367 protein-coding genes, 6 tRNA genes, 2 pseudogenes and 1 riboswitch (1 of these 376 running past the window's edge) are annotated in these 461,373 nt (G+C 55.9%); of the genes and pseudogenes, 181 read left to right on the top strand and 194 right to left on the bottom strand.

Annotated features, from left to right (window positions below; translation table 11 throughout):
• Window positions 1-633 carry the 3' portion of a hypothetical protein gene (locus RBB82_RS21030; RefSeq protein ID WP_433972692.1) on the top strand. Its footprint begins 498 nt before the window's first position, so the window shows 633 of its 1,131 coding nt (coding positions 499-1,131); its start codon lies off the left edge, out of view; its stop codon occupies window positions 631-633.
• Here RBB82_RS21030 and RBB82_RS21035 read toward each other — a convergent pair.
• A complete protein-coding gene (locus RBB82_RS21035; protein ID WP_433972693.1) occupies window positions 620-1,066 on the bottom strand; it encodes a recombinase family protein in 447 nt (148 codons plus the stop codon). The two genes, RBB82_RS21030 and RBB82_RS21035, sit on opposite strands and share 14 nt — an antisense overlap.
• A 314-nt stretch (window positions 1,067-1,380) precedes the next feature.
• Between RBB82_RS21035 and RBB82_RS21040 the strand changes: the two genes are divergently transcribed.
• Window positions 1,381-2,211 (top strand): hypothetical protein, encoded by an 831-nt coding sequence (locus tag RBB82_RS21040; protein WP_433972694.1) that lies wholly within the window; start codon window positions 1,381-1,383, stop codon window positions 2,209-2,211.
• A 22-nt stretch (window positions 2,212-2,233) separates the two neighbouring features.
• Here RBB82_RS21040 and RBB82_RS21045 read toward each other — a convergent pair whose 3' ends face one another.
• The 4 genes from RBB82_RS21045 to RBB82_RS21060 form a co-directional block, all read right to left on the bottom strand.
• On the bottom strand, window positions 2,234-2,524 hold the full coding sequence (locus tag RBB82_RS21045; RefSeq protein ID WP_433972695.1) for a hypothetical protein: 291 nt from the start codon (window positions 2,522-2,524) through the stop codon (window positions 2,234-2,236).
• A gap of 299 nt (window positions 2,525-2,823) precedes the next feature.
• Window positions 2,824-3,537, bottom strand: a complete 714-nt coding sequence (locus RBB82_RS21050; protein ID WP_433972697.1) for a hypothetical protein — start codon at window positions 3,535-3,537, stop codon at window positions 2,824-2,826.
• 284 nt (window positions 3,538-3,821) lie between these two features.
• On the bottom strand, window positions 3,822-6,278 hold the full coding sequence (locus RBB82_RS21055) for a hypothetical protein (protein ID WP_433972698.1): 2,457 nt from the start codon (window positions 6,276-6,278) through the stop codon (window positions 3,822-3,824).
• Window positions 6,279-6,341: 63 nt separating this feature from the next.
• Window positions 6,342-6,713: a hypothetical protein gene (locus RBB82_RS21060; RefSeq protein WP_433972699.1), complete on the bottom strand. Its 372-nt coding sequence runs from the start codon at window positions 6,711-6,713 to the stop codon at window positions 6,342-6,344.
• 216 nt (window positions 6,714-6,929) lie between these two features.
• Here RBB82_RS21060 and RBB82_RS21065 point away from each other — a divergent pair, with 216 nt between their 5' ends.
• Complete coding sequence (locus tag RBB82_RS21065) at window positions 6,930-7,190, top strand: helix-turn-helix domain-containing protein (protein WP_433972700.1); 261 nt, start codon at window positions 6,930-6,932, stop codon at window positions 7,188-7,190.
• Window positions 7,191-8,480: a tyrosine-type recombinase/integrase gene (locus RBB82_RS21070; RefSeq protein WP_433972701.1), complete on the top strand. Its 1,290-nt coding sequence runs from the start codon at window positions 7,191-7,193 to the stop codon at window positions 8,478-8,480.
• A 90-nt stretch (window positions 8,481-8,570) separates the two neighbouring features.
• Here RBB82_RS21070 and RBB82_RS21075 read toward each other — a convergent pair.
• Window positions 8,571-8,647, bottom strand: a tRNA-Met gene (locus tag RBB82_RS21075).
• A 209-nt stretch (window positions 8,648-8,856) separates the two neighbouring features.
• On the opposite strand from RBB82_RS21075, the gene RBB82_RS21080 reads away from it, so the two are divergent.
• Both RBB82_RS21080 and RBB82_RS21085 read left to right on the top strand, forming a co-directional pair.
• Window positions 8,857-10,122 (top strand): BON domain-containing protein, encoded by a 1,266-nt coding sequence (locus RBB82_RS21080; protein ID WP_433972702.1) that lies wholly within the window; start codon window positions 8,857-8,859, stop codon window positions 10,120-10,122.
• Window positions 10,123-10,566: 444 nt separating this feature from the next.
• The gene (locus RBB82_RS21085; RefSeq protein ID WP_433975430.1) at window positions 10,567-10,953 is read left to right on the top strand and encodes a VOC family protein; all 387 of its coding nucleotides are present in this window, start codon (window positions 10,567-10,569) and stop codon (window positions 10,951-10,953) included.
• A 50-nt stretch (window positions 10,954-11,003) separates the two neighbouring features.
• On the opposite strand, the gene RBB82_RS21090 is transcribed toward RBB82_RS21085, so the two are convergent.
• Window positions 11,004-12,164: an IS30 family transposase gene (locus RBB82_RS21090; RefSeq protein WP_433972703.1), complete on the bottom strand. Its 1,161-nt coding sequence runs from the start codon at window positions 12,162-12,164 to the stop codon at window positions 11,004-11,006.
• A gap of 88 nt (window positions 12,165-12,252) precedes the next feature.
• Between RBB82_RS21090 and RBB82_RS21095 the strand changes: the two genes are divergently transcribed.
• The 3 genes from RBB82_RS21095 to greB all read left to right on the top strand — a co-directional run bounded on the left by RBB82_RS21095 (window position 12,253) and on the right by greB (window position 13,976).
• On the top strand, window positions 12,253-12,723 hold the full coding sequence (locus tag RBB82_RS21095) for an ArsR/SmtB family transcription factor (RefSeq protein ID WP_433972704.1): 471 nt from the start codon (window positions 12,253-12,255) through the stop codon (window positions 12,721-12,723).
• The gene (locus RBB82_RS21100; RefSeq protein ID WP_433972705.1) at window positions 12,704-13,213 is read left to right on the top strand and encodes an SRPBCC family protein; all 510 of its coding nucleotides are present in this window, start codon (window positions 12,704-12,706) and stop codon (window positions 13,211-13,213) included. Before RBB82_RS21095 ends, RBB82_RS21100 begins: the two co-directional genes overlap by 20 nt.
• 163 nt (window positions 13,214-13,376) lie before the next feature.
• Complete coding sequence (greB, locus tag RBB82_RS21105) at window positions 13,377-13,976, top strand: transcription elongation factor GreB (RefSeq protein WP_433972706.1); 600 nt, start codon at window positions 13,377-13,379, stop codon at window positions 13,974-13,976.
• A 48-nt stretch (window positions 13,977-14,024) separates the two neighbouring features.
• Here greB and RBB82_RS21110 read toward each other — a convergent pair whose 3' ends face one another.
• Window positions 14,025-16,469 (bottom strand): ABC transporter permease, encoded by a 2,445-nt coding sequence (locus tag RBB82_RS21110; protein WP_433972707.1) that lies wholly within the window; start codon window positions 16,467-16,469, stop codon window positions 14,025-14,027.
• Between the two features lie 360 nt (window positions 16,470-16,829).
• Here RBB82_RS21110 and RBB82_RS21115 point away from each other — a divergent pair, with 360 nt between their 5' ends.
• The 9 genes from RBB82_RS21115 (at window position 16,830) to RBB82_RS21155 (ending at window position 25,958) form a co-directional block, all read left to right on the top strand.
• Window positions 16,830-17,576 (top strand): FkbM family methyltransferase, encoded by a 747-nt coding sequence (locus tag RBB82_RS21115; RefSeq protein WP_433972708.1) that lies wholly within the window; start codon window positions 16,830-16,832, stop codon window positions 17,574-17,576.
• 174 nt (window positions 17,577-17,750) lie between these two features.
• Window positions 17,751-19,730 carry a peptidylprolyl isomerase gene (locus tag RBB82_RS21120; protein ID WP_433972709.1) on the top strand — a complete coding sequence of 660 codons (1,980 nt, stop codon included), beginning with the start codon at window positions 17,751-17,753 and terminating at the stop codon, window positions 19,728-19,730.
• A 66-nt stretch (window positions 19,731-19,796) separates the two neighbouring features.
• Window positions 19,797-19,946, top strand: coding sequence for a hypothetical protein (locus tag RBB82_RS21125; RefSeq protein ID WP_433972710.1), 150 nt, complete (start codon window positions 19,797-19,799; stop codon window positions 19,944-19,946).
• Window positions 19,947-20,073: 127 nt separating this feature from the next.
• On the top strand, window positions 20,074-21,672 hold the full coding sequence (gene malQ, locus RBB82_RS21130; RefSeq protein WP_433972711.1) for a 4-alpha-glucanotransferase: 1,599 nt from the start codon (window positions 20,074-20,076) through the stop codon (window positions 21,670-21,672).
• A 40-nt stretch (window positions 21,673-21,712) separates the two neighbouring features.
• A complete protein-coding gene (locus RBB82_RS21135; RefSeq protein ID WP_183761474.1) occupies window positions 21,713-21,898 on the top strand; it encodes a hypothetical protein in 186 nt (61 codons plus the stop codon).
• Entirely contained in the window at window positions 21,898-22,503 is a 606-nt protein-coding gene (locus tag RBB82_RS21140; protein WP_433972712.1) for a 3-hydroxyacyl-CoA dehydrogenase NAD-binding domain-containing protein, read from the top strand. Before RBB82_RS21135 ends, RBB82_RS21140 begins: the two co-directional genes overlap by 1 nt.
• Window positions 22,504-22,637: 134 nt before the next feature.
• Window positions 22,638-23,894: an ABC transporter permease gene (locus RBB82_RS21145; RefSeq protein WP_433972713.1), complete on the top strand. Its 1,257-nt coding sequence runs from the start codon at window positions 22,638-22,640 to the stop codon at window positions 23,892-23,894.
• Window positions 23,895-23,898: 4 nt separating this feature from the next.
• Window positions 23,899-25,140, top strand: coding sequence for an ABC transporter permease (locus RBB82_RS21150; protein ID WP_433972714.1), 1,242 nt, complete (start codon window positions 23,899-23,901; stop codon window positions 25,138-25,140).
• Window positions 25,141-25,289: 149 nt separating this feature from the next.
• Window positions 25,290-25,958 carry a pentapeptide repeat-containing protein gene (locus RBB82_RS21155; protein WP_433972715.1) on the top strand — a complete coding sequence of 223 codons (669 nt, stop codon included), beginning with the start codon at window positions 25,290-25,292 and terminating at the stop codon, window positions 25,956-25,958.
• On the opposite strand, the gene RBB82_RS21160 is transcribed toward RBB82_RS21155, so the two are convergent.
• Together RBB82_RS21160 and lpxB are read right to left on the bottom strand one after the other, a co-directional pair.
• A complete protein-coding gene (locus tag RBB82_RS21160) occupies window positions 25,959-27,941 on the bottom strand; it encodes a M1 family aminopeptidase (protein ID WP_433972716.1) in 1,983 nt (660 codons plus the stop codon).
• A gap of 45 nt (window positions 27,942-27,986) precedes the next feature.
• Entirely contained in the window at window positions 27,987-29,252 is a 1,266-nt protein-coding gene (gene lpxB, locus RBB82_RS21165; protein WP_433975431.1) for a lipid-A-disaccharide synthase, read from the bottom strand.
• An 18-nt stretch (window positions 29,253-29,270) separates the two neighbouring features.
• Here lpxB and RBB82_RS21170 point away from each other — a divergent pair, with 18 nt between their 5' ends.
• Together RBB82_RS21170 and RBB82_RS21175 are read left to right on the top strand one after the other, a co-directional pair.
• The gene (locus RBB82_RS21170; protein ID WP_433975432.1) at window positions 29,271-29,936 is read left to right on the top strand and encodes a YdeI/OmpD-associated family protein; all 666 of its coding nucleotides are present in this window, start codon (window positions 29,271-29,273) and stop codon (window positions 29,934-29,936) included.
• Entirely contained in the window at window positions 29,933-30,742 is an 810-nt protein-coding gene (locus tag RBB82_RS21175; RefSeq protein ID WP_433972717.1) for an alpha/beta hydrolase, read from the top strand. The genes RBB82_RS21170 and RBB82_RS21175 overlap by 4 nt, the downstream gene beginning before the upstream one ends.
• Here RBB82_RS21175 and RBB82_RS21180 read toward each other — a convergent pair.
• Both RBB82_RS21180 and RBB82_RS21185 read right to left on the bottom strand, forming a co-directional pair.
• Window positions 30,739-32,796, bottom strand: a complete 2,058-nt coding sequence (locus tag RBB82_RS21180) for an ABC transporter ATP-binding protein (protein ID WP_433972718.1) — start codon at window positions 32,794-32,796, stop codon at window positions 30,739-30,741. The genes RBB82_RS21175 and RBB82_RS21180 overlap by 4 nt on opposite strands.
• 57 nt (window positions 32,797-32,853) lie before the next feature.
• Window positions 32,854-33,645 carry a DUF1223 domain-containing protein gene (locus tag RBB82_RS21185; protein WP_433972719.1) on the bottom strand — a complete coding sequence of 264 codons (792 nt, stop codon included), beginning with the start codon at window positions 33,643-33,645 and terminating at the stop codon, window positions 32,854-32,856.
• A gap of 96 nt (window positions 33,646-33,741) precedes the next feature.
• On the opposite strand from RBB82_RS21185, the gene hemW reads away from it, so the two are divergent.
• Both hemW and RBB82_RS21195 read left to right on the top strand, forming a co-directional pair.
• Window positions 33,742-34,995 carry a radical SAM family heme chaperone HemW gene (gene hemW, locus RBB82_RS21190; protein ID WP_433972720.1) on the top strand — a complete coding sequence of 418 codons (1,254 nt, stop codon included), beginning with the start codon at window positions 33,742-33,744 and terminating at the stop codon, window positions 34,993-34,995.
• A 29-nt stretch (window positions 34,996-35,024) separates the two neighbouring features.
• A complete protein-coding gene (locus tag RBB82_RS21195; protein WP_433975433.1) occupies window positions 35,025-36,071 on the top strand; it encodes a threonine aldolase family protein in 1,047 nt (348 codons plus the stop codon).
• A gap of 29 nt (window positions 36,072-36,100) precedes the next feature.
• On the opposite strand, the gene RBB82_RS21200 is transcribed toward RBB82_RS21195, so the two are convergent.
• Window positions 36,101-37,897, bottom strand: a complete 1,797-nt coding sequence (locus RBB82_RS21200; RefSeq protein WP_433972721.1) for an ATP-binding protein — start codon at window positions 37,895-37,897, stop codon at window positions 36,101-36,103.
• A gap of 27 nt (window positions 37,898-37,924) precedes the next feature.
• Window positions 37,925-38,299 (bottom strand): response regulator, encoded by a 375-nt coding sequence (locus RBB82_RS21205; RefSeq protein ID WP_433972722.1) that lies wholly within the window; start codon window positions 38,297-38,299, stop codon window positions 37,925-37,927.
• A 159-nt stretch (window positions 38,300-38,458) separates the two neighbouring features.
• Between RBB82_RS21205 and RBB82_RS21210 the strand changes: the two genes are divergently transcribed.
• From RBB82_RS21210 to phoU, 7 genes are all read left to right on the top strand, one after another.
• The gene (locus RBB82_RS21210) at window positions 38,459-39,163 is read left to right on the top strand and encodes a winged helix-turn-helix domain-containing protein (RefSeq protein ID WP_433972723.1); all 705 of its coding nucleotides are present in this window, start codon (window positions 38,459-38,461) and stop codon (window positions 39,161-39,163) included.
• Between the two features lie 9 nt (window positions 39,164-39,172).
• The gene (locus tag RBB82_RS21215; RefSeq protein ID WP_433972724.1) at window positions 39,173-40,543 is read left to right on the top strand and encodes a sensor histidine kinase; all 1,371 of its coding nucleotides are present in this window, start codon (window positions 39,173-39,175) and stop codon (window positions 40,541-40,543) included.
• A 109-nt stretch (window positions 40,544-40,652) separates the two neighbouring features.
• On the top strand, window positions 40,653-41,660 hold the full coding sequence (gene pstS, locus RBB82_RS21220) for a phosphate ABC transporter substrate-binding protein PstS (protein ID WP_433972725.1): 1,008 nt from the start codon (window positions 40,653-40,655) through the stop codon (window positions 41,658-41,660).
• Window positions 41,661-41,801: 141 nt separating this feature from the next.
• Complete coding sequence (gene pstC, locus RBB82_RS21225; RefSeq protein WP_433975434.1) at window positions 41,802-42,854, top strand: phosphate ABC transporter permease subunit PstC; 1,053 nt, start codon at window positions 41,802-41,804, stop codon at window positions 42,852-42,854.
• A gap of 1 nt (window position 42,855) precedes the next feature.
• A complete protein-coding gene (pstA, locus tag RBB82_RS21230; protein ID WP_433972726.1) occupies window positions 42,856-43,764 on the top strand; it encodes a phosphate ABC transporter permease PstA in 909 nt (302 codons plus the stop codon).
• Window positions 43,764-44,522 (top strand): phosphate ABC transporter ATP-binding protein PstB, encoded by a 759-nt coding sequence (gene pstB / locus RBB82_RS21235; RefSeq protein WP_433972727.1) that lies wholly within the window; start codon window positions 43,764-43,766, stop codon window positions 44,520-44,522. The genes pstA and pstB overlap by 1 nt, the downstream gene beginning before the upstream one ends.
• Window positions 44,522-45,184, top strand: a complete 663-nt coding sequence (gene phoU / locus RBB82_RS21240) for a phosphate signaling complex protein PhoU (protein ID WP_433972728.1) — start codon at window positions 44,522-44,524, stop codon at window positions 45,182-45,184. The genes pstB and phoU overlap by 1 nt, the downstream gene beginning before the upstream one ends.
• Here the strand turns inward: phoU and RBB82_RS21245 are convergent.
• The 3 genes from RBB82_RS21245 to RBB82_RS21255 are packed head-to-tail and all read right to left on the bottom strand — an operon-like array spanning window position 45,181 to window position 52,745.
• On the bottom strand, window positions 45,181-48,825 hold the full coding sequence (locus RBB82_RS21245) for a UvrD-helicase domain-containing protein (protein WP_433972729.1): 3,645 nt from the start codon (window positions 48,823-48,825) through the stop codon (window positions 45,181-45,183). The genes phoU and RBB82_RS21245 overlap by 4 nt on opposite strands.
• The gene (locus RBB82_RS21250; protein WP_433972730.1) at window positions 48,818-51,544 is read right to left on the bottom strand and encodes a PD-(D/E)XK nuclease family protein; all 2,727 of its coding nucleotides are present in this window, start codon (window positions 51,542-51,544) and stop codon (window positions 48,818-48,820) included. The genes RBB82_RS21245 and RBB82_RS21250 overlap by 8 nt, the downstream gene beginning before the upstream one ends.
• 43 nt (window positions 51,545-51,587) lie before the next feature.
• Window positions 51,588-52,745 (bottom strand): MFS transporter, encoded by a 1,158-nt coding sequence (locus RBB82_RS21255; protein WP_433972731.1) that lies wholly within the window; start codon window positions 52,743-52,745, stop codon window positions 51,588-51,590.
• Between the two features lie 60 nt (window positions 52,746-52,805).
• Here RBB82_RS21255 and RBB82_RS21260 point away from each other — a divergent pair, with 60 nt between their 5' ends.
• The 4 genes from RBB82_RS21260 to RBB82_RS21275 all read left to right on the top strand — a co-directional run bounded on the left by RBB82_RS21260 (window position 52,806) and on the right by RBB82_RS21275 (window position 56,615).
• The gene (locus RBB82_RS21260) at window positions 52,806-53,696 is read left to right on the top strand and encodes an SCO family protein (protein ID WP_433972732.1); all 891 of its coding nucleotides are present in this window, start codon (window positions 52,806-52,808) and stop codon (window positions 53,694-53,696) included.
• Window positions 53,697-53,780: 84 nt separating this feature from the next.
• Entirely contained in the window at window positions 53,781-54,125 is a 345-nt protein-coding gene (locus RBB82_RS21265) for a hypothetical protein (RefSeq protein ID WP_433972733.1), read from the top strand.
• Window positions 54,126-54,303: 178 nt separating this feature from the next.
• Entirely contained in the window at window positions 54,304-54,681 is a 378-nt protein-coding gene (locus RBB82_RS21270) for a hypothetical protein (RefSeq protein WP_433972734.1), read from the top strand.
• Window positions 54,682-54,710: 29 nt separating this feature from the next.
• On the top strand, window positions 54,711-56,615 hold the full coding sequence (locus RBB82_RS21275) for an ABC transporter ATP-binding protein (RefSeq protein ID WP_433972735.1): 1,905 nt from the start codon (window positions 54,711-54,713) through the stop codon (window positions 56,613-56,615).
• 20 nt (window positions 56,616-56,635) lie between these two features.
• Here RBB82_RS21275 and RBB82_RS21280 read toward each other — a convergent pair whose 3' ends face one another.
• On the bottom strand, window positions 56,636-57,271 hold the full coding sequence (locus tag RBB82_RS21280; protein WP_433972736.1) for a hypothetical protein: 636 nt from the start codon (window positions 57,269-57,271) through the stop codon (window positions 56,636-56,638).
• A gap of 15 nt (window positions 57,272-57,286) precedes the next feature.
• Complete coding sequence (locus tag RBB82_RS21285; protein ID WP_433972737.1) at window positions 57,287-59,371, bottom strand: S9 family peptidase; 2,085 nt, start codon at window positions 59,369-59,371, stop codon at window positions 57,287-57,289.
• A 132-nt stretch (window positions 59,372-59,503) separates the two neighbouring features.
• Here RBB82_RS21285 and RBB82_RS21290 point away from each other — a divergent pair, with 132 nt between their 5' ends.
• The 3 genes from RBB82_RS21290 to RBB82_RS21300 all read left to right on the top strand — a co-directional run bounded on the left by RBB82_RS21290 (window position 59,504) and on the right by RBB82_RS21300 (window position 61,797).
• A complete protein-coding gene (locus tag RBB82_RS21290; RefSeq protein ID WP_433972738.1) occupies window positions 59,504-60,169 on the top strand; it encodes a DUF4142 domain-containing protein in 666 nt (221 codons plus the stop codon).
• A gap of 129 nt (window positions 60,170-60,298) precedes the next feature.
• Window positions 60,299-61,090, top strand: a complete 792-nt coding sequence (locus tag RBB82_RS21295) for a TPM domain-containing protein (RefSeq protein ID WP_433972739.1) — start codon at window positions 60,299-60,301, stop codon at window positions 61,088-61,090.
• Between the two features lie 122 nt (window positions 61,091-61,212).
• Window positions 61,213-61,797: a LemA family protein gene (locus RBB82_RS21300; protein ID WP_433972740.1), complete on the top strand. Its 585-nt coding sequence runs from the start codon at window positions 61,213-61,215 to the stop codon at window positions 61,795-61,797.
• A 76-nt stretch (window positions 61,798-61,873) separates the two neighbouring features.
• Here the strand turns inward: RBB82_RS21300 and RBB82_RS21305 are convergent, their stop codons facing one another.
• Together RBB82_RS21305 and RBB82_RS21310 are read right to left on the bottom strand one after the other, a co-directional pair.
• Window positions 61,874-62,221: an STAS domain-containing protein gene (locus RBB82_RS21305; protein ID WP_158945525.1), complete on the bottom strand. Its 348-nt coding sequence runs from the start codon at window positions 62,219-62,221 to the stop codon at window positions 61,874-61,876.
• Window positions 62,222-62,234: 13 nt separating this feature from the next.
• Complete coding sequence (locus RBB82_RS21310) at window positions 62,235-62,675, bottom strand: ATP-binding protein (RefSeq protein ID WP_260738962.1); 441 nt, start codon at window positions 62,673-62,675, stop codon at window positions 62,235-62,237.
• A gap of 248 nt (window positions 62,676-62,923) precedes the next feature.
• Between RBB82_RS21310 and RBB82_RS21315 the strand changes: the two genes are divergently transcribed.
• The 5 genes from RBB82_RS21315 (at window position 62,924) to RBB82_RS21335 (ending at window position 69,276) form a co-directional block, all read left to right on the top strand.
• Complete coding sequence (locus tag RBB82_RS21315; RefSeq protein WP_433972741.1) at window positions 62,924-64,201, top strand: magnesium transporter MgtE N-terminal domain-containing protein; 1,278 nt, start codon at window positions 62,924-62,926, stop codon at window positions 64,199-64,201.
• A 58-nt stretch (window positions 64,202-64,259) separates the two neighbouring features.
• Window positions 64,260-65,345 (top strand): CgeB family protein, encoded by a 1,086-nt coding sequence (locus RBB82_RS21320; protein ID WP_433972742.1) that lies wholly within the window; start codon window positions 64,260-64,262, stop codon window positions 65,343-65,345.
• Window positions 65,342-66,883, top strand: a complete 1,542-nt coding sequence (locus RBB82_RS21325) for a GMC oxidoreductase (protein ID WP_433972743.1) — start codon at window positions 65,342-65,344, stop codon at window positions 66,881-66,883. Before RBB82_RS21320 ends, RBB82_RS21325 begins: the two co-directional genes overlap by 4 nt.
• A 29-nt stretch (window positions 66,884-66,912) precedes the next feature.
• On the top strand, window positions 66,913-67,917 hold the full coding sequence (locus RBB82_RS21330) for an aldo/keto reductase (protein ID WP_433972744.1): 1,005 nt from the start codon (window positions 66,913-66,915) through the stop codon (window positions 67,915-67,917).
• A 108-nt stretch (window positions 67,918-68,025) separates the two neighbouring features.
• Window positions 68,026-69,276, top strand: a complete 1,251-nt coding sequence (locus tag RBB82_RS21335) for an Nramp family divalent metal transporter (protein ID WP_433972745.1) — start codon at window positions 68,026-68,028, stop codon at window positions 69,274-69,276.
• Between the two features lie 37 nt (window positions 69,277-69,313).
• On the opposite strand, the gene RBB82_RS21340 is transcribed toward RBB82_RS21335, so the two are convergent.
• The 5 genes from RBB82_RS21340 to RBB82_RS21360 form a co-directional block, all read right to left on the bottom strand.
• A complete protein-coding gene (locus RBB82_RS21340; protein WP_433972746.1) occupies window positions 69,314-69,790 on the bottom strand; it encodes a (deoxy)nucleoside triphosphate pyrophosphohydrolase in 477 nt (158 codons plus the stop codon).
• Between the two features lie 48 nt (window positions 69,791-69,838).
• Complete coding sequence (locus tag RBB82_RS21345; RefSeq protein ID WP_433972747.1) at window positions 69,839-70,564, bottom strand: HAD family hydrolase; 726 nt, start codon at window positions 70,562-70,564, stop codon at window positions 69,839-69,841.
• A gap of 161 nt (window positions 70,565-70,725) precedes the next feature.
• Window positions 70,726-71,361 carry an outer membrane lipoprotein chaperone LolA gene (gene lolA, locus RBB82_RS21350; RefSeq protein WP_433972748.1) on the bottom strand — a complete coding sequence of 212 codons (636 nt, stop codon included), beginning with the start codon at window positions 71,359-71,361 and terminating at the stop codon, window positions 70,726-70,728.
• A complete protein-coding gene (locus tag RBB82_RS21355) occupies window positions 71,361-71,891 on the bottom strand; it encodes a type II secretion system protein (protein ID WP_433972749.1) in 531 nt (176 codons plus the stop codon). The genes lolA and RBB82_RS21355 overlap by 1 nt, the downstream gene beginning before the upstream one ends.
• A 53-nt stretch (window positions 71,892-71,944) precedes the next feature.
• Window positions 71,945-73,261, bottom strand: coding sequence for a M16 family metallopeptidase (locus tag RBB82_RS21360; protein ID WP_433972750.1), 1,317 nt, complete (start codon window positions 73,259-73,261; stop codon window positions 71,945-71,947).
• Window positions 73,262-73,455: 194 nt separating this feature from the next.
• On the opposite strand from RBB82_RS21360, the gene rlmN reads away from it, so the two are divergent.
• Window positions 73,456-74,562 (top strand): 23S rRNA (adenine(2503)-C(2))-methyltransferase RlmN, encoded by a 1,107-nt coding sequence (rlmN, locus tag RBB82_RS21365; RefSeq protein ID WP_433975435.1) that lies wholly within the window; start codon window positions 73,456-73,458, stop codon window positions 74,560-74,562.
• On the opposite strand, the gene RBB82_RS21370 is transcribed toward rlmN, so the two are convergent.
• The 5 genes from RBB82_RS21370 to RBB82_RS21390 all read right to left on the bottom strand — a co-directional run bounded on the left by RBB82_RS21370 (window position 74,495) and on the right by RBB82_RS21390 (window position 78,960).
• Window positions 74,495-75,085 (bottom strand): GNAT family N-acetyltransferase, encoded by a 591-nt coding sequence (locus tag RBB82_RS21370; protein ID WP_433972751.1) that lies wholly within the window; start codon window positions 75,083-75,085, stop codon window positions 74,495-74,497. The genes rlmN and RBB82_RS21370 overlap by 68 nt on opposite strands.
• Complete coding sequence (locus tag RBB82_RS21375; protein ID WP_433972752.1) at window positions 75,082-76,191, bottom strand: gluconeogenesis factor YvcK family protein; 1,110 nt, start codon at window positions 76,189-76,191, stop codon at window positions 75,082-75,084. Before RBB82_RS21375 ends, RBB82_RS21370 begins: the two co-directional genes overlap by 4 nt.
• A 61-nt stretch (window positions 76,192-76,252) precedes the next feature.
• On the bottom strand, window positions 76,253-76,813 hold the full coding sequence (locus tag RBB82_RS21380) for a tetratricopeptide repeat protein (protein WP_433972753.1): 561 nt from the start codon (window positions 76,811-76,813) through the stop codon (window positions 76,253-76,255).
• 148 nt (window positions 76,814-76,961) lie between these two features.
• Window positions 76,962-77,675, bottom strand: a complete 714-nt coding sequence (locus tag RBB82_RS21385) for a DUF4254 domain-containing protein (protein WP_433972754.1) — start codon at window positions 77,673-77,675, stop codon at window positions 76,962-76,964.
• Complete coding sequence (locus RBB82_RS21390) at window positions 77,665-78,960, bottom strand: GlcNAc-transferase family protein (protein ID WP_433972755.1); 1,296 nt, start codon at window positions 78,958-78,960, stop codon at window positions 77,665-77,667. Before RBB82_RS21390 ends, RBB82_RS21385 begins: the two co-directional genes overlap by 11 nt.
• Before the next feature lie 77 nt (window positions 78,961-79,037).
• Between RBB82_RS21390 and RBB82_RS21395 the strand changes: the two genes are divergently transcribed.
• The 13 genes from RBB82_RS21395 (at window position 79,038) to RBB82_RS21455 (ending at window position 95,148) form a co-directional block, all read left to right on the top strand.
• On the top strand, window positions 79,038-80,105 hold the full coding sequence (locus tag RBB82_RS21395; RefSeq protein ID WP_433972756.1) for a glycosyltransferase family 9 protein: 1,068 nt from the start codon (window positions 79,038-79,040) through the stop codon (window positions 80,103-80,105).
• A 61-nt stretch (window positions 80,106-80,166) separates the two neighbouring features.
• The gene (hldE, locus tag RBB82_RS21400) at window positions 80,167-81,675 is read left to right on the top strand and encodes a bifunctional D-glycero-beta-D-manno-heptose-7-phosphate kinase/D-glycero-beta-D-manno-heptose 1-phosphate adenylyltransferase HldE (RefSeq protein ID WP_433972757.1); all 1,509 of its coding nucleotides are present in this window, start codon (window positions 80,167-80,169) and stop codon (window positions 81,673-81,675) included.
• Complete coding sequence (gene rfaD, locus RBB82_RS21405; protein WP_433972758.1) at window positions 81,672-82,652, top strand: ADP-glyceromanno-heptose 6-epimerase; 981 nt, start codon at window positions 81,672-81,674, stop codon at window positions 82,650-82,652. The genes hldE and rfaD overlap by 4 nt, the downstream gene beginning before the upstream one ends.
• Before the next feature lie 87 nt (window positions 82,653-82,739).
• Entirely contained in the window at window positions 82,740-83,951 is a 1,212-nt protein-coding gene (locus RBB82_RS21410) for an ATP-grasp domain-containing protein (RefSeq protein WP_433972759.1), read from the top strand.
• Window positions 83,952-84,363: 412 nt separating this feature from the next.
• The gene (locus RBB82_RS21415) at window positions 84,364-85,140 is read left to right on the top strand and encodes a hypothetical protein (RefSeq protein WP_433972760.1); all 777 of its coding nucleotides are present in this window, start codon (window positions 84,364-84,366) and stop codon (window positions 85,138-85,140) included.
• A 299-nt stretch (window positions 85,141-85,439) separates the two neighbouring features.
• Window positions 85,440-86,543, top strand: coding sequence for a tyrosine-type recombinase/integrase (locus RBB82_RS21420; RefSeq protein WP_433972761.1), 1,104 nt, complete (start codon window positions 85,440-85,442; stop codon window positions 86,541-86,543).
• Between the two features lie 867 nt (window positions 86,544-87,410).
• Window positions 87,411-88,436, top strand: coding sequence for an RNA polymerase sigma factor (locus tag RBB82_RS21425; RefSeq protein ID WP_433972762.1), 1,026 nt, complete (start codon window positions 87,411-87,413; stop codon window positions 88,434-88,436).
• A gap of 795 nt (window positions 88,437-89,231) precedes the next feature.
• Window positions 89,232-89,657, top strand: a complete 426-nt coding sequence (locus tag RBB82_RS21430) for a hypothetical protein (RefSeq protein ID WP_433972763.1) — start codon at window positions 89,232-89,234, stop codon at window positions 89,655-89,657.
• A 544-nt stretch (window positions 89,658-90,201) separates the two neighbouring features.
• Complete coding sequence (locus RBB82_RS21435) at window positions 90,202-90,609, top strand: hypothetical protein (RefSeq protein WP_433972764.1); 408 nt, start codon at window positions 90,202-90,204, stop codon at window positions 90,607-90,609.
• Window positions 90,610-91,141: 532 nt separating this feature from the next.
• Complete coding sequence (locus tag RBB82_RS21440; protein WP_433972765.1) at window positions 91,142-91,564, top strand: hypothetical protein; 423 nt, start codon at window positions 91,142-91,144, stop codon at window positions 91,562-91,564.
• 294 nt (window positions 91,565-91,858) lie between these two features.
• Window positions 91,859-93,193, top strand: a complete 1,335-nt coding sequence (locus RBB82_RS21445) for a phage portal protein (RefSeq protein WP_433972766.1) — start codon at window positions 91,859-91,861, stop codon at window positions 93,191-93,193.
• The gene (locus tag RBB82_RS21450; RefSeq protein WP_433972767.1) at window positions 93,186-93,863 is read left to right on the top strand and encodes an HK97 family phage prohead protease; all 678 of its coding nucleotides are present in this window, start codon (window positions 93,186-93,188) and stop codon (window positions 93,861-93,863) included. The genes RBB82_RS21445 and RBB82_RS21450 overlap by 8 nt, the downstream gene beginning before the upstream one ends.
• Before the next feature lie 79 nt (window positions 93,864-93,942).
• On the top strand, window positions 93,943-95,148 hold the full coding sequence (locus RBB82_RS21455; RefSeq protein ID WP_433972768.1) for a phage major capsid protein: 1,206 nt from the start codon (window positions 93,943-93,945) through the stop codon (window positions 95,146-95,148).
• Between the two features lie 96 nt (window positions 95,149-95,244).
• Here the strand turns inward: RBB82_RS21455 and RBB82_RS21460 are convergent, their stop codons facing one another.
• From RBB82_RS21460 to RBB82_RS21480, 5 genes are all read right to left on the bottom strand, one after another.
• Entirely contained in the window at window positions 95,245-96,102 is an 858-nt protein-coding gene (locus tag RBB82_RS21460; RefSeq protein ID WP_433972769.1) for a hypothetical protein, read from the bottom strand.
• 107 nt (window positions 96,103-96,209) lie between these two features.
• Window positions 96,210-96,446, bottom strand: a complete 237-nt coding sequence (locus RBB82_RS21465; protein ID WP_433972770.1) for a hypothetical protein — start codon at window positions 96,444-96,446, stop codon at window positions 96,210-96,212.
• 48 nt (window positions 96,447-96,494) lie between these two features.
• The gene (locus RBB82_RS21470; protein WP_433972771.1) at window positions 96,495-96,725 is read right to left on the bottom strand and encodes a hypothetical protein; all 231 of its coding nucleotides are present in this window, start codon (window positions 96,723-96,725) and stop codon (window positions 96,495-96,497) included.
• 793 nt (window positions 96,726-97,518) lie between these two features.
• Window positions 97,519-98,139 (bottom strand): PEP-CTERM sorting domain-containing protein, encoded by a 621-nt coding sequence (locus RBB82_RS21475; RefSeq protein ID WP_433972772.1) that lies wholly within the window; start codon window positions 98,137-98,139, stop codon window positions 97,519-97,521.
• 56 nt (window positions 98,140-98,195) lie between these two features.
• Window positions 98,196-98,918, bottom strand: coding sequence for an SOS response-associated peptidase (locus RBB82_RS21480; protein ID WP_433972773.1), 723 nt, complete (start codon window positions 98,916-98,918; stop codon window positions 98,196-98,198).
• 125 nt (window positions 98,919-99,043) lie between these two features.
• On the opposite strand from RBB82_RS21480, the gene RBB82_RS21485 reads away from it, so the two are divergent.
• Both RBB82_RS21485 and RBB82_RS21490 read left to right on the top strand, forming a co-directional pair.
• Window positions 99,044-99,628 carry a PEP-CTERM sorting domain-containing protein gene (locus tag RBB82_RS21485; RefSeq protein ID WP_433972774.1) on the top strand — a complete coding sequence of 195 codons (585 nt, stop codon included), beginning with the start codon at window positions 99,044-99,046 and terminating at the stop codon, window positions 99,626-99,628.
• A gap of 1,016 nt (window positions 99,629-100,644) precedes the next feature.
• Window positions 100,645-101,793, top strand: a complete 1,149-nt coding sequence (locus RBB82_RS21490) for a hypothetical protein (protein ID WP_433972775.1) — start codon at window positions 100,645-100,647, stop codon at window positions 101,791-101,793.
• 125 nt (window positions 101,794-101,918) lie between these two features.
• On the opposite strand, the gene RBB82_RS21495 is transcribed toward RBB82_RS21490, so the two are convergent.
• Window positions 101,919-101,994, bottom strand: a tRNA-Lys gene (locus RBB82_RS21495).
• Between the two features lie 439 nt (window positions 101,995-102,433).
• On the opposite strand from RBB82_RS21495, the gene RBB82_RS21500 reads away from it, so the two are divergent.
• The 4 genes from RBB82_RS21500 (at window position 102,434) to RBB82_RS21515 (ending at window position 113,666) form a co-directional block, all read left to right on the top strand.
• On the top strand, window positions 102,434-104,776 hold the full coding sequence (locus RBB82_RS21500; RefSeq protein ID WP_433972776.1) for a cellulose synthase operon protein YhjQ/BcsQ: 2,343 nt from the start codon (window positions 102,434-102,436) through the stop codon (window positions 104,774-104,776).
• A complete protein-coding gene (gene bcsA, locus RBB82_RS21505) occupies window positions 104,773-109,401 on the top strand; it encodes a UDP-forming cellulose synthase catalytic subunit (protein ID WP_433972777.1) in 4,629 nt (1,542 codons plus the stop codon). Before RBB82_RS21500 ends, bcsA begins: the two co-directional genes overlap by 4 nt.
• A gap of 173 nt (window positions 109,402-109,574) precedes the next feature.
• Window positions 109,575-111,557, top strand: a complete 1,983-nt coding sequence (locus tag RBB82_RS21510) for a DUF3857 domain-containing transglutaminase family protein (protein ID WP_433972778.1) — start codon at window positions 109,575-109,577, stop codon at window positions 111,555-111,557.
• Between the two features lie 183 nt (window positions 111,558-111,740).
• Entirely contained in the window at window positions 111,741-113,666 is a 1,926-nt protein-coding gene (locus tag RBB82_RS21515) for a DUF3857 domain-containing protein (RefSeq protein WP_433972779.1), read from the top strand.
• A gap of 32 nt (window positions 113,667-113,698) precedes the next feature.
• Here the strand turns inward: RBB82_RS21515 and RBB82_RS21520 are convergent, their stop codons facing one another.
• The gene (locus RBB82_RS21520) at window positions 113,699-115,300 is read right to left on the bottom strand and encodes a hypothetical protein (RefSeq protein WP_433972780.1); all 1,602 of its coding nucleotides are present in this window, start codon (window positions 115,298-115,300) and stop codon (window positions 113,699-113,701) included.
• Between the two features lie 317 nt (window positions 115,301-115,617).
• Between RBB82_RS21520 and RBB82_RS21525 the strand changes: the two genes are divergently transcribed.
• The 3 genes from RBB82_RS21525 (at window position 115,618) to RBB82_RS21535 (ending at window position 119,221) form a co-directional block, all read left to right on the top strand.
• Window positions 115,618-115,866 (top strand): hypothetical protein, encoded by a 249-nt coding sequence (locus RBB82_RS21525; RefSeq protein ID WP_433972781.1) that lies wholly within the window; start codon window positions 115,618-115,620, stop codon window positions 115,864-115,866.
• A 146-nt stretch (window positions 115,867-116,012) separates the two neighbouring features.
• Window positions 116,013-117,041 carry a lysylphosphatidylglycerol synthase transmembrane domain-containing protein gene (locus RBB82_RS21530; RefSeq protein WP_433972782.1) on the top strand — a complete coding sequence of 343 codons (1,029 nt, stop codon included), beginning with the start codon at window positions 116,013-116,015 and terminating at the stop codon, window positions 117,039-117,041.
• A 158-nt stretch (window positions 117,042-117,199) separates the two neighbouring features.
• On the top strand, window positions 117,200-119,221 hold the full coding sequence (locus RBB82_RS21535) for an arginine--tRNA ligase (protein WP_433972783.1): 2,022 nt from the start codon (window positions 117,200-117,202) through the stop codon (window positions 119,219-119,221).
• Between the two features lie 305 nt (window positions 119,222-119,526).
• Here the strand turns inward: RBB82_RS21535 and RBB82_RS21540 are convergent, their stop codons facing one another.
• Both RBB82_RS21540 and smpB read right to left on the bottom strand, forming a co-directional pair.
• Window positions 119,527-121,083 carry a leucyl aminopeptidase gene (locus RBB82_RS21540; RefSeq protein WP_433972784.1) on the bottom strand — a complete coding sequence of 519 codons (1,557 nt, stop codon included), beginning with the start codon at window positions 121,081-121,083 and terminating at the stop codon, window positions 119,527-119,529.
• Between the two features lie 59 nt (window positions 121,084-121,142).
• Window positions 121,143-121,682 carry an SsrA-binding protein SmpB gene (gene smpB / locus RBB82_RS21545; RefSeq protein ID WP_433972785.1) on the bottom strand — a complete coding sequence of 180 codons (540 nt, stop codon included), beginning with the start codon at window positions 121,680-121,682 and terminating at the stop codon, window positions 121,143-121,145.
• A gap of 200 nt (window positions 121,683-121,882) precedes the next feature.
• Here smpB and RBB82_RS21550 point away from each other — a divergent pair, with 200 nt between their 5' ends.
• The 6 genes from RBB82_RS21550 to RBB82_RS21575 all read left to right on the top strand — a co-directional run bounded on the left by RBB82_RS21550 (window position 121,883) and on the right by RBB82_RS21575 (window position 128,936).
• The gene (locus RBB82_RS21550) at window positions 121,883-124,483 is read left to right on the top strand and encodes a cohesin domain-containing protein (protein WP_433972786.1); all 2,601 of its coding nucleotides are present in this window, start codon (window positions 121,883-121,885) and stop codon (window positions 124,481-124,483) included.
• Complete coding sequence (locus RBB82_RS21555; protein ID WP_433972787.1) at window positions 124,480-124,989, top strand: type II secretion system protein; 510 nt, start codon at window positions 124,480-124,482, stop codon at window positions 124,987-124,989. Before RBB82_RS21550 ends, RBB82_RS21555 begins: the two co-directional genes overlap by 4 nt.
• Entirely contained in the window at window positions 124,983-125,561 is a 579-nt protein-coding gene (locus RBB82_RS21560) for a type II secretion system protein (RefSeq protein WP_433972788.1), read from the top strand. Before RBB82_RS21555 ends, RBB82_RS21560 begins: the two co-directional genes overlap by 7 nt.
• Window positions 125,562-126,209: a leucine-rich repeat domain-containing protein gene (locus tag RBB82_RS21565; protein ID WP_433972789.1), complete on the top strand. Its 648-nt coding sequence runs from the start codon at window positions 125,562-125,564 to the stop codon at window positions 126,207-126,209.
• Window positions 126,210-126,311: 102 nt separating this feature from the next.
• On the top strand, window positions 126,312-127,562 hold the full coding sequence (locus RBB82_RS21570) for a M48 family metallopeptidase (protein ID WP_433972790.1): 1,251 nt from the start codon (window positions 126,312-126,314) through the stop codon (window positions 127,560-127,562).
• A gap of 393 nt (window positions 127,563-127,955) precedes the next feature.
• Window positions 127,956-128,936, top strand: coding sequence for an SPFH domain-containing protein (locus RBB82_RS21575; protein ID WP_433972791.1), 981 nt, complete (start codon window positions 127,956-127,958; stop codon window positions 128,934-128,936).
• A 309-nt stretch (window positions 128,937-129,245) separates the two neighbouring features.
• On the opposite strand, the gene RBB82_RS21580 is transcribed toward RBB82_RS21575, so the two are convergent.
• Window positions 129,246-129,554 carry a hypothetical protein gene (locus tag RBB82_RS21580; RefSeq protein WP_433972792.1) on the bottom strand — a complete coding sequence of 103 codons (309 nt, stop codon included), beginning with the start codon at window positions 129,552-129,554 and terminating at the stop codon, window positions 129,246-129,248.
• 629 nt (window positions 129,555-130,183) lie between these two features.
• On the opposite strand from RBB82_RS21580, the gene queF reads away from it, so the two are divergent.
• From queF to RBB82_RS21605, 5 genes are all read left to right on the top strand, one after another.
• A complete protein-coding gene (queF, locus tag RBB82_RS21585) occupies window positions 130,184-130,615 on the top strand; it encodes a preQ(1) synthase (RefSeq protein ID WP_433972793.1) in 432 nt (143 codons plus the stop codon).
• A gap of 227 nt (window positions 130,616-130,842) precedes the next feature.
• Window positions 130,843-132,111, top strand: coding sequence for a spinster family MFS transporter (locus RBB82_RS21590; RefSeq protein ID WP_433972794.1), 1,269 nt, complete (start codon window positions 130,843-130,845; stop codon window positions 132,109-132,111).
• A gap of 122 nt (window positions 132,112-132,233) precedes the next feature.
• Complete coding sequence (locus RBB82_RS21595) at window positions 132,234-133,424, top strand: glycosyltransferase (RefSeq protein ID WP_433972795.1); 1,191 nt, start codon at window positions 132,234-132,236, stop codon at window positions 133,422-133,424.
• 296 nt (window positions 133,425-133,720) lie between these two features.
• Window positions 133,721-134,779: a catalase family peroxidase gene (locus RBB82_RS21600; RefSeq protein WP_433972796.1), complete on the top strand. Its 1,059-nt coding sequence runs from the start codon at window positions 133,721-133,723 to the stop codon at window positions 134,777-134,779.
• Window positions 134,776-135,348, top strand: coding sequence for a cytochrome b (locus RBB82_RS21605; RefSeq protein WP_433972797.1), 573 nt, complete (start codon window positions 134,776-134,778; stop codon window positions 135,346-135,348). The genes RBB82_RS21600 and RBB82_RS21605 overlap by 4 nt, the downstream gene beginning before the upstream one ends.
• 381 nt (window positions 135,349-135,729) lie before the next feature.
• Here the strand turns inward: RBB82_RS21605 and ispG are convergent, their stop codons facing one another.
• Window positions 135,730-136,962: a flavodoxin-dependent (E)-4-hydroxy-3-methylbut-2-enyl-diphosphate synthase gene (gene ispG / locus RBB82_RS21610; RefSeq protein WP_433972798.1), complete on the bottom strand. Its 1,233-nt coding sequence runs from the start codon at window positions 136,960-136,962 to the stop codon at window positions 135,730-135,732.
• Window positions 136,963-137,027: 65 nt separating this feature from the next.
• Here ispG and RBB82_RS21615 point away from each other — a divergent pair.
• A tRNA-Arg gene (locus RBB82_RS21615) sits at window positions 137,028-137,104 on the top strand.
• 182 nt (window positions 137,105-137,286) lie between these two features.
• Here RBB82_RS21615 and RBB82_RS21620 read toward each other — a convergent pair.
• Both RBB82_RS21620 and RBB82_RS21625 read right to left on the bottom strand, forming a co-directional pair.
• Window positions 137,287-137,613, bottom strand: coding sequence for a hypothetical protein (locus tag RBB82_RS21620; RefSeq protein WP_433972799.1), 327 nt, complete (start codon window positions 137,611-137,613; stop codon window positions 137,287-137,289).
• Between the two features lie 466 nt (window positions 137,614-138,079).
• Window positions 138,080-141,796 (bottom strand): carboxypeptidase regulatory-like domain-containing protein, encoded by a 3,717-nt coding sequence (locus RBB82_RS21625; RefSeq protein ID WP_433972800.1) that lies wholly within the window; start codon window positions 141,794-141,796, stop codon window positions 138,080-138,082.
• 731 nt (window positions 141,797-142,527) lie between these two features.
• Between RBB82_RS21625 and RBB82_RS21630 the strand changes: the two genes are divergently transcribed.
• Window positions 142,528-144,525 (top strand): prolyl oligopeptidase family serine peptidase, encoded by a 1,998-nt coding sequence (locus RBB82_RS21630; RefSeq protein ID WP_433972801.1) that lies wholly within the window; start codon window positions 142,528-142,530, stop codon window positions 144,523-144,525.
• A 57-nt stretch (window positions 144,526-144,582) separates the two neighbouring features.
• Here the strand turns inward: RBB82_RS21630 and RBB82_RS21635 are convergent, their stop codons facing one another.
• From RBB82_RS21635 to RBB82_RS21645, 3 genes are all read right to left on the bottom strand, one after another.
• Window positions 144,583-146,013: a M20/M25/M40 family metallo-hydrolase gene (locus tag RBB82_RS21635; protein WP_433972802.1), complete on the bottom strand. Its 1,431-nt coding sequence runs from the start codon at window positions 146,011-146,013 to the stop codon at window positions 144,583-144,585.
• Window positions 146,014-146,560: 547 nt separating this feature from the next.
• A complete protein-coding gene (locus RBB82_RS21640; RefSeq protein ID WP_433972803.1) occupies window positions 146,561-146,782 on the bottom strand; it encodes a tyrosine-type recombinase/integrase in 222 nt (73 codons plus the stop codon).
• Between the two features lie 200 nt (window positions 146,783-146,982).
• A complete protein-coding gene (locus tag RBB82_RS21645; protein ID WP_433972804.1) occupies window positions 146,983-147,690 on the bottom strand; it encodes a hypothetical protein in 708 nt (235 codons plus the stop codon).
• Window positions 147,691-148,657: 967 nt separating this feature from the next.
• Here RBB82_RS21645 and RBB82_RS21650 point away from each other — a divergent pair.
• Window positions 148,658-151,660, top strand: coding sequence for a hypothetical protein (locus tag RBB82_RS21650; protein ID WP_433972805.1), 3,003 nt, complete (start codon window positions 148,658-148,660; stop codon window positions 151,658-151,660).
• 7 nt (window positions 151,661-151,667) lie between these two features.
• Window positions 151,668-152,750, top strand: a complete 1,083-nt coding sequence (locus RBB82_RS21655) for a VWA domain-containing protein (RefSeq protein WP_433972807.1) — start codon at window positions 151,668-151,670, stop codon at window positions 152,748-152,750.
• 237 nt (window positions 152,751-152,987) lie between these two features.
• On the opposite strand, the gene RBB82_RS21660 is transcribed toward RBB82_RS21655, so the two are convergent.
• From RBB82_RS21660 to RBB82_RS21670, 3 genes are all read right to left on the bottom strand, one after another.
• Window positions 152,988-153,075 (bottom strand) — tRNA-Ser (locus RBB82_RS21660).
• Window positions 153,076-153,146: 71 nt separating this feature from the next.
• Complete coding sequence (locus RBB82_RS21665; protein ID WP_433972808.1) at window positions 153,147-154,916, bottom strand: carboxypeptidase regulatory-like domain-containing protein; 1,770 nt, start codon at window positions 154,914-154,916, stop codon at window positions 153,147-153,149.
• On the bottom strand, window positions 154,913-156,457 hold the full coding sequence (locus tag RBB82_RS21670) for a carboxypeptidase-like regulatory domain-containing protein (RefSeq protein ID WP_433972809.1): 1,545 nt from the start codon (window positions 156,455-156,457) through the stop codon (window positions 154,913-154,915). Before RBB82_RS21670 ends, RBB82_RS21665 begins: the two co-directional genes overlap by 4 nt.
• 837 nt (window positions 156,458-157,294) lie before the next feature.
• Here RBB82_RS21670 and RBB82_RS21675 point away from each other — a divergent pair.
• From RBB82_RS21675 to RBB82_RS21685, 3 genes are all read left to right on the top strand, one after another.
• Complete coding sequence (locus RBB82_RS21675) at window positions 157,295-157,651, top strand: hypothetical protein (protein ID WP_433972810.1); 357 nt, start codon at window positions 157,295-157,297, stop codon at window positions 157,649-157,651.
• Window positions 157,652-157,716: 65 nt separating this feature from the next.
• Entirely contained in the window at window positions 157,717-158,388 is a 672-nt protein-coding gene (locus RBB82_RS21680) for a hypothetical protein (protein WP_433972811.1), read from the top strand.
• Between the two features lie 497 nt (window positions 158,389-158,885).
• On the top strand, window positions 158,886-160,127 hold the full coding sequence (locus RBB82_RS21685) for a VWA domain-containing protein (protein ID WP_433975436.1): 1,242 nt from the start codon (window positions 158,886-158,888) through the stop codon (window positions 160,125-160,127).
• A 733-nt stretch (window positions 160,128-160,860) separates the two neighbouring features.
• Here RBB82_RS21685 and RBB82_RS21690 read toward each other — a convergent pair.
• A complete protein-coding gene (locus RBB82_RS21690; RefSeq protein ID WP_433972812.1) occupies window positions 160,861-162,948 on the bottom strand; it encodes a sigma 54-interacting transcriptional regulator in 2,088 nt (695 codons plus the stop codon).
• A 374-nt stretch (window positions 162,949-163,322) separates the two neighbouring features.
• Between RBB82_RS21690 and RBB82_RS21695 the strand changes: the two genes are divergently transcribed.
• The 3 genes from RBB82_RS21695 to RBB82_RS21705 all read left to right on the top strand — a co-directional run bounded on the left by RBB82_RS21695 (window position 163,323) and on the right by RBB82_RS21705 (window position 170,224).
• Window positions 163,323-164,609 (top strand): radical SAM protein, encoded by a 1,287-nt coding sequence (locus RBB82_RS21695; protein WP_433972813.1) that lies wholly within the window; start codon window positions 163,323-163,325, stop codon window positions 164,607-164,609.
• 65 nt (window positions 164,610-164,674) lie between these two features.
• Window positions 164,675-166,462 (top strand): hypothetical protein, encoded by a 1,788-nt coding sequence (locus tag RBB82_RS21700; RefSeq protein ID WP_433972814.1) that lies wholly within the window; start codon window positions 164,675-164,677, stop codon window positions 166,460-166,462.
• A 57-nt stretch (window positions 166,463-166,519) separates the two neighbouring features.
• Window positions 166,520-170,224: a BadF/BadG/BcrA/BcrD ATPase family protein gene (locus RBB82_RS21705; protein ID WP_433972815.1), complete on the top strand. Its 3,705-nt coding sequence runs from the start codon at window positions 166,520-166,522 to the stop codon at window positions 170,222-170,224.
• Between the two features lie 1,131 nt (window positions 170,225-171,355).
• Here RBB82_RS21705 and RBB82_RS21710 read toward each other — a convergent pair.
• Window positions 171,356-171,976, bottom strand: coding sequence for a hypothetical protein (locus RBB82_RS21710; RefSeq protein WP_433972816.1), 621 nt, complete (start codon window positions 171,974-171,976; stop codon window positions 171,356-171,358).
• A 347-nt stretch (window positions 171,977-172,323) separates the two neighbouring features.
• On the opposite strand from RBB82_RS21710, the gene RBB82_RS21715 reads away from it, so the two are divergent.
• The 5 genes from RBB82_RS21715 to RBB82_RS21735 all read left to right on the top strand — a co-directional run bounded on the left by RBB82_RS21715 (window position 172,324) and on the right by RBB82_RS21735 (window position 179,514).
• The gene (locus tag RBB82_RS21715; protein ID WP_433972817.1) at window positions 172,324-173,688 is read left to right on the top strand and encodes a metallophosphoesterase; all 1,365 of its coding nucleotides are present in this window, start codon (window positions 172,324-172,326) and stop codon (window positions 173,686-173,688) included.
• 10 nt (window positions 173,689-173,698) lie between these two features.
• Window positions 173,699-174,808 (top strand): GTPase-associated system all-helical protein GASH, encoded by a 1,110-nt coding sequence (locus RBB82_RS21720; RefSeq protein WP_433972818.1) that lies wholly within the window; start codon window positions 173,699-173,701, stop codon window positions 174,806-174,808.
• A 127-nt stretch (window positions 174,809-174,935) separates the two neighbouring features.
• Window positions 174,936-175,844: a TRAFAC clade GTPase domain-containing protein gene (locus RBB82_RS21725; protein ID WP_433972819.1), complete on the top strand. Its 909-nt coding sequence runs from the start codon at window positions 174,936-174,938 to the stop codon at window positions 175,842-175,844.
• The gene (locus tag RBB82_RS21730; RefSeq protein ID WP_433972820.1) at window positions 175,841-176,773 is read left to right on the top strand and encodes a hypothetical protein; all 933 of its coding nucleotides are present in this window, start codon (window positions 175,841-175,843) and stop codon (window positions 176,771-176,773) included. Before RBB82_RS21725 ends, RBB82_RS21730 begins: the two co-directional genes overlap by 4 nt.
• Window positions 176,770-179,514, top strand: a complete 2,745-nt coding sequence (locus tag RBB82_RS21735; protein ID WP_433972821.1) for a hypothetical protein — start codon at window positions 176,770-176,772, stop codon at window positions 179,512-179,514. The genes RBB82_RS21730 and RBB82_RS21735 overlap by 4 nt, the downstream gene beginning before the upstream one ends.
• 408 nt (window positions 179,515-179,922) lie before the next feature.
• Here the strand turns inward: RBB82_RS21735 and RBB82_RS21740 are convergent, their stop codons facing one another.
• The 5 genes from RBB82_RS21740 to RBB82_RS21760 form a co-directional block, all read right to left on the bottom strand.
• Complete coding sequence (locus tag RBB82_RS21740) at window positions 179,923-180,261, bottom strand: hypothetical protein (RefSeq protein ID WP_433972822.1); 339 nt, start codon at window positions 180,259-180,261, stop codon at window positions 179,923-179,925.
• Window positions 180,262-180,439: 178 nt separating this feature from the next.
• Entirely contained in the window at window positions 180,440-181,402 is a 963-nt protein-coding gene (locus RBB82_RS21745) for a site-specific integrase (protein WP_433972823.1), read from the bottom strand.
• Between the two features lie 529 nt (window positions 181,403-181,931).
• A complete protein-coding gene (locus RBB82_RS21750; RefSeq protein WP_433972824.1) occupies window positions 181,932-184,949 on the bottom strand; it encodes an Ig-like domain repeat protein in 3,018 nt (1,005 codons plus the stop codon).
• A 667-nt stretch (window positions 184,950-185,616) separates the two neighbouring features.
• A complete protein-coding gene (locus RBB82_RS21755; RefSeq protein WP_433972825.1) occupies window positions 185,617-188,823 on the bottom strand; it encodes a carboxypeptidase regulatory-like domain-containing protein in 3,207 nt (1,068 codons plus the stop codon).
• Window positions 188,820-191,858 carry a sigma-70 family RNA polymerase sigma factor gene (locus RBB82_RS21760; protein ID WP_433972826.1) on the bottom strand — a complete coding sequence of 1,013 codons (3,039 nt, stop codon included), beginning with the start codon at window positions 191,856-191,858 and terminating at the stop codon, window positions 188,820-188,822. The genes RBB82_RS21755 and RBB82_RS21760 overlap by 4 nt, the downstream gene beginning before the upstream one ends.
• A gap of 290 nt (window positions 191,859-192,148) precedes the next feature.
• Between RBB82_RS21760 and RBB82_RS21765 the strand changes: the two genes are divergently transcribed.
• Together RBB82_RS21765 and RBB82_RS21770 are read left to right on the top strand one after the other, a co-directional pair.
• The gene (locus RBB82_RS21765) at window positions 192,149-192,934 is read left to right on the top strand and encodes an outer membrane protein (protein ID WP_433972827.1); all 786 of its coding nucleotides are present in this window, start codon (window positions 192,149-192,151) and stop codon (window positions 192,932-192,934) included.
• Window positions 192,935-194,091: 1,157 nt separating this feature from the next.
• Complete coding sequence (locus RBB82_RS21770) at window positions 194,092-194,286, top strand: hypothetical protein (RefSeq protein ID WP_433972828.1); 195 nt, start codon at window positions 194,092-194,094, stop codon at window positions 194,284-194,286.
• A gap of 149 nt (window positions 194,287-194,435) precedes the next feature.
• Here the strand turns inward: RBB82_RS21770 and RBB82_RS21775 are convergent, their stop codons facing one another.
• The 3 genes from RBB82_RS21775 to RBB82_RS21785 all read right to left on the bottom strand — a co-directional run bounded on the left by RBB82_RS21775 (window position 194,436) and on the right by RBB82_RS21785 (window position 198,797).
• Window positions 194,436-194,978 (bottom strand): hypothetical protein, encoded by a 543-nt coding sequence (locus tag RBB82_RS21775; RefSeq protein ID WP_433972829.1) that lies wholly within the window; start codon window positions 194,976-194,978, stop codon window positions 194,436-194,438.
• An 852-nt stretch (window positions 194,979-195,830) separates the two neighbouring features.
• Complete coding sequence (locus RBB82_RS21780) at window positions 195,831-196,820, bottom strand: AAA family ATPase (protein WP_433972830.1); 990 nt, start codon at window positions 196,818-196,820, stop codon at window positions 195,831-195,833.
• A gap of 3 nt (window positions 196,821-196,823) precedes the next feature.
• Window positions 196,824-198,797 (bottom strand): hypothetical protein, encoded by a 1,974-nt coding sequence (locus RBB82_RS21785; protein WP_433972831.1) that lies wholly within the window; start codon window positions 198,795-198,797, stop codon window positions 196,824-196,826.
• Window positions 198,798-199,247: 450 nt separating this feature from the next.
• Here RBB82_RS21785 and RBB82_RS21790 point away from each other — a divergent pair, with 450 nt between their 5' ends.
• The 4 genes and pseudogenes from RBB82_RS21790 to RBB82_RS21805 all read left to right on the top strand — a co-directional run bounded on the left by RBB82_RS21790 (window position 199,248) and on the right by RBB82_RS21805 (window position 203,615).
• Complete coding sequence (locus tag RBB82_RS21790; RefSeq protein WP_433972832.1) at window positions 199,248-199,610, top strand: helix-turn-helix transcriptional regulator; 363 nt, start codon at window positions 199,248-199,250, stop codon at window positions 199,608-199,610.
• A 241-nt stretch (window positions 199,611-199,851) separates the two neighbouring features.
• Window positions 199,852-201,201 (top strand): ISNCY family transposase, encoded by a 1,350-nt coding sequence (locus RBB82_RS21795; protein ID WP_433975354.1) that lies wholly within the window; start codon window positions 199,852-199,854, stop codon window positions 201,199-201,201.
• A 371-nt stretch (window positions 201,202-201,572) separates the two neighbouring features.
• Window positions 201,573-202,554: pseudogene (locus RBB82_RS21800) on the top strand (ISNCY family transposase); the annotation flags it as partial.
• A gap of 641 nt (window positions 202,555-203,195) precedes the next feature.
• A complete protein-coding gene (locus RBB82_RS21805) occupies window positions 203,196-203,615 on the top strand; it encodes a hypothetical protein (protein ID WP_433972833.1) in 420 nt (139 codons plus the stop codon).
• A gap of 91 nt (window positions 203,616-203,706) precedes the next feature.
• On the opposite strand, the gene RBB82_RS21810 is transcribed toward RBB82_RS21805, so the two are convergent.
• Window positions 203,707-204,867, bottom strand: coding sequence for an IS30 family transposase (locus RBB82_RS21810; RefSeq protein WP_433972834.1), 1,161 nt, complete (start codon window positions 204,865-204,867; stop codon window positions 203,707-203,709).
• A gap of 713 nt (window positions 204,868-205,580) precedes the next feature.
• On the opposite strand from RBB82_RS21810, the pseudogene RBB82_RS21815 reads away from it, so the two are divergent.
• A pseudogene (locus RBB82_RS21815) lies at window positions 205,581-206,834 on the top strand (ISNCY family transposase); the annotation flags it as partial.
• Here RBB82_RS21815 and RBB82_RS21820 read toward each other — a convergent pair.
• From RBB82_RS21820 to RBB82_RS21845, 6 genes are all read right to left on the bottom strand, one after another.
• On the bottom strand, window positions 206,809-207,012 hold the full coding sequence (locus RBB82_RS21820; protein ID WP_433975470.1) for a hypothetical protein: 204 nt from the start codon (window positions 207,010-207,012) through the stop codon (window positions 206,809-206,811). The pseudogene RBB82_RS21815 and the gene RBB82_RS21820 sit on opposite strands and share 26 nt — an antisense overlap.
• 654 nt (window positions 207,013-207,666) lie before the next feature.
• Window positions 207,667-208,770 (bottom strand): IS110 family transposase, encoded by a 1,104-nt coding sequence (locus RBB82_RS21825; protein WP_433971894.1) that lies wholly within the window; start codon window positions 208,768-208,770, stop codon window positions 207,667-207,669.
• Window positions 208,771-209,192: 422 nt separating this feature from the next.
• Window positions 209,193-210,320, bottom strand: a complete 1,128-nt coding sequence (locus tag RBB82_RS21830; protein WP_433972835.1) for an IS110 family transposase — start codon at window positions 210,318-210,320, stop codon at window positions 209,193-209,195.
• Window positions 210,321-210,634: 314 nt separating this feature from the next.
• Window positions 210,635-211,249 (bottom strand): FtsX-like permease family protein, encoded by a 615-nt coding sequence (locus RBB82_RS21835; RefSeq protein WP_433972836.1) that lies wholly within the window; start codon window positions 211,247-211,249, stop codon window positions 210,635-210,637.
• A 1-nt stretch (window position 211,250) separates the two neighbouring features.
• A complete protein-coding gene (locus RBB82_RS21840; RefSeq protein ID WP_433972837.1) occupies window positions 211,251-213,269 on the bottom strand; it encodes an ABC transporter permease in 2,019 nt (672 codons plus the stop codon).
• A complete protein-coding gene (locus RBB82_RS21845) occupies window positions 213,266-213,613 on the bottom strand; it encodes a PadR family transcriptional regulator (RefSeq protein WP_433972838.1) in 348 nt (115 codons plus the stop codon). Before RBB82_RS21845 ends, RBB82_RS21840 begins: the two co-directional genes overlap by 4 nt.
• An 865-nt stretch (window positions 213,614-214,478) precedes the next feature.
• Between RBB82_RS21845 and RBB82_RS21850 the strand changes: the two genes are divergently transcribed.
• Window positions 214,479-215,672 carry a sigma-54 interaction domain-containing protein gene (locus tag RBB82_RS21850; protein WP_433972839.1) on the top strand — a complete coding sequence of 398 codons (1,194 nt, stop codon included), beginning with the start codon at window positions 214,479-214,481 and terminating at the stop codon, window positions 215,670-215,672.
• On the opposite strand, the gene RBB82_RS21855 is transcribed toward RBB82_RS21850, so the two are convergent.
• The 26 genes from RBB82_RS21855 to thiD all read right to left on the bottom strand — a co-directional run bounded on the left by RBB82_RS21855 (window position 215,673) and on the right by thiD (window position 246,957).
• Entirely contained in the window at window positions 215,673-216,905 is a 1,233-nt protein-coding gene (locus RBB82_RS21855; RefSeq protein WP_433972840.1) for a hypothetical protein, read from the bottom strand.
• Window positions 216,906-216,908: 3 nt separating this feature from the next.
• Window positions 216,909-221,165, bottom strand: a complete 4,257-nt coding sequence (locus RBB82_RS21860) for an eCIS core domain-containing protein (RefSeq protein ID WP_433972841.1) — start codon at window positions 221,163-221,165, stop codon at window positions 216,909-216,911.
• Between the two features lie 33 nt (window positions 221,166-221,198).
• Window positions 221,199-222,458 carry a hypothetical protein gene (locus RBB82_RS21865; protein WP_433972842.1) on the bottom strand — a complete coding sequence of 420 codons (1,260 nt, stop codon included), beginning with the start codon at window positions 222,456-222,458 and terminating at the stop codon, window positions 221,199-221,201.
• 20 nt (window positions 222,459-222,478) lie between these two features.
• Entirely contained in the window at window positions 222,479-223,246 is a 768-nt protein-coding gene (locus tag RBB82_RS21870) for a hypothetical protein (protein ID WP_433972843.1), read from the bottom strand.
• Between the two features lie 27 nt (window positions 223,247-223,273).
• Window positions 223,274-225,421, bottom strand: coding sequence for a phage tail protein (locus tag RBB82_RS21875; protein WP_433972844.1), 2,148 nt, complete (start codon window positions 225,419-225,421; stop codon window positions 223,274-223,276).
• A 2-nt stretch (window positions 225,422-225,423) separates the two neighbouring features.
• A complete protein-coding gene (locus tag RBB82_RS21880; RefSeq protein ID WP_433972845.1) occupies window positions 225,424-226,425 on the bottom strand; it encodes a hypothetical protein in 1,002 nt (333 codons plus the stop codon).
• 10 nt (window positions 226,426-226,435) lie between these two features.
• Complete coding sequence (locus RBB82_RS21885) at window positions 226,436-227,383, bottom strand: hypothetical protein (protein ID WP_433972846.1); 948 nt, start codon at window positions 227,381-227,383, stop codon at window positions 226,436-226,438.
• Entirely contained in the window at window positions 227,380-229,608 is a 2,229-nt protein-coding gene (locus RBB82_RS21890) for a putative baseplate assembly protein (protein WP_433972847.1), read from the bottom strand. Before RBB82_RS21890 ends, RBB82_RS21885 begins: the two co-directional genes overlap by 4 nt.
• 11 nt (window positions 229,609-229,619) lie before the next feature.
• Window positions 229,620-231,212, bottom strand: a complete 1,593-nt coding sequence (locus RBB82_RS21895; RefSeq protein WP_433972848.1) for an eCIS core domain-containing protein — start codon at window positions 231,210-231,212, stop codon at window positions 229,620-229,622.
• A complete protein-coding gene (locus RBB82_RS21900; protein WP_433972849.1) occupies window positions 231,209-234,310 on the bottom strand; it encodes a baseplate J/gp47 family protein in 3,102 nt (1,033 codons plus the stop codon). Before RBB82_RS21900 ends, RBB82_RS21895 begins: the two co-directional genes overlap by 4 nt.
• On the bottom strand, window positions 234,307-234,723 hold the full coding sequence (locus RBB82_RS21905; RefSeq protein ID WP_433972850.1) for a GPW/gp25 family protein: 417 nt from the start codon (window positions 234,721-234,723) through the stop codon (window positions 234,307-234,309). Before RBB82_RS21905 ends, RBB82_RS21900 begins: the two co-directional genes overlap by 4 nt.
• 1 nt (window position 234,724) lies before the next feature.
• Window positions 234,725-235,021 (bottom strand): PAAR domain-containing protein, encoded by a 297-nt coding sequence (locus RBB82_RS21910; RefSeq protein ID WP_433972851.1) that lies wholly within the window; start codon window positions 235,019-235,021, stop codon window positions 234,725-234,727.
• A 24-nt stretch (window positions 235,022-235,045) separates the two neighbouring features.
• Window positions 235,046-235,726, bottom strand: coding sequence for a phage baseplate assembly protein V (locus RBB82_RS21915; RefSeq protein ID WP_433972852.1), 681 nt, complete (start codon window positions 235,724-235,726; stop codon window positions 235,046-235,048).
• A gap of 9 nt (window positions 235,727-235,735) precedes the next feature.
• A complete protein-coding gene (locus RBB82_RS21920; RefSeq protein ID WP_433972853.1) occupies window positions 235,736-236,947 on the bottom strand; it encodes a phage late control D family protein in 1,212 nt (403 codons plus the stop codon).
• A gap of 2 nt (window positions 236,948-236,949) precedes the next feature.
• On the bottom strand, window positions 236,950-237,603 hold the full coding sequence (locus RBB82_RS21925) for a LysM peptidoglycan-binding domain-containing protein (protein ID WP_433972854.1): 654 nt from the start codon (window positions 237,601-237,603) through the stop codon (window positions 236,950-236,952).
• A gap of 11 nt (window positions 237,604-237,614) precedes the next feature.
• Window positions 237,615-238,304, bottom strand: coding sequence for a hypothetical protein (locus tag RBB82_RS21930; RefSeq protein ID WP_433972855.1), 690 nt, complete (start codon window positions 238,302-238,304; stop codon window positions 237,615-237,617).
• Window positions 238,305-238,435: 131 nt separating this feature from the next.
• Window positions 238,436-238,630, bottom strand: coding sequence for a DUF6760 family protein (locus RBB82_RS21935; protein ID WP_433975437.1), 195 nt, complete (start codon window positions 238,628-238,630; stop codon window positions 238,436-238,438).
• Window positions 238,588-238,965: a hypothetical protein gene (locus tag RBB82_RS21940; protein WP_433972856.1), complete on the bottom strand. Its 378-nt coding sequence runs from the start codon at window positions 238,963-238,965 to the stop codon at window positions 238,588-238,590. The genes RBB82_RS21935 and RBB82_RS21940 overlap by 43 nt, the downstream gene beginning before the upstream one ends.
• Before the next feature lie 2 nt (window positions 238,966-238,967).
• Window positions 238,968-239,399, bottom strand: coding sequence for a phage tail protein (locus tag RBB82_RS21945; RefSeq protein WP_433972857.1), 432 nt, complete (start codon window positions 239,397-239,399; stop codon window positions 238,968-238,970).
• Between the two features lie 36 nt (window positions 239,400-239,435).
• The gene (locus tag RBB82_RS21950; RefSeq protein WP_433972858.1) at window positions 239,436-241,376 is read right to left on the bottom strand and encodes a phage tail sheath family protein; all 1,941 of its coding nucleotides are present in this window, start codon (window positions 241,374-241,376) and stop codon (window positions 239,436-239,438) included.
• A gap of 37 nt (window positions 241,377-241,413) precedes the next feature.
• Window positions 241,414-242,238 carry a Pvc16 family protein gene (locus RBB82_RS21955; RefSeq protein WP_433972859.1) on the bottom strand — a complete coding sequence of 275 codons (825 nt, stop codon included), beginning with the start codon at window positions 242,236-242,238 and terminating at the stop codon, window positions 241,414-241,416.
• Window positions 242,239-242,244: 6 nt separating this feature from the next.
• Complete coding sequence (locus RBB82_RS21960; protein ID WP_433972860.1) at window positions 242,245-244,413, bottom strand: ATP-binding protein; 2,169 nt, start codon at window positions 244,411-244,413, stop codon at window positions 242,245-242,247.
• A 51-nt stretch (window positions 244,414-244,464) separates the two neighbouring features.
• On the bottom strand, window positions 244,465-244,692 hold the full coding sequence (locus tag RBB82_RS21965; protein WP_433972861.1) for a DUF3467 domain-containing protein: 228 nt from the start codon (window positions 244,690-244,692) through the stop codon (window positions 244,465-244,467).
• Between the two features lie 448 nt (window positions 244,693-245,140).
• Entirely contained in the window at window positions 245,141-245,359 is a 219-nt protein-coding gene (gene thiS, locus RBB82_RS21970) for a sulfur carrier protein ThiS (RefSeq protein ID WP_433972862.1), read from the bottom strand.
• Window positions 245,360-245,429: 70 nt separating this feature from the next.
• Complete coding sequence (locus RBB82_RS21975; protein WP_433972863.1) at window positions 245,430-245,786, bottom strand: hypothetical protein; 357 nt, start codon at window positions 245,784-245,786, stop codon at window positions 245,430-245,432.
• A 367-nt stretch (window positions 245,787-246,153) separates the two neighbouring features.
• Complete coding sequence (thiD, locus tag RBB82_RS21980; protein WP_433972864.1) at window positions 246,154-246,957, bottom strand: bifunctional hydroxymethylpyrimidine kinase/phosphomethylpyrimidine kinase; 804 nt, start codon at window positions 246,955-246,957, stop codon at window positions 246,154-246,156.
• A 145-nt stretch (window positions 246,958-247,102) separates the two neighbouring features.
• On the opposite strand from thiD, the gene RBB82_RS21985 reads away from it, so the two are divergent.
• Together RBB82_RS21985 and RBB82_RS21990 are read left to right on the top strand one after the other, a co-directional pair.
• The gene (locus RBB82_RS21985; protein WP_433972865.1) at window positions 247,103-247,384 is read left to right on the top strand and encodes a hypothetical protein; all 282 of its coding nucleotides are present in this window, start codon (window positions 247,103-247,105) and stop codon (window positions 247,382-247,384) included.
• A gap of 192 nt (window positions 247,385-247,576) precedes the next feature.
• Window positions 247,577-249,919, top strand: coding sequence for a choice-of-anchor D domain-containing protein (locus RBB82_RS21990; protein ID WP_433972866.1), 2,343 nt, complete (start codon window positions 247,577-247,579; stop codon window positions 249,917-249,919).
• A 266-nt stretch (window positions 249,920-250,185) separates the two neighbouring features.
• Here RBB82_RS21990 and RBB82_RS21995 read toward each other — a convergent pair whose 3' ends face one another.
• Window positions 250,186-250,998 (bottom strand): hypothetical protein, encoded by an 813-nt coding sequence (locus RBB82_RS21995; protein WP_433972867.1) that lies wholly within the window; start codon window positions 250,996-250,998, stop codon window positions 250,186-250,188.
• Window positions 250,999-251,301: 303 nt separating this feature from the next.
• Between RBB82_RS21995 and RBB82_RS22000 the strand changes: the two genes are divergently transcribed.
• On the top strand, window positions 251,302-251,664 hold the full coding sequence (locus RBB82_RS22000) for a hypothetical protein (protein ID WP_433972868.1): 363 nt from the start codon (window positions 251,302-251,304) through the stop codon (window positions 251,662-251,664).
• A 110-nt stretch (window positions 251,665-251,774) separates the two neighbouring features.
• Here RBB82_RS22000 and RBB82_RS22005 read toward each other — a convergent pair whose 3' ends face one another.
• On the bottom strand, window positions 251,775-252,287 hold the full coding sequence (locus RBB82_RS22005) for a DUF1003 domain-containing protein (RefSeq protein WP_433972869.1): 513 nt from the start codon (window positions 252,285-252,287) through the stop codon (window positions 251,775-251,777).
• 120 nt (window positions 252,288-252,407) lie between these two features.
• On the opposite strand from RBB82_RS22005, the gene RBB82_RS22010 reads away from it, so the two are divergent.
• Together RBB82_RS22010 and pyrF are read left to right on the top strand one after the other, a co-directional pair.
• On the top strand, window positions 252,408-253,046 hold the full coding sequence (locus RBB82_RS22010; protein WP_433972870.1) for a nuclear transport factor 2 family protein: 639 nt from the start codon (window positions 252,408-252,410) through the stop codon (window positions 253,044-253,046).
• An 82-nt stretch (window positions 253,047-253,128) separates the two neighbouring features.
• Window positions 253,129-253,869, top strand: a complete 741-nt coding sequence (gene pyrF, locus RBB82_RS22015) for an orotidine-5'-phosphate decarboxylase (RefSeq protein ID WP_433972871.1) — start codon at window positions 253,129-253,131, stop codon at window positions 253,867-253,869.
• Window positions 253,870-254,051: 182 nt separating this feature from the next.
• Here the strand turns inward: pyrF and RBB82_RS22020 are convergent, their stop codons facing one another.
• The 5 genes from RBB82_RS22020 to RBB82_RS22040 all read right to left on the bottom strand — a co-directional run bounded on the left by RBB82_RS22020 (window position 254,052) and on the right by RBB82_RS22040 (window position 258,756).
• A complete protein-coding gene (locus tag RBB82_RS22020) occupies window positions 254,052-254,960 on the bottom strand; it encodes a dimethylarginine dimethylaminohydrolase family protein (protein WP_433972872.1) in 909 nt (302 codons plus the stop codon).
• A gap of 204 nt (window positions 254,961-255,164) precedes the next feature.
• A complete protein-coding gene (locus RBB82_RS22025; protein ID WP_433972873.1) occupies window positions 255,165-255,344 on the bottom strand; it encodes a hypothetical protein in 180 nt (59 codons plus the stop codon).
• 214 nt (window positions 255,345-255,558) lie between these two features.
• Window positions 255,559-256,671, bottom strand: a complete 1,113-nt coding sequence (locus tag RBB82_RS22030) for a hypothetical protein (RefSeq protein WP_433972874.1) — start codon at window positions 256,669-256,671, stop codon at window positions 255,559-255,561.
• 160 nt (window positions 256,672-256,831) lie between these two features.
• On the bottom strand, window positions 256,832-257,866 hold the full coding sequence (locus RBB82_RS22035) for a lysostaphin resistance A-like protein (RefSeq protein ID WP_433972875.1): 1,035 nt from the start codon (window positions 257,864-257,866) through the stop codon (window positions 256,832-256,834).
• Window positions 257,867-257,898: 32 nt separating this feature from the next.
• Window positions 257,899-258,756: an acetyl-CoA carboxylase carboxyltransferase subunit alpha gene (locus tag RBB82_RS22040; RefSeq protein WP_433972876.1), complete on the bottom strand. Its 858-nt coding sequence runs from the start codon at window positions 258,754-258,756 to the stop codon at window positions 257,899-257,901.
• A 178-nt stretch (window positions 258,757-258,934) separates the two neighbouring features.
• On the opposite strand from RBB82_RS22040, the gene def reads away from it, so the two are divergent.
• Entirely contained in the window at window positions 258,935-259,522 is a 588-nt protein-coding gene (def, locus tag RBB82_RS22045) for a peptide deformylase (protein WP_433972877.1), read from the top strand.
• A 62-nt stretch (window positions 259,523-259,584) separates the two neighbouring features.
• Here def and dnaE read toward each other — a convergent pair whose 3' ends face one another.
• Window positions 259,585-263,112: a DNA polymerase III subunit alpha gene (gene dnaE, locus RBB82_RS22050; protein ID WP_433972878.1), complete on the bottom strand. Its 3,528-nt coding sequence runs from the start codon at window positions 263,110-263,112 to the stop codon at window positions 259,585-259,587.
• A 71-nt stretch (window positions 263,113-263,183) separates the two neighbouring features.
• On the opposite strand from dnaE, the gene RBB82_RS22055 reads away from it, so the two are divergent.
• Entirely contained in the window at window positions 263,184-263,558 is a 375-nt protein-coding gene (locus RBB82_RS22055; RefSeq protein ID WP_433972879.1) for a hypothetical protein, read from the top strand.
• Window positions 263,559-263,594: 36 nt separating this feature from the next.
• On the opposite strand, the gene RBB82_RS22060 is transcribed toward RBB82_RS22055, so the two are convergent.
• A complete protein-coding gene (locus RBB82_RS22060; RefSeq protein WP_433972880.1) occupies window positions 263,595-264,206 on the bottom strand; it encodes a YdcF family protein in 612 nt (203 codons plus the stop codon).
• Window positions 264,207-264,219: 13 nt separating this feature from the next.
• Window positions 264,220-265,260: a M20/M25/M40 family metallo-hydrolase gene (locus RBB82_RS22065; protein ID WP_433975438.1), complete on the bottom strand. Its 1,041-nt coding sequence runs from the start codon at window positions 265,258-265,260 to the stop codon at window positions 264,220-264,222.
• A gap of 67 nt (window positions 265,261-265,327) precedes the next feature.
• Here RBB82_RS22065 and RBB82_RS22070 point away from each other — a divergent pair, with 67 nt between their 5' ends.
• Window positions 265,328-266,014, top strand: coding sequence for an alpha/beta hydrolase (locus RBB82_RS22070; RefSeq protein WP_433972881.1), 687 nt, complete (start codon window positions 265,328-265,330; stop codon window positions 266,012-266,014).
• A 1-nt stretch (window position 266,015) separates the two neighbouring features.
• Here RBB82_RS22070 and RBB82_RS22075 read toward each other — a convergent pair whose 3' ends face one another.
• Entirely contained in the window at window positions 266,016-266,990 is a 975-nt protein-coding gene (locus tag RBB82_RS22075; RefSeq protein WP_433972882.1) for an alpha/beta fold hydrolase, read from the bottom strand.
• 339 nt (window positions 266,991-267,329) lie between these two features.
• Between RBB82_RS22075 and RBB82_RS22080 the strand changes: the two genes are divergently transcribed.
• The 3 genes from RBB82_RS22080 to RBB82_RS22090 all read left to right on the top strand — a co-directional run bounded on the left by RBB82_RS22080 (window position 267,330) and on the right by RBB82_RS22090 (window position 273,281).
• The gene (locus tag RBB82_RS22080) at window positions 267,330-270,302 is read left to right on the top strand and encodes an ATP-binding protein (protein ID WP_433975439.1); all 2,973 of its coding nucleotides are present in this window, start codon (window positions 267,330-267,332) and stop codon (window positions 270,300-270,302) included.
• Window positions 270,295-271,740 carry a sigma-54-dependent transcriptional regulator gene (locus RBB82_RS22085; RefSeq protein WP_433972883.1) on the top strand — a complete coding sequence of 482 codons (1,446 nt, stop codon included), beginning with the start codon at window positions 270,295-270,297 and terminating at the stop codon, window positions 271,738-271,740. Before RBB82_RS22080 ends, RBB82_RS22085 begins: the two co-directional genes overlap by 8 nt.
• 392 nt (window positions 271,741-272,132) lie before the next feature.
• Window positions 272,133-273,281, top strand: a complete 1,149-nt coding sequence (locus tag RBB82_RS22090; RefSeq protein WP_433972884.1) for an acyltransferase family protein — start codon at window positions 272,133-272,135, stop codon at window positions 273,279-273,281.
• Window positions 273,282-274,049: 768 nt separating this feature from the next.
• Here RBB82_RS22090 and RBB82_RS22095 read toward each other — a convergent pair.
• From RBB82_RS22095 to recN, 8 genes are all read right to left on the bottom strand, one after another.
• Complete coding sequence (locus RBB82_RS22095; protein WP_433972885.1) at window positions 274,050-275,165, bottom strand: zinc-dependent dehydrogenase; 1,116 nt, start codon at window positions 275,163-275,165, stop codon at window positions 274,050-274,052.
• The gene (locus tag RBB82_RS22100) at window positions 275,165-275,845 is read right to left on the bottom strand and encodes a phosphorylase (protein ID WP_433972886.1); all 681 of its coding nucleotides are present in this window, start codon (window positions 275,843-275,845) and stop codon (window positions 275,165-275,167) included. The genes RBB82_RS22095 and RBB82_RS22100 overlap by 1 nt, the downstream gene beginning before the upstream one ends.
• Window positions 275,842-276,852 carry a hopanoid-associated sugar epimerase gene (hpnA, locus tag RBB82_RS22105; RefSeq protein WP_433972887.1) on the bottom strand — a complete coding sequence of 337 codons (1,011 nt, stop codon included), beginning with the start codon at window positions 276,850-276,852 and terminating at the stop codon, window positions 275,842-275,844. The genes RBB82_RS22100 and hpnA overlap by 4 nt, the downstream gene beginning before the upstream one ends.
• An 84-nt stretch (window positions 276,853-276,936) precedes the next feature.
• Window positions 276,937-277,383: a hypothetical protein gene (locus tag RBB82_RS22110; RefSeq protein ID WP_433972888.1), complete on the bottom strand. Its 447-nt coding sequence runs from the start codon at window positions 277,381-277,383 to the stop codon at window positions 276,937-276,939.
• Window positions 277,384-277,387: 4 nt separating this feature from the next.
• A complete protein-coding gene (gene hpnH, locus RBB82_RS22115) occupies window positions 277,388-278,527 on the bottom strand; it encodes an adenosyl-hopene transferase HpnH (protein ID WP_433972889.1) in 1,140 nt (379 codons plus the stop codon).
• Between the two features lie 34 nt (window positions 278,528-278,561).
• On the bottom strand, window positions 278,562-280,586 hold the full coding sequence (gene shc / locus RBB82_RS22120) for a squalene--hopene cyclase (protein WP_433972890.1): 2,025 nt from the start codon (window positions 280,584-280,586) through the stop codon (window positions 278,562-278,564).
• Between the two features lie 29 nt (window positions 280,587-280,615).
• Window positions 280,616-281,629: a 4-hydroxy-3-methylbut-2-enyl diphosphate reductase gene (locus RBB82_RS22125; RefSeq protein WP_433972891.1), complete on the bottom strand. Its 1,014-nt coding sequence runs from the start codon at window positions 281,627-281,629 to the stop codon at window positions 280,616-280,618.
• Window positions 281,630-282,023: 394 nt separating this feature from the next.
• Window positions 282,024-283,718: a DNA repair protein RecN gene (gene recN / locus RBB82_RS22130; protein ID WP_433972892.1), complete on the bottom strand. Its 1,695-nt coding sequence runs from the start codon at window positions 283,716-283,718 to the stop codon at window positions 282,024-282,026.
• 144 nt (window positions 283,719-283,862) lie between these two features.
• Here recN and RBB82_RS22135 point away from each other — a divergent pair, with 144 nt between their 5' ends.
• The 6 genes from RBB82_RS22135 (at window position 283,863) to RBB82_RS22160 (ending at window position 289,348) form a co-directional block, all read left to right on the top strand.
• Window positions 283,863-284,642, top strand: coding sequence for a MotA/TolQ/ExbB proton channel family protein (locus tag RBB82_RS22135; protein ID WP_433972893.1), 780 nt, complete (start codon window positions 283,863-283,865; stop codon window positions 284,640-284,642).
• Window positions 284,643-284,644: 2 nt separating this feature from the next.
• The gene (locus RBB82_RS22140; RefSeq protein WP_433972894.1) at window positions 284,645-285,058 is read left to right on the top strand and encodes an ExbD/TolR family protein; all 414 of its coding nucleotides are present in this window, start codon (window positions 284,645-284,647) and stop codon (window positions 285,056-285,058) included.
• Window positions 284,997-285,869, top strand: coding sequence for a TonB family protein (locus tag RBB82_RS22145; RefSeq protein ID WP_433972895.1), 873 nt, complete (start codon window positions 284,997-284,999; stop codon window positions 285,867-285,869). The genes RBB82_RS22140 and RBB82_RS22145 overlap by 62 nt, the downstream gene beginning before the upstream one ends.
• Before the next feature lie 161 nt (window positions 285,870-286,030).
• Window positions 286,031-287,341: a Tol-Pal system beta propeller repeat protein TolB gene (gene tolB, locus RBB82_RS22150; RefSeq protein WP_433972896.1), complete on the top strand. Its 1,311-nt coding sequence runs from the start codon at window positions 286,031-286,033 to the stop codon at window positions 287,339-287,341.
• Window positions 287,342-287,425: 84 nt separating this feature from the next.
• Complete coding sequence (locus RBB82_RS22155; RefSeq protein ID WP_433975440.1) at window positions 287,426-288,184, top strand: OmpA family protein; 759 nt, start codon at window positions 287,426-287,428, stop codon at window positions 288,182-288,184.
• Window positions 288,185-288,358: 174 nt separating this feature from the next.
• Complete coding sequence (locus RBB82_RS22160; protein WP_433972897.1) at window positions 288,359-289,348, top strand: tetratricopeptide repeat protein; 990 nt, start codon at window positions 288,359-288,361, stop codon at window positions 289,346-289,348.
• Window positions 289,349-289,354: 6 nt separating this feature from the next.
• Here the strand turns inward: RBB82_RS22160 and RBB82_RS22165 are convergent, their stop codons facing one another.
• On the bottom strand, window positions 289,355-290,413 hold the full coding sequence (locus tag RBB82_RS22165) for a dihydrodipicolinate synthase family protein (protein WP_433972898.1): 1,059 nt from the start codon (window positions 290,411-290,413) through the stop codon (window positions 289,355-289,357).
• Between the two features lie 132 nt (window positions 290,414-290,545).
• Here RBB82_RS22165 and RBB82_RS22170 point away from each other — a divergent pair, with 132 nt between their 5' ends.
• Window positions 290,546-291,028 (top strand): hypothetical protein, encoded by a 483-nt coding sequence (locus RBB82_RS22170; protein ID WP_433972899.1) that lies wholly within the window; start codon window positions 290,546-290,548, stop codon window positions 291,026-291,028.
• 13 nt (window positions 291,029-291,041) lie between these two features.
• On the opposite strand, the gene carB is transcribed toward RBB82_RS22170, so the two are convergent.
• From carB to RBB82_RS22185, 3 genes are all read right to left on the bottom strand, one after another.
• Complete coding sequence (carB, locus tag RBB82_RS22175) at window positions 291,042-294,353, bottom strand: carbamoyl-phosphate synthase large subunit (RefSeq protein WP_433972900.1); 3,312 nt, start codon at window positions 294,351-294,353, stop codon at window positions 291,042-291,044.
• A gap of 68 nt (window positions 294,354-294,421) precedes the next feature.
• The gene (carA, locus tag RBB82_RS22180) at window positions 294,422-295,561 is read right to left on the bottom strand and encodes a glutamine-hydrolyzing carbamoyl-phosphate synthase small subunit (RefSeq protein ID WP_433972901.1); all 1,140 of its coding nucleotides are present in this window, start codon (window positions 295,559-295,561) and stop codon (window positions 294,422-294,424) included.
• Window positions 295,562-295,953: 392 nt separating this feature from the next.
• A complete protein-coding gene (locus tag RBB82_RS22185; protein WP_433972902.1) occupies window positions 295,954-296,265 on the bottom strand; it encodes a Rieske (2Fe-2S) protein in 312 nt (103 codons plus the stop codon).
• 89 nt (window positions 296,266-296,354) lie between these two features.
• Here RBB82_RS22185 and RBB82_RS22190 point away from each other — a divergent pair, with 89 nt between their 5' ends.
• Together RBB82_RS22190 and RBB82_RS22195 are read left to right on the top strand one after the other, a co-directional pair.
• Window positions 296,355-297,284, top strand: a complete 930-nt coding sequence (locus RBB82_RS22190) for an alpha/beta hydrolase (RefSeq protein ID WP_433972903.1) — start codon at window positions 296,355-296,357, stop codon at window positions 297,282-297,284.
• Between the two features lie 52 nt (window positions 297,285-297,336).
• Complete coding sequence (locus RBB82_RS22195) at window positions 297,337-297,735, top strand: DoxX family protein (RefSeq protein ID WP_433972904.1); 399 nt, start codon at window positions 297,337-297,339, stop codon at window positions 297,733-297,735.
• Between the two features lie 282 nt (window positions 297,736-298,017).
• On the opposite strand, the gene RBB82_RS22200 is transcribed toward RBB82_RS22195, so the two are convergent.
• The 4 genes from RBB82_RS22200 to RBB82_RS22215 form a co-directional block, all read right to left on the bottom strand.
• Window positions 298,018-299,331 (bottom strand): DUF1501 domain-containing protein, encoded by a 1,314-nt coding sequence (locus RBB82_RS22200; protein WP_433972905.1) that lies wholly within the window; start codon window positions 299,329-299,331, stop codon window positions 298,018-298,020.
• An 84-nt stretch (window positions 299,332-299,415) separates the two neighbouring features.
• Complete coding sequence (locus RBB82_RS22205; protein WP_433972906.1) at window positions 299,416-301,623, bottom strand: DUF1800 domain-containing protein; 2,208 nt, start codon at window positions 301,621-301,623, stop codon at window positions 299,416-299,418.
• 173 nt (window positions 301,624-301,796) lie between these two features.
• Complete coding sequence (locus RBB82_RS22210) at window positions 301,797-303,983, bottom strand: alpha-ketoacid dehydrogenase subunit alpha/beta (RefSeq protein WP_433972907.1); 2,187 nt, start codon at window positions 303,981-303,983, stop codon at window positions 301,797-301,799.
• A gap of 180 nt (window positions 303,984-304,163) precedes the next feature.
• Window positions 304,164-306,473, bottom strand: a complete 2,310-nt coding sequence (locus tag RBB82_RS22215) for a sodium-translocating pyrophosphatase (RefSeq protein ID WP_433972908.1) — start codon at window positions 306,471-306,473, stop codon at window positions 304,164-304,166.
• Window positions 306,474-306,690: 217 nt separating this feature from the next.
• Between RBB82_RS22215 and RBB82_RS22220 the strand changes: the two genes are divergently transcribed.
• Window positions 306,691-308,376 carry a S8 family peptidase gene (locus tag RBB82_RS22220; protein ID WP_433972909.1) on the top strand — a complete coding sequence of 562 codons (1,686 nt, stop codon included), beginning with the start codon at window positions 306,691-306,693 and terminating at the stop codon, window positions 308,374-308,376.
• A gap of 12 nt (window positions 308,377-308,388) precedes the next feature.
• Here RBB82_RS22220 and RBB82_RS22225 read toward each other — a convergent pair whose 3' ends face one another.
• The gene (locus tag RBB82_RS22225) at window positions 308,389-308,754 is read right to left on the bottom strand and encodes a hypothetical protein (protein ID WP_433972910.1); all 366 of its coding nucleotides are present in this window, start codon (window positions 308,752-308,754) and stop codon (window positions 308,389-308,391) included.
• 114 nt (window positions 308,755-308,868) lie between these two features.
• On the opposite strand from RBB82_RS22225, the gene RBB82_RS22230 reads away from it, so the two are divergent.
• Window positions 308,869-309,798 (top strand): mechanosensitive ion channel family protein, encoded by a 930-nt coding sequence (locus RBB82_RS22230; protein ID WP_433972911.1) that lies wholly within the window; start codon window positions 308,869-308,871, stop codon window positions 309,796-309,798.
• A gap of 317 nt (window positions 309,799-310,115) precedes the next feature.
• On the opposite strand, the gene RBB82_RS22235 is transcribed toward RBB82_RS22230, so the two are convergent.
• The 4 genes from RBB82_RS22235 to RBB82_RS22250 form a co-directional block, all read right to left on the bottom strand.
• The gene (locus RBB82_RS22235; protein ID WP_433972912.1) at window positions 310,116-311,324 is read right to left on the bottom strand and encodes an aminotransferase class V-fold PLP-dependent enzyme; all 1,209 of its coding nucleotides are present in this window, start codon (window positions 311,322-311,324) and stop codon (window positions 310,116-310,118) included.
• Window positions 311,321-312,175, bottom strand: coding sequence for a tryptophan 2,3-dioxygenase (locus RBB82_RS22240; protein ID WP_433972913.1), 855 nt, complete (start codon window positions 312,173-312,175; stop codon window positions 311,321-311,323). The genes RBB82_RS22235 and RBB82_RS22240 overlap by 4 nt, the downstream gene beginning before the upstream one ends.
• An 81-nt stretch (window positions 312,176-312,256) precedes the next feature.
• Window positions 312,257-314,446, bottom strand: coding sequence for a thioredoxin domain-containing protein (locus tag RBB82_RS22245; RefSeq protein ID WP_433972914.1), 2,190 nt, complete (start codon window positions 314,444-314,446; stop codon window positions 312,257-312,259).
• Between the two features lie 210 nt (window positions 314,447-314,656).
• A complete protein-coding gene (locus RBB82_RS22250; RefSeq protein ID WP_433972915.1) occupies window positions 314,657-316,771 on the bottom strand; it encodes a TolC family protein in 2,115 nt (704 codons plus the stop codon).
• 529 nt (window positions 316,772-317,300) lie between these two features.
• Here RBB82_RS22250 and RBB82_RS22255 point away from each other — a divergent pair.
• The 4 genes from RBB82_RS22255 to RBB82_RS22270 all read left to right on the top strand — a co-directional run bounded on the left by RBB82_RS22255 (window position 317,301) and on the right by RBB82_RS22270 (window position 321,291).
• The gene (locus RBB82_RS22255) at window positions 317,301-318,167 is read left to right on the top strand and encodes a tRNA pseudouridine synthase A (RefSeq protein WP_433972916.1); all 867 of its coding nucleotides are present in this window, start codon (window positions 317,301-317,303) and stop codon (window positions 318,165-318,167) included.
• Entirely contained in the window at window positions 318,167-319,582 is a 1,416-nt protein-coding gene (locus RBB82_RS22260) for a M20/M25/M40 family metallo-hydrolase (RefSeq protein WP_433972917.1), read from the top strand. The genes RBB82_RS22255 and RBB82_RS22260 overlap by 1 nt, the downstream gene beginning before the upstream one ends.
• A 64-nt stretch (window positions 319,583-319,646) precedes the next feature.
• Window positions 319,647-320,066, top strand: a complete 420-nt coding sequence (locus RBB82_RS22265) for an OsmC family protein (RefSeq protein WP_433972918.1) — start codon at window positions 319,647-319,649, stop codon at window positions 320,064-320,066.
• A gap of 58 nt (window positions 320,067-320,124) precedes the next feature.
• Complete coding sequence (locus RBB82_RS22270) at window positions 320,125-321,291, top strand: alpha/beta hydrolase (RefSeq protein WP_433972919.1); 1,167 nt, start codon at window positions 320,125-320,127, stop codon at window positions 321,289-321,291.
• Window positions 321,292-321,370: 79 nt separating this feature from the next.
• Here RBB82_RS22270 and RBB82_RS22275 read toward each other — a convergent pair whose 3' ends face one another.
• Together RBB82_RS22275 and RBB82_RS22280 are read right to left on the bottom strand one after the other, a co-directional pair.
• The gene (locus tag RBB82_RS22275; protein ID WP_433972920.1) at window positions 321,371-321,970 is read right to left on the bottom strand and encodes a hypothetical protein; all 600 of its coding nucleotides are present in this window, start codon (window positions 321,968-321,970) and stop codon (window positions 321,371-321,373) included.
• A gap of 425 nt (window positions 321,971-322,395) precedes the next feature.
• The gene (locus RBB82_RS22280; RefSeq protein WP_433972921.1) at window positions 322,396-322,764 is read right to left on the bottom strand and encodes a hypothetical protein; all 369 of its coding nucleotides are present in this window, start codon (window positions 322,762-322,764) and stop codon (window positions 322,396-322,398) included.
• A gap of 212 nt (window positions 322,765-322,976) precedes the next feature.
• Between RBB82_RS22280 and RBB82_RS22285 the strand changes: the two genes are divergently transcribed.
• From RBB82_RS22285 to RBB82_RS22310, 6 genes are all read left to right on the top strand, one after another.
• Window positions 322,977-323,420 (top strand): helix-turn-helix domain-containing protein, encoded by a 444-nt coding sequence (locus tag RBB82_RS22285; protein WP_433972922.1) that lies wholly within the window; start codon window positions 322,977-322,979, stop codon window positions 323,418-323,420.
• 77 nt (window positions 323,421-323,497) lie between these two features.
• Window positions 323,498-323,941: a VOC family protein gene (locus RBB82_RS22290; RefSeq protein WP_433972923.1), complete on the top strand. Its 444-nt coding sequence runs from the start codon at window positions 323,498-323,500 to the stop codon at window positions 323,939-323,941.
• 570 nt (window positions 323,942-324,511) lie between these two features.
• Window positions 324,512-326,299: an amidohydrolase gene (locus RBB82_RS22295; RefSeq protein WP_433972924.1), complete on the top strand. Its 1,788-nt coding sequence runs from the start codon at window positions 324,512-324,514 to the stop codon at window positions 326,297-326,299.
• Window positions 326,300-327,226 carry a DMT family transporter gene (locus RBB82_RS22300; protein WP_433972925.1) on the top strand — a complete coding sequence of 309 codons (927 nt, stop codon included), beginning with the start codon at window positions 326,300-326,302 and terminating at the stop codon, window positions 327,224-327,226.
• Between the two features lie 163 nt (window positions 327,227-327,389).
• Complete coding sequence (locus RBB82_RS22305; protein WP_433972926.1) at window positions 327,390-329,054, top strand: trypsin-like peptidase domain-containing protein; 1,665 nt, start codon at window positions 327,390-327,392, stop codon at window positions 329,052-329,054.
• Between the two features lie 242 nt (window positions 329,055-329,296).
• Window positions 329,297-329,680 carry a peptidoglycan-binding domain-containing protein gene (locus RBB82_RS22310; protein ID WP_433972927.1) on the top strand — a complete coding sequence of 128 codons (384 nt, stop codon included), beginning with the start codon at window positions 329,297-329,299 and terminating at the stop codon, window positions 329,678-329,680.
• An 86-nt stretch (window positions 329,681-329,766) separates the two neighbouring features.
• On the opposite strand, the gene RBB82_RS22315 is transcribed toward RBB82_RS22310, so the two are convergent.
• From RBB82_RS22315 to RBB82_RS22440, 26 genes are all read right to left on the bottom strand, one after another.
• A complete protein-coding gene (locus RBB82_RS22315) occupies window positions 329,767-330,768 on the bottom strand; it encodes a hypothetical protein (protein WP_433972928.1) in 1,002 nt (333 codons plus the stop codon).
• Window positions 330,756-331,052: a flagellar motor switch protein FliN gene (gene fliN, locus RBB82_RS22320; RefSeq protein WP_433972929.1), complete on the bottom strand. Its 297-nt coding sequence runs from the start codon at window positions 331,050-331,052 to the stop codon at window positions 330,756-330,758. The genes RBB82_RS22315 and fliN overlap by 13 nt, the downstream gene beginning before the upstream one ends.
• A 27-nt stretch (window positions 331,053-331,079) precedes the next feature.
• Window positions 331,080-332,090, bottom strand: a complete 1,011-nt coding sequence (locus RBB82_RS22325; protein ID WP_433972930.1) for a flagellar motor switch protein FliM — start codon at window positions 332,088-332,090, stop codon at window positions 331,080-331,082.
• Between the two features lie 52 nt (window positions 332,091-332,142).
• Complete coding sequence (locus RBB82_RS22330) at window positions 332,143-333,078, bottom strand: sigma-70 family RNA polymerase sigma factor (protein ID WP_433972931.1); 936 nt, start codon at window positions 333,076-333,078, stop codon at window positions 332,143-332,145.
• A gap of 52 nt (window positions 333,079-333,130) precedes the next feature.
• On the bottom strand, window positions 333,131-335,212 hold the full coding sequence (flhA, locus tag RBB82_RS22335; RefSeq protein WP_433975441.1) for a flagellar biosynthesis protein FlhA: 2,082 nt from the start codon (window positions 335,210-335,212) through the stop codon (window positions 333,131-333,133).
• Between the two features lie 35 nt (window positions 335,213-335,247).
• Window positions 335,248-336,438, bottom strand: a complete 1,191-nt coding sequence (locus RBB82_RS22340; RefSeq protein ID WP_433972932.1) for an EscU/YscU/HrcU family type III secretion system export apparatus switch protein — start codon at window positions 336,436-336,438, stop codon at window positions 335,248-335,250.
• Window positions 336,439-336,525: 87 nt separating this feature from the next.
• Entirely contained in the window at window positions 336,526-337,308 is a 783-nt protein-coding gene (locus tag RBB82_RS22345) for a flagellar biosynthetic protein FliR (RefSeq protein ID WP_433972933.1), read from the bottom strand.
• Between the two features lie 7 nt (window positions 337,309-337,315).
• Complete coding sequence (locus RBB82_RS22350) at window positions 337,316-337,585, bottom strand: flagellar biosynthetic protein FliQ (RefSeq protein ID WP_433972934.1); 270 nt, start codon at window positions 337,583-337,585, stop codon at window positions 337,316-337,318.
• Between the two features lie 30 nt (window positions 337,586-337,615).
• Entirely contained in the window at window positions 337,616-338,230 is a 615-nt protein-coding gene (gene fliP, locus RBB82_RS22355; RefSeq protein ID WP_433972935.1) for a flagellar type III secretion system pore protein FliP, read from the bottom strand.
• 287 nt (window positions 338,231-338,517) lie between these two features.
• Window positions 338,518-338,829 carry a flagellar biosynthetic protein FliO gene (locus RBB82_RS22360; RefSeq protein WP_433972936.1) on the bottom strand — a complete coding sequence of 104 codons (312 nt, stop codon included), beginning with the start codon at window positions 338,827-338,829 and terminating at the stop codon, window positions 338,518-338,520.
• Between the two features lie 83 nt (window positions 338,830-338,912).
• Window positions 338,913-339,251 (bottom strand): FliM/FliN family flagellar motor switch protein, encoded by a 339-nt coding sequence (locus RBB82_RS22365; protein ID WP_433972937.1) that lies wholly within the window; start codon window positions 339,249-339,251, stop codon window positions 338,913-338,915.
• 47 nt (window positions 339,252-339,298) lie between these two features.
• Window positions 339,299-339,631: a flagellar basal body-associated FliL family protein gene (locus RBB82_RS22370; protein WP_433972938.1), complete on the bottom strand. Its 333-nt coding sequence runs from the start codon at window positions 339,629-339,631 to the stop codon at window positions 339,299-339,301.
• 444 nt (window positions 339,632-340,075) lie between these two features.
• Window positions 340,076-341,512 (bottom strand): flagellar hook protein FlgE, encoded by a 1,437-nt coding sequence (locus tag RBB82_RS22375; protein WP_433972939.1) that lies wholly within the window; start codon window positions 341,510-341,512, stop codon window positions 340,076-340,078.
• A 100-nt stretch (window positions 341,513-341,612) separates the two neighbouring features.
• Window positions 341,613-342,212 carry a flagellar hook capping FlgD N-terminal domain-containing protein gene (locus RBB82_RS22380; protein ID WP_433972940.1) on the bottom strand — a complete coding sequence of 200 codons (600 nt, stop codon included), beginning with the start codon at window positions 342,210-342,212 and terminating at the stop codon, window positions 341,613-341,615.
• Window positions 342,213-342,260: 48 nt separating this feature from the next.
• Entirely contained in the window at window positions 342,261-343,964 is a 1,704-nt protein-coding gene (locus tag RBB82_RS22385; RefSeq protein WP_433972941.1) for a hypothetical protein, read from the bottom strand.
• Window positions 343,965-344,040: 76 nt separating this feature from the next.
• On the bottom strand, window positions 344,041-344,511 hold the full coding sequence (locus tag RBB82_RS22390) for a hypothetical protein (RefSeq protein WP_433972942.1): 471 nt from the start codon (window positions 344,509-344,511) through the stop codon (window positions 344,041-344,043).
• Between the two features lie 2 nt (window positions 344,512-344,513).
• Window positions 344,514-345,854: a FliI/YscN family ATPase gene (locus tag RBB82_RS22395; RefSeq protein WP_433972943.1), complete on the bottom strand. Its 1,341-nt coding sequence runs from the start codon at window positions 345,852-345,854 to the stop codon at window positions 344,514-344,516.
• On the bottom strand, window positions 345,851-346,600 hold the full coding sequence (locus RBB82_RS22400; protein ID WP_433972944.1) for a FliH/SctL family protein: 750 nt from the start codon (window positions 346,598-346,600) through the stop codon (window positions 345,851-345,853). Before RBB82_RS22400 ends, RBB82_RS22395 begins: the two co-directional genes overlap by 4 nt.
• A complete protein-coding gene (fliG, locus tag RBB82_RS22405; RefSeq protein WP_433972945.1) occupies window positions 346,581-347,669 on the bottom strand; it encodes a flagellar motor switch protein FliG in 1,089 nt (362 codons plus the stop codon). The genes RBB82_RS22400 and fliG overlap by 20 nt, the downstream gene beginning before the upstream one ends.
• Complete coding sequence (gene fliF, locus RBB82_RS22410) at window positions 347,669-349,459, bottom strand: flagellar basal-body MS-ring/collar protein FliF (protein ID WP_433972946.1); 1,791 nt, start codon at window positions 349,457-349,459, stop codon at window positions 347,669-347,671. The genes fliG and fliF overlap by 1 nt, the downstream gene beginning before the upstream one ends.
• A 30-nt stretch (window positions 349,460-349,489) precedes the next feature.
• Window positions 349,490-349,825 (bottom strand): flagellar hook-basal body complex protein FliE, encoded by a 336-nt coding sequence (gene fliE / locus RBB82_RS22415; protein WP_433972947.1) that lies wholly within the window; start codon window positions 349,823-349,825, stop codon window positions 349,490-349,492.
• A 48-nt stretch (window positions 349,826-349,873) separates the two neighbouring features.
• Window positions 349,874-350,395 carry a flagellar basal body rod protein FlgC gene (gene flgC / locus RBB82_RS22420; protein ID WP_433972948.1) on the bottom strand — a complete coding sequence of 174 codons (522 nt, stop codon included), beginning with the start codon at window positions 350,393-350,395 and terminating at the stop codon, window positions 349,874-349,876.
• 3 nt (window positions 350,396-350,398) lie between these two features.
• A complete protein-coding gene (gene flgB / locus RBB82_RS22425) occupies window positions 350,399-350,767 on the bottom strand; it encodes a flagellar basal body rod protein FlgB (protein ID WP_433972949.1) in 369 nt (122 codons plus the stop codon).
• A gap of 102 nt (window positions 350,768-350,869) precedes the next feature.
• Complete coding sequence (locus RBB82_RS22430; protein ID WP_433972950.1) at window positions 350,870-352,252, bottom strand: sigma-54 dependent transcriptional regulator; 1,383 nt, start codon at window positions 352,250-352,252, stop codon at window positions 350,870-350,872.
• A complete protein-coding gene (locus tag RBB82_RS22435) occupies window positions 352,249-352,509 on the bottom strand; it encodes a hypothetical protein (RefSeq protein ID WP_433972951.1) in 261 nt (86 codons plus the stop codon). Before RBB82_RS22435 ends, RBB82_RS22430 begins: the two co-directional genes overlap by 4 nt.
• Window positions 352,502-353,245 (bottom strand): response regulator transcription factor, encoded by a 744-nt coding sequence (locus RBB82_RS22440; RefSeq protein WP_433972952.1) that lies wholly within the window; start codon window positions 353,243-353,245, stop codon window positions 352,502-352,504. The genes RBB82_RS22435 and RBB82_RS22440 overlap by 8 nt, the downstream gene beginning before the upstream one ends.
• Window positions 353,246-353,658: 413 nt before the next feature.
• Here RBB82_RS22440 and lexA point away from each other — a divergent pair, with 413 nt between their 5' ends.
• The 5 genes from lexA to lon all read left to right on the top strand — a co-directional run bounded on the left by lexA (window position 353,659) and on the right by lon (window position 360,141).
• Entirely contained in the window at window positions 353,659-354,264 is a 606-nt protein-coding gene (lexA, locus tag RBB82_RS22445; protein ID WP_433972953.1) for a transcriptional repressor LexA, read from the top strand.
• A 192-nt stretch (window positions 354,265-354,456) separates the two neighbouring features.
• On the top strand, window positions 354,457-355,665 hold the full coding sequence (locus RBB82_RS22450; protein ID WP_433972954.1) for an efflux RND transporter periplasmic adaptor subunit: 1,209 nt from the start codon (window positions 354,457-354,459) through the stop codon (window positions 355,663-355,665).
• A 107-nt stretch (window positions 355,666-355,772) separates the two neighbouring features.
• A complete protein-coding gene (locus RBB82_RS22455; RefSeq protein WP_433972955.1) occupies window positions 355,773-356,627 on the top strand; it encodes a DUF4097 family beta strand repeat-containing protein in 855 nt (284 codons plus the stop codon).
• 60 nt (window positions 356,628-356,687) lie between these two features.
• Window positions 356,688-357,395 carry an HAD family hydrolase gene (locus RBB82_RS22460; RefSeq protein WP_433972956.1) on the top strand — a complete coding sequence of 236 codons (708 nt, stop codon included), beginning with the start codon at window positions 356,688-356,690 and terminating at the stop codon, window positions 357,393-357,395.
• Window positions 357,396-357,714: 319 nt separating this feature from the next.
• A complete protein-coding gene (gene lon, locus RBB82_RS22465; protein WP_433972957.1) occupies window positions 357,715-360,141 on the top strand; it encodes an endopeptidase La in 2,427 nt (808 codons plus the stop codon).
• A 77-nt stretch (window positions 360,142-360,218) separates the two neighbouring features.
• On the opposite strand, the gene RBB82_RS22470 is transcribed toward lon, so the two are convergent.
• Window positions 360,219-360,368 (bottom strand): lmo0937 family membrane protein, encoded by a 150-nt coding sequence (locus tag RBB82_RS22470; protein ID WP_020713871.1) that lies wholly within the window; start codon window positions 360,366-360,368, stop codon window positions 360,219-360,221.
• A gap of 531 nt (window positions 360,369-360,899) precedes the next feature.
• Window positions 360,900-361,862, bottom strand: coding sequence for a GNAT family N-acetyltransferase (locus RBB82_RS22475; protein ID WP_433972958.1), 963 nt, complete (start codon window positions 361,860-361,862; stop codon window positions 360,900-360,902).
• A gap of 275 nt (window positions 361,863-362,137) precedes the next feature.
• Here RBB82_RS22475 and RBB82_RS22480 point away from each other — a divergent pair, with 275 nt between their 5' ends.
• Entirely contained in the window at window positions 362,138-363,031 is an 894-nt protein-coding gene (locus tag RBB82_RS22480; RefSeq protein ID WP_433972959.1) for an alpha/beta fold hydrolase, read from the top strand.
• 75 nt (window positions 363,032-363,106) lie between these two features.
• Here RBB82_RS22480 and RBB82_RS22485 read toward each other — a convergent pair whose 3' ends face one another.
• From RBB82_RS22485 to RBB82_RS22495, 3 genes are all read right to left on the bottom strand, one after another.
• Window positions 363,107-363,388 carry a MoaD/ThiS family protein gene (locus RBB82_RS22485; protein WP_433972960.1) on the bottom strand — a complete coding sequence of 94 codons (282 nt, stop codon included), beginning with the start codon at window positions 363,386-363,388 and terminating at the stop codon, window positions 363,107-363,109.
• Window positions 363,388-364,668 carry a threonine synthase gene (thrC, locus tag RBB82_RS22490; protein ID WP_433972961.1) on the bottom strand — a complete coding sequence of 427 codons (1,281 nt, stop codon included), beginning with the start codon at window positions 364,666-364,668 and terminating at the stop codon, window positions 363,388-363,390. Before thrC ends, RBB82_RS22485 begins: the two co-directional genes overlap by 1 nt.
• 123 nt (window positions 364,669-364,791) lie before the next feature.
• Window positions 364,792-364,909, bottom strand: a riboswitch (SAM riboswitch).
• A 131-nt stretch (window positions 364,910-365,040) separates the two neighbouring features.
• Window positions 365,041-366,201: an IS30 family transposase gene (locus RBB82_RS22495; RefSeq protein ID WP_433972703.1), complete on the bottom strand. Its 1,161-nt coding sequence runs from the start codon at window positions 366,199-366,201 to the stop codon at window positions 365,041-365,043.
• Between the two features lie 291 nt (window positions 366,202-366,492).
• Between RBB82_RS22495 and RBB82_RS22500 the strand changes: the two genes are divergently transcribed.
• The 3 genes from RBB82_RS22500 (at window position 366,493) to RBB82_RS22510 (ending at window position 369,203) form a co-directional block, all read left to right on the top strand.
• A complete protein-coding gene (locus RBB82_RS22500; protein WP_433972962.1) occupies window positions 366,493-367,056 on the top strand; it encodes an ECF-type sigma factor in 564 nt (187 codons plus the stop codon).
• A gap of 275 nt (window positions 367,057-367,331) precedes the next feature.
• Complete coding sequence (locus RBB82_RS22505; protein ID WP_433972963.1) at window positions 367,332-368,552, top strand: TIGR03118 family protein; 1,221 nt, start codon at window positions 367,332-367,334, stop codon at window positions 368,550-368,552.
• Window positions 368,553-368,894: 342 nt separating this feature from the next.
• Complete coding sequence (locus tag RBB82_RS22510) at window positions 368,895-369,203, top strand: hypothetical protein (RefSeq protein ID WP_433972964.1); 309 nt, start codon at window positions 368,895-368,897, stop codon at window positions 369,201-369,203.
• 49 nt (window positions 369,204-369,252) lie between these two features.
• On the opposite strand, the gene RBB82_RS22515 is transcribed toward RBB82_RS22510, so the two are convergent.
• Together RBB82_RS22515 and nuoI are read right to left on the bottom strand one after the other, a co-directional pair.
• Window positions 369,253-369,630: a hypothetical protein gene (locus RBB82_RS22515; RefSeq protein WP_433972965.1), complete on the bottom strand. Its 378-nt coding sequence runs from the start codon at window positions 369,628-369,630 to the stop codon at window positions 369,253-369,255.
• A 251-nt stretch (window positions 369,631-369,881) separates the two neighbouring features.
• Window positions 369,882-370,385 (bottom strand): NADH-quinone oxidoreductase subunit NuoI, encoded by a 504-nt coding sequence (gene nuoI, locus RBB82_RS22520; protein WP_433975442.1) that lies wholly within the window; start codon window positions 370,383-370,385, stop codon window positions 369,882-369,884.
• Between the two features lie 39 nt (window positions 370,386-370,424).
• Here nuoI and RBB82_RS22525 point away from each other — a divergent pair, with 39 nt between their 5' ends.
• Entirely contained in the window at window positions 370,425-370,976 is a 552-nt protein-coding gene (locus RBB82_RS22525; RefSeq protein ID WP_433972966.1) for a molybdopterin-dependent oxidoreductase, read from the top strand.
• Window positions 370,977-370,991: 15 nt separating this feature from the next.
• Here RBB82_RS22525 and RBB82_RS22530 read toward each other — a convergent pair whose 3' ends face one another.
• Window positions 370,992-372,581, bottom strand: a complete 1,590-nt coding sequence (locus RBB82_RS22530; RefSeq protein WP_433972967.1) for a UbiD family decarboxylase — start codon at window positions 372,579-372,581, stop codon at window positions 370,992-370,994.
• 270 nt (window positions 372,582-372,851) lie between these two features.
• On the opposite strand from RBB82_RS22530, the gene RBB82_RS22535 reads away from it, so the two are divergent.
• On the top strand, window positions 372,852-373,577 hold the full coding sequence (locus RBB82_RS22535) for an energy transducer TonB (protein ID WP_433972968.1): 726 nt from the start codon (window positions 372,852-372,854) through the stop codon (window positions 373,575-373,577).
• A 26-nt stretch (window positions 373,578-373,603) separates the two neighbouring features.
• Here RBB82_RS22535 and RBB82_RS22540 read toward each other — a convergent pair whose 3' ends face one another.
• From RBB82_RS22540 to RBB82_RS22555, 4 genes are all read right to left on the bottom strand, one after another.
• Window positions 373,604-374,626, bottom strand: a complete 1,023-nt coding sequence (locus RBB82_RS22540) for a VTT domain-containing protein (RefSeq protein WP_433972969.1) — start codon at window positions 374,624-374,626, stop codon at window positions 373,604-373,606.
• A 124-nt stretch (window positions 374,627-374,750) separates the two neighbouring features.
• On the bottom strand, window positions 374,751-375,347 hold the full coding sequence (locus RBB82_RS22545; protein WP_433972970.1) for a Dps family protein: 597 nt from the start codon (window positions 375,345-375,347) through the stop codon (window positions 374,751-374,753).
• A 61-nt stretch (window positions 375,348-375,408) separates the two neighbouring features.
• Window positions 375,409-376,707, bottom strand: a complete 1,299-nt coding sequence (locus RBB82_RS22550; RefSeq protein WP_433972971.1) for an HlyD family secretion protein — start codon at window positions 376,705-376,707, stop codon at window positions 375,409-375,411.
• Between the two features lie 2 nt (window positions 376,708-376,709).
• The gene (locus RBB82_RS22555) at window positions 376,710-378,269 is read right to left on the bottom strand and encodes a TolC family protein (protein ID WP_433972972.1); all 1,560 of its coding nucleotides are present in this window, start codon (window positions 378,267-378,269) and stop codon (window positions 376,710-376,712) included.
• A 151-nt stretch (window positions 378,270-378,420) separates the two neighbouring features.
• On the opposite strand from RBB82_RS22555, the gene xylB reads away from it, so the two are divergent.
• Complete coding sequence (xylB, locus tag RBB82_RS22560) at window positions 378,421-379,893, top strand: xylulokinase (RefSeq protein WP_433972973.1); 1,473 nt, start codon at window positions 378,421-378,423, stop codon at window positions 379,891-379,893.
• 2 nt (window positions 379,894-379,895) lie between these two features.
• Window positions 379,896-380,969, top strand: a complete 1,074-nt coding sequence (locus tag RBB82_RS22565) for an oxidoreductase (protein ID WP_433972975.1) — start codon at window positions 379,896-379,898, stop codon at window positions 380,967-380,969.
• Between the two features lie 20 nt (window positions 380,970-380,989).
• Here RBB82_RS22565 and RBB82_RS22570 read toward each other — a convergent pair whose 3' ends face one another.
• Entirely contained in the window at window positions 380,990-381,679 is a 690-nt protein-coding gene (locus tag RBB82_RS22570; protein WP_433972976.1) for an L-ribulose-5-phosphate 4-epimerase, read from the bottom strand.
• Between the two features lie 122 nt (window positions 381,680-381,801).
• On the opposite strand from RBB82_RS22570, the gene argJ reads away from it, so the two are divergent.
• From argJ to RBB82_RS22590, 4 genes are all read left to right on the top strand, one after another.
• On the top strand, window positions 381,802-383,040 hold the full coding sequence (argJ, locus tag RBB82_RS22575) for a bifunctional glutamate N-acetyltransferase/amino-acid acetyltransferase ArgJ (RefSeq protein WP_433972977.1): 1,239 nt from the start codon (window positions 381,802-381,804) through the stop codon (window positions 383,038-383,040).
• Window positions 383,041-383,232: 192 nt separating this feature from the next.
• Window positions 383,233-385,908: a pyruvate dehydrogenase (acetyl-transferring), homodimeric type gene (gene aceE, locus RBB82_RS22580; RefSeq protein WP_433972978.1), complete on the top strand. Its 2,676-nt coding sequence runs from the start codon at window positions 383,233-383,235 to the stop codon at window positions 385,906-385,908.
• Window positions 385,909-386,028: 120 nt separating this feature from the next.
• On the top strand, window positions 386,029-386,853 hold the full coding sequence (locus RBB82_RS22585) for a thiamine pyrophosphate-dependent enzyme (protein ID WP_433972979.1): 825 nt from the start codon (window positions 386,029-386,031) through the stop codon (window positions 386,851-386,853).
• Between the two features lie 95 nt (window positions 386,854-386,948).
• Entirely contained in the window at window positions 386,949-388,841 is a 1,893-nt protein-coding gene (locus RBB82_RS22590) for a capsule assembly Wzi family protein (RefSeq protein WP_433972980.1), read from the top strand.
• Between the two features lie 10 nt (window positions 388,842-388,851).
• Here the strand turns inward: RBB82_RS22590 and RBB82_RS22595 are convergent, their stop codons facing one another.
• Window positions 388,852-389,796, bottom strand: a complete 945-nt coding sequence (locus RBB82_RS22595) for a UDP-glucuronic acid decarboxylase family protein (RefSeq protein WP_433972981.1) — start codon at window positions 389,794-389,796, stop codon at window positions 388,852-388,854.
• A gap of 113 nt (window positions 389,797-389,909) precedes the next feature.
• Entirely contained in the window at window positions 389,910-391,328 is a 1,419-nt protein-coding gene (locus RBB82_RS22600) for a UDP-glucose dehydrogenase family protein (protein ID WP_433972982.1), read from the bottom strand.
• A 146-nt stretch (window positions 391,329-391,474) separates the two neighbouring features.
• Between RBB82_RS22600 and RBB82_RS22605 the strand changes: the two genes are divergently transcribed.
• The 5 genes from RBB82_RS22605 to RBB82_RS22625 all read left to right on the top strand — a co-directional run bounded on the left by RBB82_RS22605 (window position 391,475) and on the right by RBB82_RS22625 (window position 397,995).
• Window positions 391,475-393,727, top strand: a complete 2,253-nt coding sequence (locus tag RBB82_RS22605) for a GumC family protein (RefSeq protein ID WP_433972983.1) — start codon at window positions 391,475-391,477, stop codon at window positions 393,725-393,727.
• Entirely contained in the window at window positions 393,724-394,812 is a 1,089-nt protein-coding gene (locus RBB82_RS22610; protein WP_433972984.1) for a polysaccharide biosynthesis/export family protein, read from the top strand. The genes RBB82_RS22605 and RBB82_RS22610 overlap by 4 nt, the downstream gene beginning before the upstream one ends.
• A gap of 78 nt (window positions 394,813-394,890) precedes the next feature.
• The gene (locus RBB82_RS22615) at window positions 394,891-396,123 is read left to right on the top strand and encodes a glycosyltransferase family 4 protein (protein ID WP_433972985.1); all 1,233 of its coding nucleotides are present in this window, start codon (window positions 394,891-394,893) and stop codon (window positions 396,121-396,123) included.
• 72 nt (window positions 396,124-396,195) lie between these two features.
• Window positions 396,196-397,371 (top strand): glycosyltransferase, encoded by a 1,176-nt coding sequence (locus RBB82_RS22620; protein WP_433972986.1) that lies wholly within the window; start codon window positions 396,196-396,198, stop codon window positions 397,369-397,371.
• A 12-nt stretch (window positions 397,372-397,383) separates the two neighbouring features.
• Window positions 397,384-397,995, top strand: a complete 612-nt coding sequence (locus RBB82_RS22625; protein WP_433972987.1) for a putative colanic acid biosynthesis acetyltransferase — start codon at window positions 397,384-397,386, stop codon at window positions 397,993-397,995.
• A gap of 79 nt (window positions 397,996-398,074) precedes the next feature.
• Here the strand turns inward: RBB82_RS22625 and RBB82_RS22630 are convergent, their stop codons facing one another.
• Window positions 398,075-398,458: a response regulator gene (locus tag RBB82_RS22630; protein WP_433972988.1), complete on the bottom strand. Its 384-nt coding sequence runs from the start codon at window positions 398,456-398,458 to the stop codon at window positions 398,075-398,077.
• A gap of 166 nt (window positions 398,459-398,624) precedes the next feature.
• On the opposite strand from RBB82_RS22630, the gene RBB82_RS22635 reads away from it, so the two are divergent.
• Window positions 398,625-399,977 carry an ABC transporter ATP-binding protein gene (locus tag RBB82_RS22635; protein ID WP_433972989.1) on the top strand — a complete coding sequence of 451 codons (1,353 nt, stop codon included), beginning with the start codon at window positions 398,625-398,627 and terminating at the stop codon, window positions 399,975-399,977.
• Window positions 399,974-401,752: an ABC transporter permease gene (locus RBB82_RS22640; RefSeq protein WP_433972990.1), complete on the top strand. Its 1,779-nt coding sequence runs from the start codon at window positions 399,974-399,976 to the stop codon at window positions 401,750-401,752. Before RBB82_RS22635 ends, RBB82_RS22640 begins: the two co-directional genes overlap by 4 nt.
• 30 nt (window positions 401,753-401,782) lie before the next feature.
• On the opposite strand, the gene RBB82_RS22645 is transcribed toward RBB82_RS22640, so the two are convergent.
• On the bottom strand, window positions 401,783-402,865 hold the full coding sequence (locus RBB82_RS22645; protein ID WP_433972991.1) for an acyltransferase: 1,083 nt from the start codon (window positions 402,863-402,865) through the stop codon (window positions 401,783-401,785).
• Between the two features lie 87 nt (window positions 402,866-402,952).
• On the bottom strand, window positions 402,953-403,438 hold the full coding sequence (locus RBB82_RS22650; protein ID WP_433972992.1) for an AI-2E family transporter: 486 nt from the start codon (window positions 403,436-403,438) through the stop codon (window positions 402,953-402,955).
• Between the two features lie 143 nt (window positions 403,439-403,581).
• Between RBB82_RS22650 and RBB82_RS22655 the strand changes: the two genes are divergently transcribed.
• The 3 genes from RBB82_RS22655 (at window position 403,582) to RBB82_RS22665 (ending at window position 406,834) form a co-directional block, all read left to right on the top strand.
• Window positions 403,582-404,919, top strand: a complete 1,338-nt coding sequence (locus RBB82_RS22655) for an alpha-amylase domain-containing protein (protein ID WP_433972993.1) — start codon at window positions 403,582-403,584, stop codon at window positions 404,917-404,919.
• A 392-nt stretch (window positions 404,920-405,311) separates the two neighbouring features.
• Window positions 405,312-406,010, top strand: coding sequence for a phosphoribosylformylglycinamidine synthase subunit PurQ (gene purQ, locus RBB82_RS22660; protein ID WP_433972994.1), 699 nt, complete (start codon window positions 405,312-405,314; stop codon window positions 406,008-406,010).
• 32 nt (window positions 406,011-406,042) lie between these two features.
• On the top strand, window positions 406,043-406,834 hold the full coding sequence (locus RBB82_RS22665; RefSeq protein WP_433972995.1) for a tyrosine-protein phosphatase: 792 nt from the start codon (window positions 406,043-406,045) through the stop codon (window positions 406,832-406,834).
• A 39-nt stretch (window positions 406,835-406,873) separates the two neighbouring features.
• On the opposite strand, the gene RBB82_RS22670 is transcribed toward RBB82_RS22665, so the two are convergent.
• A complete protein-coding gene (locus RBB82_RS22670; protein WP_433972996.1) occupies window positions 406,874-407,602 on the bottom strand; it encodes an SDR family NAD(P)-dependent oxidoreductase in 729 nt (242 codons plus the stop codon).
• 16 nt (window positions 407,603-407,618) lie between these two features.
• On the bottom strand, window positions 407,619-408,188 hold the full coding sequence (locus tag RBB82_RS22675) for a hypothetical protein (protein ID WP_433972997.1): 570 nt from the start codon (window positions 408,186-408,188) through the stop codon (window positions 407,619-407,621).
• Between the two features lie 291 nt (window positions 408,189-408,479).
• Between RBB82_RS22675 and RBB82_RS22680 the strand changes: the two genes are divergently transcribed.
• From RBB82_RS22680 to RBB82_RS22690, 3 genes are all read left to right on the top strand, one after another.
• Window positions 408,480-408,779 carry a co-chaperone GroES gene (locus RBB82_RS22680; RefSeq protein WP_020713919.1) on the top strand — a complete coding sequence of 100 codons (300 nt, stop codon included), beginning with the start codon at window positions 408,480-408,482 and terminating at the stop codon, window positions 408,777-408,779.
• Between the two features lie 96 nt (window positions 408,780-408,875).
• Complete coding sequence (gene groL / locus RBB82_RS22685; protein WP_433972998.1) at window positions 408,876-410,549, top strand: chaperonin GroEL; 1,674 nt, start codon at window positions 408,876-408,878, stop codon at window positions 410,547-410,549.
• Window positions 410,550-410,962: 413 nt separating this feature from the next.
• Complete coding sequence (locus RBB82_RS22690; protein ID WP_433972999.1) at window positions 410,963-411,922, top strand: class I SAM-dependent methyltransferase; 960 nt, start codon at window positions 410,963-410,965, stop codon at window positions 411,920-411,922.
• 89 nt (window positions 411,923-412,011) lie between these two features.
• Here the strand turns inward: RBB82_RS22690 and RBB82_RS22695 are convergent, their stop codons facing one another.
• The 5 genes from RBB82_RS22695 to RBB82_RS22715 all read right to left on the bottom strand — a co-directional run bounded on the left by RBB82_RS22695 (window position 412,012) and on the right by RBB82_RS22715 (window position 420,219).
• Window positions 412,012-413,463, bottom strand: coding sequence for a hypothetical protein (locus RBB82_RS22695; RefSeq protein ID WP_433973000.1), 1,452 nt, complete (start codon window positions 413,461-413,463; stop codon window positions 412,012-412,014).
• Window positions 413,464-414,050: 587 nt separating this feature from the next.
• Complete coding sequence (locus RBB82_RS22700) at window positions 414,051-415,232, bottom strand: TIGR03118 family protein (RefSeq protein WP_433973001.1); 1,182 nt, start codon at window positions 415,230-415,232, stop codon at window positions 414,051-414,053.
• A gap of 322 nt (window positions 415,233-415,554) precedes the next feature.
• Window positions 415,555-416,502: a hypothetical protein gene (locus RBB82_RS22705; RefSeq protein ID WP_433973002.1), complete on the bottom strand. Its 948-nt coding sequence runs from the start codon at window positions 416,500-416,502 to the stop codon at window positions 415,555-415,557.
• 93 nt (window positions 416,503-416,595) lie between these two features.
• Window positions 416,596-419,052, bottom strand: coding sequence for a TonB-dependent receptor (locus RBB82_RS22710; protein WP_433973003.1), 2,457 nt, complete (start codon window positions 419,050-419,052; stop codon window positions 416,596-416,598).
• 198 nt (window positions 419,053-419,250) lie between these two features.
• Window positions 419,251-420,219: a quinone oxidoreductase family protein gene (locus RBB82_RS22715; protein ID WP_433973004.1), complete on the bottom strand. Its 969-nt coding sequence runs from the start codon at window positions 420,217-420,219 to the stop codon at window positions 419,251-419,253.
• A gap of 578 nt (window positions 420,220-420,797) precedes the next feature.
• On the opposite strand from RBB82_RS22715, the gene RBB82_RS22720 reads away from it, so the two are divergent.
• Together RBB82_RS22720 and RBB82_RS22725 are read left to right on the top strand one after the other, a co-directional pair.
• Window positions 420,798-421,817, top strand: a complete 1,020-nt coding sequence (locus RBB82_RS22720; RefSeq protein WP_433973005.1) for an ATP-grasp domain-containing protein — start codon at window positions 420,798-420,800, stop codon at window positions 421,815-421,817.
• Window positions 421,817-422,854, top strand: a complete 1,038-nt coding sequence (locus RBB82_RS22725) for an LLM class flavin-dependent oxidoreductase (protein WP_433973006.1) — start codon at window positions 421,817-421,819, stop codon at window positions 422,852-422,854. The genes RBB82_RS22720 and RBB82_RS22725 overlap by 1 nt, the downstream gene beginning before the upstream one ends.
• Before the next feature lie 53 nt (window positions 422,855-422,907).
• Here the strand turns inward: RBB82_RS22725 and RBB82_RS22730 are convergent, their stop codons facing one another.
• From RBB82_RS22730 to RBB82_RS22740, 3 genes are all read right to left on the bottom strand, one after another.
• Window positions 422,908-423,882: a glycosyltransferase family 2 protein gene (locus tag RBB82_RS22730; RefSeq protein ID WP_433973007.1), complete on the bottom strand. Its 975-nt coding sequence runs from the start codon at window positions 423,880-423,882 to the stop codon at window positions 422,908-422,910.
• A gap of 99 nt (window positions 423,883-423,981) precedes the next feature.
• A complete protein-coding gene (locus tag RBB82_RS22735; protein ID WP_433973008.1) occupies window positions 423,982-424,332 on the bottom strand; it encodes an energy transducer TonB in 351 nt (116 codons plus the stop codon).
• A 186-nt stretch (window positions 424,333-424,518) separates the two neighbouring features.
• A tRNA-Val gene (locus tag RBB82_RS22740) sits at window positions 424,519-424,595 on the bottom strand.
• A gap of 185 nt (window positions 424,596-424,780) precedes the next feature.
• Here RBB82_RS22740 and RBB82_RS22745 point away from each other — a divergent pair.
• The 3 genes from RBB82_RS22745 to RBB82_RS22755 are packed head-to-tail and all read left to right on the top strand — an operon-like array spanning window position 424,781 to window position 427,801.
• The gene (locus tag RBB82_RS22745) at window positions 424,781-424,993 is read left to right on the top strand and encodes a heavy-metal-associated domain-containing protein (RefSeq protein WP_433973009.1); all 213 of its coding nucleotides are present in this window, start codon (window positions 424,781-424,783) and stop codon (window positions 424,991-424,993) included.
• A gap of 18 nt (window positions 424,994-425,011) precedes the next feature.
• Window positions 425,012-427,429, top strand: a complete 2,418-nt coding sequence (locus RBB82_RS22750) for a heavy metal translocating P-type ATPase (RefSeq protein WP_433973010.1) — start codon at window positions 425,012-425,014, stop codon at window positions 427,427-427,429.
• A gap of 6 nt (window positions 427,430-427,435) precedes the next feature.
• Window positions 427,436-427,801 carry a metal-sensitive transcriptional regulator gene (locus tag RBB82_RS22755; protein ID WP_433973011.1) on the top strand — a complete coding sequence of 122 codons (366 nt, stop codon included), beginning with the start codon at window positions 427,436-427,438 and terminating at the stop codon, window positions 427,799-427,801.
• Between the two features lie 25 nt (window positions 427,802-427,826).
• Here RBB82_RS22755 and RBB82_RS22760 read toward each other — a convergent pair whose 3' ends face one another.
• The 4 genes from RBB82_RS22760 to RBB82_RS22775 all read right to left on the bottom strand — a co-directional run bounded on the left by RBB82_RS22760 (window position 427,827) and on the right by RBB82_RS22775 (window position 431,350).
• Complete coding sequence (locus RBB82_RS22760; RefSeq protein ID WP_433973012.1) at window positions 427,827-428,978, bottom strand: cellulase family glycosylhydrolase; 1,152 nt, start codon at window positions 428,976-428,978, stop codon at window positions 427,827-427,829.
• 717 nt (window positions 428,979-429,695) lie between these two features.
• Window positions 429,696-429,893, bottom strand: a complete 198-nt coding sequence (locus RBB82_RS22765) for a hypothetical protein (protein WP_433973013.1) — start codon at window positions 429,891-429,893, stop codon at window positions 429,696-429,698.
• A 690-nt stretch (window positions 429,894-430,583) separates the two neighbouring features.
• Complete coding sequence (locus RBB82_RS22770; protein ID WP_433975471.1) at window positions 430,584-431,087, bottom strand: hypothetical protein; 504 nt, start codon at window positions 431,085-431,087, stop codon at window positions 430,584-430,586.
• Window positions 430,976-431,350: an SDR family oxidoreductase gene (locus tag RBB82_RS22775; protein WP_433975443.1), complete on the bottom strand. Its 375-nt coding sequence runs from the start codon at window positions 431,348-431,350 to the stop codon at window positions 430,976-430,978. The genes RBB82_RS22770 and RBB82_RS22775 overlap by 112 nt, the downstream gene beginning before the upstream one ends.
• Before the next feature lie 421 nt (window positions 431,351-431,771).
• On the opposite strand from RBB82_RS22775, the gene RBB82_RS22780 reads away from it, so the two are divergent.
• Window positions 431,772-431,848 (top strand) — tRNA-Asp (locus tag RBB82_RS22780).
• Window positions 431,849-431,926: 78 nt separating this feature from the next.
• On the opposite strand, the gene RBB82_RS22785 is transcribed toward RBB82_RS22780, so the two are convergent.
• A complete protein-coding gene (locus tag RBB82_RS22785; protein ID WP_433973014.1) occupies window positions 431,927-433,117 on the bottom strand; it encodes a tyrosine-type recombinase/integrase in 1,191 nt (396 codons plus the stop codon).
• 81 nt (window positions 433,118-433,198) lie between these two features.
• Complete coding sequence (locus RBB82_RS22790) at window positions 433,199-433,459, bottom strand: helix-turn-helix domain-containing protein (protein WP_433973015.1); 261 nt, start codon at window positions 433,457-433,459, stop codon at window positions 433,199-433,201.
• 294 nt (window positions 433,460-433,753) lie between these two features.
• On the opposite strand from RBB82_RS22790, the gene RBB82_RS22795 reads away from it, so the two are divergent.
• From RBB82_RS22795 to RBB82_RS22810, 4 genes are all read left to right on the top strand, one after another.
• A complete protein-coding gene (locus RBB82_RS22795; protein WP_433973016.1) occupies window positions 433,754-434,422 on the top strand; it encodes a LysR family transcriptional regulator in 669 nt (222 codons plus the stop codon).
• 383 nt (window positions 434,423-434,805) lie between these two features.
• Window positions 434,806-435,168 carry a DUF6908 domain-containing protein gene (locus RBB82_RS22800; RefSeq protein WP_433973017.1) on the top strand — a complete coding sequence of 121 codons (363 nt, stop codon included), beginning with the start codon at window positions 434,806-434,808 and terminating at the stop codon, window positions 435,166-435,168.
• 82 nt (window positions 435,169-435,250) lie between these two features.
• Window positions 435,251-436,849, top strand: a complete 1,599-nt coding sequence (locus RBB82_RS22805) for a ParB/RepB/Spo0J family partition protein (protein ID WP_433973018.1) — start codon at window positions 435,251-435,253, stop codon at window positions 436,847-436,849.
• 310 nt (window positions 436,850-437,159) lie between these two features.
• Entirely contained in the window at window positions 437,160-437,519 is a 360-nt protein-coding gene (locus RBB82_RS22810) for a winged helix-turn-helix transcriptional regulator (RefSeq protein WP_433973019.1), read from the top strand.
• Between the two features lie 67 nt (window positions 437,520-437,586).
• On the opposite strand, the gene RBB82_RS22815 is transcribed toward RBB82_RS22810, so the two are convergent.
• Window positions 437,587-437,985: a hypothetical protein gene (locus tag RBB82_RS22815; protein ID WP_433973020.1), complete on the bottom strand. Its 399-nt coding sequence runs from the start codon at window positions 437,983-437,985 to the stop codon at window positions 437,587-437,589.
• Window positions 437,986-439,831: 1,846 nt separating this feature from the next.
• A complete protein-coding gene (locus tag RBB82_RS22820) occupies window positions 439,832-440,419 on the bottom strand; it encodes a ferritin-like domain-containing protein (protein ID WP_433973022.1) in 588 nt (195 codons plus the stop codon).
• A gap of 470 nt (window positions 440,420-440,889) precedes the next feature.
• Between RBB82_RS22820 and alkB the strand changes: the two genes are divergently transcribed.
• A complete protein-coding gene (gene alkB / locus RBB82_RS22825) occupies window positions 440,890-441,543 on the top strand; it encodes a DNA oxidative demethylase AlkB (RefSeq protein WP_433973023.1) in 654 nt (217 codons plus the stop codon).
• A gap of 311 nt (window positions 441,544-441,854) precedes the next feature.
• On the opposite strand, the gene RBB82_RS22830 is transcribed toward alkB, so the two are convergent.
• Window positions 441,855-442,061: a hypothetical protein gene (locus tag RBB82_RS22830; protein WP_433973024.1), complete on the bottom strand. Its 207-nt coding sequence runs from the start codon at window positions 442,059-442,061 to the stop codon at window positions 441,855-441,857.
• 432 nt (window positions 442,062-442,493) lie between these two features.
• On the opposite strand from RBB82_RS22830, the gene RBB82_RS22835 reads away from it, so the two are divergent.
• Window positions 442,494-442,913, top strand: coding sequence for a pyridoxamine 5'-phosphate oxidase family protein (locus tag RBB82_RS22835; RefSeq protein WP_429634399.1), 420 nt, complete (start codon window positions 442,494-442,496; stop codon window positions 442,911-442,913).
• Between the two features lie 692 nt (window positions 442,914-443,605).
• Here RBB82_RS22835 and RBB82_RS22840 read toward each other — a convergent pair.
• A complete protein-coding gene (locus RBB82_RS22840) occupies window positions 443,606-444,739 on the bottom strand; it encodes a DUF2252 family protein (protein WP_433973025.1) in 1,134 nt (377 codons plus the stop codon).
• Window positions 444,740-445,052: 313 nt separating this feature from the next.
• On the opposite strand from RBB82_RS22840, the gene RBB82_RS22845 reads away from it, so the two are divergent.
• Together RBB82_RS22845 and RBB82_RS22850 are read left to right on the top strand one after the other, a co-directional pair.
• Window positions 445,053-445,433, top strand: coding sequence for a DUF3147 family protein (locus RBB82_RS22845; protein WP_433973026.1), 381 nt, complete (start codon window positions 445,053-445,055; stop codon window positions 445,431-445,433).
• 4 nt (window positions 445,434-445,437) lie between these two features.
• Window positions 445,438-445,857 carry a hypothetical protein gene (locus tag RBB82_RS22850; protein WP_433973027.1) on the top strand — a complete coding sequence of 140 codons (420 nt, stop codon included), beginning with the start codon at window positions 445,438-445,440 and terminating at the stop codon, window positions 445,855-445,857.
• Window positions 445,858-446,623: 766 nt separating this feature from the next.
• On the opposite strand, the gene RBB82_RS22855 is transcribed toward RBB82_RS22850, so the two are convergent.
• The gene (locus RBB82_RS22855; RefSeq protein WP_433973028.1) at window positions 446,624-447,208 is read right to left on the bottom strand and encodes a hypothetical protein; all 585 of its coding nucleotides are present in this window, start codon (window positions 447,206-447,208) and stop codon (window positions 446,624-446,626) included.
• 483 nt (window positions 447,209-447,691) lie between these two features.
• Between RBB82_RS22855 and treZ the strand changes: the two genes are divergently transcribed.
• The 7 genes from treZ (at window position 447,692) to RBB82_RS22890 (ending at window position 458,202) form a co-directional block, all read left to right on the top strand.
• Entirely contained in the window at window positions 447,692-449,563 is a 1,872-nt protein-coding gene (gene treZ, locus RBB82_RS22860; protein ID WP_433973029.1) for a malto-oligosyltrehalose trehalohydrolase, read from the top strand.
• Window positions 449,560-451,743: a glycogen debranching protein GlgX gene (glgX, locus tag RBB82_RS22865; RefSeq protein ID WP_433973030.1), complete on the top strand. Its 2,184-nt coding sequence runs from the start codon at window positions 449,560-449,562 to the stop codon at window positions 451,741-451,743. Before treZ ends, glgX begins: the two co-directional genes overlap by 4 nt.
• 303 nt (window positions 451,744-452,046) lie before the next feature.
• Window positions 452,047-452,829 carry an SDR family NAD(P)-dependent oxidoreductase gene (locus RBB82_RS22870; RefSeq protein ID WP_433973031.1) on the top strand — a complete coding sequence of 261 codons (783 nt, stop codon included), beginning with the start codon at window positions 452,047-452,049 and terminating at the stop codon, window positions 452,827-452,829.
• A gap of 61 nt (window positions 452,830-452,890) precedes the next feature.
• The gene (locus RBB82_RS22875; RefSeq protein ID WP_433973032.1) at window positions 452,891-453,553 is read left to right on the top strand and encodes an SRPBCC family protein; all 663 of its coding nucleotides are present in this window, start codon (window positions 452,891-452,893) and stop codon (window positions 453,551-453,553) included.
• A 43-nt stretch (window positions 453,554-453,596) separates the two neighbouring features.
• Window positions 453,597-454,811, top strand: a complete 1,215-nt coding sequence (locus RBB82_RS22880; protein WP_433973033.1) for a zinc-dependent alcohol dehydrogenase — start codon at window positions 453,597-453,599, stop codon at window positions 454,809-454,811.
• Between the two features lie 500 nt (window positions 454,812-455,311).
• On the top strand, window positions 455,312-457,420 hold the full coding sequence (locus RBB82_RS22885; RefSeq protein WP_433973034.1) for a mechanosensitive ion channel family protein: 2,109 nt from the start codon (window positions 455,312-455,314) through the stop codon (window positions 457,418-457,420).
• A 77-nt stretch (window positions 457,421-457,497) separates the two neighbouring features.
• Window positions 457,498-458,202: a hypothetical protein gene (locus RBB82_RS22890; protein WP_433973035.1), complete on the top strand. Its 705-nt coding sequence runs from the start codon at window positions 457,498-457,500 to the stop codon at window positions 458,200-458,202.
• Between the two features lie 144 nt (window positions 458,203-458,346).
• Here the strand turns inward: RBB82_RS22890 and RBB82_RS22895 are convergent, their stop codons facing one another.
• Together RBB82_RS22895 and RBB82_RS22900 are read right to left on the bottom strand one after the other, a co-directional pair.
• Complete coding sequence (locus RBB82_RS22895) at window positions 458,347-460,140, bottom strand: AI-2E family transporter (protein WP_433975444.1); 1,794 nt, start codon at window positions 460,138-460,140, stop codon at window positions 458,347-458,349.
• A 270-nt stretch (window positions 460,141-460,410) separates the two neighbouring features.
• Window positions 460,411-461,313 (bottom strand): YihY/virulence factor BrkB family protein, encoded by a 903-nt coding sequence (locus RBB82_RS22900; protein ID WP_433975446.1) that lies wholly within the window; start codon window positions 461,311-461,313, stop codon window positions 460,411-460,413.
• Window positions 461,314-461,373: the final 60 nt, after the last annotated feature.

Consider the following 461,373-nt stretch of genomic DNA (forward strand, 5'->3'; position numbering starts at 1 on the left):
ACTGTAACCATTCGAATAAATCCGCTACCGCCGAAGCAAGGGCCTGCCTCCACGCCCGACACGGCTTCACCTTCTCGTCCACCGAAAGGCTCTAAGCCTGTTGAGCCACCTTCCGTTTCTATGCGGTTCTTTTCTCAGGCAGGAGAACCGAGATTCGTGATTATGAACAGCGGGGACGAATCCGCGCTTAGACCGAAATGGACTTTCGGTTTATCTGACTATACGAACGAATACTACCCGCACTACAAAAGCGATCCCGATTCATCTGAACCTTTGCCAATACCTACAAAGGAACAAGATGACTATGTTAAGCCCCATTCCGCCTTGGGCAACTTCGAGGTCTTAAATGATCTGACCCTCGCACAGGTGAGAGATAAAGATCAGCTATTTGGTGTTGCGGTCATCACCTGTATGAATTGCCCCGGAGAAAGTAAAGTTTGGTTCTACTGGCAGGTCGGTTCCGGTGGGTGGTACGCGCCATTATCGCCGATCAGAGGGGTCGCGAAATTCTTCAAACAGCCCAACCTATCTCCGACACAGATTGATGAATTGATAACTAAACTTGTACCTGTGCAATCGCGGATTCCGATTAACGAGGGGACACCGCCACCTCTAGGCATTATGCGACCTTAATTCCAACTGAGCTGTGATAGGCGCGCTTCGCGGTAGTGTCATGCCAACGTCCTCCGCGCAACGATATGATACCCATTCCATTCAGGTCCGCAGCGATCCGCCTCCAGGTCAACCCAGCATCGCTCTTCTTCTTTATCGTCTCGATCACTTCATGCGGAGGCTTGTTCTGGCTTCGTGCGGCCCTCGCCTTTGATAGGGATGCCTTCCAGCGAGGATTGCCGAGCTTCGTGCCTCGTGCCTTGGCTGCGCCGAGGGCGGCTTTGGTGCGTTCGGAGATGGCCTCGCGCTCATGCTCTGCGACGGCAGCGAGGATGTGAATGGTGAGCTTGTTCGCATAGGGCATATCGACTGCCTGAAACTCGACGCCGCTTTCCATCAGGTTCGCAACGAAGGCGACGTTACGGGCCAGACGGTCAAGTTTGGCTATGACCAAGACCGCGCCATGCTTTCGAGCGTGTTCTAGGGCTGCCGCAAGCTAGGGTCTGTTGGCGTGGCCTTGCCGCTCTCTACCTCTTGAAATTCGGCTAGAAGGCTGCCAGACCCTATGAACCTACCCACGGCGGCCTTCTGCGCTTCTAGGCCCAGCCCAGACTCACCCTTACGCTCTGTAGAGACCCTATAATAGGCCACAAACTGCTTCTTTTTCGACATTTTGAGCACCCCTGCGCGCTTTTGTAACGGTGGTTTCAATCAAGCGCAAGGCACTTGCTTTGGTGCAAATTGAAATCAAAGATGGGATGCTGACACATGCGCGTTTCCGACAAGCTGTTGAAGTCCGTTGCCTTCGTAAGTCGAGATGAGGAGAACTTCGACTACAGGGGCAGTGCGTTTGTTGTGTCTGTCCCCTTCGATGAGAAATCAGCGGCTCTTCATCTCGTCACGGCAAAGCATGTGGCTCTGGCTCTCCGCAATGGCGAGGCGGCTCTCGTGATGAACGCGAAGGACGGCAAGCCACGATGGATGAAGAATGGCATGACTGAGTGGTTTTACCATCCGACCGATCCAAGCGTCGATGTCGCCGTGATGCCGATGGCAACTCCTCGCGTAGTGGACTATGACTATCAAGACATCCCGGTAGACCTGTTCGTGACCCCCGAGCGATTGGTGAAATACAACATCGGGATAGGCGACGAAACTGTCAATGTGGGGATGTTCAAACCCTTTCTCGGCGCCACCCGTTTCACCCCGTTGGTGAGAACTGGAACGCTAGCGATGATGCCTGACGGTCGAGTACCGCATCCTGTGTACGGCAGCATCGAAGCCTACCTTGTTGAAGGTCGCTCCGTTGGCGGTCAAAGTGGGTCGCCCGTGTTCGTGCGAGACACCTTTTTCGTGCGTCTTCAAGCACCAGAAGGTGAACCAGTACAAATGTCAGCGTTGGGTGGGTTTCATTTGTTGGGTCTCATGCATGGCCATTGGAAAAGTCCGTCAGATGGAACGGAGGCCACAAGCAATGATTCGAACATGGGAATTTCGCTCGTCGTTCCAGCTCAGAAAATCCTCGAAGTTTTGTTCTCACCTGAACTAACGGCAGAGCGTGAAAAGGCGTTCAAGCGCGGATTCATACCGCCGTGCTGATGACCAGCATTGCATGTAAGTGCTACGAGGTCGTCGTCCTCTCCTCAAGGTTCGCAGAGATCATGGTGGGCTGGTCTAACTCTGGCCTCGCCTGGACGAGCGAAATATGAAGCTCAGGAATAGATCCCATCGACTCTCCGCCCAAGCTCATCGGGTCGAACCCACCGCCTCGTGACGATGCAGGCTCTGTTGCCGCGAGAATGACATTCAAATCCGCAACTGCCCCCTTACAGCTCTGCGGATCGTACTCAGGGCCATCACAGCGGCCCAGGTGGCGTTGCGTCCAAGGCCGACTGCGGCAGAAGCGTCGCATCGGTGCATCTGCTTCTCCATCGCCTTCGGCATGATGCGGAAGACGCGGCTGTAGATGTCGTGAGCAAGTTCGACCGACTCCGCAACGGCGTCACTGATCGAACCACACGCACGTTGACCTGTTTCTCACGCGCTAGGCGCAGCCCCGCGAAGATGCAGGCGCCGAAGCAGATCAAGTTTCGATTCGGGCGAGGAACGTGGGCGTCGGGATCGAACATGAAAATAGAGTAGGCACACACAAGGCGAAAGTCACCGTGGAAGGCGAGAATCTTTGGTAATAGGAGCCGCACAGACTGAAACCTATTTCTTGATGAATTGAAACGGAAACTCGTAGACAGTTCCACCGACAGGTATCGTCAGATGAACTAGATCAGCGTGTTTCTCACGCTCAAAATATACAAAGCCCCGAACGGTCTGCTTTGTGGCGACAGTGTTTGCGCGTAACGAGGTCTGCATAAGGTTGGATTGGAGAGATGCGACCGCCGCGTTTCGTTCCCTGATTCGCTCATTTGCTCTAGCTTGAGCAGCATAGTCTGGGCTAGAAGTTGTCGATGCGCTGTTGCCGGTGTAAGTTCCGCTTCCGTTGTAGGTGCCGTTTGTATACGTCCCATCAGAACTTGTGGTGTTGACGGTTCCAGAATTGTTGATGGTTCCCGATGACGAGGTTTGCGTCGTTGTTTGCTGCCGCGCCATTGCGCCGCCCATGCCGTTGAGGGCGTTTGCCCATGCTGCTCGGTGACCTAAAGACTTAGCGATCTGTTCAGGAGATACTTCTGGGAGAGCTTTTTCCTTGGGCGTGATGACCTCCAATCGCATGTCAGCTGGAAGTACATCCACCGCCACCGGGCTGTTATTCGAGACGCTGACATCTGCCCTCATGTAGCGTTCGCCCATACCCAGCGAAACGATAATCACCACGTCATCGGTCGTGAGAATTTTGAACTTCTGACCGTTGATGAATTGGTGAGTACAACTCGCGCTGTCGTCACAGATAACCACTTTGGGTTGGACCACGCTGTTGCTCTGGGCTGAGGCGATAGACGCACACAAAACGGTCTCGCATAATACAACGACAAGGCAGGAAAATTTCATAAAAGCTCCGCAAGAGAAGGATTGGCCGAATCGGACAATCGTACCACCAGATCCTCTAGGTATCGTGAGCCTAATGGACGCGCTGCGCAAAAGCATTCGGAGTGATGAGCACAGGTCGGCAAAGCTACGAAGAAGGTCGTTGTAAAAATGGAATTGGCCTCTTAAAGATTCCGACGAAAGCAGCAGCGAAACGGAAGACGGCCTAGCTAGTCTTTGCGTCGCAACCTTATGGCCGAGATGTCTTCCTGTAGATATTTGTCGGCAGCGGGCCAGTCAAATGCGAACGCTTTTCCATTCAAAGCTTGATGCTCCTTATCAAGGTACTTTCTGAACCACTCGCCCCGCTGCAAACGCTGGTCTACCTTATCGCAGTCTCGAATCTCTGCTCGAAACTCACGATCAACAATTGGGGTGTCTACCGTCATTGCATCGAGATAAGAGAAGAAGTGCGGCAACTCTCGATAGCTGTAAGCCCCCGCCGTTGTTATTCGGAATGCTATTGAGGGTGCCTCGTTGTATAACGGGCTCGGGTCTAAGAGTCGTGCTGCAACGGCTCTTTTGAGAGCGGCTTCTATCTGCGAGGGGAAAAAGGCCATATCTTGGCAGAATTCGTGAACACGTTTCGCCTCCACGAATCCTTCCTGTTCGAACCTGCCCGTCCGATCTACGAATGCAAGGATATTGGGCAGCAAAAAATGCTCTCGCCCATCCGGTGAAGAGATGTCGAAGACGTTCGCGATGGGGCTTCCTGCTGGATCGTAGTGGTCAAAATCTCCGTAGATAACCGCTCGCATAAATTCATGAATTGGAATGTTGTAGTGACCATGTTCGTCTGCGATGCTGAGAATTTTCTCTGCGTTTACATGTCCACTACCGATAAAAGTAAGCAAGAAATCAAGTGCTCTTCGAGTATTGCCGCCACTCAACTCGTCGATGAATTGAACGAGAGGTCGGCTCCGTTTGAAAGACTCCAGGAGGACTTCGATGTACCTGACCAATGTCGGGGATCTCAGGGAAAAGGTTGGGCCCAAGCTCGCGAAGTTCCCTGTGTTCCGCAGATAGTTCAATACAAAACGTAGGCGCAGATTTATGACCTGATCTACCCTCGGTGGGGATATCGTAAAGACGCGCGGCTGGTATGCAGCTAACGAACCTTTACTACGTGATCTGTTGAAGGTGCTCGGTCTCAATGAGATAAAGACCGTCGCAGGCCATGTTTCTGCCAAACTCTGCCCAATTAGAAAGACGCGATCCTGAAACTCCTCTGGTCTCTGGTCAACGTTGTCGAGGAAGATTACTATCTGTCGCCGACGGGCCTTAGATATGTGGGTAAGGCAAGCCCGAAGATGAGCGGCTCTGTCCTTCATGCTTGTGTCTAAAAACTCAATTTCTTTTTCGGAAAAGGCAGAAGCATCAGTCGATGCGAGTCCTCCCCAAATGCCCTTTTTGAAGCGCGCGAGGTCGCTATGATAGACGCCGCGGACAAATCCATTTTCCTCAATATCGATCTCATGATTTGTTCTCAACTGGAATGCACAGCTCTTCAACACGAACCCTTCTAAATCTTCAGCTAGAGCGGGTTCTTTACCGAAGTCCACGTACAGCGCCAAGGCATTGTCGAAGAGCTCGCTGGCCGATATCGTAATCAAATGTTGGATGAAAATACTTTTGCCAACTCCAACATCTCCCAGCAACACGATGGCGCGTCGCTTGAGACTCGCAGCGAGTACATCGTCTACAAAGGAGTCTGACAATCCACCCTTCGTCGTTACAGCCTCCAAAGAAGGGCCTGCCAATTCTCTTTCGAAGAGAGTTGAGTATCGCGCTTGTAGAATTTGTTTGCTTATGGTGGCATATTGCGAAAGTGCGCCGCTTTGGGCGTAGCAATTTTCTAAAAAATCTTTCTGCAGTTGAGGCGCTCTTACAACGTCTTCAATGAAGAGTTCGCCTAGGATTTTGAGCTGTGTTTGAAACGGGTTTCGGTTTTTGAAGCCAGGATAATTCGCGATGCGTGACGACAGCTTTTCGGGAGGGGGTTGAACACCTTCGCTCCTCAATGTGGAATGCAACTTGTAGGCTTCAACTCCGTCGCGCGAGAGATTATCCCAAAGCAGACGAAATTGAGAAGCCATGTCATTCAACGAATAAAACACAAGACAAGTGCCATCGATCGGAGGTATGCCGTCGGAACGACTGCCCAGAAATGCGATCATCTGATGGCCGTTGGATACAGCTCCAAGCGGGATGCTCCTGTCTTGGCAGTAGTGCATAGCCTGCCGAACCGCGGCGTCAATTCCTTTGTGAGATTCTGTCAGCGTCTTGATTTTGCAGACCGACTTGAACAATCCCACTGGCAATTCAAAGTAAATGCCTTCTCGCTTCGCTTCGATAACGAGACGGCGCGGACTCAGAAACGAATAGTCGGTGTAGGTGCCCTCGAACGTTTCCTCAACGTGGACATCTTCGCGTCTCCAGTTGAGGCAATCAAATATCAATTGGTCGATCAGATGTAACCGCGTATCGGCTTCGTTCCGATTTTGGTCGGCGTCATTTGTTTCCGTCCATGCGACGAGCTTATGCATCTGCGACTGGGCTTGCTCATAGTCCATTGGTATGACGCCTCGAAAAAAAGGTTCAGAAGCGATAGTAATTCCAATTTGCATTGTCTATGTGAGGTACACCTATGTTAGACACGTTTAGGCGTCGCTTTTAGCGCCTAAATAGGGTCAATATGTTATTTGTTTGACTTTCTGCAGTTTTTTCCAGTCCGCCTTCAGCGTGGACAGCGACGGCCGTACATTGAGGGTTTCCATCGGTTGGGAATGCGGTCCGATGTAACGGGAGCAATCCTCGAACAGCGGAGTGATGGCCGCCACAACTGTTTCCAGGCGGGCGAAGTTTATGTTGGGTAACTTCGTCATCAGTTTTCTTTTGCCTTCTCCCGGAGGGCTGTCGCGCGCGAGGGCGCGAAAGTCGGAATTGTGAGCAACGGCACGCATCCGCGTTCGGATGCCTACTCTAATCTGCGCGGCCGGATCAATACGTTGATTCAGTCGGCGGAAGATCTGACGGGCGAGATACCACATAATCAGCGACAAGATGGGGCATTCAAGACACATTACTGGCGAATCTAAGCCACAGTGCCCACCAACGCACCCTGGGTGTCGCTTGCTTCTGCTGGCTCTGGCAGGTTCCTGTGGGCTCCAGCTGGCATCTGCTGGGGTACTGCGATTATCTCCTCCCTAAAAGCCATCCCAGTGATTGAAAGGGCCGTATCGAGGGACTCGAGACGGCTCAACTCGCTGAGGTGGCACATGGAAAAACCCAAGATGAACGGTCACGAACACCAAATCATGTTCGAGCCGCCAGTGGACTCACGCACGGCGTCTGCGGCGATCGGGATCCACTACAAGACCCTCGAACGTCTGGCGAGGAAAGGCCTGGTTCCGGCGATAAAGCTTGGACGTTCCTGGCAATTCAGGCTCTCGATCCTCAGCGATTGGTTCAACGGGCAACTGGAGTCGAACTCCGAAACAAATTCACAGGCAAATAAAAAGAAAGAGAAACCGCCGTAGATGAATGATCCGAAGAAAGTACAAACGGGAAGTCTGCGCCAGGTGGCGCGTGCAAATGGTAAATGGGCTTGGCAGTGGCGATATGTTGATCCGGCAAATGGGCTATACGGATCGAAGTATTTCTCGGGCCAGGAGTTCCCAACCGAGCAGGATATTGAAAAGCATCTGAAGCCGTTTCGGCTGCGGCTGAACTCCGGTCAGACGGAAAGAGTCATAGTAGATCCGACGTTCGGCGACCTCTTGGATGCTTATATTGCAGAGGAAAACCTGATTGAGATCACGAGCCGCAGACCGGGCGATCGGTCCGCCGGCAGGGACGAATTAGCTTTCTCGACGGCAACTTCTTACCTGAGTCTGTCAAATATGCTCCGCGTTCGCTGGGGAACGTTGGGGCTGGATCAATTTAAGCCTCTGGGCTTTCAGAACTGGCTCAAGTCCTTGGACCTCAAACCCAAAACCAAAGGCCACCTGAAGGCATTCGTTCACCGACTCTTCAACAAAGCCAAGCTCTATAGCATGCTGGATTTCCATGAAAACCCAATTGCATTGGTCGAGGTGCGGGGTATATCCAAGCGCTCCCGAAAGCCCGCCGACCTCACCATCGATCAGTTCTTTTTGATTTTGCGGCTGGTTCCGGAAAGCTACCAGGACATGATACTGGTCGACCAGTGCACGGGACTTCGCGCCGGCGAGTTGCTTGCATTGCGATGGGAGGCGGTAAATTTTGAGCGGCTCTGCATGAAGGTAAAGGAGGGAGTAGTCAATGGCCGCATCGGTCCGGTCAAAACTGAATACTCAGAAGACGAACTGCCAATGGATCCAGACTTCGCAACGGTACTCCTTGAGATCAAACGGAAGTCGAACGGGTCCGGTCTGCTGTTCCCGAGTCCCACTACCGGCCTTTCCTACCATGCTTCTCCGATCCAGCAGGACTACATCCGCCGCGCGGGCTGGTGTCTTGTTGCGTGTCCCGATTGTGGTGCTGCTCCCGGAACGGCATGCACCGGAGTGAATCAGAAGCGTGGAAAACGTCATGCCATCCCGGTCCATGACGAACGTCGCCAACTTGCAACCGAGAACAATTTCGGCAGCATTGGATGGCATACCTTTCGGCACACCTACCGGACCCTGCTCAGCGGCGCCGATACCCCGATCGACGTCCAGCAAAAGCTGCTTCGCCACGCTCACATCTCGACCACGCAGCAGTACGGTGGTCCGCCTATGAAGAACCAGCGCCGGGCGAACAGCAGGGTCGTGAGAGAGATCCTTTTCCGTAAATCGGGCGACTGAGCTTCGGACAGGAAGGAACCCGCATAATAGAAACGGGCGCTCAAGGGCGCCCGTTTCGATGGATCGGAAATGGATTGATATTCCCGTAGATGGTTGCGGGGGTAGGATTTGAACCTACGACCTTTGGGTTATGAGCCCAACGAGCTACCGGGCTGCTCCACCCCGCTCTTTGAATATACCGTTACTGACGGCTGAGGTCAATTCACCGAGAGTGATTCAGAATGACCCAACTTGTCTACTCTTCGGGCCCTTAGACGCGTAACTTTTTTAGAAAAAACGGGTCTGCATACATACGATGGATGTGTGGCCCAAATAGGGACGCGCGGGAGGCAGTGAGGATCGTATGTATCAGGGCAAATCCTTTTCGAAGGTTTCGATGGCGACAGTTTTGAGTGCGATGCTGGCTCTGGATGTCAGTGCAGGATTTGCACAGACGAAGCCTGCGCCCGTTCCGGACGCACAGATTGAGGCAAGTGTTTTGAAGGCGTTGGCTGGGGCGCCCGAGTTGGCAGATCAGGCGATCACATCAACGACTGTCTATGGCGTCGTGACGCTGAACGGCACGGTTCGCGATGAGCCGTCGAGGGACTTGGCGGAGCATCTGGTGTCGACTACGGCGGGCGTGCAGAAGGTCATTGACCAGTTGGTGATTGGGGCCGTTCCGGCGGCGAGTAACGATTCGGCGGATGGGGGGACGAATCCGAATCTTCAGTCGGATGGGTCCATAGCTCCGGCTGATGGGCAGAGCCAGCAGCCTCAGACCAGTTCTAATCCAACTGCCGCGCCACTGGGTGGGGCTCCTCAGCAGCAGAGTCAGTATCCTCCCGCTTATGGGAGCCAGCAGCAGCCTAGCGGACAGTATCCGCCTGCGTATGGTGAGCCGTCGCAGGGTGGTCAGTATCCGTCGCCACAGACTGGACAGTATCCGCCGCCTTATGGCGCTCCTCAGCAACCTTATCCGCCGCAATATGGTCAGCAGCGGCCTTATGTTGCCCAGAAGGGCGGGGATGCTGTAGTTGTGCCTGTTGGCTCTACGCTGCGGGTGCGGATCAATCAGGGAATGGATAGTAAGAAGACGGTGGTGGGAACGCCGTTTGATGGCGTTGTTTTGAACGATATCGTTGCAGGGGGTTCGATCGCTATTCCTCGTGGAGCTTCGATTACTGGAACTGTTGTGGAAGCCCATACGGCGGGGGAGCTGAAGGGGAAGGGTGAGTTGAAGCTGCAGCTTACGTCGGTTGCGCTTGGCGGGAAGGTTTATCCGATTGCTACTGACTTCTGGTGGCACCAGGGGGCTGACAAGACCGCGAATACTGTCGGAAATACGGTGGGGTTGGGCGCGGTTGGCGCGCTGATCGGTGCGGTGGCTGGCGGCGGCGTTGGAGCAGCGGTTGGCGCTGGCGTTGGCGGTGTGGCTGGGCTTGGAGTTTCGGCGGCTTCGGGTAAGGGGGAGGCGGTGCTTCCTTCGGAGGCGATTGTAGTATTCCATCTTACTCAGCCTGCAGATGTTACGACGGTGTCTCAAGCTGAGTTGGATCGGCTGGGGGCGGGCGTGCCGGTTGGTGCGGATCCTCAGATGCAGCGGCGGTATCCGCCACCTCCGCCACCGGGGTACTATGGGCCGGTCTATCGTCCTTACTAAGGTTGTTACGTCCTAAAAAGTGAGTGAGCTTTTGTAGATTTTTCCGGAAAAAATTGAGACGCCCGTGAGACCTGTTTTTTGAGGTTTTACGGGCGTTTTTTGTGGGGGTGGGCGAAAATGTGGTGTTAAAACGTGGTGTTTTGATGGTCAATTTGTGGTGGTTTGCATGGTAAACGTGGTCACTAAAAGCGCTGTTTTTGACTGCTGAAAAATACGCCAGGTTTTTCAGATTTATTTTTGAGGTTCGTGCGGTGTTGAGGATTCAAAGACTGCTTGCTTTGGTGCCTCACCGTGGGAGTGCGGTTCGCTTACGCGAATAACCGACCCTTCGCGATAAGGCTACGAAGGATGGGCCACCCGGCAGTTTGTCTTCGGCATTTTTCTCTTCGGTTGTGTCTCTGCTTGAGCTTTTATTCTGTTTGGAGAGCAGGCGAGGTGAAGGCTATGGCTGGAGCGGTGCTGGAAAAGATGTGTCCGTTCTTTATTGTGAGCAGCGTGGATCAGACCATCGCGTTCTATCGTGACAAGCTCGGGTTTGAGCGCTGGCACCAGCAGCCGGAGCGAGAGCCATTCTTTGCTATCGTTGGCCGGGACGGGGCGATGCTTTTCATCAAGTCTGGCGAAGCTGCGCCTATGCCTAATGCGGAGCGCGATCCCGAGATGAGATGGGATGCGTATGTGCCGGTCGATGACCCTGATGCGCTTGCTGCCGAGTTTGTTGACCGCGGGGTTGCGTTCAGCGCGCCGTTGAAGGATACGCACGACGGGCTGCGCGGCTTCGAGGTGGCTGACCCAGATGGGTATGTCTTGTTCTTCGGTCGACCGAGGTAGTCCGCGTTTCAGCAACTTCGATTCTGACGTTTCCCAAAACCCCTGCCAGCTCAACCGGTCGATGCAACACTGGCTTGGAGTTTACTCGCCGGCGTTTGAAAGCCCAAGGTCTCTCGCGGGCGTTGGTTGAGACGCAGCGCGATCTTGTTGAGATGGGCTTGAGTGTGGACGGACAAGTCGGTCTTCTTAGGGAAGTACTGTCTTAGCAGGCCGTTTGTATTTTCATTGGTGCCGCGCTGCCACGGACTCTGTGGATCGCAGAAGTAGACTTTCACGTTCGTGTCCACCGTGAAGCTCTTGTGTTGTGCCATCTCCAACCCTCGGTCCCAGGTCAACGAGCGCCGCAGGGTCGCGGGGAGTTTGAGCACGTGCTTGCTCAGCGCGGCGACGACCGTCGTTGTGTCTTTGCTGGGCACCTTGATGAGCATGACAAAACGCGAGTGCCGTTCCACCAGGGTTGCGATATGAGTATTCTTGCTGCCTGCAAGTAGGTCGCCCTCCCAATGACCGGGAACGGCGCGGTCTTCAACCTCCGCTGGTCTCTCGCTGATAGAGATCGCATCAACGATCTGTCCGCGGGACTGTCCCGCTGCCCGCGCGTGCCGTGAACGACGGATCAGCCGCTTGGACCGGAGATGCTGAACCAGCTCTTTTTTCAGCACTCCGCGGGCCTGGAGGAATAAGCTGCGGTAGATGGTTTCGTGGGACACGCGCATGCTCTCGTTGTTGGGATAGCTTACCTTCAACCATTTCGAAATCTGTTCCGGCGACCAGTCCAGGATCAGTTTACTGGCCACGATCGTCCGCAGTTCTTCGTGGTTCGCAAGAAGACACACCTTGGGTCGCAGAGCCGACTCCCAGGCCTGACGATCGGCTTCACTGGCTCGATAGAGTGGACGGCCACCGTGACGCGCGATCTCCCGACCCACGGTCGACACAGGCCGTTGCAATCCGCTGGCTATCCCACGAATCGACAAGCCGGCTGCGATTCCTCGTGAGATGTCTTCCCGCTCGGCCAGCGTCAGAGTCCGCGGTGAGCGCCGACGAGCGGGAGGAACTATCCCGCCGCGCTGCGTCAACAGGAACCGAATGGAACCATGCCCCTTACCAAAGGCTCGACCAATGTCATGCAACGACTCGCCCGCCTTCCAGCGCCGCCACATCTCGATCCTCTGCCCAGTGGAAAGCCTGTTCCGTTTTCCTTGTGCCATAACCACCACCTTTTGAAATTGAATTCATATCAGATGGTGTTGCACCGACCGGTTGAGACCGCCAGGGCTTTCGGCAAGTTCGACGCTGATGCTTCGGGAAGCTAGTTTTTTAAACCATGAATCCATCTGCGATACGCGGCTCATGGGAAAAAAATCAGGGATCGCAAAATTTGTAGTTGACATCGATTGGACAATTCACTACCGTTTGGTTGTGGATAAATTGGGTACAACATTTGCGGCTTTGTCTGATCCCACGCGCAGGGCGATGATCGAACGGCTCTCTCATGGGCCTGCCTCTGTGCATGGGTTGATGGAGCCGTTTGCACTGTCGCAACAGATGATTTCAAAGCATATTGCCTACCTGGTGCGGGCACGGATTGTGATCAAGACAAAGCGTGGACGGGAGAGCGTATGCACGCTTAGGCCAGAGGCGATTAAGACAGTCAGCGACTGGGCGATCAGCTATCGCCGGTTCTGGGAAGAGAGTTTCGACAAGCTGGATGTGGTGGTAAATCAAATGAAGAAAAAGGAGGTCAGAGATGACACAAAACACGGTTAGCGAAGTTGAGCGGATGGTTATCACGAGAGTTTTTGATGCCCCACGGGAGTTGGTTTGGAAGGCGTGGACAGACCCGAAGTACGTGATGCAGTGGTGGGGACCGAAGGGCTTTACTTCGCCGGTTTGTCAGATGGACTTTCGCGTTGGAGGAAAATTTCTCTGTTGCATGAGAACGCCGGACGGGCAGGAGTTCTGGAATGCTGGGGAATACCACGAGATTGTTCTGCACGAGAAGATCGTTTCGTCCATGTACTTTTCCGACTCGAAGGGAAACAAGGTTGAGCCTGCGGAATTAGGAATAGAACATGAGGCTATAGATGGTGCGTACGACGTGACCCTCTTTGAGGATCTCGGAAACGGCCAGACGAAACTCATCTTCATTGGAAATGAACCCATGGAGAGCGCAAAAGAGAGCGGTCAAGTTGAGGGCTGGAACGAGATACTTGATAAAGTTGCCGCAGTGGTTGCGGGGCTTGCGAAGGCGAAGTAAGAAGCTGAAAGTTTCGGTCATCGTTGCGCGCGAGATAAGGCTAAGGGACGGGAGGCGGCTTCGGTCGGACTTCTCGTCACCTGGCCGAAGTAGATGAGATTATTTGACTGGGTGGACGTGATAGACGCGCACAGCTCAAATCGTGCCAGGAGAGAGCCGCAGAATGCGAAAAGGGTTTACGAGAAGACCGAAGGTGGAGGAGCCCGCGGTAAACCACGACAAAAACTACATCACTCCAGGCGGCCTCGAGCGGTTGAAAGATGAGCGCCACTTTTTGGTGACGAAAGATCGCCCGGCCGTGGTGGAGGTGGTGGCGTGGGCTGCGGGCAATGGCGATCGCAGTGAAAACGCCGACTATCAGTACGGCAAGCGACGACTGCGGCAGATCGATGGACGGATTCGCTTCCTGACGAAGCGAATCGAAGCCGCGGAGGTTGTAGATCCGGAAGCTCCTAGAACGGGGCTGCGCGCGACGAAAGCGTTCTTTGGCGCCACCGTGCGCTATGCGAATGCCGCGGGGGCGGAGCGAGAGGTGAGCATCGTCGGCACGGACGAAGTGAATCTTGATCGCAACCACATCAGTTGGGCTTCCCCTCTTGGGCGCGCATTGATGAGAGCGACAGGCGATGGCGAAGTTGTTCTTCATGCGCCGGGCGGCATTGAAACCCTGACCGTGCTGGAAGTGCGCTACGAACGCATCTCTGTTGAACCGTTCCGCGAACCAGATGAGCATGAAGTCGCGACTAAGGGGCTTGATCGCTGACACTCTATGAGCGAAGGCTATCGGATCCTGGTCGGCCGGCATCTTTTTTTATTCTTCGCGGAGGACGTTGGCTGGGTCGATGTTGAGGGCGCGTCTGACGGGGCCGGCGACGGAGAGCATGCCGGTGAGGAGGAGCGTGGCTGCGACTGCGACGAGGACGAGGGGATCCTGTGCGGTGGCCTGGTAGACGATGGCTGAGAGGAGATGGCTGGTCGCTATGCCGAGCAGCAGGCCGATGACTGATCCGGTGGCGAGCAGGACGAACATGCGGCCGAGTGCGGCTGCGAGGATCTGCTTCGCTTGTGCGCCGAGGGCGACACGGATGCTTAGCTCGCGCAGACGCTTACTGACGGTGTAGGAGGCGAGGCCGAAGGTGCCGGTGATCGAGAGCAGGAGGCCGAAGGCTCCGAAGAGGCCGAGGGAGATGGTAGCAACCTGGGCAGGGAAGAAGCTGAGAGACATTTGATTGGTCCAGGTGCCCGATGCCTGGATGGGAATGGTGGGATCGACGTCGTGGATCAGTTTGCGAATGTCGGCTGTGGTTTGGGCTGTGTCGGGTGCATCGCCCTGGGGGCGGACGATGAGCACTGTATTTGTATCCGCGTTTTGTGAGAGCGGGTAGAAGGTTGCAGGATGCTGATCTTCACTGAGGGACAGGTATTTTCCATCCGCTACTACGCCGACGATCTGGATCTTGTCTCCTCCATGGGTCTTGAAGTAGTGGCCGATAGCGCTGCTGGGGTCGGAGTGGAAGAGCTGGCGGACGAACTCTTGATTCACGACGGCGACGGCTGGAGTGTCTGGAGTGTCGGTGTAGCTTACATCGCGGCCTGCGAGCAGAGGAGTTTCAGCGGCTCCGAAGTATCCGGGGGAGATGTTGAAGTAGTAGGTGGTGAACGCCTTGTTCGAGGACCTGAAGTTGCTCGTCTGTTGCGAGAAGATGTCTCTCGACGAGGGAGTCTCGAGGGGCGTCGAGTCCGCGTAAGCTGCGGCTTTGATTCCGGGGAGCTGCATGACACGCTCGAGTAGCTTGCGCTGAAAAGGTTCGCTGCTCTCGACGGTGTAGCCAGCCTGAACGAGATCGAAGCGCGTCACGACGACGTTGTGCGGATTGAGGCCGATGTTCATCTTAATTGTTCGGGAGAGGCCGCGCAGTGAGACGAAGGCGGCGGTGACGGTAACGCAGCAGAGTGCGATCTGTGCGGCGAGGAGAATGTCCCGGAGGGCCCAGCGGCTTCCTGCTACGGGTTGAGTACCGCCGCCGTTTTTGATTGCGTCATTTGGATCTGTTCTGAAGATCTGGCGCAGGGGCATGATGCCGAAGAGAAGACCGGCGAGGACGGAGATCAGCAGAGCGATCAGGATCAACGATGGCTGCGGCATGACGGAGAACTTGATGGGGTAGTCGGATGGTGGATGCCAGGCGGCGAGGCCAGTGAGAGCTGCCCACGCCAGAGCGCAGGCGCAGATACCACCGAGAATCGAGATGACGAAGGCTTCGACGAGGATCTGGCGGATGACGAGCCAGCGGCTGGAGCCGATGGCCATGCGGATGGCGATCTCGCGGGTGCGATCTGCGGTGCGGGCGGCGAAGAGGCTGCCGAGGTTGACGCAGGCGGCGAGGAGCACGATTCCGGCCAGGCCCATGACGCCTGCGATGAAGGCGCGGGCGGGAGAGCCGAGGAAGTCTCCGATGAGGCCGGGACGAGTCATCCTGAAGCCCAGCCCTTCCTCGTCATTGGGTTTTTCGCGGCGCATGCGGGCGGCGACTGTGTCCAGTTCGGCCTTTGCCTGAGCCAGTGTGACGCCTTCTTTGAGGCGCACGATTGCAAAGATGTTTTTGTTGGTCCAATCGTTGAGCCAGTTGATTCCTTCGAAGGTTGCTTCGTTGGCCATGGGGACGAAGATGTCGGGCTGTAGAAACTTCTCGGTGCCGTAGAAGCTTTTGGGAGTGACGCCGACGATGGTGTAGGGATGTTTGTCGATGCGGACGATCTTGCCGACGACGTCGGGATCTGAGTTGAACTGACTCTTCCAGGCGGGAAAGGAGAGGACTGCAGCGTCGGATGCGCCGGGGTGGTCGTCGTCGGAGGGTTGGAGGAGGCGGCCGAGCAAGGGCTTGATGCCGAAGACCTGGAAGTATTGCCCGCTTACCTCGTACCCCCAGACGGGACGGGTGACGTTGTTGGCTTCGAGGCCGAAGGCCTGGATGTTATCGGCAGCGACGGCGTCGAAGACTGTGCTGTCATCGCTTAGAGCGCGGATCTCGGGACGGGAGAAGACGGGGTAGTAGGGAGTGGCGGTATCGAGCGACCAGACGCGGTCTGGATGGGGGACGTCGAGGGGGCGCAGGATGAGCGATTGCAGGACGCCGAAGACGATGATGTTTGCGGCGATGCCGAGGGCGAGGGTCAGGACCGCGGTGAAGGTGAAGCCTGGAGAGCGGCGCATCTGACGAAGAGCAAATCGCAGGTCCTGCAGCAGGTTGGTCATCGGTGCCCTCGGGGCGGTGCTGTGGCTCGGCGTGTGTTGGTGCAATTTTGTCGCCGAAGTGCTGGTGTTGCAAGTTCTTGAGAAGGAAGTGGCTTGATGGATTAGGGAACGTGCTAGGGGGGAGGGTTGTGTTCGGTTTTATTAATGAGTGTCCGTCAATGGACAGGGAGGGGTGCTCCGTCTGCGGTTTTTTTGATTGATGATTCGCTGCTTTAGAAACTGTAGTGACGCGCCAGTTCCGAAATGAACGCGAGGGTTGGGATTATCTCCTCCGTCTGCTCGTTTTCTTAGTGGGCTCTCCGATAGAGAGCGTTAGGCGGATTGATCGCTTATGCTTTCGAGCCCGCTGGAAGGAGTGTCATGACCCTCAATCGATGGTTGCGCGATAAGGCACGTTTTGCAGTGGATCAGATATTTTGCTCCTCGTCGGCGGATGTGCAGCGTGTTGGGAATGTCCATAGCGGGTGGGTGATCAAGCAAGGTCTCGATCCGTTGGTTATCTACTGCGCGGGTGTTGGCCAGGGGATTTCTTTTGAACTGGAGTTGGCGAAGAGTAGTCGTCGGCCGATTCTGGTGTTCGATCCTTCGCCGCGGGGATTGGCAACTATGGCGGAGGTTGATGGTCGCAATATTGAGTTCTTTCCGGTTGGGCTTGCTGCGGTGACGGGTGCGATTGAGTTTTCACTGACGAGACAGGATGGAGAAGTCTCTCGGGCGGTTTCGGATAATGGCTTCGGGAAGGCGTCTTTTGACTGCTGGGATCTGGCGACTGTGATGAGCAGGAATGGTGATACCGCAATCGATCTTTTGAAGATGGATATTGAAGGGTTCGAGTATGAGATTATCGACCAGTTTCTCGACCAAAGGATTCCGGTGCGGCAGTTGTGTGTGGAGTTTCATCCGTGGCTTGCGCCCGGACGCACTTTTGGGCGGACTTTGAAGACGATTGCGAAGCTGTATCGAGCGGGCTACCGCATTATCTATAAACAGCGGGGCGACCATAGCTTCGTTCTGAAGGAGTCGCGGTTCAGGGAGTTGGTGGAGAATAGGGCGGAGGGTCAGGTTCGGTGGGACGAATCTTTGAGTAACGCGCTCATTCGACGGTGATTGTCGGGGTCTTTGTAGGAAATTCAGAGGGTGGTGATTTATACTTGTCGCTTGCCCTGCAACCGGCGTGGCGCTGGTCGAAAGACCTCCCCGCAAGGTCACGCAAAATCCCGGGCACGCGGCCAAATCCTTAGCGGGAGGCGGTGTCGCGCGAAGTGAAGGTTTTAGTTCAGCATGATTCGTATTCTGCAGCAGGACAATCGCATCACGAAGATCATCTTCGCCGTCATTATTGGGTTCGCAGTGATCACGATGGTGATTACGCTGGTGCCCGGCATCTTTGACAACGCGACGGCCAACGACTCGGCCGTGTTTGCCACAGTGAAACAGCCGGGATACTTTGGGCGCGTCTTCGGGGAGAGCACTCCAATCAAGACGGTCGAAGTGAACCAGCTGGCGAGCAGGCAGTTGCAGCAACAGCATTTTCCTGACGCGCTGCTGCCTTACTTCATTCCGCGCGCGGGTCAGATTCTGGTGCAGCGGGCGATTCTGAAGCATGAAGCGGACAGGATGAATCTGCAGGTGAGCGATGAAGACCTGCGTCGGGAGCTGCAGACGGGGCCGTTCGCGCAGTACCTGTTTCCGAATGGCAATTACATCGGCGATGACGCTTACATGAACTTTGTGCAGAGCGCGTTTCAGACGACACGTGGAGACTTCGAGTCGCAGGTGAAGAGCGACATGGAGCTGAACCGGCTGCAGGCGCTGATTACGGGCGGCGTGACGGTTTCGGATAACGCCGTGCGCGAGGCGTACAAGGTCGATGGGACGAAGGTGAAGTTCGACTATGCCGTGGTTTCGTCGGACGAGGTTCGGAAGACGATCAATCCTTCGGATGCGGAGCTGGCGAGCTTCTTCAAGACGAATGCGGCGAAGTATGCGACGGCGGTTCCGGAGACGCGGAAGATTGAGTATGTCTCGTTCGACACGTCGAATCTGCCGGGAGGCAAGCCGCAGATCTCGGATGCGGATGTGCAGGCTTACTACAACGCGCATCAGGATCAGTATCAGGTGAAGGAGCAGGTGAAGGTTCGGCACATCCTGATTGCAGTGCCTTCGGGTGCGGATGCCAAGACCGACGCTGCAGGTAAGGCGAAGGCTGAGGACATTCTGAAGCAGATCAAGGCTGGCGGGAACTTCGCGGATCTGGCGAGCAAGAACTCGGATGACCCGGGCAGCAAGACCCAGGGCGGCGAGCTGGGATGGCTGGATCGCGGCAAGACGGTGCCAGAGTTCGATAAGGTGGCGTTTACGCTGGCACCGGGGCAGACGTCGGATCTGGTGAAGACGCAGTTTGGATATCACATTCTGCAGGTGGAAGAGAAGAAGACGGCGCACCTGCGGCCGGTGTCCGAGGTGAAGGCGGAGATTGTGCCGTTGCTCGAACAACAGAAGGCCGGGGCGGCGGAGCAGACGTTTGCGTCATCGCTGGCGGCTGATGCGAAGAAGAATGGTCTGGAGAAGGCTGCGGCAGCGAAGGGCTTGCACGCGGTGACGACGGACTTTGTTGCCAAGGACGGCGTGATTCCCGGGCTGGCTGATGGTGCTCCGCTGCTGACGCAGGCTTTCTCGGTAGTGAAGGGCGCGGACCCGGCTCCGGTGGCTACCGGCGATGGGTTTGCCGTGTTCCAGGTGACGGATATCAAGGCGGCGCATGCTCCGGAGTTTGCGGACTACAAGTCGCACATTCTTGAGGATTATCGGGAGCAGCAGGTTCCTCAGTTGCTGAGCGCACAGCTGAACAAGCTGGAGGATCGCGCGAAGGTGCTGAACGACCTGAAGAAGGCTGCGGCGGAGATGAACATTCCACTGAAGTCTAGCGAACTGGTTGGCAAGGATGCTCAGGTGCCGGATCTTGGATCGATGAGTGGTCCGGGAGCGGTGGCCTTCTCGCTGCCTAAGGGTGCGATTTCGGCGCCGCTCAATGTTGGGCGTGCTGGTGTGGTGCTGAGCGTGACCGACAAGCAGGAGCCGACCGCTGACGACATCACGAAGAACCTTGCTGCGACTCGTGAGAAGCTTCTGAACGAGCAGCGGGAGGAGATCTTCCGTGTGTATATCGGTGAGCTGACGACGAAGTACGAGAAGAGCGGAGCGGTGCGGTTCTCGAAGAAGCAGGCTGCGCCGGGTGGGACACCGTTTGGCGGCCAGTAGCTAGTTGAAGCGTGAAGGATGCCCTGGGATTGACTCCCCAGGGCATTTTTCTGCGTTTTGATACGGATGTCGCTCGTCGTGACACTGGCTGCTTCTGGCGACCACTCGTGGGTCGTGCTGGTGGCGCGAGCGTGGGAGACGCTGTCTGGTGGTGCGTTAGGGTCGATTGCGGCGAAGTTGGTGGTTCCTCGGCGGCTTCTTCGCTTTGGCAGATGATTGTGCATTCGGCCTCTGGAGTGCTTGTGCCGATAGAGGAAGCGACGAGGGTTCCTTTCCTCAGGATGAGCGCATCAGCTGTGCTGGATTCTGGCATCATAGGGTGCAGCTACAACGAGGGGGCAGGATGAGTGGGGAAGCAACAAATCAAGAGCGGTTGTCGGGGGTTTTGCTGCATGTTACGTCGTTGCCTTCGTATGGTGGAGTAGGCGACTTCGGTCCGGTGGCGTATGCGTTCGTGGATTTTCTGGCTGAGGCTAAGCAAAGACTGTGGCAGGTGTTGCCGCTGAGCCCGACGGGGTATGGGAGCTCGCCTTATTCGGCGCTGTCGGCGTTTGCGGGGAATCCGGTGCTGATCAGCCTGGAGTGGCTGGTGCGCGATGGGTGGATTGCGGGAGAGAAGATTGCAGGGTTGCCGGGGGCTGAGGGTCCGGCTGATTTTGATGCGGCGTTTCGGCTGAAGCTGCCGCTGATTGAAGAGGCGGCGGAGAACTTTCTGGATCGTGCGCCGGATGATAAGCGGGCGAGATTTCAGAAGTTCTGCGAGACCAATAGCTCGTGGCTGCAGGACTATGCGATTTTCAACGTGTTGCGGCGGACGTATGGGTATGCGAGCTGGCATGAGTGGCCGGCAGAGTTTGCGCGGCGGGAACAGGACGCTTTGGGCAAAGTGCTGAACGAACGCGGGCGGGAGTTGGCGCTCGAACAAGTGATTCAGTTCTTCTTCAATGAACAGTGGTGTACGTTGCGGGGGTATTGTGCGCAGCGGAAGATTCGCATCATGGGGGATGTTGCGATCTTTGTGAACTACGACAGCGCCGATGTATGGACGCATCCGGATATGTTCGAGCTGGATGAAGATCTGAAGCCGATACGAGTTTCGGGTGTGCCGCCGGATTACTTTTCTGCGACGGGGCAGAGGTGGGGGAATCCACTTTATAAGTGGGGGCTGCTGAAGGAGCGGGGATTCGATTGGTGGGTGGCACGGATTCGTCGTGCTCTGACGTTGTACGACATTATTCGGCTGGATCACTTTCGTGGATTTGAGGCCTTCTGGTCGATTCCTGCGGAGGAGGAGACGGCGATCAATGGCCAGTGGGTGAAGGCTCCGGGGCATGAGCTGTTTCAGAGGCTGAAGGATGTGTTTGGTGGGGAGTTGCCGTTTGTGGCGGAGGACCTGGGGCTGATTACGCCTGAGGTGGATGAGCTGCGGGAGCACTTTGGGATGCCGGGGATGAGGATTCTGCAGTTTGGATTTTCGGATCGCGGAGCACATCTTTATCTGCCGCATCGGTATGTTCCGAACTCGGTGGCGTACACGGGAACGCATGACAACAATACGACGCAGGGCTGGTGGCGGGATGACATCAGCGACGCGGAGCGTGCGAACGTTCAGACGTATCTGCAGAGGATCGATCACGATGGAGAGGTTGTGTGGGCGATGATTCGGGCGGCGGCGCGGTCGGTGGCGAATCTGTGTGTGTTTCCGCTGCAGGATGTGCTGCATCTGGGGAGCGAGGCGCGGATGAATACGCCTTCGGCGGGGGCGGGGAACTGGACGTGGCGTTACAGTCCTGATGCGCTGCATGCTGACTTTGCGGTTCAGCTTGCCGATCTGATGGTGATGACCGACCGCGACGGGTGGGAGAAGCCGACGGAGGGCGTCGAAGCGGGTAAACCGGTGGAGGAGGCGTCGAAACGGGCAGAGCTGGGCACAACCGTTTAGACTGGAACAAGTATCTTCAATCTTTCAGGAGCACCAAAGCATGCCTCTCTCTGGCGAAGCAATCCGCACTATGAACTACGTTGATGACATCTCAGTAACGCTGCGCCGCATTCTCGCGGTACTGCCGTCGCTGACAGAGGAGGAGCGCCAGCGCGTGTCCGAGCATATCAAGGGTGCAGAGCCGAGCTATGAGTCAGTGATCACGGCTGTCGCGAGCAAAAAGTAATGGAAGCGGCCGGCGCCCGGACGAGCTTCGAGATCGAGAGGGTTGCGATCATCGGAGCCGGGGTGGCCGGCCGCAGCTTTGCTTTAGCGTGTGCTGCTGCGGGCCTCGATGTGGTACTGGAAGATGTGATGCCGGCGAATCTGCGGCGGGCTGAGGCTGAGTATTCGGATATGAGCGCGAGTGTCGTCTCGGGACACGCGGGAAGTCTGGAGCTGGCGTCGACGGTAGAGGATGCCGTGCGTGAGGCCGATGTTGCGGTGGACTTTGTGCCGGATGAGCTGGAGTCGAAGCTCGAGATCTTCAGCATGATCGATCGTATGGCTCCGCCGAAGACGATTCTGTGTACGCCGAGCTATGCGTTGAGCATTACGGATCTGGCGTCGTGTGTGTATCGGCCGGATCGGTGCGTTGCTGTGCGGGGGAACCTGGTGCGCGGGGGTGACTCTGAGGCGCCTATGGTTCGGATGTTGTATCCCGCTGCGGCGAATGATTCGGTACTCTTGGCGATGGGTCGGTTTTTACGCAGGCTGGGAGTTGATGTGCTGGCGGAGACTGATCCTGATGTTCCGGTGCTGATGAAGAACGCGTCGATTGCTGGTCGGTAGTCCTTTCCCTTCTTGTGTTTCTATCTCGCGTTGTGTGAGCAGGGTTTCGACAGTGTTAATTTCGTCACGGCAGGGAACCGTTTCCCATGACTTTGCGTAGACAACAGCAGAGAGTCTTCGTCCAACCAGAGCCCATGCGCGCACTTATCAATATCTTCGCTCAGGTGTTTCGATCGATCGGTGCTAACAAGCTGCGGTCGTTTCTGACGATGTTCGGCATTGCGTGGGGCGTGGCTTCGTTGCTGTTGCTGATTGGCCTGGGTGAGGGGTTTCGCTCCGGGCAACGCAGGGGATTGGCTGAGCTGGGCACCGACGTGATCATGATGTGGGGTGGAACGATTCCTGTTTTGCCGGAGCAGCATGTGGGGATGCGTCCGTATAAGTTGACGATGAGCGATGCGGCGGCGATTCGGTCGGAGGCGCCCGATGTGCGCGCTCTGACTTCGATCATCAATCGTAGCGATTTGAAGCAGGTGAGCGAGTTTTCAAGCGCTGGCGGACAGGTGATGGGGGTTGAGCTCAACTACCCGGAGATACGGAATCTGCCGATCGCGCAGGGTAGATTCCTCAACGAGCAGGATATTACGCAGCGGAGGCAGGTCGTTGTGCTGGGCCAGAAGATGGAGGGTCTTCTGTTTTCCGGGCACCCTTCGCTGGGGGCTTTTATTACGCTGAATGGGTATCGGTTTCAGGTGATAGGGGTCGCGAAGAAGGTGGGACGCGGAAATAACGATGGGGATAATCAGAAGATCTACATTCCGTTGACGACGATGCAGGAGTTCTTTCCGATCACGGGGGACAACATTCCTGAAGATTCTATTTCGTCGATTCAGTATCAGCCGCTGACGGAGGATTTGAACGAGACGGCGAAGTCTGAAGTGCATAAGATCATCGCGGCGCGGCATGGGTTTGATCCGGCGAGGAAAGAGGGTTTCGAAGAGTGGGACACGATCAAGTCGAATCGTATGGTGGGGATGATCTTTACGGCGATGGACGTGTTTCTGGGTGGAGTGGGGATTGTGACGCTGGCGCTGGGTGCGGTGGGGATCATCAACATCATGCTGGTGACGGTGACGGAGAGGACGAAGGAGATTGGTCTGCGGAAGGCGCTGGGAGCTACCAATCGGAGCATTTTGTTTCAGTTCTTTCTTGAGGGGCTGACGCTTACGGCGTTGAGTGGGTTTATCGGGATTATGGGTGCGGCGGCGCTGATGGCAGCGCTTGGGGCAGCCGTGGGGAATAACGATATGGGGTTCGATCCGCCGCGGCTGGTGCCGTGGTCTGCAGCGATGGCGATGGGGACGCTGACGCTGTGTGGGATTGTGGCTGGTCTGTACCCGGCGCGGCAGGCGGCGATGCTGCAGCCGGTGGAAGCACTGCGAAAGGAATAAGGACATGCTGAGCGACATCCTTGGGCAGGCGATTGAGGCGATGAAGTTCAATCGCCGACGTACGCTGATTACGATTGTGGGTATGGCGTGGGGTATCGCGACGGTGGTGCTGTTGCTGGCCTATGGCGCGGGGTTTGGGCAGGCGTTCGAGAATATCTTTGCGCAGTTTGGCACGAACATGATCGGCGTGTTTCCTGGGCGGACGAGTGAACAGGCGGGTGGATCGAAGGCGGGTGTGCAGGTTCGACTGCAGCAAGAGGATGTAGAGCGGATACAGGAGACGGTGCCGGGAGTGATGCGGGTTTCGCCGACGGTTGATAAGACTGTGCCGGTGCAGAACGATCTGCATAGCTATAACTGGGATGTGACGGGGATCATGCCGGACCTGCAGTCGATACAGAGGATCGACGTGGCTCAGGGACGCCTGCTGACAGAGGCAGATGTGCAGCAGCGAGCGCATGTTGCGGTGATCGGGTCTGAGGCAAAGATGAAATTGTTCTCGGGGCTGTATGCGATTGGGGAGAAGATTCGACTGAATGGCGTGAGCTTCGAGGTTGTGGGCGTGATGACGGCGAAGATGCAGGAGGGCGACGACAGCGATATCAATCGGCAGATCAATGTGCCGTTTACGACGATGGGGGACATTAAAGATACGAAGTATCTCGATGGGATCTGGATGGACTACAAGGGCGACCCGAAGATGGTGGAGACGGCGCTGCGCAAGACGCTCGCGGCAGCGCATGGGTACAGGCCGAGCGATCGGCGCGCTGTGTTTGTGGCGAACATCATGGAGCAGTTGACACAGTTTCGGATCATCTCGCTTGGGTTGCAGGTTTTGCTGTCGTTCATTGGTGCGCTGACGCTGGGGATTGCGGGTATTGGGCTGATGAACATCATGCTGGTCAGCGTGCAGCAGAGGACGCGTGAGATTGGCGTGGAGAAGGCGTTGGGTGCGCGGAAGCGGCATATCCTGATGCAATTTTTGGCGGAGGCGCTGGTGATTTCGGGCGTGGGCGGAGTGGGCGGGATTGCGCTGGCCTACGCGGTGGCAAAGGGCGTGGGGAAGATTACGTTTTACAGTGCGTTGGCTTCGAATGCCGATGCGGGCGATATTCATCTGCTGATTTCGCCAAACAGTGTGCTGGTGGCCACGGTGATTCTGGTGATCGTGGGAACGATCAGCGGGATGATTCCGGCGTTGAAGGCTGCGAGTCTGGATCCGATTGAGGCGCTGCGGTACGAGTAGGGGACTGCGCTTTGGTGCGAAGATCTCGTTGTTCGGTACTGCTCATTCCATTATCAAAGTGATGTGCGGAGTTCGCGAAAGTTGGCTAGCATGAAGACTGTCTATCGGCGGTATGCTGCTGTTGGCCATCTACGATTCGCGGAGGCGCGTTGAAGCAGGCGAAAAGTCCTAAAGAGTTTGTGTTCCATCGTCGAGAGCCTGAGATTCAGCGAGAGATGGTTGCGGCGGCGAATGCTGAGGCTTTGTTTGCACGCGATGTTGTGTCGATCTCCGATAGTTTGATTGAAGGGACGCAGTTGGAGAACCGGACGATTGACTCGCTTTTTATAGAGGATTCGGTGGTCGAACGCGTCAACCTGTCGAACAGTGTCTTTGGTTCGATCAAGCTGGCGGATGTGCGTCTGGTGAATTGCGACCTCGGAAATTTAGAGGCCAGAGCTATGAGCCTGGTGAGAGTTGAATTTATCAACTGCCGGATGACGGGGTTTCGTGCGGGGAAGCTGGAGTGTCAGGATGTCTTGATCTCGGAGGGAGATCAGAGGTACTCGCAGTTTCGGTTTTCACTCTTCAAATCGTCGGAGTTTGAGGCTTGCAACTTTGAAGATGCGGATTTCTATGGAGCGGATCTTTCAGGAGCGCGGTTCCGGCGGTGCAATCTTCGCAACGCAGAGATGAGTAAGAGCACGCTTGTGGATGCGGACCTGCGCGGGTCTGTGGTGGATGGGATGCAGTTGAATGCGGAGGACATCAAGGGCGCGGTGGTTGATGCGTCGCAGGCGATGCTGTTCGCTCCTCTTTTGGGTATACGAATTGCGTAGTTAGTTGTCGTTGCGTTGGCACTTGTAGGGGGCCTGCATGAGTGCGCGCGCCTCGTTGATGGCGCCCTGGGTGTTGTCGTTGGTCTGGACGGCGAGGCGGTACTCGTTTACGGCGCGATCACGCTGACCGGTGCAGTCGAAGATGCGGCCGAGTTCGATGTGACTCCAGACCTCGACCCACCTGGGGTCGCCGTCGCCGCGTTGGGCGTCGCGGAAGGAGTTGGCTGCGGATTGATAATTGCGCTGCATGATGAAGATTTCGCCGATGCGATATGCGGCGAGTGAGCTGTTTTTGTTCGCGTCTAGCGCTTTCTGATACTCGATTAGGGCGGCTGTGAGGTCTCCCTGGGCGACTTGCTGCTGGCCGCGGAGGACCGCGACGCGCACGGCGAGATCGGGTGTGCTCTTCAGGAGCCAGTTCTCGGGATCGATGCTGATGCGACGCGGGCGACCGAAGGTTTCGATGGAGTATTGCGAGTCGGAGCCGGAGACGTCGACGCGGCGAATCTCGGTTTTGCCGTCGGTCTCGATGCGGAGTTCGATCGGCATGCGGAAGAGGTCGAGGTCCTGGGTGATTGCGCCTACGGTGCGGAAGCCTTTGTTGTCGCCGAGGCGGAAGACGGAGTATTTGTCAGCGAATGCGGGGGCACCGGTGCCGTCGAGCCACTGGGCGAAGAAGGCCTGAAGCTCGAGGTTGGATTGAGCCTGAGCGAGGGTTTCGACGTTGGAGGTGTGGATGGATTTGTCGGTGTACTGGGTGATGAGGGTGCGGAGGAACTTGAGGAAGACTTCGTTGCCCATCTCCCAGCGGAGCATGTGGAAGACCATGGCACCTTTTTCGAGGGTCATGGATTGGAACTGAGGGGAGAAGGGGTCGAGGCGGCCTATGGTGGTGAGGGGCTCGGTGTCGTAGGCTAGGGCGCCGGCTGAGATGTCGGTGATGGCGTTCTGGAAGGCGGTTTTGCCGGCGGAGTCTTCGAGGTACATGAGCTCGGTGTAGCGGGACATGCCGTTGGTGATCCATGCGTCGTTCATGGTGGCGGGGGAGACCTGGCTGCCCCACCACTGGTGGGCGAGGGTGTTGGAGAGGAGGCGCTGTTCGTTGCGGGCGGCGATGCGGCCTCCAGCGATGGCGGCGATCTCAGGGGCCCATGCGGCGGAGACGGCGTCGTCGGGGAGCTCGACGAGGTTCATGTGGGTGGATTCGGGCTGGCCGAAGGTGCCGGACATGAAGAGGTACTCGCGCTCGGCCTGGCTGGCGAAGTCGTGGGCATACTCTTTGTGCTTTTCGGTGACGTAGACGCGCATGTTGCCGGCGGTGATGGGTTCGATGAACTTGCCGGCGATGATGGTGCCGGGGAATCCGGGCTTGGACCACTTGAAGGTGTGTTCGGTGCGGTTGCCGGGGAGACTCTTGGCCGCTGCTACTCCGGTACCGGAGCCGACGACGCGGAAGTCGGCGGGGACGCGGATGTGCATCTCGGAGGTGAAGCGGTTGGTGAAGAGGCCGGTCATGGGGAACCAGCGACCGGCGTAGAGGAGGATGCTGATGGGGTCTTCGATGGAGGCGAGCTTGATGCCTTCGACGGGACTGGTCTCGGAGCCTTTCAGGGTTCCTGCGTATTCGAAGTGGAAGGTGGTGCTGGTGCCTTTGGGCAGCGGGGTGACTAGGGTGAAGCGGACTGTGCTGTTGTTGGTGAGTCGTTCGGATTCGAGTGGCTGACCTTTGGCGTCAGTGACTTTGGTGAGTTGGAGGCCGTTATTCAGTTCGAAGGTGGGGGCTGTGAGGTCTTCGAGCGCGGTGAAGGTGACGTCGGCGGTGGCGGTGAGGCGGTTGACGGAGGGGTCGAGGTCAGCGCTGATGACGTAGTTGGTGATTTGGAGCTGAGGCTTTGCCGGGGCGGCCCATACCGTGGCCGTGAAGAGGCAGAACAGGAGCGCGATCAGGGCCGGAGTTCGAGGGATGCGGAAGAGAGCAGACATGCAGGCTAAGTTTCCTCAAAACATCATGGTACAGCGGTCGACTCATTAGACGCTTGCAGTTTCGTTTGGGCCACTTTTGAGGGCTTTTCCGGGCAAAAGCTCTTCGACTGCGTTGCAAACCTGCTGGATGGCGGTCAAATTGGAGGCGGGGCGGAGGATGTGGCGGATTTCTGCGAGGTTGGCGATCATCAGTTCGCGGTCAGGGGTGTTGTCGAGCAGGGGCCGTAGGGCGGAGGCCACTCCGTGGGGAGTGAAGTGGGTTTGGAGGAGTTCGGGCACGATCCGGCGGCCGGCGATGAGGTTGACCATGGCGATGGGAAGGTTTGTCTCTGTGTCGCGTCGGGAGGGTGGCCAGACCTCGGGAGGGTAGTGGACGAGGCGCTTTGCGAGCCGGAAGGTCAGGGTAGAGACGCGATAGACGACGATGAAGGGGTTGCCGATGACGGCTGCCTGGACGGTGGCGGTGCCGCTGGCGACGACGCTGGCACGGGCGTGGTGGAGGGCTTCGCGGGCGTCGGGGACCAGACGGATAGTGCGAGGGTGTTCGGTGAACTTCGTCTGGAGTTCTGTGACCAGGTGCTGGACTTGAGCCGCATCGAGCGTGGTGGCTACTGGAAGCAGGAACTCATAGTGGCTGCTTAAGATTTTGGTGGCGTGGTACATCGTGGGGAGGTTGGCTGTGACCTCCTTCCAGCGGCTTCCGGGGACGAGGGCGATCCACTCTTTGGCTAAGCTGAGGTTGTGGGCGGCGGCGTAGTGTTCGCGGGAGATAGTGGGCAGGGGAAGTTCGGCTAAGGGATGGCCGACGAAGGTGGCGTTGACGTGGCGGGCGCGGTAGAAGCTTTCTTCGAAGGGAAAGATGACCATCATGCGGGTGACGCGCTGCTGAACCCACTGGAGGCGGCGGCGCTTCCAGGCCCAGAGCTGGGGGCTGACGAAGTATATGACCGGGATGTTTAGTTTTTTGAGTTCGCGGGCGAGGCGGAAGTTGACGTCGGGGAAGTCGATGAGGATGGCGACTTCGGGGCGGCGTTTTTGGATGGAGGCGACGAGGCGGCGGTACTTGCTGTAGATGTTGGGCATGTGCCGAATGACTTCGGTGATGCCCATGTGGGCTACGTCTTCGGCGCGGACGATGCGGTCGAGGCCGGCTTCCTCCATCTCTTTGCCGCCGAGGCCGAAGCTGGTGAGGTCAGGGTGGCGGGTGCGGAGTTCGGCGAGGAGCTGGGCGCCGTAGTGGTCGCCGCTGGCTTCGCCGGCAGAGAGAAAGATTCGCGGGTTGGAGGTGGTGGCGATGGAACCAGTGTAGATTCTTCTGGAGGTGCTTGCATGGCAAGTGGGACGAAGCGCTTTCGCGCGGTGCTGGAGCCGGCCAGTAATGGGCTGGGGTGGGTGATTGTGTGGCTGCCGTTCGATGCACAGACGGCGTGGAAGAAGATGGTGCGGCTCAGGGTGAAGGTGGAGGTGGGGGGAGAGGTGTTTCGGACGTCGCTGTTTGCGGATGCGGTTCGGGGTGGGTACTACATTCTGGTGAACAAGAAGATGCAGGCGGCTGCGGGGGCGAAGGTTGGGGCAATGGTGGACTTTGCGGTCGAGCCGGACCTGGAGGAGCGCGAGGCGGTTGTTACGCCTGAGTTCGAGCGGCTGCTGAAGCGGGAGAAGAAGCTGGCGAAGTGGTTTGGAGAACAGAGCGAGTCGATGCAGTATGAGGTGGGAAAGTGGCTGGGGGCGGTGAAGGGAGATGAGGCTCGGGTGCGGCGCGCGGAGCAGATGGCGGAGCGGATGTTGCTGACAATGGAGGGAGAGAAGGTGCTGCCGCCGGTGTTGGAGGTAGCGTTTCAGAGGATGCCTGCTGCGCGTAAGGGGTGGGAGTTGATGACGGTGACGCAGAGGAGGAATGGGTTGCTGGCGATCTTCTACTATCAGAGCCCAGAGGCTCGCGAGAAGCGGGTGAAGAAGCTGGTGGAAGAGTGTTTGAAGGTGGCCGAGAGATGAGAGATCGCGTTCTTTCTGTTGCGCTGGATGTGATCGGCCGGGTGTTTCTTCGAAGAGACCGCGAGAATGGCGAGATGCAACGTTTGCTCGATGCGTTCGTGTTCGAGCAGGAGCGTCTGACGATTCGAAGCGGAAGCAGAGATCTGTCTGCTGTGTATGTTCGAGCGAGCGATGATGCACCGGTGTTTCTGATCTGTCATGGGCTTGGAGAGCAGGTTGAGTACTGGAGTGGCGTCCAGAAGTTGCTGAAGGCGATGGGCATCTCGTCGCTCGTGTTCAACTACTCCGGGTATGGCGCGAGTACAGGAAGAGTGAGCGCGGCGAACTGCGAAGAAGATGCGATTGCAGCTTATGGTGAGTTGAAGGGGCGCGGGCACAGGTCTATTTTTCTGCTCGGTTTTTCTCTTGGCAGCGGCGTGGTTTCGGCAGTTGCGCCGAAGCTCGAGGTTGATGGCGTCGTAATTTGCCAAGGGTATTCCACGCTTCGAGAGGCAGCGCTTGCGTTTGGGTTTCGGCGTTGGATGACGCATGCTATGCCCGAAGTCTGGCATAACGTTCGCCGGGTAAGTGAGGGAACAGCTCCGGTTCTGGTGGTCCACAGCGATGCGGATCTACTATTTCCTGTGAGCATGGCCAAGCGAGTCCATGAGGCTTGTGGGGAGAGAGGGGAGTTGATCATTGCTTCTGGATTTGCGCACGATGGGCCGGTCTACTTGCCTACGGAGGTATATTGGCGACCAATCGTGGAGTGGGCGATGCGGATCACTTCGAGGGTCGTTGCGGAGCAGTTGTCGACGGGAGATTAGTCGGCGCTGATGGGTTGAAGGGGGACGGCGTCGCCTCCGGCACCTAGCTCCTGGTCGCGGTACTGGAGTTGGTAGAGCTTCCAGTAGAGGCCGCGTCCGGTGAGGAGCTGCTGGTGGGTGCCGCGCTCGCGGAGCTGGCCTTTGTGCATGACGAGGATGGTGTCGGCGCGCTGGATGGTGGAGAGGCGATGGGCGATGAGGATGGAGGTGCGCCCGGTAATCATGCGGGAGAGCGCGAGGCGGACGCGGAGTTCGGTGTCGGTGTCGACTGAAGAGGTGGCTTCGTCGAGGATGAGGATGCCGGGATCGTGAGCGAGGGCGCGGGCGAAGCTGATGAGCTGCTTCTGGCCGGTGGAGAGAGTGGCGCCGCGTTCGCGGACGGGCTCTTGAAACTGGAGCGGAAGGCTGCGAATGAAGTCGCCTACGTTGACCTCGTCGGCGGCGCGCTGGAGGCGCTCGTCGGTGATCCACTTGGAGCCGAGGCGGATGTTGTCGGAGATGGTGCCGGTGAAGAGGAATGGATCCTGCAGGACGACGCCAAAGCGCTGGCGGAGTTTCTTTAGGTCTTGCTCGCGGACGTCGACGCCATCGACGAGGATGCTGCCGTGCTGGATGTCGTAGAAGCGCATCATGAGGCCGGTGATCGTGGTTTTGCCAGCGCCGGTGTGACCGACGATAGCTGCTGTTTCGTCCGGGTCTACGGTGAAGGTTACGCCGCGAAGGATCCACTCGATGGGCCGGATACCCGCCATTATGCCGGTCTGGTTGCTGAGTTCTTCGTCGGTTGCGCTGGCGATGGTGTTGCGCTCGAATTCTTCGAGCGATTCGTAGGTGAACCAGACGTTGCGGAATTCGACGCGACCGGAGTTGTCGCCTGCGACGGGCGATGGTGGCGAGACGATGGTGGGTTCGGTGTCGAGGAGCTTGAAGACTCGCTCGCTGGCGGCCATTGCGGCCTGGAGGATGTTGTACTTTTCGCTGAGGTCCTGAATGGGCCGGAAGAAGCGCTGTGCGTATTGGATGAATGCGATGAGGATGCCGACAGTGACGACGCTGCTGGCCTTCGGGAGCGCGTGGAGTATGGGCTGAAGCTCGTGTAGTTGTGTGGCCTGGAGGTAGTGCAGAGCGGAGATGCCGCCGCGCCAGATAATGAGTGCGATGGCTGTTGCGCTGAGGAACTCGACTACGGGGTAGTAGACGGCGTAGGCGAAGATGGCGTCGGTCCAGGCTTGTTTGTTCTCTGCGTTGACGGCGGAGTAGTCGTTGAAGGCGCGGCGCTCGCGGTTGAAGAGCTGCACGATAGACATGCCGGAGACGTACTCTTGCGTGAACGTGTTGATGTGTGCGGTGGCGGCGCGCTGGCGACGGTAGCTGTCGCGGACGTGGCGACGGAAGATCTTTGTGACGTAGAGGATCGCCGGAATAACCGAGAGCGCAAGCAGCGCCAGTGGCCAGCTCATTCGCAGCATGATGAGGACGATGAAGAGGAGAACGAAGATGTCTTCAAAGATGGCGAGGACGCCGGAGGTGAACATCTCGTTGAGAGCGTCGACGTCTGAAGTTACGCGCGTGACCAGCTTGCCTACGGGGTTGTGATCGAAGAACGCGGGCTGCATGCGCTGGAGGTGGCGGAAGATCTGACTGCGGAGATCGAACATGATCTTCTGGCCGGTCCACTGCATCATGTAGGTCTGGAGGAACTCAAGGACGTAGGTGAGGAGCAGGGCGCCGAGGTAGAGACAGCCGATCTGGGTGATGCCCGTCATGGGTTTGGAGCTGATGTGCCGCGCAAGCCAGGAGAGCTTTGCTGGCGGGGTGTCGGTCATGTAGGTGTCGACAGCGACCTTGACCAGGTACGGCCCCATAACGTCACTGGAGGCCTTGAAGAGAATGGTCAGAGCGGATAGGCCCGTCTGGAGCTTGTAGGGCTTGAGATAGGTGAGGAGACGCCGCATAAGGCGGGCGTCATAGGCTTTGCCCGCGACTTCGTCGTCCTGCGAGGGCTTTTTCGCGGACTGTTCCTTAGCGTCTTTCGGTTTCTGTTCGTCTGCCATGGGCTATCTCTATTCTAGATGCTTAAGCAGACGGTCGGATTCGGAAGGTACGCACCGCTAGGGTTTTACGGGCGTTTCAACCGCGCCGATCACCTTTCCCTGGCCACTTTGCTGAGCGAAGACGACGATGCGCATGTCGGCTACCTTCGCGTCTGTGGGGGCGTCAAGGCTGAACGAGAGTGGGGCGGTGTTGAGCTGCTTTAGATTGCCGATGCGTTGGAGGCTGCGTACTACGCCAGCGTGCTGCAGGTGGCGGCCGCCGTTTTCTCCTTTGCGAACGTCCGTTGTGTCTACGGGGTCAACGAGCGCGGCGTAGAGGTCGCCGTTCGGATGAGACTGGGTGGCAGATAAGGTGACCGCAGCGGAGACTTTTCGCGCGTCTACGACTGGCTTCGAGAGGGATAAATTGAGCTTCGCCGTCTCGGCGGCGTGGATGATGGCGCGTTGAGCGTGGGCGACGTCGTTGCCGACGAACTGATCGGTTCCGTCGACGACCATCTGTGGGGTGTAGGCACCGTTGGTGTTGAGGTTGGCACTGTATTGATTCTGGCGCTCGGTGTACTGGTGGGAAGAGAAGCGGTCATGCCAGCCGAGGTTGTCCCAGTAGTCGACGTGCTCGCCGAGGATGATGATGTCGGCGTTCGGGATGGGCTGATCGTGGTCGAGCGTTGCAAGCAGAGCATCCGCAGGTGGGCAACTGGAGCAGCCCTCCGAGGTAAAGAGTTCTACCAGGACCGGGGTGCGGTTTGATGTGGTCTGCGTTGCTGTCTGCGCGTGAAGGAGCTTGACCGTGGAAAGCAACGTGAGGGGGAGAGACAGGGCAATGATTGTGGCGCGAAGTTGCAGCATGGGAGCCTCTAGTGGATTAGAGTCGCTGCCGGCGGTTTCGTTACCTCCTCAGAGGTAAATCCCGTGAAACAATTGGCGTGAGGGTGTTTCGATCTGATGGCTGGACCTGTTGGTGTCTATATTTCGGTTCCTTTCTGCAAGGCAAAGTGTACTTTTTGTAACTTTGCCTCGGGAGTGTTTGGCGGGGAGCGCATGCAACAGTATGTGGAGCGGCTTTGCGTTGAGATTCGTGCGGCGCGAACTGCGGCACAGGGCCTGAATGTTTCTTTGCCTAGAGCGGTGGATACGATTTATTTTGGCGGGGGAACTCCGAGTTTGTTATCGGGGGACCAGTTCGGACAGATTTTTCAACATTTGCGCGGAGAGTTCGACGTGGCTGCGGATGCGGAGATCACGCTGGAGTGTGCGCCGGGACAGTTATCTGACGAGACCCTAGATGAGTTGCTTCGGCAGGGGATGAATCGAATCAGCTTCGGCGTGCAGTCGTTTGTGGACCAGGAGGCTGCAGCGGTTGGACGTTTGCACACGCGGCTGCAGTGTGAAGCGGAGCTTGCTCGTGTGAGAGCTGCGGGGCTGAAGGAGATCAATGTCGATTTGATCGTGGGTTTGCCTCATCAGACGGAGCAGAGTTGGCGGTACTCGGTGGAGCAGGCGATTGCTTGCGAGGCGCCGCACATCAGCGTTTACCTGCTTGAGATTGATGAGGAGTCGCGTCTGGGGCGCGAGATGCTGGAGCAGGGAACTCGTTATAGTGCTGGAGCTGTGCCGACTGAGGATGAGGCCGCGGACTGGTATTCGCAGGCTTGTGTTTTGCTTGATGAGGCGGGTGTGCATCAGTATGAGATTTCGAACTTTGCGCGGCGTGGGCATCGGTCGCGGCACAATCTCAAGTACTGGGAGCGACAGCCTTATGTTGGCTTTGGTCTCGATGCGCACTCAATGTTGCACGCCAACGATGGCGCTGTGCGATTTGCCAACACGAGCGATCTTGATCGATATCTCAATAAAGTGGCTGCTGCGACGCCGTTTCAGCTGGTTGAGTCTGAGTTTAAGTCTGATCAGGGGGTAGCTGTTCCGGAGGTTGATATTGTTGGACGCAATGAGGCGTTTGAAGAGTCGCTTTTTTTAGGGTTGCGGCTGGTTGAAGGTGTTGATCTGAACAAGTTGCGGAGCCAGTTTGGCGATGCGATGGTGAAGGATGCTATGCCCGCTCTTCTTGAAGTTTGCGATGCGGGTTTATTGCGGATGAACGCGGATAGTGTGCGGCTGACGCCGCAAGGACGTCTCGTTTCGAATGAAGTGTTCAGTCGCTTGCTGGTACCTGAGGCGGCATTACAAAATTATTTATGACTAAAGAGACAATGGAGAGAATGAACACAATGATTGACCTGCGCAGCGACACCGTCACTCGACCAACCCCAGCCATGCGTGAGGCGATGGCCTCTGCTGAGGTTGGCGACGATGTCTATAGTGAAGACCCCACGATCAATCGGCTGGAGAAAAACGCCGCTGAAGTCTTTGGGAAACAGGCTTCGATTTTTGTGCCGACCGGCACGATGGGGAATCAGATTGCAATTCGCCTGCACACGCAGCATGGGCAGGAGGTTATCTGCGAGGCGCGCTCGCATGTTCTGGACTGGGAGATGGCGATGATGGCGGCGTTTTCGGGCTGCCTGGCGCGGCCTGTTGCTGCTGATAGGGGCATTCTTACGTGGAACCACATTAAGCCGGCGATTGGCGCGAAGATTTATTACCGTGCTCAGACGGGCATGATCAGCCTGGAGAACTCGCACAATATGGCCGGTGGTACGGTGACGCCGCTGCCGGTGTTTGAAGAGATCTGGGCGGGCGCTCGCGAGGCTGGGCTGCCGGTGCATCTCGATGGGGCGCGGGTTTTTAATGCTGCGACGTCGCTTGGCATTAGCGTGGCGAAGCTGACGAGCGGATTTGACACGGTGATGTTCTGTCTGTCGAAGGGGCTGGGTGCGCCGGTTGGGTCGATGTTAGTTGGGAGCAAGAAGGCGATTGAACAGGCTCGAATTCATCGTAAGGCGCTTGGCGGTGGGATGCGGCAGGCGGGTATTCTCGCGGCTGCGGGACTGATTGCGTTGCATGAGATGCCGAAACGACTGCAAGAAGATCATGCGAATGCGCGTCTCCTGGGGGAGGCCGTTGCGGCAGAGACCAAGGTTGCGGAGATTGATCTTAATTCTGTTGAGACCAACATTGTTCTCTTCCATCTGCGTGGTAAAGACGGGGAGACAGGCGGTGATGCTGCTGCATTCAATGCAGCGTTGAAACAAAAAGGCGTGTTGGCGAGCATGACAGGGCCGCATTCCGTTCGACTCGTGACGCATTACGATGTTGATCGTGCGGCGTGCCAGAAAGCTGCTGCGATCGTAACCGAACAATTGCGTTCTTTGTAGGAGAGTAGAGGCGGCGACTGTCTGTTGGGTTAGTCGCCGCCGGCGTTGATGGTCGGATTTGTTGCCAGAAAGACGCTCAGCACTGTGCCGTGGGACACGCCGGTCTTGCTCGTCAAGGCTATCGCGCCCCCGTGTTTATTGACGATTCCTCGGCTCACCCAAAGTCCAAGCCCGGTTCCGTGTTCACCTTTGGTTGTGTAGAACGGCTGGAAGAGGTGTGGCTGTATATCCTCCGGGATGCCGGGGCCGTTGTCCGCTATTGTCACTGTCGCGCCAGGCTGTTGCTTCTGTCCGATTGCGTCGATGCCGGCACATCGTGGCGAAACACTCACCTTCACGGCGCCACCGGGACCTGCTGCTTCTGCGGCGTTGGTGACGAGGTTGGTGAAGACCTGTCGCAGTTCAGCGGGGAAGGCCGCGACCTCGATCGGCTTTGGCATCTCGGTTGAGACCGTGACTCCGAGGTCGCTCAGACGCCTCTCCATCAGGAGGAGAATCTCTTCCAGCATCTCCTTAAGATCGACGACTACTGGAGCCTTCGACTCACGATACAAACCCAGCATGGCTCGGCTGATCTGCGTCACTCGCGCGAGTTCTTGCTCCGCCATATCCATGAAGTGACTAGATTCTTCCTGTGAAGCGCCGTTGCGCATCAGGTAGAGCAGATTCGAGACAGAATCGAGTGGGTTGTGAATCTCGTGCGCGATGGTTGCAGCGAGGCGCCCGGCTACGGCTAGCTTCTCGTTCGCCATGAGGGCCTCTTGAGTCTTGCGCTCCAGTGTGATGTCGCGAAATACGAGGACGATGCCGGTGGTCTCTCCCTTCTTGTCGTGTATGGGCGCAGCGCTGTCGGAGATGTCCATCTCGGTGCCGTCTTTGCGGAGAAGGATCGCGTGATGGTTGGCCATGCTTACGGTCTTGTCGAGGCGCTTGACCTTGGCGACAGGCGTCTCCATGGGCTCGCGGGTCGTCTCGTTGACGATGCAGAAGACCTCTTCCAGAGGGCGGCCGTCGGCTTCGGTCTGACTCCAACCGGTGAGCTCGCGGGCGACGGGATTCATTAGCCGAACGAGCCCTTCGGCATCGCAGGTGATCACTCCGTCGCCGATCGAGTTCAGTGTGGTCCGCAACTGCTGCTCGGATTGGAAGAGCTCTTCTGCCCGGCGTCCCAATATGTCGAGGGAGCTTTGGTAGGCCTCTGAGACGGCGTGAAGTCGGCTTCGGGTAAACAGACCGATCAGGACACCCATTCCAAGGGCGAGCACGAGAAGCCCGAGCAGCATGGAGCGAACCTGACGGTGCCACCGTGCGATACGCCGGGTGCGGCTGGCTTCGGCCTTCTGAATGATGTCGTTGAGGTCGTGACGAACGGCGTCCATGAGGACTTTGCCGTGAAGGTTGAGATCGACGTCGTTGGTTTGGCCACCGCCGCGAACGGTTGCGATGATGGGAAGGGCAAAGGCATCGCGCCAGGTCTGGTGTTCGTCGCGCAGGTCGGCGATGTCGTGCTTCTGGTCGGCGTCGGCCCCGGCGACCTGATCGAGGTTCTGAATCTCCTGCTGGAGGCGGGATTCAGCGTCGGCGAAGGGCTGCAGAAACCTTGTGTCGCCTGTCGTCTCGTAGCCGCGCAAGCCCGATTCTTCATCGACGATCAGCTTTGAGACCAGAGTCGCCTGCGAGATACGGGCGTCAGAGTCCTGAATGAGATTAACGGTCGCGTTGGATCCGCTGATCTGAACGTAGAGCGCGCCAGCTACGACCAGCAGCGCGACCACGGGCAATAGGAAGACCTGTCTCAGGATGGTTTTAAACTGACTTAGATTCACGGTCCTCTCTCTGTCCTTTGGGTTTGCTCAGGAGGTGCTTACTGGATCCAGCAGGCTGGATAGCTTTTCCAGAAGGATCGGCGCACCTTCTCCTTTAGTCATGTAGAGGTCCACCACGTCGGTTACTTCGGCCGAGAGGCCGATGTAAGCGGACAATAAAAGGATAGGAACCTGCGGCTTGGTCTGGCGCATTTTGACCGCCACCTCGCCGCCATGCATTCCGGGCATCGAGTAGTCGAGGACAACGGCCTCTACCGGCTCGGCGGAGAATACCTCGAGGCCGGCTGGTCCGTCGGAGGCCGTCAGAACACGGTATCCTGCGCGCTCCAGCAGAATCTTCCGAACCTCGAGCCCGATCTGCTCATCGTCGACGCAGAGAACGAGATGGGAGTTTTGTTTCATAGATATCCGACCTGTCTCGGCCTGCAGGATTACTCTAGAGTATACGAACGTACCCTTCATACGGTTTACTGTGGACGTTTCATCGTACGTTAGCAATCCCCCGTCAGTGGTGCGCTAACCTGACGTTAATCAAGTTTTGGATCGACAGAGGTTTACGAATTGAGTCAGACGATTTTTGTGTTGGAAGATGACGCGGATATCTCCCGCCTGGTGCAGTACCATCTGGAGAGCGCGGGGTTTACCGTTCGCCCGTATCTGGCTATAAATCAGATACTTACTGATGCTGAACGGCAGCCACCTGCACTTTTTCTGCTGGATATCATGGTTCCCGGGGGCGATGGACTCGACCTTTGCCGGAGATTGCGGCAGAATCCAACGCTCAGTGTCGTGCCGATTATTTTCCTCACGGCTCGTGCGGCTGAGAATGATCGCGTGCATGGCCTCGAGATGGGCGCCGATGACTACATCACGAAGCCGTTTGCGACGCGAGAGCTGGTGGCTCGAGTCAAAGCAGTCCTGCGACGCTTCGAACGGCCGAGTTCTCCCTCTGTACTGAAGTTTGAGAATGTGGAGATCGATGCCAGCGCCATGCAGCTTCGGGTTAACGGCGAGCTGGTCACAACGACTGCAACGGAGTTTCGGCTTCTGGACTATCTCGCCCGTCATCCCGGTCGGGTTTTCAGCCGCGACCATCTTCTGGATGCTGTGTGGGGTGACGCTCGCTTCGTTACTCCGCGCTCGGTCGATGTCTATGTGCGGCGCATCCGGGAGAAGATTGAAGTCGATGCCGAAACTCCGCGGTATCTTAAGACGATGCGTGGTGCAGGGTATCGTTTTGAGATCCCAAAGGCGGCGCAGGCGTAGGGGACAACCGTGAAACGTGGTCTCTTTCTCTCGTTCTTTATCCGAATAGCAATTGCTCTCGGATTTGTCGCCCTGATGAGGGTGTGGTTCGCTCCGCGAGGCTGGGTGATCGGGACGGTGCTCGTCATCGCCTGGGCCGGCATCAACGCTTACCTGTTGACACTCTCGGTACGCCGTAACATCGATCTCCTGCAGACCTCAACCGTCGCTATCCCCGACCGGAGAATCGGAGCGATCGATCATTCGTATAGTGACTTCGATGGTCTAGCCCGTGCCATCTCAGAGGCTTCCGATCACGTGGGCCGAGCCCTGAACGACGCCTCGGAGAGCAGGCGCGAGTTGGAGGCGATGATCGACAGTATGCAGGACGCCGTGATTGCGGTCGACCCGGCTGGTCGAATCCAGTGGACCAATCAACGGATGCAGAAGCTGATTCCGGGCACCTCTTTCAGTAGCTCGATTCGAATCGGCCACGCTCTCGTCCAGACGATTCGCGATCCTGAGATTCTGGACTGTGTGCGTACGTCGCTTGAGTTGCGCATCATCAGCGAAGGTCGCTCCATGTCGCTTTTGCCCGGACGCATCTTCGAGGTCAACGTCTCTCCGATGCCGGGTGGGGGTGCCGTGGCGGTGTTGCACGATATTACCCGTATCGAGCAGGTGGAACGTACCCAGCGTGACTTTGTTGCTAACGTCTCCCATGAGCTTCGTACCCCACTAACCTCGATTACTGGATATGTTGAGACCCTTCTCGACCATGAGGCGTCGTTGAGTAGAGCGGCGCGTGAATTTTTGACGATTATTCTCAAGAATGCCACTCGCATGAACCGCCTGACGGAGGACCTTCTGGTGATGGCGCGAGTTGAGTCGTCCGAACAAGAGCTGCACCCGGCACCCATCCCTGCCGACGTCCTCGTTCGCGACGCGGTCCTTGCTATGAGTGGCCTTGTTCAGGATGCCGAAGCTGTGCTCGAAATCGGGGAGATCTCGACTGCGGAGGTCTTCGCGGATACGGACGCGATCCTTCAAGTTCTCAGCAACCTCATTGAAAATGGCATCAAGTATGGGCAGGCTCGTAACGAGACTCACTGCAGAGTGGTCGTCAGTTCGCGCGACGTGTCTGATCCGATCGAAGCGGTCGAGTTCAGCGTGCGTGATTTTGGCCCTGGAATTGCTTCTGAGCATCTCGGCAGAATCTTCGAGCGCTTTTACCGGGTGGATAAAGCTCGCTCGCGGGAGTCCGGTGGGACTGGCCTTGGACTTGCGATTGCACGGCATATGGTGCAGACCCACGGCGGGTCGATTCGCGCTGAGAGTGAGCTGAATGCGGGGAGTACTTTCATCTTTACCCTCCCAAAAGCTCAATCAGTGGTCGAATAATGCCGTTTTCACCCCGATGTAACCTCCCCGTAACAATTTCCGCTCACACTCGATATGAGATGTATTGACTGATTGAACGATCGATGCATTCTGATCCTAGGGGGAATTAGTGAAACTGAAAGTTATTGCAGCAGGCGTCCTGGCGCTTGTGACTATCGGAGCCAACGCGCAGAACATCAACGGAGCAGGGGCTACCTTTCCGTACCCCATTTACTCCAAGTGGTTTAGTGAGTACAGCCAGCTGCATTCGAATGTGAAGATTAATTACCAATCCATCGGTTCCGGCGGCGGTATCCGTCAGGTCTCCGAAGGCACGGTGGATTTCGGCGCCAGCGACAGCCCGATGACCAACGAGCAGTTGGCCGCGGCGAAGGTCAAGGTGATGCATATTCCGACCGTGCTGGGCGCGGTGGTTCCGGTTTACAACATCCCGGGAATCAATAAAGATTTGAACTTCTCCGGAGATGTGATCGCTGATATTTATCTAGGCAAGATTACCAAGTGGAGTGATCCACGCATTGCGAAAGACAATCCCGGCGCCAATCTTCCGGATAAGGCCATTCTTCCCGTGTATCGGTCGGATGGAAGCGGCACGACCTTTATCTTTACCGACTTTCTATCGAAGGTTAGCTCAGACTGGAATAGCCGGGTTGGTAAGGGCGCCTCGATTAAGTGGCCCACCGGCATTGGTCAGAAGGGAAATGAAGGCGTCTCCGGAATGGTTCGTCAGTCTCCTTTCTCCTTTGGATACGTTGAATTGATTTACGCCGAGACCAATAAGATGAGCTTCGGTGCTGTGCGCAATGCCTCCGGTAAGTTCCTCAAGGCCTCCACGGCAGGCGTGACAGCTGCTGCCGCTGGCGCTGCCAAGACGATGCCCGCCGACTACCGCGTCTCCATCACAAACGCTCCAGGAGCGGATGCGTACCCGATCTCCAGCTTCACGTGGCTGCTGATTCCGGTTCACTCCGCCGATCCGAACAAGGCAAAGGCACTGGCCGACTTCCTCGGGTGGATGCTCGATCATGGCGAAGCCGAGGCCGCTGCTTTAACCTACGCTCCATTGCCGAAGCAGGTGCAGGACATGGTCCGTAAGAGCATTGCAACCGTCAAGTAGTGCAAATGCCGCACGGATTTATGTCGATTCAACTCCGTGCGGCATATTTCTTGACCTATATTCCGGTTCAAGGTTTCAGGCCCGTTACAATCGACCCTTAGAATCAAACCGTCAGGAAATGAGATTGTGTCTTCTATCCGTATGACTCCCGAGCGAGAATCCAGGTCTCCATCGCCTGCAGCGTCGCCCTTGACGAGCCCTGCTCCGGTCACGGCATCGGACGCAGTTGTGGCAGCGCCATCACCAATTCGAGACTTCCTCAGCAAGCGGGGAAGCGGCCGTCTCGCCGATGACAGCTTCGCCGCCGTCATGCTTGTTTGCGCGTGCAGTATCTTCGCAATCGTCATCTTTATCTTCGGCATCCTGGTCATTCACTCCAAGCTGAGCCTGGTCCAGTTTGGCTGGAAGTTCTTTACCCGGCAGGCGTGGGATCCAGTCTCGGGCGACTTCGGCGCGCTGCCGTTTATCTACGGCACGCTTGCAACCTCGCTGCTCGCTCTTTGTATGGCTGTGCCATTGGCCCTCGGCGTAGCAGTTTTTATCACGGAGCTCTGTCCACGTCCGCTCCGCGCCCCGATCTCGTTTCTCACTGAGTTACTCGCAGCCATTCCTTCGGTCGTCTACGGCCTCTGGGCGGTCTTCGTCCTTGTGCCGCTCATGCGTGATGTCATCGGCCCATTCCTCTACAAGACACTCGGCTGGACGGGCTTCTTTGAAGGATCGAACTTCGGCGTCGGTCTCCTGACAGCGAGCATGATCCTGGCAATCATGATTTTGCCGATCATCTCGTCGCTTACTCGCGACATTATGAATGCGGTGCCAAACAGCCAACGCGAAGCAGTTCTTGCGCTGGGAGCAACGCGCTGGGAGATGATCCGCATCGGCGTTCTACGCAACTCGCGCATTGGAATCGTGGGTGCCGTTATGCTTGGTCTCGGCCGCGCGCTGGGGGAGACGATGGCGGTCACAATGGTGATCGGCAACCACCCCGACATCAGCAAGTCGCTGTTTGCGCCTGGATATACGCTGGCCAGCGTCATCGCAAACGAGTTCTCCGAAGCTACTGGCGATCTCTACCTTAGTGCTCTCATTGAGATTGGGCTCGCGCTCTTCCTGGTCACGATCGTCGTCAATGCCATCGCCCGTTTGATGGTCTGGGCAGTTACGCGCAACGCTCCGGCACGGGTGATCTGACATGAGCACTCAACCTCTCAGCAATCGGCCACCTATGGACTTTCAGACTCGGTCCATGCGCATGAATACAGCCCGGCGCAATGCGACCAACTACTTTATCGCCGGGTTGTCGATCCTCGCGACAATACTCGTCATTCTGCCGCTGCTCGCGATCCTTTTCTACCTCATTTACAAAGGGGCCAGCTCGCTGAACCTCGCCTTTTTCACCCACATCCCAGCGCCGGTGGGCGAGACCGGTGGGGGGATGGCGAATTCGATTGTTGGTTCGGGTATCATTCTCCTCCTCGCAAGCCTGATGGGTGTTCCCATCGGTATCGCTGCGGGTGTTTATCTTGCGGAGTTTGGCCGAGGTAAAGCTTTGGCAACAGCTGTCCGCTTTACCGCCGATGTCTTAAATGGCGTTCCTTCGATCGTCATGGGTATTGCGATCTACTCTCTGATCGTTGTGCAACAGAAGCATTTTTCTGCACTCGCCGGTGGCGTCGCACTTGCGATCATGATGGTGCCCACCATCACCCGCACCACGGAAGAGATGCTGGCCACGGTCCCTCACGCGATCCGCGAAGCTGCTCTCGGCCTCGGCGTTCCCAAGTGGCGTACAGCTATTTCGGTGAGCTTGCGGACCGCCTCGCCGGGAATCATCACGGGCTGCATGCTGGCCTTTGCGCGGGTAGCTGGAGAGACCGCGCCATTGTTGTTTACGGCATTCGGCAACCAGTTCTGGAACTTTAAACTTAGCGAGCCAATCGCTGCGTTGCCGCTACAGATTTACGTTTACGCTATCTCGCCGTATGACGAGTGGCATCGTCTGGCGTGGGCTGGTGCGCTTGTTCTTATCGTTTTAATCATGGTTTCAGTCACGCTCGTTCGGATCTTTGCCAACCGCGGCGTACTCAAGGGAGGAAGCTAGTGGGAGTCGGCATTTTAGTTGAGGATTTGAACGCGTGGTATGGGACGACCCATACGCTGCAGGATATCAACCTACATATCCCGGCTAACCACGCCACTGCGTTGATCGGTCCCTCAGGGTGCGGCAAATCCACCTTCGTCCGATGCCTGAACCGCATGCACGAAACCAATCCCATTGCCCGCGCCACCGGCATGGTGAAGATGGGTGATATTGACATCTACAACGATGCGTCGCCGGTTGAGATTCGTCGCCGGGTCGGCATGGTATTTCAGCGCCCAAATCCTTTTCCGACTATGTCAATTTACGACAATGTTGTGAGTGGACTCAAGCTCAATGGCTTCCGCAATCGCCGTATTTTGGACGAGACCGTCGAGCGTTCGCTTAAGCAGGCTGCGCTGTGGGAAGAGGTCAAAGACGATCTCAAAAAGAAGTCCGGGGCTTCGCTCTCTGGCGGACAACAGCAGCGGATGTGTATCGCACGTGCACTTGCCGTCGACCCCGAGGTTCTTCTCATGGACGAGCCTGCTTCCGCGCTCGATCCCGTCTCTACGTCGAAGATCGAAGACCTCATCTTTCAGTTGAAGTCTCAATACACCATTGTTATCGTGACCCACAACATGCAGCAGGCCGCTCGTGTCGCCGAAAACACGGGCTTCTTCCTGAACGGCAAGATGGTCGAGTTCGATTCCACGCACAAGATCTTCACCAATCCGCGGGATAAGCGAACAGAAGACTACATCACTGGGAGGTTCGGCTGATGCGCGTCAAATTTCACCAGAGCCTCGACGATCTCAAAGAGAAGTTGCTTGTCATGGCCGGCATGGCCGAACAAGCGATTCAACGTTCTATCGAGGCCTACAGCACTCGCGACCTCTCTATTTGCGAACTCGTCTTTCGCGCCGAGCCCTCGATCAACCGGCTGGAGCGCGAGATCGATCAGATGGCGCTCGATCTCCTCGCCATGGAGCAGCCCATGGCTGTCGATCTCCGCTTCATTCTGTCGGTCATCCGCATCAATGCCGATCTTGAGCGCGTTGGAGATCAAGCTGTCAATATTGCGGTTCGTGTTCGCGAGATGGGAGCGTTTGCAAACATCGATCTTCCCGTCGATATTCCCAAACTCGCCTCGCTCTCTTCTGCAATGGTTCGCAAATCGCTACAGGCATTTATCGAAGGAGACGCCGAACTAGCTAACTCCGTCCTGCGTCTCGACGACCAGGTTGACGAGATGAACGATGCTGCATTTTATGCGCTTAGTTCGCTCATCAAAGAGAAGCCCGAATTGACCCCGCAGTCGTTGAACGCGCTCATCATCTCGCGCAACCTCGAGCGTGTAGGCGACCATGCCACCAATATCGCCGAAGACGTGATCTTCTGGGTGCGGGGTGCCGATGTTCGTCACAACAGCACCATAAATTAGTCTGAGAGTAGTGGCGGGCTCAGCTCAGGCTGCCACCAGACTAGTCGGGGTAGGGCGGGATAATAGAGCCCGACGCGCAGCCTGTCCATTGACACACTTTCGCGCATCATTCGCCCATATGCTTCCATCTGGGGAGCATATTTTGTACGCTCTTCGGCGAGAAACTCGTCAACACCACCTTGCCCATGGGTTGATGTCTTGTAGTCGATGATCCAGAGGTAGTCATCGCCGGTCTTCTGCGGCTCAGCGCCAGCGAGGAACATCCGATCCAAGCGCACGCTGCTCCGGTTCTCGTCCCACGATATGAGTGCATACTCGCTGGATGCTCCATTGTGCGGACTCAACACCCATAGTCCATCGGAGTCCATGAGTGTGTTCGTTAATGCTGTTTTGACACGCGTCGTAAGCCGTTCAACGGCGGCAGGTGGAAGTCCGTCTCCGCGCAGCAGAGCAGCAATTCGCGACGACCATCCGGCAACTTCGCGTAATAGCGTATCGATATCGCCGCCGCTGGCTAGGAGTTTTGTCAGGATTTCCATAAAGGCGTGGACAGCGTTGCCAAAGGCACGAGCCTCAAACGAGCCCTCAGGCCTGTCGAAGGGAGTTGCATTCGGTGCTGTCTCTGCATCCCCATACGACAGTTTCGGCGAGGCTGCGAATCTTGCTTCTGTGTTGAAGTTTAGCGACAACCGCTTCAACATTGCGGGCCGCTCGCGGCTGTCGTCGCTAGCTGCGAGGCTGTCGATAAAACCTTCATCCCCCTGTTCGGGAAACAGGGACATCACAAACGTAGTCTTCCGGTCCTCGGATACGGGAGTGATGTTTGCAAAGTGCCTTTCCGCAGCCGGCCAAGCTGTCGCCAGCAGACTCCCATAGGCTCGCTGGACTTCCCCTTTTGAGGTCTCGTCTGGAGTGGCAAATAGATGTAGCTCCTCCCGCGCGCGTGTGCACGCGACGTAAAAAAGGCGTTTCCTCTCGGCTGCATCCCGAGCCTTGTTGATGCCTTTCAGCCAGTCGTTTAGCTCTTTGGAGCCCTCGCCCCGGCTTACAATCGGCGCCAGAACGATCGATGCCGCGCTTGCATCTGCGGAATTGATTTCGTTCCACGTCAGTAACTTTTCGCGATTTCCCTGCGGCTTTTTTTCAAGCCCGGGCACTATCACTACGTCCCACTCAAGCCCCTTCGCTCCGTGGATTGTCATCAGATCCACAGCGCCTGCGGCCGGCCCCGCCTCTGCAAATAGCCTGTCGAGTTGCCTTTTCAGCAGACGAAGATCCAGCAACTCACCCTGTTCTTCCACCTCGTCAAGCAGCTGCAGATACCGTCGAACATTCGCCATCTCGGCTGGTTTCAGATAAACATCGCCTCCCAAAGAACGCCAGGTCCTCTCCACCAATTGTGCGGTCGTCAACCCAGACCGATGGTTTCGAGCCGCCTGCAGAACTGGCCACACGTGCGCCAGCCGGGTGCAACTTTCTTCACTCAACAGGTCTCCACGTTCCACAATCACATCTTCGACGCAACGCTCAGCCCATACCGGATCATCCGCGCCAGCCAGCATGTGAAGATCCGCGAGCCCTAGCCCGCACCACGGAGCATGCAATACAGCAAACCATGCAACGCGATCTGCAGGATGCAGCAATGCCCGCGTCAGTGCGTATAAATCCAACACCTCCTGCCTCTCTCCGAGCCCCTCAATGTCTACCGCACGATAAGGAATCGCGCCCTTGGCAGCGTCGGTCAGCTCTGCAACGATATTGCTCAGCAGCTTGCGGCTCCGCACCAGGACTGCGATCCGCCACGGCTCGCTTCGTCCTTTAGGCAACGGGCGACTGCGCCAATCCTCAATAATTGCCCTGATATTCTGTGCCTCCAGCTTCGTTTCATGGCGGCGTTGCTTCTTCGCTTTTTCTGGCTTATCCCCTGAGGCGAGCAGACGTGCGTGCCATACAAGATTCAGAGACTTGGTCTGCGACACCGGGCGCACAGCCTTCGCCTCGATATATGGCACGTCCTCGGAGTTTGTCACGTTTACCTCTCGGGGAAACAGAAGAGAGAAGTTTTCGTTGAAGTCTTCCACGAGCCCGCGCTGCGAACGGAAGTTCGCAGTCAATTGGAGCCGGCCCACAGGCAAATCACCAAACCGCTCCGTCTGCATGGTTCTCACAAACCGCTCTACCCTGGCCTGGCGAAAAAGGTAGATCGATTGCTTTGGATCACCCACCAAAAACACGGTTTGACTCTGTCCGTCCCAACCCTGTGTGAGAAGTTGAACCAGCTCATACTGGCTGCTGGAGGTGTCCTGCATCTCATCTACGAGCAGATGCTGCAGCTTCATTCCCAGAGCATCGTTGTAGTCATTCACCGCGCCGTCCCGACGGAGAGCGACCTGCGCGAGGAGCCCGGGCTCGGTGAAATCACACTGGCCTTGCGTTGCGAAGACTAACTGCAGCTCCGCAAGCGCGCGACTCAGGACTCGAAACAACGCCTTCGCGACGCCCCATTGCTCGGCTGGGTACTTGATCGGCGGCAGGTTCTTCACCAGCTCGATCGCGTCCAGTACGGCATCGTTACCGCGCAACTCCTCGATTAGATCTCCCAGTCTTGCAGCGTGAATTTTTTCGACTTCGAACTTTAGCCAGTTGCTGCGGAAGCCTGCTCGCCATTTGCCATCCACAGTTGTCATCAGATGAATCAGAGCACGCCAATGGTCAAGATCCTTGGCCGTCTCGCCCGGCGCGGTGTGCACTCCGGCACACATCGCTATAGGGGAAGGATTGCCCTTATGCCCATCTGCATGGCCCATCTCACCTGCAAGCGAAGAAAGTTCCTGCAGGATATCCGGCGGCACGGTCTGCGCTAAACGCGTCAGCCCCGCACACACTGCCTCTTCGAGCGCTCGCTCCAGCTTCGGCAACACTGTTCCGTCAAGGAACTCGTCATCCAACTCCTGCTTCGCCAACGGCACCAATTCGCCCCACTGATTGCGAAGCGGCAGCATTTCCATCAATAGCCTCTCGCAGTCCGCAAGGCTTCCATCACGATGCAACATCAGCGTCCGCAGTGCTTCATCCAATGCAGTATCTGGCCCCCCGAGTTGCATCAGCGTCCGTCGTGCCGCCTCGCGATACATTGGAGCTGCGTCCTCCACTGGCTTTTGCCCGCCACCACTGCCCGACAGCACAGGCAGCGACTGGGCGATCTCCATACAAAGAGAGTCAATGGTGCGGATTCTCAACCTTCGCGGGTGTTCCAATAAATTCCACCCGAATAATTTGTCGCGTTGCAATACCGCTTCGGCTAATGCCCGTGTCTGGCGATCAAACGTTGAATCGCTCTTTGTCGGTTTGTTGTGTGCAGCACTCTCCAACTGGGCAGTCACGCGCTCTCGCATCTCTGCTGTCGCCTTGACCGTGAATGTGATTGCCAGTACTTGTGTGGGGTCTTCGACGCTCTCATCTGCCAGTAGCTTGAGATAACGTTGAATTAGTAGCCCGGTCTTTCCCGACCCAGCTGGGGCTTCTACGATCCACGAATGCCGAACATCGAGCGCGCGTTCCCGATCGTGCCAGTCTGGCGGCCGTTCGTCTTTCGTATCCGGCACATGTTCGAGCTTGGGAACAATGAAGAGATCAGCCAAGGATCACCTCTGCTTCCGAGCTTTCGTCCCCTTCGTCGACATCTTCAAATAGCGACGTGTCCAGACGGCACAATAACCGCTGCCCACAGTGCTGACACGTCTTCGGGTACATCTTCGGACGCACTCGCGCATCGCCGGAGTGGAACTCTTCTGCCAACCCTTCGAGTACGATCCTCCATTGTTCTACCTGTGCTGCCAGAGTCGGAGCCTCTTTGAATTTCGTACTCTTACCAGGAAGAATGTCATCGTTGACAGCGTACCCCTTCATCTCTCGGTCCACACCTACACGCACGATTCCAAATGCCACAGCCTGAAGCTGGTCTGGTTGGGAAAGAATCGCATAGAGCGGTAGCTGCGGAGCGTCCGGCCTTGCCGTAAGCCAATCATTTGGTGACGCAGTACCTGTCTTGTAGTCGATCAGCACCTCGCCCCCTTCGACCTTGTCGACTCGATCCATGCGCACATTCAGCCGCAGCGGACCTACTCGAACATCTTTGAACTCCTTCTCGCTCAGCTGTACCTCGAAGGGCAACTTGCGCTCCAACTCCAGATGCAGCCATCCGGATAGCAATGTGAGCAACCTCGCCTGTTGTACGTCCAGATAGGCGTCATCCCAAGTTGTTGTGCTCGCCTCCAACGTCTTATTCAGTCCTTGAGCGATACACCGCTTCAACACGTCACTTCGTTGTTGTGTTGTCATGGCTCTTAACGCATCCTGGGTTTTCACTTCGTCCCAGAAGATCTCAAGTACTTTGTGCACTACCGTGCCGCTCTCTCTTGCGTCCATTCCCGGCTCGATCGATTCAAGATCAGTCGCCCATAGCCGCTGCTCAGCAAATGCTCGGAAGCCGCATGCCGCCTGGAGCTCTAGAATTCTCGCGCCTCCGCGAATGACTCGGTCTGGCAAGGCATGTATCGGCGCAGTGTCTTCGATCTCCTCGATCGCAGTTAGTGTCGGCGTGGCTTCGGGCTCAAGAATATCGGCGGGCTCAATCTCGGCGAGCCTAAGCTCTGCGAGCGTGGCGGAAGGTCGTTGGCTTCCTTCTGAGGCCATCTTCGCATAACTGAATACGACTGTCTGAGCAGATCCAGCTATTCGCTCTGTCATTCTTCGCGCGAATGCGTCGTCGCGAGCGACATCTGTGCCTGGCATCCCCAACTCCCTTTGCAAGTGCCAGGGCAGCAGGGAATTGCTCATGGCTACAATCGGCCAATTCAGTTCGCCTGCGTGCAAAAACCAGACTGCGTCGAAGATCCCTCCTGCAGCTTCAAGCGGATCCATGATCTGTACTGGGGCATCGCGTGACTCCGGTGCAAACATGGTGTTGCGCGCAATCGCTATTAGCTCCGCAAGTGCGTGGTCCAGATCGATGTTCACACCATCGAAGTCCAGAGTTGCGAGCTCATCAAGCGCACTCTCCCATTTACGGCGTACCTGGAACTCGAAGCTGGTCTCTGATGAATCTGGACCCCATGCTGCGGAGTTCAATAGCTCTCGCATTCGTTCAGCCCACTCCGCGTGCGTCCGCGCGTCAAACCCTCGCAGTCTGTTCACCACCGTGCGGATCGACCGCAACGTTGAGATGAGTAGCGGTAATCTTCCCTTCCACTTTGAGCGTTCGGCCAGAGCAATCAACTCATCCAACGAGATCTCCGGTCGCAGTGTTCGCGCTTTACGCAACCCAAACGCGTCGAACTCTGCTCGAGCTCCTCGTTCGGAGGTCCTCATCGCAAAGTAGCGAGACAGCAATAGGCGGCTTACCCTCTCCAACGGAAGCGGCTCGCTCGTCCACTGCAACAGATCGAAGGCTATCGCGACCATCGGTATCTCCGCGAGTGGCGTTCCGAGCGAAAATTCATACGGCCCTGTCTGACTGCCAGTTCGAATATCCTGCAACTCGGGAGCCAGCACGTCGCGAAACACACGATCGATCTCTCTCCGTTTCAGCTCAAGTCCAGGCACGATGAGAGCTACTCTTCCATCAGGCTGTGCTTCGAGAAATCTGCGCGTCCATCTTGCAGCGACGGAAAACTCCTGCTGTTCATCTTCAACTCCAACTAAATTGTGCCGAGCCACGTCAACAGATAGCTGCAACTCTTCGACCTCTACGCTCGCCGACCTTAAAACTTCCACCAATTTCCTTTGTGCGGGAGTCATTCCGTCGAAGCCCACGAGGATCACACCACTTGGTGGAAGTGCGATCAACTTATTCCTGATCGCATCGTGCAACGTATCTTCCAGCTGTGCCTGGGTTATGAACCCCTCCACCTGGCAGCGCCTTTCAAACATGCGGGCCCACCGTTGAAACGATCGTGTATCTGAGTTGCCGATAGCACCACGTAGTCTCTGCCGTCCGTCGTAGTTACAGATCAGCCGCCACGCCTCGGACGCCACCGTGGCGAGAGAATCGACTGTGCGCAAACTCGCCAGCTCTTCATCCGCTTCGAGAACGGTTCGCCACAAGGCATGTTCCTGCGTTCGGTTCAGCAGCATCTGCGTCGCGTGACCATCCATCACGAGCTCGTGCCATAGTGCTGTCATCCAGGCATCCCAGGCCATGATCATTGGTGGTTGCCAGGTTTTAAATCCTAAGGTGCGATTCCGTCGGTCAAACCCGCGACGGAGAGTACGTGCCGCCCGCTGATTTCCAGTTACTACGATTGCGCCCCGTTCCAGCGCCGCTACAATCTCACCCGGCAGCAACTCCCGACCATCCATACCTCGGTTATACTCTCCCATTCGTTGGAAAACCCGTTACAAATCAGTGAGTAAATTGCTGGCCTTTTGGTGCAAACAGGCTCATCCCCAGAAGCATGACTGCAGCCGCGAAGGGGAGTCCCAGCGCCACTTGCAGTGACCCAGTCTTTGTCGAAACTACACCCATCAGCCACGGCAACGCGGCCGCACCTAAACCGGAGACTGCGAGCACGATGCCTGCCTGACGCGCCGTTGGCCGCTCCGCCATGAGCAACGCAAACGTTGCCGGGAAGAACGGCGACAAACTCAAGCCCAGCAGCACAGCGAAACCCGCAATTGTTACTGCCGAGTGAGCCGTCGCCAGTCCCGCGGTAAATATTGCGGTCAACGCCAAACCACAGCGCTGCACCGTCTTCTCTCCGACCTTCATCATCACCGCTGAAGAACCCGCTCGTCCCAGGGTGAGAGACATCCATAAAAGCAGAGTTGTGTACTCGCTCACTGCCAGCGTTTTGTCACCGTATCGCAGAGCGAACGTCGTAAGCCAGCCGCTCAAACACGTCTCCAGGCCGCCATAGAGTACAAGCAGGCACGCGAAGTACACATACAAGCGCCTACTCAGCCCGGTTTGAGGCTTGGCTTCCAGATCCGTCACGTCCACTTCTTCTGTCGTAGAGGGATCTATGCGCATCTGAATGCTAAACACAACGATTCCGACGGCAAACAGCATTGCAAAACCTGCCAGCACACTCCGCAGTGTGAATCGCGGAAGCAGCCACGCTGCCAGCAGCGCCGACAACATCGCGCCCAAGCTGAAAGAAAAATTAAGCAACGCAAGCGCAGACCCTCGATGTTCTGTAAACCTCCGCCCAGCGAGAATATTGACGGAGGTAATGATCTGTCCCAGACCAAATCCACCTACAAACAACGCAACGCAGCCGACTATCATTGACGGAGCGACAGCAAAGCCGCCAAATCCCAGCGCCCCACCTAACAGACCAATGAGCAGGCTCTGTCGCAGTCTCCGCGACACCGTCACGCCACCCAGGAACGCCCCACAGAACTTTGCCATCATCAGAAGGCCGCTCTGTGAATCTGCCATCGCCCATTGTTTCGCAAGCAGAGGAAGAATCGGCCCTAGCAATGCCGTCCCCAGACCTGCAAGCATCAATCCGTAGTGCATGAGTCCTAACGACGGAGCAGCCGTACTACTTTTCGACAAACCTGACCCCCAGAACGATTCTCGCGTTGCAGCCATTATCATTGACTCAGGAGTACGCCCGTGTCTTGCACTCGTTTATTTCTTCTTGCCTTTGTCGCTTTCCTTGTTGGCTGCCATCATGAAGTTCCGTCTGCTGCCACCAAATCCACCGAGCAGAAGATCTTCACCATCCGCGGCAAAGTAGTCTCCACCGATGCGACGCACGTCACACTCGATGGGGAAGATGTTCCTGGCTTCATGGAAGCGATGATGATGGACTACAAACTCCAGGATCCTAGCGTCGTTGGCGAGCTGCATCCCGGCGACCGCATCGCTGCGAAGGTACTTGCGGACCGCGACAAGGACGGCGACTATACCAACATCCAGCTCAAAGATATCGTCGTCATCGCGCAGGCTCGTCCCGACTACAAGCCGCCGGTTGCCTATCATGTTCCAACGCCGGGTGATCAGGTCCCCGACTTCAAGCTGCTGAACCAGAGCGGCCGCACGATTCATCTTGATCAGTTCAAAGGTAAGGTCGTCCTCATCACCTTCATCTACACTCGCTGTCAGCTTGCTGATTTCTGCCCGCGTATGAGCCACAACTTCGCTGATGTCGACAAAGCGCTCGCCGCCGATCCGGCGCTCTACAAACAGACCCACCTCCTCAGCGTCAGCTTTGATCCGACCTACGACACACCGAAGGTTCTACGCAGTTATGGCGGCGCGTACACGGGGAACTTCACTAACGAGAGATTTGCTCATTGGGACTTTGCCGCGCCATCAGAAAAAGATCTTCCGGCCGTTACCCAGTTCTTCAACGTCGGCGTCACACCCGGAGACAGCAAGTCTCTCACTCACTCTTTGTCGACCGTCCTCGTTGGCAGAGACGGCAAGATCATCGAGTGGTATCCGAACAATGAGTGGAAGCCAGAGGACGTGATCGCAACAATCAGAAAGAACGCCGCTTAGCCGGAACATCATTAAACCAGACAACAATGGGTACGAATCGATCATCTGACCTAAGGTGCGCTATGTGCACGGAGGTTATTTACCATGAAGATCAATCGAATCGGACTCCCCATACTTGCTCTTGCACTCGGAACATCTGGCCTCGCTATGGCCGCGCACACCCCCACCGGGTCATCACCTGCCCAATACGGACAAGGCCAGGGTGGATGGGATGCACCTCCCCAGGAATTTAGAGATATTCAGCGTCAGGGCTATCACGACGGCATCGAAGGTGCACGCAAAGACTATGACAATCATCGCCGGCCAGACGTGAATAATCGCGATGAATATCGTCACCCTCACGTTCCAGCCAGTGCAAGGGACGACTACCGCGAGGGATTCCGCCGTGGATATCAGGCGGGGATGTCACATCTCAGCGTCGGCCACTAATTGGCTCTTCCACTAAATGCCCGGTTTTAAACCGGGCATTTTCACGCCTAAAAGGGTGATGGGCCGTAGTGGAATTTAGTTCGATTGTCTGTTGACACTCCCTCCACCTCACTAGCGGCTTCTGAACTTCGACAATCCGTTATTCTGAGAAGAAGTCACACCAGAGGGTCTTATCGTCATGGCAAAACTTACAATCGGGTTCGGCATCGTACTGGTTCTCCTTGGCATCATCGGCTTTGTCGCAACCGGCAGCGCTCATCCTACGGCTCTGATACCTGCCGTCATCGGCCTCTTCTTTGTCCTCTTCGGTGTCTTGGCCAACACGGAAGACTCCAAGAAGCGCATGCTCTGGATGCACATCTCCGTCACCGTGGCACTTATCACGTTTCTCGGTACCATCCCTGCTGACATCGACACCATTCGCCTCTCTCACGGAGCCTACTTCGCCCACCCGGCCGCAGTCGAAGAGAAGGGCGCTCTATCGCTTCTATGCCTGATCTATGTTCTGTTCTGCGTCCGGTCCTTCATCTCCGCTCGGCGGTCACGGCTGGCCTAGCAGGTCTGCGGCGTAAACTTACTCTAACTATGTCCTCTAACTTTGGAGCATCCAGCTTCGGCGGTATGAAATCCGCAGATCGCCCTACGCGCGGGGTAGGCAAGGCAACGGCGGCCGACCTTACCGCCTCGCGCCCCAAGCCCAAACTGAAGAAGGTCCTGCCGGAGATATGGAAGCTCGTAAAGCCGCGCCGCCTGCTGCTCGCAGGTAGCTTCCTCTTGATGGTCGTCAACAGGCTTTGCAGTTTTGCAGTGCCAGTTTCATCGCGTTATCTCATCAACAACGTGATGTACAAGCATCAGCTTCATCTTTTGCCTTACATTATTGGAGGTGTCGCCACCGCCACCTTTATTCAAGGCATTAGCTCGTTTTCGCTTACCCGGATGTTATCTACTACCGGCCAGCGCCTCATCTCCGACCTTCGCAAGCAGGTGCAAGAGCACATTGGCCGCCTACCAATAGCTTTCTACGACGAGAACCGTACAGGAACTCTGGTTGCCCGCATCATGACGGACGTTGAGGGCGTTCGAAATCTGATTGGAACCGGCCTGCTCGACTTTGTCGGCGGCCTGCTCACTGCCATCATAGCGTTCTGCATCTTGATCCGCATCAGCACGCTGATGACGCTACTCACCTTCTGCATCCTTGTCGTCTTTGGGTTCATCCTGCAGCGTGCGTTCAATACGATTCGCCCAATCTTCCGTGAGCGGTCGAAGATTAATGCGGAGGTTACGGGCCGTCTCACCGAGTCTCTCGGTGGTGTCCGAGTCGTCAAGGGCTACCATGCCGAAGACAGCGAGTCCCGCGTCTTTGCGAACGGTATCAGCCGGCTGCTCGCCAATGTCATCAGCTCCATCACCGCGCAATCGTTGATGACGCTCTCTTCGACGATGGTTCTTGGAGTCGTTGGCTCGCTGGTCATGTACTTAGGTGCTCGGGAGATCGCCGCGCACCGTCTCGACGTCGGCGGCTATGTGGAGTACACCATGCTTCTGGCCTTCATGGTCGCTCCAATCGCCCAACTCGTGAACATCGGAACACAGCTCACCGAGGCGATGGCCGGCCTCGATCGAACGACTGAGATCCTCAACGAACGCGCTGAGGATAACGACCCAGCCCGCACACACGTTATCGGACCTATCCACGGAGAGGTCGCTTTCAAAGAGGTCACCTTCGCGTATGTGCCAGACAAGCCCGTTTTGCACGGTATCAGCTTCGACGCGAAACCTGGCACCGTTACCGCGCTTGTTGGCTCCTCTGGCTCAGGCAAGTCCACTATCATCTCGCTCATCTGTGGCTTTCACGACGCGAATGGGGGCCAGGTGCTGATTGACGGCGTCGATCTGGCCACCATCCGGCTCTCAAGTTATCGTCAGCAACTCGGCGTAGTGCTGCAGGAGACCTTCCTCTTCGACGGCACCATTCGCGAGAACATCCTCTTCAGTCGCCCCCAGGCAACCGAGGCGCAGCTCATGGAGGCTTCCCGCATCGCGCGCGTCGACGAGTTCGCCGAGCGCTTTCCGGAGCAGTACGACACCATCGTGGGCGAACGAGGAGTCAAGCTCTCTGGAGGCCAGCGTCAGCGCATCTCCATCGCACGCGCCATCCTCGCAGATCCACGCATCCTCATCCTCGACGAGGCCACCAGTTCACTCGACTCCGAATCCGAAGCGTTGATTCAGAGCGGCCTCAACTTTCTCATGCAAGGCCGGACGACGTTTGTCATCGCTCATCGGCTCTCCACTATTCGGCGTGCGGATCAGATCCTGGTCATCGAGCAGGGAAGGATCGTTGAACGCGGTAGCCACGAGTCACTGTACAAGCTGCAGGGCCGCTACTACGACCTCTACACACGCCAGCACGGCCTCGAAACCAACCTATTCCTTGCTCCCGGCGAGGGCGACACGATTGAAGACTTGACTGCTAAGGGTTAGCCTTGCAATGGTGTGAATCATTAGCGCGGCGAGACCTCTAAAGTCGTTGTAGGCGGGGATGGAGTCGCTGTCTTAGTCGCCGCTTGTCTTTTCATGACAACCACGCCCGTGATAGTGAGCAACAACAGAATTCCAGCAGTCGGAAAGAAAACGTACCGACTCTTCGGCCACAACGCCGCTGGCAACTTGTTCGAAAACTTATCACCGATCGTCTCCGCAGATCTTTCCGGAAACTCATTATCGATTTGATCCACAAGTTTGGCCGCCCAGCGACGGGATAAGACGGTCGCGCGTACATTGGCAAAGAGCAACATCAAAACCACTCCTTGAATAAGTGGATTCCCAAATGACCCGATTGCGATGCCGCCAATGAAATTGATCAGATACAGAGAGAAGACCAGAACCGCCGCCGCTACGCTTCGTTGACGGACGCCGCATCCACCAAGAAAAAAAACGAGAGTAGTAAAGACGCCAATAATCGGCGTGCCGAGAATGATCATTAAGACTAAGGACATTACTGCAACGATGGTGCAGACCCAGAAACCCTGCTGTCCCAGAAGATCAACATCGTATTGACTTTCAATTGCTGGCCAGAAAAGGCGCTTGAAAATATTGTCAGCCGGTTGCGGTTGAGATGAAAGCCCTAAGGTTTGCATTTCGATGATTTTACTTTAGGACTCGACACCGAGCTGCGTGAGTAGAAACGCGTAGTCAAACGCGATCTCTTTCAGGTAGTCATATCGCCCCGAGGCTCCGCCATGGCCGGCGTCCATGTTGATGTGGAGCAGCAAGGGAGTGTCGTTCTTCTTCAGGGTACGAAGTTTCGCGACGTACTTTGCAGGCTCCCAGTACATCACCTGCGAATCGTTCAGGCTGGTCTTTACCAACATCGCGGGATAGTCTCCGGCCTTGAGATTGTCGTAGGGTGAGTAGGATCGCATGTAGGCAAACGCCTCAGCCTCATTTGGATTTCCCCACTCCTCGTACTCAGCCACGGTAAGCGGAAGACTGGCATCGAGCATGGTGTTCATCACATCCACAAACGGCACATGAGATAGCACCACCTTGAACAGCTCCGGGCGCTCATTCACTACTGTGCCCATCAGCAACCCTCCGGCACTGCCCCCCTCGATGGCAACACGATCCTTCGCGCCATACCCCTTAGCGACAAGCTGCTCGGCTACGGCGATGAAGTCAGTGAATGTGTTGCGTTTCACCATCATCTTGCCAGCATCGTGCCACGAATCTCCCATCTCGCCACCACCACGAATGTGGGCGTAAGCGATCACAACTCCTCGATCCAGCAAGGAAAGACGTGATGGGCTAAATCCGATGGGTAGCGAATAGCCATATGATCCATATCCATACACATACAGCGGGTTTTTTGAGTCATGCTTGAAGTTTTTGCGACGATAAACGACTGAAGCAGGGATCTGTGTTCCATCGGGTGCGTCAATCCAGACCCGTTCTGAGGCATAGCGCTTGGAATCGAACCCGCCTGGGACCTCTTGTTGCTTGAGCAGAGTAGAGACGCCCGTTTCCACGTCATATTCATAAACTGAAGCGGGAGAAACCAGCGAAGTATAGCTGTACCGGAAAACGTGTGTGTCGAACTCCCGGTTCGCATGCGCTCCAGCGGAATAAACCGGCTCGGGAAACGCAATCTCCCGCGACACGCCGAGAACTGCTCCTTCACCGAGCTTCGTTACCGATAAAATCGGTAAACCTAGTCTCCTTTTTGAACTCACACAAAATGAATCGAACACCTCAAAATCTTCAAGTGGTACATTCACATCGAGCGGGATGAACTCCTCCCAGGAACTCCGGTCCGGCGTCATCACACTCGTTGTAACAACTCGGAAGTTTTTCCCAACATCATTCGTACGGATGTAGAACAGTCCGTCGCGATGATCAACGGAATATTCCTGATCATTCACTCGAGGCGCGATCATCTGGAACTGGTCCTCAGGTGAATCTGCGACGAGAAATCGGCATTCACTCGTCGTATGGCTGCCTGCCTCCATTAGCAGATATTTGCCATCTCGAGTCTTCCCTACGCCGAGATTGAAGCGTTCGTCCTTCTCCTCGTAGACGACGACGTCGTTCACGGACACGTCGCCGAGCTGGTGCCGAAAGAGGTGGTCGTGACGTTTCGTCACCCCATCCTCAGTTGTGTAAAAGAGTGTGGCCGAATCTGCGGCCCAAGCTATCGAACCAACGCGCTCGGCAGTATCAGGTAAATCTTTACCGGCCTTCAAGTCGCGTATGTGCAGCGTGTACTGACGAAAGCCGGTGTTGTCGGTGGAGTAAGCCAGCTTGAACCCGTCCGGGCTTACGCTCATGCCGCCGATGGACATGAACGGCTGGCCGACGGCGAGCTGATTTACGTCCAGCATGATCTCTTCAGGCTGCAAGTCATCGAACTTCGGGCCGGTAGCCAGCCTGCGGCAGTGGATGGGATACTGGCTCCCTTCGATGGTTCGCGTGTAGTAAAACCATCCGCGCTGCAGGTAGGGGACGGATTCATCGGTCTCTTTGATATGCGAAAGCATCTCCGTATAGAGCTTGGCTTGCAGCTCCTCTGTCCCGGCCATCACGGACTTTGTGTACGCGTTCTCTGCTTCGAGGTGGGCCAGCAGCTCAAGTGAAGACTTGTCCCGCATCCAGCGGTAGTTGTCATCAAGTGTCTGTCCGTGCAATGTGGTGGGCGTGGGGTCCTGTCGAGCCTGCGGTGGCTTAGTGGTACTTTGCGTCATTAATTTGAAGCTCCATGGACAGGATACAGCGTCTCTCAGCACCGAGAGGCAACCATAACTTTGGCACGTACACCCAATATGCAGCAGAGAAGAGGCGAAACAATTCAATTCGCCAACCGCAGGAGCATTCCCATGAAATTCATTTCAGCGCGCTTGCTGTTTGTCGGTGTCGCGCTTTTATCTCCCACTTTTGGTGTGTCTCAGTCGGATCCGATGCCGCCTTCAGCCACACAGACCCAGCCAAGCCGATCACAACCGTATCCATCTTCGTCCTCCATGCAGGATTCGGCTCCTAACTCTGGAGACGTCGGCCAGGTAATGAAGGACAAGATCTTTCTTCGCAAGGCCGCTCAAGGAGGCATGGCGGAGGTCAAGCTCGGCCAACTCGCAACGCAGAAGGGAAGTAGTGAAGACGTTAAGGCCTTCGGGCAAAAGATGGTAGACGATCATACGAAGCTCAACAACGATATGGCACCCATCGCCGATTCTATGGGGATTCGACTCCCTAAGGATTTGAGCAAAGAGGATCAGGCTGAATACGACAAACTTAACGGCCTCTCCGGCAACGATTTCGACATGGAGTACCTGTCTTGCATGGTGAAGGACCATCACAAAGACCAGCGCGATTTTCGCCAGGAAGCGGTGAGTACCACTGATCCGACCCTGCAGGCTGCGGTTGCAAACGGTGCGAAGGTCATTCATGAACACACTGTGATGGTTGATAAGCTCGCTCGCGAAAAGGGCGTTCCAGTGCCGCAACATGGCGGCAACAAAACGGCTCCTGCGCCGACTTCTTAAATTGTTGTTCTGGTCCAGGTGGTTGAGGGTGCCCGTGGCACCCTCTTTTTTTGGCCGACGGATTATTTTCAAAATCGCCTGCTCAAGATCCGCAATATCATCAACAAGCAGGGCGTAGAATGACCTTCGATGAACTTCATTTCACGCTGGCTAGTTGTCGTCTTCCTTGTCTTCGCGCCGTCGGCGGTCCTGACGGCCGAATCGGTCAGTACGCTTCCGGCACCCACGGGATATGTCAACGACTTCGCTGGCGTTCTATCTCCTACAACGAAAAACAGTCTCGAAAATCTTTGTACCCAGGTCGATCGTCAGGCCCACGGACAGATTGCCGTCGTTACGATCAAAACCATCGATGGCGACGAGTCGATTGAAGATTTCGCAACGGCGCTGGAAGACAAGTGGAAGGTTGGCGCGAAGGGGACCGATCGTGGTGTCCTGATGCTTCTTGTGATGACCCCCAGGCGAGGCCGTATCGAGGTGGGCTACGGTCTTGAAGGCGTTCTAAATGATGCCAAGGTGGGCGATATTGGTCGTTCCATGGTCCCAGCGGCAGCCCAGGGAGATTACAACACGGCGATCCCCCTCGGCGTTCGGCAGATCGCCCAGGCTATCGCTACCGACGCCGGAGTCACCCTTAATCTCGCCCAGCCGGTCCACCAGTATCACCGCGAACAGGCTCCGGTTCAATTGAGTCTTACTGAGGTTGTTCTCGGTGGTGGGGTCATCCTGCTGATCCTCTTCTTCCTCGTCAAGACAGGCAATACCGGCCTGATCTTCTTTCTGCTGGGGAATCTGATGGGCGGTGGAGGGGGTGGCTTTGGAGGAGGCCGTGGCCGCGACAACGACCGCGGTGGTGGTGGCGGCTTCGGCGGGTTCGGAGGCGGCAGCTCCGGTGGCGGAGGGGCCAGTGGCGACTTTTGAGGCGTAATGTAGACCACTTGCAGCAAAGAAGGGCAACAAATTCGGAATCCAGTGATACAGTACAGCCGGAGAAGGCATCTACCAGCAGCATTGAAATCTAGACGAAGGGAAAACGAGGAAACATGAAATCTTTATGGATTGTGCTTGGCGTTGTAGCTCTTCTCATCGTCGTTCTGCTTTTTGTTGGGGGCAGCTACATCGGCGCGAAGAACACGCTGGTGCAGAAGAATGAGGCTGTCAATCAGGCCTTCTCACAGGTCAATGTCGTGCAGCAGCGAAGACTTGACCTCATCCCGAACCTTGTAGCTTCGGTGAAGGGTTACGTCGCCGAAGAATCGACGATCTTGACGAATATCGCCAATGCACGTGCTGGCGTCCTTGCTGCTGGAGGCGACCATGCCAGCAACATCAATGCCAACGCCAAACTGGATGTTGCTCTTGGGCCGTTCTTTCGCCTTCAAGAGCAGTATCCCAATCTGAAGGGCAACGAGCAGTTCATCCGCCTGACCGACGAACTGGCAGGGACGGAAAATCGCATTGCCGTTGAACGTCAGCGTTACAACAAGACGCTTCAGGACTACAACACCTACGTGCAGCAGTTCCCCAACAGCATCTGGGCCAACATGGCAGGCTTTCACTACAGGGACGAGTACTTCAAGGGCAATCCAGAGAACGGTGTGGCGCCGAAGGTAGACTTCTCGAAGTAGGCGAAGCGAACTGGCGTGGCCCAATAGAAAGGCCGTCGCATTTAGCGACGGCCTTTTACGTGGAGAAAAAAGTTGCTTACTTGGTGAAGGAAGAGATTGCGGTTGCTTCGTCATCCTTTACGTCGAAGACAGTGTAGAGCTTAGTGATCTGCAGCAGGTCATGGACCTTCTTGGTCAGATTCAGCAGCTTCAACTCACCGCCGCTATTTTTGACGGTGGTGAAGGCGCTGACCAGCTCTCCGATGCCTGAGCTGTCGATGTAGCTGATGTCGCCCAGGTTAAGCAGAATCTTATTGGAACCCTTCGCTAGCACGTCACGTACGGCGTCGCGAATAGTTACACTGCCCTCGCCTAGGGTAATGCGGCCGCTGAGATCCAGAATGGTAATACCGTCCACCTGGCGAGTTTTTACTTTCATGCTCATGTGTCGTTTCTCCTTAGGTCCCCGACTGCGCGGGTTTTCGATGCTTTATGAGAGTCAGTTCTGTGCCCGGATGTAACTGCCGAAAGTTTACCTCATCCATGAAGGCCCTGATGAGAAAGATACCGCGACCGGAGCCGCGGAGGATGTTTTCTGGGGCCAGGGGGTCAGGAATCTTGTCCGGATCGAGCCCCTGTCCCTGATCTGAGATGCGGATAATCAGGTCATCGGAGGTCGTCTCGAACGAAGCCAAAACATGCTTGTTCGTATCGTACGAATTGCCATGCAAGACCGCGTTGACCGCCGCCTCACGGACCGCCATGGCGATGTGAGGAACGGTGTCCTCGTCGAATCCGGCCCTTTCGGCCCATTGCTCGGCGGTTAGCTCGATCTTATTAACGCTGTCGAGAGACGAGTCCAATGTGTAACTGACGCGCATAGTCGTTGAGTCGGCCAAAGCTGTCCTTGTAATGCTGATATGCCCGTCGTCAACGTCAGACAACAGCGATGATGGCAGTTTGCTTGTGGATTTCTGGAATGTCAAGGTGGCGTGCGTCTTCTTTCCCGGAAGCCTGCTCTTTTTCGACCCTCAAAGTTGATGAAGCTGGATCGTCCGATGCCTATCGGCGGTAAAAGGTGGGCTAACATGCGAGGTAGTAGGTAAAGTTGATTTGAGCACCGCGAGATGCGGTTCTGCGGCCGATTATGACGAAGCATTCTAATCAACGGACAAGCGTCTCTGCCCTCCTTGGGGCAGCGGTCGTGGACGCCAGTGGGAACGCCTTCGGCCATATTCGCGAGTTCGCGGTGTCCCCGTCCGTTGCCCCTGCGCACATTCACGGCATGGTCCTGAAGGGAGCCTCGGCCAAACGCGGCGACCGCCCTTCTTTCGTCCTGATTACCGATCTGCAGCTTACTTCCTCTGGTGCGATGCAGCTCCGCGAGTCTGCCCGGCCCGGCTCCCTCCCGAACGATGACAGCTATCTGCTGCTGGAGCGGGACTTGCTCGACCAGCAGATCATCGATGTCGATGGACACAAGGTGGTCCGCGTCAACGACGTGGACCTGGTCTGGGAGAACTGCCAGGAAGACGGACCCGACCTTTCACTTCGCATCGCTGAGGTAGAAGTGGGCATGCGTGGGGCTGTACGACGTCTTCTGAAGGGATTGCCATCAACCTCAGTCGATCGAATCGCCTGCCGCTTCAGCGCCAGTGTCATTCCATGGGACTTTGTGGACCTGATCGACCGCGACCCGGCTCGTCGAGTCAAATTGAAGATAGAGCAGGATCGCCTTTCGAAGATGCACCCCTCTGATATCGCCGACATCCTCGAGGAGCTGGCGCCTGCGGAACGCCATGCGCTTTTCATCTCACTCGACGAGGAGGTCGCTGCCGAGGCGCTCGAGGAGGTGAAGCCGAAGATGCAGCAGTCGCTCATTGAATCGCTCGATTCGGAGCAGATTGCGGGCATCGTTGAAGAGATGGATCCAGGTGCCGCAGCGGATCTCCTCTCCGAACTCACTGACGAGCGCTCCGAAGCCATCCTGGAAGAGATGGATCCGGAGGAGCGTCAAGAGGTTGAGGACCTGCTCGAATTTTCGGGAGACTCCGCCGCCGGTCGCATGACCACCGAATACGTCGCGCTGCGAGCCAATGCCCTTGTTGATCAGGCTATAACGGCGTTGCGCGACTTCGAAGGCGATATCGAGACCATTACTGACATCTACCTGCTCGACGAAGAGGAGAAGATTACCGCGCTCATTCCGCTGGTGCAGTTACTTCTTGCGAGCGCCGGTACGCCACTAGCTGATCTGCCGAAGGGCCACATCGTTACTTGCAACGTCGATGCGAATGGACGCAAAGTGGCCGAGCTTTTCGATAAATACAACCTGCGTTCGCTACCCGTGGTCGATCACGACAAGCATCTGGCCGGCGTAATCCACGCCGAACAGGTGATAGCCCTTCTTCGGAAGAACCACTAGTGTGAAGCTGTAAGTGCATCGGCGAACAGTAGAAAATACAAAGGAAACGTAGTACCGCATGAAGATTCTGTACGCTACCGGCCTCTCCCCGAACGACACCTCGCTTTATCGCCTTTGGGCATTGGAGCGTCTGGGACATCATGTCATCCCGTTCAACGCCTTCGACTACGAATCTCGCAATCCCTTCATCCGTAAGATCGCTCATCGGCTTGCTGCTGGCCGCGGGGTCGATAACCTAAATCGCGACCTCATAAGAATTGCCAAAGCTGAAAAACCCGATCTTTTGTGGACCGACAAACTCCTCTGGATGCGTCCCAAAACCCTCGACCGCATGCGCGACCTAGGCATTGCCACGGTGAGCTACATGATCGACAACCCCTTCGGCACCCGGCAGGACCCGGGGTGGCGTCTATACATGAAGGGTATCCCCCACTATGACCTTCACGTCGTCCAACGCGACAAAAATATTCTCGACTACCGCGAACGTGGTGCGCGTGACGTCATCAAGATTCAGACGGCGTACGAACCGACTTTGCAATTTCCGCCACCGGAAAGCTGGTCCGATGCCGACTGCAACCGTGAGGTATCTTTCATAGGAACGCCCTACGACGATCGCGCGCAGACCCTCACCCGGTTATGGCGCGAGTGTGGTTTTGCTGTAGTGATCTCCGGCAGTCCGCGACAGTGGAAACGCGCGATGGAGCCAGATGCTTTCAAAGCCATTTTTTCCGGCGGAGAACTCTTCCGCGACGAATATCGCGAAGGTATCTGGAGATCCAAGATCAATCTGAGCTTCATCACTCACTCCAACTGTGACGAATTTGTGCACAAAAGTTTCGAGATAGCCGGGTGTGGCGGCTTCCTAATGGCAGAGCGTTCCGAAGGCCATATGCAGCGTTTCAAGGAGGACGAAGAGGCCGTCTTCTTCTCGTCTTTCGATGAGCTAAGCGAGAAGATTCGCCGCTACCTTCCAGACGAGGCTGCTCGCAGACGCATCGCTGCGGCTGGCTGCCGTCGAGCCGCTCGCGATGGCTATCACAACGATAGGCAGGTGCAGCTCATAGTCGAGCGCGCAGTGTCGATACTTTCAAAATTCGAAAGATCCCGTTCGTCCACGCCGACGGCGCACGCAGGCAGTCGGTGATTCACGATCTTTTACACGATAGCTACCCTACTGGACTCGTTGCTGACATCTGCATCGTCGGCGCAGGCGCGGTTGGCATCACTCTCGCCGTGGAGTCCGCCCGCCAAGGCAGGAAAGTTTTGCTTCTCGAGGGCGGCGGGGCACTTCGCGAAGAATCCTCGCAGCAGATCTACGATAGCGAGATCGTCGGCCTTCCTCATCGAGGCATTCATACCGGAAGGATACGTGTAAAGGGAGGCACAACCGTTCGTTGGGGAGGCCAGATCCTTGAGCTAGACGCTCTCGACTTCACTCCACGGGCAGGCATCGCTGAGAGCGGCTGGCCATTCCCCAAGTCCACACTGACACCGTTCTACGAACGCGCTCTTGCGCTTGAGGGCCTTACCAAAGTCGAACGAAGCGACGCCGCAGTCTGGCGTGACTTAGGCCTACCTTTTACGCAGTTTGACGAACTCGAATCCTATCTCTCACGCTGGTGTCCCGAGCCAAACTTCGCTCGTTTGCACCACAAAACACTCTCTGAACATCCGAACCTTCACCTCTGGCTCCACGCAAGTGCAGTCGAGCTGATGAGCGAGGGAGATGCTGTCACTGGGATACGCTGCCGCACGCTCACAGGTGACGAGCACATCTTTCGTGCTCTTCACTATGTTTTTGCGTTGGGGGGAATTGAAAGCGCACGATTCTTTCTTCAGCCGCGGGACGGAGGCCATCCCTGGAATCGCTCCGGTCTCGTTGGAAAGCACTTTCAGGACCACATCGACTGCAACGCAGCCGGTGTTGAGCCGCTTGATCATGCAGTCTTCCACGACACGTTCGATCCCATCGTTGCCCACGGCTTCAAATACCTACCGAAGCTTCGTCTGTTCCCGCATGAGCAGGCTGCACGGGGCACCCTCAACATCGGCTCGACCATGGCTTTTGAGGACACAGGAAAGGCCAGGGGACAGGCCAAATCGACCATCCGCAACTTGATGCGCGGTCGCTTCAGCGATATCACTCGCGAGAACGTTCGACACACAGCCAAACACCTGCCAATGCTCGCCCACCAGGCATGGCGCTACAAGATGAAGAGCCGCGCCTACAGCCCCCGTGAGGTTCGCATCTTCCTCCGCGTTCACTGTGAGCAAGAGCCAACGTCGTGTAGCAGCATCACATTGACCGACCAGCGGGATGCTCTAGGCTTGTTGCGTGTCCGGTTCGATTGGCGGATATCGGAGAGGGAATTGGAGACCATTCGCCAGTACGTTGTGGTAGCTCAACGAGCGCTCGCAGGAGTTGCGCGCATTGTGCCTAACGAAGACCTGATGTCCGGCAGCTCCGCGTTCCTTGCCCGCTGCGACGACAGCAACCATCACATGGGCGGGATGCGGATGTCCGAGACCGACGCTACCGGAGTTGTCGACACCAATCTTCGTCTTCATGGCATCACAAACACTTACATCTGCAGCTCTGCCGTATTCCCCTGTTCCGGCTTTTCGAACCCGACTCATACTCTTCTTGCCCTCGCCCTTCGACTCAGCGATCACCTCAGTTAGTCTCAACACGGAACATATCTGGAGCGCAGATGGAGCAGATCGTACTCGGAGATACGGGCCGCCTCACCACCAGGCTTGGCTTTGGATGCTCTAGCTTAATGGGAGCAGCCAGCCGCCGTTCCTCGCTCGCTGTTCTGGATTCTGCCTATGATGCCGGCATCCGCCACTTCGATGTTGCCCCCCTGTACGGCTATGGAGAGGCAGAAGGCTGTCTGGGGGAGTTCCTACAGCGTCACCGTGGCGAAATTACTGTCACCACCAAGTACGGCATACCTCCTGCAAAAAGGGCATCTCTTATCTCGGTCGGCCGTCGTGTCGTTGGCCCCGTTGTCAGAGCGTTTCCCGGCCTCAAACAACGGTTGGCGTCCGCCGCGAACGTCGCCACCCGCAACACCGAAAAAGCCAGCTTCACCCCTGAGCAAGCGAAGGCCTCTCTCGACCGCAGCCTTACGACTCTTCGTACCGATCACATCGATGTGTGGCTCCTCCACGAAGCCTCAGCCGCGGATCTACAGGACGACTCGCTCCTTAGCCTGCTTGAAGAAGAAGTAAAAAGAGGAACGATAGGCACGTTCGGCATCGGAAGCGAAGGTTCCAAAGTAGCTGCTCTAGTCGCGGAACATCCTGGCTACTGCCGCACACTGCAGTACGAGTGGTCAGTCCTCAACCCAACAATCGAAGCTACTGCGCCCTCTGCGTCAACGCGGTTCCGCATACACCATCGCGCTCTCACGAACAACTTTCGGGCTCTTCATCGTGCTCTCATCCATAAGAAACAGCTGTGCAAGTCATGGTCTTCATCGATAGACCACGATCTCAGCAACGCCGAAGAACTCGCGCGGCTTATGCTGAAGGCCTCTCTGGTCCTGAATCCCGCCAGTGTCATCCTCTTCTCCTCGAAGAACGCTCAGCACATCCGATCCAATGCAGAAGTGGCGGACGACCGATCTCTTGAGGAACCCGCCAGACAACTCCACAAGCTGATTCAGGCCGACAGTAATCAACTGCTGATGAACATCGCAGGAACAAATTAGGCCGAATACCGCTCGATACGAGTGCTTCCGGCAACGAAAGCAAAAGATGAGTTAGCCTGATAGGGGCGAGCCGACCGAGTTCTCCCATCCAGCACACAAGGATAAGAAATGAGCCCCTGGCGAACCTGGAGAACCCGCCTCATCCTGATCTTTGCCGTGCTCGGCCCTGGCTTCATCACGGCCAATGTCGACAACGACGCCGGTGGCATTCTTACCTACTCGGCTGCCGGGGCGCAGTTCGGCTACACCCTGCTTTGGACGATGATTCCCATCACGATTGCGCTCATCGTCGTGCAGGAGATGTGTGCTCGCATGGGCGTCGTCACTGGCAAAGGCCTCAGCGACCTCATCCGTGAAGAGTTTGGCCTGCGCATCACCTTCGTCATCATGATTCTGCTCATCGCCGTCAACTTTACCAACGTGGTGACGGAGTTCTCGGGAATCGCCGGCAGTATGCAACTCTTCCACATCCCCAAATACGCGAGCGTCCCGGTGTGCGCTTTTATCGTATGGGTGCTGGTCGTAAAGGGTGATTACAAAAGCGTCGAAAAAATCTTTCTCGTAGCCAGCGTCTTCTATATCGCCTACATCATCACCGGTGTGCTCAGCGGCCCGGATTGGCATCTCGCCCTCGTCGAGACGATCAAGCTGCCTCCGCGCAGCGTCTGGTCCGACAAGGACTACGTCTACACCACCGTTGCCGTTATCGGCACCACCATTACGCCCTGGATGCAGTTTTACCTGCAGTCCTCGATTGTCGAGAAGGGAGTCAGCGTCAAGAAGTACAAAACCTCACGCCTCGACGTGATCATAGGCTCGATCTTCACTGATATCGTCGCCTGGTTCATCGTAGTTGCTTGTGCCGCGACACTCTATACCCACGGCATCCGCCACATCACTGATCCGTCTGACGCTGCCGGGGCAATGAAGCCTCTTGCCGGCCAATACGCCTTCATCCTCTTTGCAGCTGGCCTCTTCAACGCATCGCTCTTCGCCGCGTCTATTCTGCCGCTCTCGACGGCGTACACCGCCTGCGAAGGCCTCGGCTTCGAGAGCGGCCTCGACAAGAGTTTTCGCGAAGCCAAGTTCTTCTACTGGCTCTACAGTCTTCTGTTGTTTGCAGGCGCAGCCGTAGTCCTGATCCCTAACTTCCCGCTGGTCAAGTTCAGCATCCTCTCGCAGGTGCTCAACGGTGTGCTCCTGCCGCTTGTCCTGATCTTCATGCTGAAGCTCATCAACAAGCACGAACTGATGGGCAAATACACCAACAACCGCTGGCTGAACGCCATTGCCTGGACGACAGCAATCATCGTCACCGCGCTGTCCCTGATACTGGTCTGGAATACGCTACACGGTTAGCCCACCACAGCTCCGCGCGCGCGGTGCATCCTTTGAGCTAGAGCAGCTTGCCCTCTGACAAATCTCGAATAAGACCCAGGTCTGCTGCCAGAAAGTCATATCCGGGCAACTCTGTCAACGCCGCCCATCGCACGTCGTTGAAGATTCGATTCTCCAACTGCCCGCTAAACTCCCGCACCACGAAAAATTGTAGATCGATTACGCCGCCATTCCTATACTTGTGACGCACTCGCGCCACCCGCCGCCCAATCACAGCGGTTATCCCCAACTCCTCGTTCAACTCCCGAGCCAAGGCGTCCTCGGAGGTCTCTCCGGCCTCGATTTTCCCACCAGGGAACTCCCACTTCAGGCTCATGGGCTGGTCGGGTTTCCGTTGACAGATCAGCACTTCCACCCGGGCGGCGCCACTTTCGTCCATAGCCTCGCGCAGAATCAGCGCAGCAACGACCAACCGAAGGGGCTTTTGCACGACCGGCTCAAAACGTTCGTCGAGTTTGCGAATGGGCTCTCTCACCTGTCCTACAGATTAGACGACGTTGCAGCCCAAAAGCTTCTATTCACTTTACTTAGGGGTTTGTGCCGACGCCGGATAGTAAACCGGCCAGCCCTTTTGCACGCTCCGCTCCGCCAATGCGGGCGTAGGGTTCACTGGAAACGCCTGCCGCGCAATCTCAAGCATCGCCGCATCGTGGACTGAATTTCCAAATACAGCATCAGCTGTAGTTACCCCCTCTCGTGCCAATGCAGCCACTTTGCCGCCGTCTGTGGGGACGTCTCGGATCACATCCGTCACCACTCCGTCTTTCACCAGCACAGAGGCTGCCAGAACTCGCTCTGGCGGAATCCCAAACCGCTTCACACCCTCTTCAATGACCCAGTTATTGGTAGAACTCACTGCCCAGATGTCCACGCCTTTTTTGCGAAGCTCATCCACCAGCTCCTTCATTTCGGGAAAGATGTTGTGCTCAACCTGGCTCGCAAAGAACGTTTTTGCTGCACGCCGCATCTCATCCTCGCGCAGCCGCTGATACATCTGCACCATCTCGCCGCAGATCGCGACTTCGGACACGTCGCCCTTCAAATACCCCCGATACCGCGCATCGATCCAGTCGGTTGCCTCACGCGACACCAGACCGGTCTCGACTGTCCATCGCATAAACCCAGATCCGGCGTCTCCGGACCACAATGTTCCATCGCAATCGAATACAGCCACTGAAGGCGACAACGAGTAGACCGCTGAATGAAACTCCGATGTGCTCAAACGAACCACTGACACAAGATTGTTCACGATGGGGCTCTACTTTTCTGCGGTCTCTCCCGCTAACGACAAAGAAACGCTCAGTTGATGTTGGCTCTGATTCTACTACTCGTCGCCGTCAAAAGACGTAGCTCCGGGTCGCGCAGAATTCGTTAAATTCCCTTGAAAATAAGCTCGCGGGAGTCATCTTGCTAGATCGGCGGCAGCCCCTCTACCACCGATACTCCGGCAGGAGGAATGAACGCAAAGTCTGCATCTTTCACAGGCACATTCTCCTGCATCTGCGAGAACGAAAACTCCGTGACGGCCCCGTCCGTCTCCTCCAACCGCATCTGTTCGATGGCGCCTGCCGCAGTAACGCCGAGCGACAGCGACTTCACCCTCTGCGCCATACCCTTTGGTACGCCCGAGATGCGAAACCCCGTCCCATCTGTCACAACCATGAGGCTATCGAGCTCTTTCTTCAGTTGCGTATGTCCAAGCAGAAAACGGAGTGGCGATCGTAAATCGTCCAACTGCTTCGCCGGCACCCGCGTTGCCTGCGCATCTCCCGGCGTATAAAACCACGCAAACTTCCCGTCCAGCACAAACACCTTGCCAACGGGCGTAGCGTAGCTCCACCGCATCCTTCCGGGCTTTTTCAGCAGGAGCGTCCCTTCCTCCGCCCGGTTCATCCCCATCCCGGAATAGCGTTCCGCGTAATGAGCGCGCAGGGAATTCAGATGGTTGTAGTGATCGTCGACCTTTCGCACCAGGGCGTCGTTATCTTGCGCCCGAGCAACAGACGAACAGCAAACTGAGACGAACAGGGCTACTTTCGCCAGCATTACTGAATCGCAAGGGTGCAGTTGGTTCCACCCGCCGGATCATAACGAATGGTATTGTTTTCGTCCGTGCAGAAGCCGCGGTCGCCTGTCTTCCCAATCGCGTTCGGCACCGCCGTGATCTCATAGGATGTGTACATATCCTGATTGTTCACCGTGACCTTGGTGCAGTTGGTGATCGCGAAGGTATAGCCGGCTTTCTGCCCTGTCGAAAGATCCGGAGTAATGAGTTGAGCCGACTGTGCAGAAGGCGCCCCCGACTTAGGATCTCCACCCAGCGTCGGCAGCGAACACGAGAACCCATTTGCCGGGAACGCCGAGTTGTACTGAAGCTCTGCCTGGCCAATCGTTCGAAGCGACTGGATAGCCGACGTCTCGTTCGCCTGTTTCCGTAGCTTCAAGAGTTGCGGCACAGCCAGCGTCATCAAGATGAGCATTACCGACATTACGATCAGCAGTTCAATCAGGGTGAAGCCTTGTTCTGTCTCTCGCTCCGCGCGCAACCGGTCCAGTGCATTCATGGTCTTCATCATTCCTCAACAATCCGATATCGTTACACCGAACAAAACTCTATCAGCAGATTGACTCAGCAGGCTAAATCTTCTCGTTCGACCTTCATCGTCCCAAGATTTCCCAGCAGCGTCAATGCCATCGTCTCCGGCTTGAAGAGCTCCTGTGCCAACTCCTGCACATCGGCCGTCGTCACCGCTTCAATCTCCTGCATGATCTCGTCAACGCCAAAGAAACGACCGAAGTACATCTGCTGCCGCGCCAGGTTCGCCATCCGGCTACCGGAGCTCTCGAGTCCGATCACCATATTGCTCTTCAGCTGGTCCTTGGCTCGCTTCAACTCCACGTCGCTGACCGTCTCTTCCTTGAGACGCCGCAACTCCTGCAGGGTAAGCTGCAAGACCTTCTGCGTTTTGTCCACCGAGGTGCCAGCGTAGATACATAGCGATCCGGTATCCCGAAAAGGATTCATCTCGGAGTAGATCGAGTAAGCCAAGCCTTGGTCCTCGCGGATGGTCTGAAACAGGCGCGAGCTCATACCGCCGCCGAGCATCGTGTTCAGCATGTACACCACATACCGCCGTGAGTCGTTCACCGGAGGAGCCGGCATACCGAGGCAGAACTGTACCTGCTCGAGCGACTTCTTCCGCTTCAACGTGATGTGTGGCGTCGCTACTGGCGCGGGTATCTTCGGCGCCACACCCGCACCACTGGCGGCCAAGGACCCAAACTCCCGCTCCACCCGGGCAACGAACTCATCATGCTCCAGATTTCCGGCGGCCGAGAAGACCATGTTCTGCGGAGTAAACTGCCCGGCATAGAAGTTCAACAGGGTTTGCTGATCGAAGCTGGAGACCGTCTTCGCAGTCCCCAGGATCGGACGCCCGAGAGCGTCACCCTTCCAGAAGTTTTGCGTCCACACCTCGTGGACCAGGTAGTCGGGGTTGTCCTCGTCCATCTTGATCTCTTCGAGGATGACACCCTTCTCACGGTCAACGTCGTCCGGCGCGAAGGTCGGATGCAACACCAGGTCCGACAGCACATCCATCGCCGGGGGCACATTCTCATCCAGGACCTTGATATTGAAGCAGACCGTCTCCTTCCCGGTAAACGCGTCCAGGTTGCCCCCGATCGTGTCCACTTCACGGGCAATCTGCTGGGCGGATCGCGAGGTAGTGCCCTTGAACACCATGTGCTCGACAAAGTGCGAGATCCCGTTAACCTCGGCTGTCTCATCCCGAGATCCGGATCCGATCCAAGCCCCCATCGAGACACTCCGCACATGAGGCATACTCTCGGTCAGTACCAACAGGCCGTTCGATAAGACAGTCTTTCGGATGTTGCGGGATGCGTTCTTCGTTACGGCTACTTCGTCAATCAGGGTTGCGGACATGATGCTCCTTCAACCTCCATTCTTTCACAAAGAGGCCAAGCGCCGGATTGGCAGCCAAACCTCGGAGTAGACTGGAATAGGCCAGGAAACCGAGGCACCAACCTCCTATGTTGAACGAAACAAACGATCTCGGAGAAACGCTAACCGCGCCGCAGCCACTCTTCGGCGCTGCCCTTTCTGAGCTGGTCCGGCTCATGGAAAGATTCGGTCAACCGGCTTACCGGGCCCGACAAACCTACGAAGCCATGTATAATCAGCGACTTACCTCACTCGACGAGATTACCACCCTTCCTGCTGCTCTTCGCGAGGCACTAAAGGCGGCAGGACACGTTGTTGGTCTTCCCGAGATCGTCCAGACTGCCCGTTCGATCGACGGAACCGAGCGGTATCTGGTTCGCATGGCCGACGGCGAGACCGTCGAGACCGTCTGGATGCCAGGAGGCGACGGTGGCGAGCGAGGCGACGGTACCCAGGCCGCCGAAGAGGAGGAGCACCCAACCCACGACGATGACGACTACAAGCGAGCCACCATCTGCATCTCGAGCCAGGTAGGCTGTGCCGTCAACTGTCAGTTTTGCCTCACCGCTAAGCTCGGCATTCGCCGCAACCTCACCCCGGGCGAGATAGCTGGTCAGGTCGCCGCAGTCCTCAATCGCCAGAACGTGGAGGTCGGGCGCGACAGAATCAACCTCGTCTTCATGGGAATGGGAGAACCCTTCCTCAACTACGCCGGGTTCATGGCCGCCGTAGGCCTCCTGACCGCCGCCATGCGTATCCCCGAGTCTCGGATGACTGTCAGCACCTCGGGCATCCTCCCAGGCATCCTCGACTTCGCCAAAGAGACCGTCCGCCCCAAGCTCGCAGTCAGCCTCAATGCCTCGAACGACGTCGTCCGCGAGTCGATCATGCCGATCACGCGCAAATGGAACATCGCAGCCCTTCTCGATGCCATCGCCACGGTGCCTCTGCGCCCTCGCGAGCGCGTCACCTTCGAATACGTCATGCTCGGCGGCATCAACGACCAGGCGGAACATGCCAGCGAGCTCATCGCTCTGCTGAAAAATATGCAGGCTAAGATTAACCTGATCGTCTGGAACTCCGGCCCTGACATGCCCTTCCACGAGCCCACCCCGCAAGACGTAGCGGCCTTCCAGAAGCGTCTCCGCGACGCTGGCATCCCTGCCTTCATCCGTCGCCCGCGTGGCCGCGATATCTACGCTGCCTGCGGCCAGCTCAAACGGACCCTTGAGCAACCCGCTCCTCTAGTAGCGATCGCACCCACGGCCACTCTTCCCGGATGATCGAAAAATAGACACTATGGCGCGCCGAACCATCAGGCATCACGAGATGGTTTCGCAACGTACCCTCCTCGACCGCCCCGATCTTTCTCATCGCTGCCTGTGATTGCAGATTATCGTGGTGCGTCTTCAGCCCGACCCGGTTCAGTCCCAGCTCGTCGAACGCATAACGAAGCTGCAACAGCTTCGCCTCGGCATTTAGCCCTGCACCGTGGTACTGCGGCGCCAGCCACGTATGTCCGAGTTCAACCGTCCGATGTCTCAAATCGAGATTGAAGAGTCGAGAGCTACCGATGACGCGTTTTCCACTCTTCAGTACAGTCACCCAAGGCAGGGAAGTCCCAGCCGTCTTCTCCCGCAGCGCTGACTCTAGCCAGGCCCGCAGATCATCGCGCGACTTCACCCACACAATCATATAGCGCCAGATTCGATCGTCGTAAGCGACCCCTTCCAACGCAACAAGGTGATCCTCGGTCATAGGCTCGAGTCTCACCCGCACACCGTCCAGTACCGGGGTATCGATCATGTCTGATGGGTTAGCGCCGGTGTTGCTTGTTCAAGCCCCAGCGCCAGCAGCCGCTCTGCAACCAGGTCGTAGTCATGCCGCAGCACATCGCCCTCATGCACAAAGTTGCCCATAATTGGCTCGACGCCCAACGCCCGTATCCGTTCAAGATCAACCTCGATCGGCTGTTGTCCCTCACGTGCGTACTGTTCCAGCCGCTCCGCCGAGATGTGTCCTGTATTGACCAGTGCATAGTCGAAGATCGGAGCGGTGACCCCACCCGCGTGTTGCAGGATCTTCTCAATGTGTTGCGAAGCTGTCAGCCCCAGCGACTCGTTCGCCTGTGTCATCAGGTTGCACACATACACTTTGGTCGCCCGGGAAGCTGCCAGCGCCTCAGGAATGCCGCGTACCAGCAGGTTCGTTATCAGTGACGTATACAACGATCCCGGCCCCAAGGTGATCAGGTCGGCATTCGCGATCGCCTCCAGAGTCTCTGGCAAAGGATCAGCGGTCTCCGGCTCAAGCCGCAGCTCGACGATGCTGTGTTTACTCGCGGTAATGTTGGTTTCGCCCCGTACGAGCGACCCGTCATCCATATCGGCCGCGAGCGTCACATTCGTATTTGTTGCGGGAAAGATCTTTCCCCTCGTGGCCAGAATCTGCGACGACATCTGCACTGCCTGAGCAAAGTCGCCCGTGATATGGGAGAGTGCCGCGACAAAGAGGTTGCCGAAGCTATGGCCCTCCAGGTCGCCATGCTCGAACCGGTACTGAAATAGCTTCGACAGCAGATGTTCGTCTTCCGAAAGCGCGACCATGCAGTTCCGGATGTCCCCCGGCGGCAGCATCTTGAGGTCCTCGCGCAGCCTGCCAGATGATCCACCGTCGTCAGTCACGGTCACTACCGCCGACAGCTCCCGAATCATACATCGAGGCGAAGGACAGGGCGGTGCCAATACTCTCTCCGTCTCTGATGGACGCCCGAGGCGAACCCCTTTTCTACGGTCCGGGCTTGCCACATACCGCTTCAATCCGCGCAGTAGAGTCGACAACCCCGTACCGCCGCCAATGGCAACCACCCGAAGCTCTTTTTCTTTCGGTCCAGATGACTTCGGCAACGACATGCGCAGGTTCTCCTACACAAGCCTAAACGAAGAGGCCGTTGGTTCGGATTGCAGGTCGCAATTAAGCCTCTGGATAGAGCAGCTCCGTGAAGCGCGGATCATCTGCCATGTCCTGAAAGTCCGAGTCCGCCCGCGCCTGTATCCGATTGCGCGGATTCTGCCGGATGGCCTCCGTTAAGTGCTCCAGACAATGGTGCGAATCACCCGTCATGCTTGCCAGCACCGCAAGACCGTAGAAGGCGTAGTCAGCCTTATCGTTCTCCTTCAGGATCTGTTGGAACTGCTCCCTGGCGTCCTCGTAGTGTCCATCATTAAGCAACGAGACGGCATAGTCATAGTGCTCTTCGCAGTTTGAAAAGCTGTTCTTGCCCTTCGTTATCTGCAGCGCACAGGCGTTGCTGTACATGCGAACGCGTTCGCTCAATTCGCCGGCGCCTGCAGCCAGCATCTTGTCGAATGCCGCGTGGGCCTTGTCATATTTGCCTTCCTGCATCAGTCGCAGGGCCGCTTCGTAGTGGGCAACAACCTGCGTTCGGGCAGTATCCACCGGAGGAATGGTTCCAGCCAGCGTGCGCGGAGTGCGCTTCGTTGCGGTTGCAGTTACGGTCTTCGTTTGGGCCATGGTTAATCCTGTCACCTGAGGGCGTCTCTTGAGCTTTTCCATTCTAACGGTAGCTCAATCCTCTGTTTGATGTCGTGTCGGTTTTATACGCAGACCTGGCTGTCAGGTCAACTCCCCACAAGCTTCGTTACGCTTCGCCGGGTTATAGTCAACCATCGCCGCCGTCGGTCTTTCGTCCGTAAACTGCCGGATTCAGCTCTGGATCGTTATACATCTTCAGCTGCCGATAGAGCTTGAATCGCCGCCTTCCCTCCAATACCTCTGTCCAGAGCGCATCCAGACAACTCGCCAGGTCTTGCCGCTGCTCCTCAAGCAGGACCAGACGTTCAGCGTTCTTCCAACGGTGCTGCTCCGTTGCATTTACCCGGTGCGACTCTTCTCGCGTATGGTAAATCTTCAGTGCCAGAATAGAGAGCCGATCGATCATCAATCCGGGCGTCTCAGAGTGTAGAGGCGCTGCAGTATCCTGGTCGAGCCTGTCGATGAGCCACAAATCCATCTTTTCCACCAGGTCGTTGCGCCTCTGATTCAGCGAATCGATCGCCCGCTTCACCCGTACGATCTCCGAATCGGGAACCTCCGGGACACGTGCTTTGTCCTCTTCATGCCATAGATCGAAGTTGGCCCGATGCTGCGCTGTTGCAAGCGCCATCAGCCCATCCGCCGTCGCCTCAATCGCAACTTCATCTTCGACCTCATGCAGAGCCGCTGTCATCTCGTCCTGCATTCGTGTTATCAAAAGAGCATCGAGCATAGGCCCCTCCATCAAAAACTCTGAATCCTCTACTGGCAGCTTCGGCCTTGCGACTTCGAGCGTGGAGGCTTCCTCAGTATGGCCTCCGAGCAGTCTATTAAATCGCATCTTCCATAATGATTGTGTAATCCCCATCCGCGAGCCTGCCTTCAAGCTTCGCCAACCATCCAAGCGACTCGCTCACAGGCCACACAATCCACGACGCTGGGATCGTCCCCGACTCGAACTCGCAGACCAGAACGATCGTGGGTTCGGTCGCAGGCAGTTCGGCTAACTGCTGGCGAGAAATATCCTGACGGTTGATCTCTGTTCCGCCTTCATCTCGAATCCCGAGATACCAAAAAGACGGGTCCTCGGTGGCACCGATCGGTAGCGTCGCGCGCTCCAAAGTAATCCGAACCATCCACGTAAAGATCTCGCCCGTCCAATCCGGAGCAGCCTCCCGGTTTGGTGGCTCCCCGCAGCGAACGGTGTAGTCCTGCACCTTGCGCAGCTTCAACGAGATCCCGGAATAGGCTTCGTACTCCTCAAGACTCCGTTCCGAACCCAATCCATAGCTATCCACAGACTGCCCAGTGATCAGTCTTCGAACCTTGTTCTTGCTGCGCGAATCCAGTTCGTGCCACCGGCGACTAACGCTGTTTGCCTCGATATGATCGCCCCAGTGTTTCGCTGCGGTCGGCTTTCCGTAGTCGTGCCACACGATGGTCTCGTGTGGATGAAAGAGATCATAACCACTTGTAAACGCGCGAAGCGTCATCGCAGCCTCTTCGCCCAGGAAATAAATCTCTGGATCGTACCCAACCTCATCCACAAAACGGCCTTGAGTGAACAAAAAACCAGCGGACAGAAACCGTGCCCTTAGCGGTTTCCTTAAGTTTCGCCAATTGGGAATCGCCGCTGGCTTCATGTGTGGTATTCCTTCATTGGTAAACCCTTGAAAAGCCATTTGCAGCGGCGCGTCAGTCAAGGTCTCCTCACCACCAGGGGTAAATGGCGAGGCGTACGTGCTCAAAATTGGCTTAGGGCTTCCCGTCTGCTTCGCCTCTTCGATCAGCTTTACGTCCCAGTCAGGTGCGAAGCGACAATGCGAGTCCACTTGAAGAAACCACTCTTCACCTCGCCACAGCTTCATTATCTCGGAGCGCGCCCAGCAAGCCCCTTTGCTATCGCGCCAGTCAATCGCCAATATTCGGAAGCATTCGTCCTTACGATAGGGCAAAGTGTCTTCACCGGGACTATGCTGCCAGCAGATCCCAAATCGAAGCCGCTGCGGATGTCGGGCCTTTGCAATACTGTCCTCGACAGTTGGAACAAGCTGCGGATCTCGGTACGCAGCGATCGATACGAAGATCAGGTTGTTCCCCTCGCTTGACACCCGGACCTCACTCACGACAGCCTAACAGGCCTCACCGTCAAACACTTGCCACTTGCCGGGAGTTACTGAACCAAGCAGACTAAAGACAGACAATGGCAACCACAACCAAACGGGTACTGATCTACCGGCTAGGCAGTCTCGGCGACACTCTCATAGCACTTCCAGCTCTTCACCTCGTTGCGCGGGCATTTCCAAACGCTGAGCGCCGCATGCTCACAAACTTTCCCGTCAACGTCAAAGCCCCGCCAGCGGCAGCGATCCTTGAAAACAGCAATCTGGTTCACGGTTACTTTCGCTACTCGGCAGGTACTCGCAGCCCGCGAGAGCTCCTCTCACTTTGGTGGCAGCTCCTACGCTGGCGTCCGCAGGCTCTCGTCTACATCGGAGCCGCTCGCGGCGTCGAATCGGCCCATCGTGACGCCAAATTTTTCCGTCTCTGCGGGATCAGCCGCCTCATTGGCGTTCCCGTCACCGAGGACATGCAGCAGAACCGCCTCGAGGAGTCCGGAAAGTTCCTCGAACCAGAGGGTTCTCGACTTGTCCGCAATCTGGCTGAGTTGGGTGATATCGATCTTGACGCCCCCGCGAGCTGGGATCTCCTTCTGACCGACAAGGAGCACGCTAAAGCGAAAGAAGTTCTGGTTCCAGCAGCTGGCCGACCGATCATCGCCGTCAGCGTAGGCACAAAGGTGCAGTCGAAGGACTGGGGTCGAGACAACTGGAGAGCTCTGCTGAACCAAATCGCCACGCTGTATTCCGAATATGCGCTAGCGCTCTGCGGAGCTGGCGAAGAGAATGAAGCCAGCGAATTCGCCGCTGGCGGCTGGCGCGAGAACTCCTCAAATCCGGTAATCAATCTTTGCGGGCTTCTCACTCCACGCGAGAGCGCCGCGGTCTTCGCTCAGGCTCGCCTCTTTATCGGCCATGACAGTGGCCCAATGCACCTGGCGGCAGCCGTGCAGACCCCGTGTGTCGCCATCTTCGCCGCCCGCAACAAGCCTCGCGTCTGGTTCCCTTATGGCAAACAGCACCATGTTCTCTACCACCAGACGGATTGCTGGGGCTGCGGCCTCGAAACATGCATCGTCGAACGCAAAAAATGCCTTACATCCATCACGGTCGAGGAGGTCGTGGCTCAGGTTCGTAACGTCCTAGGTTGATCGCCGATAAACTCATCTGCATCGAAGATGCGATGATGGTCTCAAGGAGATATTCTCGCGCATGTTGCCGGAACTTCATTCGATTTTGAACCTGCTTGAGGGCGGGTTCAGCCAGCTCAGAGTACTTGTCATCGGCGACATCATGCTCGACCGCTACATTCACGGCGACGTGGAGCGCATCTCACCCGAGGCCCCCGTTCCAGTCATTCGCCACGCCCGACGGTACGAGCGCGCTGGTGGAGCCGCCAATGTTGCCATGAACCTCGCAGGCCTTGGCTGCCAGACCTTCCTCGCTGGCCTATGGGGCACCGACGCCGAACAGGCAGAGCTGGCCGCGATCATAGAACGTGCCGGTATCAATACGGTCGGCGTAGTCTCCAGCTCGCTCCCTACCATCTCGAAGACTCGCATCGTTGGCCGCACGCAGCAGCTCCTCCGGCTCGATATTGAGAGCCGAGACCCCATACCGGCCGTCGACTCTCAACGCCTGCAGGAGCGCGCAACCGAGCTGGTCGAAAAGGTCCACGCCGTCATCCTCTCTGACTACGCCAAGGGGGCAGTCTCTGCGCCACTCTGCGAAGCTGTCATTCGTGCCGCGCGTTCTGCGGGCATCCCCGTCCTGGCGGACCCGAAGACCCCCGATTTCAGCAAGTACACCGGTGCCACCACCGTCTGTCCGAACCTCGGTGAACTCTCGGCGGCAACAGGCATCGCCGCCCATCACACCGATGAGCTCCTCGCCGCCGGACAGGCCCTGGTCGCCGAGCACGACTTCAAATTTCTAACCGTCACCATGAGCGAGAAAGGCATCAGCGTCCTGCGCGCTCCTTCACCAGACAGCCCAGGCATCTACCACTCGCCCGCACGCGCTCGCGAGGTCTTCGATGTCTCAGGCGCAGGAGATACGGTCATTGCGACCCTGGCAGCCTGCCTCGCCGGTGGTCTGAAGGTCGAAACCGCAGTTGAACTCGCCAACCTGGCTGCAGGCATCGTGGTCAGCAAAGTCGGCACCGTCCCGATTGCCGGCCACGAACTGGTAGCTGCTCTGACACCCAGCTCCGGGCTCACCGCAGGCGAAAAGATCCTCGATCTCGAGCGCATCAAACTGCGAGTAGCCGAATGGCGCGCCTCTGGGCAGACCATCGTTTTCACCAATGGGTGTTTCGACCTGCTCCACGTCGGCCACATTACGCTGCTGGAAGATTGCCGCCGCTTCGGTTCAAAGCTGGTGCTCGGCCTCAACGCCGACGCATCGGTCTGCCGCCTCAAAGGCCCTACCCGCCCCATCGTGGCAGAGACGGAGCGTGCCCGCGTCATGGCTGCTCTTGCCGCAGTCGATGCTGTGGTCTTGTTCGAAGAAGACACCCCACTGGAACTGATCCGCGCTCTGAAGCCCAATGTCCTCGTGAAAGGTGGCGACTACAGCATCGAGACAGTCGTCGGCCACGAGGATGTCCTCGCCTCAGGCGGACGCGTCGAGATCGTTCCCACCGTAGAGGGCTTCTCCACCACCAACATCGTAAAAAAACTCACTGCAAACTCTGGGCGAATTGAGGAGATTCAGAAGTGATTATCGTCACCGGCGGCGCGGGCTTCATCGGCAGCAACCTCATCCAGCAGCTGAATCGCGCGGGCGAGCGCAACATCCTGCTGGTCGACAACTTCGCCCCCTCGCCCAACCTCACCGGCCCGAAGTTCCTCAACCTCGTAGGCGCACAGTTCTGCGATTACATGGACAAGCACGAGTTTCGCGCGGCCCTGAAGGCAGGCGACTTCGAAAACACCAGAATTCGCGCCATCCTGCATCAGGGCGCCTGTTCGAACACGCTCGAAGACGACGGCCGCTACATGATGGACAACAACTTCACCTACTCCAAGGAGCTGTTGCACTTCGCGCTCGACCGCAAGATCCCGTTGGTCTATGCCTCGACCGCAGCCGTCTACGGCGCCAGCACCGACTTCGCAGCGCTCCCCAAAAACGAGCGGCCCCTCAACGTCTACGGTTACTCAAAGCTGGTCTTCGACGACTACGTGCGCCGCCTTCTCCCGGAGATGAAGTGCACGGTCGTCGGTCTCCGTTACTTCAACGTCTACGGTCCCCGTGAGCAGCACAAAGGCCGCATGGCAAGCGTTATCCATCACTTTACGCGGCAGCTCAAAGACACCGGAACCATCCGCATGTTCGAGGGCTCGGGCGGCTACTCCGACGGCGAACAGCGCCGCGACTTCGTCTTCGTCAAAGACCTTGCTCGCATCAACATGTTCTTTGCCGGTCTGCTTCCGGATAGCCCCAAGAAACCGATCCACGCCGTAGTCAACGCCGGTACCGGTGAAGCCCGCACATTCAAAGCAGTCGCTGAAGCGCTGATGCAGGTGCACGGTCCCGGCAAGATTGAGTACATACCCTTTCCGGGCGACCTGAAAAATCGCTATCAGCACTACACTCAGGCGGACATCGCCAGTTTGCGGACTTCAGGGTACACCGCGCCGTTCACCTCGTTGGAGGAAGGCGTCAAGCAGACGTTTGCGGAAGAACCAGCCGTTTAACGAATTCTTTCTCAGGTAGCGGGATTAAAAACAATCTCGAACTGTTCGACCAGATACAATTCGTTCCTACCGACCACAGGAGCCAGTGTGACTGATCCGCAACAGAAGCCGACGATCCTCTGCATCAGCACCTACGAGAAGGGGCAGCCTTTCATGAAGGAGGCCGCCAATTTGGGCGTCAACGTCCTTCTACTCACGGTCGACAAGCTGGAACACGCTCCATGGCCACGCGAGTCTCTCACCAAACTATTCACCATGCCGGAGAAACTCACTCCAGAGCAGGTCCTGAACACTGTCACTTACCTCGCCCGTGAAAACAAAATCGACCGCATCGTTGCTCTCGACGAGTTCGACCTCGAGGTGGCAGCGTTGCTCCGCGAGCATATGCGCCTTCCGGGCATGGGCGAATCTCCCACTCGATACTTTCGCGACAAACTTGCAATGCGGGTCCGCGCTCGGCAGAGCGGCGTCCCCGTCCCCGAGTTCACCGGGGTCTTCCACTATGACGAGCTGCGCGTCTTCCTCCGCGATGTCCCGGGCCCATGGCTGCTGAAGCCCCGCACCAACGCCTCAGCTATCGGCATCCGCAAGATCGAGGCTGCGAGCGACCTCTGGCCGGTCTTAGATGAGCTGGGCGATCTCCAGTCACACTACATCCTGGAGCGCTTTGTGCCGGGAGAGATCTTTCACGTTGAGGGCGTTACCTGGAAGGGAAAAACAGTCTTCGGCGCACCCTACAAGTACGGCAAGCCCCCCATGCAGACCATGCATCAGGGCGGTGTCTTCAGTACACGTGCGCTCGACAGGGAATCGAGCGACGCGCGCAGCCTCGGCGAGATCCACAAGCAGGTGATCAGCGCACTCGGCCTCACCTCCGGCGTTACTCACACAGAGTTCATCAAATCCCACGCCGACGGTACCTTCTACTTCCTCGAGACCGCCGCACGTGTTGGGGGCGCCCACATCGCCGACGTCGTCGAGTTTGCCTCTGGAATCAATCCCTGGGTCGAGTGGGCCAGGATCGAGGTCGCGTCACTTCTCGGCATGGAGTACGCCCTGCCAAACATAACCCAGCTCTACGCCGGGAGCATCATCTGTCTGGCCCGGCAGGAACACCCCGACACCAGCCGCTACGACGCGCCGGAGGTCGTCAAACGCCTCGATCGACATCATCATGCAGGTCTTATACTTCGCGCCAATTCAGCCGAACGAATTGAAGACCTGGTAACGCAGTACAGCGACCGATTTCTTCACGAATTTTGCGCCGTCGAGCCGCCCCCGGCCCAGCCCACAGCCTGAGCACCACAACCGAGGATTAAGGTAGCCAACACCAAAGACGGAGCCACAAGCAAAGACGGCCCGAGCTTCACAAGTCAGGCACTTTGTTGTAGCCGCCAATGCCTATGAATTGAGTATAGCGAACAAAAGGCGAATATGAAATGGAGGCACTCCATGAGCGGGTGTCTGCTACCTTATGACCACTACTTTGATGAGGATAGGTAATGGAATGAGCGATAAAGGAGCAGGAGCGCTCCAGAAACTATTAGAAGTCTTTGAAAAAAGACCCCGTGATGACGCTCATTTTGGTTTTGGTGCTAGCGTTCATGGTTTACGAGTACAGCCATAAGCCACCCGTTGTTGGAACACAACAGATCAAATCTACCGGCAATGGAAACACCAACACGAACATACAGTGAAGAGGCTAAGCTAAATGATCTCTAAAGCGCTATTCGTGTTGTTGATGTCAACGACTCCACTACAAGCTCAGCAGAAGATCGACTCGAAAGGAAACGACAACACCAATGTGAATGTTGGCACTATGATCGTTGTGCAAGTAACGAATAACCACACAACGAAGGTTCTGAAAGCAGTTGCTAAGAGTTCACTTGGAGATGCCACGAAATGGCAAGGGCTATTGGTTCCCGCTTCAGACAAGCTTCCTGCAGCTTGTTCAAGCCTTTACGTGATTCCAGCAGAAGATAAGTTCGTCCTAAACGTCAGGGCCGGTGCCAATGAGTTTGAATGCCTCAGTTTGCCTTGCAATATTGTTCGAACGGATAATGTCGAATTTTTGAAAATAGATGGAAAAGTGGGTGCCATCACAGTTGAGGCTAAAGTTCTTGATAAAGACGGAAACATCATCGTCAGCATCGAGAAAAACAAGTTCTACGTCAATCGTAATCGTACCTACCGCTCGCCGGTACGAGACGATGCTTCTTCGCTAAAGGTCTTTGATGAAAAGGGCAATACGGTACTTGATTTGAGATATGCGAATCGCAAGAATCTGCTCGTTCAGGGGTTCTTCCGCGACGGTCCTGACCATCAAATGACCATCTACCCGGACAAACTTACAACCCGCTTTCCTGTTCCGGGAGGGGACTCAAAGGAAGGAACTCTTTCGGGCGTCTGTTCGGTGAGTGAAGGCGGGAGTGCAGGACCAGCTATTCAAACCGCAGACTTCTACTTTGGAGGCGGTCCGCTGAAGTAAGATGTCACGGCTTTCCCGGCAAGGAACGATATCTAAGTTGTTTAGTTTGTTTATGGTGAGAGCGCTGGGGCTCGAACCCAGGACCAACGCCTTAAAAGGGCGATATGATGGCTTCTAGGTCATGCATCACATTTCTACTCATGTGCATCATTGCCCCTATAAACAAAGACTGTTTCACTGTTAACTTACAGGGGAAGCGTAGCAATGAGTTGCAGGAATAACTGACCCAATGTGACCCAATTGTGACCCACTTGGGGTAAACTTCCGGCATGGCTAGGAAACCGAAGGACGTTGAAGGCGTGTATCAACGCAATGGAAAAGGCAGCTGGTACGTGCGCTACTTCGTGAACGGCAAAAAGGTCAGGAAGTCGTTCGGTAATGATCGCTCAGCGGCGATTGCCTACATTGAAAAGACCCGGACCATACTCAGAGATGGACAGGGGATTGTTCCCACATCAGCCAAACAGGTTGTGAGGACTTCGGCGGAGCTTGCATCAGCTTCAGGTGAGGTGACATTGGGCGAGTTGGCAGATGCGCTTCTAAAGCAGATCGTCTCGGACCCTGGGCACTACAAAGATCAGCACAACCCACCTTTGCGGCTAGCAAGGATAAAGAAGGAATTTGGATTGCGACCAGCGGCCAGCATTCGCCCCTCAGAGGTCTCGGATTGGCTCAAAAGTCTCGATGTAGCCAAAGCGACCATGAATCGCTACAGGACGCAATTCTCATCGATTTATACCTACGGCAAAGAAAGGGAATTGGTCACAGTCAATCCTGTCAGAGATGTGAAGTCGTCAAAGGTGGGCAGCGGGATCATCCGCTACATGGACGACGCCGAAGAAGTCAGACTGCGTAAGGTGCTCCAGGCAGACGTGGACAGCTGTCAGACTGAGGGATTGCGGAAGCGATACCAGCACCATCTTTATGAGCTAGACGTTGCCCTGAAGACTGGAATGAGACGGGGTGAAATGTACAGCCTTCTTTGGGATCAGGTTGATTTTCACAGGAAGGAGATCGTTCTAACTCAAACTAAGAATGGCAGCGCCCGAACCGTTCACATGATTGATGACGTGATTGCCGCAATGAAGGGCTTGAGAAAAATCCCAATGGTTCGCAAGTCACGTTCCTCTGAACTGCCAAATCAGGCCCCAGACAATGCAGTCTTCGCTCTTGGTGACAACAAAAAATGGTGGGCATCAGCTACCAGACGCGCAAGGATCAAGAATTTGCGTTGGCATGATTTGAGACACACGTTTTGCTCACGATTAGCACAGGCAGGATTCAGCATAAAAGTGATTCAGGAAGCAGCTGGCCACAAAACCATCCAGATGGCAGCCCGATACATGCACCTAGATAAACGGACTCTGGTGGACGCAATGAAGGTGCTGAATTCACCCAGATAAACCTTGACTTCGGTATCTCCAGACGCTACAGTTGAAATTGTTAAGGATGTCCCCTCAATCGCAGCTCCTGCGACAACGCTTGATCCCTATAAAAAATAGCTTGACTTCGAGTCGGCCTCCATTTATCTTCAATCTATCCCTGAAATAAGGGGATATGGCGTGACGTGTCATAACTGGACGTGGCGTGACAACGCGTGATGTGACATGGCGTAACAAGACAAGGGTACTAAGCAGGTAGAGACTGAAGAGGGGAGCAAAGATATAGAAACCAACTCGGTACGAAGCATATAAGGCCACGCTTCGCCAGCGTGAAGAAGGTGCAGTTATGGCAGTCTCTCCTATGAAAGAGGATTGAGGCTAGAGGATGGTCCACTCACGGACCCAATACACCCCAATACAACAACCGAAGCAAAGAAGGCAGGATGAGCGTGTGTGATGTTGCACAGTGTTCTCTTGTGCAACCGTCCACCATTCACCAATGATTCCCAAGGAAAATCATCAATGCCCGAAGTGTCTTCGTTTTCAGGAGTACTCACTGACCTGTCCGCAGCAGCAGACCTAACCCTCATCCCTAAAATTCTTTACAGCCGTCGTGAGGCCGCTCACGCTATGAGCGTGTCTTGCAGGCTGTTAGATACCTGGATAGCAGCTGGCCGTCTGAAGGTTCGCAGGCTTGGGGGACGTGTTTTGGTGCCAGCAGTTGAACTTGAGAAGTTTGCACAGCGGGACTGTGCCGCTCTCAAACACTGATCTGTGACCTGAGTCACGCCATAACCAACTGATGCCACCTTGCCCCCACTGAGGGCTTAAGGACATCCCTGCCTTAAATCCTGCCGTACCAAACCGCAGTACGAAGAGAGAAATCCAATGCAAGCCACCACACAACAAACATTTCTTCCCACATTCATGCATTACATCTCCGAGCAGGTTGCTAATGAGGTCGCCCGGTCAGAGAGGGATACCAAGAAAACGGCGTTGGCTGCCCCTACCGCCGAGCAGCGTACAAAAACGACTGATGCTACCCGGACCCTAGTAGGGCAGTACCTGAAGGCGCTGAACGATTCCAGACCACACCGTATGGCTAGCGCACATGCAAAGGCCATTACACCTTGGCGTACCTATGGCTTTACTAGTGAAGAGTCTGATCCTGATCCTGATACAGCCAGCCCACTAGATGCAGTCGTTACATCCATTCTTGAGAAGACAAAGGACACTACAGAGCGTACAGACGAGGATGCTGAGATCTCTCTAACAGGCAGTGACCCTCTGCCTATTCCCCGCTATAAGAGATACCAAAGAATCCCTAACAAGAGAAAAATCAATGCTGCCTATTCAGCCTATACACAAGGGCAGAATGGGGATGGTACATCTGACAAGTTGCATGAGGTGATCTCGAACTATGCCTTTGGCGTAGTCAGGCAGAAATTCAATGAGACAAACTATCCAGACGGTGACACTGACGATATTGCACAGGAAGTTCTTATTGATGTTGCCAATGCGCTTAAATCCTTCAAACCCAAGGATGGGAATAATGCAATGTTCTATGCGTGGCTGAATAAATGCGTAAAACATGCCTACTGTAGGGCGTTCAATGAGGCCAAGAAAACATCCCGGATAGAGACTACTTTGATAGTGAATGTCGAGTCAGAGGATGCATCTTTTGAAGCTGAAAATCCTGAAATCTACGCCAAAGAACTCCAGAAACAGTATTACCTTGTCATACCTGAGTTTATTCAGGGGATAGACCGGCAGATATGTAAATGGATGAGAGAGGGTTACGACTACGAAAACATCGCTCGTGTTCTAGAGACTACCGAGCAGAGTGTGCGTAGCCGTATGTTAAAGATCCGAAAGAAGGTCAAAGAGCTAGGACTCAAGAAAGAGTTTGCATAGGTGTGCAGGTGGCACACGTGGTCCCTTTGCAATACGTTGCAGGATGTAACAATCCAGATCAAGATAAAAATAATTTGATTTATTTTGAGGTGGAAGCAACATTCTCCCTAAAAAACGGATTGTTATATAGGGAAGAGAGAATAAGTTATTTCTTCCTACCTCAATCAAGACATTCTTCTCATAGTGCAGAACTCTGAGCAGCCGCCAGAAGCCGAGGATGCTTTGAAACTTGATTGGGAAGCAGAACTGCCAAGCGTCCTAACGGATGTGTTGGTTGTGAGTGCTTGCACAGTGTTCCATGTGCAGGACTAAGGTCTCAAGCTGTAAAGCCGAGCACGCTCTAATAGAGAGCAAAATCGTAGTCGAGAGGCTATGCGGTGTGGTCACAGGAGTCAGTCCTGAATAGACATCGTAAGACCATAGGACAACATCCACAGTGGAGTCTTATCCAAAATCAATCTATAAACCTCTGATACCCAAGTCCAATAGGCATAAAGGGTTACTTAGTTTTTTAAGAACGGTAACCTATACCTCCGTCCAAATATCTAACAACCCTGTTTACTAAGACTCTTAAATATAAACAAACGACATAGAAACATTCCTGTTAACAGAGTGAACCTCTTGGCGAGATTCACCATTTTGCCTAGAAGGTACTCCTGTGTACATCGAACACACGTATGCCTAAACATAGGCAGAACGTACTTACAGAAAATATATTTACCAACCAAGCAACATTCTCCCTAAAAAACGGATTGTTATATAGGGAAGAGAGAATAAACAGAAAGGAGTACCGCAATGAATGAATCCCTATTTGAATATGCGCAGGAGTTGCATGAGCGAGTGGAAGCAGAACAATCTGAAGCTGCAGACGGGGTAGATTTGCTGCTCCTGACTCTGCTGGATACCTGGCTTAGAGACTGTGATTTCGCTGTGGGTTTTATCGAGAACCCCTACACAGACAATGGGCAGAGAATTATATTTCTCAGGCAGACCCTTGGACAGATAGACAAGATTATCGACAAGGTAACAGAACACGCTGTAAGCACGGGACTGGATCTTAGTGAACCTTTGCCTCCTGCCGCCAATGGTCTGATTAGGTTCTTATTCGCAATATCCATGGATGTATTCCAGACAATCAACACCCTAATAACAATAGAGGCAGGAAAACGTAGTGACAGAAACCAAGAGACAGGCCAAGCGCAGACACATTGCAGCGCGTAAAGCACTATCACCTAAAAACATTGTTGATCTATCAATTGCAGAGTGTGCAAAGGCAAAGAGCAGGAATAGAGAACTGAATCTCCGAGCAACATCTTTGCAGACTCGGCCAGAACTCCTAAACAAAGTATTCGTAGTAAACCCGACAACAAAACCAACGAAATAACCAAATAGAGAGAAAACCAAATGTCTGAAGATAGCAGAACACGCACGAAAGAAGAGATTCAAGAACTCGCAAACACCCACCCATTCAAGATCCTCAACCCAGAATACCGTCAAAGACTCACAAGAGATGCAGTAACAGTTTTTAGGGCTATCTGGTTCAAATGCTCATTTGTCCGGTATAACACTGTGACCATGATGGAAGATAAGTTAGCTATGCGATCTCGCACTGTATACGAGCGCCTACCGGACCTATTGCAGGAGATTGAGGATGCAGGATTGATCAGGTTTTCCCGAGAGTATAAAGACACTTTCAAGATTAAGATTCAGCCTGTTTACTACGAAACTCACCCACACATCGACAACCACAAGGACACTTCGATAAATGTATAACGCGCCTTCATCCGCAGAGCAGACAGCGCAGCCCATTACACGCGTAGAACGCGTACAGCGCACAGACAAACCATTTCAGACCGCTGATAAGATTTTGCCACCTGAGATCTGCAACAAACTCACCTATGGCGCGCGTAGATTCTTTGCTGGTCTGTGGAATGTAAGCAACTGGCGTTGCGCCAACCCCTGCTGGATAGATGAAGCACTTGTGGCGAAAAGATCCAGTGTGCTGCCTGAGAATCTAGACCGTGTACGCCAAGAATTGATGGGGTTGAAGTTGATCAAGTTCACACCTGGAGAAGTTGGTCATCGTGGTGGTAAATCACTCTATCTCATCGTAGATCCTGAAGCAGAAGCATTGGCAGAGTGGCAGTCAATCTTTCCTGAACCTGTCGAATAAAGATTAAAGATTCGTTGGATACGGCTTACTCTGCTGTGCGACGTATTACAGCGATACAAACCAGCAGCGTTGAGACGTAGACATAATCTCACCCACGATCTCCGCGCTGGTTTGTTTTATTGAAATTGATATTCATCCGTTACACGTCTGCTCTCTTTGATTGGGTCAAGGTTCTCAGCAGATAAACGGATGATTATCGTGTTGCGTTCTCCGAAGGGACAACACGATTGAGAACTGGTGACTCGACGCGCAACAAGCTCGTCACCAGTTCTCACCTATCTGTATTCAAAAACAAACCATCAAAGATGTAAGTAGTTGATACTGAAAAGGATATGGGCGGCTAAACTCAACACTTCTTTGCTGGGTCGTAGACCGACGCCCAAGGTTCTTTTTCGCCTAAACTGATCAAATTCCATAAATAGACCATCCAAGCTCGAATATTCGGTGGGAATATCTCGAGCTTAGTGTGCGTAACTCATCTTCCATGTGATAGTTAGACGCATTAATTCATTAGAAGGATGCAGTAAATATTATGCCAACACCTAAGAAAACCCTTACACAACTCCAGCTAAGTGGTACGTATCAACAGAATAAACGGCGGTATGAACACCTAACGAAGTCAGTTCCTACCATTCACATTCCGATTGGCAGACCGCCTACGCATTTGCAGCCAGCAGAGAAGGCAGCATGGGTCGAACTTGTACGCATTGCACATCCTGGCTTACTGGCTCGCTCAGACCGGATCGTTGTCGAGATTGCTGCTCGTTTGATTGTCAGGATGCGTCATCCAGATGCAAAGACTGGAGACTACAACGCGCTGCTGACTGTGTTGGGCAAACTGGGAATGACTCCAGCTTCCAGATTGAAGATGAACCTTCCACCAATCGAGGTGCCGACGCCTCAAGTGCAGTCAGAAGAGGATAGGCTGTGGGCAGCACTTGACGAGCTCGATTGATTGAGCCCCTTACGTAACCAAAAAGCAGGCAGAGGCCAGAGGTAAGGAACCTCCGCCCGAATGTGCTTTCGTCCTAAAATTCTGACGCTGGGACCACCACAGTCCCTGCTATCGCTAACTAATTGATGCCAAAAAACCTGTCTGCGTTTTCCAAATAAAAATGGGGCAGCGAAAAACACCGCCCCAATCGGAAGCACTTCTTATGATCGTTTCCCGCTGTATTGGCCGAGATATGACTTTGGACGAGCGGCCTCTCGGTAGAGTTTCAAAACCTGGATTTGCTATCGAATAAACATGCAGGATTCTAGTCAGCCCATCGTGGCGGCCCTGCTCAGAAAGATCAAAACAATGAAACTGATAACACTCAGGCTCCAGCAGCCTGAACAACGGGACATCGGTACCCAACTCAGCCCACCTATGCCGATTGCACAGATTGCGCGGTGGGGCGATTTGTTCGGTGGAGCAGGATCTGATTCTGGTGAGGTTGTCACCCCTGTCAGTGCAATGCAGACAGCAACGGTGAACGCTTGCGTGCGGCTCATCAGCCAATCAATCGCTGCAATGAAGCCGATTTTGTATCAGAAGTCTGGAAACGGTAAGCAGGAGGCTTTCGACAATCCTCTATACGATATTCTCGCCCTCGAATGTAATCCAGACGCAACGGCATTCACTACTTGGGAGAGTTTCGTCGCCAGCATATTGCTAACAGGCAACGGATTTCTTGAAGTCGAAACGAACAAGCAGGGCGCTGTCATCGGGCTATGGTTCCTGCCTCCTGCAAGCGTTCAACCCTACAGGCAGTCAGATGGCAGCATTGTTTACCGATGTTCGGAAGGTTTGGCTCCTGGTCAATTCAGAACGCTTAAGTCCACACAAATTGTCCATGTTCCTGGTCTCAGCTTCAACGGCGTGACTGGTGTCAGCGTTATCGAGCAGGCAAGGAATGTAATCGGCAGTAACTTGGCTATGGACAAGTTCAATGGACGATTCTTTGCCAACAATGCAACTCCAGCAGTCATTCTGACCATGCCCCCTGGAACCAAGATGAAGCCAGAGGACAAAGTGAAGGCTCGTGGCGACTGGGAAACACTTCATAGCGGACCTAACCAACATCGCGTTGGCATCCTAGATGCGGGGTTAGATGTGAAGCAACTTTCCATCTCGAATGCAGATGCTGAGTTTTTGGCAAGTAGAAACTTTACTCGGCAGGAAATATGCGGTCTATTCGGCCTGCTTCCGTCACAGATTGGTGATACAGCACGTGTAGCAGGGGAGACATTTGCTGCACAGCAGTTGACATTCTTAACCGATTGTTTGCGTCCTTGGCTCAATAAAATCGAACAGGAACTCACACGCAAGCTGCTTCCAAGGTCTCAAAACCCTGGAAGAAAGTACACCATTGCACACGATGTATCAGACCGATTGAAGATGGATACCAAGTCTCAAATTGAGGCGTTTGGTACTGCACGACAGTGGGGTTTGATGACAGCCAATGAAGCGCGAACAGGGCTTGGGTTGAACCCTGGTGGCCCTGAGTGTGACGTGTTTTGGGCACCTTTGAACACGGTTGACGCAAAGAAACTGTTGGAGCCAACTATTGCTCCAACTACGGTGACATTGAATGAATAAACGAGAAGTAAGAACGATTCCTGCAAAGGAGTTGCGAATCACCCCGTTGGCAGCAGACGGCACACGGACCATTTCAGGGACAGCAATCGTCTTTGGACAGCGTAGCCAAGACCTCGGCAATTTTGTCGAGATCGTTGCACCCGGTGCCGTTGCCAAGACACTCAGCAGTGGACAGAATGTGCTCTTGCTAAACAATCACAACAGCAGCCAACCAATCGCTTCTACCGCGAGTAGAACGCTGCAATTGACGACCGATCTCAGAGGAGTATCATTCACGGCCAAGTTGGACACTCGTCAGAGCTACGCTAACGATTTGGCCCTGAGTATCGAATCAGGCGTGACTTCTGGCTGCTCTTTCGGATTCATGACCCTGGACGATTCATACGCTGACGACGCTGGCACTCTGGTGAGAACACTGAACCAGATTGACCTGTTCGAGTTGTCCGTCACCGTGTCCCCTGCATATTTACAGACGGCTGTAGACATCAGATCCCGTTGCCCCAAAGAACTCCGAAGCCTTTTAGATGACGATGACGACGATTGCACCTGTGAGAGAGACGAAGCGGGGAACAAGGTCGATCCGAATTGCACCTGCGATGATGATGATTTGGTCAGCGAGTCTGAACGCAGCCGAATGCTGCTTAAGATTGAAATAGCCAAGCGCAAATAACCCACCAAACAACTTTGAAGACAGACGCTCTGTGAAAAGAGTGTGTGTCATCCCCTGCCTATAGAAAAGGAAGTTTCAAATGATTATCAAAGACCTTCAAGAAAAACGTAACAAACTCGTGGCCGATGCGCAGAAGCTGGTTCTCGATAAGGACTTCAACAACGAGAAGCGTGCTCAGGCTGATGCAATGCTTGCTGAATCTGACGTGATCTCTGCTGACATTGCTCGTCTTCAGAAGATCGAAGCTGTAGAGGCAGAACAGCGCAGCAGCAATCGTCCTGCTCGTGGTCCCATTGAGAGCACGGACGCCGCTGTTGAGACCGCTAAACGCGAAATGCGTGACTTCCTTGTGAATGGCAAGACGACTGAAAAGCGTGATCTTGGTGTTGGAGCAGTAGCAGGCAACATCACTGGTGGTTCTCAGTTGGTCGCTCCCGCGTTCTACCCCGTCCTTACGGCTGCGCAGCTTGCGTACGGTGGTCTGGTCAACATTGTTAACCAGCGTCAGACCGATACCGGCGCTTCGATGAAGGTTAGCTTGGTCAATGACACTGCAAATGGTCTTCAGGTTTGGGGTGAGGATACCGCAGCGACTGAGGTTGATCCTTCTCTGTCTACCGCTGCTGCCAGCAATACGACGCTTTATAACACTGGTGTGGTCCTGGTGACCATCGAAGAGTTGCAGGATAGCTTCTTCGATATTGAAGCGTTCCTTCGTGATCTCATGGGACAGCGTCTCTATCGTGGTCTGGCTAAGTTTATCTCTCAGGGTTCGAGCGATGGCTCGTATGTGAGCTATCTGGCTGGCGCGGTGTCTGGTGCAACTTCTGCAAGCCCTACGGCGATTGCCTATGCTGACATCCTTGGTCTCTATGGATCAATTGATCCCGCGTATATTCCCAATTCCACGTTCGTCATGAACTCCACCACTCGCACCTCTCTGTTGGGTGTTGTCGATACGACTGGCCGTCCTCTGTTCCAGCCTGCTCTGTCTGCTCCTGCTGGTGCGGATGCTCTGGGCACGCTGCTTGGTCGTCCCGTGGTCCTGGATCAGTTTGCACCGAGTATTGCTGCCACTCACACGGCTTTGTCCTTTGGTGACTTTGGCGCATATTACACGATGCGAAATGTCACAGGTAACGGTGGTGGTTTCCAGATTGCTCGTGACCCTTACACCTACCTAGTGAGCAAAGGTGCTGTTGCCTTCATCGGATATGGCCGTGGTGGTTCGTTTATCACTGACGCAGGCAGCCATCCTGTGAAGGTTCTGACGCAGCACGCATAAACCACAGCAATCACAATGTAAGCTCCGCACTCTGTTTGTAGGATTGCGGAGCTTTACTTAAGACTATGGGACGCAGAGAAATAAATTGGATGGATTTTAGTTTGCTACAGCAAGTTGAATCCACGTGTAGTTTTCTGAGGCAGATTTAATGCAAAGAAACGGCATATCAGCTTTACCTGCCAGACCTTTCTCCACGTAAAGCGTTCCACGTAGATCATTGGTGCAACCTGGACGAGGAGCTTTTGACACATCTTGAAAGCCGATCTCTGAATAACTAGCTACCGGGCGCGTGCGCCCATCCGCCATTACGGAAGTTAATGCTAGTGGTGATCCTTGAGCGCAAATTGAAAAAGGATATCCGCGTGCCTTCGGTTGATCGCAACCAGTTCGCCCAAAAGTTGTCATTCCTCCGCCTGGTGAGGTGGTCTCTACCGTTTCTGCTCTAAGCGACTTATGTCCCAGATCAATCACGTCAGTTTGCAACCGTGAGAAGTCGGCCTGCAATTTTTCTATTCTTTGATTGACCTCCTTGTACCTCGCTAGATCGGAATTCAGTTGCGTGATACTTCCCTCGATAGGAGGGATCTCTCGCATCGCTATGGAAATTTCAGACTTTGCTTCCTCGATGGATGTGTGGATTTGGCCGGTTCCTTTGGTCACGGAATCCCGAATCTGGCCTTGAGCATCGGCGATGTCTTTCTGAACATCGAAATAACTTTTCCCGAGCAAGAATCCGAAGATTATCACAAGAACTGTACACGCACTACCGAGAAGCTTGACCCAATCAAGTAGCCTCTTTGCTACAACTTCAGTGAGTTCAACCTCTCTTATATTTTTTTCTTGTAACTGCCTAGCTTGGTATCGGGCCAATGCCGAAACTGTGAGAGGTTCTCCACATCGATTGCAATACAACGCGTCGTTTAAGTTGACTGCTGCGCAGCTGGCACAGTTCACGAGCATTCTCCCCTGAACGTACATGGAAAATTCTTGTACCGGAGCAGCGTAACACCGCCACGCTCTCATGGGGCTTGCGCACGATGCAACGTTGCAAAGTTTTTCGCTTACGCCGTTGTGGATTTTGACTGTTTATAAACACCATATCTGGTGACGGCCCGCTCTGCCTGTTCCCAATCAGTGGATATTGCCGTCTTACTCATCTGGAGATAAAGTCCCAGAAAGGTATCGCTGAGATACCATGCTTGTCTTTGGCCGAAAGCATAGACACCAACGTAACGATCTTGCATCGGGTGCCCTGGAATTTCAGCAACACGATAAATGGCGTATTCAAAATCATTCATGTCGTTCACCCCATCTGAATTCCTCTGCTTCGAGGTGAGCAAAGCGTATCACGAGATTTTGGAAGGTTCTTCGTCAATGCGCGAGAAGTACCAGCCAGACGTTTCAAGCAACTCGCCACCTTCGAGACGCACGGAGAAAACACTCAAATTAATAGCATGTTGCCAGTCAGAGTCTGATACTGGTTTAGGAACGCTTTCAATAATTCCCATCAGTTCTCCGCGTACGACCTTCACCCAAACTCGGGCACCTTTCAGGCTGGATACATCTCTATTTTCCATGACGGAAAGCCTATCACGTGGAGTTCAATACGAAGCCCCATGACTCTGTCCATTGAGTCATGGGGCTTCTCTCTGGTTCTAACAATTTTTCCTCCCTTCGTGGCTTTGTTTTGCACGTAAAAGAATGCGTTGTGCATACAACCCAAGCATTCACCCAATTTCGTTGTTTCGCACAACAGCGCCCCATCTCATGGGCATCACAACCATACGAACAATCGATTAGGAGGGAATCCATGAAAGCTTTGAAGAGTTGGTTATTTGGACTTGCTGTAGTCGCTATATCGTTTAGTGCATCTGCATCGCCTGCATCTGCGCAGGTCGTAGTGAGAGTTGGGCAGGATCATCCCCATCACTACCATCACCGATATCATCACCACCATTACCATCACAATTACCGCTAGCAAGAAAAGCCCTGCTGCTCTCAAGTTTTCGAGGACAGCAGGGCGTTTTTGTTGCGAGAGGCGTTGTCTTGTGTGGGAAGATTACTGTTGATTTTTGATATCGTTTTCGAGCAAGTCTGCGTTCTCTAAGAACATCCGCTCAACCGCACTCAGTGCAAACCAAACATCTTTTCGTAATTTGGATTTGCGAACCTGTGGAATTCGAGCGTGGGCCTTATTGGCATCAATCCTGGCAGACTCGGATTTTTGTCTCAAGAGTTCGACTGAAGTGTGCATGGCCGGAACCTCTGAATATGGGACGCTCTATCGAAAATAGATAGCAGAAGAGAATGTAAGACTGCTCCGAAATGAATGCAAGCACTCACTGAACAACGTCCGCACATACTGAAATTCTATTGTTTTCGCACCCTAACGAACCTTCGAGCACCTATACCCACCAAACCTAGAGCACCTGTAGCGAAGAGAGCAAGTGTAGATGGCTCGGGTGTGTTGATGACAACCTCGAAAATGGTTCCGTCGTGGCTTCCATCGACAATCACGGAGTCACCAACACTGTTAACAAATAGCGTGTCTACGGCAGCAAAGCCAAGGAGCGGGTCTCCAGAAGGACCGGAGCCAGGATAAAACTCAAGGACTTCGCGCATGGTGATGCCGGAGAGATCGACTATTTGATATCCATTGTTACAGACCGACCTTACCAGTGAAAACTCTGAAATTGGAGTAAAGGGGCACGGTGTTCCGTTGTCCGCTACAAACGAAGTTGGAAGCGTATCTGATCTTGATATTAGTTTTCCTTGACTGTAGATCTCGAAGCAGCGTTCGTCGCCCTGCCCCACACTACAGTTGTTATTCGTGTCGATTAGAACGTTGCCGAAGTCGTCTATGCCGACTGCCGTGGAATTATCAGACGTTAGTGAGTAAGTTGTATAGGTATTCGCGTAAGCAGCATGACCCACGAGTAATATCGTGAAGCAAACTGCCAAGGCAAGTGGTCTAGCGAACGCTTTGATCATATAGCTCCTCTGGATGCTGCGTTGGGAACCAATGATGATCTGAGGTAACTGGCGTGTCAACTGAATAGTGACCCTGTTGAATCTGCACAGGGCTCACAGGGTTCAGTCAAACTCGCGTCATTGTTCTTAACGTTCCCAACATCCTTCTTCACTTTCCAAGCTGTCATCTCTTCTGCGGGATGAGGTCTCAGGATGTCTGTTGGTGGCTGAGCCGGATCGACAGGACCAAGCCAGCGGCTCCAGTCTGCTTTAGGCACGATCACAGGCATGCGTGTGTGAATTGATTGCATGAGTTCATTGGGGTCAGTCGTTATGATGGAGAACGTCTCCAGCGGGACGCTCTGGTTGGGATCTTTCCAAGCCTCCCATAGTCCTGCGAATGCCATCGGCTCTCGATCTTTTCGCGCAATCGCAAAGGCTTGTTTGTTCTTCCCCTTTTCGTCCAGCTTTTGCCATTCGTAAAACGCATCTGCTGGCACAAGACAGTGACGACGTTTGAACGCCTCACGGAACACTGGAGCAGTTGTCACCGTCTCCGCTCTTGCATTGATAGAAGAGAATCCAACCTTGGAGTCTTTAGCCCAATATGGAACGAGACCCCAACGCATGAGTGTGAGTTCACGTTCTCCCGTCTCACGATTCAATCTGACAACAGGTTGGAAGGTTTGGGGCGCAACGTTGTAATCAGGTGGGAGCTCAAAACCTGGTGGCAATTTGCCAACCTTGAATGCATCGGCAATCCTTTGTTTGTCGGAATGTCTTTCATAGCGTCCGCACATATTTGAACTCCGGTACATCTAACACACGAGAGATTAATCCTACAATCCTGTTGACATGTCGGCGGTTTCGGCCCACACTCTCGCCATATCCCGCGTCCGCGATGGCCAAGTTGAAGGAGTTCACCATGCGCCCATTCCTCGCCACCTTATGCTGCGCTATTGCAGCCATCACACCATTAGTCTCTAGGGCTGACACCCTCACAATCAAAGGCAGCGGTGAATTGATAACTTTTTCCCTGCCCAACCCTGTCAATACCGATCCAGAGTTTTACACAAGCGATAACGGGTTACCACCGCCAAACTTTTCGTTATTTGGCGACGTCTCCCCTAAAATCAACGGCGTCGCAATCGACTCAGATTCAGAATTTTTGTATTTTGGAATCGATGCAATAGTGCTTACGAACATTCCTTGTCTGACACCATTTGACCCTTACAATCCGTGCTTCTTTACTGTGGCGTTCGACGACGGCTCTATCAATGGGATAGGTAATCCTCCCCCGCTTTTCAGTGGACCTAACTCCGATCCTGTACTCAATCTCGGCACCTACTCTGGATACTCTGGGAGCGGTTTTCCACCCCCCGGCTCACCTCTAACCCTTACGATCTCCGCCGATACCTCACCAGTCCCAGAGCCTTCCAGCATAGCTCTCTTTACAGTTGGACTATTGTTTCTAGCTCTTGCAACTAGACATAGGCAACATTTTCGCTAATCAGACCTCATTGCACTCCTCGCACTTTGCAACATGCTTGATGTACGGCAATAGTTCTGGGTCTCTCACGTTACGACCATCTACAGGTGGCACCTTCAGGCCGTCAGGATTGCGCCTGGTGTACTCCTGCCACAGAGCAAGACCAATGGGACAGGCAATGGGTTCTTCTATCTTCGATGGCCATTGAATGATCACATCAATGTCTCCCCATCTTTAAAACTCAAGAACCGTATCACCCTTGACAGCAGACCACGCTTGGCAGCTTCCTCAGCCTCAAGTTCTTTCATCCTTCGGTTATATAGACGCGTCTCTCTTGCCTCATCTCTGGCTCTCAGATGGGCTTCTACGCTGCCTCTGTCGTCTCTGTCACCAAATCCCATTGGCTTGTACTGCTTTGGAGTTTTAATCTTCCGTGGCACGCTCTATCCCCTGCTTATCTTCCGTTGAACTCTCTGTCTGCGACTTCTAAGCTTATCGAATTGCTCTTGACTCAATTCAATCTCAATTGAGCCTGGTCTGCGTTCCTTCAGGGTCTGCTTCACCGACTGGATGTCTTTGAACCGGCAGTTTGCTGATTCCATTAAGGCGATGACCTGCTCGGGTTGAGTGAACTCCCAATGTGTCCCTATCAGGGTGTTGCCTTGAAGGAAGCACACATCCAACTTCATCATCGTTTCTTGGAAGAACATTCGCACGATGGGCATAGATGAACTCACTTGATCGACGCAGTACGACTTTTACCCCAAATGTCCACGGTTGCATACACGGCACCGCAATGAACACACCGTGAGTAATCCACGGTCAGTCGCACAATATCTGCTGGCCGAATCAGCTTTTCGCAAGAAGGGCATTTATCAGAGAGGCTTCTTTCGGTTGGCAGTTGATAGATCCGTTTCATAGGAACAGTGTAGCGAATAAAAAGCGAAAATGCAGCCAGAGATTTTTAGGAGGAAGGGAATGACTCACTCTTAGATACAGGTGTAGGCTTTCCGTACTCTTCAACCAGGAGGTACGCGTTGCGAGAATCTCCTCTGCTCCTCGGATCCGTTGTAGCCATCACGTTGCTTCTCTACTTGCTTGCATATTTTCTTCTTCCTCCGCCGCCTCCCTCTGCAGCAATGGTTTTACTTTTCGCCGGAATTGCGGTTTTTTTTGTCTGGGCTTCACGGTGGGGATACAAGAAATATCGGAGCAAGAAGCCACCGACAATCGCATTGTGTGTCTTATTAATAGTCTTGCTCCCACGCCCCGAAGTTGCCGCTCTGTTCCAAGAGCCCAACTTTGAGAAAAATACTTCGCTCTGTAAATTTATGGATGGTCCTCGTGCAGGAAGAGTTCTCAGCGGTTGGGCCGCTGGGCTTCCGGCGGGCACTCCGTGTATTGATAACTTCGGCAGTTCAGGGGTCATCGTCGTTCCCGGCAACTCCTCTCTCTGGTCGGGACCGCCTCCGATAAATAACCAAGAAGGCATCGCTCCACCGCAACCCGCTTCTCCCGTACGGCCTTTTCCCCCAGCATATTCAGGCGAAAGCAGTATTGGGAATAATTCAAGTCCTCGGCGAGTGACCGGGATGGCTCCTTTAGTTAGGCAATACGCAGAGGAAGATGGATTTGGGCTCTATAGCTATGCGTTATTGAGTCATCGACCACAAGCAACCGAAGTAGCCAGATATCGAGCTTTTATCACCGCGCTAATCGCACTCCCTTCAAAGGATGATCTTAAGAAATTAGCCGCCCAAAGAAACCAAATAAACGTGACATACATACCTATAACGTCGCTCAATCAGGGTTGGGACGATATGCCCACCACGGACCAAGTTGACTGGATACTTAGCCATTATGATTACGCGCGCAGCAGTCTCATGCTTGCCACAATAAAAGGAGTCCGTGTAGGCGTAGGGCCGATAATCATTTCTGTGCTGACCCCGTTGAAGTTAGATCGAGCGGCTTCTACTGTGATTGTGCAGGATTTGAGCACAGCTCAGCCAACGTTGGTAGCAGACTACGTGGCGAAGTTCGCTGTTCAGGCGGCTGAAGAACGCTCTTGGAAGCAAGAGGCGCTTGCGGACTTTTCGTTAGGTCTCCGGAATATCTTAGAAACTGCTGCCATCGGCCTAGGAATGAGTCAACAAGCGATTAAAGGGTGGATTAACTTCATTCATTGATGCGGATCATTCATTGCGAATTAGATCCATATTGAATTGATGGACAGAAGCTATCTGGCTGTGACCCAAAAGTGACCCAGGGTTTAGCCGGTTGGAAGAGAACCACTTGTAAAGTGTTGATTTTATGGTGAGAGCGCTGGGGCTCGAACCCAGGACCAACGCCTTAAAAGGGCGATGCTCTACCAACTGAGCTACGCTCTCAGACCACACTACCAAGTTAGCACATTCGGACTGTTGAATTTTCCTCTCAACCACCGGCAACGCAAGCTGTTGCCGCTCATTCTCATCGTTCTTTGGAGATCTGGCTGAACAAACGACATCTTTTCGCGATACTTTGCTTAAAATTTGCGAGGAGACGGTGTGGGCGTCGGCACGGTGCCTTCTTTGGCAGCGCCCTTCTAGATGTGCCATTTTGGGACGATAGGAGATGCCATTGTGTTGACTACAATTTACGCTTCAATCCCGCATTATCACTGATTTATCACACTTAAGTCGCACGCCGGATTCATTGACTTGAAGAGACGCCCAACGTAGCCTCAGGCTATTGCATGACAACAGGTGCAACCACTTCTTTTGAGCTGGCAGCGAACCGGCGCAGTTCAATAAAAACAATGTGTTAGATGTATAGGAAATACGAACTATGGACTCACGCGGCACGGACAAGATCGCCGACAAGATCGATGATCTTGCGGCAACCGAGACCCCTGAAGATGTTGCCGTCCTTTACTCATGGGCGAACCTTCACGGAGCGAAGTATCGCGACTTTTCCGCTTCACGCAGGGAGTACCGTGCACAGCTAAGACATCGCGCAGCACAGCAGGTTCGTGAACAGGCCTTGCTGGCGCAGGCCGAAGCAGAAGCCGCCGCTGCAGCCGCAGACTCAGCAGCTCGGCATGCATCACTGGCAGCCCGTACTCATCAAGCCGAGGACGCTGACTCATCCATGCGGCGCGCTCTGCGCGAAGCCGAAGACGCAGCCCGTACCGCGGCAGCCGAGCGCGTCGAAGCCGCGCGTCGAGCTGAGATCGCCGCTGTCGCCGAGGCGGCCGCGCGTCGCGAAGAGCGAGAGATAGCGGAGGCGCACGCCTCAGCACAGAGACAGGCAGCGCGCTACGCGGACTCAGAGATACGGCGCAGAGCAGCCACAGGCGCTGAGCACAACTTTGCAACTCCCGGCAAGATCTCCGCCCCATCCACAGTTCCCTCCAACCCTTCTAATCAACCGGCGCTTCCCACAAACGAACCGCCGCATTTTGGACAGACTACGTCTCCAAACGAACCTCGCTGGACTGGAGATCAAGATCGCCGCGAGCATCCTGTATCTCTTTCAGAGCCGATGGAGCGACGCGTCGCGGCACACCAGCCGGCGAATACAAGACGTCCCCGCGGCTATCGTCCTGACGACGCCTCGGGCGTCCGTCAGATCTATCGTGGTCCCGACGATTCGGTTCAAGCCGAGTACACTACATCTGATCCAACACGACAATTTGTTCCAAAGCAGAACCCAGCTACACCTGTACCACTTACATCCCAGGACATGAAAACCACATCCGAACAGATCGTTCCCTTACCACCTACGCCTTCGAATCCGACCGAAGGCAACTCTCCGCCTATGAGGCAACGCCGCACCGATCCTCAGCCCCATGCGGCGTCTTCTCCGTCTCAGGCCGAGACCTCCCCTGCGCAGACCGCAACGAATTTTGGGACGTGGCCTCCCACCTCCGGCGATTATCCCCAACCCGCCACGGATTACGCCCGCGATTCTGTGCGGGAGTCGCCGGCGAACGTGCCGTCGCCGAGGCCACCTGCACCAAGACAATCGGGAATTTCGCGCTCCGTGCCGCTCTCTCCTTCTACTTCGACCCGGCCCGTCTCGCCTTTTTCCCAGGCGCTGGTGCCGTCCGACTCGACACGTGGTCGACGCGCCCAGGATGACTTCGACTATCAGCAGTCCAGCAGCCTGTCCGAATCTCCACGCAGAAACGCTCCGGAGCAAGCACCTGAACCTACACCTGCGGGCCCGGCGTGGCTCTATGCGCCTCCCGTCCCGCCGGTTCAGGCGAAGCCGATCGTCTCGTCGCCACCGCCGGTCCAGTCTTCCGTCGCCGATACCCTTCAGCACTCCCGTGAGCGCGTAGCCGCACGCTGGTTTGCGCTCAAAGGCGTCTTCGAGCAACCCGGCCAGGAGCTACCTGAAGCAGCACCAGTGCGCCAAAAAGAGACCCGCACACCAGTCCTCGCCGTCTTCTCTCTCGCTGGCGGTGTCGGCAAAACCAGTCTCGTCGCAACAGTCGGCCGCGCTCTCTCCTCGATGGGAGAGAAGGTTCTCCTCACGGATACAACCTCCCATGGTCTGTTGCCGTTCTACTTTGGTGCCAGCGAACTCCGGCAGGGAACTGTCCGCACCTTCTCGCCGCCCAGCGGTAGCACCGACGCGCCCATCTATCTCGTCAGCTACGAGGTGGATCAGAAAGCCTCCGACGATGCTGCCCAGGAGCTTCTCGCAGACGAGATCATCAACAACGGCCGTGGCGCACACCGCATCCTGCTCGACCTCACCGTAGGGTCAAGCTGGATCGTCCGCCGCATGTCCCGCATGAACCCTACCATCCTGGTTCCGGTCGCCCCCGACATGAACTCGGTGATCAGCCTCCAGACGGTTGAAAAGTTCTTCAACGGTGTCAACGATGGCGACGGCCACCCGCTTCAACCTTTCTACGTTCTCAACCAGTTTGATACGTCGCTCCCGTTGCACCTCGACGTCCGTGAGGTGATGCGCCGTCAGCTTGGCGACCGATTGTTGCCATTTGTCATTCGCCGAGCCCCCGCTGTCAGCGAAGCCCTCGCCGAGGGCATGACAGTGGTCGACTATGCGCCCGACGCGCCCGTGGCAGAGGACTACCTCAACCTGGCAACATGGCTCCGCACAGTCGCAGCGCCGGCCACAGCCGGCTTCCGTAACGTTCGCTGGAGCGAACGATGATTTGGTCGCACCTATTCTCTCAATTCGAGTCAGGTGATCATCTCTTCTTCAAAGTTCTTCGCTTTATCCTCCTGGGCAGCGGAATCGTCCTCCTGGGCCTCACCGGGATCCTGGAGCTCACCTGGCCGCAACAGATCGTGCTGGGTATCCTCACAATTGCACTCATCATCTGGCTCGATCGCAGCTCGAGTTCCTACCTCGTCACGCTGATCCTCATGCTTGTCTCCATCTTCTCTACCTTTCGCTACGGGTACTGGAGAATCCACACCACTGCCAGATTTCTTTTTGATCCCGGTTCAGTCTGGAGCCTGCTGGACGGCTTTTTTATCGTGCTCCTGCTCCTGGCCGAGACCTACGCCTTCGTCATTCTCCTCCTGGGCTACCTCCAGACCCTTTGGCCTTTGCGCCGCACTCCGGTCCCGTTACCTGAGCGCCCGGAACACTGGCCCGCAATCGATCTCCTCATCCCGACCTACAACGAGCCGCTCAACATCGTGAAATACACCGCGTTTGCCGCGATGAACATCGACTGGCCCGCCGACAAATTAAACGTGTACATCCTCGACGACGGCAAGCGCGAAGAGTTCCGCAGCTTCGCAGAGGAGGCCGGTATCGGCTACATGACGCGCGACGACAATCGTTACGCCAAAGCTGGCAACATCAATCGCGCACTCACCCAGCTCAACTCACCCTATGTCGCTATCTTCGACTGCGACCACGTTCCCACCCGCAGCTTTATGCAGGTCACCATGGGGTGGTTTCTGCGCGACAGCAAGCTGGGCATGCTCCAGACTCCGCACCACTTCTACTCACCCGATCCCTTCGAACGTAATCTGAACCAGTTCCGGCAGATTCCCAACGAAGGCGAGCTGTTCAACGGCATCGTCCAGGACGGAAATGACTTCTGGAACGCCACTTTTTTCTGCGGCTCCTGTGCGGTTCTCAGACGTAGCGCGCTCGATGAGATTGGCGGCATCGCCGTCGAGACCGTAACGGAAGACGCTCACACTTCGCTGCGTATGCAGATGAATGGCTGGAACTCTGCGTACATCAACATCCCGCAGGCAGCAGGTCTCGCGACCGAACGATTAAGTGGACACGTAAAGCAACGCATCCGCTGGGCACGCGGAATGGTCCAGATTCTACGCACAGACAATCCGCTCTTCGCCAAAGGATTAAATCTCGCGCAGCGTCTCTGCTACTTCAACGCAATGACGCACTTTCTCTACGCTCTGCCTCGTCTGATCTTTTTGACTGCACCGCTCATCTATCTCATCTTTCATCGTGTCAACATACCCGGCTATTGGGCTGCCATTCTTGCGTACGCGCTTCCTCATCTGGTTCTCTCAACCATCACGAACTCTCGCATCCAGGGCCAGCACCGCCACTCGTTCTGGAACGAGGTCTACGAAACTGTACTCGCCCCCTACATCTTTTTCCCCACGTTGCTCGCGTTGATCAACCCAAAGTTCGGCAGGTTCGATGTGACCGCGAAAGGCGGTGTAATCCCTCGACGCTTCTTCGACGCACGCATCGCACAGCCGTTCCTCGTAATGATCACGATCAACGTCGTAGGCATGCTCTGCGCCATTCCAAGGCTCTTTCACCTCCCTGGAACCGGAAGAACCTGGCCGCTGAACGTGCCCGCGGGAATGTACCACGGCAGCCACACTGGCACTATCGTGATGAACCTGATCTGGGCCACCTTCAACCTCATCATCCTTATCGTGGCTACATCGGTCGCGTGGGAGAGTCGACAGCGAAGGCAGACAGTGCGCCTTCCGATGACGGTGCCCGCGGACGTTCAGTTGGCCAACGGAAGCATCGTCCATGGCGTCACCGCGGATATGTCCACAGGCGGCGTTAAAGTTCGCATGGAACGGCACTGCACTGCCAGTTCGGGCGATTCCATCAGGCTGAGTCTTCCGGCTCTCGACGGAGACGTCAGCTTGCCAGCCACACTGGTCGGCATAAACGGCAACGTAATTCGTGCTCAATTCGATCCGCTCACCCTGCAGGAAGAAGAGGCGCTCGCCACAGTCCTCTACTCCCGTGCCGATACCTGGCTCGGCTGGGGCGAAACCCGCGAGGCCGATAGACCGCTAACCAGCCTGCGCCGCATCCTGCGACTCGCACTCCATAACTTTGGACAGGCCATAAAAAGTCTGGCGAAATCCAATCATCCTGCTGCCCCAGAAGGAAAGTTGGTCACAAGTATTGCTCCTCTTCTCCTGGTAGTAGCTTTCTTTGGTGGTCGCTCGTCATCAGCGGAGGCCCGCTTCGTGCATGCCGCACAGGCTGCCGAACAAGCGACCAGCCAGACCACCAGTCCCACACCCAGCCCGACAACAGATCAGGCCAAACCCGCACCAGAACCGCCTCCACAGAAGCCTGTATCTTCCTCCACAAACCCTCCCGCAGCGCTGCCAGCCGTCCACAACTGGCCGAAAGCAGCTGCCTCGCCAATAGCCTCTCCGGCCACCGGCGCCTTCGACCATGTGATCGCTCTCTCCGACATCGGGGTACGTGAACCCATCACGATGCGGGGAGTAGATGCCTACAACCAAGCCCACTTTTCGCTGCCTCAAACGGAAGCCGTCAAAACAGCGACGTTGCATCTTCGCTACAGCTTCTCACCCGCGCTGATTCCGTCTCTCAGCCATCTCAAGGTAAGCCTGAACGGCAAACTGTTGGCAACACTTCCCGTCGCGTCGCCACCAGACGAAGCGGTCGGGCATGGTCTTCAACCAGTCGCAAAAAGCATCGACAGCACCAACAACACACTGCGTGAATCGACCATAACCCTGCCTGCCGAGATTCTCGTTCGCAGTAACGAACTCACCTTCGAATTCATTGGCCACTACGCCGCGAAGTGCGAAGATCCGTCCCACTCCACGCTATGGGCTCATGTTGACAACAGCTCGACGATCGAACTCACCGGTACTCTGACTCCTCTGCAAAATAACCTGAAGCTCCTGCCGTCTCCGTTCTACGATTCTCTGGTCGATCTCCATCCGGTAGTTCCCATCGTCTTCCTCAGTCAGCCATCCCCAAAGGCTCTTCAAGCCGCTGGCATCGTGGCATCGTGGTTCGGCATCCTCGCGGACTCGCGCCCCATACAATTTTCCGTGTCCCTGGGGTCGATCCCCGCTGGCAATGCGATCGTTCTCGCCGAAAGTGGCGCAAGCCTCCCTGCATCGCTCCAGATGAACACCCCGTCCGGACCCACGATTGCCATGCGAACGAACCCGTCTGATCCCTACACAAAGGTTCTCGTACTTACCGGAGACTCCTCGGACGATCTCGTGACCGCAGCCATGGCACTCACCTTGCAACGCGACCTCTTCGAAGGCGATCAGATCCGCGTTCCTTCCATCCAATTACCCGCCGCGCGAGAGCCCGACGATGCTCCACGCTGGCTGAGCACCGAGAAGATCACCCGCTTCGGTGACATCGTCCAAACCTCCAGCTTCGAGACGGACAGCTCAAACCCGATCGCCGTTTACATGCGACTCCCGCCCGATCTCTACTACGGCGCGCGTCAGGATCTACCTCTTCACCTCGGCTATCGTTACAACGGAGTTCCACTCTCGAGCGAAAGCTCGTTGCAGGTCTCGATGAACGACTCCTTTGTCGGTTCGACAGTCTTGGCGCAAACGGACAATACATCCACCGTCATCCCGGTGCCCATCTCCGACATGCGCCCCTTCTCAAACTCCATGCTGATGCGGTTCATCTTTCTGATGGCCCAAAAAGCAGAGTGCAACGACGCCGCCTCCACCAGCAATCAGAAGGGCGCCATCCTCAAAGACTCCTACCTCGACATCCAGGGAATTCCCCATTGGGCCGTCCTGCCCAACCTTGAGATCTTCGCCAACGCTGGCTACCCCTTTACGCGCAAAGCCGACCTCGCCGACACCGCCGTCGTAATGCCCGACAACGCCGGCCCCGCAGAGATCGAGGTGTTCCTCACTCTGATGGCACACTTCGGCGCACAAACTGGCTACCCGGTGCTGCGTCTTACTGTCACCGGCGCCGACGGCATGAAGTCCGACAGTCTCCGAGACTACCTCGTGCTGGGAACGGTCGACGATCAGCCCGCGATCGGTCGCCTCAATCCGTCGCTCCCTGTAGGCGTAGACGGCAGCGGTCTCCATATTCAAGACACTCAGGGTTTCTTTGCGCAACTGCAGCACGCATGGTGGAAGGTCCGCAGCTCGGATCGCATCCAGTCCGGCCAACTCGAGACCGCAGGTGGCCTTCCCGACGCCCTCATCGAAGGTATCGAATGGCCTAAGGGGTCCAACCGCTCTGTCGTCGTCGTCGCTCTACGCGACAAAGATGTCATCCCCAACTTTTTATCTGTCTTTCTCAAAACATCTCAGTCCTCCGACGTCTCCCAGTCCGTAAGCGTCCTGCATGGATCCCGCTTCGTCTCGTACCGGATCGGCAACGATGTCTACCGTGTCGGGTCACTCTCGCTCTGGGTCAAGCTGAACATGCTCTTCTCGGAGTATCAGTGGTTGATGGTCATCTCAACCCTGGCCTCCTGCTTCATTCTCGCCGTCATCCTTCGTTCTGTCCTGCGTCGGAAGGCACGAGTCCGATTGCAAGGAAACTACTAGCATGACCCGTTTGGTGTATCGCGCCATAGATTATTCCCTCTTGAAATGCGGCCGCTTCCCACGTATAACTCTCGAACATACACAACCTTCCAATCACACTCTTGCGGTGTCGTAGCAAGGGAACGGGTAACAAAGACCTCATGGCACGACGCACGAAACCGCGAGCAGAGCAATTGCGCAAACTTCCTTTCTTTCTTTCGACCCTGGCTCTTCTCGGCATAACAAGCCTCGCCCCCGTCCGGGCTTTCGCGTCGAAACCCGATAGCGTTCCAGATTGGGTTCGCACCGCCGCGCAGCAAAAAACTCCGGTCTACCCTCCCGAAACAAACGCAGTGGTTCTTCTCGAAGACACCACCTACACCGTTGCTCCGGACGGCAACGCGGTTGAGCACTATAGACGTGTCGTCAAAATCCTCCGCCCTCAGGGCAGGGAAGAAGGCATCGTCGCTGTCCCCTTTGATAAAGACGCTAAGATCCTCTCCATGCACGTCTGGAGTATCGGTCCCGACGGACACGAGTACGCCGTCAAGGACAACGAGATGGTCGAATACGGCTATCCCGGGCAAGGCAACTTTTTCGTGGATCTCAAGGTCAGGGCGGCCAACGCTCCAGGTCGCGACCCCGGCGGCATTGTTGCCTACGAGTACGAGCAACGCAGTCATCCCTACTTAACCGAAAAGACCTGGTTCTTCCAGAGTGACATCCCGCACCTCACCCAAAGCTTCACCCTCGAGCTTCCCCCCGGCTTCACCTACGGCACGGTATGGGCCCACAGCAAAGAGATCCACGCCGCCGACCTCGAGCACCAACGATGGCGCTGGGAGATAAAAGACACCCCGCCCATTGATCTCGACCACGTCACGCTACGCCCTGCGGCCTTCTCGCTCGAGGGCCGAATGACTGTGCACTACGCAGGTCCCAGCATTCCTGCTCCCACCGAAGGCAGCTGGAAGAGCATCGGCGAGTGGTATCAGGCGATCTCAAAAGACCGCCTTGTCGCAACTCCTGAGATAGCCGCAAAAGCAAAAGAACTTGTCGGCGACAAAACAGATTTCTACGATAAGACCGAGGCCATCGCAGAGTTTGTTCAGAGGCAGGTTCGCTACTTTGTCATCGAGATGGGCATAGGCGGCTACCAGCCTCACTACGCCGGCGAAATCTTCCACAATCGCTACGGCGACTGCAAGGACAAGGCGACCCTCCTCACGACCATGCTCTCTACCGTCGGGGTACATGGCGCTCTCGTCATGGTGGACCATCGTCGCGGCGTCATCGATCCCGATGCTCCGTCCATCGTCGGCGACCACATGATCGCCGCCATCGAAATACCCAAGGGTTACAACTCACCAAAACTCCGCAGCGTCGTTACGGCCAAAACCGGGCGCCAATACCTCATCTTCGACCCCACATGGGACAAAACCGCCTTTGGCCAACTGGAGCATAACCTCCAGGGCGGCTACGGAGTCCTGATGGAAGGCGCCGACAGCCAGCTCATCAAGTTTCCTGTGCTCTCTCCCGATCTCAACACCATTCGCCGCACCGCCAGCTTTCAGCTTCAACCCGACGGCGTACTCAAGGGCACCGTCACCGAGAGACGCTTCGGTGACCTCTCCGAAGATCGGCGCAGCCTCTACACCTCTGGCGACTTGAAAGAACAGACTCAGTACCTCGATCGCGTCCTCGGACAGGACTTCACGACCTTCACCGTCTCCGACTTCAAGGTGCAGAACGCTGAGTCTCTGAATAAAGACCTGACCACCTCGTACACCGTGACAGCAGAACGCTTCGGCAAGCCCATGGGGCCTCTGATGATGATTCGCCCCAGAGTAATCGGCAGCGAACACCTCGAAGCCGATCATAAAAAACGTCACGCAGTGCCAGTCAACCTCGACGAGACGATGCAGGAGAGCGACGACTTCGCCATCGAACTGCCTTCAGGCTACGCAGTCGACGAAATCCCTGATCCCATTAAGCTCGACCTCGGCTTTGCCTCCTACGAGAGTTCCAGCAGCGTAAAAGAAAACATCCTCCACTACACCCGCACATACACCGTTCGCGAGGTCACCCTCCCTTCCGACCGATACGACGATGTCCAGAAGCTCGCCGGTGTTATCGCAGCCGACGAGCAAAACAACGCCGTCCTCAAGAAAAAATAAGCAGTGCAGGCAACGCTTCAAATTCCACTATCAGCGACAAGTAAACCATCAAGGACTTCCACCAAAATGAGTCACACCTTCGGCCGTCGTCTCTTTTGTCTCACTCTTTTTTCTGCCTTGTCTCTCATTTCCTCGCCCTTCGCGCGCGCGCAGTGGACCGTTCCCACTCCCGAAGAGCTGTCGATGACCTCGCAGCCTGAGGTGCCCGGCGCCGCAGCCGTCTATCTCTTCCGCGAAGAGACTACCGAAGACAAGCTACACATGTTCAGCATCTACGTGCGGCTCAAAGTCCTTACAGAACGCGGCAAGGAGTACGCCAACGTCGAGGTCAACTACGAACACAACAGCGACGGCTCCTCCACAACGATTGAAGACGTCCAGGGTAGAACCATCCACTCCGATGGAACCATCATCCCCTTCACTGGCAAGCCGTATGACAAGCTGGTCGAGAAGACTCAGGGCATAAAATTCATGGCCAAGGTCTTCACCCTTCCTAACGTTGAGGTTGGTAGCATCATCGAATATCGCTATAAGTTGCGGCTCGGCGACAACTGGTTCAGAGCGCCCAGCTGGTACCTCCAGTCCGAGCTATACACCCGGAAGTCCCATTACCTTTGGAGGCCAACCGACCAACAGCTCGTGACCAGCGACGATCGCGGGCAGCTCACCAACTCAGTCTTCTGGACTCCGATTCTGCCCCCGGGAACCACACTAGTCCAGAGCCGGCTGCCGTCTCAGCTTTATAGCCACGAGGGCCAACTAAGCCTCGAGCTGAACGCCCATGATCTACCTCCTGTCCCACACGAGGAATACATGCCGCCCCTCGGAAGCTTCACCTACCGTGTCCTCTTCTACTACTCTCCCTATCACACGGGCGAAGAGTTCTGGAAGAGTGAAGGAAAACACTGGGCAAAGTTACGCGACAAGTTCATTGGACCCGGCCCGGCCGTCACCGCGGCGGTACGCGATCTCACCATACCGTCCGACAGCCAGGACCAGAAGCTGCGCAAGATCTACGCTGCGGTCATGAAGCTCGAAAACACCAGCTTCACCCGCGAACACTCCAGCGAAGAGGAGAAATCCGAGGGCTTCAAAGAGATCCGCACGACCGACGATATCTGGACCCGCAAGCGTGGCAGCGACGACCAGCTTGCACAACTCTTTGTCGCGATGGCCCGCGCTGCAGGAATGAAGGCCTATCTCGCTGCAATCACCAGCCGCGACCGCAGCATGTTTCTCGCGGCCTATCTCAACCTCTCGCAGCTCGACGACGACATCGCTATCGTCGAGGTAGACGGCAAAGATCAATACTTCGACCCCGGCACCCGATACTGTCCCTACCAGCATCTGGCCTGGAAGCACACTCAAAGCGCCGGCATACGACAGACAGCATCGAGCTCAGACATGGTTCACACTCCCGGAGAGGTCTACACCTACTCGCGCACTCAGCGAACCGCCAATCTCACCATGGACAGAAATGGCGCCGTCACCGGAACTGTAAAGATGACCTACATGGGTTCGCCAGGTCTTTACTGGCGGCAGCGAGCGCTCACCGGCGACGCCGCCAGTCTCGATCGGGAGCTCAGCACTCACGTCGAACGTCTCTTGCCCAATGGCATGGAGGCCAAGGTCAGCTCAATTGAGAAGCTCGAATCCTACGACGAGCCACTCGTGGTGAAGCTAGACGTCAAAGGCCAAATCGGATCCTCCACCGGCAAGCGGCTGCTGATTCCGAGCGACATCTTCGAAGCCAATGAGAAGCCTGCATTCCCACATGAAAAACGTGACGTGTCAGTCTTTTTCAACTTCACTCACATGAATCAGGATGCGATCCGCATCACCTTTCCGCCAACTCTAACCGTTGAGTCGATTCCAGCGCCCGACACAGTCAAATTCCAGAACTTCGCCGTCTACGGTATGAAGATAGAATCGACTCCGACCACAGTCACCATGCGTCGCGACTATTCACTCGGCGAAATCTTCTTCAAAAAGGAAGAGTACCCCGAGTTGCGCACCTTCTTCTCGAAGATGGAAAACAAGGACCAGGAGAGCATCATCCTTACCTCATCTCCCTCTGCCGCCAACCCGGTTCAACCGGCAGGGAACTGATCGCGCTGCCAGCCTTGGTTTGGTGTTGAGGATCAGGGCAGGCGGCAGACCTTCACAGCTTCGTTCGCATACTCGCAGGCAAACCCCGTTGCCGCGTTCCGCGTCAGCACTACCCACGTCACACCCAGGGGACGCAACTCTGCAGATCGTTCGGAGTCCGATTCGCTACTCAGCCTTGTCTGCGCAGCCTGTCCCTCTGACCACGCGCCCGTGAGCCCGGGTTTATTCGCTACCACGCCGCCATCTTTCGAGTAATCCGGTAGTACGCTGCGTTCCGCAATCGCCCGAAAGCCCTGCGCATCCTCCCCAGGCTTCGTGATGTACTCCGCATCCAACGCGAACATTGCGTTCTTCGGCGTGTTCCGGCTGATCCAGACGAACGCCTGTTCCCACGCATTACCACCGCTGTCTTGCGACCTCCACATCAGCGCTCCCGGCAGTTCAAGATGTCGCGAAGCAGGAAACGTCGTTCTGTCAGCGCAGATCATCACCCCCGCCAGCAGCGAAAATGCCGTTAGCCATCGCCAGGTCTGTCGTTGCAGCACACGCTCCGCCAGCCACGCTCCAAGCGTCAGAATCATCACCACATACACCAGCTGAAAAGTCCGCAATGGCTGCAACCTAGCCACCAGATGCGTAGCCATGCCCATCCGCGCGAACAGTATCGCCACAATCACAGCCACGACACCCGCCGTCATCGCCATCCGTGCCAAGCCAACGCGCGCCGCATCGCCGTCCCTACGCCGCCCCAGTGCAACCACCGAAAGAATCGCCAGCGGCGCCACCAGCCCAACCAACTCATACCAGCGCCACTCGCTCAAAAACCAATACGCCCGCGTCAGCGCCACTCGCAGATACTCCGCACTCTCCACTGGAGCTGCCAACTGTAGCCCCGCAGCCATCGCCACAGCACTCAAGCCAAGCCCCACCGTCCCCCATATCCGCACCGCGCGACGCGGAGACAGCAGCACCCCGAGCAGCAGCACCGATCCCATCGCGTACCCACCCATCAACGGATGCGTCGCGGCCGCCACCGCAACAGCCGCGACACACAAAGCGAGACCGTACCACCGCTCTTCGTCGATCCAAAATCGCGGCAACAAAAACTCCAGCACCCCAACCAGAGCAAGCAGCCCACAGGGAGTCGAGACGCTACGCGCAGTCACATATGGATCCATCAGCATCAACGAAGTCCCTGCAATTGGCAGCGTCAGCCACACCGTCAGCAACGCAACCGCGCCAAATCTTGCTTCGCGAGACGCACAGCATCGCGCCGCCAGCAGCCACCCCGCAAACAACGTCATCCAGAAGGTCGCCAGGTACCCCAACAGCAACACCATCTCGACTCCAAAATGTGATTCACGCACCAATCCAGCCACCACTCGCGCAAACAGCGAATACTGCAGGTGCCCGACCACAAACCCCGTGTCATAGGGATACAATCCCGGATCAAGCAGTCGCTTGACCTCCGGCATATAAAGACCGCCGTCTTCGGCATACGGATGGTACCCGTGAATCAGCACCGCAAAGAAAGTCAGCACCGTCACCAGCGCAGCCGCGAAGCTCCGCTCACGCCGGTACTCCTCCCGTTCAAGCCCTTCCGCAAAGATGGGTGACGCTAACGATGTAGCCAAATACCTCTTGCTCCCGCCGCAATATGATTGTCACAATCTGTTTCAAATACTGAAACACATCCGTTCGTCCTATGTCGTGTCGCGGCATCCCGCCATCAGATTTCACTTAACTCAGATCTCAACCGGTAGATGAACCGCCCGCCGCATAGGTCACTCTTACAACGTTAGACGGTAAATCACATCATCCGCCAACTCGCCGTCCAATAGCCAAAGAAAAACCTCAGATCAATAAGAATCCTCTCATCATTCCGATCGCCAGAGTGGCCCTCCCGTTGCTCTTTAGCGGTGCGGTCATCGGTCGTCGAAAGGAACAACACATGCACATTCACGGCAGTCTAAACACTCAGGTCATGTCGCTCGGTGCGACGCAAGCCAGTCAGCAAGCGATGGCAACTCGAAGGGCAGCAGCTGAGGTGCGCCGTCAGTTGACAAGCTTCGCTTCAGACGAAGACGGTGACCTAGTCACCAGCGTCGATACCCGCCAGGAGTCCGATCCCGACCGTAAAAAAGGGCCACAGCCCGACGACGAAGAGTTCCGAAGCATCTACGTCTCCGTATCTGCCTGACGAACGCTGCTGTCGCCGCGAATGCTGGCCCCGATTCAGAAGATCTAGAAGCCCAGAAGATACAATCGAACCTGTATGCTCCGCCTCTCCAGCCAATATCTCCCTTGCGGCACGGTCCATAGTCTCTGGTCGCGCCGAGAACCAGCATGAGCGCCACACCGACGACCTCAAACGGTCGCAATATGCTCAAGACGGTTCCCGGCGTCCTCGTCAGCATCTTCTTCCTCTGGTACACCTTCCGCGGAATCTCCTTCAGCCAGATTCTCGCCCTTCGCATCAGCCATCCCGCGTGGATCCTCGGCATCATCGGCTTCACCGCCGCCGGCTACACCCTGCGCTGCATCCGCTGGACCCAGATGATGCCTCGCGGACGCCAATCCCTCCGCACCCACTTCCTCGTCTGCGCCCGAGTGCTCATGACCTCGCTCGCCGCCAACAACATCCTCCCCCTCCGCATCGGCGACATCATGCGCATCTTCACCTACGCGGACGATCTTGGCACCTCGCCCTCCATCACCCTCAGCACCGTTATCCTCGAAAAGCTCCTCGACATCTTCGTCCTCGTCCTCATGTTTGTCTCTACCGTGGGCACCATCGCCACGCCACGCCTGCGCCTCATCGCGAACGTCTCCCTCGCCATCTCTGCGATCGGCCTGCTGACGCTCCTGGTCGCCGCCCGCAGCTTGCAACCACCTATCCAGCGCCTCTTCACCCGCCTGCCGCCAAACCCCAAACTCGAAAAGGTCGAACACTGGATCACGCTCGCCCTTGACGCAACCGGCCGCCTTGGTGTCACCGGCTCGTTGCTGCTCCTGCTCCAGACAGTCGTCATCTGGACCTGCGAGGGCATGATCTTTCTCTCCGCCATCCGTCTCCTCGGCTTGCCCGTCGACCGCATCGCCGCCTGGCTGGCAGTCTCCTTTGCCAACCTCTCCTACCTCATTCCCAGTTCACCCGGAGCGATCGGTCCGTTCGAACTCGCAGTCAAAACCTCCCTCGTCAACCACGGCGCGTCCATGTCGCAAGCCGCGGTCTTCGGTCTTGCCATACACGCATGGATGCTTATCTCCGTGACAGGCGCAGGCGGAATCATCTTCCTCATCCATCGTTTCCGTATCCAAAACCACAAGCCGCTACTCGAAGAGATCGAACAGCTCCCAGCGCAGATGCCATAGAAACAAGACACTCTCCCAGCCCAGGACAAGATAAAAAGCCACGGAGTGGCCGCCCCACGCGCAGTGGGCCCGTCCGGAAGGACGCAGTTTCAAGCAAGGAAACCCTCTAGTAGACTGAACGAAGTCCCAAAACCCTCCGAACGCGGTGAATCCGAAGCATGTATCGCACAATTCAGCAGACTTTATTGGCTCGTATCCAGGCCATCCTCCTCGCCAAATACGAGGTCACCCTGACAAACCTCGTAGTCGAGCAGCCACCCAGCATCGCTCTCGGCGAACTGGCCCTCCCAGTTGCCTTTGAATTAGCCAAGCGCCTCCGCAAAGCCCCCCGCGTCATCGCAACCGAACTAGCAGCCGAACTCACCGCGGCCCTCCCCACACTGGAAGGTGTCACCAGCGTGGAAGTAGCAGGCGCAGGCTATCTCAACATCCGCCTCAGCCGCACCGCCGCCGTTCGCCGCATCGCCGCCGACCAGCACGCCGACATCGGCGGTCCCGGCTTCCGCCTCGTCGAGCACACCAGCATCAACCCCAACAAAGCCGCGCACATCGGCCATCTCCGCAACGCCATCCTCGGCGACACCTTCCAACGCCTCCTCCGTCCCGACACCTTCAAGACCGGCTACGAAGTCGGCGTACAAAACTACATCGACAACACCGGCGTCCAGGTCGCAGACGTAGTCGTAGGCCTCGTCTATCTCGAAGGCAAAACCCTCACCAGCACTCGCGAACTCCTCACCGAGCTCATCGAGACCAACCAGCGCATCGACTACTACTGTTGGGACCTCTACGCCCGCGTCTCGCAGTGGTACACCGCCGATCCCGAGCATCTCGCCGCCCGCAAGCAGATCCGCCTCGACACCCTCCATGCCCTTGAAGTCGGCAACAACGACACAGCCGAGATAGCTGACCTCATCTCCACCGCCGTCCTGCGCCGCCACCTCCAGACCATGCAGCGCCTCAGAATCGAGTACGACTTCCTCCCCCGCGAGAGCGAGATCCTCGCCCTCCACTTCTGGGACGCCGCACGCGAACTCATGCTCGAAAAAGGTGTCCTCTACCTCGAAACCGCAGGCAAGAACAAAGGCTGCTACGTCATGCGCCGTGCGGGAACCGAAGAGACCATCGTCAAAGAGGGAACTGACCTCCACCTCCCCGACGAAGATGCGAAGGTCATCGTCCGCTCCAACGGCACCGTCACCTACGTCGGCAAAGACATCGCCTACCACCTCTGGAAGTTCGGCCTCCTCCCCGGCAAAGACTTCGGCTATCAAAAATTTCACGAGTATCCAAATCACTGTTGCTGGATCTCCACGACCCATGGCGAAACACCGCACCCCACCTTCGGCAAAGCCGACCACATCTACAACGTCATCGACTCGCGTCAAAACGACCCTCAGAACAACGTGATCGCGGCACTCCGCGGCATGGGTTACACCGAAGCCGCAGACAACTACACCCACTTCAGCTACGAGATGGTGGCCCTCACCCCTCGCTGCGCCATCGACCTCGGCTACGCCATCAGCGACGAAGACCGCACCAAGTCCTACATCGAAGTCAGCGGCCGCAAGGGCTTCGGCGTCAAAGCCGACGACCTCCTCGACCAGCTCATCGCTGCCGCAAAGTCTGAAGTAGACACTCGTCACCCCGAGATAGAAGCCGCCGAACGCCTCACCATCGCAACACAAATCGCCGTCGGCGCGCTTCGCTACTTCATGCTCCGCTTCACCCGCAACACCGTCATCGCCTTCGACTTCAAAGACGCCCTCAGCTTCGAAGGCGAGACCGGCCCCTACGTCCAGTACGCCATCGTCCGCGCCGCCAACATCTTCCGCAAGGCCAACACCACCGAAGCCGAATCCCTCGCAGCCATCGCCACTCTAGACCTGACCACCCTACTCGACACCGAAGAGGGAAGCAGCCTCTGGGAGACCTGGCTACTAGCCTCAAAACTCACTCTCCTGATCGAGCAATGCATCGCCACCGCCGAGCCAGCCTACCTCGCCAAGTACGCCTTCCAGCTAGCCCAGCAGTTCAACAACTTCTACCACCGCCACCACGTCCTCAACGAGACCGACCCCACCCGCAAAACATTACTCTTAGCCACCGCAGCCGTAGCCCAACGCGAGATGACCCGCGCCCTAGGCTACCTAGGCATCGAAGCCCCACCTGTCATGTAACTAAATCTGTCTCATTAGAAATTGGGTTTAGGGTAAGCCGCAAATGCGTTTTTGAACTCAGCGGCTCACCCTCTTAAGTTAAAGCGAAACCCCCTCTGCTAGAGAGCAGTGCTTCAACGGAACCATTTGCAAACAAACCGGGCACGCAATGTTTTCCGGGATTGGAGTGGGGACGAGCACACTCGTGCTATGACCATGCGTACAGTTTGGTTTGATTAGAATCATCGCTTCACCTCTCAAGCCTATGAACGCTTGAGAGCGGAACTCTACCATTTTCGGGAAATGCAGCAAGATATTGTTGTTAACTAGTTTGAATAACTCCGCACCCACTCCAGAATCGACCGCACCGCAACCCCACTCGGCCCATTCGCAATCCACGGCTTACTCTCATCGTTCCACGCACACCCAGCGATATCCAGGTGCAACCACGGAGTCTCTCCCACAAACTCCTTCAAGAACATGGCCGCCGAGATCGCCCCACCCCAGCGATTGGCCCCAGTATTCCTCATATCCGCGATCTGGCTCTTGATCTGCTCTTTGTAGTCGTCCGTGCAAGGCAGCCGCCAGAACTTCTCCCCCGTAATATTCGCAGCGTCCGCAAACTTCTGCCACGTCGCCTCATCATTCGAGAACAGCCCCACATTCAAAGTCCCCAGCGCCACAACACAAGCCCCAGTCAGCGTCGCTGCGTCGATCAGGTGCGTACACCCCAGCGTCTTCGCGTAGTGCAATCCATCCGCAAGCACCAGCCGACCCTCGGCGTCCGTATTCACCACCTCAATCGTCTTACCCGACATCGCCGTAACAACATCGCCCGGCTTGAACGCCTTACCATCCGGCATATTCTCCGCCGAGCACACCACGCCGATCACCTTCACCTTCGGCTTCAGCTGCGCAATGGCCCGCATCGCGCCGATCATCGCGCCCGCGCCCGCCATGTCGTACTTCATCTTCTCCATGCCTTCAGCGCCCTTGATCGAGATCCCACCCGTGTCGAACGTAATCCCTTTCCCCACCAAACCCAGCACCGGAGCGCCCTCAGCAACCGTCTCCCCCTTCTTCAACTGCGGCTCATACGTCATCACAATCAACGCGGGCGGCTCGTTCGATCCCTGCGCCACCGCGGCAAACGCACCCATCTTCAACTCATCGAGCTTTGCGGTCGAGTGCACCTCACACTTGATCCCAACCTCCGCGCACATCGCCGCGGCACGTCTTCCCAACTCCGTCGGTGTCAATACATTTCCCGGCTCATTCACCAGCGACCGCGTAAAATTCTGCGCCGCCGCGACAATCAGCCCAGTATCAAATCCTTCCTGAATCTCTGCCCTGGTCGATTTCTCTGATTCATTCGTAATCACGGAAAGCGTCCGTACCGAACGGTCCTTACGTTCACTTCGATACGTGTCCCAGTCACTCTCTGCAACTTCCGCCCCCTCCACCAGCGCACGCGACAACAGCGTGCATGGCAGAGACTCCAAATGCTCATCCGACAACGCATGATCCTCGGGAAATGCAATCGCTACCTCCCGAATCCCCAGAGGCTTGGCCGCACGCACCGCCGTCCCCGCACCCTTCCGAACCTCATCCACCGTCAGCGTCTCCGACTTGCCCAACCCCACCAGCAGCAGCCGTTCTGCCTTCAGGCCACCCGGACCATGCAGTAGCAGCGTCTCTCCCAGAGTCGCTTTAAACTCACCCGTCGCCAATACCTTCGCCGCTGCGTTTGTCACCGCATCCGAGGTCGTCAACAGAGCAGGCAACGGCTCCGCATCCTTGCCAACAGCAATGTCCACTGCAAAGACTGCCAGCATCGGCGTCTGCGACGCAGCAGCGTCCTGAATAAGTAACTTGGTGTCCATGTATCTATCGTAACTCGACTTGAGTTGAATCAGTGCTAACGAAATGCACGAAAGTAGACCTACCTTCGTTGACTCCGCGCAACCGCCGCCTTCGCCTCGCTATCGGCCTCGCGCTTGCGTTCCGTTGCCCGTTTATCCCACTCCTGCTTGCCCTTCGCCAGCGCCAGTTCGCACTTCACTCGCCCATTCCGGAAATAAAGCCGCGTTGGGATCAGCGTAAATCCCTTCTGCTTCGTCATACCTTCGAGCTTCCGCACCTCGTTCTTGTGCAGTAGCAATTTACGAGTACGCAGAGAATCATGGTTCATCGCATTCCCATGCGAGAACGGACCGATGTGTGCATTCAGCAGAAAGCACTCTCCGTCCTTCAACAGCCCATAGGCGTCCTTTAGATTAGCCTTCCCCTCGCGGATCGACTTCACTTCGGTCCCGCGCAGCGCAACGCCAGCCTCAAACTTGTCGGTCAAAAAATAATTAAAACTAGCAGACCGGTTGAACGCAGCGTCTCTCTTACCGGCTGCCACCGGGTCGCGGTCCTTCTCCTTCACCACCGGCTTCGGTTGGTGGGCCACCGTCGGGTTGGACATAGAACGAGGCATGGAATCTCTTACTTTAACATGTCTGCAACTTTAGAATGACTTGTACTCCTCACCGCCTGCAGAGCTGCGCGTCTAACAGGAAGCCAGTTGCCGGGTCCGGCATCAGTCTGCCCAAGTCCTTTAGCTGCGAGGCGTACTTCAAACGTCCGTGGACCATGCAAGCTTCCTGCCCACTTTTGACGAGGTTCATATTGCACCAAATGCTATACTTACCCGAACGTAGCAGCCTGGCAGACACCGCCGCAACTGGCAGCGTCTTGACTTGCAACAACCTCCCGGCAGGCACGAAATCCGGCCATCGCCATACTCTTCACGGTACAAAGGACATAGACGGAAGCAGCATGGGCCGCGGGTACAAATCAATCAGCACACTATCAATAGTTCTTCGTCGCGCCCTCCTCCTCGTGCTGCTCTGCTGCGCAGCAGCCCTCGGCTCCGCGACAGCGCATGCCCAATCCGCCAGCGCATGGAACAAGCGCGGGCAGGAGGCAGAGGCAAGGCAGAACTACGACGTGGCCATGGATGACTACCACCAGGCCATGCTCAAGAACCCCAGCGACCTGCGCTATAAAACCCGCTTCGAACACACCAGGTTTCTCGCCTCTGTTGGCCACGTCGACCGTGGCCGCGTTCTGCGTCAAAGCGGGGACATAAACGGCGCACTCACCGAGTTTAAACGTGCTCTTCAGATCGATCCCTCGAATCAAACCGCCCAGCAGGAGATCGATCAGCTTCAGCAGGTACTGGACAACCCGCAAGCGAATGCGGCTCCCCAACGAAATGAGCAGGTATCGAGACAGAACGAGACCCTCGACACCATCGGCTCCATCTCCGGCCCTGTGGAACTCAAGCCGGTCTCAAACGACCCCATCACGCTGCACATGGTCGAAGATGTAAAGGTTATCTATCAGGCGATCGGCAAAGCCGCCGGCCTCAACGTCCTCTTCGATCCCGACTACACCTCCAAACGCATTCCGGTCGACCTCACCAACGTCAGCCTCTCGGACGCACTCCGCATCGTCGGCACCATCGCCGGCACCTTTTACAAAGCCGTCACACCCAACACCATCTTCGTCGCACAGAACACCCGCACCAAGCGCACCGATCTCGATGAGCAGGCCGTCCAGACCTTCTACCTGACCAATGCAAGCCAGCAGAACGACGCGAATGAAGTCGTCATCGCCATCCGAAATCTGCTCGACCCAAGTGTCAAGATCTATCTCGTCCCCAGTCAGAACGCCATCGTCATGCGTGCAACCCCGGACCAGTTGCTCCTCGCCCAGAAGCTGCTGAACGACCTCGATCGTGCACGCCCCGAAGTCGTAGTCGATGTCGCGGTCCTTGAAGTCAATAAAAACTTTGAACGAAATCTGGGTATCACGCTCCCGCAGTCGGTCACCATCACCCCGCAGGCAAACCCGAACGCCACGGCGACGAGCACCACCAACACATCGACAACCGGTGGTACCACCACGACAACATCGAACTTCACGCTTAACTCGCTTGCTCATCTCAACGCGAACAACTTTGCCGTAGCCATCACCGGTGGCACCGTCAACGCCCTCCTGACCGACTCAAACACCCGCATCCTGCAGAACCCCAGCATCCGCGCAACAGACGGCCAGCGCGCGACCCTCAAGATCGGTCAGAAGATTCCCATCGCCACCGGCTCCTACAACGCCGGCGTGTCTACCGGCGTCGCCAGCATCGGCGTCCAGACCCAGTTCACCTACATCGACGTTGGCGTCAACATCGACATGACCCCGACAGTCCACTACGACCACGAGGTCACCCTCAAGCTGAAGGTCGAGATATCCTCTGAGGCCAACAGCGTAACGATCTCAGGCGTCACCGAGCCCATCATCGGTCAGCGCGTCGTCGAGCAGACCATTCAACTGATGGACGGCGAACCCAGCCTCCTCTCCGGCATCATCAGTTCAACGGACTCGCTCAACATCAACGGCACTCCGGGTCTCGGGGAACTGCCCATCCTGAAGTACTTCTTCTCCTCGCGCGACAAGATCTCCAACAAAGAGGAGATCGTCTTTCTTCTCATCCCTCACATCGTCCGTGAGTCTGTACTCACCCGCACGAACACGCGTGCCATTGACACCGGCACAGGCCAATCCATTGAGCTGCGTCGCGATCCAAGCGCCGCCGACCGAGGCGCGGATGGTGCCAACCCCCTCTATCCCAAGCCCAGAATCGGACAAGCCACCACCGCCGCCAACGCTGCCTCTGCAATGGTCCAGCAACTCAGCCAGCAGGCACAGCCAGTCCAGCCTCCAGCAAACAGCGCGGCAGCCGCAGCCACCGCTGCGAACGGCGCGATGCAGCAACTCAATCAGCAGGCACAGCCGCCAAGCCCCGCAGCCACCGCAGGTGGTCCGCCAATCAACTTTGCCGTGGCCCCGGCCGACTCCAACCAGTCCGTCGGCAGCACCTTCCAGGTCTCCGTCATGCTCAACAACGGAAAAGACGTCTTCTCTGTTCCTCTCCAGTTGAAGTTCAACTCAGCCGTGCTCCAGCTCGTCAACGTCGACGCAGGTGACTTCCTCGGTCGCGACGGTCAGGCCACCTCCATCGTCCATCGCGACGACGGCAACGGTCTCGTCGCCATCTCCACCAACCGTCCGCCCAATGCAGCCGGCGTCAGTGGTTCAGGCAGTCTCTGCACCTTGACCTTTAAGGCCATCGCGCCGGGTGACTCCACCCTCTCCCTCGTCAAAGTCGGCGCTCTCAACAGCGCGCAGGCCAATCTTCCGGCCGTCGGTTCGCAGGCCGTGGTGCATGTGAAGTGAGCCTCCGTACCAACCCGGGCGCCCCACATCCGAATTCTCGGAAATGGGGAACCCCGGCAGTCAATCGCCAGTCCGGCCTCACTCTGGTCGAACTCATCATCTGCGTCGCGATCGTCGCTGTTCTCGCCTCAGCAGCTATCCCAATCGCCCGTTTTCAGGTCAAACGCGTTAAAGAGCGTGAACTCCGCCGCGATCTATGGGAGATGCGCGACGCCATCGACCGATACAAGGACGCCGCCGACAAGGGGGCCATGATGACCAAAGCCGACAGCTTCAACTACCCGCCCGATCTGCAAACCCTGGTCGACGGCGTCGAAATCCAGGACAAAAAAGTAAAATTTCTTCGCCGCATTCCCGTCGATCCCATGACCAACAGCGCCGAATGGGGCCTCCGCTCCAACCAGGATGACGCCGACTCCGACTCTTTCGGCGGCCAGAACGTCTTCGACGTCCACACCAAGAGCACCGGAACCGCACTCGACGGCACAAAATACTCCACATGGTAGCCACATCTCCAATCCGCGCCGCCCGTTCCCGCTGGACATCCGCCCGCGCCGCCAGGCCCTATTGGTTGTCGCCGTTTTTTTTGTTGTCATCCGACACTGCCAGCTCTCCTTTGTTGTCATCCCGCAGCGCAGCGGAGAGATCTGCTTCTCGCCTTTCTCCGCAGAATCCCCAAAAGCAAGTCAACGTAACACAGCAAGGCTTCACCCTGCTCGAACTTATGATCGTCATGGTGGTCATCGGCCTGCTCGCCGCCATCGCCATCCCCGCCTACACCAGCAACATCCGCAATGCGAAAGAAGCCACCCTCAAAGAGGACCTCCACGTCCTCCGCCAGGCCATCGACTCCTACACCGTCGACAAGCAAAAAGCCCCCCAGACCCTCGACGACCTCGTCCAGGCCGGCTACATCAAAACCATGCCCGTCGACCCCTTCACCCGCCGCACCGACACCTGGCTTCCCGTCCAGGAAGACACCCTCATGAGCCTCGACCAGACCGAATCCGGCATCGACGACGTCCACAGCGGCTCCCAGCTCACCGCCGCCGACGGCACCTCCTACGGCACCTGGTAGATGTCCCAGCTCAATCTCTGGAAGAAGCACCTCGGCTCTGTCCCGGACTCCGTCTGGAGCCGAATCAACCTCGAAGTACTCATCCTCGCCGACAACGATCTCCACGAGATCTCCGAAAACATAGGCAGCCTGAAAAAGCTCCGCACCCTGGATCTCGGCCACAACCACCTCACCCAGCTACCCGACTCTCTCGGCGACCTCGACGGCCTCACCGACTTCCTCTACCTCCACGACAACCGCCTGGCATCCCTCCCATCCTCCCTTGCAAAACTCACTCGCCTCGCCTACCTCAACATCAGCTCCAACGCCTTCGCGCTCTTGCCCGACTGCGTCCCCATGCTCTCCGGATTGTTCGAGCTCAGGGCCACCGACAACCTCCTGACCACCCTCCCCGACTCAATCGGCCACCTCTCGAACCTCCGGGAGCTGCATCTCAGAAACAACCAACTCACCACCCTCCCAGACTCGATCGGCATGCTCCACGACCTCCGCCAGCTCGACCTCCGAGGCAATCCTCTCAAGACCTTGCCGGCATCCATCGCCACCCTTCCTTGGCTCGAAAAACTGGACCTCCGATGGGTGCCAACCATCGACCCTCCCCCGTGGATAGAAAACCTGAAAGCGCGAGGCTGCCTGGTCTACTCCTAGCCGAAACCTCTCTCGCTACTGCTCACGAAAAGGCGCATACTATGGTCTAAGACTCGTCGAGCTGCGTCCGTCAAGCAGGGAAGCGGCCCACCAGGAGACACCATGCGTACCGTCACGCACATCGGCCTAGCCGCATTCCTCACACTCTCCGCCGCCACCTTCGCTCAGACGTCGCCGACCACCCAACCCCAACAGACGACCCCGCAACAGACCCCGCCGCAATCTGATCCGCAGCCCACGACAACAACGACGACCACAACCACCGAGGTCATCTCGAACGTCCCCGCCGAAAAGCCCATCCCTGGCCATCCCACTGCCACTCCCAAAGAGAGCAAGGACGCAGCAAAAGAAGTCAAAGCCGAAAATAAAACTGACGTCCTCCCATCCCCCGGCCAGGACATGAAGACCAACATCAAGCCCGGCAGCGAAGACGACGTCAACGCCGTCGGCACCCGCAACATCGGCGGCCGCGGCGTTGGCAACTGGTACTCCACCGACTGGGAGATCCGCACCGGCAAGCAGTACTCCATGGAGATCGAAAAATCCGCTCACATGGTCAACGACCCCGTCGTCGTCGAGTACGTCAACCGCGTCGGCCAGAACATCGTCAAAAACTCCGACTGCAAAGTCCCCTTCACCATCAAGGTCATCGACTCCGACGAGATCAACGCCATGGCGCTCCCCGGCGGCTTCTTCTACGTCAACTCCGGCCTCATCCTCGCCGCCGACGAAGAGGCCGAGCTCGCCGGCGTAATGGCACATGAGACCGCCCACGTCTGCGCCCACCACGCCGCCCGCCAGATGACCAAGATGAACTACGTGCAGATTGGTTCGATCCCGCTCATCATCTTCACCCAGGGCTCCTGGACCGGCTACGGCATCTACGAGGCCACCCAGCTCGCCATCCCCATGGGCTTCCTCCAGTTCTCCCGCATGGACGAAGCCGAAGCCGACTGGCTTGGCGTCCAGTACATGTACAAGTCCGGCTACGATCCGCAGGCCTTCGTACAGTTCTTCGAAAAACTCGACGCCCTCGAAAAACACAAGCCCGGCACACTCGCGAAGGTCTTCGCCGACCACCCCCAGACCCCCGACCGCATCATGCACTCTGAAGAAGAGATCGCCACCATCCTGCCGGCCCGTCCCGATTACATGGTCACCACCTCTGAGTTCGACGACGTAAAAGCGCGCCTGGCCCGCCTCGAAAACAAGCGCAAGATCAACGACGGCAAGGGCGGCAACAAGCCCACTCTCCGCCGCACCTCCAGCGGCAACGGCAACAACGACCCCAACAACCCGAACAATCCAGCCAGCACCACCGACGACCGCCCAACCTTGGGCCGCCGCAACTAAGCGCTAAAGCCGACCAAAGGGAGGACCGTAGCAAATCGATCCTCCCATAAACGTATAAAAGTCACGAAGTGACCGCCCCACGCGCAGTGGGCCCGTCCGGCAGGACATGATACTACTGATTAGCCCATCTTTATACCGTCTTTACGAAATCAGGCATAGCCTTAGCTTTTGCAGTCGGTTATAAGGGCCTTATAAGTACAAGGCCAGGAAGTGCATGCTGTTTTGGAAGTCGTTGCTCTCTCTGCTCGTCATGCTGCCCCTCTACTGGGGTATGGTGACCGCGTTCCACCTACTCAATTTGCCGAGTGATCGGGCTGTCCTAGGCGGACTGTGCCTGCTGCTTCTCACCGCAGCAGGTGGATTCATTGCGTTCAGAAATATTTGGAGGAAGTCGTGACTCTCTTTGGTGAAGCATTCAACCCCGGTGGTGGCCGCAACATTAACGCCCAAATGCCGGGCGTAACCCGACTCATCAAAACCGGCGCAGCCGTAGTCGGAACACTTATCTTTTGCCTCATCTTCTTCAACTACATCGCCTCCATCACCCGCATCGGCGCAGGCTACGTCGGTGTCGAAGTCGTCCTCAGCGGCTCGCAGCGCGGCCCCGCAGAAATCCCCATCCGCACCGGCTGGGTCTTCTACAGCCCCCTACGCAGCCAGATCATTGAGTTCCCAACCTTTGTCCAGACCGTCAAGTGGACCCACGACCTCAACGAAGGCCACGCCTCCAACGAGGAGATGAGCTTCAACACGAAAGAAGGTATGGAGATCTACTCCGACGTCTCCCTTAGCTACGCCATCGACCCGCGCCGTGTGCCCGACTTCTACGTGAAGTATCGCCTCAGCGACCTCGATCTCTTCACTCACGGCATCCTCCGCGACGTCGTCCGCAACTCACTCAACGAGGTCGCCTCAACCTACAGCGTGGAGCAGATCTATGGAGAACAAAAAGCCGAGTTCCTCACCAAGGTGCAGGCCCTCATTCAGTCGAAGATGGAGCCCGTCGGCGTAGGCATCCAGCAGTTCGGCTTCATCGGTGCGCCTCGCGTCCCGCCCGTCATCGCTGCTGCCATCACCTCGAAGGCCCAGGCCATCCAGGACGCCGAGCGCGCCCGCAACGAACTGGCGAAGACTCAAGCCGAAGCCGCAAAAACAATCGCCGAAGCCGACGGTGAAGCCAAAGCCGCCGTCACCCGCGCCAACGGCGAGGCCGAAGCGAACAAAATTCGCCAGACCTCACTCACGCCGCAGCTTCTCGAACTCCGCAAGATCGAGAACCAGAAAGCCCTCATCGAGCGCTGGAACGGCCAGCTCCCCACCGTTCAAACCGGCAATGGCGGCTTGCTGATGGAACTACCAAAGATGCAACAATAACCCACCAGACAAGAGCCAACCAACAAACGAGGGGGACTGCAAAACAGTCTCCCTTGTTCACTTTGCTCACCGCATCCCTGTCATTTTGTTACACCGCATCCCCTCATTTGCTCCACCGATCCGCCGTCATGTTGCTCCACCATCCGCTGTCATTCTGAGCGCAGCGAAGAACCCCCGCATTTTGTCTTTGCATTTGCCTGTTCTTGCCGTTGCCTGTCCTTTTGTCGTCTTCCGCACCCTGGCGAAGTAGAAGGATAAGCCCGGCGGCGACTAATGCCTGTCGCCGCCAAGGTGATTCAAACGTAACCTTTACGATGACATATTCTGACCAAGGAAGTCCTTGGCTTTGGCCACTTCAGCGTCCCACATCTTCAATTGTTCCGGGGTCAGGAAGTTCACCACACGCTGGCGAATCTGGTCCCGATGGCTGGCGACCTGTTTGGCAATGTCGCCCTTTGTGATGTTTGGATGGTCTTTGAGATAGTCGCCCACCTTGGAGCGGGCATCTGTAAAGGCGTTTTGCAGTTTTTCTTTTTGATCGCTGCTGAGGTGAAGGTTGGTGGCAAATTTGCCTGCTTCAGCGACGACTTGATCACGTTGTTCTTGTGTAAGGTTCATAGCGACCCTCCGGTTGCTGGTTTGAATATTTGAGGGGCCCGACCCAAGACAGGTCAGATGTGTTTCGAATTCATCTGTTGAGGAGTAGTTGACGGACGAACGGCGCTTTCACGACAGCCTTGCCAGCATAGGGATGCTCCGTCGCGCGGCAAAATCTGCTTGATGGTGGGCCGTGAAGTCGCCCGTCTACGGGATTTGGTCAATCGCGGTCGTGTGATCCAAGCCGCTCCTTACGCATGACCTGCGCGAAATAATAATAGAGAAGTACCCTTGCTCGCAACCAGTGAAGGCGTTTATTGACCCGTCCGTAGACATGAAGCCCCCGTCGTTAAGCCAGGGAAAACCAGATGCCTGTCGCCGCGTACCCCGCTATCCGTGGGTGAGAGGTCACGGTAAGTCAGTTTTTTGAGCAAGTTGGCAAAAACCACGTCCGACTTTCAAGGACTCGATCAGGATTGGCAGTCCAGACCGGGCCGATTCACACGGCGAGATGGAGGTGTAGTGGGTGTCGGCGTAATTGTGCATTGTGTTATGCCGCTAGTGGCGAGATAACGTTGCACCCGGGTGGCGGCATATCGTTGCAGCCAGCACCTGCGTCAAAACCCGCGCCAACACGATAAAATAGAACTATGAGCACCGCGATCATCCCCAACCCATACACCACCGGCTACACCGACGATCACGCAAAATCCGGCCTCGACGCTGCGTTCCCCGCGATCGAAACCTGGCCAAATCAGTTCCAGGCCTACGAGATCCTCGTCGACGACCCCGAGTTCACCTCAGTCTGCCCCAAGACCGGCCTCCCCGACTTCGGCCGCCTCACCATCCGCTACATGCCCCGTGGCAAATGCATGGAGCTGAAGTCCCTCAAAGAGTACCTCTTCACCTACCGCAATCTCGGCATCTTCCAGGAGAACATCGTCAACCAGGTCCTCGACGACGTCGTCAAAGCCACCGACCCCATCTGGGCCGTCATCGTAGGCGACTTCCGTCCTCGCGGAGGCATCTCCACCGTCGTCACCGCGACCTACCCCCGCACCGAGACCGCCCCGACAAAATAAATCTCAAAACCGTGGCGTATTTTTAGGCACCACAAAAAGTGGCAGACAAAACACCTCGTCTGCCACACCAAACACCACAACTTCACCACATATTCACCACATAAAAACACCCAAAATCGGCGTATTACCGAACAAAACCGCCACTCCACCACGCCAGAAAAAATCCGCAAAACACACCTGCTATCCTCCCTCAGAGAGCAACCTCAAAAGAGGAAAGAGGGAACCAGATGGCCTCCTCGACCACGCAGAAGCCCGAACCCTCCAGCGCAGCCTCTGTAGCTGGTGCCACCACTGCTCTCGTTCTCCTCACCGCCCTCAACTTCGTCAACTACATCGACCGCTACATCCTCCCCGGCGTTCAGGAGCAAGTCAAAAGCGAGTTCCACGTCACGGACGCGCAGATCGGCGCCCTGGTCTTCTGGTTCATGGTCGCCTACATGGGGATCTCCCCGCTCACAGGCTGGCTCGGCGACCGCTTTCCGCGCAAACCCATGATCGTCGTCACCGCACTGCTCATGAGTGCGTGCAACTTCTTCACCTCCAGCGTCAACTCCTACTCGTCTCTCAATCTTCGTCATGCCGCGCTCGGCATCGGTGAAGCGAGCTTCGGTATCTTCGCACCAGCCATGCTCGCTGACTTCTTCGCCGAAGACCAGCGCAACCGCGTCCTTACCATCTTCAACGTCGCCATCCCCGTCGGAGCTGCCATCGGTGTCACCGGCGGAGGCGTTATCGGAGTGCACTATGGATGGCGTCACGCCTTCGTCCTCTCCGCCATCCCCGGTGCGATCCTCGCTCTCCTCATTCTCTTCTTTCTGCGCGAACCCGAGCGTAGGACAGCGCCCCACGAGAAGGCGCATGTCGATAAAGGCACCGCACTCTCATTGCTCAAAAACAAGGCTTACCTATCAGCCATTCTCGGCTACGCAGCCGTCACCTTCTCCCTCGGAGGGATCTCCAACTGGATGGCCTCCTTCCTCCAACGCGTCACTGGCTACTCGCAGGAAGCAGCAACCTCAGCCATGGGCCCGATCATCGTCATCGGCGGCCTTGGCGGAACCATCGTAGGAGGCATCTGGGCTCAGCGCTGGAAAAAGCGCACCCCAAGGGCCATGTACTACGTTCCTGCATGGAGCGCCGCTCTCGCCGTCACACCTGCGTTGCTCTGCTTCTTCGGCCCGAAGGTCACAACGCTGCCTTCACTTGCCCTCGCCGTCTTCTTCATCTTCCTCGGTACCGGCCCAGTCAACGCCGCCACCCTCAACGCCGTGCCCTCGAATCTCCGTTCCACCGCCATGGCCGGTCAACTGCTCGTCATACATCTTTTTGGTGACATGAGTTCGCCCAGCATCATCGGCTTCATCAGCGATCACTCCAACCTCCGCATCGGCCTCGCTGCCACACTCATCACCATGCTCATCGCCTCAGTCATCTTCTTCATCGGCTCCCGCTACGCCCCGCCGCTTCACGACCAGATCGACACCGTCGCAGCATAAAGATCCATTCGAAGCGTTTTCATCACAAACAACGCAGTCGAGATGAATTTGCATCGAGCATTTTCCGTAACAGCAACAAAGACAACCATCAACCAATTCCTATCCAGTAGCATGGGAGACAGGTGACCCACAGCATCTACACCGTCCTCCAACTATCCGCCTGGTTTATCGCTCTCCTCTGGTTTTGGAAGGCCGTCACCGCCGCGTTCGGACTACGTCGCGTTCCAAATCTCATCGAGCCGAAGTATGACCTGCACCCCGCAGGAAGCCCATCCCTCACCGTCATAGTCCCCGCACGAAACGAATCAGAAAAAGTAGCGGCGTGCCTCCAGTCCCTCCTCGATCAGCAGTACTCCAACATCCAAATCATTGCCGTCAACGACCGCTCCACCGACTCCACCGGCGCCATCATGGATGCTCTCGCCCTTCAGCATCCCGACAAACTTACCTTCCTTCACATCACCGAACTTCCCGCCCGCTGGCTCGGTAAAACTCACGCCATGGCGCTCGCCGCCAACCACGCAATCTCGGTCCATCACGCCGACTATCTCCTCTTCACTGACGCCGACATTCTCTTCGACCCCGACGCCATCCGTCTTGCTCTCGCCCAGGCCGTCGTCACACAGGCCGATCATTACGTCATCCTCCCCACCGCCATCATCAAGAGCGCAGGCGAAGGCATGCTCATCAGCTACCTCCAGATCATGGGACTCTGGGCAGTCCGCACCTGGCGTGTCTCCGACCCCAAAGCCCTCCGCGACGCCGTAGGAGTCGGAGCGTTCAATCTCCTCCGCACTCCCGCTTATCAGCAACTCGGAGGCTTCGAAGCTCTCCGCATGGAGATCGTCGAAGACCTCGCCCTTGGCAGCCGCGTCAAACAACACGGCCTCCGCCAGCGCATCGCTACCGGCCCCGGCCTGGTCCGCGTTCACTGGCACAGCGGCATCTCCGGAATCATCAACGGCTTGATGAAAAATCTCTTCGCCATCTGTCGCTACAACCCCGCGATCGTCCTACTCTCCTGTCTCAGCATCACGGCGTTCTGCGTCGCTCCTACACTCTTCCTCACCGTCTCCCAGACTCGCACCCCGGCAATCCTGACCTTTGCCTCGATCGTCTTTCTCTACGTTCTCTCAAGCCGCCAAAGCCGCGTCTCCCCCATCTACGCGGTGCTCTTTCCCGCCAGTGCCGCTCTCATCGCATACTCCATCCTGCGCTCGACGATCACCACACTGAAACATGGCGGCGTCACCTGGCGAGGCACCTTCTACCCCCTCGCCGACCTCCGAAAACGCACAACCACCTTCCACTAAGCACGTATTGCTAAGCAGACGGCGATCCTTCAGTGCCCCTCATACTGCTTCGCTCCAAACGGATGAAGGCCATCGGCAGAGACGCGCTCCTCTACCGATGGCCTGCTGTTTTTTGGTCGTTCAGAAAAAATCACATGAGGAAGCGTTCTGTCGGCTTGTATTCTTACCTCAGTTCGCGGCCCGGATTACCAGAACCAGACAAGGACGCAAACGTACTCTGTCAAAATAGCATCAGCCTCCGGCAACATAATGATGGTATCGGTTTGAGGCTCCACAACTTCAGAAACGAGGTTTGAATGGCTCCGTCTCCCGCATCACCGAAAGACTTTCGGCTTTGGCCGTTCGTATTGATTGCTGCGGTGGTGGGCATCGCTGCGATTGGTTTTGCATACACGGCTGGATGGCTGACACCGCACCAACTCACGCCCGAAAAGTTGGTAGCAGCGTTAGCGCCTCCGGGTGGCCCGGCATTAGGGCACCGCCGCAATCACGCCAAAGGCATCTGCTTCACAGGAACGTTTGAGGCAAACGGCGAAGGCTCGTCACTCTCCAAAGCACCGGTTTTCGTTCGGGGCCAATATCCGATTGTGGGACGCTTCAACCTTGGCACTCCGAATCCGAATGCTGAGGACGCAATGGTGCGTACGCGCGGCCTCGGCATTCTCATCACCACGCCGGACGGGCAGCAGTGGCGCAGTGCCATGATCAATGCGCCGATCTTTCCCGTTTCGAATCCGCAGGCCTTTTACGACCTCCTGACTGCCTCCGCAAGCAAGGATCCCGATGCGATGAAGAGCTTCATTGGCGCAAATCCAGGGTTCCTTACGTTTCTCCCCTGGGCCAAGAGTGATCAATGGACCGAGAGCTATGCGGAGGAGCCTTACAACAGTCTCAACTCGTTTCTCTTCGTCGATGAGTCCGGCGCGAAGCATCCCGTCCGCTGGTCGTTGATCCCAGCGGCACAACCTGTTTCTATTTCGCCAGCGGATCTGGCCAAGCGCGGTCCCGATTATCTCGAGCAGGAGATCACGCAACGTGTGGCCGCGGACCCTCAGCACTGGAACCTGATGGTCACCGTTGCCAACCCCGGCGACCCAACTGCAGACCCGAACAAGGCCTGGCCTGCTGATCGTCGTACGATCAACGTTGGCACAATGACGGTGCAGCAGATTGAACCAGAGCCCAACGGCCCGTGCCGCGACATCAACTACGACCCGACCGTGCTGCCGGCCGGAATCACTACGTCGGATGACCCATTCCCCGCCGCCCGTTCGGCGGCGTATTCCAGGTCCTACAACAGCCGAACAGCCGAAGAGGCGGACTACCCGCATACCGCGACAGGAGCCAAGCAATGACGACAAGCCGCAAACGCTTCACCGCGCCGCAGCGATTGCTTCACTGGCTGATGGCAATCTGCATTCTGTCCATGCTGTTTATCGGTGTAGGTATGGTCTCGACCGTCTCTACCAAGTACCTGACGCTGGTCCAGATTCATAAACCTCTCGGTATAGCCATCCTGATACTTGTACTCATTCGCCTAACCCTACGCATCATTTACGGCGCACCTAAGCTGCCCGCCGATCTGCCGGAGCCGCTAAGGCTGGCTGCAGTCTCCTCGCAGTACATCTTCTACTTACTGATGATCGGCATGCCTCTGATCGGCTGGGCTATGTTATCCGCTGCCGAATATCCGGTCGTACTCTTTGGAAGCGTGCATCTGCCGTCGATCGTGCCGGTAAGTCCCGGTCTGCATACGCTGCTATGGCGCGCACATCATTACCTGGCCTTCGCCTTTTTCGGAGTGATCCTGGCTCACATCGCCGGCATACTCTTTCATAAGTTGGTCAGAAACGACGGCATCTTCGAAACAATGGCGCCAGTGATCACACGTGAACAGCATGAGCTAATTGATCGAGTGGAATAGCCAGCGAACGAACTGCATCGGAAAAGCAAAATCTGCTACCAGAACATCCGTACCGATCGGTCGCCAATACCTGTCAAGCCCTCGAACCCCATAAGCCGTTTCAAAACAAGGACTTTCGCGTGGCACATTAGTTCCGCCCCAAAAGCTATACTGACATTGAAGGTTAGGAAGATTAAAAGCAGACTAGCCCCGGGAAACTGTCCGGGGCTAATCTGTTGATAACAAGTATTTTAGGCATAAGCCATCTGTAATGAATATTTTGCAGCCGCCACCACCTTGCAAGTTATTCAATACAAACGTGTTCCATCCAAAATACTCCTGAGGGGGGAGGGGGTACCCCGGTGTTGAAAGGCCCGAGGTACCAGTCGGAAGAGACCGCGCTTAGACCTCGACCAAAACCCGTCCATACCGCTTCTCGACATACTCATCGAGGATCACCTGAAACTCCTCGACGATCTTATCGCCCTTCAGAGTGGTGAACAGCTTGCCGTCCACATAAACCGGAGCCTTGGGCTCCTCGAACGTTCCAGGTAGAGAGATTCCGATGTTGGCATGCTTCGACTCGCCCGGTCCATTCACAATGCAACCCATGACGGCCAGCTTCAACTCCTCAACCCCGGGATACTGCTTCTTCCACTCCGGCATTGAAGCCACAAGATAAGCCTGAATCCGCTCCGCCAGCTCCTGGAAGTAGGTCGAAGTCGTACGTCCGCACCCTGGGCAGCTAGTCACCTGCGGCATGAAGCTCCGAATCCCGAGCGACTGCAGAATCTGCTGCCCGCAACGAACCTCCTCCGACCGGTCCCCACCCGGCGTCGGAGTCAAACTCACCCGGATCGTATCCCCGATCCCCGAAAGCAGCAAAGGAGCCAGCCCCGCAGCCGAAGCCACGATGCCCTTCATCCCCATCCCTGCCTCGGTCAACCCAAGATGCAGCGCATAGTCGCAACGCTTTGCCAACTCGGTATAAACATCGATCAAATCGCGAACGCCCGAGACCTTCGCGGACAAGATAATCTGATCCCGCCGCAGCCCATAACGCTCCGCAGCTGCAGCATTATCCAGCGCCGACACCACCATCGCCTCCATCATCACGTCGCGAGCGGGCAGGGGAGTGGCACTCTTCGAATTTTCGTCCATCATCTTCGTCAGCAGCGCCTGATCGAGCGAACCCCAGTTCACGCCGATCCTTACCGGCTTCTGATGCTCTACTGCAACCTCAACCATCGTCCGGAAGTTGTCATCATCCTTCCGTCCGATAGAAACGTTGCCCGGATTGATTCTGTACTTCGCGAGCGCCTTCGCAGTCTCAGGATATTTCTTCAGCAGCAGATGACCGTTGTAGTGAAAGTCACCAATGATCGGGGTAGACCAGCCCTTCTTCGCCAGCTCCTCGACGATTGCCGGAACAGCCTTAGCCGCCTCGTCGTTGTTGACGGTAACCCGAACCATCTCCGAACCCGCACGTGCCAACGCTGCAATCTGTTGCACAGAGCTCTCGACATCGGCCGTATCCGTATTTGTCATCGACTGCACAACAACCGGCGAATCCGACCCAACCCGAACCCCGCCAATATTCACCGTTACCGCACGTCGTCGCTGTATCTCAGGCATAAACTCTCCACCCTCAAGTTTATCACCGCACCAGCAACAACCTACGCGATACACTACCGAAACGTGGCCCGGTAGCTCAGTTGCATAGAGCAGCGCACTCCTAACGCGAAGGTCGGCAGTTGGACTCTGCCCCGGGCCACCACATAATCCCTTTCTACTCCCTTCGCTATTGTTTTACCGCACCGATGCAGGTTGTGGACCCTGCTTCCGAAGCGTCGGATATAAGAAGATGAGTCAGATGACCCTGGGATTCAAAATCAGCGGAGCCTCTGAACGTCGTCAGATATTCCCCTGAGACTGGCAACCGATAGGAGCCCAAAAGCATTAAGGCGCCGATTGTTTGATTCGCAGCCTTATCAAGTCGTCACCGAACCCTAAACCTTTAAGGATCAGCTCCCGCATGAACTTTATTCTCTCTTGTTCGTTGAGTTTCTCAATCCTCTGATCAGCAATTATGGGGTTATTGAAATACGCGTTCGCCCATTTCTTCGCCTCCGCAGGGTCCGGCGCGCCCTCCAGGCCACGGTCGTATATTTCAAAGAGAGCGAGTTGCGCCTTAGGGTCTTCCTGATCTGCACTCTGTCTTAAACGCCTTGTCGCGCACTCAAAGTCAGGTTTCTTTGATCCGATTCCAACAGCGTAGCGACACATCAAGCCAGTATCTGTACGTGCCCGGATGTCACCGAGATCCGCAGCCCGTGAGAGGCACTTGAACGCGTTGTCTTGAAGACGAAATCGAATTGCAGTGTCAGCGACTTTAGTTAGCTGCAACGTGTCATCAGCTACCTTTTCGCAGGAAACAACAGGAATGGTCGCAGTCCAGGGGACTCGCGGTGGTACTAAATCGCCGGGTCACTCATCGAGTCGTCTAGGCCGTCCGTTCGTAACGACACGCCCACTTCCATAACAGCTGGAGGGACCAGCAATCTCGGCGTTGGCAGCCATCCGACCGATTTCGCTAACCGGCACGCCCAAGTGATAGCGCCATTTCCTTGTAATCTCTTCGCCTGTGCCTCGCGCATTGGCTTTTACAACGTAGCGATCCTAGTGCTCCCAATAGAGACATGCCAGGACTCAATGGTCTCGCCCCAGTTGAAGCGGAGGTGATTCTTTTGGGCTAGAAGTCATAACGTAGAGAAAATTGCATACGGCGCGGGGGACCAAGGAGTGTGTTGGAGACGCCCAGGGTTCCACTGGTGAGTTGAGATTGAAGGTTGGTCGGGACGTCGAAACGCATTGTGTTGGTGACGTTGTAGACCTCCCATGCGAACTTGAGTCCACCGTGGTCACCGAACGACCATCGTTTGGCGAGGCCGGAGTCGAGATCAAATACGCCATCACCGCGGAAGTTATTACGTTGACCAACCTCTCCTGGGTAAGGGAGCCTGATGGGCCCGCCGGTGCTGAGTCCGTTATTGATGGCGTTAGGGTCCTTGAAGAATTGGGGATTTCCGTTCTGGTCGAAGTGCCGGCCAGTCTTCACATCTCCCGTGACGATGCCGTAGCCTCCTTGTTGCCAATCTGTAGTCCATCCGGGCTCGCCCAGGGTGAAGGGCAGGGCACTGGTTGTTCGCAGGATTCCGGAGAGCTGCCAGCCACCGATTAAGGCGTTGACGAAGGTGTTGGCGTTACCGAGATAAGAGGCACCCTTGCCGATTGGAAGTTGGTAGACCCAATCGACCGTGAGAAGGTGAGTGGTATCAAAGTCCGAGACGCCACGATTGAGTTCAGGCTTCCATGTATTGATGATACTGCTGTTTCCAAATGCGACACCGTTGGAAAACTCGGAGCTGCGTTCCGAGTCGGAGCCCATATCGATCGAGCGTGAGTAGGTGTAACTGATGTCAGCCTGGAGACCGTGGCTCATGGGATGGCGTAGCGTGATTTGCGCTGCGTTGTAGTAGCTCATGCCTATGGTGGAGAGAGCGTATAGGGATGAAAACTGATTTTGCCAGAAACGCGACTGGTAGCCAGCAGGGCAGCCGTAGACGCAGAAGAAGTCGATATCGGCCAAGGCTGATGTCGCACCCAGATTGCTGCGGTAAGGAGCCCACTCGTTGGTGTAGATGGCCTGAGTTGCGCTCTCTCCGGAATAGTCGATTCCTGCCATGAAGGGAAAGAGATGCTCGAAGTATGGGATTGCGGCAACGGTTGAGCTTGGATCTCCGCCATTCCGGTCGACCGCTTGAGAAAGTTGAGAGCCAGCGGAGTAGTAGTCTCCGCCTCCCTGGGGGTCGACAAAGTCGACTGGCTGGGTGAGATCGAGGCTCTGCAGGAGATGGCGTCCTAGTCTGCCTACGTAAGCGGCTTCAAGGGTGAAGCCACGAGGCAACTCCTGCTGCACGGAGAAGTCAAAAGCCTCCGAATAGGGTGTTTTCAGCTTGCTGTCCAGACCCCACGTGATGGCAAAGTTGCCCTCTTCCGGGGTAAAGGGAAAAGTCTGGGAGGGTGGCGCGGTTCCGTTGCTGAAGGGCAGTGTACGACGATCGATGAAACGTGGCGAGCTTTGAACGCTGTATGTACTTGCCGGGTTCGAGACCGATGACGAGAGGCCGTAGGATCCGTTTTGATCGAAGGTGTTGATGAGGCTTTGGCCGTAGTGGTCGTAGAAGATGCCGGCTCCGGCGCGGATGGAGGTTTTGGGATTTGGCGAATAAGCGACGGCGAAGCGGGGGGCAATATTGTTTTTCGACTTTGGCCACAGTCCAGGCTTGTTGTAGAAGGGACCACTTGGATTGAAGGTCAGATCTGGCTCATAGATCTGTCCTCGAAGAGCGGCACTCTCGCGCTGATTAAACCATGCGTGTGTGTCGACAGTCGGCGCAACCTGCTGCCCCTTGGTCTCCCACGGCGTTTGCAGGATTGTGTGGCGCAGACCAAAGGTGAGGGTGAGGTTCGGCAAAGCATGCCATGAGTCCTGAATGTAGTACTCGTACTCGTTAGCTTTGAAGTGTCTGTCGATGTATGCGCCATCTGCAAGCAGAGTGCCTGAAGTGGCGCTGCTGACGGCGTAGTTATATAGGTTCGTGACCTGAGGGATGGTTCCGACGAGGTTCGCGTACGCCTGAACGTAGGAGGCAGCGAAGCCACCGCTGACGGAATCCAGTCCTAGAGTCGATGGGTCTGGCGGATTACCACCCAGCCACGATGGGTTCGATGTTCCGGAGTTAAAAGAATTGGAATTGGATGAACGATTCTGGTGGATGAGTCGCCAGTTGCCACCGATTTCGATGGTATGTCTTCCCTTGGTCCAAGTGAAGTTATCAATGATGTTGTTGACTGGAACAGAGATGATCGTCGTTCGAGCCTCCGAGGTGGCGGTGTCGAGATAGCGGAAGTCAACATAGTCGCCCGTTCCGACGCCCGAGTTACCGTAGCCCTGCCGGATGTAGCCATATCGCACATCGTTGACGATCAGGGGCGATATGACCCAGGTATCGCCAAAGGTCATGCCCTTGCTGTTGTCGACCAGTTCGAAAGATGGTCCCTGACCCGGGAACTGTTCGACTCCACCGGTGGTGTCCTTCTGGAGGTTTCCGCGAGCAAACAGATGATGTTTGGTCGAGGGAAGGTAGTCGAGACGAACGATGGTGGTGTTGAGTGTCTTGGGATTAGGCGACGAGAAAGAGTAGGATCCGCTGTTGAGACCGTCGCCTTCGTTTAGCCCGTTTGCGGTGGGCATAGAGTTGAAATACGCGAGAGCGTTGGGGTTCGGTCCAGGACCAGGTGCGTAGGCGCTGGTGTTGCAGACCTCGCATCCCGCGTCAAGCGTCGCTACCTGTGCGGGAGTAAGGGATTCTGTTTCGCCGCCCGATCCGATGTATTGCAAAATTCCCTGTTGATACAGGGCGGTCGGCACAGCACGGACCTCCTGAGAGCTTTCAGCTTGGCGTGACCCTTCGTAGTTGGCGAAGAAGAAGAGCTTGTCTTTGAAGATGGGGCCGCCAACGTCACCGCCGAAGATATTGCGGATGAGCTTTGGGGGGCGGTTATCCTCGCCGCTGTTGAGCTGGGCTTGCTTGTTGAAGAAGTCGTTGGCGACGGTGAAGGTGGGCCGGTTATACCAGTAGGCTGCCCCGTGGAATTGGTTGGTTCCTGACTTGGTGACGAGGCTGACCTGTGCGCCGGAGGAGCGCCCGGCGTCTGCGTTGGCGAGACCTGTGGTGACGCGGAACTCCTCTATGGAGTCCTGGGTCTGACGGAGGACGCCGGTAAACGCGAAGCCGTTGACCTGATCGTTGTCGTCCACGCCGTCGAGGGTGATGTTGCCCTGATCGGATCGGCCACCGTTGACGGCGCCGCTACGGCTGTCCTGCATTTGCGGGTTAGATGGCTGCGGAAGAAAGAAGACGCCAGGCTGAAGGCTCAACAGATCTGGGACGTTTCGGGTTTCACTGGGAAGCGCCTGGATAGTGACGTTATCGGTGGAGTTGCCGAGAGATGCGTCCGTCGTGTTAAGTGTCTGGGCTCCGGCGGAGACTTCGACAACCTCAGTGTTTGTAGACAGGGGCAAAGAGAAGTCGATGGTGGCAGGTTGGTTGACGAGCAACTCTGCTATTTTGCTTACCTTGCCAAAGCCGGTGGCCGTGACAGAAATGCTGTATTTTGCAGGGGGAATCTGAACGAAGAGATATTGGCCGCTGGCTTTGGTGGTGGTGGTGAAGCTTTGTCCAGTTGAACTGTCGGTCAGGTGGACGGCGGCCCCGGAGACTAATGCACCGGAAGGATCCTTGATGTCGCCACGAAGAGACGTGGTCGCGTTTTGGGCCCAGGTTGCGACTGTCAAAAAGCAGAAAAAGACCGTGAATATGCCAGTAGATATACGTCTGCGCATGACTGCCTCCGGAAAGCGGTAGGAGCCGGAGCACCCACCGGAAGTAGGAACGTAGCCTTAATGGCGAGGCCGTGAGGATATTTATTTGTTCTTCAGAACGTTACTAATTGGAAAGCGATTGGATGTTCTAGGTTTTATCTCAAAGCCGAGACCGATTGCAATAGCTAAGAAGCTTTTATGTTAGAAAAGTTGACGCGTCGCGGAAAGCACCCAGGTCAGCCGAACTGTATCACGGCCTCATATCAGCAGGGGAACATCCAATACGTGAGAGATTCCCTATCGGGCTCGACCGAAACGGAGACCATCGCGACCCGCCCAGGCGCACCATGGATGCTCATTGCCAAATTTGTAACAGTGGAGTGTACGCACCTGGTCCCGACCAAATCCAACGCCTCGGCCTATTGCAACTCGGTGCCCGCAGCCAACGGAGCGGTTGGCCTCAACTATGTGGCGTTATGAAACACAAGGAGCTAATCTAATTTCTTCCGTTCGAGAAACATCATCAATTGGAGCGTTCACGTCGTTCCCATTGCTGCAATCTATCCCGACATGAGATGTCCGGCTCTCCCAAACTTGAACAGCGTTGCTCAGACAAAGAAAGCCATTCCCATGGCACGTATACTCTTCTAACTCCTATGAAAGCCTCACACATCACACCTCTTTTCGCCTTACTTGCTTTCTCTTTTCCTGGTCGATCACAGACGAAGCCTCTTATTACGCTCGACGAGTTTATGAACGCGACCGAGATACACGATGCGCGCATCTCGCCTGATGGCTCAGCCGTGGTGATCGCAACCGTAGCTCCCGACTGGCAGCAGAATCGTTTCAAAGACGATCTCTGGCTATGGACGCGGTCCAGCGGCACGGTAACCGCATTGACGCACTCTGGACACGATTCGTCTCCAAGATGGTCACCCGATGGCCGCTACATCGCCTTTCAATCCGATCGCCCGGTGACTGGCGTCGAGAAGGAAGAAAACGACAAAGAAAAGGACGAGACCAACCGCATCTGGCTCATTCCCATCAATGGTGGCGAGGCGTTTCCGCTCTATCGAGAGAAGCTCGACGTTCACGCGTTCGCTTGGTCGCCTGACAGTTCCAGCATCAACTTCTCCGCCACCGATCCGCTCCCGAAAGATCAGGAAGACGCTCGGAAGGCAGAATGGAAAGACGTGATCCGCTGGCGCGAGCAGGAGCGCGGCGATGTGCTCCTCGCCTTGCCCATCGACACCGCTATCAATGCGAACGTAAAGACGCCTGAGCCTCACCAGGACAGAAAAGTGCCAGCGGATCGGCCTCAGTATCCTGCGGGCGCGTCCGTCATCACGCACAGCGTCTTCGGGATCGTCGAGATCGTACCCTCCCCTCAAGCGGAACAGATCGCCTTCGAGACCGGTCCTGTCTCGCATCGGCTGGAAGATCCTGCGAAATCAGAACTGTTTCTCGTCTCTGCGAAGGGTGGGGAAGCACGTCAACTCACACACAACCAGGGGCTGGAAGACCATCTGACTTGGACTTCATCAGGCAAAACCATCGACGTGCTGGTGCGCGCTGCCGGAGGATCGATCGAAGGGTCTTACCAGGACGTACAGGGCCGCGTCTATTCGATCGATCTCCAATCGGGACAGGCGACTCGCCTCGGAGGAGACTTCGCGGGGTCGTGGGAAGACCTCGCTGTGACATCCGATGGCAAGGTAATCGCCGCGGGTTTAACTGGCATCGACCAACATCTCTACCGCATTGACGGAGCGAAGTTCGAGAGCATCGCCGCCATGCCAGGTACCTACGCTCAACTCAACTCGTCCCTCCACAACCCGTCGCTGCTATTCACTCATTCAAGCATCACCGAGCCGACACAGGTCTACGTTGCAGCCAGCGTTGCTGAACTCAACGGAGCCAAGCCCGTCACCGCTCTAAATCCTGTCTTCGGCGAGAGATCACGGGTAGAGTGGCGACCCTACCGCTGGAAGTCCTCCGATGGGATCGATGTTGAAGGCGTTCTCATCTATCCGCCCGGAAAGAAGGATGCTCAACACCTGCGCATGCTGACGCTGATCCATGGCGGCCCTGCAGGCGCTGACGGCAACCGCTTCGAAGCGGACTGGTATGACTGGGCGACCCTCGCTGCGGCAAACGGCTGGCTCGTCTTCCGTCCTAACTATCGTGGATCGACTGGATATGGCGACGCTTTTATGTTGGGCATCATGCCACATCTGGTCTCCGCACCCGGACGTGACATCCTCACCGGTGTGGATGCCTTGGTCAAGGACGGCATCGCCGATCCCGATCACCTCACAATCGGCGGTTACAGTTATGGCGGCTACATGACCAACTGGATCATCACGCAGTCCAACCGCTTCAAGGCGGCGGTCACGGGAGCGGGAGCCGTTGAGCACGCAGCCAATTGGGGTAACGACGATCTGACGTGGGACGACGCGTGGTATCTCTCTGGAACCCCTTGGGAGAAGCCTGAGCTCTATCAAAGTGAAGCTGCGCTCTTTCAAATGAACAAAGTCACGACGCCCACTCACATTGTGGGTGGAAATGCTGACGATCGCGTTAGCTACTTTGAACAGGTTCTGTTGGAGCGCGCGCTTTCAAGACTTAACGTGCCGCACGCACTGCTTGTATTTCCCGGTGAAAATCATCCGTTGGACAAGAATCCGTGGCACGGCTACATCAAGGTTCGGGAAGAGCTAAAGTGGCTGGCAAAATATGGTGGCAATTAATTCTCGTCCAGTCACGAACAAAGTGCAGCCGTGATGGACGAGTACTAACCGCCCCCCCTACTGTGAGGTCAGCGCCTTCAAGTACAGATATTCAAACTGGACTCCCGTATAAAAGTCGACGACGCGAATCCGCTCATCGCGTCCATGCGCGCGGTCGTCGTCGCGGTCCACGCCCATGCCCGAGAATCCATAGCTGGGAATACCTGCATTCATTGTGTAGATACTGTCGGAGGCCCCGGTCTCCATCTCAGGGATAACAGGAATACCTGGCCAAACCAACTGCACCGTGGCTTCGAGCGGCCGGAACACCACAGGATTCAAGGGCGGCGGAGCCATAGACTTACGGTCGGAGCCTTTATCGAAGACCTCACCGCCGTCGGTGACATATTGCACCTTCAAGGTTGGGTCCGCGAAGATTCGAATTAACTCCTGACGAATCTCCTCCTGAGAGTGGCCCGGAAATATGCGGCAGTTCACATTGGCTGCAGCGCTCCCGGGCAGAGCATTAGGAGCATGACCCGCGGACATCATAGTCGCAACGCAGGTCGTATGCAGAAGCGAGTTGTAGATCATATCTTTTGAAAGCCTTTGCGCGGCCGCCGGATCAGGCACCGGCCCGGAGACAGCTTTAAGATCGAGAGCCAACTGACCCGTCTCTGTTTTGGAGACACTGGCAAAGTACGCCCGTGTAATCTCGTTCGTTTCAAGTGGAAACGGAGTGTGTTCAAGCCGCCCAAGAGCATCAGACACGTGGTAGATCGCGTTGTCTGGGCGGGGCAGAGAACTGTGTCCACCCGGATTCGTCGCCGTAACGCGAAAATCAGCGTATAGCTTTTCAGTAGCTTCTACCCCCATGCTGATGGCTTTGCCCTTCTCCAATTCAGGCCCTCCAGCGTCTGGATTGATTGCGAATTCTGCGTCGATCAAAGCACGATGATTTTGGAGGAGCCAATCGACGCCGTTTGATTTCCCCCCCTCTTCATCAGCGGTCAGCGCGAGGACGATGTCGCGGTCAGGAACGAAGCCCTCGCGCCGAAGCCTTATAAAACTCTCGACCAGTGCGGCATCGCTGTCCTTCATATCCTGCGTGCCGCGTCCGTAAAAGTAGCCGTCCTTCTCAACGAACTGAAAGGGGTCCGTAGTCCAGTCAGAGCGCTTCGCTTCGACCACATCGATGTGGCCTATCAACAGAACAGGCTTCATGGTCGACCCAGGCTTGCCTCGATAACGGGCCACCATATTTCCCTTCCTGTCATTCGGTCCAAGAACAACAACGTCCGCCTCCGGAAAACCAGCCTCCAGGAGACGCTTCCGCATAGCGTCGGCCGCAACTGTAGTACTGCCGACCGAGTCCGTTGTATTCGTTTCGATGAGCTGCTGGAAGATGTCACGGGCCAGAACTTTGTCAGCCGCAGGCAACAGGTTCGGCTGAGCACAAAGAAAAGACGTAAACAAAACGGGAAGAAGGCAGGAGGCGATCGTTCTCAAGTATCGATCCTTTGCTTAGCGAAGATTGCTGCAGCTCAGGTTTCATATTCGCATGAAAAGCCTCTCTTACCATGAGAAACAAAGTGCATTGCTGTGTAAGCCCATGTGGTAAGGCATGTTTGACGTATAAGACACTGAGTCTCATCGCAACCGCCCGAGATTCCTACAAACGCATTGCACCCGATCCGACTCATTGGCCGGTTGCCTATCAGAAGATCATCGAGATGCAGCGGTCACAGCCCCATTTCAGCGTGGCCGATCTTGGTACGATCAAAGCTCAGACGCTTATCGTGGCAGGAGAGTTCGATTGCATAAAGCCCGAGCACACTGATCAACTGGCAAGGGCTATTCCGGGGGGCGGGAGGAAATCATCAAGGGCGCAACGCATGCGGCACCGCTCCTGCAACCTGATGTCGTCAACCCGCATATTCTGAAGTTTCTTGAGTAGAATCGGGATCGTTCACGCCTTGCCAAATAACGGTTCGTAAAACGATAATATTGAACGATATGCAAGTGATTCTTTGAGTTTTTGTTTCAATAACTTTATCTAAAATGACCGCCTGTTCAGCTCGTCTTGAAAGCATCTTCTAATGGCTCGCGTTTGGATTGCTGATCGAGATGGGCGTACCGGGGCAGTCATCTTGATATCGCGATGACCAGCGAGTTCCTGCACGACTTTGAGGCTCTTACCAGCCTGCACCAAGCTTGAGCAGAAGGTGTGACGATTGTCATGCCAGCGGTACTTCTTCACCTTAGCTTCATTGAGCACAGCAGCTCACCACTTCTTAGGATCGGCGAGCGCAAAACAAACGTCCTTGGTTGGGTGCCTGACCCGGCTCCCCCTCCCGTCGATCTTTACGTCGAAGTCCCATCCTTTTCGGGTCTTGAATCAAGAAATTACTTCCGGCAGCATCGGTATGTATCGCTCCGTCCCACTCTTCGATTCCATTACATGAATTTGCTTGTGCTTCAGGTCCACTCCTGAATCCGTAAGCCCGAACTGTTCTCCCCGCGCATCCCGGTCTGAAGAGAGATAACGAACTCACAAAGGTGCTGCCTCTCCCAATTTGCTTCTTGAGGGCGGCCCTGTTCTTCACACCAGTCGATTCGCCTTTGAATTACCCCGCGGATCGCCTTCTCTTCGTCGGGCTGCAACCAGCGGATTACTCCATTCTTGGGCTTCCGCTGCGACGTTCCCTTCACAGGGTTATCCGTCACCATCTCATCCCTAATGCCTCGCTTGTAAGCGGCACTTAGCATTACACGGTAGCGGTTGACGGATGCATCCGACAACGGTCTCCCTTTTCCCCCTTGCGCGTGACTGTTTGTGAGTCCGTCAAGCCAAGCCTCTGCCTCCCTCGGTTTTAGGCTGGAGGCTGGTTTGTCGCCAAGACCAGCCTTGATTCGATCCAGACGACGCGGAGGATTAACCTGATCTCTGTACTGCGTCGGATGTTCGGCGATGCAAACCTTGAGGTCGTCGCATAGCTCCCCAAGCGTTACGCTCGTGTCCCTATCTGCACGAATAGCCTTCTTTTCTTCCATCGTGAGGAGGGGCTTCTTCGCACTTACCGGAAGCGCCTCAGCTCCCTCTTTGCGTTTGAGGGAGCGAGCATCTTCAGGCCAATTAATGGCTTCTCGCCTGTCCTCCGGCTGAGGTCCGAAGACCTTGCGCACTAGCTTGCCGTTGATCTTGTACCGCGCAGCCTTGCTTCTCGGTCCTCACGCCAATAGACCCCTTGGACATCTTTCGGTTTTGCCCCTCTTGCACGTCCCCCTTAGTCTTGCAAATCCAATCCATAACCATCTTGGGGATACTTCGGGGATACTTTTTGGCGTGATTTCCCGCTACCCGTGCAACAGTTCGCAAGACTAAAGTTATCGCAAATAGCTAGTTAAATGATAGTTAGCTACGCTTAGCGATTCAGCGCGGCGCCGTGCAACAACTCCTTGAACGCACTCCTAACGCGAAGGTCGGCAGTTGGACTCTGCCCCGGGCCACTAAAACTCTAAAACAGAGTTACCCTGGCCTTAAGTTGAAGCGTGCTTCTCCCTCACTGTGGACGTCACAGGTCACTGCGCAAGGGATCGGGTGACCTCCATCAACATTTGCGTCTACGGTGTTACAACGCAAACCATGTCCTACCCTGTCTACAAACGGATTTCAATGCGCTATGCGGTCTGATCCAAATGCCTCTTTTGTAATTTTATGGTTTTTGTGATTTCAACTATGGCAAAACATCGCGAGATGGGAGTAGAGTACGTGGAAATCGATCGACCATAAATAAGTCTTCTGGATTAGGAACGTTAGGAACGACCGGCTGCGGAACTTACTTGCCCGTTGGAGGTGGAACCCAGTCGACACGATCGCAGCTCTTATCCGAGTTTCCGCTGGATTTGCGGTTTCGGCGACCTGCTGGATCGTCAGCTCTATTCCTTGATTGCGTGTTTTCCGTACGGAGACATCTGTCTCCATGGTTGTTGGGGGTGTCCGGCGATGAAGTCCGCATTGCGTAAGCCGTTTGTTCCTGTAGTTGCCTCTTTGTGTCTTCTAACTTGCGCTATTGCAGCCAGCGCAAGTTCTGCGGTCTCATCAGGCGCCGATACGGCGCGAGCAACAAAGCCAGCGCCACCAACGGGAGACATGGTGCTCATCCCTGGGCCGCTGAGATCCTTTCTTCGCATGGCCGGTATCAGCCAGAAGGTCACCCCGGAAGATGTGTTGCCTTTGCTCGCTCGCAATGTGTACCTCCACGGCTACCGGCAAAACTCCCCAACAGAGTTTCTGATCCTGGTTGATCGTTACATCCGTCAGGCGAGAGAACTGCAGATTCTGGCGGGGACGACCAACACAATTCGGGTTGCCGGTTGTGATGACGCTGGCACTCTAGTTCAGATTCTCGGTTACAGGCTGCGGGAAGGATGTGGCCAGAAGAACTTCACGCTGGAAACTGCGAATCCAGAGAGAGCTTTCCTCACCATCGACTCGGGTTTCCCCCTCGTTGAGCTAGAAGAAGCTCTTCAAAAAGGGACACCCTTCAGTTATTCCTATCCCGTCACCCGGGTCCCAGCGTTCTTTCACGAAAGCGATTGGATTGGACTGAGTGCAGGGCCCAGAAGAGGCGACGGAAGCCTTGTAGACGCGCTCTTAAGCGATCCATCCGTAGCTAGACTCTACTGGGCATTTGGCAAAAGTGATAACGAAACCAGAACGACATTGGAAGGATCGCCAGGACTCAGAGCGCTTCTTCCATACGCGAGCGTGCTGGACTTCTACGGAAGTCAGATCTGTATTCACAACGCACATGTGATCGTTCCTGGAGGAGTAGCTGCACAAGCTGAATGGAAGGAATTGGTCGGTGCGAGCCCGGATTCCCCGGGGGACTTTGTTGTTCATTTGCTTGCGAAGGATAGGGGCTGGCTGGCTGCTTACTTCGATGTCTTATCTCGCATCAGCCAGGAACAGCAAAAACATTTCACCGAAACTCCACGTATGAAACAGCTCTATGAGGTGTTTCGCGCGGGCGACTCTGGTACGAATGCGGTGAGAGGTGTATTCCCCAGAGCTCCGCAACTTCTGCTGCTGTTTACTCGCATGCAGTGGGAGTCGAACGGCGAACCCCACGTCCCAGGAGATCTTGCAATTTGGAAGGATATTCTCCTTCAAAAGAGCGATTCCAAAATCGTTCGCGATTGGATCAAACGCGCTAAAAGTTGGAACCGCCCTGAGCAGGTACTCGATGCACTGACTGCCCTTTCCTCGATGGATACCGATGTCGGAGCGCTTCAGATTTATCTCACTTTGAGCGAACTGGATCGCGGGCGTCAACAGGGAAGCAAACTATCTGTCGACACGGTGCGGTTGCTGGCTGACAAGTTTTCCAGGTTCAATAGTTGGTACCTGGTATTTACTGAGTTCCCAGAGGTGAACGATGCTTCCATCGTTCGATTTGTGAACATAGCAGACAATATCGACGGAACCTCTAATCAAACTCTACGTGCGAACGAACTTGGAGCGTTTCAGGCAACCATAGGACTTTGGCAGATACTGGCGCGTCAGGGCGAGATTCCGAGCGCCGAATTGAACAACTCTTGGCAAAAGATGATTGAACCTTTCGCCGCTATCTCTTCGCCTCCCCAACTCTTCGATGGGGTACGCGGTTCGCTGGAAGCGCTCCTGCCTGCGGCCGGCGGTCAGGCACACATCTCACAAGATGAGATCGTCAGCTTGCTTGCAGGTCCTGCTCAAGAGAACTCGGATAGCAGACGAGTACACCTGATATTAACTGGACGAATTAACTCCGTTCTTGAAGATCAACGCTTAGTCTCACTCGATACCCTCTTCGCACTTAGCGATGGACTGAAGGAGATGGAACAGGGAAAGGGCAATGCAGATAGTCTGCTACCGCTTGCGGCAGAGCTTCGCGAGTTCGATATGCCACGCCCCATCTTTACCAACAGCGAGAAGATTAGCTGGGCCCCCCCGAATTACACCGCTCGTCACGCGGAACTGCAGGTTCGAACGGACCTCACGAAGGTCATCAAAACGCCAAGTACGCATGCCCAGCTCGAAGTAGCCCGCGGCCAACTCGCCCCGTTCCTACGGGACACATTGGTCGGTTTGAACTACGCCTACTACGAACCGCCTGGCGCGCAGATGCTTCACCACAATCCCCTTTTTGTCCGCTCGCATGATTTCCTAGGTTTATCAATAGAGGGTTACGATCGGCGATGGAGCACCCCAGTCCTGTTGGGAGCAGGATCACCAGCCGGCGGTGGTGCCTATCTTGTGGGCTCGTTGGCTGACCTGTCTTACGCGCTGGCATCGACAGAGCAGGACTTCATCGCACCGGAGAACGTGCAAGCTCTAATCTGGAAGGACCTCGTTCCGGAGCTTCTAGTAGGCGCTACTCTGCCGCGTTGGTGGAACGTTACACCGAACGAACTTCATGCAGTCGCTCTGTATCAGCGATCAGGGGAGGAGATCTTAACTGCATCCGTAGGAGACGCGCAGCTCAAAGAGAAAGTGACTGTTATTCTCTCTGACCGCATGTCGCCGAAGCGCTTGGAACGAGTAGAAGAGTCTCTGGTTCGTCCGGAAGACGCGGCTGCGCTGCTTCCTCGAATGATGCCGATAGAGACATCGAGCTTGGCCGCCGAGTATCACAAGAGGTTTCCCGACGAAGCCGCCTCGTGGGGACCCGCAAGTCAACAGCTTGCTGACCTCCAGCGCCAGCATTCAGCCGAAGTCAGTTGGGAGCGTATTTCGATCGACTTTGGTGTGCCTCACCCGACGTTAGCTCTGACAAACGCTCGCGAACTGATGAATGTAAAACCATTCCCTTTCTTCGGGTCATATTCCAGCCGCATGTTCGGCGAGTCCTGGGAGTCCAGCAACTTATATTGGGCGCGATTGGCGGACGAGATGGGCTACTCGCCAGTGTCATTGAACAGCCTGATTCCTGAACTGAGCCGACATGCGATCGCCAAAATCTTCGCAACAGAGCCTGAGGATTGGCCTGCGATCCTTCGCGCTGTGCAAGAGACGGGTACGGAGTTTCGTCAGGGCAAAATTGCCGCATTGCCGGCAGGCAACACTACTTCATCTGCGCCAGAGCGGGCAGGGAAAGATGCGATTGCGCAATAGGAGGACTATGACAAAACGACTTCTTTTATTCCTCTGGATAATCTCATTTCCTTTCTATAACATCGGCTCCGGATCCGCTCAGGAAGATGCGTCACGCATTCGAGTAAGCGTGGTCCTTGTGCAACTGAACGTCGCCGTTACCGACGGGAAAGGGAACTACATTAGCGGTCTTAGCCCTGAAGACTTCTCAATCGTTGAAGATAAGATTCCCGAAAAGACAGCCACCTTTGAAGAAGGGAACGAACCACCCCGCAGGTTGATCGACGTTGCTCCCGGAGCTGGTCGAACTCAGCCTCAGAACATCGCAAAGGCATCGGAGCCCAACGATACGGCAGCTACCGGAGATCCAGCGAAGCTTCCTGCCTTGTGGTCTGCTGGTGCCAACGTATTTATTCTCTTCGACACCAGCAACTACATGTACCGCGGGTTCGTATTCGCACAGGATTCCATTGCCGATTTCATTCGCTCTCTCGAGGGTGTTAGCAAGGTGGCTCTCTATTCCTACAGCCGCGACCTGTCACGAGTCTCCACCCTTTCATCCGACAGAACACAGGTTTTGCGTGGTGTCCGCAACACAGTCGCCGGTGATGACGCTGCGCTCTACAACTCGCTCCTGCTAACCGTAAAGGATGCTGCTCAGCTGACAGGAAAGAAGGCGATCGTTGTCTTCTCCAACGGCCCCGACAATGCTAGCTTGGTGCCCCCGGAAGACGTAGCCGAACTTGCCCAATCGACGGGAACAATCATCTACATGATCAGTACACAGCAGGCGGAATCAGAACCGGTCTCAACGGCTGTCTTTGAACGCATGAGTAAGGCGACTGGTGGCAAGGCTTATTTTTCTAAGAGTTGGAGAGATGAAAAACAGGCGTTCAGTTCCATTCGGGATGACCTGGCACACCTCTACACCCTCAGCTACTACCCCCAGCCGAACTCGAATCGGGGGTGGCGCACCATTACCGTGAAACTCGTCGGCAAGAACCTGCAGAAGTACCACGTTCGGACTCGTGACGGATACCGTCTTCTTCAACAGACACAGCCTTCCACAGACAGCATGCCAGCACCTGGAGCGGAATCAGCTTCGCAATGAGACAGAGATAAATACCTCCGCCGTTGTTCATCCGATAAGCCTTTCTTCGGCCTAGCTTTCTTGAACTCCGCTCTCTGTTGGTGCAGTCGCGCCATCAAACAGTTCCGTTTTTCGAAAAGTATCCCTCACGAAGACAAAGCACTCACTCGAGAGTCTGCTTTCACCGTACGTCGTCCGATGTAGAAAGACGTAGACACCCGTTTTATCTGGGGCTTACTTTGATGTTTTAGACGTTAGTGGCGGAGAGACAGGGATTCGAACCCTGGATACCTTGCGGTATACACGCTTTCCAAGCGTGCGCCTTCAGCCACTCGGCCATCTCTCCGCAATTTGCGGCCTTTTTTGAATCTAACACAATCCGAGCTTCTTAGAGCGGCTAACGACCGTTCCCAATCCTCACGGAACCTGCGCATCGACGTTTTGCTTCATGATCGCCGCCGACTTCAGCTCTACTGGCACCCCGTGAGTCAGATATCGTCGCAACGTCGACCGGTCGCCCCAGTTGATCTGCCATCCATGATCGATGGCTATCAAAATGTATTGCCCTGGAATTACGCTTGCAATATCAAAGCTCCCATCTGTATTGGTCTGGTCTTGGCGCAAAAACCTGATTGAATCAGGTTCTTCGATTGTGATTGGGACGAGCAAAACCATGGCACCAATCACTGGCTTTCCCCCAAGCGTCGCGATCCCACTCAGGCTGGCGCGGCCACTGGCAACATGGACTGTCAAAGTTGACTCGCCCGCCGACAGCATCACATATCTTCCCGATGTGTCGGATCCTGTCGCGCTAAGCCCGGTGAGAAAAACATTCGGTCGCCCCTGCAAGACAACTTCGTAACGCCCCGGAGGCACCTCCATCACGCTATCCGTATCTGGATTTCTCTGTCCACGTCGCCCAGTGTTGATGAAGCTCCCAATATCACCTTGGGACGAAAAACTTCCTCGCTGTGTGTCGGTGTCGATCAAGTTGACGCGCAAAGCCCCATTGCGACCTTCTTCAGACCCTGAACTAGCCTCTGCGAGGCCGTCGAAGTGAATCGTGACCCGAGCCATGTCACGAGAGGAAACGCTCAAATCGAGTGTTCGCGCAGAGTTTGCCGTCACCTCTACCACCGTGGAATGGCTTTCCTGGTTTGGCATAGCGAGCCTCACCTGATAGAGTCCCGGCGTCAACCCTCCTATATCAAATTGTCCTTGTCCGTCCTGACGAGTAGTCAAGCTTAGGCCACCCCCGCTGGGATCGACCGGCTGCACCATCGGAAACGCCGGAGTCAGTCGATCCCCGCCAGAGTTAGGCGATCGAGGCGGAGGCGCAATACGCAGGTGGATTGACGGTATCGGAACGAGACGAAAATCCGCCTCGCGCGCATCCCCCGCATGCAACACGATCGTCTCCGCCAGAGCGGCATCGCCAGTACCTGGAAACCACGTCACAGGATAGGCCATATCAAGCGATGGTTCCAAAGCTGTGGCGCCGCCACTGAATTGAGCTCCCTGTTGCAATGCGGCGGCGTACCACGGACGGGCCTGCACTGTCAGACGATAGCCTCCAGGCGACACGTTCGTCAGTTCGTATCTGCCCCGATCATCGGTCTGCGTCGCTGCGCGCGTCCCTCCAAGAGGTTGCGGACCTCCCGGACTCGGTGGCGGCACACTGTGAAGCGCGATCTGCGCGCCCCTTACAGCTTCGCCAGCCTCGTCCAGAACGACGCCGGTGATGACTGCCTCAGGGCTCAAGTTGAAACGTAGATCTAGCGTCGGCGATTCGGAAGTCAACACAACCGACGACGAAAAACCTTGGTGCTCATCGTAATCCTGGGTAACGAAACCTCGAGCGCTCGCCGTCAAACGCCACGAGCCCGCCGAAGGGAGCGTAATCGTGAAGCGGCCTTGTTCATCTGCATCGGCGTTATTGGCCAAGGCAGGGAATTGACGGTTTGCGCCTCTCCCTCGCGTCGATACAGGACTCGCCGTGATGTGGCAGGGAGTTACAGGGCTTTCTCCCACGCTGTTCACCACAACTCCGGTGATCTCATAGCGCACGTTCTTCGTGTTGTGCTTGGTCTCCGGCTTTGTCTGCGCAGAGATCGGCGGCTGTGCAATTCCTCCGCACACACACGCCACTACAAAAAAAGTCAGGCCGCTCAAAGAGTTGCATCTCACGGAACCACCTCCGCGACGGGGACGGCATCCAGATTCAAAGTCGGTTTATCACCAGCACTGATGCTGATGAAATGCACTTGAGCATTGAATGGAGCAATACTCTCTGGGTCTCGGTAATCAGCCGAGTGGCGTTGCTCAAAAGCGACCACCTGGTAACTACCGGGCGGCAGATGCGCAAAACTATAACTGCCTGAAGCACTGCTGCGCGTCGTGTACACGGACTGAACGCTGGCGTTTGTCGGAATCAAATAGATCCAACATGCACTCGGATCACCTTTCAACTTGACCTCACCTTGCAGGCCGCCCATCTCGTTACTCACCACAACGCGAATAGGAGTACCTGCTGCCCCCGGCGCAACAACAAGTTCATCCTGTAGCAGATCGGAGTCGCCATAACTGACGGATTTGACATACCAACCACCGTTGTTGCGTGCGGCTAATCGATAGCTCCCCGGGGGCACTATGAACACGGAGCTCTGGTCTCGGCGACTCGCCAGTCGAACACTCGAGTCGCCGCGATCCGGGTCAGTTTGTTCGCTCTGTAGAGTCAGCCCCATCTGCTGCAGATTTGGAGATGAACTATCCGACGTTGACGCTCCGTCGACAACAAGCTCCACAGGAATCGCCGGGATAGGAAAAAACTGCAACACCACTCCCGAGATATCGTGATCCGGTACTGTCACCGTCGTCTCTGCCTGCTCCGGAGCCTCTGGGTCGCCCATCATGCGAGCAGTCAGGGTGTAGGTTCCCTGAGGCAGTTGAATCTTTATCTCCCCGCTCAACCCACTTATCGTTGGTCCGACCGATAACGCGCTTCCGTTGCTGGAACGCGCCGAGATTCTGGTAAAGCCACGCCCGGACGGAGGCTGTGTGGTTGCCGTAACCGCATGGGTGGGGCTGACAGCAGGCCGAAGTTCAAAATGTTGTTCCTCGCCACTGTGAATTCGAATCATACGGGAAGTATTTGATGAATTTTCGTTCGGAACTGTAGCAGGCAGAACGGCTTCTCCTGTTGTACGATCCTGAGGCGCATATCGAGTCTCCAGTCTGTAGTCCCCAGCCTGCACAGGGATTCGAAAGTTGCCATGCGAATCCGTCTGTGCCTGTCCAGCTGAAATCCACCGATGACCGACGTCGTCATAAACGTTGCGCTGAGCACTAACCGCGATATGCGGCAGGGGAGTACCGTCTGGCGCCGTTAGAGTCCCAGTCAACAAAGCCTCGGGGTACAGACGAACTTCAAGCGGAGACCCGAGTTGAGCCGCGCTCAAGAACAGATTGACCGGCTCGGAAAACTCCGTGCCGGCGTAGTACCCCGGTTTGCTGACCAGGACATTTGCACTGGCCTCCGTATTCTGATCAAACCGAAACTTACCCTCGTGATCCGTCAGAACTGCCCGATCATTGAGACGGACCAGGGCACGAGACACGGGAGCGCCAGTGCTGGCATTGACAACCTGACCCGTAACAGAACTTGGAATAGCCGAGGTCGCTGTCGAAGGGTTCGACCCTAAATTATCGCTCGAGGTAATGCTTCCCATCTGCGCATTCAATGTCGTTAATGAAACAGACCAAAGACAATAAACAACGAGCCGTGAATACGAAGCCCAGATGGGTCGAAGTCTATGAATGATTCGATCTGACAGCACCAACAGGTACCTCGCGGGCAGGCAGAAATAAGACGCCCCCAAACTGGTTTTAGTGAGGTGCAGCGTTCGCCCCTTCGCACAACCGTACGCAATCGTAGCCCATCTGCAGTTCACGATACTTCAATAGACGCGGCAGAAACCTGGATAGCGGCATCTCAGTAGAGAGAGACCCACCAATAGACCGTCCCATTGGATTTAAAGTGTCACATGTAATCGCAAGTTCTGTACCGATACAGGACAGAGACACCCCTGGGGGCTGCCGAATCTCACGCTAGGGTGAACCGACCAGGCAAATGTTCGCACCTTGCCTCGCTAATTTCTGGATACTCAATCCTCCATTGCGTTCCCTTCTGCTTGCCATCAAGAAGAGACTGGTCAAGCATTCCACTGTACCTAAAAAATGTTTTTAAAGATGTTATGTATCAACTTTTTATGCCTTCGTAACATTTGACTGTTATCAAGGCTCTGCGCTGTAGATTCATGTTTTCCCGGATCGACTCCCACGATCCGCGTTCATCGTCAAATCCAGCCGATAGAAGGAGCTTCAGGTCAACACCTCGAACTATTCAGCAGAGTACGGGCGAGCAGCCGGTGGTGTCATTAACACCGTAACCAAGAGCGGCGGTAATCAGCTTCATGGCGAACTTTTTTTCTACGATCGCGACAACAACCTCGGGGGAGCAGTCAATCCATACACCCTGTTGACTATGCCCAATGCCTCCGGCGCCTATGTCACCTCTCCGTATAACCCCAAAGACTGGCGCAAGCAATGGGGCTCTCTCCCCGCATCTTCAAAATCCGCAGGTCCACGAGGCTGATCTTGCCATCGAACAAGACCTCGGCAACAACACCACCTTCGCCGTCACCTATATGGGCTCTTTCGGTCGTGAACTCGACAGCTCCAACGATACAAACGTCAGCTCCGTTGGTAACGGCACCATCTCCTACACGGTGAACAACAACACCACGCAGACGGTAGCTCCCGGCGCCTACGTCACCCTGCCGCACGGAGGGAAGAATCCTCCACTTGCCAACGGCTTCGTCTATTCCACCACGCTCTTCACCGTACAAACCGCCCCAATCTAAACTATGGCGACATCCTCGAGATCGCCAGCAACGTCAACTCCGCATACAACGCTCTGGCCATCCAGTTGAATCACCGCTACAGCAACGGACTATCCATCCTGTCCAACATTACCTGGTCTCATGCGCTTGACTTCAATCCCTACATCGGGACAGGTGTTCCCACCTTCAACGTCTTCGATCCAATAGACCTCCGCAAAGAGCATGACAACAACTCGCTGGACGTTCGTCACCGCTTCGTCTTCGCGGGTATCTATCAGCCGCCGGTCCACGTCGATGGCTGGAAGAAGTATCTGGCCGACGGCTGGAGGATCGCACCAGTCATCCAGATCCAGAATGGCCTGCCATATACGCCAACGGTCAGCGGAGGTACCAGCCTGGGAGAGTTCAAGAGTATCAACGGTGTAGGATCGAGCGCGGATCGAATCGATATTCTGGGCCGGAATCAGGTCACGATGCCGAAGACCGCCAACGTAGATCTGCGCGTGGGAAAGAACTTCTATCTATCCGATAGCCGCTTCGGCAGCTACCGCTTGGAGATCTTTGCCGAGGCATTCAACCTGCTCAACCACCAGAACATCACCAGCGTCTCTCATGGTTTGTACTCCATAAGCAGCGGTACTGCCACCACACCAAATACTCTCAATTGTGTACAGAACTACGGCACCTACCTCAACGCCAACAGCAACAACACCTACAGCCAACGGCAGATGCAGATCTCCGCGCGGCTTCACTTCTAACCCAAGCGAAAATTCCGTAACAAACGTAGCGCCTTCGGGTCGCTACGTTTGTTTCAGGAGGGTCTACGGCCGAGGGCGCGACTCAGCCATGACGAGCTAATAATGTGTAGCTTTTAGATTGATCTCTTTGGAGTTTTACTTGAATAGTTTCGCTGCTTCGCCCGGTTTACAACGTGCCGCGATCGTTTTGGTTGCACTTGGTCTGGGACCTTTCACTCACGCTCAACAAAGCTCGCAATCCCGGTAACTTCCCATGCTCCTGTACCAACGCTCAATGTCACAAGTCGTCTGGTCCTCGTTGATGTCGTAGTAACAGACAAGAATGGCAATCCTGTTACTGATCTGACGAAGGACGACGTCGCAATCTACGAGGATAAAGCGCCTGAGCGCGTGGTGTCCTTCGAGCCGCCATCTTCACATACGCTGCCTGCCGGAAACGCAGTTGTCTCGTTTGATCCTGACGAGCAAAAAGCTTTGGACAGTCGCCTGTAACAATTCTGGTTCTCGACGAGCTCAACACCCATTTTGAGGACTCTTCGTTTGCCGTCCGGTCCGTCAAACAGTATCTCGACGCGCGGCCTGCGCTCCTTACGCAGCCAACCACTCTAATGCTGGTATCGGACAATAAATTTCGTGTCCTGCAGACCTTCACCCGCGATCGCGACCTTCTTTTGAAGGCACTCCACGATCAAGCCGTTCACTACGCATGGAAATTGGAAGGCGATAAGAGCATCGGCTACGGTACGCTCGAACGCCTCGATCAGTCGCTTAACGCGCTAGAGCAGATTGCGCAAGCCACTGCACGCATTCAAGGCCGCAAAAACCTGGTATGGGTTGGGCAAGGCTTCCCCAGTATCGACCCAAGCGAACTTAAAACGAAAGACCAAGATCTCATCAACGGCACCATTCAACACATCACCAATCTCTTGCTCGATACGCGAGTCGCCCTGTACGCTGTGGATCCAACCACGAGTGCCGCGGGCATGGTCGAGATTACCGATCCCACCCAACTCGAGTTCGCGCAGGCTGCGGGCGACTCCTTCGTCACCAATGCAGACCCTTTTGGATCTCAGTTGGACTTCGATAGATTAGGTCCTGTCACCGGCGGCCGCGTGATCCGTGGCATGAACGATATCGATAAGCAGATCGCAAACTTCGTGGACCTCGGTACTAAGTTTTACACCATTGGTTACTCCCCCTCCGATTCGAACAGCGCACCACGCCAGTATCGAAATATCCGAGTTGTCTGTCTTCGTCCCGGGCTGACAGTAACTGCGCGCAACGGATATTACGCAACGCCCCCAGCCAGTCAAAGTTCAAAGGAAGCACTCATCTACGATCTCAACGCGGCTGCGCTTAGCTCCATTCCGCTCACCGCGTTGAAGGTGACCATCGACGCTGCTAAATCGGAGAAGGCTTCAGCAGGTACCTATGTCGTCCATGTGGATGTCTCAACTCTCACCTGGCATCCCACAAACGAAGGTACAAGCACTGCGAAGGTGGCGGTTCTGGTCGTTGGTCTGTCATCGAAAGATAAAATTATCTCTCACACCCTGCAGAGTATGTCCGCCATGACAAAGGGCGCAGCGGATCTTTCGACCTCCAGAAAGAGCGCAGATTTTCTCATTACTAGCCGACTGCCAAGAGGTGCTGACCGCTTGCGCTTTGTCGTACGAGAGATGGACACGGGACGCATGGGCACTGAGGAGATCTCTCTCCGTGAAGCTAGGCAAAATTGACGATCATGTTGACGAAGCGAACCTGAAAGGGAATCGAGACACAGCTATTTGGGAAGGAGTCCGCGACCAAAAGCGCTCACTCTGAACAAAGTTAAGGCGCATTTGCATACTCGCGGCTCCGATGATGCTGTGACAACATGACGAATTGTAAGGTTAGTAGATCAATTTGAATCTGACGATATAACGATCTGAGCTGAAAGTGATTCCAGTAGATGTTTCGTGTATAAGCCCCTAGCTACAAACTTCACGCCATCCCTGATCATCATCAGTAAAACTTGCTCTCCATCTTTATCGATCGAAGTGACCCCATCGACGTCGACGACACAATTCTTGCCAGTCTGACAAATTCGGTTTGAGCGCCAATTTTCGGTCAATTCTTCAATGGAGGATCCAGCCAGACGGCCTTGAAGAATCCATCGTTGCTCTGATGCGTTCTCGGTTACCGTGATTCGTAACATGTTGCTCTTCCTTGCGGTCTGGCCATATCGATGTTTTCTTCACGGAACATACCCGTCAACCTTCCGACAACAAACCCGTGATTTCTCCATTCTGTTTTTGTTTCAACGAGCTTATCAGCGATTGAACAGATTCCCTGCAATTCGCATGCCGAAAATGCAGTCATTTTTTCACGGTAAGCGTAATCCGATAAGCGGAAGATCTGAGAAGTTTACGAGGAAGTATGCCTACAGACTGGCAGTGTGCCAAACCGTTGGCAGGCTAAGTGGTGTTGAGGCTAGGGTCTTGGTGGGCGGGTGATGCCAAGTTTCTGCATCCGAAATTGCAACGTCGGACGCTTCATCCCAAGTTTCGCGGCCGCACCGTTTGGGCCGGCAAATACCCAGTTGGTCTGCTCCAACACCGAGAGAATATGTCTTCTTTCGACCTCTTCGAGAGTCGCGGCGCCATTTGTGTAGCCATTCGTGTCAGGAGATTTAGATTTCAAATCAGCCAATGAAACTTTCAGCACGGGACCCTTCGTTAGGATGACGGCCCGTTCGATAATGTTTTGCAATTCACGAATGTTTCCGGGCCATGAGTAGTTGGACAGAGCGTTCATGGTTTCCGCGGGAATTGTGTCGATCTCCTTCGTCATGTTGCGGGCAAAATGTTGTGCGAAGTGGCGAACAAGAAACGGAATATCTTCTCTTCGCTCTCTGAGCGGAGGAACGAAGATTGGGAATACGTTCAGCCGGTAAAACAGATCAGAGCGGAACTTCTGCTCCTCCACCATTGTGTTCAAATGTCGATTCGTGGCTGCGATGAGTCGAGCATCTGTGCACAGCGTGCGCGAACTGCCTAAGCGTTCATATTCACGTTCCTGCAAAACGCGTAAGAGCTTCGGTTGCAGATCAATAGAAATCTCGCTGATTTCGTCGAGAAATATAGTTCCCTGAGATGCCAATTCGAACCGGCCGATCCGTTGTGCGATAGCCCCTGTAAACGCTCCCTTCTCGTGTCCAAACAACTCGCTCTCAAGCAGGCCGGTAGGAATCGCTGCGCAGTTTAGTTTAACGAACGAATGCCGTCGTCGCAGGCTCAGGTTATGGACAGCTCGAGCAATAAGCTCCTTTCCGCTGCCTGTTTCGCCCTGGATGAGAACAGTAGAATTAGTCGGCGCGACTGCTTCTACTTGGCGCAGTACCTGGCTGAGCGCAGCGCTATTTCCTACGATCTCTTCGAAGTTGAGTTCACTCCGAATCTCATCTTCCAAATAAAGCTTTTCTTGTTTAAGTTGATCCGATAGCTCCGTAATCCGGCGATAAGCAAATGCATTGTCAATTGCGATGGCTACCTGTCCGGCTATCTGTGAGAGAAATTCGACATCGGGCGAGGTAAAAGCATTTTTCTGAAGCCTCACCAAACAGAAAACTCCGAGAGTACTATTGCGCCTGATGAGTGGAAGCAAACAGATGGTCTCCAGCTTGTTTGCTGGGATAGCCCAATTATCAAAGCCAGACCTGCTTAGTTCTTCAAGATCACCGATCCACGGTTTCCCAGAACGAAAGACCTTTCCCGCAAGCGATCGATCGAGTGGGATCGGTACGTCATGACGCAGAATGTCTACTCCACCAGGAAAATCCAACGTGTAGAGTTGAAGTTGATTGTCGGTCGTATCTGGCAAAATAAGCGCTACGCCATCTAAGTGCATGGTTTTGCGAATGCTTGGAGAGATGGATCGAAGAACTTCTCGCGGCTCTAGATTGGACGCAACGCTGTTATTTAAATCGAGGACGAGTTGCAACTTTCTGCGTTCGCTCTCCAGTTGAGCTCGCACGACTTCTGAATGAGAGAAGTTAAGGCAGTCGTCGACTGCCAACGCAACATAGTCTGCAACAAGAGTTAGAAGGTCAACTTCGCTCTTCGGAAATGAGACAGGGCTTCTCCTTGCGAAGCAGAGAACCCCCAGGCGGTGGAGCGCCGTATTAAGAGGAAATGCACAAAGAGACTGGTTCCCCCGCACACGAAAAGACTGGGCGATGCTACGAAACTCAGTTTCATGGAGCAATGAAACAACAATTGGGTGCGGCTGATCAGAAACGATCTGATAGATCTCTGAGCGCCATGTCTCTAGTTCAGAGTCCGCAATGACGGAGCCATCGCGACTGACTACGTTGCATGACAATGCGCCATCGTCGATCAGAACGACGGCAGTCGCATCTGAGTCCACCAGATCGGACAGCAAGGAAGGCAAGAAATTCAGAAGCTGGTTCGGCTCCGAATAAGCCTCCAAGCCACGTAAAGAGCGCAGAAACTCCTCAATCTGCGTGGCTTGCAGACGAATCTCGCCAGAGGGCACACGCTGGGGATGAAAACTTCTCATATTCAGCTGAATGACCTCCTCTTGTTTATGAATGACTCCATAGATGAGTTATCTAGGCTGAAGGTGGCAAAAATTGCACCAACCGAAACACCTCTCATCGAGAATGTCATTCATAATACCGCGCTCGCTTTTGAACTGAGTGCTGCCAACAGCTTGGCAGGCAGACAGTCGGCTGGCATATCGAGGCACTCTTTTTCATTCTAACCAAATTTATTAAGCAAAAAAACTATTCATATCAATTACTTAGAAAGGGTCAGAATGCTGGCGATCTGTGGCTTGTGAGTTGCATATGGCTTTGTCACCGTGGCCAATTTGTTCGTCGAAAATTCGTCGAAATCAGGGTCTTTCAAGTTTTATTTTTGAGGAGGTTCCGGATGCATCTGGAGCAGCGCACTGAAGAACAGCCTAATTTCAGGCTAGACGTCCCGCTGCACGATCTGCTCACAAAACCCGCAGGACCACCTCTCGGTTTGCGACCTGTGGGGGAGCCACAAGTGTTTCCCGCCCCCGTGTTCCCCCAGCACCCCGAACTGATTGGGCCCGTCGATTCTTCTGAGCCGTGGACACCGCCCGAAAAACGGCATTGGACGCCCGGACAGATCTATCACGGAATGCGTGGCTGGCTGTTTCCATACATCCGATCCAGGGTCACCGCCGGCGACTTCCATCCCTTGATCGCATACCTCTTCACCGAATTTAAATGCAATCTCGATTGCCACTACTGCTGGGCCTTCGACAATCAAGTTAAGGGAATGACCGAGGACACGTCCAAGCGATCTGTTGACTGGCTCCATAGTACCGGTTGCCGCGTGCTCGCCTACATGGGCGGCGAGCCGCTACTACGCCCCGATCTCATCCATCGAATCACCTACTACGCCGCCAAAAAAGACTTTTGGATCTACCTGCCGACCAACGCGCGGCTGCTACGCACCGATGTGATCGATAAGCTGGCCGATGCCGGGCTCTCTACGTTTAATATTGCGGTTGATGCCGTCGATTTGAAGCCCGGCCTACCCAAGGCATTGGCGCCGATTCGTAAGCAATTCGACTACTTGATCCGTAAGCAGTATGGATATGGTTATTCCGTCTTCCTCAACATCAATATCTGCCGCAATAACTTGGACGATGTGCGGGAGCTTACGGAGATCGCTCACGAAAACGGCATCGCAACGGACTATCACATTAACGAATCTCCATTGCTTGAGCAGGACGAACACTTCAAGCACGCCGACAATAACGTCACCTACATCACGAAAGACGATTGGCCAGCGGTGGAGGAGACGATTCAATGGCTCACCGAAAAGCAAGACTCCGGTTATCAGATGGTGAACTCGAACGCGCGTCTATGGCAGATGGTGGACTTTATGAAAGGGAATCACTTCCCCTGGAACTGCCGCGCCGGGCAGAACTCCATGATCATTCGCGTCGACGGGACACTCGCTCCTTGCTTCCCGATGTACACCGCAAGTTATGACTGGGGTGTGGTTGGCGATCACAAGTTCGACACAAAGCAACTCGACCATCAGAAAGAAACCTGCCAAACCCACTGTTTTTCCACTCTCAATCACATTCTGGGCTGGTGCTACAACGACCAGCGAGTCATCAAGTATTTCTTCAAGCAACTCTCGCACGGCTTCCAGGGAATGAAGGGGCAGATGTAATCAGCAAAGACTGCTCTCGAGACCTACATCGAACCAATCCGCACAGGTGAGCACAAGGAGACACAATGCCGACTACCGAAGAGATCGTTCAAAAAGACTTCGAAGTGGAAATCCAGGCTCGTATCGATGCTGAAAGGGCACGGCTTCGCGCCGAAGCCGGGCTGGCGCGGATGCGTGAGTTCAAAAAACCGATAGAACGCACCTTCACAGGTCCTGAGCGTGACTACGTAACGATTCTCTTTGGCGGTCTCACATGGAAACACGAGGAGATGATCAAAGCGGTCTTCCACGGTAGTGGCTACCTGTGCGAAAACATCCCCACGCCAGTAGTCGACGACTTCCAGGCTGGAAAAGAGTTTGGGAACAATGGCCAGTGCAATCCGACCTACTTCACTGTGGGAAATCTGGTGCGCCATCTCCAGAAACTCGAACAACAGGGGCAGACGCGACAACAGATCATCGACAACTACGTCTTCTTCACTGCCGGCTCCTGCGGTCCATGCCGCTTCGGCATGTACGAAGCGGAGTATCGATTCGCGCTGCAAAATGCAGGGTTCGACGGTTTTCGTGTTTTACTGTTTCAGCAGACGGACGGCATTAAAGCTGCCAGCGGCGAACCCGGCCTGAAGTTCTCAGTCGATTTTGGTATGGGAATGCTCAACGCTCTCAACCTTGGCGATGTCATCAACGAACTCGTCTATCAGGTACGTCCCTTCGAAGTGAACAAGGGCGAGACTGACCGCGTCATTCGTGAATCGGTGAAAACACTGACTGACACGTTACGTGACCGGAAGCGGTGGCACATCATGGACGCAGCTCCTGCCTGGGCAAAGCCGCACCTCGAAAAGAATAAAAAACTCACAGGAATCAGCTGCACTCTTGGGAAGATCGGTCACAATCTATATGGTAAAGAATATATTGATGCGTTGCACACTTGTCGCGACAGTATCAACGCCATTGAAGTCGATCGATTCAGAGTAAAGCCAGTTATCAAGATCACAGGCGAATTCTGGGCTCAAACAACTGAGGGCGACGGTAACTTCAATATGTTTGCGTTCCTTGAAAAGGAAGGCGCACAAGTACTTGTCGAGCCGATCGCCACTTGGATTGCCTACATGATGTTCGTCGCCAAAGAAGGTGCTAAGGCACGAGCCGACGCCGAAGCTCCTTATCGCGATCCGAAATGGTACGAAGTAAAAAAGCGCGTTGCCAACGATCTCAAGGTGCTGAAAAAGACCAGTGGTTTAAGTGCCGGCAGTGTCATGTGGAACTACTTCTATCACCGCACCATCAAGCATATGGGCGACACGGCGCATCATCTGATTCCACAAAAAGAGCTCTCGCGACTGGCGCACCCTTTCTACCATCAGCTTGCTCGCGGAGGAGAAGGCTACATGGAAGTTGGCAAGAACGTCTACTATACGGTGAATCATCTTTGCCATATGGTGCTGGCGTTGAAGCCGTTCGGTTGCATGCCGTCGACACAATCAGATGGTGTTCAGTCGCGCGTTGTTAATAAATTCAAGGACATGATCTTCCTCCCGATCGAAACCTCCGGCGAGGGGGAAGTAAATGCACACAGTCGCGTGCAAATGGCCCTGGCGGAAGCCAAGTCGAAGGCGCGCGCCGAATTCGACGGAGTGCTACAGAAGACCGGGAGATCCCTTGACGAGTTGCGCGAGTACGTAGACGCGCATCCACACCTGAAGCGAGCGCTCTATAAGGTTCCGCACCACGAAGGTGTCGCTGGAACCGCTGCTCAGTTTGTCTTACATGTAAGCGACCTGATGCAAAAAGACAAGGCGTATCGCCCACGCACAGCAACTCCCACCCCTATTCTGCAAGTTGCATGAAGGAAGCGCCTCGATCTTTCTTGCTAAACATCCCAGTTGATTATTGAGGAGATGGTAATGTCCCAATTCTTGGTTGGTCTGGACGTAGGCTCCACAACTGTTAAAGCTATCGTGGTCGATGCCGCGTCAGACAAAACCATCTGGCAGGACTATCAGCGTCATGAAACACGTCAGCCGGAGAAGGTCCTTGAGTTTCTGCGACGCATGGAAGCAGACACTGGGATCGCCCCTGGAAATACGCGCATCTTCATCACCGGCTCAGGCGGCGGAACGATTGCGGAGATGATCGGTGCAAAGTTTGTACAGGAGGTGCATGCAGTTTCGCTCGCGGTCGAGAAGCTTCATCCCGAGGTGTACTCCGTAATAGAACTCGGAGGACAAGACGCAAAGATCATCGTATTTAAAGACGACGAAGAGACAGGACGTAAAAAAAAGATCCCTTCGATGAACGACAAGTGCGCGGGAGGAACAGGAGCGGTAATCGACAAGATCAACGCGAAGCTCAAAATTCCTGCTGCGGAGCTCTCGAACCAGGGCTACCACAATGTCAAACTGCATAAGGTCGCAGGGAAGTGCGGTGTCTTCGCCGAGACCGACATCAATGGGTTACAAAAGACCGGAACCCCGTCCGATGAGTTGATGGCCTCTCTCTTCGAAGCAATTGTGCTGCAAAACTTAAGCGTGTTGACTCGTGGACATACGCTTCGCCCACACGTTCTCCTACTGGGCGGCCCAAACGGTTTTATCCGCGGTATGCGCGAAGCGTGGCAAGCTAACATCCCACGCATGTGGAAAGAACGCAAGGTCGAAATTCCTGAGGGGACAACCCCTGAGGAACTAATCAAAGTACCTGAAAATGCCCAGTACTTCGCAGCCTTGGGATCCGTCGAGTTTGGCAAAGAAGAAGAGTTGGAAGTCGGCCGCTACTTAGGTACAGAAAAGCTTCTTTACTATATCGACTTCGGGCGCGCTGAGGAGAAGGCAACTTCTGGCGGCAAAGGTCTTGTCGCCGAGGATGCCGAACTTGTCGCCTTCAAGGCGGCTTACACGAAGAAAAAATTTATGCCCGCAGAATTTTATCCAGGACAGGTGATATCTGGTTTCGTCGGAATCGACGGCGGCTCTACCTCGACGAAGGCCGTTGTACTTGGTAAAGATGGAGAGATTCTCTGCAAGACCTACCAACTGTCGAATGGCAACCCAATTCAGGACACCATCGAGATGTTCGAGAAGCTTCGAGAACAAATCGAACCCAAGGGTGCGACGCTCGAGGTGCTAGGTGTCGGCACCACTGGATACGCCAAAGACATTCTTAAGGATGTTCTAAACGCTGACGTTGCGCTCGTTGAGACCGTTGCACATACAGAATCGGCATTGAAGTTCTACGATGATCCGCATGTCATCGTAGATGTCGGGGGGCAGGACATCAAGCTTATCGTCCTGAAGGACGGCCGGGTAAAGGACTTCAAGCTTAACACACAGTGTTCAGCGGGTAATGGATACTTTCTGCAATCGACGGCGGAAGGTTTCGGCAAGAAGGTTGAGGAGTTTGCGGACATCGCCTTCGCAGCCAAATCGATGCCGACCTTCGGCTATGGATGCGCCGTCTTCATGCAGTCAGACATCGTTAACTTCCAACGCCAGGGTTGGAGGTCAGAAGAGATCTTAGCCGGACTCGCCGACGTACTTCCTAAGAACATTTTTCTGTACATCGCGAGCATCCCGAACCTCGCTACCCTCGGATCCCGCTTTGTTCTTCAAGGCGGTACGCAGAATAATCTGGCCGTCGTTAAAGCAGAAGTTGACTTCATCAAGTCGAGCTTCCGCGCCAATGGCAAAGTGCCAGAGATTATCGTGCATGAACACTGTGGCGAATCCGGTGCAATAGGTGCTGCTCAAGAAGCGCTTCGCCTTTGGAACAATGGACGAGAAACCACATTCATTGGCCTCGAGGCGGTCGCAAGAATTCACTATCGAACCACTCGAAACGAAGATACCCGCTGCTACTTCTGTAAGAACAATTGCCTGCGCACCTTCATCGATGTCGACGTAACTGGCGGGGAAAGTACAGAACATACCCATGTTCACGCAACTCCCACAGATCGTCGCGCGACAGCGGAAGAGGTAGCGCATGTCGTTGCGAGCCTCCCGAGCCTCGCACAGATCGAAGCTAACCTTCCTCCAGTCGAGTCACATGGTTCTTGCAGTACTAGTGGCGCGCACAATACTCCTTCCGTCTTCAAGGCTAAAATTGAGCCGTTAGTCCAAATTCAGATCAGTCCCGGATCGAGCAAGGTCGTCGAACTTCCGAAGCCGGTGGAGTTCCAATCGCGCAAAACTAAAGTTCCTTTACGAACCGGAGAGCAGCGACTCATCATTGCGACCTGCGAAAAGGGAACAGTGGAAGATCTGGATGAGATGAAGGACATCAAGGCCGATATTGACAAAATAAAAGCCGTCAACCCAAACTTCGTCGATATTGCCGCCCACGACGTATTCCGTCATCGCGACGTAGAAATCGTCTCCGATTCCGTACCGGCCACAAAAGGTTTGTTCATCTCGAAGGCGACCAAAGAGCGCGCTACGCTGATGGAACATCGGAAAGACTTCCGTGTTGGAATTCCACGTCTCCTCAATACCTACACGTATGCACCGTTCTTTAATGCGTACTTCGCGAGCATTGGGTTGAAGTCGGAAAACATCCTTTACTCCGACTACACAACACCCGAACTTTACCGCGCAGGTGCGAGCCGCGGTGCGATTGATCCTTGCTATCCATCAAAGATCGGCATCGCCCACGTTTACAACCTCCTCGCAACGAAGCACGCCAAAAAGCCGCTCCATGCGATCTGGTTTCCGATGTATGACGTCCTGCATTCGCATCTAGTGAATCTTACGGGCTCCAACGCCTGCCCAACCGTCACCGCAACACCGGAGACAGTCAAAGCCGCGTTTACCAAAGAAAGCGACATCTTTGCCGAAAGTGGTATTAGCTATATGGACCCGATCCTGAACCTTCAGGACGAAAGGCTCTGTGCCGACCAAATGTTTAAGGCATGGGGTCCCATGTTAGGTGTCAGCAGGGAAGAAAATGAGCGAGCCGTTGCCGTTGGTTTCAAGTCTCTGTACGCGTGCGAGGCTGATATTCGCCGCCAGGCGCGTGAAACACTCGATCAGCTCGAACGCGAGGACCGCATCGGCATCGTGATGCTGGGACGCGTCTATCATCACGATCCTGGTCTCAATCACGAGATTATGGAAGAGTTTCAGAAGCTGGGCTATCCTGTTTTCTCGCAAAGCACCTTGCCATTGGACGAAGATTTGCTGGATCGCCTCTTTGGAGAAGAGGTTCGCGCAGGATTGATCACTCATCCGCTGGATATCAGCGATGTTTGGAAGAATCGTTACTCCACCAGCACGAACCACAAAGTCTGGGCTGCCAAGTTCACGGCGCGTCACCCAAATCTCGTCGCGCTTGAGGTATCTAGTTTTAAGTGCGGACACGATGCTCCCATCTACGGAGTAATTGAGGGAATTATCGAACAGTCAGGCACACCCTATTTTTCATTCAAGGACCTTGATGAGAACAAGCCTTCCGGCTCCATCCGCATTCGTGTGGAGACGATCGATTATTTCCTGCGTCGTTACCGCGAAGATATAGTTAAGCGCCGCAGCGTTGAGAAAGATATCGAAAGCCAACTAGCTGCTTTGGAGCAATCGCTTCGAAATCAATCACTGTATACCGGCTCACTTGCGGTGTAGATCGGTAGCCACCATCAAATAACGCAACACTCAAGTGCCAACATGTCCGATAACACATATTATGTATAGTCATGCTGTAGGAGCAAAGCAATAATGTCGTAGCTCTCGTCCATTCAGGTAAAACCAGTCCCTAATTTCAGGTAAAACTGGGACCGGCCTTCTTTGAGACTTTGCACACCCTTTGTAATCGCCAAAGGTGGCAGTATCCGTTGTACTGGATGGCGGAGTAACCTTTGCGCCTTAGTGGCGCATAAACGCTGTATCGGTTGCAGAATTAATTGCATTCAGCAAAGAAACCGTTAGTTACCGCGCTCGGTTGTGGCAATGTCGTTCGTTCTAAGAATTCCTTAGCATTTTCTTCTAAAATGAGTTTGAGGTGTCTGCTGCTTGGGCTTAGCGACTAATTGGAGGACGCCTCCGCAAAGGCTGCTTTAGGCCTCTGCGACCCCTTTTGACGTTTGGTGTAGTGACCCCAAAGAAGAGACAAGACGAAATCAAGCTAAGTAATTGATTAGTGATATACTTACCTTGAGACTGGCATATGAGCAATATGAGAACATTTCGCATAGTAACCGACCCGAAAACACAAAAGGCCGAAACGTATCGCTACTGGCAGAGTCGGTCCATCGCGGAAAGGTTTGCCGCCATTGTCCAGGCCACTGCCGACGCCTACGCTATGGCAGGAAAGAGTTTCGATCCTACGCGTCGAGCTGAAAGAACTTTTACTCGTATCCAACGCTAACGGCGTTGAATATCTTTTTGTAGGAGCCCATGCTGAGCTAAGCGTCTTTTCCCGCAGGAACGTTTGGTATATTGCGTCCACTTGGGCATCGACCATCGACTTTGCCGCTAAGAACAACGTCGGACACGAGATGGCGAATCCATACATCATCCTGTTCATTGCCCAACAGACCAACAAGGATCTCACTATATTCCACAGATAGTGCATAAACCGGATAGGGCTTCGGATACAGGAGGCCCTCGCGAAAGGGCCATCACTGTATTTGCAGCAGGGCAACGGCGTTGCCTGGACAGATGTTATCTCGTGGGATGAGATACTGACCAGCTCGCTGTTACATCTAGTGATTAAAGCTAAGTTCGGTGGCCGAATCCGAATCCAAGGAAATGGCCTCATCTACTACATTTGGCGATTCCCCAATGCATTTGCTGTTCCAGATCCTCCAACAGCCTATTAACGGTATTTGCGGCGGTATTGTGCGGCGGCAATCCAGCTAGCCTGCAGAATGTGGTCCAGTCATTAAGCATGGCAAGAGAGAGTTCATGCAACAGTCGAGCGCCGCATGCGGGATCTGCCGCGGGAAAGCTCACGGAGACCATGCCTTGAGTGATTGCGATCGCTGCGGGTAACGAGCGGATGTTCCGAGCGAAGACCTCCTGCTTCAATGTCCAACTAGCAGGATCAGGCTTTCCTCTTCGGCGGAGTTCTTCCCGCAGGCTGCGGTTTTCAGACTCCACATCATGCAGAGCCTGGAGCACGAGTCGATGGCGTTTCTCCTCTTCGGTGGCCTCTTGTTCGAAGCCCTCCAGCCACTGAATCAGACGCTGCCGGTCCACCTGCCAGCTGCCATTGCGGCTTGCTGAAACCAGAGGCGCCATGAGGCGCAGCGCCGCCCGGCGCTGCAGACCGAAGAGCGACTCGATCTGCGCCCGTTGTAACTCCTCGCAGTCCAGGGTCCGCAGCGCGGTCAGGATCTGCGAAACGCGATGGCGCCAAGTAGAGGAACGGGGCATGGGAGGTCCTATGGATTGAGGAACTTCAAACCACTTCCCTGCTATTTTAGCTCTCCGAATAGCGACACAGTTACGACACACCTGCGGATTTCTGACATCTGAGAATATGACTTTCTCAGATGTCAGCAGACCTTCGTTTTTTGAAAGGGGGAAATAGGTTTGGACAGCCTTCGCACCGTGCTGTCGATGAACGTGCTAACTCTTCTCACAAGGCAATCGCAGTAACGTTGTCGTTGTTCAAAACCGCATGGTAAGGTCTTTGGCGCACCACATCTCCTGTAAATTCTGCATGATATGCTGACGATGATCTATATAAGCTTGTTCACTTTCCACAGGATGTAGACCTGATGGTGCTTCGCTTTCTGCATCTCTCTGATATTCACTTCGGCCAAGAAAAAGATGGCACGTTAATCACGCAGGATTTTGTCCGTGACGAACTTACCAAGGACGTTAAGAAATTGGCGGCCCATAGAGGACCTGCATCGCGCGTTATCGTCACGGGAGACGTGGCATATTCCGGAAAATCTGATGAGTACGATCGAGCGACAGCATGGTTGGAAAAACTCACCGCCGCATGCGGTCTCGGCGACACGCATGTAAGTACCATCCCTGGCAATCATGATTGCGATCTAAGTGCCATTTCAAATCAAGCGAAGATGCTCCAGGCACAGTTTCGTTTGAAGGGGCCGGATCAAGTCAGAGCCGATCTCCACGCAATTTATGAGGATGGCGAGGCCGCAAACCCATTTCTGCCCAAACTGCAGCAATATCGAACTTTTGCTGGTGGCTACGGGTGTGACTTCGAATCACACCGTCGCCCGTTCTGGACGCGGTACTTCGACCTTCCCGGAGGAATTCGGCTTAAGTTCATCGGACTGACCAGCGTTCAGGTCAGCGACAAAGACGACAAGCCAGGCAACATTATTTTAGGCAACGTGCAATATACGATCGCCGAAGAAGATAACGTGGTGAATATCGTTCTTGTTCATCACCCACTCGATTGGTTCATTGATAAAGACGCCGCTCAGGAACACCTTCACAATAATGCTCGGGTCATTATGGTTGGTCATGAGCATACGCTGAATATCCAAAAGATTTCGGATGCCTTTTCCGGTAAAGAATGGCTTGTCATCCATGCCGGCGCTACAAATCCGCCAGACAAGGAATACAGTTATCAATACAACTGGCTGGAGTTCTCGTGTCTAGAGAAGAACAAGCAACCGCATCTCGTCGTTGAGATTTTTCCGCGCACATGGGTGCAACAGAAGGTCCAGTTCGATGCAGACCGGACGCGTCTGGGTGGCGCCGGCGAATCCGTTAAGATCGAGATACCGTGCCCGCATCTGCAGATCATCGCCGAGCCTCAACAAGCAGACGTGGCGCGCTCAGCGACTGAGGAAAGAGCATCACAATCGGTCACGCCGACGGTGCAGGTACAAGGCAGGTCAACCATGAGCAACGACGGCGGCTTCGACCGCCTTAGATATTTCTTCTGGCGATATCTCGACTGGCGACAGCGACTTCAAGTTCTCGTGCAGGTCGACGCTCTTCCTGAGACCGCAGATGAACCGTTGCCTCAAACCATGGAACGTATAGCCTTGGAAGCGGCTGCCAGGGATGGCGCCAAGTTATTTGAATTATGGCAAGCTGTTATGCCTTTAATTCCCGAAGAGAAACGTGGTCCAAATCCTTTTGCACCCAAGAAGAGTTAGGTAGGCTTTCATGCTAGACAAAGGCTTCGAATTTATCCGAGTTGCGGACCTTCAACCAAGCAGTAAAAAAGTAAAGTTGCGCATTAAATCGGCTTCCGATCTTCTCAAATGGCTTGCTGCGGACGAAGCGAAAGGCGAACTTCTCCCCCTCATCCAGGGTGTCATAACCGGTTTCGATAGTGGAGTGTTCAACCAAGATTCTACCGTTGTAATAGCCATCCTTAAATCCATCAAGGACGAGGATACCGCTTTCCCGGTCGACCTCAAAGAGAACGCTCTTGAACTGCGGGCCGTGGCCGCTATTGCTATTGGAGAGTTGCTGGAAAAATTGACAACGGTGCCCTCTAGCAAGCGGGCGCTCTTGGCGGGACTTGCAATATCTGCTGCGGAATTGATTCCAGCATCGACGGAGCAACATGTTAGGTGGATGCAAGATACACTTCGCGCTTCGGCGCGGAAAGGCTTGGCACTGCAGGCTATTCAACGGCGGAAACGCGCGACGCCGTTGCTCGATGAATTTGGTGAATTCGAATTATCCGAAGACGCTGCAACTGATAACTCCGCAGTAACTGAACTACTGCCGGTGCTGAAATCCGCTCTACGGGAGGCGAAGGCGCAGGCCATTGTCGATCGTGAGGAAATTGAGACGCTCTGGTGGATGTTCGGCGCATTTTCCGAAATAGAACAAAAGCCGTTCTCGAAAGTAGAACCTGCTGCTGTCGCGGCCCTTGCTGCGGGTCGTGAATTAGCCCAACGGTCGTTGATACCACCGTCATCAGCTGCGCCTGCGATGATCGAGAGAATGGTGGGATCGGACCGCAAGCCTGAGACATTGGCACCGGCGACCCTGCAGGATATCGCGTCCAAATGGCCTTCGTCGTCGCGAGCGTCTTTTGTTTCCGCACAGGAAAAGGCCAACGCGATCATCTCACGTTGCCCCTCATTGTTTCCAGTCTCCTGGGCGTGCCGGCGACTTCAGGACTCGGGCGATTTCGGCAAAGATTTTGCTTTAACGACAGGCATCACGGCGGATGTTTCTCTTTCCCCCGCTGAGTGGGGGGCGCAAGTATTTCGCGAAGCCATACTCTCGCGGTTCCTAACAGGCGTCGAGGAGAGCTAAGCAAACCGTTATGACAGGCGCCTGCGAAAAAGCTAATTGCACAGTTGCCACCACTGGAACATGTTTGATCTCTAATCCAGATCCGCTGAGTTGTCCTCATTTTCGCTCTGGGAGCACTGCCGTTGAGATGCCTGCGGTGGTTCCACAGGAAGAAACGACGGAAAGTATAAGAGACGATCAAACCGTTCCCATCATTGCTGTCGGGAGAAGATTTCATCAGGGGATCGAACTCGGCGCAGATGACGCCGTTGAGATTATGTGCGCTCGGTACACGCACCTTATCGGCGTTCTGGGTTCGACGGATGCTGGTAAAACCTGCTTGCTTTCGTCGTTGTATCTCATGGCTACTGATGGCATGCTGCCTGCCAGCTATCAGTTTGCCGGGAGCCTTACACTTCAGGCTTTCGAAGATCGGGCTAGGGGGCTGCGAAAATGGGAAAAAGGAGCTTTGCCATCTCAGCTGGTCGACCACACGGTTCTAGCACATCCCCGCCAGCCAAGTCTGCTGCATCTCGCAATTCAGGAGAAGACAACAAATCGGCGTAGGGTCGATCTGTTGTTGACCGATTTGCCAGGGGAGTGGACGGACAATCTGGTTTTGCGCGCTGCCGTCGCACCTTCGTTCGAATTCCTACGCCGAGCGGACGGCATCATCATCGTCGTGGATGGTAAATTGCTCGTATCCGACCGACAATTTGTAGAAGTACAGCGTGTCCGCCAATTCATCGAACGACTTTCGACCAATGTCGGAATCGGTCGTCATGTGCCGTTTGTACTTCTTGTAAGTAAGTCGGATGAGATCGCGATGCAGATGCCGGCCGGTGCGATAGAGCTGAAAGAATATATCGAGAGCCTGGGGTACAGGGCGAGGGTTGTTTCTGCGGCTGCCTTTTCAAGGACACCCAAGGAAGTTAAGAGTGGAACCGGCGTTTTTGAAGCAATCGAGATTTTGATTAACAGTAAATCGATCGCCCAGGACGGTTCAATTCATCCCGCCACATCTCCAGACCGTTCCTTTCAGAGATTCAAATCGTGAGCATTGACATTCAAGCACCTCTTCGATCCGTTCTCCTCATTGGCGTGCCAGACGCTGGCAAGAGCAACTTTGTGTTTCGGCTGTGGCTAATGCTTCATGCCGGCACGGGAATGCTGTCCAGCGACGGCCTGCCTGCCGATCTGGACTATCTCAACGGTGGAGGAAGTCACCTTTTGCAAGGTGAGTTCGCTCCGCGAACATCACGAGAAGTGCATGATCAGACTGAAATTCCCGTCAGAAACACGGCCGCAGGAAGTGATTTTAAGGGAACCCTTGTTGTTCCGGACCTTCCTGGAGAGCAGATCCTGTCAGTGTATCGGAACCGCCAATGGTCTGAAGACTGGGAAAACAAAATCAGGGAAGGCTGCGGCTGCCTTCTGTTGATCAGGGTAGATTCCAAGGAGCTTATCGTTCAGCTCGATTGGATGTCAGCTGCAAGCCACTTCGGCGGCCCAGTGCCGGATACAGCGCCGGAAAAGGACGAGGAAGGAAAAGACAAGCCGCCGACGCAAGTCGTGCTAGTCGATTGGCTCCAATTCTTACGAAAGGCTTTCACGCAAAAGGTTGGAGGAACATATAGGCCCCGGATCGGTATCGTGGTGTCAGCTTGGGACTTGGTACCTGAAGATCAAAAAGGTGATGGACCTGCAAAGTGGGTGGAGGACAATCTTCCGCTCTTGTCACAGTATGTCAGTGCGAACTACGGAGATTTCGATTTTGAATATTTCGGCGTTTCCGTGACCGAAGGCGATTTCGATGCTGATCCTGACTTCAAGGCTGAATACATCCGCCGCGATCCTCGCAAAGCGGGCGAAGTCGTGCATTCGCTTTCTGGTGAGATCGAAACAACGCATGACGTGACGTTGCCGGTGGCTTGGGCTTTGGGGCTTCCAATGACTGCCGCGACCGGGAGCGCTATCCGGCCGTGACTTCAGCTCATGCCCATCAACTCCTTCACGGTTATCGCAGTGGTCATGGGCAGATCGCTGCCAGTATCAAGCTGCCCGGCCGTGATTCAGAACTGATCACACGGTTGAGCGATCTTTCAGGAAGCCTTTCGTCCGGGCTGCAGATAGAGCCATACCTGACTGTGTATCCGCTTCCCAGTCGGCATTTTTTTGCGCTTGCCCGCACATGGCCTGACGTGGAAGCGCCCCGCGCAGGTTGCGTCCTAACACACACGCTGCTCATTCCGACAGAAGTCTGGGCAACGCTGCATGATGTGCGCTCGTTAAACCGCCTTTTTCGCAATCCACACATCAGTCCCGAATATAGCTTCACCGATTCCGTTGACTTACGGGCTCGATCGGGCGACGCCTCACCAAGCGATCTCAGGCTTGATCTTCCGCGCGCGCGATCTTTCGTGTCGCGCTACTTCGGCCAGGGTTTGCGGCCGATCGTGTGGTTCAATGCCAGCGACCCGGAAGAATATCTCTGGAGACTTCTCGAACATCTCTGGCCCAAGTTGCGCAGCTCATTCTCGTCATGTACATTCAGCCTCCAGCAGAGGGTTCTGCACGATCGTCCGTTCGACCTGCTTTTTGCGCCTTCGATCGTGTACGCTCGTTTCACGAAGCTACCCCCCGATCAACTGATCGAACCGACGGCGGAACGAAAGGGTGGCGATGTTGAGCCCTGGTCGGAGTACTGGGCGAAGGCTTTTTTTTCGGCAGATCCCGGCCTTCCTACGAACGAAAGCGAATTGCCGATCTGGTCGGAACTGAGTGAAGACCCCACCGCCGTGCGGAAGTTGTCGCTCGTGCAGGAGCTACGCCTTCGCGCAATGCAATCTCCAACGGCCGGGGTAGGAGCGATGGACGTCGTCGAGTCGCTTGCCCATGACTCTGCGGCGGCCGTGCCTCTCAAGCAGCTCATCGTTAGGGACGCAATCGATGCGACGATCGCGGCGACCTCGGCTGAGGACGCCCTGACATCACTCAAATTGATCGAGGATCGCTTGCATCGAGAGTCCTTCCGGAATATCGCGGCTAATTTTTATCAGCCCCTTAGTCACGCAGCTTCAAAGGTGACTTTACGGGATCCGGAAACGGCGATGAAGCTAAGCGCATCTTGGCTCGTAGATCGACATATAGAAACGAGGAGTGCCTTTGCTGATGGAATTCTCGAAGGTCTAATCAACGCGGCGAATTCATTCCCCTCCCGATTGGAGGGTCTGCGTTTCCATCCTGATATCGCTGTCGAGTTATTGCGGTTACACCCTGATTTTGCTTCAAAATATCTCGAAATTGGTGGAGAAACCGCGCCGCGCGTACTCGCAAGCTGGCTCTCCACAAATATCGATTTGGCAACTCTTAAGCAGGTCCGGCGGTCGCTCATCCCGTCGCTGAAGACTTACGATCCGGAATTGTTCCCTGCTCTTCTCCGCGACGTGTCTGACGTTGAAGCAATAGCAACACTGGACGCCCTTTCCAAAAGCAGCCTTGGTTTCGCTGATCAAAATATGCGACGGGTCGTCGCGGATCGAATCTCTCTGATCCACCCGCAATTGGTACGAACTTGGGGCTCGAAAACACGCCTCTGGTCACCTAGCACGGCGTTCATTGTCGCCTCGGCTTATGGTCACAGCAAACAAGGATTTGAAGAACTTCTTCAGGGGCACGAATTCACGGGCGATCGACAAGCCGAAGTGTTGGCCGCTATGTTGTGTTCTCAAGATTTCGGCGACCCATACTGGCTGCGTGAACTCATGTCGCATGATGCCAGAATTCTAACTACCTTGCTCCTGAACAAAGGTAAAAGCTCCGACGATATAGAGTGCGCTTTGTCGAAAGTGCTCAGCGAAGTTTCCGATCTTTTCCTTGCGAGCTCAGATGAGCTTCTTTCATCGATCTGGGACTTCGAAGGAAGACCAGTTTTCCGACAACTGGCTGATGCTGCCGCCCGTAGCGCCGTTGCTTCATACATAGCTGAAGGCAGGGACACGACTGTAGTCAGGGAAGTCCTCGCTAATCCTATCTCGACGCGATGGCTGGAAAGCATCTCGGCTTCTCAATTAGGGGCTCTTCTCGTACGAAGCTGCAACGGCGGAACGGCCTTTGTCGAAAGAGCCCTGAAATGGATTTCGGAGGCTCCTAACGCCTTATATGCGAGAAGACCCTCAGTCCTGCCTGAGTTGTGCGATGTCTTGTTATCACGCGTCAGGCAATTTGGCCCCCCGGACGCGCAATATCCATTGATTCAAATCGTGCGCAGGGCGGCCGTGTTACCGGGCTTCGAGCTAAAGCAAGTTTTAGCGGCGAAGATGCTCCGATTCTGTTTGGACAACGTGCACCTTTCGCTAAGCGCTCTTGTTGCCGAAACATTTCCGAATGTCTATATGGAAGCGATCAAAGAGAATGACCGTCGACCGTCTTTCTTCGCCAGCCTTTTCGCGGCCTACGACTGGGACAAGGGAAAAGACCTGAGGATCACCCTCATCGACTCCTTCCTTCGATCTGAATGGGCTCCCGGTGATCTCGCCATTGCAGCAAGCAGGGCAGGAATTCTCCGGAAGATTTTCAAACGGCTCTCGCGTAAACAGGGCGGGGATAATTACATTCGGGCCACGCATGCGGACCTAGCCCAACGAAAGAGTTCTGACATTATAACTGTGCGCAATGATTTTGAGCTCTTGATGAAAGACCCGGATTTCTACGAAGAATGGGACTGAATGACGTGTCGACCCTTCAGACGTCCCCCGTTCTATAGAGCAGCGCTTCCCCAGGAAATCATTACCGCTATCCAGAATATCGAGACTTCAACTGATCAATGCTTTGATTCTCTGGCGATTCTGAAGACTCAGGCCAACCTAACAATTTGGTCGTTGCTCAGCATGTCATCGTGGAAAACACCGAAAACGAGTTGAACGGACAGAGCCCTGGCAATCACGATTTCACCGCTCTGATGATCAACGCTTCAAGGGCACAAACAACCGCCATTCATTCGGTAGCGCCCGTTCCTCGTTCAGGAAAAACCGGAAAGCTCTTAAGAAAGAGACCATCAACGACTCTGTCCTTTCCAAATACTCATCTCAGGAAAGTGCTGTGGTTCTTTTCCGCGCAAAATATAGCAACTCGTTTCATTTTGCTTTGAGTTTGCCGATCAGAAAATTCGCTCCAGAGTGCAACATAACCCAATAATGATCATCAAATTCGATTCCTTGGACCATCTGAGCCCCTGTAGGCATTTCAAGCTGACCAGGTGTTGCCCGCGCAATACGATCAGACTTCGCCAGATCAACCCTCACACCTCCAGATTCGTTCCATATACTTATTGCAGAATCGGAAACTACCGACGCTGTACCGACGACAGTGCACGTTTCCATTTGGTTCATGAAGTAATTGGCCTGTACCTTAACCTTTTCTGATTCCCAATTACGAACGTTGTTCAATAATTCCTGTACTCCTACCACCGCCATCCAGATCTCCCTTTATGTCTGTCCTTTGGATAAATCTACCACGCCAACTTTACAGAATATTCGAGCGCATTTTGCCGACTTTTACCCACGGCGGCTAATGACCCTCCATCGTCTTGATCGACGTCTTGAGTTACCTCAAAATCATTACTTTCAGCCGGCTTCCTGACCTCCTGACCTATCACAATCCGAGACTCGCAGCCGCATTCTTGCGCCACATCTCCCCATCCCGAATGTATCGCCGCAACATGGCCAGAGAACGGTGGCCTGTCTGCTTCATGATGGCGAGCTCTGTAGCTCCATTCATCGCAGCCTGGGTAGCCAAGCCGGAACGCAAGCTGTGCCCTGCCAGAGTTGAAGGGTCATATCCCGCCCGCTCTGCGGCCCGCTTAACGATGAGACCGATCGAGTCCTTATGCAGCGATGAGTTCCCTACCCGACCGTGTCTGGATACCTCTCGAAAGAGCGCTCCAGTCTCGATCTCCGCCGTTGAGAGCCACTCACGAAGCGATCGTACCGGACAGGTATCTGGATTCGAACCTCGAGGAATTCCAATCTTGCGCCCTTGTCCCTCCTGGTCTGTTTTCGAATGCCGCAAGGTAATGATCAGCCCGTCTTCCGTGAAGCTGGCATCCTCGACCGCAAGTCGCGCAACCTCCGATCGCCGGAAGCCACCCGCATAACCTACAAGCAGGAGAGCACGATCCCTTATACCGATCAGCCCCGCGGGGAGATGATCGACGATCTTCCGCAGATCTTTCGTTAGAAGCGGCGTTTTGCACTTCTGCGCCGTTCCGATGGTTCTCCGGATCCCCTTCAGCGTCTCACTCACGGCGAGATGACGGGTGGTCGCCGGCGTTTCGAGGCCGGCAGACTGATGGGCCTTGGTGATCGAGGTCAACCGACGGGTGATGGTTCCGGCCGCGCGGCAAGAGGCCAGGTCGGTGATGTAGAGCGCCACGGTGGTCGGCTCTGCCGGTAGCGCGGACATCTGGCGGTTCCCGCACCAGGATTCGAAGTGGGCCCAGTCGGAACGGTAGGCCCTGAGCGTCGCCGGCGCCTTAGCCGCCCGGACAAAATCCTCGACCCGCTGCACCAGCGCTGTCATCTCTGCGGCCAGTGGCAGCACGGCGAGCTCGGACATCGGCACGGACCTCCAGGAAAAGCGGATGAAGCTGCAACCATCTTAACGCTGATCGGAAAGCTCGGGCGGAACTGTAGCATCTGAGAACTTCTGCTCTCAGGACCAAATTTACACGGGCCACATTCTGTTTCGAGTTGCTCTACTGGTCTTCTGGTTTTGGCGGCAACTTTGGAGCCGAGTCGAGAAACCTTTGAAAGTCATCGCATCTCTCCTGTGGCGCTTCCCGCCCCCGCTCTGCCGGTGCAAGTCGAGACCACTGTGCTGCAAGTTCGACTAAAGATGCAAGTTTTCTGTTAGTCAAGAGGAGTGAATTTGATTGTGGTTTGCACTATACGCCTGAATCGTACCCGCTCAATGAGCATTGGTGACAGCCGAGTTCAGCACTTGTACCTCACGCCACAACTTATTTATCCGAACAATTCGGACAACCGTTGCGAGTAGGGCGAGTCACGCATTGAGACAGGTCAATTATTGACCTCATTCTAGAAAGTCCGGGCAAGCTGACGGGGGTGGATGCAGGTTTTACGGGCTATTGAGGTACATGAAGATCCAATTTGAGGCTATGGGCCAAGGCGTTAGTGGGGGCCGCGTCGGAAGCTGTCACTGTAAGCACGTAGTCGCCGGGCGATGTACCGAGGGGCAACCTGCCACTGCAGCCTTGCAGGCTGATGCCGAATGAGGCTATGGCCAACAGCAGCAGAAGACGTTTGCTGCGTTGGTGGAAGCAGTGCGGAGCCTCGATGGAGATACCGCACAGCAGAAAAATGGGCAGGAGCAGACCGGAGAGAACGGCTGCGTTGTGCTCGCGTGATTGTTGGCCGGAAGAGTTGCTGCTGACCTGTTTGCCGTAGCGGAAGACCGAGCTGGTGCTGACGGTCAGTTTCATCGTCTGGGGGCCGCTGGAGAGCGGGTGGGTAGTGGATTGCTCGAAGACGCACTCTGCATAGAGTGGCGCCGGAGAGCATGTGAGATTGACGGCGCGGGGGAATCCGCCGGATGGAGTCACGGTGACGTAAATAACCTGAAAATCGTTGCCGGGAATCGTGAGTGATGTAGTGGAGGCGGTGAGGGCGAAGTCGAATGTGTTGACTACCTCGGAGACGACTGCGGACGTGGTGGGAGCGAAGCTTCCGGACGAGTTGAGCGTCGCAGCTACTTGATGGGTGCCTGCGGTGAGCGTGGTTGTGGTGAAGGACGCGACGCCCGCGACTAGAGGAGCGGTGCCGAGAATTCCCGATTGATCCGAGAAGGTGATAGTGCCGGTGGGTGTTTGATTGGGAGGGTTTGAGACCGTGGTTGCGATCATGGAGACGCTCTGACCCGCAGTCGCTGGGTTTGGTGAGATGCTGAGGCCGATGCTGGTGGGGATGGCGGTGACGACCTCAACGACTGTGTTGGAGACGCTGGTGTTGTAGTCTGAGGAGCCGCTGTAGATTGCTGTGATGGGATGAGTGCCGGTGAGGAGGGCGGAGGTACTGAAGCTGGCTACTCCGTTTGTCCCGATAGGAACAGCGCCCAGCGTATTCGCTCCATCTTTAAAGGTGACAATTCCGTTGAACGGAATTCCAGTTTGCGATCCGGAGACGGTTGCCGTGAGCATCACGGATTGTCCAGGAATCGCGGCATTGGGCGAGGCAGTGAGTGTGGATGTTGTATCTGTTCCAAGCACTGTCTCGACGATTGCGTTCGAGGTGCTTGCGGCGTACTCGGTGCTGCCTCCGTAGATCGCAGTGATGTTGTAGATGCCGGCGTGAAGGGTGCTGACTGTGGCGCGGGCGGTTCCGTTGGAGGCCAGTGGCACGGGTGCCAGTATTGTTCCATTTGCCATGAAGTTCACGTTGCCGGCTGGGGTGGTGAACTCGGAGCTTACGGTTGCGGTCATTGTGATCGCCTGCAGTGGCCGCGCGGGATTTGGGCTGACGGTGCTGAGGACGGTTGTGGTGGGCGGCCCGGTAATGATCTCTGTGACGACGTTGGAGATTGAGTCTTCGAAGTTGAAATCGCCGGAATAAGTTGCAGTGATGGGGTGAGTGCCGACGAAGAGGAAGGATGTGGAGAAGGTGGCTACGCCGCTGGTGTTTAGGGGAGTGGTGCCGAGAACGGTTGTGCCGTCGAGGAACGTGACAACTCCTGTGGGCATGTTGCAGTTGCCGCCTGTGACCGTGGCGGTAAAGGTCACGTTGGATTGGCCGGGCGCGGTTTGAGGAGATCCGGCAAGCGTGATGGGCGGATGGGGATGGACCTCGTACACGCCCATATCAATCGTGCCGCAGACCGTGCGTGCTCTTCCATCCAGATCGGCGGATGGAAGGAGTGGCGCGTTGATATCACCGGCGGCAACGACCGGCGATGTCGGCTGAGTGTGGAAGTCGTCCGAGACATTAAGGACAAGCGGATCGACCGAGAGGTTGGCGGAGCCGAGAGTACAGCCACCCGATTGAAACTGACCAGTGTTGAAGATGTCATTGTGGCTGATGGTGATTGGGGAGGATTGGGCTTCAGGGTCAACACAGGAAAGGCCTGCACCTAGTTCAGGAATATTAGACGGCCCTAGGTTGTTAACGAAAATGTTATTCGCGATAGTTGATTGTGCGAAGGTCAGAAGGAGTTCCTGCCCCGCTCCGTAGATTGTGTTGTCGACCTCCGTGACTGAGGGGTATGGTGCGGCGAATGTCCCCGTCAAGTACACCTGAACTGGAGCACGTCCAGTAAGGCTGACATTTCCGTAGAAAAGGTTCTGTTTCAGCACCAAGTTGCTTACGGGAGGAAGTACATTTTCGCAGAAGCCGGGAGAGAACGTGGCGTGGTTGTTGCGAATGATGTTGTTTTGCAAAACAACCTGAGTGCCGGAGGAAATGGTCACTCCTGCACCGCAGACCCCGCCGGCGGCGGTGTTTTCGTTGAGAATATTGTCCTCGATCGTGTTCCCGAAGACTTGAACAGTCCCGGCCTGATCGATGGCAAGGCCTGTTCCAGACACCTCGCCTCCGTAGCTTGAGTGGCAAAGAACGTCCGTGGGTGTATTGGGGTAGGTATTTTGTTTGATGTCGTTGCCTTGTATGAGCGGGCTTGCGAGATGGACGACATGGACGCCACAACCGATGTTGTTAGTGATGACATTATTTGTGATTTGCGGCGAGGCATTTGAAATGAAGATTCCGCCGGCGCCGAGTCCGGAACTCACGCTGGCGTGACCGTTCTGTATAGTGAAACCGTTCAGGATCGAGGCAGCGGGCTCATTTGTTTCGAAGCTGACGACCGGACCGTCGGTAGAGCCGTTGATTATCGTTGAAGCAACTGAGGCGTCAGAAAAGGCTTCGGCTCCGGTGGTAAGAACGATGGCTTTGCCCTTGAAGTCGATGTTCTCGTTGTAGGTGCCTGGCGAGACGAGAACCGTGTCGTCATTCTGGGCGGCGTTGATTGCTGCCTGGATGGTGGGCTGATCGGCCGGGACATGGATCGTCTGTTGAGCGTCTGCTGACGACAGAAACGCGGCCATGACGCTAAGGATAGGGACAAGATAGATAGTGCGGTGGGACCGGGTCATTGTGAACTCTCTTAGGCGTTGCTACGGCACTGGTGAATCCAACTACAGGCTCCGTGAAAAAGGAAAGTACGATCAATGGAAGCGATACGCCATTCGAACACTGAGACGCGAGGGCTTAGATCGTTGGGCGTGATACCGTTCCACTGCTGGAACTCATAACCCACCCCGAACCCGCCAGCCTACATCGTTCAAGCAAAGTTCGCGGCGGACTATTCTCAAGATGGCGAGGAATGAGAAGAAAGTTGAAGTTCATCCGGAAGGAAGAAAATCTTGAATTTGATTGCGATTATGTCAAGGGTAACCCTCTATAAGGACGTTCATTCATAAAGAGGAGATTCTCCGCCACATCTACCCTACTGAGAACATTTTTCTTACCAATTCCCGACAGTTGGTCACAATATTGATTTCGTTGATTGAGCTTCATTCCGGAGTAGCGGCTCGGAGAACCCCTGCCCATGCGGTCATGTTGCAAAGGCAAGGTTTGCGTTCAGGTACAAAGTAGCGCAGACAATTGCGTCTGCGCCAATTCCGCGCGGCGGAGTCGCATGGGTGCCGGGGGAAGCCTATTGAGGAGCTATTCGCGTTCCGCAAACCGGCACCTCCGGCCTCCGAGACAATGGACCCAGGCAGACGCCCCGCTTGAGGTGCTAATGCCGAGTTTGTTCATCTAGAAGAGAATTTTGACAGAAATTTGAACTGAACGAGGACCGCCTTGCTGGTAAAGAGAGCCGTCCGAGCCGAAGCTCTGGTTTAGCATTTCGGTCGTCTGCCCGAAAAGTGCATGGCTGAGCGATGGATCGATGTATCCGAAGTTGGGGTGATTCAGGACGTTGAACGCATCGACCTGGAACTGAAACGCGACGCGTTCGTAGATCGGCATCTCTCGTCGTAAAGCGAGGTTTGCCTGCACAGCGTTGAAACCGCGCACAAAGTTTCGGGGGGCGTTACCTGGATCAGTACCATCGGGAAGGATGAAGGCCGGATTTGTTGAGGTTGGCCCTCCGTTGAGGATTCGTCCGCCGGGAAATTGTGAGTTGTAGGAGTAAAGCGGACGATTGGGTACCAGGTCTACTCCGTTGTAGTATCTGTCTCCCGTGGCAGGGTCGGAGAATAGGTTTCCGAGAAGTGTCACTGGAAAGGCGGTTCGTGCGATGAGTCTTCCGTCGACAACCCAGCTTCCAAGGACATATTTCATCAAGCGGCTCTTCATGGGCCTGGGGAGTTCCCAGGAGAGCGCCGCCTCGACATTGTGGCGGACATCGAGGTCGGAGTTTCCATAGGTCAATGGATAGAGGGGATCGGTCGATCCGTAGTCCAGGGTGTGCGCCCAGGTGTAGGAAGCCAGCGCTTGAATGCCCGGGGAGATGGATCGCTGGAACTTCATTTGCAGTGCCTGATAGTTGGAGGTTAAGCCGCTCGGAAAGAAAGAGACATCTCCGAAGCTGGGGTTGAGCTGGCTGATATCTTTGCGTTGCTCCTGCAGGAGCCGTTCGCCGTGCGCTCCAACGTAGGAGATGGTGAGTGCCTGGCTTTTGCCGAGAGCTTTCTCCAGGCCGACGTTCCATTGCGTGCTGTAAGGAAGCTGGAGGTGGGAGGGGAATGCAAAGACAAGTGAATGAGCGGAGGCAGGCCCCGGTAAGTTAGAGAGATCGAGCTGCGCAGAGGTGACGGGAACGGGAGCATTTTCGTAGTACGAAGTGGTGGTGAAGCCGACGCCGCTGAAGGCGCCCAGTGCGGGGTGATTGGCGGTGTCGAAGAAGACTCCCGCGCCAGCACGGAGGATCAACTCTCCGCCGGGCTCACTCTTGATCATCCAGGCTGCGCCGAAGCGGGGCGCGAGATTGAACCAGTTGGCGTGCCAAAGTGGAGTCCCTCTGGGTGCGAGGCTGAGCGTGGTGGGAGAATCGATGCTGCCGCGAGTGGTGTATGCGTTTGTTCCGTGGCTTCCATGTGGAGGCGGATCAACCTCCCAACGCAGGCCCATGGATAGAGTGAGCGCACTGGATACGTGCCACTCGTCCTGAGCAAAGGCGGAGAACTCGTTGAGGACTGGGCTTCCCGGGGCGCTTTTGCTGATCACGATGTCGGAGGCGAGGGTAGCAACCACCGACTGTGGGGTGAAAAAATCAGCTTGAACGGACACAGCCGCTGGTGTCAGGGTGGAGGCTATGTGCCGGTTGTCGATGCCGAATTTAAATAGATGGTTCGACTTCTGCAGATTGAAGGTATCTCGAAAGTTCCATTGACGGAGAAGGCTGCTGGTGCTGTTGCTATTCTCTTCGCTGTCGCCAATGCCGGGAATATGAATGAAGACGTCCGCACGGCTCGGGCCAGCTGTCTCGGGGATGCCGAGAGCGTTGTTGAGGCTGTACATATAAGGAAAAGGCGTCGAACTTAGGTCGGTGTACACGCTCGAGCTGTTTTCTGCCACCCCGAATCTAAAATCGTTGCTTTTGGTTGTGGATAGCTGCGAGGTTGCTCCGAGTGTGAAGGTCTGGGTATGAACACGGCTTGTCGTATAGGAGGAGAGCTGCTGCAGTGTCTGGCTAGAGCTCGGGGTATCTCCATATCGAAAAAATAAAGAGAGCCAAGGTGAAACGGTGTGGTCGATTCGAAGGCTTGTGGAATCGACACGTGCGGGGAGTGAACAACAGTAGATTACTAACGGGCTTAGCACGCTGGATCCATTATTAAAGCTAGCGCCAGCGCCGAGGAAATTGAACACCCCATTGTAGAGAGGTGCCGAAGCGTCGCGAATAGCTCTGGATGGCACATAAATAAGATTGGCCGGCGTCGGTTGAGATAGAAGAAGACCTTCGTACGAAGCAAAGATGAACGTCTTGTCGTGCCCATAGAAGCTTCCTGGAAGAACGATAGGAGCTCCGATAGTTCCTCCAAAGTCGTTTTGGCTAAACCTCGGCGGAGGGGGAATGTATGGAGTGAACCCTAAAAAGGAATTGTATTTGGGGAAGAGATAGGCAGCGAACCAATCGGGAGCATCTACCGCATTGTCTCGCCAATAGGTGTAGAGACTTCCATGAACGGCGCTCGTTCCGGAGCGAGTTAGAAACGTGAACTGTCCGCCGGGTGTGCGGCCATACTCTGCGGAGTACGAGGAGCTGAGGACACGAAACTCCTGGAGAGCGTCGATCGATACCAGACTCTGACTTGTCCCGAGGGCCGTCGCCCCTGCGCTCGATCCGGAGGTAGTGATTCTTGAAGAGCCGTTGGTTAAACCTAAGTTGATGTTGGCTGAGACTCCGTCGACAAAGAAGGAATTTGATGATGGACGTTGCCCGTTTACGCTGAAGTCTCCTGGTGTTGCGGTACCTTGAGCGGCCGCCTGCGGGCTTTGCGTCACTACGCCCGGAGTCATGGAGATCAGGTCCTGAAAGCTTCTGCCGTTCAGGGGAATGTTGTTGACGAACTTTCGATCGACGAGGGTGCTGACGGCTGCATCCGTGGTGTTGAGGGTAAGGCCACTGGCATCGACGGTGACAGACTCTGAGACAGAGCCAACCTTCAGGCGGATGAGCAGATTTTTGGTGTCGCCGACGTTCAGAACGATTCCATTGAGCTGCGTTGTGGCGAATCCCTCGCGCTCAATCTGGAGTGTATACGATCCCGGGATGACCCCGGCCAAGATGAATCTGCCATCGCCGCTAGTCTTCGAATCATTCTCCGTTCCAGTCTGTCTGTTGACAAGCTTCACCGCTGATTCTGGAATAGCCGCACCGGACGAGTCCTGCACGGTACCCATGACGTTGGCGGTGCCAACTTGGGCCAAGGCGCGTAGACCAATCAATAAAAATACGAAGCGAAGCCACTTCGTACCGAGTAGGACTCTGTCAATTACTCTAGGCGTATTCTTCACTGCGGCTGCTTAAGTGTCCCTTCTCCATCGTCGCGCTTAGCCGGATCAGCCAGTGCCGACCTTTCCGAATTCTTCAACTTGCTCGCGAAGCGAGTGACTTGCTCCGCCTGCCACAAAGGTATGGCCTTCATGATTGTAGACAGCAGCGAATCCGGATCAGATTGTCCCGCCGCTGTCGGGTTGGCGGTAAATAGCTGACCGATGTCGGAGTTAAGGTCCTGCGTCTGATGCAGAAGCTCCATGGCAGCATTGTTGAATTGCGACGAACTCTCTATCTCAACCAGATGTTCCGTGGGATTCGATGACCTTTCACTGAAGGGAACAATCTCGACTAACTGTCCGTGAAGCGCTCGGAGCTGTCCTTCCAAGTCTGCCGCATGTTTATGAACCATCTCCGTCCATTGCTCCTGGGAAGTTAGGCCGATCGAACTGAATTCGGTTGCGGAAAGGGCGCTACCTAGCCGGTGCAAGGCATACGCATTTTGAAGAGCGCGCTGGGCGTGTTGAAGCGCGTCGCGGGAATACTGTCCAACGGAAGCGTTCAGAGCATTCCCAGAGATACCCTTTGTCTCGAAGTGTTTGCGGAGGGTGGCTTCGATGATCGGCTTTGACAAACCGATATCGTAAACACTCGTATCCTCAGGTGTTCCCGGGCGGCCGAGAGAAGAAGCCTGCTCTCGAAGATCGCGCCCTGAGGTGAGTCGAAGGTCAAGCAGTTGATGGTCCTCCAGCGCTTCCAGGTGCGAGACAATCTCCCGTTTGAGCACGTCTTCTGCAATAGCGCCAGAGACACGAAGTCGCCCTTCCGGTGTCCTCGTCACCTCGATCGGTTCACCGATGTCGGCCTGGAGGCTATTGAGCTGATAGAGAACAGAGATCTGTAACTGCGCCAGCTTCACATCGGATACAGTCCCGGCCGACAGGTCGTCGGGGCCGGAGTGGGGATGGAGGTCTTGAGCGGAATGAGGGTCGATATATCCAGGATCAAAGATCGTATCCGGAACAGCGGAGGACGGCTTCCGTTCAAAGCCGGTCTGTACAAACCGAATCTCGTGTATCTCGGATCCCGCACGAACCCGCAGGATCTGCCGAGTAGGCAAGAGATGGTCATCGAGAACAAGAGTCGCTGATATCACTTGCGGATGGTCCTTTACCGGACCGATGGTCGTTAACTCATAGCCACCGTCGACAGCGGCGAGATGTGGATTTAGACCACCGAACTCCGTGAAGGCAGAGGCAGAGAGATCCTGGTCCCAGAGTCCACTCATCGAAAGGGCACGATGCACATGAGACCTCCCCCTATCTTGCTCTTTGAGACGAGAACGGTGCTCACCGCTCTTGTTTCGCCATTCTGCGGCAAGCAATCGGTGCTGCGAGTCGTAGAAGCGGCGCATATATCTACTGCCATTGCCATCCTTCCACAGATCGATGGCGCCTTTCTGGAGAATCCGCCCGTCCTCCGAGACCTCCTCCACGCTCATAACTTGGTGCTCGGTCTGCCCCTGCAGGCTCGCAGTCTCCATCTTGACTGAACGCTTCAGGATCTCTTCCGCGTCCATCGGCAGTCTTGCATGGCGATATGCCAGGTAACCTATGGAACTGACGAGGATGGTGAGTGCGAGCGCCCAGGTCAGCGCGGAAGATGGAATCAGTGGACGCAGAAGACGATTGAAGGCCAATGATATCCAGGACGTCGTCGGACGTAGTGGCGAATAAGAGAAATCGGTCGAATCGCGGGATATCGGGGTCAACTCCGGAGCGAAGTCTTCGGCCTCTACTTCCACCGCATCGGTCGCCAAAGCTGGATCGAAATAGATGACCTCGCTGTTCAACCCCAAACCGTCGAAGGTAAGACTCAATTCAAGCCAGCGAGAATCGCTGAGGCTTACGTACTGCTTTAACTCACGAGGTCCATCTGGTGGTGGCTCACCCACTGACAGCAGGGCCAAGCGGACGTCCTGTTCGCTAAATACCTCAACGAACCGTTCTCTCTCCGCGGTGTCTACCCGCGCGGAAAGACTGCTGCGTTGCGATTGCACGTCATGAAACGCAATGATCTTTCCGTTGACAGCGATCGATAAGGTGCTGGGACGATGCTCATGGACCCGTTCCCAACGTTTCCTAACCGATTGCAACATGGCCCTCTGACTTTTCACTCCGGGTTCGTGGTTGTTGATGCTTCCCTCCGAAGACGAGCCGACACTGTCCAGGGCTTCGCGTTCCCTCAGTGTTGGCCTGCGGAAATGATCATCGATAATACGGAGGCAACGCTCACAGCTGACGATATGCGAAAGAAGCGAGCAGCCAAGCGGAGTCGGTCTGGAAGAACGGTAGTGTGCGAGTAACGTGTCTTCAGGAAGGCATTCGCTGGTCCGCGCATGCAGAATGGTCTTGCGCAGTTCTTTGAAGAGCTCCTCTGCAGACAGCAGGCTCCATGAGAAGTGGGGAGTGGGCGTGGGATCGACAGCAATTATGCGAAGCTTGCCGGTCTCATCGAGGTGAGATTTGACCTCGGACCGAGCGCTCTTAAGTTTGTTGTAGATTGCGGAGATTGGCAGGCATGCCAGGTCTGCGATCTCTCGACGGGAGTAGCCGTGGAAGAAATGGAGAATGAAATAGCTGGCGCTCTTCGACTGCTCCTTTCGCCATACTGCATAGTTGCAGATGCGCCTTAGGTCATTTTGCGTCTGCAGCGGATCGCCGGATTGATGCGCAGCGATCGCGAAATCAAACGAGTCGAAGTCAGCGATGCTGACGAAACGCAGCGCTTCTCGAGACGAACGAGACAGACTGGAGAGATAGATGTGCCGGAGGCAGGTGTAGAGGTACCCGTCGAGGTTGGAGACTTCTCGGAGGTCCGGCTTCGTGAGGGTGAAATACAGGCAGAGCTCCTGGACGATGTCCTCGGCTTTACCTGCGTCCCCCCGCGTCAATATAGCGCCCCAATGTAGGAGCTGATTATAGCGTGTAACCAGCAGCTGCTCGGTCTGAATCGCCTGTGCGGGTTCGCTTCCCCTGAGTTTGCGTTGCTCCATTTACTCCTAAAGAGGAAAGATCCCTGCCGAATCTACCCTGAGGCTCGAAATTTATTTTAGAACCTCATCCGTTGCCAACCGCTTTGCCTATTTCTGAGAATCACATATTTTTTAATCTCAGCGAAATGGCGGTTTCCACATCTTGATCTCCAGAACCGTTGGCAACCAAAGTGTCACATCGGATTTCAGGGTCGGGTAGGCCACTGAAAAAAAAATGTTGCGGATGTTCAGGGTAGATTCGGCCGAAGACCAGCTCTTTATGGGTGAAGGTCATAAGGAGAAAGTAAACCTTGGCACTGTTGCAGTTGAAACCTCGCCACTCACTATCGGTTCTGATTGCCGCATTCGGCATTGGCATGTTCGGAGTTCCGGAGGGACCGGCGCAAACCGCTAACCCGAATTCCACTGAAAAGAACTTCACGCCAGGTATGGACATTTCGCTTGGCGCCTTCGGCCAGATAACGGGCACGCGCATACCAACAACCACCACCGTAGAAGACTTTGGAGTCAGCGTTATTCAGAAGACGCAAGGGACCTCGCCTTCGGCCGGTGTACTTGGGACCTTCCATCAATCGTTCAAGCCCTGGCTCGGATACAACGTAAACGTCGGATACACTCGCTTCGCCGAAAGCTACTCTTACGGTGCAGCCTTCATCCCCTCGCAAAGTTCAACATTCAAGCCCTTTGCTTCGTTTTCTCAAGGCTCGATCGAAACCAATATGTACGAGCTCACGATTGCTTCTGTGGTCGCAGGGCCTCGGAATAGGCGATTCACCACCTTCGGACAATTCGGCGGGGGCGGCCTCTTCTTTATTCCGACGCAAAGCCACTCGCCAGCGAGCCAGCAGACACGCCCCGCGATGGTCTTCGGCGCTGGAATGAACTACAAGCTCACGAGTCACATCGACGTTCGTGCGGAGTATCGCGGGCTCTTCTATAAGAGCCCTGATTTTGCTTATTATTCTCGTAATTTTCCAATCACGAAGCTATTTACAGTGACCAATATGCCGACGGTAAGTCTCGTGTATCGGTTCGGAGGAGCAAAGAAACCCCGCTATCCGACGAAATCACATTGAGGTCGGACTCTTTTGCCGAACCCTATCACTTCAGTCCTTGAAATGCGCATGGTCACAGTTGTTTCTTTCAACTTCGCGGGACGAGCCCATCGTCCTCGCGACGAGAGGATTTATCCTATGAGAATTGCCCCAAGCATCTATCACCTTTTTCGAAAGCCGATTGCTTTCTTTGCACCGTCCTCACCTTCGATTTCTGAGCAGCAATCGCCGCGCCCGATCTTAATCGGAAGAAAGGAGCTTCAGTCCAACTGGCCGCGATTGCGAATGCGCGTCTTGCATCGCGATCGCTCGAGATGCCGCGGCTGCGACAAGAAAGGAGACGAAGTGACTCTTTGCATTCACCTGATTAGGCCCGATGCCTCCGGGATGGATGCGATTGTGACATTGTGCATAAAATGCAGCGATCTGGCCATCGAGAACGGGCTGGAAAGCGACGTAATTCCACATTTTCTGCGTCACCTCTGGCGCCATCTACATCACCCTGAAAAGACGTTGGGTTTTCCGTCCACCGTATCTGGGCCTATGAAAAGAACGGTCGAGAAGAACGTCGACCCTTCCATTTCTCGGCCGGCATGGAAGGGCGAAACGTGCTCGACTGTACACATAAGTTCAACTTAGACAAAGATCTTCACCCGCGAAATCGGACTGAATAACCCGTCTGTACCGTTCACTCGCTCGTGGGCTCATGGCAAAGCCCGCGCCGATCTGACCTCAGCTTCGCAACGTCGAGTTCGCTCATATCCCGGCTGCAGCTTGGTGTTGTTCGTAACGCCACATTATTAAATACTTGGCGATTGCACAGCACAGAAATCTACATTCAGTTGCTGGCTGGGGTATGCCGAAAGCTCCCCGCATTCTTAGGATATTTACATCATTCCCTGTTAGGACGTCGCAGACAATTTGCCGGGCTAACAAGATCTTAAGAATGGGTGGATGCCGCGAAACAAAAAGGCTAACACCTGAGAACATTCGGTTCTCCGAAGTATGGCCGATGCCGCCCGGCGTACTCCCCCCAGAGCTGCGCGTTTCCTTCGGGTCTTCGTTCACGACCGCGTCAATGGTGCCCGAGCGTAGTAGGAAAGCAACCCGCTGACCCACTTATTTTCTAACCCCTCAGAGATCCCAAGAGCGATAATGGAGGCGGCGGAGATGACATCATGATAGAAGGCGAAAACCCCAAAGTTGCGCCAAGGGAAACCAGATCGGGATCACGCCGCGAGGCGTTGACGGAGATCTTCGCTGCTTTCGATAAAGCTGGTGTTCCGGAGGGCTTCCTCAGCCCCTCTGAAAGAGCGCAGGATCTACGTCAGGAAACGCCAGACCTTTTTCCCGACGATACAACCCACGCCTAATGACAAGTTGGCTATGAAAAGTCTAGGATTTGTTTCGGTTACCTTGCTAACGTCCAGATCAGCTGACGAGAACTAGTACAGAGAATTCGGTCTCATCGAACAAATTCGAATCAATCGCTTTCGAGCCTTTCGCAGCAGAATCGGTATTTTCAGGTCTCAGATGCCAGCTTCCCTTCCAGCACTACCGACTCGGGTTCATTTTTTTGACCTTGGCCTTCCACTCCAGCTCTAAAGAAGCGATCGTTCAGCCTGAGTGACCAAAACCCAAGCCGACCGTTTCGGTCAAAGGTGCCCACCGAGTAGGGTTGGGTGTGGCGTGCCGCTTGGGAAAGATTCTCCAAAAAGTATTTCCCGGAACGAACCATCGCACCGGCTCGGAAGAAGCCTTCAGCAAATACTCCCCGGATTGCTTCAATAAAAAAATGATCCATCAGCCAACGGACTTCGACCGGTGAGCACAAACGCCCGACCCGATACAGACGTACGCCCACGGCTTCCATAGGGATGGCGAAAGTATGGTGTGGAGTGCTCCAATGAGAGCTTCTCGGATGGGAGAAGGAACGCAGATCATTCCACTGTTCCATCGTATAGCGGAAAAGAAGGAGCGCAAATGCTCCAGTTTTAGCCTCCAGCAAAGACTGAGAAACTGGGATGTCCAGTGAGCTGTCCAAACGGCGCACGTAAGCCAGCATGTGCACTCGTATCCCTCGCATCCTCTTTTGGAGATGACGCCGATAGGCTTTGTAAAAGAGAGCCATTCTCTGATCCCTATCAAGATCGGATCCGTCGTCGCTCGGGCGCCCTCCGAAACGTGCAACCAGCAAGGCTTCGTCAACGAGAGTTACCCGGTTCAATTGGATTGCCTTCGGCGCTCGCTTCCCTCCCACCATCTCCAGAAGGGACAAAACCGACGCATCAATGCATGACAACTCCGTTTGCCCGTTGGGCGAGGGACGGGATTCCATTCTCGGCAGATCTGCAACCCATCGATACCAATCGGCAATCTCCCCAATTGCACGGAGGGAACCAAGGGATGGCGGTTCCAGGACCACGGAAGCCTCTACGAACATCCGTTGACAGTGACGGCACCCAAAAGGAATTCGAATGAAACACCTTTCCAAAGTCGTAGGAACTTCTTGCCCGCAGTGCGGACAACCGCGGATAAGCTCCGAGCCATGAACTGGACAATGTGTGATCGTCAGCAACTGAAAAAGTGCAGTGTGATACGCACTTCCTAAACACTCGCTGCAGAACCGCATGCCAAGACAGATTTGACTCGCAAACTCCGTTGTATCCATGACCGCACGGCGCCATTGGATTGAGGACAGTCGCAGAAGTTTCCGTAGCGCTTCTTGCTTCGCGCATCCTTCCGGCATTGGGTTGCCAATTAGCGACAGGGTGGAAACGCCGTTGCTCGATATCTGCAGTGTTTTAATCAAATCAGCACAGCTCGGTCGATTGAGCCACAGGAAGCGCTGCGTGAGACACCACAAAGACTCATAAGGGCGCACGGCTTTGTCAGGCCACGCGAGAACGGGCATCTATTATTTGCCTCTGGCACTGCTTGGTATATAGGAAACGGCCCTCATATGCCTTCTATATGCGGTCTTTTCGACTTCCATGATCAGGTCTCCGTGTGAGAGATCGTTGTCGATCATGTGGGCATCACTGAAATCGCGAAAGATCCCTTCGACAGTTTTGGCAATGTGTTCCATAGGGACCTCAAGCCTAAATCCTGGACGATGTGGGCCCATCTCCAGAAAAATGTTCCAAAGCTCTGTGCTGTAACCCGCTATTCGAAAGCCTCCGTCGAATGCGCGCGGGAAAAAGTGCTTCGTGAAGCTGATATCACTCTTCTCTGGCCATTCCGAATCCGAGTCGTAACCTTCCAAGACAGATCGTAGCTCGGTAGCGTCGCGAATTCCTCGAAAGGGAGCATCACGAACCATAAATCTAGCAATCAAATGGATGTCACCAGCCTGCACAAAGATCTCATGCTGATACGTGAGTTCGTGCGATCCGACCGAGATCACTGTGAGCTGAAACCCGCAATCTTCTAATTCGTTTTGCAGGTTGCAGATTGTCCGGTACTCCGGATCGCGCATATCCTGCGCTTCATCGATCATCAACACGATATGGTTGCTTCCCGCGTTCCTCGCGCGAGTGGCATAAAGTCGTACCAGACGATCCAACAAGATTTTGCGGCTATTACTCTTCGCGTATTTGTGACGACTTGCTTCCAGCAACTCCATGAGAAGCTCGATCTCGGAGTGGCGCTCGTGGCGTTTATGAATTAATCGGAAGAATGGCAATAATCCATGGTACTTTTCAGCCAATCTTGCCTCGACCCAAAACTTTACCGCCCGGCTTTTTCCTAGCCTGGAGACACCGTAAATGTAACCGCCGGTTACGCGACTATCAATCCACTCGCAAATAGTGGCGATAAACTCATCGATCGGGGGTGTATTGAGCGCATATTGGCCGCGCACAATTGGGTGCTGCTGACTTTCCGGCAGATGATAGATGTCATTCATGGTTTATCCATTCACCGTTTTACGTCGGTGAGGTGGTTCAGGCGATCTCTGAAACATTGGGCTGGATAAGATAGACCCGCTATCCTCATTCTTCCCTTTATCCAACCTCGTCGCCGGCATCGTCTCAGTCTGTTCTTGCGTCGGTTCCGTGTGAAATTCCGACAGATGTTGGGTAAACAGCTTCCGAACTTCGAGGTACAAGGGAGGCACGGTCTTGCCTTGGAGAGCCATTTTCTCCAGATGCTCAAGCAGCGCCATGACCGGGTCGCTCTGCTCAACGTAGTTAAGCATCTTTCTGCCTGCCAAGGAGTTGATGGTTTGCCTCATCTCCAACGTGTGCGGCGTTAAGTGCCATGGGGGCGCAGCACGCAAAATCCCCAATTCTGCTCCTCCTGGCGCATAGGCCCGGACTGTGCGCAAATCTCGGCGATTTATCTCAACTGAGAGTTTCTTGCCCAACAAGTTATACGCTTGCCTTAGCACATCGCTTGAGTACTTAACGCCAAAGAGCGTGACAAAAGGCCGGCGCCCAGTATCTGCTCCTCCCCGAACACTCACCGTTCTGTAAAAGCTCAGAATCCGCTCAACTTTGGAGGGATCCGCCTGCCGAGGCCACCTTCCCTCCCTCGCACATAAAGATTCGAGGTACTCGAGTGGTGTACGGTAACCTATTCCCCCGTGTGGGGTGCTGTTGGAATTGGCGATCAGCACATCAACTAAGTCTTCCAGATGTTCAAGTTGGATCGAGTACTTCACCGCCGCCAGCTCTGGATTCTTTCTCCGGGAATCCTTGGGACTACTTCCAGTGGTGTTCGGAAGCCGATGAAATCCAGCTTCTTCAAGAACACCGAAAAATCGCTCTACAAAGGGGCGATCGTTGGGATTGTGGCGCGCCAAGACAATGCTGTTTGCGTCTACAACATCTTTCAGCTTCTCAGCCACTGGACCCGAGAGGTTGGCCATGGCGTTGTCCACGCTAAATTCATCCCAACAAGCGCGAAGGAACCTGGCATTGTGGCTAGACGGGAAGCCTGCCTTCCTCGCGTACTCCATCCCTGGAATTCTCAGTTCACGAGGCTCCCATTTGCTCAGAGAATTTCGGACGGCCTCTAAAATATCTTCTTTGTTGCACTCCTCACGAAGGCTTAAGTGGTAGCCGAGAGTTGCTCGTGAGACAACATCCTTCACGACGACGAGCCACAAGCGATGGATGATTTTTGGTATAAGTTCGCCGAAGATCGAGGGAATCAAGATACAGAAAATCGCGTCGATATGGTGCGCATCGCATTCGACGCGCTCAAACGGCTTTGAAACTGGCCTGGCAGAGCCATCACCTGTCTGCAGCTTCTTCGCAGCATTGGAACCGAACCTTGCGGAGGTGGTCGTCGCGACATTTGCGTGAATAAATTCGCGGACATACTCGGATAGCGCCACATAGGCTAGCCGAGTTGTGTTGAAGGGATATTTCATCCCAGCGTCGAGGTCAAGCTTTCGGCAACGGTCCAAGAAGAGTTTGTGAAGGCTCTTTATGGGAATTCGGCTCTCGTATATTTGCTTTCGCTTGTAACGCTTTAGAAGATGGCCATCAATTAAGTCTTTCAACTCCGGATATGTTCGGAGAAGTTGTGAGAATGCACCCGATCCGCCCGACTTGGTGGTGCAAGGATCCCATTCCGCTACCGCATGCCGTCGATAAGGCATGAGGTGGGTCCAAGGAATAAGTGCGCGAAAACCGAAGATTCGTCCGTCGGGATGAATCTTCATGGCACGCTTGAGCCAGCGGACGGCGCTCTGTCCGGAGACTCCGGCCTTAGATAGAATTTGAGCTTTCGGCGCTTCATTTATAAGAAGCTCTACGGCGAGGCGGCGTGCCTTGTACTGTTTAAGCTTGGCCGGATTCTCGATGGCCCCTTCGTCGACCCCTGGCCACTGCTGAATATCGAGTAGCGCGACATTTATTGTGTCCAAAAGACGCACTATGTTTCCTCCATCGACACAGAGGCAGAATCTGGCATCTAAGGTCGTTTGACAATGTCGTCGGGTTTGATTTCGACGACATTGCACTCTCCGACTTTGTCAAAAGGATCCGAAGGTTGAAGGGCGACCAACCAAACCAAACTTTATCGGCTTCACGGGTTCGGAAATTGACATCTTGTCCTTATAGCGATTAGCAAATGATGCTGGCCGATATCTCAAACCTGACAATATATGTGAAAACGAGAATTCAATCGGACCTAAATTCATTAATGACAAACGGTCGAATAGACGTAAAATACCTAATAGACGTAATATCTGTAACAATCGAATAGTTTGTTTTGGGGGTCGCTGAATCTGAAGTAGCCCTCATTACTCATCAACGTTTTGATTCCTACCAGAGGAATAAAATGTACTATAAACGTTATGCTCCAATTTTGGGAGAATCTTAGCATGAGGACCCCAAAGAGTAAACAAATTCCCGATATCTATGCCGCGGTCGGCTTGAAAATCCGTGAACTCAGAGCGTCGTTTGCAGGTAAAGGCTTAAGTCAAGCAGAGCTTGCTCAGGCCATGGACACCACACCGAACACCATTTCTCGTTGGGAAACAGGGGTTTACAGACCTTCATTATTAGATATCGAATCTATAGCGCGCTTTTTCGGCGTTCCGGTCGAGCGAATGCTGCCTCAGTCAGAGATGCCATCCCAAATCAACCTACTTCTGAGTGCGGCTTCAAATATGGACGATGCGGCGCTCCAAGAGTTAGTCCGGTTTGCTCACTTTCAACTTGCAACGCGGAACATGACGAAATGATCTGAAGGGTCGTCCGGAAGTGTCCGAGTGACGATAACGACACAAAGTTGACTGCAATGTCCTTGTATTCACTTATTCACCTGAAATAATTGCAGGTAAATAAGAGTCAGATATCATTCTGGGCTCCCAAAAAGCTCGGACTTAGCGGAAGCTCAAGCGATGCAGTTTTACCTGAATAGACGGCTCTGCAAAGCCAAAGTGTCGCCGGGTGATCCTTGGAACAAGGATCGTGAGGCGAAGATTGGGCTGGCTACAGATGAGCAAGCAGGAGTTACGACGGGTTGAGGTTTTGACCGAGGTACTTGCTGGCCGGCGGACGACGGAGTCGGCGGCGGGTGTGCTGGGTGTGAGCTTGAGGCAGGCGCAGCGGCTGGCGGCCAGGTATCGAGCTGGTGGTGGTGGAGCGATGATCCATCGGTCTCGGGGTCGGCCCGCGTCCAACCGCTTAGGTCCAGGCGTTCAGGAGTACGTGCTCGGGCTGGTCCGGCAGAACTTCCGCGACTTTGGTCCAACGCTTGCTGCCGAGGCCTTACTCGAGAGGCATGGGGTTACGATCTCGCGTGAGACGCTGCGCAAGTGGATGGTCGCCGAAGGTCTATGGCTGTCGCGCAAGCAGCGCCGAAGCTTTCACCAGCCGCGGCTGAGACGTGAGTCCTATGGCGAGTTGATCCAGATCGACGGCAGCGATCACCGCTGGTTCGAGGACCGCGGCGAGCCCTGCACCCTGCTGGTATTCATCGACGATGCCACGAGCAAGCTGATGCAACTGCGCTTCGTGCCCAGCGAGAGCACGGACTCCTACTTTCAGGCGCTGCAGGGCTACCTCGAAGCCCATGGCTGTCCGGTAGCCTTCTACTCTGACAAACACACCGTCTTCCGCGTCAACAAGCCGGATGCCAGCGGAGGCTCAGGCATGACCCAGTTCGGTCGTGCTTTGGCCGAACTCAACATCGAGATCCTGTGCGCGAACTCCAGTCAGGCCAAGGGACGGGTCGAGCGAGTCAATCGCACTCTCCAGGACCGCCTGGTCAAGGAGCTGCGACTAGCTGGCATCTGCGATATGGCAGCTGGCAACGTCTTCCTGCCGGCGTTCCTGGAGCACTTCAACGAGCGCTTCGCCGTGCCTGCTCAGAAGCCAGAGAACCTGCACCGCTCACTCCATGTCAAGGCAAGTCAACTCACCGATATCCTCTGCCACCGCGAGCAACGTCATGTCGGCCAGCAACTCACTCTTGCCTATGATCGCAAGCAGATCATTCTGGAGCGGAGTGAACTATCGGAGAAGCTGGCCGGTCAGTACGTCGAGATCTTTGACTTCTCCAACAGGCCTTTAGAGGTGCGATGGAAAGGGTACTCGCTTCCCTACCGCGTCTTCAGCAAGGATCAGCGGGTAAGCCATACCGCCGTCGTCGAAAACAAACGCCTTGGCCATGCCCTCGCTGTGGTCAAGGCGCAGCAGGATGTGAAGCATCAACCGAAGATAAAGACCAACAGCGAGAAGCTTGGATATCAGAAGCGAGGCCGACAGCTTTACGGACCCGATTACAAAGCAAAAATCGTGGCGCCCCCCGCGGTGGAAATGACGGTCTGATGGAAAGCATGGAACGATGAAACTGTCCCACGCTTCCCACAGCCCTTGGAAATCGATAGAGTACATCGATTCCCACATTACGCACCGCACGACGACTACGACGCGTTATGATGACAGAACCGCTTTGCAGAAGCAGCGACGTTATCGCTTTGCAGCAACACATGGTTTCGCAAAGTAGAAATGTCCGCTTTCTGCAAAGTTGAACCGTCCATACTTGCCCCTCTGGACAAAGTCCTAGAGGTGCCGATTGGAACAGTTTGTTATGAGCGGAAGCGAATTGCAGCGCATAGAGGTCCTTGCTGAGGTTTTATCTAGGAGGCGCACGGAAGCGTCGGCGGCTACGATCCTGGGTATCGTTGACCAAGCATGACCTGAAGGTTTCGCGAGAGACGCTGCGGAAGTGGATGATGGCCGATGGGCTATGGCTTTCCCGCAGACAGCGCCGACGCTTCCATCAGCCTCGATTGCGTCGCGAGGCATTCGGAGAGCTGATCCAGATCGACGGGAGCGACCATCGCTGGTTTGAGAAGCGAGGTGATGCTTGCACCTTGCTTGTCTTCATCGACGACGCGACCAGTCGGCTGGTGCAGCTTCGATTTGTATTTGAGCGAGAGCACGGACAGCTATCTGACCGCAGTGCACGGCTACGTGCTGGCCTTTGGGTGCCCAGTGGCCTTCTACTCTGACAAGCACGTAGTCTTCCGCGTAAACAAGCCGAACGCCGCCGGCGGTGCGGGCATGACGCAGCTTGGTCGAGCATTGGCGGAGCTAAATATCGAGATTATCTGCGCCAACTCAAGCCAGGCCAAGGGCCGCGTCGAACGCGTGAACCGCACGCTTCAGGATCGCCTCGTCAAAGAACTCAGACTCGCGAACATCTCGGACATGGACGCAGGTAACGCCTTCTTGCCGAGTTTCTTATTGGCCCACAATGAGCGGTTTGCCGTCACCCCTTTCCGCTCCGAAGACATGCACCGGCCCCTCTCCGTCTCAGCGGACAAACTGACCGATATATTGTGCCACCGCGAGCAGCGCTACGTCGGAAGCCAGTTGACCTTGTCTTATGACCGCAAGCGGATCGTCCTGGAGCGAAATTCTGTCACCGAAGGACTGGGGGGAAAGTATGTCGACGTTTACGACTTCCCGGATGGCCGCTTGGAAGTTCGTACCAAGGGTCTCTTGCTTCCCTACCGCGTCTTCAGTAAGGATCAGAGGATCAGTCACACAGCGATCGTCGAGAACAAGCGTCTGGGCCACGCTCTTGCCGTTATCAAGGCAGAGCGAGACTCGTACTTTCCGCCGAAGGTGAAGACCAACAGTCAGAAGGGCGGCTATCAAAAGCGAGTTCGAAAGGTCTATGGGCCGAAACACATCGAAGCAGCCACGCCGATCGCTGACGGTCCCTGCCACAATGAAGTATCCGAAACGGTCGTCGAACAGCACGTCGTACAGCGCGACTATTCGGTACTGCCGGTCGAGGGCGGATGTCAGGTGCCCCCTCATCCTGACCGCGTGTTCGAGAAGCATGAGAGGAAGGTGCCCCTTTCCGAAACGTTCGAAAACAAGCGCCTCGGAAAGGCGCTCGCCGTAGCCAAAGTAATGCAAGATCTCGCACTTCCACCGAAGGTGCACACGAACGGTCGGAAGCTCGGATACCAAAAACGAGGGCGACAGATCTACGGCGCGGACTACATGCCGAAAATCTCTGTGAAATCTGTGAAAGAAGGACCTATACCAAGCCTGGTCGAACAGACCGGCTGAAGACTTGAGCGAGAAATAAGGTGCGGAATACAATGAGTTCCGCCACCCACTACAACGTTATGCCACCACTTGATTGCTTGCCGGGTGGGTGTTCAAACTCTCATCCGCGCCGAAGGCGTGCGCGGGAGATTCGAACTTGGTCAAAACTCCGTTTTAAGGAAACTATGAATTGGCAGAATTGTTGTCGCGGGAGGAGAAGTCTCGCAAGTGCTACGATCCATAGCGAGATGTTAATGCTGAGACTCGCGACACTCCTATTTGTCCTTTCTGTATGTTGTATTGCTTGGGCAGGCGATTGTCCGCCACCTTCACCTGTAAAACTGTACAGCGACGAAGCTTTTGACTTGCAGGTCTTCTTTGATCACACGCTTGCTGTTGCAACCACGTTGCAGCTATATGCCGGAGACAAGCTGGTGCATTCTGCGATTACCGACCAGAATGGTACGGTTTTCTTGGGTCATTTGCCCGATGGCAGGTACCGAGCCGTAATTCCCCGCAAGGGAACGCTCGACGTAGTCGTTCTCCCCCAGAGAAACAACCTTAATGGCCCTTTGATCATGTGGTTCTTGTTCCCAAAATCGAAATACAAATGGGTGGCAGGAAAAAAAGTGGCCGGCAATCCCTGTCCAAACTGGGGCCTGAAAGAAGACTAACGGATGCGACGGAATCGGCCATCCGGGTCGAAATGTCCATATCACTGGCAAACCGAAAATAATCCGTTTGTGCCCGCAAAGTCGGGCGGTCTCAACCGGTCGGTGCAACACTGGCTTGCAGTTTACTCGCCGGCGTTTGAAAGCCCAAGGTCTCTCGCGGGCGTTGGTTGAGACGCAGCGCGATCTTGTTGAGATGGGCTTGAGTGTGGACGGACAAGTCGGTCTTCTTAGGGAAGTACTGTCTTAGCAGGCCGTTTGTATTTTCATTGGTGCCGCGCTGCCACGGACTCTGTGGATCGCAGAAGTAGACTTTCACGTTCGTGTCCACCGTGAAGCTCTTGTGTTGTGCCATCTCCAACCCTCGGTCCCAGGTCAACGAGCGCCGCAGGGTCGCGGGCAGTTTGAGCACGTGCTTGCTCAGCGCGGCGACGACCGTCGTTGTGTCTTTGCTGGGCACCTTGATGAGCATGACAAAACGCGAGTGCCGTTCCACCAGGGTTGCGATATGAGTATTCTTGCTGCCTGCAAGTAGGTCGCCCTCCCAATGACCGGGAACGGCGCGGTCTTCAACCTCCGCTGGTCTCTCGCTGATAGAGATCGCATCAACGATCTGTCCGCGGGACTGTCCCGCTGCCCGCGCGTGCCGTGAACGACGGATCAGCCGCTTGGACCGGAGATGCTGAACCAGCTCTTTTTTCAGCACTCCGCGGGCCTGGAGGAATAAGCTGCGGTAGATGGTTTCGTGGGACACGCGCATGCTCTCGTTGTTGGGATAGCTTACCTTCAACCATTTCGAAATCTGTTCCGGCGACCAGTCCAGGATCAGTTTACTGGCCACGATCGTCCGCAGTTCTTCGTGGTTCGCAAGAAGACACACCTTGGGTCGCAGAGCCGACTCCCAGGCCTGACGATCGGCTTCACTGGCTCGATAGAGTGGACGGCCACCGTGACGCGCGATCTCCCGACCCACGGTCGACACAGGCCGTTGCAATCCGCTGGCTATCCCACGAATCGACAAGCCGGCTGCGATTCCTCGTGAGATGTCTTCCCGCTCGGCCAGCGTCAGAGTCCGCGGTGAGCGCCGACGAGCGGGAGGAACTATCCCGCCGCGCTGCGTCAACAGGAACCGAATGGAACCATGCCCCTTACCAAAGGCTCGACCAATGTCATGCAACGACTCGCCCGCCTTCCAGCGCCGCCACATCTCGATCCTCTGCCCAGTGGAAAGCCTGTTCCGTTTTCCTTGTGCCATAACCACCACCTTTTGAAATTGAATTCATATCAGATGGTGTTGCATCGACCGGTTGAGCTGGCACGGGTTTTGAGCAAGTTCCCAAAAACCAGGTCCGACTTTCGAGGACTCGATCTGGATTGGCAGTCCTGATCACGCCGATTTACGTGGCGAGATGGGAGTGTGTTGGTGGCGGGATAATTGTTCATCGGGTATGCCGCTAGTGGCGGGATAACGTTGGTTCATCCGCGCTTTTGGTGATGGCTGTGTGAGCTTATGTGGGGGGTGAGTTGGTCACGATCGATGAGTTTCGCCCGTTGTCGCCGTAAGAATTGGAGACCATGCACATACTCTAGGAAACAGGTGAATCAACCGCGAACTCGATTCATGTGAAATCGTCGAGTCACTCCCGGCCGCTTGTCAGGCTCCCACTAGTATTCTGGGTTACAAAAGGTTTTTGAGATTGATGTTCAACGATTTTTCCAAAAAAGCAGCGGTGGAAATGACGGTCTGATGGAAAGCGAGGAAAACATAAAGCCGTTTCCCTCTCTTCCCACAGCCCTTGGAAATCGCAAGTGCGGCGATTACCACATTCCCACCGCACTACGACTACTATTGAGTTTGGACATTACTACTTTGTAGCGATGAGGACATTTGAGCTTTGCAGCAACATTACGGTATTAGCGCCGGATAGAAATGTCATGGTTTCGCCCGTTAGAAACGACACTAATGGGATGGGACTGATTTCAATGAGCGAACGGGACGTAAAGAGGCTAAAGGTTCTCGCAGAAGTTCGGGCCGGTAAGCGAACGGTGGTTTTTCGGCGGCAGCGGTGCTGGACCTAGGAGTGCGGCAGACATTCCGCCTCATATCTCGATACGAGGCAGGCGGCGCTGGTGCGCTGATCCACCGGGCTCGTGGCAGAGCTTCAAATCGCCAGTTGAGCGCCGGCATCCGCGAGTACGCGGTCGAGCTCGTGCGAACGAAGTACGCCGACTTCGGCCCTACCCTCGCGACTGAAATTCTTCAGGAGAAGCATTCGATCACCATCGGGCGCGAGACACTCCGGCGATGGTTGATGGCAGACGGCCTCTGGCTTTCGCGCAAACAACGGAAGACTTTTCACCAACCACGATTGAGGCGTGAGCGCTTTCGCGAACTGGTCCAGATTGACGGCAGCGATCACCGATGGTTCGAGGATCGTGGCGAGCCTTGCACCTTGCTCGTGTTCATCGACGACGCGACCAGCCGATTGATGCAGCTTCGGTTCGTGATCAGCGAGAGCACGGACAGCTATCTGACCGCAGTCCACGGCTACGTGCTGGCCTTTGGTTGCACAGTGGCTTTCTACTCTGACAAGCACGTAGTCTTCCGCGTGAACAAGCCGAACGCCGTGGGCGGCTCAGGCATGACCCAGCTTGGTCGAGCATTGGCGGAGCTAAATATCGAGATAATCTGTGCCAACTCAAGTCAGGCGAAGGGTCGTGTGGAGCGAGCGAATCGCACACTACAGGACAGGCTGGTGAAAGAACTGCGACTCGCCAACGTCTGCGACATCAGCGCTGGAAACGCGTTCTTGCCAGCTTTCATGACCCAGTTCAATGAGCGTTTTGCCATCCCTTCTGCCACGTCCTGAAAATCTACACCGCCCTCTATCCTTCTCCGTGGAAAAACTGACCGATATCTTGTGCCACCGCGAGCAGCGCTACGTCGGAAGCCAGTTGACTTTGTCTTATGACCGCAAGCGGATCGTCCTGGAGCGAAATTCTCTTTCCGAAGGTCTTGTGGGCGAGTACGTTGACGTTTACTTTCCAGATGACCGCTTGGAAGTCCGCACGAAGGGCCTCCTGCTTCCCTATTGCGTCTTCAGCAAAGATCAGAGGGTCAGCCACACCGCAATCGTCGAGAACAAGCGCCTCGGCCACGCTCTTGCCGTGATCAAGGCACAGCGAGACGCGTACTTCACGCCGAAGGTGCAGTCAGAAGCTTGGCTATCAAAAACGAGTTCGAAAGGTCTATGGGCCGAACTACATTGAAGCAGCCACGCCGATCGCTGACGGTCCCTGCCGCCGTGAACAGAACACCGTCGGCCCGGAAATAGCCAATGACCGGAACCAGATCGTTCTCGACCGCAATAAAGTATCCGAAACGGTCGTCGAACAGCACTTCACACTGCTCGACTATAAGGTACGGCCGGGTCGAAGGCCGATGTCATGTGCCCCCTCTTCCTGACCGCGTGTTCGAGAAGGATGAGAAGGTCCCCCTTGCCGAAACGTTTGAAAATAGGCGCCTCGGAAAGGCGCTCGCCGTAGCCAAAGTAATGCAAGATCTCGCACTTCCACCGAAGGTGCACACGAACGGTCGGAAGATCGGATACCAAAAACGAGGGCGACAGATCTACGGCCCGGACTACATGCCGAAAATCTCTGTGAAATCTGTGAAAGAAGGACCTCTACCAAGCCTGGTCGGACAGACCGGCTGAAGACTTGAGTGAACAAAGGTCAGCGCATTGGCCTTCCATGAGAAGGCCGGTCGGTGTCAACCCGTTTTTGTGTAGTTGGGGACAAATTCATCTCCTTCCCGGTCTGAACGCGATTCCTTGCACGCCGAGCTGCCGCTTTTGTCGCCACCCTTCCATCCGCACTCTGTTGTGAGCGTTCCATCGCTCGGTGCAAGTTGGGTGTTCTCGATTTAGCCGGTGCTGCCACCTGTTATTGCGACCTTTCACTCGATCTCGCAGACGGAGTGTTGGGCCAGGCCAATGACGCAGTCACCGGAACTCGGCTTATGACGCTAAACCTCCATACATCTGGAACTGAACTATGCAACCGCCGGCAGTGTAGCCCGGCCACTTGATCGTAGCGGCATATAAACATCTCCGCTCACCCATAGTCGATGCAGCAGGACGGCCAGTTTACGGGCGACCGCTATCACTGCGCGTTTCTTCCCGCGTTTGCCTCCGTGCTCAGCCAGCTTCATGCCCCATCGGCGCAGGTCGCTGTCGACTCCCCAGGGGCCGAGAACGTGGTGCGCAGCCTGCACCAGAAGTGTTCGTAGGTAAGGATCGCCCTCTTTGCTGATGTGCATCTGCGGCTCGCTCTGTCCCGAGTTACGCCTTCCAGGTTGGAGACCCACGTAGCAGGCGGCATCCCGGCTCTTGCGAAAACGGTGTGGATCTTCCAGCGTCAGCATATAGGTGAGGGCGATTAGCGTTCCCACTCCCTTGATCTGCTTCAGCCGCTCCGCTTCTGGATACTTATTCCGCGTCATGGACTCAAGCAGGTGGTCGTACTCGCAGATCCGTTCGCTGACCGACTCTATCTCTCTCATCATCGGTTCCAGTGCACTCTTCAACTCCGGACTCAGATCCTGGGCCGCCTTCGGCTTCATCCCGCGTGCGTTGCATCCGCGGAGCCGCTCTCCGTAGGACTTCGTCAGGCCGCGCGCCGCGTTGACCAACATCGTCCGTGCACGCACCAGAGCGGCTCGCGCACGGATCACCGTCAGGTCCGCTTGGGCCTCCGCGCTTCGATGCTTCACTGGACACAACAACTGTGGATCGATCCGTACCAGTCGCGCAAGCGTTCTAGCGTCGATCCGATCATCCTTGCGCCTGCTCTCCCCGATCAGTCGCACGCTGCGAGCGTGCGCCACGATCGCCTCATGACCGAGCTCGCTAAGCAACCGGCTTACCCACGGTGAATGCGTTCCGGTCTCCAGTGCGATACGGCTCCGAGGCATCGCTCCGAAGATCTCTTTTATCGCCTTGGGCGTCGTGTTCACCCTCTGCTCCATCAGGACGTCACCTGCTTCATCGAGCACGCAATAAAAGCTCGATCTGTCGCCCAGATCCAGACCGACGGTCAGGCGTCGGTCCTGCTTGTTGAGTGTCTGCTGCATCATCGTAGTGGTAAGCTTCTTCATCGCCGGTCTCCTTGTCTCCCGCGCTTCAAGCGCGTCGATAACTTGGGAGCTTAACGCATCCCGCTGGAGACCGGCCTTCTCATCCCATCTGATATGGAGTGACCGTGTCAATCTGTGCGATTTATGGGTATTCGTTGTTGTCGTTTTCGTCGTTGTTCGAGGACAGAGCGAGCAGCAGTCGGGGCAGTTTTCAGCGACGATTGATCAGTCTGATATTCGCGGGTCGGAACCGCATAATCTTGATCCGTCGGGAGCTGCCTCTGACTGTTGTCGCGAGTCCGGCTGAGCCTGTCGCATAGGCCAAACGAGGATTCTCCTTCGTGCTTGCCCCATCTGCTGCTGGCTCTGTGCTCGATTTGGACGACGATGTTCACCAGTGGTTCGCTTTCGTTTCTTCTTCTCAGGGAGGTTCTTGTTTCTTCTCAAGCTGCTCTTCGTTGCATAACAGTGGCTTCCGCTTTGGTTCCTATGGCCCAGATGAAGCCCAGCAGTTCGCGGCCCACCGCTGTGACGATCTTCCTCTTATCTTTACCCGCGGCTGCCAGTCTCACGTATCGCTTATGCAGTCGGTGTTGTGCCTTCCATGCAATCTCATTAGCCCCTTCCGACGCGCTCTGCTGTCGTTTCCGCAACCCAGCCCAGATGGCAGGAGGACGTTGATAACTCCATGCCGCTTCGACGACGATCCGTCTGAGGTGAGCGTTGCCCGTCTTCGTGATGCTGCCTCTTCGAGTCCGCTTGCCACTGGAGTTCTCGCTTGGCACAGCGCCGCAGTAGCCCATCAGTTCTCGAGCACCTGGAAAGCGAGAGACCTGGCCCAACTCTGCCGCGATCGTCACCGCCGAAATATGCGCGATGCCGCGCAATGCCTGCAGATCCGTGATGACTTCCTGCAATGCAGGCGATGCCAGCTTCACCGCTTCCACGATAGCCTGCTCAAGTCGCAGAACGCGTTCTCGCATGTGCTCGACCTCATGCAGATAATCGAGTCTTGTTGACTCCTGGGCCGCCTGCGCAAAGCGTATCTGCGAGACCCAGATCAGATGGAGATGGGTCCACGCTCTCACTCCGGACGGCGGACGGTGACCTGAACGCAGTAGAAACTTACCCAGTCGATGACGCGCTCGCAGTTCATCCTGCTTGGCCGCCTCACGAGCACGAACCAAATCACGCAATGCCTCGGAACCCTCGTCAGGAACCCAGACCGCTGTCAGATCGCCAGATCGATAGCTCCGCGCCAGCTTCTCGGCGTCGCGCCGATCGGTCTTCACCCGGTCGCCAGCCTTCACCGGGACCAGCGACGGGGCGATCACCTCGCACTGCACACCCAACTCCGCCAACTGCCAGTAAAGGACATAGCCAGTCGGCCCGGCTTCATAGCAGACCCGCAGCTTCTCCACTGGGCCAAGCTTCTTGATGAGCTTGCGTACCGACTCCATCCGGTTCGGAATGGTGCCAAGACTTCGCACCTCGCCATTTGGTTCGGCGATCGCTGCAGCAATCGTTTCGGCATGGACATCCATGCCCAGAAATCGTAACTTCTCCTTCATGACCGGCTCCTTCCGCTTGTGGCTCTGAGCTGTTCGTCCCTTCGGACGCTCACAGCTTAACCCACGTCAGCGCATCGCGCCGGTCACTCCATGATGACTGTTCTCGACAGTTGAGAGCCTAGCCTTTAACCACATTCCTGGGCTGGCCGACTAATCGTACAGATGTAAGCTCGATCGTGCTGAGTGAGATGGGTCAGTTGAATTGCTAGTTCCAGCATCTCGTCGCGGAATCTGACATCGTGGCGCTGTCTCGTTGTCAGGTTAAGGATGTGAGCGAACCACCGTTTTCGATCCTTCTTGCAATGGTCCTCTATTCACTCCGTTCTCAGCGCTTCCATCGGCTCTCTCTTTCCTGCGCGTATCGCCGGTCCGAGGGTAGCCCCCAGCAGGACCACCAGCAGGACCAGCAGGACTGCAAGGTAAAGCCGCAGATCATCCGGTTGCACCCCGTACAACTGACTGCGTAACAGCCTGTTCGCCACCAGCGAAACCACAGTACCGGTCGCCAGGCCTATCGATGCTGGGACCATCGCCCGCCGCACGAAAAAACGTGTGATGTGAGCCCGTGTCGCTCCGAGTGCCATCCGGACGCCAATCTCCTGCGTGCGCTGCGCAGCAAGATACGAGACGACTCCATAAATTCCAATGCAGGCCAGCAGCAATGCGACCCCAGCAAATGACGCAACTACCACTGCGTTCAGCCGTGGTTGCGCCACAGCGTCGCCTAGTAGCTGATCCATCGTCTCGATCTCGCCTACCGACTGCTGCGGGTCTGACTGGTATACCTGCTCGCGGATCGACTGTGCCACTTGTTCCGGCGGCACCTTCGTCCGCACCAGAAAGTAGCGATGCCAACCGCCATTGGCGTTCGCAGGCCAGTAGACAGCCGGTCCAGGCTCCGCCGCGATCGCTCCTGATACCCCTCGCACATCAGCAACCACCCCCGCGATCTCGTGCGCCTGTCCATCCAGGAGCAGATGATCCGATTGGATTCCCTTTCGGCAGAAACTCCCGCACCAAGGCCTCGTTCACCAGTACCGGTGGCACTGTTGAGACCTGGTCCGCTGCGGAAAACGCTCTCCCTGCTAGCAGTGGTGTCCCGATCGCCACCAGCAGATTCCCGGCGATATTCCGGTTTTCCGCGCTGATTGCCGGTTGATTGGAAACTTGCGGGAGCCAGTCCGTGTCGAAGCTGCCGCGCACATGAAAGTCGGTCATCGGCGGCGAACTGATCTGTCCCGCAGCCTCTACTCCAGGGAGATTTTCAATTCGTTGTTGCACGTCGTTGTAGAAATTGCGTACCGCTTCCGGCCTCGTGTTCCACGGTAGCGCCACCCGAACCGTCAGCAGGTGTTCCGGCTCAAATCCCAGTGGCTGCTTCATCAAGTTCCACAGCGAGTCCGCCAGCAAAGACGCACCCACCAGCAGCACGAGAGACAGACCTACCTGCACCCCTACCAAGACGCTGCGCAACCAGTTGCCCGATGATCCTCCGAGGCGTGTCTCACCCTGCTTGAGCGCCGAATGCAGCTGCACCTTCCGTGTCTTCACCACCGGAACCACTCCGAACACGATTCCAGTTGCCACCGAGATCAGCAGAGCGACCCCAATAACAATCCCGTCCATGTGAATCGTGCCCGGCCGCCCCAGAATTCCCGGCAGGCTGGTAGCGGCGATGCGAGTCAGCACGAATGTCAGGAGGATTCCCGTAACGCCGCCTGCCAACGCAAGGAGCACACTCTCCACAAAAAACTGAAAAGCCACGCGCCGTCCCGAGGCACCCAGCGCCCGCCGCAGAGCGACCTCTCGCTGCCGAGTTGTCGCCCGAGACAAGAGCAGGTTGGCCACATTGATGCAAGCGATCAGCAGCAGCAGCGCCGACGCGATCAGCAAGACCACCAGTGCCGACTGTACCTGACCGTACCGGTCCTCGCGCAGCGTCTCGCTCGTGAACCGCCACGCGCCGTCGCTCGACGGATACTCCCTCCTGAGTTGCTCCCCGATCCGATCCAGATCTGCCTGAGCCTGCGCCAGGGTCACGCCCAACCGCAACCTCCCAAATACATTGGTGTCCCGCAGTCCGTCGCCCCGATCATTGCCCCAGTTATTCGGAGTAAACTGCGCCGCGTGCCACAGGTCCACGCCTCCCGGCGCAGAAAAACCTTGCGGCATCACGCCCACAATTGTCGCCGTCTGCTGATCCAGCTTCACCTGTTCTCCGATTATGTTCGGATCGCCTCCGAAAAGCCGCTGCCATCCGGGATAGCTCAACACCGCGGTTCGCGGGGCATGGGGCACGTCGTCTCTCGCATCGAATACCCGCCCTAGCATCGGCGCTGTGTCGAAGACATCCCAGAATCCTGCATTCGCTCCCGCTCCCTTCACATAGATAGGCAACTTCTTTCCCGTAATGAGGGTGCTCTCGTCGAAGTAAAAGACTGCCAGACTGGAGAAGCTCCGGTTTCGCGCTTCAATGTCATAGAATCGCGGACCCGTCATTAGCCCCCCAGCCGACCGCCCGGTAATCCGTGTGTCGTGAATCGCGACAATTCTCTCCGACTGTGGATAGGGCAAGCTCCTGAGCAGCGTCGAATACACCACCGTAAACATCGTTGTCGCCGCCGCAATGCCCAGTGCCATCGTCATCACTACGACGAGCGTGAACCCCAGCGAACGCCTCATCTGTCGCAGCGAGAATCGCGTATCCTGCGCCAGACATTCCAGCAAGGGCAATCCCTCCTCTGCGTGGTACTGCTCTCGGATCGCCTCCGCGGCGCCAAGCTTCATCCGCGCCTGCCGCCGCGCCTCTTCCTCGCTCATTCCGGCCTGTATATTGGCTTCCGCCTCGCGCGCCACGTAGTCTTCCAACTCTTCACGCAGCCTCTGATCGCCGCGCCGGCCAGTGACAAGATTGCGCAGACGGATCAGGAATCGATTGAGAGTCTTCATGCCAGGTCCTCGGCCTTCACTTCAAAGAAGCGGGCGATGATCGCCGCCGTCTGCTCCCAATCGCGCTTCTCGGTTTCGAGGAGCTTGCGACCCGCGGGTGTCAGCCGGTAGAAGCGGGCACGACGGTTGTTTTCAGAGGGGCCCCACTCCGATGCAACCGCCCGTTCTTGCTCTAGTCTCAAGAGGACTGGATAAAGCGTTCCCTGATTGACAAGAAGGATGTCTCCACTAATCTGCTCGATACGCCGGGCAATGCCATATCCGTGGAGTTCCCCCATGACATCTAGGGTCTTCAGCACCATCAGCGCCAGCGTTCCCCGTTGTACGTCCTTTTTCGGTTTCATAAAATCTAGTGCCGCCACCCTTTACATTTTGGTTACCAACAGGAGCATCTCACAGTCCCATTGGGAAAACAACAGAACCGGTAAAAGGGAATATGGACGATGCGGCGCTCCAGGAGTTAGTCCGATTTGCTCACTTTCAACTTGCAATGCGAAGCATGATCAAATGATTTCGACGTCTTACGTTTGTCGGAGAGTCTGTCTTGAAGTGTCGGAGTGACGAGCGCGACATAGATTTGGCTGCAATGTCCTTGGATACCCTTATTCACCTGAATTAATTGCAGGCAAATAAGGGGCCGATAGGAGTCATGGCCGCCTAATATTTGGACTTAGCGGAAGTTCACGCGACGCGGTTTTACCTGAATAGACGATAGCAAGGGAGCGGAGGCCCCGTCTGCTTCATGATGGCGAGCTCTGTAGCACCATTCAACCTCGTGGGTTCGACCTATCATGGCAACAAATCAGTTGCTTACTGCCTTGCGAACCTTTTAAAACGCCCATCGTCAGGCGCGGCACGTCGAAAATTTGTAAATTATTTGACTTTCCGCCTCCCGGCGTTCATCGTCTTGGTTTATATTCAGGTCTTCAGTCACTCTAACCCTAAGCCATTGGTAGCCATTACTTCGTTCTTCTAGTCTAGGCCCGATTCGCAGATGATCTAGCAGAATTGACCGCAGCCTCGGCGGTAAAGTCTGTCCTGTGCGGAGCCACCATGGAATGTGGAACTTCAAACCCCGCTAAGCGCGTGGTACTCCCCCCGCAACCCGTTTTGTCCTTGCGTCGTCCTGAGTCTACTGATGACCTCCTTTCACTTTTAAACAAGGGATCCAGCAACCAATTTCTATCGCTCGCTGACGTGGGGCTGATCGTGCTCCTCGGTCCTAAGCGTTCGCATTTGGAGGTTCGCGAGCCCGAGCCGGTTGTGTTGGTGCTCAACGCCGACAAGAAACTCACCAAGGCACTTGGAATCGCCCGAAAAGGAGCCGCAGGTCTGACGGGGACCTATAGTGCGGTCCCAGCCGAACGCCTGGCGCGTGACCTGGCTTCGCTCGTGGCTCAGTCGATAGAGGCGCCCCCCAACCAAGATTGTGAATTGATCGACGGTCATCATTTGATCGGCGAAAGTCCAGACATGCTTGAGATCAAGTCCTACATCTCCCGTGTGGCCCCAACGAGCAGCAATGTGCTCATCACCGGAGAGACAGGCACCGGCAAGGAATTGGTCGCCGAATTGGTGCAGAAGAACAGTCCCCGCCGCAACGCGGGATTCGCTTGTTTCAACTGTGCCGCGATCCCCGATAGCCTGCTCGAAAGCGAGCTCTTTGGTTACGGGCGTGGCGCCTTTACCGGAGCCCACTCGGCGTATGACGGCAAGTTGGAGAGCGCTGACGGCGGAACTGTTTTCTTCGATGAGATAGGAGACATGAGTATGCAAGCCCAGGCGAAGGTCTTACGCCTGCTCGAAAACAAAGAGATTCAGCCCCTGGGAGCGAAGCGGCCTCGCAAAGTCGATTTTCGGGTCATCGCGGCCACAAATCAGGATGTCGATTCGCCCGAGAGCGCCACACGCTTCCGCCGCGACCTCTACTTCCGCCTTAACATCGGCCGCATCCATATTCCCCCACTTCGAGAGCGACCGATGGACATCCCGTTGCTGCTCTCACACTTTCTAAACCATTTGAACGCGCAGTTCGGCCGCCAGGTTGAAGGATTCTCCAAGACGGCCTGGGATCACCTGATTGCTTATAAATGGCCGGGAAATATCCGCGAACTGAAGAACGTGATGGAGGCGCTTTTTGTTAACCTGCCGCGGGGTCGAGTCGCTACCCTCGAACTGCCTGAGAGAATGCAGCGCCAGATGTCGTCAGCCGCAATCTTGCCGCCGGACGAACAACTTGAGTTGGTGCGCGCGCTTCGCTCCGCGGATGGAAATAAGAGCAAGGCGGCCCGCCAGTTGCATTGGTCACGTATGACCCTCTATCGGAAAATGGCGAAGTACAGTATGGAGCCGGTCCCCGGCAATAGAAAACCGGCTTCCCCAGAAAACCTTCGGCCGGAGTAGCTATTGCGGCTGGTGCACGGTTGTTGTGGTCTGGCAGTCCGAGCACCAGAACCCGAAGAGAACACCGTTAAATCGCATCCTTCCAAACGGCGTCATGCCGCTGTCGATCGACGCAAGAAAGCGCATAATCTTCTGGCACAACGGACAAATCGGAAACGCGTCGAGGTTAAGGAAGGGCGGGAAACCGCCGACTTGGTGCCGGCCGAAGCCTGCGGCTGACTCTATACCAAAACCTGCCTGCGCGGGATGTAGTTCGAGTTGCAGGGAGAGTTCCCCCGGCACGATGTTGCGGCCTGATCCTTCCTTACCCTTAGAACCGACGAGAACCTTCACACCTCCTGGGACCATCTGCAGCAGGATCGCACTCAGCGTGGAGCAGGCGCATCCAAACCAATAAAAGGACGGATCCAGTGCCCCGCCGGGATGAAAAGGCAATGACGCGGAGCGCAACGTAAGAACGCGGTCCGCAGGTGTCGAACACTTCGGACACAGAGGCGCCTCGCCAGGCACAATCCCTCCCATGGCATGGGGAAACTCTCCTCTGCGACGCACGAAGCCTCGCAGTGCAGGAGCATAGACGCTTGCGGTGGAGCCGTCTGGCATGAGCCCGGCAATTTCAAGCGCGCCTGACCAGGCATATCGATCCTCCTGCGGCACATCTTCCCCTAGCTCAAACAGAGTCCTGGCCGCCCTCAAGGTGTGAAAGCGCCCCATGGATTCAAGCCAGCCGGGCTTGCGGTCCTTCCGGTACTTGGCGGCCAGATCCCTGACCCAATCATCGGGACCACCGGCCAGCATGCTCAGCCGCAATGCCGGATCGTCGATGCGCTCAGAATATGCCCTCATCCGCTCGGGAAAGTACACAGCAGTCTGGTAGATCACGCTGTAGAGTGGTGTTGCGTCCGAGGGATTGGCAAGATACAGGCCGATGATCCGATCGATTAGTTCGGGCGGAAGGAATTCGACCAAGTTGGTCGCGGCACCAATAAACTCCTCATCCATCTCCAGAAACCGCTCGACGATTGCCTTTTTTTCTGAAGCGAAGCCGCTGAGCAGAGCTAGGTAGTTGGCTCCGTAGTCAGCGACGAGCGCATCTCTGGTGGCAAGCAAAGTCTTGATAACCTTCGCCGCACCTAGATCGGGCTGCGTGCCCAGGGCGGCAGAAAGCTGATCGACTTTCTGTTCCACACTCAATGAATCGTTTTCGACAATGGTTTTAATTATGTCGCTCATAGGTCACTTAGCCATCCTCAAGAACTTCTGAAGCAGATCATTCATATCCTTGCTGTAAGGATAGATGCCGCGGCTCACACTACGTTCATACAGATCAATATAGGCGATGACTGTTTCTCTCGTCAGTGTGCCTTCGGCGTAATGCGACGTCAGCTTTACGCCGAAGTCGCGCAGCGACGCCGCGCCAAGATCCTTCGCGTCCGCTGCAATCTGCGCTGGATTATTTCGACTGCCGAACGTTGGGCTGTAGTCCTCGTGGAACTTGGCTCGGTCGACAATCGTCAGTCCCTCGTTGTTGATGCGGGAGATCTCTGCGTTGGTCAGTGCGAACTTCCTGATCTCGTCAGGGCGGAGAGCACGCTTTAGTCTCGCTGCCTCCTGGGCATAGATGCGATCCTGAATATTCTGCACGAGGGCTGCACGAGAAGGAATGTGGTCTCCGGTGAGTTTGTCTCCCCGAACTCCACGTTTCTTCACCGTGGTCTCCGCGTAAGGCGCAACCTCGCCTTCTCGTATCGCCGCCTTCGGATCGACCTTTGGTATTTCTGCTAGAGCATCCCTCAATTTTTTGGGTAGTTTTGCGCATACAGCACCGTCCGAGTGCCGACACCAGTTGCCGTTCGGCTGTTCGAACCACTCATGCTTGCCGATTGTCGCGCGGCGACCGGGTGCCGTGCCCTCAAGCAGATGTGGATTGTCCGCCAGGTACTCAAGCTGAGCCTCGGCATCGTGAGGCGTAAGCGCCTTGTTCTCTACGTCTTTGCTCGCGTCCACGGCTGCGTCGCGCGATGCCTTTGATTCTGTGAGTGGTTCGAGCTCGCGCTCGAGGAGAGACTCGCCTTCGTGGGCCGCGAGCTTCCCTGCCCCTTTCTCGCCAAGCTCCTCCAGTCCTTTCTGGCCAAGACTCGCCGTTTCCTTTTCGAACAACTTGCCGAAACGACCGAACATCCGCTCTGTAAACGATAAGAGCTTGCCGCCAAGCCTGCCGATGGCCTCGCCGACCACCTTAAGCGCGCCGGCGGCGGCCTGTTTCACAAGCTTGAAGAGGCCCTTGGCACCATCGATCAAGTAGCGCGCGAGCTTCCCAAGTAATTTGAAGGCCCGGCCCAGCACCTCCATCGGCCAGTTGATAAACCGTGCAATCGCCATCACCACAGGTCCTGCGGCTACCCACCCCCCGGCGGTTATGAAGTCAAGCAGAAGCTGGAAGACGATCGTTCCACCAAGCCAGCCCAGCTTGCTTCCGACCACATCCTCAGCGACGTCTGACATAAACCATTTTGTGAACGCGCCTGCCAGTTCCCCGCCCTTCGTCTCCATGGCAGCGAGCATCCCGTGCCATGCTTCGCCAAGCTTTTCGGTCAGTGCCTCGAAGGTCGTGCCCCCGCTCGCGCCAAAGTACTCCTTTGAGGCGTCCAGGAAGTTCGTCGTGATCACCGTGACGTCCGGGCCTATCTCGCCGGCGAAGTCCTGCGCCGAGTGCCCGAGCTCCTGCTTGTCTTTCGCATCTAGTGCAACAGGGGCTTGACGGGGCACGATATCGCCGTCGGCCGACGGCGCAGGGCCACCCTGTTCTGCGTCCGGAGCAGCCTTCACAGGAGCGGCCATCGGGATTCCACCACCAGCCGGAGCGGCTATTGCGGCAGTGCTGGTTGCCGCAATAGGTGGTGAGGCGTTCTTCGCGCCGCTTGCACCAGAGTCAGTACTTGAACCGCCGGCGCTATCAGCAGCAGAGCGAGGAACTTCGGAGATCACCTTGGTTCCCGCTCTGGGTAGGCCGATTACATCCGCGGCCAGATTCTCAAAGAAAGTCTCGACGTAGTTCAACCCTTCCAACACAGCCCAGATGGCACGGAACGGATCGGCAATACCATCCCAGATCCCTTCAAGAAACCCCTTGACGAAGCCTATAAGGAAGTCCGGACTCGCACCGCTGACGATCTTCGCAAACTTGTTACTGACAGCCTCCTGCTCCTCGTAAGTAGCCTTGGCCATGCGCTTCAGGAAGCCGACAATGCCCGATTTGAGCAGAGGCCACATCAGGCCAAAGATGATGACGTTCGGGGCCCCCTCAAGGGCCTTGATTACGATTTCCAGAAGAAACTTTAGCAGTGGCTCTTTGATGCAACGGTTTAGTTTGCGCCACGCCCACCCCGCCAGGATGAGCGGGATCATCGCTGGATTCAGGATCGCAACCACGACAGAGGAGAGAACCTCCTTCCATGGAGCAACGTAGTCAGATATCTTCTTGCCGAGGTCCTTGACTGCTGCGACGCCCTGGCGGAAGGCGTCACGGCCCCAGGCAACGAACTTGGCGATCTTTGCCTGAACGGTCTGGAACAACGTACGCACCACTTCAAGCAATGGGAGACTTGTCAGGTTCGACACGAAGCCAAGCACGCTCTCGGCCAGTGAGCCGGCTGTATCTGCAAGCCAGCTAAAGCCCTTCTCCATCGTCGTGTTGAACCCCTGGACGGAATCGACCAATTGCGGCAAGTAGGTATCCTTCATTGCGCGTGCGTTCTTCGCGATGTTCGGATCGTCGCGGTGCTCCCACAGCCACTCCACGGTTGAGACGACCTTCGGCCCTTCCTCGACAATCAGCGAGATCTGTCCCATCGGCGTCAGAATTGACAAGGTCTTTGTGACCTTGCGCAGAGGTGCAGCGATCGGGGCCAGTCCAGCCTTGATCTCCGTCCATGCGGCGGAGGCGTGCTTCTTCACCCAGGCCCAGACGCCCGTTTCGTCGCCGCCCAGGCCCAGCTTTTGCGCCACCCAGTCCCAGGCTGCGCCAGCCTTTTCGCGCACCTTCCGCACCCAGCCGGAAACCGTATCCGAGATCTTCTGGATGCCGGTCCACGCTCCGCCCAGCACGGTCTTCAGCACCTCAAATTGAGGCGCGAGAACCGCGACTTCGAACTTGGTAAAGGCGTCGTCGAGCGCCACCACACCAGCCTTAAGCATCTTCAGTTCCGGACTGTCGAGGAACTTCTGCGCAACCTCCCGGATTTTGCCGAGCATCTCGGCAAAGGCCTTGCACGTCTTCGAGTCTCCGCTAAATGCGCCCTTGATCGAGTTGAAGGTGCGCCCGAACCAGGAGCGCAATCCAGCCACCGGCCCAGAGAGATCGACCGCAGCCAGCAGCGAGGGTAACCAATCTTTTACGAGCCCTTCGACGTGTCTCTTGAAGTAGTGGAAAGGGCCTTCACGGATCAGGCTCGCGAGCTCGGGTGAAACCTCTGCAACCAATGCTGAGGCGGTTTTTTGGATAAGGCTGGGGTTGTCCGCCTCGTCGCGTTGAATAGATTTCGCCGTGGACGCCGGCAGGCCGGGCGGCGCGGGGGCGGCAGGCGGTTGGCCGCCACCGGGGGGCCGTGCAACATCAACCACCGCCTCGGCGGCCGCGATAACTGGGGGAACCACTGCCGGAGCGGTCGCAAGCACGCGATCAGCGGCCAGATCGGCCTCCCGCTCGAGCGGATCATCCGGATGCCCGATGACTACGCTCGCGATCTTTCGCACTACTTTTACGGGTGCCTGCCCTTGGCTCTGCTGAACAGTATGCGCCAGTTCATGGGCAAGCAGTCGACGGCCGTCGCTTCGGGACGGGTTGTACTTTCCGGAGGCGAAGTAGATATCCTGACGTGTCGTGAAGGCGTTCGCGTTGAGCGCCTTGGCCGCTTCCGCCGCAGGCGCGTCAGTGTGAACGCGCACTCCGCTTAGATCGTGCCGCAAGCCGGTCTCCATGTCGTTGCGAGTGCGGTCGTCGAGCGGCTCGCCACGGCTGTTGTCCGGGATCACTTTGTCTTTGATCTCAGGCAGTGGTGCCGCTGCCTGTGGTTGCGCGATACGAACTCCGAGTGTGCTTGTAAATGCTCGGACATCGGTCAACAGCGGGCTTTCGAGGGTTTTGCCGACGGCCGGACTGCGCTGTAACGTTTCGTCCTCGGCGCAGCTCTGGCAGCTGCGCTGGATGTTGCGCGCGGATGGGGTCTCGGCCGATGTGAACTTCGATTCCTCAAATCTCAGGACGCTGGCGTGATTGCCGATGCTTCGCTGCAGGCGCAGTGCCGGGTGCGACAGTCTGGGCATGGCGCTACCCACGGAAGCTGTCGCATGCAAATCCTGCGCATGGTCATGGACATGCTCGCTATCGGCAGTACGGTCCGCATCAAGGACCCCAGCCGCCGACCCCGCGTTCTTCGTCGAGCGAAGAATGCCGCTGGTAGAGTCGGGCGCTTTGACCAAAGCCTTTTCCAAGATGCCGTCCTGTCCAAGTGCATTGGCCTTCGGCTAGCCCTTCTTGTCGGAAACGCCCGCCGGTGTCACAGCTTTGCGCGGGGCTGCAGGAATGGACTTGGGTGCGCCGGCTAGAGAGTTCGACTTCGTGGCCTTCCTTGACCCCTCACCGGAAACGTCCGTCGCGCCTGTGTTGGCTGTTCTGATCTCCGATACCGCTGGTGCTGCGGAAGCAGCAACAATGCCAATGGCATTTTCGAGACTCGCCTCTGAGGCTCCGTCCGCGCTGGTCACGGTAAGCGTTCGCGGACCGACAGCTGCGGTCGCCGCGACACTAAAAATCAGGCTGTACGGATCAGCCATCGTCGCACCCGGTGTGAACGACGCGACCGTCACTCCTACTCCGAGGTCGGCTTTCAGAACAGGTGGCTGAGTCACCCCAGCTGCTGTTTGAATCACCACGGTCGTCGCAACGTTTTGCGCGCCTTGTGAAATCGCCTGCGGGTTCACCGCGGGCGTAGCGCCAGAAATGCTGGCCACCTGCAGTCCGTTCGAATTGCAGCCGAACCAGTAGTTCCCGAACGAGATTACGATGCGCCGACACTTGCAGTTGTCAATCGAAAGAATGGTCCCGTCGGCTCCAACCATAACTTGCGCCAGCACGACCCATGGTTCGGACGGGCACGGTGGGCAGTCAGGCGTGCCAGTTTGGCCTAGCTGGTCGAGACTGGGCGGCGGCGTATCGCCGTCCGGGCATGAACTTAGAACGCCGATTTCGTATCCATCTTGCAGGCGCGAGTACTCACACGTGTTGTCGTTGCAGCCACAACCCATCGGCTGTACACGGACGGGCCGCGAGCGGCATTCCCTGTACTTCACGGCGATGTACAACGGCGTGTTCGCGGTCCGTGGTTGGTAGACGTCGGTGCACCAGGGATCGCTCGCCTGGACGCACGGGTCCCCTGTGACACCGGTCGTAGCGCCAATCCGGACGTCGATCGCCCGACAGCAGTCTAGGATGATCTCATCCCCATACGGTCCGAGCACGTAACCCGATGTGACCGTAACCATCCAGGGTTGGTAAGAGGCGATGTTGTCCGCCGTCACAGAAATCGGCGTAACGCATACCTTGGCCCCGCATACGACGCCCCACCCGTGCATCAGCCGGTTGTGCCTGCGGAACTTATTGCGGAAGTAATCCTGTTCCAATGTCAGGTCGTCAGGCGTAATGATCTGCCGTGGATAATATCTTGGCCGCTCCGCCACCGAGGTGTCGCACAGCGACGTTGCCCCACAAGCACTAGCGTTTGTCATGGTTCGTCTCCTTCAAAACTTCAGCCTTTGCCACCGCGTGCGTAATCCGCCGATGGGGTCTTGTTCAGACACACCAGCAGGTCGAGCAGCAGGTCGTTGGTGTAAACAATCGGGCGGACGGCTATGTTAATGTCATTGGCCGCAATCGTCGCGCCTACTGCTGGAAGGTGAATGTTCGCCAGCGGGATGCAGGGGTCGTCAGGACAAGCTCCACAGGCGCCGGTCACATATTGAGCAAGAGCGGTGTAGTTGATCCGGTTGTTGGAGATTAGGTCCTGGATGCCGCAGTCTGTATTCACGTCGGGCGCCTTGCCGGGCAACATGCGCAGCTCGTAACTCTCGCGGATCGATCCCGGTGAGCAGAGCGCGTTCTGATCGCAGTCGCCGCCCAGCGCAGGTACAGGATCCGACTGGCACTCGTGGTAGCAAAGCGTCAGTTGCACCCAGCTTGCTGGGTCGCACTCCGACGGAGGATTGTCGCCTCCAGGCAAGTTCGGCACTGGCTGAGGCATCGAGGTGACTGGAACGATAGTCTCGCGACCCCACTTGTCGATCGCTACCCCCGCCAACACAACAACACTTTTGCCATCCGGTGCGACTCGCACGTCCAGCCCGCAGACGACCCCGTAGCCTGTGATGAGGCGGTTGAGCAGACGCCGTTTGGCGTTGAAGTAGGTCTGCTCCATCTCAAATTGGGATACGTCGAGCAGTTTGCCGTAAAAGTATCGGTTGCGCACGAAGGTTGCGACGTTACAAAAGCTGGTGCTGCTGGTCTGATTGCTTTCCATAGCGTTTCTCCAATGTCGAATGTCCACTTAACTCACCAGCATGTTGACTCCCAATCGACTCTGACCGTCGATGCGTAAAGGGGGCGGCCCGCCCAGGCCGGTATCGATTCCGAGCTTGAAAGACTCTCCAAGGCGCAGGCTGCGGGAGGCGCCTCCGACAACCGTGTCGATCCCTAGTCGCGCCTGATACCCAACCCGCATCCCAGGTTCCACCACACAAACTTCATAGCTGGTGTGGGCCGGCTTCTGCTCATCGATTACGGATCGCACCAAAGGCAGAGTCGCAGCGTCGTTCAGTTGTCCGCGGTATAGCAGCACGACAAATCGGAATGCGACATCCTCAAACAGTGGTGCGCCGAATTCCGCATCTGTAATTAAATGTGACTGGTCAAGCACCGCAGTGCTGCCAACAACGGCTCCCTGCGCCTCGGCGGAAGCCAGCATGGTCGTGTAGCCCAGGATTGAGTTGTCGGTATCAGTCCAGTTCAGAGACCCGGCGGATGAAGTTTGCGACGCGCAACCGGAAACGCCAGGCGCTGGCAGAGCCCAGAGATTCGCAGTGGTTATCGGCTCCTCGATAACGGCGTCTACCCCGGCAAACTCCTTTAGCGCCGTGCGCAGTCCAGCAGAGGTACCTGTCTGTGCGTACCGAGCGAAAGCGGCAGCGATGTTACTTCGTGTCGTCGCGACGTCCCAATCCTCTTCCGGCGTAAGAGCCAGCCAGCCTGCGAGCCATGAAAGATACCCGGCTGGCGCAGCTTTGGGATCGAACAATGTAGGCATGCTGTCAATTGAGCCTTCGAGATCGTGGTTGAAACTTTGATAAAGAGAAAGCAGACGTTTTAGAAAGTCCTTGCATCCGTCGGGCTTTCGGTAAATCGCCGGAAGGTCTGCGATATAGGAGCGTTGGTCATACTGCACCTGTAACTGGCTTATGGTTGGTGTCGCGTGCCCATCGCCGGAGAACAATGCGCCAATACACAGGTAGCGCGCCGCGGCATCGCCAAGGGTGATGTCCAGCACATCCTCGGGCTTAGCCGCCCATTCAGTGCCAGCGAACGGCATCGCTGCCCCCTGCATAGGAGATGGAACCGCCAGCGGATCGTCCGAGGTAGAGATGAAGAAACGCAGGTGAGCTCCAGACGGCAGCTCGTCGCAGATCGATTGCAGGCGGTACCAATAGGGTTTTGCCAAAGGAGTAGCAATTGGACCGCTCCAGAAAAGCCCCTGCGTCGCATAACCCCCAGCCAGGAGCAGTGAGGTTGGGGCAAGGCTCGCCCCGGTGTGGACAAGAAGATTGCCTTTCCCGTCGAGCGCCAGCGCGGCTACAGGTCCCTCGTAGCCTACTGCTACGCCGTCAAAGCTGTAGCCGCTGGCTACGTCGAACTGTAAGATCTGACGGCGGGCATTATCGCCCACGTACACCTTTGAAGCGTCCGCGACAATACCCATCGGCGCCACCAGAAGCCCATCGCCAAAGTGCACCGGGTGACCTTTATCGTCGAGCAAAGGCTTGCCCGTCGCAGCCACAACGAAGATCGACTTCGAGGGGCCGTCCACAATGTAGATCGTGTCAGTACCGGCCGCGATATCGACCGGGCCAGTCAGTATGTGTGCCGCCTCGAGCGTAATCCAGAACGATGGGTCGAGATCGCCAAATACGCCGAACTTGACAACCCGTTGAGCGCCATAATCAACCACGTAGACTGCTCCCACCTTGTCCTCGGCCAGCGTCCACGGCGTCACCAAACCGGATGTCGCGCCACGGACCTCGACCGTTTGGCCCGTCTCCGCATGCAATAGCAGGATTTCATTGCCATTGCCATCACTCTCCACCACCATCAACGCACGACGCAAGGGCGAATACACAAGGCCACGCGGACCTTGCAATCCCGACCGGCACAGACGGACCTTTCCATTGCATGAATCGATCGCGAGCAACCGGCCATCTTCAAAATCGGTGTAAAAGACAGTGCCGTCGGGGGCGATCGCGATACCCGCCGGCCCATCCGGCACCGGCCGCGCGGCGAGCGCACCGGAGTCTGTCGTCGCCAGAGGGAGTGACCGGAGACGCAACGCTCCGTCCGCGTACAGTTCCAGGCCGTCCCACTGGCTGCCTAACCATTGACCCTGCCGATTCAGATACACGAAATTCTTATCGCTCCCATCTATCATGGCTATGACTCCACTCCCATCCAGACCACGTTCCAGTTGTTCGCACCCAGAATTTTGATCCCCTCCACAGCATTTTCCTGAAAGCTGCTGAGAAAGCCCGGCGGATTGACGACTCCATCTGTTTCGTCAGTCAAGTCAGGAATGAACATCTGCAGATCGAAGCCATCTGCTGTGGGGTTCATAATGTTGACATAACCGTCCAGCACAAATGGATTCTGTACGGCCGCGAAGGTCATCGCTTCCTGACTGGTGAACTCACGATCCCCCACCACGTGCGCGGAGTAGGCCGGGGGCATCTGGAATTGACCGGACGTCGTATCCACATGCGTGCCCAATCCGATCACCATCTGTCCCCCCGTTTGACTATTCATAACGCTCAAGGTCGACCAGCCGCCGGTGGCACCTCCACACTCGATGCGTGGCTGCGTGTGTTGCCGTGCATCCCGCCGCTGGGCGACCGAAAGCGGCTGGTAGAGCTGGCAGTTGCGGACCTCCGCGCGAGCCAGCACAATGCGCATGTTGGATTGCACCTCGACCTTCAACTGCGCGTCGAGCGGCTGCAGGTTTGCGCCCAGCTGGATCCAGCAGAAGTTTGGAGCCTCGCGCAGCGCAACGGCGCCAGCCTGTGAGCAGATGCCTTGCCTGGTTTCCGACTCGACCAGGTCCGCATCGGTGCGATAGGAGACGGTCAGGTCATAGTAGACCGAACCGCCATTGCCATCATTCGCCACTGGAGGCACAGGCTCAACGTGCTGTACGGTGAGCACGATCTCCCGCCCACACGCGTCGAGTGCGTAGCCGGGCTGAATCGTTACCATCCGATCTCCTTTGTTACCGGAGACGCCGTATCCGTTACCTACCCCTGGCTTGTGTAAGCTCTGGTTGTGAAGCCACCGCATCTCGCGGTTGAACGATTCGAGCGTCTGCAAGTCAGAGGCGAAGAGTCGCTCACCGTTGAAGAACTGCTGCCGTTCGAGGAACTGCGTACTGCCGAAAATCGTCATCGTCATACCCCTAACAACATGACTTTCTGGTGTCTGACCTCAGGCACCGATTGCTGCCTTGACGCGATTCGCAGCCAATCCATTCAACAAAAAATGGAAAGGATGTCGTCCGACGCGGCGTACCAACTTCGCTTGCCCGGTTCAGGTCAGCAAGCTGAAGCCGATCCGCCGCGAGGATGCGGAAGAGGAACTGGTTAGGCTGCGGCTGTTCCACATGTGTAATCACCAGGGTGCTTGTTGTGACGTTTTCGATGCCCAGGTCCACTCCGCGCAGTGTCGCAAAGTAGCAGGGGGTCGCTCCAAAACCTCCGGCAGAAGTATCGACTACCGTCTCAATACCGAGCCGTCCCTGCGATGAAAACCAGATCTGCCAGGATGTGTTTCCGGGAATGGTGGAGCCGTTGGCAAGATACGGTCGTTCTTCGGCAGGCGGGATCAGCATCTTGAATGTGCTGTCCCGCCTGGCCAGCGTCTTGCTCTCGTAGTCGATCCTCACGAGTGGGACGCCAGCACGCGGCGTAAAATTCGTGGACGGGACCCAGACGAACTCGAGCGCCCGCCCGTCGACAGAATCATCGCAACCACCCAGGCAAACCTCCGCGTTTTCGCCCCGACTCTGTATATCGGTCGGCTCACTCGCACGCACCACTAAGGTGAGTGACGGACCCAGCGGCTCAATTGGCAGCGGAACGTTCATAGGCCGCGTCAAGATCAACGCTCTGCCATAGCAGTCATGCGCCACACCCGGCTTGAAGGTGAACCCGTCGAGATGAACGGCGCTATACTGCGTGGCCTCGAAGCCGAAGGAAACTCCATACGCATGATGCACGGCGCGATTGTGCCACTGTCGCAGCTGTAAATCGGTTTTTACCTGTTGGTCCAGATCGTACGAACGCAATAGCTGACCCTGCCAATAGCGGATCCGTTCGAAGTCTCTCGCTTGCGGCACGTTGCTCATCGCGTCACCTCGATCGTGTGCTGACCCGCTGCGACCAACCAGGTCGGAGCAACGCAGACGTTCCCGCATTGGGGGTCGCACTGGCAGCCGTTGACTTCGAGAGCCAAGGTCGCAATGTAGTCGACCCCGGCGACGCCGCCGATGACCTGCATAATCTCCGCACGGTAAACATCGCGGCCGAAAGGCCACCCCGTACCACCGAGCCCGCCTGTGAGCGGATCCAGAAACTGATTGATCATGTCGGTTACGCGTTGTTGCACGCCCGCCAGGCTTGATCCGGCCAGCGCGACAATGGTCGCCTGCACCGCCACTTCGATATAGGTCGGTGCCACGACCTTCAGGCGAGAGCCGATGATCCTGCGTGAATTCACGTAGTTGGCCACTGCCTGGAGCAGTTCCGCGCTCGGCACCGGCCTCCGGATTGGGAGGTAAGGCAGTATAACCAGCGTCACCTGCCCAGGCGCCGAGAAGCACGGAAACGACGGGTGATGGTTGGCCCAGCCCTTTACCCGCGCAACATTTCTGCCCGGCGTCTCGAGTGCGAACTGCTCGTAGTCATCAAGTGTGACCGCACGCTGCGGTTCCTCGAAGATCGTCGTGGCACGCACAATGGCGAGGTCGAGCGACTCCGCGCCGGCGCCCCCTGAGGCGGCAACAGGATTGTCAGCGGTTACATTCGCAGCCAACTCGTTGTAATTCGGAAGCAGACATCGATTGTGAGGCGAGTCGAGAAGCGTCCACCTAAGAGCTGCCCGTACGTTCCCGGCCTCCGCCGCGGTGCCCTCCCATGCCGCATAGAACGTCGCCCCGAGCGGCGCCGCCAAGCCATGTTCACCATTGCCGAAAGTAATCGTGCCCGCTGTGGCGTCGAGCGTAAAGTGCCTGTCGGCGCGGCCGGAGGCGTCGAAGTCGGGCCGACTTACCCAACCGTATTGCTCGCCGTTTTCGATGCTGAACACGATGAGGCTGAGAGCGACTATCGGCGCCTGCGGAAGCGTGATCGTGTAGTCAGGTGTGCCATTACTGGTTCCTATCGCAGCGCACTCGAGGACGATGCTCCCTGCACCGGTCGGCGTGGCAGGCGTGAACGCTAGAATTCGAAGCTGCGGCCCGGTTTCAACAAACTGGAGTGCGATGACCTGACCTTGGCCGCCAAGTCGCACATGAATTCCCGCCACATCACCTGGAGGAGTTGGAGGAGAAGCTACTACCCCTGCCGCAATTACAAATGTGGTGTTGCCCACAGGAGTCGTCTGGTAAGCCAGAATCGTGTTGGCGAGCACGGTAGTGACCACCGGCGGAGCGTCATACGCGCCCGCATCGAGCCGCACCCGCAGGTAGCTGAGAGGCATCTTGACCTTGCCGACGATTCCGGGCAATCCAGCTACCGACGGCGTGATCACCACAGTTCCAGTCAGTGTGAAGCTGGCCGTGTCATCGGACACTGCCCCCGTCAGCGAGGCCCAGCCAGACGCCGTCAAAATCTCCCATGTCAGACGAACCCCGGTAAACGTGATTGGCCCTGGTTCGGGCATCGTCGGAACCGACTGACTGGCGCTCTTACACAGGCACGGCAGTGTAACCGGGGCGCAGGCCGACGCTCGCGCCTCCGCTGCCGCCAGGATGCTCCCGCGCTCTTCCGCACCGGACCGCGAACCGTTCAGTTGGAAGTACAGGGTCAGCGATTGTGCCGCCGCCAGAGGCTGGTCAAAGCCCAGATACAGTTCTGTCCCCACCGCCGCCGCGCTGCCGAAGATACCCACGGGAAGGCCGCGGAGGCAGTTGCTGGTTTGGTCTTGGAAGCCGCCGGCGTCCAATACTTGCACTGCCTGCAGACTGCCCGGCGCGATCGTCAACGGGCGCGAGGTCTTGAATGGTGTGACCGTTCCAGAGACGTCCGTGCCGCTGAAGATCGCGCCCGCTGCTAGTGGCATGGACGGACTTCCGGCGGGCAGGGAGAAGCGAAGCGGCATGGACGCAGCCAGCGGAGGCTGCGGTGAAACACCGACTAAAGAAAGAAATTTAAGGCGCGCCCGGTCCGAGATCCGGTTCACTTCGAAGATGTCCATCTCCGTGACGGAAGCAAGCAACTCGATCAGAGTGATCCCAGGATCAGACGCATTCTGGTCCGTCCACTCCGAACCGTAAAGCGGGATCAGCGCGCGACCCTCGTCGACTAAGTCGCTCCACCGCCGGTCGTCGAGATTTGGTAATAAAAGGGGCATTTCGTCTCCAGCTAGACGGACAGCGATCCTTCGTTGAGGGTTGAAACTTCTTTCACAAAATATGCGTAGAGTGGCAGGTCCAGCCGTGTAGCGCCGCCAAAATGCGGCGGCCGATTGTTCTTAATGAGGTAATAGTCCTGCACGATCTGAGCCTGCTGTTCGCGGTTGAAACTCAGAATCCCGTGACCAGCATTCTTGGCTGCCTGCAGGCCGGTTGTGCCCTGGTAGTCATAAGCCGCGGTGCCGCCCAGCTTGATCTGTGCATGGAGTGCTTCGGCGATGTAGATTACGCCCGACCGTTCGTACTGCCACACGTGAGTTAGTTCGTGGATCAAGGTGTCGTCCGAGATATTGCCCCAGCCGCTGATGGTATGGAAGGCGGTGTATTCGCGATGCGAGAAAGCGGGACCAAGGACCGCGTTTTCGTCCACCCTGACCATTTCGAAGTTGATCGAAGCACCGAAGACGCCGCTGGCCCTGCTTAGTTCACCGCCGCTCAACTTCCGGGTATTGAATTTCACAAAATCCATCACTGTCTGGTATGCCTCACCCAGTCCGAGCACTTCGACCAACCGAAGCATGTTGGCGCCCAGCCACTTGAGAAAGCCAGTCCACGTGTCCACGTGCGCCAGCGATTCCCACCAGCTCAATGACCACGGCCGCAGGGTCTTTACGCCTTCCCACAGCCCAACCACGAGCCGCGCCAGCCTCTCTGGCAATCGCCCAATCCAATTGGCGATCCGTTCGAAAACCCCGGTGACTTTGGCCCAGAGTTGTTTGCCTACCCACTGCAGCCCGTTCCATACCGCATCCGCCGCAACGGCGATGCCGTGACCAGCCGCTTTGATTCCCTGCCACACTGCGCCGCCGGCCGCTGCAACCCCGCGCCCGACTGCGTGTGCCGCGCTGGAGATCCCGTGCCCGACCCGCTCGAGCCACGATGGCTTCTGCTCTTTCTTCTTCTCCTCGGAGGAGGTCGTGTCGGCTGCCTTCCGCTGCACGGCCCTCCCGCCTGCCGCCGGCGTCTCTACTTTCCCACTTCCCATGGCGATCGCGTGGCCGGTGCGTTCCGCCTGTGCCTCGAGCTGCGAATTATTTCCCGTAGCTGCCGCTTCACCATGCTTCTGCTGGGCCACGTGCGTCAGTTCATGGGCCAGTAGGGGGTCCCGCTCGTGCGAGCGATATTTTCCAGGCGCAAAGTAGACATCGCGTCCAACCGTAAAGGCCTCTGCGTTTAATGCGCGTGCAGCATCTCCGGCCACCGCATCATCGTGGATGCGCGTGTCGCTGAAATCCTGTCCCAACCGCGACTCCATCGCAAACCGTGTTCCACGGTCGAGTCTCTTGCCGACGGTACTCTTTTCAAGTAAAGGCGTTACGTCGCCGTGGACTTGGTCTCCCCCTGCCCCGGCACGACATTGCGCACACGTACCGCCACACGCGCATTTGCGCTGAAGTCTGCCTACCACGAACTGGTTCCCTTGCTGGCGCTGCATACGCAGGACTGCGGATTGCTCCGGAGACTGCACCGACTGCTGCTCCGGACGTCGAGCTGCGCTTTGTTCCTCCGCTTGCCGCTCCGTCTTTGTATCCGCCGTCTTCATTCGATCGCCACTTTCACGTTGATACGGATCTGCCCGGCCGCTACCGTTTGGCCCGGGCCGATACTCACGACATCAGTCTGTAGAGCACCTTGCTTGTAGAGCGCCAACTCTTCGACGTAATCAAGCCCGGGCACCCGCGCCAGTGCCGTTCCCAGATCGGAGAGATGCACGGTTCGCCCCGGCGGCCAGCCTTCGCCGCGCGGCCCTCCAGCGAGCGGATGCAGAAAAGTTTCAAGGGCCACCTTTACGGCGAGTTCCACGTCGCCAGCCTCCGACGCCACTAGCGGCGCGACGGTAGCGCGCACGTCAATCGGCACATACTCCGGGGCCACGACGGAGATCCGGTTCAGTGCTGTGATCGCCGCGACGGCTCGGTCCTGAATGTAGCGGCGCACCTCATCGCGCAATCCAAATGAAGGCATGGGCTGCGCGTCCAGGCTCTTCGGCAGAATGTGTAACGTGACCCATCCCGGGCGAGGGCGCCCATCAGCATCCTGGGTCGCCAGAGCATGCGCCGCTCCCACCGCTGAAGAGGCCTCGCGCGCCAGCGTCTCATAGTCGAAGGGAGTAAGGGCACGCCCCCGCGTGCGCAACGTAGCCGGGGCTCGTTGCCCGAACTCGACGAGTGTCTCGCCATCACTGCCGCCTTCCGCCTCGCGAATATTCGTGGCGCTCTGCACTCCCGGCACCGCGCCCAGCATCTGCGTAATGGTGCGGATTGCCACGTTTCCAGTCGAACCGCCGCCGGTTCGGAATAACGCCGCCACGACAGCTGAGCCTGCCGGTGGAATGCGGCCGCGAACCCCATCGCCAAAATACAGCCGTCCAATAGCGCGGTCAGGAACATAGTCCCTGCTTGCAGCGTACGAAGTATAGAAGTTTGGCTTAGAGTTCCAGCGGACCCATGCCTCCGAAACTTTCTTGTTGCGGTCTCGTACCAGGCGAAGGTCCCCGTATGTGAAATCGGTCTGTGTCCCCTCCTGGCCGAGCAGCTTCTCGATTGCGTCAACGACCGATAAATCGCCGCCCGCGAGCTCCGCCGCCAGGATGCGCCATTCCACATTGGCGCTGAGTCCCGATAGCTCCTGCACCTCAATCCGCTCCCCCGAGAGCAGCGGGATCTGGTTGACAGACAATACCTGGCTCGCCTGTCCTGAACTTGTACCAAGCGCCGAAGCGGTGACCGTCCGCTGCTGCGATGCCCATACCGCGTTCTGGTAGATGGCGTTGAGCGTCGGCTCACCCGGCGGACCATCCTCCTTGAGCCGCACGCGCAGCCAGAAATACGTTGCGTCAAAGCGTGCAAGCGCTACGCTGTCGTCCTCGCCAATCAACGACACGATACCCGGCAGGCGCAGGTTTTGAGTCTCGTCGGTCGCTGCGACCTCGACCCAGTCGCCGCCGTTCCAATACTCCCACAGCAGCGCCGACCCCGACGTGTCTCCGGGCTGTTCGACAAAATCGAAGTAGAATCCGAGGTCATCGACTGGAAGTTGCTTATCGAAGCCCACGTAAAACGCGGGAGTGATGTCGGACACCGGCTTGAAAATAGCGTAGCCATTGCTCGGCCACTGCGACTCGTCGGTGTGGTCCTCATATTGGAAGTCGTTCCAGGTAACGACATGCTCTGCGAATACTGGGCCGTTCTGCCAGGAATAGCCGAGTCGAAAAGCGGATAGCGCGGGCGGCTGAGTTACCACGTAGGTAAATGTGTTCGTAGAATTTGTAACCGCAACAGTAGCAGAAAATCCATAGCCGCCGCCCACGAGACGCACCCTCACCCAGAACGCGTTCGTGCCGTTCACCTTGTTTTGGACAAAGTCCTTTGGCACGATGAAAAAGACGGAGCCTGTTCCGTTCAGGTCTTCTGGACTCGATGTGCCATCCGGTGGAGTCGTTCGATCTGTCGTGATCGCAAGGGAGAACCAGTCCGTGCCATTCCAATACTCCCATGCCACCTCATGCGACAGCGGTGTTGTTGTGTCGGCGTCTAGCTTGTCCTGGGGGGTATCCGTTCTCACGAAGCCGATCTCGACCGACGCTCCCGGCTTCGCGAAAATTTCGTCGCATGAAAAGTAGAAGGCGATGCCTGGCTGGGGCTGCTGCCCGAAAGGGAAAAACGGCTTCGTCGTATCCAGCTTCGTGCCGTTGCTCAGCGCGTTGTCCGGCAGAAGGCCAGCGCTGGGGACGCTTTCGCTCCAACTCAACGGGCTCTCCATTAGGCTGCTCAGCCGTATGCGACTGACCTCGGGCAGAATGATTGCCGGGTCAGGCGGGAGCGGCTGGTCCAACACACCGCGAACCCAGAAAGCGGTGATCCCGTTCACGGACGTCGTGGCCGCGCTGGCGCAGTCCGTCTCCAGCTGAAATGTCCCACTGCGGCTGAAACCCATCGTGCCATCGAGCCGCGGCTCGGACGCGCCGGCGCATGCCGGGTCCGTACCCTTGAAACCACGCCAAACCTGCCCGTCCCAGTACTGCCACTTCACGCTCAGGGGATCGAGCGAGTTCACAGACAGTTCAAAATGCACCTGCACAGTTACCGAGGAGCTGAGGGAAAGCAGCGTGTCATGCGCAAGGTAAATCATATGCGGCGTTGGCTGCATCGCGAGGTGATCAAAAAGAGTAATCGGCACACCAGATGCGATGGCGGCAGAATGGTCGAGGTAAAGATCCCTCCCCGACCAGAGACTTACCACTTGTACGATCTGCGCCACCGAGATCCCTACCGCCTGCTCCGTCTCAAAGACGATTTGCTGGGAGCTTCCCGGTGGTGGCGGCGCGGCAATCTGAGTCGTCGCGGGCGCATGACTGTTCTGCGCGCCGGGAGTCGGCGAGAAGACGATCGGGGCCCGTGCTGATTGAGCCGGAACAAGACCAATCCCTAACTGGTCGTAAAATGCAAGCCGATTTTTGTCCTTAGCCTGGTTCATGCGCTGGATCACGGTTTGCAGGTAACGTCCAAAGATCCACGTAAGCCCGTTGCCGGCCGACCCTGCCGCAGGCAGCCACTCCGGCACATATCCCGGGCGTCGTGCCAGAATCTCGCTTACGAGGTCTTCGATCGAACGAGTATCGCTAGGGGCAGTTGGAGTCATGCGGCCGAGCCCTCCTGCAGATAGAACGGGTAAACGAGGTTGAACTGCGTGTTGGTAACGCGAACCCGATAGCTCATAGTGATTAGTAGCTGGTTGCGTGTATCGCCGCCCGCAACAACGTCGACCGAAAGCAGGTCGATACGTGGCTCCCACTTCACCATCGACTCAAGCACCCGTGTCTTCACTAGGTTCAACGTGGTCGCGTTCAACGGCTCAAAGACGAAGTCGTTTAGACCGGTGCCGAAGTCCGGTCGCATCACGCGCTCGCCGGGGTCCGTGCCAAGGATGATCCGGATGGCCTCGTCAACATCTGCCTCGTAGCGCGCCATCGTGACGCTGCCATCGTCGTCCACACACGGTGGAAAATGCCAGCCAACTCCGAGAAAGACCTTCGTCTGGTCCGCTGTCCTCATCTCATGCTCCTATCTCCACGGTCGGGCAGCCCATGGCAATCGCATTAGGAGGACCCACCTCCACCACCATGTCTCCCTGCCGCGCAGCCGGCAACCCATTGATCAGCACCGTCAGGCTACCGACCGCTACCACTCCGCCCACATGCGGTACAAGCACGGTCAACAATGGGCATAGATGCGCGTCAGCTGTCGCACGCCAGGCCGGCTGGCCGCCAATCAGTACGTCGATGCTTCCTGGGCCTGGCCCAAGTGGCGTCCCATGGCTGGTCATGTCCCCTAATCGTGCGGCGAAAGTCATATCGTCTCTACCTTTCATTGGCACTCAGTTCAGCTTTATGGGAAGCCCCTGCACGCTGCAGGGGCCAAGGCTGCCGATGGTCACACTCGTATCGGCTTGGAGTTCGATTTCAAGCGCATCCAAAGCAATCTTGCCGGCAGGCGCGCTAAGCGAAATGTTCCCGGTGAGTACCTGCACCGACACGGCCGGCGGTACTGCTGCCAAATCAAGCGTGATGCTCATTGCGCCGCCGGCTGTCGAGAGCGCCATCTTGGTTGGATTGAGCGTTACTTTTTGCTGTGTGCTCGTGGTTATGGTGATCGACTGCAGCGCATCGTCGAACTCCACTGTGTGTCCGAGCCCTCCGACTAGGCCTGTCTTAAGAATCCGCTTGCTGACGAAGTCAGTGGGCACGATCGCCGGCGGTCGATCAACCGTGTTCCACAGCCCGCCGATAACGTAAGCGTCAGTCTCGTCGTTCTCGTCAAAGGCCACCAGCACCTCGTCGCCGACTTGGGGCAGCCACATGAACCCACGTCCCGATCCGCCGCCGACCGACACCATGCGCGCCCAGGGCTGGAAAGAAGGCAGTGACGGAATCCGCACCAGGACCTTGCCCTCAAGCAGCAGGTTTATGTTGTCCATCACCACACCGGGCGCGATCGCGATGCCGCTCCCCTTGATCTTGTCCGCCGCTCCAAGTGCTTCCACCAACGTCCCTGCCATACGGCCTCCTCAGACGCGCTGTCCTTGTAGTCGAACCAGGTTTGCCGGACTCTTCGGCAGCGGGATCGATCCGAACCAGACTTCCTTGCGCGCCTGAAAACTGGTGCGGTAGCCACCACTGTCAAACGCGTGGGTCGCCTGCGTGATTCGGTACAAACCACCAAACTGGTCACCCGCACCTTCGATATTGATGACCCGCGAAGCCTTGATGCGTGGGTCGCCAATCGTGCTGCCCGAGGCGGTCAAACGATTATTCAGCCGCGGCAGAAGCTCGCCCAATATCGATTGCAACGCCGTCGGAAAACCGGTCGGCTTAATCGAGATAGTCTTCGCAGCATTCGCTCCAAGCAGAATGTCGAGACTGCCGATGCCCGGGTAGACCGATAGGTTGATCGTCGCCCGGTCAAAGTCCCAGCCGACTACAACCACAAACTCGGTCTTGATTGCCGCAATCCAGATTCGCGCAGAGATTCCAAAGACGTCACCAACCGTCGTGATCCGCGGCGTAAAGTCCATGAGCGTCTGGCCCCACTTGAGAGTCAAACTCGGCGCGTAGTCCTGAAGAAGGAACTGGAAACGTAATACATATCCTTGTGGCTGCGCCGTGTGGTCGATGTACATCTCCCAGCCGTTCTGTCGCGAGATCGAAGACAGGAAATCAAAATCGCTTTGCGACTCTTGTCGGCGAACCCCCTTCTGCATCAGCCCTGGCACATTGACATACGTCCCGAGCGTCATCAGGATCGACAGCACACCTCCGACAGGATCCGGTACGGGTATCAGCAAATTGGTTCCGCTGACGATCGCGCCGACCACGATGTCGGGCAGAGGAAAATTGTCCATCTTAGGGATCGCAACATAGTACGCACGGTCAGCTTTGCCATGGGTAAGGCGCTGCAGGAAATCCTGCGCGACTACCTTGATGGTGGGCATGCCGCCAGACGGAAATGAAGGCTCAACGCCCGTAATCTCGCCAACAAAGACGCGTTCGAGAGGGTCCGGCGCATAGCCGATGCTGAGTGTGAAACGATTATCAATCTGCAGCAGAGGATGGTCCAGCCACGCAAGATTCGGATTTGCGAATGTGACCTCAACACGGTCAGCACCCTCCATCCCGTCCTGGTAGTTAATACTCACAACCGAGTACTGCAGTGCCGCGGGCAGCGGACTGCCGCTGATTTGGACTTCAAACGCAGGCGCATAGGAAGCGTATCGGGCCATGGTTAGACGACCACCTCACCAGTCGTGGGATCGGCGAACGGCAGCGAAGGAATAAGCAACGACTGCCCCGGCGAAATAGCACGCGGGTTGTCCAGCCCATTGGCTATGGCAATCGGCCGCCAGACTTCTGGATCGTCGTAGTGCAATGCGGCAATGCGGCTCAACGTCTCGCCAAGTTTCACTACATGCGCCTTGCTGAAATCCGCGGTCTGCCGGTTCACCTGCTTCGCTTCTGTATCCGGATCAATAAACTCGTTGAAGGTCACATTCAGCCGCGCGCGCACCGGACGCCCATCGTCCAGAAAGCGTATAAATTTTTGCGAAACTCGCGCCAGCACACAACGAAACTGCAGCGAAGCCCACGAGACGCGGAGCACCGGCGGCGCATGTAGAGTCGAATCAATATCAAGCAGCTTGACGATCTTCTGAGTCTCGTCCCGCACGTCGCGCGGCGGCTCGAGCGTGTCGAGGAAAAGCTCCATTTCGAGCGTGCGCATGTTGCCGTGTACAAACTGCAGCAGCGGGCCCGTGAGACCGGGAATCGCCTGCGCTGCGAAGTTGTTGTCTTTATTCAACGTGTATTCCTCGGGGTTGAAAAAAACATCGAAGAACACACCCGAGTATTCGACCGTGATCCGTGCTTTCGCGAGACCCATGAGTTGATTCCCTATACCTTTCCCAACCGCTCGCGCCAGGCGATGACACGGTTGTCGATTTGCTTGATCACTTGCTCCGCGATGGTGTCGATGTTCAAGGTCGGCGCTCCCTGTTTTGCCCACTCAGCGATGTGCACGCTGTCCCGCGCCTCTGCAGCTCGTCTGCGCGGGGGGATATCGGGCATCTTGCCGGATGTAGAGAACTCCTCAGACTCCGCAGCCGCCCTTATCCGCGTAAGCATGTTAGGACTCCCGAGAACGCGGTCCTCAACGCGAGAGAAGCGCCGCAGTCCTTGCAGGACAGGATGATGAACGCTCTGCCTCGGCGTAGACCCGACGTCAACATCTTCTGTCCTGCCGACCACGAGAGGAGACCGTGAAGTAGTTTCGCCTCGCACAACGTGTGGCCGCACCTGTGTCGCCGCCCATGGTTGCCGAAGCACTGAGGGAGTAACCGTCATCATCGCAACTGGATCCCTTGGCGGCGCACGCCAGGCCTTACTTCTGAATGACTGTCCAGCGAAAGCTCCATTGCACGTTGCCCGCAGACCGGAGACCCAGTTGACGGGGCGCGCAATGTTGACAGTCGTCGCGGCAATGTTGTTTCCCGCGCGGATGTGGGTACTATGGTTGACCGACCAGCGCAGCTCGAACATCTGCAACAACTGCCGCGGCTCCCGCACTCGCTCCAGGGGTCGCATCTGGCGTAGCTCCATACGAGCCCGTCCACTCGGGTTCGGATGGCGTCCCAGGGCCCCTCGCAACGCAGAGGCCCACCGACTCCAGCGACTGCCTGCGGTGGTTTGCCGTTCCCCGGATTGCCATTGCCTGTTCATCGCTCTCGCTCGGTCTCATTCATCCGCTGGTTGATCGACGAAATCTCATCGACCCACCGTCGCCTTTCGCTGTGCTCCATGTTCAGCACCGCATCTGGCGGCCAGTGAAAGTGATATGCCACGAAGGCTACCTCCTGGTACAGCGACGTCAGAGGGTAGCCAGTGATTCCCCCGAGCGGCTCATCTCCAATGCGAAGGCGCTCTCACACTTGGGGCAGATCGCATCGATACGGGCGTTGCCGCTTCGGTTGATACGGTTGTAAAACTCATGCAGGTACGAGAGATCCGCAGTGTAAAGCGACTCGATCACCTTTGGGTTAATCTGCGCTACAGAGCCAAGTTTCGTGATCACTCGCGAAAGCAAAATAATAATCAGATAGGCCTCGTTAGCCTGCACGCGCGGATCTTTCAACGGCATGATCTCATCCGCCGCAGTGGCCAGACGCATCACACCCGATCGGTTGAGAACACCTTCCTCATCTGCGTAGCCAAGAGGCAGCGTAAATTCAAACTCTGTCTGAAACATGCTCAACCTCTTTCCACCCGCTCACAGCTCAAGGTCATCGTTTCAATTGCGACATCGTTGCCCTTTGCGCTGAAACTTGGACTGTCCCACTTGCTCGGCCACGCAGTGAAGAAGTTCCAGCGGACCTTCTCGGTGCCGGTGTCGTCACACATGACTACCGACCCGTTCTTGCGCAAAATCTTTCCCCGCACTGCCGCCAGGTGCCAGTCGTAGAGTTCATGCGAGTCGGTCGACCCCCACTTGAGCGTGATGTCCGGATAGCTGGTCTTACCAGGCAGCTTGCGCACCGTCGCTGTGTCGCCGCCCTCGCGGTACTCGACCACCTCTAGGTGAGAGCCGAGCCCCGCACACTCGGTAAAACCCGCCTGCTGAATACCGTCGATCTCCACGCGAAATCGAAAGCCCTTATACGGATCTACTCTAGGTGTTGCCATGCAATGCCTCCTTGTGCTCTCTCGCTCAGCGCGAAGTTATTCAGTAACAGTCGACCCACCTGGCTGCTGCACTATTTTGAAGACGACGTATTCGGCCGGCGGCACCGTATAGAGCGTGACGGCAATAATCAGTTGGCCTAGAGCGATCACTTGCGGCGTATTCAAGGAGCTGTCAACACTCACAGTGAAACCCTGATCCGCCGACGTACCCTCAAGCGCGCCCGCGCTCCATTGCGTCGTCAGAAAGTCGACAACCATGCGCTTCACGGTTCCCCAGAGTGTCGGGTTGTTCGGCTCGAAGACCGCAAACCGCGTGCCATCGCGCAAGGACGCTTCGACGAAGTTTACAAAGCGGCGGATACTGTTATAGCGCCACTGGGTGTTGTCGGTCGGTGCGATCGTACGCGCCCCCCAGATGCGAATTCCCTGCCCTGGGAACGATCGAATGACGTTTATACCTTGCTCATTGAGCGGCCCCTGCTCATCATCATTAAGCACCGCCGCGAGATCCAGCGCCGAAGTGATAGGTTCATTTGCTGGCGCCTTGAATACCAGCCGCTGGTTATCATTGTTTGCGTACACCCCCGCAACATGGCCCGAAGGCGGCACTATCACCTCACCGCTTCCCAGCGGGTTGCTAATCCCGATCCATGGGTAGTAGAGGGAGGCCATGCCGCGGTCTGAATTCAGATTGCTTCGTTGCGCAAGGATTAGCGCCTGGTCGGCATCCTTGATTGAGTCAAGAATGGCAAATCGATTCACCACCTTCTCGCAATGAGCCACCATATACGACTGGATGTCGTGCGTAGCCGCCGCATTGAAGTTCGCGCCCACCGCATCTGGAATAGCGAGCAACGCGACATCGGGCACGCGCAGCAATGTGTCGATTGCCCTGTGATAGTCGTTCGTCTGAATATTTGCGACGTTGTCAGCGGCGCCGCCTGTCAGCGCGGTGGCGGCGATAACCGCCGGCAGATTATGCGCTGGCGGCGTCGGAGAGGGCGGATCCGCCAGTGCAATCGACACAGCACTCGAGTTTACGATCGTCCCGAAGTAACGGCTATGCCGCGGGTCCATCGACAAGTTGGGAAACGATTCGGTCCCTGCCGGACTGTTCGCGATCGTCAACGTGAATTCAAGCGTTTTGATGTTAATGTCGGGATCGCCTGCCTTGTGGCTATACGTGTTCGTCAACCCAACTGCGAGATTAATCGCACTATTGATGCTGTCCACCATGCGCACCACGCCCTGCTCGCTGGTACCCCCCTGTGATACCGAGACATAGGTTCCCGGCTGTATCCCGGCCACGCTGTCCACACGGATGCGCTGCGTGCCTGCCGTCAGATTTGCGATGCGAATGTCGCCGCCGGTGTAGGTGTTCGTGACTGCCGCTGCAAAAAAGATATTTACGCCGCTAACACTCGTTACTGTCGCGGTATCGGTATTCGCAAGTTGCTCCAGCAACACCGTGTCTCCGGGGTGAAAATTCGCTGCATCGACTGCCGACCCAACCACCGCCGATATGCCAGTTGCGCTGGTTAGGTTGACCTGCTTGCGGGCCGCTTTGGTTGAGGCAACACTCGCATCATCGACCTGAACGGTAATCGTGTTTCCCGCAGTTCCCTCCTTGAAAGCCGTCAGCACCAACACCGGCTTCGGCGTTGTCGCCCGATCCTTCAGTGTGAACGAGGCCTGCACGCCCGTGCCCACGCGCACAAAATACGCCAGCCCGCCACCCTCAGCGAAGAAGCCGTTGACGGCATGTGTGGCATAAACCCGCTGCGGATCCTCTATATAGCTGCCGAACATTGCGGCAAACTGCTGCGGCGTTGTAAGCAGCGTCGGTTGAAAGAGTGGCCCCATCTGGGCCGGACCGATGAAGGCCGTTGTGCTGGTTTCCGCAGGCGCAATCGGCCCTGGCACCTGCTCTTCATCGATATAAACACCGGGCGCTTTGTTGGTTGAGACAAATGCCATACATTCCTCCCTTGCAAAAGCGATCTCTATCAAGCAGCTAAAGCGGTGTAAGGTGAATCTGGTAGTCCTCGGACAGCCCAGGCACCGTAACCGCGATGTTCAGAATCTGGAAGCCCACTGCCACCACTCGCAGCGAATGCACTCCGGGGTGCACACCGGAGAGGACATAACGGCCGTCGTCGTCCGTACCTGTCCGAAGCCCGGCGTCGAGCAGATCCACAAGCGCGCCGGCGATACCGTTGTTCAGGTTGTCGAACACACGTCCGCCGAATTGCAGCCACGCATCCGGTGTCCCGTCGCCGGCCACCGTTCCTGTCGCCGTCGTCACCAGGAAGTCCGCCACATCGTCGTACAGCGGCATGCTGATCGTCACTGTCAACGTCAACGAAGGTCGCAGCGTGTTCCCTAGCGATGCCCAGAACTCGGCTAGATTCTTCAGAGCGTCTGGATGCAGCGCCACCATGGGGAGCGGCGGCTCCTGTCCGACAAGCGTGCCCTGCAGCAGCGCCGCCGGGATTGTTGGGAAGCGGCCCAACGCTTGCAATACCTGGCTCAGCAGTTGCTGCTCCTGCAGCGCTGGATCCGCACCGCCCACAGGCCACGCCGTCGCTAGATAAGAACATGCCAGCCGCATCGGCGGCCTCTGCGTCACTGCTCCGACATCTCCCTTTATGATGGTCAACTCGTTGCTGCGCAGTTCCAGATTCTCGCGAAGATCGTAGAGAAAGAGGTCGACCGCGGTCTGCTGCGGCTTGAACGATTGTTCCGGTCGATCGAAGAGGATGAGCGCATTGCTCAGCGGTGGTGGTAGCCCCGGTTGCGTGAGGATCCTCTTGAGCGTTTTGCTGAGATCTTGGATCATTGCTGGTCATCGCCCCATCTTTCGCAACGGAGTGATAGAGATCGCTTCCGTCTCATCCGGCCACTCGTTTTCCGTCCAGGAGCGGCCCAGTTTCTGGTACTCGCGCCGTGAAGCCTTGAGCAGGTGCGCCATATGAATGCTGCCGCCATCCGCCGCCGCGTAGAACGCTGAAGCACGCGCGATGCTCCTTATATTGCCGCTGGCCAGCCGCACAGAGCGTGCAAGTGCCAGAAAGTCCACGTCGCTCGCTAGCGGCGCTTCCTCCGGGAAAATCACCTTCCACACACGCTGTCGTTCCGACTCTTCGGGGAACGGGAATTCAACCACAGCCTGAATACGCCGCAGGAACGCCTCGTCAATGTGGTGTTTCACATTGGTGGCCAGTATCGTGATGCCCTCGTACTCCTCCATCTTCTGCAGCAGATAACCAATTTCAATGTTCGCGTAGCGGTCATGCGAATCCTTCACCTCGGAGCGCTTGCCGAACAAAGCGTCCGCCTCGTCGAAGAAGAGAATCGCGTTCGAGTCCTCGGCTGCTGTGAATACTCGGTCGAGACTCTTCTCTGTCTCGCCGATGTACTTACTCACGATCTGGGACAGGTCGATCTTGTAAATATCCAGTCTGAGCTCACGTGCGATCACCTCGGCAGCCATGGTCTTGCCGGTTCCCGGTGGTCCCGAAAAAAGAATATTCAGCCCCTTGCCGAGTGAGAGTTTGCGATCGAATCCCCAACGTCCGAAGACGACATCCCGGTGGGTTGCCTGCACACAAATCTCGCGCAGTTGTGCGATCTTGTCATCCGGCAGAACAATGTCGTCCCACGTATAAATCGGACGAATCTTGCGCGCCATCCGCGTCAGAGCGTGGCCGCACTGTGCTCTGGCCGCAGCGCACAGGTCGTCCAGCGTCACACGCAGCGGAGACGCTTGTACATCGTCAGCGCTTTGCCAGCGAGCGATGTCCACAGCCGCATGGACAGCGTCCGCCGTCTGGTCGGCTCCCAACTTGAAGCGACCCGCCAGAAGTGCAACCTCGTGCTCCTCAAGCTTGATGCCTGCGTTTTCCAGGTGGTAATTCCAGCAGTCGAGCACGCATTGCGCATCCCGCGGCGGGAACGGTGCGGTCAGCGTGTCCGTGCCTCCATGCTCGGCTGCGGCCCAGGGCATGGTTCCCGACAGAAGAACGATGTCGCCGCTGCGCGAAAGCAGATCGATCAGCTTTCGGTGCAGACCTGCGCGCTCCTCGCGCCGCAAAGCGTCCAGCCCATCAAGATAAAGCACGTCGCCATACAGCCAGGCTGCCCGGAACACGAGTTCAAATATCTGCCGCAGCGAGCCTGACTCCCCGGCCTGTAGTATGTCCACCACCAGTAAGCGCGAGTTGACTGCAGCAGCAATCGACTCGGCAGCGCGCAGCTTCGCTCCTGCCATCGTCCCTTGGAGGTAGAGCCGAAGCGGCCGTCTATCGGCTCGCGCCCTTACCGCAAGCGCAGATAACCGCGGCAATTCGTCCGCGTCGAATGTCGGCTCTGCGCCACGACGAGGCTCAACCAATCGGCAGCAACCGGCAAGTCGCCGGTCAAGGCCCACCCCTCCGAGTACGTACCCGACAATCTGATCGTCAGCCTTCAGCCAGTGAGCTAGCAGTGGAGGTTCTGTTTGACCCGCCTCCGGCAATACATGCAAAAGCCCGTGCCGCAGCAGCGGCGAGTCTGCTGAAAAACGGGCGCGGAGTTCCGCTTTCATCTCTGATGTCGGGGCAAAAAGGTTTAGAGTCAAGTCCACCATCGGACGCTTGCGCGTGACGTCATCCTGTAGATACCCGTACAACCGCTCATAGCGCAGATCAATCTCCGGGGCGAGCGCCACGAGTAGAGCATTCAAATCAAAGCTGGTCAGTTCAAACTTTTCCGCGAGACGCGCGAGACGCGGCACGTCATCTGCGAGTGCAAAGGCCGGAAGTGCCTCGTCGAAAACGTGAAACCATGGCACGCCCGGTTCCATACTCATCAGGACTACTGCGTCGGCTCTGCTGATTTGCAAACCACGCAGGAACTCTGGTGAACGCCCCTCGCCCCCTGCTTCTTCAAATTGCCGCATCGCTAGATGAAGTACTGCATCCAACCTCCGTAGCGCGCGGAAAATCTCGTCATTTCCTGATTCAGCAGTTTCCATCGCGTCTCCGCTGCCCATCTCGCACATACGATTTGTGCCCGCAACCTTCCACTAGTCCTTCGAAGAAGGGAGGGGGCCCCACTCTTTTTCAAAATGTTGAATGGCCAGGCCGAGCAACTCAAAGAATTGCTTAGCGAAAACAGGGTTCGTAACAATTCTGGTGTGTATAACCACCGGGCCCTCGCTGTCCTCGCAACATTGGCCAAAGCCCAGCACAAACTCGTACTCGTTCTGCCCTATCTCGAAGTGATTGCTATAACGAGCCTCAATCCCCGTCAAGCTAAGCCCCGATTCGAAGCGGCGGAATAATTAGGCGTTCAGACCTCCGCCACCTGCGAAGCTCTTAAGCAGGCTGAGGGCCACTCGCATCTGTAGACATCGAGGGCCGTACATCCTTGGATAAGAAAGGGGTTGCTAAACGCAGAGTGCCGCCATGACGTCGGCCACAGTCTGCATGGTACAAAGTGGTGTTACAGGTCCATCGAGATTAGATCTTCTTTACATCGGCTTAGGGCCTTTAGACTCAGCCTTTGCATGTAAAAAATTTCACTCGCGGCGAGATGTGACACAACTGTAACTCCCGAGCAGTTTGTAGCCGCTCGCACTTCCTGGGATTGATCTCAGAACTCTTCGCCTCATTCACGGCAACACATGACGACGCCTTCATCCATGACCTGAAACAGGCTGCCGCCGAGTGGCAGGAAGCGCGTTGTCTGGACGCGGCACGCTACAATCCGCCACCTACAAAATGAACTACCTCAAGCCGGTCCCCGTTCTTCAGTTCGGTCTCCGTCCAACTCGAACGTGGAACGATCTCTCCGTTGTGCTCCACCGCTACCCGGTCACCCTTCAGCCCCAACTCCCCGACGAGTTGCTCAACGTTGGCAGTTTGCTGCAGCGCGTCAAAGGTGCGAGCCTGACCATTCAAAACCAATGTAAGTGACATACTCCTTCAGCCTAGCAGGCGAAGGGCCCGCTCTGCACTCGAACACGAACTCCGATTCTGAAACCAGCCTTTACTCCAACCAGCGAACAGCGCGCTCAATCAACCGATCCCCTATCTGCCGCCTCTCCGTAGTCTGGTCAGCGAACTCCTCGAAGACCTGTCGACTCAGTCCCATCAAAATGTGAATTGCCTCTTCATCGGCACTGTCGTCGTAACGCAGCATCGTAAATCGGCGAGAGTTCGCAAGATACTCGGTCGCGTGACCTAATAGCAGCAGCGTGCGTCCATGATGGCTCTTCGTGATCCTGTGTATGGTCAGATCTGCGCGCTGCGGAGCCGGATTGCCCGGCGAAAAACTCGGTAGATGCTTAGGCTTCCGTTGAGTGGATGCCGGCTGGAACGAGCCTGGAAGAGCTACTGTGGCCATGAATCTTAAAACCTCCGTCATACCTCCTATCGGCCAAGCCACCTCCGGCATCATTTCGAAATATCATCACAAGACCAAATCGGCTCTACCTTCCCCAGCCGCGTCGACAGTAACCCACAGAAAGAGACAGACCATACGCCAGTTCCCATTCCGGATCTAGAACGCCGCAACGAAACGTGCCTTCTCAGCGCCTTCACCAGGTCCATTTCAGGAAACGAAGATGAAAGATAAAAGATAGAGGCCGTTAAAAAGAAAGCTCGTGAAATTAAAATAGAAGTTCTGCATCGAGATATCAGGAAATTAGGAATCAGAGCGCAACGAAGAAACCCTACGCATTACCTGCAACACACCGCGATCGAGAAGCCACCTACTCCTCCCGCAGTGGCCACAGATGATTCACTGGCCCAATCCCCTTACCCATCGGCTCAGCCGTCCGAATCGCCTCCGCCACATACCGCTTCGCCATCATCGCCGCGCCCAGCCCAGAGTCCCCCAGCACCAGCCTGCTCAGCAGCGCACTCGAAAACGCACATCCAGTCCCATGCGTCGAACGGCTCACAATCTGCTCCCCTGGCAGCCAGTCCATCTCTCCACCAGCTCGCACCAGCAGATCGTCCGGAGGAATCAGATGCCCACCCGTCGCGACCACGTTCAATCCCCTTCCCATCGCCTGCAGATCACGCGCCGCAGTCGGCAGATCTTCCTTCTGCATCACGATCCGCCCCGCCAACGTCCCCAGCTCTTCCAGGTTCGGAGTCACCCAATCCACAATCGGCAGCAGTCGATCGCGCATAGCCCGCACGCCCTCCGCATCCAGCAGGTCCCTGCCCGAGCTCGACCGCAGCACCGGGTCAAGCACCACAGGCACACGCGACCCGCGCGCACGAAGCCCCTCCAGAAACCCCGCCACCACACCAACATTCGCAGCCGTAGCCAGCATCCCGATCTTGATCCCTGCCGCCGGCAGATCGCTCTGCAGACAATCGAGCGTATCCCGCACCAACTCCGTCGGCACCGCTGAACTCGCCCGAACTCCCACCGTCGACTGCACCGTCAAACTCGTAATACACGAAGTCCCAAACAGCCCATGCGCTGCAAACACCATCAGGTCGGCTGTCACCCCAGCTCCTGAAGACGGATCGAACCCGGCAATCGTCAGTACAGTCAGCATCGCTCACACAACACAAGCATCATCATCGCTCTCTCAGAATAACGAACCTCACCCTCGCACGCGAACCGTTCGTCATATCAGCCCCACCAAGCCTGAGATACTCTTGCTGCAAAGTTCCATCCACCAGACAAGGAGTGCGAACCTCATGCCGCACATCGACCCTCTCCTGGCAGTAGGCGTGTCCATATCCACCGCAGCCACCGACGCCGTCTACGTCATGTTCAACGCTGCGGTATCGTCGCGCCGTCGCCTGCCGGCAGCAACGTGGAGCAGCATCTGGTATCTGCTCTCCGCCTTCGCCGTCATCAGCTACACCAAAAACTGGGTCTACGTCTGCTTCGCCGCGGCTGGTTCATGGGTCGGTGCGTATCTCTCAATGACCCTGCTCCGAAAACCAAAAGGTGCAGGCGATTTAAGCACTCCCTGATCTTAAGTTCGCCTCTTCCTGCAACTCCAAATCCAGCCACAACGCAATACCACCAAAGTGAGCAAGCGACGAACCTGCCTGTACAACACATTTTCGTAGACAAATCACTCCAGCGTGAGAAAATCCTCGGTGTTTGGGCTCCCTTTCTGCGTTCGTGCCCTACGACCGACCGCACAAAAACTGGTGATTGCCATGTTGAAGTATGCCCTCCGCCTTCCCTCCCTCACACTCCTTCCGCTCTCCCTTCTGGTCGTCGGCTGCGGCACGCAGCGAAACGCTCCGCAGGTCATCATCCCCCACGGCGTACACGGACTCGTCCATGGCGGTCAACAGCCGGTGACCGGCGCAACCATCCAGCTCTACGCAGTCGGCTCTGCAGCAGAGGGCTCACCGGCAACGCCTCTCCTCTCCCCTGCCCCCACCACCGACGCAACGGGCAGCTTCAACATCACTGGCACCTACACCTGCCCCTCTCCGTCCACGTTCGTATACATCGTCGCGACTGGCGGCAATCCTGGCCTGCCGGCGGGCTCCAACAACGCAGCGCTCTCGCTGATGGCGGCCCTCGGACCCTGCGGCAATCTCTCCGCCAGCACCTACATCTTCATGAACGAGCTCACCACCATCGCCACCGTTTACCCTCTCGCTCCATTCATGACCTCACCCACCGCGATCGGCGCACCTTCTGGCGAAGTTGAAGCCCTCACAGCCGCCTTCAACCAGGCCGCCCAACTGGTCAACACAACCACCGGCACAGCACCCGGCACTGGCGTGCCCGCCGGAACGACCGTCCCAATCGAACAGATCAACACCATCGGCAACATCCTCTCCATCTGCATCAACTCCGCTGGCGGTACCGCAGGCGACAACTCCCCTTGCGGCAATCTCTTCTCGCTCACGACGCCGCAGGGTCTAACCCCAGCAACCGACACCTCCACTGCCCTGCTCCACATCGCAAACGACCCGGCTCTGAACACCACAGCGCTCTACAGCCTCATCCCGCCCCAGGCTCCATTTCAGCCATCGCAGCCGCAGACCCCGCCCGATCTCAGCGTTCGCCTCGCCGTCACCTCAGGCTTCACCGCATCGCCCACCGAGCTGGACTTTGCTCCAACCCGCATCAACTCGACTCAGGTCTTGCAGGTCATCACCTTCACAAACAACACTGGAGCACCCGTCGGTATCGACATCGCAACTATAAACAACTTCGATCTGCCACTCTCAGGTACTAACCCCGGCGACTTCAAGCTCGCAAACTTTCCCCCCGGAACCGACCCCAATCTCCAGCAGTGCTCCACTCCAATCCTGCCAGGCGCAAGCTGCGGCATCGCCTACACCTTCGCTCCAACAGCGCTCGGACCCCGCAGCGCATACCTCGCTCTCAGGAACAGTTCGGCAAATCCCGTCACCTGGATTCTCATGACGGGCACAGGCCTCGAATCGAATGCGGGCCCGGCGCAGCTCAATCCAACATCGCTCGCCTTCACCGCCGCAGGCACCCCACTAACCTCCACCCTGACCAACTCCGGCACCCTGCCGCTCACCATCGACAGCGTCACCATCAGCAACGATCCAACCTCAGGCCAGCCCGCATTCACCCAGACCAACAACTGCGGCAACTCGCTTGCACCACAGGCGACCTGCACCATCACAGTCACCGCACTTGCCACCGCGCAAGCCTACTCCACCGGCAACCTAACGGTAAATGACGACGCGGCACCCCAGGGCTCCGGCCCGCAGGTTCTCAATCTCACCTATTCGAACGGCTTCACCGGCTCCGTGTTGCTCAACTTCGGGGACCGCTCCATCGGAACGCAGGCATCAAGCGGCTTCAGCTTCAATCCAGGCTTCCCGCAAGGCTTTACACTCACTCTCACCGGCCCGGACGCAGCAGACTTCTCGTTCCTGCCCGGCTCGTCGACCCAAACCGGCTCCTGCACCACATCACGGATCAGCCCCATCTGTAGCGGCTTCCTCTACTTCACGCCGTCGGCACTAGGACTTCGCACCGTCACCTTGAATGTGAATGGCACTCCCCGCTACGGTGTCATCGGCACCGGAATACCCACCGGCATACACTTCTCCATGACCCCCAGCTCAATCAACTTCTTCGGCTCAGTCGTCCTTGGACAGACATCGTCACCCGTAGGGATAAACATCGCCAACACCGGCTCAGTCCCGCTTACTCTGAATGCTCCAGTGTTGAGCGGGCTCACTCCCTCCGCGTTCAGCGTCGTATCGAACAACTGCACCACTCTTGCTGTCAATGGAACCTGCTTCATCTCCGTCAGCGCCTCTCCGCAGCAGCCAACTTATCGTTTTGCAACTCTCACCTTGAAGGATTCCACCGGCGTCGCGCAGCAGTCCGTATCGCTCCAGGTGCTAGGCACCTATCCACCACCCGTTGCAACTCCGAACGCTCTCAACTTTCCGTACACGCCATTAGGATCCGTCAGCGCACCTCAGTCATTTACCGTGACCAGCTACAACAACGATCCAATTAACGTCACCGTCGTTGATGGCCCGCTCCTGTAGCCACACTCCCTGCCAGATCTCCGTAGCCTTCGCCCCCACAGCGCAAAACACCGCACCCGCGGACGGCAACAACTCGTACGACGAGATCCTCGTCACCGACTTATTCTCTGGTCAGGCCACCATAGTGAACGTATCGGGAATCAATCAACCACCTGCGTCGCCAGCTCTAAGACACTAACAGAGTTTTGCTAGGTCAACTGGTTGCTTCTTCGATCGTTCTCGACGATCGCGACCTTCCGTAATCCATTCCGAGCCACGACCAACCACTAATGCGCCGGCTTGGCCGTATCTGGCCAACTCGGGCTGGCTAGCTGAATCGTCATCGCAGGACCCTCCGCATACAGAGGACCTCGTTCTCGAGCGAACGTCGTAGCGTCGCCCCCGATAGTCCACACTTGAATGTTAGGTGGCGCCTTCCCGATGATCGGCGCCACCACGCCCGCGACTCCGCCAAGGTCGATCTTGATGTCATAGTGGATCGCCTTCCGCGAAGAGCCGGCGACAACGCATCTCTCCTCACCAACATTGGAGATCACAAGCTTCACCAGCCTCGGCTTCGGTGTGGCCACTACCATAGAGACGGTTGTCACAGGAGCATTCGGTGGCAGGTTCTGGAGCACAACAGGAACCAATCCATTCGCCAGATCCGGTGGAAGATCAAGATGGTCGCTCTTCACCTCGTCCTTCCCATCCTTCCCTGTGATTCGCACCGTGACCTGACCAGTTTGGACGTCAACCATCATATCCATCGGATGCGGAAACGAAGGCCCTTTCTGTACGTGATGGTCGCTGATCAATTGGAGTGTGCGGCGTTGCGTAGAGACCGTCGTCTCATCGTCAATCGATCCATCTTTAAAACGAAAGATCGTTCGCGACGTAACGCGGTTACCCCGCACAGTCTGGACGCTGTCCGCTGAAGCAACCAACTGTCCATCCTCAGAACGCAGTTCAAGGAAGCCATGAATCGTACCTGCGACAGCGCGCACTGTGACTGGATCAGCATGTGCGGTCGGCAATACCCAGACCAGGAGAGGGACAAAAAAACAAATTTGAAGACGTTTCGTGAAGAGAGTGTTCATGTGCCGGGCACCGCCCTGAGTAGAAGTAGATCGGGGATTCGAATCAGGGTCCACCCCACGTCCTGTCCTTGGTGTGATGAGATCGACGGCGAATGAGTTGTGTACCCCATGCTGTCAATAACGCGAAGTTTGCTCCTCATCAGTAAACGAGTAAATGATTGCTGAAATGCGTTTCATCTAGAGCCAAAGTGTTCTTTGCCCATACCAACAGCGGTAATGGTGACAGGGCAACCCAGACCATACATACAGAGTCGTACCTCTCAGGTGAGTAGTTCTACAAATGCTACTCGTCTGGAGGTTCTTATGATTTTTCGCAGAAACACCGTGGCATCTGTAGCGCTTGCATGTGCGCTTTCTTTTAGCGTTGTACCGGCTGGTCTGGCACAAGCTCCTCAAAGCGACGATTCGGCCAGCTGGAGCGCGCCACGCGGCTACGACATGGCCTATCCCGAGAACGGCACTCCTAACATGGTTGCTCGTCAAGGCTATGCTGCAGGCTTCAACCAAGGCCAGGCCGACGTATCGCGAGGCCAATCCTTTAAGCCTACCGAGAACAAAGCCTATGCTCACGCAAAGATCCCGAAGGGGATGGACAAAGATACGTTCAAGACGGAGTTTCGTGAGTCATTCGTGAAGGGCTATACAAACGCATACAAGGGCCAGTAGTGCTTCTACGATGGATCATCGTTCTTTAGGCTTTGTCGAACGCAAAGCTGAAGAAATTCATGGATGGAATTCAAAGCCTAGAACTCCATGTCCAGTGAAGAACCTCTGAACTACTGTTCCGCGTCTTGAAGATTCTTCTGAATACTCCGAGCCATATCGTCGATGGAGGTCTGCTCGCTTAACTGTCTAATTTCGGGCTGGTCTGCTACTTTCCCCAGGCCAGCCTGCTTTGCCAGTTGCCGATTCATTTCAAGCACAGCAGTAATCTCCTTCTCAGCCAGTAGAAGGACCTGCAACATCAGATGGTCGCGTTCATCCGACCTCCTCCCTAAACGAGATTGCCGAATAAGTATGAAACTTGCCAGAAGGATCGCTTCAAGAGCAACAATCGTACTGAGAAGAGAGTACGGTGCAGGATCGAAGTGGTGAGTCTGGGTTATCCGAAGGCTGTTTATCGCGATCCACGCAGCAAAAATCATCAGGTGAATACCGATGAATGCAAGGCTTCCGGCAAAACCGGCGATGTCATCGCTTAATTTTTCAGCTTTAGTTCTCCGCGACTGAAAGTCCTGTTCGTGTCTTGCAATCAGATCGACGTGTTCCTGAACATGGTTTTGAGACATCGCAATTTCCCTCTGCATAAGTTAGCGGCTGAGCGCCTCCTTCCTGGAGAGGCCTGTTCACATTCGATGCACTCTACTCAGTACGAATCAACATGAAGTGAAGAAACATGGAGGCAATAAATGCAGGGTGAATCCACCATCGCTCGGCGCGACTTTCTGACGACTGCACTCACGGCGGCCAGTTCCGCACTAACAATCGGATTGAGCCACACTGACGCCCATGGCCAGGAACCAACTCATCAGTCGTACACAACGACCAAGTCTCCTCTCTCCTTTGACAATCTCTACGACACATCTGTCCTGGCAACAACATTGAAAGGCGAGGCAGCGGATCGGCTCGCTCTTCGCAGGTTGGTAGACGCTTGGGCGCACTGTGCCGACCGCAGGCTGGCTGAAGCTCAGTCGAATCTCTTCGTCCCGAATGGAACAATCTTCAACTACGAAGGAGATCCCAACACGCATCAGCCGCATTCAACCATCAAGGGTCGTGCCGCAATCCGATCCGCCTTGGCAGTGCTCAACACATTCACGGTCACACTACACATGAATGGGCAAAGCGACGCGATCATCGCAGGCGATCATGCAATCGGTGAGACGTACTGCGTCGTTCATCAATTCTCGGAGCAGAACGGTCAGCGCAAGTGCCAGACACTGGGAATCCGTTACTACGATACGTTCCTCCGTCAGGAGAGCCGTTGGTACTTCGCAGAGAGGAAGCTTGTCATCGACTGGTCCGACTCTCGAATCTCCGTCCCATAAATGCTCTGCATGCCCCTTCCGTGATTCCATATCGTTAGCAAAAAATCGGAACGATGAGCCCGACCGGAGCTAAACTTAACTCATGGCCTCTCCTGATAAGTCCCTCGATCCCAGGCAACGCCTCGCGGTAGCTCTGGACTATCCGGACGCAGAAGCTGCCCTCAGGCTTGTCGATAGCCTCGACAACACCTGCCAATGGTTCAAAGTCGGCATGGAGCTCTACTACTCCGCCGGCAACCACTTCGTGCATCTCCTTCGCAATCGTGGCTTCGACGTCTTCCTCGACCTCAAGCTCCACGACATCCCCAACACCGTCGCCGGTGCCGTCCGCTCCGTCACGCAATCAGGAGCGAGCCTTCTCACCATCCACGCCAGCGGCGGCGCGGCCATGATGACCGCAGCAGCAGAAGCCGCCAAGTCTCCCGGCTCCCCTCGCCTCCTCGCCGTCACCGTTCTCACCAGCATGGACGCCAGCGAACTAACCGGCATCGGCATCACCGCCTCCCCTGCCGATCAGGTCCTCCGCCTCGCAAAACTCGCGAAACAATCCGGCATCGACGGCATGGTCTGCTCCGCCGAAGAGGTCGCCGCCGTCCGCGCCGCCACCGGCCCCGAGACCCTCCTCGTCATCCCCGGAATTCGCCCCGCAGGCAGTGCTATCGGAGACCAAAAGCGCATCGCCACCCCCGCCGACGCCATCGCAAGCGGAGCCTCCATGCTGGTTGTCGGACGCCCCATCACCCGCGCCGCAGATCCCGCAGCCGCCACCCAGGCCATCCTCACCGAGATCGAAGAACAGCTCGCCTGCGGCTCAAAAAAATAGTTGGAAATCGTGGCGTATTTTTCGCGCAGAAAAAACGTGGTGCCTGAGCACCACGTTCACCACACATAACACCACAAACTCACCACAAAAACACCACGTTCTGCACCACGGTTTTCGCAAAAACCCCTGCAAAAACGCACTTTCACCACCCCGGAAAAAATCCGCAATCAAGGCCGAAAAATCTAGTACCGGTTCACCAGATCCGAGCCAACCATCATGTCCGAATCACTCAACCGGAGCGCCAGCGACTTCGCCGAACCGCCCCCACGCTGAAACTCACTCAACTCCAGCTCCGTCACCTCAAACCCGCGCTCCGCAAGCCTCTGAGCAAGATTCGTTTCAACAACTCCCATCAAAATATCCTGCCCGACATTGATGACATTGCAGCCAAATTGGGTAGCGTCTAACTCACTCAAAGCAATCCGCTTATCCGACTCATAGGCCGCTTCGATCTTCTCCAGAGAAGCCGCATCGAACGCCCCCGGGAAGTACATCAAATACCCTCCACTCAGCGGCGCAAAGCAAAGATCCAGATGATAAAACCGCGGATCCACAAGGTGCAACGAAGTCACCGGCGTATGCCATGCATCGGCCACATGCCGATGGCTATGCCTGCACGTCCTGACCCCATGCCCAGCCCACAGATGGCCACCATTCGCGTCAAACAGCGCATCCCCTTCACCCTCAAACGAAGTCTCCCGCGGCGTCTCCCACAGCAGAAAACCCGCGTCCTGCAACCACTTTCGCAGATGCTTCTCCTCCGTCTGCCGCTGCGGATGAGCAAAGCTCGAAACCGCCGCCAACCCATGCTGCACCACCGCCGCATGTGCCACAAACACCATATCCGGCGAGCCTTCACGCGCATGAAGCAGACGAACATCCGCAACCCGCTGCAACTGCCGATACAGGTTCTTCCACTGCATAAACGCAGCATCCCGCGACGGTTGGTGAAGATTCCCCGCCATCCAGGGGTTGATGACGTAGTTCACGTCATAGAACTCCGGCGGACACATTAGATATGTGGGGCGATTGAAGTGCGGGAGCGAAGCAAAGCTGAAAGGGGAGGTCGATGCAGAAGCCGTGGTTATCATAAAAACTAAGTTCCTACTTTCCAGCGTAGAGTCTGCCCCTCCCGAACAACGATCGTCAAGTCTTAGTCTGTAAATTATCTGTACAACTTTGGTGCATAATTCGTAACAGAACCCGGATCGTTTCATCCCGCCTGAAACACACGCACATACACGATAAAGAGCCCACAAGGGGCTCTTTATCCTGCATATCCGAACTGAATTAGCTTAGAGCTTCTCGTGAAAATCGCACGCCGAGCAGGAGATGTACACGCCGCCAGGAACATTGCGCTCACGGTCCTTAACGCGCTTGACGATGCGGGTTGGTTTGGAGCACTTCGGGCAATCGGTGCTCTTGTTAGTATCCATGACCTTCTTACGGTCGCCAGTCTTGGCAATCTTCGACATAATCCTTGATCTCCCTCATGCAAAACGTTGTTACGAATCTCGTTACAAATATCTCGGCCCGCGCAGCTGGCGTTTTCATACGCTACCGCCCTCGCGGGCAAGCAGAATAGAAACATCCGTAACTTCTCGTATTGATCTTCCGGGACGGGCCGCGGCGGGAATCGGAGGAGAAGAACTGCGATCGAGGCTCTCTACAAGTCTACACGACTGTGCTCTACAGTGGGTGCATCTGAGCGAGGTTGCTCGGAGGCGGCTGCCCAGTGGAAGTCGGTGTAGGTGTTCCGCTCTTCGTATCGGTCGGGAACTGGACCTTATCGTTTCTTGCACCCGCAGCAGACGCTGCTTCTCCCGGTTTGAGCAACGTAGGCGGCGAACTGCCCTTTTCCGTTCCATCCGGTGCCTTGTCGCCCATGGCAACCTCACGGGTAGGCTCCGGTGTGTTGTAACCGCCCATCTCGTCCTTGTCATGAATCTCGATAGGCTTTCCCAACGCGGCAATCTCGACAATTACTACTCGATCCCCGCTAAACCGCACAAAACGGATGGTTTGTGGAACATGGCCATAAATCCACTCCTCGTAACGCCCTCCGTTCGGATCCCCGCTCGGTTGATCCCTCAGCTTGTTCTCCGGAGCGCCCAGCGCAGCCAGCACCATCCTATGGTTCATTCCGACCAGAACGTCATGCGCCGCAATCGCCTCCTTCAGTATCGGAGGAAGCGTATCAGCATAAGCCTGTTCGCCAGTCTTCACCCCAAAGTCGATCACCGGCTCCAGCAGCGCCTTCACCTCGGGCGCAGAGATCTCCGGCACATGACCTTCAAACAGAAGCGTAATGCGCGACCCACTCGCTCTATCGTCGGTCGTCTGAGCTACGGGGTTGTCATTGATCTGCACGTGACGCAGAAAACGATGCTTCAGATATGGTCCGCCGTTGAGATCCAGAATGATGCGATCCGGTTTGATCTCCATCGCAGTGATAATGACACGATCTCCTACAGCCGCGGCCTCACCCTTCTGGTAGATGATTTTTTTGTACTCGGCCGAGCCCGGTGTCAGCGGGCCATTCGCGCGAAGAACCACGTTCGGACTCACCGGCAACGCACGGTGCGCGAAGCCTTGCTCCGCCTCGAGATTTCGAACCAGTTCCCGACGTCCGCGCTCCGACAGAGGAGTGTCTGCAAGTGGAACATGAGTCGGAGAAAAATCTGTAGCGATATCCGCCGTTGCACTTTTTTCGCCGACCACAAAGACCTGGGCATGAACCGCCGTAAAGGATATGGCCAGCAGGCCCGAAAGCAACGCCGATCTGTAAAGTGTCAGTGCCATGGAAGCACCTCAGATACACACCAGCTTGCGCCTTCTCTTCCCTTTTTTCAAGTGGTTATAGATGAAGCTTTGCAAGTGGCTATAACAAAAATTCGACGATGCCAAAAAACGGCCAGAGATCTGCGCCGGCCCAGAGCGATGTGCGGGAAGTTTCCAGTAACTAAAGTTTTGGCTCCTCGCCCACCGACCGGCTTTGGGGAGTTACCGGCAGTATCTGCACCAGCGAGTTTGCCGACGCGGGCTTCGCCTGCTGCTCCATCGCCACATGGGCTGCCGGAGGCTGCACCTCGGTCGCGTAGCCCCCAGCAACGATCGGTTTATACGTGTAGTCCCACGCATAATCGCTCGTGATGCGCACCAGAACAGCAACTCCAATGAGCAGGACAACTGCTGTAAACACAGCCCCTTCCGGCCCATAGTCCCCCCCAGTCAACCAGAGACGCCCAAACGTGCGAGTCTGCACCACCGACGCAAACTTACTGATTCCGCTCACAGGAAGCCCAAACAGAATTCCTGTGCAGGCGTTCCATGCAAAGTGCAGCCCCCACCCCATCCACAATCCGTGCGTACGCAACCATGCCACCGAAAGGAGCAGACCCGCCAGCATCGTCACCAGCACACTGGTCCAAGTAGCTCCCGAGTTGAACATGTGTCCAAGCCCGAAAAACAGCGAAATCACAATCGTCGCCGCAACCGGACCAACAGCCTCAATTAGGCGGCGAAACGGATAACCTCGGAACGCAACCTCTTCAGCAAGAGCCGCCACCGCCACCGTGACCAAATTCAAAAGCAGAAGCCACACCGCCCGCGGCTGCGTCCACAGATGAACGTACAACGTGCCACCCAATGCCATGGGAAGAACCGCCAACACGGCCATGCCCCAGCCAACTGCCACACCAAGCGTCCACTCCCGCCGCGCTGTCGCTCGCTTCGGAAGACCCAGAACCTCCCTAAGAGAAGAGTGCCGCTTCGCAATCGACTGCAGGATAGAAAACCCTACCGCCAGCAAAAAGAGAAGAAACAGTGCGGCGAGCAACGGCCGCGCTGCGTCGAGCCCAAATCGTTCCGACAGCCCACGAGCAGCCCGTCCAGCCAAAACATCCGAGGCCAGCACCCACGCCACAGATGTTACGAAGAGCGCCACTTGCAAGGTGCGCTCAGAGCGGCCTGAGTATGTCGTATTGAACGCCTGCAACGGTACCTGCTCCAGAGTTTGTTCGAATACCGCTAAGCGGTAGTGTAAAACTGCGCGATGTTGCGAAACTTGTTGTAACGCTGCTCCAGCAAATCCCCAATAGACAGTCCCCGAAGATTGCCAAGGTGGTATTGCAGTCTTTCATCAACCAGAACCATTGCACCGACAGGATCGTTCTGCGTGCCGCCCTTTGGCTCCGGCAGCACCTCGTCGACACAGCCAAGTAGCTTCACATCTCCGGCCGTGTACTTCAGAGCCGCAGCAGCCTGCTGTTTCTTGCTGGCGTCCTTCCACATAATCGACGCGCATCCCTCCGGAGAGATCACCGAATAGATCGCATTTTCGAGCATCAACACACGGTCAGCAACAGCCAGCGCCAGTGCGCCTCCCGAGCCACCCTCGCCCGTAATCGTCGCGATTGTAGGCACACGCAGACGCGACATCTCAAGCAGATTTCTTGCGATCGCCTCGCCTTGTCCCCGCTCTTCTGCTCCGATGCCAGGGTTCGCACCCGCAAGATCGAGGAACGTAAAAACCGGACGGCCAAACTTCTCTGCGATCTTCATCGCCCGCAGAGCCTTGCGATATCCCTCTGGATCAGGGCTGCCAAACTTGCGTGCCACCCTCTCTTTGAGCGTGCGGCCCTTCAGGTTGCCGACCACCAAAACAGGTTCGCCATGGAACAACGCCATTCCACAACTCATCGCCGCGTCGTCGCCAAAGGCACGGTCACCATGAATCTCGCTGAAATCCGTAAATAATGCTTCGATGAAGTCCATCGGGTAGGGGCGCTGTGGATGCCGCGCAAGCTCCGTCTTCGTCCACGCTTCGGGAGTTGGTGCGGCCACTGCCTGAGCGTGCGCTGATCTGCCTGTTTCGTGTTCTGCCATGGTATATGGATACTTCTTTATTCTCTATCGATTGTATGCGATGAACGATGCAACCGCAGGCCTGGACCTTCGTAATAACGATGAACCTGCCGTTCAGCGCACAGCATCAAAACGTCGAATCGTACAGTCTGCTCTACGGTCCGTAAGAAAATGAGCCAATTGAGAGGTAGTTCACAAGGTGCTTCTAAAGATCTGCGAAGTTGGAAATCCCGTCCTTCGAAGAGTAGCGCGGCCACTAACACCAGATGAGATCGTCACGAATCAGATACAGAGCCTGATTGAACTTATGCGGGACACCATGCGCGATGCGCCAGGAGTTGGCCTCGCTGCTCCCCAAATCGGTGAATCACTGCAGATAGCGGTCATCGAAGACAAAGTTGAGTACCACAAAGGACTGACCGAGGCACAGCTGGTGGAGCGAGAACGAAAGCCGATTGACTACCATGTCATCATCAATCCGAAGATCGAGTTTCTCTCCTCACCGGTAGCTCTGTTCTTCGAAGGTTGTCTCAGCATCCCACGACTCATGGCCGAGGTTCCAAGGCCGTTATCTGTTCGAGTGACCTGCCTCAATGAACGGGCCGAACCGCAGACAATCAACGCACTCGGATGGTATGCACGCATCCTTCAGCACGAGATCGATCACTTGAACGGCAGGCTTTATACCGATCTCATGCAACCCGACACTCTCACAACAATCGAAAACTACCAACGTCGTCTGATAAATGCGCCTTCGACTGCACCTGAGAAAAAAGCGAACGAGTAGACAATCTGGGCCTGAACGAAAGGTTCACCCCTAACCATGGCAGGTGAAAACTTTCGCAGGCATCAATCCATGATCCGAACTCCTCCGCGCCCCACCAACTCCTCCACTTGATCGATAAATAGCCGGTCTGCCGCAACCAAACAGTTGTGCGGCTCAAGCACCGCGCAAAACTCTCCCGGCTCCTCCAGATCCAGGAGCAGCTTACCCTTCCCCGGCGCTGCAATCAGCAATGCGTGCAGCTTTTCGAGCAGCGCCGAATCTGGATTGTGCAATGGAACCTTGATCCGCAGCGAATCCGGCAGCTTGATCTTCACATCCTCAAGCGCCTGAATGCTCGAAATGGCAAGCTTCGGTGCAGAGTCCTCTTCCCCGCGCAGCACACCCCGCACCACGACCGGAACATCAATCTTCAGCTTCTCCGCCAGCTTCTCATACGACTGCGGAAACGCAATCAGCTCGATCTTGCCCACCGTATCTTCGAGCGAAGCCTGCGCATACATCTCCCCGGAGCGTTTCGACTTCGCCACCTTCAGCCCCGTGATGACTCCGGCGATTGAGATCTCATTCTGCGGCTCTTCGTTGCGTCCACGTCGAAAGACCTGAGGCTCCGGCTTCATCTCGCAAGCTGTCGCAGTGTCAACGACCTTCATATTCCGCAGCTTCTCGCGATACTTATCCATCGGATGCCCGGACACGAAGAAGCCAAGCACCTCCTTCTCATTCTGCAAACGAGTATGTTCGTCCCACTCCGCAACACTGGGCAGCACGTCTTCGCGATTATTCGCAGAAGTAGATGAGATGTCCGAGTCGAAGATGCCGAACAATCCGTGCTGCCCCGCAGCCTCATCACGCTGAGACTTCTGCGCCCGCTCCATAGCCTTATCCAAAGCTGCACTCAGCTGTGCGCGCCCACCCAGCGCATCCATCGCCCCAGCCTTGATCAGCGACTCCAGCACCCGCTTATTCAGCAGCCGCAGATCAACCTTCTCGCAGAACTCCCACAGACTCGAGAACCCGGTCTTCCCTGCCGCCTGCAACGCCGTACGAGCAACGATGATCGACTCAATCGCATTGTGTCCAACGTTCTTGATCGCCGCCAAGCCAAACCCGATGGCCCCATTGATCGGTGTAAAGTTCGCATCCGACACCTGCACATTCGGTGGCACCACAGAGATATTCATCTCGCGGCACTCCGAGATGTACTTCACAACATTCTCAGGCTTCGAAGTTTCGCTCGTCAGCAGCGCCGCCATAAACTCCACTGGATAGTGGGTCTTCAGCCACGCCGTGTGGTATGCCAACAGCGCATAAGCAGCCGAGTGCGACTTGTTGAAGCCATACTCAGCAAACTTCGCCATAAGGTCGAAGATGTTTCCGGCGATCGCTTTTGGATGTTTATTGTCGGAAGCCCCCTCCATGAATTTGATCTTTTGCTTGGCCATCTCGGCGGCATCTTTTTTACCCATCGCGCGGCGCAGCATGTCGGCCTGACTGAGCGAGAAGCCCGCGAGCCGGTTCGAAATCTGCATCACTTGCTCCTGATAGAGCATTACCCCGAGCGTCTCTTTCAGAATCGGCTCCAGTTCGGGAAGCTCATACTCCACCGCACGCCGTCCCCACTTACGCTCAATAAATTCATCGACCATGCCGCCCTGAATCGGCCCCGGACGATACAGGGCATTCAAAGCCGTAAGGTCCTCCACCGTATTCGGCTTGTATCTCCGCAACACATCGCGCATTCCACCTGACTCGAACTGAAACACACCTGACGTCAGCGCCCGGTGAAACACCTGCTCATATGTCTTCTCATCGTCCAGCGGCACCTTCGCCATATCGATCACTTCGCCGGTCGTCTGCTTGATCAACTTCAACGCATCGTCTATCACCGTAAGCGTCGTCAGCCCGAGGAAGTCCATCTTGAGAAGCCCCATCTTCTCAACCGCCTTCATGTCGTACGCCGTAACGATGTCATCGTTCTTCGCACGCGTCACCGGCACCAACTCGGTTAGCGGCTTTGGAGCAATCACAACACCGGCAGCATGCACCCCAGCGCCACGCACCAAGCCCTCAAGCCGCAGCGCCGCATCAATCAGCTCCTTGATCTTCGGATCTTCATACGCCGTCGCAAGCGTCGGCGAGTCCTTCAACGCCTGATCGATCGTGATCCCAATCGTCGTCGGAATCATCTTCGCAATCCGATCGACCTCGCCATACGGCATATCGAGCGCACGTCCAACGTCCTTGATAGCCGCCTTGGCCGCCATCGTATTGAACGTGATGATCTGCGCCACCTGATCCCGCCCATACTTCCGAGTCACATACTCGATCACCTCGCCCCGGCGATTCATGCAGAAGTCGATATCGATATCCGGCATCGATATGCGTTCCGGATTCAGAAACCGTTCAAACAGCAACTCGTTCTGCAACGGATCAATATCCGTGATCTGCATCACGTAAGCCACCAGCGATCCTGCAGCCGACCCACGCCCCGGCCCCACTGGAATATGTTGCTCACGCGCATACCGGATAAAGTCCCAGGTAATCATGAAATAGCCCGGAAACTTCATCTGTTTGATGATGTTTAGTTCGCGATCCAGACGAGCATGATACTCCGGAATCGTCTTCTTCAGCAGCCCCCTCTCACGCAGATGCGCGACCGCAGTCTCCAGCCGCATCTCCAACCCCTTGCGGCACACCTGCTCGAAGTAGCTCTCCAGCGTCTCGCCCGCCGGAACCTCAAAGTCCGGAAACGGATTATCCACCTTCGTCATCTTCAGGTTACAGCGATCGATAAACTGCATCGTCCGCGTGCACACCTCAGGATTCTGCGAGAAGGTGCGAAGCATCTCCTCCGCGTTCTTGATGTAAAACTCCTGCGTATCGAACTTGAAGCGCTTCGGGTCGTTCATGCTGCCGGCCGTCTGTACGCACAGCAGAATCTCATGCGCCCGCGAATCATCCGCCTCAACATAGTGACTATCATTCGTCGCAATCAGCGGAATATTAAGCTCACGCTCCAACTTGAACAGCGCATCGCAGACACCTTTGTCTGGCTCCAACCCGTGATCCTGAATCTCGAGAAAGAAGTTGCCTTTCCCAAACATTTCCTCGAACCCACCGGCAACGCGCTTCGCCTCATCGAACTTCCCCGCCATCAGGTTCTGATTAACCTCACCGGCCAGACAGCCTGAAAACCCGATTAGCCCCTCCGTATGCTTCGACAGAAACTCTTTGGAGACCCGCGGCTTACGATAAAACCCATGCAGCGAAGCCTCACTCGTCAGACGAACGAGGTTACGATAACCAGCTTCGTTCTCCGCCAGCACCAGAAAATGCTTATACCCACCGCTGAGATCGCGATGGTTCTCTGTCTCCGAAAGATAGAGTTCGCAGCCAAGAATCGGCTTCACGCCCTTTTTCTGCATCGCGTCAAAAAAGTGGACGGCCCCGTAGATATTGCCATGGTCGGTCATAGCCGCAGCTGTCTGGCCGATCTTGCTCAGGTGCCCGGCAAGTTTATCGACATCGCAAGCGCCGTCAAGAAGCGAATAGTCTGTATGAAGATGGAGGTGGGTAAACTCTGCTGCCATACCTCTAGTTTAGTTCCGTGCGAGCAGAGGAAAACGCGTCCCTAACTAGCCGCATCAAAGTTGATGACCACATGGCAGGGATCTTTTTTGTCGACGCAATAGGCCGCTGGTTCCGTCGCAGAAACCGCGACAAGAAGCTGCGCCTGGCCGCACAATGGCCGCTCACCTCCGCTGAAATCAACCACTGGCAGATCCTTCCCGCCGATCAGGAGCATTCCACCACCGGCACCCCTTACCAGATCGAGGCGGGCTTCCACTTCAAGATCAACGGAGAATACTTCGGCGGCTACCTCCGCAGTGTAGCACTCACCCACCACGAAGCTGAAACCAAGACCAACGGCAACCCCACCGTCAACATCCGCTATAACCCCTCAAACCCCAATCAAACCGCAGTCCTCGCCGAAGACGATCCCGGAAATCTCTCCTTCTGCATCGTCTCAGGCTAAGCAAAGCTTGCCTGAAGCACAGCCAGCCCACAAAGATCATCGCGGCAGATATGGGCTCGTCGGAAACCCCAGCACCCTCAGCCTCAAACAATACTCTGCCTCAACACAAAATCGGCTCACCCGCTGCACCGCCGAGTACTCCGGCGGCCACGGCGCAGCCCGAGTCCGCCACCGGAACGAGTAATGCTCCAGGATCAAAGCAGCACGCGGAAGATGGCTCGCCGAGCTGATCACCTCAGCGCTAGTCCAATGCTGCGCCTCCATAATTCGTTCACTGTAGTAGATATTCTGAATCGTATTCTGAGCCTCCCCTTCCACTACAACATCCTCGGCGGGCACTCCCTGCGCGACCGCAAGGTCCCTCATCACACGCGCCTCGACGAACTGATTATGAGCAGCCCCACCAGTCATGATCAGGTGGGAAGCAACACCTGCCTTGAACTCACGAACACCCTCCATCGTTCGCTCACGTTGCTCAGGAGAAGCCGTACCATCCGCATTCGCCGGATTGCCCAGAACAATCAGCGTGTCGAAGTGAGTCAGGTCCGTATTGCTCTTCGGTATGTCGCGATACAAAACAGCAGCGGCAACAATCGTGATCGCGAACAGTGCAAACAGAACAACGAGGAGCCTCTGAAATCCACGCATGCAAAGCCCCAGGTTAGCTGTTTCGAACAAGGTTGGTCGCGAGGTCAACGTAAAGATCAACCGCCTCCAGCAACTCGCGCTTTGCGAGCTTCTCCTGCGGCGTATGAGCGCACAAAATCGAGCCAGGCCCCAGCAAAAACGGCTCGCCCCAAGCCGTCAGCTTCGGAATATCCGTCGTAAACTTCGCAATCATTGTCGGCAGGTTCCCAACCTTCCGCATCCGCACAAACGGCAGATCGAGACTGAAATCAACATCAGCCCGATCCCCTACTGTCTCAGCGATTGCCGCCTTCGTCTCATCCGACGGGCCAACCAAGCGAACCAGAATATGCGCCTCCGCTCTATCTGCGATCACGTTGGGCGCTCGTCCACCTTCAATCAACCCAATGTTCAAAGTAGAAGGCCCAATCTCTGGTTCAACCGGCAGCGGCATCGCGAGCACATCATGCAACGCCTCAACCAGCTTGTCGATCGCGGACTCACCTAACTCCGGATAAGCCGAGTGCGCCATCCGCCCCTTCGCGCGAAGTTCAACTCGCAGCGCACCCTTTGAAGCCAGCGCCAACCGATTATCAGTAGGCTCTCCGTTGATCAAAAACTTCGAGCCCTTCGGCGAGCCGTTGGCAACCGCAGCTCCCGCAGAGTCTCGCTCCTCCCCAACAACAAAGAGCAGCCCCACCTTCACACCACTCTCGCGCAATCGATCCGCCGCAGCTACCTGCGCAGCAATAATCCCCTTCGCATCGCAAGTTCCCCGGCCATACAAAAACTCGTCGTCCTCGCTGCATCCAAAGAACGGCGGCACCGTATCCATATGCGTCGAAAGCACTACATCCGGAGTGATCCCAGCCATCGCCGCATATACATTGAACCGTTCGCCGGTGCCTGCTCCGGGCGTACTTGCACGATCAGGCTGTTCGACCGCCATCCGCTCAACGTCATAACGCTGCGATGCTAAATATTCGTGGAGAAAATGCCCGGCAGGCCCCTCGTGATACGTGGTGGATTCAATATTTACAAGCCGTTTCGTCAGTTCAACCGGGTCGATCGCCATAGCTTTCAGCATACGGCATCGCACATAAACAACTGATAAGCAGAACACCCGATAAACTGAAAATGACATGACACAAACTACCCCATCACAGATCCGATCCATCGACGATCTGCACGGCCCCGCCGGACGACTCGAGGCCCTCCTCAACACCGGCCGCGATGACGCCCCCTACGCTGCCCTCGTCTGCCATCCTCATCCCGCAGGCGGTGGCAGCATGCACAACAAGGTCGTCTATCACGCGATGAAGGCCTTCTCCTCCTTCGGCGTTCCTGTCCTCCGCTTCAACTTCCGCGGTGTTGGTTTGAGCGAAGGCACTCACGACGACGGCCACGGCGAGCAGGACGACGTTCGCGCCGCACTCAACTGGCTGGAGCAAAACCTAAGCCGCCCAATCCTCTTCGCTGGTTTCTCGTTCGGCTCGAACGTCGGCCTGCGCGCCTGCTGCGGCGACGCCCGAGTCAAAGGCCTCATCGGCCTCGGCCTACCCGTTCGCGCAGAGGGCCGCGACTACACCTACAAGTTTTTGCCCGACTGTACCCAACCCAAACTCTTCATCAGCGGCGACCACGACCAATACGGTCCGCGCGACATTCTCGAAGGCGTCTTCGAACGTGCACCCGAGCCAAAACGTCTCGTTTGGATCAACGGTGCTGATCACTTTTTCCAAGGAACGACTGACTCGCCCAAACCAAAGCTGGACCTCATGCAGAACGAGATTCGCTCATGGTTGCGAAACGAATTCAGCTTAGGTTGAGCTAGGCTACGCTGCGTACATCTCTCGACACGCCGGTCTCAGCAGACCTAACTGGAAAAGCCATCCCGTCCCTGTCGCCCTCCTGAGAGAACTTCGCGAACGGCATAGGATTCAGCAGCCACTCTCGCATCGCCTGGTTGCATATCTCCGGCATCTCTTCGAAGGCGATGTGACCGACACCCGGAAGCACCATCAACCGCGACTGAGGCAGCAGTTTTTGCAACTCATGTCCTGACGGCAGCCCGACGGCACGATCCCGATCCCCCCAGATCAGCAGGATCGGCTTCGCTGCAAGTCCCGCAAGCGCAGAACGCAACAGCCCCATATCGACAAACCAGCGCTGAACGATCTGCAGCACATGATCCATCGTGCCAGGAATGTGCAGACCCTCGATATACCCCTCCAGCGCGCCCACAGAGACACGCGACGGGTCGCCATACATCCGGCTTAGCGCCGTCGCCTTCAGCATCCGCGGAAGAGAAGGAATCTGCCGCGCGAACCACATGCCGAACCCTGTCTGATAAAACCTAATCAGTTGATGGCCAAGATCGCAGAACGGATTTGCCGGCGCAAACAGAATCAGACGGCGCACGCGGTCAGGGTGCCGCGAAGCAAACATCATCGCTACTGCACCGCCGTGAGAGTGAGCCGCGAAATCCGCCTGCTCGAGGCCCAAAGCGTCCATGCACGCGGCCAAACGGTCGGCAGTCGCCTCAAGTCCGGCATCAAGCCCAGGCACCCTCTCCGACTCCCCCATATTGAAAAGATCGACGGCATACACCGTCGAATCTTGCGCAAGAAAGTTAATGTTCTGTCGCCAGTTCTTCGCCGATCCCACCAAACCATGCAGCAATATCAGAGGCCGACCCACCCCCGCACGATGGTAGTGGACCTTCACCCCGTCCACCACTACAAAAGCCTCTTCAATAGGACTACTATCGTGTGCTGTCAATGTTCCTGTGTCCTTTTCGATCAATTACGGCCTCGTAAATTGCAACAAGGCATACAGTCTGCTTTGCAGCTTTGAATTGCTCGCAAATTAATATTACAGGACCATAAATAAATCTCGACCGATAGTCACAAAAAATCTACAGATAGTCACAGAAGCTCAAGTATCAATAGCCAAACGTACCACTCTCCTCTTACCGTGAACTGTAGGATTCTCCTATGCGTACCACTATCACATCTCGACTATTACGGAATGAGTTATGATTTTCTGTAGGCATGCCCTATAAATGCCTCGTAAATAGGGCACAGTGGCCACAATCGTTTGGTCATTCATGTGCTTGTGATTGTTCGTAACCTGTACCTTTCGATGAAGGACGCCGCCCAAACCCGCATCTTGGCTATCGTACTCGCTGTGGCGACAGTCGCAGCCTGCGTCCTTGCGGCCATGAACTTCGACCGCGAGAGCGGCTTCGACGTCCCGACCGACGGCATCTGGTGGGTCGAAGCCTCCGGCGGCCTCCGTGCGGAGCGCGTCCCGGCAGCCTCCCCCGGCCACAGAGCCGGCATCCGAACCGGCGACATCCTCGTCAGCATCGACGACCAGCCCACCCCACGCGTCGCCCCACTGGTGCGCGAGATGTTCCGCAGCGGCATCTGGGCCCACTCCAACTACTCGATCCTTCGCCCAGTCCCCCAATCGATAGACCTCAACGGTGCCAGCAAGCTCGACATTCAGGTCATTCTCGAACCGAAAGACCGCTCCATCAACCTGGGCCTCCGATTCATCGCCCTCGTCTACCTCTGCATCGGCATCTACGTCCTCTTCCGACGCTGGACGGCCCCGAAATCCATTCATTTTTACGTCTTCTGCCTGGCCTCCTTCGTCCTCTACAGCTTCCGCTCGACCGGCGAACCCGGCACTCTCGACCAATTCATCCTCTGGGGTAACTTAGCCGCGCAGGCGATTCAACCGGCTCTCTTCCTGCACTTCGCCGTCAGCTTCTCCGATAACTTCGCCTCCGACGAGCGCAACCGCTTCGGCCGCCGCCTCCTCTGTTGCCTGCTCTACCTTCCCGGAGCCTTCCTCATCGGCCTCCAGTTCACGGCCATCCGCTACTGGTCAGCAACTGAGATTCTCCAGCACCGCATCGACCAGATCGCCCTCGGCTATCTCGCTCTCTTCTACGTCATCGCTGCCATCGTCTTCCGCTTCCGCTACCGCTGGGCCGAGTCCGCCCTCGAGCGCCAGCAGCTCAAGTGGCTCACCCGCGGCACTCTCATCGCGGTTACGCCCTTCACGCTGCTCTACGTCATTCCCTACCTCGCAGACTGGTCCATCAACAGTCAGGTAGCAAAGTTAGCCGGACTCTCTCTCGTCGTCCTTCCCCTCACCTTCAGCTGGGCCATCGTCCGCTACCGGCTCATGGATGTCGACCTCATCTTCAAGCGCGGCGTCACCTACACCCTGGCGACCGCCTCACTCGTCGGCGTTTACTTTGGCATCGTCGCATTGACCGGTGAGATCGTGCATACCCGGCTCTCCAGCCTCGGCATCTGGGGACTACTCGCCGCTATCATCATTGCTGGCATCGTCTTCGACCCGCTCAAACGCACCATTCAGGCTCGCGTCGATCGCGTCTTCGATCAAAAGCGCTTCGACTACCGTGAGACCCTCGTCGAGTTCGGCCGCGGTATCAACTCCCAAACCGACCTGCGCGCCCTGCTCGACTCCATCGTCGAACGTCTTCCCCAGACCCTCCTCGTCACTCGCGTCGCCGTCTTTCTCGCCTCCGAGAGCGAAGGCAGCTTCACGCCGCGACACTTCGACCTCGCGGCCTCTCACGGCCTCACCAACCTGCAGGCCGCGGACCTACGCAGCCTCGACGTCCGTTTCCTAGACTTCGACCGCCCCGGCGCCCACAACCACATCTTCCTCGAGAACCCGCAACAGGTTCTCCGCCTTCCCGAAGCCCAACGCCACAGCGCCGGCCGCCTCGATTTGAACTACTACCTGCCCTGCCGCGTCGCCAATCGCGAAGGTGGTGGCACTCGCACCGTCGCCGTCATTGGCCTCGGCCGCACCGACGATGGCGACTTCCTCTCCAGCGAAGACATGGAGCTGCTCGAATCCCTCGCCGGTTACATCGGCATTGCAATCCAAAACGCGCAGCTCTATCGCCGCCTCGAACAGAAGATCACCGAGTTTGAGAGCCTCAAGGAGTTTCACGAGAACATCGTCGAGTCCATCAACATCGGTGTCTTCGCCGTCGACCTCGACGACCGCATCGAAAGCTGGAACACCCAGATGGAGGGCATGTACTCCAAGGGGCGCATCGAGGTCCTTCATCAACCGATCTCCGCTGTCCTGCCGCCAGACTTCGTCTCCCGCTTCAACAGCGTACGCGAAGAGCACGGCACCCACACCCTCTACAAGTTCCGTCTCGTGCTCCCAAACGGATCTGTGCGCATCGCCAACATCGCCATCGCACCGCTGGTCACACGAAACTTCGTCGCCGTCGGCCGCATCATCCTCGTCGACGACATCACCGACCGTATCCAGCTCGAGGCACAGCTCACCCAGGCAGAAAAGCTCTCCTCCATCGGCCTGCTCGCCGCAGGTGTCGCGCACGAGGTCAACACGCCGCTTGCCGTCATCTCCAGCTACACCCAGATGCTCACCAAGCATATGCGTGACGACGAACGTCTCGCTCCAGTCCTGGAAAAGATCACGCAGCAGACCTTCCGAGCCTCAGAGATCGTCAACGGCCTGCTCAACTTCTCGCGTACCAGTGGGACTGAGTTCACCAGCCTCAACCTGAACGAGCTGCTTCACGACACCGTCACCCTGTTGGAGCATCAGTTCAAGACCGCGCAGATCCGTGTCGAAACCAACTTCGAACCCCACCTGGCTCGCATCCACGGCAACCAGGGCAAGCTTCAACAGGTCATCCTCAACCTCATGCTCAACGCGAAGGATGCCATGTTCGGAACTGCCAACGCAACGCTTAAGATCGCAACCTTCAACGGCGCCGGCCGTGTCATCGTCCGCATTCAGGACTCCGGAAACGGCATCGAAAAAGAGCATCTCCACCGCATCTACGATCCCTTCTTCACCACCAAGAGCAAGCCACAGGAAGGCGAGCACAAGGGCACTGGTCTCGGCCTCGCCGTCAGCTACGGCATCATGCAGGAGCACGCAGGAAAGATTCACGTCGAAAGCGAGATCGGTGTAGGTACCGCCTTCCAACTGGAGTTCCCTTCCTCCGGCACACGTCCTACCGCTATCGAGGCGACGAACGGCCACGCCCAGACGGCTGATAGGAAGGCAATACATGTCTGAAACAACTGAGCTCGCCGCCGAGACTCTCCATCTTCAACGCACCGCCCGCATCGTCGGAGATCCTCGCATCCTCATCATCGATGACGAAGACGCCATTCGCGAGTCGCTCGACACGCTCCTCACATTGGAAGGCTTCACCGTCAGCGCAGCGGTAGACGGGCCTTCCGGTCTTGAACTCCTGGCAAAAAACGAATACGATCTGCTCCTCCTCGACCTCGCTCTCCCCGGTGAGAGCGGCCTCGACCTTCTACCTCGCATTGTTGAGATGCAGCCCAACCTTCCCGTCATCATGATCACCGCCTACGGAACGGTCGGCAACGTCGTTGACGCCATCCGTGCCGGTGCAGAAAACTTTGTCCAGAAGCCCTGGGACAATGAGAAACTTCTCGCCGACATTCGTGCCGCCGTCGCGCGTCACCGCGCCGAAGAAGAGGTCGTTCAACTCAAGCGCACCCTTAAGCAGCGCTATAACTTTGAAAATATCGTCGGCAAGAGCGAGCCCATGCTGCGTCTGTTCGACCTCATCGCTCAGGTCGCCCCCAGCCGCTCGACCGTCCTCATCCAGGGCGAAAGCGGCACCGGCAAGGAACTCATCGCCAAGGCCATCCACGCCAACTCCCCGCGCAAGGATCGCCCCTTCGTGCCGGTCAACACCGGCGCCGTCCCATCGGAGCTCCTAGAATCGACCCTCTTCGGCCATGTTAAAGGTGCCTTCACCTCCGCAGTCACCGCAAAAAAAGGTCTCTTCGAGGTCGCCAATGGCGGCACTCTCTTCCTCGACGAGATCGGCACCATGGGCATGGATATGCAGGCCAAGATTCTGCGCGTCCTGCAGGACCGCCGCTTCATGCACCTCGGCGGCGTGCAGGAGATTCAGGTCGACGTCCGCATCATCGCCGCCACCAACGTGAATCTGCAGGCCGCAGTTCGCGAAGGCCGCTTCCGCGAAGACCTCTTCTACCGGCTCAACGTCATCTCGCTCGAACTGCCGCCGCTTCGCTCCCGTCGCGAAGACATCCCTCTTCTCGCCGCCCACTTCCTCAAGTTCTACGCCGACGAAAATGGCACAGAAAACCGTTCCCTCTCGCCCGAAGCCATGCGCATCATGATGGACTACGAGTGGCCCGGCAACGTCCGCGAGCTAGAGAACGCGATGGAGCGAGGCGTCGTTCTCTCAACCTCCCGCACCATCAGTCCAGACCTGCTCCCGGCCCAACTCACGGGCAGCACCTACTCAGCTAGCCTTCTCGATCATCAGCCCAACGCCTCGCTCTTCGACCTCATGGAAGAGATCGAACGCCGCATCATCTCAGACCGTCTGGAACGCTGCCACTGGAACCAGACCGAAGCCGCCGAGTACTTCAAAATTCCCCTCTCTACCCTGAACCAAAAGATCAAGCGTCTAAGCGTCGAAGTCAAAAAGCGAAATCGCGACTAACCCACAAAGTGGGTGCCGTTGCATGTTTTTTGTTGTCATCCCGCAGGGATCTGCTTTTGCAGTTGCCGTTGCATGTTTTTTGTTGTCATCCCGCAGGGATCTGCTTTTGCAGTTGCCGTTGCATGTTTTTTTTTGTCATCCCGTAGGGATCTGCTTTTGCAGTTGCCGTTGCATCTGGCGTTCGGCTCGCGCGCAAGGCACGATCGTTGATCCTTCGGCTTGTCCGACGGAAGATTGATATTGGGGTTTAATGCGGTCTTGCCTGCAATCGCTTCCCTTGCCAACTCCCAAAGCCTATTCGCGAACCCAGACCGTCGGATCTTTAAATAAATCTCATCTATTTGCTGCCATGAAGTAATCTGGCCTTGCTCAGCACTCTGCGATACTCATAAATGAAACTGATCGCAGCACCTGACCGGCTCTTCGGCCTCGACACCCTCCGCGCGTTCGCCATCATCGTCGTCATCCTCTATCACCTGACGATCTTCGGTGAGCTACCCATGTGCATCCTCCCCGTCACTTACTTCGGCTGGATGGGCGTTGACCTCTTCTTCGTCCTCAGCGGATTTCTTATTGGGCAGCAAGCGCTCAAGCCTTACCTGATCGGGCAGCGACTCTCCATTGCAGAGTTTTACCGTCGGCGCGTCTACCGCATATTTCCCGCATATCTTGTAGTTCTCGCGCTCTACTTTCTCATGCCCGGCTGGCGAGAGTCTCCACACCTCGCACCGCTCTGGAAGTTCCTGACCTTCACCATGAACTTCGGCTTCAGCTTTGACCGGCGCGGCTTCTCCAACGCCTGGTCGCTCTGCGTGGAAGAACACTTCTACCTCCTGCTACCGCTGCTGGTAACACTGCTCATGCGTCGCCCTTCGGCACAAAAAACCGTAGCGATGCTGGCCTCCGTCGTCCTCTTCGGCATTGCTCTCCGGGGTTTTCTCATAACACACTATCCCGACGATGTCTGGACGGCAATCTACTACCCCAGCTATACGCGTCTTGATGGCCTCCTTACCGGACTTGCCCTCGCCATCGTCCGCACCTTCCGCCCTTCATGGTGGCATAGCCTTATGCAGCGGGGACACACCCTGTTTCTCACGGGTATCGGCTGCGTCAGTTGTGTCATTTGGATGTTTCGCGATCACGATCTCGGCAACAATACCGGCTCTGCCATGTGGGGCGTCATCCTCGGCTTCCCACTTCTTTCGCTTGGCCTTGGGCTTATCACAGCTTCGAGCGTTAGCAGGAACGGTCTGCTCGCCCGCGCGAAGATTCCAGGCGCAGAAACCATAGCCACCCTAGCCTTCAGCCTCTACCTAACCCATAAGGCTGTCGCGCACATCGTGATGCAACGCTTCCCGCAGATCACTTTGCCGCAGGGTCCAGGGTCATGGCTGCTATACGTAGTTACATGCTTCTCAGCTGCCCTGCTGCTACACATCGCCGTGGAGCGTCCGTTCCTTCGCCTGCGGGACCGCGTAGCACGACACAAATCTCCATACGCGCTCGATGAAGAGATGTGCGAGGAGCCCGCGCTGTAACCACTCGTACAACCATGCCGCTGCAAAAAAGCGATTCCGCGACTAGCCCAAAGTGATGCCGTTGCCATTGCCCTTCCTTTTTCATGACTTTTTGTTGTCATCCCGTAGGGATCTGCTTTCGCCGTTGCCGTTGTTTGTTCTCTTGTCCCCACCCAAAACACCTGTCATCCTGAGCGAAGTTGCTCGCAGCACTTTGCGAGCAACGCAGTCGAAGGATCCCCGTATTTGCCGTTGCCTTTGCTCTTGCATGTTCCTTTTTGTTGTCATCCCGTAGGGATCTGCTTTTGCCTTCGCCGTTGTTTGTTCTCCTGTCCCCACCCAAAACACATGTCATCCGAGCGGAGTTGCTCGCAGCACTTTGCGGGCAACGCAGTCGAAGGATCCCCGTATTTGCCGTTGCTCTTGCTTTTGCATGTTCCTTTTTGTTGTCATCCCGTAGGGATCTGCTTTCGCCTTTGCCGTTTGCATTTAAGCTTTCCTCCAAAAAAACGCTGTCAAGCCCCCAAAACGCAAATACCCGCGCCAATCCAGCACATTCGCGTGGCGTATGAGTTATGCGCTACCAGCTATACTTGATATAGAAAGTCAAAAGCCACGGATCATTCCGTGGCTTTTCTCATTGAGAGAGGAGGAAACGCCCGTAACCCCTTTGCCTGGACGAATTTGGACGCAACCCCTTTAGAATGACGATTTTGCGAAACCGACCATGCCGTAAGCTACTCATACAAAGGAATTTACACGCGGCATATAGGGGGGTACCCCCATCACTCAAGGCTGGATCACAATCTTCATCGAGTCGGCCTGCGGATGCGATGCCAGATCGATCGCCGCAACTACATCCTCCAAGGAGAACCGGTGCGAGATCAGGTTGGTCAGGTCGAAGCCGTCACGATAGCCATCGAACACCATCCGGGTCACCTCGTCCTGGATCGCAACCGACGCACTATACGACCCCATCAGGGTCTTCTCATCCATACACACAGCCGCAGGATCAAAGGGAGCCTCTCCATGTTGTGTCGAAGCAAAGAGCACCACTCGCCCGCCCGGACGAATCGCATCCATCGCAACTTTGATCAGGGCGTCGCTGCCAACCGCCAGCAGAGCCACATCCGCGCCGCGCCCCTCGGTCGCCTGCTTCGCCGCCGCAGCTACATCGCTCCGCGCATCAAGCGGATGATCAAGACCAAACCTCGCTGCAATCGCATGCCGCTCAGCATAGAGATCGCTGGTCAGCACCGTAGCCCCCGTCCTGCGAGCCAGCGCAGCCAGCAAAACCCCAATCGGACCCTGCCCAATCACCAAAACGGTCTCATCAGCCTGCAAACCAAGCAACTGAACAGCCTTGAAACAAGTATTCACCGGCTCCAAAAACGCAGCCTGTTCGAACGGAACATCATCCGGAATCTTCACCAACCCACGCCGCACGATCCAGTCCATCACGCGAATGTACTCAGCAAATCCTCCACCCGAAGGAGCAAAACCAGCCGTGCACCCAACCTTCTTATAGACCTCACATTGCGCAAACGTCTGCTTCCGGCAGTAGTAGCACTCGCCACAAGGAATATGGTGGTACGCCATCACCCGATCCCCCACCGCAAACCCATCCACCCCGTCCCCAACCCGCACAATCGTTCCCGCCATCTCATGCCCAAAGACACGCGGCGCATCATGCGAGCCAGTATGGATCTTCTTCAAATCAGTCCCACAAATCCCGCAGCTATGGATCTTCACCAGCACTTCGCCAGCGCCGATCTCAGGCACAGCAATCGTCTCAACCCGAACATCATTCACACCGCGATACACCGCAGCACGCATGGTCGTTGGAACGTTCTGATCCGTCTTCTGCTGATCCATCAAATGATCCGTCAAAGTATTCGTAGTCATCAGTCTCTCTGCCTATACCAGTTTAGCTGGCTCTCCAGCTCTGCCGTAAGCGCCTCAATCGCGATCTTGCTATTCCCCGCAAGCTGACCAAGCTTCGACCAGAGTCGCGGCCGAACCACCGAATACGCAGCAAACGCTCCTTCACGGAACTGGCCATTCTTCGTAGCGAAACGACCAAGCTCCTGCATCTCGAAGCTCGCATCGTCCGATATGACCTTCACTGCACGAAACGGCAGGTTGTGCCCTTGCGCAATGCGAGCCACCGTCGCCGCTTCCATATCCACAGCACTCGCTGAATACGACGCAAACAACCTCTGCTTCTCTCGCACGCTGGCAATACGAGTAGCACTCACCAACACCTGACGAAACTCCGAGTTACTGAAGCGCTCGCCCGATTGCGTATCAACCACAACGCCAGCGCGAACGATATCCCCAACCCGAACCGCCGGATCGCAGCCGCCCGCCAAACCAACCGACACCAACGCCGTCACCGGCCGAACCGCCATCGCCGCCTCGACAGCCATCGCAGCGCGTTCAGCTCCCATACCAGCATGCGCCACAACCGCATACTCATTGCTGTACACGACAACTCGCCCCGCCAGCGTGTGCTTCTTCCACCCGCGAACCAGGTGCTTCACCTCCCGGGGTAGAGCAGCAATGATTGCCGGATATTCCTTCATGCCATCCGCTTGTCGTACGCCGGTGCATACCCATGCGCAACAAACCATTCAATCGCCGACCGCATTGCATCGTAAATCGGAATCACGCGGAAGCCAAGATCTCGTTCAGCCTTCGCAGAAGAAGCAAACATCATCTTTTTCCCCATCCGTACAGCTTCCACGGTAGCGCGCGGATCCTTCCCTCTGAGCCTACCGGTAAAGTTTTCATCAAAAAAAGCGAACACCATTGCAACTGCATGCGGCACCTTCATCGTCGGAGAAGGTAGACCAGTGATGGCCGACATACGATCCAGGATCTGCTTGAGAGTCAAATTTTCTCCGCCCAAGATATATCTCTCACCGGAAGTTCCGCGTTCGAGCGCGGCCACATGCATTCGCGCGACTTCGTTCACATCAACGAGATTTAGCCCCGTATCGACATAGGCCGGAAAGTTCTTGTTCAGAAAATCGACGATAATCCTTCCCGTCGGAGTTGGCTTTAAATCCCCGGGCCCAATCGGCGTAGTGGGATTCAGAATGATCACGTGCTGCCCGGCTTCGGCGGCGCGAACTGCCTCCAACTCACCCAGAAACTTCGATCGTTTGTAGTGCCCGATCATGTCCTTCAATGAGACTGGGGCCTCCTCGTTCACAATCGTCCCGTCCGTCCTGAAACCCATCGTTGCGACGCTCGATGTATAAACAACACGCGGTACGCCACTCTCGCGAGCTAACTTCAAAAGCTCTCGTGTTCCCGTCACGTTCGCAGCATACATTTGTTCCGGGTCACGCACCCACAATCGATAATCCGCGGCGACATGAACTAAGGCATCGCAGCCTTCTAGCGCTGACCGTAGCTTCATCGGTTCGCGCAGATCCCCAGTCACCATCTCTGCGTTTATTCCGGTAAGCGAGTCCAAGCGACTCGTCTGACGTGTCAGCAATCGAAGGCTTGCACCTTCAGCCGCATAGCACTTGGCCACATGGCCTCCGACGAAGCCTGTCGCTCCGGTAATAAATACGCGCACTTTCGCTCTTTTCCAATCGAACCGACAGTCGGAATATACGGACGCTAAACTACCACCCGGCAAACTTTACGCCCGATAGTGCTCTTAGTCCAATTTCTCCGGTTCAATCTGGATGTTTTGCTCACCGGCTGCCTTCTTCTCCCAGTACTTCTTTACCCAGGCTTCAAAGGTTTTTCCCGCTGCTGTATCCCGGCCGGTAAACGCAAGCGCCGCGATGTCAGAGTATGAGATGCTAACCTTCGCCTGCGCATTGGTGGGAATCACACGAACGAACGAGTCCGCCAACGAAGATCCCTGCCTTCGATCAAAGAGGTAGCCAATAACCTGGGATCCGTCTTTGCGCGTGATCGTAATGTCACCGCGGTAGTCGAAAGCCTTTTCCAGTGCCTCGCGAATCTCTCCATCATTCGCAAGCGCCGGTATCCAGCCCTCGAGCTGTTCCCGATCACGTCCTTCGATGTGTTCAAGTTCGTCAGCGCTTTGGTGACGCAACTGATCGATCTTTAAGTGCTCTTGTTGCTCCGTTGCCATGCGCCTAATCTCCCGAGATCGGTTGCAGTTCTGTTTTGGCCGCACTGGCGGACGCTTGGATCTGGATCAATGGGTTGGTATGCTCCGGGCGCCACTCATTGAGCAACTTCTCCGCACCTGCATCCGGATACAGAGACGAAAACATATACTTCTTCGCCGTGACAAAAAATCCCTTCAATGAGCTGAAGTTGTAGTCCACCGCAGAAGCCTCATGTCCAGAGTGCACCATGCAGTTCGCGCACTGCGGATTGCCGCTCTTCGCGCCATAGTTCTCCCAGTTCGTCGTATCCAATAACTCCTGAAAGGAGTCCGCATACCCATCCTGCAGCAAATAGCAAGGCTTCTGCCAGCCAAAGATGCTAAAAGTCGGCATACCCCACGGTGTGCACTCGAAGTTTTGTTTTCCCATCAGAAACTCTGAAAAGAGTGGATGGGTATTGAAACGCCACTCCTTATTGCGATTGGAAAGAATAGCGCGAAACATTCTGCGGGACTTTGCTTTACCCAGAAAGTGATTTTGGTCTGGAGCCTTGTCATAGGTGTAACCCGGCGACACCATCATGCTCTCTACGCCCGCTGCCATCATCTCGTCGAAGTGAGCCCGTACAGAGTTTGGATCGGCTCCATCAAAGAGAGTCGTGTTTGTGGTGACGCGGAAACCAGCCGCGACTGCTGCGCGCACCCCTTCCATTGCGATATCGTAACCGCCCTCGCGACAAACAGAAAAATCGTGGTGCTCACGTTGGCCGTCGACGTGAACAGAGAACGAAAGATACTTGCTGGGCTTGAACAAGTGCAGCTTCTCTTTCAGCAGCAAGGCATTGGTGCACATATAAACATACTTCTTGCGCGCAACCAGACCGGCAACAATCTCGGGCATCTTCGGATGAAGAAGTGGCTCTCCGCCTGGAATCGATACCATCGGCGTCCCACACTCCTCCACGGCCTTGAAGCAGTCCTCAGGGGAAAGCTCTGACTTCAGGATGTGTGCTGGGTACTGAATCTTTCCGCAGCCAGCGCAAGCCAGATTGCAGCGGAACAGCGGCTCCAGCATCAGCACGAGCGGATACCTCTTTCGGCCCATCAGCTTCTGCTTTAGTACATAAGTTGCAACCGTCCAGGCTTGCGAGACTGGAACTGCCATCAGGTGTCTCCTCCAGATAAATTCTTGATGCGGCTTAGTGCGCCGCCCCGCTCTTCATTGCTCGCTCATAAGTGGTCAACGCCAGCAGCGGGAAGTACTGCTTGTAAAGGTGGTACCCCAGATAAAACACGCGAGGAAAGCCGGTTCCGGTGTAGTAGCTCTCGCCGTTACGTCCCGGTACAAGCTCATCCCAGCTACCGTCTTCATGCTGACGGTCAACCAGCCAGCGAATGCCCTTCGCAACAGAGTCAGAACGGGTATCCCCGGCAGCCAGTAACCCAAGCACAGCCCATGCCGTCTGCGATGGCGTACTCGGTCCAATCCCGCGCTGATTCGGATCGTCGTAGGTACCGCACGTCTCTCCCCATCCACCGTCCGCATTCTGCACCATGCGGATCCACTCCGCCGCCTGCTGCACGGCTGGCTCATGGTTCCAGAAGCCCATCGCCTCCAGACCACGTAGCACCAGGAACGTCCCGTAGAGATAGTTGACGCCCCAGCGCCCAAACCAACTCCCGTCGGGCTCCTGCTCTTTCAGAATGAACTGAATTGCCTTCTCGACGCGAGGATCTTTCCGCGTAACGCCATAGAGCGCCAGCATTTCCAACATCCGCCCAGTGATGTCGACTGTCGGTGGATCAAGCATCGCGTTGTGGTCAGCAAACGGAATGTACTGGAAGATCATTTTGGTGTTATCGCGATCGAAACTCGCCCAGCCACCGTTTTTGCACTGCATCGCCCAAATCCAGTTCAACGCACGCTGGCAGGCGTCATACTGGTATCGCTCTCGTGGATTCTCAACGGAATTAAGCGCAAGGAGAACCTGTCCGGTATCATCAACATCCGGATAAAACTCATTGTTAAACTCGAAGTACCAGCCGCCTGGCTCGACGTTCTTTACCTTCTCCGCCCAATCGCCCTTCTGGCGTACTTCCTTAGATAAAATCCAGTCCGCAGCCTTCAACATGCGCGGATCGTCTCTGCGAACGCCAGCTTCCCCAAGCGCATACATCGCCTGGGCCGTGTCCCACACTGGCGGAAAGCAAGGCTGCATGCGAAACGTCGGTGTCGAATAATCAGCGGTCCCATCAGGACAATCGATACCAAGCTTTTCAAACTCATCGAGCGCGCGAATCAACTGCGGATCGTCCACCGAACGTCCCAGGCAACGGAGAGCCACGATCGAGTTCAACATCGCCGGATAAATAGCACCAAGCCCATCAGACTTTTCAAACCGCTCCAGCATCCAGGCTTCAGCTCGTTTCAATGCAACTTTACGCAATGGCCGAATATGAACCCGCTCCGCCAGATGCGCGATCCGATCACAAGCAAGGAAAAAATTGCGCCAACCCAATGGCTTCTTCTTATCCCAGCGCAGGTGCAGATTTGCGTTCTCGCGGCCACCGACGAAAAGCTCCTCAATACCCTGCTCCGGAAGTAGCTTCTTAAACGGCTTCTTCGCATAGATAATCGAAAGCGGAACGAGAATGCCGCGCGACCACGAAGAAATCTCGTAGATGTTGAAGTAGCACCAGTTTGGAAAGAGGACGATCTCCGGTGGAATCGCAGGGACCGCATCGTAGTCGTATTGACCAAGCGCGCAAAGATAGATCTTCGTAAAGGTGTTGCACTCTACAACGCCACCATGCGCAAGCACCCACTCACGGGCCTTCACCAGCACTGGATGATCTTTCGACCACCCCATCAGCTTCAGAGCAAGATAGGCCTTTACCCCATAGCTAATATTCGACGGCCCACCAGGAAACAACCCCCAGCCTCCATCGTCGTTCTGATGACGCAAAATCTCATTGATCGCACGTTCCATCCGGCCAGGCTCGCCGGTACCCAGCAGCGTGTGCATGAAGATGTAATCAGACTCCAACATGGAATCCGCTTCAAGCTCGCCACACCAATATCCATCGGGATGCTGCTGTCCGAATAGCCAGTCTTTGGCGCGCGAGACACCGTCCGTAATGCGCTCCAGGCCAACATCCATACGACCAAAACGCGGCTGGGCCGGCTGATCGATGCCCTTCGGATTACTTGCAGATATACCCATGAAAAACAAACTCTCTTCTACTATTCTTGTTACCGATTTACTGGCGGAGCGGATGCAATGGCCTGAACAATCTCCGGCGGCAACCCGAAGCGAACATTCTCTGGCATCACTTCAACCTCATCGACCGAACCATAACCCATCGTCTGGAGATACTCGACTACATCCTTCACCAGAACCTCGGGAGCAGAAGCCCCGGCCGTCACAGCAACCGTATCTACTCCATCGAGCCACTCCGGTCGAATAGCATCCGCCGTGTCGATCAGGTACGAATTTGTATCCAGATTCTTCGACACTTCAACGAGACGGTTCGAATTGGAACTATTCGTCGAGCCGACCACTAGCACCAGATCTGCGCCATGCGCCACGTTCTTCACCGCAACTTGCCGATTTTCAGTCGCATAGCAGATGTCCTGCGAGTGCGGTCCAACAATGTTGGGGAACTTGTTCTTGAGGGCTTGAATCATATCCCGAGCCTCATCGAGCGAGAGCGTAGTCTGCGTCAGGTAAGCCACACGGTTCGGATCCGGTACAACGAGGTCGGCAACCTCCTGCACGGTCGACACAACTTGTGTAACGTCCGGCGCCTCACCCTGCGTGCCTTCAATCTCGTCATGATCGCGATGGCCGATCAGCACAAGCGAATAGCCTTGCTTGGCAAACTTAATCGCCTCAACGTGAACCTTTGTTACCAGTGGACACGTCGCGTCAATAACCTTCAGGCCACGCTCTTTGGCTCGCTCCCGCACAGCTGGCGACACGCCATGGGCCGAGTAAATAACCCGTGCACCTTCAGGAACTTCATCCAGTTCGTTAACAAAGATCGCGCCCTTTTTCGCCAGGTCGGTCACGACATAGCTGTTATGCACAATCTCTTTACGAACATAGATCGGAGCGCCAAACGTCTCGAGCGCAATCTGCACAATGTCGATGGCCCGCACAACGCCAGCACAAAAGCCGCGCGGCTTGAGAAGAAGGACTCGCTTAGTTTTCGTTTTGCTGCCGCTTTCGTCTATTGCAGCACGGTCAAGAGTGGTTGTAGTCACGCCTACCAGTATACCGCGTCCAATGCCGATAATAAACCGAATTGAACCATTCTAGGTGCAACCTGGACAGGTCAAAAGCACAATCAAAAACTCAAGAAAACGGAAACTTTTCCAGACAATCTGCATCACCAATGTGCTTTAGCTCCATCTCGTTAGAGTTTCTGACTCGAACAAGCTGTATGACCACAGTCACATTGCAACTTCGTTTCACTCTTCGCAGTCTCGCAATAGGCTGAGCAGTATTTTTGGCCTGCAGGCGGGGTACAGAGACAGCCACTCATGGCACACTTCTTGTTAGCGTCGGTTGACATGTCTGATCCTCCAAGATCTCTTAAATTGCTTCATCCTCCCATCGGATGCAGATCCTGCGCCGCAGGATGTCGAGTCCCCGACGTCACCGGCTACTTTCTAACAAATGTTCGGCGTGCTTAAGACTCGTCTCAGTCAACTTGGCCCCGCTCAACATACGAGCGATCTCCTGCGTTCGTTCTGAATCCTCCATTCGGCGAACCTCCGTTTGCGTGCGCCCTCGTCTCTCGGTCTTTTCAATCAAGAAATGGTGATCACCAAACGCTGCGATCTGTGGAAGATGCGTAATACACAGCACCTGCTGGCCCTTGGACAGAGTCTTCAGCTTCCGGCCTACCGCTTCGGCTGCCCGTCCACCGATCCCAATATCGATCTCGTCAAATACCAGTGTCCGCGGCAGGACAGACTTCTTCTTCCGCCCCGTCGGCCCGGATGCAGCCTCTTCCACGGTCACCTTCAGTGCCAGCATGACCCGCGACATCTCGCCACCCGAAGCGATCTCATGCAACGGCTTCAACGGTTCTCCCGCGTTCGTGGCAATCAAGTATTCAACCTGATCCCAACCATGTGCGGTCCAGCTGGCAGGCAACCTCTCTGCAGTCACGCGAACATCAAAGCGAGTGCTCATCGCCAGATCGTTGATCTGCGCCTCGGCCAACTTCTCCAGTCGCTTTGCTGCCTCAAGACGGATGGCCGTAAGGTGCTCCGCAGCGGCCTGGTAAGCCGCCGCATCCTGCTCCTCTTTTGCCTTCAACTCCACCAAGAGCGCATCTCGATTCTCTGCTTCAGCCAACTGCCTCGCAGCCTCAGTGCCAAAGTCGATTACCTCTTTCAATGTCTGCCCATACTTCCGTTTCAACCGATCGAGCGCAGCCAACCTGTCTTCAATCTCCTCCAGCCTCCCCGGAGCGGCATGAACATTGTCGGCAAAGTCACGAACCTCTGCGTCAACATCTTCAACAATTGCCTTCGCCGCGGCCACCTGTTGCGCCGGCTCCTGAAATCGAGTGTCATACCGTGCCAACTCCTCCAGATGCTTCAAAGCCGCACCCAGCGCAGTCTCCGCAGAGCTCTCTGACTCATACAACAACTCATGCGCACTCATCGCAGCGGTATAAAGCTTCTCCGCATTCCCCAATACACGCTTCTCAGACTCAAGCTGAACGTCTTCGTCCTCCGCTACCAACCCGGCCTGATCAATTTCTTTGCTCTGAAAACGCCACAAATCAGCCATTCGCAGCCGATCCTGCTCAGCAGACTGCAGTTCAATCAACTTGTCCGTAGTCGCTCGCCAGGTAGTAAATGCTGCGGCAACCGTATCAGTGTTCGGCCCACCGAAGCGGTCCAGCAAACTCCGTTGTTGTGCCTGGTCAAACGAGCCCAGCGTCTCCCCCTGCGAATGCACCAGCGCTAGCTCAGGCGCAAGCTGCCGTAACACCCCCACGGTGGCAGGCTGATTGTTCACGAACACACGCCCCTTGCCGCTGATCGCAATCTCTCGCCTCAACAAGATATGGTCCGACTCGGAATCAATCCCATTCGCTTCAAGAATTGCAGCTGCGCCCGGGGTCAGCTCGAAGACACACCCCACAACAGCCTTCTCTTCCCCATGGCGAACAACATCCGCCGACGCCTTACCCCCCAACAACAGCGCGAGCGCATCGATCAAAATCGACTTGCCGGCACCCGTCTCACCTGTCAATAGATTCAGCCCAAGTCCGAACGTTGCGACCGCACGGTCGATCACAGCATAGTTTTCAGCACGCAACTCCAGCAGCATAAGGTCCCCAGGCAAAGACGTATCGCGAGAATAGCAAACCTCGCGGTGAACCATCATAAGTACACAAAACCTGCACCACAACAGATGCTCCCCCGTGATTTCACTCACTCACGATTTACACTAAGGGCTGGTGGATAAATAACTATGCTCTGCACCTTCGCCCTTGCTCTGTACTTACTCCAGGAAGACCCCACAGGCGCACCGCCTATCGCAGCAAATGGAAGCGCTCTCATGGAGATGGTCCACAACAGCGGCCCGGTGGCATTCGCGGTGCTCGTCATACTGCTTCTCGCGAGCGTTTTCTCCTGGACGATCATGCTCTCCAAGTGGTCCAGCTTCAGCAAGGCTCAAACACAGAGCCAGCGCTTCGTCCGCGCATTTCGTAAATCAACCCGACTCAGCGAAATCGCCACCGTCGCCGACCAGTTCAAGCCCAGCCCACTCGTCGCCGTATTCACCGAGATTCACGACGAATATCAGCGACAGAACGGAGGACGCGGCCTTCCTCGCAACCCACTTGCACTCGAGCGTGCCGCCCAGACGGCCTCCAACGAAGCCCTCACCGCGATGGAGAGCCGCATGACCTGGCTCGCCACGATCGCCGCTATCGCTCCGTTTATCGGACTCTTCGGCACCGTGATGGGCATCATCGACGCCTTCCACGGCCTCGGCACTGCGGGGGCAGCAACCCTTCGTGCTGTCGCCCCCGGTATCTCGGGGGCCCTCATCACCACCGCCGCCGGTCTCGTCGTTGCCATCCCTGCAGTCGTCGGCTACAACCAACTCACTGCTCGCCTGCGTGAGTTCGGCGCACGCATGGACGACTTTGGTCGCGAACTTCTCAACGCAATTGAAAACGCAGCCATGCTGACACCACCGCCGCAACAGCAGCAGTCAGAAGAGCTGCGGCGGAGGACGTTCTAACAATGGCTTTCTCCGCAAAGGGACGCACCCAGACGACGCTCGCCGAGATCAACATCACTCCGTTGGTCGACGTCGTTCTTGTGCTTTTACTCATCTTCATGCTGACTGCTCCCGTGCTGCAGTCAGGTGTTGAAGTAGCGATTCCGAAGACTCGTACCGTTAATCAACTCACCGAGGAACGCATGGTCGTCACCATCGACCGCGAGCAAAACGTCTTCCTTCAGGACAAGCCCGTCAACGTCAACGAACTCCCCACGCTGCTCAAAACCAACAGTAAGGCCGATCCTTCTAAACGCATCATCTATCTGCGAGCCGACGAACGTGTGCCATTCGGCGCCTTCGCCTCGGTTATGGATGCCGTTAAGCAGGCCGGCATCACCAATATCAGCATCGTCACCCAGCCGATTCAAAAGTGAGGAGTGCGCCATAGCCACTCAACTCAAACTCGGCGATGACGAATACCACAGCAGCGACAGGTTCGGCACCAACTTCGTTGGCTCACTGTTCCTGCACGGTCTCATCGCTGTCATCATCTTTGGCTGGGCATTTATCTTCCACAGCCGAGGCATGAACTGGGGAGAAAACGCGTCAAACGCGGGAGCAATTCAGGCGACCATGGTCTCGTCACTCCCCCTCCCTCCAACGCAGCGCACGCTCGACACCGGCGTCCTCACTTCAGAAGCACCGAGCCCAGCCCCGGTAGTCACCAAAGAAAAAACTGAGCCGCCGCCAGCTCCGAACGAAGTGGCCATCCCGGAAAAGATAACGAAGCCCATCAAAACTGCTGACAAGCCAACTCCGGCGCCGCCAAAACACATTCAGCCCGTTACACCACCGCCGACCAAGGCCGTCACTGGAGAGACCGCCGGCGTGCGCATCGCTCAATCTACGTTGGAACTCAAAAATGGCACCGCCAGCGTCTCTGTCGCAGATCGTACCTTCGGCGCGCGCTTCGCCTACTACGTCAACATCGTCAACAGCAAGGTCGCGCAGAACTGGTACACCGCGGAGGCCGATCCTCGCACCTCCCTCGGCAAGAGCACGACCATTGTCTTCGATATCAACCGCGAAGGCATACCATCCAATGTCCATGTTGAAAGTCCCAGCGGTTCACCAACGCTTGATCTCTCTGCCACGCGCGCCGTCCAGCGCGTCGATGGTTTCGGTCCGTTACCGCAGGGCGATCACATTACTGTCGAATACACGTTTCACCTTCATCCGCAATAGTTTTTCAACACGAATTCGACTCTGGAGTATTCCTTTGATTACGGCTTTCTACACCCCTCGAATATCCCGCCACTACGTTTTTGCGTCTAACATAGGTAAGAATGCTTAGCCTGAAACGAACGACCCTCATTCGGCACGCTCAGCTCTATTGCCGCGGAGCCTTGCTACTTCTTTTCGTGTGTACTGTCGCACTTCGAGCGCAGGATACTTTCAAGACCGAGACCTCAAGTGGCGTCTCCAACATCCGCATAGCCGTCGCGGACTTCAAGCCTTCATCTGCTGACCCGCTGGCCTCCGGGTTTAAGCACACCTTCGACTCAACGCTCTACGCCGACCTGGCCAACGCAGGTATCTTCGACATCGTCTCCAAGAGCCTGCAGCCACAGTCGACCCCGGGCGCTCCCGCCGAGATTAACGTGCAGCAATGGGCTGCAGCGCCGACCTCCGCCGCGATGGTTGCTTTCGGCAGCTTCGGCGTCCAGGGCAGCAAGATCGTCTGCAATGGCTTCCTCTTCGATGCGAAGAACCTTCAATATCCCCAGATCCTTGCCAAGCAATACACCGAGGACGCGAGCGAAGACTCCGCACGGCAGATAGCCCACCGCTTCGCCGACGAGATTATCTTCCGCCTCAGTGGCGGCAGCCAAGGCATAGCAGAGACCAAAATCTACTACGTCAAGATCGGAGGCGCCGATAAAGAGATCTGGGAGATGGACTACGACGGCGCCAACCAGCACCCTATCACTCACCTCGGCAGCGTCTCGCTCTCTCCGCGAATCTCGCCGGACAACACTCGCTTAGCCTTCTCCTCACTCGGTCGCGACGGCTTTCAGGTGCGCATGTACTCAATGCTGCTCGGCCGTATGGTCAACTTCCCATCCGTTGGAGGCACCAACCTCTCTCCGGCATGGTCTCCCAACGGTAAAGACATCGCCTACTCCTCCTCCCGCAGCGGAGACCCGGAGATCTGGATCTCCGACGCAAATGGCAATGTCTCACGCCGAGTCACCAGCTTCCGTGGCCCAGATGTTTCGCCCGTCTTCAATCCGCGCACAGGCTCGCAGATCGCCTGGATCAGCGGACGCACCGGCCTCCCGCAGCTCTACATCATGGACACTGACGGCTCTGCGGTTCAGCGCATGACCGACGGCGGTTACGCGACGTCTCCCTCATGGTCTCCCAACGGCCAGTTTCTTGCCTTTGCATGGGATCGCAAATATGGCCCTGGCGCACCTGGCGGCCAGGATATCTACGTCATGGAGATCGCCACCAAACGCTGGATTCAGCTCACCCACGACGGCGGCCGCTGCGACTTCCCCTCCTGGTCCCCCGACGGCCGGCACATCGTCTACGCCAACTCCGCCGATGGAAAGGACAGTCACATGAAGGTCTGGACCATGCTCGCAGACGGCACGCAGAAGCGTGCGCTTACCGGCGCTGGTGCCGATATGCCCAACTGGAGTTGGAAGTAAGCAGTTATTCCCTGCGGAACCATCTCGCAGACAACTTTGATTTTTGACTTATTAACGATCGGTAGGAGATTAGTGATGAATGCAATGCAAGTAAAAATTCGCAAGACCATGGTTATGGTCGCGACACTCGTAGCAATCGGTGCAGTAACAGGCTGCCACAAAAAAGCCAGCGGCATAGATCCCAATGCGCTCGGACCGGCTACAGCGCCGCCTGCCGCCGCGCCCACTGCCACAATTACAGCCGATCCGGGAGCTATCGACCTCGGTCAGACTGTTGTTCTCAACTGGCGCACCCAGAACGCTGCTGTAGTCACCATCGACGGTATCGGCGAAGTGAATGCAAACGGCACCCAGACCGTGTCGCCCTCGAACTCGACCAACTTCCACCTCACCGCCAAGGGCGATGGTGGCACAACTGAAGCGAACGTCCGTGTAACTGTCCGCGTACCCGTAGCGCCAACGGCCCCGGCGCCCACTGACACAGACATGGGAACCGAAGCTGCCTTCCACCAGAACGTTCAGGATGTCTTCTTCGACTATGACAGCTTCGATCTACGTCCCGACGCCACTGCAGCGGCCGCCAAGGCAGCCTCTTACCTCACTGCGCACCCTGCTATCAAGGTTGTCATCGGCGGATACTGCGACGATCGCGGTTCTGCTGAGTACAACCTGGCCCTTGGCGAAAACCGCGCCAACGCAGCGCGTACTGCATTGGTCTCAGCAGGTGTCTCTGCAAGCCGCCTTCGCGTCATCAGCTACGGCAAAGAGAAGCAGTTCTGCACCGAGCAGGATGAAAGCTGCTGGCAGCAGAATCGCAGGGCACAGTTCTCCCTCGATCGCTAATCTGATCGTCAACGCGACTAAACTGCAACATGCTTAGCACCTCGGACTTCAGGTGCCCCCTGTCTCTCCATTGAGACAGGGGTTTCTGCTAATCTGACCGCGACTCCCGTTCGGCCCGGGCTTTGTTCGCGAACGGGCCGACTGGGAGACAGAAAGCCGAGCGCACTTTAAACCATGATCCAACCCAAACAATCACTCCGCTCGAAATTCGCTCAAACGTCAATGCGCCTCACCTCCTCTGCGCTGTTAGCCGGTGCTCTCTTGTGCTCCTCTCCGGCATTTGCCGTCAGCAAGGACATGGTGCAGCTCCAAACCCAGATTCAGCAGCTACAGGATGCGGTCGCCCGCCTTCAGCAGTCCAACGACGAGCGCATGGGTGTCATGAAAGATCTCATCCAGCAGAGCGCCGACTCCGTCAATAAGATGGCTATTAGCGTCGAGTCTTTGCAGAAGCAGATGCAGGCTCAGCATGAGGCGCAAAGCACCAAGAGCGATCAGGTCTCCGGCCAGATTCAGTCCTTGAACGACTCCGTTGACGAGATCAAGGCACGCCTCGCAACACTCCAGAAGCTCATGCAGGATGTCCAGGGACAGCAACAGTCCATGAGCGCCAACATGCAGAACGCACCCGCATCGGGTGGGTCGCCCTCACCAGCACCGGCAACCCCTGCTGCAGACACCCCCACAACCGGACCGGCCCCCGTCGTAAGAAAAGGTAAGCCCTCAGCGAATGTGCCGCTCGCAGCAGAACCAGCAGGTCCCGCCGTACCCCCTGCCGACGACCTTTACAAGACAGCTCTTGGCGACTACATGGCCGCCAAGTATGCCCTCGCAGCCTCCGAGTTCTCCGACGTCGTCAAGAACTACCCCGACAACCCGCTCTCCGGAAACTCCTACTACTATCAGGCGGAGGTCGACTATCGTGACGGTCGCTATCAATCCTCCATTAAGTCCTACGACAGCGTTCTTCAGCAATACCCCGACAGTAACAAGGTTCCCGTCTCACACCTTCACAAAGGCATGGCATTAATAGCTCTCAAACAAACCGACGCCGGTGTAAAAGAGTTCCGCACCCTCATCCAACGCTTCCCCAACTCACCCGAGGCCATGCAAGCCCGCAGCAAGCTCAGCGGTATGAGCATCCCAGTCACTCCCAAGCATTAGGCGTCTTCAGTGACGCATCCCCTGCATCAAACCCTCGATCTCAGCCCGTTCCGCCCCGGCCAACGGTAATAACGGAAGACGCGGCCATCCCCCAAAATAACCATTCAAATCGCATCCAAACTTGATGCCTGCCACACCCATATCTCTTTCCACCCTTTTGGCGACATCCGCCAAACGTTCCTGCTTCTCCCTCGCCAATCCCTCATCGCCGTCTTTCCAAGCAGCCAGCACCTCATAGCACGCCTGTGGTGCGGCTGCCGCAAAGCCCGGCATAGCCCCTACCGCCCCCGCTTTTACCCCCTCCAGCATCCCGTCCACACGTCCCGCCAATATCTGAAAGCCAACCACCTTCGTGCGTGTCTTCGCCACGACCTTCGTCGGCGTCACCGCCAGCGCTGCACCACCATCCGTCAACGTAGACGCCGAGATCAGCTCGCCTGCTCCTCGTTGAGCCCGCATTCTTCGGGTTACAGCAGCAAATACAGCCGTGACCGTCACATCACGCTTCACCTCTGCCGTCCCAACCTTTAGCCTCTCCTGTCGCACCAAATCACCCGATCCATCTACGAGCCCAACTATCATCGGATGCCCTGAGAGTTCAACAATCGCCTCGACCGGCAGCAGTGGGCCATCTTGAGGCGCACCACTCCAAAGAATCACCGGCAACGGGGATCGATCGGCGACGGCTTGGAAGTATGTCAACAACTCTTTTACAGATCCTGCGCGAGTGCAAGCTTGAAATATCGAAGGCCGTCTCACCAGCACAGCATCGTAGGCGAACTCGGCCGCCCATCCCGCAAGATCAAGCGTCCCGACCACGCTATCGCGCGACACTCCAGCGATCAGAACCTTCTCGTCCGCAGCCGCTCCAACCACGCTCCGAAGCACCCGTCGGGTCTCCTCCTCCGACAACAGCGTCGACTCGGCGCTGTCGCCCAACGCAACGAGTCCGGCAACTGGAGTTTTGGAATACCGTGCAACGTTGTGTTCCAGCTTCGGTACGTTGAGGCGTCCGTCTGAATAAAACGGCGTAGTCAGTGGCAGATGAAGCCCATCAAGCAGCATCTTTCTATTCTAAAAGCGATTGCCCCGACCAGACGAACCACGCAGTACCAATACGGTTCAACATGACACGAAAGATGTAATTGGAAGGCGTTTCTGGACTCCACGGTTCAAGTAATCTCAACTTTGATACTCATGACCAACGGACGCGATATCTCGCAGGATAAATCTCTTGGCGATCTTGGTCGTGAGGCCATCTCTTTTCTCACGCACACGTTCATCGCCTTCACCCTGCTGGCAGTTGTCATAGGCGTCATGTCCCTCAATCACCCAGACCCGGACTCTCCAGCCCCGAAGTTGCTGGCGACCTTCTTCGCCGGCCTCGTTCCAATGTTTGGCGGTTTTATCCTTGCGCGCATGCAGCACAACAATATCGCGCGCTACACCTGGATCTCCGGCCTGGTTATCTTCTCGATCGTCTGCGTCTGGGTACTCGGTCTTCCCACCGGCAATGGCCTCTGCGAGAACTGCGGCGCTGTCGAAAAGCTCTGGCGCACCTTCTTCAGCTTCGACCACGGCAGCGGACTCATGGGAGGGGACGGCATCCTCGTCGGTGCCTGGATTCCGCTCTCGATGATCGCATATGCCATCGGTGCAAAGTTAGCGCTCGAACCCTAACCGTTTGCATCCACTATTTAAGGCTATTGACAGCTTCGTTCTCCGCAATCCGCTCCGCATGCAATGTCTGCAAGGCAACTACGCTCAACGTACCTTCCTGAAGCGCAGAGATACCCTCTGCAGCTGCCCGCGCCGCAGCTAACGTGGTAATCGTAGGAATACGCGCCATCACAGCAGCGCGTCGAATCGCCTTCTCGTCGAAAAATGTATCTTGTCCCCGCGGAGTATTGACGATCAGCTGAATTCGATCTCCCTTGATCAGGTCGACGACGTTCGGTCGCCCTTCCTTTACCTTATATACGCGCTCCGGCTGCAGCCCAGCCTGTTCCAGCACAATTGCAGTGCCATGCGTTGCCACCAGATGGAATCCCATCTCCACAAACTGACGCGCTAACGAAACCGCGCCTTCCTTGTCGTGGTCGTTGACGCTCAGAAATATCGTCCCTTGCAATGGAAGCACCTGTCCAGCCGCAATCTGCGCCTTGGCGAACGCCTCACCGAAGTTATCCGCGACACCCATCACCTCGCCAGTGGACTTCATCTCCGGTCCAAGCACGGTATCGACTCCCGGAAACTTACCCCATGGAAATACCGGTGATTTCACGAAGTAATGCGAACCGGTATCCAGGTCCGTACCGCTCTCCACCTGTTCTGGCAGTAGCTCCTTCAACTTCCGCCCCACCATAATGCGCGAAGCGATCTTCGCCAGCGGAATCCCCGTCGCCTTCGAAACATAAGGTACAGTACGCGAAGCTCGAGGGTTTACCTCGATCACATACACCGTCCCACGTTGAATAGCGAATTGAATGTTCACCAATCCACGCACACTCAACGCCATCGCCAGCTTACGCGTGTATTCGCGAATCGTACGCAGTACATCGTCACTGAGATCGACCGCCGGCAACACGCAGGAAGAGTCGCCGGAGTGAATACCCGCCTCTTCGATATGCTGCATGATCCCTGCGATCAGTACGTCATCGCCGTCGCACAGCGCATCCACGTCACATTCGACGGCATCTTCTAGAAAGTGGTCGATCAACACCGGCCGCTCCTGCGAGTATTCAATCGCCGTCGACATATACTGCACGATCGACTCATCGTCATAGGCGATCACCATCGCACGTCCGCCCAGCACATACGACGGCCGCACCAGCACCGGATACCCCACGCGATTCGCGCCGGCAACTGCTTCCTCCACGCTGGTCGCCATCGCACCTTCAGGCTGCGGAATCTTAAGCTCTTCGATCAGCTTCCCAAATCGTTTGCGATCCTCCGCAAGATCGATCGACTCCGGCGAGGTTCCAATAATCGGCACACCGGCCTTCTTCAGTGGCAACGAGAGATTTAGCGGAGTCTGCCCACCAAACTGAACAATCATCCCGATCTCTGCGCCCGACGTGGCCTCATGCTCATACACTCCAAGCACATCCTCCAGCGTCAACGGCTCAAAGTACAACCGGTCGCTCGTGTCATAGTCGGTCGACACTGTCTCCGGATTGCAATTGACCATAATGGTCTCGTACCCGTCCTCGCGTAGCGCAAACGCCGCATGGCAGCAGCAGTAATCGAACTCAATGCCCTGCCCAATCCGGTTCGGTCCGCTCCCCAGGATCAAAATCTTCTTCTTTGTCGTCGGGGCCGCCTCATCTTCTTCGTCATAGCAACTGTAAAGATAAGGCGTGTAGCTCTCAAACTCACCCGCGCATGTATCCACCATCTTGTACACCGGCATCACGTTCAGCTTCTTCCGCAGAGCCCGCACCGCCGCAGTACCTTCAGCCCCTTTCAAGCCCCAACTTGCGGCCAATCGCTCATCCGAAATCCCCATCCGCTTCGCAGCACGCAACTGCTCTGCCGTCACCTCAGCCATGGCCAATCCGCCCACAGCCTTGATCTCATCCGTGATCTGCTTCATCTGATATAGAAACCATGGGTCCATCGACGTCATGCGCGCAACCTCACGCACCGTCATCCCCCGCTCAAATGCATAGCGAACATAGTTCAGCCGCTCCGGATGCGGAGTCACCAACCGCTGTGTCAGCCGACGAGGTTCAATGTCATCTGCAGTAGCCTTCTTGCCCGTCTCGAGCGACCGCACCGCCTTCATCATCGCTTCCTTGAAGGTTCTCCCGATCGCCATCACCTCTCCGACCGATTTCATCTGCGGTCCAAGGCTCTCATCCGCACCAGGAAACTTCTCAAACTGCCACTTCGGAATCTTCACGACGACATAATCAATCGTCGGCTCAAAGCAAGCCGGCGTAGCCTTCGTAATGTCGTTTTGAATCTCATCCAGCGTGTAACCCACCGCCAGCCGAGCAGCAATCTTCGCGATCGGAAATCCCGTTGCCTTCGAAGCAAGCGCAGACGACCGCGACACTCGCGGGTTCATCTCAATCACCGTCATCCGCCCGTTCACCGGATTCACCGCGAACTGCACATTGCTCCCACCGGTCTCCACGCCAATCTCACGAATCACTCGAATCGCCGCATCCCGCATTGCCTGGTACTCGCGATCCGTCAACGTCTGCGCCGGCGCCACCGTAATTGAATCGCCAGTATGCACGCCCATCGGGTCGAAGTTTTCAATCGAGCAGATAATGATGACGTTATCGTTCAAATCACGCACCACCTCCAACTCGTACTCCTTCCAACCCAGCACACTCTCTTCCAGCAAGCACTCATGCACCGGCGAAAGATCGAGCCCACGCGACAATATCTCCATCAGCTCTTCGCGATTGTATGCAATTCCGCCACCCGAGCCACCCAAGGTAAATGAAGGCCGAATCACAACAGGGAAACCAATCTTCGCGGCGAACTCCAGCCCATCGCGGATGTTATTGATGAGCGCAGATCGCGGCATATCGAGCCCGATCTTCGTCATCGCATCCTTGAACAGCAGCCGGTCTTCCGCTTTCTTAATAGCCTCAAGCTTTGCGCCAATCAACTCGACGCCCATCTTATCCAGCACACCCGAATCCGCAAGATCCACCGCAAGATTCAGAGCCGTCTGCCCACCTACAGTAGGCAGCACTGCAAACTTACCCTTGCCACCCAGGCCATCCGGGTCAAGCATCTCTTTCTCGACCCGAAGAATCTCCTCGAGATAGTCGGCAGTCAACGGCTCAATATACGTTCGGTCCGCCACCTCTGGATCGGTCATAATCGACGCCGGGTTCGAATTCACCAGCACCACTTCATAACCCTCAGCTTTCAGCGCCTTACAAGCCTGTGTCCCCGAGTAATCGAACTCCGCCGACTGCCCAATCACAATCGGCCCCGAGCCGATCACCAGAATCTTCGCAATGTCATTCCTACGCGGCATATCTCGTCTTCCTTGCTCAATCTCATTTGCGCCGAAAAAATGCGCGACCAAAGCCGCGCTTTTTAGCTTTATTTTTTGAACTCTTCCATCATCTTCCTAAAATCTTTGAAGAGATAATGCGAGTCATGTGGCCCCGGACTAGCCTCCGGATGGTATTGCACACTGAACATCGGGTCGGTCTTATGCTTCAACCCCGCCAGTGTCTGGTCGTTCAAATTCGTATGCGTCTTCTCAACATCGGCCGGCAGCGAATCGGGGTCCACGTTGAAGTTATGGTTCTGAGCCGTAATCTCAACCTTCCCCGTCTGATGATTCATGATCGGGTGGTTGCCACCATGGTGCCCAAACTTCAACTTGTAAGTTTTGCCGCCCAACGCGAGCCCAAAGATCTGATGTCCCAGGCAGATCCCGAAGATCGGCTTCTTCCCCTGCAACTGCTTCACATTCTCAACTGCATACTCCAGCGGCTCCGGATCTCCCGGCCCATTCGAGAAGAACACTCCATCCGGTTCCATCGCCAGCACATCTTGCGCAGAGGTCTTCGCCGGCACCACAGTCACGCGGCAGTTCTCACGCGTCAACATCCGTAGAATATTTTCCTTGATGCCGAAGTCGTATGCCACAACATGCATCTGCTTTTCATCTTCGCCAAGCGCCGCCGTCAACAGTGAATCGCCCGTCTGATTCTTAGGCTCGTTCGCATCCCACTCATAGGCGACCTTCGTGCTCACAACACTCGCGAGATCGGTCCCTTCCATCTTCTTGATCGCCCGCGCCTTTGCCACCAGCGCATCCACGTCGAGATTCTCACCCGAAGCAATCACCCCGCGCATCACACCATTTGCCCGCAGATGTCGCACCACCGCTCGCGTATCGATCTCCGCGATCACCGGCACGCCATAGCGCTCCAGATACTCATCTGCCACCTGCGTCGAACGCCAGTTCGAGCTCATCGGCGAAAACTCGCGCGTCACCAGACCTTCGATGTAAGGCCGTGTAGCCTCCGCATCGCTCGGTGTCGTTCCATAGTTCCCAATATGTGGATTTGTCAGAACCACGATCTGACCCGCGTAAGAAGGATCGGTAAAGATCTCCTGATAGCCGGTCAGTGATGTATTGAAGACCACCTCGCCCGAGCATTCCGCCCGCGCGCCAAAACTCTTACCGCGAAAAACGCGCCCATCTTCTAGCGCCAGTATTGCCTGCATTGCCTCTCCTGTCTGGAGTGGATTTAATAGATTCTATCAGCATTCGCGCTTGAAATCCCGATCAACGGGCAAATCCCTTCGCACGCAAAAAAGGCTCGGCACAATGGCCGAGCCTTCTCTGGAAATTAACTAATCTAGCGGTGGCTGTGGTGATGATGGTGGTGATGGTGGCGGGAACGAGCGCTTGCTGGAATAACCGCACCGGCAAGAACAACGAACGCAATGGCAGCAAGAAACAAGGTACGCAGCTTCATGGTGGAACTCCCTCTTAGTCAGCCGCTCTTTCGAGTGGTCTGGCGATACAAGCAGCCTATCGGCTCATCGTCCGTCATCATCACTTATTTCGTCTGAATTTTAGATGGGTTCCGACGTTGATTCCCCACCCGGCAAAATCATTCGATATCCACCAGAACATCTTGTCCTTCAACACGCAGCGGAAAAACATCCACACGCTCATGCGCCGGATACTCCGCCAAACCCGTCTTCACATTAAATGCCCACGAGTGCCACGGACAGACTACCGCCTCACCCTCCACCCATCCCTGACCCAACGGGCCCTGTCGATGCGGGCAGATATTGTCCAACGCCGATAACACCCCATTCACATTTGCTAAGCACACCTGCACTCCATCGACTTCGGCCTCCATCACCCCTCCCACCGGCGGAGCCTCCGTCAATCCACACAACCTGACCCACTGCGCCACTCAGAATCCTCCCTTATGCCTATCTTAGAGCGTAGCAAACGGCTCGTTGACGCCCCACCAAATGCTAAAGTCGATACAGAAGCTGACTCATGCCCCGCCCGACACCGAAGCCAAACACGCAACCTTCACCCAAAGTTCAGTACGAAGACGTCAGTCCCATGTGGCTGGTGAAGGCCATCGCCGCAACCATCGTCGCAGCTCTCTTCTGCGGTTACCTCACCTTCTGCCTTCTCTTCTACCAGGGCCAGTGGCAACTCGTCCTGCACCCAACTCGCACCTCGTCCGCACCCGCATCTATCGCCGGCATCCCATACGAACTCATCCACTTCGGACTCGACGAATCCGCCACCCCGCAGCTAGCCGGCTGGTGGATTCCTTCCGCACCCGGAGCCCGCTACGCTCACACCACAATCCTCTTCCTCCCTGGATCCGATGGCTCCCTCGCAGACTCCATCCCAACCCTCGCCAGCCTCCACAACATCGGCCTCAACGTCTTCGCCTTCGACTACCGCGGCTACGGCCAGAGCACTCCAACTCGCCCCAGCCAACTCAACATGACTAGCGATGCTGACTCTGCGTTGCGATACCTCACCAAATCGCGCGCCATTCCCGACTCGCAGATCATTCCTTACGGAACAGGAGTCGGCGCCGCCCTGGCGACCGAACTCGCCGCGGATCACACCAGCGTTCCAGGCCTGGTCCTCGACGCCCCCCGCGCCGACCTCCTCCAAATAGCACAGCGCGACCCCCGCTCCCGCCTCATCCCGGTAAGCCTACTCTTCCACGAGCGCTTCCCTCTTGCCGCTCCACTCTCCACCTTAATAACTCCCAAGCTCCTCATCTCCCGCACCACGTCACCAGACGAGAGCTTTCTCCACGCGTCCGACCCTAAACTCACCGTCGAACTCCCTTCTCCCTCCGAGACTCTCTACAGCCAAACCCTCACTCGCTTTCTCGACCAATACCTCCCGCCCGCACCAGTTCCCCAACTCGTACCTACCCCGACACCCACTCGCTAGATCGCGCACCTTTCAAGAGTTCTCCGCGATACTCTGCAATTGGAAGCTCCCTATGACGAAATGGCTTAATAGTCTTCAACCTGTTGGCGCGCTGTTTATGCGTCTCATCCTCGGCTCATCCATGGCATTCCACGGATACCAAAAGGTCGTACCCGCTGGCGCACTTCATCACCACGCACACTACGTCGTCACTCTTGGACTTCCCTACTGGCTCGGATACGTCTCCGCCTTCACAGAATTTCTTGGCGGCATCTTACTGATCGTGGGCCTACTCACCCGCCTCGCCGCAGCTTTGGTTGCGATCAATATGTTGACCGCGTTCGTCACTGTCGGCATCCATCAAGGCTTCGGTATTTACAACTACATCCTCGCCCTCGCAGCTCTGGCCATCATGCTGCTGTTCTATGGCGCAGGAGCATTGGCACTTGACCGAAAGATCGGCTTCGCATAGTTGAACAGGAGGCTCTTCTCATCCAAAAGGATGAGAAGGAGTGAAGGCTCCCGATACTCTGGGAGCCTTACATTGTGGTGGGGAGTTCTCTTGTTGCGGATATTGGAAGCCGAAGCCGTGGGAACTGCAAGCTCGACTGTAATGTGTTACATCCAATAAGACGCGCTTCCAGAAGAAAAGTTGTCCTATTTTTTCCACTTTTACGGATTCCTGAGATATTTACATTCCATAAACAGAAGACTGACAAGGCAGATACATTTGAACGAAACTCATCGCGGAGCGTCAACTGAAATTTAAGAAATCGCGCGAATTCACCTTTGCTCCTGGGAATACCACCTCCAGATTCTTGGCGCCCAAAGTCTTATAAGCAGCCTCACCCAGCACACGTCGAAAGTCGGTCGTCACCGCCAAATCCCTCCCTTCGTTCAACCGGTCATTCTCCAATCCTGGCCACCTTCCATACACCTTCCCACCCTTAACTCGACCGCCCAACACGAACATCACATTCGCATGCCCGTGATCCGTTCCTCCCGTTCCATTCTGTCGAGCCGTTCGCCCAAACTCAGACATCGTCACCAGCGTGACGTTCTCTGCATCGTCTCCCATGTCTCTCCAGAACGCGGCGATCGTATCCGCAAACTCTTTCAACCGTCCCGCGAGTTGGCCGTTCACACCTCCCTGGTTCTGATGCGTATCCCAACCGCCAATATCCGAAAACGCCGCCTCCACCCCAAGATTCGCCTTCATCAACTGTGCAATCTGTTTCAGGCTGTTGCCAAACGGCGTATTCGGATACACCGCTCCCGCCGTCGGCTGATATCGCGCCGGATCTGCAGACTTCAGCATCTTCACCGCTTCAAACGTCTCCTGGCCGGTCCCATGCAACACCGCATCCGAGCTCTCGTCATACATCGCCTGAAACGCATTGCTGATCGGCGAGGTCTGCGGCCCTCTCCCGCCCACCGAAAAATCCGCTAGATTATTGATCGCAACCGCCGGCAGCTTTCCTTGTAATGTCCTCGGAACCTGAGTTCCCAATGCCACCGCACGAAACGCTGAGGGCCTTCCCGGAATCATCTCCGCCTGCAAAGCCCGGTTCAACCAACCGTCCGGAGTAGCTTTAACTCCTGGCGTCCCGCTCTCCATGTAATCCTGCGCATCAAAGTGCGATCGCGTCGTATCAGGCGATCCCGCAGCCTGAACAATAGCCAGATGCCCCTCGTCGTAGAGCGGTTTGAACGCTGTCATCGAAGGGTGCAGTCCAAAAAATCCATTTAGATCCAGAACGTCCTTCTCTTGGATGGCAATCGAAGGCCGCATCGCATAATAATTCTTCTCTTTGTATGGCACCACGAGATTCAACCCATCGACTGCGCCCCGCTGGAACAGAACCACTAGCTTCTTCTTACTCGCCGCCGCAGTCGTCACCTCTGCGAGAACGCTCCGCGACAAAAATGCCGGAATAGTTGAAGTCCCAATTAGAGCTAAAGCTCCACCCTTCATGAATCCGCGCCGTGTCACCCCGCGCCGCTCAATATCACGTCCATGAATGTCACATCCCCAATCGCTGCGGTCTGCCATGGTCTTCGTCGTCATCTTCTGTCTCCCGGTACTCCCAGCGAATACGATTCCCAGCCTGCATGTTCAAACTCGCATATGTGCAGGAAGTTGCCGTTCGATCTAACGCCGTTGAAACTCTGGCGATCCAAGCAGCAGCCCGGCCATTCCTGCAGCCTCCCGGTCGAGTGGAGGCCTCGTTCGCTGCTTTGCCGAGGAGATGTTCAGCACCTGCGCCATCGGCTCAGGCTCGTTCGCCCTGATTCCGAAGCTCTTCTCTGCCTGCTGCTGCGTCATCTGATCTCGAAACTGTGCCAGCACCGTCTCTCTCGTCCGGTCGCTCACTGCCTGTCCTAGCAGCATCGCCTCAAGCTTCTTCTCCTTCTCAGCAACCGAATCTCCGCTCGACGACGCACTCCGCGCCGAACCAGACCCTCCCAGCAACCGCGTCCAATCCGTCTGCACCCCACCGATGCGGTCACTACTCAGCGACACTGCAAAGTTCAGCCTGTTTACCAAATCTCCCGAGTTGACCCACGGCTCCGCCATCCAGCTATAACCATTCGGCGTCTGCATCCCATACAACGGCATGCCCAGCTTTTCAAGCGCCTGGAACAGCGGCACCGCCGTAGTCACCTCAGCCCCACTCGCCCGCACTGCAGACACCACAAACTCCTCAGGCGTCTTCACCTTCGCTCGATACACCTCTGGCGACCAGAACTCGGCCGAATCAAACATCGTTCGAAGCACAGCTCTGATATCGCCGCCGCTGGCACTGAACGACTTTGCCATTCGGTCCACAAGCGCCTGCGGAGGCGTATCGCTCACAAATCTCACCGCAAGCTTCATAGAAATAAACTGTGCCGTCGCCGGGCTGGTGGCAAGCATATGCAGCACTTCCAGCCCCTCAGATTCACCATTCTCGCCAATCTTTTTCCCTAAAACAGTCTTTGTACCAGGCTCATGCCGCCGCTCTTCGAACCGATACACACCAATCCGATTAGGCTGATCTACGGTCCATCCCGTCAGGACCTCAGCCACCTGCGTCACATCCTGCTGCGTATACCCGCGCCCGCAAGCCTTCTGCAACATCTTCACAGGTCGATCCGCGCTCACCTCGCACTGCACTCCCAGCGTATGCAGCTCCATCAACTCACGCGCGTAGTTCTCATTCAACCCGCGATCCTTCACCGCCTGCTTCACCTGCGGATTCTGCACAAACTTCGCAAGCTTCCCGCCATTCCTCGCCGCCATCGAATCCGGCCCGATACTCTGCCAGTTGTCCAGATACATCAGCATCGCCGGACTCTTCGCCGTCGCCACTAGCAGATCTTCAAACTTCCCAAGTGCACGCGGACGAATCACATCACGCTCATAAGCTGGCAGCAAATACAGCTCATTTTGATTCTTCTTGATATACACATTGAAGTGATTCAGCCAGAAGTCGGTCAGCACCGCCTCAAGCTGCCGCTCACTGTAAATATCCCGAAGCATCCGAGTCTCAAGTAACTCTGCGCCAACCATCCTCGCAGAGCCCTGCAGCGCAGCCAGCGTCTCTCTCTGCATCGGGGACAAATCATCCGCTGCCGCAAGAAGCTCACTCCTGCTCAGGCTCTTGCGAAACCGTACCAACTCCTCCGGTGGCATTGCTAGAATCCGCTGCATCCTCTGATCCGGCGGCAGGTTGATCACCTTCACCGCCTCCAGCCCCGAATAAAACTGCTCCTCATGCGCAGCCATCGCCGGCGTCGCCGGGTCCACTCCATCCCCAGGCAACGCCGCGTTCTTTTTCATCTCCACCACACCCTTCGCGGTCGGACCATCAACTCCCGCCGAGGCCATTCCATCCTCGCCCGAACCGTTCTTACCCGCAGCAGCCTGCTCCGCCTCTTTTTTCGCCTTCGCCGCTTTATAAAAAGCAATCTGATCCGCATAGATCGCACGTTCCACAGGATCAGCCGGCAGCGGCTCATCCTTCGCAATCATCTGCCGCAACACCGCGGGGCTGGGATACCGCCGCATCAACTCCGCCTGCTCCATCTGCATCGCTGGAAACATCGCCAGCCGCACATCCAACGCAGAATCGTCGATACTCAATGGGTTCAACTGACGTTCAAACCACTCCTTTTCACCCATCGCATGCAACGCCGCAACATCACCCGGTCGCGCCCCAAACGTGAACCTGTTCACCACATGCAACACGCGTTCATCGCCCTGAATCTTCTGCACAGAAGGCGCTGCATCCTTCTTCGTCGACGCAGCCGCAACCATCGGCTGTTCTACCATCAGCACGCACAAAATACCCGACAACAGCGTCCACATCGAGCTCATCAACATCTCGGCAGATCTTGGTCTGAATTGCATAGCGTTCCTCACTGCACAGGAATGCCAGGCCCCACACAGCCGGACCTGGGCCGCTCAGGACCTCACAAAAACCTGTGCCTGCAAATCAGAAACCCCAGCCTCGCGCAGCAGTTGCGCAAGACTGGTCAATTCCGCCCAAATTAGAACGCTGCAAGCTCCGCCATCGCCCGATACAGATCCTCCGGCTGAGGCAAAATCGCATCCTCCAGCAGCGGTTGATACGCCACGAACGTATCCATCGCCGCCACGCGCCGCACCGGAGCATCCAGGTCATGAAACAGCTCATCCCCGATCCGTGCCGCAATCTCCGCGCCATATCCCCAGCTCAACATGTCCTCATGGGCCACGATGACGCGATTGGTCTTCTTCACGCTCTCTGCAATCGCCTCCCAATCGTACGGAGTCAAACTCCGCAGATCGATCAGCTCCACATCCACGCCCGTCTCACGATGCAGCTTCTGCGCCGCCTGCAATGCCCGCGGTACCACCGCGCCATATGTCAGCACGGTCAGATCCTTACCAGGCCTGACAATCTTCGCCTTCCCAAACGGAATGCAATAGTCCGGCCCCGGATAAGCAGCCCGGCCAAACGTCTCGCGATAAAGCCGTTTATGCTCCAAAAACAACACCGGATCATCGCACCGAATCGCCGTCCGGAGCAATCCCAGCGCATCAAGCGCATTCGACGGCATCACCACCCGCACTCCAGGCGTATGCGTAAAGATGCTCTCGCCCGACTGCGAGTGATAAATAGAACCGCCGGTCAAATAGCCGCCAATCGGCACCCGCATCACCAACGGGCAGTTGAAGTCTCCATTCGACCGCCACCGAACCAGCGACAGCTCATTCCTCATCTGGTGCATCGCCGGCCAGATGTAGTCGAAGAACTGAATCTCCACCACAGGCTTCATCCCGCGCACCGCCATCCCGATCGCGCGGCCTGTGATGTTAGCCTCCGCCAGCGGCGAATTCCAGCAGCGATCACTGCCAAACTCAGTCTGCAACCCTGCAGTCAGCTTGAAAACCCCTCCCTTACCCTTAATCTTCCCCGCCCGCAGTGCGCCATCGCGAGTAGCATCGGCGACATCTTCACCGAACACCACCACCCGCTCATCCCGTCGCATCTCATCCTTCAAGCAGCAGTTGATCAGATCCGCCATCGTACGTTCTGTCGAATCAGCCGTTGGCTGCGGCTCCGTATCAAATCGAGCATCCTGCGAACTCAAGTCCTCCGAGTACACATGCTTCGTAATCGAAGCCACAGTCGGCAACGTGGCCATCACCGCACGATCTGCTGCTCGCTGTACCTCTTCATCCACCTGCCGCTCGAGTTTATTGATCGCATCGGCATCCAGAATCCCCTCACGCAGCAGCCACATCTGCATCCGCGAGATAGGGTCCTTCGCAGCGTCGGCATCCAGTTCCTCCGCCGAACGATAAAGCCTCTCATCATCGCTCAGCGAGTGCGAATAAGGCCGAATCACATGCCCATGCACCAGCGCCGGCCCCTTGCCCGAGCGGCAATATGCCACCGCCTCAACCATCGCGTTATAGCTGGCAATCGGATCGGTTCCATCAATCTCAGAAAAGTGAAAGTTAGGAAAGTTCGCCACCAGTCTGGAGATATTCCCGCCCGGCGTATTCACCTCCACCGGCGTCGAGATCGCATATCCATTATCTTCGACGACATACAACACCGGCAGCTTCCCATTCGAGGCCGTATTCAACGACTCCCAGAACTCACCCTGGCTCGTCGATCCCTCCCCAATCGAGACATAGACCACCTCATCGCCATGAAACGTCACATCCTTGAACTCGCGATAGTCCCCGTCATGCTTCTTCGCAGCCTCAGGATACTTCGTGAAAAATCTCCCCGCCTCCGCACACCCAACCGCATGCAGACACTGAGTAGCCGTCGACGAAGACGGTGAAACGATATTCAACTTCCTGCTCGACCAATGCGAAGGCATCTGCCGCCCGCCACTTGCAATATCGTCAGCCGCTCCCACCGCCTGCAACAACTGCTCTTCAACTGAATTTCCCAACGTCAGACATATCGCCCGATCCCGATAGTAAGGAAAGAACCAATCATATCCAGGCTTCAGCGCCATCCCCGCCGCTACCAGCAGCGCCTCATGCCCTGCGCACGAGATCTGAAAGAAGATCTTCTGCTGGCGCTTCAAAACAATCTCGCGATCGTCGGTGCGCCGCGACAGGTACATCAGCCGATAAAACTCAACCAACTGCTCACGGCTCAGCGTACTATCCGCTGTTTTAACTGCCGTCTTCTTACTCTCCTGCACACCGGATACTGACTGTCTTGCCATGCACCTATCCTTTACGTCGCAATTCGTCGCACCAAACAGACATACCGCAGTTATTAACTCTTCAGACACAGATTGTACTGGGCAGACGCCACACTTGGCCTCCTGCCCCCAGCTTTCCTGCTCTGCAAAACTCGCGAAAAAAGGTAACCCGAAGGCTACCTATCTTCCGCATAAATCGAACTAAACAAACAACGGAGCCAGCACCAACGTGATCGTGGCCAGCAATTTAATCAGCACGTGCAAGCTCGGCCCGGCAGTATCTTTGAACGGATCGCCCACCGTATCACCCACAACGGCCGCCTTATGGGCATCCGACTTCTTTCCGCCATACTGTCCCGTCTCAATAAATTTCTTCGCGTTGTCCCATGCTCCGCCGCCGTTGTTCATCAACATCGCCAGCAGCACACCAGAGATTGTCCCCACCATCAGCAACCCAGCCACCGCCTCCGCTCCAGCGAGATTCACCGGTACTCCGCCAATAGCCGGCACAGGCAGAATCGCCCCTGGGGCATAGACCGTTGCATTCGCCTGGTAGCTCGAACTCAGATGTCGAAAGATCAACCCAACCACCACGGGCAAACCGACCACAAGCACTCCCGGCAGCACCATCTCTTTCAGCGCCGCACCGGTAACGATGTTCACGCATCGCGCATAGTCCGGTTTCGAGGTTCCCAGCATAATCCCAGGATTCTCCTTGAACTGATTCCGAACATCCTGAACTACCATCTGCGCCGTCCGGCCCACTGCCTTGATCGCCATCGAGCTGAACAGATACGTCAGCGTCGCGCCCAGCAGCGCACCGACAAACACCGGCACCTGCGCCAGATTGATATTGGTAAAGCTCCATCCCACCGGCATGTATCCGCCAGCATTTGCAACCTTAGCAGTTACAATCACCTTGATCTCTTCAAGATAAGCCGAGAACAGTAAAAACGCCGCCAGGGAAGCTGAACCGACTGCATACCCCTTCGTCAGCGCCTTCGTCGTATTCCCCGCCGAATCCAGCTTGTCGGTGCGCTCGCGAATCGAATCCGGCTGGTTCGACATCTCGATGATGCCACCAGCATTATCCGTAATCGGCCCGAACGTATCCATCGCCAGAATGTAAGCCGCGCAGCTCAGCATCCCCATCGTGGCGATCGCAGTCCCATAGATGCCCTTTGCGTAGTCGCTAATCCCGGCAACCCCGGCAAGCCCCTGCACGCCAAAGTAGTAGCTCAGCAACAGCGCCGCCGAGATCACCACCACAGGCATCGCCGGCGTCTCCATCCCAACTGCGAGTCCGCTGATGATGTTAGTCGCGGGTCCAGTCACCGAAGCCTCGACAATCGACCGGACCGGCCGGAACTTGGCCTCCGTGTAGTACTCCGTAATCCAAACAAACAAAAACGCCGTAATCAATCCAACCACGCCGCACCCAAGCAGCCACAACGGCCGTACCAGCGGCCCATTCAACATGGTGTAAACCGCCCCGGCAAATCCAGCCAACGCCAACGCGGAGGTTACATAAAATCCCTTATTCAACGCGTGCATAGGATCTTCATCCTCACGCGTGCTCACCACAAACACACCCACAATGCTCGCAATCAAATTAATCGCAAGCACAATCAGCGGGAACAAAATACCCTTCACGCCGAACACCGGATAGAGCGCCGCACCCAGAATCATTGCGCCGACATTCTCCGCCGCTGTCGATTCGAAGATGTCCGCACCACGTCCCGCGCAGTCACCCACGTTATCTCCAACCAGGTCCGCGATAACTGCCGGATTTCGCGGATCGTCCTCAGGAATCCCAGCCTCGACCTTGCCAACCAGGTCCGCCCCCACGTCCGCGGCCTTCGTATAAATTCCGCCCCCAAGCTGAGCAAACAACGCCACCAGCGAAGCGCCGAACCCGAACCCAACCAACTGGTACGGCACAGCCTGCGGATTTTCCAGCCCCCCAAAAAACAGGAACAGCGACCCCACCCCTAGCAGCGACAGCGCCACAACAACCAGCCCCGTCACCGCCCCACCACGCAGCGCCATTTGCAAAGCCTTATTCAAGCTCGTTCGCGCCGCCGAAGCCGTCCTGATATTCGCCCGAATCGAGCAGTACATCCCCGTAAACCCAGCTAAGCCGGAGCATACCGCCCCAACCAGAAAACTCAACACCGTCTTCAGTGCAAACGGCGAAGTCCTCGGCGACATGCGGTATCCAACGAACACCACCACCGCCAAAACCAGCGCAATCGCTCCAATCGTCCTGTACTGCCGCCGCAAAAACGCCTCAGCCCCTTCGCGGATAGCGTTTGAGATCGACTGCATCTCCGCAGTCCCCGTGTCCGACGCAATCACTGCCCGCGCAAGCAACAATGCAGCCACCAGGGCCAGCACACCAACCCCAAGCGCAATCCACAGATACAGCCGGCCGTCGTCATTTCCAACCGAAGCAGGTGGTACAGCAAGCTGCTCCTGTACGGCCAACGCCAAAAAACTCAAACCATGCATGCAACAGTCTCCTTAGAGCGCGGATTTTCAACTAGCTTCACAAAGGCGGCAATTAGAGCACGCGCAATCGAACAGGGTCAATCGGCATGTAACCCGAGGCGATTCAAACAGATTTTGCGCGGTCGACAAGCCAAAGTAATAGCACACAACTGCCCAATCCCTAACGCAAATTCTTCTTCCGCCGATGCATATCTCAGCGCAACAACGAGGTGCATCCGTGTTCTTTCTCCGCAAATCCACCAAGTCAAAGCCGGACATCCACGGTTCCCGCGCCCGCCTACTCCATCCGGGTCATCTGCAATATGTTGCAGCTCTACTCCTCTTACCCACCACATCTGCCATCGCCCAAATCGACACCGCCAGCTTCGTCCCCCACCGCTACGTCGTCCTCTATCGCAACGCGACCATCCCCGGCGATGCAGAAACCCACATCCGCTCCGCAGGCGTCCGGCTCACCCAGCGCAACGAACACCTGGGTATCGCCGTCGTCCAGTCGCCCACCAGCCAGTTGGACGACGCAGCCACCATGCGCCTCCTGGCCTCCCAACCAAACGTAGTCGCCGTTCTCCACGACCGCATCGTTTCCGGCCACCAACTCCGCACCGAATTCGTCACATCGAATACCGAAACCAGCATAGCGGGCCAAACCGCCAACCCAGGCTCTTCCATCGGCAGACTGCCCACCCACGGCCCGACTCACCCCGCCGCTCCATCTCTGCCGCCACCACCGCCCCCTCCACCGCCCTACGACACCTACTACACCAACACCCCGCAGGGCTGGGCCGTTCAGCAGGTAGGTGGCTACGGCAGCAACGTCCCTGGCGGTCCTGCACACGGCCCCTGGGACACCACTATGGGCAAAGGTGTCCGCATCGCCATCCTCGACAGCGGTGTCGACCAAGCCCACCCTGACATCGCCCCCAACCTCGCCCTCAACCTCACCGAAACCGACCAGTCCGCCTACCCCACAACCTGCGACGACGGCACCCCACAAGACCAGCAGGGCCACGGCACCTGGACCGCCTCCCTCGCCGCCGGAGCCATCGGCCCCGGAACCGGCCAGGTCATCGGCGTCGCCCCAGCTGCAACCATCCTCAACATTAAAGTTCTCCAGCGCATGCCCGCCTCCATCACGGGCGATACCAACCCCGCCGACCTCTGCGAAGCTGGGCAAGCCAGCGGCCTCCTCAGTTGGGTCATGCAGGGCATCGAAGACGCCATCACCAACCGTGCCGACATCATCTCCCTCTCCGTCGGCGCCACGGCCGACCTCACCACCGGCGACGGTGCCGGCCTCCTCGCCGCATTCAACCAGATCACCTACGCCGCCACCCAGGCCAACATCGTCGTCATCGCCTCCGCTGGAAACGACGGCTTCGACCTCTCCAACCCCCGCTACGTCGAACTGCCCGCCCAGTCCCGCGGCGTTCTGGCCATCGTCGCCTCAACCAACCCTGCCTGCGCCCAGAACACCGCCGCTGGAGCCACCTGCACTCCAGGTCCGCTATCCCTCGCCTACTACAGCAACTTCGGAGCCCCGCTCAACGCCCTCGCCGCACCCGGAGGCAGCTACCCGGCAGGCGACGACACCAGCGTCAGCGGCTGGGTCCGCGGAGCCTGCAGCTCCGGAATCCCCAACACCATCGACGGCCTTCCCTCAGACTCCTCCCACAGCTTCGGCTGCTTCAACCTCGGCCACACCCAGTACATGCAGGCCATCGGCACCAGCGCCTCAGCTCCTCTGGCAGCCGGAGTCGCCGCTCTCTTGCGCGCTTCCCACCCGGACTGGAGCGCCGCCACCGTCGTCTCCGCCATGCGCAGCTCCGCAATCGCCGCTCCCGGTCTTCCCGCCCGCCTGGTCAACGCCGCCGCAGCCCTTGCCCAGCCACCCCCCCAACAATAGCCCCAGCCTCGACTACCCTTTCATCCGTTCCTTCACGCTATGCGCCAGTTTTTCAATCTCGTCCGCCTTCTTGATCACGTCCACTGACAAAATATTCTGATTCGTCTTATCCACCTGTTGTTTCAGATCCGTAGCCAGCGCCAGCAGCTTATCTGTATCCGCCACCAGGCGCTTCTGCCTGTCTACGCTCCTCGCCTTCTCCTGCAGCTCCGCACGATGAGGGTCAAGCGGCGACTCCGGCTCAACCGGAGCATGTCCACCCATCCCAGGCCGTTGAATCGAATCCTGCATCGGTTGCACAATCTGCCCCCCACTCAGTCCACCGGACGCACCCATCACCAAAACCACCCCCACCATCGCCACTCGAAGTATTCTCATACCATCCCCCGATCCGCCCCACCGCTGCTCTGCGTCTCAACCTGAATTGCATCTAACAAACAGCTGAAGCATTCTGTTCTCACCATTCTTTTCTGAAAGCGAGACGTAGTAATCATGCATCTTCAGGCTATGGCCCCGCAAGACGAGCGCATCCTTCAGGTCATCAAACTTGACTGGCACAACGACATCATCCTTTTCCTGCAAAATAAGCTACCTAAAATCGTCGTCGTCCTCGTCGTTATCTTTGCCCTCCAGCGCGTTGTCCTGCTCTTTGTAAAGAAGATGCGCACGCGCGCCGACCGTCAGGTTGGCAACTTCCACCGGGCAGCCCAGCTTCGCACCATGGCCTCGATTCTCCGCGCCACCTCCATCGGCGTGCTGGGCTTCATCGCCTTCCTTCAGATCCTGAACATCTTCGACATCCCCTACCAGCCCATCCTCGCCTCTGCCGGAATCGTCGGTGTCGGCATCGGCCTTGGCGCTCAGTCCATCTTCAAGGACATGCTCAACGGCATCTTCATCCTCGTCGAAGACCAATACAACGTCGGCGAAGTCGTCGTTCTCGCCGGGCTCAAAGGTACAGTGGAAGACCTCTCACTCCGCCGCACCAGTGTCCGCGACGGCGACGGCACCCTCTACATCATTCCCAACAGCCAGATCGCCACGGTCTCCAACCTCTCCCGCGACTTCTCCGTCGCAACCCTTCAGGTTAGCGTCGACGCCAGCGCCAACCCCGACAAGGTCATCGCGCTCCTGGGCAAAGTAGCCAACGAGGTTCGTCACGACTCCATCTTCAAAGACATCGCCATCGCCGACCCGGTCATCCTTGGCGTCGACAAGATCGAAGGCCGCGCCGTCACCTACCCCGTCCAGATCCGTGTCCGCGCAAACCAGCGCGATGGCGTCCTCCGCGAACTCCGTCGCCGCATCATCATCGCCTTTGAAAAAGACGGCATCCCCCTCGGCAACGACCCCGCCAACATGCTCATCCTCCGCGCCCCCAACCCCACCGCCCCTCCCGCCCAGCAGCCTCTGGTCGGCTGAAGCGTTCCGAGTGCAGCCGACAGCCGAGCCATAACGCATCTGCCGAAGCAGTTGCTTTGGCTATTGCCGTTGCTTTTGTTGTTGCAGTTGCCTGTCCCTTTGTTGTTGCAGCTGCCTGTCCCTTTGTTGTTGCAGCTGCCTGTCCCTTTGTTGTTGTAGTTGCCTGTCCCTTTGTTGTCATCCCGTAGGGATCTGCTGTTGTTTTTTGTCGTTGCTGTTGTCGTTGCTGTTGTTTTGCCGTTACCAGCCCACACGCAAAATCCTGTCAAGCCCTGTTCAATCGTTTTGATTCGCTCCAACCAGAATCAAGTTTTACGTCAGCTTACTACCCTGTGTAAGCATCGAGCTAACGCAGCTGCCACTTCACGCATAGCACTATCCGGCGTGAGGTAGTCAGGCGAGAGCCGGAGAAATCTTCCCCGCGCGTCCGTCGTAATTCCCCCATCTTCAAGCGCCTCAGCAAGCGACACCGCCGAGTCAGTCTCTATCGTCAAAAACGCGCCGTGATCACCGTCTGCACCCTCAGCCTCAATACCAGCGTCCGCAAGATACCGTTTGAGATGCCCCAAACGATCCATAGCGTACTCGCGTATCCGCGCAACGCCTAACTCAAGCGTAAGCTGTTGCCCGGCACGTGCCTGGTAGTACGTCAGAACCGGAGGAGTCGATTCGAGAAACGCATCTCCGCCACTAGCGAACCGCGGCGGATCCGGCCGCTCATAGTTGAAGGGCTGTTCCTTGGCAAACCACCCGATATCAACCGGCTTCAGCCCACTCGAAATCGCATCCGGAGACACATACAAAAAAGCCGCGCCCGGACCGCCCCGAAGATATTTGTAACTCCCACCGATCATAAAGTCGGCGTTCATCCCAGCAACATCGATCGGAAATACCCCGACAGCATGGTAGGCATCCACAAGAAGACGAGCACCAACCCGATGGCATCTCTCCGCAACAGTATCCAGATCGTGCACAATCTGCCCGGTCATAAACATCACCTGGGAGATCACTACAAGATCCACACCATCGCGAATCGTCTCCATCCACTCTGAGAGATCGATACCGCCATCTGCTCCCTGGCAGCTGACGAGTTGAAGTCTGATCCTCCCCACTGCTGCATACTGCTTCAGAATCACATCGACCGAATCAAACTCCCCCATCGTGGAGACGACACGCGGCACGCCGCCAAGCGCATTCAAGACCGTGCGAAGCCCCTGCCCTGCCGATGTCTTCGGAACAATGCAATCGGGCCGAGAAGCACCAATAAGCTTCGCCAGCCGCGAACGATGCGCCCGTTCCTCATCCATCCACCCATCCCAGGCATCTCCGAGCTTACTTTGCCAAAGATGAAAACCCTCGCGAAGATCATCTTCCGTCTGATCCAGCGGCCTTCCCAACGAATGGTTCGCGAGATAGATACCGGGCTTCGCAAATGTCGCTGAAAAAAGCGGAAAGACGTGAAGGCGCAGACGTTCTTCAGTAAGCGCACCCGAGCCCATCGCTGCGACAGCTTCAGTCAGATTCATTCGCGCGGTGCCTCGGTACGCGATGCCAGCAGCTCCGGAAAAAAGGTAAGCTCAAGCGCCTGACGTAAAAACCCTGCACCCGATGATCCACCAGTCCCGTGACGAAAACCGATGATGCGTTCGACCGTCTTGAGATGACGAAACCGCCAAAGCTGGAAGTACTCTTCCACATCCACCAGCTTCTCGCACATCTCATACGCCTCCCAGTGTTGCTTCGGGCTGCGATAGATCTCACGAAATGTCTCTACCAGCGCTTCATTTCTGCTATAAGGTTGCGACCAGTCCCGTTCAAGGCACTCATCCGCAATCTTGTACCCATGCCGCGAGAGATACCTCAGGAACTCATCGTAGAGACTCGGCGACTCAAGCACGCGGCGAAGATCGTCATGGATCGCAGCATCATGCGCAAAGACTTTGATGGTATCGGCGTTTTTATTCCCAAGCAGAAATTCGAGCTTCCGATACTGATACGATTGAAACCCCGACGCACTCCCAAGAACCGATCGAAACTCCATATACTCAGACGGCGTAAGCGTCTCCAGCACAGCCCACTGCTCGAAGAGTTGCATCTGAATAAGCTTCACTCGCGACAGAATCTTGAGCGTCGAAGGAAGTCTGTCGTGCCGTATATTCTCGATCGCAGCCGTAAGCTCGTGAATAACCAGTTTGATCCACAACTCCGAGACCTGATGTTGAACAATGAACAACATCTCGTCGTGATGTTGCGGTTGTGACAGCGGCCGCTGCTGCGCTAGCAGACCATCCAGAGAAAGATAGTCCGCGTAGCTCAACCTCTTCGAAAAGTCGCTTACGATACCAGCTTCAACCGGTCGTTGATTCGTGTTTGTCATCTTCACCTGCATGAAATACTAACGCGCGGTCGTTCTCATCTAGTCTCACCATCTGGTGATCGCCATCAAAGCCGAAGCGCCTTAAAGCGCCTTACTCATCGCCTCAATCAACTCATCCACACTCGAGACCGGCGGTAGACACCCGTTCCCGCTGCAAACCACAGCAAAACTTCCCTCTCCCTTGAGCCCCGGCAGATGCGGCAGTGTCTCCGCGAGCGACGGAGGCAGCGCGCCCAACTGATCCTTCCGCAGCCGAATCACGCTCTTATTCACCGCATAGCGAGCCAACGCAACTGCCTCCAGCCTCCTCGCCGCAGCATCATCCCCAATCACGCAGACCTGCACTGCACGCAGCACCATCCGCTGCAACGCCAGCCCGTAGCTCGCTGCGTACAATCCAAAGTGTTCGACCACCCCGGCAAAGGTCTCTAGCGTCTCCAGCGCCTTCACCGCATAATCCTCGCGCCCGTTCAAAGCCTCCAGCCGCAGCAGCAGCGCCGCTCCCACAGGGTTCCCCGCGGGCGTAGGCGAATCCTGCAGAGGCTTCCTCCGCGTCACCAACGCTCCCAGCCTCACCTCGCCATCCACAGCAGCCTCGGTATCGAAGAAGGCACATCCCATCGGGTCATAAAACTTCACCAGCGCACTCTCCATCAGAGCCATGGCCGCCGAGTAGTACCGCATCTCCCCGGTCATCTCCCACGCATCCAGCGCTGCATGACCCAGAAACACATAGTCATCCAAAATCCCGGCAACGCGCGCGCCAGCTCCACCCTTCTCGCCATACGCCACCACATGCGCCAACCCCACCTTCGGCTCCCAGGCCTCAGCCAGCACCCGGTCCAGCGACTTCAGCGCAAACGCCCGCACCACCGGAATATCCAGCACGCGCCCCGCCTCAAGATAAGCCGAAACCATCATCCCATTCCACCCCACGTAGATCGTCTTATCTACATAAGGAGTAGGACGCTTAAGCCGTGCAGCATACAGCTGCGCCTTGGCCGTAGCCAACCGGTCCTTCGCCACCTCGAACGTAATCCCATTCGCCTTCGCAACCCCCTCCAGCGTGCCCCGCACATGCAAAACATTCTTAGCCGGATTGTGGTGCATATCGCCAATCTCACCAATGTCGTAGTACGCACTCGCCACTGCCAACTCCGGAGCAGTCAAAACTGCGGCAGCTTCCTCAAGGGTCCAGGTAAAGTAATCGCCATCGTCCTCCAGCGAAAAATCCGCATCCTGCGACGCATAAAACCCGCCATGCTCGCGGTCGCTCAGCCACTCATCGATCCACAGAATCATCTCCCGCGCTACTCGCGCCGCATCCGGCTCTACAAACGTCTGGAACGCATGCACATAGTTCTTCAGCAGTTCACTGTTGTCGTACGCCATCTTCTCGAAGTGCGGCACCACCCACTGCTCATCGACCGAATAGCGATGAAACCCACCCGCCAGATGGTCATAGATCCCCCCCTTCGACATCTTCTGCAGCGTCACCATCGCCGCATTCTTCGCCGCCGCACTCACATCCTCCGGCCCCGCGCTCGACACTCTCGACGCCACATCCAGCAATAGATCAATCGCCCCCGAGTGCGGAAACTTCGGCTGTGAACCAAACCCACCCGACCTCGCATCGAACTGCTTCAACGCCGACGCCACTATCTTCGCTACCAACTCCGGCCCCGGATTCCCACTCCGACCCATAAACGATTCGTTGTGTTCAATCGCGGCCATCACGCTTCCAGCCGACTCATTCACCTCGTCCCGACGGTTTTGAAATGCCTCCGCCATCGTCAGCAACACCCGCTGAAAACCGGGCCGTCCATGCTGATCCGCAGGCGGAAAGTACGTCCCGCCAAAGTAGGGTTTTCCATCCGGAGTCAGAAACGCAGTCAACGGCCACCCACCCTGCCCGCTGATAGCCGACACCGCCGCCTGGTACCGCGTATCCACATCGGGCCGCTCATCCCGATCAACCTTCACTGCAACAAAGTGATCATTAATAATCTTCGCCGTAAGCGAATTCTCATACGACTCACGATCCATCACATGGCACCAGTGGCACCACACCGCCCCAATATCCAATAAGATCGGCTTATCCTCAGCCTGCGCCTTTTCAAACGCAGCCGCACCCCACTCCTGCCACTCCACCGGCTGATGCATCGCAGACCGCAGATATGCCGAAGCGGCCTTCGCCAACGAATTCAAATGCCCACCAGCCTGTTCGTGACTTCCCGCCGCTTCATGACTCAATACTGGATCGTTACTCATAGACTTCCAGTCTAGTTCAAATGGATCTTCTCAAGCTTCCAGCTCACGACGTGTTATTCCGCTGCGAAAAAAAGAAACTTGTTCTATCGAATTCAGACCATTCCGTTGGTAGATCCTCGCGTCTCGTTCTTGCAATTCACCAAAAAAGCCACCAAAAAGCAAAAGGGCTCGAGCCGCAGCCCGAACCCTTCAGCAAACATCAATTTATCCCTACTGCGGTGGTGCCGACGGATTTACATCAATCGGCTTCGGAGCCTCAGGCGCTTTAGGGACTGTTAGCCCCGGAATCACGGGTGCCTGCGCTCCGGCAACTCCCTGCGCCGCACTTTCAAGGCTGATCCCATAACGATCCAGCGTGTTCGCCAGGAGTTGGAACAGCGCCGCCCGATCTCTCGCGTACGCAGCAGTCGCCGAGATCAAATTATTCTCATCAACCGCGAGGTTCCTTCCCTGCTGCAGCACCAGAGCAGTCGTAGAAGCCCCAAGCTTGTACTTCTTCTGCTCCGCCTCCAGGCTCTGCGCCCCGAAATCACGAGCCGCCTGTGCAGCTTGCACCTGCGCTCGATCGTTCGTCAACGCATACTGCTGGTTCGTCACCTGAATGCGAATCAGCGTATAAAGCTGCTGCAACCGCATCTGCGACTGCCGGTACTCCATCTGCGATCTCGCCTGATCGGCCTGCGCCGTCCGGTTGCGCAGCGTAATCGTCATGTTCACCCCAACGCCCTTATTAGGTGCGTTGTTGTTGAACGTATTCTGAAAGACGTCACCATAACCCACAGAAGGAAACGTTCCTGGAGGGTACGGCTGGCCTGGAGGAACAGAACCGAAGTTGGATGCATTGGGATTCTGAGCTCCACCCAGCGCGCTACCACCATAGAACGCATACGCGTCAACCACCGGCAGCAAACCGTTCTTGAACGCCTTAATCGTGATCTCGTTATTCTTCATGTTCAATACCGCCTGCTCGATCTGCGGATTGTTCACATACGCTTCCTTCACCAAATCCTCAACGCCCAGATCCTCTTCCGGCAGTCGATCCAGTGCCACACGATCCGTCGGAACAATCGGCGCTGCAGCCAGCTGCGGATCGTTCAGATTCCGTGCAATCGCCTGCTTCATCAGCAGTTGTTGATACTCCAGATTCGTCTTCGATGCGACCAGCGCCTGCTTATCGCTCGCCACCGCGCTATCGGAATTCACCACATCCAGCGGCGCCAGCGTCCCGATCTCCAGCTGTTTGCGATTATCCGACGTCAACTGCGACGACTGCGCCAGCTGCCGCTCCTTCGCCTGCTCGTCTTCGTAGGCGCTCACCAGAGCCCAGTAGATATTCTCTACTTGATTGATGGTATAAAGCACCTGCTGCCGAAATGCCGAGTCGGTAATCCGTCGGTCATTCTTTGCCTGCAGAATAAAACGACCATTCACTCCCCAACCGAACCCCTGCAGCAGGTGCTGCGTAGCGGTCGCTTGAAAACTCGTGGTCAGAGACGGGCTGTAGTTGCTGAAGGGGTTATTCGTCGTAACCCGGTTGTTGTTAAACCCCACCGTCAGTTGTGTGCCCGTCAAAAATCCCTGAGCATAATTAAAGTTGTACGTCGCAGTGTCTGTCGTCAAAGAGTTCAGACCGCCGCTGAACAAGGTATTCAGCTGTGGCGCGCTCTGCGCTTGATACTCCAGCTGCCCACTCAGCACCGGATCCATATTCTCCGGCAACGGGCCGCCGCCATTGGTGCTGACCACGATGCCGCCTACACCGGTACCGCCGCCACCGACGCCAATAGACGTCGCCCCAGGACCTCCACCAGTCGTAATCGTAGTCGTTGTGCCGCCGATCGTGTTCGTCAGAAGACCCGTCGAGACGCCGCGCAGAGAAGAGCCCGCTTTGGCACGCAAGATATCTGTATCTGCAATATCGAGATTGATCCTCGCAATTGCAATGTCGAAGTTATTCGTCAACGACAGCGTCACCGCATCTGCCAGGCTCAGATAAATCTTCCCGTCGCGCAGCAGGGTGCCCAGCTTCGTAACATTTCCCAGATCTTGCGCCGGAACATTAGTCGCCGTGTACGGAGCAATTGGGTTCCAGAAGTGGCTCTTCGGCCTCGTGTAGTCGATGCTCGTATCCCGCAGGAAAAGTGGCTCGGTCGGCGTCGGTGCCGGAGCCTGCGGTATCCCAGGACGACCCGTCGTATCGTTCGTCACCGGCAACGGCTGCGCCGGAGCGGTTGGATTCGTCTGCTGAGCCATTCCCGGCTGCGTCAACATACTCATCAGAAGCAATGCGATGCTCGCCGCCCCCTGCATATCCCTTAATCTCACGATTCGCTCTCCAACTTCCCTCATGCTTCGCCGGCGCAGCCCATTTCGCCTGGGCCTGCAACCGGACTCCTGTGTTCACAGACCTGCCTCAACCCCACTCGACCACGCAGGGCCAGTCGTACAAACCAGATTTTTCAATTCTTACTCAGACGCGCAGTACCTTCCCAACGACTCTTAAAGACACTTCAGGAATACATTCCGATCAGATATCCAAACACCGGAAGACTTCCCCGGATCGTGCCAACCTCTACAACTACACTTATGGAGCGATGTTTAGGCTGAGCACAGATACGCACCCATTGCTTGCTTCGTTCCCAACATCTCCAGTAAAAATTAGCTCCCGCGAACGGTGACGTAAGTATATCAACCTCTTGGCCATCGCCCCCGGCTGCTTCTTCCCTCATCATTTCCATCGAATCGAACAGCAGATAACCTTCGCGATACGTGAGGCTGCGTTCGTATGCATTCACTCTTCTCTCACCTGCAATCGTCCCCGCCCAGCCAACCGTGATACCGTCCAAAGCAGCCCATGCCTCACTGGAAGACCATCCTCACCTACGACGGAACCCCCTACAACGGCTGGCAGATTCAGCCGAACCTGCCGACCATCCAGGGCACACTCGCGCAGGCAATCCACCGTGTCACCGGAGAGTCCGTCCTTCCCCAGGGCTCCGGCCGCACCGATACCGGCGTTCACGCCCTCGGCCAGGTTGCCACCTTTACCCTCACCGTCCCCATCCCCGCCACAAACCTTCACCGCGCCCTCAACCGAGCGCTCCCCTCCAGCATCCGGGTCCTCTCAGTCGAACCCGTCCCCGAAAACTTTCACGCTCGCCACAGCGCCCGCCGCAAAACCTACGAATACCGCATCCTCCCCAACGACCAGATCTGCTCCCCCATGCGCGCCCCCTTTGTCTGGGCCAGCCATATTCCCCTCGATCTCACTCATCTTCAACAAGCCGCCGCCCACATCATCGGCACACACGACTTCACCTCCTTCGCCGCCAGCGACCCCGACCTCACCACCCGGCTCAGAACCCAGTCAGATAAATCTCAACCAATCAAAGAGGTCGTCATCTCGACCGAAGGCGGGGCTTTTCCCGCCGCCGTGGAGAGCCCCCCGCATTTCTTCCCCTCAGCCGACACAGCGATCGTCCCCACCGACAACACACGCACCATCTTCCACTCCGACTGGCACCAGCAAGAAGACATCTTCATCTACCGAGTCACCGGCTCCGGCTTTCTCCACCACATGGTGCGCAACCTCGTCGGCACCTTCGTCGACCCCACCTTCGTCCCCGACGAAATCCCAACCATCCTTGCAGCCCGTAACCGCTCCGCCGCCGGTCCCACCGCCCCTGCGCGCGGCCTCTTTCTCGTCGAGGTCGAATACTGATGCCCGCCACCTCCAACGCGCAGCGTCGTATCTCGCGACTCGCCACCCTCACCGCCGTTCATCGCGCCTTCCACTGGCTGCACCTTCACCAGCCTCAACTCCGCCAGTGGCAACTCGAGATGGTTCGCATCCCCGCACCCACCTTCGAGGAATCCGCCCGCGCATCCTGGTTCCTCGACCGCTTCCACGACCTCGGCCTCACCAACATCCATCTCGACGACGCCGGCAACGCCCTCGCCGAACTCCAACCCGATGCGGCCCGTACTTCACCGCCCGTTCCCTCGTCTGCCGCTTCGATAAATAACGTCATCTCGCCCGAAGCGACGGACAGTCTGACCCGTCGCGCAGTGGAGAGACCCCCGCATTTCGCTCAACCTGCAATTGCCTCGCCAGACAGCAGCCTACTCGGCGAAGCCGGTCCCTGCATCCTCCTCTCAGCACACCTCGACACCGTCTTCCCCGCGGGCACCCACACCGAGCCCACCGAGCAAAACGACACACCTCGCATCTATGCTCCCGGCATCTGCGACAACGGCGCCGGCCTCTCCGCTCTCCTCGCAATCGCCGCTGCCCTCCGTTACGCCAACATCACCCCACCCATCCCCATCCTCTTCGCCGCCAACGTAGGCGAAGAAGGCGAGGGCGACCTCCGCGGCATGCGCCACCTCTTCGAACGCGGCCCCTATCGCACCCGCATCGCCGCCGCCATCGTCCTCGAAGGTGGCGGCAACTCCGCAGTCGTCACCCGCGCCCTCGGCAGCCTGCGCTTCCGCGTCACCATCACCGGCCCCGGCGGCCACTCCTGGGCCGACGCCGGAGCACCCAATCCCATCCTCATCCTCAGCCAGGCCCTCGCCCGCGTCGCCGACCTCAAACTCCCAACCGACCCACTCACCACCATCAACGTAGGCCACATCTCCGGCGGCACCTCCATCAACTCCATCCCCGAGTCAGCCACCGCCCTCCTCGACCTCCGCTCCACCGACCCCACCCAACTCATCTCCACCGCCAACGACCTCCACCGCATCTTCAACGACATCATCACCACACAATCCACCACGAACTCACCATCAAAACTCCACATAGAGACCATAGGAAACCGCCCCGCCGCAGCCCTCCCCGACGACTCCCCCATCCTCCACACCCTCCGCGCCGTCGATCGTCACCTCACCCTCCGCACCGAACCCCGCCTTGGTTCCACCGACGCCAACATCCCTCTATCCCGCGGAATCCAAGCAGTCGCTCTAGGCAGCGGCGGCAACGGCGGCGGCATCCACACCCTCCAGGAGTGGTACGATCCCACCGGCCGCGAAACCGCCCTCCGCCGCATCCTCCTCACCCTTCTGGACACTCTAGACACCGCCACCGCCGCCACCGCCACCGCCGACACCACCCAAGACCACTCCACACCGTAATCAAGACTCCTCAACCACCATCGCCCGGCTTATCCTTCATCGAGGAATCTCTTCGGAGGAAACGTTGAAGATCACCGCGCAGCTTCAAAACAAACCCGGCCACAACGCCGTCAGCCTCACCACCGGGAGCCGCTCCCACTCGATCTCCATCGCTCCAAAACCCGCCGGGCAGGGATCGAATACCAACGGCGGCGAACTACTCTTTCTCGCTCTCGCAACCTGCTACTGCAACGACCTCTACCGCGAAGCCGCAAAACAAAACATCCCCATCGACCAGATTGAAGTAGAAGTCACCGGCGAGTTCGGTGCAGAGGGCGAACCCGCCACAGACATCACCTACAACGCAAAGGTCACCTCGCCCGCACCCGAAGATATAATCCGAAATCTGATGCGCCACACCGACTCCATGGCCGAAATCCACAACACTCTGCGCACCAGCACGTCAGTCACGTTGCAGAACATCGAAGCAGTAACAGCACAATAAAGTTCTCGTCGAGCACGCGAAAACACTCCCATTAACCGCCAGTGTTATAGTCCCCAAAATGAACCGTCAGCGACAGAACCGCTCACTGCAAGCCGACAAACCTTCAAGCCCGCTCCTGACAACAACCCTCCTGCTAAGCCTGACCATCGCGGCCGCCTCCGCAGTCGCTCAAACTGCGCGCCCGACCCCACCCACACGCGACCCTCATACCCAGGGCTACGTCACGGCGCAAGAACTACCCGACGGCACCGTTCCCCCAGCCAACGCAGACGGCAACTTCATCCTCGGCCCCACCCACAACCCCGCACCCGAGATGTCCGCACACGACGCCGTGCCACAAGGAGCCATCTACGAATTCACCATGAGCTCCTCTGACAGCAAACTCTACCCCGGCATCGCACGCGAGCCCAACACCTTCGGCTCTCCCCACCCAGCCGATCCCGCCAAACTCATCGTCACCACCAGCCACCCCGCGCCCTACACCCGCCGCGTGACAGTCTACATCCCCAAACAATACATCGCAGGATCAGTCGCACCATTCATCATCGGCGCAGACGGCCCCGATCGCCCCCTCTTCACAGCATTAGACAACCTCATCGCGCAGCACCACGTCCCCGTAATGATCGCGATCTCCATCAGCAACGGCACCGGCGACGCCCAGGGCAGCGAACGTGGCCTCGAGTACGACACCATGTCCGGCCGCTACGCCGAGTTCGTCGAAACCGAAGTTCTCCCTCGCGTCGAGCAGCAATATCACGTCAAGCTGACCAAAGATCCCAACGGCCGCGCCACCATGGGCGGCAGCTCCGGAGGCTCATGCGCCCTCATCATGGCCTGGTACCACCCTGAGCTCTACCACCGCGTCCTCACCTACTCCGGCACCTACATCAACCAGCAATGGCCCTACGACGCAAAGACCCCTCACGGCGCCTGGGAGTTCCACGAGCACCTCATCGCAGACACTCCAGCCAAGCAGTTGCGGATCTGGATGGAAGTAGGCGACCGCGACCTCTTGAATCCCAACGCAATGCGCGACGACATGCACGACTGGGTCGTAGCCAACGAGCGAATGGCAAAAGTCCTCGCCGACAAGGGCTACCACTACCAGTTCGTCTTCGTCCGCAACGCAGGCCACACCGACCGCGCCGCCAAACAACAAACGCTCCCCGAAGCGTTGGAGTACCTATGGCAGGGCTACCCCACCGCACCAGCAAAATCGAACTGAGTCAGGACGAAAACACGGAAGATACAGACGCAGCCAGTTTGGACAGTCTTCGGAAGAGCCTCCGCTTCGAGGCACCCAGCTACTTGTCGCCCTTTTCACCGTTCTGCCAGTCAATAATGTTTACCAACTTCCAGGGATTGCGGCGGAGGTCCCACTGCAGTTCGCCCTTCTTATTAACGATGAGCTGGGCAGCCGGAAACAGATCGCCACCGCTCTTGTTCTTGTCTTTATCGTTCAGAATGATCCTGCCCGCGGTCAGGCTATAGGCCATAGATTGTGAATTGTTGTAGGCTTCGCCGAAGGCGATTCTGCGGTTCGTGACGAAGCGAATAATCCGGCCAGTGTCCGTGGGAACCGAGTCAATGTACGCAAGCTCATAACCAACCGTCCCCGGTAGTGAGATGCGACCGACCGACTTCATCTTTTCGAGCGCGTCTGCTAGTCCCTGTGACTGGCCCTTTAAAAAGGCTGCTTTCAAAACTTGCCTGTCTTCCGGTGTAGAGTACGCACAGATGGTCACCTTGATGCTGATCGTCCTGCCCAACTGAGTGCTCGTTCCCTGGGACGTAGCGTCGATGACTTCGCACGCCGCAAAACCTCTCGCCGTCCCCGCAATCATGAGTGCAGCCCAAAGAGCTGGCACGAAGGTGATCTTTGCAAGCCTGGACCATTTGCTCATGTCTGGTTTCCTTCTTTTATTCGCGTTTAGAGTTACGTCTTCAACAAGCGGCAACTTCCGCTTCCGAGTATCAGATCCCTGGAGACACCTGTGACTATAGAGGTGCGAAGGTGCTGCCGTGAACTAGGAGATTTACTAGAGTAATCGCTGATTTTCGAAGGTCCACCCATCCAATGCTTGAGCGGCTGCCTGGTCGCTGCCGGAGCACCAATATATGGCAATTACAAATCGACTCTTCGAGCATTACGGCATGGATGGATCTCCAATAGCCGGTAATGATAGATAGCGAACCGTTCTGCAACGTGACTATCGTAGGCGATGTGCCTTCCATCACAGATGCAGACTGGCGGCAGCGTAACCTTAGCGATAAAGGGTACATCCCGATGGCTTCGCGGCCATCGGGACGCGGCCATCGGGACACTGGTTCACTTTGCGTCTGTCTTCTTCGCTGTAAAGGTACCGGAGTAGCCGAGAGGCTTTACGTCGATATCACCACTAAGCTCACCCTTATCATTCCAGGTCCCGGTGTAGGTCAGGGTCAGAGGCTTGCTTTCGTACTCGCCATCATGAATGAAGACGACCTTCTGTCCGTCGATGGTGACGGTGGTGTCTCTCTTCTTGCTGTCGGAGTCCACACAGGAGCCGGTGACTTTATCGCCGGTCTGCGTAAAGGTGCAGGTCTCGTTGATCGGATATCCCTGAACATCACCGGAGATCGTCCAGGCGCCAGGTACAGTGGGTTGTGCGAGAAGGGTCGTCGTCGAAAAGATGAGTAGGGGCAGAATGCGCTTCAATGGAGCTCCTTAGTTTGTGCGCTCCTTAATATACATAACGTCATCGCAGGAAATATTAAGACTCAATATGTCACATCTTGATGAGGCGACGGTAAGTGTTTCCTGATGTGCTCAGGTTCAAGTGGACGTAAAACGGGCTACTCGTACCACTTGATTCCTGAGCGCAATCTCAGGCCTACTCATCAATAACCGAGTTGTACTATCATTTGCTCGTGCCGCAACTTCTTCATGACGACACCTTCCGCCGCCTCTGCAGAGGACGCGATCTACTGGCCACCGAATACCAGTCCCGCGTCCTGCTGGAACAGGCAGCACGCGAAGCTTGCCTCTCAGAGTTTCACTTCCATCGGCTCTTTCGCGCCACCTTTGGTGAAACTCCACACGAGTTTTTAACTCGCCTTCGCATGGATCGTGCCCGCCAGATGCTCGCCAGTGAAAGCAGCGTGACAGACGTCTGCTTCGAGATCGGCTACGGCAGTCTGGGATCGTTCTCCAGCAAGTTCCGCGCACAGTTCGGTCGCAGTCCCGTCGAATTTCAGCGCGAGGTTCGCCGCATCTTCGGATACAGCGCACCATGGCACATCCTGATGGTGCCCACATGCTTTAGCTTCGTCGGCGGAATCGAACATCACCCGATAAAGACCAACATCGAATAGCAAGAATCGAGAAGCACCCCCTGGCTCCGGTTCGCTAAGCTTTTTTTCAAGCACATGATGCCCGAGGAGGAAAGATCATGATTCAGAAAATGTCACACACAACCATTTATGTAACCGATCAGGACCAGGCCAAAGAGTTCTATGTCGACAAGCTGGGCTTTGACGTCAAAACGGACTACTCGGCGCCCAACGGCTTTCGCTGGCTGACGGTCGCACCAAAAGGACAAGGGGAGTTGGAGATTGCCTTGTTGAAGGTTGGTGGCGCCAGCAACTTCGGCAAGGTGAATGATGGAAGTGGCGATGCGAAGGACGTCGACGCCATGGCTGCACTGTTGAAGAAAGGCTGGCTCAGCCCCGGCGCCTTTCAAACCGCCGACTGCCGCAAGACCTGCGAAGAATTGAAGGCCAAAGGCGTAGAGTTCGTCTCGGAACCCAAAGACGAGTTCTACGGCGTATCAGCGGTCATCAAGGATCCATTCGGCAACTGGTTCAGCATGACCCAACCCAAAAATCACAGCTAACGAATCAACAACCGAATCAACAATCGAAGGATCAGCACCCAAAAGATCACACCAAAAAAATCGACGGTCAAGAAACTCTGCAGAAAGAGACGGGGCACCCAACCGCCGGGTGCCCCATATCTCGATTCTGAGATGTGGGCATCGGGCGCAGCCCGACCGCTCTTGCCCATCTCAAACCCCCACCGGCCGCAAATCAATCGCATGACGCGCCCAAGCACGACAGGAAGACCTGTCAACCCCCGTATCATCGAAAACCCGCTCCAGACGCCCATATTCGCGTGGCGTATCAGTTACAGCCCAGCAACTATAATGGAAGTACGGACAAAATAATGTGAGGAGTCAACGCGTTAGTGGAAAACGTGGACCAAACTTCATCGTGATCTTCTTGTGTTAGTTGAGATATCATAGCTAACTTAAACAAACTAAGTATTTTATGCATAAAGCAAATGTAATCAATATTTTGCAGCCACACCCACCTCCTATCTCCCTCTATCGAAAAGACTTCCCTGCAAGATACCCCTGAGGGGGAGGGGGGAGGGGGCATATCCAAAATATTGATACACTCCACTCGTGAAGTCCCTCACTCTAGCCGCAATCGCCCTCCTCACCACCTTCGGCCAGGCGCAGCAGCCCACCGCGGATACCATCTATATTCACGGCAATATCCTCACCGGCACCCACCTCCGCCCCAATGACCCCTCCCCCACCCCAGAAAAGGTCGCCGCCTTGGCGATCGCCGAAGGAAAGATCCTCGCTGCAGGCTCCGACAGCACGATTCTGAAGCTAAAAGGTCCAAAAACGAAGGTTATTGACCTCCACGGCGCCTTCGCGATGCCCGGCTTCAACGACGCCCACACCCACATCGCCAGCGCTGGCCAACAACAGTTATCAATCAACCTGGACGGAGTGAAGTCGCTCGCCGAGATGCAGCAGCGCATCCGCACCTACGCAGCGAAGGCAAAACCCGGCACATGGCTGGTCGGCGGAGGCTGGGACCACACCCTCTGGCCCGGCGCCAAACTCCCCACCCGCGCCGACATCGACCCCATCACCGCCGGCCATCCCTGCATCCTCAGCCGGGTCGACGGCCACATATCCCTCGCAAACTCCGCCGCCCTCGCCGCAGCCAACATCACCGCCAACACCCCTGACCCCGCCGGCGCCAAAATCGACCACGACGCCTCCGGCACCCCCGCCGGCATCCTTCGCGAATCCGCCGCCACCGCCCTGGTCTTCAACAAAATCCCGCCTCCCAGCCTCGAAGAACGCCGCAAAGCCCTCGAAATAGCCATCAATGACGCCCTCGCCCACGGTGTCACCAGCGTCCAGGACAACTCCGACTGGGAAGACTTCCTCGCCCTTGAAGAGCTAGAACACTCTGGCAAACTTCACCTCCGAGTAGCCGAATGGCTAGCCTTCGACCTACCTCTTCCGATCCTCGAACAACGCCGCGCCAGCCACCCCGCAGATGATCCGCTCCTCCACCTCACAATGCTCAAGGGCTTCATGGACGGCTCTCTAGGCTCCCGGACCGCGGCCCTCGACGAACCCTACTCCGACGACCCGAACAACTCCGGCCTACCCCGTTACGACCAATCCAAGCTCACCCAACTTGCCTCTGAGCGCGCCGCCGCAGGCTTCCAGCTTGGCTTCCACGCCATCGGCGACCGCGCCAACGACATGGCGCTCAACGCCTTCGGCGCAGCCGATCAGGTAGCGAATCCCGCACCCAAACCACCCGACCAAGGCCCCAACGCCGACATCGTCACTAACCCACAGCCCGGCGCCCCAACTCCCGCCAGTCTCCGCTTCCGCGTCGAACACGCCCAGGTCCTGCTCCCCCAGGACTTCGACCGCTTCGCCAGCGAAGGCGTCATCGCTTCCATGCAGCCATCCCACCTACTCACCGACATGAAGTGGGCCACCGACCGCCTCGGCCCCGAACGCTCTAAGTACGCCTACGCCTGGCGCTCCTTCCTCGACCATCACGTCACCCTCGCCTTCGGCACTGACTACCCAGTGGAGTCCATCGATCCCTTCCGCGGCCTCTACTCCGCCACTACCCGCCAGAACGAAGCCGGGACCATGACCTTCCAACCACAGGAGAAGATCTCCCTCAACGAAGCCATCTACGCCTATACCCAAGCCCCCGCCTTTGCGGAGTTCCGCGAACACGAAAAAGGCCGACTCGAACCGCGTTACCTCGCCGACATCATCGTCCTCGACCGTGACATAACCACTGCATCACCTCAACAACTCCTGCACACAAAAGTCCTTCGTACTGTTGTCCAAGGGGAAACGGTCTACGTCGTATATTCCAATCAAGCCGCCAAGCCAGCGGTCGGAGCGAGCAACTAGTTGCCTCGTCGACTCAGCCCCACGACCTCGGCTCACCTTCTGCTTCTGGCGGTGGTAGTCGTCTGGGGTGCGACATTCGTCTTGGTAAAAGACGCCCTTCGCGATGTTTCTCCCCTTCTTTTCAACCTTCTCCGAATGTCTCTTGCATTCATCGCCCTGGCAGTTGTGAACCATCGTCAACTCCGACACATCGACCATTACGCGTTGCGGTCCGGTCTCCTTGTTGGAATCTTTCTCGCAGTTGGCTATCAATTCCAGACAGCGGGATTGGCTCGCACTACTGCGGCAAAATCTGCCTTCATCACCGGACTAGTAGTCGTCCTCGTACCTCTCTTCACCGCCGTTCCTGCTCTTCGTTCACCTAATACCCCCGCTCCTCGCTGGACGACCGCCATTGGAGCTATCCTCGCCTTCGTGGGTCTATTCTTCCTCACCACGCCAACCGGAACGTCCTGGCAAACTCTCTTCGTAAGTGTAGGCACAGGAGATATCCTTACACTGGGATGTGCGGTCGCCTTCGCCGCTCACCTCCTATCCCTGGCTCACACGTCTACCAAGGTCCCCGCCGGTCAACTCGCGACTCTTCAGATCGGCGTGGCCGCACTTATCATGGCAACTACTTTACCGATTGGCGGAAGACCATATGTGGTCTACACTCCGCGTCTTCTCGTGGCCCTTGTGGTCACTAGTTTGCTAGCCACTGCAGCGGCGTTTACTATACAAAGCTGGGCTCAACAACATCTTCCTCCCACTCACACTGCGATTTTGCTGACCCTCGAACCGGTCTTCGCCTGCCTTACATCCTTCTTAGTCCTACATGAACGTCTTGGCCGTCGCTCTCTTTCTGGCGCTGCCCTGATTCTTATCGGAATCGGCTTTACTGAGCTCATTCCCTCTGGGCGGTCTGTTTCAACTTACCCAATCTGAGCTAGATGAAGACTTTTGCCCCGATTTTGCGTCTAAATCAGCTGTGATGCTTCCTCTATCCTCGAACGAAGTGACAGCATAAGACAGCGACTATACTTAAGATTCATGCCGCGAACCCAGTCCGGCTTACAGAAGCGCACCACAATGAGGTCAAGACCTACTAATGGATACACCGACGAACACTTCTCCTACTTTGTTTGAGCGCATTCGCAGCCACCGCCTTGCGACGACCTTCTCACTCCTCGCGACACTTTCGGTCGGCATCTTGGCCGGCTCTGTTCTCACCCGGAGCGTTAGTGGCAAAGAGCAATCAGGCATCGATTCTTCCGACGCAAAGCCTCTTGTCATTCCATCACCCGTCTCTCTTTCTAACGGATTCTCCCAGATAGTCAAACAAGTCGGCCCTGCCGTCGTCAATATCAACACCGAAGAGCTGCCTAAACCCTCTACAAACAAGCGTGGCAGACGTGGCACCCAGAGGACTCCACAGCCGAACGATCCAGGTGGCGACGATGACAGCCAGCAATCCCCCGGGGATATGCAAGATTTCTTCAACCGCTTCTTCGGCGGCCAGGGTGGCGATGATGGCGACAGCGGCGCTGCGGGAGAACGCCGCGCTCTTGGGTCGGGTTTCATCGTTGATCCTCGCGGTTACATCATCACCAACAACCATGTCGTTGACAAGGCCGACAAGATCTACGTAAAACTCTCTACCGATCCCGATGGCGGTCCCGGGGACGAAGGCCGTCCGGCTACGGTGATAGGCTTTGATAAAGATACCGATATTGCGGTGATCAAGATCGAGAGTAAGGAGCCTCTACCTACAGTCAAGCTGGGCAACTCTGACGGCGCGCAGGTTGGTGACTGGGTGTTGGCCATTGGCAGCCCTTTTGCGCTCTCTAAGACGGTTACCGCCGGCATCATCTCTGCGAAAAATCGCAGTATTGACGAACCGAGTCCAAATGGCGTCTCCCAAACCCAATTTCAGCGTTTCATCCAGACTGATGCTGCTATCAATCCTGGTAACTCAGGCGGTCCGTTGGTCGACATGGGTGGACAAGTCGTAGGGATGAACACTGCGATCTACACCCAATCCATGGGGTCACAAGGTGTCGGTTTCGCAATGCCTGCCAACATCATCGCGAATGTTTACAACATGCTCATTGGGCCCGAACATAAGGTTGTTCGTGGGTCAATCGGCATTCAGTTCCAAGTTGCGCAGTCTTCTGCGGTCAATCGCGTGTATGGGTTCTCCAACGGCGTGATTGTCGGCGTAGTCACTCCAAATGGTGGCGCAGCCAAGGCCGGAATTCAGGCCGGTGACGTCATCGTTTCCATTGATGGCCGCAATATTAAAGATGGCGACGATCTGGTGAACGATATCTCCGCTCGCCACGTTGGGTCGACTGTGAAACTCGGTTATCTGCGCGAAGGCAAGCAGAACACTGCTAATGTCGTCATCGGAGATCGCGCTAAGACCTACGCTGACATCACGGGCCAACCGGATGATACCTCCACCCCGCAGGAGACAGACGCCGGAGAAGGCAAGCTGGGCATTACCGTCGCCGCGATTCCGCCCTCCATGGCAGCAAAGGTCGGGATCAAGGGCGGTGTCGTTGTCACCAACGTTAGGCCTGGCTCTTTTGCAGATGAGATCGGACTCGGCAAGGGGCAGATCATTACTGCGATCAATCGCCGTCCGGTGACCGAAGAAGCAAGTTACCGTGCCATAGTCTCAACCCTCAAATCCAAAGACGACGTTGTTTTTGTGATTCAGTCTCCCAATCAGAAAAATCTTAACTCCTACGTAGGAGGAACGCTTCCATAGAGCAGTTCTCGGGGAAGAGATGGCTATACTGTCTCTTCCCCGAAAAGCTGTGGCACATCCGATCAAACAATCCACCCCAAAAGACGTATCTCGAATAAGCGACGTTTCAGTTGCCACAATCGGGAATCACGCGATACTCTAACCATATTGTCGATGCTGCAACAACAGTAGTCTTCATACTCAGTTCTAGGTAACTTCTGTCTATGCGGTTTTATAACGCACTTTCAATCTCGGTTCTTATCGTGGCAACGTCCGTGCCGTGTCTCGCATTGACTCATGCCCATCGTGGTCCGACCTCGCCAAAGCTGTATACCAAACATTCCAAATCAGGTTCAAAAACAACGGGCCAGCACGCGATCGATGACACTCGCGCCACGCAGATTCAGGCCTCGCTCATCAAGTCCGGCTATCTCTCAGGAGCAGCCTCTGGCCACTGGGACTCCCAGACCGAATCAGCCATGCAAAAATTTCAAGAAGACAACGGCTGGCAGACTAAACTGATCCCCGACTCCCGTGCGATTATCAAGCTTGGTCTTGGGCCGGCGCACACCTCCAGCACGAGTTCAGCTTCTTCAACTATGGCCTCTCCCGAAACATCCTCTAATTCGAGTTTCATGCAGCGATAGACTGGGAAGGGTTCGGTGTAAAAATAAAACGAAGGCCAGTTGGCCCTCGTTTTGTGTCCCGCAGCTTGCAACTTCCGCTAGGATATCTACCTGATGGAAAAGACATGGTCCATTACATCTTCCCTTGTTCCAGGCAAGCTATCGGTTCTCCCAACGGCTCCACTTTCTAGCCACATTCGGAGCCAATAGTCCTCATGCAATCTAACTAGCTTAGACCTAATTGGCCGCTTTTGCTCTAAGACCGCAGTGATCTTCGCCGCCATTGCGTCCTTATCGTCGACGGTCTCAAGCTTGATGTCTACCCCATCACATGCGAGTAGTTTGCCACGAGCAGTCTCGAACTGAGCCGCATCGACGACTACACTTTCTACTTTCAATCCCGACATCTGCTCCGTTGCAAACGCCGCGGAAGCATCGAGTCGCTCCGAAAATCCGAGATACAAAATTCGAGATCCAGCCGTGCGAAGAGGCAGCATTCCAAGTTTTTGGACGAATATCTTCGGCACAACCAACGCCATTGACTCTGGCGAAAAACCTTCAGTCGTAAGCACCGGGCATCCCCATTGCATGCTTACTCCCCTCATGATCTGCTCAGGCTCCAGACCACATTCGCTTTTTAGCCACTCTCCAATGCGACCGCTTCCGTTCTCTCGTTGGGCCTTAAGCGTTTTTTGAAGTTGCGCCTGCGTAATCCAGCCTTGCGCTAACATCATCAAGCCCAATGGGATCCTATGCCGATGCGGAGACGATATCGCAGACTCGCCGGCATCGCCTAATTCGCGACGCACCGCCGCCCGCACCATGTTCAGCACACAACGGCCACTACATCCCCACTGCCCTTCGAAGATCGGCCTTCGTCGGCTTCTCCAAGGCTTAGTCCAACCACTTGAACACTCTGCGTTCCCACAAAGTCTTCGCTGCTGCATCTGTTCCAGCGATGACGAAAGCCCCAATCCACCCAAACTTGCAACTTGATTCGACGGGCTGTATTCGTCCTCCTGCCAGACAATCCCGTTTGCTGCCCTCAGTGAGATAGCCATACGCGAAGTGACGCTCATATCTGAAGTCTTTTTAGTTAGAAAAGGCATCGTATGCTCTCCAATCTCAGTTGCGGCGTTGCCACCTCGGTGATGCGCAACGCAAAGTTACCGTTGACCACTACAACCTCACCTCGTGCCACAATTCTGTCTCCAACAATCAGATCGACCGGTTCAGATACGTGACGGTCCAGTTCGACTACATCGCCTGGTCCAAGCTCAAGCACCTCGCGCAACGGCATATCCCGCGAACCAAACTGCAGCGTCGCGTCCAGCTCAATGTCGTACAGCAACCCGATTCCTGGGTTCATCTCGGTGGTCTCGTTCAAATTCATAACCTTCTCCATTTACTCCGCTCTTTCTTAATTAACGCTCTTCTGATCGACTGCATTACCTGCAGATAAAGCACCGCGCCGGTAGACGTCATTACTGCTCTCAAGTTGTGCGCCTCGGTGCTCCCCCACTCGCACCGGATACGCTTGCCCAAATCGCAACCCACCGACCCGCAACTCCGATGCCGAATGCTTCGCAAGCGGGAGACGCAATACCGATCCCGGTACTAGGGCCGCTAATTCACTCGCCCGCAGTCGTAGAGTGGGAAACTGCAGCACTGCGCCGAGCTTCGCCTCACCCATCAACTCACGCATTCGCACCTGCGCTTCCTTCGAGCGCCGCTTGGGTCGATCCCCTTCAGAGATCAGCCGACGCAATATCGCGTTCAGCACAACTGCCGGAAGACAGATGTTCATCGCTCCCTGCGCCTCCGGCATTCTCGCTTCAAAGCTTACGCACAACGTCTTTTCACCGGCAGTCAACATTCGTGCCACTGCTGCATCAGACTCCCGTTTCTCAAAGACAAACTCTAATCCCACCGATTGCCAAGCCAAGTTCAACTCCTGAACCATCATTTGTACGACAGAGGTCAGGATTGCATCTTCGATATCGGTCAACTCCCTCGCTGGCCATGGCCGCCCCGCACCTCCCAGCAAAACGTCCACAACGGGCGATGCCAGGGCAAGCTCGAGTTCAAGCAGTCCCACCGCACCCAACGGTTCGAGTCGAATCGAACATATATAAGTCGGCGAAGACAACCGTTCGAGGAACTCGCTAAACGGTAGTTGTTCGCCCGCCACCAGCTTCATCTTGAATGGTGTTCGTAGCCACGCACCCAATGTGTGCATCATGTTGCGCGCGAACAGATCATTCACCGAGCTGATTGCCCGCATCTGATCGTTGCTAATCTGGCCTGCGCGGCTAAAGTCGTATCGTTCCAGCAACGCCTCGCTTGCCAGATCCGGCGGCTGCACTGTAGCACTAGCCCCAGCCGCCGCAAACAATGCGTCAATATCTCCCTGCCCAAGCTGCTTTCCCATACATCCCTTTCTTGCTAAAGATCTCCCGCAAAAATATCCAACTAAAAAACTTCTATCTGACCACGCCCTTACGTTTAGAACCTGATGTCTTCAACGCATCACCGGAATTTCCGCTCCTTAGGCCGGCGAGCGCCACTCTAAGCCGTAGGACAGCTGAAGAATGAATCTGCGAAACCCTCGATTCCACAACACCCAAGGTCAGGCCGATCTCCTTCATGGTCAACTCCTCGTAGTAATACAATGTCAGCACCATTCGCTCTTTCTCTGGGAGTTCGTCGATCGCATCCGCCAATCGTTGTTTCATTTCGCCCTTCAGGCAACGAAACAACGGATCCTCATCAGGTGCGCCTGGGATATAGGCCAGTTCCTCATCCCCCGAGTCCTCTGAGCGTTCCATGTGCAGACTTCCGATCTCAAGTCCCTTCAAATCCCCCAGCAGCAATTGATATTCTGTCAGGGGCAGCTCAAGTTCCTTCGCAATCTCTTGCTCCGACGGTGCACGCCCGACCCGTTGCGTCACTGCTCGGATCGCCTCCTCAACTGCCCTCCCCTTCCGTCGCAGCTCTCTCGGGCTCCAATCCAGCGTTCGCAGCGAGTCAAGAATTGCCCCACGAATTCTGAACTGCGCGTAACTTTTGAACTGTACCTTTTTCTTATGATCAAATTTAGAGAAGGCATCGATTAGCCCAACCACACCAGCCGAAACCAAATCGTCCAGATCCACGTGCTGCGGCAGGCGCTCATGGATCCGCCGCGCAAGGTAACGGACCGTCGGCAGGTGCTCCATAAGCAGCAGGTCCCTATCGGTTGCACTTTGATTTTCTGATCCTGTCAGCCCATCTCCAGCGAATGGCGTAAATATTGCCTCGTTTATCAGTTCCTTCACTCCGCCCAACCCTGTCTCCTGCAATGACCTTCCTTCAGCGAAGATGCTGCTCTTTGAGAGCTTTTGCACTACCTGTATTGGAATCGAACTTCCTGTGCTCATTACTTCCTCCGTTCATCTAACCCTGTCGTCTTGCTGCTGCTTGACACTGACTTCATCCGACTGTGCCAACGCTGCGTACCCGAATCTCTGGAGGAATCTCTCCTGGTGCCAGCACAGTCACCTTCGGCAGAAATGGTTCCAGCCAACGTCGTACGTGATAACGAGCTGGACTCGGACATAGAAGCACGGGGAGTGCCGAGGTAGAGACGCCTCCGGTTAGGCGTTTCACAGATTCCACTAACCGCTTCAAGAAATCAGAACGCATCCCGGCTGACCGCACTCCATCGCCTAGTAATAGACCGGAGCTTTGAGGATCAAAGGTCTGCAGCAGCTCTTTTTCAAGCCCCGGCTCCAGCACCAGCACCTTCAGCCCCCCGTCACCGTCTAGTAACGGATGCACCAACCCTCTTCCCAGCGACTGTCGAACGCTCTCCACAAGGTGCACCACGTTCTTCGACTGTTGCGCTGCTTCCACAAGGATTTCGAGAATCGCTCCAAGGTCTCGAATCGAGACTTGCTCTCTTAAAAGCTGTTGCAACACCCGTTGCACCTCACCGAGAGTCATTAGCTTCGGCACCAACTCCTCAACTAGCTTTGGATAGCTGTCGTTCAGGTTATCCAGTAGACGCTTCACCTCCTGACGTCCCAGCAACTCATGTGCGTGCCTACGAATTAGTTCGCCAAGATGTGTCCCAATCACCGTCGTCTGATCCACAACTGAGTAGCCCGCCGCCAATGCCTGTTCCTCTAATCCTGGTTGGATCCACCGCGCCTGTACCCCAAATGCAGGTTCCTTCGTCTCGACACCGGGGAGAACTCGCGCTTTCGGATCCGGATTTACAGCCAATAACGAGTTTTGTTCGGTTTGCCAGCGAGCAATTTCAACGCTGCGAAGGCTGACAACGTACTCTCGAGGCTTCAACCGCAGGTTGTCCGTAATATGAACCGGGGGGACAATGAAGCCTAACTCGGTCGCAAGATGCCGCCTCAGCGCACGAACTCGGTTGAGCATCTGCCCACCTTGTTTCTCATCCACAAGTGGAATCAGCTGGAATCCTATCTCCAGAGTTAGCTCGTCCATCTTCAGTAGCGAAGCGAGATTTTCACCCTTTGCAGAATCGGAGGCCTTAGCCTTATCACCCTTTACAGAAGCTCCCACTTCTTCTGCCAGAACCAACGCGGCGTCCTTCGAAGCTGGCAGTCGGCGAGCGATCAATCCAACCCCTGCCGCGAGCAGCACAAACGACAGCTTCGGTAATCCTGGAACCAAAGCCAGTCCGAGTAAGACGCCGCACGCAATCCAAAGAGTATTGCGGCTTTTCAGCAGTTGTGTGCCAAGTTCTTCGTCAAGCGACCCCGCCGACGATGCCCGAGTCAATACCATACCTCCGGCAATCGACACCAACAGGCTGGGAATCATCGTGACTAAACCATCACCTACGGTCAAAATCGTATAGGTCTTAACTGCGGTACTTAAATCTGTACCGTGCTGCAGAACTCCAATCAGCAATCCAGCCACTATATTGATTGCAGTAATTAAAATTGTCGCCAGTGAATCCCGTTGATTGAATTTTGCCGCACCATCCATTGCGCCATAGAATTCAGCCTCGCGCGCGATCGCTTGCCGCCGCTTCCTCGCTCCCTGCTCATCTATCAGCCCGGCGTTCATGTCCGCATCGATCGCCATTTGCTTACCCGGCAGCGCATCGAGCGTAAACCGCGCCGTTACCTCAGCTGTACGCACCGCACCGTGACTCACCACCAGAAATTGGATCGCAATCAAAGCAAGAAACAGTACAAGTCCCACCACATAGTTTCCACCGACCACAAACTGCCCGAACGCCTCGATTACTGCTCCAGCAGCGTGCGTGCCTTCTTGCCCATGCAGCAGAATTCTACGACTCGAAGCTAGGTTCAATGACAAACGAAACAACGTTAGTAACAACAGCAACGTAGGAAACACGGAGAAATCTACCGCGCGTCTCACCTGCACGGCCGTCAAGAACACAATCACCGAAGCCGTAATCGAGGCTGCCAGCAGGATATCCAACACCACGCTTGGTACCGGAATGATCATTACGAAGACCATACTGATCGCGGCCACGGGCAGCATCAACGTTTGCAGCTTCGCCATCTGAAAACTGGTCTCTTTCTTCGCAGCTATCTCACTCACATCCCACCTCCAAAATGACGCATCTCAATCATTCCGATTGTTTCTAGATTGCCGCTTCGATTGAACCCTTCCGCGCTTTGCTGGGTTCGTTGTTCCTTCTCTTGTGCATGACGGTCACGACGCACACGCTCCTCGACTTTCTGTCGATAGAGGTAGGCAAGAATTCCGGCAACAACCGCATAGAGCTCAAACGGAATCGATTGACCAGGCTCTACCATCTTGTACAAACTCCGCGCCAGGGGCGGGTTTTCAATGATCGGAACACCAGCCCACCTCGCCTCTTCGCGAATCTCTGCGGCTAGCAGATCGCGGCCCTTGGCCAACACTGTTGGCGCTGACATCGTCTCGAAGCTGAACTCCAGCGCCACTGCATAGTGTGTAGGATTCGTAATTACCACGCTGGCGCGAGACATATCTGCCTTCACCTTGCGTTTGCGCATCGCTCGTTGAATCTGCCGGATCTTCGCCTTGATCTGAGGATTACCCATCGCGTCCCGCATCTCTTCGCGCAACTCCTGCTTACTCATCTTCAACCGCTGATTCCAGCTCCTCCACTCGATTGCGTAATCCAAACCTGACCAGACCAACGTCACCCAGGCTGCATCAAGTGCCAGCCCATACGCAGCCGAGAAAGTCGCCGGTAGTCTCATCAGACTCATCACTGGCATCGGGATTATCAGCGTCTTCAGTGCTCCCCATCCCAACACAACCATTACCGCCGCTGGCACAAGAGACTTCACTAGGCGAGTCGCCGACCGCAAGCTAAATAAGTTGCTAAAATTTGTGACCGGATTCAACTTCGAAAACTTTAGCTCCAGTGCACTAGGATGAATTTGCAGCCCACCGCTCTGTGCGACTCCCGAGAGCAGCGCACCAGCAAAGGCTGCCGCCATCACCAAACCAACTGGGAGCAGCGCAGGTAAAAGAATTTGTCGCACTGCTCCAATAAAAAGTTGTTCACCATTTTGTCCGTTCACGCCGCTAACTCCTGTCGAGGCCGAACGCAGACTCTCGACATACACCTTGCCCCAACTGGACACAAATCCATTCGAGATAGCTCCGATCGTCATGACTCCACCCATCATCGCCATTGCAGACAACAGCTCACGACTGCGAACGCTGTCACCCTTCTCCTTCGCCTTCTTCTTGCGCAGTGGAGTAGCCTGCTCCGTTCCCTTATCGGCCATAGATCTCACCTGTCATAAATACTGCAGCCAGTAATAAGAAGGTGATTTGCAAATTTCTACATACTCGCCATGCAAACGCAGTAACTGTCATGCCCGCACCAGCAGTTTTGCGGCGGCGTCCAACAGCGCCGTGAAATGTCGTTCAATCCAGCCTGGCCATACCGCCAAACTCGCAATCAACACTACATACGACGCCATCGTCTTGAGGGGGATACTCACCACAATCGAGGGCAGCTGTGGAGACAAACGTGCCACCAAGGCAATCGTCACCTCTACCGCCAGCGCAGCAGCCATCACCGGAGCAGCAAGCTGTATCCCGGCCAGAAAAATTCCACTCGCCATCATCGCCATCGCCACACCGGTCTTCGCCTGAATTACCGCTTGTCCTATCGGAACTGAAGAAAAGCTTCGTATCAATGCAGCCAGCAGGCTCCTGTCCAGCCCTGATCCAATGATCACAAGTACACCCAACCAACTCAGCATCTGTCCTAGGACTGCCGTCTCGATCATCGAGTTTGGGTCCAGCAGATTCACGAGCGAAAAGCTGAACTGGAGCCCAAAGAGTGTCCCTGCAAATGTCAGTGCCTCATTCAACAACATCAGGGATAGCCCGAACAGTAACCCGACTCCAAGCTCCCCGAGTAGCGCCCTCCCATCGAGAACTGCCCGTGCCCCCGGAACCGTTGCCACCGCGGGAGCAAGTAAGACTGTCATCGCGAATACGAAGCCAGCCTTGATCCTTGGGGCTATCGCCGACGACGAGAACACTGGAGCGAATACCAAAAGTCCGCTCAGCCGGACCATCACCAAGATTGCTGCAGTGAGGTATTGCGGCCATTCCGTAATCAACCCAGTCACTTCGTGATCCATACTGCCCCTATCCCAGGTACTTGTGAAGGTGAGTAAACATATGTACCGTGAAGCCGACAAGCCGATGCACCATCCAGGGCAGCACTGCAACGGTAACAACGAACACCACGACCAACCGTGGCACTGCCGTCAGCGTCTGCTCCTGAACACTAGTCAAAGTTTGAATCAGGCTGACCACGAGGCTCACCAAACATGCAGTCACAAGCAGCGGCGAACTGAGAAGCATCGCCTCCATCAACAACTTCCGCATAATCTCCACTGTCTGGTCTGGTCCCATCACCACTCCAATTTTCTGAAAATCCCTATCCTAAAAACTTTTGATCAACTGGTCTGCCAACAGACTCCACCCATCGACCATTACGAAGAGCAGAATCTTGAGAGGTGTCGAAATCACCACCGGCGGTAGTTGCATCATGCCAATCGATGTCGTAATACTCGCTACTACCAGATCGACCAGGAGAAACGGGAGAAACAAGATCGCACCGATCTGAAACCCAGCCTTCAACTCGCTCAGTATGTACGCGGGCACCACAACTTGAATTGGTAAATCTTCCCTCTTGTTTGGCCGCGCAGCCATTCCGGCCGACGCAAAAATTGCGAGATCTTTCTCACGGGCATAGTGCAGCATGTATCGCTTCACCGGTTCGACGCCAAGGTCCAGAGCCTGTTCTCCAGTAATCGTTCCGGCGCTATAAGGAGTAAGTGCTGTTCGCTCCACGTCTAAGAGCACCGGTTGCATCAAAAACCAGGTCATCATCAGCGCCAGGCCCATCAAAATCTGATTCGACGGTGCAGTCTGCGTTCCCAGCGCCTGTCGCAGAAAGTGAAACACCACCAGCAACCGCACCATCGGAGTCATTGACAACAAGAGCGCGGGCAGCAAAGTCAGGAACGTAAGGCCGAATACAATCGCCCAAGGCACACTCTTTGTTCCCAATAATTCGGACGCGATCGAACTGTTTTTCGCTCCCGCAGCGTTACCCAAAGGAGCCACGGTTGCCCCCAAATGCGATTTTGCTCCAGATCTGCCTCCGCCTGTCATAGTTGACTCATCTCCTGTAGCAGAGTTTCTTGCTGATCGTTTTACCCAGAACGATTCAGGCGCGATCACCACTGCCTCCATGGTCGTACTCATCGTCTGGGCATGAGCCACGGTCGGATGCATCACCAGTGCACCCAAGACCCACACGAGCCATGCCAATCGAAGCCTTATCTGCACGGCGCATCCAGACCGGTTGCCCGTGTGTCCAGCGACATCTCGGTCGTCAAGCGCACAATAGTCTCTATGCTGTCCACCCCTCCTCCAACTAGAAAACTCTCCCCAGCACAAGTCACCAACATTAGTTGCCTCTTCCCACCAAGCGGCAGCAATTCAACCAATCGCAACTGCCTCTGTGTTGTCTCGCGTTGACCTCGCCAGGCGCTGAGCAACTTCAGAATCCAATCCGCCAACCCATGCACTCCGGACGATGCGGTCAATACCGTTTCGTTTAAACCTGCCGAACCCTGCAAATGCCGCATGCAGCACTCCTCACAATCTTTATTTACCGGATGAAACTCTCGTAATGGTGGCCAGCTCAAGCCTCCGATTTATAAGCGAGCTTCTACCCCAACCTAGTCAATCGGAATGCCATTCGCTGTTCTAAAATCTCAAACTCGCTCCATCCAACCTGAATCTGGCCAATCATCAAGGGCACATCCTCTGTATCTGGCGAGAGGCTCTCAATCACCTGGCCTTCTTTCAGCGAAAGCAGGTGCCGCACTTTGAAGTGATTCAGCCTCACTCCTACTCTTAGCGTCACTCGCAACTGCGCCAACCTCTCCCAAGCTGGATGCTCCTCGATGCGCGGCATCCAAGGCAAAACTGGAGTTATTTTTCCCACATCCAAGCCCGTTGCTTTTCTACCGTCTCCGCTGAGCGTCTCCAACTCAGTCCCCGTCATAGTGCCTCAATTCCCTGCTCATTCCATGAACGAGTCAGACCCGCATGTTAGCGTTGCACTAGAAAATCAGTGAAGAACACATCCATCACCTTCAAATCAGCGTTATGTTCAGCAAATGCCTTTTTTAAGTCCGCCTTCAAATGTTCTTTACCATCAGCAGCGAGCAAACCGTCTGCAGTCTGGCGGCCAAGCACCATTAGCGTGATATCGCGCACAGAGGCCACAGCATCACTCGCGGCCTTGTCTTCCTTGAGTTTTTCTTCTTTCGCTTTGGCGTCCTTTCCTTCTTCAACATCAGCTACACGCAACGTTAAGGCCACGCGCAAGTAGGAGCTGCCTCCAGGATCCGCCAGATTCACTAAGACGGGTTCAAGTGCCATAGCATGGGTTGCACGGGGCCCAACTGCCTCCGTCTTGTGCGCACCTCCCTGAAGTGTCAATCGACCTGTCCGCGCAAGGCAGTATGCGGCGGTGCCAATTCCCAGGGTGGAAATCAGCACACCGACGACTATGGCAATGAATAAAGGGACGATAGGAAACTTGGCGGCATCGGGAGGAGGAGCAGAAGAGACGCTAGGAGGGGCCGCAGCAGAAGTACCAGCGAGAATTGTAGGAGAAGTAGCCATAATGGCATAAGAGAATGCAAGCGGGGGGCCAAGACGCCATCTCCGAATATTAGTGAATCTTCAGGATCGACAGCCGAAGGAGCTGCCGCTAGCCGTTGCCTCATCGCGCGGGGGCTCGCAAAGCAAATGGGGCGGCCAACCGGTGGGATCGATCCACTGATCCCATACCCGTCAAGCCGCCCTGCCAGTTCAAACACACTACCGAATCATTCCAATTACATCCTGCGAGATCGTGTCGAAGGTCGTCACCGTCTTCGAGTTCGCTTCGAACGCTCTCTGCGCAACGATGAGATTGGAAAACTCTGTCGAAATATTGACATTCGACTGCTCCAGCGCGCTATCGTCCACAATACCTCGACCTCCAGTACCGGCCACGCCGGCAACCGCCTGCCCCGAGGCGCCGGTCGTCTGAAAGTTATTTCCTCCTACCGAAACCAATCCCTGTACGTTGGCAACATTCGCCACCGCAACTTGGGCTATCGTTTGAGTATTGCCGTTGCTGAACTGTGCTTGAATCACTCCGCTAGGGTCCACGATGAATCCCGTATAGTTCCCGCTCGGAAAGCCATCATTAGTTTGTGCTCCATTGCTATTCGCAGAGGCCAACTGGCTAATCAGCGAGCTTGTCCCGCCACCATTCAGGTTCCAGTTGAAGCTGAGATTGCTGGCTCCATCCGCTAACCCCGTAAACGAAATCGGACCAGGAACTGTACTCGCCGGACCAAGGTTTGTCCAGACAACCTGATTGGCTCCTCCGTTATCGGTAGTAGTTGACCCTGGTATTGTGCCCCAAACCGGAGCTGCACCTCCGGTAGTGCCGGTACCTGAGATAGAGGTCACCTTCTCCACATTGCCGTTCGAATCAACGACAGTACTTCCGACCGTAACCGCAGTAGAAGTTGGCCAGGTCGGCGCCGTCGGCGGAATGAGATTGCCGGATGTATCAAAGCTTAGAGTGCCAGTGGCATTCGCGGATCCGGCGGCATCGCCAGCGGGCAGTGCCACAGCGTAGCTCCATGTGTTCGTACCGGTCTTGTCATAGGTAATTGTTGCCTGATGGCTCTGACCAAGCGAATCAAAGAGCTTCACCGGCGTCGTAAAGGTTGTGCCTATTGTAGCTCCCGAGTTCAGGTTTGCAGTCACCGAAATATTCTGCGTTGCTTGAGCACCTTCGGTAGCGCCCACCGGAAGCGTGATCGGCTGCGGATTAGTGTTCGTGTTCACCACGCCGGCTGTCGCTGGGTAGCCCAGCACGAACTGACCGTCCTGCGTAGTCAAACTTCCGTTGTTGGCCACGGTGAAGTTACCCGCCCTGGTCAAGGACTGCTGACCGTTCTGCTCCACCAGAAAAAAGCCATTACCATCCAGAGCCATATCGCTTGAATTCCCATTGGCATCCGGCAGAAGCGTTCCCTCACTGAAGTCAGTAGTCGTCGCTCCAACCTTCGTTCCTGACCCCGCCTGAATTGGATCGCCCGATCCGGACTGTCCGATCTGCTGGTAGAACAAATCTTCAAAGGACGTGTTCTGGCCTTTGTACGCGGTAGTGTTGAGGTTTGCCAGATTATTGCCAATCGTGTTCAACGCGGTAGAATCGGCATCCAGTCCCGACAGTGCTATCGAAAAATTTCCCATCGTCGTTCTCCTTGGTCTTTCCTAGTTACAATTCCTTTGTTGACGTCCACCGATAAGTCGACTCAAGCCGGCGGTCTTCGAAGTAAGGGTTAGCCGTCGGCTAATTCGACGCGGAGCCACCCCACATAGCATTCTGATTCGCGGTGGACTGCGCGCTTGATAACGGGTTTACAGCCGCTGCCTCCTTCGCTTTCGCCACAGCATCCGCATTCGATCCAGAGCCGGTTGGAGCAGAACTCGACCCAGAGCCAGATCCGGACCCCGATCCAGAAGACGTGGGCGCCGATGCAACCGTGGAACCGGGGTTGACTGTGAGGTCAATGTCATTCAGCAACGCGACTTGATCTCCAGCTCCCAGCTGCGTGGTCTGATTCAGCTGAATCAACTGCTGGAGGCTGTTTACCTGGGTCAATTGCGTAATGTACTGGTTTGGATCTGTCGGCTGCGTTGGATCCTGGTTTTTCAACTCACTCACCAGCAAGGTAAGAAAGTCGTTCGCCGTAATGTCCGTCGAGTCGCTCGCGGAACTGGCCGCACCGGTGGTGCTAGTGTTTGACGTACCATTGGTCGATGGGGTTGAAGTCTTCGGCGCTGCTTGTGTACCTTGTGCGGCCGCACGTCGTGGAGTTAGTGCAGACGCAACCGATCTTGCCGCTGACGTTCCTGACGCTCCTATTGAATTGAGTTGTGATAAATCCATCGTTCGATCTCCTCTTTCATTTGCCTCTAAAGTCCATCTCTGGCTGCCTCAAGCCCGAATGCTTAGCCAGCTTCCTCCGCCCACATATGTCGCGAGCGGTAACGCTCCATTCTCATCAAATACATTTAAATTCTCATGACTCGCGACTTCGTCAGCTCCATCCAAGAACGTTTCAGTGACGCCTTTATGATCCCTTCTTCCGTCATCACCTCCATATTGCGTCTGTCCACTGCTTCCACTGTCCGTACCCGCTGCGGATCCGCGCGACTCGATCGCTGTCGCATGAACAACTACCGTATTCACCGTTACCTTCTCCGCCTGCAAATAGGCCGTCAATGAAGGTAGCTCGCGATGTAACATCTCCTCTCCGGTCGTGGACGACGCAGACACCGACGCATTTACGGCGCCATTGTCGGTCATCTCCGCACGGACCTTTAACCAACCGTGTGTTCCGTTCTGAATGCCCACCTCGAGGGCTGTTGGCGTGGCGATCAACATCTGTGGCAGATTGTCGTGTGAACCACCAACGCTGCCAGAACTGCCCTGCTCTCCCATCTGGGAGTCTGCAACATGGCCGCCAGTCTCACCAGGCACCCCCAACTTCATCACAGCCGCATCAGCTGACACATGCCCAGGGACCACCATCTCGGATCCGACTGCCCCGTTACCCGCCATCGCATGGGCCGCGGTTACAGCAAAGCCCGACATATTTTCCAGCCGCCAGTCGCTGCCACCATTAGCAGGCGTCCCTGTCGGCAGCAACTTCTCCACTCCAACACCACGCTTCGCAGATTCCGACGCGTCGATCACAGCAGGAGAAACAGTCTCGACGTCGGCTCCGGGCGAGACTTTTCCAGAGATATCTTTTTGAACCAAGTTATCCTTCGTCGGAATTATCTCCGCAAGAAAGCCCTTCCCCACCAGGGAAACACCACCGGAGTTTCCGTCTGGTGTGCTGCTTGGTTCAGCTTTGGGTACGGTACTCGCGGCAACAGCTGGCGTTATGGGAGCCTCAATCGTATGCTTCATACTGAAGTGATCTGAACCTTGCACCACTGTAGTTGCAGCAGGTCCAGCCGTTACTGCAACCGGATGCGGTGCGACCGCGACGCTTTGCATGAGCAGTGGCGCCACTTTGCCTGGCGAACTTTTTGCATTTTTCTCGGTTGAAAGAGTCTCCGATGTTGAAGCGGTCTTCGTCGCTTCCGTCTGAACCAGAATCTCTCCACGTGGTGATACCAGTCGATCCTCAGCATTCACCCGTGACAAGAAAGCATCGTTCTTGAAACTAGATTCTTTCTCATTTTGAGGTACTGAGCTGCCTTCAGGCATCGGCTCCGCATCTACGGAAGACTGAACGTCCTCTATCTCAGAATCCTCAGACATATTCTTAGCATGAGACCTTAGTACTGGCGCTTTGTGCTGGGGGACGATTTTCCCGCTGGCCGGTTCTCCTGCCGTATCGGCGTGTTCTAGCCCCACTCCTGATGCAATCGCCTTTCCCTTAACTTCAGACAACACAGCAAAGGCCTTATTCGCAGTTTTCGCAAGTGTCTCCTCCTTCGAGCTTTGCAATACAGTTGACACATGCCCCGAATGTTCATCCTGAGATATTTTGACAGTGCCGCCTAAACGCTCATCGAGACTCTTTGCGAAGGAAGCACCATCTGCCGCCTCTCGATCGGTGCTAGCTGGACGCACGCTGGTCTGATCCGCTCCGATCTCCATCAGTATTGCCGTGCTTATCATCATTGTTCCTCGCATCTCCAGCAGTGAGTCTGTTTGCACGACGCAGTCCAAATTCTCAATAAAATCCATTAGGAGGTTTTCATCTCCCGTCGTCACGTGTCTTCTCCTTCGCATCTTTCCAGCGACGTCGCGCCAGAAACCGATCATCGGAAGCAGCCTGTGTCTGTCGCCCTTCTTCGATTTTTATCCGTGAGGCAATCTCATCGAACACATGTTGCATCTGCTCTCTCTTCAAACGACTTGCCATATAAAGTTGCCTGGCAGCGTCATCTGACTGCTCGCGCTCCTGACGAACCAGTTCCAGACGCTGCCGTCGCCACCACGTGGTCTCCTGTTGGGTCTCGGAGATCATCCACCCAACACCATCCCCGATCGCCAACGCTTTACGCCCATCGATCCGAACTGACTCCGCAATATGCTGAACTGCAACAATCACCAGCTCGGCCTCTCGAACCTCTGCCGTCGTCCGTTGCAGTTCAGCCGAATGCATTCCTTCGACCGCCTCATACAAACCCACCAGCCGCCGCAACATATTGAGTCGTTGTCGCATCGCTATAACTCCAACGCATTCAGCCGTGCAACACTTTCATGCATCGTCGGGTGCTCGTCGCTGCCCTGTTGAAGGAACTCACGCAGCAAAGGCATCGCTCCCATCGCGCGATCCACGTCTTCATCAGTCCCGGCCTTATATGCGCCGATGCGAATCAGGTCCTCCGATCGCGCATGAGCAGCCAACAATCTTCGCACCGTCATCGCCTGTACGCGATGTTCGGGTTGAATAACCGCAGGCATCAACCGGCTCAGCGAATCGAGTACATTCACCGGCGGATACCATCCGCCGGAAGCCATCGCACGCGACAGGACCACATGCCCATCCAGCAGTGACCGCACAGCATCTACGATGGGATCCTGCTGATCATCGCCTTCCATCAGCACGGTATAGAACGCTGTAATGCTCCCGTTGTGAAAGTTACCTGCCCGCTCTACCAGCTTTGCCAACCGGGAAAAGACTGACGGCGTATACCCTTTGCTCGCAGGAGGCTCACCCGCAGCTAATCCAAGCTCTCGTGCCGCCATCGCGTATCGAGTCAACGAATCCAGAACCAATAAAACATGCTTCCCTTGAGCCGCGTAAAATTCAGCAACCGATGTCGCTGCTGCTGCCGCCTGCATCCTCAGCAATGGGCTCTGGTCAGACGTGGACACCAACACAACCGACCGTTTGCGGCCCTCTTCGCCTAGAGAATCCTCAACAAACTCTCTCACCTCACGTCCACGTTCTCCGACAAGTCCCACTACAGTCAGATCTGCCGCCGTGTTACGTGTCATCATCCCAATCAAAGTACTCTTGCCGACGCCCGAGCCACCGAAGATGCCCACTCGCTGCCCACGCCCCACCGTGAGCAGCGCATCCAACACACGAAGTCCCGTCTGCAATGGCTCTCTGATCGGCTCGCGTTGCATTGGATCTGGGACCGTCCCATCGAGCGACCACATTTGCCCCACTCGCGGCGCAGGCAGGCCATCGAGCGGTGCACCCAAAGCATCAAGAATCCTTCCTTCCATCTCCTTACAGACGGCGATCCTTGGTCTCACACCCATTGCCAGCACGGCATCGCCATAACGGATCCCTTGAGTCTCTTTCAGCGGCATTGCCAGCAAACGCCTGCCACGAAACCCAATCACCTCGGCTAAGTGCCTGAGTCCTTCACTGTCTACGATCTCGCAACATTCCCCAACCGAACACACCGGGCCCTCAGCCTCCACCGTTTGTCCATTGGCCTCTACAACGCGTCCGCTCCAGCGCCACGCGGGGCGGTTCGTCAGCTGCGCCATGTAAGGAGCGAGGCTACTTTCAGCCGTCACAGTCTCTTCCCTAGCCTCACCCTTCATGCCGGCCTCCGTTGCATTAAATCAAAGAACCCGCGTTCAATCTCCTCCAGCTGTGCACTCACACCTAGCTCAATCTTGCCGACATTTGTGTCTAGCACGCACTCGCCCGAGCCTAACCTTTCATCTGCCAGCAACTCGAGCGAGGGGCCGTGATTCTCCACAAACACTTGGCGCCAGGTCTGCAATTCGCTTGTAGGTACTCGCAACACCGCTGTGCTGTCCTCCGCAAGCTTTTCCAGTGCTACCCTCACCACGCCGGTGAGCAACAGTGGGTCAAGCTGCGCCTCACGATGCAACACACGTTTCGCGACCGCCAAGGCCAGTTTCACAACCTCACCCTCGACTTCTGCAAAATACTGCGAACGCTGGTCATGGAACTCCTCGCCGATCTTCAAAACGAGTGCTCGCTCTTTGGCGATTCTCTCCTCTAACTCCGATTCCCACTCGCGACGGGCCTCAGCCTTAGCCTCACTGCGCTCCATCTCTACTCGCGAAGAAGTTTGTTCCGTCTGCGACCGGAACCTCTCCTCGAGTGTCGCCAGTTCCTCTTTTAACAGCAACTCCGGGTTTCTTGATTCACTATCCAACTTGGCATTACCATCTACATTTTCTGGCTGATTCAGCGGATAAAACTCTAACTTCGATACGTCCCTTACATCCACTACCATCAGCCGTGCGGGTGTCTGGCTCGCATCACTAAGATCGGTAGTAACAGCCTCCGCATTCTCAAATTGCGAGATCATCATCGACCTCCATCTTCAAAATCATTTTTCCTTCGCTCTCAAGCTGCCGTGCCAACGCCAATAGCTCTTGCTGTGCCGCACCCACATCCCGCATCCGTACCGGCCCCATCACCTCCATATCCTCCTTTAGCATCTCGACCGCGCGCGAACTCATCGCTTTGAAGAGGTGAGCCTTCACGTTGTCCTTGCCCCCCTTCAACGCCATCGCTAGCACCTTTTTGTCGGCCGCGCTAACAAACTCGCGAATGCTCTCCGCAGGTACGGTCAACAGATCTTCGAACACGAACATCAGCTCTCGTATTCCGATCGCGACCTTGGGTTCGCTTTGTTCAATCTCCTCAAGAATTCCACGGCTATCGCCCTGGTCCAGACGATTCAGCAACTCGGCCACCGCCCTGAAGCCCGAGTATGATTTTCTTCCGCTAGAACCCATCTTCTCCATCCGTTTATGGAGCGTCATTGCCACAGTCTGTGCCATCTCGGGTGAAAACTGTCGCATCTCAGCCAATCGCCGCACCACATCGACTCGCATCGCTCCCTGCAGGTTCATCAGCACCGTTGAAGCACGCTTTGCATCGAGATGTGCTAGAACAAGTGCTACGGTTTGAGAGTGTTCATTCTCCAGAAACTTGCTCAAATGTTGGGCATCCATGTTCTGAAGCATCGCCATGTCACCATTTGTGCGTTCGCGGATTCTCTTCACCTGCAGCAAAAGCTCCTCAGCCCGCGAAGCACCAAAGGCCTCGGTAAGTAACTTCAGCGCGTACTCCGGCCCCCCGCGTACCATGTACTGCTGGGTCTCCAGTAGCCCGTAAAACTCGGTCAGCACCTGTGTCAGCTGCGATGCCGGAACATCTCCGAGCCGTGTAATTTCTTCCGTCACCCGCCGCACATCATTCTCCGATAAGCTTTGAAATAGCTTCTTCGCCAGTTCATCTCCTATCGCTACCATCAGGATCGCGGCTTTTCGCAGCCCTGGAATATCTGCTGGCACAAACCCTGCCTCCGACGGCAACAAGAACGGATTCTGCCGTATCGACTCTGCTTCCGAAAACTGCACTGATGCACCCATTACACCTTCTCCTCAGACGTCCCAATCCATGCTTCGATCAAACGAGTACTCTGGGCAGGCTCCCGTCGAATGTGTTCGGACACCTGATCAAAGATTCCTTGCTGCAGCTGGTAGGTCTTGTTCTTCGACCTTGTGAGGAGCGCGTCACTGCCAGGTTCGCTCTCCGACGGGAACAGCTGTTCGTCACCGGGAGCAAGAACCTCAACATGAGGCGTCCTGGATTCCAATAACATCGGCTCACGCAGTGTCGCTGTCACCTCACGCGCCACTGGCCGCAACACGAACAGCACAAGTAGCACGCCACAGATTCCAATTACCGCTGTGCGCATCAAGCCCGGCTGTGTGTGCAGGAGCCCTAGTATCTGCTCCATCAACCGATCCATCGTTGGGGCTTTCACTTCGGGGGTGTTTGTGCTGAAACTCACGTTCTGCATCACGACCTGATCACCGCGACGCGAATCGTAGCCTACCGCTGCCTGCGCAAGTTCCTCAAGCCTATGCATCTCCTCTGCACTTCGCGGCTTCCATACGACATGCTCGAACTTACCAGTGCCCTCAGTCACGCTACGGTCATTCACGACTACCGCAGCCGAGACGCGTCGCACCCGTCCTGGTCCTTGTTCCTCATGGACCAGGTGTTTTGTAACTCCGTAAGTCCCATTTTCCTGATGCATGCTCTGTCCCAATCCAGTGCCTTGCTGGGGATACACTGGCAAGGCCTGTTTTTGCAACAACGGTGGAGTCCCTGGTGCAGCAGCAGCCTGCGAACCCGCTACAGCACCCTCTGGAGCAGCTCCCGGCGAATTACTTGCCGTCCCTGGAACCCCAGATGGCACCCCGCGCCCTGCCGACACCTGTTCACTTTTTTGCATACTCAGCGTTGCTACTTCAGTCGGGTCATAGACTTCATCAGTCCGTTCTTCACTGCCCTCGTCATAGCTCACATTTACTGTAGCCCGCACATTGTCACGCCCGGCTAGCGGTTCCAGCATAGCTACCAGCTTCGTCGCCATCGCCTCCTCTGCATCAGCTTCCGCAGCATTGCTTGAACGCTGCTTGAAGTTCACCCTCCCATCCGCGTCTACCAGGGTTACCTGGTCGACGCTCAAGTTCTCGACCGATCCCGCGACCAAACTGCGAATCGCGTCGCCTTGCTCTGGGTCGATGGATGATCTCTTCAGCTTTAGCACCACCGAGGCCTTTGCAGTCTTCTCCTCCGCCGCAAACAGCGATGGCTGTGGCAATACCAGATGGACTCGAGCCGATTTCACCACGCCCAGCGTTCCAATCGTGTGCTCGAGTTCTCCCTCCAAAGCCCGCTGATAGTTGACGCGCTCATCAAATTCACTGCCTACCCAGTTTGGCTTGTCAAACAGCTCAAATCCCAATCGACCTGTTTGAGGCATTCCTTTTGCAGCGACCTCCATTCGAGCTTTATCCAACATGTCTGCCGGAACCTGCAGTCCCGCGCCATCGGCTGTCGTCTGGTATGGAATACCGGCTGTAGCAAGCTCCTGCGAGACCTGTTGCACATCCTTTCCGTCAAGTCCACTAAACAGCACGCGCCAATCAGGCCGTCCAGCAAACCAGAGCATCGCAGTGCACACAGCAGCTACAAAAACTGCCGACGCCATCAACCATGTGCGCTTTCCAGCCGGCATCGCCATCAGCCGATCGCGAAATGCCGACGCCATCGCCTTCGCTTTCCCTAACGGTCCATCAGCCGCATTGATGCTGGTCTGCTCCGTCTTTTGAATTCCCGCCTCGCTAACCTGCTCCGTATCTGCCATCTCACCCAGCGTCTCTCTGAACCCAAGTTCTTAGAACTGCATTCCCATCATCTGCTGATATGCGCCCACTGCTTTATTGCGCACTTGCAACGCCAACTCAAACGCCATACTTGCTTTTTGCGACGCGATCAGCGCGTCATGCACCTCGACGCCCGAACCGTTCAGCAACCCAGTCACAGCATCGGATGCCTTTTGATCCAGTGTGCTCGTCTCCTTCACCATCGACTGCAAAACTCCCGCAAACGGAACACTACCCGAGCCCCCCGCATTTGAAGCAGCAACGCCCGCGTCACTTAGGAAGCCATCATCAAGACCTCCAATATTGATCCCACTCATCACCGGCGAAACACCAGCCAATCCGATCACGGCCCCTCCTCTACGTCGTTGAATGTTCTTACGTCATACCGCACCGCTTTACTTCAAAAGATCTAGGGAAGAATTGAACATACCCTTCTCTGCCGTAATTGCCGAGGCATTCATCCCATAGGATCGTGTCGCCCCCATCAGATCCACCATCTCTGTTAGTGGGTTGATATCCGGATACGCCACGAACCCATCGGGCCCGGCATCCGGATGCTGCGGGTCATACCGCTGCAACGGCTTACTAGCATCGGCAATCACACTGGTCACCTCAACTCCACCAGGAGTTGGGCTGGCTACAGTTAGGCCGTTGCTCATCCCGGTTCCCATTCCCCCAGCAAAAACGTTGTTGAATCCAAAGTTCTGGCCAGTACCACTATTGATCTGATTAGTCATGGAATCCTGAAAAGTCCCGCCGCCTTGGGCCTCGAACACTACATGGTGCCGCTGATATGGTCCACCCTCCGGCGTCCGTGTCGTTTCAGCGTTAGCCATATTGGAAGCCACTACCTCGGCCCGTACTCGTTCGGCCTTCAACGCCGAACCACTCACATCCATCACTCCAAAAATATTCATGGCCTACTTCGAATCCATATGAATTGCACTCATCACAGTTGAAAAATCACCCTTCAAGAGCTGTGTCCCAAGCTTGAACTGCATCTGCGCCTTAGCCAGTTGCAGTCCCTCACGATCCATCGACACATTGTTCCCGTCCGGCCTCGCCACCAAACCATCCACATCTTGCACTGCCGCCTGCGACCCTGCCAGACCCTCTGCACCAGCGCTGTCTTTCAACTGCCGTGCAAACTCCTGGTCAAAATCGAACCCTTGCGCCTTGTACCCAGGAGTATCGACGTTAGCCATATTGCTGGCGGTTATTTGCATCTGTTGGCTCGTCAGGTCGAGATACCTACCCAACGCATCGTCCATCCCGGAACTTATCTGCATAGCCTGCACCTCCACGCCTGTACGTATGCAGTCCTGCTACCAAACAAAAGCGCTCTCAAATGAGAGCGCTCTTATCAACTTCTAACTACGTTCTATACGAATCTATCCGCGAGTGGCTCGCCGAAAACGAATCTCCTCTGCATTAATCTCCATTCTGTCTCCAGCCAGGATCGCACCGCGCTCAAGCACATGCATAAGCTCTCGTACGTTCCCTGGCCAGGTGTGCTCGTAGAGCTTCGCCTCTGCTTGCTTCATCAACCGTTTCCGTGGCATCTCCTCACCCATCTGCTCTAAAAAGTGCTCTGCAAGTAAACCCACATCTTCCATCCTCTCCCGCAGCGCAGGAACCTCTACTGGAAATACGGCTAGGCGATGATAGAGGTCCAGCCTGAAGGTCCGTTCTGCTCCAACGCTTGTGGCGAGCTTCTCAAGCGGTTGATGCGTCGCAGCAATAACCCTCACATCCACGCGTATCGTTTCGTTATCGCCAACTCTCTGCAACTCGCCGCACTCCAAAAAGCGAAGCATCTTTGCTTGCAGTGCCATTGGCATCTCGCCAATCTCATCGAGAAACAGCGTTCCTCCATGCGCGGCTTCGATTCGACCAGTTCTCGACTGCACCGCTCCCGTAAACGCGCCACGAGTATGTCCAAACAGTTCGGCCTCAAGAAGAGCTTCAGGAATCGCTGCACAATTCAAGACAGCAAACGGTTTACTCACCCGGCTGCTCAGTCTGTGCAACGCTCGCGCAACCACCTCCTTACCGGTTCCTGTCTCACCTTCAATCAATACAGTCGTCGACCGCGGCGCAACCAGTCGAATCAGCCGGGTCAACTCTCGCATCGGCTCGCTTGTCCCGATCATCTCCGGGAGCAGATTCTCAGGGGGTGCAACGGGACGGACTACCTCATCCCTTCCCAATAAAACTGACAGCGCCTGTCGAGCCGAATCGAAGCGGGCATCTTCATCTCGGCTCCGCACCTCCTTCTGATCAGCATCCCTCCAAGCCGGAACAGTGGCCCGCACAGGCACTCGTACGCTAGCCCCGTTCCCAACACCCCCCTCTGCAGTCGGGACCGAAATCGGAGCGGCTGCCCATGCTACGGTATCCGTCACCGGATTTTGCGCCTCACGTAGCGCGTGTAGCAGTTCATTGCGTCTAGGACTCCGCGCTCCCCCATCCGCACCACCATCCACTCTCAGCAGCTCCATCGCCGGGTACATCATCCGAATCACGCTTGCAAATTCTCCCACTTCAAGGTCAGGCAGCCAGCTATCCACCAGCAATGCCTCAGACCGAGAGTCCTCCAGCTGCGCCATGGCTTCAGCTCCTCCGCCAGCCTCACGAACCTGCCATCGCAATCCCGTCAAGGATGTCCGCAGTCTCTGCCTTAACCCTGAATCTGCGCTCGCGAGCACAACTGTTCGCGTCGCCGCCGCTTCAACCGAATCTGTGCCTGACATTGCATCTCGTCCAATGTTCATCGCTTCACCATCTCCTCTTCTTTCTCCGCCTTCGCCCCTTGCAACATCGCCCGTATGGTACCGACCCTCTGATTCAACCTGCCGCACTCCTGCAATGCCTCACGAATTGCTACCTGCATGGCATTTGGCTCGTCGATCATCTCCCCCAACGCCAACTTGCACTGCAATACGGTCAAAGGCTGACAAAGACTGTGCAGTGCAATATCGAGGCGCTCCACCAAATCTGCTTGTGTCGTCTGTTCCGAAATTCTACGCACCGGCAAAAGCCATGCTTTCTGGACGCACACCAACCCGTGCCACTGTCTTACGTCCGACACTCATCCGATAGCCCTCGCCACGAACGGTCTCGATCACAGAGGCTCCTAATTCACTGTCCGCGCCCGCCACTGCCAGTTTCCTTCGAAGATAGTTGACATAGACGTCTACTACATTGGTGCCAGCATCCGGAGACATCTGCCAAACGTCGCGCAGCAACTCACTCCGGCTGCAGCACTGGCCCCGCCGCATGAGTAAGAACTCGAGCAGGCTAAACTCCTTTACGGTGAGCTCTATTGACTGACCGTTTCGCGTTACCTTCCGTTCCATTCGATTCAGCTCGACGTCGCCGTGCCTCAGCACCGGATCGGCGAACTGTTCGCGACGTCGCAGGAGCGCTCGGCATCGTGCAGTCAGTTCATGAAAGCTAAAGGGTTTGAGCAGGCAATCATCTGCTCCGAGGTTCAGGCATTTAACCCGCTCCTCTACTTGGCTGCGCCCGGTAAGCACGAGCACGGCAGTCTCATCGAACCGCCCATGCATCTCAGCCAACACCTCGGTTCCATCCTTCCGAGGCAAGCTCAGGTCAAGCACGATCAAGTCAGGGCGATGCTCCTCAGCATACCGCAGGCCGGATTCTCCATCTCCAACCCACTCCACCTCATGACCTTCCAGCTTCAAACCCTTTTGAAGAAATAATCCCAACGCAGCATCATCTTCAACAATCAGAACTCGCATTTAATTCTCCCAAGGCGCCACTTCAAGATGTTCAATGTTGCTTCATCAAAACGTTAGTTACGTTACGACTAGACTGCTGTGTAATTACCTTGGTGCATCAAGAGCAGCGTGACAAGTACTTCTTCTCATACTTATGGTCTTGAATTTCAAAACGGGAATAAGTGCTGAACCATGCGAGGTTCGTACTGAGCGAACAATACTCGTCCCAGAAAGATAAAAAGAGAATTCTTTATGAGGCTGGCCAAAGAAGGCGCCAATTGAAGCACACGTGAAAATTCAACAGCACTAAACCTTTTGCGGAATCGCTGAACCATGTTTGTGAAAGTTTTCAGCAAAATTCTGGAAAATCCCGCTGAACGGGATAATGATTAAAACTGATTGCAATTCGCTTTTTATTCGCTACAATCGTCCGCATGGCTATTACGCGGCGGCAAAAAGAGGTCATTGACTTCCTCTCGAGCTTCACACAGAAGAACGGTTACTCTCCGTCTTACGAGGAGATAGCCAGTGGCCTGGGCCTAAGCTCCCTGGCTACTGTTCATAAACACATCACCAATCTGCAGCACAAGGGCTTACTCCTGCGCGCTCACAACCGCAGCCGCTCAATCGACGTACTCCCCGCTCGCAGTGGCAAAAAAACCTTCGAACGCGTCCCGCTTCTGGGTCGTATCGCTGCTGGCAAGCCGGTCGAGGCTATCGAAACAGCAGAAAGTATCTCCCTCTCCGACATTATTGGTAACCGCGAAGTCTTCGCGCTAGAAGTCCGAGGTGATTCTATGCGTGATGAGCATATTGTCTCTGGAGATTATGTTCTGGTCGAACGCACCCGCACCGCACGTGAAGGTGAAATTATCGTCGCGTTGGTTGACGGTTCAGATGCAACGCTCAAACGCTTTTACCGCGAGGGCAGTATGGTGCGTCTTCAGCCTTCCAACACCGAGATGGCAGCCATCTACGCTCCTGCCGCGAACGTCAGCATCCAAGGCAAGGTTTTAGGCGTCCTTCGCAAATATCAATAGCACATATGTTCGCCTCTCCACTCGTCTCCTCCTGCATCCGCTTTCGTCTATTTCTACGTCTAATCAGGCGGGTAGCCTTCATTTTTTTACCCGTACATCAACTATTTCTTTATTTACGGAACCGCGCAGCTCCTTTCCGCGTAATCTCACTTCGGGACGGATCAATCCACACCTATTAATGGGGGCACAATCTTGGCCACGCAGCGTAAAAATAAACGAAAGATCTGGCTCTGGACCGGCCTTACTGTACTCGTCTTAGCCGTTGTTCTAGGTGTGGTTTCAGCAGCTCGCGGAAACACCACCAAATTCGAACCCTCGCAACTAGCCAAGGTCGAACGTGGTGACATCGCGCGCTCGGTCGTCGCCACCGGCAAGGTTCAACCCATCACCAAAGTCGAGGTCAAATCCAAGGCCTCCGGCATTGTCACTCGTCTTGACACTGACATCAATGCCCACGTTCACCAAGGTCAGGTTCTGGCTCAACTCGACCAACAGGAGATTCTCGATCAGGTTGCCGCGCAAAAAGCCATGCTGGCTGCCGCCGAGTCCAACGCACGTGCCGCCGAAGCGTCAATCCAATATGACAAGGTCAACGCCGAAGCGCCCGATCTGCCGATGTACAAACATACCTATGATCGCAATCTGGAGATGTCAAAGGAGGGTGTGGTCTCCCAACAGGCCCTCGACGATGCCCAGCAGAAATATCTCTCCGCAGCTAACACCCGAGACAAAGCCGTATCTCAGATCACGGTCGACGCCTCTAAGCTTCGCCAAGCTCAGGCCCAGGTCGCTCAGAATCAAGCCTCCCTCAAGCAGCTTGAAGAACAGTTGGGCTACACAACAGTCACTTCGCCAATGGACGGTACTATATTGTCCCGCGACGTCGAGATCGGCGACGCCGTCAGTTCTATCCTCGTTCTCGGCTCTACAGCTACTCTTGTCATGACGATCGGCGATACCAACCAGGTATACGTCCAGGGGAAGGTTGATGAATCAGATATCGGCAAGGTTTATATGGGCCAGGCTGCACGCATTAAGGTTGAATCCTTCAAGGACAAAACCTTCCTCGGTAAAGTCACCAAGATCGCCCCTCTTGGCGTCGAAAAAGACAACGTCACTACATTCGAGGTTCGCGTCTCCATTGACAATCCCGGAGGCGAACTCAAAGCCAATATGACCGCGAACGCCGAGATCCTCCTCGAAGAACATAAGAACATCCTGACGGTGCCTGAGCAAGCTGTCCTTTACGACAAGGATCGCAACGCATCAGTCGAAGTCCCGGATCCGAAACAGAAGAACGGCCGACGCAAGATAGACATCAAGACCGGCATCTCCAATGGAACAAAAACTGAAATCCTCGCTGGCCTCAACTCCGGGGACACTGTCATTCTTCAGCAATAACCGCAAGACTGATGGCGCCATTCAGTGCGCAATGCGAGCTACCCAAAATAGTAATTTGCCGGAAGGTACGCAAGTCGCAGCAACAAGAGTCGCTCAAAGGAACTCCCATGAACATCAAAGTTCTCGTCTCCGCCGTTCTCACTCTGACCGCAGTCGCCGCTTTTGCAGCTGACAGCAACTTCACGCGCACTCTCAACACAGGCAGTTCGCCCAACGTCTCTGTCTCAACGGGTTCCGGCAACATCCGTCTCCATCCCGGCTCCGGAGATCAGGTCCAAATTGTCGCGCATGTGCACTCCAGCCACGGATGGATGAGTGGCGGCAGCGATGTCGACGGCCGCATTCAACAGATTGTCAGTAACCCACCTATAGTCCAAAATGGAAACGACATCACCATCGGCGAACATCACAACAACGATCTTTACCGCAATATCACCATCGACTACGAAATCACCCTTCCGCGCTCCTCTGCTATCAACTCCACCACCGGCTCTGGCGACGTGGAAATCCACGACGTGGGCGCTTCTGTCAAAGCCCAAAGTGGTTCCGGGAACGTTCGCGTCAACGGCGTCCAGGGGCCCACTACTCTCGGCACTGGCTCAGGCAACATCGAACTCCAGCAAACCGGTCCTGGCGACGTCAAAGCGGAGACGGGCAGCGGCAATATCCAGCTCCATGGGCTCGCCGGTGCTCTTAAAGCTAGCACGGGCTCGGGCGACATCGAAGCGGAAGGCCAACCTACGAGCGACTGGAAGCTCTCAACCGGCAGCGGCAATGTTCATATTGCGGTAGGCAGCGCCCACTTCAATCTTGATGCTGACACCGGGTCCGGAAACATCAGCGTCGCCCAGCCTATGACCATGCAGGGAAGTCTCAACCGCCATCACGTCAATGCTGTTGTCAACGGCGGCGGTCCCACTCTTCGCATCGGCACTGGCTCCGGCGACATCCAGATCAAATAACCGGCTTTTGAGAGAAAAGGCGATGTTCACGACGCCCGATGCATCGATTACTCTTAAATAATGTCTCCCGCCGCAACTCCTCGCTTAGTCATCTTCGATCTTGACGGCACCCTCATAGATTCCCACGCTGACCTTTGTAATTCGGTTAACGCAACTCTTACCCATCTCGGTAAGCCCGCCCTGCCAGAAGCCGTCATCTCCGGTTACATTGGTGACGGTGCCTCTATGCTTGTCCGCCGCGCCATCGGTGACCCTGAAGGCGATCCTGCCGATGAACAATATGTAACCGAAGCACTAACATTCTTCCTCGGCTATTACCGAATCCACAAACTCGACAATACCTACGTCTATCCTGGCGTCATCGAGTCCCTTGAATCACTACGCGACGCAAACCCTGACATCCTCATGGCGGTCCTCACCAACAAACCCGTCAACCCCTCTCGCGACATTTGCGCGCACTTCGGCCTATCACGCTTTTTCTTCCAAAACTATGGTGGGAATAGCTTCCACACCAAGAAACCCGATCCCCACGGCCTCGAGACTCTCATTGCCGAAGCCAGTACCTTAGCTGGCTACCCTATCGCACCTACAGATACCGTCATGGTCGGTGATACTGACATCGACGTTCTCACCGCACGCAATTGCGGAGTCCGCAGCGTTGGTTGCACCTTCGGACTCAACCCTCAATCTCTGTTAGACGCGCCACCCGATCACTTGGCCCACACCCCCGCCGATTGGTTTCAGATACTCACACTTGGAGAGATTTAATTCAATCCACTCATCGTTTCTCGTGACGGAAAAACCTAGTACTATACGGTTCAACCTTGGAAAACCAGCGTGGTAGTAACTTTCAAATACTCGCGAGAATGGCGTGTCGATTGCAGTATATGCCTCACTTTCCTCGAGACACACCAATTCGGATACCGTAAAGTGTGGTTGCAAACTTTGATCGAAAAAGCAGGTATATTGCCAATTTTCGCATCCAATGAGTCCTGGTAATGCACAGTACTGCCCAAGGAATTACAATCACTGGAAGCCGCGACGCCGGTGCATCATTTTCGGTGTTTTAACGTCTAATTGGAGAGAGATGACAAATCAACCAAAAAAAGCGCTGAGCGGTGATGTTCGTAAGCTCCCAATGATGCCCATTCGTGACATGGTCATCTTTCCTCACATGATGACTCCGTTTGTTGTGGGTCGTGAGTCGAGTGTCCGTGCACTCGAGGAGGCGCTATCAAGCGACCGGAAGATATTTCTCGCAACCCAGCATGATGCTTCTGTGGATGAACCAAACGCAGATGATATTTACGAGACGGGCACGATCGGCAATATCGTCCAAAGCGTCAAGATGCCAGATGGCAACATTAAAGTATTAGTTGAAGGTGTTGAGCGAGCACGGGCGACCGAAGTCAATGACGTTGACGGGTTTTTTGTGGCCACCGTACGCACTGGTCAGACCCAGCTCGAGATAACACCACAAGTAGAGCAGTTGATGCAGCGCGTCCACTCGCTATTTGAGCAATATGTGAAGCTGCAGCAGTCGTTGAACTACGAGACGATGGCGGCAAGCGTCCGCGCGGACGAACCGGCAAAGCTAGCCGATACAATTGCCGCGAATCTACAACTGTCGATCGAAGAGAAGCAGCAGTTGCTGGAGGTTTTCGATCCCGAGGATCGATTGTCCAAGGTTGCCGACGTCCTGGACGTTGCTATAGAGAAGCTAAATATGGATCGGACCATTCAGTCGCGAGTGAAGCGGCAGATGGAGAAGGCTCAAAAGGAGTACTACCTCAACGAGAAGATCAAGGCTATCCAAAAGGAGCTTGGTCGCGGCGAGAAGTCCGAGTTTGACGAGCTGAAGAAGAAGATTGAAGCAGCCGGAATGCCGAAAGACGTCCTGGAAAAGTCGCTGCAGGAGTTGAAGAAGCTTGAGGCGATGCCGCCAATGTCGGCTGAGTCGACAGTATCGCGAAACTACCTCGATTGGCTTCTCGCTGTTCCGTGGAAGAAACGGTCAAAGGAGATTCGTTCAATCGAGCATGCCGAGCAGATTCTGAACGAAGATCACTATGGTTTGGAGAAGATCAAGGAGCGGATTCTCGAGTTTCTCGCTGTTCGTCAGCTGGTCAAGAATCCGAAGGGTTCAATTTTGTGCTTTGTCGGGCCTCCGGGCGTGGGTAAGACGTCATTGGGGATGTCGATCGCTAAGGCTACCGGGCGTAAGTTCGTTAGGATGTCGCTTGGTGGTGTTCGAGACGAGGCTGAGATACGTGGACATCGGCGGACTTATATCGGTGCGCTGCCGGGACAAATTATCCAGTCGATGAAGAAGGCTGGGACCAAGAACCCTGTGTTTATGCTGGATGAGATCGACAAGATGGCTTCGGACTTCCGCGGCGATCCGGCGAGCGCTCTGCTTGAGGTACTCGATCCAGAGCAGAATACGTCGTTCCAGGACCATTATCTGGATGTCGAATACGATCTGTCGCAGGTGCTGTTTGTCGCGACGGCAAATGTGCTGCACACGATCCCGGGACCGCTGCAGGATCGTATGGAGATTCTTCGGCTGCATGGTTATACCGAGGTTGAGAAGCTGGAGATCGCCAAGCAGTACCTTGTGAAGAAACAGCGTGAAGGCACGGGATTGACCGAGGAGCAGATCATCTTCGAGGACGATGCGCTTCGCCAGATCATTCGCGGATACACACGCGAAGCCGGCGTCCGTAATCTGGAGCGCGAGATCGGGAATGTTTGCCGCAAGGTTGCGCGGCGTGTCGTGAAGAACGGTGCGGAACACAAGGAGACGATCACTGGCGGAAACATCAGTGACATTCTCGGCGTAGCTAAGTTCCGCGACTCGCAGGTTCATGAGAAGAGCGAGGTCGGTCTTGTGACCGGTCTGGCCTGGACCGAGATGGGTGGAACAATTTTGCAGACCGAGGTTCAGGTACTCGACGGTAAAGGCAAGATGACGGCCACCGGGCAGCTGGGCGACGTGATGCAGGAGTCGGCTCAGGCTGCGCTCACTTATATTCGGTCGCGTTCGCATCATCTTGGGCTGGCGAAGGACTTTTACAAGAACGTCGACATTCATGTTCACGTGCCGGAGGGAGCGATCCCGAAGGATGGTCCGTCGGCAGGAATTACTCTGGCTACCGGACTCGCGAGCGCGCTTACCAAGATCAAGGTTCGGCGTGACATCGCCATGACCGGCGAGATCACTCTGCGCGGCAAGGTGCTTCCTATCGGTGGGCTGAAAGAGAAGCTGCTTGCAGCGCATCGTGCGGGTATCTTCGAGGCGATTCTGCCCGAGGAGAACCGTAAGGACATGGCCGATCTGCCTGAGTTGCTGAAGAGCAGCATGAAGCTGCACTTCGTCGAGGAGATGGACCAGGTGCTGAAGCTTGCGCTTGAGGGAAATCTGCCCGAGCTGCGGGAAGAGACCCCCGAAGCGCTGACGCCGGTGCTGCCGCCAGCGGGGATCGATATCCCACAGCCTATCTCTCATCAGTAGGTCTTCAAAGCAGAGAATAAAGGCCGAACCCGTTATGGGTTCGGCCTTTGTCGTTATTGTGATTCACCGAGGATTTTCTAGACTGCGCGTCTACCGCCGACGAAATTCATAATGATCGAGATCAAAGCAAAGATGAGCAGCAGGTGAATGAGGAAGCTGCTGACATGCAGAACGAAGAACCCGCCCAGCCAAAGCAATACCAGCACAACTGCCAGAATCAAAAACATGATGACCTACTTTCCTGGGACAAAAATTGGCGCTCGCCAAGCAAATATTTACAAATCATAAGAGCTGTAGCGCGACTAATTCGTTGCTCGGAGCGTACAGATTGCTCAAATCGGACCTTCCGTGCACTGATTACCTACTCTTCTCTCGGCACTCGATGTTCCTTTCCCTGGAGGGGTACCCCCCCCCTATTACCTGCGCGTAAATTCCTTCTTTTTAGACACTTACGACACGAGCTCACTTGCAAATTCGTCATAACAAATGGGTTGCGGTCAAATTCGTCCAATCAAAGGAGTTACGAGCAATAGTTAAACAAACAAGGCCCCGTGTGAGATCACGGGGCCTTTCTTCATGCTGTACTTCCAGTATATCTAGTTCTGGTAATCTCATACGCCACGCGTATGTCTATGCATCGATTGGGGATAGAGTGTTTGGGGGCTTGACAGGTTTTTCGTGGTGACAGCCTGCTGGTTCTGAACAATCGAGAGCTGTGGGATGACGGGAGAGTTCCATGACAAGTCTCATGAGTGCCACTAACGCCAGTCGTCGATCACGTAGGCGTCAGCGCGGTTGAACCCCTCCGAATGAGGACGATGCATCGCAACGCCTTGCATCGCTACCTGATAGCCGCGAGATCGCATACGCCGGTAGGCGTCTTCACGAGCAGAGTTCATGCCTGCCTCTACAGACACTCCACGTGAGGATGCGAACGCCTCACAGGCATCCAGCAATTTGTCGAAACGTTCGCCTGCGCCTGTGCCTCCACGAGCGGCAGCGAACTTGACGTAGCAGGTCTTCGCGCCACCCTCAGATCCAGGTCCGCTCATGCAGACGGCAAAGGCTTCGAGAACACCACGCGTGTAGGTCAATACAACGTCGCCGGTGTGCTGTGCGTGCACGGCCCGTATCTCGGCGGTGAGGTCGAGGCCTTTGTCGATCTTATGGGCTAGTTTGGCGCACGCCTGAATGGCCAGTTCGCGCTGGCTCTTCTTCAAAGACGACAGAAATACCAGCGCATTCGTACGTTTGTCCAGAGGGCTTGGGTTGGCCTCCGGAGTGAACGTCATGATGGCGGTGAGATAGCGCGGCCAATAGCCGAACTTTTGATACAGGCTCACATGCTTGGCGCTCTGCGGAAAGGTGAAGAGACCGGTGTGCCGCACGCCCCATCTGTCGAATGTCGTCATAGTGGATTCGAGAAGCAGCTTGGCCACGCCGCGGTCCCAGTACTCCGGCAGTACGGTCAGAGGCCCAAAGAACGCGAACGAGCCCCACCGTGTGAGGACGTTCGTTCCGATCAGTCGGTTGCCATCGCGTGCCGCGAGCACCTTGACGTTGGGAGACTGCCAGCGTGGTGTCATAAAGTTCCGGTCGCCCATGAAGTCGGGTGGATTGGGCACTCCTAAAAACGTTCCAAAGGCCAGCCGGACGATGCGGTCCGCTTCTTCAACCTCGCTGCGTCTGATGAGAGCAACTTTGATTTGACTTGGTGGCATTCGCTACGCTCCTGTATCAGCCCGCGATTTTATCCGTTGGACCATGGTATGCGCGATAGCCAATTCCATCTCAATGGTGCAAACCACTGGGGGCTCGTTTCTCGAAGATTTCAGCAAAAACTAACATCATGCGACGAAAATCCACCATCGAATGGATGTAAACCAGAAACAGCTTGTTCAATGCGAGTCGGCATGTATCGAGTCGCTTCGGCCTTGATCCCGGTCCCCCATCCACCAATCGGCACCACAAATTTATTTTGAAACGGAGACGCACTATGACTACAGTCAACGCTTCCCCTCGTGAGGTATTTCCAGTTCACTACAAGACTGTTCGGGTAAAGGAGCAGGATGTGTTCTATCGAGAGGCTGGGTCGCAATCCGCTCCTGTCCTCCTCCTGTTGCATGGATTTCCGACCTCATCGAATATGTTTCGTAACCTGATTCCGCGGCTTGCGCCGTCGTTCCGTGTGATTGCGCCTGACTATCCCGGCTTCGGGATGAGCAGCATGCCGGATCACAAGAGCTTTGCTTACACCTTTGAAAATTTGACCAACATTGTAGAGGGATTTGTTACGGCGCTTGGTCTGAGCAAGTACTCCCTGTATGTGATGGACTATGGCGCGCCGATTGGTTATCGCCTTGCGCTGCGGCAGCCGGATCGGGTGCAGGCGCTGGTTGTACAGAATGGCAATGCGTACGACGAGGGTCTGCTCAAGTTCTGGGAACCGATCAAGGCGTACTGGGCCTCTCCGACGCAGGCGAACCGGGAGGCGCTTTATTTTCTCGTCGAGCAGAAGGCGACGCAGTGGCAGTACGAAAATGGTGTCGCCGACAAGACGCTGTTGGACCCGACGACGTGGATCGTGGATCAGGTTGGGTTGGATCGCGCTGGGAATCGGGACATCCAGATGGATCTGTTTCTTTCGTATGGGAGCAACGTGCCGCTGTACCCGGACTTTCAGGCCTTCTTTCGGAAGTACCAACCGCCAACGCTCATCGTCTGGGGCAAGAACGACTTCATCTTTCCACCGGAGGGTGCGGCTCCTTACAGTCGCGATCTAAAAAGCGTGGAGACACACCTGTTGGACACAGGCCACTTTGCGCTGGAGACGCATGGCGAAGAGATTGGGAGCCGGATCGAAGGGTTTCTTACGAAGCAGAAATTTTGATGTGAAGCGGGGTTGATCTTAAATGACGACGCCTCTCGCTACAGACTGCGAGAGGCATCGTTTTGCTCGGTATGACTAGATGCTGCCGCCGGCGATTGATGGGATAAGCATGACTTCGTCGCCGTCCTGGAAGGCGTAGGTTTCCCCGCCGAGGAAGCGGATGTCTTCATCGTTGACGTAGATGTTGATGAAACGGCGGAGCTTGCCCTCTTCATCTTTGATCTGCGTTGAGAGTGCGGGGAAGGTCGTGTCGATGTCGGCGATGAGGCCGGGTAGATTTTGCGCGGCGGAGTTGAATTGCTTGCGGCCATCGGTGTGGCGGGTGAAGGCAGTGGGAAGGGTAACTTTGATCGACATTAGTTTGCTCCTGCTGTGGCCAGTTCGGGCTCTGCGGTGCCGTCGAGCTCGCGGATGTAAGCATCGAAGTCTGCGAGCCGCGGGCGGACGGCGCGTTCCTGCTGGTAGTGGCCGGTGAGTGCGTCGGTTGTCTTGAGGCCGTTGCCGGTGATGCACGTCACGGTGATTTGATCGGGAGATATGCGGCCGTCGGCGTAGAGGCGCGCGGTGACGGCAGTAGTGACGCCGCCGGCGGTTTCGGTGAAGATACCTTCGGTCTCGGCGAGTTCCTGGATGCCGGAGACGATCTCGACATCGGATACGTCTTCTGCCCAACCGCCACTGCTGCGGATCATCTTCGCTGCGGCGGGGCCGTCGGCTGGATTGCCAATGGCGAGGGAGCGGGCGATTGTATTGGGGCGCTGGGGTTCGATGAAGTCGGCGCCGGATTTGACGGCGACCGAGATGGGCGAGCAGCCCGTGGCCTGAGCGCCAAAGAAGCGGACTGGCTTTTCTTCGACGAGGCCGAGGTAGATGAGTTCGTTGAAGGCCTTGCGAATTTTGCGGATGAGCGAGCCGCCGGCCATGGGGACGACGACGTTGTCGGGAAGACGCCAGCCGAGCTGCTCGGCGATCTCGTAGCCGACGGTCTTGGAGCCTTCGGCGTAGTAGGGGCGGAGGTTTACGTTGACGAGGCCCCAGGCGTATTCGTCGGCGATCTGGGTGCAGAGGCGGTTGACGTGGTCGTAGTTGCCGTCGATGCGGATGAGGCGCGCGCCGTAGACCTGAGTGTTGAGGATCTTGGCGGGCTCGAGATCGCCTGGGACGAGGATGGTGGCCTTGAGGCCGAGGCGAGCGGCCTGGGCGGCGACGGAGTTGGCGAGGTTGCCGGTGGAGGAGCATCCGACGATCTCGAAGCCGAACTTCTGCGCGTTGGCGAGGGCGACGGAGACGACTCGGTCCTTGAAGCTGAGGGTTGGGAAGCAGACCGCGTCGTTCTTGATGTAGAGGTTGGTGGCGCCGATGCGCTTGCCGAGGTTTTTTGCGCGAATGAGGGGGGTAAAGCCTACGGGGAGGTCGGGCTGGAAGCCTTCGGGGATGGGGAGGAGAGCGGCGTAACGCCAGATGTTGGCCGGGCCGGCTGCGATGTTTTCCCGGGTGAAGATGCCGCGGGCGGCTTCGAGATCATAGGCGATCTCGAGGGGGGCGAGGCAATCGGGGCATGCGGAGAGCGGTTGGTTGCCAAAACGCTTGCCGCACTCGTTGCACTTCAGCTCGTACCGGCTACAGGAGTAGTTCATGATGCTCTTTCCGAGGGGAAAGGGGCTTGAACTTTGCGCTTGCTCTCTTTTTGGGGGTGCCAGATCGGCCAGGGAAGGTGAAATGCGGGGTGCAAGCTTGGAATTCGGGCTTGCGTGCTCCGAATCTCATGTTCCCTGCGGCCTAAAAGGCTCCCAGGAGAGAGTTGACACCGGTACGTCTTTGTTCTGTCCGGTTGTCGTGGCGTCAAAGGGCTCGTCCCTCAACCACTCTGCATGAAATTCAAATCTGCCGAAGCAGACTGGAATACATCGTTTGTATCACAGGCCAGCCAGGGCCGCAACTTGTGGAGATTTTTGGGTAGTGAGTCAGTTTAATGCGAACTACTGAACTTGCCGAAAAGCTGTGCCAGCTCAACCGGTCGATGCAACACTGGCTTGGAGTTTACTCGCCGGCGTTTGAAAGCCCAAGGTCTCTCGCGGGCGTTGGTTGAGACGCAGCGCGATCTTGTTGAGATGGGCTTGAGTGTGGACGGACAAGTCGGTCTTCTTAGGGAAGTACTGTCTTAGCAGGCCGTTTGTATTTTCATTGGTGCCGCGCTGCCACGGACTCTGTGGATCGCAGAAGTAGACTTTCACGTTCGTGTCCACCGTGAAGCTCTTGTGTTGTGCCATCTCCAACCCTCGGTCCCAGGTCAACGAGCGCCGCAGGGTCGCGGGGAGTTTGAGCACGTGCTTGCTCAGCGCGGCGACGACCGTCGTTGTGTCTTTGCTGGGCACCTTGATGAGCATGACAAAACGCGAGTGCCGTTCCACCAGGGTTGCGATATGAGTATTCTTGCTGCCTGCAAGTAGGTCGCCCTCCCAATGACCGGGAACGGCGCGGTCTTCAACCTCCGCTGGTCTCTCGCTGATAGAGATCGCATCAACGATCTGTCCGCGGGACTGTCCCGCTGCCCGCGCGTGCCGTGAACGACGGATCAGCCGCTTGGACCGGAGATGCTGAACCAGCTCTTTTTTCAGCACTCCGCGGGCCTGGAGGAATAAGCTGCGGTAGATGGTTTCGTGGGACACGCGCATGCTCTCGTTGTTGGGATAGCTTACCTTCAACCATTTCGAAATCTGTTCCGGCGACCAGTCCAGGATCAGTTTACTGGCCACGATCGTCCGCAGTTCTTCGTGGTTCGCAAGAAGACACACCTTGGGTCGCAGAGCCGACTCCCAGGCCTGACGATCGGCTTCACTGGCTCGATAGAGTGGACGGCCACCGTGACGCGCGATCTCCCGACCCACGGTCGACACAGGCCGTTGCAATCCGCTGGCTATCCCACGAATCGACAAGCCGGCTGCGATTCCTCGTGAGATGTCTTCCCGCTCGGCCAGCGTCAGAGTCCGCGGTGAGCGCCGACGAGCGGGAGGAACTATCCCGCCGCGCTGCGTCAACAGGAACCGAATGGAACCATGCCCCTTACCAAAGGCTCGACCAATGTCATGCAACGACTCGCCCGCCTTCCAGCGCCGCCACATCTCGATCCTCTGCCCAGTGGAAAGCCTGTTCCGTTTTCCTTGTGCCATAACCACCACCTTTTGAAATTGAATTCATATCAGATGGTGTTGCACCGACCGGTTGAGACCGCCTGACTTCCCGGGAACTACGGGGATTCCTCACTCCGATCACTTCTCCCCGCGGCAAGTTTAGATACAGTTTCCCAAAACCCGATTTGAGATGGTCCGCCGCTTGATTCTCTTACTATTTTCCAGATCGTTGGAATAAATCCTCCACATCTTGGTTATCGTCTCTGGCCGCGCAAAGATCGCTGCGGTACTCCGATGCGCATACGTGCCATCGTTTCAGGACTTTTATTCGTGCAACTAGTCGAATCTCCACACTTCGTGCTGACGGAATGCTGCTCTCATAAGACTGTCGACATCTGGTTCAACGCTCTGTCCGTCCGGCTATACCGATTAGCGAAATTTCTGGTTGCGAGGCACGCCATCAACGAACTGAGCGAGACAGCTTTGCTGCATGACGCTTACGTGCAGATGGCAAGCCGAACAGCTCCGCCGTTCGTGAATGAGATGCACTTCACGAGATACGTGAGTCGTGTGATGAAGAGTCTGATCGTAGATCACGCTCGTAATCGCAATGCTTTGAAGCGAGGAGGAAGCTTCGAAATCACCCATCTCGTTGACGAAATAGCCTACCCGCCGCCTCACACTAGAGAGATCATCACGATTCGCCATACGTTGATCCAGCTGGCGAAGGCTCAACCCGAACTCGCCGAGTTGGTAGATCTGAAGTTCTTTCACGGGTTTTCATTTGCCGAGATCGCGGTGATGCAGGAAGTCTCGGAGCGCACCGTTCAAAGAAAGTGGGAGAAGGCTCGAATGTATATGCGGTCCTTGATTCAAGAAGATCTGAAGATCTAGGCGCTGGGCCCTGATCATCCCGCTATACGACAGTGCCAGCCAGGCGTACGTGGAAGCCTCGCCTCGGTAGCCGCTGACAGACGATTATTTTTCCGAGGGTGTCGCCTTTCGATTCCTGTTTCCGATATCTCAAGTGCGGCGCTTCAGAGGCAATGAACCTCTCTGAGGATTTCAACGCGGTTCCTCCCGCCCGAGTTGATCCAGGCTCCGGCGCGCAACGCCGGCAGCTGAAGCGCCGCCACCGGCCCGCAGAACAATTCAGCATAAGGAGCTTCATGATGAAATTCTTTCTCAATCTGGTTGCAGGCGCAACGCTTACACTGTCGGTATCGTCCGCTGCCTTCGCACAGCACTACACGCAGGTCAACCTCGACTCAAACGCATCCGGAGGCGCCGAGTCGACCGACCCTCAGCTCGTCGGTGCCTGGGGCCTCGCTCGAAGCTCGGGCAGCACATGGTGGGTGTCTGACGTGACCACGGGACTGGCCACACTTTACGACGGACCGGGAGCGAAACAATCTCTCGTCGTTACGATTCCCAAGTCCGACCCCAACGACAAGAAGCTCCCGACCGGCACTCCCACGGGTATGATCTCCAACAGTAGCCCAACAGACTTTCCTGCCGCTCCCAATAAACCTGCAGCCTTTATTTTCGCGACTCTGGACGGATCCATCGCAGCATGGAACCCAACCGTCGGCCTCGCCTCCGGGGCCAATCCTCCCTCAACCAACGCTGTAACCGTCGCACGGGGCGATCGCGGGTCTGGCTATACCGCCATCACCACCGCGCTCGTCGATGGCAGCCGTTACCTCTATGCCGCGAACTTTCACAGAGGCCGCATCGATGTCTACGACAACACCTTCAAGCCGGTGAGATTGAAGGGCGATAATGATCACCACGATGGCTTCTTAGACAACGACCATCTCTTCGGCGATGACGACAGGCCCTTCACCGATGACCGCCTTCCACGTAACTTTGTGCCATTCAACGTGCAGGTCATCGGCAACGACATCGTCGTCACTTATGCTCTGCACTTTGCCGACAATCCCGTTGAAACTCCAGGTCCCGGTCTGGGTTATGTCGACATCTACTCGTCAAAAGGAAAACTGCTTCGACGTCTCGAGCATGGCGACTGGCTTAACGCACCCTGGGGAGTAACGCTCGCTCCTCTCGACTTCGGGCGCTTCAGCCACAGCCTACTTGTCTCGAACTTTGCCGCCGGTGGGAGCACACAGTCAGCCGGATTCATCTCCGCCTACGATCTCGATACGGGCAAGTTCGAAGGCCTGCTTGAGGACGAGAGCGGCAAGCCACTCTCGATCAACGGCATTTTGAGCATGAGTTTTGCCAACAGTTCGACACCCAACAGCTACGACCCCGACGAGGCCCCCGCAGCGGAACTCTACTTTACCGCAGCCCCCAGAGAGGCGACCGCCGGCCTTTTCGGATACCTGATACCAGTTTCCGAAGAACTCATCCAAGGCAACTCGCAATAAAAGAACAGCGGCGGAGAAACAATGAAAGCTGTGGGCCTCGTGTCCATGGCTCTCGTTGTTTAAGACAACGCCGAACACAACCTCACTTCAAATCAAGTGCTCGCCGTCAAGGGCATGCTTCCCTCTCTGGATGTGAAGTCACGGCTCGCCGCGCGAAGCCAACAGTGAATTACTAGACCTTGTTACCCTGTTTCCGAAAAACGGATCTTCGGCAACTTCGCTTGTCCCGAACTGAAGCTAACCCAATACCGGTTTTTTGACGCGGAAGTTGTATCGACAGGGGGCGGAGGGGTGAGTGTACTGGGCTGGTGTATTGCACGACTTGTTGAGGAGATGACGACCATGAAGAGAGAGCTCGATTTCGCTTTAAATTTTGCGATGAGCGTGTTGTTACTGGCGGGTTCGATTGCGGTGGCACAGAATACGACGACAACTGCGACCAAGAAGAAGCCAAGCGCCGCAGCGAGCACGGCTAGCGCGAGCTCGGCTCAGAGTGGGAATACCGCCTCAACACAAACAACGCAGGCAGACGCGACGAGTCAGGCGAACGGTACCGCGCCAGCGGCTGTGCAGGATCAAGCAACTGCAACGGCTAAGCCCAAGACGATGGTCAGTAAGGATAAGCGGACTATTCCGATTCCTCAGCTTTAGAACGATTTCACCTGATTCTGAATCGGGCTGTCGATATCAGGCCATCGTGTCAGGCGGTCGGGGGGATGATGTCCTGGACGCCCTGTGCAAAGGCTGCGGGGTCGAACTCTGTGCGCAGAATCTCGTCAGGGCAGTCGGTGAGGATAGCGACGCGCCAGTTGCAGACGAAGGCGACCAGTTGCTGATGCTGAGCTGTTTTGATCGCCGAACACATCTTTTCAGCGTGAGGGATGCCGGTTTCCCCTTCGACGTCGATCAGAACAAGGTCGTATTGGCGGGCCCAAAACATGGACAGGCCCTCGTCGTGATTGAGGGTGGAGTCCACGTCGAATCCATGGAGGCGTAAGACCTGGTCGCGGAGGGGGCGTATCGTTTCACGGGTGCAGATATGGAGGATAGCGCGCTTGCTGTCGGTCGGGGTGTCCATTGTTTCTCTAACTTTCGTTGAGCCTGTGCGCGCCCTGCTTTGAAGTCCAGAATGGGCAAGAGACAATGCTGTCTCCCGTGCCATCTGCGGCTGTAGGGGCATCCTTATTTTATCGGAGGTTCGGCTGATTGCAGTGGCAAATCGAAGGTGACAGAGCCTCCCCAAAAATCGCAAAGTACCCGGCAAAGGGACCATGGGGATGCTAATGCTCCGAAGTTTGGGGTAGGTACCGCGCCGATGTACGCAACCGGCTAGGCGAGGATCTCGGCTGTGTCTTTATCGGAACGCACGGCGTCCGGGAGCGCTGGAGTAGGAATGAGCAGGTCTTCCTTCCGCATGACGAGCGATGTCGCGTTGAGGCTGGCAAGCTCGAAGCCGTGGCCGTGGGTGATGGCATCGGTGGGGCAAGCCTCGACGCAGTAGCCGCAGAAGATGCAGCGGTTGTAGTCGATGTTGTAGACCTTGGCGTAGCGCTCTGCGCTTGAGATGCGCTTCTCTTCGGTGTTCTCTGCGGCTTCGATGTAGATGCAGTTCGAGGGGCAGGCGGCAGCACAGAGGAAGCAGGCGACACACTTCTCGAGACCGTTCTCGTCGCGCTGAAGCTGGTGCTTGCCACGGAAGCGCTCCTGAAATATGGCCCCGCGCATGGGACCTTTGCCGTCGGGATAGTTCTCGACTTCGGTCGGCTGGAAGGCCTGCTTCAGCGTGATGCTCATTCCCTTGGCAATGGCTGCGGCGTCGCGGACGATAGACATGCCTTGAGTATACGACGGGTGCGCGGTAGGCTGAAAGTCATGAAACATGCCACCGCTTCCCTTTCGCTCGTGATTGCCATGTCTTTTGTGGGACTGAGCACCGTCCGCTCCTTTGCGCAGGACGCATCAGCAGGGGGAATGACAGAGCATGTTCATGCACCTACTCCGCCTTCGACCAGCCTTACGGTGACGGTGGATGGTAAGGCGGCGACGTTGTCGGTTGCGGAGCTGGCGGCGATGCCGCAGAAGACGGTTACCGTCTACAACGAGCATATGAAGACCGATGAGACGTACACCGGTGTGCCGCTGGGTGATCTGCTGGCGAAGTACGGCTTGCCGGTGGATAAAACGACTCATCGTAAGATGCTGCGGAGCTATATCGTCGCCGAAGGAATGGATAAGTACTGGGTGCTCTATTCGGTTACGGAGGTTGAGGTCTCAGAGCATAACGGCGACGTAATTGTTGCGACCAGCCTGGGGGGTAAGCCGCTTGGCGAGGATGGGCAGTTCAAGCTGGTCGATAGCGAAGACAAGAAGCCACAGCGGTGGGTGCGGAATCTCAGCGCGATCACGGTGAAGAGCGCGGAGTAAGGCTGGGTATTCGAGCTATTCGATACCCAGCTTCTTCCACATTGCATCGACTTTTGTCTTTACGGCAGCGTCCATCGTGAGCATTGGCGGCCAGGGTCGGGTGAAGCCTTCAGCCTCCCACTTGCGTGTGGCGTCGATGCCCATCTTGCTTCCGTAGTTGGGGAGGCGGCTGGCGTGATCGAGTGAGTCCACTGGGCCGAGTGTGAACTGGATGTCGCGCTCGGGGTCGATGTTGTTGGCGGTGCGGAGTGTGACGTCGGCGAGGTCCTGAACGTCGCAGTCTTCGTCGACGACGATGATGCACTTGGTGAACATCGCCTGGCCCATCGCCCAGATGCCGCTCATGATCTTTCTTGCGTGGCCAGCGTAGCTCTTTTTGATGGAGACGATCATGAGATTGTGGAAGACACCTTCGGCTGGGAGGTTGACGTCGACGATCTCGGGCAGGGTGAGCTGCATGAGCGGCAGGAAGATGCGCTCGACGGCCTTGCCCATCCAGGCGTCCTCCATTGGCGGCTTGCCAACGATTGTTGCGGCGTAGATGGGATCTTTGCGGTGCGTGATGCAGGTGATGTGGAAGACAGGATATTCGTCCTGCATGGTGTAGAAGCCGGTGTGGTCGCCGAAGGGGCCTTCGGTGCGGAGTTCGCCGAGTTGAACGTAGCCTTCGAGGATGTACTCGGCGTTGGCGGGGACTTCGAGATCGACGGTCTCGGCTTTGACGAGCTCGACGGGCTTCTGGCGGAGGAAGCCGGAGATGAGATACTCCTCGACGTCTGGCGGTGCGGGGACGATGGCGCTGAAGGTGGTCGCGGGGTCGGTGCCGATGGCTACTGCGATCTCCATGCGGTCTTCGCGAATTTTTGTGAGTGTGGTGGTGTTGAGTGTGTCGAGCGAGGACGCAGCGGCCGTTCCACCGGCGGTGATCGCCATCAGGTCAACGCGTGCTGCGGAGTCGGGCGATGCTTCGCGGAGACGCTCGCGCATGTGTTCCGCGGCGACCTTCTGGCGCTGCCAGTGCATGCCGGTCGTCTTGCCGTCGTAGACCTGCATGCGGTACATGCCGACGTTGCGTTTGCCGGACTTCGGATCGCGTGTGATGACACATGGGAGGGTGATGAATGGGCCGCCGTCCTGCGGCCAGGTCTTGAGGATCGGGAGGTCGAGGAGATTGACCTCTTCACCACGATGAATGACCTGCTTGCATGGGGCATCTTTTGCCGCGACGACCTTCGGGAAGAAGTTGCCGACCTCGGTCAGCATCGGCAACATCTTGAGCTTGTCCATAAAACTGGTTGGCGTCTGAGGCTTGATCAAGGTGCGGATGCGGTCGGCGATGGCGTCGAGCGAGTCGGTCTCGAGGGCGAGCCTCATGCGGCGTTCGCTGCCAAACTGGTTCATCAGAACGCGTGCGCCGGGATGTCCTTTTACATTCTCGAAGAGCAGCGCTGGACCTCCGGCGTTTGGCGTGCCGCGGCCGAGTTTGGCAGTGCGGTCGGCGATCTCAGCCATCTCAAGGTCAGGTGAGACCTCGGCCGTGATGCGCTTTAGTTCGCCGGCTTTCTCCAGTTGCTTAATCCAGTCGCGTAGATCGTTGTAGGCCAATTCCCTCTCCTGCCGCAGTCCATTGCGGGCCGAAGCTCTATGGTAACGGGTTCGGCTGTGCAGCGTTGGTCTCTTCGATCAAGTGCTGGTATTGCAAACGGCATTGCAAACAAAGACGGGCACATTCGCGGTGCAATCAAATCGCAACGAGCTGCGAACTGTCAGTGCGAGTCGTCGCGGGAACATAACGGCGGCGCAGGTGTCTAACGTAGTACGGCCGCATTCCTCGCTAGATGCGCACCTGATATCCGAACGCTGGAGGGTGCTTCTATGTTTGAGGACAGTCTTGTCGAGTCGCGTGTACTACCTATCTCATCGAGTAAACGTTGGACAGCCTTGGCGTCGATCAGCTTGCAGTTCGCGGTTGCTGCGGTGGTGATTGCGCTGCCTCTGTTTCACCCGGAGGCAATGCAATTTCACGAGGATTCGCCTAAGGTTCTGCTGCCCCTGCTGCCGAAGCCACCAGCGCCACCTGTACGTGTGGAGCGAATCACAGAGGCGTCATCAAGCGCTGCGTCATCGTTGCCTCGACCGCTTGCCGTTTCGACGTTGTCTTCAGCGCGGAACCACGCTCTGGACGACGAACCTGCTCTCATTGCAATCGATCGTGGAATGGGGACGTCGTATGGGTTGCCGACGGGACTCGATGTCGGCGATAACGGATCTCATCCAAGTGTAACGGTCGCCACGACACGGACAGCAGATAAGCCGTTCCATGTCTCGTCGGGCGTTTTGGCGGGAATGCTCATCGCTCCGATTCGGCCCGTCTATCCGGCGATTGCAAAGGCTGCGCACGTCGAAGGAACAGTAGTTGTGGAAGCCATCATCTCGCGGTCAGGCACGATTGAAAGCTTGCACGTGATCAGCGGACCTGTGCTGCTACAAACCGCTGCGATCGAGGCGATACGAGCAGCGCGTTACCAACCCTACAGACTGAATGGTGAGGCGACAGACGTCCAGACCACCATTACGGTGAACTTTCGCATGGGAGCCTGATGAAGAGTTCGACAGATACCAGCGAACTACAGTAACGGCACCGCTGAACCAGTGCTCGACGGGAGAATCTCCTGCACGATGGAGGAGGTCGGAGTCTCCGTCACGTAGTCGACGAGCGGAAAACCGGCCTCCTTCCAGCCGTCGAAGCCGCCGCGCAAAGGACGAACCCGGTAGACGCCCATCTTGTGCAGCTGCAGCGCGAGCTTGGCACTGGTCTCCTCGCTGGGGCAGGTGCAGTAGAGAATGACGTCGCGATCGCGAGGGATGATCTCACTGTGCTGTTTGAGTTCGTTGGGGCCGATGCGGAGAGCTCCGGGGAGCACTCTGGGGTCGGGTAGATAGTCGAGCGGATGGCGCAGGTCGACGATGAATGGCGGTGTTTGGCCGCCCTCTTCCGCGGCGTCCAGCATGGCTTTCAGCTCTGTGGGTTCAAGGCGAAGCTCACGCACCTGCTGGAGGAACTTGCGCTGCTTCAAGACACGATAGGCCAGGAAGCCGAGAACCATCAGGACGAAGATCAGGAAAGCGAAGTGTCCGAGCCAGTGGAAGAAGGGGGCGCTCTTCTTCGCCAGGTCGCCGAAGAAGCGGCCGGCGAGGATGAACGTTTCACCCCAGATGAGTGAGCCACCCAGGTCCCACATAAGGAACTTCGCGTAGGGCATTCCGGTCTGCCCGGCGATGGGCGCAGCCACGGTGCTGAGGCCGGGGACGAACTTTGCAAAGAGCAGGGTGACTGGGCCGCGGCGGGTAAAGTACCCCTCGGTCTTGCTAACGCAGGTGGAGGCTTCGAAGGAGAGGCGGCAGAGTAACTTGAGGACACTGTTGCCGTAACGTCGTCCCAGCGAGAACCAGATGGTGTCCGCCACCAGGCAGGCGGCGAGGACGGCCAGAACGACGTAGAAGTGATTCACCCGGTGCGTTGCAGATAGAGTCCCTGCGGTGAGCAGAACCGGAATGCTGGGAATGGGTATGCCGATCTGCTCCACCAGCACCCAGAGGAAGATGAGCAGATACGCGTAATGGATAAAGAATACGAGTGCGATTGGCATAGGAACTCACATAATACAGATGAAAAAAGCGGCTGTTGGATGCGAAGTTGCTTCCCTAAAGATACACAGCCCGGCCGCTTCTTGCGATCAGGCTGTTTCTGAGGGTTGCGCGAAGTGCCTTCCGCTATTTTTCGAGAATTAACGGCATGTCTACCAAGTGCTGGCCAATGAACCAGGACTGGAGTTCATTGGGGCGCAGAATATCGCTGACCGCCAGGTCGTTGGTTCCCTGATCGCCAGCATCATCTGCCTTTTCGGCGATGTCGAGGCAGCTCTGGATGATCAGTTTATGAGCCTCCAGCAGGCGGGAGATCTGAACCGGCACCTCTTCCCTGCCGCGAGGGGGGCGTTGAATACGTGTGATTTCGGCGACATCGCCTCCCATGGCGATGGTGACGCCGCCGAGGAGTTGGATACGTTCCGCAATCGTGTCCACCATCTCAACCTGCTCGTCGAAGTGCTTATCGAAGAGCAGGTGAAGCTGATAGAAGGTCGGACCTGAGACCTGCCAGTGGTGCTTTTTGTACATATCTCGCAACACGATTGAGTCAGCCAGAAGCTGGTTCAGCAGAGCAACCATCTCGGCCCGCACCTTAACGCTCAAAGGGTGCGGCAAATCCTCGACGACGGAGCCGTATTTCTGGATCTCTTTCGCTTGCGCATGCCAGTGCGGCGCTACATTTGCGGTTGAGCTAACTTTTTTGATTGCAACAGCCATCATGCACCTCGATATCTTCTTGTTTCACCAGTCAGATGCAGTAGGACGAGAGCCGGTTTCCCGATTATTTGACCTCAACATCCGGGGTGACCGACATTCCGGGACGTAACGCGTAGTCACCGTTCTCCTGTTGGATATTGGTGAAATCGACACGAACAGGAATACGTTGAACCACCTTAACGTAGTTGCCGGTAGCGTTCTCCGGCGGAAAGAGCGATAGCTTGGAGCCGGTAGCCCCGCCGATCTGGGTAACCTTTCCGTGGAACTTGCGACCGCCAAGGGCATCCACCTTCAAGGTGACCGGTTGTCCGGGTTTCATCTTCGCAAGTTGGGTCTCTTTGAAGTTCGCTGTAACCCACAGATTCGTCAGCGGAATGATTGTCAGAACATCCTGCCCGATACTCAGGTTCACGCCCACCTGCACGTTCTTTTTATTGACGATACCGGTAACGGGCGCGGTGATATGGGTATAGCCGAGATTCAGCTGTGCCTGATCGACCTTGGCCTGTGCCTGCTTGACGTCGGCCATCGCAGAGTTTGCCTTGGCCTGCTGAACGCGAACCTGATCTGGGCCGGTTTTGATGGACTGTGCCGACTGAAAGCGCGACTGGGCGAGCTTTTGGAGGGCTTGCGTGACAGCGGCCTGCTGAGCAATGACCGTCGCTTCTGCCTCTAACACTGCTGCTTGATTGCCGGCATCTGCCGCGACCGCGGCATCAAACTGTTGCTTCGAAATCACATCTTTTTCGACGAGGGGCGTGTACCGCTCGACGTCGAGACGCGATTTGATCGCGTTTGCCTTGGCCTGTGCGACGCGAGCCTCAGCAGCCTGCTCTTGTTTGCGAGCCTGCTCGACCGTTGCAACAGTGCCCTGCACGTCCGAACCTGTGGTGCTGACGGTGGTGTTCACGTTGACGCTGGTGATCGGCACATTCACGGTCGCCTGAATGGCAGCGGCCTGCTTGCTGGCGAGGTCCGCCTCTGCCTGCTCGAGTGCCACCTGGTAGTCGCGAGGATCGATCTCAGCGATCGGGTCACCGATCTTCACTTCCTGATTGTCTTCGACGTACACCTTTACGACCTGGCCGGTGACACGCGAGCTTACCTGATAGAGATCGCCGTCCACCTGGGCGTCATCGGTGTCCTCCGAGAAGGTGGAGCGCCAGTAGAAGATGCCTGCCCCGATGACAAGAAGGATGATGACCGCGATGACGATGAACTTACGGCCAGATTTCTTCTCCGGGGCATCCTCTTCATCTGACTTATATGAATCTGAAGTGTCCTGCTTATTGCCACTGTTCTGCTTGATCTGCACCGTGCCGCTAATCTGCGCGGTCTGCTCGTGTTCGGATTGGTCTGGCAAGTTTACTTTCCTCCAAGATAATCTTTGTAGTTTGACTGCGCGACGCCCAGGGCACGGGCCAATGAGAGCTTGGCAACGTTGTGCTGGTAGAGCGCGCTGATGTACTGATCGTTCGCCTGTTCGGTCTGTGATTGCGCTTGCGACACGGGAAGATTGTCCGACACTCCTGCGTGAAAGCGCTGCTGAGCTTCGCTGAGTGCCTCGTTCGCCAGCTCAACGTTGGAGTGGGTCGACTCAACCAGCTTGGCTGCGGACTGAATGTCGAGCAGGCTGTCACGTACGTCCTGATTGACCTGCTGGACCTGATCGGAGAGCTTCGCCCGGGCTTGCTCATACTGAGCGCCGGCAACCTCTTCTTGCCCTCTTGTCTTGGCTATCTGGAGAACAGGCGCGCTCACTTCGCCGGTGGCGGTAAAGGTTCCGTGGGAGTGGCCGGGGGTGGTACCGATATCGCCGTAGTCACCGGAGAACCTGGCAACGGGAAGCTGGTAGGCCCAGGCTGCTTTCTTCGAAGCCGCCGCCGACTCGACCTGCTCGGAGTATGCCTTCAGGTCTTTGCGTGTCTTCAACGCCTGCTGAAACGCCGTCTCGGGATCGACGTGATCGAGCGCCTGGAATGGGACGAGATCGGTCAGCCGGAACACCTGCTCAAGGGGCAGACCAATGGTGCGCGCCAACGCCAGCTTGTCTTTTTCGAGGCTGTTTTTCGCCGAGATCAATGTCTGCTGCTCGTTCTGATAGTCCACCTGGGCTCGCAGCACGTCGAGCTTCGGACTGGTTCCGGCGTCGTGCGCCGCAACCGCCTGATCCAGCGATACCTTTGAGGTCGCCAGCTCGGCCGTGACGGCCTCAATTCGGGCCGCGTCCGCGATGCAGAGCAGGTAGGCGTTCCCGACCGTCAGGGCAACCAGGTCCCGCGCATCTTCTGCGGTGAACTTGGCCCCCTGGAAGTTGTGCTTCGCGGCAAGATAGTTCTTCAGCGCCGAGACGTTGACCAGATTCTGGGTCAGAAAAGCACGAAAGTCCACCACCTGGAAGGGGCCGATGATGGCCGGAACTCCCGGAAACGAGATTCCGTACGAGGCAAGGTTGACCTGTTGTACCTCGATGCTGGTCGCGGCCCTGACGGTGGGAAGAAGCTCTTGCAACTCTTCGAGGCGCTGGCCGTTGGCGCTCTTCTGTGACGAAGTTTGCAGAATCAGGCCGAGATTCTGACGTAGGCCTCGCTGGATTGCGTCATCAAGCGAAAGGTCAAGCACACCGTCTGTGGCCTTGCCAGTAACTACGCTGCCGTGGAATGAATCCTGTGTCGGCTGGGCACCGTTCTGGCCTGAGGCGTTGTAAAGCTCGTTCTGAGCACCGGCGACCGCGGAGCTGCTCGTCGAGGTGCTGTAACCGCTGGCCGGCGCCTGTGCCGCCGGTGCGCCCTGCGCATGTGCCAGTGCCGGAACAGAGCCTAGAAGCAGGCAAAGTGCAACAGGCCGGAGCGTTGCCCAGGCGCGGTGCGCTGTTTCGCTTTTAATCATAAGGTTAATCGTAACCTGCATCTTGATCTGATTCATGGATTAGTTTTATTTGCACTGCCACAGTCAATAGGTCCCTGCCAAAAGCCATAAACTCTGTCGTATCTATATCCGATGCGTTCGATTGTAAAAAATCTTCAAAAGATGCTTTCGGTAGACTCTCAACTACAGTGGTCCGGGGATTTTGCGAATGTTTCTGGGAATTGATGTCGGAACCGGCGGTACCCGGGCGATCTTGATTGACCGCTCCGGCGGTGTTGTGGCGTCGTCTTCAAGTGAGCATGCTGGAATTCGGTCGGAATATATCGGCTGGGCGGAGCAGGACCCTGAGGATTGGTGGCGAGCGGCGCGTGAGGCAATTGCAGGCGTAATCTCAGCCAGCAAGGTCACGGGCAGCGAGATCGAGGCGGTGGGGTTAACCGGGCAGATGCATGGTTGCGTGATGCTCGACGCCGATGGCGCTGTACTGCGACCGGCTTTAATCTGGTGCGATCAAAGAACCCAGCCTCAGTGCGACTGGCTGACGGAAAAGATTGGTTTCGAGCGGCTGATTGAGCTTACCTGCAATCCCGCACTGCCGAACTTCACGCTCACTAAACTCCTGTGGGTACGGGAACATCAACCGGAGATCTTTGCGACGATCGCTCATGTGTTGTGCCCGAAGGACTATGTTCGCTATCGCATGACAGGCGAGTTCGCCATGGACATGCAGGAGGCCAGCGGGACTCTGCTCCTCGATGTAACCAATCGACGCTGGTCTGTCGAAGTTGCCGAAGCTGCGGGGATTCCGATGGAGTGGCTGCCTCGTCTGTTTGAGGGACCGGAGATCTGTGCGCAGATCAGTGTTGCCGGCGCTGGCGCGACCAGGCTTGCGGCAGGGACGCCCGTGGCAGCTGGTGCTGGAGATCAGGGCGCTGGAGCCGTGGGGATGGGAATTCTGACTCCGGGGTCGGTATCGGCGACGATTGGGACGAGCGGCGTAGTATTCGCCGCGACCGATTCTCCGGTCAAAGACCGGCTGGGACGGCTGCATACGTTCTGCCATGCGGCTCCTGGGCGATGGCATGTGATGGGGGTGACCAATGGCGCGGGGCTGAGCCTGCGATACTTCCGCGACACCTTCGCGCCGGATAGCAGCTATGAGGATCTGACCGCTCGGGCTGCGAATGCTCCTGCAGGGGCGGATGGGTTGCTGTGGGCGCCCTACCTGTTTGGCGAGCGGACACCGCATCTGGATCCAGACGCCCGGGCAGCTTTTGTTGGTATAACGGCGTCGCACTCTCAGGGGCACTTTGTCCGCGCAGTGCTGGAAGGAGTTGCATTGAGTCTGCGGGACACGTTTACGCTCTTTGAAGAGCTGCAGGTGCCGGTCAAGGCGATCCGGCTCGGCGGAGGCGGAGCGAGAGGGCCGTTGTGGCGCCAGATTCAGGCCGATGTCTATGGACATTCGGTTGAGTTGTTGCAGGCAGAGGAAGGTGGTGCGTTCGGTGCGGCGTTACTGGCTGGAACCGGAGTCGGAGCATGGGATAGTGTGGAGGCAGCGTGTGCGGCGACCGTCCGCGTGGCCGAGACGATCGAGCCGAAGAACACTGCTGTCATGAATGAGGCGTACAAACGATACCGCCGGGTCTATCCGGCGCTGCATGAGATTGCGAGGAGCTGAGAATGAGTGCTGAGATTGGCGTTGCGGTAATTGGGTTTGGGCTGGCAGGACAGGTGTTTCACGCTCCTTTTGTCAATGCAGTTCCGGGCCTGAAGCTTGAGGTAATTGTGCAGCGGAAGGGCGATGAGGCGTCGAAGGCTTATCCGGCGGCACGGATTCTGCGGTCGGTGGAAGAGGCGCTGAACGATTCGGCGGTGCGGCTTGTTGTGGTGGGTACGCCGAATGAGACTCACTTTGACCTCGCCAAACAGGCGCTGTTGGCGGGAAAACATGTAGTGATCGACAAACCCTTCGCCTCAACCAGCGACGAAGCCGCTGAGTTAGAAAAGTTGGCGAAGCAGCACGGACTCGTGCTGGCTCCCTTTCACAATCGTCGTTGGGACGGTGATTTTTTGACGGTGAAGAAGCTGCTGACGGAGGATGCGGTGGGACGGCTGGCGACCTTTGAGTCGCACTTTGATCGCTTCCGCCCAGTGCCTCGCGAGAACACATGGAAGGAGACCCAAAGCATCTCAAGCGGGCTGTTGTTTGACTTGGCGCCGCATCTGGTGGACCAGGCGCTGGCGCTGTTTGGTGTGCCGCAGGGCATCTCCGCGAGCGTTCGGATGGATCGCGACCACACCGATATTGAGGACGCCTTCGATATCACGCTCGAGTATCCAAAGCTGCGTGTCTACTGCCGATCGAGCATGCTGGCCTGCGACGCCTCGCCGAGGTTTTTGCTGCATGGGACGAAGGGCAGCTTCAAGAAGTTTGGGCTGGACCCGCAGGAGCCTGCGCTGTTAGCTGGAGCAAAGGTGCCGCGAATGGGTCAGGGAGAGTGGCTCGCCGAATCCGAGAACCACTGGGGCACCTTGACGGTGGCACCAGTACCGACCGACCCCGGAACGTTGACACAGACCAAGGTACGGACCGAGTTCGGCGACTATCGGAACTACTATGCCAACGTTCGCGACGCGATAAACGGTACAGCCGAACTGACTGTAAAGCCCGTTGACGGCTACCGCACCATCAAGCTTCTGGAGATGGCGCGGCAGAGCTCACTTGAAGGACGCACACTGCCGATTCCCTTCTAAAACGGGTCACTATGTTAGCTTCACTGGCCGTAGGTGGCTGCAGCTCCGTGTTTGCGATGGTAGTGTCTGTCCAGAAGGGCCTGTGAGACACCTTCGGAGCTTGCGCGCAGGGTCAAGGTGCGGTAAGCCATACGTGCTACTGCTTCAAGCACGACGGCGTTGTGCGCGGCTTCGTATGGGGTTGGTCCCCAGCAGAACGGGGCGTGGCCTGCAACCAGAACAGCCGGAATAGCCAGTGGATCGAGGCCTTTGAAACGCTCCACGATGGCGAGTCCGGTCTCGTGGACGTATCGGCCGCCGATGGCTTCGTCGGTCAGGACGCTGGTTACGGGAACCGGACCATGAAAGTAGTCGGCATGCGTCGTACCTAGGGCCGGAATGGGTAACCCAGCCTGGGCGAAGCTGGTGGCATACTCCGAATGAGTGTGGACGACCGCGCCGATGGTCGGAAATTCGCGGTAGAGCAGCGTGTGTGTGTCGAGGTCGGAGGAGGGTTTAAGTTTGCCGTCGACGATCTTTCCGTTCAGGTCGGTAACGACCATGTACTCAGGACGCAGCTCCTCGTAGTCCACGCCGGAGGGTTTGATGACAACAAGTCCCTGCTCGCGGTCGATTCCGCTGGCATTGCCGAAGGTGTAGAGGACGAGGCCGCGCTTGACCAGTTCAAGGTTTGCTTCGAGTACTGACGTTCGTAGTTCTTTGAGCAGCATGGCTCCGACCTCCGTTATCGGCAGAAAACGTTTTATGCATCGCTAATGGGCGACGAATGAGTCTAAGGATAGCTGACTGCGGTCTGGTCGGCACATTCGAAAGGATTGATAGAGTAGAGATTATGAAGACTGAACCACCGATGAAGTCGGAAGGGCTGCCGCAAGGTTTTTCGTGGGGCGCGGTCAAAGCAGGAATCAAGGCAAGCGGGAAGACGGATCTAGCCGCAGCGGTTGCAACAAAGGGCGCGAACGGCGCGGCGATGTTTACAAAAAACCAGGTTGTTGCGGCTCCCGTGACGGTGGGCCGGCGACATCTAACCAACACAGGCGGCCGCATAGGTGCCGTCCTGGTGAATGCCGGAAATGCAAACTGCGCTACCGGACAGCCCGGGATCGATGCCTGCGTACAGACGTGTGCGGCGGCGGCGGAGAGCTTCCACTGCATCTTCGACGAGGTCTTCCCTTCATCGACCGGGATCATCGGCGTGCCGTTTCCAACTGAGAAGGTCATCGCTGCCTTACCTGCGCTGGTGGCGGAGATGGGCGACACGCCGGAGCACGCCGAGTTGTTCGCCAAGGCCATCATGACGACCGACACCAGGATGAAGGTCGCACGTGCTGCGATCGACGTCGATGGCGTTGAGGTGCGGATCTTTGGTGCGGCGAAGGGTGCAGGAATGATCCATCCTCAACTTGGTGCGCCGGTTGGTCCGCCACACGCAACGATGCTGGTGTATCTGTTCACCGATATCGCAGCCGAGAGCGCACAACTGCAAGAGGTGCTTGCGCCTGCGGTGGAGAGGAGCTTCAACTCGATCTCGATCGATGGGGACACGTCCACCAACGATACGGTGCTTCTCCTGGCGAGCGGAGCGAGTGGAGTGAAGCTCGATACGCGCACCCAGGAAGCATTTACGAATGCCCTGAAGCTCGTGTGCGGATCGCTGGCGTACCAGATTGTGGATGATGGCGAGGGTGTCGGGCATGTGGTGACACTGCATATCACCGGCGCCCGAACCGAAGCCGAGGCCAAGCAAGTGGCGAAGTCGATTGCGCACTCTCCGCTGTGCAAGACAGCCTGGTCGAGCGCGGATCCAAACTGGGGACGTCTGATGGCCGCGGCTGGATACAGCGGTGTAGCGTTCGATCCGGCACTTGTCACGGTCGCGATTGGTGATCTGCCCGTGTATGAGCTGGGGGTGAGGGCGCCTGCGTTTGATAAGGCTGCGGTGCACGAAGTCATGCTCGGACGGGACTATACGATCAGGCTCGACATGGGGTTAGGAACGGCAGAGTGCAGATTCCTGACCTGCGATCTGACGGAAGAGTACGTGCGAATTAACGCTGATTATTCAAGCTGAGGCAGGGCGTAGGAATGAGGGAGCAAGACGGCTCCACGAAAGACCGGGGCAGGTGCTGCGCCCTGATTCCTCATCCCTCCACCCTACTCTCCAGATGACGTTTTCGCGTAAGCCTTATATCGTTATAAGCGTGGGCATCGGGATGGCCTGAAGGCCGTCCGCAGCGATCTGGACTGGAGTACGAGAAGACTTATGACAACGAAACTGGAAGAAGCCGCCAAACAGGACTTTACTGCAGAGGTCTCCGAGTGGATTGAGGCGTTTGACGACGTCGTCGCTGCGGACTGGGAGCAGGGGTCGGAGTTGCTGGAGGCCCTGCGGCAGCGTGCGCGCGAGGCCGGGGTGCCCACGCCAAGCGAACTGACCACGCCGTACCACAATACGATTCCGAAGCATGATGAGCTGCCCTATCCTGGCGACAGAGCGATGGAGCGGAAGGTCGAGAGCCTGATTCGCTGGAACGCGATGGCGATGGTTCACGGCCAGAACAAGAAAGACGCCGGAATCGGCGGGCACATCTCGACGTATTCCTCGCTGGCAACTTTGTTGGAGGTTGGCTTCAACCACTTCTTTCATGCAAAGTACTCGGCCAATGGTCAGGAGCAGCCGGGAGACTTCGTTTACTTTCAAGGCCATGCTTCCCCCGGTGTCTATGCCCGCGCTTATCTCGAAGGCCGATTCGATGATGACAGGTTGAAGAACTTCCGGCACGAACTGCGTGATACTCCAGGACTTTCGTCGTATCCGCATCCGTGGCTGATGCCGAACTTCTGGAACTTCCCGACGGTGTCGATGGGCATTGGGCCGCTGAATGCGATCTACCAGGCGCGGTTTATGCGGTATCTGGAGAATCGCAAGCTGATCGAGCCGACCGAACGCAAGGTGTGGGCGTTTGTCGGAGATGGTGAGACCGATGAGGTCGATAGCCTCGGCGCGATCTCGGTGGCGGCGCGCGAGAAGCTCGACAACCTGATCTTCGTTGTGAACTGCAACCTGCAGCGTTTGGATGGGCCGGTGCGTGGAAACAAACGCATCATCGATGAGCTTGAGGGCGTCTTCCGCGGTGCGGGCTGGAACGTCATCAAGGTCATATGGGGTTCGGACTGGGATGCGCTGTTTGAACGCGACCATACCGGCTTGCTTCTGCGCCGGATGGAAGAGTGCGTCGACGGCGAGTACCAGAACTTCAAGGCGAAAGGCGGAGCATATCTTCGCGAGCACTTCTTCGGGAAGTATCCCGAGCTTCTTGAGTTGGTGAAAGACATGTCCGATGACGAGCTTGGGTTGCTTCATCGCGGCGGCCATGACCGGACGAAGATCTATAACGCCTATAAGCGGGCGGTTGAGCACAAGGGCGGCCCAACGGTAATTCTTGCCAAGACCGTAAAGGGCCATGGATTGGGCTCGGCACAGGCTCGCAACGCAACCCACTCGGAGAAGAAGCTGGCAGACGATGGCCTGGCTGCGTTCGTGAAGCGGTTCGACATTCCAATCCCCGAAGAGGCAGCGAAGACGGGCACGCCGTATCGGCCCGCACAGGATGCTCCTGAGATCGTCTACATGCAGGAGAGGCGCAAAGAGCTCGGTGGCTATCTGCCAGCACGCGAGGTCCCGAAGAGTGACTTCAAGGCGCCCGCACTCGACTACTTCGGCGAGTGGACAGCAGGGTCGAATAACCGTGCGGTTTCGACCACGATGGGTTTTGTCAGTATTCTGCGTCACCTGATGAAGGATCCCGCGATCGGAAAATTGATCGTGCCGATCGTGCCGGATGAAGGCCGCACGTTTGGCCTGGAGTCGGCGATCCGGCAGGTTGGGATCTACGCACCGGAGGGCCAGAAGTATAGCCCGCACGATGCAGACATGCTGCTCTACTACCGCGAGGATAAGGACGGGCAGATTCTTGAAGAAGGAATTACCGAAGCCGGGGCGATGGCTTCTTTTACAGCGGCAGGCACGTCGTATGTGAACTACAAAGTTCCCGCGATTCCCTTCTACATGTACTACTCGATGTTCGGATTTCAGCGCATCGGCGACATGGTGTGGGCGTTTGCGGACTCGCGCGGCAAGGGCTTCCTGATGGGCGGCACAGCCGGGCGCACGACGATGTTAGGCGAAGGCCTGCAGCATCAGGACGGACACAGCATCGTGCTCGCAAGCACAGTGCCGACATGCATCACCTATGATCCGGCGTACGTGTACGAACTGGCCGTAGTGATTCAGGATGGCATCAAGCGTATGTATGAGAAGGGTGAAGACTGCTTCTACTACATCACCATGTACAACGAGGACTACGCCATGCCTGCGATGCCGGAGGGCTCCGCTGAAGGAATTCTGCGCGGTATGTATAAGCTGAAGCCCGCAGGCGGCGAAGCTGTGGCGCAGTTGTTTGGTAGTGGGCCAATCCTGAATGAGGTGTTGCGCGCGCAGGAGATCCTCGCGTCGAAGTATGGCGTTCATGCTGACGTGTGGAGCGTAACCAGCTACACCGAGCTGCGTCGCGATGCGCTCGCAGTAGAGCGTTGGAACCGGCTGCATCCCGCCGAAAAGGAGAAGGTGCCGTACGTTCTCTCAGCGCTTGGGAGCGCGCCTGGGCCTATCATCGCAACGAGCGATTACATGAAGTCAGTGCCGGATCTGCTGTCCCCATGGCTGCCGTCTCGCCTCGTGACACTCGGTACCGATGGCTTCGGTCGCAGTGACAACCGCGAACATCTGCGGAGGCACTTCGAGGTCAGTGCCGAGGCGATCGTTGGCGCTACATTGTCGAAGCTGGCACGTGACGGCAAGTTCAAGGCAAAGGCTGCGCAAAAAGCAATGGCGGAGCTTGGCCTGGATGTTGAGGCAGCCGATCCTGCAAGAGCTTAGAATCGTTTCAGAAGTTCGCGTTGAGACGAAGAGGGTTCCTTTTGGGACCCTCTCGTTGTGTACATCGAGAATCGAACGGAGGCTGTGTTGAGTGAAGCGGGGCTATACGAGAACCCACTCGTGCCGAATAAAAAGCTGCGACAGATATATGAGGCGATGGTAGAGGCGAGAACGCTGGATGAGCACATCGCAAAGATGCAGAAAGGCTTGAAAGCGCGTCGGAGGCTCGATTCCACTCACGGACAGGAGGCCTGCCGGGTAAGTACAGCGATCGATTTGCAACCAGGCGATCTGGTGAGTGATTCGCATGTCGGGATCGTGATGGACCTTCTCGCTGGAGCAAAACTCGATTCCCTGTTGAAGCGCGTTGAGGCGTTTCATGCAGGAAAGATCGATCGGCACACATTCTCCAAGGACGGTGCATCGAAGCAGCACCTTCCATGGATAGAGGATCCTGTCGATCAGCTCAAAACGGCGATCGGTGCTGCGCTCTCCTTCAAAACGTTGAAGCGAGAAAATGTCGTCGTGGCCTATGCGCGTCGCGATGAGCTGGCAAAGTGGCAGTGGCGGCAGGTTTTGGAGCTTGTCTCGAAGCTGGACGTGCCGATGATCGTCGTGGCTCTCCCCGGAGCTGTGGAGAACGCGCCCGCAACAAACCTGAGCGCTAGGGCACGATCGTGGGGACTGCCTGGCATACCGGTTGATGCAGCCGACGCCGTAGCACTATACCGCGTGGCGCAGGAGTCAATTGGACGAACCCGCATGGGTGGAGGACCTGTCCTCATTGACTGCGTCGCTTATAAAACGAAGGGGGAAAAGGTCGATTTGCCCGGCGACCCTCTCTCGCAAATGAAGGACTTTCTGTTGGGACGCAAGGTTTGTACCGAGGCCTGGCTTCAAAACACAGGAGATAGCCTTCGAAGACGTCTCTCAGTGGCCAGATAGTAAACCCGCAGGTTCACGCATCATTCTGGGGTGAAAGGCAGGGTGTGCGGCGGTTACACTGGTGACGGTACTCTTGAGGAAAGTTTGAGGCATAAGTGCGGATCAGAACCTCCCTTTTTTTCGCGGCCCCGGCTCTATTGGTTGTAGTCTCCACACTCTCTGCGCAGACACAACCGACGCCGGCACCCGAATCCGTACCTGTACCGACTCCCCAACAGACGATACCTTCAGTTCCCCCTCCGACACCGGAGCAGCCACCATCCATTCCAACGTCTCCGACACCGGAGACCGCGGGCAAACCGGTCGTGCCGCCTGCGCAACCTACGCCCCAGGCACCATACACAGCCTACGATGCCTACTCGCCGGATTTGAAACCGCCACCTGATCGCCTGGGCTCGGCCTACATCCCTATGGATAGCTGGGTCTATCAGGCGCTCAATCGCCTCTACGGGATGGGATTCGTCGACACGATGTATCTGAGTATGCGGCCGTACACGCGTCGTAGCACTCTGCATATGTTGCTGAAGTCGCAGGATGAGATTCTCAGCAGCGACAATGAGCAGGCAGTAGACATACTTGCGAAGCTACTGACGTTTCTGAGCACGGAGGTCCCCGACGGCAATGTGCCGCGCGGTTTAGTCTACGGTCTGGACTCCTCCTACACACGGGTGTTGGGAATCGGCGGTCCAGTTCTTGTGGATAGCTACCACCTGGGGCAAACCATCAACAATGACTATGGGCGACCGTACCAGACCGGTTTCAACAGCATTGTAGGAGCTTCAACGGTCAATGAATGGGGACCGTTTTCGCTGTACGTCCGTGGAGAGTATCAGCACGCTCCGTCGGGTTCCGGATACTCTCAAGAGCTGTCGGACGAACTGCGCTTCATCGACGTAAACTTCTACACCGGGCCGGTAAAGACGACTCCCTTGGATCCGATCCTCGAGCAGAACCCGTTCCGCCTGGTAGAGGCATACGCCTCCGTGCACCTGCTCGGCCACGAAATCTCCGGCGGCAAGAGCGATCATTGGTTTGGCCCCGCTGCCGGTAGCGCGATGGCATGGAGCAACAACGCCGAGAACACATACTCGTTTCAAATCGACCGCGTCGAGCCTCTCAATATTAAATTTCTCTCCAAGTTGCTCGGCCCTGTGCGCTACGACTTCTTCGTAGGAAGCTTGAAGGGCCACATGGTTCCCCGGGCTCCGTGGGTCCACTCAACAATGTTCTCGTTTCGTCCGACAGAGAACCTGGAGTTCACCTTCCAGCGAACGGTTATCTGGGGTGGGGCGGGCCACGCTCCAATTACGTTGCACACTTTTCTTCACAGCTTCTTCGATACCAATGACACAGCAGGAGACGAAAAGAACTCCCGCAACGATCCCGGCGCCAGGTTCAGCGACTTCAGCCTTTCGTATCGCCTACCGTTGATGCGTAAGTACATGTCCTTTTATGTAGATTCGATCTCGCATGATGATGTGACGCCGATCAGCGCGCCTCGACGAGCTTCCTACCGAACGGGACTTTATCTCTCCCAGATTCCAAAACTGAATAAGTTCGATCTCAGGGTAGAGGCAGTGTCGACGGATCCAGCCGTCGGGCCAGCTGTAAGGGGACAGTTCGCCTACTGGGAGATCATCCAGATCCAGGGGTACACCAACAACGGCATCATCATGGGCGACTGGATTGGCCGCGAAGCAAAAGGCGGGCAAGCCTTTTTGACCTATCACCTGTCAGGCAACGAGTGGGTTCAGCTCGAATATCTCAACAAGAAGACGCCATTCAATTTCATCCCGGGTGGAACGACGCAGAATCAATTCAAGCTGAACGCGGTAAAACGACTAGGCAAAGAGGTTGAATTGAACGCCTGGTATCAGTACGAGGGCTGGAAAGCACCGATCTACAAATCGGGGCTGCAGAACAACAATGCCTTCGCCGTGCAGCTAACGTGGTATCCAAAGTTGCGAACGTATCCGGAGCAGCGTTAGCCGAGGCTGACTAAACCAGCGAAGCGATACAGCTCCTGAAGTATTCGAGGGAATCTTCCAGGCCCTGCCGTAGCTTGACCTTCGGCTCCCAGCCAAGAAGAGTCCTCGCCTTGGTAATGTCGGGACGGCGTCGCGTCGGGTCGTCCTGTGGCAGAGGCTTGAGAATGATCTCGGACTTGGAGCCGGTTACGGCGAGTATCTCGCGAGCGCATTCCAGTATGGTCCACTCAACGGGATTGCCAATGTTCACAGGTAAATGTTCCTGCGAACGGGATAAGAGCACAATGCCCTCGATGAGGTCGGAGACGTAGCAAAAGCTACGCGTCTGTGAACCGTCGCCATAGATCGTCAGTGGTTCACCCCGCAGCGCCTGCACCATAAGATTGGAGATGACGCGGCCGTCGTTGGCCTGAAGCCGGGGACCATACGTATTAAAGATGCGGACGAGATGAGTGTCCACGCCGTAATAGCGGTGATAGGCCATCACTGTGGCTTCGGAGAACCGCTTGGCTTCGTCGTACACCGAACGTGGACCAATCGGATTGACGTTTCCCCAATAAGACTCTACCTGTGGATGAACTTCGGGATCACCGTAGCACTCGGAGGTGGAGGCATGGAGGTATCCGGCTCCATATTTGCGTGCGACATCCAGAGTGTTGATGGTGCCTGCCGACCCCACCAGCAGCGTCTCGACCCCCAGACGGGTGTAGTCGACTGGGCTTGCAGGCGATGCGAAGTTGAAGACGAAATCCACTTTGCCGACATCGAACGGCTGACAGATGTCCAACTCACGAAGGCTAAAGCGGCTCTCGTTCTTGAGGTGGCTCAGATTGGCGAGGTTGCCAGTGCTCAGGTTGTCGACACCGATGACGGAGTTTCCTTCAGCAAGCAATGAGTCGCATAGATGCGAACCAAGAAAACCTGCGGCTCCTGTGACAAGAATCATTCGAGACATTCCAGATTACCTTTCGTAAGCTGTAGTACCTGTCCTCGGCGGTAGTCCTCAATGTGACAGAAAGACAAGGTGGCACGTGGATGTGAACCACGAAATCGTTATCGAAGCACGTGTTAGCTATGAGCGGATAATGCAGGCGATAAATCTCTTACCGGATACGCTGCAGGTCGGCCGATACTGAGATAGGTAAACCCGTGCTTTACCATCGTGGGTGGATCATACATATTGCGACCATCGATAATAATTGGATACCGAAGAGTCTTGTTGAGTTGGCCAAGATCGAGCGAGGCAAACTCAGCCCAATCCGTCAGGATGAGAAGAGCGTCAGCGTCTTCTGCCGCGGCGTAGGCATCACTCACATAGCGAAGATTTGGACCGGCAGGAAGAACCTCCTCGGTCCGTTTCATCGCAGCAGGATCGTATGCAGTAACCGAGCAGCCCTCTGCCAGAAGCATCTCCACAACTTCGATCGCGGGTGATTCGCGGATATCGTCGGTCTCACCCTTGAACGCCAGGCCGAGAACGCCGATTCGCTTGCCGCGAAGAGTCCACAGGGCAGAGCGCACTTTGTTGAGGAATCGCTTCTTCTGCTGGCTGTTTATCTTTTCGACCTCGGTGAGCAGATTGAAGTCAATACCGAGTTGCTCTGCGACAGAACGAAAGGCCGCTACGTCCTTCGGAAAGCAGGAACCACCGTACCCGATACCGGGACGAAGAAACCGCGGGCCAATGCGGGTGTCGAGGCCCATCCCGCGGGCAACCTGCTCCACGTTCGCGTTGGTCGCTTCGCAGAGATTCGAGACCGCGTTGATGAATGAGATCTTCAACGCAAGAAAGGCGTTGGAGGCATGTTTGATGATCTCCGCACTCTTGGTCGAGGTCATGAGAAGCTCCGGCGGTTCGGACTCATTGCAGATACCGTCGATCGCGTTGGCGCGAGTGTAGTAGTCGCCGCTGGTCAGAGGACGATAGATCCTCTGGAGAACCTCTGCCGCGCGGTCGCTGTCGGCGCCGACCACGATACGGTCAGGGTGAAGGAAGTCGCAGACCGCAGTTCCCTCACGTAGAAATTCGGGATTAGAGACCACATCGAACAGGTGCCGGGCCACGCCGTTGCGCTCCATCGAGCGGGTAACCCACTCATTGGTGTAAACAGGCACTGTACTTTTTTCGACGATGACCTTATAGCTGGTGAGCGAACGGGCAATCTCGCAGGCAACCGCTTCGACGTACGACAGATCTGCATCGCCTGCCTCACTTTGGGGGGTGCCAACAGCGATAAAGATGGCTTCGCACTCGCGAGTGGCCTCGGCGAGATCAGTCATAAAACGAACTTTAGTGTTACGGTATTTCCCCAACAGCTCAGGAAGGAAGTTTTCGTGAATAAGAGAGTCACCTCCCTGTAGGGCGGCAACTTTACGCTCATCATTATCCACACAAATGACATCGTGGCCCATCTCTGCAAAACAAACAGCAGCTACAAGACCCACGTAACCAGATCCAACAACAGCAATCTTAACGTCTTCAGTCATATTTTCCTGCACCCTCCAAGTTCAGAATAGCCGAAGTTTGGACAATAACCGATAGCTTATAGAATCATGTGTACTTCTTGACTCCATACCCCTTTCGTGTCATCTAATCTTTCTTCCTGATCGCGCACTCGGGTAGACTAGGGGCAATGGGTTCTCAAAATACGCAGCCGCCTCTTGTGGGTGTTCCGGAGTCGAACCAGGCAGGGTTCAGCACGACCGTTACAGATACGACATTGTCCGAAGCGCTGATTGTGCTGCGGAAACGTAAGTTGGTCTTGATCATTGCCGTGCTGCTTGGGCTTGTCTATGGAATCTATACGGCAGAATCCCAACCCAAACTCTACGAAGCCTATGGCCGGATTCAGGTAAGGTCCGGATCATCCAACGAATACAGAGTCAACCCCATCCAGGGTGCGGGCGGCGACTACAACTCTAAGATGCTAACCGAGATCGAGATTCTAAAGAGCGATTCCCTGATGTTGAAGGTGTGTCGCGATCTCGATCTGTCCAACAACCCTGACTTTGTCGAGGAGAAGGGACCTCTTCCCCACACCACGTTGGACGATGGCGAGACCAGACAGATCACGGTTCATCGCCTTCAAAGTAATCTGCATGTCACCCTGGTCAATAAGACAGATATCATCCGCATCAGTTACAGCAGCCTGAACCCAAAGCTATCTGCAGACATCGTCAATAAAGTTATCTCGGAATATATTCAGCGCAGCTATCAGACTCGGTTCGCCTCCTCGCAACAGGTCTCCGTCTGGCTCTCCGGCACGCTTCAGGACTTGAAGCAACAGGTGGAGACATCGCAGGAACAGATGATGGACCTGCAACGTCGGCTGGGCATTCTGGGTTTTGATCCCACGCACAATCAGATCAGTGCTTCACTGGATGACCTCGCGAAAGCAGCGGGCGCGGCCAAGCTGGCGCGAATCATAGCCGAAGCACGATACCGCGTCATCAACGGAATGGACCCGAATACGATCGAAGGTTCGATCGAGACAACCCCGGGGACTGCCACCGGAGAGCTCAGTGGACTACGCTCACAGCTTGCTGCTTCCAAAGCGAACTATGCAACGTTGGAGTCATCACTCGGACCAAATCATCCTCAATCGAAGGCTCTGAAGGCTCAGATCGATGAGTACACCAAAGAGATTGATCAGGAGCAGAATCGCCTGATCGTGCAGGCAAAAGAAAACTACGTCATCGCGCGTGCGAACGAAGATCAAACCACTGCCGCTCTCGAGGCGCAGAAGTCAGATGCATACAAACTTCGAGATCAGCTCGTGGAGTACACGCTGCGTGAGCGTGAGTTTGAGGCAAATCGCACCTTGTACGACAGTCTCCAGCAGCGTCTCCGGACTGCGAGCGTACAGTCGGGCCTGGAATCGCTGGAGATCGACGTTGTAGATCAGGCGTTGCCGCCGGCAAAGCCGGTTTTGCGCCCGCAGTCGACAGTCATTCTTACTGCACTTGTCTTCAGTCTGCTGGCGGGCATCGTTGTGGCCTTCCTTTTGGAGAGCCTGGACACCGGACTACGCAGCATCGCGGAGATCGAGAGCATCACCGAGCTTCCGTCACTGGCCATCATTCCGCGGGCACGCCGCTCTTCTGTCGATCAGGCAGCAAGCCTGACCACCGCCCAACGAAATATCGGTATATTGACACAGCCGAAGTCTCAGTTTGCTGAAGCCTTCCGTTCCCTGCGAACCTCGCTGCTGCTATCCAACACCACGCATCCACCCAAGTACATTGTTCTAACCAGTGCCACGCCGTCTGAAGGCAAGACGACAGCGGCAAGCAATCTAGCCGCGATCCTCGCACAGCGAGACACACGTGTCCTGCTGATCGACGGAGACCTTCGCCGACCGAACGTTCACCACCGATTTGGCTTAAACGGCAAGATCGGTCTCACAACTGTGCTCACCGGAGCGACCACGTTGGAGGACACCGTTCAACGCGTCCCTGAGATTCCGAACCTAGACATTCTCCCCAGCGGCCCGGTTCCACCCTTCCCGACAGAGATGTTGAGTTCAGCCGCGATGGACGCCATCCTGAAGCGCTGCGGAGAGATCTACAACTACATTGTCATCGACTCCCCACCAATCCTCTCCGTCACCGACGGTGTCATCCTGGCACGCCAGGCAGACGCTGTGGTGCTCGTGGTGCGTCACGGCAAATCAAGTAAACATGTCGTGCGCAGGGCTCGCGATCTGCTGCTGCGCTCTGGTGCGGCCATCACCGGCATCGTTCTGAACGCGGTCGATCTTAACTCGCCGGAGTACTACGGATACTACGGGTATTCGGGCTACTCCTATGCAAGCGTTGACTCTGATAGCTGGGAGAAGACGCCCGTCGCAGCCGATAAGAACGAGTCCGGGGAGACAGAACGATGAAGCAGAGAAAAAAACATCTCCGGATCGATCTGGCACTGCGAGCTGTGCAGCGTCTTCTCGGCAGCAAAGTGTGGATTGCTTTAGCGATTGTTCTTCTATCAGCCACAGCCTGCCGTGTTGCCAAGGCGCAGTTCAGCGGCCCGGCACTCGGGATCGACACACAGGTCAATCCACCACTCACAATCACGACAGACCCGGCCATCCTGTTTCCGTCAAAGCGAGACATCTACTTAGGCGACGGAGATCTCATCTCGGTTCACCTCTTCGCCAACGCAGACTATGCTCCAACCGTCCGCGTCGGTCTCGATGGCGTGATCCAACTGCCGCTGATTGGAAACGTTCAGGTGCAGGGACTGACGCTCAATCAGGCCCAGGATCTAATCGCGGACAAGCTCAAGGCAGCGGAGATGTTCCGCGATCCTCAAGTGTCGATTCAGATCATGGAGTCGCCAAATCAAGTCTGCACCGTCATTGGTGAGCTTCATGGAGTCGTTCCGATCCTCGGCGAAAGACGCCTGTATGACGTCCTTGCAGCAGTCGGCGGAGGCAGCAGCGGAGGCATCGGGGTCACAACGATCGTGGTCGGAGGCGGCGGCCTTCCCTCTACCGCAAGCCACATCATTACCATCAACCGTTACGGTGCCCCACAACCCATCGTTGTCGATCTCGGAACGGATCCAGCCAAGAGTGCGATGGCAGACATACCAATCTTCCCGCGCGACACAATCGTCGTCCCGCGAGTCGGCGTGGTTTACATGCTCGGAGCGTTCAAGACACAGGGAGCAATCCCGCTGCAACAAAACTCACCGATCACCTTGATGAAGGTAACTGCGCTAGCCGGTGGAAACCTCTTTGAAGGAAGTTCGGGCGATCTTCGGATTATTCGCACTACCGGACTCACTCGGCAGGTGGTACGCGTCGACCTCAAAAGGGTCATCCGCGGCCAGGATCCCGACCCCGTATTGCAGGCAGAAGACATCGTCTTCCTGCCGACGAATCCGATGAAGGCTGCAATCAGTTCGGGCGGAATCTCCACACTGTTGGGCATCGCGTCGATTTTGGTCCTGGCCATCCAAAACCACTAGTTGTGGGAACTATGACCACGAACGCAATCGTCCGGGTTCGCGGCAGCTACGATAAGACAGAGAATACTTCTCTGGGAAATGGGCAATCGCTTGAAAAAGAAGGTCAGGCTGGCGTATCTGGTAAGCCATCCCATTCAATACCAGGCTCCCCTGCTGCGGCGAATCGCCCAAGAGCCTGATATCGATCTGACAGTCTTCTTCGGCTCCGATTTCTCAGTTCGTGGTTACCAGGACAAAGGCTTCGGCGTTGACGTGAAGTGGGACGTGCCCCTCCTCGATGGATATCGCCATAAATTCCTTCCAGTACTCCGTGACAACGGCACGCAGACCGTGACTACGCCCTTGAACTACGGCATCTTCAGAGCTCTTCGCGGAACAGCAACGGAGCGCCCGTTCGACGTGCTGTGGGTGCACGGGTACTCAACGGTGAACGCTCTGCACGCGATCCTGGCGGCAAACGCGCTCGGTATTCCAGTTCTCGTCCGCGCCGAATCCCGGTCTACCAACCAAAAGCAGAACATCATCAAGCGCAGCGCAAAACGCATCTTCTTCAGAGCTCTGAAAGGTTTGATTGATGGCGTGCTTCCCATCGGAACGCTGAATGCAGCCTACTGGCGCCTTTATCTCGGCGACGATCTTCCCCAATTTCTGATGCCGTACGCAGTCGACAATCACTACTTTCAGAGCCGCAGCCAACAGGCCGTGGCCGGCCGCGAGACTCTTCAACGCGAACTGGATCTGAATCCATCCCGCCCAGTAATTCTCTTCGCCTCGAAGCTACAAACGCGCAAGCGTTGTCAGGATCTCCTCGACGCCTATCTCAATCTGTCCTCAGGCGAAGCAGATGCGCTTCACCCCTATCTGGTAATTGTCGGCGACGGAGAAGAACGCTCCAACATGGAGCAGCGTGTGAAACAAAGTGGCTCAAACGGAGTCCGATTCTGCGGCTTTCGCAATCAATCAGAGCTGCCGAGGTTCTTCGATATTGCAACAGTCTTTGTCTTGCCTTCGCTCGACGAGCAGTGGGGCCTGATCGTGAATGAGGTGATGAACTCCGGGCGTGCAGTGATCGTCTCCGACCAAGTCGGATGCCAGCCCGACCTGATCGCCGATGGCGTTGAAGGATGCGTCTTTCCCGCAGGCGATGTCGCAGCACTCACCGAGGCTTTGCGTAGAACAATCACATCGCCCGCGACGGCAAGCGCCATGGGACAGCGTGGACTGGAGAGAATTCAGACGTGGAGCTACGAGGAAGATATACGTGGCCTTCGGCAAGCGATTGCGGCGACGACGCGGGGCCTCCTTGCTTGATCACACGCGTAGTATGTTCTCGCCTCAAGAGCAAATCCGGCTGCTATGCTTAATGGCGGTGATCGTAGGCTGATGCGAATTCTGCACATCATTGGAACCCTGAACCCGGAGGCTGGCGGCCCGACGGAGTCCGTCCGCGTTCTGCTGAGCTATGGCCCAATCGGCTACACCGGCGAGGTCGTTACGCTCGACGATCCGGACGCGCCATACCTCAAAGACTTTGCTTTTCCCGTGCATGCTCTCGGCCCCACGAACACCACTTACGGATTCAACTCGAAGCTGCTTCCCTGGCTGAAAAATAATCGACACCGCTTTGACGGTGTCGTGGTAAACGGTCTTTGGCAGTACTGCGGATATGCCGCCTGGCGAACTCTGGCCGGCAATACGCCCTATGTCGTCTTCACCCACGGCATGCTGGATCCATACTTCAAACACGCCTTCCCGTTGAAACACATCAAAAAGTGGCTCTACTGGGTTCCGTTCGAGTACTGGATTCTGCGTGGCGCCTATCGTGTCCTCTTTACCTCGAAGGCCGAAAAACGGCTGGCCGAGCAGAGCTTCTGGATACATCGTTGGAACGCCTACGTCGTGCCCTACGGCGCCAGTGGACCGACGGGCGACCCCGAGGTTCAGATGCGGGCTTTCTTCGCAAAATGTCCCCAGGCAAAAGGTAAACGGTTCCTGCTCTTTCTCGGGCGCATCCATCGCAAGAAAGGTTGCGATCTTCTCATCGATGCCTTCGCCAAGGTTGCCGCCACTGATCCAGATCTCTATCTCGTCATGGCTGGCCCTGACTCTCAAAACTGGAGCGCGAAGTTGAAGTCCACGGCCGCGAGCGCCGGAATAGAGGATCGAGTCTACTGGCCGGGTATGGTAACAGGCGACGCAAAATGGGGAGCATTCTTCGCGTCGGAGGCGTTCATCCTGCCATCGCACCAGGAAAACTTCGGCATTGCAGTTGCCGAGGCCCTCGCCTGCGGCAAGCCGGTGCTGCTCGCCGACAAGGTAAATATCGCTGAGGAGATCTCGGAAGACGGCGCCGGGCTCATGGAGTTAGACACTCCAGATGGGACGCTCCGTCTGCTGCAGGGATGGATCGGGATGACCATAGCAGAGAGACAGCGCATGGCCGAACTTGCCTACCAGTGCTTCCACCGCCGATACGACATGCGAGAGAATGCGAAGGCAATCATCCGGTTGTTTGGAACCGCCACGATTCTCACCCCCGCCGCAATTGAGTCGGAATAGGGAAAAGCGCCAATGCCAAAGCAGATCCACTACAACGCGGCGGAACATATCTCTGCGGCGACGGCTGCGGACCCTTACCTTCGACCTGCATTCTCCTTTCGCGACCGGCTGCGACGGCTCAACTGGAATATCTGCTGGGCGATCTTCTATAGAACGTCACCGAGACCGTTACATGCATGGCGGTCCTTTCTTTTGCGCCTGTTTGGAGCACAGATGGGGCCGAACTGCCACTTCTATCCCAAATCAAAGGTATGGGCGCCATGGAATCTGGTCTGTGCCGACCAGGTCACTGCAGGGGACGGCGTCGAGATCTACAACCCTGCTCCAATCACGTTGGGTTCGCACGCAATTCTCTCGCAGGAGGCATACCTGTGCGGGGCAACCCATGACTATGACGATCCTGCATTCCCGTTGATCGCCTATGCGATGACTATCGGCCCCTATGCATGGGTGTGTGCGCGGGCTTCCGTAGCGCCCGGCGTCAACGTTGGTGAGGGTGCAGTTCTGGGGCTTGGATCGGTTGCTACACGAACCCTCGAAGCTTGGACCGTGTACGCAGGTGTGCCCGCTGTCAAAGTGAAGGACAGAAAACAGTTCCCCGTCGGCTCCTCGGACAGACAATAGCAAAGCAAAAAACAAAAAGCAGGACAGAACTCCCGTTAGTCCTGCTCTTTTGCGTCCATTCGTTGACTGCGGAGGTAGATTAGCCGCGCAGCTTTGCCAGAAGGTCTGTGGGGTGCACCGGCTTCGCGAGAATCTCAAACTCGTGCCCCTGCGAACGGGCCTTTTCGAGCAGATCGGCAGTAGCTGCCTGCCCGGAAAAGAGAAGAATCTTACACTTCGGCAGCTTGCTTCGGGTGATGATCGCAGCTTCGATCCCGGTCATCCCGGTCATAATCACGTCGCTGATCAGCATATCCGGCTGGAAGCTCTCAAGTAGTTCGATGGCCTTCTCTCCGCTGAACACGGCACGTGCCTCAAAGCCTGCCTGGTTAAGAATAATTGCTAGAGTATTCGCAATCACCTGCTCGTCGTCTGCGACCAGCACTTTGGGCTTGGGTATTGCGGTCGATGTTGGATCTGCCATGCTGAGTATCCCCAAAAGTAGAAGGTTTCAATCTTCAGTTTTTATTAGCGTCCGGAGCCGGTCTTTATGATCCGTCTACACCGTAAATGATACGCTGAGCGCAGAGATGGTTGTCGGACAACCACCACAATTCAAAGGGAACGCCTACTGTACTACAAATTTTCCTATGCAGCCAGCCATCATACGCGCCGAACGTGTCGAGAAATATTATGCGCAACCGAGCGAGAATCGCATTCAGGTCATCTCGCCGACCGACCTCTCCATTGTAAGGGGAGAGATCGTCGCATTGCTTGGGCCATCGGGCTCCGGCAAGTCCACGCTGCTCCGCATGTTGACAGGTTTGTCGACCCCTTCCGCGGGTGAAGTCTACTGGCACGAAAAACCCATCGCCACCGCCGAGGTGAATGTTTCAATTGTGTTTCAAAGCTTCGCGCTCTTCCCGTGGCTGACGGTTTTGGAAAACGTCGAAGCACCCCTGAAAGCCCGAGGCATGGAGCCGGTCGAGCGGCTCAAACGCAGCAAAAAAATCCTCGACACGGTAGGTCTGGACGGCTTTCAGGCCGCCTATCCGAAGGAGCTCTCCGGCGGCATGCGGCAGCGCGTCGGCTTCGCCCGGGCACTCGTCGTAGAGCCCGAAGTCCTCTTCATGGACGAGCCATTTTCCGCACTCGACGTGCTCACGGCGGAGAACCTCCGCAGCGAACTACTCGAGCTCTGGCAGAACAACACCATCCCGACACGCGCAATCTTCATCGTCACGCACAACATCGAAGAGGCCGTTCTCCTCGCCGACCGCATCATCGTGCTCGGCCGCAATCCAGGCCATGTGCGGACCGATTTCAAAGTTTCCCTCGAACATCCGAGAGACCGCAAGACAACCGCATTCACGCAGCTCGTGGACTACATCTACAAGGTGTTGACGCAGCCCGACGCACAGCCGCCAGCGCTCCCCCAGACAGCCACCGGCAAGCCCGTGCGCGACCAGCGTCAGATGCACTACCAGATGCTGCCTCACGCGCGCCCCGGCGGAATCGCAGGCTTGCTGGAGCTCGTGCTGGACCACAACGGCAAGGACGACATCTACCGCCTCGCGGACGATCTTTCCTTCCAGATTGACGACCTTCTCCCAATTGTCGACGCAGCCCAGTTACTTGGCTTTTTGACCGTGACAGAGGGCGACGCAGCCATCACGGCCAGTGGCGCGGAGTACGCCAACTCGGAGATCCTGCGACAAAAGGAGCTGTTCCGAAACGCGGCTGTTGAAAACGTTCTGCTGCTCCGTCAGATCGTCCGCGCTATCGAATCAAAAAGCGACCGCAGCGTCCCCGAGGACTTCTTTCACGACATGCTCGACGAGCAGTTCAGCGAAGACGAGACACTGCGACAGCTTGAGACCGCAATCGGCTGGGGTCGCTATGCCGAGCTCTTCGACTACGATGCATCCCGGCGACGCTTCATCCAATCCGAGAAGCTCCATCACGACGCGAACGCGGGCACCGCCGCGGAGATCGACGCATGATCCATCTCCCCGACCGCTTGAGCCGGTTGCAACCGCGGGAGACCCTCGCCCGAACTCAGGTCCTCGAACGCGGCTGGCCCTTCTTCCTCGATCTCTGCATCGCGGCCATCGGCCTCGCCTGCTTTTACGCCGTCATCCACATCGCCATGTTCTGGGCAGGCCGCCCCGAGCCTGAGATCGTCGTCTCGCTCAGCCCCCGCGCCCTCCCGCACTACGCCTTCTACTCCATCGTGCGCATCGGCCTTGCCTATCTCCTCAGCCTGCTCTTCGCAATCACCTACGGCTACATCGCGGCCTACAACCGCAGCGCAGAAAAGTTCATGATTGCGGTCCTCGACATTCTGCAATCAATCCCGGTCCTCAGCTTCCTTCCGCCCGTCATGCTCGCCATGATCGCGCTCTTCCCCACGCGCCAGCTCGGCGTCGAGATGGGAGCGATCGTCCTCATCTTCACTGGCTCGGTCTGGAACATGGCCTTCAGCTTCTACTCCTCGCTCAAGAGCATCCCGAAAGAGCTGATGGAAGCAACCAGCATCTACTCTTTCTCGCGCTTCCAACGCCTCTTCCAACTCGAGCTGCCCTACGCCGCCATCGGCCTCATCTGGAACTCCATCATGTCCGTCGCCGGCGCCTGGTTCTTCCTCATGGCCTGCGAGATGTTCCACCTCGGCTCGCGTGACTTCCGCCTCCCCGGCCTCGGCTCCTACCTTCAGACCGCAGCCGACGCAGGCAATGGCGCCGCCATCACATGGGGACTCATCACGATGATCCTCATCATCGTCGCCACCGACCAGCTCGTCTGGCGTCCCCTCATCGCCTGGAGCGACAAGTTCAAGTTCGAACAAGTCGAAAGCAGCAAGCGCATCACCTCGCCCATCCTCCATCTCATCACTCAATCGAGCGCCCTCGCCAGCCTCACTCGTCACACCATCACTCCGCTCACCGAGGGCCTCTACCCTCGCCTCGCAAAGCGCCGCCTGGAAAAGCTCCAACAGCTCGCGACCGTCAAACCTCCATCCCGTCTGCGTGTCATTGGCGTTCGCATCGTTGTCCTCGCCATCGTTACCGTTGCCGTAGCGTACGCCTCGTTCCAGGCCATAGCGCTCCTTCATCCTCTGCATGCATCGGAGTACCTCCACATCCTCAAGGGCGCACTCGCCACCTTCCTCCGCGTCAACCTCGCCCTTCTACTCGCGTCTCTCTGGACGATCCCCGTCGGCGTCGCTATCGGCTCGAACCCACGCCTCGCCCGCATCGCGCAACCCCTCGCCCAGATCGCCGCATCGGTCCCCGCCACTGCGCTCTTCCCCGTCCTCCTCCTCGCGCTGGTCAGGATCGGCGGCGGCATGGGCGTTGGCTCCATCGCCCTCATGCTCCTTGGCACGCAGTGGTACATCCTGTTCAACGTCATCGCCGGAGCCATCGCCATCCCCTCCGACCTCAAAGAAGTGGCGACGCTCTTCCGCTTCAGCACCATCCAACGCTGGAAGACCGTCATCCTCCCCGGCATCTTTCCCTTCCTCATCACCGGCCTCGTCACAGCCTCAGGCGGAGCGTGGAACGCCAGCATCATCGCAGAGTACTTCCCCATCAAAGGCCAGATCCTCCAGACCACCGGTCTCGGCGCCATCATCAGCGAAGCCACTGGCGGCGGCCAATTCCCCATCCTCCTGCTCGCCACCATCGTCATGGCCCTCATGGTCGTCACCACCAACCGCCTCGTCTGGCGTCCCCTCTTCCGCCTCGCCGAGACCCGCTACAAACTCGGCGGCTGAAACAGGCCAGACCAGATGCTCGTGAAGACTTTAGCCGACGAGGTACTTGCTCCCTGGCAACAGCGAGAGCAACTTAACCCCAAGATAAGTAATCACGAAGGTGGTGATTGCTATCGCTGGTATGCGTAGAAACGCATTCCCAATCATAGGTGCTATGTGGGAATGAACCGCATTGAGCACAATGATGTGTGCCAGGTACATTCCATAGCTCATGCGCGAAAGATCGTCGATCAAGCGCCATACGACACTATTGCTGTTATTCGCATGAATATTTCGAAAGAGCAGGAATAGTCCCGCGGTCATGATCGCAACGTTCAGCGTCGTAAAGTTCCACGTCAGCTCGAGATTTTTCACCACTTGCTCATAACGTAGCTGATAGATAAATCCTGCAGCGGTAAAAACATAACCCGCAACAACCATGCAGATTGCGAGCCAATCAATACGCGCAGAAGGCGCCATCCAGAACCGCTTGATATAAGCGGCTAATACCGCATAGCCCATGAAGCCCGAGAAGTAGTAGAGGGTCGGCGTCGAGTTCCAATAGCACTCACCCCACACCGCCGCAAAGAAGAGATGAATGAAAGGCAACATCAAGGTCACGCCCCACAGCACAAGGAAGAGTTCCATGCTCTTCCTGCTTGCCGAAACGATCCACGGCGAGAACACAGGCGCGATAAGGTAGATCGCCATCAGCATGTATACAAACCAAAGATGACCGACCTCAGTCCCGTAGTTGACGGGAATCTTCGCGATGTTGAGCAGAGCGGTCCGAAGAGTCGTCGCTCCCTGCGCGTAGTAATAGAACGCGTAGACCGCACACCAGATCACAAACGGAATCAACACGCGGGTAAATCGCTTCCGGAAGAATTTGCGCTCATCGCCAATCGGAAAAAGAAAAAATCCCGTGATCATGACAAAGAGCGGCACACACACGCGCAGCAGCGAGTTCGTCCATCCCACCGCCCACGATCCTGCCGTGTGCAGGACAGTTCCGGTTGCTGATATGTATTCGAACTCACCAGTGTGGATCTGCATGACCATGTAAATGGCGATCACGCGTAGGAGATCGAAGCCGCGATGCCGAGTATGTGCAGGAGAAGCTGAGATAGTCACGATGTAAAACTACCAGAGAGGTCCCTTGCGGCGTTCAATTCAGCGCAGAAGTCAGTAGATGTCTCAGAGAAGCACGGGCGCCGTCGTTCAGACGGGAGGCACAGGCGGCTCAGTCTTACGAAACGCAAACACCACCGCCAGCAGCGGCGGAGCCAGCAACACTCCCCAGAACGGAATAATGATTCCAAGCACAATCGGCCCCAGAAACGCAGCCCACCACGGCACCTTCGTGGTGCGGTGCAACACATAGGGGCCAATCACCAGGCCCTCCAGAATCACGATGAGACCATACAAGCCAAGCACCAGGCCCAAACGCCACTCATCATGTCCGCTGAAGGCCACAGCAAGGACCGGACCAATCAGCGCAATCATTCCCCCAAATGTCGGGATGATCTGCAGCAAACCGCCGAGGATAGCCCAGAACGGCGCCCATGGAACGCGAATCAGCTCAAGTCCAATCAGCCACAGAATCCCGACGATCAGTGCGTCAAGCGTAGCTGCTCGCCACCAACTGATCAGCGCTCCACCAGCGGTCTTTAGATTTGCCGTCGTATTGCTGTTTCGGATGTCCATACCAACCTGACCGTCCTATGCCGCATCTCACCTGCTGAAGCAGAACTATAACTCACCTACCTTCTTCGATGCGGATCGAGCGGCCACGAGCGGCTAAGAACGAAGCCTCGCACGGAACGGTATAGGAATGGAGCACGAACACCATGGCTGTCATGATGCAGGCTTTTTACTGGGATTCGCCCAAGCACGACAAGCAGGAACACAACTGGTGGAACTTTGTAGCAGAGAAAGTAGAGGACCTCAGTAAGGCGGGATTTAACGCACTGTGGCTGCCCCCTGTCTCCAAAGCCTCGAGCGATACCTCCATGGGCTACGACCCGTACGACTACTTTGACCTCGGCGACTTCGATCAGAAAGGCGGAACAAAAACCTACTTCGGTAACCGCGCCGAGTTGGAAGCTCTGATCGCAAAGGCTCATGCAAACGGAATAGGTCTCTATGCAGATATGGTGCTGAACCACAACTCCGGGGCCGACGAAGAAGAGGTCAACCCGCTCGACGGGGAGAAGCGCTGGACCAAATTCAATCCCAAGAGCGGCAAATTCCCCCGTGACTGGAACTGTTTTCATCCGAGCCGCTACGAACAGGTGATGATGGAAGGCGAAAACTTTGCGGGCTTCCCTCATCTTTGTCATCGCAACCCCGTCGTCTACACCGCCATGTTCGACTACGCTCGCTTCCTCATCGAAGAACTCGGCTTCGACGGATTCCGCTTCGACTTCGTCAAAGGTTTTGGCGGATGGATCATCGGTCTGCTGTCGAAGTACCGCTACGTCAAGGATGGAAACGAATTCACACCCTACGTCGTCGGCGAAATGTGGTCGGGCGAAGAAGATATCAACGCGTGGCTCGACAAAGTAAACAAGATGACCGACACGCAGATCGCGGCATTCGACTTTCCGCTGCGATACAAGTTGAAGGACGTCTGCGACAAACCCAACTACGATCTACGCAATCTGACCGACGACGGAGCCGTCGTGATGAAGCGTCCCCTGCACGCCGCCACCTTTGTCGACAATCACGACATGGGCGAAAACGCGATCGTGAACGACAAGATGATGGCCTACTCTTTCATCATGGTGCACGAAGGCTATCCGAGCATCTTCTGGTACGACTACTACAACAACGGCCTGGCCCGCCCGCAAACGCCGAACGGGATCGACGCACTCATTACCGCACACCATAAATATGCCGGTGGCGACTCACAGATCCTTCATGCCGACCCCGATCTCTACATCATGCAGCGCATCGGCTACAAGGATGACAAGGTAGACCAGCCGGGATTGATCTACGTCCTCAACAACCTCGGCGACAAATGGTCTGGTACCTCGGTCAAGACGAAATGGGCCAACCAGAAGTTCGTACCCATCGCCTGGGACGGCCACGACACCGCCCACCCCGACGAACGCACTACCGACGCCGAAGGCAACTCCGAGTTCCCTGCCCCACCGCGCGGCTTCGCCATCTACGCCCCAGCCTGAGTCACTTCGTGATGCGTAGACCGGCTTCGCCACGGGCCTCCCGTTGGTCGGCGAAAAATATCTCATCGCGACCAACGGGAGCGCCAACCGAAGGGGTATACAAGTCACGAAGTGACCGCCCCGCGCGCAGCGGGTACTCCGGAAAACGCGCAGCGGATTGTTTGAAAAATAAAGTTGAAAAAAGTCGCGCATTTTTAGAGCCCGAAAAACGTGGTGCTAAACCACCACGTTCACCATGCAAAGCACCACGAAATGGTCACCAAAAACCATCATTTTTACGTGTGGAAAACGACAACTCCCCTGTAAAACCGCACTGTAGACCACGAACCAACTTTTCTGAGTTTTTGTTGTCGTTTTTCAACCACTGAAGTGCGAATGCTATCCTTAAATCTATGAAATTTGGCGTGCTCGTCTTCCCGGGGTCCAACTGCGACCATGACACCCACCATGTCGTCGAAGAGATCGCACACCAGCCCGCAACCTTCCTCTGGCACGCCTCCGAAGACCTCCAGGGCTGCGACGCAATCCTCGTCCCCGGCGGCTTCGCCTACGGAGATTACCTGAGAACCGGCGCAATCGCCCGTTTCGCCCCAATCATGCAATCAGTAAAGAAGTTCGCCCAGAACGGAGGCCTCGTCATGGGCATCTGCAACGGCTTTCAAATTCTGTGCGAAGCTCATCTGCTCCCCGGCGCGCTCATGCGAAACGCCACCCAGCACTACATCTGCAAGCAGACATTTCTAAAGACAGAGACCACGCATTCCCCTTTTACCCACGGCCTCTCCCGCGGCCAGGTGCTGCAAATGCCCATCGGTCACATGGAAGGCAACTACTTCTGCGACGCCGAAACGCTCGCAACACTGAAGAAGGAAGACCGCATCGCATTCCGCTATGCAACACGCGAAGGCGAAGTGACCGCCGCAGCAAACCCCAATGGCTCGCTCGAAAATATCGCCGGCGTACTCAGTGAAGGACGCAACGTTCTTGGCCTTATGCCGCACCCTGACCGCTCCAGCGAGGCTTTGTTGGGCTCTGCAGACGGTCTGCTGCTCTTCCAGGCAATGGCAGAGTCATTGGCCGCCGCTCGGTAAATGTTGCAGGACCAGTGGTAAGCTAGAACGCGATGATTGACATTCACCATCACCTACTGTGGGGCATGGACGATGGTTCTACCAGCTTAGAGAACTCTATCGCCATGGCGAAGATGGCAGCAGAGGACGGGATAACGCACATCGTGTGTTCCCCTCACGCCAACGGGCGATATGTCTACAACCCGCCACTGGTTGCAGAGAAGATCGCTGAGTTGCAACGGTTGCTGGATCGTGACGCTATCGCAATTAAGCTCGGCCGCGGATGCGACTTTCACATGTCGTTCGAAAACATCCAGGAAGCGAAGATCAATCCTTCAAAGTTCAGCATCAACGGCTTGGGTTATCTGCTCGTAGAGGTTCCCGACTACGGCTTGCCGCGCGGTTTGACCGAGATCTTTTACGAGTTGCAACTTGCGGGTCTAACACCAATCTTGACTCATCCTGAGCGAAATCCTACGTTGCAGAACGATCGATCGCGCGTGAAGGAATGGTTGCAACGTGGTGTGTTGATACAAGTGACTGCAGGCTCGGTGATTGGTCGCATGGGCAAGCATGCCGAAAAGATGGCTCATGATCTGCTTGCTAATCGGTGGGTTCATTTCCTCGCGACCGACGCACACAATACCACCTCGCGCGTACCGAAGATGCGGGAGGCGTTCGAACTTGTCGCGAAAAGATATGGATCTGACTATGCGCATCTGCTGTGCGTATCGAATCCACTCGCAGTGTTCATGGGAAAGCCAATGCCTCCGCAGCTTGAACCCCAGAATCTCTATAAAGATCTGAAGGAAAAGAGCTGGTGGCAAAGAGTGCTGAAGCGGTAACTGCTACTGCAGATTAGGCGTGGATACGCTGGCGCAAAGTTATAAGCCAAGTCCGCCGTCTACAGCCAGAAGTTGACCAGTGATGAAGTGAGGAGCAGTGGCGAAGAAGATCGCGGCTGCGGCAACGTCGTCCGCCGTACCGTTGCGCTGCATGGGTGTCTTGCGCGCGAAGTGCACATAGGCCTCATCCACCTCGCCTTGAACGATCATCCCCGGGGCGATGCAGTTCACGCTGATCTCGGGGGCCCACGCCTTAGCCATTGTCTTGGAAAGCATGTGCAGAGCAGCCTTTGACGTGCAGTAATGAGCGTGGGTGGCCCACGGGTGCAAACCGCCAAGGGAGCCAATGTTGAGGATCCGGCCTTTGGTGGCGCGCAGATGAGGATGCGCAGCCTTAGCCATGAGGAACGGAGCGCGAGTGTTGGTGGTAAACATCGCGTCCCACTGTTCGACGGAGATATCTTCGAGCGCTTCTGACTCGAAAACACCCGCGTTATTAACGAGAAGGTCGATTCGGCCAAGATCGTTTACGACCGCAGAGACCGTTTGCTCAATGTCTTCGGGGTTGCGGAGATCGCAGCGAATAGCAAGGGCGTCGACATCATGAACTGCGAGGGCACGTACAGTCTCTTCAGCTTCAGCCTGTGAAGAGAGGTAGGTGATGGCAACATTAGCTCCGCGTTCAGCGAGAGCCAAGGCTATTTCGCGGCCAATGCGCTTGGCCGCTCCTGTAACGAGCACGGTCTTCCCTTGTAGCAGCTTGTCCATGGTTATCTTCTAAGGTCTACTGCTGTGGCGCGTTTGGAGTAGTAGGAGGCTGCTGCGGGGTTGCGGATGAAGCAGGCGAGGTAGGTGCGGGTTTAGCCGTCGGAGTGGTTGGCCTGATTGGCTCCTGCACACCCGGCTTTCTGGTTGCTGCTTTGCCCTCGTTGTCTACGTAGGAGGAAATCTGTTCTTGCGGGCGAATCATCGCTACAAATATCTCTTTCGATGAGTCGCTGACCAGATATTCTTCGGCATACGTCGCAAAGCCCTGCGCAATAACCTGAACCCGGACCGTGCTTCCAGTCGGAATGACGTCAATCGTGGCCTTGCCATCGGGGTCAGTCTTGACCTCGAGATTTCCCTCTTCTTTGCCGTCCAGAGTCGAGTCAAAGATGACGGCGGCGTTCATTATGGGCTTACCATTGAACTTCTTGACGACCGTGACCTGAACATGTGAGGTGACGGGGGGTGCCTTGTATTTGCGACCGCGCTTTACGGGGGCGTCCTGCGCCTGCATGGGGGCATACAGAACAGGGGCAAATGCGATGCCAAGCAACAAGAGAGACCAGGAGGTGCGACGTGACGACATGGTCACATTCTACGACTTTTGAGAAGAGATTGCGGCTCGCTGTTACCTCGGAATAGTCCGCGCATAAGGCTGCGTGACTTTCACTCATATTTCACACACAAGAGTTGACAGCGACGTATCAGATGACTATCGTTAGCAATCGGAAGGGTCGAGTGCTAACGGGCTAAATTTAGCCTCGGTAAGCCCATTCCACTCTTTATTTGCGGGATTAGCCAGACACGGTGGCTGATGTCGCGCGCTGCAATTCGGACGGCTTTCCGTTCGCCAAATCGTATCGAGGAGATGTAAGCAATGGCTACAACATCATTTACACCACTGCACGACCGTATTCTAGTTCGGCGCATTGAAGAGGGCGAAAGCATTCGTGGCGGAATCATTATCCCGGACTCGGCGAAAGAAAAGCCGCAGCAGGGCGAAGTTATCTCCGTCGGTAAGGGCAAGTCGAACGACGAAGGTAAGGTATTTCCGCTGGATGTTAAGGCTGGCGACAGCATCCTATTTGGCAAGTATTCAGGCACCGAGATCAAAATCGATGGCGAAGAGTTGCTGATCATGCGTGAAGAGGAAGTCCTCGGCATCCTCAAGAAGTAGCACTTCGTGGCGTATCTCGCGGCTTCGCCGCACAATCGGCGCTCGGGCGCCTCACTCAATTTTTGACCGGCATAAGCCGGTGACAGGAGCATCACAATGGCAAAACAGATTCTGCATGGAGAAGATTCGCGTCAGGCTATCCTGCGTGGTGTCAATATTTTGGCCGACGCAGTGAAGGTGACGCTTGGACCAAAGGGCCGCAATGTTGTTATCGAGAAGAAGTTCGGTTCCCCAACGATCACTAAGGACGGCGTAACCGTTGCCAAGGAGATCGAGCTTGCAAACTCGCTCGAGAATATGGGCGCACAGATGGTTCGCGAAGTTGCTTCGAAGACCTCGGATGTCGCCGGTGACGGTACCACTACAGCTACTGTTCTGGCCCAGGCGATCTATCGCGAAGGTGTAAAGACGGTTGCCGCCGGTGCAAACCCGATGGCGTTGAAGCGCGGAATCGACAAGGCTGTCGAGGCCATCATCGGCAAGCGCGATGAAAATGGCGTCTCGGTTGGTGGAGCACTGTCGAAGTTCTCCAAGCCGGTTTCGGGCGACATGATTGCTCAAGTCGGAACCATCTCGGCAAACTCTGATTCGCAGATCGGCACAATCATTGCCGAAGCGATGAAGAAGGTTGGTAAGGATGGCGTCATCACCGTTGAAGAATCTCGCACGATGGAGACGCAGTTGGATGTCGTTGAGGGCATGCAGTTCGACCGCGGCTACCTTTCGCCCTACTTCGTGACCGATGCGGAGCGGATGGAAGTTGCTCTCGAGAACCCCTATATCCTCATCTATGAGAAGAAGATCTCGTCGATGAAGGACCTGCTTCCCCTGCTCGAGCAGATTGCACGTACGGCCAAGCCGCTCATCATCATTGCTGAGGATGTTGATGGTGAGGCGCTCGCTACTCTCGTTGTGAACAAGCTGCGTGGAACCTTGAATGTCGCGGCTGTGAAGGCTCCTGGCTTCGGCGATCGTCGTAAGGCGATGTTGCAGGATATCGCGATTCTGACCGGCGGTAAGGCGATCACGGAAGACCTCGGCATCAAGCTCGAGGGCGTCAAGATCGAAGACCTCGGCACTGCGAAGCGCGTGACGATCGACAAGGATAACACCACTATCGTCGATGGCGGCGGTAAGGATGGCGATGTCGAAGGCCGCGTGAAGGAGATTCGCGCACAGATCGACAAGACCACCTCTGACTACGACCGTGAGAAGCTGCAGGAGCGTTTGGCCAAGCTGGTTGGCGGCGTTGCAGTGATCAAGGTGGGTGCGGCAACTGAGACCGAGATGAAGGAAAAGAAGGCTCGTGTTGAGGATGCGATGCACGCGACACGTGCGGCTGTTGAGGAAGGTATCGTCCCGGGCGGCGGAGTTGCCCTGGTTCGTTGCACCGCTGCAGTTGAGGAAGTGATCAAGAGCCTCGAAGGCGATGAGAAGATCGGTGCTTCGATCATCCGTCGTGCGATTGAAGAGCCTTTGCGCATGATCGTTTCGAATGCTGGCGAAGAAGGTGCCGTTGTGATCGGCAAGATCCACGAATCGAAGGAGCACAACTTCGGCTACAACGCCGGAACTGGCGCCTACGAGGACCTGGTGAAGGCCGGCGTCATTGATCCTACGAAGGTTACGCGTACTGCTCTGCAGAACGCGGCATCGATCGCTGGATTGATGCTGACCACCGAGGCGATGATCTCCGACATTCCCGAGAAGAAGGAATCTGCGGGCGGCGGACATCAGCATGGCGGCGGCGGCATGGACGGCATGTACTAAGAAGCTGTTTTTTGCGGAAAAAAGTTGGGCCCCGGAGCGAGTCAAATCGCTCCGGGGTTTTGCTGTTTTACGGGCATTTTTGAGGGGCGTTTTGGAAAATGTGGGGTGCAGCGGGTGGTTTTTTGGTGGTGAATTTGTGGTGTTTTGTGTGGTGGGTGTGGTGGTTTAACACCACATTTTTGAGCGCGAAAAAATACGCCACCTAAAATGAATTTTCTTGTGGAAATCGGAAGATTTTTCAGAAGTGTGTCAATGAACAGGGAGTGACGGTCTATTCGATCAGACTCGGTCAGAGTTATGGACGAAGATTTCACCTTTGACTGACGAGAGTATGACAAGTAATCGGTTCCTGTTTGATCCCATGGATCTCGGGGAGCGTCTCTCGCTCTACCCAAAAAGCTATGCCGAAGAAGATGCCTGTAAGAACGTTGCTCAAGAAGACGCTGCCGAAGGAAGTTTACGGCGGTCTTCGCGCGGTGAAGCGATCTCCTGCTCGCGCATTTCAGTGGGCGATGGATCAGTGCGGGTTTGTCGTGGCGCGAAAGAGGGACTATTACTCGCCGTTGCCTTCGCGACGGAGATTGAAGGCGACACGTGGGCGATGGGATAAGCCGAATTCCCTGCTGGGCGTTGATTACGATCTGGACGGGATGAAATCTGCGCTGACAGAACTGCTGGCTTTGTACCAGGAGGAGTTTCTCAAGCTGATGCCCTACGACGAGGCATTGCAGCTTGGATTTGGTCCTGGGTATCCGCGAGTGGATGCCATAGTTCTGTATGCGATGCTGCGCTTGAAGAAGCCTGCGCAGTATGTCGAGGTTGGGTCGGGGTTGTCGACCTGGTATGCGAGTCAGGCAGCGGAGAGAAATGCCCGCGACGGCAGGCCAATGAAGATCACCTGCGTTGAACCTTATCCGTTTGCGGCTTTGAAGACGATTGAGGGGATTTGCGTGATCCAGCAGGAGGTGCAGGATGTTGCGCTGGAGCTGTTCACGTCGTTAGGCAAGGATGACGTGTTGTTTATCGACTCCAGCCACATCGTCAGGCTGGATGGGGATGTTCCTTTTTTGTTTCTGGAGGTCCTTCCGGCTTTGCATTCGGGGCCGTTGATCCACATCCATGACATACCGTTTCCATACCATGGGCCTTATCCATCGAAGTACTGGATCTACGATGAGGTGTGGCCGATGTGGTGGAACGAGTCGATGCTGCTGCACGCGCTGCTGTGCGGAAACAGCGAGTTTGATGTAACGCTTTCGACTCCGTTGATTCGGTATCACGATGAGGAGTTTCTGCGGAAGCTGCTGCCGGATTACCAGGGAGTTGAAGAGCAGCCGAATACCTTTTCGTCCATCTGGATAAAGAGGGTCTAGGGAGTGCGCGCCCGAAGGCCAAGGTTGGACATTCGCAGATATAAGCTTCACCGAATCGAAGATGCTGCGGCGATTTCCCAGCTTTCGAACTACGGCGGCGGTTGGGCAAAAGAGGTGGAGTAGATGTTTGCGAAGAGATAGGGAGCGCGCTGCGACAGACCGTGTTGTCTGTATCGGCGATACCAGATGGAGCGCAAACGGCCACTGTCTTTTCGGTCCCACTCTGCCTGCTTGTCGCCCTGGGATTCGATCAGGAAGGTGGGCTGGCAGAGCTGGACCTGTTCCGCTGGGGCGAGGTGGCTCAACTCCGGGGAGGCGAGGCCGCCGCCATCATAGATGCGAAACCTGCCGTCGGCCGCGTAGGCGAGAAGGCCAACGTCTACTTCGGCAAGAACTGTTTCTTTGGGAGATCGGGTGTGGTTTGCGATAAAGTCTGCCGCTGAACGCATGGCCCCTCCGTATTCACTCTCGAAGCTTCGCAAGGATGGGGCCAAAAGGACTTGATTGATCGCGAAAGATGTCGTCCCCTGTAGCACCGCTGCGATAGCTGCGATTGTGAGCAGATGTCGGCTATCGATTCCGCGCATGGAGTCACCGAGGAGTAGCCCAAGAAGTACAGCGGCGCATGGCAGAAACGGAAGCATATATCTTCCCGGTGACTCCAAGCCTGGCGTCTTGAGGTAGTAAAACGCTATTACGCCTAGCAACAGCGTAGCCGGAAGCAGATAGCGCTGCCACATTAGCTTCCCTCTCTGAACAAAGACCCGACTGGCGAGTGCAGCCATGAGGATCGCCGGCCATAGAAAGGATTCACCTGCCAGTTCCGACATCTGCTTCGCAATTACTGAATTCCAGATAACGGGACGAGGAACGGATTTGGCACAGAAGGTCGTCGGCAGAACGGAATGAAAGTAGAGTTGAGCAAATATCGCCCATGGTGCTACGACAACGGCTGCGCCTGCGAGCAAGAGGGCTGCGGAGACGATTTTGTGTCCTGGTTTGGAGTAGAGAGCAGAGATCAGGGGACAGAATGCAGCCGCGAGAAGAAGCTCCGGACGCAGCAGGATGGCCAATCCGACGACAACGCCTGTGCAGAGTGATTTTTCTGGGCTAAGTTGTCGTTTGCGAAGTTGGAACAGGAGAAGTGCTACGGCCAGGAAGGCGATGGAGGCCTCCATTACTGTGCCGTTCCATCGCCATAGATCACAGCTTAGTGCGGCGAATGCCTCTGAGAGGAGGCCTATCTGCTCTGAACCAGCCTCCGATTGAACTGTGAGGTATATCAACAACAGGCCTAAGGTCGAAGCCAGACAGGAGAGCGCCTGCATCGCAGCGATGATGTGCACTGTCACCGATGAGATCAGAACTAGAAGGAGTGTGAAGGCGGGGCTCGACGACAGATTGACTGGAGTGTCGGGGTTGAGACCCCAACCGTGTCCGGAGACCACATTTCGAGCTACCTGAAGGTGGATGTAGGCATCATCTGATCCGATGTTGTGCGGATAGTAGAGCAGCTTGACAAGCGATGGGATTAGAGCCAAGAGAAGCGCTGCAAATCTCCCGTGTGACAACATTTGTTTTTTGAGCCGGCAAATAGTTGTCATGCGAACAAAGGAACAAAAACTAGCATCTACTCTCTTGTTTGAACTTTGACTGAAACGAGGCTTGCAGGCGACTGACGAAGAGCTACTTGTAGATCCTCAGCAAGCATACTGAGGAGCCTGGAGTCTGGTGTCATGGAGTTGTCAGCCGTTTGTCATATCTTGTCGCCGGTGGATTTTGCTTCGCGAGTATTTCGGGGCGAAGGATCTCGTCGTGCCGAAGACGTTTTTCGTCCATCTGGATCACGAAGATTTAGTGCGCTTCGCTCGAGTTATTTGCACGCTTCGGTGAAACCCACTTTTCTTCTGGCAATTTTTTTTACGGTGTCGAGACTGCAAACGCAGATTCCCTTTGGGAATGACAAGAAGGCAACGACAAGAACAACAGCAACGGCAAAAGCAAATGCGGGGGTTCTTCGCTGCGATCAGAATGACAAGCGTTTTTTGGTCGGACTACGAAGCTTGAAGATGCAGGTGGAATGCGTCGACTTCGCATTCCACCTGTGATGTTCTTCGATCGGGTCAGTTTACTGGTCGTTGCCTTCTGTGAGGTCGGCTGCGGCTGGCTTCAGGTAGCCGAAGAGGCCGCCTGTGCCGTGGTTTGGGCCAGCGGTGAAGTAAAGCTCAGCGCCGGGTACGCCGGCTTTGTCGTAGCTGCCGGGGCCTGAACTGTTGGCGGGGCTGATGGCCCAGAGGCCGTTGATGGCGAGGGTCTTGCCCGTGGCATCTTTGAGGAGGCCTTTGAACTGGCCGGTCACGATGTCGTAGATGGCAATGGTTCCGCTAAATTCAGTTGTGCCTCCGCCAGAGAATTGGCCGATGAGGAGGTCATGGCTGGAGCGGCCGAAGTCCAGTGGAGCGAGCGCGACACCCCATGGGGCGTTGAGCCAGTCGCCATGCTCGAGGCGCTGAATGAGGCGGCCTTTGGCGGTGTAGATGTCGACGAAGCCAAGGCCTGGACCGTCTGTTTCAAACGGCTGACCCGGCAGGTGGAGTGCGTAGGTAACGACGACGTTGTTGCCGATGGTCTGGACGTTGAAAGGTACGAAGTTGCGGGGAAGGAAGAAGTCGGTGAAGGCGGGCGATTGGCCGAAGTCGAAGAGGTTGTGGCCGTATTCGTCGCCGAGTTTAACTGGATGGAAGTTGTTGTCGTAGACGTCGACGCGTCCCTTGGTGAAGTTGGCAGCGTAGAGGTAGCGGTTGCCGTTGACGAAGGCGCTGGTGAGTCCGGTGTAGCTGGAGCCGTCGGTTGTCTTGACTGCGATGACGGCGACGGTGGGATTGACGTTGGGATTCCAGCCGGAGATAGTTCCGTCGATGGTGGAGAAGAGGAAGATGGATGAGAAGCCACCGGGAAGGAGGAAGTCGGTGGGGACGCTGTTGAAGATGGTGCCGGTGGGAGTGCCGGTGGGGAAGATCTTATTGTTGGGATCGGCCTTGGGGATGGTGACGACCAAAGCCTGTACCGCACCTGCGCCGTTGTAGAGGGTGCTGACGCCAGTGCCGTTGTCGGAGACCCACCAGGGGCTGCCGGAGCTGCGGGAGAGTCCCCAGGGATTGATGAGGTTGGGGTCGGTGACGGGAGCGACGCCGGAGACGTTGGAGACGAGGTTGACTTGAGTGTAGTTCTGTCCGAAGACGGCGGCTGTCATCGATGTCATCGACAGGATTAACGAGGTGCGTGAGACAAGACGTAAGAAGGTCTTCATAGGAGACTTCTCCTGACTGTGGGGCCTCGCAGGTGGAGCTGACGTTGTAACCAGGGGTGCAGGTTACGGGGTGCGGGATCAAGCTGCAGGCGAGGAGGAACTGCGCTTGTAAATCCTCAGCAAGGGTAGTGAGGAGCGTGCAGTCCTGATGTCATGAAGTTGTCAGTCATTTGTCATATCTTGTCTAAATTTCTAGTTTTTTGATTGCGTCACGATGTGTTTTGCTCGAAGAACTTCGTCGTGAAGATTGGTTTTGTTGATGACAGACGAACGGCGGCATTCCCTTGCGGGACGCCGCCGTTTTGTGGAGTGGTGCGGTGGTTTAGTTTGCGACGATGGTGCCGGGGCGGACCTGGTCGGGGCCGCGGAGTTTCGTCTTCGGGAGATCGGTTCCGAGCCTGAGGCTGACCATCTTCTTGTTGGTGTCGACCGGGAAGGTGGCGACGTAGGTTTCGGATATGGCTTGCTGGAACTGTTTGAGATAGGGGTCCAGCGAGACGGGATTACCCTGGCCCTGATAGTAGGCGACACCACCGGTTCCCTGCGCGAGTTGAGAGAGATAGCTCTGGCCGCTGAAGCTGCCTCGGCCACGGCTGAATCCTGCGTCGCTGAAGAAGATGGAGTAGACGGGGACGCCGGAGCGCTGCGCGTCGGTGACGGCGGCGTCAACGTATGGGCTGTTCTGGTTGAGGATGCTGGTGCTGCCGTTGTAGGGGTCGACTCCGTTGGTGATCATGAGAACGAAGCGCGCCTTGCGGGTGGGCTGCTGGGCCTGCGGTGAGATCTGGCCTTCAGCGATGGATGGCCAGTTTTTTACGAAGTCGGAGAGGCAGAAATATGGGCTGGCGCTGGAGCCGGGGATGCCGGTGGGGAGATGCAGGCTCTTCGCGGCGGCTGCGCGGTCGTCGGTGAAGCCTGTGAGATCGGTGCCAGGAACGACGCGGCCGTTCTGCATGTAGCCTACGAAGACCTCAGTACCGGCGGGAAGGGTGGTGATGAAAGATCGTAGTGCGTTGAGTTCGCGACCAACGCTGGTGCGGAGGCCGTCATCGATGAGGAGAGCAACCTGTGCTCCGTTGGGATGGACGATGGAGAGGTTGGTGAGTGGGGTGAGGCGGTTATCGACCTTGGCAGAGACGTCTTTGGCAGAGAGAGCAGCCGGTGTTTTGGAGTCGAGTGTGATCAGGGCCTGGGTGGGCGTTGCGGTCTCCTGTGCCTGAGTGGTGACAGTGGCGGCGAGGAGGGTTAGAGCAAGAAGATATCGGGTCATTTTGTTTCCCTTCGAAGAATTAGACGGTTCAAAGTGGCTCATCGGTGCGAAAGAGGCAACAACTTACACGGTAGAGACACGGAAGAGACACCGTTAGTTGCCACCGATCCGGATCTTCGCGCCTGCGCGAATGGTGAAGGGCAGGCCGGGGTAGCCGATGGGGCCGATATGTTGCTGACCTAGAAGGTTGTCGAGCTGGGTGAACACGGTGACGCGGCGTGTGGCGTCGAAGAGCATGTTGAAGTCGAGCTTGGCGTAGCCGAAATCCAGATTGCGATTGGGGAGGAGGAGTGTGTTGCCGCCGTTGCGGTCGTTGTTGAGCTGGAAGGTGGAGTCGTCGCTGCGGCTGGCGAGAGCGCCTTTGATGGCGGTGGAGAATTTGTTGGTGACGTACTCCACTGCGAAGAAGCCGGAGCTGGGTGGCCGGCGGAAGGGACGGCTGCCGACGAGGGGTGAGAGCGCTCCGATGGCAATGCCGGGAATGTTGGGGTTGGTTGTTGGAGTGCCGTTCGCGGCGGCTACTGCGTCTGAGCTGAAGGATTGGAGGACTAGTGACGCCAAGTACGTGTAGCCGCCATCGAGGAAGAGATGATTGACGGGGCGGTACTGAACTTCAAGCTCCATGCCCTGGGTGCGATAGGCGAGAGAGTTGAGTGTGGCGGGAGGGATCTCGTCGGCGATGTTGGCTGGGATGCCAAAGTAGTGTTCGAGGCCGTTGGCTCCGATGGATTCGAGTTGACGGTTGAACTGATTGTGGAAGTAGCCGGCTTTGAGGATGACCTTCTGGTTGAGGATGTTTTGATCGACGCCGAAGTCGTAGGTGCGGGAGCGCTCGAAGGTGATGGGCGTGATGTTGTAGGTTGCGATGGCGGATTGATTGCCGGTTTGTTGGAGGCGATCGTAGAGGCTGGTGAACTGATCTGCGACGGATGGTTCCTGCACTCCGGTGGCTACGTTGGCGCGGAGGTTGGTGCCGCGGAACCAGCGCTTGCCGGGGCGGACGGGAGCGTAGGCTAGGCCGATGCGAGGGGTTCCGGCGATGCCGTAGAGGTGGTTCTGCTCGATGGAGCCGCCTGCGAAGTAGAAGAGGCGGTGTTTGACGTCGCCCTGGACCTGAAGGGTGTAGAGGAAGTTTGTGCGTTGGGCGGTCTGGCTGTCGGAGGTTGCGGTGTCGAGGAGACGGCCGCGTTCGTTTTCGTAGTGGAAGCTGAAGAGTGCGGCGATGCGGTGTGGGAAGGTGTAGTTGGTCTGGTAGAGGAGCTCGTCGCGGTTGGAGACGGCGTCGAAGCTGGGTGTAATGAAGGCGGCCTGGCCGGTGGCGGTGTAGCCGTTGGCTCCGCGGAGAGTGACGGTGTCGCCGTAGTAGGTGGTGGTGGGGAGGCCGTCGCTGATGGTAGTTACGGGCTCGCCTGTAGGGGTGAATTGCTCGACTTGTTCGCGCTTGCGAGCGATGCCGTAGCGTACGAGGTTGCGCCAGTTCCCTGCCAGTATGTTTTCTACGGTAATGCCGGAGTAGAGATCCTGGTCGGCGCGTTTGCCGGAGGCGGAGATGCCGTAGATGTCGTGGGCGTCGGGGAGACCAACTGCCGAGTCGATGTTGCGGAGGGTGAAGCGCGCGAGAGTATTTGAGAGGATGCTGTAGCCGATGTTAGCGATGCTGTTAGTGGTGTGGTATTCATCGAGTGGGAGGGCGTTGGAGGTGTTGAAGCGACTGAAGGCGGCCTGATAGTCGAACTTGTTGATGGCGCCGGAGAGGATGGCCTCGTTGCGATAGGTGTGGAAGTTGCCGGCGTCGCCGGTGTAGTTGACGACGGGAGCGAGGAGGCTGCTGCGGGTGGTGGCGAGGTTGACGACGGAGGCCTCGGTGCCGGTGCCGTAGAGGGCGCTGTTGGCGCCGCGATAGAGTTCGGGACCTGTGAGAGCGGTGGTGGAGATGGAGCTGTAGTCGAAGAGACCACCGATGTCTGCGGCAGGGATGCCGTCGATGAGAACTTGATTGGTGGTGGGGCCACCACCGCGGACGTAGAGTGCGATTGGGCCGCCAGCCTGGCCGGTTTGAACGGCGACGTTGCCGGGAGATTGGCGGAGGTCGTTGAGGATTCCGACTTGTGTGTAGAGATCGCCTTCGGGGATGAGTGTGATCGCTGAAGGGATTTGTGGGAGCGGGGTTGGGATGCCGGTGGCGGTGGTGCCGAGCTGCGGGGTGATGGTGGAGTATTCCATGACGATGTCGCGAGCGATGATGTCCGTGACGCCGCCGTAGAAGGGTTTGCCGATGCTGGGGGTGAAGGGCGCGGCGGAGATGAGGAGAACGAAGCGGCCGGGGACGGCGCTGCGGATTTCGTAGGAGCCGTCTTGAAGGGTGAAGGTGAAGGAGGCGACTTTGCGGCCCTGGATGAGTTGGACTCGGGCGTTGCCCAGAGGTATGCCTAGCGGTGTAGTGACAGTACCGTGGACGCTGACCGCCTTGGCCGGGAGTGTGAAGAGGAGGATGGCGGCTGCGAGGGCGAGTAAAGATCGGGTCGCGCGGCGGGCCGCCAGGGTGAGCATATTTCGATTGTAAGTTGCCGGGGGGAAAGAAGCTTAGGTGAAGAGCATGCCGTGATGGACCGGATGATGATCCTCTGACGACGGAAGACTGGCGATGCAGGAAGGACAGCAGATTCCTCCGCTTCGCTGCGGAATGACAACAAAAAAACAGGCAGTAGCGAATGCAAATGCAACTATAACGACGAGTTGTTCTTGTGATCAGGGGATCAGGAGAAGTTTTCCGGTGGTGTTGCGGGATTCGAGGTCGCGGTGGGCTCGCGCGGCTTCGACGAGGGGATAGGTGTGTTCGAGGCGCAGCTTGAGGGTACCGTTCGCTACTCCGTCGAAGACGTCTTTGGCGCGGGTTTCGAGGTCGGCGCGGGTTGCGACGTAATTTTTGAGAGTTGGGCGCGTGATGAAGAGCGAGCCCATGGTGGAGAGACGGATGAGGTCGAAGGGTGGGACGGCTCCGCTGGCGCCTCCGAAGAGAACCAGGAGTCCACGGGGCTCAAGGCATTGAAGCGACTGTTCGAAGGTGGATTTGCCGACGGAGTCATAGACGACTGGTAAGCCTTTGCCCTGCGTTAGTGTTTTTACTTTTGTGAGGAAATCTTCCTGGGTGTAGAGGATGATCTCGTCTGCACCAGCGGCACGTGCCAGTGCGGCTTTCTCTTCCGTCGAGACGGTGGTGAAGACTCGTGCGCCACGCGCTTTAGCCATCTGAATGAGGAGGAGACCAGTGCCGCCTGCGCCGGCGTGGATGAGGACTTCATCGTGGGATTGAATAGGGTAGGTTGAGTGGGCGAGGTAGTGGGCGGTCATGCCCTGGAGGATGGCTGCTGCTGCCTGCTGGAAGCTGACGTGGTCGGGGATGGCGACGAGACGGTCGGCGGGGGCGACAGCCAGTTGGGCGTATGTGCCAGGGACGAGACACCAGGCTACGCGGTCACCGGGTTTGACGGTGGTGACGTCGGGGGCAACGGAGACGACGATGCCGGAGGCCTCCTGGCCGAGGGTGTAGGGGAGTTGCGCGGGGTAGCGGCCTTCACGAAAGTAGGTGTCGATGAAGTTGACGCCGGAGGCTTCGATGCGAATGAGAGCTTCGCCTGGGCCTGGGGTGGGGGTGGGTAGATCGCGGAGGGTGAGGACGTCGGCTGAACCGGTGGTGAGGATCTGGATGGCTTGCATGGCTGGTTGTCAGGTTACAACACTGCGACACTCGACCTATTTGTCCTTAGTCGTCTCCATCTGTATAGCTCGTACATAAGTGGAAGGAGAATAGCGAAAATGATACCGATCCGATTTGGATGCTGGTAAATATCCGCAGTCGAAGTAACTTCGGTTCCACCGGCCAACCTGTACGAGATAGTGTTGCGATGCCAAGGCATGAATACACACCCGAAGAAGCCCAGCAAAAATCCCATTGATCCGAGACATGCATCTTTGAAGATCTTCAATGGTTTGTTCTTTAGAAGCAGAAACGAGACGCATCCGACAACCGCGCCAATCGAAAGCCCGACCAAAATGGATACGATCAGGCCAATAATCGCAAAGATCGGTGAGGTGAACAACACTCGAATATCCTAGCTTATCTTCGTATATCTCAAAGCCGAAAAGGAGTATCCCGCGAAATTTGGCACCAATCGATTGTGAAGCTCTAGGATTGCTTTTTTCATCTAAAATTGAGATATCAGATTCGAGCGGTTGTCGATTGCTGCTCGCGACATGACTTTGTTCCAGTATTTGAAAAGGAATTTGAAGACACTATGCCGAATCATCAGCCATTGCCTATTGCGATTTATTATGAGCAACCGATCTGGTTCAAGCTGTTGTTTGCGGAGTTGGATCGTCGCGGCGCGAACTACGTGAAGCTGGATGCGGTGTCGCATAGCTATGGGCCTGAAGACCACCCGGAGGAGCAGTACGCCGTGGTGCTGAACAAGATGAGCCCCTCGGCATGGAATCGTGGGCATGGGGATCAGATCTTCTACACGCTGGGGTATCTGGAGCATCTTGAGAGCCGTGGGGTTCGCGTGGTGAATGGCGTGAAGGCGTTCCGGAGTGAGTTGTCGAAGGCGGCGCAGCTTTCGATGCTGGAGGCCTTGGGGCTGGGGTATCCGAGGGCACGGGTGATTCACCGTGCGTCGCAGGCGAGTGCTGCGGCGGAGGGGCTGCGCTTCCCTGTTGTAGTAAAGCCGAATATTGGCGGCAGCGGCAGCGGTGTGGTGAAGTTTCAGACGAAGGAGCACCTGGCGGAGGCTTCAGCGAGTGAGAACGGGCTGACGCTGGGGATGGATTCGACAGGACTGGTGCAGGAGTTTGTGCCGGCGCGTGGGTCGTACATCGTTCGCGTTGAGGTGTTGAACGGAAAGTATTTGTACGCGATTAAGATATATATTACGGGCGAGACGTTTGATCTTTGTCCGGCGGATATCTGCAAGACACCGCTCGGAGTTGAGCTGGACCGTGCGGCGTGCCCGATTGACGCGGCTAAGGATGGGCTGGCGGTTGAGGCCTTTGATGCGCCTGCCGAGCTGATTGCAGAGGTGGAGCGGCTGATGGCTGCCGCGGGAATTGAGTTGGGCGGCGTTGAGTTTATGGTGGATGATCGCGATGGCGTAAGGATGTACTACGACATCAATGCGCTCTCGAACTTTGTAGCGGATGGGCAGAAGGTTGTGGGGTTCGATCCGTTTGTGAAGCTGGCGGATTGGCTTGAGGCTGAAGCGAAGATCGTCAACGAACGCAGAGCGGGCGTGCCAGAGCTGGCTGGAGCGGAGCGCTAATGCGATACGGTTTTTGGTTGCCGGTGTTTGGTGGTTGGCTGCGGAACGTCGATGACGAGAAGATGGCGGCGAGCTGGGAGTATGTGCGTGACCTGGCGAAGAAGGCGGAGACGATTGGGTACGATCTGACGCTGATCGCCGAGTTGAATCTGAACGACATCAAAGGTGTGGATGCTCCTTCGCTGGATGCGTGGTCGACCACGGCTGCTTTGGCTGCAGTGACGGAACGGCTTGAGTTGATGGTTGCGGTTCGGCCTACGTTTCATAATCCGGCGCTGTTGGCGAAGCAGGCGGCGACGGTCGATCAGATGTCGCATGGGCGGCTGACGCTGAATGTGGTCTCAAGCTGGTGGAAGGATGAGGCCACAAAGTATGGCGTGCACTTCGATGAGCATGATGACCGTTATGCGCGGACGTCGGAGTGGCTGGATGTTATCGACGGGTGTTGGAAGACGCAGGGGTTTTCTTATAAAGGCAAGTACTACGATGTGCGGGAGAATGTGCTTTCGCCGAAGCCGGTGAGGAAGCCGCGACCGACTTTGTATGCGGGTGGGGAGTCGGAGACGGCGAAGAATCTGATTGCGTCGAAGTGCGACGCCTACCTGATGCATGGTGATGCTCCGGAGGCCGTGGGCAAGAAGATTGCCGATATGCGCGAGCGGCGCGAGAAGCTTGGGCTGGGGCCGATGACATTTGGCGTGGCCGGGTACGCGATTGTGCGGGATTCAGAGGCTGAGGCTTTGCGTGAGGTGGAGCGGATAACCGATGTGAAGCAGTCGGCGCGTGGGTATGCCAACTATGAACAGTGGGTGACGGGCTCGAATCTGCAGACGGAGATTTCGTTGAAGGATTATTCGGTTTCGAATCGTGGTTTGCGATGTGGGTTTGTTGGAACGCCTGAGCAGGTAGCGGAGCGGATGGAAGAGTTCGCTGCGGTTGGAGTGGACCTGGTGCTGTTGCAGTCGAGTCCGCAGGCGGAGGAGATGGAACGATTTGGCGCGCAGGTAATTCGAAGCGGCGCTGGGGCTGCTGTCTAAGATTCTTATGCTGATCTCTTTTTTTGCTGGTTTTTTTTGATGCTTCCGATCAGCTACTGGATGAGACTCTCTTCCGAACGTAGACGTAGGATTCTGTCGACCGCGTAGGGTGCGCGGTGGGACGCGGTGTAGAAGTGGCGTACCTGTAGCTCTCCGAGTAACCCGATGCCCATCATCTGGATTCCAGCAAGGATGAGAATTCCGGCGATGACGAAGATCGGTCCGTGAATGCTCATAATGTGCTGGCCGGTGACGAGTTTGAGGATCAGGAGCCATGCCGCCATGCCGAATCCGGCTACCATGCCGAAGGCGCCGACCGTCCCGAAGAAGTGCAGGGGGCGGGTCATGTAACGGAGCAGGAAGCGGATGGTCAGCAGATCGAAGAAGACGCGAAAGGTGCGGGAGATGCCGTAGTGGCTCTTGCCGTACTCGCGAGCTGGATTCGAGATGGGAACCTCGCAGATCGTAGCTCCGTACCAGGAGGCGAGGGCGGGAATGAAGCGGTGCATCTCGCCGTAGAGCGGTATGTTTTGAATAACTTCGCGACGGTACGCTTTGAAGGTCGTGCCAAAGTCGTGGATGTCTACTCCGCTCAGGGCCGACATGAGCATGTTCGCGGCACGGGAAGGGATGCGGCGCAGGATGAAGTTGTCTCCGCGCTGTGAGCGCCAGCCGCTGACGACGTCGTAGCCCTCTTCGAGCTTTGCCAGAAAGTTGGGGATCTCCTCGGGGTCATGCTGGAGGTCGCCGTCCATCGCGAGGATGAAATCTCCCTGAGCATGGTCGAAGCCGGCTGCAAGGGCGGAGGTCTGGCCAAAGTTGCGGCGAAGCTTGATGACGAGGACACGGCTGTCTACTGCCGCGATCTCCTCGAGTAGCCGGTAGGTGCGGTCACGGGAGCCGTCATCGACGAAGACCAGTTCGAAGGAGTCACCGACCTGCTCCATGACGGCCTTGAGGCGGTCATAGAGAGTGGTTACGTTCTCTTCTTCGTTATGGAAGGGTACGACGATCGAATATTTCGGCACTTTCCAATGATACTCCCGCTGAAGTACTTGTTGGATGATTCAATGCCACATAAAGATTGGGGTCAAGTGAAATTTCTATCGGAAACGTCGCTATGACGGCTAGAAGTGAAGATTCAGCACAAAGTCCATGCTTTGCGGCTTGCCGAGGAATGAACCTGGTACGAACTCAGCCTGTTGAGCTGCTTCTGTCGCGGCGTCGGCCAGCCTTTCGTCACCGAGTTCGACCCTGATATCGCCGACTTTGCCGTCCTCCAGGACATCCAGGATCAGGCGTACCTGGCCATGACCTCCATGACAGGATTTCCCGGCCGTGCAATCCGGCTTTGGAATGCTGATCAACCTTGGAGGCGTAATTGGTGGCCTGCTTTGCGCTTGCAATGACAAAGAAAAGGGAGCTGCAAAACCGAAGATGTACAACGCACAGATCAGGCGCATGGCCAATGTTCTCATGAGCGGGACTTCTGAGCGTGATATTCCACTCAATCCAGGGTGATGCGGACGATAGCCAACTGACGCGGAGGAAAGGGTATAAGCCGGAAGTCCCGATACGAAAGCCCTGTAATACTCTTCGCGAGACTCCTTTTAGTTGTGCCGGAGGAGCATCGTTGTGACTTATCAGGGACTAAAGAATGATTTTGGTGGGCAGTGAGGGACTCGAACCCCCGACATCCTGCTTGTAAGGCAGGCGCTCTAACCAACTGAGCTAACCGCCCATTGTGATTCTGTGGGGCCTAAGACAGTGTATGGGACAGACCCGCTGGATGCAACGTCGGCAAAGTTCGTATCGGAAAGCTTTCCTTTTGATGGGTGGCGTAGAATTATCTTGATACCCCTGGGGGGTATTGTGCATCTATTTGATACTTGGCAGATCTCGGGCCGGGTAAATAGGAGATATGAGATGTACGAGACGTTGACCTTATCGATCGAAGGAATGCACTGTGGCGCCTGTGTTCGCAGGGCGACAGTCGCCTTGCAACGAGTTGCGGGGGTGGACTTGGATTCTGTCGACGTTGGATCAGCAAAGATGAAGTTCGATCCTGAACAAGCGAGCCCTGATGAGATCACGAGCGCTCTCGACCGCATCGGCTTTGCTGCACATGTTAACGAGTAATCTTGGGAGCGGATGTCGATGTCCAGCAATCTGAAAATCGAAGAGACCGTCGCTAACGATACACAGTCCAGAGTGCGAGAGCGCGTAACGATCCCGGTCTCGGGAATGACATGTGCTGCGTGTCAGTCTTTCATCGAGCGAACACTTGCCGATCAAGCGGGAGTGGAGGACGCGGCCGTAAATCTTATGCTGCACAACGCAACGGTGACGTTCGATCCGCAAGCGACGTCGACCGCAGCGTTAGTGGAGATGATTCGACATACCGGTTACGGCGCTGAGATGCCTGTTGAGCATCGTTCGGTGCTCCTGGAGCAGGAACAACATGATGTCGATCAGTTGCGTGAGACGAAGCAACTCCGCCTCAAGGCGACCGTCAGTCTGATCGCTGGATTGTTCGCTATGGTGCTCTCGATGCCGCTGATGAGCGCAGGTGAAGCGGGCGGCATGGAACGCGTGAACGATCCGCTTATGAGTTGGAACATGCGCGTGCTCGATCCAGCTTTGCGAAGAGTGCTGCCATGGATGTATGAGCTGAATGCCGACGTAATTCGTTGGATACTGCTTGCGACAGCGGTATTTGTCGCTGTGTGGGCGGGGCGACGTTTCTATGTGAAGGCCTGGTCGGCACTGCTGCATAAAACAGCGGATATGAACACACTGGTAGCGCTTGGGACAGGAGCGGCGTTTCTCTACTCCACGGCAAGCACAGTGGCACCCGGGTTTTTCTTATCGCATGGCATCGCTCCCGACGTTTATTTTGAAGCAGGGATTTTGATCATTGGATTGGTGCTGACTGGAAATACGCTCGAGAGTCGCGCCAAAGGTCAGACCGCGGATGCTTTGCGCAAGCTGATTCAGTTGCAGCCGAAGACGGCGTCTATTTTGCGAGAGGATGTTGAATATCAACTTCCGCTCGAGTCAATTCAGGATGGGGATGTTGTGCTGGTGCGACCGGGCGAACGAATCGCTACTGATGGAGAGGTGATCTACGGCAAAAGTACTGTGGATGAGTCGATGCTTACAGGCGAATCGTTGCCTGTTGACAAGATCGCGCGAGACCGAGTGATTGGAGGAACGCTTAATCGACGTGGATCGTTGCAGTATCGTGCGACAAGTCTGGGAGCGGGTAGTACGTTGGCGCAGATTGTGAAGCTGCTGAGAGACGCTCAAGGATCTCGCGCCCCTATTCAACGAGTCGCAGATCGCGTCAGTGCGATCTTCGTGCCAATTGTTCTGGGTATTGCGATCGTCACCTTTGGTGCATGGCGAGTTTTTGCGCCGCACGCGGGGGTGATGCAGGCCTTTGCCGCAGCAATCACGGTTTTGGTAATTGCATGTCCGTGTGCGATGGGTCTGGCTGTTCCGACGGCGGTGATGGTTGCAACCGGCCGTGGAGCTGCACTCGGGGTTTTGATCAAGGGTGGGGAAGCTCTGCAACGATTGGAAAAGATCGATACTGTTGTGCTCGACAAGACAGGCACAATCACCGTAGGCCGTCCCCAAGTGACAGATATTCTGTTGACGTCAGACGACGAAGATTCAGCGCTAAGTACAAATGAGAGAGAAGACCGCGTCATTCGAGTTGCGGCTGCTCTTGAACGAGCCAGCGAACATCCTCTCGCTGCCGCTGTCGTTAGCTACGCGCATGAGCGCGGGCTGAGTCTTCCGGAGGCGAAAGAGTTTGAGTCATTCACTGGTCTTGGAGTTGTGGGCACCGTAGAAGGGCAAGCTACGTTGATTGGTAATCGCTCTTTGATGGAGAAATACGACGTTGCTGCGACCTTACTCCAAGTTGCTGCTGAACGAATCACTGAGGATGGCAAAACGGCGTTGTGGGTTGCAATTGACGGAAGATTGCGAGGCATCCTAGCTGTTGCGGACAGGATCAAACCCGGCTCCGTAGAGGCGATTCGCAAGATGCATGCCGAAGGGCTTCGAGTGGTTATGCTGACCGGTGATAGCGAACGTACCGCAAATGCTATTGCCAACAGGGTCGGATTTGACGAGGTCATCGCAGGGGTGCTGCCAGCGGGTAAGGTGGATGCGATCAAGCGGCTGCAGATCGCGAAGCGCGTGGTCGCCATGGTTGGCGATGGAGTGAATGATGCACCTGCATTGGCGCAGGCTGACGTGGGTCTCACGATGGCGAGCGGAGCTGACATCGCTATGGAAGCCGGAGATGTAACTTTGATGCGAAGCGATTTGGCGGGAGTTTCAGCCGCTTTCGCTTTGTCGCGCGGCACGATGCGAGTAATGCGACAGAATCTCTTTTGGGCATTCGTCTATAACGTGGTTGGGATTCCGCTTGCAGCCGGCGCTCTGTATCCAAGTTTTGGTTTATTGCTCAGCCCAGTCGTTGCCAGTGCAGCGATGGCGCTTAGTTCTTTCAGCGTAGTTATGAACAGCCTGCGATTGCGCCGACTGAGGATCGGATGAGGAGACATGGCCACGAAGAAAAGTAACGCAGTAGATGGCGCCGATGAAAGTTCGTGCATCGCGATAGCAGACGAGTCTGGACAGAAGGCTGTCGGCGTTGATGCTGATATCAAGGCATCCAATCTGAGGCGCCTGAGGCGCATCGAGGGTCAGGTTCGTGGTCTTCAACGTATGGTTGAAGGCGACCGCTACTGTGCGGACATTCTTACCCAAGTGTCTTCGGTGCAAGAGGCTCTGCGTTCAGTTGCTCGAGCGTTGATGCGAAATCATCTGACTCACTGCGCCACTCACGCGATTCAAAGCGGATCGGCTGATGAGAAGCAGGCGATGTACGACGAGCTGTTGGAGATGATCTACAAGAATGCACGATAAACTGCCCCTCCACATTCATAGTCATCTATTTGGTGTTGAGTGGAGTTCCGCGGCCGGTGAGTTCGCGTATCAGCATTACTTCATGCTCGCGATAAGGCGTGCCGTCATTGCGAAAGACCTCGTGGAACCAGATCGTTGGTTGTAGAAGTACGTACGGCCTCTGCCATGAGTCCCACGGCAAGTAGGTTTGAGTCTTGCCGGCCACCAAGCCCCAGTTGATTGCGGCAACGTTGTACTTTTTTGCGATTGGAAGGGACCCGTCGAAGGTCGACCCTGCACCTCGCGCCATATACTCCGTGCATATGAGTGGCCGGTGATATACCTGCAGTTCTTTGATTCGTTCGGTGAACTTCTCCGGCCAGTCATAGTTGTGAAAGGAGATCACGTCTGACTCCTCTAACTGAATCCTGGTTGTCGCGCTCTCCTTCGCAGGGTCGGACCAGTTCCCTGTCCATAGGCCGCTGGTCAACGGCTGCGTGGGATGCACGGAACGAGCCCATGCAAATGCCTTCGGAAGAAGTTCGTTGACGCGCTTTACCTTCGCAGGCGCATCTTCCTCCTTGTCTCCTCCGCGATTGTCAGGTTCGTTCCAGATATCCCAACCGAGAATACGATCATCGTTTGCGAAGGCTCCGACCACCCCTACGACGTAGGATCGCAGCTTGGGTTCGTCCGACGGATTGAGCAGACGTTCCTTGCCGGGGCTTTGCACCCAACCTGAGTTATGAATGCCTGGAATCGGTGGGTGCTGTGGCCCGAGATGAGGATTCGTCTCCCAACAGGAGTCGAACAATACCAGCAGCGGACGAATGTGATGTTTCGCGGCGATGCCAAGAAAGGTGTTGAGCCTGTCCTTGAAGCCGGCGGGATCCTGCTCCCATAGTTGGTCCTGAAGAAAGACTCGTGCGGTGTTCATGCCGATCGACTCCGCGAGACCCAACTCACGATCGTTGATCGCAGGATCAAAGGTAGCGGCCTGGAACATCTCAAGTTCATTGATCGCATTCGACGGAATATAGTTTGCGCCGAGGAGCCAGGGCTGCTTCGCGTACCAGTCGTTGGCTTTGGCTTCCGACCACCTGGCGCTGCCATCGTCCGATGCGTTTGCACAGAAAGCAGTGGCTACAGAGAGCACGAACAACATGAAAGGAACTACGAGGATATGTCGATGCTTCATGAACAGAGATCCTTTCGAGAATGAAATGTAGATCCGGTTCGCAGAATTGAAAGACCCGTTCGAACACCCTGTTCCACATATTGTAAATATTTACGTATGGTAGCTTGCCAGGTTTGTGAGTGGCTACGTCTATCTTCTATGCAATCGTGCCGTTGGTGTTCTCCTGCAGATGTGTGAGGTCCGAACGTACAGATACAACTCTGCGGCAAACGTCCAGGCGTTCGGTGAACGTCTGCCGCAGACTGAAAGACTGCGAATTGCTAAAGCAGCACCTTGACAGCAAAGTTGGGTATTGGACGGTTTGCCAGGACCGATTCCGGGAGAGCCGTTGGCGTCGCCGATCATGTCGCTGACCTTGCCGAAGGAGCTTAAGCCGAAGGTTCCTCCGGGTTGCACATCGTTATTTCGGTTGTAGAGATTGAACATCTCGGCACGTAGTTCAGCGTCGCTCTCTCGCCTGGCTTCGTATTCTTGAAGACCGAGAGATCGATGTCTCCATAGCCGGGATCAAAGATCTGATTCCGTCTGAGATTCCCGAATGTCCCCGGAGTTGGTGTTGCGAGCGCCGCAGGATTAATCCATTGAACAGCGCTCGCGACGATAGAATGAATGACTCTCACATTCGGGTTTCCGAGAATATTTGGTCGCTGATATTTCTCACCTATCCGCTATTATCGCTGGAGGTAGTAGTTGCTCCCGTGTTCAAACCCAGTGCGATCACATTGAAGCTGTATTGAAGTCGTGGAAGACCTGGTTGTAGGAGCTGACGCGGAGCAACAACTGGTTGACAAGATTCGTGCTGACGATCCGGTTATATACCACAGAGTAGTTCTGAAAATGGATCGGAGCGGCTTCGTAGAAACTCTTCAGATTCGACCCTACAGGTGCTGTCTGGTTGCCCTGACCAATTGCCAAGAAACTTCTTTTCAGTATCAGCACACAAACCCATAAGGGATAGGTACCAAGACAGCATCGGCGAACTCCTGGACAACTCTTGTGATATCGCTTCGGAAACTTGCGTATGCACGAGGCAACTGCGCGCTCTGCAAATAATCTAGAGTTTGGAAGCGGCTCTGTCATCCCAACCGTTTTCCTATCCTCGCGAACATGGCTGCGCAGTTTGTTAACAACTTCTTTGAAGCGACAGTCGGCCGGATTGCCCGACTGCCACGGTGACCAGCGTTGGTTCAGAAGATGATCTTTCCTGCGAATTGAACGTTGAAAGGCTCCCCTGGACCAATGCCTGGAGCGCTGCTGTTGTTGCGCGTCGAAGTGCTTCGTCCAAAGGTTGATGACGACAGCGTTCCGATACCGGGATTAGCGAGGTTAGTTCGGTTGAAGAGGTTAAACATCTCTGCCCGCAGTTGCAGGCTGATACCTTCGTGGATCGTTAGTATTCTTCACTAGTGCGGCGTCCACAGTTGCAAAACCAGGCCCCCGAACCGAGTTTCGTTGCATGGTGCCGAAGGTTCCCAATGGAGCGACGGCAAATGCCTTGTTGGTGAACCATTGCACATACGGCGAGGCCCCGGCAGCAGCTGGGGTGAACAATTTTCTATTGAGACCTGCAGCCGGATTTCCGATCACGTCAGGACGATCCTGAAACTAGCCCGTTTGGCTTTGATCCGTTGAGGTTCCAAGCTTGACGGCCGCGGGTGTTCCGATGAACGCGCTGATGAATGCGTTGCCTTGCCATCCGGTAGTCAGCCGCTTGGCATGGTCTGTGAACTTCGGCACTTCGTAGACTATGTAGCCGTTGAAGGTATGACGCACGTCGAAGTCCGCATTGCCGTAGTCTCCTCCTAGGTTATGAGAGTTCTGTGGGGCAAAACCTCGCGTACCGGAAATCACGTCGAGCGCATGGCCATAGGTATACGAGCCTTGTGCGGTCAAGCCATGATAGTCGCTGGTGCGCAGCAGGATCTGCGCAGAGTTGTAGTTAGAAGTTGCTTCACTCTCCATCTGGTTGATCGCACTGATCGACTTCGCATTGGCGATCAATGTGTTGTTATAGTATGGTCGCACCGCCTGCAATGTTGCCGTCGTCGTCGATCCGTTGGCAAGACCGCTGCCTGGTTTTGCTTGATTGATATCAGCCAGGTCGAACAACCTCCGCCCCAGTGATCCGACATAACAGTGCGCGAATTAACATAAGCGTTTGTTCCGCCATCCACCGTCAGATTGGCTCCTGTGACGTACGCAGCCTCAGGACTAAACACAAACTCTACGAGAGCGACCACCTCGTCCACAGTTCCATACCGGTTCAGTGCCGTATTGCCTTTTCCGGCGCAACCCAGTCGCCCGCAGCAGGATTGAGATCGGGCCGATAGGACATGGCTGAACATTGTTGATAATATTGCGCGATGAAGCATTACCTGCAGGTCTAAGTGACGCCGCAAGCAAAAACCGGTGCAGTCGGGGGCACCAATTGCATTCAGCACAATCTTGCGAATCTTCTCTTGAGCCACGGCTTAGGACGTCCCCACAGCCAATCTCGTGGCAGCTTCGAAGGGGCGACCTGAGCGTCCAAAGCTTGAAAGCTGAATTGTCAGGACTAGACAGCAAATACTTATTTAATGGCTAAACCATTTAATGCGAAGGTCGTTTACTTTCGCTGTTCTGTGGCAACCAAAACGAATTATCTGGTAGACTCAATCATGTTGATGAGGCAGTCGTTTTGGTGTCCAAAACACCCCAAAATCGACTCCACAGCAGCGAAATAGTAGAAAAGAGCGAAAGCTGTGAAACGCTCGATTCTATGTGACATATAGCCAAATTGTTGAAAAACAATCTGGGGACGTAGCTCAGTTGGTTAGAGCGCTGCCCTGTCACGGCAGAGGTCGCGGGTTCGAGCCCCGTCGTCCCCGCCATCATTCTAAAGCACTTAGATGATGGGTGACCCCAAAAAAGACAGAGGTCGTGGGTTTGATATGGGTGCAATAAGCACCCTATCTAGCTTTTTGAGGGTGTGTTGCGTCCCTCATTTCACCCAGATTGGGAACCATCATCCTTACAACCCTGCTTTGTGCGGCCCGCTTGTTTGAGGTAGTGGCTTGCGTGTACACCTCGAGCGTGATCCTGCTGTTCGCGTGCCGTAAAAGCTCCTGGACCGTCTTCACATCTTCCCCGTTAGCCTTCAGCAATGTGCCGAAGGTATGGCGGAAAGTGTGCCAGCCGATTCGCTTGTGAATGCCGTTCGCTCTCGCTACCGGCCGGATATGACGCTTCATTAGGTTATCGGGCCAGTATGGTTGTTTGCCTCGCATTGTTTCGCTGGCGAAGATATAGTCATCGTCCCCGGGATACCCGCTCTGGCGACGCCAGCGCTGCAGGTCATCCGCCATATAGCTGTCGAGCGGAACCGGCTTTGCTGATGCCTCCGTCTTGCAGTCGCCCACTACCTGATGCCAGATGGAACGGGTCACACTGAGCTCAAGGTTGTCGAAGTCCACATCCTGCCACCGCAGAGCCAGGAGCTCGCTGACGCGAAGCCCAGTCCCTGCGTCCAGCAACGCAAGCGTTCGTTCCCGAACACCAAGCTTGCTGAGCAGGAGTTGAATCTCGGCTAGTTCGAGAACATCAGGAATCCGCTCCCGCTTTGCGCTCTGACGAACGAGCTTGATCGGATTTCGATCCGCCCATTCGTATCGCATCGCGTGAGTGAAAAGTGCGCTCATGAGGTTCCGAATCTTAGCCCGTGTGCCTTTCGCCCGCTTGATGCCGTCCAGCCACTCTTCGACTGCTACGGATTTGACTTGGTCGAGCTTGTGATTCCCCCAACGAGGGAGAATCCAGTTCTCCAAATTGCATTCATAGGCGGATCGCGTCGAGTACGCTTTTCTCCCATTACGATCACCGGCCAGTTCCTTCAACCTGTAATGCGCGAGGAGCATTGCAATTGTGCTCGGCCCGGTTCCTGCCTGCGGGGTTTCTTGGTTAGCATCAATGCGCAATGCTTGAGCTGCCTTGAGAGCTGAGGTTTCATTTGCGAGTGTATCGACTGTCCCGACAATTGCTTTACGGTACCTGCTCTTACCGTCCGTCTCAGTCTCATACCATCTAAAAATCCACACGTCAGGCCCGCTCCGCCGCTTCTCGCGTTGCACGCTTCCTTGTTGATACCGTGTTCGCCTTGACATTTATTTCTCCTGTCCTAGGCGTAACGGATGGCTCCCATTAGGGTAGCGCTACGCCGGGCGGAGGTCGAGAGATTTATCTTTTTAGCTCGCGAGTTGACGATCGATCCACTCTTCAATCTCGGAGGCACGAAAGCGCCAGAGCTTGCCGATGTGAACTCCTCGCACAATTCCCTTCCTCGCCAACTTCTGTAACGTCTTCGGGTGAATCTTCATGATCGAAGCGGCCTCGTCAGAGTCTAGTAACGGCTCTGGTAAGCCACGCGCAACGGACACTGCTTTTTTGTGACCTATGGCACCATCATGTAGTGAGTCGCGATCTGGAAATTGTGGAGGCATCGCCATTCCTCATGGAAGAGATTTCAGCCGCTGCTCAGACAAGAGGAACGGTCGATTGATCCTAAGACTGATCTACACAGACATAACAATCCAATACTTGCTGTCTATAAAGCCCAACTTTTTATCTATGGCTCTCTGCTAGGGGAACCAGCGACCATCAGGCACCTTCAGGTACCTAGTGACGTTCGGGTGCCTTCTTGACGAATCAAGTTCGGCCAAATACATAGAGTGAGAACGAAGTTATCCACAGCCGTTCTTCTGGGCCTGTGGGATCGGCAAAGCCAGCGGAGTATCAAGGCCATGTCAGATTCCCTGGAGTTTCGACTCCTCAAATACATCGTCGCCGTAGCAGAGACATCGAATTTCACTCGGGCAGCGGAACGTCTGTTCCTCGCTCAACCTTCCCTCAGCAAACAGATTCGGGATCTTGAAGATGACATCCAGTTCCCTATCTTCGATCGAAGTCGGGATGGTGTTCGAATTACTCCAGCAGGCGAGATGGTAGTCGCATACGCTCGGGAGAGTCTCAAGGGACGAGATGCGCTGATAGCGATGGCTCGCGCGGTCCATCTCGGAGAAGTGCCACCTTTGCGATTGGGCTTTTCCTCTTTCGTAAACGGAGCCTTACTGGAATCCTTCCGGGAAACATATTGTGGAATGTTTCCGGGGTGCGAAATACAACTGGCGGGTGGAGATCCATCCCAAATTCTCCAACGAATTAACCTGCGCACGTTGGATTGTGCCCTCCTTCCGATGCCCATTGACGGCGAGCTCTTCCAAGTCCAACAAGTTTCGCAATCACCATTGGTGATTTGTATGCGTCGGGATGATGTTCTTTCATCGCAAACCCAACTAGATATTCATGAGATAGCAGGAAGAATCCGAATTTTCGCGACCCTGAACTCCAGCCTCCGGCACACTCCCGTCTCATTGAGATGTTCGATGAGGTTGGCATACGGCTACAGCTAGGCTGTTCTGCTACCAGTCCAGCAGATATTCAGTGGATGGTGAAAGCTAGGTACGGACTTGCACTGATTGACCAGATATTCTGAGCTGATCACAAGGCCAATCGCCGGGGTGAATTGGACAGCAGATACCGCATTCGTACATCACAACCGTGCGGATCACATCGCCCTGCCGTTTATTGAAAAATCACTCGCCCAACGGTGGAGAGGTAGCAAGAGGAAGAAGCGCCCTGACGAAAGTGTCAAGCCGGAACAACTCAAGCTTCTCGCTTAGCCTGCGATAGATAAAAGGTATGGCGTTATAGATAGAAAGTCTTGGACGACTGTTCACTGGGGCCTTAGTTTCCGAGTCATGACGGCGAACATTCAAGCCGTTCGGAGGATCAGATGGCCCTGATTAGCCAATTTAATTCCTCGCTCCTGAGAGGGCGCGGACAACGCACATCTCAACAGAATTTTCTCCACTTCATCCGCGCGGTATCGCCAACGTTAATGGTGTTTGCAATCGCCACTGTTGCACATGCACAGGGGACGATGGACTTCTCAGGGGCCCAGACCCTTATGGGAACCTTCAACTGGCGGAACGACTATGTCGCCGTCGAGCAGTGGAGCCGCAATATCGTCCGGGACTACTACGTTCACCTCGTCGCCCTCCACCAGCAGCACCTTCGCTTTGCCCAGACATGGGACGCCAACCTGCGCATGCAGGGCTTTGCGGAAGCGTTTTCGGACAAGTCGATTCGCGGCTAGTCCGCTTCCTTGGAGCGGATACTGCACGACCGGTCCGCTCTATGTCCTTCACTCGTTCACCGCTCGAAAGGAGCCATGCATCATGGAAACCACCATTTGCAACGCCACCGAGTACCGCAACGTCTCTCTGTCACTTCTCAGTGAGTCCAAAACCAATCCACGCCGCATCTTTGAAGATGCCGCTTTGCAGGAAATGGCCGAAAGCATCCGCACCCACGGCGTTCTCTCGCCCTTGCTCGTGCGGCCGCTGACGGAGAAGGGCTTCGAGATCGTCGCCGGAGCCCGGCGCTATCGCGCCGCGCAGATCGCTGAGGCTGACACCATTCCCGTTCGCATCGTCCAACTCAACGATGCGCAAGCCCTCGAAGCGCAGTTGGTCGAGAATCTGATTCGCGCCGACGTTCACCCGATGAAGGAAGCGCAAGGCTTCAAGGCGCTTCTCGACCTCGACGAACCGACCTACTCTATCGAACAGATCGCGGCGAAGACAGGCAAGCCACCGGCCTTCGTCGCCGCTCGGCTCAAGCTGATGGACCTAGTGCCGGTCGCAGCAGAAGCCTTCTATCGCGACGAAATCGGTGTTGGCCATGCTCTCCTGCTGGCGAAGCTGCCAGCCGATCAGCAGGAACAAGCGCTCTCGGCTTGCTTCCGCGAAGACTGGAGTGGATCGAGCGACCGCAAAGCCAAGCGCATCTTGCTTCCGGTTCGAAGCTTGCAGTTCTGGATCGAGCAGAACATCTTGCTCTTTCTCAAGGATGCGCCCTTCGATAAACGGGATGCGCATTTGGTGGCGATCGCCGGAAGCTGTGTCGATTGCCCCAAACGCACCGGCCACAACAAGCTGCTCTTTGCCGATCTTGGCAAACAGGATGCCTGCACCGATCCGAACTGCTATCAGGCCAAGGTCAGTGCGCATCTCGGAAAGCAGATCGCAGCGAAGCCACAACTGGTACAGATCAGTACCGCGTATGGCAAACGGCCGGAAGGCAGCAAGGTTCTCCCGCGCAACCAGTACACCGCCATCCGGGACGAGAAACCAAAAAACAAAGACGAGGCCAACCGTCCGGAGTTCAAGGTGTGCAAGTACACCTCCGACGCCATCATCACCGACGGTAGCGATGTTGGTACCGTTCACAAAGTGTGTGCCAATCTCGCCTGTTCCGTGCATCACCCCAAGGCCGCAAACAACCGCGAGGAGAAGAACTGGAAGGCCGAACAGGAGAAGCAGCGTAAAGAGCAAGCCATCGCCAACACCACAGCCCTTCGCGTGTTGAAGGCGATTGGCAATGCCGTACCCGTACGATTGTTGAAGCGCGACCTGCTGTTTGTTCTCACGCAGACTTTTCCGCTGGTGAGCGAGGGACAGCTGCAAGCCTTGGCGCGGCAGCACGGCATTCGCAAAGATCGCGAAACCGACATGATCGGGAAGCTGTTTGCTGCCTTCCTCCGTCGTGCCGATGAAGGAACGCTCTCTCGCTTGCTCGTCGAGGTCAGCGTCTTGATTGCGGCGAGACGCAGCAGCAACGGAACCAGTTCTCTACAGGATGCGGCACTGGCTTACAAGATAGATACCGACGGGATCGCCCTCAAGGTGAAGCAGGAGTTTGCGGCCAAGGAGAAAGCGAAAAAGGAGACGAAGACCGTGTCTTCGGGAGGGGGCAAGAGTCGCAAAGCAGCTTGAGGCCTACTGGGGGAGCCGCAAGGCTCCCCAAATTCGTTGTTCTATCGCAGAGCAAGGCGAGACCGCTTTTCCGATACGTCACGACCAAGGTCGTACTGGGCCAGAACTCGACTAGCCCATTAGACCTCGCTAGCGAAATCTTTGGCACTGAGATTGCAGAAGCTATCAGACATCATTGTAAGAGAGTTAATTCGGCTCGCGTTCCGCCAACTCATGGTAATTTCAGTAGGAAGTTGACATGGATCGTTTTCCTTTTTGCCGTCTCTTGAATACCTAATTCTTTGTTACAAATTTCTGCTTTTGGGGCCCTATGCGAGACAAACAAACTGAGTATTCTTGCGCCGCCGCATCCGCAATTGAACTTTTGCAAGGAAAATGGAGAATACAGATTCTTTGCGTCATGAGGAAGGGGCCGGTCCGTCTGGGTCGCCTCGGTCGCATGATTCCGTCAGCCTCTAAAAAAGTTCTGACGGAAAACCTTCGCAAACTTGAATCAGCGGGCCTCATCAGCCGGACCGACTTAGGTGGTCAAATTCGCCACGTCGAATACGATCTAGTCGAGCCGGTCAAATTAGGCACCTATCAGCTTCTCGATTCTCTCGCGCAATGGCAGACCGTATACGAAACAGTGCTACCAACGCAGCATGACAACGGAGGAGAGATACCGTAACTCAATCGTCGATACGCAGTTCGGGCGCTCCAAGTCCATTACTGATGGACATTCCGAACCTCCGACCTTACGTATCGGCCTCGATAACGGTTAGGCTCTTACCGGTCTCTCCCGCCCGAAGAGAATCCGCCGTGACCACCAGCGTGACACCGGGTGTTAGTTCCCCGTTCAATCGATCCCGGAAGTCGTCGGGCATGGTCACTCGTGCACGGTCGGCCGCCGACACTTCCCTGCTACCGGTCAAGGTGCTTGAGACTCTTATCAGAAAGGCCGTTACGGCCACGAGGGGCGAGGTAAGCATAACCTCGTAGTTGTGCACCTTGGGGCGACCGTTGGTTGCGGAATCTGATCGCAGAAAATTATTCTTGGGCGTCTGCCCAGCCCCGGTGCCAGTCCACGGTCTTCCCGTCACTCGGTTTACCAGCTTTGCCTGCTTGGAAACCGGCGTCATACTCCAAAGAGTCATCGTGGACTCCAGACACCTCGTCTGGCTCAGGCAGTTCATTGATTTTATCTATCTCTGACATTTTCCTTCGGATGCTGATTCGCAGTTTCTCGTTGCAGCTATCGTGGCAGGCTTCCGATACTCGGCCAAAAGCACGTCAGAAAGTCGGCTTCTCGTCGGCGACGTGGCTGAGGACTGACAACCGTTTAGGGGACGGCCTGGCGATCTTCAGAGTAATGGACATGAACCAGACGCCCGCGCCCAGCTTCTTTGCGCTAGACCAGGGTTTTCGACGCATCTTTACGGCTAATTTGTCTTTTCGCATTGTCGCGCGAAACTCCCAGTGGAATTCAGAATAAGCGGCATCACCGTCGACGTGAATTGACACGCCATTTGTTTCAAAGAGTTACCAAATAAAGGGTCTAGCTTTGATGAAACCCACAAGACCCAATGAAGCGCAAATCTGCTTAGTAGGACCTTCGTACCATGCGTTAGAATGGCTACCAAATCGAAGTGAGCTGCAGGTATTGACCCGAATGCCACTTCCAACTAGCCAACCCAACCCACCTGGGCCTGCTTTCCTAGCCTAATAAGGCTTCAATGCTTTCCAAGTCCCGTACTGAATTGGAAGCCTATTATTTGGTGTCTGAAGCTGATTATCGTGAGCTCGTGCGCCAGACTCTCGTCCTCGGCCGATGTACCTGTCCCAAAAGTGTCGAGTACACGAGAGTGGTGGATGCGGTTTCGGATCAAAGACGATCGGCGCTTCGCGAATGCAATCGAATATTTGGTCTACTGCAGAGGGTTTTATGAGCGAAATTGTCATAACGTGCGTCGGGTGTGGAAAGACCGAGACCGTGGACGACCGGCCGGAGAGCATCAGAAATAAGAAATGTAAGACGTGCGGTGGCGCAATGATCGTGAAGCGCCATCCTGGAAACTCCTCCAACGCTTAACCAAGCCTCAATATGTACGGAGGGTATGTGGGCAAACCATCGATTGAACCGTTGCTCAAAGAGATACACGATGCTGAGAGGGAGATCGACGCGATTGAATGCAAGATTCAATTTGCCGACCTCAACAAGACCTATCCACACGAATAGGCGGCAATGCGTTCAGAACAAGAGAACCATCGTCAGCAGATTTGCACTGTAAGGCTTCCCTAGACAATCATGTGAAGGCAGAACACGTCGAAGATCCGAGACCATTCGATAATGAGTAATATTCTCAACGCGGACCTCGGTCAACATACCGCTCTCAACGTTTGCGAAGCCTTGCAAACTAGGTCCTGACCGGTCTCGCCACGAACTAACTTCGCGTTCAAGCTTGCTACCTCGAGGCCTTCTTTGTGGCTTTTGTTTTGGCCGCAGCTTCATAGCGTTTGCGAAGTTTGCCCGGCTTTGTCTTTCTCTTTAAGCTCGAAGGCTTCGGTGGTTTCACCTCGACAAAGATCGCTCTTACCGAATTCAGATCGTGCATGTAGTCTTCCAACGGTAGACTGTCAACGATGCTGCGGAGCTCAGCGCTTGCCTGATTTGAAACACGGCCTGCAGTTCTAATTTCGTGGGACAGCTCGCAAAGGACATCTTCATATTGCGCGATGCATCGCATCGTGTGGAGTAGCGTTTCAAGGCGGTGAAGGTGAAAGACTTGCCGTGTAAGTTCTGTTTGAGTCCGCGAGTTGGATGGTGCGAGTCTCTTCTTTTCCATAGCTATTACGTTGGATGCCAATTCAGCGGGTGCAATCGTCGGGAACAACTTCCGATTCAAACGTGTATGTCATCGAGGGCCAGAACAACAGTCGCATTTTTGAGGTCATCACCTAAATGTGAAGAGGTGGCCTCGAGACCACCTCTTTAGATTTGCTTTACCTATTGCGTCTGAGTGTAGGGGCGGCTTTCTTCTCGTCCTCACGACTCTTCCGAGCGGATTCTTTCTCCTTCGAAGTTTTCGGCTTCTTCTCCTCTTCTTCGGGCTGTTTTGCAGACTCTTGCAAAATAGGCTTCGCTGCGGCCAAGATATTCTTCGCTGCATTGAGCTCTTCATTGAGGTTCTGCGTGAGCAGAGATACAACGTCCTTCAGACCCAGCGCCTGAGCCATTGCGATGGTTGCAGTGTATCCCGCAATCTCGTAGTGTTCGGTTCTGAGTGCCGCTCCCACAATGCCGGAGTCAAAGGATGGACCTTCCTCATCCTTTTCCAGCGCATCTGCACCTTCCTCGATGACACCCTCCATTCCGTTGCAGTGCTCGCCGGTCGGCTTTTCTTCAAGAATCTCAAATACCTGTTTCAGCCGTAGGACTTGTCCCTTGGTCTCCTCCAGATGAGCCGTGAAGAGGGTTTTCAGTTGCGGGTTGATTGCACCCTTGGCCAGCTTCGGGAGGGCTTTTACTAACTGATTTTCCGCGCTATACATGTCTCGGAGTTCGTCAACTAAAACGTCGTTTAGTGCCACAGGTGACCTACTTTCTTCGCTTTGAATTTGGATGTCAGAAAGCCGAGTATCCCGTAAAACTACACCGGAGCGGCTCCGTGCTTTCGTAATCTGAGATGCAAAAAAACAGCAAATTGTGACCGTAAGATGTGTTTCTTAGTGAGTCAGACTAATACGTGCTGAAGTAGACGGTAGACTGACGAAGCAACGAACGCTCGATGAAAAGGAAGCAAAACTCTATGTCGCATAGATCACTTAGAAAACCTTTTGTTCGAATCGCACTGACGGCTGTAGCAAGCCTAGTCGGCTTGACTGCCCTATCCGGATGTCTGGTCGCTGGAGTTTCGAGCAATGGAGGCGCGTTTTTATGGCCCGGCGGGTTAGGCCTGGTAGTAATCATTCTCCTTGTGGTTTTCCTCCTGCGGCGCCGCTAGACCAGAGAGCCAATCTGCAACCAGAAAGAGTTGCGATAAAAGGATGACGGAATGAGGATGGCAGCTCCTCTCTTTGAGGATGATTCCAAACATGCATATCCCCGCGACTATCTAGGGCCGGGCACTGCAATTCTGGAAGGGTTCGCCCTTCAGTATGAGGCATTCATCCAAAATGCCTTGTTAGAGATTGCCGGCCAGTCGCCTTTCCGACATATGACGACACCGGGCGGCTTTCGCATGTCCGTTGCCATGACGAACTGCGGCGCTTTGGGTTGGGTTACGGATCGGAAAGGTTACCGATACGACTCTCTCGATCCAGACACGGGATCACCTTGGCCAGCGATGCCCGCATTGTTTTTGAAACTGGCGCAACGCTCGGCTAGTGAAGCTGGATTTCCAGAATTTGTGCCGGAAGGCTGTCTCATCAATCGCTATGAGCCAGGCGCCAAGCTTAGTCTGCATCAGGATAAGGATGAGCTCGATTTCACCGCACCCATTGTCTCGGTCTCTTTCGGTCTCCCTGCGATGTTTCTGTTCGGGGGAGATCAGCGTTCAGATAAGACCGTTCGCATTCCAGTTGTTCATGGTGATGTCCTGGTGTGGGGAGGCCCGGCACGCATGCGTTATCACGGCGTAATGCCGCTAAAAAACGGTGTTCATCCACTCTTTGGCGGACACCGCTATAACTTAACCTTCCGCAAGGCCCGATAGGACGCCCAGATTTACCATAAGATCATGGAACCGAGGCTCGAGGACATGTCGACCTGGACAGACATAACGGGGCATGGGCAGCTGCGTTCCTTTGTGGACAATGAAGGGAATTTCTGGCTTGAGCAGAACGCTTCCAAGCAGACCAAGTGGGCAAACCTCGTGCGCAAAGGGCACGAAGTCGCATGGGAGTTTGCTGGTCGTGGGGCTCATACACTGGCCGCATGCTGATCGACGGTGAAATTTACACGCCATCCGAAGCAACGAAGAAGTTTCTCGCTCCGAGCGATTGAACGCCACGTCAATACCTACGGCTAGACAGCCGAAGGATGAAGTCGACGTGCCGTGCCGAGCCGGAGTAACGCGAGTTGATCGTCGTTCAACTCAACTTCTTCGCAGCATGAAGGGGTCTTAGCGGGACCAAAGCCAATCTGAACCGCCGTTCGAATTGCCTGTTCGACCTCTGGGCTCAGTCCAGCATGACCGACCAGGTTTAGAAACACCTGATCGTCGTCGTACATCGAAATGACCTGCTCTGAAATCCGCCCGGCGCTAGCGCTGACTCGCAGTAGACCCTCATGTGTTTTGCTGAAAGACAGCCGATAGAGCATTCCGAAATGCTAACACCTGTCACGGCTACTCGGCAGCAACCGGGTCCAATGGAAACCAGCATGCACTATCAGTCAAACTGAATTGTTCGGTAGATTATGTCGATTTGGTGAAACGGTGAGTGATTGCTCTCTTGTGGTCCAAACGTTGCTTTCTAAAACCGCATCTACCTTCGTGTTGATGTGCAAACGCATCAATGATTAAAGGCTGGCAGGGGAGCGGGATTTTCGCGATTTCTCTTGCTTGTCTCCGGTGAATGAGAATCGCGCGTAACCGGAGGACCCTGCTCCAGCTTTGCAATGAAACCGAACAACATTTGAGGTGACTTGATGAGTGGAATGTCTATGAAAGATCTAGCAAAAAAGGTAGCTGATATTGACTTCACCATGCTATCCACGCGGGCCGATGACGGCGAAATTGGAGCACGACCGATGAGTAACAACGGTGATGTCGAGTATGACGGAGATTCGTGGTTCTTCACTTGGGAAACGTCGCGAATGGTAGCGGATATTCAGCGCGATCCGCGAGTGGGCCTCTCTTTGCAAGGGAAAGCCGGGATTCTAGGTAAGCCTCCGCTATTTATATCGATTGAAGCGATAGCCGAGCTGGTCCGGGATAAGGCGCTATTCGAGAAGCATTGGAATGCCGACCTGGAACGATGGTTTGAACAAGGCATCGAAACGCCGGGGATTGTACTGATCAAAGCGCATGCGCAGCGCATCAAGTATTGGGACGGTGAGGACGAAGGCGAAGTGAAAGGTTAGCCTCAAGTCGTAATTGTTAGAGCTTGCAAAAGACAGAATGCTCTCACCAAGCGCTGCCAATGGAAGCGCTCTGGTCGACGACTCTCTATTTCGACGCAGTGCCACGATGTCTATAGCGTGCTTCTTGGTCGATGGGGCTGTTCTCTCTCCACTTTTGCAGCGAGGATGTGACGTGCTGGCCGAGATCAACTAGAAAACGCGCGTCAACCACTATAGGACCGAGATGCTCTACAAATGCGGGAACGAGAGTCTCCGCGGATCCTTTGTCGCGCGTACATTTTAACCAAACTGTTTGACCTTTTGCGAGTACACCTCCGCCCAAGAAGTTGTCTGTTGGCCACGTCCCGGCAGGACCATAGGGCACATTGCGTGACGTCACATAAGGGGCTTTGAAGCATTCCGGCCGCACCATTTCTAGTCTCTCCTCTAGAGAAATACACTTTTCTATTTTCCGATAGGCGCAATTTTGAAGGATGTTTCCACGAAGAGAAAGGTTGCCATCCCACTAGCTACATGATGCCGCGAAGAATGGAGAGGTCAATGGGCAACGACCTTGACTGCTATGAGGCTAACAAGTTCCGCTAGATCCTACAAAGTAGGATACGACAGGGCTGTCGCACTCAGTTGGCGAACTCTGCATACTTGGTTTTCGTAGCGAACTGATTCTTGTCCAGCAAATCTTGCGTTCGAACTCAAAACTTTTTATAACGTTTCCAGTCCTTCTCCACGGCTGCGGCCATGTGATTTGCAGAGTCGCGCAGCCAATTCGCTTTCCTTTTACTCAAGTCTTTCAAAACGCGGGTGGCATGTCGCTTCGTCCCCAGATGGACGTTTGCCGCTTCCGCACCCATCGCCTCAAGAATCATTTGCTCGTCACTATGCTTGGGCAGAGTTTGAATATCAATGGGATTTGAGTCCGGCGAAAGGCGACGAATTAGCCAAGATCCTTGAACGACCTGGAAAGGGTCCGGGGAACGTACCGCGGAAGAAATCGCATCTTCGTAGTTGGACTGGCTATGGCCGACCTCGCCCGTCATCCAGACGCAGGCAGACGGCAGCACAGCCTTCGCCTCTCGTGCGACATAACCTCCGCGCCACTCGCCGATCGCCACAAATCTTTGCTGTCCAAGGCTGCCTAGTCCCGCTTGTCTACGTACGACTTTATATTCCATTTGCGGGTCTGGAAGGGTCTTTTCCAGCGCCCGCCTTACATCAGGAGCAAGCTCCTGACGTATAGGCGGCAGTTGATTTAGTTTGTCCCAGAAATCGGTTGGCGGCTTGAAACTGTCTATGCCGAGTTTACCGAGCTTTTGTTCACGTTCCGCGAGAACCAGAGGGCAGCCGCCTGCCCTGAGAGACCGGACATATCCCTCTAAAATAGCGTCGCAGCCTGCCTTCACCTTGATTGACAAACCTTCCGCGTCGATGACGATCTTCATGCTGGCCGCTAGTCGGACCAAGTCATTGGTGTAAGGCAAGCGGAAAGCCTCGTCGAAATCGTCGACTCCCCAACAGAGCCGGCCCTCCACGTCTCGCCAAGTCCCAAAACTGTTCACATGCAGATCGCCGACAGCGAGAACCTCTGGTGCGTCGCACAAATCGGAACAGATCGACGACCATTGTTGAGCCCACCTGTAGAAGGTTCCCCGCAAGAAAAGGAAGGGACTCTCTTTCATCTGTTCATGCTTTGAACGAAGATCCGACGAAATTACCGTCGTACATCTTCGCATCCAATGTTCGTAGCTGGCGGTTGCCTCCCGTATGTTCAACCCACCGGTCTTGGACGTTTTTCCAACCCGTGCCTTACCCATCCGAGTCTTAGTCATTTCCGCCCTGCATTGTAAATAGAATGTGAATCAACGCGTGGGACGCGATTCTTTTCTTTTAAGTTGTTTCGTAGCTCAACGATAGGCGGGGTTCGACCGGTCGAATGTTGATTCCTGGTCGCGAGGAAGGTGGACCGGCAAGGGTCAGAGGGCAGGGCCTCGTTTTGAGGTTCAGACCTGAATTCCCATCTGCGCTCCGAAATGTGGGTGTTTGACAGGCAACCCAATACGAAGGGCCGGCATAAATATCTCACGAAAGGATTAACCAACCCCGTGGCGAGGAGCATTTTCAGTTGCTAGGGAAAGAGCGACCTTGCAATTACTGAGTGGGACGAAGGAGGCGACAGAGGTGATGGACACGATATTGCGATTTTTAATAGGCGGCCTAGTGGTGAGCGTGTTTGCAATCCTTGGCGACATGATAAAACCGGAGTCGCTTGGAGGAGTGTTCGCCGCCGCTCCGACCATTGCGTTTGCGACGCTGTCATTGACGTTGCATAAACACGGTGCCGCGTATATCGCGATAGAGGCTCGGTCTATGGTTGCTGGCGCGATCGCGTTTTTCGTCTATGCGTGTTGTGTGAGCTTTACACTCGTGCGTTGGCGGCCGAAATCGCTGGTGGCCGCCATCACATTGATGCCAGTCTGGTTTGCAACGGCAGCAGCCCTATGGGCGCTCTGGCTGCGGAGATAAGAAGATGCGGCTAAAGCTAAGGTTCGATTCCCTGAAAGAGACCAAACCGACTGAGTATGCTTCACGGTTCCTCTTCGGTGGTTTAGTGACGGTCTTTGCAGGGCTTATCGCGGACCACTACGGGCCGGTGGTGGGCGGCCTATTCCTGGCTTTTCCGGGGATCTTTCCCGCAGGAGTCAGCCTAGTCGAGAAGCATAAAACGCAACGAGAAGCGTTGGCCGGCAAGTTAGGGATCCGTTCCGCACGGGGTGAAGCCGGTGTAGAGGCGGCCGGCGGTTCGGTAGGGGCGGTTGGGTTAGTCGGATTCGCAATGGTACTGTGGCGGGGGCTACCGACCCATACTTTCTCACTGATGCTCTTCATCGCCGCGGGGGCGTGGATCGTGGTGGCCGGACTTTTCTGGTGGGCGCGGGAGAGACTGTAACCCTCGGAAGACCCAACCAGAAATAGTGATCGGGCATGAGTGCCCTAATGAAAATGCAAGGTAATTTCTACGCCTGTCCGACACGGAGCCCCACCCTAGTCCCGTGTCCCGTGATTCGAACGATAAAGATTGATCAAGGCCCGAGGAACCGAAGTGACAAAGCTGACGGTTATTCCTGGCAGATTAACGATGTCATGAGCGAGCGTAGTACTGTCCGCTCCGCCAAGCAATGATCCATGTCGCATCGCATACCAACTGAAAGCTGTTGAAACGGATGCGAGGCAAAACGACACTAACACGCCCGCGCCCACGTGAGGAGTGCGAGCGGCTTGGTGCACCCCGAGTTGAGCCATGACCATCAAAGCCGGTAGCCCAAGACACACAACCGTCGCGGTTGCTAACACTGGCTGGGACCCCCTCAGCCGTTGGGAAACCGCTCCTATCAAACCAGATGCGAAAACCGCGAAGATGGCTTCGACTATCATCGCAGCGGCAGCTCGGTCGGGGCCTGAGCGCAAATTGCTAATGTAGAACGTCACTCCGCGGAGCAGTGCGCTAAGGATCGCTGCCTTCCAACTCCATGGGGGTTTGAGCGTTTTGAAGGGTCTTAGCGTGATGTCTCGGAGAGCACCATAAAGATCATCATGGTGCGGAGAAGGTTCTAACCTAAGAGAAGACATGTCGCGGTGTGATGCTGACCAACCCAAGGAGTGTTGCGTTTGCGTGCTACATGCTTATAAGCGAATCTCACGGGTAGTGCATTTATTCAGCGGCTAAACGTAGGACTGACTTCTTCTATTCTCCATATAGGCCCTCCCTCATACAGCGGTCCCTCTTCCCGAACAAACGCGGGAGGGGTGCCGTTCTGCAGCCAAATGTGATAATCGGGAGGCTCTTTACCGATGATCGGCGCAACAACTCCCGTCAGGCCACCCAACTCAACATGGATGGTGAAGTCCGTGGCTTTCCTCCGCAGCGAGCCTACTGTGAAAGGAAGGCTTCCTGTTGGTTTGATCGAAAGACGGACCACCCGAGGTTTTGAGCCTGGAACAACGTAGGAAATCTTTGTTTCCACAGTGGACGGTAGGATATTTAGAAGCAGATTTGGCGGAAGCCCATTCGAAACGTCTCCAGGCAGATCTAAGTGTTCCTGTGTCAGCTTCCCTTCCTTATCCCGAGAGATGATCTGACCTGACTCCCCGTCGATCAAGAAATCGATAGGTTTCGGAAAGGAAGGGCCACGCTGGATGTGGTGATCGCTGATCAACCTGAAGGTGTTGCTTTGGGTAAAAATCGTAACGTCGTCGTCAATTGAGCCGTCAAGAAAATGGAAGGTAAGACGAGAGGTCACACGGCCACCGTGAACGGTTTGTGTTGACTCTCCAGTGGCGATCAAACGACCATCAAGAGTCTTGAGCGCAAGAAATCCGTGACTGGAGCCCTGTGCATAGCGAACCCTGACAGGTTCCGCACCAGCCAGAACGCTTAATACACACATCAAGCAAAACAGGTAAAGAGAACGGGCGTTTGAAGCGCGCATTGGGTTGGTCCTCGCGTCGGTTTTCGAAACTGTTGGTCTGTTCCCAAGTGAGATGCACTTTTTACCGACCCGTTTTGACACATTCGCTTTTTGGTTCGGACACCTTGACCAGCGTTGTGAGCGGACCATACATCCAAGGACGTCCTGCACTTATTCGCCTGACAGGATCGAACTTGGAGATGCATGCAACGCTTTCCGCGGTTTGTTCAACCAAGTTACTAATAGCTAAAGTTGAGAGATAGAGCGGCCCTATCCCGCATCTCTCGCGTAAAACCAATAGAAGAGGTCGTTGGAATGTCCACTACATCTTCTTACGGACAGATAGATGTTCCGTTTTCTGACAGTTTTCTGACAAGATGCCACGCCATGGAATACGGCGCTGAAGTACAAAGCCACGGCGAGGTTCGATTTCGCATCTGGGCCCCGTCTGCAACGTCGATTTTTCTGAGACTAGAAGGGTTCTCGGAGTACATCCCCCTGAATAGCCTGCCCGGTGGGTGGCACGAAGTCGTCACAAACAAAGCGCGATCAGGTACCAGATATCGCTTCGCGCTCGCGGATGGATCCCTCGTTCCCGACCCCGCCTCACGGTTCCAACCAACCGGCGTACATGGGCCAAGCGAGGTTATCGATCCAACGGAATTTAAATGGAGCGATTCGGCCTGGCACAATAGGCCTTGGTCTGAAGCAGTTGTCTATGAACTGCACGTGGGTACTTTCACCGATGAGGGCACGTTCGTGGCTGCGGTCGCGAAACTCGATCACCTAGTCTCTCTCGGGGTGACGGCTATCGAAATCATGCCCGTGGCGGACTTTCCTGGCAAACGTAACTGGGGTTACGACGGTGTTTTACTCTACGCTCCCGACTCTTCCTATGGCCGCCCGGAAGACTTCAAATGGTTCATCGAACAGGCTCATCTGAGGGGCCTGATGGTGATACTGGACGTGGTTTATAACCACTTCGGGCCCGATGGGAATTTCATTCCGAAATACGCTCCCCAAATCTTCACCAATCGTCATAAGACTCCTTGGGGGGACGCTGTGAATTACGACAACGATGGCAGCGAGTACGTTCGCGAGTTTGTGATTCAGAACGCACTCTACTGGATCGAGGAGTTTCATCTGGACGGACTACGGCTCGATGCCGTACATGCGATTAAGGATGACGGCCCAAAGCACCTTCTCAATGAGCTGGCGGAGCGGGTGCGTGAGGCTGCTTCGCCGCGTCCAGTCCACCTCATTCTTGAGAATGAAGACAACCGGGTGGATCTCTTGCGACGCGGCGAGGGAGGCGAGCCGATCACTTACACGGCGCAGTGGAACGACGATATGCATCACGTTTTACACACCGCCGCTACCCTCGAAACCAATGGCTATTATGGCGATTACGAAGGCGATACGGAGAAGCTGGGACGTGCGCTTGCCGAAGGCTTTGCCTTCCAGGGTGAGATTATGCACGCGAGAAACTCAGCTCGAGGAGCGCCCTCTGCGGAACTGCCCCCCGGAGCCTTCATAGCGTTCATGCAGAATCACGACCAAATTGGTAACCGGGCATTCGGCGAACGCATCAACGCGATCGCTTCGCAGGAGGCCGTTCACGCTATTGCGGCGATCTATCTTCTTCTGCCGCAAACCCCCATGCTATTCATGGGCGAAGAATGGGGTAGTTCTCAGCCGTTTCCGTTCTTCTGTGACTTCGAAGGTGAACTCGGCGAGCTGGTCCGAATCGGACGTCGCGCAGAGTTTGCCAACTTTCCTGAGTTTCAAGATCCGAATCAACGGGAGCGTATCCCAGATCCCCAGGCGATCGAAACGTTTAACGCTGCAAAACTCGATTGGCATCAGATCGAGGAAGAGGTGCACTCGCAGTGGCTCGGTTGGTACACGAAGATCCTCAAAGTACGTAAAGAACTTATCGTTCCGCACATCGCTCAAATGGCCGGCGATGCGGGCATGTATGAGGTGCTTGGTGTTGGAGCCGTCGTAGTGCGTTTTTGGAATAGTAGTGGTGATCGACAGCTGATGCTCGCTGCCAATCTATCCGACAACTCGACAGATGGCTTTCCCGAGGCAAGCGGTAAAACCGTTTGGCAGGAAGGTCCCGAACAATTTGGAAGTCAAATGCGACCATGGTCGATAAGGTGGTCGTTTCAGGAGGACAAATGACAATTCTAGAGGCACCCCAAAAAGAGGAATCGAAGAGCCACTTATATCCCACTCTTCTTCCAGGAAGGCCCTATCCTCTCGGCGCGACGGTTCGCAAGAAGGGCACCAATTTCGCTATTTTTTCCCAAGATGCGACCCGCGTTGAGTTGTGCCTGTTCAACTCCGATGGCGCGCAGACTGCCTGTATTGCTTTGCGTGAACGTACGGCTTACGTGTGGCACGGGCTAGTGCTTGATATCAAGCCCGGACAACTTTACGGCTATCGCATACATGGGCCGTGGGAACCTGACCAAGGCCACCGGTTCAACCCGAATAAATTGCTTGTTGATCCGTATGCGAAAGCTATATCGGGCAATGTCGATTGGAGGGCCCCGATATTTCCCTATGATCTTGCGTCGGGCGACGATGGCAAGATTGATGAACAGGACAGCGCGGCCGGCGTTCCCAGAAGTGTTGTAATCGAGAGTAAGTTCGATTGGGGAGATGATTGCCCTCCGGAGACACCTCTAGCTGACTCTGTCATATATGAAGTCCATGTCAAGGGGTTTAGTGTGCGCAATCCAATGGTTCCTGAGAACCTCCGTGGGACTTACGCGGGCCTGGCGTACGAATCCAGCATCAATTACTTTAGGAAACTCGGTATTACGGCGATAGAACTGCTCCCTGTTCATCATTTTATTGATGAGGGACATCTCGTAGATAAGGGGTTAAGCGATTACTGGGGATATAACACGCTAGGCTATTTCGCCCCTATGTCACGGTATAGCTCTACGGGAGACAGAGGGGGGCAGGTGCGTGAGTTTAAAGAGATGGTGAAGGCTCTTCATGCAGCCGGCATCGAAGTGATCCTAGATGTGGTCTACAACCACACCTGCGAAGGTAATCATATGGGCCCTATGTTGAGCTGGAAGGGCGTCTGCAATGCGACCTACTATCGCATGGTGGAGGGGGACCCGCGGCACTACATGGACTACACCGGGACCGGCAATACCCTCAATGTGCGTAACCCACAAGTGTTAAAGATGCTCATGGATTCGCTGCGTTATTGGGTTACCGAGATGCATGTAGATGGGTTCCGCTTCGATCTCGCCGCCACCCTTGCTCGTGAACTCCACGATGTCAGCCGACTCTCCTCCTTCTTCGACACGATCCATCAGGATCCCACCCTGGCGGATGTAAAGCTGATTGCAGAGCCGTGGGACGTTGGGGACGGCGGCTATCAGGTAGGCCAATTCCCTGTCCTGTGGGCAGAGTGGAACGGGATCTATCGAGACACCATTCGACGTTTTTGGAAAGGCGACGCTGGTCAGCTATCTGACTTTGCTAACCGCTTAACGGGATCGAGTGACCTGTATCAATTTGATGGCCGCAAACCCTACGCCAGCATAAACTTCATTACTGCGCATGATGGATTTACTCTGTGTGACCTCGTCAGTTACAACGAAAAACACAATGAAGCGAATGACGACGACAACAAGGATGGCGCCAACGACAACGAATCCTGGAATATGGGCACTGAAGGACCGACGGACGACCCGCAAATCAACACGCTAAGAGAGCGTCAGATCCGCAACTTCCTTAGCACTTTGATGCTTTCGCAAGGAGTCCCCATGCTCGCTGGAGGCGATGAGGTCGCCCGATCCCAGCGCGGCAACAACAATTGCTATTGCCAGGACAATGAATTGACTTGGTACGACTGGGATTTGGACGATTCTCGCAAGCGTCTCCGTGACTTCACCAGTCAGCTTATCCAGCTTAGGCTCTCTCATCCCAATCTTCACCGTCGTAAATTCTTCCAGGATCGTGAAATTCGCAGGAAGGACGGAAACACAGTAATTCAGGACATTGCCTGGTACAACCCTGACGGCAATCAAGTCGGCGATGAGGTTTGGAATGCAGGATGGAATCGTTCTATCGGTCTGCTCCTAAACGGTCAGACCTTGCAGGTCACGAACGAAGAAGGCAAGCCCGTCATTGACGATAGCTTTCTCATTCTCGTCAACGCTTCTCATGAAGGTGTTGAGTTCACGTTACCGCCGCCGCTGGCCGGTTCCAATTGGAACCAAGTTATTGATACGGAAAACATTGATGAACCCTTTGCTAAAGTGGTACTGGACGATAAGGTCATTGTGGGCGGCAGATCCCTCAAACTACTGTCCGATGAAACACCGAAATCGTAGAGCAGTGCCATTCCGGGAGCGAGTTGCAGCCCGGCCGGCGCTCCGCTTCGCTCTGTCCGCATAGGTGTTCGAACCGAACACTCCACCAAGCGCACTTTTTCGAGGTTGTGTCAGTCGGCAGGCTGAAATATGTGTGAGCTCAACAGTGCCTCGAAGACCAGTACAACCAAGAGAACGGAGGCCCTCTCATATGCAACACAGAGGTTAGGAATCACTTGGCCGAACACCTCACAGCCCCATATCGCTCGCCGTCGCGGACGTTATAGGTCAGGCCCAGTACTTACATAAATAAACGGAGTTGACATGGGAAAACTAGCGTTGGTCACTGGGGCATCAAGCGGAATTGGTTATAACCTGGCAAAGGTCTTTGCAGAAAACGGCTTTGACCTGGTCATCGCTTCAAACGGTGACCGTCTTGAAAAGGCCGACGCCGACTTTAAGGCAATGGGAGTCAACGTACTGGCGGTACAGGCGGATCTCGCGACCTATGAGGGCGTTGATGAGCTCTGGAAGGCTGTCGAGTCCCTCGGACAGCCCCTGGACGCTGCAGCTATAAATGCCGGGGTAGGGGTTGGTGGCCTGTTCGCGGAAACGGATCTTGAGAAAGAGATCAACCTCGTGCGCTTGAACGTTGAGGGAACTCTTCATATTGCAAAACATGTGGTGAAGCATATGGTGGCGCGTGGCGAGGGTAGAATTCTTTTCACCGCTTCGATCACCTCGGAAATGATCGCACCGCGAGAAGCCGCATATGCAGCCTCAAAAGCTTTCGATCTCACGTTTGCGAAGAGTTTGCGAGCCGAGCTCGAAGGCACAGGTGTTACGGTCACTGCGCTTCAGCCCGGACCTGTGGACACTGATTTCTTTCACCGCGCTGGCATGGACAATACACAGGTTGGACAAGAGGGAAAGAAGGACAGTGAACCCTACGACGTCGCGAAGCAGGGATTTGACGCTCTCATGAAGGGCGAAAAGCACGTCTATGCCGCAAGCCTCAAGACCAAAATGCAAGGTGCAGTCGCAAACTTTGTTCCTGATGCGGTGAAGGCCGCCATGCATGAGAAGTCTGCAAAGCCTGTTCACTGAAGTCGCTTTCAGTGCGACAGACAAGCTGCCCAAAGAACAACAGAATGGAATTGGAGGTTTTATGATAACTAGGATTTTGAACAGAGAACTGGGTTCGGATGAAGCGGGTCACCCAATTCCGGCCACCGGGGAGCACTACGTGCCCATGCCCGAAGGTAAAGAGAATGGTCTCGTCACGGGGTCGGCAGTACAGACTATTCAGGGCGACCCAAAGGCTCTCTACGCCTTCTGGCGAGATGTCACTTTCATTCCCAGATGGCAGGAACATGTTGTCTCCGTCACTCCAATCGATTCTCAGAAGAGCCATTGGGTGATGGGTAATCCCGAGGACGAGGATGGGAAACGCATCGAATTCGACTCTCAGATAACTGAAGACATCCCAGGAGAAAAGATCTCGTGGCAATCCATCGGTGGCGATGTGGAGCAGGGCGGAACTGTCACGTTTAGTTCGTCCGCATCAGGACGGGGAACTCTCGTTACCTTGATACAGTCCACTAACGTACCCTTAGGCACAGTTGGAAATGCCATTGCTGGAGTCGCCAAACGGAGCCCAAGACAAACAGTAATCGAAGATCTGCGCCACTTCAAACAGATGGTAGAGACAGGGGAAATTCCGTCTGTGAAGGGACAGCCACATGGCCCTCGCGGCATCAGTGGAGGCATCAAGGAGTGGATGTACGGCGAGACCAATCCAACTCCTCCAGGCAGTAATGACCAAGCCTAAACGGAATCGTAATTGCGCCAATTAGCGCACGACTGGAGATTTTATGAAAGCTGTTTGTTGGATGGGAAAGCAATCAATCGAAGTACACGATGTCGACGATCCGAAGATCATTAACCCACATGATGCAATCATCAAGGTTACACGAACAGCCATTTGCGGAAGTGACCTTCACCTATATGCGGGCTTGATTCCTTCGATGGAGTCCGGCGATATTCTCGGGCACGAGTTCATGGGCATCGTTGAAGAGATCGGGACCGAGGTCAAAAGACTTAAGCCTGGCGATCGAGTCGTCATACCTTTTACGATTGCTTGCGGTAGCTGTTTGTTCTGCAAAAGCGATCTCTGGAGCCTTTGCGATAACACCAACCCTAATGCACATGTAGCAGAGACAATGTACGGCTACTCAGGCTCGGCGTTGTTTGGCTACTCTCACATTTATGGAGGTTACGCCGGCGGCCAAGCGCAGTATGCTCGCGTTCCCTTTGCAGATGTGGGCCCGATCAAGATCGAAAATGATCTTCCCGATGAGAAGGTGCTATTTCTGTCTGACATCTTTCCAACAGGTTACCAAGGAGCAGTAAACGCCAATATAAAGCAGGGTGATACCGTCGCAGTTTGGGGGTGCGGCCCAGTAGGGCTCTTTGCAATTGCGAGCGCATACATGCTAGGCGCAGAAAAGGTGATTGCAATTGATCGCTTCCCGGAACGCCTGAAGTTGGCCAGAGGGTGCGGCGCGACAACCATTGATTATAGTCAGGACAAGGTCTCGATAGTTGAAGCCCTACGAGATCTCAGTGGCGGGATCGGCCCGGATAGCTGTATCGACTGCGTCGGAATAGAAGCCCACTCTCATTCGGCGGGTGGTATTTATGACAAGGTGAAACAGACGCTGAAGCTCGAGACGGACCGGCCGTTCGTGTTGCGGCAGGCTATACAGGCTATCCGCAAGGGCGGTACGCTCTCGATACCGGGTGTCTACGGTGGCGTTCTAGATAAGGTCAATTTCGGGGCCGCGTTCGGCAAAGGAATTCATATGAGTATGGGCCAAACCCATATGCATAAGTTTCTTAAACCTTTGCTGGAACATATTGAGCAGGGTCATATCGATCCGAGCTTTCTTATCTCACATCGCATTGGCATCGAACAAGCTCCAGAGATGTACTTCAAGTGGCAAAAGAAAGAAGATGGCGTGACGAAGATCGTGATCGATCCCTGGAGGGATACCATCGGCGCAGAGACTAGAGCCAGAGTCGCTTAGTTCGCAGTTTTATCTGGAAACAAAGGGCCATCATGAAGGCCCTTTGTTCTATCTGGACTCTACCGCGCTTTATCGCCTCCCTTGTTCTTCTACAGGATGGGCAGTGGCGCGTAAGCGGCTTGTCATGATGTTACACGCGCGGCGAACCCAATCTCCCAGATAAGCGACCTATATAGTTTCAACGATAGTGTGATGATCTGCCCAAGCGTCTTCCAGTCTATGTGCGAGCAGTTCGATAGGAGGGTTTCGCCTCGGCAGGATGACGAGTAAACCTGCAGCAGCAGCACAAAAGCCGACGATCCCCCAAATTACAGTTTTCATCATGTCTCTCCATGTAAGTCGCTCAGTCTTCTGATTGCGTTGTGGTTTGATGCGGACCGAAGGATCTCTGGCTGCTTCAGCCCACAAGGTTAGGCCGGCGCACTGGATCGCTGTGCTCTAAGACTCTGATCTGCGCATCAAAGGAAAGGGAAACTCGAGAGGTTGAAAGAAGAATGGGAATGAAGTCGGGGATGAACCAGAACGAAAAGAGTGAACAGCAAGTGATTGTGCAGCGACAAAGACGTATTCCATCACTCCTGGTATGGGTCGCCCTCGTTCTCCCTAACATAGTCTTCCTGGGCGGCGGCGTAGTGGGCCTAGCACGGGCGCAGGTAAAAAACAGCCCGCAACGGCCTGACAAATCCGATGATTCGCAAGAGCCCAAGCCAGATAAGAATGCGGCAGCGGAAAACAATAAGAAAGTCTCGGCAAGGGGGGTACCTGGCTTTGATTTGCAGTCTAGCCGAACCGACATTCTGTCACATCTTAACGCGGTAATTAGCTTCTACCGCGCCTCACTCATGCCGATTCAGAAGGCCGGGGAGCCAAATGACGCTGTTTACTTCGACCAATCGGTTGAGCTTTCCTCACAGGCTGCAACATACGCGTTTCAGGCAGCTCAGGCCGGAGCGGCGCTCGCGATTGTGCATCAGGATGTGTCTACAGGTGATAGACAGAGACTAGAGAACACCAAGACGAACGTTGAACAGGCGCTGGTGGTGCTAAAAAATCGGGAAGACAGCTTGGATAAGGCGATCGCGGCGGCAAACTCGCGACAAATCAGCTCTCTTCGATTACAGAGAGAGGGGGTCCAGGCAGCCATCGACCTTAATAATTCCATGGACGAGGCGCTGAAGAAGATTGTTGGCATCTCCGACACCAGAGACGGAAGCGGACTTGCGGCGGATGTAGAGCGACTTCAACGATCCATTCCCGAGCTGAACGGCAAGGAGAAGATCGTTGCTCCTCAATTGACTACGTTGGAGTCAGCGCGATCATCGGGCGTCAGCAGCCAGGGCGCGGTTTTGTTTCAATTGCTGGAAACCAAGCACGCGCTTGACGGCTTAATCAGCCAGAACGATAAGGCTCATCAAACGGCGCTTGCTGTCAGAGTACCGATCTCGGCCGTTCTTCGCACTCTTGTTACAAAGGGCCAGCTGTTGACCGAACAGGCGGTTGAGGCTTCGGTCCCGCCTCAAGCAACAACAAAGAAGATGCCGGCAGCTACTCCGACAGAAACTGTTGTTACCCCACCCATGTTGACATCCTCAGCGACCTCTGCAGAGACACTGGGTTCCATCACGAGGGATTTCCAGGCCCTGTCTTCGGCTGCAATCCCGTTGAGCCAAGAACTTATCGTTCTTGAGGAAAGCAGATCAAACCTTACGGCATGGCAGGCAGCCGTGGATCAGGAGTACAAGGGAGTTCTTCACGCGCTTTTGCTTCGCGTAGTAGTGATCGCCATCGCGCTGGGGATCATCTTTGTTGGGGGGGAGGTATGGAGACGCGCAACTAACAAGTACGTCCATGATCCACGAAGGCGACGTCAACTGTTGGTGGTCCGGAGGATTGCAATCGGCTTTCTTTCAGTAATCGTCGTTCTTTTTGGTTTTGTAACTCAATTCAATTCCCTCGCAACATTTGCGGGGTTTATTACAGCCGGCATTGCGGTGGGACTACAAACTGTCCTACTGTCTGTGGCTGCGTACTTCTTTATCGTCGGCAGATACGGAGTCAAAGTAGGCGATCGGATTACCGTCTCATCGGTGACCGGAGATGTAATTGACGTGGGCTTGGTGCGGTTCTACATGATGGAGCTAGCGGGCAGCGGGGTGGAAATGAACCCTACAGGCAGAGTGGCTGTCTTCTCCAACGCGGTGCTATTTCAAGCGGCGACGCCTCTCTACAAGCAGATACCTGGTACTGAGTTCGCCTGGCATGAGCTGATTGTTAAGCTCTCAGCAACGACTAACTACACCAAGGTGTGCGACGCCATTATGAATGAGGTGAAGGCGGTCTATGAAGGCTATCGGCCTAATATCGAGCAGCAACACCGCGATGTTGAGAACTGGATGCAAGCTCCGATTGCCGCTCCGGAGGTGAATTCACGGCTTCAGTTCAGCGGAGGAGCATTTCAATTGTGGGCACGGTTTCCAGTTGAGATCCGAACAGCAGCGAAAACAGATGAGGAATTGACGATACGCCTGATGAGGCTAATGGAACAAAACGACGAGTTCAAGCAGGCGTTTGCTGCGACGCCCGTGATCCAAGCTTCGGTAAAAGGATAGAACCATAGACGAGCGCTAGAGCTTCGCGATTGACCCACCTTGCTATACATCGTTCGGCAATTTTTATTAAGGTCCTTATGAAACTTCGTTCAACCATCATCGCGACGGCGGCCGTCTCTACGTCCCTTGCGCTCCTAAGCTGTGGAGGCGGACCAAACTTCAGCTATCAGAATGTGAGAGTAACCATCACACCTGAAATCAAGTCAATTCCCGTAAACGCAACTCAGATTTTCAACACCAGTACAGTGAACGCTCCGAATGTTCCACTTTGGTCAATAAACGGTAACTATACGAGCGGGCTGGTCACGAGTGGATCGTTTAATTCTTCGACCGAGAATCCCTCTTCCGCGACTTTCACGGCGCCGACAGCGCCCCCAATTTACACCGACGCACAAGTGAGCGCGGGAGCGGTTCAAGGTTCTGTACGCCTCTCTGCTGGCGTCTCAGTAAATCCCAATTCGTCGCCAGACCTGATTGTGACGTCTGAATCCTTCGTAATTATTGGTCCCATTAGCGTCGGCATCTCGCCGCCGATGTCATCTGTGCAACTCACTGGCACCCAGCAGTTCGCTGGGTATGTGGTTGGATCGGTAGACACCGGCCTAAACTGGCAGGTAGACGGTGTCGGCGGCGGATCTTTGTCTGGAATCGTTACACCCACAGGACTCTATACAGCACCTTCGGCTATTCCTGTTCCAGGCAAAATCGTTACGGTCTCCGCAGTTTCCCTGGCAGATCCGACAAAGTCGGCTTCGTCAGTTGTAACTCTGACCCCTCCATAGTTGAGAGTTAACTCCAATTTCCTCAAAGTTTTGCCTGGCAACAACAAGTCTCAGCATTATCAATTCCTTGAGACGCTTTATCCAATGAGCTTTACCTGCCTATTCTGAGACGTGGCTGGAACATTTGGCAAACGACCTGAGCGGTTAGAGAGAGGCTGCTAAACCTTCCTTATCTTCAATAAGCTCGCTACCCTGCACAAGGACAGTTGAGGTGGCTCCGGCGGAGGGCCGTTGAACCTTTTCCCTGACATACTGCAGCACGTCTGGGAGAGTGAGCAGCACTGAATGCCCGTCGAACAGTTTTAGTCGGCGTTGTGTCTTATCTAGATCTCCTGCAAAGTGCCACAGGCAGATGATGATGTTGAGATCAGGAAATTTGGCTCTGAGTTTTTGATATAACGCTCTAGTATGTTCGATTGCAAATGGCGGTAGTGCGGAGATACAGACTACGGTCGGTCGAAGTTCGGCTGTTGTCGAAAGCATCTCACCAATTGGTCCGATAGGAACGCTGTGGCTGCTCAACCCGCTCCTTTCGATGCACTGCGTCAAAAGCAAGCCAACAAGTTCGTCCGCCTCATCTCTTGCTGGAATACAAACAACGCAATTCGCTGAACTGTCTATTAGGCACGGGGTTTCGGCGACGTTGATCACTGAGGTGTCACTCAACTCTTCGATCAATTCACGTGTGCTCTGCATAATAAAACTTAGTGTTGCATCATCCAATTCGTTGCGATGACGGTCCTGTTCGACGAGACTTAGAGCCGGAATTAGAACTTCGCTGTAGAGCTCATCGAGAGACTTGGTCTGAAGATATTGTTCTAAGACAAGTTTGGCCTCGCTTTGATCTGAAGCCAAGAGACGCTGATAGTAAAGATCACCTCGCGATATCTCGGATTCGTCGCCCAAAAGAATCTTAAGGAAGCTGAGACTTGGGATGTACCGTCCCATGACGACCAGGGAGACAGTTAAGGGCGTCGACAGTATTAGACCCGGAAATCCCCATATCAAAGTCCAAAACACAGCTGCGACGAGAATCGCCAAAGCGGAGAGACCAACCTGTGACCCATACAGAAGAGGCTCAACAAAGTTAGCTACGATGAGTTCTAGCGCAACGAAAGAGGCCATGGTGCCCCACGCGTGTCCCCATCCGGGAAACACAGCGAGCGATAGAAGTATTGGAATTGCAGCAGATGCGGGGGCGCCGATGTACGGCATGAAACGAAGAATCGCCGCGAGGAGACCCCACAGCCAAGCTTCAGGTATCCCGATTAGGTACAAACCCACCCCAACGATCAAACCGTAAGCGGCATTTACAGCCGACTGCAAAAACAGATAGCGCTGGATGCGACGTGTTGCCTCGTCGAGAGCCTGAGTCATTACATGCAGCCGACCACCGCTCGACAGATGGATGAATCTATTGCGAAGGTCTTCTTGCCCCATGAGGACAAAAATTGTAAAGACAACAACAAGGCCCGCTGCCCCCATTGAGCCAAGTAGGTTTTCGACATAGGCAATCGTGTTCGACTGAGGTACGACCTCTACTGCCAGTGGCCGTTCGGGCGAGGATCCTGGAGGCGGCTTCTTGGTATGACCTTGCTCTGGGGATTCTGAACCGGCCTTAGCTAAGTCTTTCTCAAGCTCTCCAAAGGTCTCTGACACTTTGCTGAAGTTCGAGTTGCGTAATCCACTTAGCACATGGATCTTCTCTTCCAATATCGTCTTGTAGCCAGGCAGCTGACCAGCCAAATCTGTCAGCTCAACGGATAGCTTCCAGGCGAACCCGAAAGCTAACGTACTCAGACAGAGGGCTATCAGGAGGATTGAAGCCACACGCGGTAACCGGAGTCGACCGAGAGAAGTCATCACCGGCGCCAGAAGCAAGGAAAGTAATAACGCGAGGGCCAGCGGGATAACACGCTGCGGCCGAAGTAGAGCGATGCGACTACGACGACGAAGGTGACAATGCGCAGCAGCCTCGCCGTTTCGGTCAAACTAGATTTCTTATTCATTTGGTCACAGTTTCAGCTCAACAGACTATCTGATCCCAGGTACGTCAAGACGTTCGTATCATAAGGATCCCAAAAACGTATCCAACCGAAGTTGTCGAGTACGCGGATCTATCGGCTAATCTAATTCACGACAAGAGTATATTTGCTTCTCCTGGCGGTAATTCATTGAATCACTGCATCGAAAGATGTAGATGAAGAGCTAACCGCTCAGGGCCCTGCTGCACCTGCAGAAGACTTTGACGTCGCCAAGGGTGGCGACTTCCCTGCCGCCCAAATGGAATAGACGTGAGTGAATTCTGCACCAAAGAAAAATATCTGCGCGGAGTAGTACACCCAGATAACCATTGCGACGAGGGATCCTGCTGCTCCATAGGCCGATCCGGGACTTGCTTTCCCAAGGTAGAGGGCCAGTAACGATTTCCCTAGCGTAAAGAGAAGCCGTGAATGTAGCTCCAAATCTGACATCCTTCCAGTCGACATGCGTATCCGGAAGGTATTTGAGTATGAATCCGAACAGAACTGCGATTCCGACGAATGAAAAGACGAAGTTCAGGCCTTCCATAACCAACGGCGAAATAGGGAGTACGTCGCCGGAAAATTTTGCGACTGCGTCGAATCCAGCACTTGCGATGAGGGAAACGAAGAGCAGGAAGCCTACGCTTAGTACCATTCCGAGAGAAAAGATTCTGCCCTTAATCAGAGACCACACACCAGAGCTCCTCTTAGGAGGTGCCTCCCAGATAGTGTTCAGTGCTGAACGCAGTTCTGCGAACACTCCGGAAGCCCCAAACAGCAGCGTGATCAAGCCGATGACAGTGGCAAAGATGCCAGCAGACTCCTTCTGGCCGCTCGCCAACATGGAGCGAACAGCTTCTCTGCCTTCAGTTCCGGCCATTCCTTGAACTTGACTAAGCAGATGCACTTCAGCACTCGATTTGCTGAAGACAATCGCGGCAGCTGCTACCAGCAGAATAACAAGAGGAGACACCGAAAGGATCGTGTAAAAGGCCAATGCCGCACCGAGACGAGGCGCATCGTCTTCGTTCCAATCCTCAAAACTGCGTTGAACCAACTGCAGCCAAACTCGTGGCTCCATGGTCACATCCAAGAGTGATACTTATTGAACCCACCCACGTGCGGAGGCGTAGACATATGTATGAAG

Origin of the sequence: Tunturiibacter lichenicola, assembly GCF_051013355.1 — a bacterium.
In the GTDB taxonomy this organism is placed as follows: domain Bacteria; phylum Acidobacteriota; class Terriglobia; order Terriglobales; family Acidobacteriaceae; genus Edaphobacter; species Edaphobacter lichenicola_F.

Coding starts and splice junctions, on each gene's coding strand:
- RBB82_RS21040 (WP_433972694.1), top strand. CDS start 1,381: ATGCGCGTTTCCGACAAGCTGTTGAAGTCCGTTGCCTTCGTAAGTCGA.
- RBB82_RS21045 (WP_433972695.1), bottom strand. CDS start 2,524: ATGCGACGCTTCTGCCGCAGTCGGCCTTGGACGCAACGCCACCTGGGC.
- RBB82_RS21055 (WP_433972698.1), bottom strand. CDS start 6,278: ATGCAAATTGGAATTACTATCGCTTCTGAACCTTTTTTTCGAGGCGTC.
- RBB82_RS21065 (WP_433972700.1), top strand. CDS start 6,930: ATGGAAAAACCCAAGATGAACGGTCACGAACACCAAATCATGTTCGAG.
- RBB82_RS21070 (WP_433972701.1), top strand. CDS start 7,191: ATGAATGATCCGAAGAAAGTACAAACGGGAAGTCTGCGCCAGGTGGCG.
- RBB82_RS21080 (WP_433972702.1), top strand. CDS start 8,857: ATGGCGACAGTTTTGAGTGCGATGCTGGCTCTGGATGTCAGTGCAGGA.
- RBB82_RS21085 (WP_433975430.1), top strand. CDS start 10,567: ATGGCTGGAGCGGTGCTGGAAAAGATGTGTCCGTTCTTTATTGTGAGC.
- RBB82_RS21090 (WP_433972703.1), bottom strand. CDS start 12,164: ATGGCACAAGGAAAACGGAACAGGCTTTCCACTGGGCAGAGGATCGAG.
- RBB82_RS21095 (WP_433972704.1), top strand. CDS start 12,253: ATGCTTCGGGAAGCTAGTTTTTTAAACCATGAATCCATCTGCGATACG.
- RBB82_RS21100 (WP_433972705.1), top strand. CDS start 12,704: ATGACACAAAACACGGTTAGCGAAGTTGAGCGGATGGTTATCACGAGA.
- greB (WP_433972706.1), top strand. CDS start 13,377: ATGCGAAAAGGGTTTACGAGAAGACCGAAGGTGGAGGAGCCCGCGGTA.
- RBB82_RS21110 (WP_433972707.1), bottom strand. CDS start 16,469: ATGACCAACCTGCTGCAGGACCTGCGATTTGCTCTTCGTCAGATGCGC.
- RBB82_RS21115 (WP_433972708.1), top strand. CDS start 16,830: ATGACCCTCAATCGATGGTTGCGCGATAAGGCACGTTTTGCAGTGGAT.
- RBB82_RS21120 (WP_433972709.1), top strand. CDS start 17,751: ATGATTCGTATTCTGCAGCAGGACAATCGCATCACGAAGATCATCTTC.
- RBB82_RS21125 (WP_433972710.1), top strand. CDS start 19,797: ATGTCGCTCGTCGTGACACTGGCTGCTTCTGGCGACCACTCGTGGGTC.
- malQ (WP_433972711.1), top strand. CDS start 20,074: ATGAGTGGGGAAGCAACAAATCAAGAGCGGTTGTCGGGGGTTTTGCTG.
- RBB82_RS21135 (WP_183761474.1), top strand. CDS start 21,713: ATGCCTCTCTCTGGCGAAGCAATCCGCACTATGAACTACGTTGATGAC.
- RBB82_RS21140 (WP_433972712.1), top strand. CDS start 21,898: ATGGAAGCGGCCGGCGCCCGGACGAGCTTCGAGATCGAGAGGGTTGCG.
- RBB82_RS21145 (WP_433972713.1), top strand. CDS start 22,638: ATGCGCGCACTTATCAATATCTTCGCTCAGGTGTTTCGATCGATCGGT.
- RBB82_RS21150 (WP_433972714.1), top strand. CDS start 23,899: ATGCTGAGCGACATCCTTGGGCAGGCGATTGAGGCGATGAAGTTCAAT.
- RBB82_RS21160 (WP_433972716.1), bottom strand. CDS start 27,941: ATGTCTGCTCTCTTCCGCATCCCTCGAACTCCGGCCCTGATCGCGCTC.
- RBB82_RS21170 (WP_433975432.1), top strand. CDS start 29,271: ATGGCAAGTGGGACGAAGCGCTTTCGCGCGGTGCTGGAGCCGGCCAGT.
- RBB82_RS21175 (WP_433972717.1), top strand. CDS start 29,933: ATGAGAGATCGCGTTCTTTCTGTTGCGCTGGATGTGATCGGCCGGGTG.
- RBB82_RS21180 (WP_433972718.1), bottom strand. CDS start 32,796: ATGGCAGACGAACAGAAACCGAAAGACGCTAAGGAACAGTCCGCGAAA.
- RBB82_RS21185 (WP_433972719.1), bottom strand. CDS start 33,645: ATGCTGCAACTTCGCGCCACAATCATTGCCCTGTCTCTCCCCCTCACG.
- hemW (WP_433972720.1), top strand. CDS start 33,742: ATGGCTGGACCTGTTGGTGTCTATATTTCGGTTCCTTTCTGCAAGGCA.
- RBB82_RS21195 (WP_433975433.1), top strand. CDS start 35,025: ATGATTGACCTGCGCAGCGACACCGTCACTCGACCAACCCCAGCCATG.
- RBB82_RS21205 (WP_433972722.1), bottom strand. CDS start 38,299: ATGAAACAAAACTCCCATCTCGTTCTCTGCGTCGACGATGAGCAGATC.
- pstC (WP_433975434.1), top strand. CDS start 41,802: ATGACTCCCGAGCGAGAATCCAGGTCTCCATCGCCTGCAGCGTCGCCC.
- pstA (WP_433972726.1), top strand. CDS start 42,856: ATGAGCACTCAACCTCTCAGCAATCGGCCACCTATGGACTTTCAGACT.
- phoU (WP_433972728.1), top strand. CDS start 44,522: ATGCGCGTCAAATTTCACCAGAGCCTCGACGATCTCAAAGAGAAGTTG.
- RBB82_RS21250 (WP_433972730.1), bottom strand. CDS start 51,544: ATGGATGGTCGGGAGTTGCTGCCGGGTGAGATTGTAGCGGCGCTGGAA.
- RBB82_RS21265 (WP_433972733.1), top strand. CDS start 53,781: ATGAAGATCAATCGAATCGGACTCCCCATACTTGCTCTTGCACTCGGA.
- RBB82_RS21270 (WP_433972734.1), top strand. CDS start 54,304: ATGGCAAAACTTACAATCGGGTTCGGCATCGTACTGGTTCTCCTTGGC.
- RBB82_RS21275 (WP_433972735.1), top strand. CDS start 54,711: ATGTCCTCTAACTTTGGAGCATCCAGCTTCGGCGGTATGAAATCCGCA.
- RBB82_RS21280 (WP_433972736.1), bottom strand. CDS start 57,271: ATGCAAACCTTAGGGCTTTCATCTCAACCGCAACCGGCTGACAATATT.
- RBB82_RS21285 (WP_433972737.1), bottom strand. CDS start 59,371: ATGACGCAAAGTACCACTAAGCCACCGCAGGCTCGACAGGACCCCACG.
- RBB82_RS21290 (WP_433972738.1), top strand. CDS start 59,504: ATGAAATTCATTTCAGCGCGCTTGCTGTTTGTCGGTGTCGCGCTTTTA.
- RBB82_RS21295 (WP_433972739.1), top strand. CDS start 60,299: ATGAACTTCATTTCACGCTGGCTAGTTGTCGTCTTCCTTGTCTTCGCG.
- RBB82_RS21300 (WP_433972740.1), top strand. CDS start 61,213: ATGAAATCTTTATGGATTGTGCTTGGCGTTGTAGCTCTTCTCATCGTC.
- RBB82_RS21305 (WP_158945525.1), bottom strand. CDS start 62,221: ATGAGCATGAAAGTAAAAACTCGCCAGGTGGACGGTATTACCATTCTG.
- RBB82_RS21315 (WP_433972741.1), top strand. CDS start 62,924: ATGACGAAGCATTCTAATCAACGGACAAGCGTCTCTGCCCTCCTTGGG.
- RBB82_RS21320 (WP_433972742.1), top strand. CDS start 64,260: ATGAAGATTCTGTACGCTACCGGCCTCTCCCCGAACGACACCTCGCTT.
- RBB82_RS21330 (WP_433972744.1), top strand. CDS start 66,913: ATGGAGCAGATCGTACTCGGAGATACGGGCCGCCTCACCACCAGGCTT.
- RBB82_RS21335 (WP_433972745.1), top strand. CDS start 68,026: ATGAGCCCCTGGCGAACCTGGAGAACCCGCCTCATCCTGATCTTTGCC.
- lolA (WP_433972748.1), bottom strand. CDS start 71,361: ATGCTGGCGAAAGTAGCCCTGTTCGTCTCAGTTTGCTGTTCGTCTGTT.
- RBB82_RS21355 (WP_433972749.1), bottom strand. CDS start 71,891: ATGATGAAGACCATGAATGCACTGGACCGGTTGCGCGCGGAGCGAGAG.
- RBB82_RS21360 (WP_433972750.1), bottom strand. CDS start 73,261: ATGTCCGCAACCCTGATTGACGAAGTAGCCGTAACGAAGAACGCATCC.
- rlmN (WP_433975435.1), top strand. CDS start 73,456: ATGGAAAGATTCGGTCAACCGGCTTACCGGGCCCGACAAACCTACGAA.
- RBB82_RS21370 (WP_433972751.1), bottom strand. CDS start 75,085: ATGATCGATACCCCGGTACTGGACGGTGTGCGGGTGAGACTCGAGCCT.
- RBB82_RS21375 (WP_433972752.1), bottom strand. CDS start 76,191: ATGTCGTTGCCGAAGTCATCTGGACCGAAAGAAAAAGAGCTTCGGGTG.
- RBB82_RS21380 (WP_433972753.1), bottom strand. CDS start 76,813: ATGGCCCAAACGAAGACCGTAACTGCAACCGCAACGAAGCGCACTCCG.
- RBB82_RS21385 (WP_433972754.1), bottom strand. CDS start 77,675: ATGCGATTTAATAGACTGCTCGGAGGCCATACTGAGGAAGCCTCCACG.
- RBB82_RS21395 (WP_433972756.1), top strand. CDS start 79,038: ATGGCAACCACAACCAAACGGGTACTGATCTACCGGCTAGGCAGTCTC.
- hldE (WP_433972757.1), top strand. CDS start 80,167: ATGTTGCCGGAACTTCATTCGATTTTGAACCTGCTTGAGGGCGGGTTC.
- RBB82_RS21415 (WP_433972760.1), top strand. CDS start 84,364: ATGATCTCTAAAGCGCTATTCGTGTTGTTGATGTCAACGACTCCACTA.
- RBB82_RS21425 (WP_433972762.1), top strand. CDS start 87,411: ATGCAAGCCACCACACAACAAACATTTCTTCCCACATTCATGCATTAC.
- RBB82_RS21430 (WP_433972763.1), top strand. CDS start 89,232: ATGAATGAATCCCTATTTGAATATGCGCAGGAGTTGCATGAGCGAGTG.
- RBB82_RS21435 (WP_433972764.1), top strand. CDS start 90,202: ATGTATAACGCGCCTTCATCCGCAGAGCAGACAGCGCAGCCCATTACA.
- RBB82_RS21440 (WP_433972765.1), top strand. CDS start 91,142: ATGCCAACACCTAAGAAAACCCTTACACAACTCCAGCTAAGTGGTACG.
- RBB82_RS21445 (WP_433972766.1), top strand. CDS start 91,859: ATGCAGGATTCTAGTCAGCCCATCGTGGCGGCCCTGCTCAGAAAGATC.
- RBB82_RS21450 (WP_433972767.1), top strand. CDS start 93,186: ATGAATAAACGAGAAGTAAGAACGATTCCTGCAAAGGAGTTGCGAATC.
- RBB82_RS21455 (WP_433972768.1), top strand. CDS start 93,943: ATGATTATCAAAGACCTTCAAGAAAAACGTAACAAACTCGTGGCCGAT.
- RBB82_RS21465 (WP_433972770.1), bottom strand. CDS start 96,446: ATGAATGATTTTGAATACGCCATTTATCGTGTTGCTGAAATTCCAGGG.
- RBB82_RS21470 (WP_433972771.1), bottom strand. CDS start 96,725: ATGGAAAATAGAGATGTATCCAGCCTGAAAGGTGCCCGAGTTTGGGTG.
- RBB82_RS21475 (WP_433972772.1), bottom strand. CDS start 98,139: ATGATCAAAGCGTTCGCTAGACCACTTGCCTTGGCAGTTTGCTTCACG.
- RBB82_RS21480 (WP_433972773.1), bottom strand. CDS start 98,918: ATGTGCGGACGCTATGAAAGACATTCCGACAAACAAAGGATTGCCGAT.
- RBB82_RS21485 (WP_433972774.1), top strand. CDS start 99,044: ATGCGCCCATTCCTCGCCACCTTATGCTGCGCTATTGCAGCCATCACA.
- RBB82_RS21500 (WP_433972776.1), top strand. CDS start 102,434: ATGGACTCACGCGGCACGGACAAGATCGCCGACAAGATCGATGATCTT.
- bcsA (WP_433972777.1), top strand. CDS start 104,773: ATGATTTGGTCGCACCTATTCTCTCAATTCGAGTCAGGTGATCATCTC.
- RBB82_RS21515 (WP_433972779.1), top strand. CDS start 111,741: ATGACCTCGCAGCCTGAGGTGCCCGGCGCCGCAGCCGTCTATCTCTTC.
- RBB82_RS21525 (WP_433972781.1), top strand. CDS start 115,618: ATGCACATTCACGGCAGTCTAAACACTCAGGTCATGTCGCTCGGTGCG.
- RBB82_RS21530 (WP_433972782.1), top strand. CDS start 116,013: ATGAGCGCCACACCGACGACCTCAAACGGTCGCAATATGCTCAAGACG.
- RBB82_RS21535 (WP_433972783.1), top strand. CDS start 117,200: ATGTATCGCACAATTCAGCAGACTTTATTGGCTCGTATCCAGGCCATC.
- RBB82_RS21540 (WP_433972784.1), bottom strand. CDS start 121,083: ATGGACACCAAGTTACTTATTCAGGACGCTGCTGCGTCGCAGACGCCG.
- smpB (WP_433972785.1), bottom strand. CDS start 121,682: ATGCCTCGTTCTATGTCCAACCCGACGGTGGCCCACCAACCGAAGCCG.
- RBB82_RS21550 (WP_433972786.1), top strand. CDS start 121,883: ATGCTATACTTACCCGAACGTAGCAGCCTGGCAGACACCGCCGCAACT.
- RBB82_RS21560 (WP_433972788.1), top strand. CDS start 124,983: ATGGTAGCCACATCTCCAATCCGCGCCGCCCGTTCCCGCTGGACATCC.
- RBB82_RS21565 (WP_433972789.1), top strand. CDS start 125,562: ATGTCCCAGCTCAATCTCTGGAAGAAGCACCTCGGCTCTGTCCCGGAC.
- RBB82_RS21570 (WP_433972790.1), top strand. CDS start 126,312: ATGCGTACCGTCACGCACATCGGCCTAGCCGCATTCCTCACACTCTCC.
- RBB82_RS21580 (WP_433972792.1), bottom strand. CDS start 129,554: ATGAACCTTACACAAGAACAACGTGATCAAGTCGTCGCTGAAGCAGGC.
- queF (WP_433972793.1), top strand. CDS start 130,184: ATGAGCACCGCGATCATCCCCAACCCATACACCACCGGCTACACCGAC.
- RBB82_RS21590 (WP_433972794.1), top strand. CDS start 130,843: ATGGCCTCCTCGACCACGCAGAAGCCCGAACCCTCCAGCGCAGCCTCT.
- RBB82_RS21600 (WP_433972796.1), top strand. CDS start 133,721: ATGGCTCCGTCTCCCGCATCACCGAAAGACTTTCGGCTTTGGCCGTTC.
- RBB82_RS21605 (WP_433972797.1), top strand. CDS start 134,776: ATGACGACAAGCCGCAAACGCTTCACCGCGCCGCAGCGATTGCTTCAC.
- ispG (WP_433972798.1), bottom strand. CDS start 136,962: ATGCCTGAGATACAGCGACGACGTGCGGTAACGGTGAATATTGGCGGG.
- RBB82_RS21620 (WP_433972799.1), bottom strand. CDS start 137,613: ATGTGTCGCTACGCTGTTGGAATCGGATCAAAGAAACCTGACTTTGAG.
- RBB82_RS21625 (WP_433972800.1), bottom strand. CDS start 141,796: ATGCGCAGACGTATATCTACTGGCATATTCACGGTCTTTTTCTGCTTT.
- RBB82_RS21630 (WP_433972801.1), top strand. CDS start 142,528: ATGAACGCGACCGAGATACACGATGCGCGCATCTCGCCTGATGGCTCA.
- RBB82_RS21650 (WP_433972805.1), top strand. CDS start 148,658: ATGGTGCTCATCCCTGGGCCGCTGAGATCCTTTCTTCGCATGGCCGGT.
- RBB82_RS21655 (WP_433972807.1), top strand. CDS start 151,668: ATGACAAAACGACTTCTTTTATTCCTCTGGATAATCTCATTTCCTTTC.
- RBB82_RS21670 (WP_433972809.1), bottom strand. CDS start 156,457: ATGGGAAGCATTACCTCGAGCGATAATTTAGGGTCGAACCCTTCGACA.
- RBB82_RS21675 (WP_433972810.1), top strand. CDS start 157,295: ATGTCACCTCTCCGTATAACCCCAAAGACTGGCGCAAGCAATGGGGCT.
- RBB82_RS21690 (WP_433972812.1), bottom strand. CDS start 162,948: ATGAGAAGTTTTCATCCCCAGCGTGTGCCCTCTGGCGAGATTCGTCTG.
- RBB82_RS21695 (WP_433972813.1), top strand. CDS start 163,323: ATGCATCTGGAGCAGCGCACTGAAGAACAGCCTAATTTCAGGCTAGAC.
- RBB82_RS21700 (WP_433972814.1), top strand. CDS start 164,675: ATGCCGACTACCGAAGAGATCGTTCAAAAAGACTTCGAAGTGGAAATC.
- RBB82_RS21705 (WP_433972815.1), top strand. CDS start 166,520: ATGTCCCAATTCTTGGTTGGTCTGGACGTAGGCTCCACAACTGTTAAA.
- RBB82_RS21710 (WP_433972816.1), bottom strand. CDS start 171,976: ATGCCCCGTTCCTCTACTTGGCGCCATCGCGTTTCGCAGATCCTGACC.
- RBB82_RS21715 (WP_433972817.1), top strand. CDS start 172,324: ATGGTGCTTCGCTTTCTGCATCTCTCTGATATTCACTTCGGCCAAGAA.
- RBB82_RS21720 (WP_433972818.1), top strand. CDS start 173,699: ATGCTAGACAAAGGCTTCGAATTTATCCGAGTTGCGGACCTTCAACCA.
- RBB82_RS21725 (WP_433972819.1), top strand. CDS start 174,936: ATGCCTGCGGTGGTTCCACAGGAAGAAACGACGGAAAGTATAAGAGAC.
- RBB82_RS21740 (WP_433972822.1), bottom strand. CDS start 180,261: ATGGCGGTGGTAGGAGTACAGGAATTATTGAACAACGTTCGTAATTGG.
- RBB82_RS21745 (WP_433972823.1), bottom strand. CDS start 181,402: ATGTCCGAGCTCGCCGTGCTGCCACTGGCCGCAGAGATGACAGCGCTG.
- RBB82_RS21750 (WP_433972824.1), bottom strand. CDS start 184,949: ATGACCCGGTCCCACCGCACTATCTATCTTGTCCCTATCCTTAGCGTC.
- RBB82_RS21760 (WP_433972826.1), bottom strand. CDS start 191,858: ATGGAGCAACGCAAACTCAGGGGAAGCGAACCCGCACAGGCGATTCAG.
- RBB82_RS21770 (WP_433972828.1), top strand. CDS start 194,092: ATGATAGAAGGCGAAAACCCCAAAGTTGCGCCAAGGGAAACCAGATCG.
- RBB82_RS21775 (WP_433972829.1), bottom strand. CDS start 194,978: ATGCTGGCTTACGTGCGCCGTTTGGACAGCTCACTGGACATCCCAGTT.
- RBB82_RS21780 (WP_433972830.1), bottom strand. CDS start 196,820: ATGAATGACATCTATCATCTGCCGGAAAGTCAGCAGCACCCAATTGTG.
- RBB82_RS21790 (WP_433972832.1), top strand. CDS start 199,248: ATGAGGACCCCAAAGAGTAAACAAATTCCCGATATCTATGCCGCGGTC.
- RBB82_RS21805 (WP_433972833.1), top strand. CDS start 203,196: ATGCTGAGACTCGCGACACTCCTATTTGTCCTTTCTGTATGTTGTATT.
- RBB82_RS21810 (WP_433972834.1), bottom strand. CDS start 204,867: ATGGCACAAGGAAAACGGAACAGGCTTTCCACTGGGCAGAGGATCGAG.
- RBB82_RS21825 (WP_433971894.1), bottom strand. CDS start 208,770: ATGAAGAAGCTTACCACTACGATGATGCAGCAGACACTCAACAAGCAG.
- RBB82_RS21830 (WP_433972835.1), bottom strand. CDS start 210,320: ATGAAGGAGAAGTTACGATTTCTGGGCATGGATGTCCATGCCGAAACG.
- RBB82_RS21840 (WP_433972837.1), bottom strand. CDS start 213,269: ATGAAGACTCTCAATCGATTCCTGATCCGTCTGCGCAATCTTGTCACT.
- RBB82_RS21845 (WP_433972838.1), bottom strand. CDS start 213,613: ATGAAACCGAAAAAGGACGTACAACGGGGAACGCTGGCGCTGATGGTG.
- RBB82_RS21855 (WP_433972840.1), bottom strand. CDS start 216,905: ATGAGCGACATAATTAAAACCATTGTCGAAAACGATTCATTGAGTGTG.
- RBB82_RS21865 (WP_433972842.1), bottom strand. CDS start 222,458: ATGACAAACGCTAGTGCTTGTGGGGCAACGTCGCTGTGCGACACCTCG.
- RBB82_RS21870 (WP_433972843.1), bottom strand. CDS start 223,246: ATGGAAAGCAATCAGACCAGCAGCACCAGCTTTTGTAACGTCGCAACC.
- RBB82_RS21875 (WP_433972844.1), bottom strand. CDS start 225,421: ATGATAGATGGGAGCGATAAGAATTTCGTGTATCTGAATCGGCAGGGT.
- RBB82_RS21880 (WP_433972845.1), bottom strand. CDS start 226,425: ATGACGATTTTCGGCAGTACGCAGTTCCTCGAACGGCAGCAGTTCTTC.
- RBB82_RS21885 (WP_433972846.1), bottom strand. CDS start 227,383: ATGAGCAACGTGCCGCAAGCGAGAGACTTCGAACGGATCCGCTATTGG.
- RBB82_RS21890 (WP_433972847.1), bottom strand. CDS start 229,608: ATGCCCCTTTTATTACCAAATCTCGACGACCGGCGGTGGAGCGACTTA.
- RBB82_RS21895 (WP_433972848.1), bottom strand. CDS start 231,212: ATGAAGACGGCGGATACAAAGACGGAGCGGCAAGCGGAGGAACAAAGC.
- RBB82_RS21900 (WP_433972849.1), bottom strand. CDS start 234,310: ATGACTCCAACTGCCCCTAGCGATACTCGTTCGATCGAAGACCTCGTA.
- RBB82_RS21905 (WP_433972850.1), bottom strand. CDS start 234,723: ATGAGGACAGCGGACCAGACGAAGGTCTTTCTCGGAGTTGGCTGGCAT.
- RBB82_RS21910 (WP_433972851.1), bottom strand. CDS start 235,021: ATGACTTTCGCCGCACGATTAGGGGACATGACCAGCCATGGGACGCCA.
- RBB82_RS21915 (WP_433972852.1), bottom strand. CDS start 235,726: ATGGCAGGGACGTTGGTGGAAGCACTTGGAGCGGCGGACAAGATCAAG.
- RBB82_RS21920 (WP_433972853.1), bottom strand. CDS start 236,947: ATGGCCCGATACGCTTCCTATGCGCCTGCGTTTGAAGTCCAAATCAGC.
- RBB82_RS21925 (WP_433972854.1), bottom strand. CDS start 237,603: ATGGGTCTCGCGAAAGCACGGATCACGGTCGAATACTCGGGTGTGTTC.
- RBB82_RS21930 (WP_433972855.1), bottom strand. CDS start 238,304: ATGCGACCCCTGGAGCGAGTGCGGGAGCCGCGGCAGTTGTTGCAGATG.
- RBB82_RS21940 (WP_433972856.1), bottom strand. CDS start 238,965: ATGTTTCAGACAGAGTTTGAATTTACGCTGCCTCTTGGCTACGCAGAT.
- RBB82_RS21945 (WP_433972857.1), bottom strand. CDS start 239,399: ATGGCAACACCTAGAGTAGATCCGTATAAGGGCTTTCGATTTCGCGTG.
- RBB82_RS21950 (WP_433972858.1), bottom strand. CDS start 241,376: ATGGCATTTGTCTCAACCAACAAAGCGCCCGGTGTTTATATCGATGAA.
- RBB82_RS21955 (WP_433972859.1), bottom strand. CDS start 242,238: ATGATCCAAGATCTCAGCAAAACGCTCAAGAGGATCCTCACGCAACCG.
- RBB82_RS21960 (WP_433972860.1), bottom strand. CDS start 244,413: ATGGAAACTGCTGAATCAGGAAATGACGAGATTTTCCGCGCGCTACGG.
- thiS (WP_433972862.1), bottom strand. CDS start 245,359: ATGTCACTTACATTGGTTTTGAATGGTCAGGCTCGCACCTTTGACGCG.
- RBB82_RS21975 (WP_433972863.1), bottom strand. CDS start 245,786: ATGGCCACAGTAGCTCTTCCAGGCTCGTTCCAGCCGGCATCCACTCAA.
- thiD (WP_433972864.1), bottom strand. CDS start 246,957: ATGCTGACTGTACTGACGATTGCCGGGTTCGATCCGTCTTCAGGAGCT.
- RBB82_RS21985 (WP_433972865.1), top strand. CDS start 247,103: ATGCCGCACATCGACCCTCTCCTGGCAGTAGGCGTGTCCATATCCACC.
- RBB82_RS21990 (WP_433972866.1), top strand. CDS start 247,577: ATGTTGAAGTATGCCCTCCGCCTTCCCTCCCTCACACTCCTTCCGCTC.
- RBB82_RS21995 (WP_433972867.1), bottom strand. CDS start 250,998: ATGAACACTCTCTTCACGAAACGTCTTCAAATTTGTTTTTTTGTCCCT.
- RBB82_RS22000 (WP_433972868.1), top strand. CDS start 251,302: ATGATTTTTCGCAGAAACACCGTGGCATCTGTAGCGCTTGCATGTGCG.
- RBB82_RS22005 (WP_433972869.1), bottom strand. CDS start 252,287: ATGTCTCAAAACCATGTTCAGGAACACGTCGATCTGATTGCAAGACAC.
- RBB82_RS22010 (WP_433972870.1), top strand. CDS start 252,408: ATGCAGGGTGAATCCACCATCGCTCGGCGCGACTTTCTGACGACTGCA.
- pyrF (WP_433972871.1), top strand. CDS start 253,129: ATGGCCTCTCCTGATAAGTCCCTCGATCCCAGGCAACGCCTCGCGGTA.
- RBB82_RS22020 (WP_433972872.1), bottom strand. CDS start 254,960: ATGATAACCACGGCTTCTGCATCGACCTCCCCTTTCAGCTTTGCTTCG.
- RBB82_RS22025 (WP_433972873.1), bottom strand. CDS start 255,344: ATGTCGAAGATTGCCAAGACTGGCGACCGTAAGAAGGTCATGGATACT.
- RBB82_RS22030 (WP_433972874.1), bottom strand. CDS start 256,671: ATGGCACTGACACTTTACAGATCGGCGTTGCTTTCGGGCCTGCTGGCC.
- RBB82_RS22040 (WP_433972876.1), bottom strand. CDS start 258,756: ATGGCAGAACACGAAACAGGCAGATCAGCGCACGCTCAGGCAGTGGCC.
- dnaE (WP_433972878.1), bottom strand. CDS start 263,112: ATGGCAGCAGAGTTTACCCACCTCCATCTTCATACAGACTATTCGCTT.
- RBB82_RS22055 (WP_433972879.1), top strand. CDS start 263,184: ATGGCAGGGATCTTTTTTGTCGACGCAATAGGCCGCTGGTTCCGTCGC.
- RBB82_RS22060 (WP_433972880.1), bottom strand. CDS start 264,206: ATGCGTGGATTTCAGAGGCTCCTCGTTGTTCTGTTTGCACTGTTCGCG.
- RBB82_RS22065 (WP_433975438.1), bottom strand. CDS start 265,260: ATGGCGATCGACCCGGTTGAACTGACGAAACGGCTTGTAAATATTGAA.
- RBB82_RS22070 (WP_433972881.1), top strand. CDS start 265,328: ATGACACAAACTACCCCATCACAGATCCGATCCATCGACGATCTGCAC.
- RBB82_RS22080 (WP_433975439.1), top strand. CDS start 267,330: ATGAAGGACGCCGCCCAAACCCGCATCTTGGCTATCGTACTCGCTGTG.
- RBB82_RS22085 (WP_433972883.1), top strand. CDS start 270,295: ATGTCTGAAACAACTGAGCTCGCCGCCGAGACTCTCCATCTTCAACGC.
- RBB82_RS22090 (WP_433972884.1), top strand. CDS start 272,133: ATGAAACTGATCGCAGCACCTGACCGGCTCTTCGGCCTCGACACCCTC.
- RBB82_RS22095 (WP_433972885.1), bottom strand. CDS start 275,165: ATGACTACGAATACTTTGACGGATCATTTGATGGATCAGCAGAAGACG.
- RBB82_RS22100 (WP_433972886.1), bottom strand. CDS start 275,845: ATGAAGGAATATCCGGCAATCATTGCTGCTCTACCCCGGGAGGTGAAG.
- RBB82_RS22110 (WP_433972888.1), bottom strand. CDS start 277,383: ATGGCAACGGAGCAACAAGAGCACTTAAAGATCGATCAGTTGCGTCAC.
- hpnH (WP_433972889.1), bottom strand. CDS start 278,527: ATGGCAGTTCCAGTCTCGCAAGCCTGGACGGTTGCAACTTATGTACTA.
- shc (WP_433972890.1), bottom strand. CDS start 280,586: ATGGGTATATCTGCAAGTAATCCGAAGGGCATCGATCAGCCGGCCCAG.
- recN (WP_433972892.1), bottom strand. CDS start 283,718: ATGCTGCTGGAGTTGCGTGCTGAAAACTATGCTGTGATCGACCGTGCG.
- RBB82_RS22135 (WP_433972893.1), top strand. CDS start 283,863: ATGCTCTGCACCTTCGCCCTTGCTCTGTACTTACTCCAGGAAGACCCC.
- RBB82_RS22140 (WP_433972894.1), top strand. CDS start 284,645: ATGGCTTTCTCCGCAAAGGGACGCACCCAGACGACGCTCGCCGAGATC.
- RBB82_RS22145 (WP_433972895.1), top strand. CDS start 284,997: ATGCCGTTAAGCAGGCCGGCATCACCAATATCAGCATCGTCACCCAGC.
- RBB82_RS22155 (WP_433975440.1), top strand. CDS start 287,426: ATGCAAGTAAAAATTCGCAAGACCATGGTTATGGTCGCGACACTCGTA.
- RBB82_RS22160 (WP_433972897.1), top strand. CDS start 288,359: ATGATCCAACCCAAACAATCACTCCGCTCGAAATTCGCTCAAACGTCA.
- RBB82_RS22165 (WP_433972898.1), bottom strand. CDS start 290,413: ATGCTGCTTGATGGGCTTCATCTGCCACTGACTACGCCGTTTTATTCA.
- RBB82_RS22170 (WP_433972899.1), top strand. CDS start 290,546: ATGACCAACGGACGCGATATCTCGCAGGATAAATCTCTTGGCGATCTT.
- carB (WP_433972900.1), bottom strand. CDS start 294,353: ATGCCGCGTAGGAATGACATTGCGAAGATTCTGGTGATCGGCTCGGGG.
- carA (WP_433972901.1), bottom strand. CDS start 295,561: ATGCAGGCAATACTGGCGCTAGAAGATGGGCGCGTTTTTCGCGGTAAG.
- RBB82_RS22190 (WP_433972903.1), top strand. CDS start 296,355: ATGCCCCGCCCGACACCGAAGCCAAACACGCAACCTTCACCCAAAGTT.
- RBB82_RS22195 (WP_433972904.1), top strand. CDS start 297,337: ATGACGAAATGGCTTAATAGTCTTCAACCTGTTGGCGCGCTGTTTATG.
- RBB82_RS22200 (WP_433972905.1), bottom strand. CDS start 299,331: ATGACGACGAAGACCATGGCAGACCGCAGCGATTGGGGATGTGACATT.
- RBB82_RS22205 (WP_433972906.1), bottom strand. CDS start 301,623: ATGAGCTCGATGTGGACGCTGTTGTCGGGTATTTTGTGCGTGCTGATG.
- RBB82_RS22210 (WP_433972907.1), bottom strand. CDS start 303,983: ATGGCAAGACAGTCAGTATCCGGTGTGCAGGAGAGTAAGAAGACGGCA.
- RBB82_RS22215 (WP_433972908.1), bottom strand. CDS start 306,473: ATGCATGGTTTGAGTTTTTTGGCGTTGGCCGTACAGGAGCAGCTTGCT.
- RBB82_RS22225 (WP_433972910.1), bottom strand. CDS start 308,754: ATGAGAATACTTCGAGTGGCGATGGTGGGGGTGGTTTTGGTGATGGGT.
- RBB82_RS22230 (WP_433972911.1), top strand. CDS start 308,869: ATGCATCTTCAGGCTATGGCCCCGCAAGACGAGCGCATCCTTCAGGTC.
- RBB82_RS22235 (WP_433972912.1), bottom strand. CDS start 311,324: ATGAATCTGACTGAAGCTGTCGCAGCGATGGGCTCGGGTGCGCTTACT.
- RBB82_RS22240 (WP_433972913.1), bottom strand. CDS start 312,175: ATGACAAACACGAATCAACGACCGGTTGAAGCTGGTATCGTAAGCGAC.
- RBB82_RS22245 (WP_433972914.1), bottom strand. CDS start 314,446: ATGAGTAACGATCCAGTATTGAGTCATGAAGCGGCGGGAAGTCACGAA.
- RBB82_RS22255 (WP_433972916.1), top strand. CDS start 317,301: ATGCCTCACTGGAAGACCATCCTCACCTACGACGGAACCCCCTACAAC.
- RBB82_RS22260 (WP_433972917.1), top strand. CDS start 318,167: ATGCCCGCCACCTCCAACGCGCAGCGTCGTATCTCGCGACTCGCCACC.
- RBB82_RS22270 (WP_433972919.1), top strand. CDS start 320,125: ATGAACCGTCAGCGACAGAACCGCTCACTGCAAGCCGACAAACCTTCA.
- RBB82_RS22275 (WP_433972920.1), bottom strand. CDS start 321,970: ATGAGCAAATGGTCCAGGCTTGCAAAGATCACCTTCGTGCCAGCTCTT.
- RBB82_RS22290 (WP_433972923.1), top strand. CDS start 323,498: ATGATTCAGAAAATGTCACACACAACCATTTATGTAACCGATCAGGAC.
- RBB82_RS22305 (WP_433972926.1), top strand. CDS start 327,390: ATGGATACACCGACGAACACTTCTCCTACTTTGTTTGAGCGCATTCGC.
- RBB82_RS22315 (WP_433972928.1), bottom strand. CDS start 330,768: ATGCCTTTTCTAACTAAAAAGACTTCAGATATGAGCGTCACTTCGCGT.
- fliN (WP_433972929.1), bottom strand. CDS start 331,052: ATGAATTTGAACGAGACCACCGAGATGAACCCAGGAATCGGGTTGCTG.
- RBB82_RS22325 (WP_433972930.1), bottom strand. CDS start 332,090: ATGGGAAAGCAGCTTGGGCAGGGAGATATTGACGCATTGTTTGCGGCG.
- RBB82_RS22330 (WP_433972931.1), bottom strand. CDS start 333,078: ATGAGCACAGGAAGTTCGATTCCAATACAGGTAGTGCAAAAGCTCTCA.
- flhA (WP_433975441.1), bottom strand. CDS start 335,212: ATGGCGAAGCTGCAAACGTTGATGCTGCCCGTGGCCGCGATCAGTATG.
- RBB82_RS22340 (WP_433972932.1), bottom strand. CDS start 336,438: ATGGCCGATAAGGGAACGGAGCAGGCTACTCCACTGCGCAAGAAGAAG.
- RBB82_RS22345 (WP_433972933.1), bottom strand. CDS start 337,308: ATGGATCACGAAGTGACTGGGTTGATTACGGAATGGCCGCAATACCTC.
- RBB82_RS22350 (WP_433972934.1), bottom strand. CDS start 337,585: ATGGGACCAGACCAGACAGTGGAGATTATGCGGAAGTTGTTGATGGAG.
- RBB82_RS22360 (WP_433972936.1), bottom strand. CDS start 338,829: ATGCGGCATTTGCAGGGTTCGGCAGGTTTAAACGAAACGGTATTGACC.
- RBB82_RS22365 (WP_433972937.1), bottom strand. CDS start 339,251: ATGACGGGGACTGAGTTGGAGACGCTCAGCGGAGACGGTAGAAAAGCA.
- RBB82_RS22370 (WP_433972938.1), bottom strand. CDS start 339,631: ATGGCACTTGAACCCGTCTTAGTGAATCTGGCGGATCCTGGAGGCAGC.
- RBB82_RS22375 (WP_433972939.1), bottom strand. CDS start 341,512: ATGGGAAATTTTTCGATAGCACTGTCGGGACTGGATGCCGATTCTACC.
- RBB82_RS22380 (WP_433972940.1), bottom strand. CDS start 342,212: ATGGATTTATCACAACTCAATTCAATAGGAGCGTCAGGAACGTCAGCG.
- RBB82_RS22385 (WP_433972941.1), bottom strand. CDS start 343,964: ATGATGATAAGCACGGCAATACTGATGGAGATCGGAGCGGATCAGACC.
- RBB82_RS22390 (WP_433972942.1), bottom strand. CDS start 344,511: ATGCGACAACGACTCAATATGTTGCGGCGGCTGGTGGGTTTGTATGAG.
- RBB82_RS22395 (WP_433972943.1), bottom strand. CDS start 345,854: ATGAAGGGTGAGGCTAGGGAAGAGACTGTGACGGCTGAAAGTAGCCTC.
- RBB82_RS22400 (WP_433972944.1), bottom strand. CDS start 346,600: ATGATGATCTCGCAATTTGAGAATGCGGAGGCTGTTACTACCGATCTT.
- fliG (WP_433972945.1), bottom strand. CDS start 347,669: ATGGGTGCATCAGTGCAGTTTTCGGAAGCAGAGTCGATACGGCAGAAT.
- fliF (WP_433972946.1), bottom strand. CDS start 349,459: ATGGCAGATACGGAGCAGGTTAGCGAGGCGGGAATTCAAAAGACGGAG.
- flgC (WP_433972948.1), bottom strand. CDS start 350,395: ATGAATATTTTTGGAGTGATGGATGTGAGTGGTTCGGCGTTGAAGGCC.
- flgB (WP_433972949.1), bottom strand. CDS start 350,767: ATGCAGATAAGTTCCGGGATGGACGATGCGTTGGGTAGGTATCTCGAC.
- RBB82_RS22430 (WP_433972950.1), bottom strand. CDS start 352,252: ATGAACATTGGACGAGATGCAATGTCAGGCACAGATTCGGTTGAAGCG.
- RBB82_RS22440 (WP_433972952.1), bottom strand. CDS start 353,245: ATGCGAGTTCTGATTGTTGAAGATGATGCTGCGTTGGGATTATTTCTT.
- lexA (WP_433972953.1), top strand. CDS start 353,659: ATGGCTATTACGCGGCGGCAAAAAGAGGTCATTGACTTCCTCTCGAGC.
- RBB82_RS22455 (WP_433972955.1), top strand. CDS start 355,773: ATGAACATCAAAGTTCTCGTCTCCGCCGTTCTCACTCTGACCGCAGTC.
- RBB82_RS22460 (WP_433972956.1), top strand. CDS start 356,688: ATGTCTCCCGCCGCAACTCCTCGCTTAGTCATCTTCGATCTTGACGGC.
- lon (WP_433972957.1), top strand. CDS start 357,715: ATGACAAATCAACCAAAAAAAGCGCTGAGCGGTGATGTTCGTAAGCTC.
- RBB82_RS22470 (WP_020713871.1), bottom strand. CDS start 360,368: ATGTTTTTGATTCTGGCAGTTGTGCTGGTATTGCTTTGGCTGGGCGGG.
- RBB82_RS22475 (WP_433972958.1), bottom strand. CDS start 361,862: ATGCCACCAAGTCAAATCAAAGTTGCTCTCATCAGACGCAGCGAGGTT.
- RBB82_RS22480 (WP_433972959.1), top strand. CDS start 362,138: ATGACTACAGTCAACGCTTCCCCTCGTGAGGTATTTCCAGTTCACTAC.
- RBB82_RS22485 (WP_433972960.1), bottom strand. CDS start 363,388: ATGTCGATCAAAGTTACCCTTCCCACTGCCTTCACCCGCCACACCGAT.
- thrC (WP_433972961.1), bottom strand. CDS start 364,668: ATGAACTACTCCTGTAGCCGGTACGAGCTGAAGTGCAACGAGTGCGGC.
- RBB82_RS22495 (WP_433972703.1), bottom strand. CDS start 366,201: ATGGCACAAGGAAAACGGAACAGGCTTTCCACTGGGCAGAGGATCGAG.
- RBB82_RS22505 (WP_433972963.1), top strand. CDS start 367,332: ATGATGAAATTCTTTCTCAATCTGGTTGCAGGCGCAACGCTTACACTG.
- RBB82_RS22510 (WP_433972964.1), top strand. CDS start 368,895: ATGAAGAGAGAGCTCGATTTCGCTTTAAATTTTGCGATGAGCGTGTTG.
- RBB82_RS22515 (WP_433972965.1), bottom strand. CDS start 369,630: ATGGACACCCCGACCGACAGCAAGCGCGCTATCCTCCATATCTGCACC.
- nuoI (WP_433975442.1), bottom strand. CDS start 370,385: ATGTCTATCGTCCGCGACGCCGCAGCCATTGCCAAGGGAATGAGCATC.
- RBB82_RS22525 (WP_433972966.1), top strand. CDS start 370,425: ATGAAACATGCCACCGCTTCCCTTTCGCTCGTGATTGCCATGTCTTTT.
- RBB82_RS22535 (WP_433972968.1), top strand. CDS start 372,852: ATGTTTGAGGACAGTCTTGTCGAGTCGCGTGTACTACCTATCTCATCG.
- RBB82_RS22540 (WP_433972969.1), bottom strand. CDS start 374,626: ATGCCAATCGCACTCGTATTCTTTATCCATTACGCGTATCTGCTCATC.
- RBB82_RS22545 (WP_433972970.1), bottom strand. CDS start 375,347: ATGATGGCTGTTGCAATCAAAAAAGTTAGCTCAACCGCAAATGTAGCG.
- RBB82_RS22555 (WP_433972972.1), bottom strand. CDS start 378,269: ATGAATCAGATCAAGATGCAGGTTACGATTAACCTTATGATTAAAAGC.
- xylB (WP_433972973.1), top strand. CDS start 378,421: ATGTTTCTGGGAATTGATGTCGGAACCGGCGGTACCCGGGCGATCTTG.
- RBB82_RS22565 (WP_433972975.1), top strand. CDS start 379,896: ATGAGTGCTGAGATTGGCGTTGCGGTAATTGGGTTTGGGCTGGCAGGA.
- RBB82_RS22570 (WP_433972976.1), bottom strand. CDS start 381,679: ATGCTGCTCAAAGAACTACGAACGTCAGTACTCGAAGCAAACCTTGAA.
- argJ (WP_433972977.1), top strand. CDS start 381,802: ATGAAGACTGAACCACCGATGAAGTCGGAAGGGCTGCCGCAAGGTTTT.
- aceE (WP_433972978.1), top strand. CDS start 383,233: ATGACAACGAAACTGGAAGAAGCCGCCAAACAGGACTTTACTGCAGAG.
- RBB82_RS22595 (WP_433972981.1), bottom strand. CDS start 389,796: ATGTCTCGAATGATTCTTGTCACAGGAGCCGCAGGTTTTCTTGGTTCG.
- RBB82_RS22600 (WP_433972982.1), bottom strand. CDS start 391,328: ATGACTGAAGACGTTAAGATTGCTGTTGTTGGATCTGGTTACGTGGGT.
- RBB82_RS22605 (WP_433972983.1), top strand. CDS start 391,475: ATGGGTTCTCAAAATACGCAGCCGCCTCTTGTGGGTGTTCCGGAGTCG.
- RBB82_RS22610 (WP_433972984.1), top strand. CDS start 393,724: ATGAAGCAGAGAAAAAAACATCTCCGGATCGATCTGGCACTGCGAGCT.
- RBB82_RS22615 (WP_433972985.1), top strand. CDS start 394,891: ATGGGCAATCGCTTGAAAAAGAAGGTCAGGCTGGCGTATCTGGTAAGC.
- RBB82_RS22620 (WP_433972986.1), top strand. CDS start 396,196: ATGCGAATTCTGCACATCATTGGAACCCTGAACCCGGAGGCTGGCGGC.
- RBB82_RS22625 (WP_433972987.1), top strand. CDS start 397,384: ATGCCAAAGCAGATCCACTACAACGCGGCGGAACATATCTCTGCGGCG.
- RBB82_RS22630 (WP_433972988.1), bottom strand. CDS start 398,458: ATGGCAGATCCAACATCGACCGCAATACCCAAGCCCAAAGTGCTGGTC.
- RBB82_RS22635 (WP_433972989.1), top strand. CDS start 398,625: ATGCAGCCAGCCATCATACGCGCCGAACGTGTCGAGAAATATTATGCG.
- RBB82_RS22640 (WP_433972990.1), top strand. CDS start 399,974: ATGATCCATCTCCCCGACCGCTTGAGCCGGTTGCAACCGCGGGAGACC.
- RBB82_RS22650 (WP_433972992.1), bottom strand. CDS start 403,438: ATGGACATCCGAAACAGCAATACGACGGCAAATCTAAAGACCGCTGGT.
- RBB82_RS22655 (WP_433972993.1), top strand. CDS start 403,582: ATGGCTGTCATGATGCAGGCTTTTTACTGGGATTCGCCCAAGCACGAC.
- purQ (WP_433972994.1), top strand. CDS start 405,312: ATGAAATTTGGCGTGCTCGTCTTCCCGGGGTCCAACTGCGACCATGAC.
- RBB82_RS22665 (WP_433972995.1), top strand. CDS start 406,043: ATGATTGACATTCACCATCACCTACTGTGGGGCATGGACGATGGTTCT.
- RBB82_RS22670 (WP_433972996.1), bottom strand. CDS start 407,602: ATGGACAAGCTGCTACAAGGGAAGACCGTGCTCGTTACAGGAGCGGCC.
- RBB82_RS22675 (WP_433972997.1), bottom strand. CDS start 408,188: ATGTCGTCACGTCGCACCTCCTGGTCTCTCTTGTTGCTTGGCATCGCA.
- RBB82_RS22680 (WP_020713919.1), top strand. CDS start 408,480: ATGGCTACAACATCATTTACACCACTGCACGACCGTATTCTAGTTCGG.
- groL (WP_433972998.1), top strand. CDS start 408,876: ATGGCAAAACAGATTCTGCATGGAGAAGATTCGCGTCAGGCTATCCTG.
- RBB82_RS22690 (WP_433972999.1), top strand. CDS start 410,963: ATGCCTGTAAGAACGTTGCTCAAGAAGACGCTGCCGAAGGAAGTTTAC.
- RBB82_RS22700 (WP_433973001.1), bottom strand. CDS start 415,232: ATGAAGACCTTCTTACGTCTTGTCTCACGCACCTCGTTAATCCTGTCG.
- RBB82_RS22705 (WP_433973002.1), bottom strand. CDS start 416,502: ATGACCCGATATCTTCTTGCTCTAACCCTCCTCGCCGCCACTGTCACC.
- RBB82_RS22710 (WP_433973003.1), bottom strand. CDS start 419,052: ATGCTCACCCTGGCGGCCCGCCGCGCGACCCGATCTTTACTCGCCCTC.
- RBB82_RS22715 (WP_433973004.1), bottom strand. CDS start 420,219: ATGCAAGCCATCCAGATCCTCACCACCGGTTCAGCCGACGTCCTCACC.
- RBB82_RS22720 (WP_433973005.1), top strand. CDS start 420,798: ATGCCGAATCATCAGCCATTGCCTATTGCGATTTATTATGAGCAACCG.
- RBB82_RS22725 (WP_433973006.1), top strand. CDS start 421,817: ATGCGATACGGTTTTTGGTTGCCGGTGTTTGGTGGTTGGCTGCGGAAC.
- RBB82_RS22735 (WP_433973008.1), bottom strand. CDS start 424,332: ATGAGAACATTGGCCATGCGCCTGATCTGTGCGTTGTACATCTTCGGT.
- RBB82_RS22745 (WP_433973009.1), top strand. CDS start 424,781: ATGTACGAGACGTTGACCTTATCGATCGAAGGAATGCACTGTGGCGCC.
- RBB82_RS22750 (WP_433973010.1), top strand. CDS start 425,012: ATGTCCAGCAATCTGAAAATCGAAGAGACCGTCGCTAACGATACACAG.
- RBB82_RS22755 (WP_433973011.1), top strand. CDS start 427,436: ATGGCCACGAAGAAAAGTAACGCAGTAGATGGCGCCGATGAAAGTTCG.
- RBB82_RS22760 (WP_433973012.1), bottom strand. CDS start 428,978: ATGAAGCATCGACATATCCTCGTAGTTCCTTTCATGTTGTTCGTGCTC.
- RBB82_RS22775 (WP_433975443.1), bottom strand. CDS start 431,350: ATGCTTCATCGCGCAATATTATCAACAATGTTCAGCCATGTCCTATCG.
- RBB82_RS22785 (WP_433973014.1), bottom strand. CDS start 433,117: ATGTCAAGGCGAACACGGTATCAACAAGGAAGCGTGCAACGCGAGAAG.
- RBB82_RS22790 (WP_433973015.1), bottom strand. CDS start 433,459: ATGGCGATGCCTCCACAATTTCCAGATCGCGACTCACTACATGATGGT.
- RBB82_RS22795 (WP_433973016.1), top strand. CDS start 433,754: ATGTCAGATTCCCTGGAGTTTCGACTCCTCAAATACATCGTCGCCGTA.
- RBB82_RS22800 (WP_433973017.1), top strand. CDS start 434,806: ATGGCCCTGATTAGCCAATTTAATTCCTCGCTCCTGAGAGGGCGCGGA.
- RBB82_RS22805 (WP_433973018.1), top strand. CDS start 435,251: ATGGAAACCACCATTTGCAACGCCACCGAGTACCGCAACGTCTCTCTG.
- RBB82_RS22810 (WP_433973019.1), top strand. CDS start 437,160: ATGCGAGACAAACAAACTGAGTATTCTTGCGCCGCCGCATCCGCAATT.
- RBB82_RS22815 (WP_433973020.1), bottom strand. CDS start 437,985: ATGACTCTTTGGAGTATGACGCCGGTTTCCAAGCAGGCAAAGCTGGTA.
- alkB (WP_433973023.1), top strand. CDS start 440,890: ATGGCAGCTCCTCTCTTTGAGGATGATTCCAAACATGCATATCCCCGC.
- RBB82_RS22830 (WP_433973024.1), bottom strand. CDS start 442,061: ATGTACGACGACGATCAGGTGTTTCTAAACCTGGTCGGTCATGCTGGA.
- RBB82_RS22835 (WP_429634399.1), top strand. CDS start 442,494: ATGAAAGATCTAGCAAAAAAGGTAGCTGATATTGACTTCACCATGCTA.
- RBB82_RS22840 (WP_433973025.1), bottom strand. CDS start 444,739: ATGACTAAGACTCGGATGGGTAAGGCACGGGTTGGAAAAACGTCCAAG.
- RBB82_RS22850 (WP_433973027.1), top strand. CDS start 445,438: ATGCGGCTAAAGCTAAGGTTCGATTCCCTGAAAGAGACCAAACCGACT.
- treZ (WP_433973029.1), top strand. CDS start 447,692: ATGTCCACTACATCTTCTTACGGACAGATAGATGTTCCGTTTTCTGAC.
- glgX (WP_433973030.1), top strand. CDS start 449,560: ATGACAATTCTAGAGGCACCCCAAAAAGAGGAATCGAAGAGCCACTTA.
- RBB82_RS22870 (WP_433973031.1), top strand. CDS start 452,047: ATGGGAAAACTAGCGTTGGTCACTGGGGCATCAAGCGGAATTGGTTAT.
- RBB82_RS22875 (WP_433973032.1), top strand. CDS start 452,891: ATGATAACTAGGATTTTGAACAGAGAACTGGGTTCGGATGAAGCGGGT.
- RBB82_RS22880 (WP_433973033.1), top strand. CDS start 453,597: ATGAAAGCTGTTTGTTGGATGGGAAAGCAATCAATCGAAGTACACGAT.
- RBB82_RS22885 (WP_433973034.1), top strand. CDS start 455,312: ATGAAGTCGGGGATGAACCAGAACGAAAAGAGTGAACAGCAAGTGATT.
- RBB82_RS22890 (WP_433973035.1), top strand. CDS start 457,498: ATGAAACTTCGTTCAACCATCATCGCGACGGCGGCCGTCTCTACGTCC.